Annotated in this window: 419 protein-coding genes, 2 tRNA genes, 3 rRNA genes, 13 pseudogenes and 2 riboswitches (1 of these 439 running past the window's edge); of the genes and pseudogenes, 230 read left to right on the forward strand and 207 right to left on the reverse strand. The window is 39.7% G+C overall.

All coding sequences use genetic code 11. The annotated features are described in order from the left end of the window. The first annotated feature begins 181 nt into the window (after positions 1–181). The 5 genes from MST18_RS06185 to MST18_RS06205 all read left to right on the forward strand — a co-directional run bounded on the left by MST18_RS06185 (position 182) and on the right by MST18_RS06205 (position 6,017). Positions 182–538: a hypothetical protein gene (locus MST18_RS06185; RefSeq protein ID WP_180133120.1), complete on the forward strand. Its 357-nt coding sequence runs from the start codon at positions 182–184 to the stop codon at positions 536–538. A 368-nt stretch (positions 539–906) separates the two neighbouring features. Then, positions 907–1,923, forward strand: coding sequence for an aspartate carbamoyltransferase catalytic subunit (locus MST18_RS06190; RefSeq protein ID WP_180133121.1), 1,017 nt, complete (start codon positions 907–909; stop codon positions 1,921–1,923). 9 nt (positions 1,924–1,932) lie between these two features. Beyond that, positions 1,933–3,168 carry a dihydroorotase gene (locus MST18_RS06195; protein WP_078191810.1) on the forward strand — a complete coding sequence of 412 codons (1,236 nt, stop codon included), beginning with the start codon at positions 1,933–1,935 and terminating at the stop codon, positions 3,166–3,168. A 223-nt stretch (positions 3,169–3,391) separates the two neighbouring features. Further along, positions 3,392–4,867 carry an OmpA family protein gene (locus tag MST18_RS06200; RefSeq protein ID WP_180133122.1) on the forward strand — a complete coding sequence of 492 codons (1,476 nt, stop codon included), beginning with the start codon at positions 3,392–3,394 and terminating at the stop codon, positions 4,865–4,867. Positions 4,868–4,988: 121 nt separating this feature from the next. After that, positions 4,989–6,017: a DUF1311 domain-containing protein gene (locus tag MST18_RS06205; protein ID WP_180133123.1), complete on the forward strand. Its 1,029-nt coding sequence runs from the start codon at positions 4,989–4,991 to the stop codon at positions 6,015–6,017. A 49-nt stretch (positions 6,018–6,066) separates the two neighbouring features. On the opposite strand, the gene MST18_RS06210 is transcribed toward MST18_RS06205, so the two are convergent. Next, positions 6,067–6,513 carry a universal stress protein gene (locus MST18_RS06210; protein WP_078188616.1) on the reverse strand — a complete coding sequence of 149 codons (447 nt, stop codon included), beginning with the start codon at positions 6,511–6,513 and terminating at the stop codon, positions 6,067–6,069. A 140-nt stretch (positions 6,514–6,653) separates the two neighbouring features. Further along, complete coding sequence (locus MST18_RS06215; protein ID WP_078191806.1) at positions 6,654–7,097, reverse strand: universal stress protein; 444 nt, start codon at positions 7,095–7,097, stop codon at positions 6,654–6,656. A gap of 310 nt (positions 7,098–7,407) precedes the next feature. Here MST18_RS06215 and MST18_RS06220 point away from each other — a divergent pair, with 310 nt between their 5' ends. The 3 genes from MST18_RS06220 (at position 7,408) to MST18_RS06230 (ending at position 9,403) form a co-directional block, all read left to right on the forward strand. Then, entirely contained in the window at positions 7,408–8,415 is a 1,008-nt protein-coding gene (locus tag MST18_RS06220) for an alpha/beta hydrolase (protein WP_180133124.1), read from the forward strand. 81 nt (positions 8,416–8,496) lie between these two features. Continuing rightward, complete coding sequence (locus tag MST18_RS06225) at positions 8,497–8,841, forward strand: SMR family transporter (protein WP_078188613.1); 345 nt, start codon at positions 8,497–8,499, stop codon at positions 8,839–8,841. A 1-nt stretch (position 8,842) separates the two neighbouring features. Then, positions 8,843–9,403, forward strand: coding sequence for a TetR/AcrR family transcriptional regulator (locus MST18_RS06230; RefSeq protein WP_180114067.1), 561 nt, complete (start codon positions 8,843–8,845; stop codon positions 9,401–9,403). A 304-nt stretch (positions 9,404–9,707) separates the two neighbouring features. On the opposite strand, the gene MST18_RS06235 is transcribed toward MST18_RS06230, so the two are convergent. The 4 genes from MST18_RS06235 to MST18_RS06250 all read right to left on the reverse strand — a co-directional run bounded on the left by MST18_RS06235 (position 9,708) and on the right by MST18_RS06250 (position 13,825). After that, positions 9,708–10,877, reverse strand: a complete 1,170-nt coding sequence (locus MST18_RS06235; protein ID WP_180133125.1) for a benzoate/H(+) symporter BenE family transporter — start codon at positions 10,875–10,877, stop codon at positions 9,708–9,710. A gap of 254 nt (positions 10,878–11,131) precedes the next feature. Next, entirely contained in the window at positions 11,132–11,782 is a 651-nt protein-coding gene (gene leuE / locus MST18_RS06240) for a leucine efflux protein LeuE (RefSeq protein WP_180026435.1), read from the reverse strand. A 73-nt stretch (positions 11,783–11,855) separates the two neighbouring features. Continuing rightward, on the reverse strand, positions 11,856–12,845 hold the full coding sequence (gene tal / locus MST18_RS06245; protein WP_180026434.1) for a transaldolase: 990 nt from the start codon (positions 12,843–12,845) through the stop codon (positions 11,856–11,858). An 89-nt stretch (positions 12,846–12,934) separates the two neighbouring features. After that, the gene (locus tag MST18_RS06250; protein ID WP_180093549.1) at positions 12,935–13,825 is read right to left on the reverse strand and encodes a LysR family transcriptional regulator; all 891 of its coding nucleotides are present in this window, start codon (positions 13,823–13,825) and stop codon (positions 12,935–12,937) included. Between the two features lie 115 nt (positions 13,826–13,940). On the opposite strand from MST18_RS06250, the gene aceI reads away from it, so the two are divergent. The 3 genes from aceI to MST18_RS06265 all read left to right on the forward strand — a co-directional run bounded on the left by aceI (position 13,941) and on the right by MST18_RS06265 (position 18,302). Continuing rightward, positions 13,941–14,366: a chlorhexidine efflux PACE transporter AceI gene (aceI, locus tag MST18_RS06255; protein WP_168377760.1), complete on the forward strand. Its 426-nt coding sequence runs from the start codon at positions 13,941–13,943 to the stop codon at positions 14,364–14,366. 204 nt (positions 14,367–14,570) lie between these two features. Next, the gene (locus tag MST18_RS06260) at positions 14,571–15,671 is read left to right on the forward strand and encodes an OmpW family protein (protein ID WP_180133126.1); all 1,101 of its coding nucleotides are present in this window, start codon (positions 14,571–14,573) and stop codon (positions 15,669–15,671) included. Between the two features lie 396 nt (positions 15,672–16,067). Continuing rightward, positions 16,068–18,302 (forward strand): hypothetical protein, encoded by a 2,235-nt coding sequence (locus MST18_RS06265; RefSeq protein ID WP_257227513.1) that lies wholly within the window; start codon positions 16,068–16,070, stop codon positions 18,300–18,302. A 63-nt stretch (positions 18,303–18,365) separates the two neighbouring features. Here the strand turns inward: MST18_RS06265 and MST18_RS06270 are convergent, their stop codons facing one another. Next, positions 18,366–19,886 carry an acetyl-CoA C-acetyltransferase gene (locus MST18_RS06270; protein WP_180133127.1) on the reverse strand — a complete coding sequence of 507 codons (1,521 nt, stop codon included), beginning with the start codon at positions 19,884–19,886 and terminating at the stop codon, positions 18,366–18,368. A 241-nt stretch (positions 19,887–20,127) separates the two neighbouring features. On the opposite strand from MST18_RS06270, the gene MST18_RS06275 reads away from it, so the two are divergent. The 5 genes and pseudogenes from MST18_RS06275 (at position 20,128) to dnaX (ending at position 26,769) form a co-directional block, all read left to right on the forward strand. After that, on the forward strand, positions 20,128–21,519 hold the full coding sequence (locus tag MST18_RS06275) for a 3-oxoacyl-ACP reductase (protein WP_180133128.1): 1,392 nt from the start codon (positions 20,128–20,130) through the stop codon (positions 21,517–21,519). Between the two features lie 132 nt (positions 21,520–21,651). Further along, positions 21,652–22,506 (forward strand): MaoC/PaaZ C-terminal domain-containing protein, encoded by an 855-nt coding sequence (locus MST18_RS06280; RefSeq protein ID WP_180133129.1) that lies wholly within the window; start codon positions 21,652–21,654, stop codon positions 22,504–22,506. A gap of 88 nt (positions 22,507–22,594) precedes the next feature. Next, positions 22,595–23,881 (forward strand): serine hydrolase, encoded by a 1,287-nt coding sequence (locus MST18_RS06285; RefSeq protein ID WP_180133130.1) that lies wholly within the window; start codon positions 22,595–22,597, stop codon positions 23,879–23,881. An 84-nt stretch (positions 23,882–23,965) separates the two neighbouring features. Beyond that, positions 23,966–24,415, forward strand: a pseudogene (locus tag MST18_RS06290) (copper resistance protein NlpE N-terminal domain-containing protein). 134 nt (positions 24,416–24,549) lie between these two features. After that, complete coding sequence (gene dnaX, locus MST18_RS06295) at positions 24,550–26,769, forward strand: DNA polymerase III subunit gamma/tau (RefSeq protein ID WP_180133131.1); 2,220 nt, start codon at positions 24,550–24,552, stop codon at positions 26,767–26,769. Positions 26,770–26,790: 21 nt separating this feature from the next. Here dnaX and MST18_RS06300 read toward each other — a convergent pair whose 3' ends face one another. Further along, a complete protein-coding gene (locus MST18_RS06300) occupies positions 26,791–27,222 on the reverse strand; it encodes a thioesterase family protein (RefSeq protein ID WP_180093557.1) in 432 nt (143 codons plus the stop codon). 35 nt (positions 27,223–27,257) lie between these two features. Beyond that, positions 27,258–28,418, reverse strand: a complete 1,161-nt coding sequence (locus MST18_RS06305; RefSeq protein ID WP_180133132.1) for an iron-containing alcohol dehydrogenase — start codon at positions 28,416–28,418, stop codon at positions 27,258–27,260. Positions 28,419–28,536: 118 nt separating this feature from the next. Here MST18_RS06305 and MST18_RS06310 point away from each other — a divergent pair, with 118 nt between their 5' ends. The 4 genes from MST18_RS06310 to MST18_RS06325 are packed head-to-tail and all read left to right on the forward strand — an operon-like array spanning position 28,537 to position 32,303. Next, positions 28,537–29,052 (forward strand): low molecular weight protein-tyrosine-phosphatase, encoded by a 516-nt coding sequence (locus MST18_RS06310; RefSeq protein WP_111884272.1) that lies wholly within the window; start codon positions 28,537–28,539, stop codon positions 29,050–29,052. 9 nt (positions 29,053–29,061) lie between these two features. Continuing rightward, positions 29,062–30,099 carry a UDP-N-acetylmuramate dehydrogenase gene (gene murB / locus MST18_RS06315; protein ID WP_180133133.1) on the forward strand — a complete coding sequence of 346 codons (1,038 nt, stop codon included), beginning with the start codon at positions 29,062–29,064 and terminating at the stop codon, positions 30,097–30,099. A gap of 21 nt (positions 30,100–30,120) precedes the next feature. Continuing rightward, entirely contained in the window at positions 30,121–31,260 is a 1,140-nt protein-coding gene (locus MST18_RS06320) for a YdcF family protein (RefSeq protein WP_078188595.1), read from the forward strand. Further along, positions 31,260–32,303 carry an alpha/beta hydrolase gene (locus MST18_RS06325; RefSeq protein ID WP_111884274.1) on the forward strand — a complete coding sequence of 348 codons (1,044 nt, stop codon included), beginning with the start codon at positions 31,260–31,262 and terminating at the stop codon, positions 32,301–32,303. Before MST18_RS06320 ends, MST18_RS06325 begins: the two co-directional genes overlap by 1 nt. A 436-nt stretch (positions 32,304–32,739) precedes the next feature. Here MST18_RS06325 and MST18_RS06330 read toward each other — a convergent pair whose 3' ends face one another. Together MST18_RS06330 and MST18_RS06335 are read right to left on the reverse strand one after the other, a co-directional pair. Then, positions 32,740–34,410 (reverse strand): FMN-binding glutamate synthase family protein, encoded by a 1,671-nt coding sequence (locus MST18_RS06330; RefSeq protein ID WP_180133134.1) that lies wholly within the window; start codon positions 34,408–34,410, stop codon positions 32,740–32,742. Positions 34,411–34,987: 577 nt separating this feature from the next. Beyond that, entirely contained in the window at positions 34,988–35,986 is a 999-nt protein-coding gene (locus MST18_RS06335; RefSeq protein ID WP_180023497.1) for a YafY family protein, read from the reverse strand. A gap of 374 nt (positions 35,987–36,360) precedes the next feature. Here MST18_RS06335 and MST18_RS06340 point away from each other — a divergent pair. The 4 genes and pseudogenes from MST18_RS06340 to MST18_RS06355 form a co-directional block, all read left to right on the forward strand. Next, positions 36,361–37,794: pseudogene (locus MST18_RS06340) on the forward strand (circularly permuted type 2 ATP-grasp protein); the annotation flags it as partial. 22 nt (positions 37,795–37,816) lie between these two features. Beyond that, positions 37,817–38,419 carry a hypothetical protein gene (locus tag MST18_RS06345; RefSeq protein ID WP_180035275.1) on the forward strand — a complete coding sequence of 201 codons (603 nt, stop codon included), beginning with the start codon at positions 37,817–37,819 and terminating at the stop codon, positions 38,417–38,419. Beyond that, positions 38,416–39,195, forward strand: coding sequence for a transglutaminase family protein (locus MST18_RS06350; protein WP_180133136.1), 780 nt, complete (start codon positions 38,416–38,418; stop codon positions 39,193–39,195). Before MST18_RS06345 ends, MST18_RS06350 begins: the two co-directional genes overlap by 4 nt. 17 nt (positions 39,196–39,212) lie before the next feature. Next, positions 39,213–39,947, forward strand: a complete 735-nt coding sequence (locus MST18_RS06355) for a proteasome-type protease (protein WP_180023501.1) — start codon at positions 39,213–39,215, stop codon at positions 39,945–39,947. Between the two features lie 94 nt (positions 39,948–40,041). On the opposite strand, the gene alr is transcribed toward MST18_RS06355, so the two are convergent. From alr to ppsA, 12 genes are all read right to left on the reverse strand, one after another. Further along, on the reverse strand, positions 40,042–41,115 hold the full coding sequence (gene alr / locus MST18_RS06360) for an alanine racemase (protein ID WP_180133137.1): 1,074 nt from the start codon (positions 41,113–41,115) through the stop codon (positions 40,042–40,044). Positions 41,116–41,163: 48 nt separating this feature from the next. Beyond that, entirely contained in the window at positions 41,164–42,603 is a 1,440-nt protein-coding gene (dnaB, locus tag MST18_RS06365) for a replicative DNA helicase (protein ID WP_111884293.1), read from the reverse strand. A gap of 238 nt (positions 42,604–42,841) precedes the next feature. Further along, positions 42,842–43,288 carry a 50S ribosomal protein L9 gene (gene rplI / locus MST18_RS06370; RefSeq protein WP_078188585.1) on the reverse strand — a complete coding sequence of 149 codons (447 nt, stop codon included), beginning with the start codon at positions 43,286–43,288 and terminating at the stop codon, positions 42,842–42,844. Positions 43,289–43,297: 9 nt separating this feature from the next. Continuing rightward, positions 43,298–43,525, reverse strand: a complete 228-nt coding sequence (gene rpsR, locus MST18_RS06375; RefSeq protein WP_004278792.1) for a 30S ribosomal protein S18 — start codon at positions 43,523–43,525, stop codon at positions 43,298–43,300. A 12-nt stretch (positions 43,526–43,537) separates the two neighbouring features. Continuing rightward, entirely contained in the window at positions 43,538–43,924 is a 387-nt protein-coding gene (rpsF, locus tag MST18_RS06380) for a 30S ribosomal protein S6 (RefSeq protein ID WP_004696436.1), read from the reverse strand. Between the two features lie 519 nt (positions 43,925–44,443). After that, positions 44,444–45,322 carry a heme o synthase gene (cyoE, locus tag MST18_RS06385; protein WP_180023503.1) on the reverse strand — a complete coding sequence of 293 codons (879 nt, stop codon included), beginning with the start codon at positions 45,320–45,322 and terminating at the stop codon, positions 44,444–44,446. A 10-nt stretch (positions 45,323–45,332) separates the two neighbouring features. After that, entirely contained in the window at positions 45,333–45,659 is a 327-nt protein-coding gene (locus MST18_RS06390; RefSeq protein WP_078188582.1) for a cytochrome o ubiquinol oxidase subunit IV, read from the reverse strand. Continuing rightward, positions 45,659–46,279, reverse strand: a complete 621-nt coding sequence (gene cyoC, locus MST18_RS06395) for a cytochrome o ubiquinol oxidase subunit III (RefSeq protein WP_078188581.1) — start codon at positions 46,277–46,279, stop codon at positions 45,659–45,661. Before cyoC ends, MST18_RS06390 begins: the two co-directional genes overlap by 1 nt. A gap of 4 nt (positions 46,280–46,283) precedes the next feature. Further along, positions 46,284–48,272, reverse strand: coding sequence for a cytochrome o ubiquinol oxidase subunit I (gene cyoB / locus MST18_RS06400; RefSeq protein ID WP_078193968.1), 1,989 nt, complete (start codon positions 48,270–48,272; stop codon positions 46,284–46,286). A gap of 3 nt (positions 48,273–48,275) precedes the next feature. Beyond that, a complete protein-coding gene (gene cyoA, locus MST18_RS06405) occupies positions 48,276–49,343 on the reverse strand; it encodes a ubiquinol oxidase subunit II (protein ID WP_078193967.1) in 1,068 nt (355 codons plus the stop codon). A gap of 301 nt (positions 49,344–49,644) precedes the next feature. Beyond that, complete coding sequence (locus MST18_RS06410; RefSeq protein ID WP_180133138.1) at positions 49,645–50,427, reverse strand: RDD family protein; 783 nt, start codon at positions 50,425–50,427, stop codon at positions 49,645–49,647. Between the two features lie 82 nt (positions 50,428–50,509). Next, positions 50,510–52,888, reverse strand: coding sequence for a phosphoenolpyruvate synthase (gene ppsA / locus MST18_RS06415; protein WP_111884281.1), 2,379 nt, complete (start codon positions 52,886–52,888; stop codon positions 50,510–50,512). A 153-nt stretch (positions 52,889–53,041) separates the two neighbouring features. On the opposite strand from ppsA, the gene MST18_RS06420 reads away from it, so the two are divergent. Further along, positions 53,042–53,878, forward strand: coding sequence for a pyruvate, water dikinase regulatory protein (locus tag MST18_RS06420; RefSeq protein WP_078193964.1), 837 nt, complete (start codon positions 53,042–53,044; stop codon positions 53,876–53,878). A gap of 980 nt (positions 53,879–54,858) precedes the next feature. Here MST18_RS06420 and MST18_RS06425 read toward each other — a convergent pair. The 5 genes from MST18_RS06425 to MST18_RS06445 all read right to left on the reverse strand — a co-directional run bounded on the left by MST18_RS06425 (position 54,859) and on the right by MST18_RS06445 (position 58,835). Continuing rightward, positions 54,859–55,431, reverse strand: coding sequence for a flavoprotein (locus tag MST18_RS06425; protein ID WP_180133139.1), 573 nt, complete (start codon positions 55,429–55,431; stop codon positions 54,859–54,861). Between the two features lie 263 nt (positions 55,432–55,694). Then, positions 55,695–56,171 (reverse strand): inner membrane protein YiaA, encoded by a 477-nt coding sequence (gene yiaA / locus MST18_RS06430; RefSeq protein WP_180007913.1) that lies wholly within the window; start codon positions 56,169–56,171, stop codon positions 55,695–55,697. Between the two features lie 233 nt (positions 56,172–56,404). Then, positions 56,405–57,412 (reverse strand): LLM class flavin-dependent oxidoreductase, encoded by a 1,008-nt coding sequence (locus MST18_RS06435; RefSeq protein ID WP_180133140.1) that lies wholly within the window; start codon positions 57,410–57,412, stop codon positions 56,405–56,407. Positions 57,413–57,589: 177 nt separating this feature from the next. Beyond that, positions 57,590–58,117 carry a hypothetical protein gene (locus MST18_RS06440; RefSeq protein ID WP_180133141.1) on the reverse strand — a complete coding sequence of 176 codons (528 nt, stop codon included), beginning with the start codon at positions 58,115–58,117 and terminating at the stop codon, positions 57,590–57,592. Positions 58,118–58,406: 289 nt separating this feature from the next. After that, entirely contained in the window at positions 58,407–58,835 is a 429-nt protein-coding gene (locus tag MST18_RS06445) for a glycine zipper domain-containing protein (protein WP_078193959.1), read from the reverse strand. Between the two features lie 367 nt (positions 58,836–59,202). Between MST18_RS06445 and prfA the strand changes: the two genes are divergently transcribed. Both prfA and prmC read left to right on the forward strand, forming a co-directional pair. After that, positions 59,203–60,291 (forward strand): peptide chain release factor 1, encoded by a 1,089-nt coding sequence (gene prfA / locus MST18_RS06450; RefSeq protein WP_078193958.1) that lies wholly within the window; start codon positions 59,203–59,205, stop codon positions 60,289–60,291. Then, a complete protein-coding gene (prmC, locus tag MST18_RS06455) occupies positions 60,291–61,109 on the forward strand; it encodes a peptide chain release factor N(5)-glutamine methyltransferase (RefSeq protein ID WP_180133142.1) in 819 nt (272 codons plus the stop codon). Before prfA ends, prmC begins: the two co-directional genes overlap by 1 nt. A gap of 115 nt (positions 61,110–61,224) precedes the next feature. On the opposite strand, the gene MST18_RS06460 is transcribed toward prmC, so the two are convergent. The 4 genes from MST18_RS06460 to MST18_RS06475 all read right to left on the reverse strand — a co-directional run bounded on the left by MST18_RS06460 (position 61,225) and on the right by MST18_RS06475 (position 64,928). Beyond that, positions 61,225–61,986 carry an ABC transporter permease gene (locus MST18_RS06460; RefSeq protein WP_373684472.1) on the reverse strand — a complete coding sequence of 254 codons (762 nt, stop codon included), beginning with the start codon at positions 61,984–61,986 and terminating at the stop codon, positions 61,225–61,227. A 70-nt stretch (positions 61,987–62,056) separates the two neighbouring features. After that, positions 62,057–63,025: an aliphatic sulfonate ABC transporter substrate-binding protein gene (locus MST18_RS06465; protein WP_180133144.1), complete on the reverse strand. Its 969-nt coding sequence runs from the start codon at positions 63,023–63,025 to the stop codon at positions 62,057–62,059. A gap of 314 nt (positions 63,026–63,339) precedes the next feature. Next, positions 63,340–63,693: a hypothetical protein gene (locus tag MST18_RS06470; RefSeq protein ID WP_180133145.1), complete on the reverse strand. Its 354-nt coding sequence runs from the start codon at positions 63,691–63,693 to the stop codon at positions 63,340–63,342. A 200-nt stretch (positions 63,694–63,893) separates the two neighbouring features. Then, entirely contained in the window at positions 63,894–64,928 is a 1,035-nt protein-coding gene (locus MST18_RS06475) for an AraC family transcriptional regulator (RefSeq protein ID WP_180133146.1), read from the reverse strand. Positions 64,929–65,069: 141 nt separating this feature from the next. Between MST18_RS06475 and MST18_RS06480 the strand changes: the two genes are divergently transcribed. From MST18_RS06480 to MST18_RS06490, 3 genes are all read left to right on the forward strand, one after another. After that, a complete protein-coding gene (locus MST18_RS06480) occupies positions 65,070–65,840 on the forward strand; it encodes a 3-hydroxyacyl-CoA dehydrogenase (protein WP_180133147.1) in 771 nt (256 codons plus the stop codon). A gap of 318 nt (positions 65,841–66,158) precedes the next feature. Beyond that, the gene (locus MST18_RS06485; RefSeq protein WP_078193952.1) at positions 66,159–67,295 is read left to right on the forward strand and encodes an acyl-CoA dehydrogenase family protein; all 1,137 of its coding nucleotides are present in this window, start codon (positions 66,159–66,161) and stop codon (positions 67,293–67,295) included. 311 nt (positions 67,296–67,606) lie between these two features. Further along, on the forward strand, positions 67,607–69,250 hold the full coding sequence (locus MST18_RS06490) for an AMP-binding protein (protein WP_180063550.1): 1,644 nt from the start codon (positions 67,607–67,609) through the stop codon (positions 69,248–69,250). A 162-nt stretch (positions 69,251–69,412) separates the two neighbouring features. Here the strand turns inward: MST18_RS06490 and MST18_RS06495 are convergent, their stop codons facing one another. After that, positions 69,413–69,928, reverse strand: a complete 516-nt coding sequence (locus MST18_RS06495; RefSeq protein WP_078193950.1) for a pyridoxamine 5'-phosphate oxidase family protein — start codon at positions 69,926–69,928, stop codon at positions 69,413–69,415. Between the two features lie 661 nt (positions 69,929–70,589). Between MST18_RS06495 and MST18_RS06500 the strand changes: the two genes are divergently transcribed. The 6 genes from MST18_RS06500 (at position 70,590) to MST18_RS06525 (ending at position 75,018) form a co-directional block, all read left to right on the forward strand. Further along, positions 70,590–71,318, forward strand: a complete 729-nt coding sequence (locus MST18_RS06500; protein WP_180133195.1) for a HesA/MoeB/ThiF family protein — start codon at positions 70,590–70,592, stop codon at positions 71,316–71,318. Between the two features lie 58 nt (positions 71,319–71,376). Then, positions 71,377–72,675, forward strand: a complete 1,299-nt coding sequence (locus tag MST18_RS06505) for an AarF/ABC1/UbiB kinase family protein (RefSeq protein WP_078193949.1) — start codon at positions 71,377–71,379, stop codon at positions 72,673–72,675. 83 nt (positions 72,676–72,758) lie between these two features. After that, positions 72,759–73,139: a dihydroneopterin aldolase gene (gene folB, locus MST18_RS06510; protein ID WP_180004951.1), complete on the forward strand. Its 381-nt coding sequence runs from the start codon at positions 72,759–72,761 to the stop codon at positions 73,137–73,139. Beyond that, positions 73,096–73,545: a 2-amino-4-hydroxy-6-hydroxymethyldihydropteridine diphosphokinase gene (locus MST18_RS06515; RefSeq protein ID WP_180133148.1), complete on the forward strand. Its 450-nt coding sequence runs from the start codon at positions 73,096–73,098 to the stop codon at positions 73,543–73,545. Before folB ends, MST18_RS06515 begins: the two co-directional genes overlap by 44 nt. A gap of 136 nt (positions 73,546–73,681) precedes the next feature. Continuing rightward, positions 73,682–74,260 carry a DedA family protein gene (locus tag MST18_RS06520; RefSeq protein ID WP_257227514.1) on the forward strand — a complete coding sequence of 193 codons (579 nt, stop codon included), beginning with the start codon at positions 73,682–73,684 and terminating at the stop codon, positions 74,258–74,260. A gap of 77 nt (positions 74,261–74,337) precedes the next feature. Next, positions 74,338–75,018 (forward strand): hypothetical protein, encoded by a 681-nt coding sequence (locus MST18_RS06525; protein WP_180133149.1) that lies wholly within the window; start codon positions 74,338–74,340, stop codon positions 75,016–75,018. A gap of 69 nt (positions 75,019–75,087) precedes the next feature. Here MST18_RS06525 and coq7 read toward each other — a convergent pair whose 3' ends face one another. Together coq7 and MST18_RS06535 are read right to left on the reverse strand one after the other, a co-directional pair. After that, on the reverse strand, positions 75,088–75,723 hold the full coding sequence (coq7, locus tag MST18_RS06530) for a 2-polyprenyl-3-methyl-6-methoxy-1,4-benzoquinone monooxygenase (RefSeq protein WP_078188555.1): 636 nt from the start codon (positions 75,721–75,723) through the stop codon (positions 75,088–75,090). A gap of 3 nt (positions 75,724–75,726) precedes the next feature. After that, positions 75,727–77,046: an MFS transporter gene (locus MST18_RS06535; protein WP_180093591.1), complete on the reverse strand. Its 1,320-nt coding sequence runs from the start codon at positions 77,044–77,046 to the stop codon at positions 75,727–75,729. Positions 77,047–77,223: 177 nt separating this feature from the next. Between MST18_RS06535 and MST18_RS06540 the strand changes: the two genes are divergently transcribed. Continuing rightward, positions 77,224–79,965, forward strand: coding sequence for an autotransporter assembly complex family protein (locus MST18_RS06540; RefSeq protein ID WP_180133150.1), 2,742 nt, complete (start codon positions 77,224–77,226; stop codon positions 79,963–79,965). 21 nt (positions 79,966–79,986) lie between these two features. Continuing rightward, entirely contained in the window at positions 79,987–84,507 is a 4,521-nt protein-coding gene (locus tag MST18_RS06545; protein WP_180133151.1) for a translocation/assembly module TamB domain-containing protein, read from the forward strand. Between the two features lie 70 nt (positions 84,508–84,577). Here the strand turns inward: MST18_RS06545 and xseB are convergent, their stop codons facing one another. The 4 genes from xseB to MST18_RS06565 all read right to left on the reverse strand — a co-directional run bounded on the left by xseB (position 84,578) and on the right by MST18_RS06565 (position 88,124). Next, positions 84,578–84,772 (reverse strand): exodeoxyribonuclease VII small subunit, encoded by a 195-nt coding sequence (gene xseB, locus MST18_RS06550; RefSeq protein WP_078188551.1) that lies wholly within the window; start codon positions 84,770–84,772, stop codon positions 84,578–84,580. Beyond that, entirely contained in the window at positions 84,762–86,042 is a 1,281-nt protein-coding gene (xseA, locus tag MST18_RS06555) for an exodeoxyribonuclease VII large subunit (protein ID WP_180133152.1), read from the reverse strand. Before xseA ends, xseB begins: the two co-directional genes overlap by 11 nt. A 123-nt stretch (positions 86,043–86,165) precedes the next feature. Continuing rightward, positions 86,166–87,461: a Y-family DNA polymerase gene (locus MST18_RS06560; protein ID WP_078193941.1), complete on the reverse strand. Its 1,296-nt coding sequence runs from the start codon at positions 87,459–87,461 to the stop codon at positions 86,166–86,168. A 15-nt stretch (positions 87,462–87,476) separates the two neighbouring features. Continuing rightward, on the reverse strand, positions 87,477–88,124 hold the full coding sequence (locus tag MST18_RS06565) for a LexA family transcriptional regulator (RefSeq protein ID WP_078193940.1): 648 nt from the start codon (positions 88,122–88,124) through the stop codon (positions 87,477–87,479). A 299-nt stretch (positions 88,125–88,423) separates the two neighbouring features. Between MST18_RS06565 and MST18_RS06570 the strand changes: the two genes are divergently transcribed. From MST18_RS06570 to MST18_RS06615, 10 genes are all read left to right on the forward strand, one after another. Then, the gene (locus tag MST18_RS06570; RefSeq protein ID WP_180133153.1) at positions 88,424–88,858 is read left to right on the forward strand and encodes an I78 family peptidase inhibitor; all 435 of its coding nucleotides are present in this window, start codon (positions 88,424–88,426) and stop codon (positions 88,856–88,858) included. A gap of 112 nt (positions 88,859–88,970) precedes the next feature. Beyond that, complete coding sequence (locus MST18_RS06575) at positions 88,971–89,330, forward strand: hypothetical protein (protein WP_078193938.1); 360 nt, start codon at positions 88,971–88,973, stop codon at positions 89,328–89,330. A 296-nt stretch (positions 89,331–89,626) separates the two neighbouring features. Continuing rightward, positions 89,627–89,896: a hypothetical protein gene (locus MST18_RS06580; protein ID WP_078189189.1), complete on the forward strand. Its 270-nt coding sequence runs from the start codon at positions 89,627–89,629 to the stop codon at positions 89,894–89,896. 296 nt (positions 89,897–90,192) lie between these two features. Then, the gene (locus tag MST18_RS06585; RefSeq protein ID WP_180004960.1) at positions 90,193–92,832 is read left to right on the forward strand and encodes a bifunctional aconitate hydratase 2/2-methylisocitrate dehydratase; all 2,640 of its coding nucleotides are present in this window, start codon (positions 90,193–90,195) and stop codon (positions 92,830–92,832) included. A 99-nt stretch (positions 92,833–92,931) separates the two neighbouring features. Next, on the forward strand, positions 92,932–93,942 hold the full coding sequence (locus tag MST18_RS06590) for a hypothetical protein (protein WP_180040398.1): 1,011 nt from the start codon (positions 92,932–92,934) through the stop codon (positions 93,940–93,942). Positions 93,943–94,048: 106 nt separating this feature from the next. Further along, the gene (locus tag MST18_RS06595; RefSeq protein ID WP_180040400.1) at positions 94,049–94,264 is read left to right on the forward strand and encodes a hypothetical protein; all 216 of its coding nucleotides are present in this window, start codon (positions 94,049–94,051) and stop codon (positions 94,262–94,264) included. A gap of 206 nt (positions 94,265–94,470) precedes the next feature. Continuing rightward, entirely contained in the window at positions 94,471–95,694 is a 1,224-nt protein-coding gene (gene gltS / locus MST18_RS06600; protein ID WP_180133154.1) for a sodium/glutamate symporter, read from the forward strand. A gap of 92 nt (positions 95,695–95,786) precedes the next feature. Continuing rightward, positions 95,787–96,644: a tetratricopeptide repeat protein gene (locus MST18_RS06605; protein WP_180133155.1), complete on the forward strand. Its 858-nt coding sequence runs from the start codon at positions 95,787–95,789 to the stop codon at positions 96,642–96,644. 202 nt (positions 96,645–96,846) lie between these two features. Then, positions 96,847–97,059: a DUF4177 domain-containing protein gene (locus tag MST18_RS06610; RefSeq protein ID WP_078193931.1), complete on the forward strand. Its 213-nt coding sequence runs from the start codon at positions 96,847–96,849 to the stop codon at positions 97,057–97,059. Further along, positions 97,056–97,268: a hypothetical protein gene (locus tag MST18_RS06615; protein ID WP_180004964.1), complete on the forward strand. Its 213-nt coding sequence runs from the start codon at positions 97,056–97,058 to the stop codon at positions 97,266–97,268. Before MST18_RS06610 ends, MST18_RS06615 begins: the two co-directional genes overlap by 4 nt. Positions 97,269–97,353: 85 nt before the next feature. Here MST18_RS06615 and MST18_RS06620 read toward each other — a convergent pair whose 3' ends face one another. Then, on the reverse strand, positions 97,354–97,839 hold the full coding sequence (locus MST18_RS06620) for an Lrp/AsnC family transcriptional regulator (RefSeq protein WP_078188537.1): 486 nt from the start codon (positions 97,837–97,839) through the stop codon (positions 97,354–97,356). A 215-nt stretch (positions 97,840–98,054) separates the two neighbouring features. Then, positions 98,055–98,915: an alpha/beta fold hydrolase gene (locus tag MST18_RS06625; protein WP_180133156.1), complete on the reverse strand. Its 861-nt coding sequence runs from the start codon at positions 98,913–98,915 to the stop codon at positions 98,055–98,057. A 173-nt stretch (positions 98,916–99,088) separates the two neighbouring features. Here MST18_RS06625 and MST18_RS06630 point away from each other — a divergent pair, with 173 nt between their 5' ends. After that, positions 99,089–99,550, forward strand: coding sequence for a hypothetical protein (locus tag MST18_RS06630; protein ID WP_180133157.1), 462 nt, complete (start codon positions 99,089–99,091; stop codon positions 99,548–99,550). A 274-nt stretch (positions 99,551–99,824) separates the two neighbouring features. On the opposite strand, the gene MST18_RS06635 is transcribed toward MST18_RS06630, so the two are convergent. Continuing rightward, entirely contained in the window at positions 99,825–100,061 is a 237-nt protein-coding gene (locus MST18_RS06635; RefSeq protein ID WP_078188534.1) for a hypothetical protein, read from the reverse strand. Positions 100,062–100,619: 558 nt separating this feature from the next. Next, entirely contained in the window at positions 100,620–101,912 is a 1,293-nt protein-coding gene (gene brnQ, locus MST18_RS06640; RefSeq protein WP_180133159.1) for a branched-chain amino acid transport system II carrier protein, read from the reverse strand. A gap of 349 nt (positions 101,913–102,261) precedes the next feature. Here brnQ and map point away from each other — a divergent pair, with 349 nt between their 5' ends. Beyond that, positions 102,262–103,056, forward strand: coding sequence for a type I methionyl aminopeptidase (map, locus tag MST18_RS06645; RefSeq protein ID WP_078188532.1), 795 nt, complete (start codon positions 102,262–102,264; stop codon positions 103,054–103,056). A gap of 320 nt (positions 103,057–103,376) precedes the next feature. Here map and MST18_RS06650 read toward each other — a convergent pair whose 3' ends face one another. Continuing rightward, positions 103,377–104,291, reverse strand: coding sequence for a LysR substrate-binding domain-containing protein (locus tag MST18_RS06650; RefSeq protein WP_078188531.1), 915 nt, complete (start codon positions 104,289–104,291; stop codon positions 103,377–103,379). Positions 104,292–104,570: 279 nt separating this feature from the next. Between MST18_RS06650 and MST18_RS06655 the strand changes: the two genes are divergently transcribed. Further along, positions 104,571–105,482: a LysR family transcriptional regulator gene (locus tag MST18_RS06655; protein ID WP_078188530.1), complete on the forward strand. Its 912-nt coding sequence runs from the start codon at positions 104,571–104,573 to the stop codon at positions 105,480–105,482. 135 nt (positions 105,483–105,617) lie between these two features. On the opposite strand, the gene MST18_RS06660 is transcribed toward MST18_RS06655, so the two are convergent. Then, entirely contained in the window at positions 105,618–106,526 is a 909-nt protein-coding gene (locus MST18_RS06660; RefSeq protein ID WP_180133160.1) for an alpha/beta fold hydrolase, read from the reverse strand. A gap of 25 nt (positions 106,527–106,551) precedes the next feature. Continuing rightward, positions 106,552–107,091 (reverse strand): PadR family transcriptional regulator, encoded by a 540-nt coding sequence (locus MST18_RS06665; protein WP_180133161.1) that lies wholly within the window; start codon positions 107,089–107,091, stop codon positions 106,552–106,554. Between the two features lie 181 nt (positions 107,092–107,272). On the opposite strand from MST18_RS06665, the gene MST18_RS06670 reads away from it, so the two are divergent. The 3 genes from MST18_RS06670 to MST18_RS06680 all read left to right on the forward strand — a co-directional run bounded on the left by MST18_RS06670 (position 107,273) and on the right by MST18_RS06680 (position 111,120). Then, positions 107,273–109,297, forward strand: a complete 2,025-nt coding sequence (locus MST18_RS06670; protein ID WP_180133163.1) for an NADPH-dependent 2,4-dienoyl-CoA reductase — start codon at positions 107,273–107,275, stop codon at positions 109,295–109,297. A gap of 122 nt (positions 109,298–109,419) precedes the next feature. Then, positions 109,420–109,824 carry a nuclear transport factor 2 family protein gene (locus MST18_RS06675; protein ID WP_078193923.1) on the forward strand — a complete coding sequence of 135 codons (405 nt, stop codon included), beginning with the start codon at positions 109,420–109,422 and terminating at the stop codon, positions 109,822–109,824. Positions 109,825–110,028: 204 nt separating this feature from the next. Further along, positions 110,029–111,120, forward strand: coding sequence for a YheT family hydrolase (locus MST18_RS06680; RefSeq protein WP_180133164.1), 1,092 nt, complete (start codon positions 110,029–110,031; stop codon positions 111,118–111,120). A gap of 38 nt (positions 111,121–111,158) precedes the next feature. On the opposite strand, the gene MST18_RS06685 is transcribed toward MST18_RS06680, so the two are convergent. Both MST18_RS06685 and dkgB read right to left on the reverse strand, forming a co-directional pair. Further along, entirely contained in the window at positions 111,159–112,334 is a 1,176-nt protein-coding gene (locus MST18_RS06685) for an MFS transporter (RefSeq protein ID WP_180133166.1), read from the reverse strand. A 1-nt stretch (position 112,335) separates the two neighbouring features. Further along, complete coding sequence (gene dkgB, locus MST18_RS06690; RefSeq protein WP_180133168.1) at positions 112,336–113,142, reverse strand: 2,5-didehydrogluconate reductase DkgB; 807 nt, start codon at positions 113,140–113,142, stop codon at positions 112,336–112,338. Between the two features lie 109 nt (positions 113,143–113,251). Here dkgB and MST18_RS06695 point away from each other — a divergent pair, with 109 nt between their 5' ends. After that, the gene (locus MST18_RS06695) at positions 113,252–114,136 is read left to right on the forward strand and encodes a LysR family transcriptional regulator (protein WP_180133199.1); all 885 of its coding nucleotides are present in this window, start codon (positions 113,252–113,254) and stop codon (positions 114,134–114,136) included. A gap of 112 nt (positions 114,137–114,248) precedes the next feature. Here MST18_RS06695 and MST18_RS06700 read toward each other — a convergent pair whose 3' ends face one another. Next, a complete protein-coding gene (locus MST18_RS06700) occupies positions 114,249–114,662 on the reverse strand; it encodes an internalin (protein ID WP_180133169.1) in 414 nt (137 codons plus the stop codon). 229 nt (positions 114,663–114,891) lie between these two features. On the opposite strand from MST18_RS06700, the gene MST18_RS06705 reads away from it, so the two are divergent. The 6 genes from MST18_RS06705 to rodA all read left to right on the forward strand — a co-directional run bounded on the left by MST18_RS06705 (position 114,892) and on the right by rodA (position 121,094). Then, positions 114,892–116,532, forward strand: coding sequence for a CTP synthase (locus MST18_RS06705; protein WP_078188523.1), 1,641 nt, complete (start codon positions 114,892–114,894; stop codon positions 116,530–116,532). 31 nt (positions 116,533–116,563) lie between these two features. Further along, on the forward strand, positions 116,564–117,421 hold the full coding sequence (kdsA, locus tag MST18_RS06710) for a 3-deoxy-8-phosphooctulonate synthase (RefSeq protein ID WP_078188522.1): 858 nt from the start codon (positions 116,564–116,566) through the stop codon (positions 117,419–117,421). A 64-nt stretch (positions 117,422–117,485) separates the two neighbouring features. After that, the gene (gene eno, locus MST18_RS06715) at positions 117,486–118,775 is read left to right on the forward strand and encodes a phosphopyruvate hydratase (RefSeq protein ID WP_180133171.1); all 1,290 of its coding nucleotides are present in this window, start codon (positions 117,486–117,488) and stop codon (positions 118,773–118,775) included. 16 nt (positions 118,776–118,791) lie between these two features. Beyond that, positions 118,792–119,184 (forward strand): septum formation initiator family protein, encoded by a 393-nt coding sequence (locus MST18_RS06720; protein WP_078188520.1) that lies wholly within the window; start codon positions 118,792–118,794, stop codon positions 119,182–119,184. Then, positions 119,147–119,872: a 2-C-methyl-D-erythritol 4-phosphate cytidylyltransferase gene (gene ispD / locus MST18_RS06725; RefSeq protein ID WP_180133172.1), complete on the forward strand. Its 726-nt coding sequence runs from the start codon at positions 119,147–119,149 to the stop codon at positions 119,870–119,872. The genes MST18_RS06720 and ispD overlap by 38 nt, the downstream gene beginning before the upstream one ends. An 85-nt stretch (positions 119,873–119,957) precedes the next feature. Then, the gene (rodA, locus tag MST18_RS06730; protein WP_078193916.1) at positions 119,958–121,094 is read left to right on the forward strand and encodes a rod shape-determining protein RodA; all 1,137 of its coding nucleotides are present in this window, start codon (positions 119,958–119,960) and stop codon (positions 121,092–121,094) included. A 192-nt stretch (positions 121,095–121,286) separates the two neighbouring features. Here the strand turns inward: rodA and MST18_RS06735 are convergent, their stop codons facing one another. The 11 genes from MST18_RS06735 to MST18_RS06785 form a co-directional block, all read right to left on the reverse strand. Then, positions 121,287–121,733 (reverse strand): hypothetical protein, encoded by a 447-nt coding sequence (locus MST18_RS06735; protein WP_180114253.1) that lies wholly within the window; start codon positions 121,731–121,733, stop codon positions 121,287–121,289. Positions 121,734–121,949: 216 nt separating this feature from the next. After that, on the reverse strand, positions 121,950–122,252 hold the full coding sequence (locus MST18_RS06740; protein ID WP_078188516.1) for a cyd operon YbgE family protein: 303 nt from the start codon (positions 122,250–122,252) through the stop codon (positions 121,950–121,952). A gap of 3 nt (positions 122,253–122,255) precedes the next feature. Then, on the reverse strand, positions 122,256–122,357 hold the full coding sequence (gene cydX, locus MST18_RS06745; RefSeq protein WP_002120988.1) for a cytochrome bd-I oxidase subunit CydX: 102 nt from the start codon (positions 122,355–122,357) through the stop codon (positions 122,256–122,258). 24 nt (positions 122,358–122,381) lie between these two features. Further along, the gene (gene cydB / locus MST18_RS06750) at positions 122,382–123,527 is read right to left on the reverse strand and encodes a cytochrome d ubiquinol oxidase subunit II (RefSeq protein ID WP_180133174.1); all 1,146 of its coding nucleotides are present in this window, start codon (positions 123,525–123,527) and stop codon (positions 122,382–122,384) included. Then, complete coding sequence (locus tag MST18_RS06755; RefSeq protein WP_078188514.1) at positions 123,524–125,110, reverse strand: cytochrome ubiquinol oxidase subunit I; 1,587 nt, start codon at positions 125,108–125,110, stop codon at positions 123,524–123,526. Before MST18_RS06755 ends, cydB begins: the two co-directional genes overlap by 4 nt. Further along, positions 125,110–125,301: a cytochrome oxidase putative small subunit CydP gene (gene cydP / locus MST18_RS06760; protein ID WP_078188513.1), complete on the reverse strand. Its 192-nt coding sequence runs from the start codon at positions 125,299–125,301 to the stop codon at positions 125,110–125,112. Before cydP ends, MST18_RS06755 begins: the two co-directional genes overlap by 1 nt. Before the next feature lie 522 nt (positions 125,302–125,823). Beyond that, on the reverse strand, positions 125,824–126,903 hold the full coding sequence (locus tag MST18_RS06765) for a porin (RefSeq protein ID WP_180133175.1): 1,080 nt from the start codon (positions 126,901–126,903) through the stop codon (positions 125,824–125,826). A gap of 312 nt (positions 126,904–127,215) precedes the next feature. Continuing rightward, positions 127,216–127,629: an HIT family protein gene (locus tag MST18_RS06770; protein WP_180133177.1), complete on the reverse strand. Its 414-nt coding sequence runs from the start codon at positions 127,627–127,629 to the stop codon at positions 127,216–127,218. A gap of 31 nt (positions 127,630–127,660) precedes the next feature. Beyond that, positions 127,661–127,930, reverse strand: coding sequence for a YARHG domain-containing protein (locus MST18_RS06775; protein WP_078188510.1), 270 nt, complete (start codon positions 127,928–127,930; stop codon positions 127,661–127,663). 88 nt (positions 127,931–128,018) lie between these two features. Next, a complete protein-coding gene (locus MST18_RS06780; protein ID WP_180133178.1) occupies positions 128,019–128,891 on the reverse strand; it encodes an NAD(P)-dependent oxidoreductase in 873 nt (290 codons plus the stop codon). A gap of 18 nt (positions 128,892–128,909) precedes the next feature. Further along, the gene (locus MST18_RS06785) at positions 128,910–130,004 is read right to left on the reverse strand and encodes an alpha/beta fold hydrolase (protein ID WP_180133179.1); all 1,095 of its coding nucleotides are present in this window, start codon (positions 130,002–130,004) and stop codon (positions 128,910–128,912) included. A gap of 142 nt (positions 130,005–130,146) precedes the next feature. On the opposite strand from MST18_RS06785, the gene MST18_RS06790 reads away from it, so the two are divergent. From MST18_RS06790 to trpB, 10 genes are all read left to right on the forward strand, one after another. After that, on the forward strand, positions 130,147–131,334 hold the full coding sequence (locus MST18_RS06790) for an O-succinylhomoserine sulfhydrylase (RefSeq protein WP_180133181.1): 1,188 nt from the start codon (positions 130,147–130,149) through the stop codon (positions 131,332–131,334). A 32-nt stretch (positions 131,335–131,366) separates the two neighbouring features. Further along, the gene (locus tag MST18_RS06795) at positions 131,367–131,696 is read left to right on the forward strand and encodes a YbaB/EbfC family nucleoid-associated protein (RefSeq protein WP_078188506.1); all 330 of its coding nucleotides are present in this window, start codon (positions 131,367–131,369) and stop codon (positions 131,694–131,696) included. A 12-nt stretch (positions 131,697–131,708) separates the two neighbouring features. Next, positions 131,709–132,305 (forward strand): recombination mediator RecR, encoded by a 597-nt coding sequence (gene recR, locus MST18_RS06800; protein ID WP_078188505.1) that lies wholly within the window; start codon positions 131,709–131,711, stop codon positions 132,303–132,305. 201 nt (positions 132,306–132,506) lie between these two features. Next, positions 132,507–133,649: an HRDC domain-containing protein gene (locus MST18_RS06805; protein ID WP_180090227.1), complete on the forward strand. Its 1,143-nt coding sequence runs from the start codon at positions 132,507–132,509 to the stop codon at positions 133,647–133,649. 124 nt (positions 133,650–133,773) lie between these two features. Then, positions 133,774–134,082 (forward strand): YcgL domain-containing protein, encoded by a 309-nt coding sequence (locus MST18_RS06810; protein ID WP_180011296.1) that lies wholly within the window; start codon positions 133,774–133,776, stop codon positions 134,080–134,082. 21 nt (positions 134,083–134,103) lie between these two features. Beyond that, positions 134,104–134,487 carry a hypothetical protein gene (locus tag MST18_RS06815; protein WP_078193907.1) on the forward strand — a complete coding sequence of 128 codons (384 nt, stop codon included), beginning with the start codon at positions 134,104–134,106 and terminating at the stop codon, positions 134,485–134,487. Between the two features lie 21 nt (positions 134,488–134,508). Next, positions 134,509–135,360 carry a MoxR family ATPase gene (locus MST18_RS06820; RefSeq protein WP_180011248.1) on the forward strand — a complete coding sequence of 284 codons (852 nt, stop codon included), beginning with the start codon at positions 134,509–134,511 and terminating at the stop codon, positions 135,358–135,360. A gap of 79 nt (positions 135,361–135,439) precedes the next feature. Further along, positions 135,440–135,709, forward strand: coding sequence for a hypothetical protein (locus tag MST18_RS06825; RefSeq protein WP_180133182.1), 270 nt, complete (start codon positions 135,440–135,442; stop codon positions 135,707–135,709). A 381-nt stretch (positions 135,710–136,090) separates the two neighbouring features. Further along, on the forward strand, positions 136,091–137,278 hold the full coding sequence (locus MST18_RS06830; RefSeq protein WP_180133183.1) for a VWA domain-containing protein: 1,188 nt from the start codon (positions 136,091–136,093) through the stop codon (positions 137,276–137,278). A 132-nt stretch (positions 137,279–137,410) separates the two neighbouring features. Next, the gene (gene trpB, locus MST18_RS06835; RefSeq protein WP_180133185.1) at positions 137,411–138,619 is read left to right on the forward strand and encodes a tryptophan synthase subunit beta; all 1,209 of its coding nucleotides are present in this window, start codon (positions 137,411–137,413) and stop codon (positions 138,617–138,619) included. 9 nt (positions 138,620–138,628) lie between these two features. Here the strand turns inward: trpB and MST18_RS06840 are convergent, their stop codons facing one another. From MST18_RS06840 to MST18_RS06855, 4 genes are all read right to left on the reverse strand, one after another. Then, positions 138,629–138,979 carry a hypothetical protein gene (locus MST18_RS06840; RefSeq protein ID WP_180133187.1) on the reverse strand — a complete coding sequence of 117 codons (351 nt, stop codon included), beginning with the start codon at positions 138,977–138,979 and terminating at the stop codon, positions 138,629–138,631. A 122-nt stretch (positions 138,980–139,101) separates the two neighbouring features. Then, positions 139,102–139,533, reverse strand: coding sequence for a CBS domain-containing protein (locus tag MST18_RS06845; RefSeq protein WP_111884938.1), 432 nt, complete (start codon positions 139,531–139,533; stop codon positions 139,102–139,104). A gap of 106 nt (positions 139,534–139,639) precedes the next feature. After that, complete coding sequence (locus tag MST18_RS06850) at positions 139,640–140,017, reverse strand: DUF2750 domain-containing protein (RefSeq protein ID WP_078188495.1); 378 nt, start codon at positions 140,015–140,017, stop codon at positions 139,640–139,642. 139 nt (positions 140,018–140,156) lie between these two features. Next, entirely contained in the window at positions 140,157–140,390 is a 234-nt protein-coding gene (locus tag MST18_RS06855) for a hypothetical protein (RefSeq protein WP_078188494.1), read from the reverse strand. A 221-nt stretch (positions 140,391–140,611) separates the two neighbouring features. On the opposite strand from MST18_RS06855, the gene MST18_RS06860 reads away from it, so the two are divergent. Both MST18_RS06860 and MST18_RS06865 read left to right on the forward strand, forming a co-directional pair. Then, positions 140,612–140,971 carry a hypothetical protein gene (locus MST18_RS06860; RefSeq protein ID WP_111884936.1) on the forward strand — a complete coding sequence of 120 codons (360 nt, stop codon included), beginning with the start codon at positions 140,612–140,614 and terminating at the stop codon, positions 140,969–140,971. Positions 140,972–141,080: 109 nt separating this feature from the next. Next, entirely contained in the window at positions 141,081–141,404 is a 324-nt protein-coding gene (locus MST18_RS06865; protein ID WP_180065596.1) for a hypothetical protein, read from the forward strand. On the opposite strand, the gene MST18_RS06870 is transcribed toward MST18_RS06865, so the two are convergent. Together MST18_RS06870 and MST18_RS06875 are read right to left on the reverse strand one after the other, a co-directional pair. Further along, a complete protein-coding gene (locus MST18_RS06870; RefSeq protein WP_180133188.1) occupies positions 141,328–142,896 on the reverse strand; it encodes a pitrilysin family protein in 1,569 nt (522 codons plus the stop codon). The two genes, MST18_RS06865 and MST18_RS06870, sit on opposite strands and share 77 nt — an antisense overlap. A 126-nt stretch (positions 142,897–143,022) precedes the next feature. Next, positions 143,023–144,336 (reverse strand): annotated as a pseudogene (locus MST18_RS06875) (M16 family metallopeptidase); the annotation flags it as partial. A 250-nt stretch (positions 144,337–144,586) separates the two neighbouring features. Between MST18_RS06875 and ftsY the strand changes: the two are divergent. The 10 genes from ftsY (at position 144,587) to MST18_RS06925 (ending at position 154,857) form a co-directional block, all read left to right on the forward strand. Beyond that, a complete protein-coding gene (ftsY, locus tag MST18_RS06880; RefSeq protein ID WP_180007272.1) occupies positions 144,587–145,693 on the forward strand; it encodes a signal recognition particle-docking protein FtsY in 1,107 nt (368 codons plus the stop codon). 175 nt (positions 145,694–145,868) lie between these two features. After that, complete coding sequence (locus tag MST18_RS06885; protein WP_180133191.1) at positions 145,869–146,555, forward strand: nitroreductase family protein; 687 nt, start codon at positions 145,869–145,871, stop codon at positions 146,553–146,555. A 215-nt stretch (positions 146,556–146,770) separates the two neighbouring features. Further along, positions 146,771–147,364: a nitroreductase family protein gene (locus MST18_RS06890; protein ID WP_180007270.1), complete on the forward strand. Its 594-nt coding sequence runs from the start codon at positions 146,771–146,773 to the stop codon at positions 147,362–147,364. 182 nt (positions 147,365–147,546) lie between these two features. Further along, positions 147,547–148,224, forward strand: coding sequence for a DUF2057 domain-containing protein (locus MST18_RS06895; protein ID WP_180133200.1), 678 nt, complete (start codon positions 147,547–147,549; stop codon positions 148,222–148,224). A gap of 500 nt (positions 148,225–148,724) precedes the next feature. Continuing rightward, positions 148,725–150,263 (forward strand): 16S ribosomal RNA (locus MST18_RS06900). A 61-nt stretch (positions 150,264–150,324) separates the two neighbouring features. Next, a tRNA-Ile gene (locus tag MST18_RS06905) sits at positions 150,325–150,401 on the forward strand. A gap of 74 nt (positions 150,402–150,475) precedes the next feature. Continuing rightward, a tRNA-Ala gene (locus tag MST18_RS06910) sits at positions 150,476–150,551 on the forward strand. Positions 150,552–150,964: 413 nt separating this feature from the next. Continuing rightward, a 23S ribosomal RNA gene (locus tag MST18_RS06915) occupies positions 150,965–153,858 on the forward strand. A gap of 190 nt (positions 153,859–154,048) precedes the next feature. Beyond that, a 5S ribosomal RNA gene (gene rrf / locus MST18_RS06920) occupies positions 154,049–154,163 on the forward strand. Together the 16S, 23S and 5S rRNA genes with 2 tRNA genes alongside form the textbook arrangement of a ribosomal RNA operon. Before the next feature lie 478 nt (positions 154,164–154,641). Continuing rightward, the gene (locus MST18_RS06925) at positions 154,642–154,857 is read left to right on the forward strand and encodes a hypothetical protein (protein WP_180133961.1); all 216 of its coding nucleotides are present in this window, start codon (positions 154,642–154,644) and stop codon (positions 154,855–154,857) included. 11 nt (positions 154,858–154,868) lie between these two features. Here the strand turns inward: MST18_RS06925 and MST18_RS06930 are convergent, their stop codons facing one another. The 10 genes from MST18_RS06930 to MST18_RS06975 all read right to left on the reverse strand — a co-directional run bounded on the left by MST18_RS06930 (position 154,869) and on the right by MST18_RS06975 (position 163,807). Next, entirely contained in the window at positions 154,869–155,300 is a 432-nt protein-coding gene (locus MST18_RS06930) for a roadblock/LC7 domain-containing protein (RefSeq protein WP_180133962.1), read from the reverse strand. A gap of 10 nt (positions 155,301–155,310) precedes the next feature. Beyond that, the gene (locus tag MST18_RS06935) at positions 155,311–155,847 is read right to left on the reverse strand and encodes an ATP/GTP-binding protein (protein ID WP_180120328.1); all 537 of its coding nucleotides are present in this window, start codon (positions 155,845–155,847) and stop codon (positions 155,311–155,313) included. Positions 155,848–155,856: 9 nt separating this feature from the next. Then, a complete protein-coding gene (locus tag MST18_RS06940; protein ID WP_180133963.1) occupies positions 155,857–156,816 on the reverse strand; it encodes a hypothetical protein in 960 nt (319 codons plus the stop codon). A gap of 52 nt (positions 156,817–156,868) precedes the next feature. Beyond that, the gene (locus MST18_RS06945; RefSeq protein ID WP_078193877.1) at positions 156,869–157,228 is read right to left on the reverse strand and encodes a hypothetical protein; all 360 of its coding nucleotides are present in this window, start codon (positions 157,226–157,228) and stop codon (positions 156,869–156,871) included. Between the two features lie 482 nt (positions 157,229–157,710). Then, positions 157,711–158,295, reverse strand: a complete 585-nt coding sequence (locus tag MST18_RS06950) for a lytic transglycosylase domain-containing protein (RefSeq protein WP_180127739.1) — start codon at positions 158,293–158,295, stop codon at positions 157,711–157,713. A gap of 342 nt (positions 158,296–158,637) precedes the next feature. Beyond that, positions 158,638–159,123: a GNAT family N-acetyltransferase gene (locus MST18_RS06955; protein WP_180133978.1), complete on the reverse strand. Its 486-nt coding sequence runs from the start codon at positions 159,121–159,123 to the stop codon at positions 158,638–158,640. A gap of 89 nt (positions 159,124–159,212) precedes the next feature. Continuing rightward, the gene (locus tag MST18_RS06960) at positions 159,213–160,412 is read right to left on the reverse strand and encodes an acyl-CoA dehydrogenase family protein (RefSeq protein ID WP_180133964.1); all 1,200 of its coding nucleotides are present in this window, start codon (positions 160,410–160,412) and stop codon (positions 159,213–159,215) included. Between the two features lie 30 nt (positions 160,413–160,442). Further along, positions 160,443–161,729 (reverse strand): acyl-CoA dehydrogenase family protein, encoded by a 1,287-nt coding sequence (locus MST18_RS06965; protein ID WP_180133979.1) that lies wholly within the window; start codon positions 161,727–161,729, stop codon positions 160,443–160,445. A gap of 241 nt (positions 161,730–161,970) precedes the next feature. Further along, entirely contained in the window at positions 161,971–163,344 is a 1,374-nt protein-coding gene (locus MST18_RS06970; RefSeq protein WP_180133965.1) for an AarF/ABC1/UbiB kinase family protein, read from the reverse strand. 157 nt (positions 163,345–163,501) lie between these two features. Further along, a complete protein-coding gene (locus MST18_RS06975; RefSeq protein ID WP_078191029.1) occupies positions 163,502–163,807 on the reverse strand; it encodes a hypothetical protein in 306 nt (101 codons plus the stop codon). 309 nt (positions 163,808–164,116) lie between these two features. Between MST18_RS06975 and prmB the strand changes: the two genes are divergently transcribed. From prmB to MST18_RS06990, 3 genes are all read left to right on the forward strand, one after another. Next, entirely contained in the window at positions 164,117–165,127 is a 1,011-nt protein-coding gene (gene prmB / locus MST18_RS06980) for a 50S ribosomal protein L3 N(5)-glutamine methyltransferase (protein WP_180133966.1), read from the forward strand. Between the two features lie 13 nt (positions 165,128–165,140). Next, positions 165,141–166,235 carry a chorismate synthase gene (gene aroC, locus MST18_RS06985; protein ID WP_180085081.1) on the forward strand — a complete coding sequence of 365 codons (1,095 nt, stop codon included), beginning with the start codon at positions 165,141–165,143 and terminating at the stop codon, positions 166,233–166,235. 264 nt (positions 166,236–166,499) lie between these two features. Further along, complete coding sequence (locus MST18_RS06990; RefSeq protein ID WP_180133967.1) at positions 166,500–166,964, forward strand: N-acetyltransferase; 465 nt, start codon at positions 166,500–166,502, stop codon at positions 166,962–166,964. A gap of 104 nt (positions 166,965–167,068) precedes the next feature. Here the strand turns inward: MST18_RS06990 and MST18_RS06995 are convergent, their stop codons facing one another. Beyond that, positions 167,069–167,596, reverse strand: coding sequence for a hypothetical protein (locus MST18_RS06995; protein ID WP_180115535.1), 528 nt, complete (start codon positions 167,594–167,596; stop codon positions 167,069–167,071). 174 nt (positions 167,597–167,770) lie between these two features. Further along, entirely contained in the window at positions 167,771–168,544 is a 774-nt protein-coding gene (locus MST18_RS07000) for a hypothetical protein (protein WP_180133968.1), read from the reverse strand. Between the two features lie 230 nt (positions 168,545–168,774). After that, positions 168,775–168,865: riboswitch (glycine riboswitch) on the forward strand. Between the two features lie 134 nt (positions 168,866–168,999). Between MST18_RS07000 and MST18_RS07005 the strand changes: the two genes are divergently transcribed. After that, on the forward strand, positions 169,000–170,241 hold the full coding sequence (locus tag MST18_RS07005; RefSeq protein WP_180133969.1) for a D-amino acid dehydrogenase: 1,242 nt from the start codon (positions 169,000–169,002) through the stop codon (positions 170,239–170,241). A 93-nt stretch (positions 170,242–170,334) separates the two neighbouring features. Here MST18_RS07005 and MST18_RS07010 read toward each other — a convergent pair whose 3' ends face one another. Then, a complete protein-coding gene (locus MST18_RS07010; protein ID WP_180107205.1) occupies positions 170,335–170,985 on the reverse strand; it encodes a hypothetical protein in 651 nt (216 codons plus the stop codon). A gap of 100 nt (positions 170,986–171,085) precedes the next feature. Between MST18_RS07010 and ispF the strand changes: the two genes are divergently transcribed. Further along, a complete protein-coding gene (gene ispF / locus MST18_RS07015) occupies positions 171,086–171,574 on the forward strand; it encodes a 2-C-methyl-D-erythritol 2,4-cyclodiphosphate synthase (protein ID WP_111884307.1) in 489 nt (162 codons plus the stop codon). Here the strand turns inward: ispF and MST18_RS07020 are convergent. The 3 genes from MST18_RS07020 to MST18_RS07030 all read right to left on the reverse strand — a co-directional run bounded on the left by MST18_RS07020 (position 171,562) and on the right by MST18_RS07030 (position 174,259). Continuing rightward, positions 171,562–172,086, reverse strand: coding sequence for a protein tyrosine phosphatase family protein (locus MST18_RS07020; protein WP_180003786.1), 525 nt, complete (start codon positions 172,084–172,086; stop codon positions 171,562–171,564). The two genes, ispF and MST18_RS07020, sit on opposite strands and share 13 nt — an antisense overlap. 57 nt (positions 172,087–172,143) lie before the next feature. Next, on the reverse strand, positions 172,144–173,235 hold the full coding sequence (locus tag MST18_RS07025; RefSeq protein ID WP_143221612.1) for a 3-deoxy-7-phosphoheptulonate synthase: 1,092 nt from the start codon (positions 173,233–173,235) through the stop codon (positions 172,144–172,146). A 127-nt stretch (positions 173,236–173,362) separates the two neighbouring features. Further along, positions 173,363–174,259: a sulfite exporter TauE/SafE family protein gene (locus MST18_RS07030; RefSeq protein WP_078193863.1), complete on the reverse strand. Its 897-nt coding sequence runs from the start codon at positions 174,257–174,259 to the stop codon at positions 173,363–173,365. A 387-nt stretch (positions 174,260–174,646) separates the two neighbouring features. Here MST18_RS07030 and MST18_RS16620 point away from each other — a divergent pair, with 387 nt between their 5' ends. Both MST18_RS16620 and lpxB read left to right on the forward strand, forming a co-directional pair. Continuing rightward, a complete protein-coding gene (locus MST18_RS16620; RefSeq protein ID WP_180133970.1) occupies positions 174,647–174,859 on the forward strand; it encodes a helix-turn-helix domain-containing protein in 213 nt (70 codons plus the stop codon). A gap of 154 nt (positions 174,860–175,013) precedes the next feature. Next, entirely contained in the window at positions 175,014–176,186 is a 1,173-nt protein-coding gene (lpxB, locus tag MST18_RS07035; protein WP_180127725.1) for a lipid-A-disaccharide synthase, read from the forward strand. A gap of 4 nt (positions 176,187–176,190) precedes the next feature. Here lpxB and MST18_RS07040 read toward each other — a convergent pair whose 3' ends face one another. Continuing rightward, positions 176,191–177,141, reverse strand: coding sequence for an AraC family transcriptional regulator (locus MST18_RS07040; protein WP_180133971.1), 951 nt, complete (start codon positions 177,139–177,141; stop codon positions 176,191–176,193). Positions 177,142–177,322: 181 nt separating this feature from the next. Between MST18_RS07040 and MST18_RS07045 the strand changes: the two genes are divergently transcribed. Beyond that, positions 177,323–178,528, forward strand: a complete 1,206-nt coding sequence (locus tag MST18_RS07045; protein ID WP_180133972.1) for an alkane 1-monooxygenase — start codon at positions 177,323–177,325, stop codon at positions 178,526–178,528. 445 nt (positions 178,529–178,973) lie between these two features. Here MST18_RS07045 and MST18_RS07050 read toward each other — a convergent pair whose 3' ends face one another. The 7 genes from MST18_RS07050 to MST18_RS07080 form a co-directional block, all read right to left on the reverse strand. Next, positions 178,974–179,918 carry a phosphatidate cytidylyltransferase gene (locus MST18_RS07050; RefSeq protein ID WP_078191012.1) on the reverse strand — a complete coding sequence of 315 codons (945 nt, stop codon included), beginning with the start codon at positions 179,916–179,918 and terminating at the stop codon, positions 178,974–178,976. Then, positions 179,918–180,568, reverse strand: coding sequence for a 1-acyl-sn-glycerol-3-phosphate acyltransferase (locus tag MST18_RS07055; protein ID WP_180022773.1), 651 nt, complete (start codon positions 180,566–180,568; stop codon positions 179,918–179,920). Before MST18_RS07055 ends, MST18_RS07050 begins: the two co-directional genes overlap by 1 nt. Positions 180,569–180,629: 61 nt before the next feature. Next, positions 180,630–181,058: a hypothetical protein gene (locus MST18_RS07060; RefSeq protein WP_180007868.1), complete on the reverse strand. Its 429-nt coding sequence runs from the start codon at positions 181,056–181,058 to the stop codon at positions 180,630–180,632. After that, entirely contained in the window at positions 181,055–182,407 is a 1,353-nt protein-coding gene (locus MST18_RS07065; protein WP_180133973.1) for a phosphatase PAP2 family protein, read from the reverse strand. Before MST18_RS07065 ends, MST18_RS07060 begins: the two co-directional genes overlap by 4 nt. Before the next feature lie 18 nt (positions 182,408–182,425). Next, positions 182,426–184,180, reverse strand: a complete 1,755-nt coding sequence (locus MST18_RS07070) for a bifunctional alpha/beta hydrolase/class I SAM-dependent methyltransferase (RefSeq protein WP_180133974.1) — start codon at positions 184,178–184,180, stop codon at positions 182,426–182,428. Between the two features lie 47 nt (positions 184,181–184,227). Further along, complete coding sequence (locus MST18_RS07075; protein ID WP_180133975.1) at positions 184,228–184,863, reverse strand: CDP-alcohol phosphatidyltransferase family protein; 636 nt, start codon at positions 184,861–184,863, stop codon at positions 184,228–184,230. Positions 184,864–184,953: 90 nt separating this feature from the next. Beyond that, a complete protein-coding gene (locus MST18_RS07080; RefSeq protein WP_180133976.1) occupies positions 184,954–185,847 on the reverse strand; it encodes an acyl-CoA thioesterase II in 894 nt (297 codons plus the stop codon). A 154-nt stretch (positions 185,848–186,001) separates the two neighbouring features. Here MST18_RS07080 and ybaK point away from each other — a divergent pair, with 154 nt between their 5' ends. Next, positions 186,002–186,469 carry a Cys-tRNA(Pro) deacylase gene (gene ybaK / locus MST18_RS07085; RefSeq protein WP_180022788.1) on the forward strand — a complete coding sequence of 156 codons (468 nt, stop codon included), beginning with the start codon at positions 186,002–186,004 and terminating at the stop codon, positions 186,467–186,469. Between the two features lie 352 nt (positions 186,470–186,821). Here the strand turns inward: ybaK and MST18_RS07090 are convergent, their stop codons facing one another. Next, on the reverse strand, positions 186,822–187,499 hold the full coding sequence (locus MST18_RS07090; RefSeq protein WP_180133977.1) for a hypothetical protein: 678 nt from the start codon (positions 187,497–187,499) through the stop codon (positions 186,822–186,824). Positions 187,500–187,662: 163 nt separating this feature from the next. Between MST18_RS07090 and MST18_RS07095 the strand changes: the two genes are divergently transcribed. The 17 genes from MST18_RS07095 to MST18_RS07175 all read left to right on the forward strand — a co-directional run bounded on the left by MST18_RS07095 (position 187,663) and on the right by MST18_RS07175 (position 208,023). Next, positions 187,663–188,828, forward strand: a protein-coding gene (locus MST18_RS07095; RefSeq protein ID WP_119285041.1) for an IS3 family transposase whose coding sequence is annotated in 2 segments (ribosomal slippage) — positions 187,663–187,921 and positions 187,921–188,828 — 1,167 coding nt in all. Because the reading frame shifts where the segments join, the coding sequence is not laid out codon by codon here. A 412-nt stretch (positions 188,829–189,240) separates the two neighbouring features. Continuing rightward, complete coding sequence (locus MST18_RS07100) at positions 189,241–189,486, forward strand: hypothetical protein (protein WP_257250358.1); 246 nt, start codon at positions 189,241–189,243, stop codon at positions 189,484–189,486. A gap of 35 nt (positions 189,487–189,521) precedes the next feature. Continuing rightward, positions 189,522–190,687, forward strand: a protein-coding gene (locus MST18_RS07105) for an IS3 family transposase (RefSeq protein ID WP_119285041.1) whose coding sequence is annotated in 2 segments (ribosomal slippage) — positions 189,522–189,780 and positions 189,780–190,687 — 1,167 coding nt in all. Because the reading frame shifts where the segments join, the coding sequence is not laid out codon by codon here. Positions 190,688–190,807: 120 nt separating this feature from the next. After that, positions 190,808–192,592: an IucA/IucC family siderophore biosynthesis protein gene (locus MST18_RS07110; RefSeq protein WP_180133437.1), complete on the forward strand. Its 1,785-nt coding sequence runs from the start codon at positions 190,808–190,810 to the stop codon at positions 192,590–192,592. Next, a complete protein-coding gene (locus MST18_RS07115; RefSeq protein WP_180133436.1) occupies positions 192,585–194,042 on the forward strand; it encodes a lysine N(6)-hydroxylase/L-ornithine N(5)-oxygenase family protein in 1,458 nt (485 codons plus the stop codon). The genes MST18_RS07110 and MST18_RS07115 overlap by 8 nt, the downstream gene beginning before the upstream one ends. Then, positions 194,042–195,877 carry an IucA/IucC family siderophore biosynthesis protein gene (locus MST18_RS07120; protein ID WP_180133435.1) on the forward strand — a complete coding sequence of 612 codons (1,836 nt, stop codon included), beginning with the start codon at positions 194,042–194,044 and terminating at the stop codon, positions 195,875–195,877. Before MST18_RS07115 ends, MST18_RS07120 begins: the two co-directional genes overlap by 1 nt. A 54-nt stretch (positions 195,878–195,931) precedes the next feature. Beyond that, entirely contained in the window at positions 195,932–196,564 is a 633-nt protein-coding gene (locus tag MST18_RS07125; RefSeq protein WP_180133434.1) for a GNAT family N-acetyltransferase, read from the forward strand. Then, positions 196,561–196,953, forward strand: a complete 393-nt coding sequence (locus tag MST18_RS07130) for a hypothetical protein (protein WP_078190999.1) — start codon at positions 196,561–196,563, stop codon at positions 196,951–196,953. The genes MST18_RS07125 and MST18_RS07130 overlap by 4 nt, the downstream gene beginning before the upstream one ends. Further along, the gene (locus tag MST18_RS07135) at positions 196,929–198,200 is read left to right on the forward strand and encodes an MFS transporter (RefSeq protein ID WP_257227527.1); all 1,272 of its coding nucleotides are present in this window, start codon (positions 196,929–196,931) and stop codon (positions 198,198–198,200) included. Before MST18_RS07130 ends, MST18_RS07135 begins: the two co-directional genes overlap by 25 nt. A 15-nt stretch (positions 198,201–198,215) precedes the next feature. Beyond that, entirely contained in the window at positions 198,216–200,483 is a 2,268-nt protein-coding gene (locus tag MST18_RS07140) for a TonB-dependent receptor (RefSeq protein ID WP_180133432.1), read from the forward strand. Between the two features lie 111 nt (positions 200,484–200,594). Continuing rightward, positions 200,595–201,815 (forward strand): MFS transporter, encoded by a 1,221-nt coding sequence (locus MST18_RS07145; protein WP_180133431.1) that lies wholly within the window; start codon positions 200,595–200,597, stop codon positions 201,813–201,815. A 235-nt stretch (positions 201,816–202,050) separates the two neighbouring features. Beyond that, positions 202,051–204,222, forward strand: coding sequence for a bifunctional mannitol-1-phosphate dehydrogenase/phosphatase (gene mtlD / locus MST18_RS07150; protein WP_180133430.1), 2,172 nt, complete (start codon positions 202,051–202,053; stop codon positions 204,220–204,222). A 192-nt stretch (positions 204,223–204,414) separates the two neighbouring features. Further along, a complete protein-coding gene (locus tag MST18_RS07155) occupies positions 204,415–205,089 on the forward strand; it encodes a 2'-5' RNA ligase family protein (RefSeq protein WP_180133429.1) in 675 nt (224 codons plus the stop codon). Continuing rightward, the gene (gene cobU / locus MST18_RS07160; protein ID WP_180133428.1) at positions 205,086–205,607 is read left to right on the forward strand and encodes a bifunctional adenosylcobinamide kinase/adenosylcobinamide-phosphate guanylyltransferase; all 522 of its coding nucleotides are present in this window, start codon (positions 205,086–205,088) and stop codon (positions 205,605–205,607) included. Before MST18_RS07155 ends, cobU begins: the two co-directional genes overlap by 4 nt. Beyond that, a complete protein-coding gene (gene cobT / locus MST18_RS07165; RefSeq protein WP_180133427.1) occupies positions 205,604–206,656 on the forward strand; it encodes a nicotinate-nucleotide--dimethylbenzimidazole phosphoribosyltransferase in 1,053 nt (350 codons plus the stop codon). Before cobU ends, cobT begins: the two co-directional genes overlap by 4 nt. Beyond that, complete coding sequence (locus MST18_RS07170) at positions 206,657–207,280, forward strand: histidine phosphatase family protein (RefSeq protein WP_180133426.1); 624 nt, start codon at positions 206,657–206,659, stop codon at positions 207,278–207,280. Next, complete coding sequence (locus MST18_RS07175; RefSeq protein ID WP_180133425.1) at positions 207,277–208,023, forward strand: adenosylcobinamide-GDP ribazoletransferase; 747 nt, start codon at positions 207,277–207,279, stop codon at positions 208,021–208,023. Before MST18_RS07170 ends, MST18_RS07175 begins: the two co-directional genes overlap by 4 nt. Positions 208,024–208,087: 64 nt before the next feature. On the opposite strand, the gene MST18_RS07180 is transcribed toward MST18_RS07175, so the two are convergent. Both MST18_RS07180 and MST18_RS07185 read right to left on the reverse strand, forming a co-directional pair. Next, positions 208,088–208,783 carry an LrgB family protein gene (locus MST18_RS07180; protein ID WP_180133440.1) on the reverse strand — a complete coding sequence of 232 codons (696 nt, stop codon included), beginning with the start codon at positions 208,781–208,783 and terminating at the stop codon, positions 208,088–208,090. Between the two features lie 11 nt (positions 208,784–208,794). Beyond that, positions 208,795–209,247, reverse strand: a complete 453-nt coding sequence (locus tag MST18_RS07185) for a CidA/LrgA family protein (RefSeq protein ID WP_180133424.1) — start codon at positions 209,245–209,247, stop codon at positions 208,795–208,797. 97 nt (positions 209,248–209,344) lie between these two features. Between MST18_RS07185 and MST18_RS07190 the strand changes: the two genes are divergently transcribed. After that, on the forward strand, positions 209,345–210,244 hold the full coding sequence (locus MST18_RS07190) for a LysR family transcriptional regulator (RefSeq protein ID WP_180133423.1): 900 nt from the start codon (positions 209,345–209,347) through the stop codon (positions 210,242–210,244). A gap of 149 nt (positions 210,245–210,393) precedes the next feature. After that, the gene (locus tag MST18_RS07195) at positions 210,394–210,873 is read left to right on the forward strand and encodes a helix-turn-helix domain-containing protein (RefSeq protein WP_078191046.1); all 480 of its coding nucleotides are present in this window, start codon (positions 210,394–210,396) and stop codon (positions 210,871–210,873) included. Between the two features lie 82 nt (positions 210,874–210,955). Here MST18_RS07195 and MST18_RS07200 read toward each other — a convergent pair whose 3' ends face one another. The 4 genes from MST18_RS07200 to tusD are packed head-to-tail and all read right to left on the reverse strand — an operon-like array spanning position 210,956 to position 212,381. Beyond that, complete coding sequence (locus MST18_RS07200) at positions 210,956–211,267, reverse strand: TusE/DsrC/DsvC family sulfur relay protein (RefSeq protein ID WP_111884335.1); 312 nt, start codon at positions 211,265–211,267, stop codon at positions 210,956–210,958. 48 nt (positions 211,268–211,315) lie between these two features. After that, the gene (locus tag MST18_RS07205; protein WP_180133422.1) at positions 211,316–211,603 is read right to left on the reverse strand and encodes a DsrH/TusB family sulfur metabolism protein; all 288 of its coding nucleotides are present in this window, start codon (positions 211,601–211,603) and stop codon (positions 211,316–211,318) included. A 13-nt stretch (positions 211,604–211,616) separates the two neighbouring features. Further along, entirely contained in the window at positions 211,617–211,967 is a 351-nt protein-coding gene (locus tag MST18_RS07210) for a hypothetical protein (RefSeq protein ID WP_180133421.1), read from the reverse strand. 45 nt (positions 211,968–212,012) lie between these two features. After that, positions 212,013–212,381: a sulfurtransferase complex subunit TusD gene (gene tusD, locus MST18_RS07215; RefSeq protein WP_180102027.1), complete on the reverse strand. Its 369-nt coding sequence runs from the start codon at positions 212,379–212,381 to the stop codon at positions 212,013–212,015. 302 nt (positions 212,382–212,683) lie between these two features. On the opposite strand from tusD, the gene MST18_RS07220 reads away from it, so the two are divergent. The 5 genes from MST18_RS07220 to MST18_RS07240 all read left to right on the forward strand — a co-directional run bounded on the left by MST18_RS07220 (position 212,684) and on the right by MST18_RS07240 (position 218,064). Continuing rightward, entirely contained in the window at positions 212,684–213,280 is a 597-nt protein-coding gene (locus MST18_RS07220) for a phosphatase PAP2 family protein (RefSeq protein WP_180133420.1), read from the forward strand. 520 nt (positions 213,281–213,800) lie between these two features. Next, positions 213,801–214,808, forward strand: coding sequence for an SDR family NAD(P)-dependent oxidoreductase (locus MST18_RS07225; RefSeq protein ID WP_180023610.1), 1,008 nt, complete (start codon positions 213,801–213,803; stop codon positions 214,806–214,808). Between the two features lie 199 nt (positions 214,809–215,007). Then, positions 215,008–216,402, forward strand: coding sequence for a class II fumarate hydratase (gene fumC, locus MST18_RS07230; RefSeq protein WP_180110934.1), 1,395 nt, complete (start codon positions 215,008–215,010; stop codon positions 216,400–216,402). Between the two features lie 361 nt (positions 216,403–216,763). Next, the gene (locus tag MST18_RS07235) at positions 216,764–217,255 is read left to right on the forward strand and encodes a hypothetical protein (RefSeq protein ID WP_078193829.1); all 492 of its coding nucleotides are present in this window, start codon (positions 216,764–216,766) and stop codon (positions 217,253–217,255) included. A 206-nt stretch (positions 217,256–217,461) separates the two neighbouring features. Then, positions 217,462–218,064, forward strand: coding sequence for a nitroreductase family protein (locus MST18_RS07240; protein WP_180133419.1), 603 nt, complete (start codon positions 217,462–217,464; stop codon positions 218,062–218,064). Positions 218,065–218,220: 156 nt separating this feature from the next. Here the strand turns inward: MST18_RS07240 and MST18_RS07245 are convergent, their stop codons facing one another. Beyond that, positions 218,221–220,008, reverse strand: coding sequence for an acyl-CoA dehydrogenase (locus MST18_RS07245; protein ID WP_180133418.1), 1,788 nt, complete (start codon positions 220,006–220,008; stop codon positions 218,221–218,223). A gap of 122 nt (positions 220,009–220,130) precedes the next feature. Here MST18_RS07245 and MST18_RS07250 point away from each other — a divergent pair, with 122 nt between their 5' ends. Then, the gene (locus MST18_RS07250) at positions 220,131–221,117 is read left to right on the forward strand and encodes a GlxA family transcriptional regulator (RefSeq protein ID WP_180133417.1); all 987 of its coding nucleotides are present in this window, start codon (positions 220,131–220,133) and stop codon (positions 221,115–221,117) included. 7 nt (positions 221,118–221,124) lie between these two features. Here the strand turns inward: MST18_RS07250 and MST18_RS07255 are convergent, their stop codons facing one another. The 5 genes from MST18_RS07255 to MST18_RS07275 form a co-directional block, all read right to left on the reverse strand. Continuing rightward, positions 221,125–222,324, reverse strand: a complete 1,200-nt coding sequence (locus MST18_RS07255; RefSeq protein ID WP_180133416.1) for an MFS transporter — start codon at positions 222,322–222,324, stop codon at positions 221,125–221,127. Further along, positions 222,308–222,754 carry a MarR family winged helix-turn-helix transcriptional regulator gene (locus tag MST18_RS07260; RefSeq protein ID WP_180133415.1) on the reverse strand — a complete coding sequence of 149 codons (447 nt, stop codon included), beginning with the start codon at positions 222,752–222,754 and terminating at the stop codon, positions 222,308–222,310. Before MST18_RS07260 ends, MST18_RS07255 begins: the two co-directional genes overlap by 17 nt. 191 nt (positions 222,755–222,945) lie before the next feature. Continuing rightward, a complete protein-coding gene (locus tag MST18_RS07265) occupies positions 222,946–223,722 on the reverse strand; it encodes a DUF805 domain-containing protein (RefSeq protein WP_180133414.1) in 777 nt (258 codons plus the stop codon). A 139-nt stretch (positions 223,723–223,861) separates the two neighbouring features. Further along, on the reverse strand, positions 223,862–224,416 hold the full coding sequence (locus MST18_RS07270) for a thermonuclease family protein (RefSeq protein WP_078193824.1): 555 nt from the start codon (positions 224,414–224,416) through the stop codon (positions 223,862–223,864). A 217-nt stretch (positions 224,417–224,633) separates the two neighbouring features. After that, the gene (locus MST18_RS07275; RefSeq protein WP_180133413.1) at positions 224,634–225,551 is read right to left on the reverse strand and encodes a LysR family transcriptional regulator; all 918 of its coding nucleotides are present in this window, start codon (positions 225,549–225,551) and stop codon (positions 224,634–224,636) included. A gap of 93 nt (positions 225,552–225,644) precedes the next feature. On the opposite strand from MST18_RS07275, the gene MST18_RS07280 reads away from it, so the two are divergent. From MST18_RS07280 to MST18_RS07300, 5 genes are all read left to right on the forward strand, one after another. Continuing rightward, positions 225,645–226,886, forward strand: a complete 1,242-nt coding sequence (locus tag MST18_RS07280) for an acyl-CoA dehydrogenase family protein (protein WP_111884349.1) — start codon at positions 225,645–225,647, stop codon at positions 226,884–226,886. Between the two features lie 110 nt (positions 226,887–226,996). After that, positions 226,997–228,118, forward strand: a complete 1,122-nt coding sequence (locus tag MST18_RS07285) for a phosphotransferase family protein (RefSeq protein WP_180133412.1) — start codon at positions 226,997–226,999, stop codon at positions 228,116–228,118. Continuing rightward, complete coding sequence (locus MST18_RS07290) at positions 228,115–228,813, forward strand: histidine phosphatase family protein (RefSeq protein ID WP_111884351.1); 699 nt, start codon at positions 228,115–228,117, stop codon at positions 228,811–228,813. Before MST18_RS07285 ends, MST18_RS07290 begins: the two co-directional genes overlap by 4 nt. 19 nt (positions 228,814–228,832) lie before the next feature. Then, a complete protein-coding gene (locus tag MST18_RS07295) occupies positions 228,833–229,576 on the forward strand; it encodes an SDR family oxidoreductase (RefSeq protein WP_078193819.1) in 744 nt (247 codons plus the stop codon). Positions 229,577–229,870: 294 nt separating this feature from the next. Then, positions 229,871–230,917: a fatty acid desaturase gene (locus tag MST18_RS07300; protein ID WP_180107127.1), complete on the forward strand. Its 1,047-nt coding sequence runs from the start codon at positions 229,871–229,873 to the stop codon at positions 230,915–230,917. 64 nt (positions 230,918–230,981) lie between these two features. Here MST18_RS07300 and MST18_RS07305 read toward each other — a convergent pair whose 3' ends face one another. Beyond that, positions 230,982–232,346: an alpha/beta hydrolase-fold protein gene (locus MST18_RS07305; RefSeq protein WP_180133411.1), complete on the reverse strand. Its 1,365-nt coding sequence runs from the start codon at positions 232,344–232,346 to the stop codon at positions 230,982–230,984. 226 nt (positions 232,347–232,572) lie between these two features. Here MST18_RS07305 and MST18_RS07310 point away from each other — a divergent pair, with 226 nt between their 5' ends. Together MST18_RS07310 and MST18_RS07315 are read left to right on the forward strand one after the other, a co-directional pair. Continuing rightward, positions 232,573–233,289 (forward strand): SGNH/GDSL hydrolase family protein, encoded by a 717-nt coding sequence (locus MST18_RS07310; RefSeq protein ID WP_180133410.1) that lies wholly within the window; start codon positions 232,573–232,575, stop codon positions 233,287–233,289. A 39-nt stretch (positions 233,290–233,328) separates the two neighbouring features. After that, positions 233,329–233,937, forward strand: a complete 609-nt coding sequence (locus MST18_RS07315) for a uracil-DNA glycosylase family protein (protein ID WP_180133409.1) — start codon at positions 233,329–233,331, stop codon at positions 233,935–233,937. A gap of 107 nt (positions 233,938–234,044) precedes the next feature. On the opposite strand, the gene MST18_RS07320 is transcribed toward MST18_RS07315, so the two are convergent. Next, a complete protein-coding gene (locus MST18_RS07320) occupies positions 234,045–234,482 on the reverse strand; it encodes a hypothetical protein (RefSeq protein ID WP_180035746.1) in 438 nt (145 codons plus the stop codon). 138 nt (positions 234,483–234,620) lie between these two features. Here MST18_RS07320 and MST18_RS07325 point away from each other — a divergent pair, with 138 nt between their 5' ends. Further along, complete coding sequence (locus MST18_RS07325; RefSeq protein WP_218948585.1) at positions 234,621–235,310, forward strand: class I SAM-dependent methyltransferase; 690 nt, start codon at positions 234,621–234,623, stop codon at positions 235,308–235,310. A 71-nt stretch (positions 235,311–235,381) separates the two neighbouring features. Here MST18_RS07325 and MST18_RS07330 read toward each other — a convergent pair whose 3' ends face one another. Continuing rightward, complete coding sequence (locus tag MST18_RS07330; protein WP_180133408.1) at positions 235,382–236,938, reverse strand: phospholipase D family protein; 1,557 nt, start codon at positions 236,936–236,938, stop codon at positions 235,382–235,384. 125 nt (positions 236,939–237,063) lie between these two features. On the opposite strand from MST18_RS07330, the gene MST18_RS07335 reads away from it, so the two are divergent. The 3 genes from MST18_RS07335 to MST18_RS07345 all read left to right on the forward strand — a co-directional run bounded on the left by MST18_RS07335 (position 237,064) and on the right by MST18_RS07345 (position 240,696). Continuing rightward, on the forward strand, positions 237,064–238,179 hold the full coding sequence (locus MST18_RS07335; protein WP_180133407.1) for an S-(hydroxymethyl)glutathione dehydrogenase/class III alcohol dehydrogenase: 1,116 nt from the start codon (positions 237,064–237,066) through the stop codon (positions 238,177–238,179). Positions 238,180–238,471: 292 nt separating this feature from the next. Then, positions 238,472–239,491, forward strand: coding sequence for a flavin reductase family protein (locus MST18_RS07340; RefSeq protein WP_180133406.1), 1,020 nt, complete (start codon positions 238,472–238,474; stop codon positions 239,489–239,491). 35 nt (positions 239,492–239,526) lie between these two features. Then, positions 239,527–240,696, forward strand: coding sequence for an acyl-CoA desaturase (locus MST18_RS07345; RefSeq protein ID WP_180133405.1), 1,170 nt, complete (start codon positions 239,527–239,529; stop codon positions 240,694–240,696). A gap of 122 nt (positions 240,697–240,818) precedes the next feature. Here the strand turns inward: MST18_RS07345 and MST18_RS07350 are convergent, their stop codons facing one another. Then, positions 240,819–242,402, reverse strand: coding sequence for an ATP-binding cassette domain-containing protein (locus tag MST18_RS07350; RefSeq protein WP_180133404.1), 1,584 nt, complete (start codon positions 242,400–242,402; stop codon positions 240,819–240,821). A gap of 700 nt (positions 242,403–243,102) precedes the next feature. Here MST18_RS07350 and MST18_RS07355 point away from each other — a divergent pair. Beyond that, complete coding sequence (locus MST18_RS07355; RefSeq protein ID WP_180133403.1) at positions 243,103–244,185, forward strand: 3-deoxy-7-phosphoheptulonate synthase; 1,083 nt, start codon at positions 243,103–243,105, stop codon at positions 244,183–244,185. 270 nt (positions 244,186–244,455) lie between these two features. Beyond that, the gene (locus MST18_RS07360; RefSeq protein ID WP_180133402.1) at positions 244,456–245,646 is read left to right on the forward strand and encodes a PilT/PilU family type 4a pilus ATPase; all 1,191 of its coding nucleotides are present in this window, start codon (positions 244,456–244,458) and stop codon (positions 245,644–245,646) included. Positions 245,647–245,743: 97 nt separating this feature from the next. On the opposite strand, the gene gcvH is transcribed toward MST18_RS07360, so the two are convergent. From gcvH to MST18_RS07415, 11 genes are all read right to left on the reverse strand, one after another. Beyond that, on the reverse strand, positions 245,744–246,118 hold the full coding sequence (gene gcvH, locus MST18_RS07365; RefSeq protein ID WP_078193810.1) for a glycine cleavage system protein GcvH: 375 nt from the start codon (positions 246,116–246,118) through the stop codon (positions 245,744–245,746). Between the two features lie 72 nt (positions 246,119–246,190). Then, positions 246,191–247,219 (reverse strand): AraC family transcriptional regulator, encoded by a 1,029-nt coding sequence (locus MST18_RS07370; protein ID WP_078190954.1) that lies wholly within the window; start codon positions 247,217–247,219, stop codon positions 246,191–246,193. 149 nt (positions 247,220–247,368) lie between these two features. Next, positions 247,369–247,818, reverse strand: coding sequence for a MaoC family dehydratase (locus tag MST18_RS07375; RefSeq protein WP_078193809.1), 450 nt, complete (start codon positions 247,816–247,818; stop codon positions 247,369–247,371). After that, positions 247,796–249,670 (reverse strand): ABC transporter ATP-binding protein, encoded by a 1,875-nt coding sequence (locus MST18_RS07380; RefSeq protein WP_180133401.1) that lies wholly within the window; start codon positions 249,668–249,670, stop codon positions 247,796–247,798. Before MST18_RS07380 ends, MST18_RS07375 begins: the two co-directional genes overlap by 23 nt. A 107-nt stretch (positions 249,671–249,777) precedes the next feature. Then, on the reverse strand, positions 249,778–251,049 hold the full coding sequence (locus MST18_RS07385; protein ID WP_257227524.1) for a sensor domain-containing diguanylate cyclase: 1,272 nt from the start codon (positions 251,047–251,049) through the stop codon (positions 249,778–249,780). A 315-nt stretch (positions 251,050–251,364) separates the two neighbouring features. Further along, positions 251,365–252,615, reverse strand: a complete 1,251-nt coding sequence (locus tag MST18_RS07390; RefSeq protein WP_180133400.1) for a mechanosensitive ion channel family protein — start codon at positions 252,613–252,615, stop codon at positions 251,365–251,367. A gap of 246 nt (positions 252,616–252,861) precedes the next feature. Next, positions 252,862–253,398 carry a DUF2058 domain-containing protein gene (locus MST18_RS07395; protein WP_078193805.1) on the reverse strand — a complete coding sequence of 179 codons (537 nt, stop codon included), beginning with the start codon at positions 253,396–253,398 and terminating at the stop codon, positions 252,862–252,864. A 12-nt stretch (positions 253,399–253,410) separates the two neighbouring features. Then, positions 253,411–254,085, reverse strand: a complete 675-nt coding sequence (locus MST18_RS07400; RefSeq protein ID WP_180107101.1) for a YoaK family protein — start codon at positions 254,083–254,085, stop codon at positions 253,411–253,413. A 34-nt stretch (positions 254,086–254,119) separates the two neighbouring features. Continuing rightward, entirely contained in the window at positions 254,120–255,313 is a 1,194-nt protein-coding gene (sstT, locus tag MST18_RS07405) for a serine/threonine transporter SstT (RefSeq protein ID WP_180133399.1), read from the reverse strand. 204 nt (positions 255,314–255,517) lie between these two features. Next, a complete protein-coding gene (locus MST18_RS07410) occupies positions 255,518–257,254 on the reverse strand; it encodes a SulP family inorganic anion transporter (RefSeq protein WP_180133398.1) in 1,737 nt (578 codons plus the stop codon). Positions 257,255–257,562: 308 nt separating this feature from the next. Then, positions 257,563–257,880 carry a helix-turn-helix transcriptional regulator gene (locus MST18_RS07415; protein ID WP_180133397.1) on the reverse strand — a complete coding sequence of 106 codons (318 nt, stop codon included), beginning with the start codon at positions 257,878–257,880 and terminating at the stop codon, positions 257,563–257,565. Positions 257,881–258,162: 282 nt separating this feature from the next. On the opposite strand from MST18_RS07415, the gene cysK reads away from it, so the two are divergent. The 4 genes from cysK to MST18_RS07435 all read left to right on the forward strand — a co-directional run bounded on the left by cysK (position 258,163) and on the right by MST18_RS07435 (position 263,087). Beyond that, positions 258,163–259,161, forward strand: a complete 999-nt coding sequence (gene cysK / locus MST18_RS07420; protein WP_111884368.1) for a cysteine synthase A — start codon at positions 258,163–258,165, stop codon at positions 259,159–259,161. A gap of 571 nt (positions 259,162–259,732) precedes the next feature. Further along, a complete protein-coding gene (locus tag MST18_RS07425) occupies positions 259,733–262,405 on the forward strand; it encodes a heavy metal translocating P-type ATPase (protein ID WP_180133396.1) in 2,673 nt (890 codons plus the stop codon). 1 nt (position 262,406) lies between these two features. Next, the gene (gene cueR, locus MST18_RS07430; RefSeq protein ID WP_111884371.1) at positions 262,407–262,826 is read left to right on the forward strand and encodes a Cu(I)-responsive transcriptional regulator; all 420 of its coding nucleotides are present in this window, start codon (positions 262,407–262,409) and stop codon (positions 262,824–262,826) included. Between the two features lie 66 nt (positions 262,827–262,892). After that, a complete protein-coding gene (locus tag MST18_RS07435; protein WP_078190942.1) occupies positions 262,893–263,087 on the forward strand; it encodes a heavy-metal-associated domain-containing protein in 195 nt (64 codons plus the stop codon). A 65-nt stretch (positions 263,088–263,152) separates the two neighbouring features. On the opposite strand, the gene MST18_RS07440 is transcribed toward MST18_RS07435, so the two are convergent. Then, entirely contained in the window at positions 263,153–263,758 is a 606-nt protein-coding gene (locus tag MST18_RS07440) for a TetR/AcrR family transcriptional regulator (RefSeq protein ID WP_078190941.1), read from the reverse strand. A gap of 605 nt (positions 263,759–264,363) precedes the next feature. Here MST18_RS07440 and MST18_RS07445 point away from each other — a divergent pair. The 4 genes from MST18_RS07445 to MST18_RS07460 all read left to right on the forward strand — a co-directional run bounded on the left by MST18_RS07445 (position 264,364) and on the right by MST18_RS07460 (position 269,587). Then, positions 264,364–266,142, forward strand: a complete 1,779-nt coding sequence (locus MST18_RS07445) for an acyl-CoA dehydrogenase C-terminal domain-containing protein (RefSeq protein WP_180011711.1) — start codon at positions 264,364–264,366, stop codon at positions 266,140–266,142. 101 nt (positions 266,143–266,243) lie between these two features. Further along, positions 266,244–267,413 (forward strand): thiolase family protein, encoded by a 1,170-nt coding sequence (locus tag MST18_RS07450; RefSeq protein ID WP_180008861.1) that lies wholly within the window; start codon positions 266,244–266,246, stop codon positions 267,411–267,413. Positions 267,414–267,546: 133 nt separating this feature from the next. Next, positions 267,547–269,046, forward strand: a complete 1,500-nt coding sequence (locus tag MST18_RS07455) for a succinate CoA transferase (RefSeq protein ID WP_171319206.1) — start codon at positions 267,547–267,549, stop codon at positions 269,044–269,046. Positions 269,047–269,269: 223 nt separating this feature from the next. Beyond that, on the forward strand, positions 269,270–269,587 hold the full coding sequence (locus MST18_RS07460; RefSeq protein ID WP_111884393.1) for a hypothetical protein: 318 nt from the start codon (positions 269,270–269,272) through the stop codon (positions 269,585–269,587). Between the two features lie 89 nt (positions 269,588–269,676). On the opposite strand, the gene MST18_RS07465 is transcribed toward MST18_RS07460, so the two are convergent. Beyond that, complete coding sequence (locus tag MST18_RS07465; RefSeq protein WP_373692667.1) at positions 269,677–270,315, reverse strand: HAD family hydrolase; 639 nt, start codon at positions 270,313–270,315, stop codon at positions 269,677–269,679. 253 nt (positions 270,316–270,568) lie between these two features. On the opposite strand from MST18_RS07465, the gene MST18_RS07470 reads away from it, so the two are divergent. From MST18_RS07470 to uca, 8 genes are all read left to right on the forward strand, one after another. Further along, positions 270,569–271,462, forward strand: a complete 894-nt coding sequence (locus tag MST18_RS07470) for a LysR substrate-binding domain-containing protein (RefSeq protein ID WP_111884376.1) — start codon at positions 270,569–270,571, stop codon at positions 271,460–271,462. Between the two features lie 181 nt (positions 271,463–271,643). Beyond that, a complete protein-coding gene (gene tauA, locus MST18_RS07475; RefSeq protein ID WP_180133395.1) occupies positions 271,644–272,678 on the forward strand; it encodes a taurine ABC transporter substrate-binding protein in 1,035 nt (344 codons plus the stop codon). 10 nt (positions 272,679–272,688) lie between these two features. Next, a complete protein-coding gene (locus tag MST18_RS07480; protein WP_180133394.1) occupies positions 272,689–273,474 on the forward strand; it encodes a taurine ABC transporter ATP-binding protein in 786 nt (261 codons plus the stop codon). Position 273,475: 1 nt separating this feature from the next. Further along, positions 273,476–274,342 carry a taurine ABC transporter permease TauC gene (gene tauC / locus MST18_RS07485; protein WP_078193790.1) on the forward strand — a complete coding sequence of 289 codons (867 nt, stop codon included), beginning with the start codon at positions 273,476–273,478 and terminating at the stop codon, positions 274,340–274,342. Positions 274,343–274,372: 30 nt separating this feature from the next. Next, positions 274,373–275,218, forward strand: a complete 846-nt coding sequence (gene tauD / locus MST18_RS07490) for a taurine dioxygenase (RefSeq protein WP_180133393.1) — start codon at positions 274,373–274,375, stop codon at positions 275,216–275,218. Between the two features lie 270 nt (positions 275,219–275,488). Continuing rightward, positions 275,489–275,603, forward strand: a riboswitch (guanidine-I (ykkC/yxkD leader). Between the two features lie 29 nt (positions 275,604–275,632). After that, complete coding sequence (locus tag MST18_RS07495) at positions 275,633–276,379, forward strand: urea amidolyase associated protein UAAP1 (protein ID WP_078193788.1); 747 nt, start codon at positions 275,633–275,635, stop codon at positions 276,377–276,379. A gap of 17 nt (positions 276,380–276,396) precedes the next feature. Further along, complete coding sequence (locus tag MST18_RS07500; RefSeq protein WP_180133392.1) at positions 276,397–277,047, forward strand: urea amidolyase associated protein UAAP2; 651 nt, start codon at positions 276,397–276,399, stop codon at positions 277,045–277,047. Positions 277,048–277,051: 4 nt separating this feature from the next. Further along, the gene (gene uca, locus MST18_RS07505; protein WP_180133391.1) at positions 277,052–280,657 is read left to right on the forward strand and encodes an urea carboxylase; all 3,606 of its coding nucleotides are present in this window, start codon (positions 277,052–277,054) and stop codon (positions 280,655–280,657) included. A gap of 35 nt (positions 280,658–280,692) precedes the next feature. On the opposite strand, the gene MST18_RS07510 is transcribed toward uca, so the two are convergent. The 3 genes from MST18_RS07510 to MST18_RS07520 form a co-directional block, all read right to left on the reverse strand. After that, complete coding sequence (locus tag MST18_RS07510; RefSeq protein ID WP_180133390.1) at positions 280,693–282,708, reverse strand: AAA family ATPase; 2,016 nt, start codon at positions 282,706–282,708, stop codon at positions 280,693–280,695. An 87-nt stretch (positions 282,709–282,795) separates the two neighbouring features. After that, positions 282,796–284,760 (reverse strand): alpha/beta fold hydrolase, encoded by a 1,965-nt coding sequence (locus tag MST18_RS07515; RefSeq protein ID WP_180133389.1) that lies wholly within the window; start codon positions 284,758–284,760, stop codon positions 282,796–282,798. Positions 284,761–284,948: 188 nt separating this feature from the next. Further along, positions 284,949–286,031: a putative zinc-binding metallopeptidase gene (locus MST18_RS07520; RefSeq protein WP_180133388.1), complete on the reverse strand. Its 1,083-nt coding sequence runs from the start codon at positions 286,029–286,031 to the stop codon at positions 284,949–284,951. Positions 286,032–286,479: 448 nt separating this feature from the next. Between MST18_RS07520 and MST18_RS07525 the strand changes: the two genes are divergently transcribed. From MST18_RS07525 to MST18_RS07535, 3 genes are read left to right on the forward strand one after another with little or no spacing between them, the layout of a single operon-like run. Beyond that, on the forward strand, positions 286,480–286,929 hold the full coding sequence (locus MST18_RS07525; RefSeq protein ID WP_180133387.1) for a CopG family ribbon-helix-helix protein: 450 nt from the start codon (positions 286,480–286,482) through the stop codon (positions 286,927–286,929). A 1-nt stretch (position 286,930) separates the two neighbouring features. Continuing rightward, positions 286,931–287,128 (forward strand): hypothetical protein, encoded by a 198-nt coding sequence (locus MST18_RS07530; RefSeq protein ID WP_180133386.1) that lies wholly within the window; start codon positions 286,931–286,933, stop codon positions 287,126–287,128. Beyond that, positions 287,125–288,147: an ABC transporter substrate-binding protein gene (locus MST18_RS07535; protein ID WP_180133385.1), complete on the forward strand. Its 1,023-nt coding sequence runs from the start codon at positions 287,125–287,127 to the stop codon at positions 288,145–288,147. Before MST18_RS07530 ends, MST18_RS07535 begins: the two co-directional genes overlap by 4 nt. Positions 288,148–288,339: 192 nt before the next feature. Here the strand turns inward: MST18_RS07535 and MST18_RS07540 are convergent. Next, a pseudogene (locus tag MST18_RS07540) lies at positions 288,340–288,692 on the reverse strand (epoxyqueuosine reductase QueH); the annotation flags it as partial. A 623-nt stretch (positions 288,693–289,315) separates the two neighbouring features. Between MST18_RS07540 and MST18_RS07545 the strand changes: the two are divergent. The 4 genes from MST18_RS07545 (at position 289,316) to MST18_RS07560 (ending at position 292,856) form a co-directional block, all read left to right on the forward strand. Beyond that, positions 289,316–290,305, forward strand: a complete 990-nt coding sequence (locus MST18_RS07545; RefSeq protein ID WP_180133384.1) for a putative oxygenase MesX — start codon at positions 289,316–289,318, stop codon at positions 290,303–290,305. A 78-nt stretch (positions 290,306–290,383) separates the two neighbouring features. Further along, a complete protein-coding gene (locus MST18_RS07550; protein WP_180079145.1) occupies positions 290,384–291,412 on the forward strand; it encodes a methionine synthase in 1,029 nt (342 codons plus the stop codon). 104 nt (positions 291,413–291,516) lie between these two features. Further along, entirely contained in the window at positions 291,517–292,011 is a 495-nt protein-coding gene (locus MST18_RS07555) for a flavin reductase (RefSeq protein ID WP_180133383.1), read from the forward strand. 44 nt (positions 292,012–292,055) lie between these two features. Next, positions 292,056–292,856, forward strand: a complete 801-nt coding sequence (locus tag MST18_RS07560) for a sulfite exporter TauE/SafE family protein (protein ID WP_180133382.1) — start codon at positions 292,056–292,058, stop codon at positions 292,854–292,856. A 140-nt stretch (positions 292,857–292,996) separates the two neighbouring features. Here the strand turns inward: MST18_RS07560 and MST18_RS07565 are convergent, their stop codons facing one another. From MST18_RS07565 to MST18_RS07595, 7 genes are all read right to left on the reverse strand, one after another. Continuing rightward, positions 292,997–293,326, reverse strand: a complete 330-nt coding sequence (locus MST18_RS07565) for a multidrug efflux SMR transporter (protein WP_180115613.1) — start codon at positions 293,324–293,326, stop codon at positions 292,997–292,999. Between the two features lie 7 nt (positions 293,327–293,333). Then, positions 293,334–294,215, reverse strand: coding sequence for a hypothetical protein (locus tag MST18_RS07570; protein WP_180133381.1), 882 nt, complete (start codon positions 294,213–294,215; stop codon positions 293,334–293,336). Further along, a complete protein-coding gene (locus MST18_RS07575; protein ID WP_180133380.1) occupies positions 294,212–295,228 on the reverse strand; it encodes an isopenicillin N synthase family oxygenase in 1,017 nt (338 codons plus the stop codon). The genes MST18_RS07570 and MST18_RS07575 overlap by 4 nt, the downstream gene beginning before the upstream one ends. 81 nt (positions 295,229–295,309) lie before the next feature. Further along, entirely contained in the window at positions 295,310–296,191 is an 882-nt protein-coding gene (locus MST18_RS07580) for an ABC transporter ATP-binding protein (RefSeq protein ID WP_180079140.1), read from the reverse strand. After that, on the reverse strand, positions 296,191–297,135 hold the full coding sequence (locus tag MST18_RS07585) for an ABC transporter permease (protein WP_180133379.1): 945 nt from the start codon (positions 297,133–297,135) through the stop codon (positions 296,191–296,193). The genes MST18_RS07580 and MST18_RS07585 overlap by 1 nt, the downstream gene beginning before the upstream one ends. Before the next feature lie 188 nt (positions 297,136–297,323). Continuing rightward, the gene (locus MST18_RS07590) at positions 297,324–298,025 is read right to left on the reverse strand and encodes an NAD-dependent deacylase (protein WP_180133378.1); all 702 of its coding nucleotides are present in this window, start codon (positions 298,023–298,025) and stop codon (positions 297,324–297,326) included. A 103-nt stretch (positions 298,026–298,128) separates the two neighbouring features. Further along, complete coding sequence (locus tag MST18_RS07595) at positions 298,129–299,064, reverse strand: LysR substrate-binding domain-containing protein (RefSeq protein WP_180023659.1); 936 nt, start codon at positions 299,062–299,064, stop codon at positions 298,129–298,131. A gap of 246 nt (positions 299,065–299,310) precedes the next feature. Here MST18_RS07595 and MST18_RS07600 point away from each other — a divergent pair, with 246 nt between their 5' ends. From MST18_RS07600 to MST18_RS07610, 3 genes are all read left to right on the forward strand, one after another. Then, positions 299,311–300,531, forward strand: coding sequence for an acyl-CoA dehydrogenase (locus tag MST18_RS07600; RefSeq protein WP_180133377.1), 1,221 nt, complete (start codon positions 299,311–299,313; stop codon positions 300,529–300,531). Between the two features lie 209 nt (positions 300,532–300,740). Then, positions 300,741–302,168, forward strand: coding sequence for an MFS transporter (locus tag MST18_RS07605; RefSeq protein ID WP_078193770.1), 1,428 nt, complete (start codon positions 300,741–300,743; stop codon positions 302,166–302,168). 51 nt (positions 302,169–302,219) lie between these two features. Next, entirely contained in the window at positions 302,220–303,458 is a 1,239-nt protein-coding gene (locus MST18_RS07610; protein ID WP_180023661.1) for a CaiB/BaiF CoA-transferase family protein, read from the forward strand. A 478-nt stretch (positions 303,459–303,936) separates the two neighbouring features. On the opposite strand, the gene pcaD is transcribed toward MST18_RS07610, so the two are convergent. From pcaD to MST18_RS07640, 6 genes are all read right to left on the reverse strand, one after another. After that, on the reverse strand, positions 303,937–304,716 hold the full coding sequence (gene pcaD, locus MST18_RS07615; protein ID WP_180133376.1) for a 3-oxoadipate enol-lactonase: 780 nt from the start codon (positions 304,714–304,716) through the stop codon (positions 303,937–303,939). A gap of 66 nt (positions 304,717–304,782) precedes the next feature. Beyond that, positions 304,783–305,988, reverse strand: coding sequence for a 3-oxoadipyl-CoA thiolase (gene pcaF, locus MST18_RS07620; RefSeq protein WP_180133375.1), 1,206 nt, complete (start codon positions 305,986–305,988; stop codon positions 304,783–304,785). A 125-nt stretch (positions 305,989–306,113) separates the two neighbouring features. Continuing rightward, positions 306,114–306,764 (reverse strand): 3-oxoacid CoA-transferase subunit B, encoded by a 651-nt coding sequence (locus MST18_RS07625; protein WP_078193766.1) that lies wholly within the window; start codon positions 306,762–306,764, stop codon positions 306,114–306,116. 19 nt (positions 306,765–306,783) lie between these two features. Further along, complete coding sequence (locus tag MST18_RS07630; RefSeq protein ID WP_180102083.1) at positions 306,784–307,470, reverse strand: 3-oxoacid CoA-transferase subunit A; 687 nt, start codon at positions 307,468–307,470, stop codon at positions 306,784–306,786. A gap of 153 nt (positions 307,471–307,623) precedes the next feature. Then, positions 307,624–307,914 carry a muconolactone Delta-isomerase gene (gene catC, locus MST18_RS07635; protein ID WP_180102084.1) on the reverse strand — a complete coding sequence of 97 codons (291 nt, stop codon included), beginning with the start codon at positions 307,912–307,914 and terminating at the stop codon, positions 307,624–307,626. A 20-nt stretch (positions 307,915–307,934) separates the two neighbouring features. Beyond that, positions 307,935–309,044 (reverse strand): muconate/chloromuconate family cycloisomerase, encoded by a 1,110-nt coding sequence (locus tag MST18_RS07640; RefSeq protein ID WP_180133374.1) that lies wholly within the window; start codon positions 309,042–309,044, stop codon positions 307,935–307,937. 103 nt (positions 309,045–309,147) lie between these two features. On the opposite strand from MST18_RS07640, the gene catM reads away from it, so the two are divergent. Next, entirely contained in the window at positions 309,148–310,071 is a 924-nt protein-coding gene (gene catM / locus MST18_RS07645; RefSeq protein WP_180133373.1) for a cis,cis-muconate-binding transcription regulator CatM, read from the forward strand. 76 nt (positions 310,072–310,147) lie between these two features. Here catM and MST18_RS07650 read toward each other — a convergent pair whose 3' ends face one another. Then, complete coding sequence (locus MST18_RS07650) at positions 310,148–311,143, reverse strand: ABC transporter substrate-binding protein (protein ID WP_180133372.1); 996 nt, start codon at positions 311,141–311,143, stop codon at positions 310,148–310,150. A 3-nt stretch (positions 311,144–311,146) separates the two neighbouring features. After that, a complete protein-coding gene (locus tag MST18_RS07655; RefSeq protein ID WP_078193761.1) occupies positions 311,147–311,734 on the reverse strand; it encodes an ANTAR domain-containing response regulator in 588 nt (195 codons plus the stop codon). Positions 311,735–312,179: 445 nt separating this feature from the next. On the opposite strand from MST18_RS07655, the gene MST18_RS07660 reads away from it, so the two are divergent. From MST18_RS07660 to MST18_RS07735, 16 genes and pseudogenes are all read left to right on the forward strand, one after another. Beyond that, positions 312,180–313,529 (forward strand): MFS transporter, encoded by a 1,350-nt coding sequence (locus tag MST18_RS07660; RefSeq protein WP_180064070.1) that lies wholly within the window; start codon positions 312,180–312,182, stop codon positions 313,527–313,529. 66 nt (positions 313,530–313,595) lie between these two features. Next, positions 313,596–316,142, forward strand: coding sequence for a nitrite reductase large subunit NirB (nirB, locus tag MST18_RS07665; protein ID WP_218955365.1), 2,547 nt, complete (start codon positions 313,596–313,598; stop codon positions 316,140–316,142). A gap of 113 nt (positions 316,143–316,255) precedes the next feature. Further along, entirely contained in the window at positions 316,256–317,866 is a 1,611-nt protein-coding gene (gene nirD, locus MST18_RS07670; protein WP_180133371.1) for a nitrite reductase small subunit NirD, read from the forward strand. Positions 317,867–318,092: 226 nt separating this feature from the next. Continuing rightward, positions 318,093–320,885: a nitrate reductase gene (locus MST18_RS07675; RefSeq protein ID WP_180133370.1), complete on the forward strand. Its 2,793-nt coding sequence runs from the start codon at positions 318,093–318,095 to the stop codon at positions 320,883–320,885. After that, positions 320,885–321,508, forward strand: coding sequence for a molybdenum cofactor guanylyltransferase (locus MST18_RS07680; RefSeq protein ID WP_373686669.1), 624 nt, complete (start codon positions 320,885–320,887; stop codon positions 321,506–321,508). Before MST18_RS07675 ends, MST18_RS07680 begins: the two co-directional genes overlap by 1 nt. 357 nt (positions 321,509–321,865) lie before the next feature. Continuing rightward, positions 321,866–322,903, forward strand: a complete 1,038-nt coding sequence (gene moaA, locus MST18_RS07685; protein ID WP_180133368.1) for a GTP 3',8-cyclase MoaA — start codon at positions 321,866–321,868, stop codon at positions 322,901–322,903. Positions 322,904–322,905: 2 nt separating this feature from the next. Next, positions 322,906–323,157, forward strand: a complete 252-nt coding sequence (locus MST18_RS07690) for a MoaD/ThiS family protein (protein ID WP_180133367.1) — start codon at positions 322,906–322,908, stop codon at positions 323,155–323,157. A 2-nt stretch (positions 323,158–323,159) separates the two neighbouring features. Then, positions 323,160–323,726, forward strand: coding sequence for a molybdenum cofactor biosynthesis protein MoaE (locus MST18_RS07695; protein ID WP_180133366.1), 567 nt, complete (start codon positions 323,160–323,162; stop codon positions 323,724–323,726). A 51-nt stretch (positions 323,727–323,777) separates the two neighbouring features. Then, positions 323,778–324,701 (forward strand): bifunctional molybdenum cofactor biosynthesis protein MoaC/MoaB, encoded by a 924-nt coding sequence (gene moaCB / locus MST18_RS07700; protein ID WP_180133365.1) that lies wholly within the window; start codon positions 323,778–323,780, stop codon positions 324,699–324,701. After that, positions 324,698–325,948, forward strand: coding sequence for a molybdopterin molybdotransferase MoeA (locus MST18_RS07705; RefSeq protein WP_180133364.1), 1,251 nt, complete (start codon positions 324,698–324,700; stop codon positions 325,946–325,948). The genes moaCB and MST18_RS07705 overlap by 4 nt, the downstream gene beginning before the upstream one ends. 9 nt (positions 325,949–325,957) lie before the next feature. Next, positions 325,958–326,719 (forward strand): molybdate ABC transporter substrate-binding protein, encoded by a 762-nt coding sequence (modA, locus tag MST18_RS07710; protein WP_180133363.1) that lies wholly within the window; start codon positions 325,958–325,960, stop codon positions 326,717–326,719. 3 nt (positions 326,720–326,722) lie between these two features. After that, entirely contained in the window at positions 326,723–327,421 is a 699-nt protein-coding gene (gene modB, locus MST18_RS07715; RefSeq protein WP_180133362.1) for a molybdate ABC transporter permease subunit, read from the forward strand. Next, positions 327,408–328,046: an ATP-binding cassette domain-containing protein gene (locus MST18_RS07720; RefSeq protein ID WP_180133361.1), complete on the forward strand. Its 639-nt coding sequence runs from the start codon at positions 327,408–327,410 to the stop codon at positions 328,044–328,046. Before modB ends, MST18_RS07720 begins: the two co-directional genes overlap by 14 nt. A 213-nt stretch (positions 328,047–328,259) precedes the next feature. Next, positions 328,260–329,663 (forward strand): amino acid permease, encoded by a 1,404-nt coding sequence (locus MST18_RS07725; protein WP_180133360.1) that lies wholly within the window; start codon positions 328,260–328,262, stop codon positions 329,661–329,663. A gap of 194 nt (positions 329,664–329,857) precedes the next feature. Next, positions 329,858–330,007 (forward strand): annotated as a pseudogene (locus MST18_RS16625) (cation transporter); the annotation flags it as partial. 188 nt (positions 330,008–330,195) lie between these two features. Beyond that, positions 330,196–330,405, forward strand: coding sequence for a hypothetical protein (locus MST18_RS07735; protein ID WP_180133359.1), 210 nt, complete (start codon positions 330,196–330,198; stop codon positions 330,403–330,405). Positions 330,406–330,448: 43 nt separating this feature from the next. Here MST18_RS07735 and MST18_RS07740 read toward each other — a convergent pair whose 3' ends face one another. Next, on the reverse strand, positions 330,449–331,147 hold the full coding sequence (locus tag MST18_RS07740; RefSeq protein ID WP_180133358.1) for a DUF1826 domain-containing protein: 699 nt from the start codon (positions 331,145–331,147) through the stop codon (positions 330,449–330,451). 128 nt (positions 331,148–331,275) lie between these two features. Then, positions 331,276–331,512, reverse strand: a complete 237-nt coding sequence (locus MST18_RS07745) for a VF530 family DNA-binding protein (RefSeq protein WP_078193741.1) — start codon at positions 331,510–331,512, stop codon at positions 331,276–331,278. Between the two features lie 301 nt (positions 331,513–331,813). On the opposite strand from MST18_RS07745, the gene MST18_RS07750 reads away from it, so the two are divergent. The 3 genes and pseudogenes from MST18_RS07750 (at position 331,814) to MST18_RS16630 (ending at position 332,627) form a co-directional block, all read left to right on the forward strand. Then, a complete protein-coding gene (locus tag MST18_RS07750) occupies positions 331,814–332,209 on the forward strand; it encodes a transposase family protein (RefSeq protein ID WP_257250367.1) in 396 nt (131 codons plus the stop codon). Beyond that, positions 332,157–332,510 (forward strand): annotated as a pseudogene (locus tag MST18_RS07755) (transposase family protein); the annotation flags it as partial. The gene MST18_RS07750 and the pseudogene MST18_RS07755, both read left to right, overlap by 53 nt. Continuing rightward, entirely contained in the window at positions 332,490–332,627 is a 138-nt protein-coding gene (locus MST18_RS16630) for a hypothetical protein (protein WP_373692668.1), read from the forward strand. The pseudogene MST18_RS07755 and the gene MST18_RS16630, both read left to right, overlap by 21 nt. 200 nt (positions 332,628–332,827) lie before the next feature. Here the strand turns inward: MST18_RS16630 and MST18_RS07760 are convergent, their stop codons facing one another. Together MST18_RS07760 and paaZ are read right to left on the reverse strand one after the other, a co-directional pair. After that, the gene (locus MST18_RS07760; RefSeq protein WP_180133896.1) at positions 332,828–334,213 is read right to left on the reverse strand and encodes an MFS transporter; all 1,386 of its coding nucleotides are present in this window, start codon (positions 334,211–334,213) and stop codon (positions 332,828–332,830) included. Between the two features lie 302 nt (positions 334,214–334,515). Then, positions 334,516–336,630: a phenylacetic acid degradation bifunctional protein PaaZ gene (gene paaZ / locus MST18_RS07765; protein WP_180133895.1), complete on the reverse strand. Its 2,115-nt coding sequence runs from the start codon at positions 336,628–336,630 to the stop codon at positions 334,516–334,518. Between the two features lie 262 nt (positions 336,631–336,892). Here paaZ and paaA point away from each other — a divergent pair, with 262 nt between their 5' ends. From paaA to MST18_RS07825, 12 genes are all read left to right on the forward strand, one after another. Beyond that, a complete protein-coding gene (paaA, locus tag MST18_RS07770; protein ID WP_111884663.1) occupies positions 336,893–337,837 on the forward strand; it encodes a 1,2-phenylacetyl-CoA epoxidase subunit PaaA in 945 nt (314 codons plus the stop codon). Between the two features lie 37 nt (positions 337,838–337,874). Then, positions 337,875–338,165 carry a 1,2-phenylacetyl-CoA epoxidase subunit PaaB gene (gene paaB / locus MST18_RS07775; protein ID WP_078193737.1) on the forward strand — a complete coding sequence of 97 codons (291 nt, stop codon included), beginning with the start codon at positions 337,875–337,877 and terminating at the stop codon, positions 338,163–338,165. A gap of 15 nt (positions 338,166–338,180) precedes the next feature. Next, entirely contained in the window at positions 338,181–338,936 is a 756-nt protein-coding gene (gene paaC / locus MST18_RS07780; RefSeq protein ID WP_078193736.1) for a 1,2-phenylacetyl-CoA epoxidase subunit PaaC, read from the forward strand. A 27-nt stretch (positions 338,937–338,963) separates the two neighbouring features. Further along, positions 338,964–339,464 carry a 1,2-phenylacetyl-CoA epoxidase subunit PaaD gene (gene paaD / locus MST18_RS07785; protein WP_180084976.1) on the forward strand — a complete coding sequence of 167 codons (501 nt, stop codon included), beginning with the start codon at positions 338,964–338,966 and terminating at the stop codon, positions 339,462–339,464. Positions 339,465–339,525: 61 nt separating this feature from the next. Beyond that, positions 339,526–340,584 (forward strand): 1,2-phenylacetyl-CoA epoxidase subunit PaaE, encoded by a 1,059-nt coding sequence (paaE, locus tag MST18_RS07790; protein ID WP_180133894.1) that lies wholly within the window; start codon positions 339,526–339,528, stop codon positions 340,582–340,584. A 25-nt stretch (positions 340,585–340,609) separates the two neighbouring features. After that, positions 340,610–341,380: an enoyl-CoA hydratase-related protein gene (locus MST18_RS07795; protein WP_180133899.1), complete on the forward strand. Its 771-nt coding sequence runs from the start codon at positions 340,610–340,612 to the stop codon at positions 341,378–341,380. Then, positions 341,380–342,171 carry a 2-(1,2-epoxy-1,2-dihydrophenyl)acetyl-CoA isomerase PaaG gene (gene paaG / locus MST18_RS07800; RefSeq protein WP_180133893.1) on the forward strand — a complete coding sequence of 264 codons (792 nt, stop codon included), beginning with the start codon at positions 341,380–341,382 and terminating at the stop codon, positions 342,169–342,171. The genes MST18_RS07795 and paaG overlap by 1 nt, the downstream gene beginning before the upstream one ends. Before the next feature lie 3 nt (positions 342,172–342,174). Continuing rightward, positions 342,175–343,722: a 3-hydroxyacyl-CoA dehydrogenase gene (locus MST18_RS07805; protein WP_180133892.1), complete on the forward strand. Its 1,548-nt coding sequence runs from the start codon at positions 342,175–342,177 to the stop codon at positions 343,720–343,722. A gap of 10 nt (positions 343,723–343,732) precedes the next feature. Beyond that, on the forward strand, positions 343,733–344,953 hold the full coding sequence (gene pcaF / locus MST18_RS07810) for a 3-oxoadipyl-CoA thiolase (protein WP_180133891.1): 1,221 nt from the start codon (positions 343,733–343,735) through the stop codon (positions 344,951–344,953). 46 nt (positions 344,954–344,999) lie between these two features. Then, positions 345,000–346,292, forward strand: a complete 1,293-nt coding sequence (paaK, locus tag MST18_RS07815; RefSeq protein WP_180133890.1) for a phenylacetate--CoA ligase PaaK — start codon at positions 345,000–345,002, stop codon at positions 346,290–346,292. Positions 346,293–346,349: 57 nt separating this feature from the next. Further along, positions 346,350–347,291, forward strand: a complete 942-nt coding sequence (locus MST18_RS07820) for a PaaX family transcriptional regulator C-terminal domain-containing protein (protein ID WP_180023690.1) — start codon at positions 346,350–346,352, stop codon at positions 347,289–347,291. A 42-nt stretch (positions 347,292–347,333) separates the two neighbouring features. Next, positions 347,334–347,933, forward strand: coding sequence for a gamma carbonic anhydrase family protein (locus MST18_RS07825; RefSeq protein WP_180133889.1), 600 nt, complete (start codon positions 347,334–347,336; stop codon positions 347,931–347,933). Positions 347,934–348,012: 79 nt separating this feature from the next. Here the strand turns inward: MST18_RS07825 and MST18_RS07830 are convergent, their stop codons facing one another. Both MST18_RS07830 and MST18_RS07835 read right to left on the reverse strand, forming a co-directional pair. Continuing rightward, positions 348,013–348,411 (reverse strand): cupin domain-containing protein, encoded by a 399-nt coding sequence (locus tag MST18_RS07830; RefSeq protein ID WP_257227548.1) that lies wholly within the window; start codon positions 348,409–348,411, stop codon positions 348,013–348,015. A 1,082-nt stretch (positions 348,412–349,493) separates the two neighbouring features. Next, positions 349,494–350,294 (reverse strand): undecaprenyl-diphosphate phosphatase, encoded by an 801-nt coding sequence (locus MST18_RS07835; RefSeq protein WP_180133888.1) that lies wholly within the window; start codon positions 350,292–350,294, stop codon positions 349,494–349,496. A 305-nt stretch (positions 350,295–350,599) separates the two neighbouring features. Between MST18_RS07835 and kdpA the strand changes: the two genes are divergently transcribed. The 6 genes and pseudogenes from kdpA to MST18_RS07865 form a co-directional block, all read left to right on the forward strand. Then, positions 350,600–352,321, forward strand: coding sequence for a potassium-transporting ATPase subunit KdpA (gene kdpA, locus MST18_RS07840; protein WP_180133887.1), 1,722 nt, complete (start codon positions 350,600–350,602; stop codon positions 352,319–352,321). Positions 352,322–352,371: 50 nt separating this feature from the next. Then, positions 352,372–354,399, forward strand: a complete 2,028-nt coding sequence (kdpB, locus tag MST18_RS07845) for a potassium-transporting ATPase subunit KdpB (protein WP_180133898.1) — start codon at positions 352,372–352,374, stop codon at positions 354,397–354,399. A gap of 19 nt (positions 354,400–354,418) precedes the next feature. Beyond that, positions 354,419–355,084 (forward strand): potassium-transporting ATPase subunit KdpC, encoded by a 666-nt coding sequence (kdpC, locus tag MST18_RS07850; protein WP_180133886.1) that lies wholly within the window; start codon positions 354,419–354,421, stop codon positions 355,082–355,084. Positions 355,085–355,125: 41 nt separating this feature from the next. Continuing rightward, positions 355,126–357,789 carry a sensor histidine kinase KdpD gene (locus tag MST18_RS07855; protein ID WP_180133885.1) on the forward strand — a complete coding sequence of 888 codons (2,664 nt, stop codon included), beginning with the start codon at positions 355,126–355,128 and terminating at the stop codon, positions 357,787–357,789. Positions 357,790–357,812: 23 nt separating this feature from the next. Then, positions 357,813–358,535 carry a response regulator gene (locus MST18_RS07860; protein WP_180133884.1) on the forward strand — a complete coding sequence of 241 codons (723 nt, stop codon included), beginning with the start codon at positions 357,813–357,815 and terminating at the stop codon, positions 358,533–358,535. A gap of 15 nt (positions 358,536–358,550) precedes the next feature. Continuing rightward, positions 358,551–358,703 (forward strand): annotated as a pseudogene (locus tag MST18_RS07865) (acetyl-CoA C-acyltransferase); the annotation flags it as partial. A 391-nt stretch (positions 358,704–359,094) separates the two neighbouring features. Here the strand turns inward: MST18_RS07865 and MST18_RS07870 are convergent. From MST18_RS07870 to MST18_RS07900, 7 genes are all read right to left on the reverse strand, one after another. Next, positions 359,095–360,432, reverse strand: coding sequence for an MFS transporter (locus MST18_RS07870; protein WP_180133882.1), 1,338 nt, complete (start codon positions 360,430–360,432; stop codon positions 359,095–359,097). 171 nt (positions 360,433–360,603) lie between these two features. After that, on the reverse strand, positions 360,604–361,635 hold the full coding sequence (locus MST18_RS07875) for an enoyl-CoA hydratase/isomerase family protein (protein WP_257227547.1): 1,032 nt from the start codon (positions 361,633–361,635) through the stop codon (positions 360,604–360,606). A 17-nt stretch (positions 361,636–361,652) separates the two neighbouring features. Next, complete coding sequence (locus MST18_RS07880; RefSeq protein ID WP_180102117.1) at positions 361,653–362,426, reverse strand: enoyl-CoA hydratase; 774 nt, start codon at positions 362,424–362,426, stop codon at positions 361,653–361,655. Between the two features lie 80 nt (positions 362,427–362,506). Continuing rightward, positions 362,507–363,634 (reverse strand): acyl-CoA dehydrogenase family protein, encoded by a 1,128-nt coding sequence (locus tag MST18_RS07885; protein ID WP_180133880.1) that lies wholly within the window; start codon positions 363,632–363,634, stop codon positions 362,507–362,509. Positions 363,635–363,754: 120 nt separating this feature from the next. After that, positions 363,755–365,413, reverse strand: a complete 1,659-nt coding sequence (locus tag MST18_RS07890; protein WP_180133879.1) for an AMP-binding protein — start codon at positions 365,411–365,413, stop codon at positions 363,755–363,757. 80 nt (positions 365,414–365,493) lie between these two features. After that, positions 365,494–366,396 (reverse strand): 3-hydroxyisobutyrate dehydrogenase, encoded by a 903-nt coding sequence (mmsB, locus tag MST18_RS07895; protein WP_180133878.1) that lies wholly within the window; start codon positions 366,394–366,396, stop codon positions 365,494–365,496. Between the two features lie 15 nt (positions 366,397–366,411). Then, the gene (locus MST18_RS07900; RefSeq protein WP_180011812.1) at positions 366,412–367,929 is read right to left on the reverse strand and encodes a CoA-acylating methylmalonate-semialdehyde dehydrogenase; all 1,518 of its coding nucleotides are present in this window, start codon (positions 367,927–367,929) and stop codon (positions 366,412–366,414) included. Positions 367,930–368,092: 163 nt separating this feature from the next. Here MST18_RS07900 and MST18_RS07905 point away from each other — a divergent pair, with 163 nt between their 5' ends. Next, positions 368,093–368,974, forward strand: a complete 882-nt coding sequence (locus MST18_RS07905; RefSeq protein WP_078193328.1) for a LysR family transcriptional regulator — start codon at positions 368,093–368,095, stop codon at positions 368,972–368,974. A 121-nt stretch (positions 368,975–369,095) separates the two neighbouring features. Further along, positions 369,096–369,254, forward strand: a complete 159-nt coding sequence (locus tag MST18_RS07910) for a hypothetical protein (RefSeq protein ID WP_168379604.1) — start codon at positions 369,096–369,098, stop codon at positions 369,252–369,254. Positions 369,255–369,474: 220 nt separating this feature from the next. On the opposite strand, the gene MST18_RS07915 is transcribed toward MST18_RS07910, so the two are convergent. After that, positions 369,475–370,290, reverse strand: a complete 816-nt coding sequence (locus MST18_RS07915; RefSeq protein ID WP_180133877.1) for a hypothetical protein — start codon at positions 370,288–370,290, stop codon at positions 369,475–369,477. A gap of 197 nt (positions 370,291–370,487) precedes the next feature. Here MST18_RS07915 and MST18_RS07920 point away from each other — a divergent pair, with 197 nt between their 5' ends. Together MST18_RS07920 and MST18_RS07925 are read left to right on the forward strand one after the other, a co-directional pair. Next, positions 370,488–371,912: a PLP-dependent aminotransferase family protein gene (locus MST18_RS07920; RefSeq protein ID WP_180133897.1), complete on the forward strand. Its 1,425-nt coding sequence runs from the start codon at positions 370,488–370,490 to the stop codon at positions 371,910–371,912. A 120-nt stretch (positions 371,913–372,032) separates the two neighbouring features. Next, positions 372,033–373,469, forward strand: coding sequence for an amidase (locus tag MST18_RS07925; RefSeq protein ID WP_180133876.1), 1,437 nt, complete (start codon positions 372,033–372,035; stop codon positions 373,467–373,469). A gap of 105 nt (positions 373,470–373,574) precedes the next feature. Here MST18_RS07925 and MST18_RS07930 read toward each other — a convergent pair whose 3' ends face one another. The 4 genes from MST18_RS07930 to MST18_RS07945 all read right to left on the reverse strand — a co-directional run bounded on the left by MST18_RS07930 (position 373,575) and on the right by MST18_RS07945 (position 379,992). After that, the gene (locus MST18_RS07930) at positions 373,575–375,704 is read right to left on the reverse strand and encodes a TonB-dependent receptor domain-containing protein (RefSeq protein WP_180133875.1); all 2,130 of its coding nucleotides are present in this window, start codon (positions 375,702–375,704) and stop codon (positions 373,575–373,577) included. A gap of 368 nt (positions 375,705–376,072) precedes the next feature. Then, entirely contained in the window at positions 376,073–377,335 is a 1,263-nt protein-coding gene (locus MST18_RS07935; RefSeq protein WP_257234095.1) for a DcaP family trimeric outer membrane transporter, read from the reverse strand. Between the two features lie 177 nt (positions 377,336–377,512). Then, a complete protein-coding gene (locus MST18_RS07940) occupies positions 377,513–378,886 on the reverse strand; it encodes an MFS transporter (protein ID WP_180011805.1) in 1,374 nt (457 codons plus the stop codon). 191 nt (positions 378,887–379,077) lie between these two features. Beyond that, entirely contained in the window at positions 379,078–379,992 is a 915-nt protein-coding gene (locus MST18_RS07945; RefSeq protein WP_111884644.1) for a LysR family transcriptional regulator, read from the reverse strand. Between the two features lie 281 nt (positions 379,993–380,273). On the opposite strand from MST18_RS07945, the pseudogene MST18_RS16635 reads away from it, so the two are divergent. After that, positions 380,274–380,363, forward strand: a pseudogene (locus MST18_RS16635) (hypothetical protein); the annotation flags it as partial. 30 nt (positions 380,364–380,393) lie between these two features. Here the strand turns inward: MST18_RS16635 and MST18_RS07955 are convergent. The 3 genes from MST18_RS07955 to MST18_RS07965 all read right to left on the reverse strand — a co-directional run bounded on the left by MST18_RS07955 (position 380,394) and on the right by MST18_RS07965 (position 382,809). Continuing rightward, positions 380,394–382,019, reverse strand: coding sequence for an IS66 family transposase (locus MST18_RS07955; RefSeq protein ID WP_257249974.1), 1,626 nt, complete (start codon positions 382,017–382,019; stop codon positions 380,394–380,396). 74 nt (positions 382,020–382,093) lie between these two features. Continuing rightward, entirely contained in the window at positions 382,094–382,429 is a 336-nt protein-coding gene (gene tnpB, locus MST18_RS07960; RefSeq protein ID WP_000618091.1) for an IS66 family insertion sequence element accessory protein TnpB, read from the reverse strand. Beyond that, positions 382,426–382,809, reverse strand: a complete 384-nt coding sequence (locus tag MST18_RS07965; RefSeq protein ID WP_154320783.1) for a transposase — start codon at positions 382,807–382,809, stop codon at positions 382,426–382,428. Before MST18_RS07965 ends, tnpB begins: the two co-directional genes overlap by 4 nt. 84 nt (positions 382,810–382,893) lie before the next feature. Between MST18_RS07965 and catA the strand changes: the two are divergent. The 6 genes and pseudogenes from catA to benE form a co-directional block, all read left to right on the forward strand. Beyond that, positions 382,894–383,733, forward strand: a pseudogene (gene catA, locus MST18_RS07970) (catechol 1,2-dioxygenase); the annotation flags it as partial. Positions 383,734–383,818: 85 nt separating this feature from the next. Next, positions 383,819–385,216 (forward strand): benzoate 1,2-dioxygenase large subunit, encoded by a 1,398-nt coding sequence (gene benA, locus MST18_RS07975; protein WP_180133764.1) that lies wholly within the window; start codon positions 383,819–383,821, stop codon positions 385,214–385,216. After that, positions 385,213–385,722, forward strand: coding sequence for a benzoate 1,2-dioxygenase small subunit (gene benB / locus MST18_RS07980; protein WP_078190730.1), 510 nt, complete (start codon positions 385,213–385,215; stop codon positions 385,720–385,722). Before benA ends, benB begins: the two co-directional genes overlap by 4 nt. Positions 385,723–385,816: 94 nt before the next feature. Beyond that, complete coding sequence (gene benC, locus MST18_RS07985) at positions 385,817–386,833, forward strand: benzoate 1,2-dioxygenase electron transfer component BenC (RefSeq protein WP_180133765.1); 1,017 nt, start codon at positions 385,817–385,819, stop codon at positions 386,831–386,833. Between the two features lie 14 nt (positions 386,834–386,847). Beyond that, a complete protein-coding gene (benD, locus tag MST18_RS07990) occupies positions 386,848–387,633 on the forward strand; it encodes a benzoate diol dehydrogenase BenD (RefSeq protein WP_180073801.1) in 786 nt (261 codons plus the stop codon). A gap of 63 nt (positions 387,634–387,696) precedes the next feature. Continuing rightward, positions 387,697–388,920 carry a benzoate/H(+) symporter BenE gene (gene benE / locus MST18_RS07995; RefSeq protein WP_180133766.1) on the forward strand — a complete coding sequence of 408 codons (1,224 nt, stop codon included), beginning with the start codon at positions 387,697–387,699 and terminating at the stop codon, positions 388,918–388,920. A gap of 378 nt (positions 388,921–389,298) precedes the next feature. Here the strand turns inward: benE and hcaR are convergent, their stop codons facing one another. Together hcaR and MST18_RS08005 are read right to left on the reverse strand one after the other, a co-directional pair. Continuing rightward, a complete protein-coding gene (gene hcaR, locus MST18_RS08000) occupies positions 389,299–390,192 on the reverse strand; it encodes a DNA-binding transcriptional regulator HcaR (protein ID WP_180133767.1) in 894 nt (297 codons plus the stop codon). Between the two features lie 331 nt (positions 390,193–390,523). Next, a complete protein-coding gene (locus MST18_RS08005) occupies positions 390,524–391,360 on the reverse strand; it encodes an SDR family oxidoreductase (RefSeq protein WP_180133768.1) in 837 nt (278 codons plus the stop codon). Positions 391,361–391,884: 524 nt separating this feature from the next. On the opposite strand from MST18_RS08005, the gene MST18_RS08010 reads away from it, so the two are divergent. Continuing rightward, positions 391,885–392,325 carry a DUF2147 domain-containing protein gene (locus MST18_RS08010; protein WP_078190743.1) on the forward strand — a complete coding sequence of 147 codons (441 nt, stop codon included), beginning with the start codon at positions 391,885–391,887 and terminating at the stop codon, positions 392,323–392,325. Positions 392,326–392,410: 85 nt separating this feature from the next. On the opposite strand, the gene MST18_RS08015 is transcribed toward MST18_RS08010, so the two are convergent. Next, positions 392,411–393,466, reverse strand: a complete 1,056-nt coding sequence (locus MST18_RS08015; protein WP_180133769.1) for an aromatic ring-hydroxylating dioxygenase subunit alpha — start codon at positions 393,464–393,466, stop codon at positions 392,411–392,413. A gap of 248 nt (positions 393,467–393,714) precedes the next feature. On the opposite strand from MST18_RS08015, the gene MST18_RS08020 reads away from it, so the two are divergent. Beyond that, positions 393,715–394,644: a LysR family transcriptional regulator gene (locus MST18_RS08020; RefSeq protein ID WP_180133770.1), complete on the forward strand. Its 930-nt coding sequence runs from the start codon at positions 393,715–393,717 to the stop codon at positions 394,642–394,644. A 104-nt stretch (positions 394,645–394,748) separates the two neighbouring features. Here MST18_RS08020 and hpxO read toward each other — a convergent pair whose 3' ends face one another. Further along, positions 394,749–395,906: an FAD-dependent urate hydroxylase HpxO gene (gene hpxO / locus MST18_RS08025; protein ID WP_180133771.1), complete on the reverse strand. Its 1,158-nt coding sequence runs from the start codon at positions 395,904–395,906 to the stop codon at positions 394,749–394,751. A 208-nt stretch (positions 395,907–396,114) separates the two neighbouring features. Here hpxO and alc point away from each other — a divergent pair, with 208 nt between their 5' ends. Together alc and MST18_RS08035 are read left to right on the forward strand one after the other, a co-directional pair. Continuing rightward, the gene (gene alc / locus MST18_RS08030) at positions 396,115–397,122 is read left to right on the forward strand and encodes an allantoicase (protein WP_180133772.1); all 1,008 of its coding nucleotides are present in this window, start codon (positions 396,115–396,117) and stop codon (positions 397,120–397,122) included. Positions 397,123–397,211: 89 nt separating this feature from the next. After that, positions 397,212–397,712 carry an ureidoglycolate lyase gene (locus MST18_RS08035; protein WP_180133773.1) on the forward strand — a complete coding sequence of 167 codons (501 nt, stop codon included), beginning with the start codon at positions 397,212–397,214 and terminating at the stop codon, positions 397,710–397,712. Between the two features lie 204 nt (positions 397,713–397,916). Here the strand turns inward: MST18_RS08035 and MST18_RS08040 are convergent, their stop codons facing one another. From MST18_RS08040 to MST18_RS08070, 7 genes are all read right to left on the reverse strand, one after another. Beyond that, entirely contained in the window at positions 397,917–399,296 is a 1,380-nt protein-coding gene (locus MST18_RS08040; RefSeq protein WP_180133774.1) for a nucleobase:cation symporter-2 family protein, read from the reverse strand. Positions 399,297–399,326: 30 nt separating this feature from the next. After that, a complete protein-coding gene (uraH, locus tag MST18_RS08045) occupies positions 399,327–399,647 on the reverse strand; it encodes a hydroxyisourate hydrolase (RefSeq protein WP_111886083.1) in 321 nt (106 codons plus the stop codon). Then, the gene (uraD, locus tag MST18_RS08050) at positions 399,644–400,147 is read right to left on the reverse strand and encodes a 2-oxo-4-hydroxy-4-carboxy-5-ureidoimidazoline decarboxylase (protein ID WP_180133775.1); all 504 of its coding nucleotides are present in this window, start codon (positions 400,145–400,147) and stop codon (positions 399,644–399,646) included. The genes uraH and uraD overlap by 4 nt, the downstream gene beginning before the upstream one ends. A gap of 143 nt (positions 400,148–400,290) precedes the next feature. Continuing rightward, complete coding sequence (puuE, locus tag MST18_RS08055) at positions 400,291–401,253, reverse strand: allantoinase PuuE (RefSeq protein ID WP_180133776.1); 963 nt, start codon at positions 401,251–401,253, stop codon at positions 400,291–400,293. A gap of 97 nt (positions 401,254–401,350) precedes the next feature. Next, a complete protein-coding gene (locus tag MST18_RS08060) occupies positions 401,351–401,917 on the reverse strand; it encodes a hypothetical protein (RefSeq protein ID WP_180133777.1) in 567 nt (188 codons plus the stop codon). Positions 401,918–402,287: 370 nt separating this feature from the next. Then, positions 402,288–402,740, reverse strand: coding sequence for a GNAT family N-acetyltransferase (locus tag MST18_RS08065; RefSeq protein WP_111885494.1), 453 nt, complete (start codon positions 402,738–402,740; stop codon positions 402,288–402,290). Between the two features lie 405 nt (positions 402,741–403,145). Further along, complete coding sequence (locus MST18_RS08070) at positions 403,146–403,415, reverse strand: hypothetical protein (RefSeq protein ID WP_180133778.1); 270 nt, start codon at positions 403,413–403,415, stop codon at positions 403,146–403,148. A 289-nt stretch (positions 403,416–403,704) separates the two neighbouring features. On the opposite strand from MST18_RS08070, the gene yddG reads away from it, so the two are divergent. After that, the gene (gene yddG / locus MST18_RS08075; RefSeq protein WP_180133779.1) at positions 403,705–404,628 is read left to right on the forward strand and encodes an aromatic amino acid DMT transporter YddG; all 924 of its coding nucleotides are present in this window, start codon (positions 403,705–403,707) and stop codon (positions 404,626–404,628) included. 24 nt (positions 404,629–404,652) lie between these two features. Here the strand turns inward: yddG and MST18_RS08080 are convergent, their stop codons facing one another. The 14 genes from MST18_RS08080 to MST18_RS08145 all read right to left on the reverse strand — a co-directional run bounded on the left by MST18_RS08080 (position 404,653) and on the right by MST18_RS08145 (position 422,959). After that, positions 404,653–405,951, reverse strand: a complete 1,299-nt coding sequence (locus MST18_RS08080; protein ID WP_180133780.1) for an MgtC/SapB family protein — start codon at positions 405,949–405,951, stop codon at positions 404,653–404,655. 274 nt (positions 405,952–406,225) lie between these two features. Further along, on the reverse strand, positions 406,226–407,113 hold the full coding sequence (locus tag MST18_RS08085; protein ID WP_180004521.1) for a DMT family transporter: 888 nt from the start codon (positions 407,111–407,113) through the stop codon (positions 406,226–406,228). Positions 407,114–407,353: 240 nt separating this feature from the next. Then, entirely contained in the window at positions 407,354–408,982 is a 1,629-nt protein-coding gene (locus tag MST18_RS08090) for a long-chain-fatty-acid--CoA ligase (RefSeq protein ID WP_180133781.1), read from the reverse strand. Between the two features lie 399 nt (positions 408,983–409,381). Then, a complete protein-coding gene (locus MST18_RS08095) occupies positions 409,382–410,128 on the reverse strand; it encodes an OmpA family protein (protein ID WP_257227542.1) in 747 nt (248 codons plus the stop codon). Between the two features lie 20 nt (positions 410,129–410,148). Next, positions 410,149–411,108 carry a type VI secretion system-associated protein TagF gene (tagF, locus tag MST18_RS08100; RefSeq protein WP_180133783.1) on the reverse strand — a complete coding sequence of 320 codons (960 nt, stop codon included), beginning with the start codon at positions 411,106–411,108 and terminating at the stop codon, positions 410,149–410,151. Positions 411,109–411,165: 57 nt separating this feature from the next. Next, on the reverse strand, positions 411,166–414,996 hold the full coding sequence (gene tssM / locus MST18_RS08105; RefSeq protein WP_180133784.1) for a type VI secretion system membrane subunit TssM: 3,831 nt from the start codon (positions 414,994–414,996) through the stop codon (positions 411,166–411,168). A gap of 28 nt (positions 414,997–415,024) precedes the next feature. After that, positions 415,025–416,470: a hypothetical protein gene (locus MST18_RS08110; RefSeq protein ID WP_180133785.1), complete on the reverse strand. Its 1,446-nt coding sequence runs from the start codon at positions 416,468–416,470 to the stop codon at positions 415,025–415,027. Next, positions 416,470–417,465, reverse strand: a complete 996-nt coding sequence (gene tssG / locus MST18_RS08115) for a type VI secretion system baseplate subunit TssG (protein WP_111885473.1) — start codon at positions 417,463–417,465, stop codon at positions 416,470–416,472. The genes MST18_RS08110 and tssG overlap by 1 nt, the downstream gene beginning before the upstream one ends. Further along, positions 417,429–419,237 carry a type VI secretion system baseplate subunit TssF gene (tssF, locus tag MST18_RS08120; RefSeq protein WP_180133786.1) on the reverse strand — a complete coding sequence of 603 codons (1,809 nt, stop codon included), beginning with the start codon at positions 419,235–419,237 and terminating at the stop codon, positions 417,429–417,431. The genes tssG and tssF overlap by 37 nt, the downstream gene beginning before the upstream one ends. Before the next feature lie 15 nt (positions 419,238–419,252). After that, the gene (gene tssE, locus MST18_RS08125; RefSeq protein ID WP_078190770.1) at positions 419,253–419,729 is read right to left on the reverse strand and encodes a type VI secretion system baseplate subunit TssE; all 477 of its coding nucleotides are present in this window, start codon (positions 419,727–419,729) and stop codon (positions 419,253–419,255) included. A 70-nt stretch (positions 419,730–419,799) separates the two neighbouring features. Next, the gene (locus tag MST18_RS08130) at positions 419,800–420,303 is read right to left on the reverse strand and encodes a type VI secretion system tube protein Hcp (RefSeq protein ID WP_078190771.1); all 504 of its coding nucleotides are present in this window, start codon (positions 420,301–420,303) and stop codon (positions 419,800–419,802) included. A 48-nt stretch (positions 420,304–420,351) separates the two neighbouring features. Then, positions 420,352–421,836, reverse strand: coding sequence for a type VI secretion system contractile sheath large subunit (gene tssC / locus MST18_RS08135; protein WP_168379480.1), 1,485 nt, complete (start codon positions 421,834–421,836; stop codon positions 420,352–420,354). After that, positions 421,829–422,332 (reverse strand): type VI secretion system contractile sheath small subunit, encoded by a 504-nt coding sequence (gene tssB, locus MST18_RS08140; RefSeq protein WP_078193364.1) that lies wholly within the window; start codon positions 422,330–422,332, stop codon positions 421,829–421,831. The genes tssC and tssB overlap by 8 nt, the downstream gene beginning before the upstream one ends. A gap of 15 nt (positions 422,333–422,347) precedes the next feature. Then, the gene (locus MST18_RS08145) at positions 422,348–422,959 is read right to left on the reverse strand and encodes a hypothetical protein (RefSeq protein ID WP_180023731.1); all 612 of its coding nucleotides are present in this window, start codon (positions 422,957–422,959) and stop codon (positions 422,348–422,350) included. Between the two features lie 465 nt (positions 422,960–423,424). On the opposite strand from MST18_RS08145, the gene tssH reads away from it, so the two are divergent. The 6 genes from tssH to MST18_RS08175 are packed head-to-tail and all read left to right on the forward strand — an operon-like array spanning position 423,425 to position 431,067. Next, complete coding sequence (tssH, locus tag MST18_RS08150; RefSeq protein ID WP_180133787.1) at positions 423,425–426,097, forward strand: type VI secretion system ATPase TssH; 2,673 nt, start codon at positions 423,425–423,427, stop codon at positions 426,095–426,097. 19 nt (positions 426,098–426,116) lie between these two features. Next, positions 426,117–427,247, forward strand: coding sequence for a type VI secretion system protein TssA (gene tssA, locus MST18_RS08155; protein WP_078193367.1), 1,131 nt, complete (start codon positions 426,117–426,119; stop codon positions 427,245–427,247). 5 nt (positions 427,248–427,252) lie between these two features. Beyond that, complete coding sequence (gene tssK, locus MST18_RS08160) at positions 427,253–428,617, forward strand: type VI secretion system baseplate subunit TssK (protein ID WP_180133788.1); 1,365 nt, start codon at positions 427,253–427,255, stop codon at positions 428,615–428,617. A gap of 9 nt (positions 428,618–428,626) precedes the next feature. Further along, entirely contained in the window at positions 428,627–429,430 is an 804-nt protein-coding gene (gene icmH, locus MST18_RS08165; RefSeq protein ID WP_078190778.1) for a type IVB secretion system protein IcmH/DotU, read from the forward strand. Positions 429,431–429,442: 12 nt separating this feature from the next. Next, on the forward strand, positions 429,443–430,114 hold the full coding sequence (locus tag MST18_RS08170) for a hypothetical protein (RefSeq protein WP_180133789.1): 672 nt from the start codon (positions 429,443–429,445) through the stop codon (positions 430,112–430,114). Further along, complete coding sequence (locus MST18_RS08175; protein WP_180133790.1) at positions 430,111–431,067, forward strand: M15 family metallopeptidase; 957 nt, start codon at positions 430,111–430,113, stop codon at positions 431,065–431,067. The genes MST18_RS08170 and MST18_RS08175 overlap by 4 nt, the downstream gene beginning before the upstream one ends. 45 nt (positions 431,068–431,112) lie before the next feature. Here MST18_RS08175 and MST18_RS08180 read toward each other — a convergent pair whose 3' ends face one another. From MST18_RS08180 to MST18_RS08210, 7 genes and pseudogenes are all read right to left on the reverse strand, one after another. After that, on the reverse strand, positions 431,113–431,874 hold the full coding sequence (locus MST18_RS08180; protein WP_180133791.1) for an alpha/beta fold hydrolase: 762 nt from the start codon (positions 431,872–431,874) through the stop codon (positions 431,113–431,115). A 175-nt stretch (positions 431,875–432,049) separates the two neighbouring features. Next, a pseudogene (locus tag MST18_RS08185) lies at positions 432,050–432,712 on the reverse strand (MBL fold metallo-hydrolase); the annotation flags it as partial. A gap of 329 nt (positions 432,713–433,041) precedes the next feature. Further along, positions 433,042–433,287 (reverse strand): hypothetical protein, encoded by a 246-nt coding sequence (locus tag MST18_RS08190; protein WP_180133792.1) that lies wholly within the window; start codon positions 433,285–433,287, stop codon positions 433,042–433,044. 43 nt (positions 433,288–433,330) lie between these two features. Continuing rightward, positions 433,331–434,086: a zeta toxin gene (locus MST18_RS08195; protein ID WP_257227541.1), complete on the reverse strand. Its 756-nt coding sequence runs from the start codon at positions 434,084–434,086 to the stop codon at positions 433,331–433,333. Between the two features lie 3 nt (positions 434,087–434,089). Next, positions 434,090–434,350, reverse strand: coding sequence for a hypothetical protein (locus MST18_RS08200; protein WP_180133793.1), 261 nt, complete (start codon positions 434,348–434,350; stop codon positions 434,090–434,092). A 584-nt stretch (positions 434,351–434,934) separates the two neighbouring features. Further along, a complete protein-coding gene (locus MST18_RS08205) occupies positions 434,935–435,327 on the reverse strand; it encodes a hypothetical protein (protein WP_180133794.1) in 393 nt (130 codons plus the stop codon). A 3-nt stretch (positions 435,328–435,330) separates the two neighbouring features. Continuing rightward, positions 435,331–435,699: a hypothetical protein gene (locus MST18_RS08210; RefSeq protein ID WP_078190788.1), complete on the reverse strand. Its 369-nt coding sequence runs from the start codon at positions 435,697–435,699 to the stop codon at positions 435,331–435,333. Positions 435,700–436,817: 1,118 nt separating this feature from the next. On the opposite strand from MST18_RS08210, the gene aroQ reads away from it, so the two are divergent. The 3 genes from aroQ to accC are packed head-to-tail and all read left to right on the forward strand — an operon-like array spanning position 436,818 to position 439,084. Beyond that, on the forward strand, positions 436,818–437,273 hold the full coding sequence (aroQ, locus tag MST18_RS08215; protein ID WP_078190789.1) for a type II 3-dehydroquinate dehydratase: 456 nt from the start codon (positions 436,818–436,820) through the stop codon (positions 437,271–437,273). A gap of 15 nt (positions 437,274–437,288) precedes the next feature. Further along, entirely contained in the window at positions 437,289–437,705 is a 417-nt protein-coding gene (gene accB, locus MST18_RS08220) for an acetyl-CoA carboxylase biotin carboxyl carrier protein (RefSeq protein ID WP_078190790.1), read from the forward strand. Positions 437,706–437,722: 17 nt separating this feature from the next. Beyond that, positions 437,723–439,084 (forward strand): acetyl-CoA carboxylase biotin carboxylase subunit, encoded by a 1,362-nt coding sequence (accC, locus tag MST18_RS08225; RefSeq protein ID WP_111885487.1) that lies wholly within the window; start codon positions 437,723–437,725, stop codon positions 439,082–439,084. A gap of 70 nt (positions 439,085–439,154) precedes the next feature. Here accC and MST18_RS08230 read toward each other — a convergent pair whose 3' ends face one another. After that, complete coding sequence (locus tag MST18_RS08230; protein ID WP_078190792.1) at positions 439,155–439,637, reverse strand: hypothetical protein; 483 nt, start codon at positions 439,635–439,637, stop codon at positions 439,155–439,157. Between the two features lie 251 nt (positions 439,638–439,888). On the opposite strand from MST18_RS08230, the pseudogene MST18_RS08235 reads away from it, so the two are divergent. After that, positions 439,889–441,305 (forward strand): annotated as a pseudogene (locus MST18_RS08235) (diguanylate cyclase). Between the two features lie 24 nt (positions 441,306–441,329). Here the strand turns inward: MST18_RS08235 and MST18_RS08240 are convergent. Continuing rightward, entirely contained in the window at positions 441,330–442,490 is a 1,161-nt protein-coding gene (locus MST18_RS08240) for an MFS transporter (RefSeq protein WP_180133795.1), read from the reverse strand. 249 nt (positions 442,491–442,739) lie between these two features. Continuing rightward, complete coding sequence (locus MST18_RS08245; RefSeq protein ID WP_180133796.1) at positions 442,740–444,137, reverse strand: iron-containing redox enzyme family protein; 1,398 nt, start codon at positions 444,135–444,137, stop codon at positions 442,740–442,742. A gap of 247 nt (positions 444,138–444,384) precedes the next feature. Here MST18_RS08245 and MST18_RS08250 point away from each other — a divergent pair, with 247 nt between their 5' ends. The 5 genes from MST18_RS08250 (at position 444,385) to MST18_RS08270 (ending at position 448,783) form a co-directional block, all read left to right on the forward strand. Then, the gene (locus tag MST18_RS08250; RefSeq protein WP_180133797.1) at positions 444,385–444,858 is read left to right on the forward strand and encodes a CinA family protein; all 474 of its coding nucleotides are present in this window, start codon (positions 444,385–444,387) and stop codon (positions 444,856–444,858) included. 189 nt (positions 444,859–445,047) lie between these two features. After that, positions 445,048–445,458, forward strand: coding sequence for a hypothetical protein (locus MST18_RS08255; RefSeq protein WP_180133798.1), 411 nt, complete (start codon positions 445,048–445,050; stop codon positions 445,456–445,458). Between the two features lie 84 nt (positions 445,459–445,542). Further along, the gene (locus tag MST18_RS08260) at positions 445,543–445,839 is read left to right on the forward strand and encodes a hypothetical protein (RefSeq protein ID WP_078193446.1); all 297 of its coding nucleotides are present in this window, start codon (positions 445,543–445,545) and stop codon (positions 445,837–445,839) included. 43 nt (positions 445,840–445,882) lie between these two features. After that, a complete protein-coding gene (locus tag MST18_RS08265; protein ID WP_180133799.1) occupies positions 445,883–446,578 on the forward strand; it encodes a DUF421 domain-containing protein in 696 nt (231 codons plus the stop codon). Between the two features lie 126 nt (positions 446,579–446,704). Further along, positions 446,705–448,783: a catalase gene (locus tag MST18_RS08270; RefSeq protein ID WP_180133800.1), complete on the forward strand. Its 2,079-nt coding sequence runs from the start codon at positions 446,705–446,707 to the stop codon at positions 448,781–448,783. 44 nt (positions 448,784–448,827) lie between these two features. On the opposite strand, the gene MST18_RS08275 is transcribed toward MST18_RS08270, so the two are convergent. Further along, the gene (locus MST18_RS08275; protein ID WP_180133801.1) at positions 448,828–450,798 is read right to left on the reverse strand and encodes a choline BCCT transporter BetT; all 1,971 of its coding nucleotides are present in this window, start codon (positions 450,796–450,798) and stop codon (positions 448,828–448,830) included. A gap of 692 nt (positions 450,799–451,490) precedes the next feature. Here MST18_RS08275 and MST18_RS08280 point away from each other — a divergent pair. From MST18_RS08280 to MST18_RS08295, 4 genes are all read left to right on the forward strand, one after another. After that, positions 451,491–452,623 (forward strand): IS3-like element ISAba14 family transposase gene (locus MST18_RS08280; protein ID WP_223155595.1). Its coding sequence is split into 2 segments (ribosomal slippage): positions 451,491–451,743 and positions 451,743–452,623, totalling 1,134 coding nucleotides; the frame shifts between segments, so codons are not numbered across the junction. A 35-nt stretch (positions 452,624–452,658) separates the two neighbouring features. Continuing rightward, positions 452,659–453,162 (forward strand): lipocalin family protein, encoded by a 504-nt coding sequence (locus MST18_RS08285; RefSeq protein WP_180134021.1) that lies wholly within the window; start codon positions 452,659–452,661, stop codon positions 453,160–453,162. Between the two features lie 175 nt (positions 453,163–453,337). Next, entirely contained in the window at positions 453,338–453,571 is a 234-nt protein-coding gene (locus MST18_RS08290) for a DUF2171 domain-containing protein (RefSeq protein ID WP_180134022.1), read from the forward strand. A gap of 891 nt (positions 453,572–454,462) precedes the next feature. Further along, positions 454,463–455,595 (forward strand): IS3 family transposase gene (locus MST18_RS08295; protein ID WP_223672967.1). Its coding sequence is split into 2 segments (ribosomal slippage): positions 454,463–454,715 and positions 454,715–455,595, totalling 1,134 coding nucleotides; the frame shifts between segments, so codons are not numbered across the junction. 31 nt (positions 455,596–455,626) lie between these two features. Here MST18_RS08295 and MST18_RS08300 read toward each other — a convergent pair. The 5 genes from MST18_RS08300 to MST18_RS08320 form a co-directional block, all read right to left on the reverse strand. Beyond that, positions 455,627–455,833 (reverse strand): cold shock domain-containing protein, encoded by a 207-nt coding sequence (locus tag MST18_RS08300; RefSeq protein WP_180134023.1) that lies wholly within the window; start codon positions 455,831–455,833, stop codon positions 455,627–455,629. A 367-nt stretch (positions 455,834–456,200) separates the two neighbouring features. Beyond that, entirely contained in the window at positions 456,201–456,470 is a 270-nt protein-coding gene (locus tag MST18_RS08305; RefSeq protein ID WP_078193453.1) for a hypothetical protein, read from the reverse strand. Positions 456,471–456,576: 106 nt separating this feature from the next. Further along, positions 456,577–456,984, reverse strand: a complete 408-nt coding sequence (locus MST18_RS08310; RefSeq protein WP_180134024.1) for a hypothetical protein — start codon at positions 456,982–456,984, stop codon at positions 456,577–456,579. A 54-nt stretch (positions 456,985–457,038) separates the two neighbouring features. Then, entirely contained in the window at positions 457,039–457,251 is a 213-nt protein-coding gene (locus tag MST18_RS08315) for a hypothetical protein (protein WP_078193454.1), read from the reverse strand. A gap of 3 nt (positions 457,252–457,254) precedes the next feature. Then, positions 457,255–457,470 carry a cold-shock protein gene (locus MST18_RS08320; RefSeq protein ID WP_180023751.1) on the reverse strand — a complete coding sequence of 72 codons (216 nt, stop codon included), beginning with the start codon at positions 457,468–457,470 and terminating at the stop codon, positions 457,255–457,257. Between the two features lie 294 nt (positions 457,471–457,764). On the opposite strand from MST18_RS08320, the gene MST18_RS08325 reads away from it, so the two are divergent. After that, positions 457,765–458,930 (forward strand): IS3 family transposase gene (locus tag MST18_RS08325; protein ID WP_119285041.1). Its coding sequence is split into 2 segments (ribosomal slippage): positions 457,765–458,023 and positions 458,023–458,930, totalling 1,167 coding nucleotides; the frame shifts between segments, so codons are not numbered across the junction. Positions 458,931–458,969: 39 nt separating this feature from the next. Here the strand turns inward: MST18_RS08325 and MST18_RS08330 are convergent. The 6 genes and pseudogenes from MST18_RS08330 to MST18_RS08350 form a co-directional block, all read right to left on the reverse strand. Further along, entirely contained in the window at positions 458,970–459,092 is a 123-nt protein-coding gene (locus MST18_RS08330) for a hypothetical protein (protein WP_257227568.1), read from the reverse strand. A gap of 931 nt (positions 459,093–460,023) precedes the next feature. Further along, positions 460,024–460,196 (reverse strand): annotated as a pseudogene (locus MST18_RS08335) (cold-shock protein); the annotation flags it as partial. 16 nt (positions 460,197–460,212) lie between these two features. Next, positions 460,213–460,350: a hypothetical protein gene (locus MST18_RS16640; protein ID WP_373692668.1), complete on the reverse strand. Its 138-nt coding sequence runs from the start codon at positions 460,348–460,350 to the stop codon at positions 460,213–460,215. Then, positions 460,330–460,683, reverse strand: a pseudogene (locus MST18_RS08340) (transposase family protein); the annotation flags it as partial. The gene MST18_RS16640 and the pseudogene MST18_RS08340, both read right to left, overlap by 21 nt. Continuing rightward, positions 460,631–460,894, reverse strand: coding sequence for a transposase family protein (locus MST18_RS08345; RefSeq protein ID WP_166371548.1), 264 nt, complete (start codon positions 460,892–460,894; stop codon positions 460,631–460,633). The pseudogene MST18_RS08340 and the gene MST18_RS08345, both read right to left, overlap by 53 nt. A 53-nt stretch (positions 460,895–460,947) precedes the next feature. Then, positions 460,948–461,373, reverse strand: a protein-coding gene (locus MST18_RS08350; protein WP_180134041.1) for an IS3 family transposase (it continues 794 nt past the right edge of the window). Within the gene, positions 460,948–461,373 belong to an annotated coding region that runs on past the window's edge; the region does not span the whole gene.

Raw genomic sequence — 461,373 nt, forward strand, 5'->3', positions numbered from 1 at the left:
GTATTTTCGGGGATTTGGGCGGACGATATTGCGCTGAAACGGGAGAAATATCGGTAGATTTGAATGACTTTACCAAATTTATTCTGTGTACATTGTGAGAAATATCACTTAATGGTACAAAAATTGCTATAACCCTGATCAAAATTCGATCTTTATAATATTGATATCATTAGGGGTATTTATGACAGGGCTGGCAATCAATAGTCAATCAAACGCATTTTCAATCGCAACCTTAATCTATGCGCGTTTACGTCGTGTGTCAGGTCGGGTTATTGACGCATTATATGTAGTTGAAAATGTCGAATATGCACGCTTTGTTTCTAACTTGGCTTTGGAAACGGCTGATCCTGAATTATCTCGTTTAGTTGCACGTTTATATAGTGAGTTGGATTTGCATGAAGTTGCAGTTTCAGCACCAGAAGAACCAATAGTTAGCTCAGTTCAATCTGAAACAGCAGAAATTTTAATGAGCGAACCGACTGCGGAAGATATCTATAAAGCACAGGTTGCACATCGTTATATCGGCGCATTGCGTTAATTCAATCCTGCTGTGAGCAGTAGGTATATTTTTCTTGCTGCGCACAGCCTGATGTATAAACCAACTTCCTTATTTCAAGAGTTGTTGAACTGCGCAGAAGGCGGCTGTTTACAGCTGAACTTTATTTTTTGAAAGTATCCAATTCAATTAAAAATAAAGGTGGATTGAAGTTCTGTTTGAAGGCTTTTTGAAAGGGTAAAGGTGAAGTTTAATTTAAAACGTTTAATTTATCTAATTGAAATGATAGATAGGAATTTGAAAATTCATTTTGAATAACATCATGCGTTTGCATTGAACGTTGAAAACTTCAACTGCCATTTGCCAAGATTCTCTGTATAATGCGTTAACTTAACGATAAGGAATCTCTCATGCACTTGGCGGCATTGCATACACCGAGCCAGATTCAACTCAACCAAGATGGTAACTTAAAACATTTCCTCACCATCGAAGGCCTTTCTAAAGAAACTCTCACAAAAATATTGGACACGGCACAGTCCTTTTTTAATGACCAAAATCAGCTGATTACCAACAACCTTTTAGAAGGTCGTACGGTAATGAACCTGTTTTTTGAAAATTCAACACGTACCCGTACCACTTTTGAAGCGGCAGCAAAACGTCTGTCTGCAAACGTATTGAACATTGATATTGCACGTTCAAGTACATCAAAAGGCGAGACACTGCGTGATACCTTGTGGAATTTAGAAGCGATGGCGACCGACATTTTTGTGGTTCGTCATTCATCGTCAGGCGCGCCGCACTTTATTGCCAAAGATGTTTGTCCGCATGTGGCAATCATCAATGCAGGCGATGGCCGTCATGCGCATCCTACGCAAGCCATGTTGGATATGTTGACGATTCGCCGTGAAACCAAAAAGAATTTTGAAGACATTTCCATTGCCATCATTGGCGATATTAAGCATTCGCGTGTTGCCCGTTCAGATGTCGCTGCATTACAAACATTGGGCTGTAAAGATATTCGTGTCATTGCGCCTAATACTTTGCTGCCTTACGGTTTTGATGATTATGGCGCAGGCATTCGTCTGTTCAACAACATGGAAGCTGGCATTCAAGACTGCGACGTGATTATTACTTTGCGTATTCAAAATGAACGTATTGATTCTCCTGCGCTGTCATCTCAAGCTGAATTCTACAAAATGTACGGTTTGAATAAAGAGCGCTTGGCTTTGGCAAAACCTGACTGCATTGTGATGCATCCGGGACCGATGAACCGCGGTGTTGAAATTGACTCGAGTATTGCCGATGGTGCTCAGTCGGTGATTTTACATCAGGTGACCAATGGTATTGCGGTACGTATGGCGGTACTGGCTTTGGCAATGCAAGGTCAGTTGCAAGAAAAAGGTTTAATTGAAGCGATTGCGGTTTAAGGGATAGTCATGAGTATTGTTAAAGTTGAAAATGTACGTGTCTTAGATCCAATCAATCAAACTGACAGCGTACAGACAGTTTATATTGAAAATGGCCGATTGGTTGCCGAAAGCAATGCCGCTGAAACCATTGATGGTCAAGGCAAATGGCTGATGCCAAGTATGGTTGACCTTTGCGCGCGTTTGCGTGAGCCGGGTCAGCAGCAGCACGGCACTTTAAAGTCAGAAGGGAAGGCTGCGCGTGCGAATGGTATTCTGCATGTGTTTACGCCGCCAGACTCTAAACCGATTGTGCAAGACAATGGCGCATTGATTCATGGTCTGGTGGAAAAAGCCATGCTAGATGGCGGCATTTACCTGCAGGTGATTGGCGCGCAGACTCAAGGCTTGTTAGGCAAGCAGCCTGCGAATATGGCAGGTTTGAAAAAAGGCGGCTGTACAGCAGTATCAAATGCCAATGCGCCATTTATGGACGATGATGTGGTGATTCGTACCTTAGAATATGCTGCGGGTCTGAACATGACCGTTGTGTTCTATGCCGAAGAACCGCAGATTGCCAAAGATGGCTGTGTGCATGAAGGCTTTGTCGCATCTCGTCAAGGTTTACCGATGATCCCTGCATTAGCAGAAACCGTAGCCATTGCAAAATATTTACTGATGATTGAAGCCACTAAAGTGCGTGCGCATTTTGGTCTGTTGTCATCAGGTGCATCTGTTGAATTGATTAAACATGCCAAAGCGAAAGGCTTGCCGGTGACTTGCGATGTAGCCATGCACCAATTGCATTTAACTGATCAGTTGATCGACGGCTTTAATTCACTTGCGCATGTGCGTCCGCCGCTGCGTTCTGAGCAAGATAGAGACTTGCTCAGACAAGCGGTAAAAGACGGTGTGATTGACGCGATCTGTACGCATCATGAGCCATTAAGCAGCTCTGCGAAAATGGCGCCATTTGCTGAAACACAGCCCGGTTTTACCGCATTTGATACTTATGTGCCTTTTGGTATTCAACTGATTCAAGAAGGCCTATTAAGCCCACTGGAATGGGTTGAAAAAGTCACACTCGCACCTGCTAAAGTAGCCAATATGCAACAACGTTGGGAAGATGAAGCGGGTTGGGTGCTTGTTGATCCTGAACTTGAGTGGACCATTAATAAAGACACGATTGTGTCAAATGGTAAGAACACACCATTAATTCAGCACACCGTTAAAGGTAAAGTGCTTCAAGCTTTTTATGCTGTTTAAGCTAGAGCCCAGCATTAAAATCAGTTGAGTCCTAATATTTTAATCAGACATCAAAAAAGTCAGCTTCGGCTGGCTTTTTTTATGAGGATTGAAATTAATAGATTGAAAATAAAAAAGAAATTAACGCGCTGACAAGTCTGAACAAATTATTACATTTGATCAAAAAATAAACATATAAACTAAAGTACACATGAAAATAATGACAACTGCATGGAGTACAAATATGAATATAGATTTATTAGCGCTGATTAAGCAGCACGTCTCCTCGATTGTGCTGGACGGTGATACACAACACTTAAATGAAAAAAATTCAGCCATTAGCCAGTTTATTCCATTCCTGTTAAATATTTTTCGATCCAAACCTGAATTTATTGATGCCTTTCAAAAACAGTTAAACCCTCGTATTAGTGATATATTTTCAGCAAATCCCACATTAAAAGATCAATTTTTGCAACATCTCGGTGGCGGTACGGCCACAACGTCAGAAATAGAGCAAACCTTAAACCACTCTATAGCTCCAACTTTAGGGGCACTTGAAAATGAAGCGGGTTCATCTGATCCCGTCGCAATCACGCATTTACTTGATAATCATGCAGATAGCATTTTGGCGGCACTACCACAATGGGCAGTGCCTTTACTCGCAGGTTTAGGGGTAAACACTGCAGCTGGCCGTACGTTACACCAAGCGCCTGTTGTTGAACCAACACCTGTTATCGTTGAAGAAAAACGCTCGAATTGGTTATTGCCAATTATTGCGCTGCTTATATTATTGGGTCTAATCGCATTTTGGTTTAAGTCTTGTACTAATAAAGAAGAACCAACCACCTCTGCAACAACGGTTGCACAGCCTGCTGCATCTCAGCCAGCACATTTGCAATTTAGCACCGGTACAGATGGGCAGTTAACCAACTGTCAAATTCAAACTGGTGATTCAAATTATCTTGAAATTTTGCAGCAACAAGTCAAACAGATCTTTAACTTTAATACGGGCTGTGGTGCTTCATCTGATGCCAGTTACCATACGCAATTTATTGATCAAGATACCATTCCAACGGTTCTGCAAAAACTCAAAGGTGTCCCAAATACCACTTTAACCTGGACTGAAAATCAGTTATCGATTTTGTCGCAAAATCCTGCGGATGCTCAAAGCCTTGCCAATCAAATTAAGCCTTTAGTAAAAAATATGACGGTATTGGTTCAAGAAGGTGTGAGTGAACAAACAGCAGTAGATAACAGTATTACTGATGCACAAAAAGCATTAGCGAGTATTAACCCTGAACAAGTTCGTGCGCTAGATGTTGCGACTGCGCTGAACTTACAAATTATTAATTTTGCGACAGGTTCATCTGATATTCCTGACGTGAATAAATCGATTTTGGATCAGGCGGCAGCGTTAATGCAGCGCGCTACACAGGTACATCTGACTGTACAAGGTCATACTGATGCTGTGGGTAATGCAGAAGCGAATAAAACTTTATCGCAAGAGCGTGCGCAATCTGTGGTGGATTATTTGGTGTCGAAAGGCGTTGATCCCGCACAGCTTCAAGCGGTGGGCTATGGTCAAGAAAAACCCGTAGCGGATAACAGCACCAAAGAAGGTCAATTCAAAAACCGTCGTATTGAGTTTGAGGTTTTAAATACCGAGAATGGCAAAGTACGAGATGTTACCAATGAAGGCGTCACTGAAAAGGCCAATTAAAACCGTACTAAATGAGATGATATATAAAAAATTCCTGCACATGCGGGGATTTTTCTCGTCAAAGCGCTGTAATTTTGAGTAAAATACGCCCGAAGAATAAAATCATAACGGTACTTATACAATGAAAAAAATAGTCATCACGAGCCTCATGTTGTCTGCGGCATTGATATCCGGCTGTGATAATTTTAAAAATAAAAAAGATACAGAAGCCAAAACGGAAGCGCCTGCTTTGGAAGATTGGAGTTGTACTGCACAAGCCAATATTGACCAATTGCAAGATCATTTAAAAAACGAATATCTCAAAGAATTAAACAAAGAAATACGTCAGTCAGATTATGAAGCCGATCAGCAACTCATGGATCTGATTGTAAAAAATCTAAAATTTAACATTCAAAATGTCACGACCTTAACTGAAGACCCGAATAAAGCCAAAACATTGGAATGTAGCAGTCAATTGTTGGTGGTTTTCCCGAAAGGATTACAAAAGCGTGCTGAAAACGCCTTTGCTGAACGACCATGTGATGAAGGCTGTGAAGAACGTGGTCATTATACTTTGAATGATTCACTCGAAGATGGTGAGTCAGGCTTAAGCATGGACAATGATCAGCTTAAAGGGAACTTTAGCTATAGCATCACTAAAACCGACAAAGATGGTTTAAGTTTAAGTGTCCCAAGTCAAAATGACGTAATTGATAGCGTTGTAACAGTGACACGTCATGCGGTGCTATATGCGGCATATAGTGCTCAAAATAAGCGAAACGAAGAATCCTATCAGCAAGGGATGGAGAGTCAATCTCAACAAATGAGCCTTGCACAAAAGGCAATGGATATTCGTAAGAAAGAGCTAGATCAGGATAATGCCAAAGTGGTGGATCGTCTCAATCAGACTTGGGATCGTTTTAGTGATGAACAAAAGGCGCAGTTACAGCAAGATCAAGCGGATTGGTTTGAAAAGCGTGATATCGACTGTAAAGTGCTTGCACAAAAAAGTGTTTATTCATTAAATGAAAGTGAAAAAGAGACTTATCAAAAGCATTCGCAATACTGGGATGATGCGATGAATACGCAAAATCAAGAGTTGCAATATACCAAATGTTTTAATCAGAAAACTACAGAACGAATTGTGTATTTAAATAACGTGTTTAATTGATCTAAAAGAAGAAAAGCCCTCAATGAAGGGCTTTTTTTTGAATCTTAGTTTATTGCTTGATGATCAAAACAGGAATTGGGCACTGCGTTAAAATATTTTGTGCTACGCTGCCTAGCATGGCTTTTTTCAAACCTGTGCGTCCATGTGAACCCATGATGATTAAATCCGCAGAGATTTCATCAGCCACTTGTAAAATCCCTTCAGTTGGCGATACACCATGAATCAAACGAGTTTTAACTTCGATACCATCACGTACAAAGGTTTGTTTGATATCTTCTAAACGCAGCTGAGCACTTTTTTCAGCTTGCATAAAATATTCAGTGATTGCAGGTGCAACAGCATAGAAATCGACACCAACGAATGGATCAACAGCAACAACACTGACAATGGTCACTTGTGCATTTTGACTTTTAGCCAAGCTGAGGGCATGTTCAACAGCAGAATATGAAATTGGAGATTCATCCACAGGGACTAAAATTTGTTGATATTGACTCATATCTGCTTCCTTAATATTTTAAATGTTATCAATCTAATCTTGCTCTATTCACGATATTGTATGAATTAGACAAAAGGGTAAGCCTATGGGTGAAGGGTGTGCTGAATAGAAAAAGCCCACATGATGTGGGCTTGGTCATCTTAAGCTTTTACAACCAACACAGGTAATTCAGTATTACTGAGTACATCTTGTGCGAAGCTGCCGAGTAGCATTTTCTTAAAGCCTTTACGACCATGTGAACCCATCACAATCAAATCGGCTTTGACTTCATTGGCTGCTTCTACCACACCTTCAGCAGAAACTTGGCCTTTAATGATTTTACTTTGTGCTTCTACACCCACTTCAGTTGTAATTTGCACAGCTTCTTTCAATGCGGATTCTGCATTTGCATAAGCTTGTACGAAATATTCTTTCATGATTGATGAAGAATAATAGAAGTCTGCATCGGTAAATGGGTCTTCAGCAACAAGGCTGATTAAAGTGAGTTGGCTGTTAAACGCCTTGGCAATAATTGCAGCTTTTTTAACTGCAGAAAACGAGATTTCTGAACCATCGACAGGTACTAAAATGTTTTGATATGACATGGAACAATCTCCTGTAATTTTGCTTTTAAACCCTATAGATTATTGATAACACATTGTCGTGCATGGTTCAATTTATTAATCTAAAAAATATTGTAAATTCATAAAATTACATAAATTAATGTCGATAAATCGTCAAATAAATCTGAGCAAAAAACTCGGACTTTGCTCAAAAATATTAAAATAAAATCGACCAATTTTCTCGGATTTTGAGCTTAAAAGATCAATTTGAACTTTATGAAAATAAGCCTAAACTATATACAGTTTTAAATCTAAGATTTATAACAAAATTGATGCGATTGGATAGTTTGATATGTCATATAAAGCAGGGTTGGTTGTACTTAGCATGTGTTCAGTGTTGCATTTGTCTGGTTGTCAAAACACGCAAAGCAGTACCAAAGTGATTGCAGGTGCTTTTAATTTATCGACACAAGTTCAAAAGACCTCCATCAACCTACATGCTCCTGACAATGTTATTGTGCAGTCAAATATTCAATATCTACAAAATCCAAATTTAAACTTGGATATCTATCAACCTGAAACAAGTATGGCGATTGCACCAAGACCAACGATTGTTTGGATCCACGGTGGCGGTTGGGTCTCAGGTTCAAAAGAGCATGCAGGTGGATATTTTAAACGGCTCGCAGCCCAAGGTTATAATGTGGTTTCTGTTCAATATCAGTTTGCACCTGAAGCCATTTATCCCACACAGCTCAACCAAATAGATGCAGCACTGACGTTTTTGAATCTACATGCGGCACAATATGGCATTGATTCTCAAAATATGTATTTGGCAGGGGATTCTGCCGGTGCAAATATGGCCAGTCATTATGCCGCCTTGGTTACGAATCCAGATTTTGCGCAAGCGTCAAAGATTCAGCCTGTATTAAAGCCTTCACAGCTTAAAGGGCTGATTTTACATTGTGGTATTTATGATTTAAACAGCTTTGTAAATACTGCACCCAACGAGATTGGACTGATCGAGTGGGGCGTCTATAACTTGGTTCAGGCCTATACCGGAGACAAAAAAGATGATGCCGAGTTTTTAACGCGTATTTCAACGGCCTCAAATATTAATGCAAATTATCCACCAGTATTTATCAGCGGTGGTAATAAAGATTTTTTAACCAAAACTCAATCTGAGCCTTTTGTAGAAAAATTGAAGGCAAATAATGTACCTGTGACAGCGGTATTTTATCCAGATTCGAAAGAATTTTTGGTACATGAATATCAATTTATGATGAGTAAAAAGGCCAGTCAGCAGACCTTTGATCGTACTTTAGAATTTTTGCAACAACACACACAGACCGTCAAAAATTAAAAACAGACTTAAAAGGCTTGCAGAATAATCTTTAACTTAATAACATACCTACCAGTTGGTATGTTTGTTTTGGAATGATTAATGAATTCGGTAACATTGGCCTATGGCTTACTGTCATTGGCGATTATCTCAGAAGTAATTGGTTCGACATTTTTGGTGAAGTCAGAAGGCTTTACCAAACTTGCGCCTTCATTGGCTGTCGCAGTTTTATTCTGTTTGGCATTTTATTTATTGTCTCAGGTGATTAAAGTCATACCACTTGGTATTGCTTATGCCATTTGGGCAGGCGTTGGTATTGTTTTAACCGCACTAATTGGCTACTTTATCTTTCGTCAAAGTTTAGACCTCCCAGCCATGTTAGGGATAGGCCTGATTGTTTCAGGTGTGGTCGTGATCAACCTGTTTTCAACTTCAGCTGGACATTAATATGGATAATCCGCATCAGCGCAAGAAAGAGCCTCAACTGATACGCCAAAGTATTTTGCAGCACGCAATCCTTCTTGCTGCAGATAAAGGTGTCAACGGGGTGTCGATTCAAGCCGTTGCGGATTTAGTTGGGGTCACAAAAGGCGGTGTATTTCATCATTTTTCAAACAAACAAAAGCTCTTAGAGTCCATGATCGTCATGCTTTTGGCTCAATTAGACGAAGTCGTAGATCGATTAATTGACGAAGACCCTGAGCCATACGGTCGCTTTACCCGAGCCTATATTGAAATTACTTTAGAAAAACAAATCATGGGTTTGCAACAGTCTTGGTCCGCGATTTCGATGACCATGCTGACCGATAAAACATTTAATGAATATTGGATCGAATGGATGAACTCACGTCTAGAGCGTCATCATCAGACCGATTCGGATATAGAACTGAAAATTGTTCGTTATGCAGCCGATGGTATTTGGCTCACCGCTTTTACAGAAGTGGAAGATGAGAGCGAAACCCAATTATTAAAACAAGAACTGATCGCCCGAACGTATCGAGCGAAATAGATTAAATAACTGATTTTACATACGTAAAAGTAATTACGCATTTTTAAAATGATTTTTAAGTCTATTCGACAGAGTCTTACATCTAGGGATTGAATAAAGGGATTAGCCTTCGGCTGGAGGTACTCTTGAAATGTTGTTTCTCATTCGGCAAAATGAGAAGCGTGCTACGTAAGGAAACCATCTTGCGGAGCATTGCTCCTCACCGCAAAAACATTTTTGATTAGAAATAGTCCTATCTCAAACACATGCGGATGACGTTACCGCGTATCATTCTTTATTTGAAGCAAATTATTTAACTGAGGGCTTAATTTCTTTTATATTTGAAAATAGCATGCACGACTAAACCAAAGACCAAACCCCAAAATGCAGAGCCAATACCAAAAAACTGTACGCCCGATGCACTAAACAAGAAGGTGAGTAGAGCGGCGTCACGTTCACTCGCTTCTTGGAAAGCAATGACGATGTTGTGTCCAATGGTGCCTAGTAGGGCAATGCCTGCTAAAGCGGTAATAAACACCAATGGGAAAGCGGTTAAGAAACTCACCAAAGTGGCTGCAAACAGGCCCATCAAAATATAAAAGAAGCCACAGGTCATACCTGCGATATAGCGCTTTTTCTCATCGGGGTGGGCTTGGTCATCTAGACTGATGGCAGCACTAATCGCAGCAATATTGACACTAAAACATCCAAATGGCGCGAGTAGCGTTTGGGCTGTACCAGTCCAACCAATCAGTTGATTGACGTGGGGTTGATAACCATAACTTTTAATCATGGCTAAACCCGGTAAATACTGAGAGGCCATATTGATTACAAAGAGGGGCAGCGCCAAACCCAGTATTGCTGAGATCGAAAATTCAGGTGTGACCCAAACCGGCTGTGCGAGTTCTAAATTAAGCGCCGGTAATTGAAAGCCAAGTAATAATGGGCAAAGCATGATGCCAATGATCACCGTAATGACAATGCTATAACGTGGTAACAGTCGTTTACTGATGACATAAGCCGCGAGTAAACCCAGAACGAATGCCCATTCATTTTGTAAACTGACAAATAGCTCAATACCAAATTTAAGGAGTACACCCGCCAACATTGCACTAGTTAGACATTGCGGGATATAGCGCAGTATTTTTTCAAAAATGCCTAAAAATCCAAGTATTGCTGTCAATAAGCCACAGACCAAGAAAGCACCTAGGGCGGCATTCATGCTGTAACCATTTGCAGTCGCTAAAATCAGTGCCAGTCCTGCAGTGGACCATGAAGTCGCAACGGGATATTTAAATTTCCAAGACAGAATCAGCCCGCTTAAGCCGATACCCAAACCTAGGGCCCAAAACCAAGAAGTTATTTCTGCAGTGTTGGCACCGAGCATTTGTGCAGATTGGATCACTAAAACAGCCGAGACACTGATCCCGACTAAGAACGTAATAAAACCTGCAAAAGCAGCTGGAATGGAAAAGTCTTGGAGTAGTTTTTGCATAATGATCGAGCTATGATTATTGTTGGCGCAGATTTAAGATGACATTTTTCAGGATGATACGCTCAAGTCCTGTACAGTAAAAGTGCTTAACAAGATGTTAGGGAAATACTTTATTTATTCAAGAACGACACTTTAATAAAAGGCACTTTAATAGTACGAACCGAAAACATAGATTGTGGATGTTTCATCCATTCAAAAGTTTAAAGGCATATAGATTTTTAAGTAAAAAAACAGAAATACTTTGCCCATGTCGGTTACATGGTAGATGTCGCAAGCTTTAGACCAAATCCACAAAATAGAAGACCAACTGCTGCTACACAGCATGCCGTAAATTTATAGCGATGGCTAAAATAGGTGGCCAGTTTTGCACCCGAAAAGATCAAAATCGTTAAATAGCTCATACTGATAATTTGCAATACGATCGCGAGTACGGTGAATGTAATCGCAGGATATGGATATGCAGGATCGACGAATTGTACAAAGAACGATAAGTAAAAAAGAATGGCTTTAGGGTTTAAAATACTGATGGTTAATGCAGTCTTAAACGGTTTCAGTTCGCTCAAACTCAGTTGTTTGGTGTCGAGTTGTTCTGGCGTTTGAACGGCATTCCAAGTTTGGTAGGCAGCCTTGAAAAGTTTGATACCTAAATAACTTAAATACAGCGCACCCACAATTTTTAATAATAAGAATAACCAAGGGAAGGCATGAAGTAAGGATGCAGCGCCGAGAGCAGTGAGTAAGATTAAGATCAAATCGCCAGTATAAACGCCAAAAGCACCTAAATAGCCGACCTTAATGCCATAGCGAGAAGCAACAGACATGACATAAAGTGAATTTGGCCCGGGTAAAATCACAATTAATATCGTACCAATAATAAAGGTCGTTAAGTCTGTGATTCCAAACACTGAAGACACTCAAATAAAAAACCGAAGCTGTAGTATACAACTTCGGTTCTAGATGAAACTGAAAATTTCTAATTTATGCTTTTATTTCAGCATCTAAGCCAAAAGTTTGACGCAGTAAGCTACTTAATTGCTCACGGGCTTTAATAAAACCATCAATACCGCCTTGTAATAGTTGGAAAGACATTAAGTCTTTTTCAACTTCAGCTTTGAAAGTTTGCTTGTCGAGCACTTGTACATCGTGTTGACAGTGTGCATGCGCATGATGATTAGACAATTGCACTTCCACGGTACGCAGATCTTTTTCCAGTTCTGCCAATAAATTTGGTGAAACTGTCAATAAATCACATCCTGCTAAGCCGAGCACTTGATCAATACTACGGAAGCTAGCACCCATAATTTCAGTTTTGATGTCATGTTGTTTGTAGTAGTGGTAAATCTGCTTCACTGATAACACGCCCGGATCTTTCTCAATCGGGTAGCTATCCACATTTTCAGCTTTTTTGTACCAATCTAAAATACGACCAACAAATGGCGAAATCAGCGTGACTTGAGCATCTGCACAGGCTTGAGCTTGATGCAAACCAAACAACAGAGTCAGATTACAGTGAATGCCTTCAGCTTCAAGGGCTTTAGCAGCTTGAATGCCTTCCCACGTTGAGGCAATTTTAATTAAGATACGATTTTGATCGATACCATACTGTGCATATAAAGCCAGTAACTCTTTAGCTTTTGCAATGGTGGCATCAGTATCATAAGACAAGGCTGCATCGACTTCTGTAGATACACGTCCTTCGATCAATTTTAAGATTTCTACACCAAATTTGACCGTAAGAATATCGATGGTTCGCTCAACCAGCTCATCGTTTTGATAACCTTCTTTACGCGCTTGTTCAAAAGCACTTTCAATCAGTTCTTTATTTTCAGGTTGATTTGCCGCTGCTGTAATTAAAGATGGATTTGTGGTCGCATCCAATGGACGGAATGTATTAATCGCAGCTAAATCACTGCTGTCAGCAACAATCGTTGTTAGGCTTTTTAATTGGTTTAACGCATTTTGAGTCATTTGAAATCTAGTTCTTAATGTTCTTGGTGTACATACTTTTATAACACAATCTGTTTAGAACCCAACCAAAAAACGCCCAATTAGGCAGTCTAAATCGTAGTTTTTCGTGAATTTCGGATGTGATTAATCAAAAAATGAGCAGCCGAGCCCAGTGGTTTTTCACGGTTCCAGACTAAGTCGACGAAATATTCAAATTTGGGTGTGAAATCTTGAAAGCTTAAGATTTTGAGTTGATCTTTGAGCGTCGGATTTTCATTAAACATCTCTAATGGAAGCACACCCCAACCCAGACCTTGAATAATCATAGAACAGGCTGAGTGGTGGTTATCTGTACGCCAACTGTGTTTGGAAAATAACAATTCTGGTTTGATGCTTTTATCACGACTTGCAACCACGATTTGCCGACTTTGCAAAATTTGCTCAAAACTGACTTGCTTAAATTTCGACAGGGCATGTTTTGTCGCCGCAACTGGAACCAGTGCTTCACGCTTTAATTCAACAAATTGTTCATAACTCTCAAGCTGTTCACGTTCAAACATTAGAGCAAGCTGTGCTTGACCTTGTAATAGCATCTTTTGGGCATCTTCTTGAGGCGCAGAAAAAATATTGATTTGCAAAGATGGAAAATGAGTTTCTAGCAAAGAGATATAGTTGGTCCACTGCGTATGTAGTAGCTCTGATACCACCACGATATTCAGTGAAGACTCTAAACCATGACTCAGTGCAATTGCATGCTGTTTCCATTGATTGATTTCTATCAATAATTGTTCAGTTTTTTCATACAGGTTAAGCGCTTGAGCGGTGGGCACAGGCTCACGACCAACGCGCTCAAACAGTTTAAGGTTGAGATCAATTTCGAAATTCGCAATGGACATGCTGACTGCTGATGGCACTTTGCCGAGTTGTCTGGCGGCTGCGGAAAATGATCCTGTTTCCATGACTGTTTTAAAAATCATCAGTTGTTCTTGATTAATATTCATGTGCATATAAAAAATAAAGGAATACAACCTTTCAGTAATATTGAAAGAACCTAACTCGATTAATCAATAATATAAAAATAAAATGTGATTTTTACAAATGATAGAGTGTTTCAAAATGACGATTTCCAAGAGAAGGATTATTCATGCGCTAAGCTATGAGATCATCCTATTGGTGATCATTGCTATTGCTTTAAGTTTTATTTTTAAAGTTCCGATGGAGGTGACAGGTACGCTCGGTATTGCAATGGCGGTCACTTCTGTGATTTGGAACATGATTTTTAATCATTATTTTGAAAAATTTGAAGCAAAAAGAAAGTTAAAAAGAACCTTTGGTGTACGTGTTTTACATGCAATTGGATTTGAGGGCGGTTTAATGCTTGCAACCATCCCAATGGTGGCTTATGCCATGCATATGACCTTATGGCAGGCGATTTTGCTCGATTTTAGTATGACCATGTGTATTTTAGTCTATACATTTATTTTCCAATGGTGCTATGACCAGATTGAGGCGCACTTGGGTTACCAACCACAATATCGTTAAATTTCAATAAGAAAATTACATTGGCCTGTATTGATAAGTACAGGCCTTTTTTGCTTTAAAATAGGGCAGAAGTTAACAAATAACAATATATAAAAACATAATATAACTATAAAAAATTATACTAATTACATAACTTTTAAATATAAAAACAAAGAATGTTTTTATAAGTTGATTAAAAAAATATGCAAGACAAGGAGTTAGCATATGAAATTGATAAAAATTGTCACACCTGCTGTTTTGCTTGGGCTTACACAATTTACATTTGCAGATGGTAACTTTAAACGTTTTTCTGTATCTGCGGGTTGGATGCATGTGATGCCGCAAGGGAAAGCAAATCCATTTGATATTAATACTGCGGTAGCAAATGGCACACAGGCTAAAGTAGGCACAATTAGTGCTGAAGGTTTTCTAAAAGCGATTGATCCGAATGCAATTTATAATGAAGGGAGTAATTCCGCGAATCTTAAGGACACTTTAACCGACCTTGTGAATGGCCCTTTGGGAGGATTAATTAAAGATAAGGATGGCAACATCAAGTCAGAGATTGCAGGAATCGCAACGATCAATGGACTAAATCAATGGTCAGCTGAAGGTACGGGGCTTGAAGCAGAAGATGTCGATACTTTAGGTTTAACATTTAACTACCATATTAATGATAATGTTTCTTTGCAAGTAATTGGCGGTATCCCACCTAAGGTGGACATTAAAGGTAAGGGTATGATTACCGCGCCATTATCTGGTCTAGCAGAGCCAGGCGGTCTAGGTGGTTTGTTATTCCCTGATGGTTTACCACTAGATTACGCAGTACCCATTACGGATCTATCATCTTATGGTAAAGCGGCGAGTGCAAGAGCTTGGACGCCGGTATTTCAGGCACAGTACCAATTTGGTCAGTCGGGTGTAAATAAGTTTAGACCTTATGTGGGTGCAGGGATCATGTATGCTTATTTTAATGATATTGAACTAAATAAAGGAATTGAATCTGACTTAATTGCTGCAGGACATATGATTCAAAACATTAAAGATAATAATGCGGGTGCAGCACTCGATGGTAAAGAATCATCAGGAAAAATGGTGGTCGATGTCGATGCGGATGATGCGATTGCACCAATTGTCACACTTGGATTTACTTATGACTTCAACCCAAGTTGGTTTACGGTTGCTTCGGTGTCTTATGCAAAGTTAAATAATAAAACCAAGATTGATGTGATTAACCAAACGACGGGTGAACAATTAATTCATGCAACGACCAAGATCGATATTGATCCTATCATTACTTACTTAGGCGTAGGGTATCGTTTCTAAAAAATGATTGAATCGTAAAAACCCGCTCTTAAGAGCAGTTTTTTTTCTTTAAGTATTTATTATTTAATCATCCTTGTTCGTCCATGACCATCAGCAATACAGATCAAGATGTGTATACGGCCAGAACCTTTTATAAGTTCTGCTTTGGACTGAGGTACAGCAACCTATGTCGGAAAGGTTAAAAAATATCTTTTAGTCTTTGTTTTTCAGTGGGTGTATTACTTCCATTGAGGAATTATTTCTATTTAAGTTTAATTATCGGAAAAACAAATAAACTTTTGCCTATAAAAAATGTATTACATGACCATCTCTGCGTTGTTAATGTGAAAAATATACTAATAACATCACTCAATATTGATGCTGATCCCAGTTTAATGATTAGGTAAATATTGTTTTTTGAATTATAAGATATTGATTATTCGTATTTTATTTTTTAGCGGTGTTTGGGTGAAATCACGTGCATTAGCAGTAGTGGTTGCACTCATAATGACGGGGTGTGGTGGAGGTGGTGGTGAGTCTGGACAATCAACTGCTCTAACAGAATCTACACAAAATCAAGGTCAAATTAATTTAGCTAACGGCATCCGTTTAGCTGACGTGGCTTCAGAGTTAAATGCTTCAACATTTTCTTTAGCATCATGGAGTCCAACAGCCATTCAGCGCGGCGGCGACATTTTATATATTGCAAACAATCAGCCGACAGTAGAAATTCTGCGTTATGATTTAAAAAATAAGACAGTTCTCAGTTCAATTTCCGCAGCAAGTGCTTTTGGCAATACAGGAAAATTATGGGCGGATATTAGCGATATATACATCGCAGGCAATCGTCTTTATGTATCGTCATCAGGCAGCCATCGCGCAGATATTTTTGATATTTCAGGAACTCCACCTGCCTATTTGGGGTCTTTAGGTACTGGGTCTACAAACGGGGGGCAGCCGTTTTATGCGATGACTAATCCAAGTGCAGTCATCGCAAATGATCAATATGTTTTTGTCGCGGATAACTTAAACCGTATCAATGTCTGGTCTCAGGAAACGGTGAATGGCAAATCCAGTGCTGCTTTAAGAAAGTTTAGCCGCCTTGTATTGCCAAGCTGTGGCTCTGGTTGTGTACCGCGTTTAGAAATTATTGGTGATCAGCTATATGCTACAACAACGAATGGTCACACCTATGTCTATAACTTTAAAAATATTCATGAAACCTTAGATACAGAATCATTTGTTCAGCCAGATAAAACGCAAAACTCAGTCGCAACCGTGGTACATAGTGCAACGGACAACTTGCTCTATGCTGCGCAGCCGAGTGGAAAAATTGTCAGCTATTCAAAAAATAATCTAGCAAGCTTGACGACTGCGTTGCCAAGTAGCGTAGTAGATAATGTACAGCAGTACCGTTTGGCGGGACAGAATGGTCAAAATTTACCTAAATCTTTAGATTTAACGGTATATGGCGATGTTATTTATACACTGTCAAATCAAAAAATTATTGCATTGCCGTTGCGTAAAATTAAGCAAGTAATTTCAGATACACCAGTCGTATCAACTAACTTGCTCGAGTCGAAAGCGACTGAACAAACCCGTATGCTGCAAGATGGAGAAAGCTGGGCAACATTAACCAATACCACGTTGCGTAATATCCCTGTCAATAAAATATTATCGGCTTCCTTTACCGGCAGCAGTATTAGTTTGCAAAGCTACAGTGCAGCAGAAGTGAATAATTTAAAAATTGTTGGCAAGCTGCGTCAAAGTGAGCAATGGGTTGAAATTGCGACGCTAGATCGTTTGACACCGTATTCTACAAGCAAGCTCAATTTGACCATCGATAAAAATGTCGAATTTAATTTGGTTAATAAAATTGGTTCGGCACGTATTGAAGGTCTAAGCAATTTTAGTGAAGTGCCTATTGAACTCTTTGAAGAAGTTAAAATCACCTCAGATTCAGATACGCACGTTCAGAAGTTAAATACGATTAAAGCGCAGTGGAAACTGACTTTTGGTACGTACAATCCTGAAAGCGATTCGAAGTGGTGCCGTATTACACCATTGTATGCGCGTGAATGGGTCATTATGATGACTAACTTTGCCTATATGATCAGTACGCCTGAGTTTGAGACACTGTGGTTTAATCATAAGGCTGCAATTGGGCATGACTTCTTTGGTAATGCAGGGCGTGTAGAAGGGGGCAATGGTTTCTTCAAAGCTGAAGATTATAAAAATATTTATAATAGTATTTTAAACCGTGGGCAGATTAGCCTCGGTGTTACCAACATGGGTGGTAGGCTTGGCGGTGGTCAGGTACTTGGTGTAGATGGATGGATTTACTACGGTCATTATAGACAATCTGGCTATCGAATTGTTGCACATGAATTCGGGCATCATTGGGGCGGTCATAATAGCGCTTGGGCAATGGAAGGCTGGGGCTTTGAAGCAATGATGGATAATTTAAATTTCTATTTCCAGCGTCAGCCAGGTTCTTTACCTTATATGGATCCGAATTTAAACAGCTTCCATACACGTCCAGATTCAGAGTTATGCCAAGGGATTAGCCAAAACATTTTAAATGGTGTGGCTTCAAAAACACCTTGGAATAAAGTGGATGAATACTTTAAAAATAATCCATTACCGAAATAATGTTTAGCATTTAAGCATTAAAAAAGCACCTCATTTGAGGTGCTTTTTTTAAATCTGAGAAACTTATTTTTCAATAATCGCTGTTACGCCTTGACCACCTGCAGCACAGATCGAAACAAGAACGCGACCTGAACCTTTTTGGTTCAGCAATTTTGCAGCAGTTGCGATAATACGACCGCCAGTTGCAGCAAATGGGTGACCTGCAGCAAGAGATGAACCTTTCACGTTCAATTTAGAACGATCAATTGAACCCAATGGTGCATCTAAGCCTAAACGTTCTTTACAGAATTTAGGATCTTCCCATGCTTTCAGTGTAGACAATACTTGAGATGCAAATGCTTCATGAATTTCATAGTAATCGAAATCTTGTAGCGTAATACCTGCACGTTCAAGCATACGAGGCACTGCATAAGCAGGCGCCATCAATAAGCCTTCTTTTTTCTCTACAAAGTCAACTGCCGCAGTTTCTTGGAAAGTTAAATAAGCAAGCACTTCGTGACCGTTTGCTTTTGCCCATTCTTCTGACGCAAGAAGGACACATGATGCACCATCGGTCAGTGGAGTCGAGTTACCCGCGGTCATGGTACGCGCATCGCCTTTACCAAACGCTGGTTTTAACTTCGCAAGTTTTTCTACTGATGAGTCTGCACGTAAGTTGTTGTCACGCTCTAAACCAAGGAATGGCGTAATAAGGTCATCGAAGAAACCTTCTTCATATGCAGCTGCCATTTTTTGATGTGAAGATGCAGCAAGTTCGTCTTGCGCTTCACGAGAGATACCCCATTCAAGCGTAGTAATGGCTTGATGGTCACCCATAGAAAGACCTGTACGTGGTTCACCGTTCTTCGGTGCATCCATCAAATCTTTAACATTAATTTTAGTTAATGCTTTTAGGCGGTCTTTGCCCGTTTTAGCAATGTTCAACTCAAGTAAAGCTTTACGTAAACCATCACCAAAAGCGATAGGTGCATCAGAGGTTGTATCTACACCACCAGCAACACCCACTTCGATTTGACCCAATGCGATTTTATTAGCAACCAAGAAAGCTGCTTGTAAACCTGTACCACATGCTTGTTGAATATCGTAAGCAGGTGTTTCAGGAGCAAGTTCAGTATTGAGTACACACTCACGGGTCATGTTAAAGTCACGACTATGTTTTAACACGGCACCAGCAACAACTTCACCAAGGCGTTGACCTTGAAGGTTGAAGCGTTCAACAAGACCATTTAATGCAGCTGTGAACATATCGCTGTTTGATGCAGTGAAGTAAGCGCCGTTAGAACGAGCGAAAGGAATACGATTACCACCGATAATAGCAACGCGGCGAACTGTGTTTTGACTCATGGTATTATCCTGTTGAACAGACGTTTGAGTTGTTGATTTTAAAGCTGTTTTAGGGTTTGAAGCGGGTGTCTTAGTACGTGTAGATGCACGACGAGGACGGCTCGTTTTAGCGACATCACTTGTAGACTTGGTTGCTGTGCCCGTACTTTTAGCGGTACGTGGCGTACTCTTTGATGTATTTGACACAGTTTCCTTAGTCGGACTTTCGACTGCTGGATTTTCTTGAGTTGTTTTGCTCATAAGGCTTTTCCAAGCATGTTGATGATCTTCTTGACGGCTACATTAGCATATTCACCAAAGGGGTAAATTGACTAAAATGACATTCGCTAAAGCATTCAGGTCAAGCCATCTGCGGTTTAACTCAAGTATGATTCCATGGAAACTGATGGAACTATTGAAATATAAGTATCTGACATCATCTTGAAGTTAAAGGGATATCTTCAGATCCATCAAAAATTAATCTGTATGAGAGATAATAAACATGACTGATCAATACCAAACATTTGCAAAATCTCCTATTGGTAAATTTGTCATCAAAAATTTAGGTTTACCATCACCGACTTTTTTAGAGCGTTTTGAGTCTGCAACACCTGTCGTTAAAGGTGCGGTTTTATTCGGTGCAGCGCCTGCTTCAACATTGTCTGGTGCTATTGCACAAGTTTTGGCAAATATTCATGCCAATAGCTATGCAGGCAATAATGCTGAATTACAACAAGCTGCGGCAAAATCAGGTCTAAACTTAAGCGCATTTAACGAAGGCGATAAAGAGTCTAAGTTTAAAGTTGTGGTATTTGATGCTTCCGGTATTCAAAACTCAGAACAACTGCATGCCTTATATGCATTTTTTAACCCAATCGCGCGTCAAATTCAGGCGTCTGGTCGCGTTGTCGTTGTTGGTACAACACCAGAAACTGCGAAAACTGTAAAACAAGCCATTGCACAACGTGCACTAGAAGGTTTTGTAAAATCAGTCGGTAAAGAGTTTAAGAAAGGGATTGCTGCACAGTTAGTCTATGTGGACGAAGGTGCTGAAGCAAACTTAGAATCTGCATTACGTTTTGTGATTTCACCACGTTCAGCTTATGTATCGGGTCAGGTGATTCGTGTTTCGAAAGCAGATGTTGTGGATGTTGACTGGAATAAACCGCTTGCAGGCAAAACAGCTGTAGTAACAGGTGCAAGCCGTGGTATTGGTGAAGCAATTGCACATGTATTGTCACGTGATGGCGCGCATGTCATTTGTTTAGACGTTCCACAGCAGCAAGCTGACCTTGACCGTGTTGCAGGTGAAATTGGCGGTTCTACGCTCGCGATTGATATTACTGCAAGCGATGCCGGTGAAAAAATCAAAGCTGCGGCAGCTGCTCAAGGTGGTTTGGATATCATCGTGCACAATGCCGGAATTACCCGTGACAAAACTTTGGCCAATATGAAGCCTGAGCTTTGGGATTTGGTGATTAACATTAACTTGTCTGCGATTGAGCGTGTAAATGATTACCTTCTTGAAAATGATGGCTTCAATACAAATGGTCGTATTGTTTGCGTATCTTCTATTTCAGGTATTGCAGGTAACTTAGGTCAAACCAACTATGCTGCTTCTAAAGCAGGTGTAATTGGTGTGGTTAAATTTACTGCTCCATTATTGAAAAATGGCGTAACCATTAATGCTGTTGCTCCAGGCTTTATTGAAACGCAAATGACTGCTGCGATTCCATTTGCAATCCGTGAAGCAGGTCGTCGCATGAACTCGATGAGTCAAGGCGGTTTACCTGTAGATGTTGCAGAAACGATTGCGATGTTTGCTTCAACTGCGTCGACTGGCTTGAACGGTAACGTGGTACGTGTGTGTGGTCAAAGCTTGTTAGGGGCTTAATAATCCCTCCCGACCTCCCTTTGAAAAAGAGAGGAGAAGTCCCCCTTGATCAAAGGGGGATGAGGGGGATTTAAAATATCCTTCTTTAAAAGGAAGGGAACTTTATAAAGATAAAACTTCCAAAGGTTTAGTATGAATACTCGCCATTTTAGTCAACTTCCAAAACCTTATTTAGCCTATCCAAAAGTGATTCAAGGCTTGATTTTTAAAAAGTCTAAAGCTGAAAAAGTGCTGCCGCAAGTTGAATATGTGGTGGATTCATTTAAGGTCGATCAAAAACATTTAAAAGCTTATAACGAAGTCTGTGGCTTTAAAAACAATGGTTATATCCCAGCGATTTATTTGGCTGTGCTTTCTCAAAGTTTGCAAATGCATATGATGACTACGGAAGCTTTTCCATTTGCGATCTTAGGTTTGGTACATATTCGTAACCAAGTGAAGCAATATCGCAAAGTTGGTATGAATGAAACACTGTCATTGTCATGCAAATTTGGTGAATTACAGCCACATGATAAAGGCGTGCAATTTGACTTTATTACCACTGCAAAAGTGGGCGATGAAGTGGTTGTAGAATCATTAACCACGTATTTAGCACGTCAAAAAACAGAGAACAAAGCTGCGGCAAAATCTACCGAAACAAAGTCAGCTGAGTTGCAAGTTCAAGCTGAATGGAATGTTTCTGAAAATACCGGTCGCCGTTATGCGTTGACTTCTGGTGACTTTAACTTGATTCATATTCATGCTGTAACCGCTAAAGCGTTTGGTTTTAAACAAGCCATTGCACATGGTATGTGGAGTAAAGCCAAAGCTTTGTCGAGCTTAACTTTACCAGATGCCTATGAAGCAGATGTATGGTTTAAATTACCCATGTATTTGCCTTCTCAAGTCGAGTTCCTAACTGCGCAAACAGGTAAAGATACAGAGTTTGCCATTCGAAATAGTAAGAACAAAAAACCGCATGTCGCGGGAAGTGTGAAAGCACTGTAAGACTTAAGCCTAAATCGATATCGGTTTAGGCTTTTTTGCTTTAATCTCAAGTTTTAATCTCAAGCGATTCATATTCAAAGGAATGATGATGCAGGCGCTCAAAGAATATCTATTTGCACAGAAGAATAATTTTCAAGGTACGGTTGACGAGGCGTTTCAAGATTTGGCGGCGCAATTTAGCCGGATGCAGGATGCTCGAACCCACTTAGGCGGAGCCGCCTTAGTGGTGTATTTTAAAGGTCAAAAAGTCGTAGATATTTGGACTGGTAAAAAGTCAGCCGAAGAAGCTTGGCAGGCCAATACACCCTCAGTCTGTTATTCCACGGGTAAAGGCGTACTTGCAACGCTTGCACATATCTTAGTGAGCGAAGGCTTTCTAGATTACGATACTCCCGTTGCCGTATATTGGCCGGAGTTTGCTCAAAATGGTAAGTCGGATATCACATTAAGGCACATGCTGAGTCATCAAAGTGGTTTATACGATATCCGTAATATCATTGAAACAGCATCTGAAATGGCTGATTGGCCACATATGCTTAAAGTCATCGAACAAGCTAAGCCACGTTTTGAGCCGACAACTGATGCGGCATATCAACCATTAACCTTCGGTTGGCAAGTAGGTGGTGTACTTGAAAAGGCCACAGGTCGACCGCTTGCTGAACTAATGCAACAGTATTTGGTTGAGCCTTTAGCATTGGATCATGCTTTTTTTGGCGTACCAGAGCATCAACTTGGTAAGGTTGCACGCTTGATTCCGAAAAAGAAAAAAGAAGAACGCACTATAGATGCTTCTGTTCAAGAAAATACCCAAGCGCAGACAACGAAAAAAAAGACCGAGACACGAAAACCGTCAATCTTTGATCAGCTCCTGCAAATTTCAGGACAAAATTTGCAAGACTTTCAAGATGGTATGATTCCAAAAGGGATGCGCAAGTTTTCATTTTTTAGTGATGAGGGTTTGCAAGCCATTATTCCTGCGGCAACAGGCGTATTTAGTGCCAATAGTTTAGCGAAAATCTACGCCATGCTAGCCAACCAAGGCCAGTGGCAAGGACAGACCTTAATCACACCACAAGTTTATGAATCTTTAAGTAAAATTCAATATAAAAAGCGTGATCGTATTATGCCTTTACCAATGAATTGGCGTTTGGGATATCACCGCATTTTAACTTTAGGCAAATCTAGTCAAGGTTTTGGACATATAGGTTTTAATGGTTCTGGGGCCTGGTGTGATCCGCAGCGTGATTTAAGTTTTGCGTATACACATAACTTTGCGACGGGTTCGATCACGGGCGATTATCGCTTATGGGGCCTAACTCAAGAAACCTTACGCTGTGCAGATAAAGTATTAAAAGGGCGTAAAGGCTGGATTTAAGATACTTTGGAATAGAACAGAAATTGGGGAAATGTGAAAAATATGCTATTTTCCCTCGCAGTTTTAGATTGCTGTGATATTCCTATGAAAAAAGTTGTTTTGATTCCCTTAGTAGCAACGTCGGCAATGTTGGGTTGTCAGGATTCAACTCAAACGAAATCAAAGGAGATAGAAGCAATTACTGCTGAAAAACAGCATGCATCATGGGTCGGTAATTTTAAAGGCACAACACCTTGTATGGGCTGTCTTTCTCGTTGTGAAGATTGTCCCGGCATGGCTGTGGCTCTTGAGCTACATGAAGACCAAACCTATACACTCACTCGTGAAAGTCTAAGTGGTCATAACGAAGTAGAAGTGCTAAAAGGTGTAATTGGTTTTAAAGATGAATCAAAGCAGCAGCTAGAACTTATGAATGTGTAAACGCGCAATCTATTGTATGTAGATTTGGATCAGCAATTGCTAGAAATTCGTGAAGACCAGACGGCGAAACGCTATCAAATGCAGAGTGATTTCCTTTTAAATAAAGCAGTTTAAGCATTCGTAATTTATATTAAATTTGCCTGATCATTGTGATAGCTCAAGATCGGATTTTTATTGTCCAAACTCTGCCATTTATTTCACTATTAGACAAAAAAACAGTATGCTTACACCTGTAAAAAGGAGCATACATGTATCAAGTACTTGCACGAAAATACCGTCCACGAAATTTTATTGAACTCGTGGGACAAAACCATGTGTCACGCGCACTTACCAGTGCCTTAGAACGTGGTCGGTTACATCATGCGTATTTATTTACAGGTACTCGAGGTGTGGGTAAAACCACTATTGCCCGTATTTTGGCAAAATGTCTGAACTGTGAAACAGGTGTAACCTCAACGCCTTGTGAAGTTTGCCCAACGTGTAAAGCAGTAAATGAAGGTCGTTTTATTGATTTAATTGAAATCGATGCGGCATCACGGACCAAAGTTGAAGATACGCGAGAACTACTCGATAACGTTCCTTATGCACCAACCCAAGGTCGCTTCAAGGTTTATCTGATCGATGAAGTGCATATGCTCTCTACGCATTCATTTAATGCGTTATTAAAGACTCTCGAAGAACCGCCAGAGCATGTGAAGTTCTTATTTGCTACTACAGATCCACAAAAATTACCGATTACTGTAATTTCACGTTGCTTGCAATTTACTTTGCGTCCTTTAGCGGTGGATGAAATCACATCGCATTTGACAGATATCTTACAAAAAGAACAAATTCAAGCGGAGCAAGATGCGATTTGGCAAATTGCTGAATCGGCTCAAGGTTCACTGCGTGATGCATTGTCACTAACTGATCAAGCGATTGCCTATGGTCAGGGTTCAATTCAGCACCAAGATGTTAAAGACATGTTGGGCCTAATTGACCGTACGATCATTTATGATTTGATTTTAGCCATTCATCAAAATCAGCGTGAACGCGTGAGTGCTTTACTCATGCAATTCCGTCAACAAGCGCTGGATGTTTCGCTGGTATTAGATCAGTTGATTTCAACGTTACATGAACTGGCATTATTACAATACTTGCCAGACTTAGCGTTGAAATATAGCGCTGAGATCAATCAAAAAATTATGCAATTGTCGCAGTTAATTTCAGCACAAGATTTGCAGTTGTATTATCAAGTCGCATGCAAAGGTCGGGCAGACTTGCAGTTGGCAGTCACGCAAGAGCAAGGTTTTGAGATGTGTGTGCTGCGTCTATTAGCATTCCGACCATTACAGCCAAACGAAATGTTGGTCTCTGCCGTACAGCAAGAGTCAGCCGCACAGCCACAGCTTGCTCAAAATCAGGCCGAAACAGTTCAGCCGACTCAAACACAGTCTTTGCAGCAACCCAATACCGTTGTTGAGTCTGCTGCACAGGTTGCCACTGTTGAGCAGCCTGAAGCTGTACCCGCTGTAGACACATCGCCAGCTTTCGATGATTTTGATGATTCACATTATGATGACGATGATGGCTATGTTTCTGCACCTGCAGTCGATGAACCTTCATCTGATGATTTTTTAGATGATCCTGAAGAAGACGCAATAAGCCAAACTTCTACAGCATCTACAGCAAATGGCACTCTAGATACGCAAGAGGTTGCACCGGTTGAGTCTGTATCGACACAGCAAAATGACACGCTTGTTATGGATGCCGTGGCAGAAGATACATTATTTGATTTAGATCCGACGCCGAGTACTGAAACTGAAGAAGTTGATGTGAGCGCTATAAATTTTGAAGATATTGCACCTTTAGAACCAACAGCTTTAGAGTCAAAAAGTGTAGAGCCTGAAACAGCTCAGCCACATTTGATCAATGCCATTGAACCACAACATGTGGTGAATGAATCAGTTTCGGGTGCTCAAGGCGACAATGGTTTTGATCTAGCATCACCACAAGTTACGCAAAGTTCCGTTTCTTCGGATGCTGTTCAAACGGGTTCATCTTCTACCTTGATGCCACAAGATATTTTGACTTTACAGCCTCAAACCCTTGAAGGTGAGTGGACGGTCGAAAAGTGGGAGTATTGGTTCCGAAATAGTCAACTTTCACCTGCGGTACAAGAGTTGGCTCAGCATGGCATTATGCGCGGTACGATTGACGGTGAATCGACTTTCCATATTCCAAAGCGATACGAAGCTTTAGTGACTCAATTACAGCATGTATTGGAACAAGCCATTCATGCACAATGGTCAAAATGTCGTTTCCATATCAGCTTTGAAGATGTCGAAGAAACCACACCGTTTGCTTTACAACATGTCCGCAAGGAAAAGGCCTTTGCACGTGCAAATGAGTTATTACATGCAGAGCCTGTTGTGAAAGACTTACTCAAAAGCTTTGATGGTGAGTTGCAAAATATCCAGCTCAAATAAGTTTCAAGCTGGATATAAAAATTAAAGTAAAAATTGAGTTAAAGCATCTCGCATATCATCGGGTATCGAGGTGCTTTTTCGTGTTTGGCGGTCAACAAACACATGAACGAAATGTCCTTGGGCTGCAGCCTCATTTTGTCCTTGTTTAAAAATAGCCAAGTCATAGCGCAGTGAAGAATTACCAATTTTTTCAATCGCAACCCCAACTTCAATGATTTCTGGATAGGACAGCTCTTGTAAAAAGCTGCAGGCTGAATCGACCACTAAACCAATGATCGGGGTATTTCGCAAATCAAAACCGGCATGTTGAATCAAGAGTGCATTTGCAGCAGTATCAAAATAGCTGTAATAGGTGACATTATTGACATGACCATACATATCGTTGTCTGCCCAACGTGTTTGGATTGGAAATAAAAATCGATAGTTTTGGCGGCGTTTAGTTTCAGGTTTCATCGTTGGTATTTTCTTTATTTCAAAATGAGTGAACTTTAGGCATAGATCGATTGGTAAATCTGGCGAGCGTCTTCAAACTGCAGTTCTCGCGGATTATTTTGTAATAGTCGCGTTTGTAATAGCGCATCTTCTGCTAAACGATCAAGCATATTTTCAGGCACATTGAGTTGGCTGAGTTTTAGCACCAAACCGCTCTGATCTAAATGATTTTGCATATGATCAATAAATAAATCACATAAACCATCGGTACAGCCCGTACTGTATGGATCTAGCCAACTCATGAGTTCTGCATAATGCTGCTTGGCCTGAGGTGCATTAAACTTTAACACTTCAGCGAGAACCAGTGCATTGGTATGACCATGCGAGAGATGAAAGTGTCCACCGAGTGGATAGGCGAGTGCATGCACCGCTGCAACTGGCGCATTAGCAAAGGCCTGACCTGCAAGCATTGAACCGACCAGCATGTGCTGACGCGCTTCGAGGTTATGTCCGTCGTGTAAAACCAGCGCTAAATTTTTATTTAATAAACGCAAAGCTTGTTTAGCAAGCATATCCGCATACGGATTTTTTTTAATTTTTGATGTATAGGCTTCAATGGCATGCACCATGGCATCGATACCGGTTGCTGCGGTAATGTGTGCGGGAAGATTTAATGTAAAGTTCGCATCGAGGATACAGATATCGGCATATAGTACAGGGGAGACGATACCTGTTTTGGTGGTTTCACCTGTAGTGACGATAGAGATTGGTGTGACTTCAGAGCCGGTCCCTGCCGTTGTCGGAATCAAAATGAGTGGCAAGCGTGGTCGTTTTGCATTAGCTACACCATATAAATCACTGATCTGTTGTGTTTGCTTAGGATGAGCCAAGATCGCAATAATTTTAGCCACATCCATTGAACTTCCACCACCAAATCCAATAATCAAATCTACTTTTTCATTTTTGGCAAATTGAACTGCATCTAAAACTATATGTTCTGCAGGGTCAGCTTGAATACTGGAATAAATCACATAATCTTGATGGATACTTTCTAAAATATCCAAAATGGGTAAATGTAATTGTTGTTGCAACATACCGGGGTCGGTCACAAGCATAACACGCTTAGCTTGAAAGTCGCCTAGGACCTCTCTCAGTTGGGAAATAGAGCCTAAGCCTGAAATAATATTGCTGACGGTTTGAAACTGAAATTGACTCATTGGCTTATCCCTAATTTTTTATATCTAAATAAACATTATTCTTGAGTGTTGATATAGGATTCATCCTGTAAATAACTTAACATAAGACGCTTGAAATAAAAGTAGTCTTGAGGTTGTTATGTCATCCAGCACGCCATATAAGGTGTTGTGTGTTTGTTTAGGAAATATTTGCCGTTCACCTACGGCTGAAGTGGTTCTCAGACATTTTTGTGATGAAGCGCAACTCAATATTCACGTCGACTCTGCGGGTACGAGCAATTATCATCCGGGCAAAGCGCCTGATCTACGTAGCCAACAGCATGCAAAATTACGTGGCTATAACTTATCTGCATTACGTGCACGTCAGTTAACGGTTCATGATTTTATTGAATTTGATTTGATTTTGGCCATGGACTACGAAAATTTAGACAATATTCAAAACCTCATGCAAAAGGCGCAGCAACAATTCGGTCAACTACGTGCCCAAGTGTCTTTAATGAGTCAACATGATCACCAATACCCACAACAAGAAGTACCAGATCCGTACTATGGTGGTGATGCAGGGTTTGAACATGTATTAGATCAATGCGAATCTAGCAGTCAGGCTTGGGTCAATTATTTAAAAACTCAGTTACAAGCACAGCAAAAAAATTAAGGTTTAAGAATGCAAATTCAAACACAGGTTCAGCTTAAGCCATTTAATACATTAAGCCTCGATGCTGTTGCATCTCATTATGTACGCGTTCAATCGGTAGAAGATATCCAAGCAGCGCTCGACTTTGCCAAAGCTGAGCAATTAAATATATTGGTGCTTTCAGGGGGCAGTAATATGCTGTTGCCTGAGCAAATACATGCTTTAGTGATGCACATGGATATTCAAGGTATTGAATATGTACAAGACGATGCCGATACACAGACTTTAAAAGTGGGTGCTGGGCAAGTGTGGCATGACTTTGTGCTATGGACGACGGCACACCAGTTTTATGGCTTACAAAATTTAGCATTGATACCCGGTTTAGTCGGTGCTTCACCTGTGCAAAATATTGGAGCTTATGGTGTTGAAGCGGGTGAGTTTATTGAATCTGTACAGGTCTATGACCGAGTAACAGAACAGCAAAGTAGTATTAGCGCTGCCGATTGTCATTTTTCATATCGCCATAGTATTTTTAAAGATGAGCCAGAGCGTTTTATTATTACGCATGTCACGTTTAAACTTTTAAAACATGCAGATTTAAAATTAAATTATGGTGATTTAAAGCAGGCAGTGGGTGAAGACTTAAGTGCAGAAAACCTACAACAACAAGTCATTCATATTCGTCAAACCAAACTCCCAGATCCAAAAGAATTTCCAAATGTCGGAAGTTTCTTTAAAAATCCTGTGCTTAGCCAGCAAGCCTTTGACCAAATTGCGCTGCAATTTCCCAATTTACCCCATTACCCACAACCGAATAATGCGGTAAAACTGGCAGCGGGCTGGTTAATTGACCAAGCAGGTTGGAAAGGGAAATCTGTGGGTTCAGTGGGTATGTTCCATAAGCAAGCTTTGGTGTTGGTCAATTATCAGGACGCCACGCTGCAAGATGTACGTACAACTTACAAAGCTGTACAACATGATGTTTTTGAAAAATTTAATATTGAACTACATCCTGAGCCTGTATTATTTGATACAAATGGCTTGATTCGATCTCACGCAGATCAATAAAAACACATAGGTTTTAGATTTATGCATAAAACACATTGGATGGTTCGCTTAGTACAAATTGCTGCAGTGCTATTTGTACTTTTGGGCTGTCTAATGATTTTTATCTATACGCCGTTTTATTCTAAATTGATCGTTAAAAGTTTAAATTATTTCGTTCCTGTAGAAGTCAATCAGCTCGCAGCGCAAAGTCAAAAACTCGGCGCCTTGAGTGATGATGATAACTATGAGCCGGGTTCTGACTTATGGATAGCGCGCCAAGCGTATTTAAAACTCATGGAGCAAGCCATACAGTCTGATGAGCCTCAAGATTTAACCCTTATACAAGCACGTTATAAGGCGTTACAGCAGCTCATTGAAGAAGAACATGAAAAAGAAAAGAATGATAGTCAAAAGGACATACCGAAAGTACCTCTGCTGAATCCTTCTGCGTCCGAGGCGGCTTCTTCTGAAGCATTGGCGGAAAATCCTGCTCAAAAAATGAAAGAGCTGCTTGAGCTCAATAGTGCGGAAAATAAAGGACTGATGACTCAATATACCGAGTTCTTAAAAACCCATGAAATTGAGCAAGCGGCTTCAGAAGCGGAACCGATCGATGATGAAACTTATCTTGATCTTGCCAAAATGAAAGATAAAACCCTGAAGCAGCCAACCGCAGAGCCGTATGCGATCGTGGTGTTAGGTGGTGGTTTAACCTTAGATAAAAATGATAAAGATATCGTAGTGAATGACTACACACGACTTCGACTGGAAAAAACACTCGATGTTGAACGAGCCAATAAGTTACCGATTGTACTGAGTGGTGTAGAAGCACCGTATATGCAAGCATGGTTAAAGCAATATGATGTCGATGCGAAATTGCTAGAAGACCGCAGTATGAATACATGCGAAAATTCGCGTTTTAGTTCGTTGCTTTTACAGAAAAAAGGCGGAGCACCGACGGTTATTTTAATCACCGACCAATATCATATGCCTCGAACACGTCGTTTATTTGCATTAAATGGTATCGAAACAATTCCTGTTGTTGCACCTATGCCAACAACATTAACTACATGGCGACCAAGTGAAAAAAATTATGACCATAGTCGTCGTGCTAATTATGAATTATTAGCCACCTTACGTGATGTTTGGTTTGGCTCAAGTGACTGTCGGGAGGTCCCATAATGTCAGATATCCCATTTCTTAATCCTTCGATCCTTAAACAATTAGATCTTCCTGTTCCAAGTCGAGAATTAACCCCACAAGTATTAGAACCGCTGAATTTAAATCGACCGTTTGAGCCTAGTGTTGAAATACAGTCATATCGACGACTTTATGGTTTAGATGCCTTGAACTGTGAACATTGGCAAGGCTATGTAGAAATGCCTTTGTTCAAATTACACGTACAAGTGTTTCAACCGAAACTGAAAACTGAAACGGATGTCATTAAAGGCACTGTATTTTTATTGCATGGTTATTTAGAGCATAGTGGAATATATCAGCCGATTATTCGTGAACTCTTAGATCAAGGTTTTAGTGTTTTAACCTATGATTTACCGGGGCATGGTCTAAGTAATGGATCGCCAGCCAGTATTCAAAACTTTGATCATTACCAACAAGTTTTGGAAGCGGTATATCGTTATGTGAAACATGCGGCTCAACTACCAACCCCATGGTTAGGGATTGGGCAGAGCACGGGTGGAGCGATTTGGCTGCATCATCTGTTAGATTTTGCTGAACATCGCAAAAACCCTTATGTCGAACGGGTTTTATTATTATCTCCGCTGATTCGTCCTGCAAAAACAGCATGGTGGCATAACTCGGTGGGATTAGGCATTATTCGTCGTATTAAACGTGAAGTGCCACGTCATTTTAGACGGAATAATCACAACCCTGAGTTTTTACGTTTTGTCCGTTTAAAAGATCCTCTACAACCTCGAATGATGGGCATGGACTGGATTTTGGCTATGTCAAAATGGATGCAGGAAATGGAAGAACGACCAGCGTGCCGTATTCCAGTGTGGTTAGCGCAAGGCGCACAGGATCAAACTGTAGATTGGCGTTATAACATTGAGTTTATACGTCGTAAATTTCGTTTACAGACGCTTCTCATGCTTGAAGAAGGTTCGCATCAGCTGATTAATGAACGTGCCGATATTCGTGCTGCATTAACAGGTTTGATCCCGGCATTCTTGCATGCTCAATCCAACAGTAAGTCTTATTACTAACTGATGTTACGCACAAACATCAGGAGCGTAATTTGATTTAAATAAAAGTACGATACGCGGGAAGGTCATCCGCAAGTGTTTGAGACTGGACTACTCCTAATCAAAAATGTTTTTGCTATACTTTGAATAATTTGACGCTAGTGAACGAGTTTTGTCGGTGAGGTGCATTGCACCGCAAGATGGTTTCCTTGCGAAGCTTTGCTTCTCATTTTGCCTAAACAAAAGTACCTCCAGCCGAAGGCTAATCCCTTTATTTAAGCCCTAGATGTAAGACTACGTCGAATAGGCTTAAAAATTATTTTAAAAATGCGTATTTACTTTTACGCGCGTAACATCAGTTACTAATTGACGATTGAGCACAGCCTACCTTAATCAGTGTGATGGATCTAGACGAAAAAAAAGAGGCGTAGTCGCCTCTTTTTTTTGGGTGGAGGAATCAGAACTTTTCTAGATGAGCCATATTCCACATACGGAAATAGAAGTTTTCCTCATCTTTATTTTCACAGCTGAGTAACTCCCCATCTTTTAACCAAAAATGTAGCTGTGCATAGTTTTTAATTTCACGGTTATTAATCCGCTGCGCTAGATGGTGCGCACGGATATCAGATGGATGTTGTAAACCTGCTGAGGCAATAAGTTCAGATAAACCATGCATGGTGTTTTTGTGGAAATTAAAAACACGTTCTGCTTTGGTCGGAACATGGATGGCTTTTTGACGGTCTTTGTCTTGTGTCGCAACGCCAACTGGACATTGGTTGGTATGACAGCTTTGAGCTTGAATACACCCAACTGCAAACATAAAGCCACGAGCTGAGTTCACCCAATCTGCACCAATTGCCATGGTACTGGCAATATCAAAAGCACTAATAATTTTACCACTGGCACCGACTTTGATTTTTGAACGTAAGCCTGCACCAATCAGGGTGTTATTGACAAAGAGTAGGCCTTCACGCAGTGGCGTACCCATATTATCGATCAATTCAATCGGCGCAGCGCCAGTCCCACCTTCAGAACCATCCACTACGATAAAATCAGGTGTAATCCCTGTATGTAACATGGCTTTTACGATACTCATAAATTGCCATGGTTGCCCGATACACAGTTTTAAACCCACAGGTTTGCCTTCTGACAGTTCGCGCAATTGCTGAATAAATTGCATCATTTCAATAGGGGTGCTAAAGGCAGGATGGCTAGATGGAGAGATACAGTCATGTTCACGGCTGACACCACGGATTTGAGCAATCTCTTCGGAAATTTTGTCTTTAGGTAAAATGCCACCATGGCCTGGTTTTGCACCTTGAGATAATTTGATCTCAATCATTTTGACTTGAGGGTGCTTGGCTTGTTCAGCAAAACGTACAGGGTCGAATTGACCATCAATCGTACGGCAGCCAAAGTAACCACTACCGAGTTCCCAAACAATGTCGCCACCATTTTCCAAGTGATAAGGACTAATACTGCCTTCACCGGTGTCATGGTAGAAATTGCCCATTTTTGCGCCTAAGTTTAAGGCACGAATGGCATTGGCACTTAAGCTACCAAAGCTCATCGCAGAGATGTTTAATATCGATGCGCTATACGGTTGCTTACATTGCTCATTGCCGATGTTAATACGGAATGTTTCAGGAATGGCAGGAATGCAAGGTGACAAGGAGTGATTGATAAAGCGGTAATCATTTTGGTAAACATCAACAATTGAACCAAATGGTTTATCTGCATTTTGGTTTTTTGCACGTTGATAGACCAAGCTACGTTGCATACGAGAAAAGGGCAGTGCATCTTGATCAGATTCAATAAAATACTGGCGAATTTCAGGTCGAAATTCTTCAAATAGAAAACGAAAGTGCCCCATGATAGGGTAATTTTTTAAAATCGAATGTTTGTTTTGTATGACGTCATACAAACCCAATAAGCTTAAAAGCCCAGTAATGACCCAGATACTATTCAATAAGGTTTGTGGAATAAAATATTGAATATAACGAGGGGAATAACCTAAATGAAAACTCGAAATGAGTAGGAAGATAAAAATACAAGCAAACCAAATTGAATGCCGAGAAAAAAAAGTATTTAGTAGCTTGTGGCGAATAGTTTGCGCTGGACTGGCCATATTTTGAAAAATCTTATTCAGCTCATTTGATCATAATTTGCCGAGTTTATGCACAATGCTCAAGCTTTAATTTGTTGATTCAGTGTAGCATTTATAAAAAACAACATTGAAGTTGGATGAATTTTTCATTTAAAGCCAAATCAGATAAGAAAAGCAGGAATGTTCTTTAAGAAAATTTGTGAAAAGTAGCGCGGTTCTTGTTATTTCACAGTACGCAAAATGGAGGTTAAAGTGATTTTACTTTCTAAACATGAGGTGCTGAATATGACTATGAAATCTATTCGTTATAATAATGCCGACCTAGCCTGCCTATGTCAGTAATTGATTATAGTCATGAGAAATTAGCGCTATGGCATAAGGTATTCAGCAGATACTTATGCTGTAGTTCCTTTGACCTAAACGACTAAAATTACAAAAATATTCTAAGAAATTATCCAGTCCCAGCGTTGGGACTTTTTTATGTGTTGATAATTTAAGTGAAAATCTAAGCAAAAAATTAAGTGCCAAATATTTATTATGAAATAAAAGTTGCTACCTCAAATTTAACATTTCAGGTAGCAGAAAGTCTGAGATCGGTTTAGTCATTGCGTTGTTGTACAACAATAGCGACTTCTTCAGGTTCAATTTTCTGAATCTTTTTACCAAAACTACGCAGCCACCATGTTAATTGAGAGGTAAAAGGTACTGTTGCACTAACTTCAACCGAGCCATCTTCGGTTTTTTGAATCACTTGATCTTTACTTAGCTGACTTTCTTCAAAATAAACAGCCTCTGCTTCAGACATGGTTAATTTGAGCTGAATCATTTCTGTAGGTTTATTAAAGTCTACACGGAAGCCAAGCGCTCCAGAGTCAATATAGGCATCAATATCAAAATCGACAGGGTGTAATGCACGTGAATTTAAGACCGTAGCTGATTTAAATCGATGTAAAGCAAAGGTTTGGATGTCTGTTTTGTCATGACGTGTGCACACCAAATAAATAATTGCACCTTTTTGGACCAAAGCGAGTGGATTTAAAATATAGGTCTTTTCTTCGCTTTGTTGTCCACGACCTTGATACAGACATTCAAGTTGTTTGTCTTGTAGTAAGCCTTCATAAATCGATTGTTGTGCGGCTTTTTCAACTACAGGAGGAATCAATGGCTGAGTAGCTGGCACGATTCGCACGCGGTTAATCCACTGACGGACATTATTTTGCGACGACAGACTTCGACGTGCGAGGTCAAACCAAGGATTCATTTCTTCAATTAAGCTTGGTGGAAGCAAATGTTTTAGGTGTTCCTCAACCATCATAAAGGTGACCGCCTGCGAGCTGGTCATATGTGGCAAGCTTTGAATCGGTGCATCGGAACGCCAACGCCAGCCTTGTGGCGTTGTTTTACTGCTCTCAATTGGGAAACGTAGAGAAATTTGATTTAAGTCACGCTGAATGGTGCGTAGGCTGATATCAATGCCTTCACGGTTCAGTATTTCTTGTAATTCACGAGTACCCATCCACTTACCTGTGGACAGTCGTGAAAGAATTTGCCACTGACGATAGAGGCTGTTTGACGTTTCTTTTTCTTGTGAAGACATAATCTAGTGCTTGAACTTGAACTTAAATAAATAAAATGATGCTGTGGGACACAATAAGAAATCTTCCTGCGTTAAGCAAGTCTTCATCTGAAAAAACTAAGATGATTTTAATAACGCAATTTGACACAACTTGAGCAGTTACATGCTGTACCACTTTGCAAAAATGATGCATAAATAATCAAAGAGAAGCAGCATATGTATTGATGGCATATATATTGCTTTATCTAGTTCATAAAACATGACAAAAACATGGAGTTGCTATGCTGAAAGAAAATCGTAATACAACTTCAAATGGAATTGAGGGTTATGAGGCAAAGTTGGTCAATACTTCTGTCTCTACATTAAAAAATTTACCTCTTACTCGAGGACATGCGCTGTTTAATCAATTTAATTCGAATTTTTTTAATGAAATGCGCGACAGTAAAACGGTAGCTAAAGAATCATGCCAACGGATAGAGCAGTGGTTATCACAGCATACACTTGATGAATTAAAACAACTAAATCAGGTGGCAAAACAACATTTTATCTATGAGGGTATTACCTTTACAGTGTATGGCGAAGATGAGGGCATTGAACGCACTATTCCTTATGATCTTATTCCTCGTGTGATTGCACGAAAGGAATGGAATAATTTATCACTGGGCTGTGCACAGCGCGTGAAAGCTCTCAATCTGTTTTTACATGATGTCTACCATCAACAAGATATTTTAAAAGCAGGAATTATTCCTGAACTGCAAGTCTTAACGCATGAAGCCTATTTGCCACAAATGTATATGCATGGGCTAAAAGGTAAAATTTATAGCCAAATCAGTGGCATTGATATCATACGTGATCAATCAGGCGAATTTTACGTCCTTGAGGATAATCTTAGAACACCGTCGGGTGTGTCATATATGCTAGAAAGCCGTAAGATCAGTCAAAAACTGATGCCTGAACTTTGCCAGCAAAGCAACATTATGGGGATTGAGCAGTATCCGCAGCTTTTACGTGAAATTCTTGCAGAAAATGCCTACGTCGATAACCCGTTTATCGTGGTTTTAACCCCAGGGCGTTTTAACAGTGCGTATTATGAACATGCCTTTTTGGCAAGGGAGATGGATGTACCCTTAGTGACATCGCGTGACCTTTATGTAGAAAACGATAAGGTTTATGTGAAAACCATCAAAGGTCGACAACAGGTTGATGTAATTTATCGTCGTGTGGATGATGCTTTCCTCGATCCATTATGTTTCAAACCTGACAGTACTTTGGGTGTAGCAGGGCTCATGTCAGCGTATATGCAACATAATGTGGTCATTGCAAATGCACCGGGAACAGGCGTAGCAGATGATAAATCGATTTATCCTTATGTGGATAAAATGATTCATTTCTACTTAGGCGAACAAGCGATTCTGAAAAATGTGCCGACCTATCAATGTCGTGAGCAGAACGACTTAGACTATGTGCTGTCGACTATCGAAAAATTGGTGGTAAAAGAAGCACAGGGTTCAGGTGGATACGGCATGTTGATCGGTCCGCAAGCCTCTTTACAAGAATTAAATAGCTTTAAAGATAAAGTGGCCGCAGCACCACATCTATATATTGCACAGCCGACTTTAAAATTATCTGTCAGCCCAACCCTAAGTGAGGCAAATGTTTCGGAACGCCATATTGATCTGCGTCCATTTGTATTGAGCTCTCCATATCGAACTGAAATTGTACCGGGTGGCTTAACTCGTGTCGCGATGCAAGCAGGTTCATTGGTAGTGAATTCTTCGCAAGGCGGCGGTATTAAAGATACGTGGGTAGTAGATGATTTACGCTCATAGCACTTCAGTGAAGGAGCAAAACATGATTTTATTAAACAGTAATGCAGAACATATTTTTTGGTTGGGACGTTATTTAGCACGCACTCAATATTTATGCAGTATTTTTCCATTTCAAGATGTCGATATGGCATTGAACTATGCACATGCTTTTTGTTTACCAGCCTTCGATGTCGACTCAATGAATGAATTGGTTTTAAATGCAGAGCAACCGGCGTCATTTTACAGCCAATTTAAATATGCGCAAAGTAATATACAGGACTTAAGGGGTGTACTTTCAGCAAAAAGTTATGCAGAACTCAGCCGTTTAATTCGTAATGCGAGTGATAACCCGGGTTATATCTGTGACGTGGTAACAGATTGCCAAGATGTTTTAGAGTCCGAATCTGAAGATGTATTTTTATTTTTTAGCTTAGGACAAGCCATAGAGCAGCTTGATCGCCAGTTACGCATGCAGCAGGACATTCAACACACCATTGCGAAGATTGAACATATCGTAATCGCTTTAGTTCAGTTTGGCTGGGAAAGCGTGCAAGAGGCATGGCAGGCACTAAAGCAACAACCGAATAGCCAAAATTTTTACCATTTCAGTGATCATATCCAAAATATGTTTGAGGTGGCTGTATGAGGCTCATGATCAACCATCAGACCCATTATGTTTACACTGATGTGGTTAGCAGAAGCATTCAATATATCAAAATGACCCCATCCACTAATGCGCATCAACAGGTGCAAAATTGGGATGTGAGTGTGCCGGGGCAACGTGATATGCAATTGGATACTTTTGGTAATGTGTGGTTGACCACAACGCAGAGCGAACCTTATCTTCAAATGACCATTATGGCGCAGGGCATCGTAGAGATGAATTTGAGTTCAAATGATTCAAATGCGGATGATTTAAACCCGAAATTATTTTTACAGCCAACGCCGAGTACGCAATGCGACATTTACATGAAAAGTTTTGCCGATTGTTATGTCCCTCGTATCAATCGTGTCAATCTAATTCGTTTGGCTGAAACGATCTTGGCGCATATTCCCTATGTTTCGAATCAGACATCTGTACATACTTCTGCAATAGATGCTTTTCATTATAAGCAGGGGGTATGTCAGGATCATACTCATGTCATGATCGCAATGTGTCGCTATTTGGGTATTCCTGCACGATATATTTCTGGGTATTTATTTGTACCGAATAGTAGCCATCTTGCTAGTCACGCTTGGGTAGAAGTCTATATCGAAAATAAATGGTATTGTTTTGATGTCAGTAATCAGCTATTTACACCACAATCACATATTTATGTCGCGATTGGGCGGGATTACTGGGATGTAGCTCCTGTTCGAGGTGTTCGTGATAAAGGTGGTATTGAGTCTATGAGCTCAATTGTACAAGTGTTGAGTTGTTAATCATTTGAGGGATAAAAATGACCTATTGTTGTGCATTACGATTAAAAGATGGCATGGTATTTGTCAGTGATACACGTACAAATGCAGGAGTTGACCATATTTCAGTTTTTCGTAAACTTTATACCTTTGGTATTGCGGGTGAGCGATTTATTACCATCCAAACCTCTGGGAATTTAGCTACTACACAAGCGGTCATCGGGCATTTACAAAATCAGCTAGAGGTCAAACAAGAGCCGAATTTATATAGTGTAAATACGATGTTCGAAGTGGCTGAATTGGTCGGGCATACCTTAAAAAAAGTTATCTCTGATGTCACCTCTGATATTTTAGAACAAAGTAATTATTACTGTAGTTTATTAGTAGGTGGTCAAATTGGTAGCGCTGATATGCAGCTATATAATATCTATCCGCAAGGTAATTTTATTTGTGCGACACCGGATACCCCATATTTTCAAATTGGAGAAAGTAAATATGGTAAGCCGATACTTGACCGAACTTTGCGTTACGATATGCCACTCGATGAAGCAATGCGTTGTAGCTTAATTTCTTTTGATTCAACGATACGTTCGAATGTGTCTGTAGGTATGCCTTTAGATGCTTTGGTTTATAAAAAGGACAGTTTAGAAATACCAAATGGTAAGCGCATTTATGAAGAAGACCCATACTTCACCATGATCAGTAAAGGCTGGTCAGAAGCATTGCGTCAGGGCTTAATAGAATTGGCAAAACCAACAGCTGACTATTTTCAATAACGATTTGATCAACGAATAGATCAATTTAAAAAGCGAATAAAAAAAGCGAGATAAAAAAAGCCCAGATTTGATCTGGGCTTTTTGATTTGGCTAATTAAGCTAATTTACGTACAGGGCGCGCGCTCATACGGCATAATAATTCATAGCCAATGGTTCCGTTCGCTTCTGCAACGTCATCAACTAAACGGTCTTTACCCCAAAGCTCAACTTCAGTGCCTATTGGTGCATTCATACCAGTGATATCAATCGCAATCATATCCATGGCAACACGGCCAATTACACGCGTTTTCTGACCGTGGATCGATACATAGTTTTGTTTAGGGAAGGCACGTGGGTATCCGTCCCCATAACCAATCGACACAATCGCAAGATCCATTTCTTGTTCTGCAACGAAAGTCGATCCATAACCCACAGATTCACCAGCTTGAATGGTATTTAGAGCTATGACTTCAGCGGTAAACGTCATCACCGGTTTAAGATCTAACACTTCTACAGAACGATCTGAAAAAGGTGTTGCGCCATATAGCATGATGCCTGGGCGAACAAAATCAAAATTCAGTTCTGGCCATTTGAAAATTGCAGCTGAGTTACAGCACGAACCCATGATTGGCGCACAGGCTTCTTTTACGTGTAAAAATTGTTCACGTTGTTGGTCATTTAGTGGATGATTTTCTGCGTCAGCATTGGCAAAATGCATAGTCAGTACGCAAGTAAAACCTTCCGCCTTTAATGCATTGATGACATCAATAATTTCAGACACTTTAAAGCCTAAACGGTTCATACCGCTGTTGAGTTTGACCCAAACTTTTAGACCTTGAGCGATATAGGCATCTTTATGCGCACGTAACCAATCTAGTTGTTGCTGATGATGCACCACACATTCAATTTTTTTATCGATGATAATTTGCATTTCATCATCAGAGAAAATGCCTTCAATCAAGGTAATGGGTTGTTCATAACCCAGTTCACGAATTTCTAAGGCTTCTTCTAGGCAGGCAACACCGAAGGCATCGCTGTCTTTTAAGGCTGCTAAGCAGTCTTTAACTCCATGTCCATAAGCATTGGCTTTCACCATGCTTACAATTTTAGCGGTTGGGGCAAGTTGTTTGACACGGTTTAAATTATATTGAAGTGCTTGTTGATCAATATAAACTGTAGCTTGGCGCACCCTAAATACTCCTACAGGGTCGATGAATTAATGGATGATAAAGAGTCTTTACTCTTCATCATCATACTGAGCATAAAACTCAGGGGAGAGGTTACTAAATTTGGTGTATTGACCTTCGAAGGCAAGACGCACAGTACCAATTGGACCGTTACGCTGTTTACCAATAATAATTTCTGCAGTACCTGCTTCTTTAGACTCTTTGTTATAAACCTCGTCGCGGTAAATAAACATGATCAAATCGGCATCCTGCTCGATCGCACCCGATTCACGTAAGTCAGACATCACTGGGCGTTTATTGGGACGGTTTTCCAGTGATCGGTTCAACTGTGACAGTGCAATAACAGGGCAATGCATTTCTTTAGCCAGTGCCTTTAAGCTTCGGGAAATTTCCGAAATCTCGCCAACACGGTTATCACCCATACCGGGTACTTTCATAAGCTGCAAATAATCGACCATGATACAGCCAAGTTTACCGCCGTGCATTTTGGCAATTCGGCGCGCACGGGCACGTACTTCAGTTGGAGGTAGTGCAGACGAGTCATCGATATACAAATTCTTTTCTTGGAGATGCACAATGGTACTGGTGACTTTTGACCATTCATCAGCATCCATTTTACCTGCACGTAAATGCCCTTGGTGTACACGACCGAATGATGAAATCAAACGCATCGCAATCGAATCCGCGGGCATCTCCATAGAGTAAACTAGAGCGGGCAGGTTATTATTAAACAGCACACTTTCAACCAAGTTCATGGCGAAAGTGGTTTTACCCATCGATGGACGGGCCGCCACAATAATCAAATCGCCTGCTTGCATACCTGAGGTTTTATTATCAAGTTCAACAAATCCAGTAGTTAAACCCGTGATACTGCCTTCAGTTTGTGAAAGTTCATTCAACTTATCAAAAACACTAGCAACGACAGAGTTAATAGCTTTAGGGCCTTGTGCTTTGGCGTTGTTGTTGTGTTGCTCGGCAATCGAGAAAATATTGGTTTCTGCGAGATCTAAAATTTCACTGACCGTACGACCTTTGGTGTCATAGGCATTTTGTAAAATTTCTGAGCTGACTTTAATCATGCTGCGTAAAGTGGAAAATTCTTTAATTTTTGCAGCATAAGTTTCAAGATTATAGAAACTTGAAGGTGAATCTGACATGAGTTGCATCAGATATTCTTCGCCACCTGCAGCATCGAGCAAGTTTTGTTTAATCAGCCAGTCATTGACCAAGACCGCATCATAAGGAGAGCTATCTTTTGATAGCTGGTCGATGGCACGGAAAATATATTTATGACGGGTCGCATAAAAATCAGCTTCAGTCAGTACATCACCCACTTGCTCAAAAGATTCTGCAACGGTCATCAGTGCAGCAAGCACGGCTTGTTCAATCGCAAGGTTATGGGGTGGGGTACGAAACTCTTTCAACGAACTTTGTTCTGTGGTTTTTGCTGTTGGCGTAGAGTTTGGCTTGATGGCATTCGCCTGTGACATAAAAATCCCTGATGCTGAAACCATTTAATGTGATGGAAATGGGTGCTAATTACAGTTTTTTCAACTCTTCATTGAACTGAAATGATAGGCGTTTTCTACAGAAATGCGAACAAGTATTTCCGATTAATTCGTCATACATTGAATTGAATGAAGAGTTAAAAATATAAAAAAGTTGGAGCACTATTTTTTACAGATAAAAAAAGAGCATGCGTAAGCATGCTCTTTTCTTTGCAAGAAATTACTCAGCTACGATAGTAACTAGAACTTCTGCAACAACATCATGATGCAATTGGATTGCGATGTTGAATTCACCAGTGTTGCGAAGCGCACCATTTGGTAAACGAACTTCTGCGCGGTCTACAACAAGACCAGCATTAGTTAACGCGTCAGCGATGTCACGAGTACCGATAGAACCGAATAGTTTACCTTCGTCACCAGCTTTAGCAGTGATCACGATGTTAACTTCGTTCAATTGGTCAGCACGTGCTTGAGCAGCAGCTAATACTTCAGCTTCTTGTTTCTCAAGTTCAGCACGACGAGCTTCAAATGCAGCAGTGTTAGCTTCAGTAGCAGCAACTGCTTTACCTTGAGGGATAAGGAAGTTACGGCCGTAACCAGCTTTAACTGAAACTTTATCGCCTAATTTACCAAGGTTTTTAATGCGTTGTAATAAGATAATATCCACAGCTCAACCTCACTTATGATTGTCAGTGTAAGGGATCAAAGACAAGTAGCGAGCTTGTTTGATAGCAAGCGCTAATTGACGTTGGTAACGAGCTTTAGTACCTGTAATACGGCTAGGAACAATCTTGCCGTTTTCAGTGATGTACTGTTTTAAAGTGTCGATATCTTTGTAGTCGATGTACGTAACGTTCTCAGCTGTAAAGCGGCAGAACTTGCGACGACGGTAAAAACGTGCCATGTTATGTTCTCCTTATGCTTCAGCAGAGTCTTGAGCTTGTTGTGCTTCTTCACGTTGAGCTTTACGCGCACGTTTTTCTTCAGCACTCTTAGCCAATAGTGACTCTTCAGTGATAGCGTTTTCACGACGGATGATAAGGCTACGAATGATTGCATCGTTATAACGGAACAATTCTTCTAGCTCATCAAGAGTAGTTTGACCACACTCAACATTCATAAGAATGTAGTGAGCTTTGTGGATCTTGTTGATTGGGTAAGCCAATTGACGACGACCCCAGTCTTCAAGACGGTGGATTTGACCTTCAGCTTCTTTGATGTGAGTTAGGTAACGTTCTACCATACCCACAACTTGATCGCTTTGGTCTGGATGTACCAATAGTACGATTTCGTAGTGACGCATTGTCAGCTCCTTACGGTTTAGGCAGCCCCAATCATTAATTGATTGAAGCAAGGAGTCACAACCAAAGTTGTGTCGCAAAGTTTGCGAAGCGTGAATTTTAGAGCGTTTAGGTTTGAAATACAAGGCATACACCTAAAAAGGCTTAATTATTTTGTGGTTTAATGACTATCTTTAATACACAGCTAGAATCGGATGCAGATTGTAAAATAGGAGATATGTTTTCAATTGCGGGGAGCTTATCTTGTATTTGATGAGTTACGATCATATAGACGTTGTAATGATATAAATTTGATTTAAATTAAAGATCTTTTGTCATATTTGATTGTAGATATCGATTTGAATGCTAATACGAATATGAAATATTTTTGTACTTGTCTGAAATCTATTGTACATGGGTGGATATAGGGAGAATCAGCGTTAAAACAGTTTTAGTATGTATAGCAGTATTTCGACTTAAATTTTTGCTTTGCATTGAAGATGCCTAGAAATAAAAAAAGATAGAGTAAAACTCTATCTTCTTTAAAAAAATACAATTGGCTTTAGAGGGGCAGTGGAAGTAAAACTAAAAATTAAACTAATCACTGTGATCAATTTGACTGAAAACATGAAATATTGTTTTGCCCAAATTTGATCATCTTCAGCTTTGAATCCTTGAATGGTCAGATAAATCCAATAAAGACTTAAGGCATTTAGGACAATCATATAAATCCAATTTGCATAACCAAAAAAGAATAAACCATTCATGGTCATGCAGAACAAAAACACATAAACCAAAGACTCAACTTTGGTACGGTGAATTGAACGAGCTACAGGTAAAATTGGAATTCCTGCATTTTTGTAGTCATCAAATCGGTAAACTGCAATTCCCCAAGAATGAGGCATTTGCCAAAATGCATAACCAATAAAAATCAGTAATGCACCTAAATCAAACTGGTTTGCAACAGCCGTATACCCGATTACAGGTGGCGCTGCGCCAGAAAGACTGCCGATAATGGTTTGATGGATTGTTGTTCGTTTTGTCCATAAGCTATAAAAACCAACGTATACGACAAAACCAATAACAGCAAAAAGAAAAGCGTAAGCATTTACCCAGAACCATAAAATGCTAAAACCAATTACACCTAAAACTAAAGCAAAAACTAAAGCAACAGGAATCGAAATTGATTTTTTTACCATCGCACGATTTTGTGTGCGTTGCATTTTTGAGTCGATGTCTTGGTCAATAACGTTATTGACAACACATCCAGAAGCGACCACAAAGAGGGTGCCTAAGAGGGTAAGAAGCAACAGGAGGAAATCTACAGAACCTTGGGCAGCTACAAAGTAGCCACCCAAAGCGGTAACAAAGTTACCAAAGAGAATTCCTGGTTTAGTCAGGAATAAATACTTTTTCAGCATGACGACCAGTTTAGATCATCATGTTGAAGTGAAGGTAGTTCATAATCCACACAGAACCTACTAAAAGGATAGCAATTGTGAGGATTGTATAAACAAATGCAATCACGTTCCAGCGTTGCTCTGAAGAAGAGTTCATATGCAGGAAGTAAACTAACTGAATAAGAACCTGAGCAACCGCAGTAATCGCGATTACGGCAACCAATAGACCACGGCTAAAACCACCTGCCATTACCATACCGAATGGAATTACGGTAAGTAGAACAGAAAGGATAAAACCGATTGTATATTGTTTAACGTTACCGTGAGCTGCACCAGCAGAGTTATGATCGTGACTCATTAGATAACTCCCATCAAGTAAACAACGCTGAATACACAGATCCAAACGATGTCAAGGAAGTGCCAGAACAAGCTTAGGCAAGCAAGACGACGAGTGTTTGGAAGTGTCAAACCATATTTCTTGATTTGGAACATCAACACAAGCATCCATACCAAACCAGAAGTTACGTGAATACCGTGCGTACCAACCAAAGTAAAGAACGCAGATAAAAACGCACTTGTGCTTGGGCCATGACCAGCATGAACTAAATGATTGAACTCATAGAGTTCCATGCCAATGAAGGCTGCACCAAATACCCAAGTAACTGCTAACCAAGTTAAAACTTGACCAACATTTTTCTTGTATGCTGCAAGAACAGCAAAACCAAAAGTTACAGAAGAGATAAGAAGGGCGAAAGTTTCAGTTAAAACGAAACCTAAAGATTCACCAAACAGCTCTTGTGCACTTGGCGTACCCACTGGAACGTGGCTACTTAATACAGCGAACGCGATGAAGAGTGTCCCGAAAAGAACCAAGTCACTCATCAAGTAAGTCCAGAAACCAAAGACAGTGATGTCAGTATCATCGTGATGATGATGTTCGTCATGTCCGTGGTTGTCGTGATGAAGTACTTCAGCCATTGTCTTAGTCCTTCTTCAAATGTTTTTCAAGAAGCGCGTAGCGTTCATTTTCAATACGTTCAACTTCTGCAGCTGGAACATAGTAGTCAACTTTCTTAGTGAAAGAAGAAACGATGAAGCTGATAATTGAAGCAATGAAAGTTACAACGACTAACCACCAGATATGCCAGATTAATGCGAAGCCCATAACTGTAATAAACATTGCAATTACGAAACCTGCCGCACGGTTAGTAGGCATATGGATGTCTTCGTATGTAGTTGGCTTAGCGTAAGCAACACCATTTTCTTTGTCAGTCCAGAAAGTATCAATACCATTGATCTTTGGAAGATAAGCAAAGTTATAGAATGGTGAAGGAGATGAAGTAGCCCACTCAAGAGTACGACCATCCCAGATATCGCCAGTAACGTCCATGTTGTCTTTGCGTTGAAGGAAACCAACAACGATTTGCATAACAAAACAGAAGATACCGATAGCAACCAATACAGAACCAAATAAAGCGATCGCTAAGTATGGATCCCATTCAGGGTTGTCATATGTATTCAAACGACGAGTCATACCCATGAAACCAAGGATATAAAGTGGCATGAATGCAAAGTAGAAACCGAAGAACCAGAACCAGAACGCTGCTTTACCCCAAGTTTCATTTAGTTTCCAACCAAACATTTTTGGCCAGTAGAAAATGATACCCGCGAACATCGCGAACACTACACCACCAATAATTACGTTATGGAAGTGAGCGATAAGGAATAAAGAGTTGTGTACTAAGAAGTCCGCTGGTGGAACTGCCATTAATACGCCTGTTAAACCACCAATACCGAAAGTCACAAGGAAGCCAAGTGTCCAAAGCATTGGAGTTGTATAGGTGATGCGGCCCTTGTACATGGTGAATAACCAAGAGAAGATTTTCACACCAGTTGGGATCGCAATGATCATGGTCATGATACCGAAGAACGCGTTAACGTTGGCACCAGCACCCATTGTAAAGAAGTGGTGAACCCATACAACTAGTGAAAGAACACCAATTGCTACAGTTGCGTACACCATTGATTTATAGCCGAACAACGCTTTACGTGAGAACACAGCAGTAACTTCTGAGTAAATACCAAAAGCAGGTAATACCAAGATGTAAACTTCTGGGTGACCCCAAGTCCAAATCAAGTTTACATACAACATTGGGCTACCACCCATGTCATTTGTAAAGAAATGGAAGCCGAAGTAACGGTCAAGTGAAAGCATTGCAATAGTCGCAGTCAAAACTGGGAATGTTGCAACGATAAGCACTACAGTAACTAATGCAGTCCAAGTGAAAATAGGCATGTCCATAAGTTTCATGCCAGGCGCACGCATTTTGATGATGGTAACGAAGAAGTTAACACCAGTAAGAAGCGTACCTAGACCAGAAACCTGAAGTGCCCAGATATAGTAGTCTACACCTACACCTGGAGAGTATTCGATGCCAGAAAGTGGAGGGTAAGCCATCCAACCTGTTGCAGCGAATTCACCAATTGCAAGAGAAGCCATCATCAAGCCCGCAGCGCCGGCGAATAACCAGAAGCTAAGAGAGTTTAATAATGGGAATGCTACGTCACGTGCACCAATTTGAAGTGGTACAGCAACGTTCATTAAACCAACAACTAGACCCATTGCTACGAAGAAGATCATGATTACGCCATGGGCAGTAAAGATCTGGTCATAGTGTTCTGGGTGTAAGTAACCTTCACCGCCACCTTTTGCAAGGAACAGTTGAAGACGCATCATAATCGCATCGGCAAAACCACGCACAAGCATGACAATTGACACGAGGATATACATGATACCAATTTTTTTATGGTCTACAGATGTGAACCATTCGTTCCACAAGTAGCCCCATTTTTTAAAGTAGGTGATACCAGCAACAATTGCGATACCGCCAAGGATCATCATTGCAACAGTAACCAACACGATTGGGTCGTGTGGAATTGCATCTGGTCCTAACTTACCTAATAAGCTCATGTCTTATTCCCCTGCAACAGTCGCATGTTCAACGCCTGCATGAGCTTCAGAAGCAGCAGCTTCGTGTCCAACAGTAGCTGTATGATCAGCACCGTGGTAGTTGCTCATGTATTTGTTAATCACTGATTCGAACAATTTAGGTTCAACTGAAGAATAGTAAGTCACTGGGTGTGGCTTAGTAGGGTAAGGCTTCATTGCTTCAGCTAAAGCCTTCTCTTCAGGAGTAGTTGCTTTGGCAACTAAAACTTCGATCTGGTGTTTAGAACGGTTGCCGTCACGTAAGGTTGCAAATTCAGCTTGGTCTAAAACAGTTTTTTGAACCGCTTCAGGATTAACTGAAGAACCATTACCAGCTTTAACAGCAGAAACCCATTCAGCAAACTGAGCATCAGTCACAGCATGTGCACGGAAGCGCATTTGTGAGAAGCCATAACCTGAATAGTTAGAAGAGAAACCACGGAAGCCTTCAGCAGGACTAGTTTCATCAGCTAATAAGTTCAAGTGAGTTTGCATACCTGCCATAGCATAAATCTGACCACCTAACGCCGGAATGAAAAATGAGTTCATTGTGAAGTTAGATGTTAAACGAAGGCTTACAGGAGTTTTCTCAGGGAAGCGGATCTCGTTTACAGTCGCGATGCCTTGTTCAGGGTAGATGAAGATCCATTTAAATTGTTCAGCAATAACTTGAACAGTTAAAGGAGCTTTATCTGACTCGAGTGGACGGTAAGGGTCATACTTGTGGGAACCCCACCAAGTTAACCAAGCTAAAATAGCGATAATAATTACGGGAATACCCCAAACTACAACTTCAATTGCAGTCGAGTGTGCCCAAGTAGGTGCATAGTCTGCATCTTTATTTGACGCGCGATATTTCCAACCAAACCAAAGAGCCATAAGTGCTGATGGAATAACTACCAACAACATTAGGTAGATCGCAGTAAGCATGAGGTTTGACTGACCTTCAGCAACTGGACCTTTTGAGTTTAGAAGTACCATATCACCACCACACCCAGTTAAGAGTGCAGCGATCGCAGATAAAGACAATACAGCTAAAATTGTTTGTCTCATTTTACAACCTCGGTGAAGAGTCCCATTCCCTAATTTTTAAAATTGGGATAGCGAATAAAGTGTCGCATGATTGTGATTTTTCAGATATGAAAAAAAGTTCACAATGATGTGACACCGCTACGTTGTAGGGCATTATGCCTGATATCGGCAAACTAAGCTATACATAAAGATGCTTTAAATGACTGTATTAAAACCCTATTTTGTTGGTCGGGATTGTGTTTTTTTTATCTGAATTTTATTTTAATTTCAATGTAATGCACAAAAAAGGGATGAGAAATTCATCCCTCAATAAAAGTGAAAGTTATTGGTTTATTACCTTGGTTTTTGCTAACTTGTCATGCAAAGTTTGACGCTTTTTGCCGAAAATAAAAACGGAATCAATGATTGCGCTTAAAGGCATCGATAAAAAGTTCAGAAAAATAAATAAAACACTACGTAAAGTGAAGCCACGCATGAGGTTTACAGGTTGGCTGGTTTCGGCATCTACGATTTTAATTTTGGTGATTTTTTTACCAATACTTTGACCAGATTTAGCAATCAAATACGCTTGAATGAAAAGCATAATGAAGAGGTAAGCAAACATTGCAATCCAAGCTTGGTTGGGAAACATCTCAACCATTTGTATTTGTAGTGCTTGTAAAACATTAGGGTCAGCATTTGGGGTCATCACAGCTTGCATAAACTGTTCATTTAGATTGGCAAATTGTGTCTTTTCACTTGGATTAAAAAATGCCGTTAAGATAAAAGTTGCCGGTATCCAAAGCAGTAAATCAACGATCTTAGCCAAAACACGTTTAGGAATACTTGCTAGGCTAGTTTGCAATTGTACAGCCTGAGGTTGTGTGTAGGTATTTGATGGCGTAGTTGTAGTTTGATTTGATTCGAATGCTGTCGGTGCTATATAACCTGCAGGCATATAAACCAACTGACCTTGAGTGAGTTCACCCAAAGCTTTCCATTCGGTCATACCTTGGTGCCAAACCAAGTCCGTGAGTAACACTTGTTGGCTCGCGAGCATTTGGTTAAGTTGTTCTAAGGTATAGGGACCAGCTTGTTGGTTATTTCGTGCCAAGTAAATCTGCATAAAACTAAAATCTCAAAAAACGTCTGTAAAAGTATAAATAAAAAAAAAGACCCACATGTGGGTCTTTTTTTAACACAGTTTATTAAGCTTGTTGAGCTTTTTCTTCAGAAAGGAAGAACCAAGTGTCTAATACTGAGTCTGGGTTAAGCGAAACAGACTCAATGCCTTGTTCCATTAACCATTTAGCTAGGTCAGGGTGATCTGAAGGGCCTTGACCACAAATACCTACGTATTTGCCAGCTTTACGACAAGCATGGATTGCCATAGAAAGAAGTGCTTTAACGGCTGGATCACGTTCATCAAATAGGTGAGAAACGATACCAGAGTCACGGTCTAGACCGAGTGTTAATTGAGTTAAGTCGTTTGAACCGATAGAGAAACCGTCGAAGTGTTCAAGGAACTGTTCAGCCAATAATGCGTTAGTTGGAAGTTCACACATCATGATCACTTTAAGACCGTTTTCACCACGTTTAAGACCGTTAAGCGCTAACAATTCAATAACACGTTTCGCTTCAGCAACAGTACGTACGAAAGGAATCATGATTTGAATGTTAGTTAAGCCCATTTCGTCACGTGCTTTTTTCAGTGCGCGGCATTCAAGTTCGAAGCAGTCACGGAAATTGTCAGACACATAACGGCTTGCACCACGGAAGCCAAGCATTGGGTTTTCTTCTTCAGGTTCGTATAACTTACCACCGATTAAGTTTGCATATTCGTTTGACTTAAAGTCAGACATACGAACAATCACTGGTTTGTCAGCAAACGCTGCAGCAAGTGTAGAAATACCTTCAACTAGTTTTTCAACATAGAATTCGATAGGAGATGCATAACCCGCAGTACGTGACATTACAGCAGCACGAGTTTCACGTGGTAGGCTGTCAATATTAAGCAATGCTTTAGGATGTACGCCGATCATACGGTTGATGATGAACTCAAGACGAGCAAGACCAACACCTTCGTTAGGAATTTGAGCAAAGTCAAATGCGCGGTCAGGGTTACCTACGTTCATCATAATTTTGAACGGAAGTTTAGGCATAGATTCGATAGAATTACGTTGGATTTCAAAGTCCAAAGCACCTTCGTAAATAAAGCCTGTGTCACCTTCAGCACAAGAAACAGTCACTTCTTGACCGTCAGTCAATACTTCAGTCGCATTACCACAACCTACGATTGCAGGAACACCAAGCTCACGTGCAATAATCGCAGCGTGACAAGTACGGCCACCACGGTTAGTGACAATTGCAGCTGCACGTTTCATTACTGGTTCCCAATCTGGGTCAGTCATGTCAGATACAAGTACATCGCCGTCTTGAACTTTGTCCATTTCTTTGATTGAAGTCACAATACGAACGCGACCAGAACCAATGCGTTGACCGATTGAACGGCCTTCACAAATCACATTACCTTTTTGCTTAAGCAGGTAACGCTCCATTGTGCCTACGTTTTGGCGGCTCTTCACAGTTTCAGGACGTGCTTGAACGATATAGATTTGGCCATCATCGCCATCTTTCGCCCATTCGATGTCCATTGCTGAACCGTAATGGTTTTCAATGATCAATGCTTGTTTAGCAAGTTCTTGAAGTTCGTGGTCATTTAAAGCGAATTGTTGACGATCTGCTTTTTCAACGTCTACAACAACCACTGATTTACCAGCAGCGCCTTCTTCACCATAAATCATTTTTTGGTGTTTAGAACCAAGGTTACGACGTAATACAGCGTGTTTGCCTGCATTTAAAAGTGGTTTAGATACATAGAATTCGTCAGGGTTAACTGCACCTTGTACAACCATTTCACCCAAGCCATAAGAAGCTGTGATGAAAACTGCGTCGCGGAAACCAGATTCTGTATCTAGTGTAAACATTACACCAGCAGCACCTGTTTCAGAGCGAACCATACGTTGAACACCAGCAGATAACGCAACAACGTCATGTGCGAAGTTTTGGTGTACACGGTAAGAAATTGCGCGGTCGTTATAAAGTGAAGCAAATACTTCTTTAATCGCAATAAGGACGTTGTCGATACCACGGATGTTCAAGAAAGTTTCTTGTTGGCCGGCAAATGAAGCATCTGGTAAGTCTTCTGCTGTTGCAGATGAGCGAACGGCAACCGCGATATCAGGGTTGCCGTTTGAAAGAGCTGTGAAAGCCTCACGAATTTCTGTTTCAAGTTCAGCAGTCAGCGGAGTGTCTACAATCCATTGACGGATTTTTGCACCAGTTTCAGCAAGTGCATTTACATCGTCAACATTGAGTGCAGCAAGTTCAGCGTTAATTTTAGCGTTTAGGCCACTTTGCTCGAGGAATTCACGATATGCTTGAGCTGTAGTAGCAAAACCACCAGGAACAGATACACCAGCATTTGCTAGATGGCTGATCATTTCACCTAATGATGAGTTTTTACCACCCACGAGTTCTACGTCGTGTTTCCCTAATTTTTCTAGACCAATTACGCGCGCTTCCAAAGTTGTTACTCCACTTTTGCAGTATTAATCACTATCTTGGCATGAAATTATAACAAATTACTTAGCATTCTAAATTTACTAAGTGACAGTCATGTAAGATGGTTTACTATAAAGATTATATAGCACTAAGACAAATTTTGGAGGAGAATTTTAATGTCAGAAGGTAAACAGATTCAGCGTAGTGTTTTCTTTGTTTCGGATGGTACCGCAATTACCGCAGAAACCCTTGGACACTCACTGTTAGCCCAGTTCCCTCATGTAGATTTTGACATTCATATTATTCCATATATTACCTCTGAAGAAGCAGCTACAAATGTGGTTGCAGAGATCAATCTTAGAGCGCAGCAAGACGGTCAAAAGCCTTTGGTGTTTGATACCCTTGTAGACCCGTATGTACGTGACATTATTAATACTGCAAATGCAATAAATCTTGATGTTTTTGAGGGGCTTATTAGTAAATTGTCGGACGAGTTGGGTACAGCTCCTACGACTTTAGTCGGTCAAACCCATGCAGTTACAGATTCTGAGTCTTATAAAGCACGTATTGATGCGGTGCATTTTGCTTTAGATAACGATGATGGGGCACGTACTCGTCATTATGATAAAGCAGATTTGATTTTAATTGGAGTATCACGTTCGGGTAAAACACCAACTTCGATCTATCTCTCTTTGCAATTTGGTATTCGTGTGGCGAACTATCCTTTGACAGAAGAAGATTTGGATGACAACCGTTTACCTGCAGTTTTACGTGAACATAAACATAAGTTGTTTGGCTTGATGATTGATGCAGAGCGCCTTGTAGCAATTCGTTCAGAGCGTAAGGCCAATAGTCGTTATGCAAGTTTTAGTCAGTGCCAAATGGAACTACGTGCGATTGAAGGTATTTATATTTCTGAAGGAATCAAATACTTAAATGTGTCTGAAATGTCGATTGAAGAAATTTCAACACGTGTTTTACAAATGACCGGACTGAAGCGTCGCATTGGTTAAGTGTAAATTGAGCCACTTTGGTGGCTCTTCTGATAATAATAAATTACCGTATAAATTATATAAAAATAGTATTAATTTCTGGTTTGTCATACTTTTAATGAATGATAAATATTTAAGATATTGATGAAAATTTTCCTCAATATTTAGACTTAAATTTTAAGCAATTTTTGCATTCATTTGTGTACCAATTCGATAAATTTCTTTGCCTAAAAATTTATAAAATATGGCCAAATTGACAGCACAAATCTTTTATAAAAATCCGTGTTTTGCTGTATTTTTATCTATGAATTAAGCCTGAATAATCCACTTGATATGAGTTGTGTAAATACAAGATTTAGCTGATATAGTTTAATATTTAATCAATTTTTCAAAAATACTGATTTAAATGCTAAAAAAATAGGCAGAAAATAGAATAAAAAATAATCAAACAGTTGCTTTTGGGTGCTAAATATAAAGAAATGTCACCATTTATTTAATTGATGTGAGTGAAAAATATTCAAATTGATAACATTCAGGCTCTAAACTCCGATATAAATTGATATTTAAACTGGATTTCAATCTGTTATTTTCCTATTAAATATAGATAACAATATAGGTAAATATCGGTTGAACATAAGCATCAATATAAATTTTTCAACTTACAGTTAAGGAGTAAATAGAGCTGTGTAAAAAAATAAGCACTGAAAAAATTATTGGTTTGACTAATCTTCTTATAGCTATATTGATCATAATTATTTCAAAGTTACACCTCTATAAACTCGCTCTATCTACAGGTGTAATGCTGATGCATGAATTATGCAATAGAGCTGATAAAGCTATTTTTCATTTATGAGTTTATAAGAATTTTTAGCCTTATCGAATTGAAGTATCCAATATAGTAGGGGAGCTACCAAAAGCCGCCAGAGATGGCTTTTGGTATTGTGATTTTTGATCAATCACAAAAATTTAATAGATGTCATGTGAAAATAATTGCAATGTCATTACTTTTCTTTGGATTGGTTAGATTCACTGCGAACAATGACATCACACTCAAACGTATGTTCATCTAAAGCCGTGATTGAATTACTCTGAATTTTAGCAATCGGCCAAGTGTTTAAGATGCAGTTGGGCTGCTGTAATGCAGCATAATAATGATCAGATTTTAGAAAAGTTTTATTTTGAATTGCGGTATTTGGACTGAGTAAATGTCTTAACCAATGATTCGGTACTTGATCTTCTAAAAACCGAATCGCCAAAATACTCTTAATACGATTGCTAAATAAACGTCGATTTTTTGCAATCAGTGGATGTTGGATTAATTTATTCAGTAGACGTTCGGTGCGTGGTAAGACAAATTGCGGTTTGATTTGATAGACCATGATGTTATCTGCAACCTGACATAGATGATGTAGTTCAGAGACCACATGCTGATCTATCCCAATAATGGCGATTTTTTGATTCTTAAAATCATAATCTTTGATCTGTTCTGAACCGATGATCGTTCCACGAAAGTGTTCAAAATCCTCTAGATGATTATTAAAAATATGGTGGGTTGCATCCTGCTTGTTGGCCATATTTATTCCTTATCTTTTGTTTTTTTAGTTGAGTCTTAGATAAGAATATATTCTGTGATGGGCCACTTGGCGTAAAGCGTTATTTCAGTCTGAAGAGTCATGCAATTTGTGTAGAATTGATTTGCTTGGCCCTTGTCATTTATACATTTCTAGGAGTGAACTGATTTTTTTATGCGTTGTAGTTCATTAACCGCTCAAACAGATCGATAAAACAATGAGCGACCTGCATGAACAGCTTTTGAGATCTATAAATTTTGTGAGTTTTAAAGTGGTTCATCATCTGATGAGTTATAGTCAAGCTGACTCGTGGTTGAATGTTTAAGTTCGGGTTGGTCGGTATGTGTACGTAAATAGTCCATATCACGAATATTTTTTTGTACAGCAACTGCACCAAACAGACTCATTAGGAAAGCCATCATGTAAAAACCTTTTTCACTTAATGCCAGTTCAGCATTCCATAGACCAATGGCAAGAAGTACGAGGCAAATAATGACGGATGCCCAGCACAGTCCAAAGTAGATTGCAGTGACATGCATTCCTTCTAAACGGTCACGAATGATTTTTTGTAGTGAAACCGATGAAAATAATCCATAAAGCAATAAAATGAGATAAAAGCCTTTTTCATTCAACATCATATTTGCATTGAATAAACCTATGCAAAACACCACAGCGCCTAAGATCAGTGCACACCAACTTGCTGCGATAAATGCGGGTGTGGGTTTATTAATATATTGGCTCATCTGCTTATTTTTCTCTTTGTTTTGCTTATGTTTAATATTTATACAGCAATAAAAATGAGTAAAGCAATTATTTCGTTGAGGCAATGATGGTTTTTAAGTACAGGTTTGGTCGTTGTTAGCCAAAACCATATTATCTGTTGACTGCTATCCGTCTAAAGAGCCACAAAAAATGTAGTCACAATTCTACCTTTAGACGGATTAAACGCTTGGATTAGATCATTAAGTTGAGAGTCTTAAGCCAGATCATTTTTGATTTGCATTAAACGTTCGAAGTTTTCAATGCGCTTATCGGTATCGTAAATGTCGCAGGTGAAAATAAATTCATCAACGTCATATTTGGTGAGTAGGTTTTCTAAACCTGCTCGAACGGTTGCATTTGAACCGACTTGTCCCATAGCGTAGAAATTATCAACAGACATCTTCTCTGCAGCAGACCATAAGCCTTGCATACTGTCGACTGGAGCTTTGAGTTTTAAACTTTGACCACGCATTAAACCTAAAACGCGTTGATAAGCACTCGTTGCCAGATATTCTGCTTCTTCATCTGTTTCAGCAACAACCGTTGGTACGCCCATAGAGACATAAGGTTGATCTAAATATTCGGATGCTTGGAAATTTTCACGATAGAGCTGAATCGCTTGTCCAAGCATGCGTGGTGCGAAATGAGAAGCAAAAGAATAGGGTAGACCTAAACGTGCAGCGAGTTGTGCACTGAATAAACTTGAACCTAGCAGCCATACGGGAACATGTGTATTTTGTCCCGGTGTGGCAATGATGCGCTGGTGAGGTTCAGGTGCTTTGAAGTATTGTAAAATCTCAAGAACATCTTGTGGAAATTGATCTTCGGTTTCCTGACGGCCACGGCGTAGTGCGCGCATGGTGGTTTGGTCAGTACCTGGTGCGCGACCTAAACCGAGTTCAATACGTCCAGGATATAACGTTTCAAGCGTGCCAAATTGTTCAGCGGCAACTAAAGGCGCATGGTTGGGCAACATAATCCCACCTGAACCGAGCTTGATAGATTGTGTATTTGCTAAGAGATAACCGAGTAAAACCGCAGTTGCAGAACTTGCGATGCCGTCCATATTGTGGTGTTCGGCTAACCATAGACGTTCATAGCCAAGCTCTTCTGCTCTCTGCGCTAACTGGAGTGCATGTTTGAGCGAAAATTCGATGGTTTTATCATCTCGAACAGGTGCGAGTTCAAGTATTGAAAATTTTGTATCGGCTAGAGTACGCATGTTTTCTCTCAGAGATCTTTATATCGAAATAATACGATATAAAAAGCTGAATGTATATCGAATAAACTCGATATGGTCGTGGGGCGGTGTGAAAAGACAACTTTAGATATATCTAAACTTTTTTATATACAAAAAAAGCACCCGAAGGTGCTGATTTTTTTCATTGAAATATATCGATTAACGTTTACCGTTTTTGTACCAACCTAAGTGACGACCATTGTCTCCACGGTAGCCTCGGTCGTGGTAGCTATAATTATTGGTACGATAGCCACGGTTGTTATAACGACGGTCATAGCGATCATCATAACGACCATTATAACGGTCATCATAGCGACGGTCTTCAGACACTTTTTTACCTAGTGCAGAACCACCAGCTGAACCAAGTGCAGCACCGATATAACCACCGTTTGTGCCGCCCATGTTTTTACCTACGGTATAACCACCTGCGCCACCAAGTGCACCACCGATGATGGCACCATTACGGTCACGTTTGTTTGCCGATGCTGCTGCACCTGCACCGCCACCAATTGCTGAACCAATCATTGCGCCAGTTTGGCCGCCAACTTGGTTACCGATTGCTGCACCAACAACACCACCTAAAGCAGATGTTAATGCAGTATTGGTGCTATTACCTGCATGTGTTGCAGTCATAGTAAGTGCTGAAGCGGTAATTGCTGCACTGAATAGAATTTTATTAATTTTCATTTTTAAACTCCTTACGAAGCATGATGTTTATCTGTTGATATCAATATATGAAAACACATAGCGAATATTTGGAGCGTGATGTGAAATAAAATACGTGTTCCGTTGCTGCAATGTAAATTTTGCACTTTATTTCTACATGATTGATGACTTGGTTGGAGGGAAGGCAAATCTAAATATTTATCAGGTGCAATAAATAAAGTTGTATTTATCATTTGAAAAAAGGCGATACATAAAAAAAGCACCCGAAGGTGCTATTTTCACTATTCAATAAGGACTCACTAATTTTGAATTAGTGACGACGACGGTAACGTTTTTTGTATTTACGTTCTTGGTGTTTGTCGTAAGCTTTATCTTTAGAGATTTTATTACCTAGAGCAGCACCACCAGCAGCACCTAGTGCAGAGCCGATGTAACCACCGTTTGTACCGCCCATGCTTTTACCAACAGTATAACCTGTACCACCACCTAAAGCACCGCCGATAGCAGATTCTGTACGGTTGCGTTTATTACTTGCTACTGCAGCACCACCAGCACCACCAAGAGCGGCACCAATTGTAGCGCCGGTATTACCGCCCATGTTTTTACCAATTGCAGTACCTGCAACACTACCTAATGCACTAGCTGCAGCAACGCGTGTTGTACTATCTGCATTTGCAGACACAGTGAACATAGAAGCAGTTGCTAGAGTGGCTGTCATTAAAAGAGTATTCAGTTTCATAGTTCACTCCATGTCCTTCATAAACACGAGGACTTTTCTTAATCATTTCGATGGCAGTAAATGTAACAAAACTATTCGCTATAAATATGGAGAGCTTTCTCTTTATTTGGTGATTTGAGTGTCTAGTTTGTATAAGTTTTATTAATATTGTGAAAAAAATGGTCGAATGCAGAAAATCTGTACGACTTTGTGGAGAAAGGTAGGAGTGATGAAGTTCACACTTTGATATTTAGGGTCATTGATAGGCCAAAAAACAATAGATATGTCATTTCAGACCCATTATCGGTACACTAGCGCCATTATTTTGAATTTTGGCATATCCGTGAAAGTTTAGCGGTAGAGCCTATGTATTGAGATTTTTTGAAAAATGAAAGAATCGTTACGTTTACGATTAGATCAGCTCTCTGACCGTCACGAAGAATTAAATGCATTACTCGCAGATGTAGAAGTCATTTCAGACAACAAACGTTTCCGTCAGTTGTCACGTGAGCATAGTGATTTATCTGAAATCACTGAAGTTTGGAAAAAATACCGTCAAGCTGAAGAAGATATTGAGACTGCTGAAGTAATGATGACGGATCCAGATTTTAAAGAGATGGCCGTTGAGGAAATCAAAGAAAATAAAGCTTTGATCGGTCAGCTTGAAGCAGACTTAAACATTCTGATGATTCCAAAAGATCCGAATGATGCGAACTCTGCTTATTTAGAAATTCGTGCCGGAACAGGTGGTGACGAAGCTGCAATTTTCTCTGGTGACTTATATCGCATGTACAGTAAATATGCTGAATCACAAGGTTGGCGTATTGAAGTGCTGTCTGAAAATGACGGCGAACATGGCGGTTATAAAGAAGTGATTTGCCTCATCAATGGTGAAGGCGTATATGGTCGTTTGAAATTTGAAAGTGGTGCACATCGTGTACAGCGTGTTCCTGCAACTGAGTCACAAGGTCGTGTTCATACTTCGGCATGTACTGTTGCGATTTTGCCGGAAGTTGATGTAGACACTAGTGTTGAAATTAATCCTTCAGAATTACGTATTGATACCTATCGTGCATCTGGTGCGGGTGGTCAGCACATTAACAAAACTGACTCCGCGGTGCGTATTACCCATATACCAACGGGTACAGTTGTAGAATGTCAGGATGAACGTTCACAACATAAAAACAAAGCCAAAGCGATGGCGTTATTAGTTTCTCGTTTAGAAAATGCCAAACGTGCGGCGGCAGATGCAGCGACATCTGAAATGCGACGTGACTTGGTGGGTTCTGGTGACCGTTCTGAGCGTATTCGTACCTATAACTATCCACAAGGCCGTATGACTGATCATCGTATTAATTTAACTTTGTATAAGTTAGATGCTGTGATGGAAGGTGATTTGACTGAATTGCTAGATAGTTTGCATCGTGAATATCAAGCCGATCAGTTGGCGTTATTAGCACAGCAGAATGGTGGCTAATGAATATTGCACAGGCTTTGGTCTATCGTGGTGAACCTGAAAGTTATGAACGTCAGGAAAATGCGTGGTTGTTAGAGCATATCACCAAGATTGATTCTTTTGATTTAATAATGAAAAAGGATCAAGAATTAACAGCTGAGCAAGAACAACAATATGTCGCATCACTTGCACGTATTGCAGCAGGTGAGCCTTTGGCATATGTCACAGGTTCTCAGCCATTTTGGACGCTAGACTTAAAAGTGACTAAAGATACTTTGGTACCACGTCCTGATACGGAAGTACTTGTTGAAACTGTACTGCGTTTAGAACTTCCTGAAGATGCTCGTGTGGTCGATTTAGGAACAGGAACTGGTGCTGTAGCGTTATCATTAGCCAGTGAACGTCCAGATTGGTCAATTGTGGCTTCAGATATTTACGAACCTACATTGGAAGTCGCTGAGTTTAATGCCAAAAAGCATGATCTTGAACATGTGCAGTTTGTCTTAGGTTCTTGGTTGAAACCCTTTGGTCGTGCTTTCTTTGATGTAATTGTGTCAAATCCGCCGTATATCGATGCTGATGATGTACACATGAAGGATTTGGCGACAGAGCCTGAACGTGCTTTGGTTGCAGACAATCATGGGCTTGCAGATCTTGAGCAAATCATTCTTCAAGCCAAAAAACATTTAACCGTGAATGGTTGGGTGGTGCTCGAACATGGTTATGACCAAGGTGAAGCGGTCAGACATTTGTTCTTACAAGCTGGGTATCGAAATGTTCGGACTGTAAAAGATTATGGTGGCAATGACCGTGTCAGCTTAGGTCAGTGGCAACATTGATTTGGTATTAGAGAAATAGTCAAAAATAAAGCGCATTGAATGCGCTTTATTTTTTTGTTTTTCAATTCACATGTGAGCGTTTGTATGTGTGCATTTGCAAGTGTGGAAAAATACGTTACTTCACCACATCACGCCAACGCAATAGATATTGTTCTAGATATTTCATCAGGCTATCGGTGATTTTCCCTAAGAGTGCCAATAGAATAATGGCAATAATTACGATATCTGGACGTGAGGTTTCACGACCATCACTGAGCAAATAGCCAATACCTTGCGTGGCTGCAATCAGTTCGGCAGCAATCATAAACATCCACGCCAAACTTAAACTATTGCGTAAGCCTGTAAGTATACCCGGCGATGCAGCAGGTAAAATAATCTCACGAATCTGCCTGAAATATTTCAAACGATAAACTTGTGCAACTTCAATGAGTTTTCGGTCTACACCTTGAATCGCTGCAACGGTATTGGTATAGGTCGGGAAAAAAGCACCTATGGCAATGAGGGTGATTTTTGAAGATTCATCAATACCTAACCATAAGAGCAGTAAGGGAATCCATGCCAAACTAGGGATAGATTTAATTGCTGAAAATGTAGGTTCCAAAAATGCTTCGGCTTGTTTGTTCAAACCGACCAAGAGTGCAAAAATCAGAGCAAGTCCGCTACCAATAAAAAAGCCTAAAAATACCCGCCAAGTACTGGTCCAGATATGCTGCCAAAGTTTACCTTCAGATAACTCTATAAATGACTGCCAAAGACTACTCGGAGCAGGGAGTAGATACGGTTCGATAACACCATTTTTGACCAAGATTTCACATAGCAGCAATAAAACCACAGGTAGAGCAAGACCTTTTAAAATCAAGATCAACTTGGGTTTTATATGGTTTGATGAATCGGAAGCGGTCGAAACCGCTGTATCGATTTTGGGTTGAGTCAGTGATGATGACATGTTATTTCACAACCTTTTTCGCATAACGTGCTTCAAAAAGTTGGTCAATGACTTGATTGACATTGGTTCCTTTACGAACTAAATCTTCTTCAGTCAAAATCGTGCCAGATTTCTTTAAGGCCGCAATGTGTTTAGCTGTTGGGATATTTTGATCAAAGTCGGTACGACTCAACTGAAGCTTGGCAACAGCCAATGGAAGCTTGGACTCACGTGCTAATAATTCGGCTAATTTATCTGGATTGACTTTGGCCCATTGTCGTGCTTGTTCATAGGCTTTAATCACAGCTTCAACGGCTTCAGGACTTTGCTGGCTAAATTGTTGTTTGGTGCTTAAAACACTATAGCTGTTAAAACCCACATTTCTATACAGCAAACGTGCGCCTGATTGTACCTGTGCCGATGCCATAAGTGGATCTAATCCCGCCCATGCATCGACTTGACTACGTTCTAAAGCTGTTTTTCCATCAGGATGTTGTAAATGTACCAATTGCACATCACGTTTATTGAGGCCGACTGTTTCCAACGACTGCAATGTAAACATGAATGGATCGGTTCCTTTGGTTGCTGCAATTTTTTTGCCTTTGAGGTCTTTCAGACTTTTAATCGGAGAGTTTTTTGCCACAAGCAATGCCGTCCATTCAGGCTGTGACTGGATGTATACAGTTTTAATCGGACTGCCATTGGCACGACTCAAAACGGCTGCAAGTCCTGCCGTTGAGGCAAAATCCACACTGCCACTATTGAGATATTCGAGTGAGCGATTACTACCTTGGCTAAAGACCCATTTAATTTGTGTTTTGGGTAATGCTTTTTCTAAGAGTTTTTGTTCCTTCACCACTAAACTGGTCGGTGCATAGTAGGCATAATCCAGTTTAAGTGTCGAAGGAATAGCAGCAAAGATAGAGCTACTGAATAGGCTGAATGTCAGCGTAGAAAAAATTAGTTTTGAGCTTTTAAATAGGGAAGTCATATCGTTCACAATCAAGTGTTGAATTATGAGCACATAGATACGACGGAAATATTTCAGAAACAAAACAGAATAAATGCTAAGAATAATAGAAATCGAGATAAGCGTATAAATCAAATATAGGTATTTGATTTAAAATACTTTATTGGATTTAATTGTGATGAAATTTCGTTATATAAATTAATGTGTAAACTTGCATGAAAAATGCTTAGATATTTTAGTGTAATGAATATTCAAAAATTATAGTGAATTATAGACGTAACATAATCTTTCCAATAAAAAAGCAGCTTTCGCTGCTTTTTATATGTGATCAATACTTACATTGGGTAGTCTTGTAAGCTATCGAAAACTTCAACTTGTTCTAAAGCTGCTGTTTCTACTGCAAGACAGTAAGCAATAATTTTTGCAGTTGCATTGACTAAATTTTCATCTTTTAGATTTGCACCCGCTTGAATTGCTTCAATGTCATCTGCTTGGATATCCAGTGCATGAGCAACTTCAACTGCATTTTCAGTGCTAAAAAATTGTGAGATTAAATTTTGCAAATCGATATCTGCGACAGTTTTAAGCTGTTCATGAAACAGGTCATCAATTGCGTCAATCTGAGTGAAAAGAGAATCTGAAAAGTTTTGAACAAGTTGTTGTTCAAGAACATCAATCATCTTAAGCATAGGAAAGCCTTTCAAGGAGATGCAGGAGAATTGGAAAATAAATAAGCAAATCGCTTTAAATTGAGTGAAAAATAACCTAATTAGACTAAAGTAGCAATCGTTCAAGGATGAATGGTCAGTCTATTTATTGAATATTTTTAAGTTATTGATTTTCTATTAATTAGATGAATATTCAATTTATAAATAGCGAATATCAAATTTTAGGCCTTGAATTCAGGCGCATTATTTTGTCGATATGCACCAGGACTGACACCTGTCCATTTTTTAAAAGCCCGATGAAAAGCACTCGGATCATGAAAATTTAGTTCTTCACTGATATCTTGTAAGCTTTTATCGGTATGGGTTAAAAAATCGATGGCGGTATCTCGTCGGATATCATTTTTGAGTTGTTGATAACTCACACCTTCACTTTTAAGACGGCGATGCATTGTGGCTTCCGACATATTCATTTTGACCGCCAACTCATAAAACTCTAACCATTCGGCAGGAGGAACGTCTAACAGTTGTTTACGAATTTGGCTGCTGAGCGCATACGGGTTTTTAAAGCGTACCAAAAGGTTTTCAGGTGTTTGTTGTAAGAATTGATACCACGAACGTGTGTTTTGCTTGATTGGTAGACTTAAATAACTGGCATCGAGCTGTATGTAGTTTTGACTGGCTTGGTAATGAATATTTTCACAGAAGCGAACTTTGTAGTCGTGATCATCAATAGGTGCATCACATTTAAATTGGATTTGGTTTAATAAAATCCGCTGACCACTTAGCCAGCACAGTAGCGTATGGATGAGCATTAAATATGTGGCATAGCTGAACATGCGTTTAGGCGCATGTTGGTCATAGATCACGATATAAGCAAAGTGATCTTCAATGGTTAAATCACTATGCAAGTCATCTAAAACCAGATTTAAAAATTGTAGGATTTGCTTGAGTGCATCACCCAAGGTGCTGTTATGCATGACCATTTTCGACAGTAGCTTAAAACTGCCACGTCGCATGGCATGCCGATCCATGCCAAAAAATTCATCATCCATCACATCTGCAAGATGAGTCCATAAAGCCGCATATTGTGAAACAGAAACTCTGGTTTTACTCGATAGCAGTAACTCTGAGGGTATACCAGACTTATGCAAAATAGCAGAAATATCAAAGTGCTTTTTTTGCGCATCGTGTAATGCTTCATGCACCAAGTCGATAGAAATCGTCCCTTTACTGTATTCGAGTCCATGCTTCGGCATATGTTCGGATAGGTCCTTGTTCAGAATTGTCCAAATACATCAGAAAAGATGCAACATTTGGAAATTGTACTGAATAAATTCTCTGTTTACTCTGCATCTTAAGTCGAATTTAAAACAAGACATCATAAATAGGGAAATGCTATGGACATTAAAGGAAAAGTTTTCGTCGTGACCGGTGGTGCATCGGGTTTAGGCGCTGCGACAGCAACACATCTGATTGGCTTGGGTGCCAAAGTGATTATTGTGGATATGAATCATGAGCATGGCGAAGCAATGCAACGTCAACTGGGTGATCATGCGAAATTTGTTCAATTGGATGTTACCGATGAACAAGCGGTCGGCGCTTTCTTTGCACAAGTTGAAGTGGAATTTGGTCAACTTAATGGCTTAGTGAACTGCGCAGGTATCGCACCCTCTGCAAAAGTTTTAGGTCGTGACGGATTACATGATTTGGCGATGTTCCAAAAAGTATTAAATATAAATGTTTCAGGTACATTCAATATGCTGCGCTATGCGGCACAACTGATTGCTAAATATGAATTAAAAGCGGGTGAAGAAGAGCGTGGGGTGATTGTGAATACGGCGTCGGTTGCGGCTTTCGATGGTCAAATTGGTCAGTCGGCTTATGCAGCATCCAAAGGGGCAGTGGTTGCAATGACATTACCTCTTGCACGTGAGCTTGCACGTGAATCAATCCGTGTGATGACCATTGCTCCGGGTATTATGGAAACGCCGATGCTCAAAGGCTTAGCACAAAATGTACAAGATGCTTTGGGGCAAATGGTGCCTTTCCCTCCACGTTTAGCAAAACCGCAAGAGTTTGCAAAATTAGTGACGCATATTTTTGAAAATGCTTATCTCAATGGTGAAGTGATACGTCTTGATGGCGCGATCCGTATGCAGCCTAAATAGTTATTTATTAAAACTGCTTATTCAGGCTTCTACGACGGAGTCTGATCGAGAATAACTTCGTTGACAGTAGCTTATCTCGTTACTTTTGTTTCGGCAAAAGTAACCAAAACCATAGTCATTTGTAAAACTCGTCATCAAGTATTTATTGATTTACAGATTACAGAAACATTAGAGATTAATGGCGTCCTGCCTCAGACAGTTGCAAATGACGTCGTCGTGTATCTAACTTTGCTTTATACAGCCAAAGTATTTTTAATTCCGCAGTTATCCAAAATTTAAAGCTATACGCGCTATAAAAGATTTAGAAAAGGAAGTCTCATGATTTTAAATGATGAACAAAAAATGGTTCAGGACATGATGCGAAGCTATTCGCAAGAAAAACTGAAACCAACGGCTGCAGAGCGTGATAAAACGGCAGCATTTCCTGCACAAGAACTTAAGGAACTGGGTGAGCTAGGTGCTTTAGGCATGACGGTTTCGGATGAATGGGGGGGTGCAGGTTTAGACTATGTGTCTTTGGTTGTTGCCTTAGAAGAAATTGCTGCTGGCGATGGTGCGATTTCCACAATTGTTAGCGTACAAAACTCACTACCTTGTGGCATTACGCAGCGTTATGGTACAGAAGCACAAAAAGAAAAATACTTAAAAAAATTAGCCACTGGCGAATGGTTAGGTTGTTTTTGCCTAACAGAACCACAAGTGGGTTCAGATGCGAGCGCATTGGAATGTAAAGCGGAGCGTGATGGTGATGAGTGGGTGTTAAATGGCACCAAGCAATTTATTACCACAGGAAAACATGCCCAAGTAGCCTTGGTTTTTGCGGTAACGGATAAGTCTGCAGGTAAAAAAGGGATTTCGTGCTTTTTAGTACCAACGGATGCGCCGGGTTATATCGTATCGCGATTAGAAGACAAAATGGGTCAGCATTGTTCCGATACAGCAACTATAGTTTTAGATGACTGTCGGATACCTGCCGATAGTCTTTTAGGCCAAGAGGGTGAAGGCTATAAAATTGCCTTATCAAACCTAGAGTCAGGTCGAATTGGCATTGCAGCGCAGTCTGTGGGTATGGCACGAGCAGCATTAGATGCAGCCGTTGAATATGCCAATGAACGAAAGGCATTTGGGGTGGAGATTGTACAGCATCAGGCCGTGGCATTTCGCCTCGCGGATATGGCTACCCAAATTGAGGCAGCACGCCAGTTAATTTTCCATGCAGCAACGTTAAAAGATGCAGGTTTTCCATGTTTAAAAGAAGCCTCGATGGCGAAACTTTTTGCATCGACGATGGCTGAACGGGTGTGTTCAGATGCGATTCAGATCCATGGGGGCTATGGTTATGTATCTGATTTTCCAGTAGAACGAATTTATCGTGATGTGCGTGTCAGTCAGATCTATGAAGGTGCATCGGACATTCAGCGGCTGGTGATTGCACGTGAAGTCACCAAAGGGTGAAAGGTAAAAAAATAGACTTTAGTCGATGTTCAAACCCTGCAATGGCGTTGATGGTTATGGAAATTGCAGGGCACATCCAAACATGGTTATCTAGGTATAGACAGTCTAAGAATAGGTAATTTACGAATAGATAGTTTAACAAAGTATAAGTTACAAAACTAAAAACCGACATTGCAATCGGTGTATGGAATAGCAGTAAAAGCGAACGTGGCAAAGGAATCGTCACGGATACGCAGCGGTATAACAACAAGATCAATAAACCTCAAAGTATTGCACTTTGAATCATAGAGAACAGGATAGGAATTGTCGTCATGAAGACACTAGAACAAGCATATCGTGATTTTAATTTTGAAAAGATTGTTACAGAACAATTGGTCGGTACGCCAAGTTCAATCAATGCTTATGATGAATGTTGTGGGCGCTATGTTGGGCAAAATAGAACTGCGCTGATCTGGGAAAGTAAAAATAGTGAATCTGAGCAATGGACTTTTGAGCAATTAGATTTAGCTTCTGCACAATTGGCGAATTATTATCAGCGCATTGGACTGAAAGCAGGTGATTGCATTGCAGGTCTATTACCACGCACAGCAGAGTTGTTGATTACTATTTTGGCAACATGGCGTATAGGGGCAATTTATCAGCCGTTGTTTACGGCATTTGAGTCTAAAGCGATTGAACATCGGGTGCAAACTGCGGGAACAAAGCTGATTGTAACCAACACTGAGCAACGCTCAAAACTCAATCATATTGATTTACCACATATTTTAACCGTGCATGCCGATCAAGCAATTCAGACAGATCCTGACTTTTGGTCAGAGTTGCAATTGCATGACGCCACATTTAACTCAGTTCCCCGTTCATTTGACGATGAATTTTTAATGATGTTTACATCGGGAACGACCGGTTTGGCCAAGTCTGTACCTGTGCCACACAAAGCGTTATTGGCATTTAAAGGGTATATGACACATGCGGTTGATTTGCGTGATGAAGATTCATTTTGGAATTTGGCAGATCCGGGTTGGGCTTATGGTTTGTACTATGGAATTGCAGGGCCATTAAGTTTAGGACACAGCATTATTATGGATGAACGTGCTTTTAGTGTTGATCATGCACTTCAAGTCATCAAAAAATATAAAGTCAGTAATTTGACCGGTTCACCAACGGCATTTCGTATGTTCTTTGGTTTTAAAGAAAAATTTGATGAATCCCTAAAATCACATTTACGGGTTGTGAGTAGTGCAGGAGAGCCACTAACGCCCGAAGTGATTCAATGGTTTAATCACGATTTAAACGTCAATATTTATGACCAATATGGGCAAACAGAACTCGGTATGGTGATTGCAAATCATCACGCTTTAGAACACTACAAAAAAGTGGGTTCAGCCGGTTTTGCTATACCGGGTCATCGTTTCGCGGTGCTTAATAAAGACTATCAAGAAATTGAACGCGGTGGCATTGGAACATTGGCATTAGATTGGTCGCAATCTCCACTCATGTGGTTTACAGGCTATGGTGGCAATAACCGTAAAGCCTTTGTCGGGAACTACTATTTAACCGGTGATACCGTTCGTTTAAACGAAGAAGGCGGCATTGATTTTGTAGGTCGTGCAGACGATGTCATTACAACGTCAGGCTATCGTGTAGGGCCTTTCGATGTGGAAAGCACATTATTAGAATGTGAAGAGGTTTTAGAGTCGGCAGTTGTTGGTAAGCCTGATCCTGAGCGGACTGAATTGGTCAAAGCTTTTGTGGTATTGAAACCACAATATCAAGCAAGTTCTGAACTCATGGATAAACTACAAGCCTATGTACGATCTCGTTTATCCAAGCATGCTTATCCAAAAGAAATTGAATTTGTGGATGGGTTGCCTAAAACATCGAGTGGAAAAATCCAACGTAATTTGTTGAAGCAACAAGAAGTGGCCAAAGCGCAATTAATTCAAAAGGTCAGTTGAGTCAATTTATATACGCAAAAAAGGCTGCTTGATGCAGCCTTTTTGAAATTGATATTTGAGCTTGTGAAACCATTCATTCGAGATCATATATGCACTTGACTAACTATGGGACAATCCAAATTAACCTAAAATTAAAGCATTCATTCAAATCTATAAAATCATTTATTTTAAGTTCAGGGTATTATGTTCAGTATCAAGTTCTTGAGTTTTACCCGTTAAATTGCCCTTCAAAACTTTGAATAAATGGGTGACTTTATTGTCTTTGACATTCCAGAATTCTGCACTAATAGGATTAGCTATCAAAACGCGAACAGTAGGATCAGTCTTGCCATCGAACCAGTTTTCAGCCCAAGGATTCCATAATTTATCGATTAGGGCCGCATCTGTACTGATTTCTCCATGAGCACTAATTGATACATAAATATCGTCTGAAGGTTTAGCGAATGCTAATCCAAGATGATTACGACCTGCATTGACTGCCTCTACAAGGTCATTGTTTTCTTTCATAAGAAAATAGATATTTTCATGCTCATTCATCTTATCAGAATTAAGCATGGTCATAGGTTGAGAATGAATTTCTTGCTTGTCAGTGACATGGCTAATCATGGTGAAACGCACGTCTTTAATGAGTTTCCATAATTTTTGTCGCTGATCTTGTTCAATGTATTCTTGTGACATTTTTATTCTCCACTTTTAAGTAATCACTTTGGGGTAAAGGGGTAAATATGACTGAGCACAAAGTATTTGAATAATGTGTGTTAGCTCATAAGTTTATCGAACATATTGTGTCAGCAATTTAATTCTCACTGAATTCATATATATACCTACGGATTAAATCTCTTTGCATACGTAAACGCTTAAAATGTCTTGAATTAAGTTTTATTTTTTGAGGTTAAGGTAGAAAAGAATCATTAAAATGAACCTAATATAAGCAGCTCTAGTGCAACTAAATATGTTTAAAAATATAACTATATTTTTTATTTATTATTTTTAAAACATGTATACGCTATACCTCTATGATGTTCCTACATACTAAGGTGTTTGAGATACTGTTTTTTAAATAGTGTAATTGAAGATACGCTAACTGAGAAAAATGTCATGTCTACAGAGCATTTATTCTAACTTTAAGCTGTATATTGTCTTGCTCAAATAGCCGGGTGTTTTTACACTGTTTCGGGTTTGTAGCCGAATAACATTTGATGGATAACGGTGTTTTAATCTTTTGCGTGCGGTATAAACTCGCCTATTTTTTATGCTTGACGAATTTTAATAAGGAAATACTTTGTCTACGTTTAAATCGAATGAATCAACATCTGAATTTGAATTAAGTGATGATGAAATGCATTTATACAGCCGTCAAATATTGCTTGATGGATGGGACATCGATGCGCAAGAGAAGCTAAAACTTGCCAATCTACTCATCGTGGGGTGTGGTGGGATTGGGTGTACCACAGCCGAATTATTGGCACGTGCAGGCGTCGGACAAATCACTTTGATCGATGCAGATCGAATTGAAATCAGTAATTTGCAACGACAAATTGCTTATACCAAACACGATGTAGGATTTTATAAAGCTGAAATTTTGGCTAAACGCTTACAAGCGATTAACCCGCATATTCGTGTGCAAAGCTATACCTCAAAATTAGATGAAAGCAACGCAAAGGCATTGATTTCACAGCAAGATTTGGTTCTCGACGGTTGTGATAATTTCAGTACACGGTATTTGGTTAACGCAAGCTGTGTGGAAAATAATGTGGCGCTGATTAGTGCTTCAGCGATCGGCTTTCAAGGGCAGTTATTTATGGTTGAAGCCGATGCTGCCTGTTATGAATGTTTATTTCCAAAAGAACAGCATGCCAATGAAAGTTTGCGCTGTGCAGACTCGGGTGTACTTGCAACTACACCAAATGTTATGGCAAGTTTGCAAGCACATCATGCCTTGCTCTATTTGGGTTTAGGGACGACAGCACTGAAACAAAAGCTTTTGTTGTGGGATGGTCGGTCAATGAAGCAAAAAATTCTCACTTTTGAAAAAGATCCCGATTGTCCAATCTGTCAGGCAAGATAAAGCAGCAAGCCCTTATTTTTTTGCTACACTCACGTTAATTATTTTTTTCTAAGACATTATGAAAAACAATATCTGGTTAGATGGAATTCGCTCGGTTGCCCGAATGGGTGAGACCGCAGTCGTTGCGGCGAAAGCCGGCTTTAAATATGCAACTGAAAAACCAAGTAACGCAAAATTAATGCGTGAAACTTTTGAATCGCTAGGTTCAACCTATATTAAATTAGGTCAATTTATTGCCAGTACACCTTCTTTATTTCCACGTGAATATGTAGAAGAGTTTCAAGGCTGTTTAGATCAGACACCGTCATTGCCGTTTAGTTATGTGCAGCAGGTATTGGCTTCAGAATTTGCTGGCCGTAATTTAGATGAAATATTTGCTTCAATTGATGAAAAGCCTTTGGCTTCTGCATCGATTGCACAGGTACACGCTGCTAAATTGGTCAGTGGTGAAAATGTTGTTATCAAGGTGCAAAAGCCGGGTGTCGAGACGATTCTCTATACAGATTTAAATGTCTTACATTGGGCTACTAAACTGGTTGAAAAAGCTGTACCCAAAGTCAAATTTGCTTCACTTGCAGATATTGTTGAAGAAATTAAAGTTCGCATGGTACGTGAAGTGGACTTTATTGAAGAAGCTCAAAATCTTGACGACTTTGTGAATTATCTGAATGTAACTCAAAACAAAGCCGCAACAGCACCAAAGGTTTATCACCAATATTCAACACGTCGCGTATTAACCATGGAGCGTTTATACGGCGTACCATTGACTGATTTTGATGTGGTCAAGAAAGTCGCTAAAGATCCATCGCAAGTTTTGGTGACAGCGATGAATACATGGTTTGGCAGCTTGATGTTATGTAATAGTTTCCATGCAGACTTACATGCAGGCAACCTGATGCTGCTAGAAGATGGTCGAGTTGGCTTCATCGATTTTGGGATCGTGGGCCAGTTGAAACCTGAAGTGTGGACAGCATGTATTGCGTTTATGGATGCCCTACAAAAAACTGACTACAACTTGATGGCTGAAAATATGCTGAAAATGGGCATGACGGCTGTCAAAATTGACACACAAGTCTTAGCTGCCGACTTAGAGCGCTTATTTAGCGGTGTGCTTTTGGCCGATCCGCAAGAGTTATTAACCTCAAATCCTGCCGATTTGAATGACATCATGATGGATATGGTACAAGTCGGAGAGCGTCATGGTATTCGCTTCCCACGTGACTTCGCTTTATTATTCAAACAAATGTTGTACTTCGATCGCTTTATGCGCATCCTTGCGCCATATACCGATATTTATGCAGACCAGCGTATTCAGATGGTGCAGACTATGGATCCTAATTTATTGTTGAAGCAATAATTTAGCCGCAAGATATAAATAAAATCCTCTTGCTTAAACAGGAGGATTTTATCGATGTTTAAGATTTTATTTTGAGTGTAAGAATGGACGCAATTATCATTGAAGGTTTGAAAGTTGAAACTGTAGTCGGCTGTTTCAATTGGGAGCGTCAGATTATTCAGCCTTTGATGCTCGACCTCAATATTCAAACCAGTTTAGCGCAGGCGGCTCAGTCAGATGAGCTTGAAGATACCTTGAATTATGCTGAAATTTGCGAAATATCAGCCAAAGTCATTCAAACTGCTCAACCTAAATTGATCGAACATGCAGCAAAACTGGTGATTGATGCACTTTTTGCTACCTATGACAGCATTGAATCTATTATGATTAGCATCCGGAAGCCTGCCATTATCGCGCAAGCCAATTCTGTAGGAATTCGTCTTGAACGCCACCGAAACGATTTTCGCCCTAGCTCTGGCGAGTAATTTCAATCCAAAACCGCATTTTCAACTGGCTTTACGTCAAATTCAGGCTTTGGGTCATGCTGAATTTTCCAAAATTTATGTGATTCCTTGTCGTGATGGCATTGGGGCGGATTATTGGAATGCAGCTTGTTTGGTGAAAAGCAGTTTATCTGTAGATGAAATCAGCACCTTACTGAAAAAAATGGAAGCAGACTCAGGTCGTGTTCGTCCGTCTCATAATATCGCTTTGGATCTGGATCTGATCGCATGGGGCGAAAGCTTAGCGCACATGCAATTTAATCCGAAAAAACTGCCTTTAGCACTCGATGTTAAAATACCAATGTTCGACATTTGGAAAAATGAAATGTTTGAACATCCAGCACATCAATTTCCTATGGTGAGTTGCCAACAGCTTTTAGCAGGTTAAAAAGAATTACCTAAAGCTTTTCATCATCAACGTAATTCGAACTTCAATAACAAAAAGCATTCAATCCCTTTATTTTATGCGCTAGCATAAGGTAATTAGCAGGGTTAAATTACGCTTTTAAGTCTAAAAAAAGAATATGAACTGGACGGATCTGATTCAGCACTATGGCTATATTGCGATTTTTATTGGCACGTTGTTTGAAGGAGAAACAGTGCTGATGATTGGCGCCTATGCCGTACATCAACACATACTTCATTTTCCAGTGTTGATTGCAGTGGCGATGTTGGGCAGTTTTATTGGCGATCAGTTTTATTATCAAATGGGCGCTCGCTATGGGCAAAAACTTATCCAGTCGAATGCAGAATTTGCACAAAAATTCGATCGTGCGAGCCAGTTTATTGAACGTTATCCTATTTTGACCATTTTATTTATGCGCTTTGCTTGGGGTTTTAGAACTATTTTACCTATTGCAGTCGGTGTGCGTGCTTATCCTGTTTGGAAATATGTGCTGATTAATTTGGTTGCCTGTTTTATTTGGGCGATGTTGGTCGCAACGATTGGCTTCCAAATCAGTCATTATTTACATCTATTTTGGGCGAAAATGCTGCCTTATCATCAAGATATTTACATCGTTATTGCCGTTATTTTATGTATCGTATTCTTCCGTGTGCTCTATACGGTGTTGAAGTGGTGGCGTAAGCATCATCAACATTGATAAAGTGCAAGTGTTTGATCTGATAAAGTCGTCAAAACATAATTAAAAGATTTAAAGGGATATTTAGTGAGAGCAATATGGGCTTAGGTTATGGTGCGGGTGCGGGAGGTTTCCTTATTATTTGCTTTGCGATTTTGGTGCTATTTATTGTCATTGCGATTTGGTTGAGTTGGAATAATTGGTATAAAAAGCAAAAAAATCGACCATATAAAGTAAATGCGGTACTTAAAATTGGTTTATCTGGCGTATTGTTTTTCCCTTTATTTGTTGCAGTAACGCTGGGATTGTTCGTGATTTCAGATCTTAGTTCTGACTATGCAGAGTGGCAGCATCAAAAGAAAATTCATATACAGTTGCAGGAACCTTTAAACTTTGGAGAGGTTGTACTGCCTGAAGGCACGTGGATTAACCGATCATTTGAAACCGACTATACTCTGGAACAGATGACTGATATTCGTCAAGGTCTGACTTCGGCTCGTTTTCCAGAGATTATTCAAATAGCTGGATTTGATGTTATTGCATTTGAGCTGGATCGTCATTTATTGCTGGAATTGGCACATGATCATACTGTTGTGATTAATAACCAAAAGGAAATTTGTCCGGCAGGATGGCTGCTTGAATTAGGTGGATCAGGTTATCCGTCCACTGAGCAACTTTATAGTTTGAATTTTGATTGGTTTACACCAAGTCGATGGCAGCCTATAAACTGTTTTGATGGCGAAGGAATTATTGTATTAGAGTCAAAACATTACTTATGAAAAAGCCTGCATCATTGCAGGCTTTTTGTTCACTATTTATAGAACTTAGCGACAATCATTAGAAAAGCATTAAATGTAATAACTGGTTTTGGTCATCAGCTTTGAAATACCAGTCATGGCAATACGAACTGGAACAGGAAGGTCTACACCACCTGCATTGAGTGCTGTATCACGGTGATGCAGCTCATCTTCATTCATTTGCACTAAGATTTTACGTGAACGTTCGTCTTGTTCAGGAAGTTGGCGGATGTGGTCTTCTAAATGCAGACTCACCTGACGCTCAGTTTCAGCGACAAAACCTAAGCTGTATTTATCACCAGCAATACCTGCCAATGCACCCATCCCAAAAGAAAGGCCGTACCAAACAGGGTTGAGCAGACTGGTATGGCTGTCTAATTCTTTTAAGCGGTCTTCACACCAAGCCAAATGATCTTGTTCTTCAATCGCTGCTTGTTCCATTTCACGGCGTACGTTCGGCAGTTTCGCGGTGAGGGCTTGGCCATGATAAAGCGCTTGAGCACACACTTCACCACTATGGTTGACCCGCATTAGACCTGCAACATGACGTGCTTCACTGACTGCAAGTTGAGTCTTTTCAGCAACAGACGGATTTTCACGATGTGCAGCCGTTGCTCCGGGAACTAAACTACGTAAGGCCTGATCAAATGAGTGAATAAGTTTGTCGACACCTGTAAATTGACGCATGGATTAATCCTCCAGAGAGACTTGCGTAGTTTGAAGCAAAGGTTTGATGCGTAATAGCAGCCAAATACAAAAGATTGCACTGAGCACTGCAGTTATACAAAAAAGTATTTTAATATCAATCTTTAAAACACTCAGAATGATAATTGAAAATATAGCAGAAGATACCATGAAAACGGCATTTAAAATGTTGTTTGCTGCAACTACACGGGCACGATGTGAGCGAGGCGAATAGGCTTGCATCATGGCATATAGTGGAACAATGTAAAAACCACCGCTAATCCCCAATAAAGTCACTGCGATCATTACATGGTAATAGCTCCACCCTTGATGAAATACTTCCGATAAGGTAATAAGAGGGCCAGTTTGAGTGGGGACGAGGGTCAAACTAAACGCTAAATACAGTGCAAATACCGTTAAACCTACAGCACCGATGGGAACCATCTTAATATTGACTTGAGTGCCGCCCAATTTACGACAAAGCAATGAACCTACGCCCACACCGACAGAGAAAAAGGTCAATAGCAAGCTAACGACATTTTCAGAGGCATGTAGATTTTGCTGAGTCATTTGTGGAATTTGGGTGAGGTAGGTTGCACCATAAAACCAATACCACGAGTTCCCCAATAAAATAGTAAAAATCAGCGGCAAACTTTTGGCATATTTCATCGTTTGGTAACTAGTTCGGAAAAAGTTCCAATCGATTTTTAAATCTGGTGTAGTGACATTTTGCTTAAGAATAAAACGACTGGTGATATAACCTGAAATGGCGATGGTCATAACTGTCAGGCTGATCCATATTAAATTGCCTTGTGATGAAGCAATCACAGCACCACCCAAAATCATCCCGAATAAAATCGCCATGGATGTTGCAGATTGGAACAGCGCATTGCCTGACATTAGCTCATTGGGTTTTAAAATTTCAGGCAAAATCGCATATTTGATTGGACCAAAAAATGTCGAATGGGTTCCCATCAAAAATAGAGCCAACAATAACAACCATAAATGACCGGTCAGAAAGCCAATGCTGCCGATGACCATGATGATAATTTCTAAAATTTTGATACCACGGACAAGTTGTGAACGTTCAAACTTATCTGCGATCTGTCCCGCTGTCGCTGAAAAAATAAAGTAGGGTAAAATAAACAATAATGCAGCTAGATTGTTTAGCGTGCTGATGGGTAATGCCTGTTGTTGGATTAATCCATAGGTGATGACCAACAATAAAGCCTGTTTGTAGACATTGTCATTGAGGGCCCCAAAAAATTGGGTCAAAAACATAGGCAGGAAGCGGCGTGTACCTAGCAGATGTTCGTTGTTATTCATAAGCGTCTTGCTACATTAAGTTTTATTAAGAAATGTGAGTGATTGGTAAAATCTCTAAAAAAATCATGTAATATGTTTTTGAGTTTGGGGATGGCGAAAAACCAATAGATATAAGATCTTTAGCTCTACATCTGATTGACTAAGTCCATTACATAATGAAATTTGTTAGAGTTTGCTATGCCTGCAAAAATCAAGTTTAAAAAAACAATGCTTCATCACAGTATGGCTCACTGCATACGACAGCATCATAGCAATAAAAGTCTATATATGAGCATCTTTTTGACCTTGTGTGCTCAGCATAGTTTCGCCCAAACTCCCGCAGAAACTGTTCCAACATCTGCAGATACAAAAGCAGAGATTGTTGCTGAAATCAAGGATGAGGCTGTAAATCAAGGGCTGTCGACGCTTGAAGCAATTGAAAAAATTGAAAATATAAATGAGCCGAAAGAATCTGTTGATAGCATGAAAATGCTGCAAGAACAGCAGCAAGCAGGAACACAACTACAAGAATTTAAACCTATTGAGTTCGAAGATTTAGAAAACTTGCCCGTGACACCTGTTGATCAAAACATGGCGAATGAAATCTTCCAAGTTGCTGAAGAAGCCAAGCGTCAGGCGCAGGAGTACCGTGCGACACAGCAAACAGAAGTTGCTGTAGCGGATATTACCCAAAAAGAGTTAACGGAAATTAACCAAGCGCCAGTCAATATTGATCAGCTCATGAGTGAAATTCGCTCTGATAATGAAATTACTGCGACACAAAATGAAAATGCCAGTACGCTGCAAGAGCTGAATAATCCAACCGTGGAAGATGATGCAGAGCCAGGTATTTTTAAGCGCTTATTATATAAAGTGCGTCCGCCACGTCAGATGAATACGGCAAAAGTGCCACGAATTAGTGCGGATGTTGAAATTACCTCAGCACATAATACCAGTCAGACTTCGAGTAAGGCTTACGGTGCGGCGCTGGAAGATCTCAAAGCCAATATTAAAGGCAAGCTTTCAAGTTTTACTCAAGAGTCTTTTAGCGATTTTCCATCGGCTTTGCCTCAATTACGCAGCTTGTCCAATCAAGCTGCACAAGCTGTAGGTTTTTATCAGGCAGAATTCAAATTTGAAAAAGTGTCTGATAGTAAAGTTCGTGTATTGGTTACACCAAATACGCCTGTGCAAATTCAAAAGCAAAATATTGAATTTTCAGGGGCTGGAGCAAATCAAGCTCAGTTTCAGGTGATTGGTGTTTTACCAGATCAGGAAGAAGGTGACATTCTTAATCATGGTGAATACGAAACGACGAAAGGCCGAATTAATGATGCAGCAACTAATAACGGTTATTTTGACTCGTACTGGCGTTTGCACGATGTAAGAGTGGCTCAACCACAAAATACAGCCGATATCAATTTGCGATTTGAAACGGGTGAGCGTTATAAGCTTGGCGAAGTCGAATTTCGAATGAGTGATCCTAATGCAGAGTTTCCATTGGATCGCGATATTTTAGAAAGCTTAGTGACATGGAAAGATGGTGCTGATTATACTTTCTGGCGTGTAAATGGTTTAGCCAATAACCTGACCAACTCTCGCTATTTTAACTACACCTTAGTTGATGCGATTCGTCCAGACCCAATTGAAAAGCCGCTTGAACTGCCACCAGATATTCAGACCTTGGTCGATCAAAATCAGTTGTCTGAAAGTTCACAAGTGGTGAAAGACAAAACGGAAGTGATGTCGAATAAGGAAGTCACGCAAAAAGTGGTTGATGAAGACCAATTTGCGGGGGTGAATGATGCAGAGCAATCCTCTAAATTACGCAGGTTGCAAGATACGCAAGATGCTAAACAAGCAGAACAAGAACGTTTAAAAGCGCAAGCACGTGAAGATAAAAAAGTCCCTGTGATCGTGACACTAAATGCAGATAAGTTGAATAGTGCAGAAATTGGTGCTGGTTTTGGTACCGACACCGGTACACGTGTTCGTGGGCAGTATCGCCGTGCCATCGTGAATAAACGTGGTCATTCTTTTGACGCCAACATGGAAGTATCCAAAATCCGTCAATCGATTGATGGTCGCTATAACATTCCTTATAACCACCCATTAAATGACTATGTCAGCTTGGTCGGTGGTTATGAGCGTGAAGAACGTGATGATGTCGGTCAAGGCGTCAATCTTTCGATTGAATCTGCTGTAGCTGGGGTTGACCGGATTATTAAAAACCCACGTGGTAGTTGGCAGCATACCTTTGGTTTACGTTACCGTTTGGACCGTATTACCGATGACGGCCTAAGTCCTAGTGATGACATTCCAGATGCGTTCTTGGTAAATACCAACAATGAACAGCAGTCTTTGATGTTTGGCTATGAAATTTCTCGAACCGACTCTGATAAACGTGTGAATCCGAGTAAAGGGATTAAGCAAACCTATAAAGTTGAAGTCGGAAGTGAAAGCTTACTTTCAGATGCGGACATGGCGATCTTGAATGCGGGCTGGCGCTTTATTTATTCATTGGGTGAAAATGATAATCACCAGTTCGTGGGGCGCAGTGATTTAGGTTATATTCTGACAGAGAACTTTGATAAAGTTCCTTATAACTTACGCTACTTTACCGGTGGTGACCAAACCATTCGCGGCTTTGACTATAAGAGTTTAGCGGCCGAAGAAAATGGCTATAAAATTGGTGGTCAAGTCTTGGCAACGGGTTCATTAGAATATAACTACCAATTTAAAGAAGGCTGGCGTGCTGCGGTCTTTAGTGACTTTGGTAATGCGTACGATAAAGACTTCAATACACCGACTGCATATAGCGCCGGTGTGGGGATACGTTGGGCTTCTCCAATTGGCCCAATTCGTTTAGATGTCGCTACCGGACTTTCTGACGACAGCAAACCAATTCGTTTACATTTCTTTATTGGTTCACAATTATAATTTTTAGGTGATGTGTTTTTTATGACTGAACAAGAACAGCAAGAACCAGAAAACGAAACGCCGGTAGAGCAACTGCCGAAGAAGCGTCGTATTCTTCGAAGTGTCATTTTGACCTTCGTGTTCGTGCTTATCTTTTTGGTGGCTGCATTGGCGGTCATGTTCTCTACAGACAAAGGCAGTAAGTTTTTACTTGACCGTGTTCTGGAACGTCAGCAAATCATTCACTATGAATATGAAGGTGGTAACCTGTGGCGGGGCATTATTTTACGAAATGTCCTCGTTACGCTAAAACCTGTCGATGTAAAAATTGACCGTGCCGATATTACACTCGGTTGGCGCGCCATTATTAATAAAGAAATTCATTTAAATAAAGCAGATGTTAAAAATCTGCAAATTATTACCAAGACCCCACCTAGCGATAAACCTTTTGCATTTAGTGAAATCCGTCTGCCGTTCGTACTTCGTGTCGATCATGCAGATCTAGATCATATGCTGATTAAAACGCATAGTTCAGGTGTGGATTTTTATGATATTGAATTAAATGAAGCGCTTTGGTCTGGGACGGAATTAAAATTTGAAGATACCCGTATGGATATGGGCTATTTATCTGTGCGCCAAGCGTCTGGGAATATGAAATTTGAAGGCAAGTATCCGCTAAATGGTGTGGGTATTGTCAATTTACCTTCACTACGTGAAAGCTTGAACATTCATGATATTCAAGTGGTGGCTAAAGGATCTCTTGATACGATTCAAGCTGGTGTGGCAACTCATACCCCAGATCTTTTAACTGGTTGGGCTGTGGTTCATCCAATGCGTCCACATGTTCCAATGTTTGGTGCACTCAAATTTAAAAACTATCATTTACCTTTACTGACGGAGCAAAAGCTTTTTGCTAAAAATGGTCTGGCAAAATTCAAAGGGGATATTCAGCGTCTTAATTTAGATTTAGACACGGACCTGAGCGGTGCCAATATCCCTGAAGGTAAATATACTGCGCTCATGAGTACGGACTTGGTCAACCAACTTGATATTACTAACCTAAATGGACAAGTAATGGGCGGCGCTGTCAACTTGGGCGGCGTGGTGAGTTGGAAAGATCAGGTCACTTGGGATGTAAGCGGTCGTTTAGATAAAATTAATCCAAAACATAAGTTGATTCCGAAGGTGGTTCAAGATTTTCTACCTGTGAGTTTAAATAGTAAGATTGCTTCTAAAGGGACCCTTGAAAAAGGCATGCACCTGACGGCGTTGGTGGATTTTGATCAATATGAAACTTGGAATTTAAAACTCGATCAAGCGCCTGCTAAAAATAATAAAGCTCAGCCGATGCTGATGGATGTGTCTTGGAAAAATATAGACCGTGCAGTGCCATATGTTGGATGGTTGAGTAGTGATTCGGGCAATGTGCAATTGGCGCTTACAGAAGGTCAGCAAAACATTAATGTGGCGACCACCGTGTCACGACATGAAAAAGGTGCTCTGCCTGCTGGACAATATCAAGCCAAACTGAATCTGAAAAATAACAATCTCAATGTCCCTGCCTTTAGTTATGTGGCCGACAAAGGTCAGCTCAAAGGTAATGCGGTTGTAGAATTGCCTGATGAAAAACGCATGCTGAAATGGCAAGCCAATGTACAAGCACAGCAGTTCAATCCGCAAACCATCGTGGCTGCTGCGCCTGTCGACCAAATTACAGGGTCATTAAAAGCCAATGGTTATGCAAAACCAAATCAACAGATTATTCAGCTGAATAATATTGATTTATTAGGCCGACTAGCACAGCAAAATGAAACGGTTCATTTAACAGGTCAATCTACTGCTGCGCTGACTTTCCATGATGAGAAACAAGGTGGAGGCTTTAAAGCTTTTGCTGTGAATTATGATGGTGGCCTCAATGCAAGCCAAGTTGCCGCAAGTAAAGGCAGTTTGATTTTCAAAGTATCTGGCACACCTGAATTAATTAAAATAGCCGAACTGCGTCATGATGGCGTGGCAGGTAAGATTTCAGCCAATGGACAGGTTTTACTGCAAAAAGCCATTGGTTGGGATATCAATGCATCACTGGTGCATTTTAAGCCGCATTACTTTGCCTCAAATGTACGGGGTGAATTATCTGGAAATTTAAAAACCAGTGGTGTGTGGTCAGATGCATTAAAACGTATTCAAATTGAACGTCTGAATTTGGCAGGTATGATCAATAACAAACCTGTCCGTGGTCAAGGTAACTTGGCGATGGTAATTAATTCAAATCAATCCGGCTTTATGCCAAAACAGTTTGAAGCGAATAATTTGCTGTTGGCTTATGCCAATAACCAAATTCAAGCCACTGGTAATGCACAAAATTTACAATTGAAAATTAATGCACCAGCGTTATATGAAATTTATGCAGGCCTACGTGGACGTGCTTATGGCTACTTAAATGTTCAAGCACAGCCAAGACTGCAAGCGTCTGCCAATATCGCAATAGATGACTTCGCTTTTAATAATTTATTCGGTGTAAAAAAAATACGGGTACAAGGCGAGTTGCCAACTTCTGCGACTTCACCAAGTTTATTAACGGCAACGATGGATAATTTACGCAGTAACAACCGTGAGATTGTGAAAGGTCAAATTTCACTGGCCGGTACACGTAATGCGCATTTATTAAAAGTCAGTGCTGAAAATAAATTAACAAAATTTTATGTGCAGTTAGCTGGTGGTTTTAACGCACAAAATAATTGGCTCGGTCAGATTCAAAAAGGCGATTTTGACTCCTTGCGTACACGTCTTGTGCAGCGTCAAAATGCATCGATTATTTACAACACTGCACAGTCTGACTTATTTGTTGGCGCACATTGTTGGATGAGTCAGCAAAGTGAATTATGTTTTGATCAGCCGATTCGTGTGAATAAAAACCGCGGCAATGTATCTTTTGTGACAAAGAACCTAGACTTAAATGATTTTGCAGCATTTATGCCTGAAGGCCTGGCGATTACGGGTAAAGTGAATGGTTATGCGAAAGCGTCTTGGGCGAAAGGTGCAAAACCTAAAATTGATGCACGATTAGTGACTCGTGACGGTTTACTCGGTTTAGCAGCGGAAGACCCACAGTATTTAGCATCCACTTTAAAATATGATGAAGTAGGTTTGATTGCGAAAAGTGTCGCTGAAGGGCTACAAATTCGACTCGATACCAAAGCTCCTGATATTGGTACAGGTTATGCCAATATTATTATTGATCCGTATAAAGCCAATAAACCGATTCGCGGTGAAGTGGCCTTTAACCAAGTTCAATTGAAAATCTTAAAACCATTTATACAAGATGTCCGTTCAATGGGCGGCACGTTGTCTTATGCGGCAAAAATTAGCGGAACATTGTCTCAGCCTTTAATGGATGGTGAGATTCGAGTGAAAAATGGCTCGATTAGCATGATTTCATTGCCTGTGAACTTGACCAATATTCAGTTGTATTCTGCTGTACGCCAAAACCACGCAACGATTGATGGTGCATTTAACAGTGGTCGTGGTGTGGGCAAATTAACCGGAAATATTGACTGGAAAAATGATCCACGTATCCAGTTGAATTTAACGGGTAATGAAATGTTGGTCCGTCAAGCGCCATTGATCACCGCTGTTGTAACGCCTGATTTATCTTTAGATGTGCTGCCTTTCAGTAAGAAATTAACCTTAAAAGGTAAAATTGATGTGCCGCGTGCATTGATTTCGATGCCAGAATCTTCTGCAACAGTGGTTGGGGTATCTTCAGATGTACGTGTGGTACACGAAGGTGATAACCAACTTGAAATCTTAAAATCGGCACGTCCTTGGGATATCCGCGCAGATGTACAGGTGAATATTGGTAATCAAGTGATTTTCCAAGGTTTTGATAGTCGAATTCCGTTGATTGGTCGTTTGAATTTGACACAACGTGGTTTAGAAACAGCAATGCGTGCCAATGGTGCAATCGGTGTTTCTCAGCGTGTGAAAATCGAAGCTTATGGTCAAAGTCTGGACTTGAACCGTGCGATTGCTCGTTTCAATGGACCATTGGCAAACCCAACTTTAGATATCGATGCTAATAAAGCCGTGCAAGGTAGTACTGTTGGGGTTCGTGTGACGGGTACGGCATCAAGCCCTGCAATTCAGGTGTATAACGATGCAGGTCTGTCTGAACAAGAAGCCTTAAATGCCTTAATTACAGGTCGTATCAATGAAGGAAGTTCAGGTTTAAGTCAGGCGGAAGGTTTCCGTTCTGATGTGAACAACACGATTGCTGCAGCCGGTATTAGTATGGGCTTGGGTGGCACACGTGCATTGACCAACCAAATTGGTCGTACATTTGGTCTGAGTGGTTTGGCACTGGATGCTCAAGGAACAGGGGATGATACTCAGGTTTCTGTGACGGGTTATATTACACCTGACTTATTCATTCGTTATGGTGTCGGGGTATTTACACCAGTGAATAAACTGACCTTACGTTATCAAATGAACCAACGTTTATACTTGGAAGCGAGTCAGTCTTTAGAGCGTGCAATTGACTTGTTCTATAACTGGCGCTTCTAAGTGAAGCAAAATTTGAGCATAAAAAACGCAGCTTAGGCTGCGTTTTTTATACAAATGATGAGCTGAGAAATCAATCTTTAAACGTATCATTCAATGCTTGTTGTACTGCTTCAACACGGGTTTTGCAGGCTTTATAGGCTTGCATCGACTCTTCAACGATTTTCATAAGATTATCAATATCGGGTTCTTGCTGAGATTCGAGTAATTCAGCATTACGTTTTAAAACTTCATAGCCTTCTTTAAAACTTAGAGTATCAGTCGTCATGATTTTTTACCTGTATATGTTGAATATCAGCCGTGATGACACCGTCTTGCATTTCAATTTCAATCGGTGAATGCGCGGAAGGCTGAAGATTTTTCGTTGCACGAATGGCGTGACCTTGCTGCCGGACGATGGCATAACCTTTGGAGAGCACATGTGCAGGGTTTTGCAGCAAAGTTTCACGCATGAGTATTTCAATATTCTGCGCAGCTGTTTTGAGTTGTAACTGAGCAAAATAAGCAGTGTTATCTTGGTATTGTTGTAAGAGCCGAGTTGAGTCATTGATTTGACTTTGAGCCAAGGTCTTTATGAGCTGTAGCAACTGATCATTTTGACTTTGATACAGAGCAATTTGATGTTGTGAGCGCAGTTGAATGCTTTGTAATGCCTCTAAAACTTCCTGAGTTCGCTCAACAATATGATTACGAATCCCCCCAATCACTTTACTCGGGGTGTCGAAAGAGCGATGTGCAATTTCATCTAAGATTGTACGGTCTTTTTCATGGCCGATACCGACCCAAATTGGCACGCTACGCTTAGATAGAAGGGCAGCCAAATCATAATCATTCAGATAAGCAAGATCGTTAACAGCACCGCCACCACGAATAATAACGATCAAATCTGGCGCAGTTTGAAAGTCATTGGCCCATTGTCTTAAACCCAGTGCTAAAGCATCTCGGATACTTTGTGCTGCGGTATTTCCTTGAAAGGTTGCAGCATGATAGACAAATTCACACACGCCAGCATGTTGTAGTGCATCTGCATCTTTTTTAAAGTCACCTAAGCCAGCCGCATTTTCAGGCGCAATAACCAAGACATGCTGAATATCAAATGGCGCAGGCAAGTTTCGATTTTTATGAATCAGACCTTCGCTGGTGAGTTTTTCTAAAATTTGTTGATAGCGTCGAGCCATATCACCCAAAGTAAAACTCGAATCAATTTTTTCGATATTGACTGAAAAGCCGTACTGCGGGTCAAACTTGGCACGCACTTTAACCAAGACATTTAAGTCACGACTGAGCTCAATGCCGCTTTCACGTTCAAATTTTCCGACAACTTTATTTGCAGTAAATTTCCAAATTGTGGCCTTACAACTGGCAATGACTCTATCACTTTCTTGTTCTTTTTCAGCCAATTCTAAATAGTAATGTCCACCTTTGATGTTTAAATTTCGAATCTCGGCTTTGACCCACACGGCATCATTAAAAGCCAATTGAATGACTTCTTTGACCGCAGATAGGTATTCGCTCAGCGTTAATTGAACATCAGACATAATTTAAAATAGGAGAATATAAAAATGAATATTCATTTAAATACTAAATAAATATTCAGCAATTGCAAATGATCATTTCGGTTAAAACAATAGAAGGACTAAGCGGCGCTACAACATAGTGTTTCATTTCACACGAAGCAGTTCGTTCCAATTACTCAGGTAAGCGGGGGAACACAGATTTTTTTTCATCCGCCATGTTGCAGCATCGTCCTGCGCTAAGCCGATCGAGACAAAATGATGCCCAAATTTTTTTTGAATATCGTCGATGGTGTCGGACAGTTTCAAACGGCTTTGTCTTAACGCCATATCGCAAAACAAATCTGGGGTAAAGTTTTGTTTTGGAATGATTTCTAATAACACCACACCGGCTTTTTTATATTTAAATCCCGCTTTAAAGATTTTTTCGGCGGCACGCGTTGCTGCTTGGGTGATACTAATTAAGTCATCGGTATGCTCATTCAGTGTAATGGCCAGATAAGGTGCGTATTTTTCAGTAGAATTAAAGCGACTCGTTTGAATAAACACTCCCACCATACGACATAGAGAATGATCTGCTCTTAAACGTGTGACGGCTCGCGCGATATATACACGAATAGAGGCTTTAATATCTTCCAGTTCGTAGACTGGCTGACCATAGGAACGACTACTGATAATTTGCTGTTTGCTCGGTGCTTCTTCTTCAATAGACAGACAAGATAGACCTTGCAGTTCCAAGACGGTTTTTTCCATCACCACACTAAATTTTTTTCGAATATCTTTAGGCTGTGCATTGATCAGATCTAAAACATAATGAATGCCAAGCTGATTCAGGGCTTTTGTATGATTGCGACCGACGCCCCAAACTTCATTGACTGGTGTCTGCGCAAGGAGTTGTTCTGAGGAACAAGGGTCCATTTCAACTAAATTGCACACACCGTTCAAATAAGCATTTTTTTTGGCAAAATGGTTGGCCATTTTGGCTTCCGTTTTAGAGCGACCAATCCCGACACAGCAGGTTAAACCTAGCCATTTTAGGATCGTATCTCGTATTTCTTTGGCATATAGGCTCAAATCAAACAGTTCTTGATAGGCAGTGAAATCTAAAAAACACTCATCGATCGAGTAAACTTCACGGTCTTCGGGGCCGACATACAGGCCTAAAATATTCATAAATCGATTCGACATTTCGGTGTAGAGAGCATAGTTACTCGACAACACCTGAACATGATGCTGTTGGATTAAATCCTGAATTTGATAGACCGGCACAGCCATTTTAATCCCGAGGTCTTTGGCTTCCTGACTTCGGGATACAACACAGCCATCGTTATTGGACAGCACGACGACAGGGACATTATTGAGCTTTGGGTTAAAGACACGCTCACAACTGACGTAGCAGTTGTTAAGGTCAACTAACGCAAATATTTTATTTGCAGCTTTCATGACGAATTCTTGTGTTTAGGTGTGTGATGAGCGCTTATAAAATTGCTTTAAATTAAAGGTCACAACACCCTGAACAACGATAGATTCACTATCTGAAGGGATAATATGCGCATAGGCTGGATTTTCTGCTTTTAGCCAAATTTTGGGTAAGACTTTATTGGGGTCACCAAAAATGTCGGCAATTTCTTCTTTTGACATTTTTGCGGTGATCATCAATCGCTTTAAGGTGATTTCACGATTATCAATCAGTGCAACCACGATATCGCCATGTTTGGCTTCTAAGCTACGATCTACCAAAAAAGTATCATTAATTTCAAAGCCGGCATTGAGTAAAGACTCGCTATCGACATGCGCAATAAATGTAGCGAGCGGGTTAATTACCAAATAATCATTTAGGTCTAAGACTTTTTCAAAAACATCTTTATTGGCGAAAGCTGGGCCAGCAGGAATACGTTCCAAGGCAACGGGAAGTTCAATACGGGTATTTTTCTGAACAGGCTGAACATTGAGCGAAGAATCCAAAAATGGATCCATAGATAGTTCTTGAGATTGCCTTTCAAGCAGGGCATTGATGGTGGGACTGGGTTTGCCATCTGCGCCCATGAGCTGTTGCAAAGACGACCAAGCTTCGTCCGAAAAATAAATCGGCAGTTTTTTTGACATATTTTGCTCCTACGCAACGTGGCGTGTTTGAAGAAAAGTACTTTTTTTAGCATACGCGTTGAGCAGGTCATTTTTCAAATTTATAAAACCTTTAAAATCAAAGCTGCGACAAGTTTAGTCGTTTTAAATATTGCAAAAATCATCATCAGTTCAAAGAAAATGACGTTCTGTATTTTGAACATAGGACACATTGCTGCCTAATTACAGAAAGTGGAATGACAACTAAAAATTTCAATAAACAACTCGTTTATTTGGCACAAACTTGGTAAGTTAAATTTTTATATTCAGAAATAGACTTGATGAAAAATATATGGATTTTAGCTGCACTGACAGCATTTATGGCGGGTTGTAGCACTACACAGCAAACTGAAACGACATCAGAAAAAATTGGTATGGCAAATCCAGCCAGCCAGTATTGTGTAGAACAAAAAGGTAAACTTGAAATTCGTGATGAAGCAGATGCTCAGGTCGGGTATTGCCATCTGCCAAACGGACAAGTGGTTGAAGAGTGGGCATTATTCCGTAATAGCCAAACTGAATGTGTCGCGGATAAAGCCAAGACGCTGATTGGCCAAGCAAAATTGACTGAAGATCAGATCAAGGCGATTAGCCAAGCTCAAATTGTCCGTTTAGTAAAACCTGGGCAGCCAGTAACAATGGATTATCGTGTAGAGCGCGTCACCGTCACTGTAAATCCAATCAATAAAAAGATTATTCAAGCAACTTGTGGTTAATTTAAACACATAAAAAAGGCCCGAAAGGGCTTTTTTTGTTTGTTCGGCTACGACTAATTTAAATGACAAATCCATTACGATCTTTTATATTGCCCCTCGTAAGGAGAAGTTCATGAAAAAGTTATTTGCTTTATCCGTTATGGTGGCTTTGGTCGGCTGTGCTGAAAAAAAACCATTAACCCCTGAAGAGCAGTGGCAGGGTTACTGCCGCAGTGTAGGTAATGCTGCACGTACGATTATGTTAGATCGTCAAAATGCAATTGAAAAAGACAAAGCAGTTGAGCATGCCAACAAAATTGAGGATGAAACCACCAAAGGATTTATCCTGAACATCATTGATGAAGTTTATGCCTTGCCGCAAGCTGAGATTAATACTGATGTTGAAAAAGCACGTGAAAAAATTCGTGCTGAGTTTACTGAAAAATGTATCGCAACACCGCATACTGAAATGCCAGATTATAAACCGTTCTAAGGAACGGTTTTTTATGCGAGAAAGCGCGTAAAGCAAAACCTAAAGGCTGTATTCAGCAGTGAGTAGTTACAACGGGGCAACTATCCGTTGTTTAGCCATATGATGGAGTTCATGCTTATTTTGCGAATGCATATTTCTCTTAGGGTTACTTTGAATATGAGATGCTTAAAGATTTTAAAATAGCCTAAGTAGAGCGAAATACAAATTGTGACAACTTGCTAAATCATAAATATAGAAAAGCAAATCTTTTTAATGAATAATGAAATGGAGAATAAAAAACAGTAGAGGAGCAGAATATGGACGTTATAGGTTATATGCATCACTCAGATCTACTCCTAGAAGATGAACAAGGCGTAGCAATTATCGGTGGTGGGAACTACGTGCTCAGCATTGGAGATAAAGTCACATTACGCCAAAAAGTAGATGAATTTTCTCAACGCTATTTGGTCGATATCAGCTTTGCAAGTAATCAACATCAAACCACATGTCAGGACGAATGGTGCCTCAGATTTACAGGCGATCGAGCAGAACTTCAGCAATATATCACTGCAACCACTGTACACTAAGGTGGAATATCCAATACTGATAAAAACAGGCAACATTTAGTTGCCTTTTTTTGATAGTTAATTTTAGTCAAAAGTTAATATGCGCAAGAAAAGCGTGTTCTAAGTATTGATTTTGCTTAATGTATAAACGATATGAGGATCATTTATTTATAAAATAACGGGCATCACGAAGAAACACTTGTAGTGCATTAACTTTTAACTGGAATTTTAGTAAAATTTAGCAGTCCATATTATTTGCGTAGCTTTATTTAAAGCAGGAATGCGTAAATAATTTTTTAAAAAAGAGGAATAACACCGTGCTAGAAGCTTACCGCCAACACGTTGAAGAACGTGCCGCACTCGGAGTCCCACCGAAGCCACTTGACGATGCTCAAACAGCTGCATTAGTTGAATTATTAAAAAACCCACCAGCTGGCGAAGAAGCATTTTTAGTTGATTTACTAGAAAACCGTGTTCCAGCGGGTGTTGACCAAGCTGCATACGTTAAAGCTGCTTTCTTAGCTGCTTTGGCAAAAGGTGAAGCGACTTCTCCACTAGTAACTAAAGAACGTGCGGTTTACCTACTAGGTACTATGCTTGGTGGTTATAACGTTGCTCCTTTAGTTGCACTTCTTGATGATGCAGAGCTTGGTGAATTAGCTGCTGACGCACTTAAGAAAACTCTTCTTGTATTTGATGCCTTCCACGACGTTGCTGATAAAGCAAAAGCGGGCAATGCGAATGCACAAGCAGTTATGCAATCTTGGGCAGATGCTGAATGGTTCACTAGCCGTAAAGACGTTCCTGAAGAAATCAAACTTACAGTTTTCAAAGTAACTGGCGAAACGAACACAGACGACTTGTCACCTGCACAAGACGCGTGGAGCCGTCCAGACATTCCGTTACATGCTAACGCAATGCTTAAAAACGTACGTGACGGTATCAATCCAGAAGTTCCTGGCGAAGTTGGTCCACTTAGCCAAATCAAAGAGCTTATCGCGAAAGGCAACCAAGTTGCTTACGTAGGTGACGTTGTTGGTACTGGTTCTTCTCGTAAGTCAGCAACTAACTCTGTACTTTGGTTCTTTGGTGACGAAATTGCTCACATTCCGAACAAAAAAGACGGTGGTTATTGCTTAGGTTCTAAAATCGCTCCGATTTTCTTCAACACTATGGAAGATGCTGGTGCATTGCCAGTAGAAATCGATGTTCAAAACATGAACATGGGCGACGAAATCACGCTTAAAATCGACCACGCTGCTGCTAAAGTAACTGCGTTCAAAGACGGCGTTCAAATCGCTGAATCTGAACTTAAAACTCCAGTTCTTTTAGATGAAGTACGTGCTGGTGGCCGTATCAACCTTATCGTTGGTCGTGGTTTAACAACTAAAGCTCGTGAAGCTCTTGGTCTTGCACCTTCAACTTTATTCCGTACTCCAGTTCAACCTGCAGCTACTGGTAAAGGCTTCACTCAAGCTCAAAAAATGGTTGGTCGCGCTTGTGGTCTTCCTGAAGGTCAAGGTGTACTTCCAGGTACTTACTGTGAACCTAAGATGACTACTGTTGGTTCTCAAGATACAACAGGTCCAATGACTCGTGACGAACTTAAAGATCTTGCTTGCCTAGGCTTCTCTGCTGACCTCGTTATGCAATCTTTCTGTCACACAGCTGCGTATCCAAAACCAGTTGACGTTCAAATGCAGCACACGCTTCCTGATTTCATCATGAACCGTGGCGGTGTTTCTCTACGTCCAGGCGACGGTATTATCCACTCTTGGTTAAACCGTATGCTTCTTCCAGATACAGTTGGTACTGGTGGTGACTCGCATACTCGTTTCCCAATCGGTATTTCATTCCCAGCGGGTTCTGGTCTTGTAGCGTTTGCTGCTGCAACTGGCGTTATGCCACTAGACATGCCTGAGTCTGTTCTTGTTAAGTTCAAAGGTAAAATGCAACCTGGTATCACTCTACGTGACCTAGTACATGCGATTCCTTACGTTGCGATCCAAGAAGGCGACTTAACTGTAGAGAAAAAAGGTAAGAAAAACATCTTCTCCGGCCGTATCCTTGAGATCGACCTTACAGAAATGGAAACTGACCTTACTGTTGAGCAAGCGTTCGAACTTTCTGACGCATCTGCTGAACGTTCTGCTGCTGGTTGTTCTATCACGCTTTCTGAAGAGAAAGTTGCTGAATACCTTAAATCAAACATTACTATGTTGAAATGGATGATTTCTGAAGGTTATGGCGATGCTCGTACTATGGCGCGCCGTGTAGAAAACATGGAGAAATGGTTAGCGAACCCAAGCCTAATCAAAGCAGATCCAGATGCTGAATACACTAAAGTGTATGAAATTGACCTTTCTACAATTACTGAACCAGTTCTTTGCTGCCCGAACGACCCAGATGACGCTAAATTGCTTTCTGACGTTGCTGGTACAAAAATTGACGAAGTATTCGTTGGTTCATGTATGACTAACATTGGTCACTTCCGTGCGGCTGGTAAACTTCTAGACAAAGTTCCTGGTGGTTCTTTATCTACTCGTCTATGGTTGGCTCCTCCAACTCGTATGGACGAACGTCAATTGATGGAAGAAGGTTTCTATAACATCTATGGTAAAGCTGGCGCTCGTACAGAAATGCCAGGTTGTTCATTATGTATGGGTAACCAAGCACGTGTAGCTCCGAACACTACTTGTGTATCGACTTCTACTCGTAACTTCCCGAACCGTTTAGGTCAAGGCGCAAACGTTTACTTAGCTTCTGCTGAGCTTGCTTCTGTTGCTGCTGTACTTGGTAAATTACCAACTCCAGCTGAGTACCAAGAATACGCAGCTCAAATTGATAGCATGTCTGCCGACATCTACCAATACTTAAGCTTCGACAAAATGGGCGACTATACTGACGCTGCTAAAGACGTTGATACTAAGAAAATTGCTGCTGCTCAACTGTCTTAATTGATTAAGTAGTTAATAAGAAAATCCCACGTCATGTGGGATTTTCTTTATATAAAATTGCAATAGAAATAGCAAAATAATATTTTAGAAATTAGACATATGAAACTAAAAAACATTACACTTATACTATTAACACTTTGTTCATCAAATATTTTTGCTGAGGTATCTTTTACAAAGCTAGCAAATATTAAGTTAGTTGATGAAAATGCATATCGAACAAACTCAGAAGTACAATCTGACATTGAAGATTTGATCCAAGCAAAAAAATTCAAAGAAATCTCAACTAACGCCAATCAACTCTTAAATAGCGAAGAATATAATTTTGATGGTAAATTTAAACACACAAGTTATTTAGATTCTTTTCTTAGAATCGTAAATAAGCATCGTGTAACATCTTCAAATTATTACAAAGAGAATATTGCTCAAGGACAGAAATGGATCAAAGCTGAACCAGAATCACCATTAGGTTATATTTATTATGCAATGTGGGTTAGGCAACAGGCTTGGAGTGTTAGAGGGGGAAGTTATAGTTCACAGGTATCGCAAAATAATATGCAATATTTTGCTGATAAATCAATGCAGAATTTAAATTTTCTAATGGAAAATTATGATGTTGCATCAAAAGATCCTTTTTATTACTACATTCTTTTAATGACGCTACGTGATTTAGGTTTTGAAGAAAATTATCTAAGAGCTTATCAAGATGGAATTGTAAAATATCCAAAACAGAGAGTTATTTATAATACATTTATGGAAAGTTTTGAGAAAAAGTGGTTTGGAGAAAATTATGATGCTATTCAAATGATTATTAATGATATACAGGAAATGAATCCTGCAGAAAAAGATTTTCATTATTATCATATTCTATATACAGTACATAACAATAAGTATGATTTGAAAAAACTAAATGTAAATTGGGCTAGGGTTGAGCAAGGTGCCGTAGATTCTTTAAGTAAACTTACTTCTTTGAGTAAAATAAATGATGTGCAAAAATTGTATTGCTCTTATCCTGGGAATAGAGTGAGGTTGGAACGGTTATTAAAATCCTTTAAACAAGGACAATTAGAAAAAAGCTATATAGAAAATAGTTTGAATAACTGTCAAAAATAGAAATAATCGCCTCTTAATTGGAGGCTTTTATTTATAAATGTTATTTACAGTTCTAAGAATACAACGTTTAATCACAACTAATATTATTTTACAGTAGCATAGATCAGTGCCCAAACAATCCCGATTCCTCTGTATTGGTGGCTTCCTCAACGGAACCCAAGTCAAAGACCAAGGTGAAAGCTTTGTCTGCGTCGAAAATGGCAAACAGGTGACTTACCACAAAAAAGAAATCTTTAACCAAGATGCTTGGGATCAAGATTACTATGTCTGTGAAACCACCAGTGATAAAGAGGCGCATAACTGGGTATTCGATATCAAATAATGTCTCAAAATTCCTGTTTTTCAGTCATAAACGACCAATGCTTAGCACATCACATACGCTGAGCATTTTTATTTATTTCACTTATTAGACTTCAAAAATGTGTAGTAGAAGAAGGGGGGTAAATAGCTTATTTACATTTTTCTAGCTGAAAAAACTCCAATGATTATGTAAAAAGGTAAATAAAATTGAGCACTTAAGATTAAATTATGAATTATGAGCTAGATGCTTTTTTGACAATTGTCGTGGCGGTTTTGGTTTTATTTATCGGTTATTTCTTCGTACACAAAATTTCAATCCTGAAAAAATACAACATTCCTGAACCTGTAGCAGGCGGTTTGGTCGCTGCGATTATCACATTTATATTATTTAAAAACTTTAATATCACCGTAAATTTTGATGCCAAAATTCAGCAAATATTCATGCTGATGTTCTTTACATCGGTAGGCTTGAGCGCAAGTCTTGGAAAACTCAAAGAAGGCGGAAAAGCACTGGTACTGTTTTTAGGCTGTGTGATTGTATTTGTCATGCTGCAAAATATCGTTGGCATCAGTTTGGCCAAAGTTTTGGGATTAAATCCACTCATCGGCTTAATTACAGGTTCCGTAACACTTACAGGTGGTCACGGTACAGCAGGCGCATGGGGTACAGTCTTTGAACAAGATCATGGTATACAAGGTGCAGTCGTACTCGGTATGGCAAGTGCAACCTTCGGCTTGGTGATTGGCGGCATGATGGGCGGGCCAGTGGCGAAATTCCTCATCCGCCGTTTTCAGTTGGCAGAAGAACTTGTACCGACATCAGGGCGTAATGAAGCACCGCCTGCATCTGAAACGGCACCATTCGAATATCCTGAAAAAACTCGTTTAATTACCGCAGATGATGCCGTCAAAACGATGGGGATGTTTGCCATCTGTATCAGCTTTGCTTATTTCATGACAGAGTTTGCTCGTGGACAGTGGTTTGAATTACCTACCTTCGTTTGGGCTTTAGCGTGTGGTGTATTTTTAAGAAACACCCTTGAACTTGGCTTTAAAATTGAAATGTTTGATCGCTGTATCGATGTATTTGGTAACGCATCCTTGGCATTATTTTTATCCATGGCGCTGATGTCATTGCAGCTCTGGTTATTGGCAGATCTTGCAGGCCCGCTGGTGATTATTTTACTGGTACAAACCCTAGTTTTAGCACTGTATCTATACTTTGTAACTTTTAGGATCATGGGAAAAAGCTATGACGCAGCCGTACTTTGTGCAGGGCAATGTGGTGTAAATTTGGGTGCAACACCGACAGCGATTGCCAATATTCAGGCAGTGACCAATACCTATGGGCCATCACATAAAGCCTTTTTGATTATTCCTTTGACAGGGGCATTCTTTGTAGATATTGTCAATGCTGTGGTCATTCAGGCAACGATAGGCTTCTTTGGTTAATACTATATATAGCTTTAAAAATGCTAAAGCATCTAGATAGAGTGCTTTAGCATTTCATTTTTCACCATCTTATTGATCAAGAATAATAAACAATGAAAGTTTTAAAATATCATTTACCTTACATCAAATTGTTCATGCTATTTGTATTAACAGCACTTCCATTTTCTATAACCTTTTCAGCCGAAATTGATGTCCGAAAGACCATCGTTCAAGCAAAAAATAACGATAAACAGGCGCTTTATGATTTGGCTGTACTGAAACATATGGGGCTAGAAGGTGTGGAGATTAATCTGCCTGAAGCCATAGCGCTGTATAAGCGTGCTTCTGCCTTAGGGCATCGCTCAGCAAATCAAAATTTGGGATTGATGTATTACAAAGGTGTAGGAGTAAAAGTAGATTATGCAGAAGCCGCAAAATGGTTTGAGATCGGTGCTGAAAGGAACTTAGATGATTCAAAGCGTATGCTTTTGATCATGAATAAATATGAACTCATTCCAAGGAATGATAAAAAATTTGAAAGTCTTTTAATTGAATTTGCTCATAAAGGTAAGCAGGAAGATATCGAACAATTAGCCGACTATTACTACTATACGAAGAATGATCTACTGCTTGCAGAAAAACCTACAGTACTTTTAGCAGAAAAAGGATTGGCAAAGTATCAGCACCGGTTAGGCATGATTTACTATACAGGTACAGATGGAAAGCCGAATTATAAAAAAGCTTATCCATGGATTTTAAAGGCTGCGGAAGCAAATGATTTGAACGGAAAAATTAGCGTAGCAAGTTTTTATTTAGGTGGGCTAGGCGTACAGCAAGATTTTGAAAAAGCTGCTGCATGGTTTAATTCGGCTTATGAGCAGGACCCTGTGAAAACATGTGAAATTCACAGTCTCGTTCTGTCAGAATTGAACAATGAAACACAACAATGTGAGCTGAGTAGAAAACAATAAAAAGCCCCATGGTTGGGGCTAGTCGTATCACTCGCGTGATACTCATATAAGGCTCATCTCATACTGTGTATATTAAAGCATAAAATTGAAAAAAATGCTGAGTAAATTGACAGTTAAAACTTTGTTGTTTTAGGAAAAAGCGATCGTTATACTTTGCTCTGAACATTTGTTCATTTCACTATAACCATAAAGAACTATATTGATGAAAGAATATAAAGTTGTTATCTATCAAGAAGGTATGCTGGGATCTTTGCTGCTTGGCTCTTCAAAAGTTGATCCTGTTAAATTCACCAATTTTTTAAATCAAAATGCACAGCAAGGCTGGGCGGTGATTACAATGGAAAAGGATATTCGTCGTATGCTGCTTTTTTGGAAGCGCGAAGCTTATGTAGTTGTTTTGGAGAGAGAAAAATGAAATACGGTGTCTTTAGTGCACTTATTATTTCAGTTTTATGGGGTTTATTAGCCATCGCTCAATTATGGTTTGAGTTGCTCAGTGTCGAAGTATTTACCAAACTAACCGTCACAGTAGCGATCTTAGAAGCCATCATTATTATTGCAACATTGGTCATACGTGAGTATTTGACAGATAAAAAATTGAAAAAAGATGGCTATATAGATTAGAACACATAAATAGGGCAATTGAGTGCTGAACTCAATTGCCCTTAAATTTTAAAGTCATCTTATAGATTAGATCTATATGGGCTCATTACTCAATCATCATGAGGTCAGCACTGCTGGCAGATTTTAATTGTCGTAGTGCAAAAATAGAGCGGGTATGGCGTATACCTTTCATAGAATATAAATTTTTACGTAAAAAACGCTCATAGTGTTCAGCATTTTTAACTGCAACTTTCACCAAATAATCATAATCGCCAGTGACTAAATGTGCTTCTACTACTTCTGGCATATTGGCTAAAGTTTCACTAAATTGATCTAAAATTTCATCGTCGTGACGTTCTAATGTGATTTCAATAAAGAATAATTCATTGATCCCAATCGATTTTGGGTTGATGTTGGCTGTATAGCCGTCGATAATTTTTAAATTTTCTAGACGCTTTAAGCGTGTCCAACACGGCGAAGAGGAGAGACCAACACGTTCAGACAGCTGGGCTATGGTGAGTCGTCCATCTTCTCTTAATGCGGATAATATTAAGCGATCAATTCTGTCGAGGTTGTGTCGTGCTTCACTCATGCCAAAATAGAATATAATTGAGAAAAATTAGTTATATCATTTTTTGCAATAGTCGGCTGATGAAAATAAGTACACTTGGACGTTCAGTGCAGATTTTAAAGATAGAAAATAGAATATGTAAGCTGTCAGGCAGTTTGAATGAATCTAAAAGTAGAAATTATTGTGCAGTCCATAAAAAGACCACTCAGCCGGATTACTGACTGAGTGGTAAAAACTTAAGCGTGTAACTGTTGTTCAATGATCGGCCATAGGTTTTGATGTGATGATTTAAACATCAACATATGTCCGATGGCTTTATGACCTGTTTCTTTCGGTTTTAACTCAATCATTTGAGTCGAAGCATTCGGGTATAAGCGCAGCAAGTCTTTGACATTGGCTTCCGTGGCAATTTCGTCATCGGAGCTCCATACGGCAGTGATCGGGCAGCTCACTTTTTGATGAAAATCATGCTGAACAGTTTTGCCTAAGGCATTGATGACATAACCAGGTTTGCTACAAAATTCAGCCCATTCACGAGCTACATCTTTTGGCAAATTTTCCCCCATGCCAATCGCATTGGTCGGCCCATAGCCAATGGTATAGCGTGCAATCGGGAAGATCATATTAAACATCACCGGAGCTAAAAGCTTGGTGCGACCTTTAAGTTCTTTAACATGTCCTGTAGAGCCAGAAACAGCAACTACTTTGGCAACTTTGTCATAATTTGGAACGATACCTAATAATTGCCCGCCTGCACTATGACCGAGTAATATCACTTTAGGCGCTTGCGTTTTACTGATTAAAGCGTCGATTGCCGCAGGGATATCGAGCTGCCCCCATTGCACAATACTTGCTGTCGATTGTTTTAAAGGGCTATGTAGCGACTCACCAATACCACGAAAATCGAAAACTAAAACGTCATAGCCTTGTTGGCTCAACCATGTTGCATAGCTATTATAAAATTGCTTGGTAATGCCTGTAGCTGGACAAATCAACACAGGTAAAACCTGTTTTAGGTCTGTCTGGTGCGGATAAAAGCGCGCACTCAGCGAATAGCCGTCTTGGCAATGAATCGTGAGTTTTTCAGATGATGACATGATTCAAACTTTATGGATGTATTCCGATGCCTCTAATTTACACAAGTTCCAAAAAGAAACCTGAAAAGAGTATGACTCTAAAGTCATGTCATAACAGGTTTGAAGCAAGTACTATTGCAGAAGAAATACAGATAAAAATAATGCGTGTAATTGAACAATGGATGTAAATTAAAATGGACATGCTTCAACTTTCGGGTGCAGTAAAAATTGCGATAGTCTTTAGTGGGATTTATTTATGGGTAGGTATGCTCACGGGTGTGTGGAAATATGCACAAATAAGACAGTCTGAACTGGCACGTGCGCATTATTATGTCGATATAGCACATCGGAGCAGTTTGTTATACGCGCCAGCGACACTCATTTTGGCGGTATTGGCCTATTTTTCAGCACTTCCTCACGCGCTCAATTTACTCTTTGTAATCATCAATTTGTTCTTTTTTAGCTTTTCGATTTTAAGCTATGTGCTGCATGGCTTTTTAGCTGATACCACCAATCAATTTAAAGTCCCGCACGTCTTAGGCAAATGGCATTTACCTAAATGGATGATGAGTATGGCAATGCTTGGATTGGTGATAGGCGAGTTAATTGCAACACTCGGATTGCTCTTCGGAGTCATCGTTAAATTTTGGTTTTAAACAAAGCAATATCAATTAGAAATGGTTTGCATGAGATTGGAAGCTAATCAAGAACTAAAAGCTTTTAAAGTGCAGACGATGGCTATGTAGAAGAATTTATAAAACAAAATTTGAAGTTAAATAGAATCGAAAATTCATGAGAAAAGGCTGATGATTTTATGGTTATTTTAGGGATTATTTGTATTATTATTTAAAATGGATTGAATGAACGAGAAGGTGGGGAATGGCATCTTTTCTTTTTTCAAGATGGATGATGCCTCATCCATCTTCTAACTTAAAATTCTGTTGATTTTTGCTTTCGATATTTGTGGTCAATGACTGCCCATAAATAAAAGGCCACCGAGACAATAAGCGCATAAGCAAAGTATTCAGGTCTTAAATTTCCTTGTATTAAGCCTTGAATAAGTAGTGTCAGCATGAGAGCAATAGTGGTGCTTGTATAGGTCACCATGTTCTTATTTGCCTTCAGAGCGTTAATGAAGAATTGCTTTTTGAAATGTACTGATAACATCTCCACCCCTCCGTGTTGTTGTTTAGCCAAAACCCATGATTTTGGTCAGGTTTGAACTACTGTTGTACTTCGAAACTAGAAGTATTTCAATAGTAAATGTCATTATTTTGTCATAAAACTATGTTAGATCATCATATAAGAATAATCATTTTATTCATATACTAAATATTATGAATCTAAAGGTGTTGACTGGTGAGTAAAATGGTCGATGCATAATATCTATGTATGAATAAGCAATATATATACCAACACGGGTATATCGGCTTTATGACAAGAAACCGCCTAGCTTACAGTCTGAATCGGGCTTAATCATGGAGTTTGTGTACGGTGTATTTTGCAGAAAGTATTTGTATTTTAACTATTATTATATTTTGTAGCCAAAGGGCTGGCTTTTTTTCTCATCATGAAAATAAAACTTTATTTAAAAGTTCAATGACTTAGGGTTATTGCGCTGTAGTAGGACAAATAAATGTCAGTTTGGGTAAAACTCGACAATTATTGGTCACAGGTAAAATCGTCATTCGGGTAAAACTCCGATTTTAGACAGGTCAAAAAAGGTTATTTTTTAACTTTGTCAATTACAGCAGCAATAATCAGCACAATCGCAGAAGGGATCAGCCATGCTAAATTTTGTTGAGCAAGCGGTAGATTGGCAATAAAGCTTGGAAGTGCATCTTCGAAACCAGCCACTTTTAAACCGTCAAAAATACCGAAAATAAACGCACATGCGGTAACAGGCGCAATAACTCGTGATGGTGAAATAAACCATTTAGAGCAGAAGCTCAGTAGGATAACTACAATCGCAGGTGGATAAATCGCACTTAAAACAGGAACTGAAACGGCAATGAGTTTGGTTAAACCTAAGTTTGAAATAAGCAGTGAGAAGCCAACTAAAATGAACACAAAAACTTTGTATGGAATTTTAGTCAATTCTGAGAAATATTCAGCACATGCGCAGGTTAAGCCAATTGCGGTCACCATACATGCAACAAAAATCATTGCAGATAGGAAATAAGCGCCCATATCACCAAAAGCATGTTGTACATATGCATGCAGGATCACTGCACCATTTGTTGCATTTGGAGCAATATCATGGCTGCCCATACCGAGTTTGAATAAGCTGATATATACCAGTGTAAGTCCAATACCAGAAATAATACTGGCAATGACAGCATATTTGGTGACGAGCTTACTATCCGTTACGCCGCGTGAAGTAATGGCTTTGACGATCACAATACCAAAAACTAAAGCGCCTAATGTATCCATGGTTAAATAACCATTTACTACACCTTCAGAAACTGGTGCAGTTACGTAGTTATCAATTGCAGGTGGAATCACACCGGCAGGGATAAAGAACGCAGAGATACCCAGTATAACGAGGCCTAAAATCTTGAGTGGTGAAAGGAAATAACCTACGGTATCTAAAATTTTATTTGGGTAAAGTGAAACAATCGTCACCAATGCAAAATAAATCACGCTATAAATCAGCAGACTGTTTGCGCTGTTACCAAAATAAGAAGAGAAACCAATTTCATAAGAAACGGTAGCTGTACGAGGTGTTGCAAATAAAGGTCCAACAGCTAAGTAACACGCGACAGTAAGGATAATGCTGGCTGCTTTACCCAAAGGCGAACTTAAAACTTGAATAGAACCTTCAACACGCGACAAAGCAATAATCGTGATGACAGGTAGACCAACTGCAGTGATCAAGAAACCAAATGCAGCTAACCAAACATGTTCACCCGCTTGCTGTGCGACAATTGGTGGGAAAATAATGTTACCTGCACCAATAAACAGTGCGAAGGTCATAAAACCTAAGGCAACAATATCCCGTGTACGAAGACTTGTCATAAAGGGGAGATGAACTGTGAAAAAAGGCAATTTTAGTGCAATTAAGCTCGTTTTTGGAGCAAAATTTATAAATCGTATAGATAGTTTTTATAATACGAATCATGAATATATTGACAGATAAAATAATGTTTTATTTATATTTATGATAAATAAAAGAAATTTATTGTATATAAAATTTTTATAGGAATAAGTTTAGCTATTAAGATTTATCAGATATAAATCAATTGTTCTAATTTTCAGCACTAAATAGGATGCTATAAGCCGAATAAATGCAGAAATATTGGCTGAATAAAACAAAAAAAATCTAAAAGGTCTATAATTCGGTGTATTCAAATTTGAGGATATTCAGATGAAAGCTTCCAAAATCACGATTAAAACCGAGCAAGATATTGAAAAATTACGTATTTCAGGTCGTTTAGCTGCTCAGGTTTTAGAGATGATCGGGGAGTATGTCAAGCCGGGCGTGACCACTGAATATCTCGACGATATTTGTAATGATTTTATCGTCAACACACTTAAAGTGATTCCTGCCAACGTTGGCTACTATGGCTATACCAAAACCACCTGCATTTCACCGAATGAAGTGGTTTGTCATGGTATTCCTTCGAAAGAAACCGTATTGAAAGATGGTGACATTATCAATATTGATGTTGCCATCATTAAAGATGGTTATTTTGGTGATACCAGTCGTATGTACTATGTGGGTGAGGTTTCGCCTGCGGCTAAAAAGTTAGTCGAAACTACCTACGAAGCGATGGTTGCAGGGATTCATGCTGTTAAACCGGGAGCAACATTGGGTGATGTAGGCTATGCCATTCAACAAGTTGCTCATCGTGAAGGCTACAGCATTGTACGTGAATACTGTGGTCACGGGATTGGTAAGGTTTATCATGAGCAACCAAGTGTTTTACACTATGGTCAACCGGGTCAAGGTGTCATTCTGAAAAAAGGCATGGTCTTTACCATTGAACCGATGATTAATAGCGGTAAAGCACGTACTAAAGAGTTAAAAGACGGCTGGACAGTAATTACTGCAGACCGTTCTTTATCGGCACAGTGGGAACATATGGTTGTTGTAACCGATACTGGTTTTGAGTTGTTATCTCCATGGCCAGAGGGTACAGGCGCATATCCCGCGATCTAAGCTCTGTAGTGTTGTTAATGCCATATCTACTGTGTCCAAATGATTGAAGTTAAATAAAATTATACAGTTGTATATTTTTTGACTTTAGTCTAGGAGTTCGTGGTGGTTATGGACGTTATCGTTTTTAAGACTAACTACATTTCTCTAAGTCTTAATTTGTAAGGCTTTGCCTATAGCTCAAAAAATCAGTTAGAGCTATTAACGATTTAATAAAGATGTATTTTATTTATACAATAGCCCTACAGATTCTGCTGTAGTTTCTGATTTTACTTAGTTTTTAAGTTTTCGCTTACCCATCACATGGGTAAGCTTTTTTTTGCTTAAAATTTAGCGTGTTCATGTTGGCTGAGTTTTTCAACTAAGTAATCAATGAATACACGTACAGCAGGTAGTAAGCCACGACGAGATGGATAAACTGCATGGAAAATACCATGTGCAGCTTTCCACTCAGGTAGTACACGAACCAAAGCACCTGATTTCACGTGATCGGACACAATACTGTCGGGTAATAACACCACGCCACAATCTTGGCAGGCCAGTGCAGCTAACATAGACAGGTCAGAGCCCATCACGGTTGGGTTAACTTTGATTTTTTTCTGATGATGCTGTGCATCGGTCACAATAATATGTTGATCGAGATGCTCATCCGCCATACTTAATATTTGATGCTGAGATAAATCTTCAGGTTGTTTGAGTTCACCAAATTTATTCAGATACGCCTGACTGGCAAATAAGTGCTGCTCAATCGTTTCAAATTTACGAATGACTAAATTAGGGTCGTCGTCTAGATTTGAACGTACACGTAGCGCAAGATCGAAGCCTTCATTAATGATATCTACGCGTCGATTGGTCACCATCATTTGCACTTTGATTTCTGGATATTGCTTTAAAAATTCAGGCAATATTTTGGTCATTTCATTTTGCGCGATGGAAACAGGTAAGCTGACTTTAATTAAGCCGCGCGGCTGCGTACTGAGATGATCAACCAAATCATGTGCGGCTTGAGCGGCATTCATCATAACTTGTGCATGGCGGTAGATATTCATACCAATATCTGTAACAGCAAAATGTCGTGAACTACGTTGAATCAGGCGGACACCTAAACGTTCTTCTAAGTTATAGACCCGACGACTCAGTTTTGATTTTGGAATATCTGTTGCACGTTCGGCTGCACTAAAACCACCATGTTCGACCACTTGGGCAAAACAATAAAAATCATCTAGATCACTCAGCACTGTTCTTATTCCATATTTGCAACGATTTTGCTAATTAACTTGAATTGTTTCATGAAGTCAATCACGTTTTGTAGTTTTTCATGTGAGAAGATTGAGCAAAATTGCCAATACTAAAGTCGGGTTAACCTTGTAATCGTTTCACATTAGCATGACCAAACAATAAATGTGGTGTATACATCTTTTAAATAACCGAATTTGAAGGATGTGATTTGAGTGTCGTCCTGATATATTCAAATAAAAGACCATTATGAAAGAAATTCGACATTAAAGGACAATGTCATGGAATTAAGACATTTACGTTACTTTGTTGCCGTTGTAGAAGAACAGAGTTTTACGAAGGCTGCTGAAAAGCTATTTATTGCTCAACCTCCTTTAAGTCGTCAAATTCAAAATTTAGAAGAAGAGTTGGGGGCACAGCTTTTTGAGCGTGGCAGCCGTCCTTTAAGAACCACCACCATTGGACGTTTCTTTTATCAGCAAGCTGTGAAATTACTTTCCAATGCAGAAGAAATTAAGCTCATTACGCAGCGGGCCAGTGCTACAGAACGTACCATTAATATTGGGTATGGCGGTTCGTTACTCTGTGGTTTATTACCTCGAATTGTTTATTTGTTCCGTCAGCAATATCCACACTTAAATGTAAATTTAATTGAACTGAGTGCAGTCGATCAGATTCAGGCATTAAAAGAAGGTCGGGTTGATGCATGTTTTAGCCGAGTTCGAGTGTCGGATCAGGCGGTTAAACGTGTGCTATTGCGTGAAGAGCCACTAATTGTTGCGGTGCATTCGAGTCATCCTTTATCTTCACAGCAGCAGATTGCATTAAATAATCTCAAAGATGAGCAGATTTTTATCTATCCAGCAACGGATGGTCAAAGTTATGCAACGCTGATCAAGTCGTTGTTTTTAGAATATGGTATGGAGCCGAAACGCTTTAATACTCAAGCAGATTTGCAACAATCACTAGGCATGGTTGCCGCAGGCGAAGGCATTTGTATTGTTCCTGAATCTGTACAAATTATGCAGTTTAGGCATGTGAATTATGTGAAATTATCGGACAGTGCTGCCATTAGCCAAATTTATTTGATTGTGCGGAATGATGATGAAGGGGAATTGGCACGTCCTTTATTTGATTGTGTTTACCAAGTATATGATTTGGAAGCAATTGAATACGATCGTCGGGTTTTCTAGTGCTTATTTAAAAAAGTAATAATAACGTTAAATTTGAAATTCAATTTAGAAGCAAACAGTTAAGTAACACTTTCCTTCATACAAAAATAGGCTCAATCTTGAAAGTTTTGAGCCTATTTTTTTGATTTAGTGTTATTAGACCGCTTGTTTTAAAAACTTGGTGACTTCACGGCTAAATTTGACCGGTTCACTGAGCAATGGCGTGTGCCCCGATTTCTTAAAAATGATTTGCTCTGCATTGGTTAGGCTGTCAGCAATAATTTTTTGACCTTGGGCAGGATAGAGGATCGATTTTGCACCTATGAAAAAAGTTGTTGGTGCGGTGAGTGCTGCAATGGCTTCACGATAATCTTCAGTATGATTCAAATAATTTTGAATATACCAATATAAATAGGCCACACTTTGTGATGGTAACATTAGCTTCTGTAAAGTTGGTTGTTGGTATGCAAAACGGAAAGCGGATAATGCATAAGGATTGCTATTTTGTAAGTCTATGAATCTTAACCAAGCATCGACCAGACCTTGACGGTCATGTTTATTCATCTGCTGTGCAAATGGCACGGAGAGGTTAGTTACAAGTACCTTCGAGATGTCTTCTAAAATACTTAAAAACTCAGTGTGACGTTTGCCATATAAACCATATTGCCAATCTTCATCTACTCTAATTTTAGGCGTTTGATCGATGTGCAAATAACGTTTAATTTTTTCGGCAAACTGACCGTATTTTAAACCGTGCATGGTGGTCGTTGCCCCCATGGAGTATGCAATCACCGTGATTTTATCGTAACCAAGCTGGGAAACTAAGCTGTCAATATCTCGCCAATGGCTTGAAATGGTGTCCATATTGGGAATTTGACAATGTTTAGAGCCGCCAAATCCACGCCAGTCTGGAATGATAAATTTAAAATGCTTTCGGTGTTGATATAGAAAAGGGTGCCATTGCCAACTTTGCATGCCGAGTCCAGATAAAACCAGGATTGGTTCTCCTTGACCATATTCACGAACATATAGTTGTTGTTGATCTGGCATTGTATAGTGCGGCATGCGGCTTCCTATTTATTTTTTTGTTTTAGCGATTAAATTTATGCAACTGTGGAATGATGGTTTCAAGCCATTTGATCCAACCGATTTCCAAATCAATCCCAAGCTGTAAAATCATTTTATGAATGTACAAAGTACGGTCTTCATCATGCGCATGTGCAAAGTCTTTTGCAAAAATAGACTGGTACACTTTTAGTTTTTCTTTGTGAATTTCTAGATGACGTTCTAATTCGGGTAATACGCCATTTGTACCCAGCTGAGCTTCTGCACGTAAACGGACCATCAACTCTTCACGTAACTGAGCCGGAGGGCTTTGCTCAACCATCCAATTGGCTAATTCAACACGTCCAAGCTGTTCAACTTGGTAGGTTTTTTTACGGGTTGTACTGTGCTCATCTTCAATGGTGCTGATCCAGCTTTTTTGCAGCATGCCATTGAGTTCACGGTAGATTTGCTGATGTGTTGCATTCCAAAAAAAGCCCATAGAGCGGTCAAAACGGCGTGCAAGGTCGATTCCTGTACTCGGTTTTTCAAGTAAGCTCGTGAGTAAAACATGGGCTAAAGACATATATGGCTCAGTCAAAATAGTTTTGTACTTTTTATTATGCAACATGTTGCATAAGAATCAAATCTCGCATATAAATTAGTGCAACAAGTTGCAAAAATATTGTATACGTAGATGGAAAGAGAAAGCTCGTATACAAGTGAAGATAAAAATAGCCAGCTTTTCAGCACGCTAAGGAGAAAAAATGTCAAATTATCCAAATTTATTGGCACCACTAGATTTAGGTTTTACAATGCTAAAGAACCGTGTATTGATGGGTTCTATGCATATTGGTCTGGAAGAAGCACCGGGTGGCTATGAGCGCATGGCAGCGTTTTATGCGGAGCGTGCGAAAGGTGGTGTAGGTCTGATTGTAACTGGTGGTATTTCTCCAAATGATGATGGTGTGACATTTGCTGGTGGCTCAAAATTAGATTCTTTAGAAGAAGCAGAAAAACATAAAGTGATTACGCAGGCGGTACATGATGCTGGCGGTAAAATTGCGATGCAGATTTTGCATACAGGTCGCTACTCGTATCAAGCCAATAATGTTGCACCTTCATCTATTCAAGCACCAATTAACCCAGTAAAACCGCAAGCTTTAAGCACAGCAGACGTCGAACGCACGATCAATGATTTTGCCAAATGTGCTCAGTTAGCACAGACAGCGGGTTATGACGGTGTAGAAGTCATGGGGTCAGAAGGTTATTTAATTAATGAGTTTATTGCTGCACGTACCAACCACCGTGATGATGAATGGGGTGGCAGTTATGAAAACCGGATTCGTTTTCCAATTGAGATCGTGCGTCGTACGCGTGAATTAGTCGGTGAAAATTTTATTATTATTTACCGTCTTTCTATGCTGGATTTGGTTGAAGGTGGTTCGACTTTCGAAGAAGTTGTACAACTTGCAAAAGCCATTGAAAAAGCTGGTGCAACCATTATCAATACCGGTATTGGTTGGCATGAAGCGCGTATTCCGACCATTGCAACCAAAGTGCCACGTGCTGCATTTACATGGGTGACCAAGAAATTAAAAGGTATTGTGAATGTTCCTTTAATCACCTCAAACCGTATTAACACTCCTGAAATGGCTGAGCACGTACTTGCTTCGGGTGATGCAGATATGGTGTCCATGGCACGTCCAATGCTGGCTGACCCACGTTTTGTGGAAAAAGCAGAACAAGGTCGTAGTGATGAAATTAATACCTGTATTGGTTGTAACCAAGCCTGTCTAGATCATATTTTCTCGATGAAAATTGCAACATGTTTGGTTAACCCTCAAGCTTGCTATGAAACTGAACTGATTTTTAAAGAATCTGCACAGGTGAAAAATATTGCTGTGATTGGTGCGGGACCTGCAGGTTTAAGCTTTGCAACTTATGCTGCAGAGCGTGGTCATAACATAACTATTTTTGAAGCATCGAGCCAAATTGGTGGACAGTTTAATATTGCGAAAACGATTCCTGGTAAAGAAGAGTTTTATGAAACGCTGCGTTATTTCAAACGTAAAATAGAACTATTGCCTCAGATTAAATTGGTATTGAACCATACAGCAACGTATGAAGAATTAGCTCAGTCTGATTTTGATTACATCGTGGTGGCGACGGGTGTAACACCGCGTCAGTTAGATATAGATGGTATTGATCATCCAAAAGTATTGAGCTATTTACAGGTATTACGTGAACGTCAACCTGTTGGCAAACGTGTTGCGATCATTGGTGCAGGCGGTATTGGTTTCGATACGGCTGAATATTTAACGCATGAAGGTGAAAGCGGTAGCCTCAATCCTGAGAAATTTTATGATGAATGGGGTATTGATACCACTTATGCACAAGTCGGTGGCTTGAAACATCCAGACGTCGAAGAATCGCCGCGTGAAGTGTATTTATTGCAACGTAAGGCTAAATCGGTCGGTGCTGGCTTAGGTAAAACCACGGGTTGGATTCACCGTACAGGTTTGAAACACCGCGATGTGAAAATGATTGCGGGTGCAAGCTACGACAAAATTGATGATCAAGGTTTGCATATTACCGTTGATGGTCAACCACGTATTTTAGATGTTGATCATGTGGTGATTTGTGCAGGTCAGGAATCCTATACCGCGATGTATGAACAGCTACAAGCAGATGGGAAAAATGTGCATTTGATTGGTGGTGCGAAAGAAGCAGGTGAGTTAGATGCTAAACGTGCCATTCGTCAAGGTGCAGATTTGGCTGCGGTGATTTAATCAGCCTCATACTAAACCACGACAACTTCATTCAATTTAATATGCAGTTGTCGTGCTTCCTCTCCATTTGGGAGAGGAGTTTGAGGAAAGGGAAATGATTCATCAAAAAAAAGGACATAAACATGACTATTGAAACAACAAAAAAATCTGTTGCACGTTGGCACGAAATGCTTAACACACGGGATATGAATATTTTAAATGAACTCTTGGCAGAGGATGTGGTGTTTCGTTCACCTGTCGCGTTTAACCCATATCCAGGTAAGCCTGTAGTAACTTTTATTTTGACCAATGTGATTCAAATTTTTGAAAATTTTACCTATCACCGTGAGTTTTACTCAGAAGATGGTTTAAATGTGGTGCTTGAGTTTTCTGCCAATGTTGGAGAGAAAAAGTTAAAAGGGATCGACATGATTCAGTTTAATGAACAAGGACAGATGATAGATTTTGAAGTCATGCTCCGTCCGAAAAGTGGGTTGGAAGCATTGGCTGCGAAAATGGGTGAGCGCATTATGCAATATCAGCCTTAAATCTGCTGATTTTTAAATGCTCATCACAGAATGATAAAAAGCATGATGGATATTGTCATGCTTTTTGCTTATGAGGCTTAAGCAAACAAATATTGCTAGCGAGATATGGTTTTGTAGATACGTTTTTTTTAATGGGCATTGTTAGTCAAAGTGAAAAGATTGGAATAATTTGCTGTGGTGCGAAGCGAGGTGAAGGTAAGGTCAATGAATAATGTGATTCATAAAGGGCGTCAGGCTCTTTTAAATTTTGTAGATCATGCCATCGGTGCAGAATTACCACAGCTTTATTATCATCCTGAAGGGCAAATGAAACATGTGCTGCCGAAGTTAAAGCAACTACATGAAAAATATCGTCCTACGCCTTGGCTGTCGAATACCCATGCACATTTACTGTATTTTGATGTCATTAAAAAGCGCCAAATGAAACTCAAATACGATGCCATAGAACAACTGACCATGGCTGATGGAGGGATCACAGCCATTGCATGGTTGGGCTTAGATTTGCCTGCAGATGTACCAACCGTGGTGCTCATGCATACGATTACAGGAACGCCTGAAAGTATGCGAGAAGTGGTTCGGGATCTTCATCTATATACTGGTTGGCGTATTGCACTGTGTTTAAGACGCGGTCATGCCAATTTGCCTATGCCAGTTGCCAAAATAAACTTATTTGGTTCAACAGATGACCTACGTGAACAGATTGCCTTTATTCAGCAGAAATTTCCCGAATCGAATTTGTATGGCGTCGGTTCATCTGCAGGAACGGGGTTATTGGTCCGCTATTTAGGCGAACAAGGGGAGGAAACACCATTTAAAGCGGCTTTTGCTTTATGTCCGGGCTATGACACCGAGCTTGGCTTTAAAAATGTACATCCTTTTTACAGTAAAATGATGACCAAGAAGCTCTTTCAGAAATTTGTAGAACCCTATTCTGCAACATGGTCAACGACTCCATCTATAATTGAAGTCCTAAAAAGTAAAGATCTGGCGCAGTTTGAACGTACATATTTTCAAATGGCGGGTTTTACTGATTATGAAAGTTATGCCAAATCCACCAACCCAATTTATGTATTTGAAAATCTTAAAATTCCTTTGATGATTTTAAATGCCGAAGACGATCCTATTTGCCACATTCAAAACTTTGAACCCTATAAAGAATTAATCCGTTCTTTGCCGAATGTAGTGGTGGTGACCACTAAAAAAGGCAGTCACTGTGGTTATTATGAAGGTTTAGTCGACACCCATTCATGGGCAACCAAATTGATGGCAGATTTTTTAAAGTTATATGCGAACTAAAAAATAGCCTACTTTAGGTAGGCTATTTTAAGTATGTGTTACTCAGCTTGTGCGCAACATGCAGTAATTTGAGGTTTAAGCTTCATCTGTATCAATACTAAAATCAACGCTATAGCGCTCAGTGTAGCGCCTGCATAAGACACCGCAGCATAGCTTAGGTTAAGATTTAGCACTGCGGCACCTGCGACTGCACCCAATGCATTTCCAAGATTAAATGCACCAATATTCACAGAAGAAGCAAGGCCAGGGGCATCGTGAGCGACTGTCATAACACGCATTTGTAAAGGTGGTACAACGGCAAAGGCTGCTGCTCCCCAGATGATTAATGCAATCGCCGCGCCAATGGTGGTTGTTGCTAAAATTGGAAATAACAGCATCATCAGCATGAGTAAGACTAAAAAGCCAATCAAGGTTTTATCTAAAGACTGATCTGCAAACTTACCACCGAAATGGTTACCGATTGAAAATCCGATCCCGATTAAGACCAACATGAAAGTGATAAGCTCAGGGCTTGCATGGGTAAAGACTTTTAAGCTCGGTGCTATATAGGTATAGAGCGCGAACATCGCTCCAGCACTCATGACTGTGGTGAGCAGTGCTAAAACAACAGGCATGCGTGTTAATACTGTTAACTCTGCTCGTACATCAGGTTTTTCGGTCTGTTGCTGATGAGGTAGTGATTTCCATAATGCCAACATGGTGATGATGCCCAGTAAGGTAATAGCGGCAAAAGACATACGCCAACCGATATTTTGCCCCACCCACGTTGCGAGTGGCACGCCGCCAATATTGGCAATGGTCAAGCCCATAAACATCATAGCAACGGCACTGGCTTGTTTATCTTTCGGCACAACACTCGCTGCAACGACAGAACCTAAGCCAAAAAATGCACCATGATTTAAGCTAGTCACCAAACGTGCAGCCATTAAACCGAGATAATTGGGTGCAATCGTTGCCAAAATATTACCGATGGTAAAGATTGCCATTAGTAAAATAAGGGCAGTACGTTTAGGAAAACGTGCTAACCATAAGGTCATCAATGGGGCACCAATCATGACGCCAACGGCATAGGCACTAATCAGTAAGCCCGCTTGAGGAATGGAAACCGATAAATCTGCTGCGATTTCAGGCAAAAAACCCATCGGTGAAAATTCTGTTGTGCCAATTGCAAAAGCACCTGCGGCTAATGCAATTAATGGAAAATTGAATTTCATATTAAATATCCCACACTGGAGCAAGTTCAGGTGGGTTCACTTCACGCGCATTTCTGTCTAGTGTGACAATGGCCTGCATCTGTTCTGGTGTTAAATGAATTTCTTGAGCTTTTAAATTGCTGATTAAATGTTCACGTTGGGTTGATGATGGAATCACGGCATAACCTTTTTGCAGTGCCCATGCGAGTGCAATTTGGGCCGAAGTGACTTGGTGTTCGGCTGCAATGTTTAACAGCGTTGGGTCTTGCAAAACTTTGCCATAGGCCAAAGTCATATAGGATGTGACATCTATATTGTTCGCTTGCAGATAATTGACCAAGTTTTGATTTTGCAAATATGGACTCAGTTCAATTTGATTGGTTGCAATATTTTCCAGCCCGATGTGATCAATGGCTTGTTGAGTGAGCTCAATATTAAAATTAGATACACCAATATGCTCAGTCAATCCTTGTTTTTTTGCCTCAAGTAAATGTCCCATTAATTCTGGAATATTGACTCCAAGTGCAGGTGCAGGCCAATGAATAAGTGTGAGGTTAACTGCATCCGTCCTTAATTTAATTAAGCTGTCTTTTAGACTGGGTATCAGTTTGTCGGCAGCATAATTTTCAGTCCAAATTTTCGTGGTTAAGAAAATATCAGCTCGATTGACCTGACTTTCATCGATTGCTTGGCCTACTTCTGCTTCATTACCGTAGATTTGTGCGGTGTCTACAGCACGATATCCAACTTCTAAGGCAGTTTTAACAGAATGAATGACAGTGTCACCTGTCAAACGGAAGGTGCCGACACCAAATTGAGGAACAATCATCAGGAATTCTCTTTTTTGAGTTGATGCTATTGTGCTGCTAATTTTATTGAAGAAAAATGCATGAGTTTGGAATATATTATTGATTAAAAATCACGAATTAGAATATGCAATGAAATCGACCATTGAGGAGCTGCAGGCTTTTACTGTTATTGTAGATAGTGGCTCTATTATCAAAGCAGCAGAAAGACTGGATCAAACAGCATCTGGCGTCAGCCGCGCATTACAGCGCCTGGAATCTAAATTAAATGTAACCTTGTTGGAACGAACTACCCGCAAAATTAAGCTGACGCAAGAGGGGCAATTGTTTTTAGCAAAAACACGGCGGATATTGAATGATTTGAGCGAAGCGGAAGATTCCCTGCTGAAATTAGATGCAGATACATCGGGTTTGGTGCGAGTCGATTCTGCGATTTCGTTTATTCTGCATATGATCGTTCCCTTGATTCCAGAATTTAATGCGCGTTATCCGCATATACAGATTGAATTGGTGAATCATGATCAAGTGATTGACTTATTAGAGCATAAAGCAGATGTCGCAATTCGCTTTGGGAAATTAAACGACTCCAGTTTGCATGCAAAACTTATCTATAAGAGTCGACTGTGTTTGGTGGCGAGTCCTGAATACCTTCAGCAGCATGGACGTCCGCAAAATGCTGAAGAGCTAACCGCACATGCTTTACTTGGATTTAGTCAAATTACCCATATGAATACTTGGCCGATCCAAGTCGCAGGGAAACCTCTGACGATCCGCCCTAACATCAAGGCGTCAAATGGTGAAACGATACGTGAGCTTGCGATTCATGGGATGGGCATCGCTTGTCTTTCGATTTTTATGTTAGAAAAAGATATTGCAGAAGGGCGATTGGTACAACTTTTAGACGATCAAATTGAGCCACATGAACAGCTTATTCATGCTGTCTATTATCAACAAGAGCATTTACCGAAACGTGTTCGTTTATTTATTGAATATTTAGCTGAAAAATTACAAGAATAGTTGTGAGAAAAAACAGTGCATCGTCGGGTACAGATTTTTATTTACATAGAAACAATAAAAAACCCGACTTTTGCCGGGTTTTTTTGATCATTGGTTTGATAAAACTTCGATCTTAGTTCTCTAAAGCTGGTGTTGCAGCAGCAATGGCAGCAGCCACGGCGTCATCTTCAGACTGTGCAGAACCTGAGTTTTGTTTAGGTTGAGCAGCTTGTGCAGGTTTTTCTGCCGCTTTAGGAGCTTCTGCTTTTGGAGCAGGAGTTTCTGCAGGAGGAGTAGGTTCACGACGAATTTCAGTTGTTGTATTCGGTGTTTCTTCACGAATCACTTCAACTTGCTGCTGAGCCGGTTCTTCAACAACTGCTTGTTCTTCAACTGGTTCTAATTGTGTAGGTACAGATGCTGTTGGTTCAGATGCTGCAACTTCAACCTGTTCCTGTTCTTCTTCTTTTGGTGCTTCTTTTTTTACACATGCTGTAAGAAGTAGACCTGTTGCGATTGCACCGCAGATTAAAAGTTTCTTATTCATAATTACACAAAACAAAAAAGTGTGGATTGGATAACTGCATTATAACAGCAAATAAGAATATAGAAATGATAAGAACTTACTCTAAATTTTTATGATAATTGCTGTTACAATAGCCAATTGTTAATTGTTCTATGAATTGATGCGGAATGACTTTGCTTTCTTGGTACAGAGTAAAGTAAAATCGCACAACATTGTAGGCCAATTTAGGCTCCATTGTACGAGAAACTTAATGACCCATTTTATTTTCGTTACTGGTGGTGTTGTATCATCACTAGGTAAAGGTATTTCAGCTGCATCAGTGGCTGCGCTTTTAGAAGCCCGTGGTTTAAAAGTAACCATGGTAAAAATGGATCCATACATTAATGTCGATCCAGGGACTATGAGTCCATTCCAACACGGTGAAGTTTTTGTCACAGAGGATGGTGCTGAAACTGACTTAGACTTGGGTTATTACGAACGTTTCTTGCGTCGTGCGAAAATGACCAAACTGAACAACTTTACTTCAGGACGAGTGTACCAAGATGTCTTGAATAAAGAACGTCGTGGTGACTACCTCGGTGGTACAGTTCAAGTTATTCCACATATTACTGACAATATTAAAGAACGTGTTCTTCGCGCAGGTGAAGGCTATGACGTTGCGATCGTTGAGATCGGCGGTACAGTAGGCGACATTGAATCTCTCCCATTCATGGAATCTGTACGTCAACTTATGGTCGAACTAGGTCATAAGCGCACAATGTTAATGCACTTAACTTTACTCCCATACATTAAGTCAGCTGCTGAATTAAAAACTAAACCAACTCAACACTCTGTAAAAGAGCTTTTGTCGATTGGTATTCAACCAGACATCCTGATCTGCCGTACAGAACATGATGTTGATGCTGACACTACACGTAAAATTGCGTTATTTACGAACGTTGAAGCACGCGCAGTTGTGGTATGTAAAGATGCGCGTTCAATTTACCAAATTCCACGTACTTTTTATGAACAAAACGTTGATGATTTAATCTGTGAACGTTTTGGTTATAACGATCTTCCAGAAGCTGACCTTACAGACTGGGATAACGTTGTAGATGCATTACTGAACCCTGAATATACAGTTCGTGTAGCGATGGTTGGTAAATACGTTGAACTTCCAGATGCATACAAATCTGTAAACGAAGCACTTTTACATGCGGGTATTCAAAACCGTGTGAAAGTTCAAATCGACTACGTCAATGCAGAAGAACTTGAAAGCCAAGATGTAAACGACGTATTAAAAGACGCGGATGCAATCTTAGTGCCGGGTGGCTTCGGTGAACGTGGTACAGAAGGCAAAATGAAAGCGATTCGTTTTGCACGTGAAAACGGTGTGCCATTCCTTGGTATCTGTTTAGGTATGCAGTTGGCTGTGATCGAATATGCGCGCAACGTTGCGGGTATTAGTGATGCAACTTCAACTGAATTTAACCGTTCTACAAAATCACCATTGATTGGTCTAATCACTGAATGGTTAGATGAGCGCGGCGAAGTTCAACAACGTAATGCAGATTCTGACTTAGGCGGCACAATGCGTCTTGGTGCTCAAAAATCTGAATTGGTTGCAGGAACAAAAACTGCACAAGTTTACGGTTCTGAAGAGATCGTTGAACGTCATCGTCACCGTTATGAAATGAACAACCGTTATATCCCAGTGCTTGAAGAAAAAGGCATGAAGATTTCAGGTTATTCTCCAGTACAGCGTCTTGTTGAAACTGTTGAAATTCCTGAACATCCTTGGTTTATTGCTGTACAATTCCATCCGGAATTTACAAGTTCACCACGTGATGGACACCCATTATTCGCAGGCTTTATTGATGCTGCTAAAAAGCAGTACCAAAAAGCGAAATAATGTGTTTTTGACTAAACCAGGAAGAGTTTAAATGTCACAATTAAAACCACAGGAAATTGTACGTTTAGGCGATATACAAATGGCAAATCATTTGCCATTTGTACTATTCGGCGGCATGAACGTACTTGAGTCAAAAGACCTTGCTTTTGAAATTGCTGAAACCTATGTGGATATCTGCAAACGCTTGGATATTCCGTATGTGTTTAAAGCAAGTTTTGATAAAGCCAATCGTTCAAGCTTGAACTCTTTCCGTGGCCCAGGCCTGGAAAAAGGAATCGAGTGGTTAGCTGACATTAAAAAACACTTTAATGTGCCGATTATTACTGATGTACATGAACCATACCAAGCTGCGCCTGTTGCTGAAGTTGCGGATATTATCCAACTTCCTGCATTTTTAAGCCGTCAAACTGACCTTGTTGAAGCGATGGCGAAAACTGATGCCATCATCAACATTAAAAAAGCACAGTTCCTCGCACCACACGAAATGCGTCATATTTTGCATAAGTGTTTGGAAGCAGGAAATGACAAACTGATTCTTTGTGAACGTGGTTCAGCATTTGGTTACAACAATTTAGTTGTAGACATGTTGGGCTTTGACATCATGAAAGAAATGAATGTCCCGGTGTTCTTTGATGTTACACATGCGCTTCAAACGCCGGGTGGTCGTGCGGATTCTGCTGGTGGTCGTCGTGCGCAAATCACGACACTGGCACGTGCAGGTATGGCGACTGGTTTAGCAGGTTTGTTCTTAGAAGCTCATCCAGATCCAGAAAATGCCAAATGTGACGGTCCATGTGCGCTACGCATGTCACAGTTGGAACCTTTCTTGGCACAGTTAAAAGAACTCGATACCTTGGTTAAAGGTTTCGCAAAGTTAGATACACACTAATTCGATACACATTGATGCGTCACTTTTGACGCATCATTTTTATTAATCAACTGAGGAATTGTTCATGAGCCAAATCGTTGACATTCGTGCACGTGAAATTTTGGACTCTCGTGGTAACCCTACCATCGAAGCAGACGTAATCTTAGCCTCTGGCGTTGTAGGCCGTGCATGTGCACCATCTGGTGCTTCAACTGGTTCTCGTGAAGCTTTAGAACTTCGTGACGGCGACAAAGCTCGTTACTTAGGTAAAGGCGTTAAAACTGCGGTTAACAACGTTAACACAGTAATTCGTGATGCATTGTTGGGTAAATCAGTATTCGAACAAAAAGACATTGATAACACAATGATCGCGCTTGACGGTACTGAAAACAAAGAAAAATTAGGTGCGAATGCAACTTTAGCGGTATCGCTAGCTGCTGCGCGCGCTGCTGCTGATGAAAAGAAAATTCCACTTTTCCAATACATCGCAGACCTTCGTAATAACAGCATTTTGACTATGCCTGTTCCAATGATGAACATCCTAAATGGTGGTTCACATGCAGACAACAACGTAGACATTCAAGAATTTATGATTGAGCCAGTTGGCTTCACTTCATTCTCTGAAGCTTTACGCGCTGGTGCTGAAATTTTCCATTCTTTAAAATCAGTTTTAAAGAAACAAGGTCTAAATACTGCAGTTGGTGATGAAGGTGGTTTTGCACCGAACCTTCGTTCTAACGAAGAAGCAATTACAGTAATTCTTGAAGCAATTGAAAAAACTGGCTACAAAGCAGGTTCTGATATTATGCTTGCGCTTGACTGTGCATCTTCAGAATTCTACAGAGATGGTCAATACATCCTTGCAGGTGAAGGCAATAAAGCATTCACAAGCAACCAATTTGCTGACTACCTTGCTGGTTTTGCAAAACAATACCCAATCATCTCAATTGAAGATGGTTTGGACGAGTCTGATTGGGAAGGTTGGTCTTACCTCACTTCAATCCTTGGCGACAAAATCCAATTGGTTGGTGATGACCTATTCGTTACGAATCCTAAAATTCTTCAACGTGGTATCAATGAAAAAGTGGGTAACTCGATTCTGATCAAGTACAACCAAATCGGTACGTTGACTGAAACTCTAGATGCAATCTACCTTGCAAAAGCAAATGGTTACACTACAGTAATTTCACACCGTTCTGGTGAAACTGAAGATTCAACTATTGCAGATCTTGCAGTGGGTACAGCAGCGGGTCAAATCAAAACTGGTTCACTTTGCCGTTCTGACCGTGTAGCGAAATATAACCAATTACTTCGTATTGAAGAATTGACTAATGCTGCATATCGCGGTAAAGCTGAGTTCAAAGGTTTGAACTAAGCAGATCATGCTATCTATGTTAAATGTATTTGACTCCAAAGCGAGTAAAGCATTGTTGGGCCTTGCGATCTTTTTGATCGCAGGGTTTCAATATTTATACTGGTTCGGTGAAGGTGGTTATCATCAACATCAACAACTGAGTCAGAAAATACAACAACAAGTCGAACTCAATGACGAATTAAAAGAACGAAATCGCGTGCTTGCCGCTGAAGTATACGATTTAAAAAATGGCGTTGAAGCTATTGAAGAGCATGCTCGTCTAGATTTAGGTTTAATTAAACCGCATGAAACTTTCGTACAGATGAGTACGATTAGTACTCAGTACAAACCAATTTATATTGATCCAAACGCAAAAGTAGACCTACGTACCAATGAGTCAGAACCAGCCGAACTTCCACCCGAACCTTAAATTGTGGGCTATTATTCCTGCTGCTGGTTCAGGAAGTCGATTTTCTAAAACTGAACTAAAACAATATCAAAACATTGCGGGTCTAACTGTGCTTGAACACACAGTTGCGCGTCTTAACCAATTACCTTTAACAGGCTATGTATTGGCTATAGGCGAGCAAGATAATATTGCTCAGACTTTGGCACTAGCAAATCAAGATAAGGCACATTTTTGTTTAGGCGGTGCAGAGCGTGTGCATTCTGTACTCAATGCATTGCAATATCTATCTAGGATTGCCAATGATGATGATTGGGTGTTTGTTCATGATGCAGCAAGACCATGTGTCTCGCAGTTGAGTCTAGAAGATTTAGTTCAATCGGCAGTCGATTCGGAGCAAAGTGCGATTCTCGCAATTCCCGTACGCGATACCTTAAAACGAGTTGAAACGGCACCACTTATATCAACAACGGTAAATCGTTCAACTTTATGGCAAGCGCAGACACCACAAATTGCCAAATTGGGTGTACTTAAAAATGCCATTGAACAAGCGCTTGCCGCTGGTGCGACCATCACAGATGAAGCAAGTGCCTTAGAATTTGTCGGTGAGCAAGTTAATGTCGTGCAAGGTCGTTCGGACAATATTAAAATTACTTATCCTGATGACTTGGAATTGGCACGTTTAATTTTAGCGTCTCAAGTTAATAGATGATTATTTCAAGGAATATTTAAGGGACAGTGATTTTTACTGTCGCTTTAATCTATAATTCCCGCATCCTTTTTAGATCTGTTTCGCAATGATCCCTTCTCAACAGTATCGTTTTTTACGTCAGTCATTACGTGATGGCCGCAGTATAAAACACGATTCTTCTCGATGGGCTAAACTTCATTTAGACCCGTGGTTACTTTGCTTCTTGGTACTCAATGCAATATTGGGGTTGATGGTTGTCTATAGTGCGACCGCAGAAGACTCGGGAATGGTGCTGCGTCAAGCCACAAGTTTTGGTGTGGGCTTTATTGTGATGCTGATCTGCGCGCAAATTCCACCCAAAGTTTACCAATCTATGAGTCCGTACTTATATGCCATCGGTATATTTTTACTGTTGTTGGTTTTGGTCATTGGTGAAAAAAGGATGGGGGCGAAACGCTGGATTAGCTTGCCGGGTATCGGCAGTATGCAGCCGAGTGAGTTTATGAAATTTGCCATGCCACTGATGATGGCGTGGTATTTTGCGCGAAAACCATTTCCACCGAAATTTTTACAAATTGTCGGGGCATTAATTTTATTATTGATTCCATTTGCATTGGTCGCTTTACAACCCGACTTGAATATTGGTTTGATTATTCCAGGTATTTTTGTTTTATTTTTAAGTGGTATGTCTTGGCGTTTAATTGCAGGTGCTTTAACAGCCTTTGCAATTGCAGCACCTGTACTCTGGATGTTTTTTTTGCAGGAATATCAGAAAAAACGTGTACTGACCTTATTTGACCCTGAGTCTGACGCACTTGGTGCAGGTTGGAATATTATTCAGTCTAAAATTGCCATTGGTTCAGGCGGTTTAATGGGTAAGGGGTATACCGAAGGGACACAGTCGCACTTGGGCTATCTGCCAGAGCATCATACTGACTTTATCATGTCGACCTATGCTGAAGAGTTTGGCTTTATTGGTGTATTTCTTTTATTTAGTTTATTTACAGCAATTATTGTTCGCTGTTTGATTATTGGACTAAATTGCTTCCATAATTTTGGACGACTCTATGCAGGAGCGATAGGATTAACTTTCTTCTTTTTTGTATTTTTAAACTCGGGTATGGTCAGTGGAATTTTACCCGTAACAGGTGATCCACTACCGTTGATGAGTTATGGTGGTACAGCCGTAATTGCGATGCTCGCAGGGATGGGGATTGTGATGTCGATTCATACGCATCGTTAACTGTAATAGACTACATCAAGCCGGATTTATATCCGGTTTTTTTTGCTTGAGATTTAAAATAGACTAGATAAAACTGCGAAAAATTGACTATTGAAATAGTCATGAAATGTTCAAATAAATTAAAAAGCTTCATTCGATGATTTGGTGCTTTAATCTATAGTTAAAGTTAAGGCATCATAAAAGAAATAAAATTTAATCTACTAATGTTTGGACCCAATTCAAGCTTCCGCTCATAGATATTTCAACACCACAATTTGCTATATCTAAGTATTCTTTTGGAATATAAGCAAATAACTTATCGTCAATATATGCAATCCAAAATTCTGGCGGCGGACAATCACACTCATCGAAGAATCCATTGGTTTCTTTATATGCCAAACAATCATACATAGAGCATGAAATATCAAACTCTAATATTCCTCCAGTGGATTCAAATGAGTAAGTTTGTTCTTGCACTTTATATTTAGAAAAGACAGATTGAATTACTTCAGCGTAGTTTTTGTTTGTAAGATCACTAAAATTTCTATTACACATACTCCAAAGTTTTTCTATTTTTAGCATTGAAAAGTTCTTGAATATATTTGCATTTCGATCAAAAAAAATTGGATTTTGGTTTAAAAGAAAACCTTTTATTTTCATAAGACTAGATCCTATATCTAATATATCTATTGATCTAGATATTAAATCCTAATGTCGAGTTTCGATAGTCTAAATACCTTTCATTTACTTATTAGTGCTCATACAAACTCTGAAGTGTGCAACTAGGATCGATTTTTTTATCTGTGTGATTTTAAACAGTTTTGTAGTTTCAATCAAAAATAAAGCCCTCAAGTGAGGGCTTTATTTAGATATTAATTAATGTAGGAACCATGTGTAGTAGCCCCATAACATCAGTGGCCAAGCGAGAAAGGGGCTAAAAAGCCATTTCCAGAACCAATGGTGTGGTGTAAAACCCACACCATGCACAAAACCACCTGAAATACCTATCATGATGAACATCAGCGCTCGATGGCTATATCCACCATTGTCATCCAGCATGGCAGCAGGATGTACAAGTAACACGGCTGCCAAAGGAAAAGCTAACAGGCAGGAAATGACCATTGCAAATTTATTTGGCTTCTTTTCTACAAGTGATTTTTCTACAGCAGCATCAGTCATTTGTTATTCCTCATCTAGATCTTGATGATGTTCGATGTAAAGCGCACTAAGTACACCTGCAAAACAAGCCATCAAAATACCGAGAATCCAAGCAAAATACCACATCGTCTTTTCTCCTTAGACACAGCCTTAGTATAGGCTGTGTGAATTCTCTTCAATATGTTTGTTAGTGACCACGCCCCACATCTTGTAGTAACACCAAGTTGTGTAGCACAGGATAATTGGGACAAAAATACATGCGGCAACTGTCATCACAGTCAGGGTGTTTTTACTTGATACCGCATCCCACATAGTCAAACTTACAGTTGGGTTGATGCTCGATGGCATAAGGAAAGGGAACAATGCAAAACCAGCAGTTAAGATTGCACCAATGACTGCCAAGCTTGAACCAAGGAAGCTAAAACCTGCTTTACCTTTACCTGCGGCAAGGATAATTATCAAAGCACCTAAAATTGCCATGATTGGCGCAATCATAGTAATAGGATAAATACTATAATTGTTCATCCAACCTGGATTGGCATTGGTGATCACTTGTTTAGCTAAAGGGTTTGCAACGCCATTCGTGTCAAACGGTTGAGCTAATGTGTAGCCTTGGATATTACCGAAGTATAACCATGCGCCTGCAAGTAAGAAGCAAACCAAGAAGACGATACCCATAAGCTGAGTCGCTTTTGCTGAGCGTGCACGTAGGTCGCCGTCTGTACGAAGCATAAGCCATGCACCACCGTGAGCGCAAAGCATAGATAAACTCACAATACCGCAAACTAAAGCGAATGGGTTAAGCAGCGCAAAGAAGCTACCTGTGTAAGTCGAGCGTACAGTTTCGTCCATAGTGAATGGTACACCGAGGAACATATTACCAAACGCAACACCAAATACGAGGGCAGGAACGGCACCACCAATTGCTAAACCCCAGTCCCAAGAATTACGCCACTTGGTATTTTCGAGTTTAGAACGGTAGTCAAAACCGACTGGACGTAAGAAGAGGGCGAAGAGTACCAGTAACAGTGCCCAGTACATGCCTGAGAATGCAGTTGCATATACCATTGGCCATGCTGCAAACAGTGCACCACCGGCAGTAATAAACCAAACTTGGTTACCGTCCCAGTGTGGGGCAATCGTATTGATTGCCGCACGACGTTCTTCGTCTTTTTTACCTACGAATGGCATGATCGCCATTGAGCCCATATCGAAGCCATCGGTGAGGGCGAAGCCGATCAGTAGGACACCGACTAAGACCCACCAAATGATTTTGAGTAATTCATATTCGATCATGCTTGAGCCTCCTCATTTGCCTTTTTTGCCGCTTCAAGTTTCTCGAAGTGGTATTTACCAGTATGTAGAGAACTTGGGCCAAGGCGTGAGAATTTAATCATTAAGTACATTTCAATGATCAGCAGTACAGTGTAGAACGCTGCTAATGCAAGGATAGAACCCCATACATCACCTGTACTTAAGCTAGAAGCTGAAAGATGTGTAGGTAGAACTTCACCAATAGTCCAAGGTTGACGACCAACTTCGGCAACATACCAACCTGTTTGTGCAGCAATCCAAGGTAAAGGTAGAGCAAACAAAGCAAACTTTAATAACCAAGGTTTGTTTTCTGCATTACGTTTACCGACAGCAAAGGTAGCAAGTACGAACAGAAGGAGCATTAAGAAGCCAGAAGCAACCATTGCACGGAATGCCCAGAACAAGCTTGGAACATGTGGAATAGTGTCTTTTGCAGCAGCTTTGATTTGTTCGTCAGAAGCATCGACCACTTTGTCTGTGTATTTTTTCAGAAGCAAACCATAACCCAAGTCTTTTTGAGACTCAGCAAACGCTGCTTTAAGTTCAGGAGAAGTGTCGCCTGCACGAAGTTGTTCTAACTGTGAGTAAGCCACCATACCGTTACGAATACGTGCTTCGTGTTGAACGATCAGGTCTTTAATACCTGTTACTTCTTTGTCAGTTGAACGTGTTGCAATAATCCCCATGACATAAGGAATTTTGATCGCGTAGTCAGTAGACATAGTTTCTTTATTTGGAATACCAAATAAAGTAAATGGCGCTGGAGCTGGGTGAGTGTCCCATTCAGCTTCAATCGCAGCAAGTTTAGTTTTTTGTACATCACCAATTTCATAACCAGATTCATCACCCAGTAAGATCACCGAAAGTGTAGACGCTAAACCAAAGATTGCAGCGATAGCGAATGAACGACGAGCAAATGGCAAGTCACGCTTTTTCAATAAGTAGTAACTTGAAATGGCTAGTACGAAAATAGCACCAGTCACATAACCTGCAGATACGGTATGTACGAATTTAACCTGAGCCACAGGGTTGAAAATCAGTGCGCCGAAGTCCACCATTTCCATACGCATAGTTTCATAGTTAAACGCGGAACCAACAGGGTTTTGCATCCAACCATTTGCCACTAAAATCCATAGTGCAGACATGTTCGAGCCAAGTGCAACTAACCAAGTGACTGCCAAATGCTGAACTTTAGATAGGCGATCCCAGCCGAAAAAGAATAAACCAATAAATGTTGATTCAAGGAAGAATGCCATCAGACCTTCAATGGCTAATGGTGCACCGAAAATATCACCGACATAGTGTGAGTAATACGCCCAGTTAGTACCGAACTGAAACTCCATGGTCAAACCAGTAGTAACACCTAATGCGAAGTTAATACCGAAGAGTTTTCCCCAGAATTTAGTCATGTCTTTATAAATTTCTTTGCCAGAAATCACATAGGTGGTTTCCATGATGGCAAGAATAAAAGCCAGACCTAAAGTCAGTGGAACAAAAATAAAGTGATACATCGCGGTCATTGCAAATTGGAACCGCGAAAGATCGACCACGCTTTCAGAAATCATCAACGTGTCTCCTTGATTTGGGAAGGACTGCCAGCAATATGCTCGGCAACTTGATTGTCAAAGTTTTTAGGGATAGTAGGGGCGTCGAACCAGATGTTCTTAATGATCATTAAAATAATCACTTTAATTATTAGTATTGCGGTTATTTCTCTGACCACACGACGATTTAAATCTTTGAATTTTAAGCTCATGGAGATAAGCCTATTCTTTAAACTTGTACTATATTATTAACAAATATATACAAAAAGCAAATAGGTTGAACAGTTAAAATAAAAATATATTATTAAGTGGTTTAAATACAATGACTTATTGTGCTTATTAGTTAAAAAATAAACTAATTTTTTTATTTTAAATACTTGACTAAAACACTTGTGTTTAATTATTTTAAATCCGACTAAAACGCTTATATTTATATTTTAAATTCTGACTAATTTACTATATTTACTAAAAGTTACATTATTAATAATGAGAATCCTTATTGGGTGAATAAGATTTTTATTTGTTATGTTTAAGTTTTGCTAAAAAAATGGGCTATTGATGTAGTGCTGTTAAACGATCTCTATATGGTTAATGTTAAAGAGGCTGGACTAAGTTTTTTAAATACTTTTTAAATATTTGATACATGATGAACTTAGCTTATTTTAGTCTTGAGACACTATATTTGAGTAAAAAAAGACATACCGGAGTATGTCTTTTGGGGGAGATATTGCAGCTTAGAAGTCGTAACGCAGACCAAGAGAAAGTGCAGTTGCATTTTCATCACCGACCCCTGAGATACCGTTACCGAAGCTACGACCTTCTTTCCAAGGGTTGAGTTTAGAGTTTTTGTCGTTAAGCACAGTTGCAAGGTTGCCATATACGCGTAAAGTGCTATCCAACTTATGTTCTACACCCACACCGATCAAGCTTGCATTAGCATCATCAGCATCTACGTCACGGTAGAAATATTCACCGCGTACTGAGGTTTTAGGCGTTACTTTATATTCGCCAGCTACACCAAAAACTTGAGCATCTGGGTTGGCTGTATCGTTGTCGTGTTTCGCAATTTGGTATAAAGCACCCAAGTTCAATTCTTCAGTTAACTTATATGCACCGGCAATACGGAATGCATCTCGACTTGCGCCACCTGCTGCGTTTGCTGCATTTTCATCATACTTTTCGTATGCTGCTGCAAAATCAATTGGACCTTCTTTATAAGTTAGAGCAAGGTCATAGGCTTTGTTATCATCTTTGCCTTCGCCATCCGCTTCACGGTCAATTTGTGTACCTGAATGCATCGACATTGCAGCTAATACATTGAAACCACCGCCAAATTTTGGAGATTTATATTCAATGGTGTTTTCATTACGTTCATCAAATTTTAAGTTGCCGACACGTGTTACGTTACGAACGTCACCAACCATGTCACCGAAGAAGTTCACAGGGCTACGTGCGACTTTAAATGGGCTGTCAAAACGACCTACACGTGCTTGACCATAAGTTGAACTTTTTAAACCCACGAAGGTGTCACGTGTTGAAAAATCTACGCCTTTGCTGTCTTGGCTACCGCTTGCAAAGTTTACTTCTTGCTCAATTTGAGCGAATACGTTGAGGTCATCATTAATTTTTTGATCTACTTTGAAGCCTAATCGTGAAGCGTTAGAAGAAAGACCAACTTCGTTGTAATCTTTACCATCATCTAGATAGTCAAGAGAGACATGTGCACGGCCATAAATTTTTACATCTGCAGCAGATGCCATCATTGGTGTAAGAATTGTTGCCCCGATTGCTAATGCACATAGAGTTTTTTTCATTTGAAGCTCCAGAAGACTTTTCCAGTCATATCAATATGTTTTATCAGTAGCTTGGATAGAAGTAATTTCGCTATCTAATGGTGCTAAGTATTCATTACAAATAAGACAGTTCTATTAAGGAAATATTTCAAAACGGTGAAAGGTAATTTTTGGTTTAAATTGCTTTTATATTTATAAAAATGAATATTTATTAAATACTTAGAGTTATATTGAAGATTAAATTTTGCAGTTAAAAAGTTCTTGGGATAATATTCGAGACATAAAAAAATGGAGCCGAAGCTCCATTGATCATCACTTTAAACTCAATTGAACTTAAAGTGCTGCTTTGATTTTTTCGCCAATGGCTTTGATTTTTTCCATATCGCCCATTTGTGCGGCATGTTTACCTAATTCATGCACTGAAGTCGGAATTAGGTGGAAATGCACGTGCGGAACAGTTTGACCCGCAGCAGCGCCAGACAACTGCATCAATACGATACCTTTCACGTCTAAAGCTTTTTCCATTGCTTTCGCAACTTTTTGAGCAACCTGAATGGTATAAGCAGCCGCTTCTGGATCTAAATCAAGCAGCGTAATAGCAGGGGTTTTAGGAATTACGAGCGTATGACCTTCGGCCTGTGGCATGACATCCATAAAAGCGAGTACTTGATCATCTTCATAGACTTTAAACGCAGGAAGTTCTCCGCGTAAAATCCGAGCAAAAATATTTTGATCATTATAAGTCATTGCTAAATTCCTTGAGCGAATTGAATCGTAATTATTTACAGTTCAATTCTTTCTGACGATCTTTGATCGCGTCAAGTCGTTGTTGCTCTTTTTCTGAAAATTTAGGCTTAGTTGTGTAGCAATTGTCATTGCCGAACTTCGCTTTAGCATCAGGATCTTTAAAGCAAAAACCTTTCGATGCATAAATCACGTCATGGTCATTTTTCAACTTTTGGCATTCTTGCTCAGATGCTAAAACAGCAGTAGAAGCCCCGATTAAAGTTACAGCACCTAGCAAAGTTGCAAGGGTAAATTTGTTCATGCGAGTTTCCTCTGTCATTTGTAACAATGTGTGTTATGACACTAGAGTACAATATGATGGTTATTTATCGTTATTCAATGGCGAGTTATTACTCAATTGTAATTTTACTCCATTTTTCATACATAATCATAGCGCTTGAAAAATCACTGTTTTCTTCAGCTTGATCGCTTGCTGCTTGGATTAAATTTTGCGTCAAAGAGAGCACAGGTGCTGAAAGTTTTGCTTGGCGCACAAGATCAACAGCAATTCCCGTATCTTTTGCAAGTAATGGAAGTGCAAAGGTTAATGGGAAGCTACGATTCAGTACGCGCTGAGGTAAAACTGTTTCAGTCACATTACTTTTACCACTCGACGCATTAATACAATCGAGTGCCTCATGTAAGTCTACGCCATGCGCTTTTAAGGTGGTGAATCCTTCAGCAACTGCACAAAGATTTACAGCCATTAACATGTTGTTTACAGCTTTAACAGCAAAACCCGCACCCGGTTCACCCACATGTTTAATCAGTCTGCCAAATGTTTGGATCGCAGGTAATGCACGTTCAAAGGCTGCTGCGTCACCACCAATCATGACGGTTAATGTTCCCGTTTCAGCGCCAATGGTTTGTCCACTCACAGGGGCGTCTAAGAATGAAACGTTTTGTTGCTTTAAGGCTGAAGCGAGTTTTTTTGCAGATTCTGGCACACCGCTGGTACAGTCGACCCAAATCGAGCCTGATTTCAGCGTCACACTCGCAATTAAATTTTCAACATCTTGGCTGATGGGTAGGCATGAAAAAATAATGTCCGCTTGTACTGCTTGCTCTAATGCAACCGCTTGCGTACCAAATTCAGCAGCATGTTGCTCTGCCTTGGTAAAGTTTCGATTCCAGACATAAACCGTGTCGAACTGTTTTGGTAGGTGCGCTGCCATACGGTAACCCATTGCGCCCAATCCGATAAATGCAACTGACTGAATCATCTTTACCCTCTAAATTTTTTATTTCAATAAACTGGATCTTTGTGTAAGCCACTGGGTCAAAGTTGGCCAAAATTGATTGGCACTTTTTTGACTCGACATCAGGCCGAGGTGACCACCGGGAATGAGAGTAAACGTGACATCTTGACTACTTGTCAATTCGCCTAAAGGACTTGCTGCATCGGCAGTAACGATTTGATCGGTAGAACCCGCGCCAATCAATAAAGAGCAGTGGATATTTTTTAATTTAATAACTTTATCTTTCAATTGAATAATGCCGTTTTTAAGTGGATTTTGTAGCCAAACATTGAACACCATGTCTTGGTTAATCCCACCCGGATAGTCAATCATGTGATTGAGAAAATCGCCTATGGTTGCATGTTCATACAGGTCATGTAGATTGTCTAAGTTAGATAGAAATTGTTTTTGGCTTTTGAACCAACCCAGTGGATCGACGATTTTAAATCCAATTGCATTGAGCACACCCGGTGTATGGATAAAATGTTTAGGAATTTTCCCTGTGTAGACCTTATCTTGTAAATTCTTACTACGTGAAAGCAAGCGATTGGTTTTTTGAAATAGCTTTCCGATACGACCTGAGGCATAGCTATCAATCGGCGCGCCCATCACCATTAGATTTTTAACATGTTCAGGTTGATGTAATGCTGTATACAGCGTGACAAAGACTCCAGCCATACTCCAACCGTGTAGCGAGATGTATCGACTATCTGCATGCTCACAAATTTGATCAATACAATGTGGAATCACATCATCAATAAACGATAGAAAATTTAAGAAACGATCTTGATAGTTTAATTTTCCCCATTCCAGCAAATAGACATCAAAGCCACTGTGTTGAAAATGTTTAACCAATGAGCGATATGGATACAAATCATAAATCGCCATATTGATGGCCAGTGGAGCAACAAACACTAAGGGTTCTTTGTATTTACGATCAGGCGAAGCGTAATACCGAACTTTTGCATGTTTATATTCAGTAATTACTTCATAGGGTGTCGATTGAGAAAGGACCAGCGATTTTGCATTAAACACACGTGTAGACAAGTGTTTAATTTTCTTTTGCTGCGCCAGAAATTTCTGTTTGAAAGGGTGCATAACTGTCAATTGCCTAAGTCCTTGTAGGATTGGTCGAAGTCTAAGCGATAATTTCGTATTTTACCTTGACCTTAAATAGCTTAGACGCTCAAAATATTGGCAATTCTTCACAAAGGCAGTTCTTCGCGACTGAGTAATACAGATGAGCCAACAAGACGACATCGAATACCAATTAGAGACTTTAGCGATTCGTACAGGTCATACTCGTACTTTTGAGGGTGAACATAGTGAGCCAATTTTCCTGACTTCATCATTTGTTTGTGAAAGTGCAGCAGATGCCGCAGCAAAATTTTCAGGTCAAATTGAAGGCAATACCTATTCACGTTATACCAATCCAACTGTACAAGCTTTCGAAAAACGTTTAGCTGTTTTGGATGGTGCTGAAGCCGCTGTTGCGACAAGTTCAGGTATGGCGGGCGTACACGCGATCACTTTGGCATATTTGAAAGCTGGCGATCATGTGGTGTGTTCACGTGCTGTCTTTGGTTCGATCATTTCTCTATTTGAAAAATATGTCATCAAATTTGGTGTTGACGTTACTTTTGTCGATTTGGAAGATTTAGATGCTTGGAAACAAGCGATTCGCCCAACTACACGCCTATTGTTCATTGAAACACCGTCAAACCCATTGGCTCAAGTAGGGGATTTACAAGCCATTGCTGATATTGCACATGCGCATGGGGCATTATTTGCAGTCGATAATACTTTCTGTACACCGGTGTTACAGCAACCGATTAAATTAGGTGCGGACCTCGTGATCTACTCATCAACAAAATATATTGATGGTCAAGGTCGTGCGCTTGGTGGTGCTGTTGTAGGTAGTGCAAAATTAATGGAAGAGATTACAGGTGTTATTCGTACACTGGGTAACTCGATGAGTCCATTCAACGCATGGATCTTCCTGAAAGGCCTAGAAACTTTAAGCTTACGTATGAAAGCCCACTGTGCAAGTGCTCAAACTTTAGCTGAATGGTTAGATGCACACCCGAAAGTTGAAAAAGTGTACTATGCGGGACTTCCAAATCACGAAGGTCATGAGTTGGCGAAAAAGCAACAAAAAGGCTTTGGCGGAGTTGTATCGTTTGTTGTGAAAGGCGAACGTGAAGGCGCTTGGACATTGATTGATAATACTAAGTTCCTTTCTATTACAAGTAACTTGGGTGATGTAAAGTCAACAATTACCCATCCTGCAACGACTTCTCATGGCAGAATGTCAGCAGAAGTGAAAAAAGCAGCAGGGATTAGCGAAGGTTTAATTCGCGTATCTGTTGGTTTAGAAGATATTAATGATATTATTCGCGATCTTTCACGCGGTTTAGATCTTATCTAAAGTGAATTCATCAGTTTTGTTCGGAGATTTTTATGAACATTAATATGCTCATGCAGCAAGCTCAACGCATGCAAAAAGAAGTTGAGAGCAACATTAAAAAAGCCAAGGAAGAGCTTGCACAAGTTGAAGTTCACGCTGAAGCAGGTGGTGGTCTAGTTAAAGTTACTATGACTGCGCGTCATGTGGTGAAACGTATTGAAATCAATCCTGAACTACTTCAAGATGATGCAGATATGATTGAAGATTTAATTGCAGCGGCAATGAATGATGCTTCACGTCAAGCTGAAGTGATTTCAGAAGAAAAACTGAAATCTGCAAACTCGGGTATGGGGCTTCCACCTGGCCTTTCAGGTTTATTCTAAGGAATACGTTAAATGTTTAGTGATCGTTTTGATCAACTTGTACAGGCATTGCGTATTTTGCCAAGCGTTGGGCCAAAGTCGGCTCAACGAATGGCACTGCACTTAATCATGAAAAATAGGGAAGGCGCTGTTGGGCTGGCACATGCCTTGACTGAAGCAACCAACTATATTCATGAATGTTCCATTTGCCATTCATTGACTGAAGATGAGGTATGCAACATATGCGTCTCGTCAGAGCGTGATGATCAACTGCTTTGTGTGGTTGAATCTCCTGCAGATGTCATGGCAATCGAGCAAAGTGGCAGTTTTAGAGGGAAATATCATGTATTGGGTGGGCATTTGTCGCCACTCGATGGTATTGGCCCCGACGAAATTGGTATCCCATATTTAATTCAACGACTAAGTGATGGTAAAGTGCAGGAAGTGATCTTGGCGACCAATGCAACGGTTGAAGGTCAAGCGACAGCACATTATTTGGTTGAAGCGACCAAACATTTACCAATACAAATGACCCGTATTGCACAGGGTGTACCACAGGGTGGTGAGCTTGAATATGTGGATAGTCATACCTTAAGTCAGGCCGTGCATAACCGAATGCGAATGAAGTAACTATAGAGCGAAACTCGTTTCGCTTTGTATAATTTTCACCTAATTATTTATACTTAATAACGATTAAAGTTTTTATTTATAATGAATAAAAAAGCCAAATAAAGAAAATGAGTCACTAAAATAACGTTTTTCCTTATAGATAAATAATATATATCAGTTAATATAAGCTCATAGAGCATCTAAAATTAGACTCAGCAACTTATGTATCAATTCATTCAAAATCAGCCAGATTTAAATTCTGTTTTAAATCTTATGGACCAAAGCTCGATTTACGGACTCGACACCGAGTTTATAAAAGTAGATACCCTGTGGCCCAAACTTGGACTTTTCCAAATTAATGTACAAAATCAGGTGTATTTACTTGATGGTACAACCCTCGATTTAAGCCAATTCTGGCAAAAATTATTTGCAGCTCAGCAAAACATTTTTCATGCATGTAGTGAAGATATCGACCTGATTTATCACTATGCACAGCATAAGTCTTTAGAAAATGTCTTTGATACCCAAGTTGGGATGTCATTTTTAGGGCATGGCTTACAAGTCAGCTATCAAAATGCCTTAAAAACTATGCTCGATGTAGATATAGATAAAGATCAGACACGTTCAGATTGGTTGGCTCGTCCACTCAGTGCCGAGCAATTGAACTATGCAGCGAATGATGTACATTATTTAATGAATTTAAGCCATACGATTCAGAATGAATTGGCTGCGAAAAGTTTATTAAATTGTGTGCTTGAGGACTGCAAAAATTTAACTTATGAAATTGGCACTGAAACGCCGATCCATATGCTGTATCACGATATTGGTAATTATCGACATTCACGTCGACAGCTCATGCAAATTCAGCAATTGGCCGTTTGGCGTGAGCAAATGGTGAAAGCCTTAAATCAGCCACGTAGCTTTATTCTTAAAAACTCAACCATTATTGATATGGTTGAAAAAAATCCAAAAAATAATTTTCAATTGAGTGCGGTGAAAGACATTCGTCCGAACATTGTGCGTGAGCATGGTAAAATTATTTTAGATTTGTTGAAGTTTTTACCTGAACAAGCTGAATGGCCGCTGCGTATGGCACGTCCAATTCGTCACTCTTCTCAGGATATTGGTTCACGCGTCGATACCGTTATTCAGCGTGCAGTACAAGAAACCTCTGTGCCTAAAGAAGTTTTAATGCGCAAAAAATGGTTAAATGCTTTGTATCAGCATGTGGTTTTTCATAATGATGAACAAGATTTACCGAGTTATTTGTTGGGCTGGCGCTATGATTTGCTGACGAAGCCTTTAATTGAAGTGCTGCATGCCGATGAAAGCTATCTTTCTGGTCAAATGAAAGTGATGGAATAAGTTCTGATTGATTAAAGAACTATCACTTATACAAATTCACGACTGATGCGTTAATAAACACTAATGTATCAGTCTTTTTTTTGATGTATCCTTTGCCTTGCGTTTAATGAGTATTGATTCAATTATGTACTGTTCTATCTACAAATCGAGCAAAAAAGATGAAATGTATCTTTATATTGCTCGTCCTGAAGTTAATGAAAACGAAACTGAAGCGACAGATCCGCTTGCAGTAATGCCTGATGCATTACGTACAGCATTTGGTCGTGCCACATTTGTCATGGATCTAGAACTCAGTGAATCACGCAAACTTGCACGTGTGAACGTATTACACGTCATAGATTCTATTGAAACAAAAGGGTTCTTTATTCAAATGCCTCCAGAAGGTTTAATTGACCCAAATGCAGTTGAGCCAGAAGGCTTGCGCGGCGCTTAAGTTAATTCAGGAGTTGTGAAAATGAATGGTGTAGTATCGGTATTGGACTCAATTCCTGAAAGCAGTATTGCAATTACGGTTTACCTAGGTGGGGCTGTAATTGCTTTGTTGTGTTGGTATGGGCTGATGAAGCGCTTACCCAAAACGATCGGTGCCATTGGTTGGCTTATCGTATTTGCTATTTTATTAACACCAACCGTTTCTGAAGGTTCAAATGCAGCGATCGCACCTGCGATTTTTGGTTTGATTTTTGGTGTATTAACAAAAGATCAGCCATTGGTTTGGTTGAATCTATCGCTGATTCTCTTTGTGGTGGGTATTGGTTTAGTCCTTGGTTATTTTTGGACAAAATACAATGCAGCGAAACCACAGCACGTTGTAAACAAGAAAATTTCACCGCTTTAAATAAAAAAATAAGGTTATGTCATGTCTGTTGAAACTCAACAATTTACTGGTACAGATCAATATATTGCGACCGATAGCTTAAAACTTGCAGTAAAAGCTGCACGTTCATTGCAAAAGCCACTTTTGGTTAAAGGTGAGCCGGGGACAGGTAAAACACTTTTAGCCGAACAAGTGGCTGAAAGTTTAGGCCTCAAGCTCATTACTTGGCATATTAAATCGACGACCAAGGCTCAGCAAGGTTTGTACGAGTACGACGCCGTATCTCGTCTGCGTGATAGTCAGTTGGGCGATGACCGTGTTTATGACATCAAAAACTATATTAAGCCGGGTAAACTTTGGGAAGCGTTCACCAGTGAAGAACGTTGTGTACTTCTAATTGACGAGATTGATAAAGCAGATATCGAATTCCCTAATGATTTGCTACACGAACTCGATAAAATGTCATTCTTTGTGTATGAGACGGGTGAAACGATTACGGCAACACAACGTCCAATCGTGATCATTACTTCAAATAATGAAAAAGAACTTCCAGATGCCTTCTTGCGTCGCTGTTTCTTTCATTATATTGAATTCCCTGACGAAGCAACCATGCGTGAAATCATCGATGTACATTTTGAAAATATTTCAAATACCTTGGTCTCTGAAGCACTACAAATCTTCTTTAAATTACGTCAAATTCCGGGTTTAAAGAAACCGCCTTCAACCTCTGAGTTGATTGATTGGTTGAGTTTGCTGATGGCGGATGATATGCCAGAAGATATTTTACGCAACACAGATAAATCAAAATCAATTCCACCGCTTTATGGTGCCTTGATTAAGAACGAACAAGATGTTCAATTGCTTGAGCGTCTAGCATTTATGTCACGTCGTTAATTGATATCAATTCTTTAAAAGATTTAAAAGCCGGTTATCCGGCTTTTATTTTGAGTATTAAAAAATATAAGGGTGAATTATGCAGACAAGCGCATACTTATCTCAAGTACACATAGCTGTACCTAAGAGATTAAAGCCAACTGTGCTTTTGTTGGCTGCGAGCTTGTATTTTTCTAATTTTAGTTATGCAATGGATGATGCTCAGTTTGAACAGCAGCATCAACAGCTACTCCAAGATGCGTATTGGGCGCAACTTGCAGAACATCAACTTAAAGAAAAACTCCTCGATCAATCAGATCATCTCGCAGCTCAAACGGCCATTCAGCAAAAGGCTTGTGCTGCAACTTGAGCTAAAATACTATGATTTTGTGATCTTGAATCTAAGTGACTTTAACCGCTATAGAAACCATCAAGGTTTTCATAAAATCGTATCTATTGAACATTTGCAGCAAGATCGCCTCAATGTTCAGCACAAATATGAAACTCTTAAACAATCGCTTAACAATAGAAATGCGACTTGCGAATAAATCATGCTATATGTGTTTCTTTGGATAGTAGGGCAACGTATATGAACACGCAGAACAAGCTTTTGGCTTTACTTGTAGGGATCAATTTTTCATAATGGTGGATGTAAGGCAAGACTCAGTTGCAGATGAAATAACAAGATCACATGCATTCACACTGGATTTGACCTCCTGATATTTAATTTTTTATTGGATTTTATTCGCCTATGTTTGTGCGATTGTTTTATACCCTTCGAAAATACGGTGTTCCTGTTTCAACTCGTGAATTGATTGACTTGAACCAAGCAGTGGCAGCAGGGCTAGTCTTTGCAGATCAAAATGAATTTTATCAGCTTGCAAAAACCGTCATGGTCAAAGATGAGCGTTACTTTGATAAGTTCGACCGTGCAATGAAAGATTATTTTGACGGTATTGCTACCTTTGATTTAGATGAGCTATTAAATCAGGTGCATAAACTGCCAAAGGATTGGTTTGATCTAGAGCTCATCGAAAAGCATTTGACACCAGAACAACGAGAAGAACTAAAAAAAGCTGGATCATTAGAAGAACTGATGAAAATGCTTGAAGAGCGTTTGCGCGAGCAGCATAAAAAGCATCAAGGTGGTAATCGGATGATAGGTACGGGCGGTACCTCGCCCTTTGGTGCCTATGGTGACCATCCTGAAGGTGTGCGTATCGGTGGGCCTGGTCGTAAACGATCTGCGGTGAAAGTGTGGGAACAACGACAATACCGAAACCTAGATGATGAGCAGATTCTCGGAAGTCGTCAGATGCAGATGGCTTTGCGTCGTTTGCGTAAATTTGCCCGCCAAGGTGCAGCAGAAGAGCTAGATATCGACGGAACCATTCGTGAAACAGCCAAACAAGGAATTTTGGATGTGCAGTTGGTTCCTGAACGACGTAACAGCATTAAAGTCTTGATGCTGTTTGATGTTGGGGGCTCGATGGATTCACATATTGCCCAATGTGAGAAGCTCTTTACCGCGGCTAAAACTGAATTTAAAACCTTAGAGTATTTCTATTTCCATAACTGTTTATATGACTATGTGTGGAAAGATAATATTCGCCGTTCAAGCACGCGTATGAATACTTGGGATCTATTCAATACCTATGGGCGAGATTACCGCGTCATCGTGGTCGGTGATGCAAGTATGGCACCGTATGAGTTGAACTCTGTAGGTGGTTCTGTGGAGTATATGAATGATGAAGCGGGTCAGGTGTGGTTACAGCGCTTACGCAATCATTTTGATAAAACAGCATGGTTAAACCCCGAAGAAGAAAGTTATTGGCATTACACCCAAACCATAGCTGCGATAAAACACATCTTTGAAGATCATATGTTCCCGATGACTCTAAAAGGTGTGGAAGATATGACGAAATATTTAGCGCGCTAAAGCTTTAAAAAACGATACTTTTTCTTATCAATGATGTTTATATTACTTACACCAATTTTGCATTGTTTCTTATTTTCAAAATTGGATAGTATTTAAAAGTCTTTGTTTTGCATACAACATGAAGGAAATATGATGGATCATCAAATTAATGGTATCGCATTACCTAATGAAGAAGGTTTCTTCGGTGAATACGGTGGGCAGTTCATTCCACCAGATTTAAAACAGGCAATGGATGACATTAATGTTGCTTATGAGCAAATTCGTCATACAGAAGAATTTCAAAATGAATTGAAAGAGTTGTTTGCGCACTATGTTGGACGTCCAAGCCCATTGTTTTATGCGAAGCGCTTGTCTGACAAATTAGGTGGTGCACAAATCTACCTCAAGCGTGAAGACCTCAACCATACTGGCGCGCATAAAATTAACCACTGCCTTGGCGAAGCCTTATTAGCAAAATACATGGGTAAAACCAAAGTGATTGCTGAAACCGGCGCAGGTCAGCATGGTGTAGCATTGGCAACGGCTTGTGCCTTAGTGGGCATTCCATGTGAAATTCACATGGGGCAAGTGGATATTGAAAAAGAACATCCAAACGTAGTGAAAATGAAGATTTTAGGTGCCAACCTAATCTCTGTCACTCGTGGGACAGCTACGCTTAAAGATGCAGTAGATAGCGCTTTTGAAGAATACTTAAAAGATCCAACCAATTTTATTTATGCGATTGGTTCAGTGGTTGGCCCACACCCATTCCCGAAAATGGTTCGTGACTTCCAGTCAATTATTGGTGATGAAATTAAAGTTCAAGCCAATGATCGATTTGGTGCAAATCCTGACTATGTCGTTGCATGCGTGGGTGGTGGATCCAATGCTGTTGGTGCATTTACAGCATTCCTGAATGACTCCGATGTAAAACTTGTAGGCGTAGAGCCTGCAGGTCATGGTTTAAATACCAATATGCATTCTGCAACATTGACACTGGGTAAGCCAAGTCAAATTCATGGCATGGCATGTTATGTCCTTGAAGATGAACAGGGTGAACCATTACCAGTGCATTCAATTGCATCGGGTTTGGATTATCCAGGAGTGGGGCCACAACATAGCTTGTTAAAAGACCTAGGCCGTGTTGAATATACAACAGCGACAGACCAAGAATGTTTAGATGCATTTATAGCGCTTTCACGTGTGGAAGGTATTGTTCCTGCACTAGAAAGTTCACATGCGGTTGCTTGGGCAATTCGTGAAGCACCAAAACTTGCCAAAGATGTGAAGATTGTGGTTAACGTTTCAGGCCGTGGCGATAAAGACTCAGACTATGTGGCTGAAAAATTAGGTTTAAATTAATTACTGCCATTAAAAAAGACTAAGCTGCTCATCATCTGTTGATGGTGCAAAAATCTTTTGCAGTTGTATAGGCCGATCTATATTCGAAGTATCCCAGTTTTTAACTGGGATATTTTTTTTGACATAATTTTTATAAAAAGTGTGGTTAACGCTTGATGTAATTGGAATTAACTCTGGATGTAGCGCATAAATAATTGCCTTTGCATCTAAAATTTCAGCGACAGCAGAAGCAATCTCAAAATTGATCGTACGTCGGTGGTATTGCAGCAGCTCATTGTCTTTCATCGATAACATTAAGCGTTCTAATTCTAAAATGATGGCATCTAGTTGGTCTAATTTATCTAAAGCGGATTCAAACATAAGAATGGAAATTGAGAAAAGTAATTAATTTGTAATGTGTATGCCATTACAAAATGTGAGTTATATAAATTATTGATATTTGGAATTCCCCCTTAAAGCTTATCAAGGGGGGATTTTTGAGTTTAGCCAGAAATATATTGTTGAAGTTGTTCGATCAGTTTGCGTTGATCATCCATTGCTGCTTTTACAAGGTCGCCGATGGAGATTAAGCCGGTTAATTTCTGTTCCTCAACGACAGGTAAATGACGTAAATGGCGATCTGTCATGAGTTCTAAACATTCTTCGACAGTCGCTGCACTTGTCACGGTGATTACGCTCCCAGTCATAATTTCGCTGACAGAGGTATCGAAAGATGTTCTTTCCATCAGGGCGATTTTACGTGTGTAATCACGCTCAGACAAAATCCCAACAACTGTGCCTTCATGGGTCACAACGAGGGCACCAATGCCTTTTTGTGCCATCAGGGAAATGGCTTCGAGTACAGTCGCATCTGGGGTGATGGTGTAGATTTCTTGATAAGCTTTGTCTCTAAGTACTTGGGCAACTGTAGTCATATTTTCATTCCTTTATAGTAGTTTTTGTTTAATTTAAATTAGCGCGAAATTTGAAAAAAGCAAATACTTTTCAGTGCATGCAGAGGTCAAACATGCACTGAGGGTTTTATGCCATTTGAATCTTATCTTGGTTAAAAAAGAATAAACGCATTTGTGAGGTTGTGAGCTTGAGACGGATGTGACTTGAGCTATGCAACGCAGGGATGACCTTAAGGCGTGTCAATGTCGGTAATAGCGATGCCTCAAAATCTTCTGGTGTAATGCGTCGTGGAGTGTAGTTGGGCCAATGCTTTTTGGCATATTTATGCGCTTGAATGCCATTTAGCCAAAACGGGAAGATAATATGATCTTGATCGCTGGTCATTGCCCAACCTTGTTGGTGGTAGAGACCCCAAAGGACTCCACAGTACATCATGGTTTTTAAAATACTAATTTTGAAAAATAAATCTTTTGGAATAGGTTTATATTGCTTTAATTTAGACATCATATGCAGCGTGTTGTTGATGTTGCTCCTATTGTAGGAAATTCTTATGAAAAAGCTGTGTAAGCTTTGAACTTGATTGTAAGAATTTATGTAGTCAAAAGTTGAAGGGTGTAAAAAACGCCACCTTAGTGACGTTTTGTTATGCTTGCAAGGTGGCCATGTTCTGCCAATATTGCGCTTTGAGTGAGTCACGTTCTACGCGGAAGCCTTGATAATAAAGTTCAGCCAAAAATAACGCTGCTTTACCATGTCCAGCACGAGCTGCATCTTCCAATTCATGAACTGCATCGCTGAAGTTCATTTGAGATTGAATTGTGTTTACCGCATTTGCGTATACATGTTCGAGTTCATGTTGAGAGAATTGTTGAATCATATTTAACTCCTTATTCTAATTATGATCATTAAGGGCCCATTCTTTAGCCCTATTAACTAATTTAACTAAGTATTATTAAACTAATATTACAATTATCTTGAATTGTCAACTATTCACGTAAATATTTCTAATTTGCTATAGTTTACATGATTAAACAATGGACAATTGTTTTCGTGAGTAAAATACTATCATAAGAAGTTGTAGATAATAAGGAGAAGTAAATGACAAGAGTTTTAGACGGTTTAACTTTAGATTATCCTCCGACATTAGCGCAAATTGTGGAGTTGGCACATCTACATCGTCGCAATCTTGATGAAGCAATTTTTCATCAAGAAATTCATTTAGGGGATTTTGGTTTGGCACAGCGCAAACGTGTATATGATTTCACACGGGATTTAGATAAGGCACAGCGCTTAGAATTTTACAATGCATATAATGGCGAATTACTCAAAATCGCCGATGATGATGATTTACATCCTGCGCATGCAGAGGGTGGAATGAGTATTTTTGCAGTATTTATCGTTTTGGCGATTATTGCATTGATTCTTTATTTTGCGGTGATACGTACCATTATTCATTAAATTGTTTAGCTAACTCACAGACTGAAACAGTGGACTGATGCAGTTTTAAGCGCTGTGACTTGAACTTCTTGAACGTCAGCCATACACTACTTTGAACCTGAGGTAGTGTATGACTATTGATTTAGAAAAAATTATTCAATTCAAATCTAAAATACAGCTCGAGCAAATTTATAATATCTTTGTTTCAGTCATGATCGTGGTGATTTTGGTATTGGCTGTGATTGCCTTATATCGTCCTATTTCTGTACAGCAATACCAAAACGTGTCACGACTTGCGTTGCAGCAAAGTTATCCTGAAACACAGGAAATGGCGATGCTGCTGAGACAGCAAGATCACATTCGTGTGGGTGCTTATCTTAAATTGATGCATGCTTATCAGATGGAGTCTGTACGGGCACATCAACTTCCGGCTTTGGCAGAGGAACAGCTTTAGTTGTAGGGATTATCTTGGTTGGAGCTGCTTGTACATTCTTCTCCAATATCTGCTGTACTTCATTTTTATCTAAGGTTTTGCTCACCACAATCACCGTCATATTTTCAGGGTTCATGTAAGTACGAACCGCATTTTGTACATCAGCTACAGTTATTTTTTCCAATAATTTTGGGTACTGGGTCAAATAATCTGGATCTTGATGATAAAAGCCCAATAGACCAAGCTGTGCATTGATCGTTGCATTACTGCTGTAATTATTCGGAAAAGCACGCAGCATGCCTGCTTTGGTTTCTTCCATTTGTCTTTGATCAATAGGCATTTTGACAAAATCATTAAAAGCCTTATGTGCCACTTGAATACTATCTATCAGCTGATCTTGACGTGTTCCATAGCTAAAGCTAAAAATACCGGGTGCTTGGCTAAAGCTAAATGCACTATAGGCACCATAAGTATAGCCACGTTTAACGCGAAGCTCTTGCATGAGGACCGAGTTAAAACCTCCACCACCAAACATTCGATTAGCTACTTCTAGGGCTAATCGATCTTTGTTATCACGTGTCGTTCCTAAATGTCCAAACATGACGTTGGCTTGGGTGGAATTGTAGGGAAGATGGATGATATCAAACCCTTGTTTTTCTTCTGGTTGTGCAAGTGCCTTAGCTTTTTCACCTTGGTTTAAGTTTCCGGAAATACGTTCTGCAAGGTTTTGTGCTTCTTTTTTGCTGAGTTTGCCTGTAATGGCAATATTCATGTTTTGAGCAACTAAAAATTGATTACGAAACTTCTTTAAAATGTCAGGGGTGATTTTTTTGATACTGCCATTGGTTCCAGTAATCGGTTCTGCATATGGGTGTGTGCCGTATACAGCCCTATAGAAACGAATATTCATTAAGCGACTTGGGCTTTCTTGGAGTTGTTTCTGACCAGCTTGGTTATTGCTGAGTGCTAAGTTGAGAATGGAGTTTTTAAAAGTCGCATTTTTAATCACATCCATCATCATACTTAAAGCAGGTTCTAATTTTTTAGGGTCTGACAATACGCGTAGCCGAACGACAAACATATCTCGATGTGCTTGTACGCTAAATTGAGCACCTGTTTGGTCAAAAACCGAGGCAATTTGCGTTGCATTGTATTTTTCTGTGCCTTCATCGATTAAACGTGCAGCCATGTTGGCAACACCATACAAGCCTTTTCCGACTTCTTCATCACGAGCAGAACCTGCATTAAAGGTCAGTTGAATATCCACCATAGGTAGATCTTGTGATTCAACAAACAGGCTATTCACACCATTTTGGTTTTTCAGCACTTGAACAAGTGGAGCACGATAGTCTTTATCAATCTGTAAATTCTTTAAACTTTGCAGCATTGGAATAGATTGTAATTGGCTCGGATTATCGTTGAGGTCAGGAACATTTTCCGTATAAGTTTCTGCATGGAGGATTGAGCCAAACGCAGTGAGTAAGCTTAGGGATAAAATTTTCGTAATAGTCATCACTAATCCTTACAAGACGCTTTCTGTGTTTTGGGTTGAGCTGATTTGTTGCTCTGGAATAACAACTTCCGTTTGAGCGGATTTTACTGTTTGATCTGTTTTATTTGAGGTTGTTGGAACCTCCGTCTGTTCTGGAAGTAGATACATGGTGCTTAAATTTTCTCGGACAAAATACGCATTTGCGACACGTTGAATATCCTGTGCGCTGACGTTTTCATATAGTTTTGGTAATTCGTCCATTAGCCTGAAACTGAGTCCATTGACTTCTAAGTTGCCGATTGTCTTGGCTTGGCTGCTGATGTCATCTTGGTTATAGATTAAATTGGAGACAAAACGTGTGGTGATACGTTCAACTTCAGGTGTTTTGACTAATTCTGTTTTTAAAGTGTCGATTTCATCTTGTATGGCTTTTTGCGCTTGTTCCATTTTGATTCCATCGGCAGGGAGTGCTGAAATAGTAAACAAGCTGTCTCCACGATTGTATGGATCATAAGAAACGCTTACAGCCGTGAGTAATTTTCTATCTCGTACCAGTTTGTCTTGTAGGCGAGATGAGATCCCACTGTCAAAAATATTGCGAATAATATTGAGTGCATAAGCATCTTGTGGGTTTTTGGCGGTAGCCAGTGAGCGTACATTCCACGCCATATACAAATTGGGCACTTGTACGGGTAAATTTAGTTCCATATGACGATAGCCCACACGCTCGAATTCCCTCACATCGTTACGATCAGGTGTTTTGCGTGATGGAATATCACCAAAGTATTTTTGAACTTGACGAATGGCTGCTTCGGCATCGACATCACCGACAATCACCAAAATGGCGTTGTTTGGGGTATACCAATCTTTATACCATTGTTTTAAATCTGCTAATTTGATGTTTTGCAGATTTTTCATATGTCCAATGACGGGTTGACGATAGTGACTGGTTGGATAAGAAATCCATTTGAAACGTTCATAAGCCAAAGAACGAGGGTTGTCATCTGTGCGCTGTCGGCGTTCTTCCATAACCACTTTAATTTCAGGGTCGAAATCTTGTTGTTGTAATCGTAAATTACTCATACGATCCGCTTCGAGCTCCAGCGCCATAGGAAAATAGGCTTTTGGATACAACTGATAATAATTGGTGTAATTGGTAAAGGTTGCAGCGTTGATGCTGCCGCCATAGATACGGCTGAGACGTGTAAATTCATCATTAGGAACTTTGGTGGTTCCTTTAAACATCATATGTTCGAGCGCGTGGGAGATCCCTAATAGATTGCCCGACTCATCACTACTACCCACACGGTACCAAATATGGGTCATTACCATCGGCGCACGGTGGTCTTCACGGATAATGACCTTTAAACCATTTTTAAGCGTGGTTTCAAAGGTGCTACGTGTTAATTGGGTACGTGTGTCTGCATGTAGATTGGGTGCAGACCAAAGGCAACTGCTGATGACACAGATAGGAAGCGCAGAGCGAAATAAAGTTTTAAAAAAATAAGGAGAAAATCTGTTTTTATGGGACACAAAGGAATCCATTAAAATGCATTTTATAGCTATCTAGTTTTCCTAAAGTTAATTTTGATTGCAAGTTCAACATGTTGTTTTTTAGTGTGCTTCGCTCTGACGGGCGTGTATCGACTCAATTTAAGATAACTTATGATAGAATCGGTTTTTTTAACGCAGTGCTTTTCAAGGATTCGGCATGCAACAGCAATCTCATGGGCAGAATAAATTTTTGATTGATGCTGATATCGGTGATGACGATGTCACGCTACCGAGTTTACCTGCGGTAAATGTGCCGATTATCGAGACACCGAAAGTACAGCAAGAAGTTGCTGCACCATTACAAGAAACAGAGTCAGAAACTGAAGACTCGAAGGTGAAAGGCGGCTTCTTTAGTCGTATGAAAGAAGGTCTAGCAAAGTCACGTAAGAACTTGGCAGACGGCATGGTGAATATCCTGATCGGTGGAAAGGAAATTGACGATGAACTTTTAGAGGAAGTTGAAGAGCAACTTTTGGTTGCTGACATTGGTGTCGATGCAACCAAAACGATTATTGCGAACTTAACTGAACGTACTGAACGTGGCGATTTAATTTACTCGCACTCTTTATATAAAGCGCTTCAAGAAGAACTGGTGGCATTACTTGCACCACGTGTTAAACCGCTACATATCGACAGCAATAAAAATCCGTATGTGATTTTGGTTGTTGGTGTAAATGGTGTGGGTAAAACCACCACGATTGGTAAATTAGCGAAACGCTTACAAGGTGAAGGTAAAAAAGTAATGTTGGCTGCTGGTGATACATTCCGTGCAGCAGCCACAGAGCAATTACAAATTTGGGGCGAACGCAATAATATTGCCGTTGTAGCTCAAGGTCATGGTGCAGATTCTGCATCTGTTATTTTTGATGCATTTGAAAGTGCTCGTGCAAAAGGCGTAGATGTACTGATTGCAGACACCGCAGGTCGTTTACATAACAAAGGACATCTAATGCAAGAGTTGTCTAAAGTAAAACGTGTAATGCAAAAAATTGATGCTACAGCTCCGCATGAAGTGATGTTAGTGGTAGATGCAGGCACAGGTCAAAATGCCATTAACCAAGTTGAAATGTTTGATGAGGCAGTAGGGCTTACAGGTCTAACCATTACTAAGCTTGATGGTACAGCAAAAGGTGGTGTGTTATTCAATATTGCAAGCCGTACCCATGTGCCAATTCGTTTTATTGGTGTAGGTGAGAAAATTGATGACTTGCGTCCATTCTCAGCAAAATCATTTGTCGCAGCATTATTTGAAACTGATAAATAAAATGCGTTAAATGTCACATAAACTCCGCAAAATGCGGAGTTTTTTGTTTTTAAGATTACTGATTGATTTAAAAAGCAACATGTGAATAAATCATAATCAAAATTCAGCCTAATAAACCCTTAGAATAAGTAAGGAATTGTTGTTTATATATAAAAATTGCTTTGGGGTGTTTAGGGTGGCGTTACTCGATAAAATTGGTCATGTATTGACTGCGGATATCACTAAAGATTTTAAATTAAAAAAGAAAAATACTGACCAAGAAGTAGAAGCGTCATTTGTCGACCAACTAAAGAAACGTCGCAGTATTTACGAGCTTGGAAAGAAGGTACATTATAGTCAGGCTTATTTGGCTGAACTGATTCAAGAGTCTGTAAGAAGTTGTCCATCTGCATATAATTCGCAAAGTACACGTATTGTGGTTTTATTTGGTGAATCTCATCAAAAATTTTGGGACATAGTAAAAGACGTACAACGCAAGAATGTTGCGAGTTATATTTTTGAGGGCGTGGCGCTCAAAATAGATCAATGTGCAGCTGGCCTAGGAACTGTGCTTTTCTATGAAGATCAAGCTGTGATTCAACAATTACAAAAGAAAGTGCCATTAAGTGCAGAAGATTTTCCAGTGTGGTCGGAGCAAACGTCTGGCATGGCCCAATTCGCAGTATGGACTTCGATCGCAGATGCAGGTCTAGGCGCATGTTTACAGCACTATAATCCACACATTGATTATGCTGTTGCCGAACACTTTGATATTTCACAACAATGGCTGCTACGTGCGCAGTTGGTCTTTGGTTCAATTGAAGGCCAAGCGCCTGAACGCTTAGAACTAGAAGATCAAGATCAGTTTAGAATTTATGAGTAATTTCTATGTTCTGTATGTTGCTTTGATTTCTGCCGTACTAAAGACAGTGAAACCAAAATCTGAATGTAAGTGGGTTGTAGGTATTTAGATGCTTGCAACTGATTGTTCTAGAAATAAGACACAATGTTGTAAATATAGTCATGCAACTGTTAAAAACATCACCTATTATAAATCTCAACTTAGTCAGCTAATTGAAAATAAAAAGAGGTCTTGTAATGTCATTCTTGAATCAAATCGAACAACGTCGCACAATCTATTCTATTGGTAATAACGTGAGTTTATCGCAAGATGAAATTGAGCAAACCATTAAAAATGCTGTACGTTTAAGTCCGTCATCATTTAACTCTCAAACGTCTCGTGTCGTTATTCTGTTTGGTGATGCACATCAAAAATTCTGGAATATCGTACGTGAAACTTTACGTAAAATTGTACCTGCAGATGCATTTGAAGGAACCAATGGCAAGATTAATAGTTTTGCAGCAGGTTTTGGTACAGCATTATTTTATGAAGATCAGGCTGTAGTAAAAGCTCTCCAAGAACAATTTGCACTTTATGCAGATAATTTCCCAGTATGGTCTGAACACTCAACGGCGATTGCTCAATTTGCTACTTGGACTGCTTTGGCTGAAAAAAATATTGGTGCGTCATTACAACATTACAATCCAATTGTTGATGCTGAAACAGCTGCGGCATTTGATGTGCCAGATCAATGGAAACTACGTGCACAACTTGTTTTCGGTTCGATTGAAGCACCTGCAGGTGAAAAAACCTTTATTGCAGATGAAGAACGATTCAAAACATTCAAGTAATGATGGTGTGATGAATTAAAAAGGATGCTTTGAGCATCCTTTTTTTATATGCAAAATTCTTGAATGAATATCAAAATAATGTCTTGAAACAAAATATACAGTGATTGTTAGATGTCATAAGATTGTCACATATGCATTGCATAGTGCATTCGAAACTAAATAATTGATAAAGAGTGATAATGATGACTTTAAGATTAACTGTTGCTGCTGCAGCGCTGATGTTAAGTAGTGCCGGATTTGCAGCTGTAACTTTGACTGTTCCGGAAGAAATTAAAATAGTTGCAGTTAATGATCAAGAAGTTACTGGTGGTTTATTTCGATCTACGGAGAAGTATAAGCTAGATGCAGGTGAAAACCTATTAACGGTACGTTATAGTGAATTTTTTCAACATGCTGATAATTCACACGATATTTTAAAGTCAGGTGTTGCCGCTATTCGTACTCCAGCACTGATTGATGGTCAAGAGTATCGTTTGGGTCTAGTCAATGCACCAAAAGATTTTGATGCTGCGCAAAAATATAAAGACCAACCGATATTTGGTTTGTATGACAAATCTAATCAATTACTAGTTCAGCAAGCGGGGGCAAAGAAAGAACAAAAATCGATTTTCTCCAATGGTGTATTGGGTAATGCTGTAGATTTTACGAAGAAAGAAGCTGTGCCAGAAAATCAACCGGCACCTGTTTATGCACAATCCGTAGCAGTAAAGCCAACGAATGTAGTATCTCCTGTAGCGGCTTCGAAAAATGTGACTATTAATGAAAATGGGGCAGATCAACAATTAATTCAGCTTTGGCAGAAGGCTAGTAAAGCTGAACGACAAAAATTCATGAGTTGGTTGGCTGAGCAAGCAAACTAAAGCCACTTTCATAACTTCATTAGTATTCTTATAATTCGAAAAGTCCGTTGAATTACGGGCTTTTTAGATTGAAGAATATAAAAATCACCAAGAATTATAAAATTCGTCTTTCATAAAGCAAAATATACGGATATATTGATCTTTAAATAAGCAATAAATTGCTTTTAGTTTAAAAAATATACACTCAAGCAAAATATTATAGAAATTTCTATGATAGGGGCTTGTGTTTGTTTTGAAACTCTATAGAATACGCTGCATACCAACGCAGATAGCGATAAACGTAAGGTTTTTAGTTGTTTGATGTTGTTTCTTATTTGCTGACGAAGCATTAAGAAGATCATTAAGAGATTATGAAGAACAACTTGTGTGGATTTTTACTGGTTGATTGATCGAAATTATTTTCATTGATTGATGGTAGAAATTACTCGAAGTTTATTTGAGCAAATTTTTGTCAGTAATTGATGAGCCAAGATTGGTACACTATATGTACTATTGATTTTAAACTGAAGAGTTTGATCATGGCTCAGATTGAACGCTGGCGGCAGGCTTAACACATGCAAGTCGAGCGGGAATAGGTAGCTTGCTACCGATTTCTAGCGGCGGACGGGTGAGTAATGCTTAGGAATCTGCCTATTAGTGGGGGACAACATTTCGAAAGGGATGCTAATACCGCATACGTCCTACGGGAGAAAGCAGGGGATCTTCGGACCTTGCGCTAATAGATGAGCCTAAGTCGGATTAGCTAGTTGGTGGGGTAAAGGCCTACCAAGGCGACGATCTGTAGCGGGTCTGAGAGGATGATCCGCCACACTGGGACTGAGACACGGCCCAGACTCCTACGGGAGGCAGCAGTGGGGAATATTGGACAATGGGGGGAACCCTGATCCAGCCATGCCGCGTGTGTGAAGAAGGCCTTTTGGTTGTAAAGCACTTTAAGCGAGGAGGAGGCTACTTTGGTTAATACCTAGAGATAGTGGACGTTACTCGCAGAATAAGCACCGGCTAACTCTGTGCCAGCAGCCGCGGTAATACAGAGGGTGCGAGCGTTAATCGGATTTACTGGGCGTAAAGCGTGCGTAGGCGGCTTTTTAAGTCGGATGTGAAATCCCCGAGCTTAACTTGGGAATTGCATTCGATACTGGGAAGCTAGAGTATGGGAGAGGATGGTAGAATTCCAGGTGTAGCGGTGAAATGCGTAGAGATCTGGAGGAATACCGATGGCGAAGGCAGCCATCTGGCCTAATACTGACGCTGAGGCACGAAAGCATGGGGAGCAAACAGGATTAGATACCCTGGTAGTCCATGCCGTAAACGATGTCTACTAGCCGTTGGGGCCTTTGAGGCTTTAGTGGCGCAGCTAACGCGATAAGTAGACCGCCTGGGGAGTACGGTCGCAAGACTAAAACTCAAATGAATTGACGGGGGCCCGCACAAGCGGTGGAGCATGTGGTTTAATTCGATGCAACGCGAAGAACCTTACCTGGTCTTGACATAGTAAGAACTTTCCAGAGATGGATTGGTGCCTTCGGGAACTTACATACAGGTGCTGCATGGCTGTCGTCAGCTCGTGTCGTGAGATGTTGGGTTAAGTCCCGCAACGAGCGCAACCCTTTTCCTTATTTGCCATCGGGTTAAGCCGGGAACTTTAAGGATACTGCCAGTGACAAACTGGAGGAAGGCGGGGACGACGTCAAGTCATCATGGCCCTTACGACCAGGGCTACACACGTGCTACAATGGTCGGTACAAAGGGTTGCTACTCCGCGAGGAGATGCTAATCTCAAAAAGCCGATCGTAGTCCGGATTGGAGTCTGCAACTCGACTCCATGAAGTCGGAATCGCTAGTAATCGCGGATCAGAATGCCGCGGTGAATACGTTCCCGGGCCTTGTACACACCGCCCGTCACACCATGGGAGTTTGTTGCACCAGAAGTAGGTAGTCTAACCGTAAGGAGGACGCTTACCACGGTGTGGCCGATGACTGGGGTGAAGTCGTAACAAGGTAGCCGTAGGGGAACCTGCGGCTGGATCACCTCCTTAACGAAAGATTGACGATTGGTAAGAATCCACAACAAGTTGTTCTTCATGACGATGTATCTGAGGGTCTGTAGCTCAGTTGGTTAGAGCACACGCTTGATAAGCGTGGGGTCACAAGTTCAAGTCTTGTCAGACCCACCATTCTGACTAACGAAGTATTTGAATAAAATACGGAAGCAAACAGAGAATCAGAAACATTGACTTATTGATAAGCTGGGGACTTAGCTTAGTTGGTAGAGCGCCTGCTTTGCACGCAGGAGGTCAGGAGTTCGACTCTCCTAGTCTCCACCATACATTCCTTCGGAATGTATAAAGAACGAAGCTAAAATAAACAATCAAGCGATTGTTAGCTTAGTCCTTAAGCGATCAAGTGCTTAGGTTATAGAGCTTAGCAACAAAGTGGCGTATGATTCGCTGCATTGTTATTAAGCTCTGTGATTTATCACAGTTTCCTGACCTGACGAAGGCTGGAAAAATCATTAACAGAATATATTTGAGTTGAAATAATTTGTTCATACTCGTTTGATTTAACTTAACAAGCAATTGTGAAAGTTGAATGAAATGAGTTACTAGCGAAATTAACTGAATCAAGCGTTTTGGTATATGAATCTAATTGAAGCTGTACAGTGATTAAATTCACGAAGCTCTAAACTGTAATGTTGGTTGATCTACTTGTAGGATCAAACGACTGTTTGGGGTTGTATAGTCAAGTAATTAAGTGCATGTGGTGGATGCCTTGGCAGTCAGAGGCGATGAAAGACGTAATAGCCTGCGATAAGCTCCGGGGAGGCGGCAAATATCCTGTGATCCGGAGATTTCTGAATGGGGAAACCCACCCGCTATAAGGCGGGTATCATAAACTGAATACATAGGTTTATGAGGCGAACGAGGGGAAGTGAAACATCTCAGTACCCTTAGGAAAAGAAATCAATTGAGATTCCCTCAGTAGCGGCGAGCGAACGGGGAAAAGCCCATTAAGTTATCTAAGCTTTAGTGGAACGCTCTGGGAAGTGCGACCATAGTAGGTGATAGTCCTGTACACGAAAGGGCTTAGATAATGATGTCGAGTAGGGCGAGGCACGTGAAACCTTGTCTGAATATGGGGGGACCATCCTCCAAGGCTAAATACTCCTGACTGACCGATAGTGAACCAGTACCGTGAGGGAAAGGCGAAAAGAACCCCTGTGAGGGGAGTGAAATAGATCCTGAAACCGCATGCATACAAGCAGTGGGAGCCAACTTGTTTGGTGACTGCGTACCTTTTGTATAATGGGTCAGCGACTTACATTCAGTAGCAAGGTTAACCGATTAGGGGAGCCGTAGAGAAATCGAGTCTTAATAGGGCGTTTAGTTGCTGGGTGTAGACCCGAAACCGGGTGATCTATCCATGAGCAGGTTGAAGGTTGGGTAACACTAACTGGAGGACCGAACCCACTGTCGTTGAAAAGCCAGGGGATGACTTGTGGATAGGGGTGAAAGGCTAATCAAACTCGGTGATAGCTGGTTCTCCCCGAAAGCTATTTAGGTAGCGCCTCGGACGAATACCATTGGGGGTAGAGCACTGTTTCGGCTAGGGGGTCATCCCGACTTACCAAACCGATGCAAACTCCGAATACCAATGAGTACTATCCGGGAGACAGACTGCGGGTGCTAACGTCCGTAGTCAAGAGGAAAACAATCCAGACCGCCAGCTAAGGCCCCAAAATTATAGTTAAGTGGGAAACGATGTGGGAAGGCATAGACAGCTAGGAGGTTGGCTTAGAAGCAGCCACCCTTTAAAGAAAGCGTAATAGCTCACTAGTCGAGTCGGCCTGCGCGGAAGATGTAACGGGGCTAAAACTATATGCCGAAGCTGCGGATTTACACATTAGTGTAAGTGGTAGGGGAGCGTTCTGTAAGCCGATGAAGGTGGATTGAGAAGTCTGCTGGAGGTATCAGAAGTGCGAATGCTGACGTGAGTAACGACAAAACGGGTGAAAAACCCGTTCGCTGAAAGACCAAGGGTTCCAGTCCAACGTTAATCGGGGCTGGGTGAGTCGACCCCTAAGGCGAGGCCGAGAGGCGTAGTCGATGGGAAATTGGTTAATATTCCAATACTTCAGTGTAATGCGATGAGAGGACGGAGAAGGTTAAGTCAGCCTGGCGTTGGTTGTCCAGGTGAAAGGAAGTAGGCATGTATCTTAGGCAAATCCGGGGTACTCTATGCTGAGATCTGACAGCAAGCTGTACTTGTACAGTGAAGTGGCTGATACCATACTTCCAGGAAAAGTCTCTAAGCTTCAGTTACACTGGAATCGTACCCGAAACCGACACAGGTGGTCAGGTCGAGTAGACCAAAGCGCTTGAGAGAACTCTGCTGAAGGAACTAGGCAAAATGGTACCGTAACTTCGGGAGAAGGTACGCTGCTTTTGGTGATGGAACTTGCTTCCTGAGCTGAGAGCAGCCACAGAAACCAGGCCCCTGCAACTGTTTATTAAAAACATAGCACTCTGCAAACACGAAAGTGGACGTATAGGGTGTGATGCCTGCCCGGTGCTGGAAGGTTAATTGATGGGGTTAGCGTAAGCGAAGCTCTTGATCGAAGCCCCAGTAAACGGCGGCCGTAACTATAACGGTCCTAAGGTAGCGAAATTCCTTGTCGGGTAAGTTCCGACCTGCACGAATGGCATAATGATGGGGGCGCTGTCTCCAGCAGAGGCTCAGTGAAATCGAAATCGCCGTGAAGATGCGGTGTACCCGCGGCTAGACGGAAAGACCCCGTGAACCTTTACTGCAGCTTGACATTGAACTTTGATCTTACTTGTGTAGGATAGGTGGGAGGCTTTGAAACCGAGACGCTAGTTTCGGTGGAGCCAATCTTGAAATACCACCCTGGTAATATTGAGGTTCTAACTCTGCTCCATTATCTGGAGCGAGGACCATGTCTGGTGGGTAGTTTGACTGGGGCGGTCTCCTCCTAAAGAGTAACGGAGGAGTACGAAGGTGCGCTCAGCGTGGTCGGAAATCACGCGTAGAGTATAAAGGCAAAAGCGCGCTTAACTGCGAGACCCACAAGTCGAGCAGGTACGAAAGTAGGTCTTAGTGATCCGGTGGTTCTGTATGGAAGGGCCATCGCTCAACGGATAAAAGGTACTCTGGGGATAACAGGCTGATACCGCCCAAGAGTTCATATCGACGGCGGTGTTTGGCACCTCGATGTCGGCTCATCTCATCCTGGGGCTGAAGCAGGTCCCAAGGGTATGGCTGTTCGCCATTTAAAGAGGTACGCGAGCTGGGTTTAGAACGTCGTGAGACAGTTCGGTCCCTATCTACCGTGGGCGCTGGAAATTTGAGAGGATCTGCTCCTAGTACGAGAGGACCAGAGTGGACGAACCTCTGGTGTACCGGTTGTGACGCCAGTCGCATCGCCGGGTAGCTATGTTCGGAAGGGATAACCGCTGAAAGCATCTAAGCGGGAAGCCTACCTCAAGATAAGATTTCCCTTGGACTTTATGTCCACTAAAGAGCCGTTGAAGACTACGACGTTGATAGGTTGGATGTGGAAGTGCGGTGACGCATGAAGCTGACCAATACTAATTGCTCGTGAGGCTTGACTATACAACACCCAAACAGTTGTATGTAAAGCATCAATTGATTCGATATTAAGCAAAATAACTTGATTTAGTTAACGCTTAAGAACAAAATACTGCAACTCAGATATGATCTGTTAATAACTCATTTGGTAGAAAACTTAGCACGAAGAGCACTGCTCTGAGATTAGACTAAGCGAGTATCCATAAACAGTTGTGCTGGCGACAATAGCAAGAGTGAACCACCTGATCCCTTCCCGAACTCAGAAGTGAAACCTCTTAGCGCTGATGGTAGTGTGGGGTTACCCATGTGAGAGTAAGTCATCGCCAGCTCATTATTCGAAAACACCCCCTGATATCTCAGGGGGTGTTTTTTTATGTGCGGGGAAAAAGGGAAAGTTATCAAAATAGAAAAATAATAAGAGAAGCAAATTCAAAAAATAGGAAAACGAGAGATATTTAAAGAAAATAAAACTAAAATGCTCAATCCATCTATATCATTTTAAAATCTTTTGCTAATGAAAATGTGTAATAAATCAATATAATAAAATCGTTTGTTTCATTAATAATATATAGGGTATTTAAGATGTTTTTAAAAAAATTATTAACTATAGTTTTATTTGCATTTGTTTCTTTAAATACTACAGCTGGCGTGTATCAGGATAAACTAAGTGAATGTTTGGTAAATAAAACTTCAGCAGAAGAGAGTCAGAACTTAACGGTTTAGATTTATTTGGCATTTTCAGCACATCCAGAAATTTCTAAGTATAGTAAAGTGACGTCCGCTGAGATGCAAAAGATTGATAAAAATATGGCAAATTTATTTCAAGATTTATTTACTAAACGTTGTAATGCTGAAATCAAAGCTGTTACAGAAAATGAAGGAACAAATGCTTTGGGTAAAGCATTTGAACTATTGGGGAATCGTGCAGCTGAGAACCTGATGAAAAATCCAGTTGTTGAAAAACGTATTGCATCATTTGCACAATATTTTGATGAAGATAAAATGCGTGAATCGATGAAATAAATTGAATTGGACTAGGTGAATGTATTTGACAGTTGATATTCGCTTAGTTCATTACTCACTCTTTTTAAAGAATATAATAATTGCCCTAATAATACATTTTTTGATGTCAAGACAACTAATATCATGGGGTGTTGAGGGTGAGAGATCGCTGTGAGTAATGCTTTACCATTTTCAGCATCTAATGTAAGGGTTCTACAACCAATTAAATTAATTTCGTTAGTAAAAGCTTGAACCATTGCTAAGATTGAACTGCTTACAGCTGCAAGTTTTCCAGAATTTTCAATATTTTTCTTTTCTATAGATTTTAATTCAAAGCCATCAGTTGAACATAACATCATATATTCAACACCGGACACATCAGAAATTAACTCCTTCATGAGTTTATGTGCTTGTTCAATAAGCTGTAGTGGTGCTGAACGTGTTGTACGAATTGCTGTATTCATAATATCTTCATTAGATTGAAAGTTGAACTTCGGCTTTTGCAATAAGTGCTTCTAGAATAAAAAGAATGTCTTTTTTATTTCTAGCATCGATATAAAAAATCGGGTGATGTATCTGTTGTGAATCCTGCCATTCTTTATAAAGTTTGGTGGATTTATACTGCGTACTGTCTAAATGTGTAATCGCGATGATGATGTTTTCATTATTTTCAGAAAAATAATTTAAATAATCATTCAGCTGCTGAATTGGATGGTCATGTGTATGATCAATCAAAATAATTGTACCAATCGCGCCGTTACAAATGGTATTCCATATAAAGTTAAATCTTTCTTGGCCCGGCGTACCATATAAACCAAGTTTAGTACCATCGGCGAGAGTAAGTTCACCATAATCGATTCCAACAGTAGTCAAAATTTTTTGATGCGCATTTTGATCAGTATTAAGCGCTTCTGTACTCAGTACAGGAATATCAGAAATACTTTGAATAGCAGTGGTTTTTCCGGCACCCATCGTTCCGGCAAATACGATTTTGTATTGCTGTAAAATCATAATGAAATTTTAGATTCCTAATTTTTTTCGAAGACTACGGAAAAAACTCTGTAGTGGATTTGAAGATTCTTGAGCTGTTTTTTGGCTATGATATACACTCGCCATAGCTGGTATCTCTTCTATGATTTCAGCAATGTGGCATGCAAATAAATAGCGATTGATAATGTTTTGGCTCAAATGTATTTGTTCAGCAATATATTGAGTAGAACTACCTTCCATAAAAAAAGCGGATATTTTCAATAGTGATTGTCGCTCAGCACAATGTATAGGCTGTGGCCAATGCAAAAGTTTATAGTGGCTTGTGTAATTGGGGGGAGTACCATCTACGTAATCCCAAACAAATTGCCATAATCCATGCTGTAAATTTATTGATTCCAACCCATATTTAAAAGCAACAACTGTATTTGTATCTGCTGGAATGAGTGTGATTTCAGAATTTTGTGTGATTTGAATATTTTGTTCTATCCAAAACTCATTGCTTAAGTTATCAATGAGTAAGATTGGTTTTTGATCTAAAAGCAATAGTTGACGTTGATGTTTATTTAAATCTTTAAAAGCCTGTGAGATCTGGAGTGCATTTAATTTAGGTTTTATGTCTTTAACAACAATAGGATTGGAGACATTTACAGGATTAGTATCACGGAACCTTAACGCAACTAAATGCTCTAACCAATGCTCAAAATGATTGGTATTTGTTAGGGGTAAAAACAGGGTATCGTGTTCGATTTGATTTGCTTTCAATTCATTTTTTTTAAGTCTAAGTATGATTAAAGCTTCGTGCCTTATTTTATTTATATTCGGCAGGTCGATAAAGTCATCATTGATTAATAGGACTTGGAGTTTCGAATCTGCAATGTTTGTCCAATGAATAGTAAAAGTTTCAGATAGCTTATTTGAAATAATAGATTTAATGTCATTGATAACATTTAGATTTAAGCCAAAAACAGAAATATATAATGTGCTATTCACGAAATGGTCCAGAAAAACTGGGTTATTTCTGGTGAAATAACCCAACTTTAAATTAAGAAAAATCTAATTCTTTTTCGAAATGTTTAAGTTCATGGCGCGCCATAGCAAGGTTTGATTTACTACGGTCTAAGACGAGGTAAAGAAATAATGCTTCATTTGAGTCGAGTGGGCGGATTAAGTGATATTGTTTACCCAGAGTAATTAGAATGTCTTCAATAGAGTCATTTAAATTCAACGCTTTGGCAACTTTACGCTTTGAGCGTACAACTTCAGTATTACCAGCAGCAGCTAATTCTAAATCGATGTCGTTATTGCCTTGTGTCGCCATAGCAAGGCCACTTTCGCTGTCAACCAAAGCTGCAGCAATAAAACCGTCAATGTCTGTTAAAGCGTTTAAAGATAATTTGGCCATTATTAACCCCAATAAATTATATGTTAATCAGTAATATAGTTTTACTGACCTATATGATATTAGCTAAAAATAATGAATAAACAATGCTAAAAAAATCAGCTGGCTGATTATTGTTAATAATAAATAAAGTAAAAATGGTCTTTAAATGATTCTTGGCTGCTAATAGTTATAGGATTGTGTAGAATATTTAAACTTTTTATAGAATTGTTGTATATGAAATTCAATTAAGGTTGTTGTTTTATAAGAGTTTTTTTTATTAATAGATTTAATGTATTATTTCATTAATTTAATATGCAAAAAACGATTATGTAAGATGAAATAAATATTAAAAATATATGCTGTTTGTTTGTTTATTACTCATTAAAATACATCATATAATATTATTCTAGAATCTATATTTGTGATTTAAGTCTATTAAATTCAAGTATTTGTGATATATGTTAAAAGTTCAATCATGGGGTAATAGGATTGAACTTTACTTCTTATAATGCACTTTTTAAATTATTTCGATGTTGTTTCACTTGTTTTGCATAACGTTTGCCTTGTTTTTTCATTTTTCGATTGGTGTTATAAGCGGTAGGTCCGACATTATAGTAGGCTAAAGCTTTTGGCATGCTGCCAGCGGCATTTTTATATTTAGTTAAAATAAATGACCCACAATTAATATTGGTTAATTCGTCATATAAATCCCCAGGGCATATTGCTTGCCAATAACGTGGCATCACCTGAGTTAAACCGACTGCACCTGCAGGTGAACTGACATAAGGGCGGAAAGTTGATTCTTGGCGAATAACAGCAGCCAGTAGTAAAGGATCTAAGTTGTATTGATCAGCAGTTTGCACAATGTAGGGTGACACTCGATTTGCAGTTTCAGGATTGACTGAATAGGCCTTTTGGATCCCTGATGAAAGTTTAACAGCACGTTTTTCTACAGAGCCACCACCGAGTGATGAACATCCAGAAATCAGGGTTACAGATATAATAACAGTTGAAAACTTTAAGCTGTGAGCGCTTAGGAGCGACGAAAGACGAGTTGAAAGGCGAGTTTTATTCAGTACATTCTGCATTTATATTCACTTTAAAATAATCATGGCTAAGTGTAATTTCTAAAGTGATAGTATGAACTGGAGACTCAGAGGTCAATATTTTCTTAAGTTGCTCTATACAGTGTAATTGTAAAAATTGATGGAAATGTACTCAAATTACATGATTGTCTAAGTGAAGAGAGAAAAGCAGATCGTGTTAATTGAGTTAGTATTTCTCTCTTTAAATTCTTACTTACTTAAGATTGTGGGTTATTCAAAAGCGGAGATCTTTAATTATAAAAAACTTGAATATCCACTCATTAAATATCTCTATTTGAAAAAGCTCTAAAACCTTTTCAGCGAAATTAATTAAATCTAAGTTTATTAAAGCGTTTTAAGCATCCAAATTTCACATGCTTGGCTATGACCTGTATTGCCCTTGGGAGCTTGTAAGTGTTGAAATCCTACTTTTTCATAGAGTTTCACCGCTTGCCCAAGTGTATGTGTGGTTTCTAAATAACACGCTTTAAAATTATGATCTTTGGCAAATTGAAAACAAAGTTCTAAAATATCTTTGGCTAAACCATGACCACGTAATTCAGGCAAAAAATACATTTTTTGGATTTCTAAAATGCTTGAATCTCCAGCTAAAGGAGAAAGGCCGCCACCACCTAAAATTGTACCGTGTTGATTTTCAATAACCCAATATTGTGCATTTGCTTGCGCATAGACGTGATATAAATCATCTAAAATTGGATCTGCAACGGCAAATCCTGATTCAGGTGCTAATCCAAATTCTTTGGAAACTGTGCGAATGACATTGGCAATGCTTGCATTGTCTTCAAATTGAAGTGGTCGGATCTGAAACATAATCATCGAAAAACAAAAAGATGGATTGTTTATAGACTGATCCTATATAAAAATCCATCTTTAAGTTTCAAATTGCTCAAGCAAAGTAATTATTTTAATTCGCTTGAACTTTTACCCAGTTCACGTCGTGCAACGATTAATTGTTGAATTTGCTGTGTGCCTTCAAATATATCGAGGATTTTTGAATCACGTGCCCATTTTTCCAATAATTCATCTTCGTTATAACCAACTGCAGCTGCGAGCTCTACACACTTTAAGGTGATTTCATTACCTACACGGCCTGCTTTTGCTTTAGCGATGGATGCTTCACGTGAGTTAGGTTTTTTGTTGTCAGCCATCCATGCAGCTTTGAGCATGAGTAGACGTGCTGCTTCCCAGTCTGCTTCCATTCGGTAGATTTGTGCAGCAATATTCGAACTTTGTAAGATGGGTGTTGAATACTGTTCGTCTAATTCATCTTTAAAGATTTCTTTAATTCGCTCTAAAGATGCCTTTGCACAGCCTATAGCCATCGCAGCAACGAGTGGGCGAGTATTATCAAAAGTTTCCATAACCCCAGCAAAACCCTTTGCTACATCAATTTCAGCATTGCCTAATAAGTTTGCAGCAGGGACACGACAATCTACAAAACTAATAGCAGCAGTATCAGAGGCTTTAATACCCAATTTATATTCTAGGCGTTCTACAGTCATGCCTGATGTACCTTTTTCAACAACAAAGGATTTAATCGCTGCTCGACCTAATTTTTTATCTAGTGTTGCCCAAACCACCACTGAATCAGCACGTTCGCCCGAGGTGACAAAGATTTTTTCACCATTGAGGATGTATTCATCGCCATCTTTCGTCGCTGTTGTCCGAATTGCTGCTGAATCAGAGCCGCAATTGGGTTCTGTAATGGCCATAGCGGCCCAAGTTCCTTTTAAGCGTTCTAGTTGTTCATCATTAGCTACTGCTGCAATAGCTGAGTTGCCAAGCCCTTGGCGAGGCATACTGAGCAACAGGCCTGTATCTCCATAGCACATCTCTATGATACTGAGTGCAGTCGACATATTGACACCGTTTTTATTTCCCGTGTCTGTGTCGCCACGTTTATTGACGGCAGCACCTGCATTCATGCCATCACCGCCATCATTCATACCGTCGACGAGGGAAGACAACATGTCTAACTCTTTCGGATAGGCATGTTCGGCTTTGTCATATTTACGTGAAATAGGACGTAGAACATTTAAAGCAACTTCATGGGCTTGGTCGATCAGCAATTTAAATTTTTTCGGATTTTGTAAGTTCATGGACATTTCCTTGTTTTTTATTTTGCTGAATTACGCATGTAAGCCAGATTGAAGAATCGCTGTGGCACGTAAGTCTCGATACCAACGTTCTACGGGATGTTCTTTGGTAAAGCCATGACCACCTAATATTTGCACACCATCGGTCCCAATTTTCATTGACTTTTCAGCACATAGCACGCGGGCTAAATAGGCTTCACGATGAAAGGGCTTGCCAGCTTCGGCTAGACTTGCTGCATTGAGGATGAGCATATGCATGGCATCAATTTCGATTGCCATATCTGCAATCATAAATGCCACACTTTGACGGTGCGAAATTGGCTCCCCAAAAGCTGTACGTTCGTTTGCATATTGAATGCAATATTTCTTGACTGCAGTTGCGGTACCAACAGCCATGGCACACCACATTAAATTGCCAAGATCGATAAATGAGGTATAGTTGAAATCTTGATCACCTAAGCGTTGGGCAGGGGTGTGAGTAAATTTTAAAGTTACCGTTTCAGTGGCTTTTAAACCCATAGCTGGTGTTTTTTTAGCGCTAATGCTCTGGTCGCGTTGCACAATAAAAACTTCAGGCTGCCCATTGAGCATGGCACTCACCAAGAGCACATCTGCCTGTTCACCTAAAAGGACTAAGGTTTTCTCCCCACTGATTTTATACTGCTGGCCATCAGCAATCGCGTGAGTTTTAAGTTGATAGGGATTAAATGCCGCTGTTGCCTCTTGAACCGCAAAGCTTGCACGTAGGGCTGAATCATCTGCAAATGCCGCTAAGTAGGTTGCTTGAACAGATTCGGAACCCCATTGGGTGATGGCGTTGATACAGCTAAATGTCGACAGTAAACCTGCTGTTAAACTAAAGTCACCTTCAGCCAATTGTTCAGCAATTAAGATATTGCTAATGATATTTTTTTCTGCCGCGACGCCACCCAAATCTTCAGGTAAGGCATAATAATTTAGACCTAGATCTTGGATATGTTGCCATAACGCTTCAGGAAATCTTTCCTCTTGATCGGCTTGATGAGCAAGTGGATACAAGACTTCTGTGGCAAACTGCTGCATCGCATCAGCAGTCATTTGTTGTTCTTCAGTCAGGTTTAAATCAAATAATGATTTTTGTTGATTAGGCAAACGTTGTTTATGCACATCTTTGTTGGTCTGAAATACTTTTTGCGTTTGGCTCAAGGTTTTAAAACCAGCTTTTGAGCTCTGATACAAAGATTTTTCAACAAATTTGCGCAGTTTAAACTGATCGAGTACATCACTTCCGGCAATTTTAGTTAAAAGTGAGAGTCCAAATCCTTGTGCCTTGTTTACCATATTGGTCATTGTTGTTTTCCATTTGCGTTATTCTTATTTAATGCTGACATGCCAAAGATAGAAAAACCATGTCATAAATGACATGCGTGATTGTCAAAGATAAACGGCGAGATTAGGTGGGATTTGATAGCTAAATGATTAATTAATAATAGAAAAGTAAAAAGGCTTAAAAGGATTTTTATTTTAAAATTGACTTGGCTGACATTTGAGTCAGCCAAGTCTTGAAGTGTGCATTGAATGATTATTGATATTTTTGAATCATACGACGAACATTGGTTTTCGCTTCAATGACGGTCATAAAGGTATATGCACCGATAAATTTACGGCTGATAAACATAAACTCTTTAGGTGGAACTGAGAAGTAGCGAGATGCCATCGATTTTGAAGCTTGTTGCATCACACGGCTATGTAATTGGCTTTTTTTCCAATCATAGCGTTGTTGTTCGTCCATAACACCAGCAGGGATGTCCGGGTTATTTGCAGTGCTACTAAATGCCTCTGTCGCTAACAAAAAGACTTTAGCCATATCAGGTTTAATACTTTGTGGAATACCATCAAAGAACTCATAACCTGTCATCGCTTTGACCATTTGCTCAGAGCTATGGTGATAACCCGCGGTAATCAAATTACGTGCAACGCCTAATAGATGCTCATCGAACTGACGGATCGCACCAAAGTCGAGGAGAACAATTTTATCTGGCACATCCGCACCATTGCCTAAACGGACCAAATAGTTTCCGAAGTTAGGGTCGGTTTGCATTTCACCCCATTCAAAAATTTCGCGTACGGCAATTTCAAGTGATGCTTCACCTAAGGCATTACGGCGCTCTTGAGGAAGTGACAGCATTACTGGGCTGTTAATCGGCACACCACGTTCAAAGGTCATACACAGCACTTGAGGTGTTGAATAACCATCAATGATTTGCGGCACGATATAGCGTGGGTCTTCTTTTAAGTGTGCAGCAAAACGGCGAGTGGTATCTGCTTCGATTTTATAATTTACTTCACGATGCATCATTTCACGAACTTCATCAAACCACTGATCAAATTCACGCGTTTGAGGAACCATTCGTGTCAGTTTGAGCATGTTTTTGAATAGATTCATATCCGAATCGATTGCATCTGCCACACCCGGATACTGGATTTTTAATACCAGTTCTAAACCATCAGATTTGCGTTTTGCACGGTGAACCTGTGCCAGAGATGCTGTGCCAAGTGGCTCATGATCAATCACGAGATCATCAAGCTTTGAGCCAAGTTGATTTTGTAATTGGACTTTGATGGCTGGCCATGCCAATGCGACTGTTTGATTGTTAAGGGTATTGAGGGCTTGGGTGATTTCTTCAGGTAGAAAATGTTCACCATACAACGCCATCATTTGCCCAATTTTTACAATTGAACCTTTTAATTTACCAATTTCTGCGACGAGATATTCAGCCTGATCTTTCATGGCTTTTTTACGCTTTTTCTCTTTTTCTTCTTCACTCGAAAAAATAGAAGTGGCGTTTGATGCTGCCCAACGAGTTCCCGCAAGTAGCGATGCCTTTGCGATAGATAAGCGTCGATCCATAGAAGACGTTTTCAAGTGTTTGAGCTTATCGTTCTGATCTGACATGTAAATTAAATCCTTTAATCAGCAATTCGCAGAAAAATACATTGTAGCTAATTTTAACGTTTCTTAACGTATTAAAATAGTTCAACTTACTGAATATGCAGTAAGCATTTGCAAACTTAAGCAAGATGCCGCGTAGACAGGTACATTGGAAAGAAAACTATAAACGATATTTGATTTTTACCGTATCGTTTTGCATCAATGCGGCTTTATGTTCTTCAATATGTTGATGAATAAGATGTTGGACAGATTCGTCTTTAAATCCGGCAGCATAACCTTTGACAATAATAATGCTCGGTAAGCTAAAAAATAGGGTACGTGCGTTTTCTAGACTCGCATCAGGGAAAACTTGATGTTCGATCAGCAGTTGCTGAAAAAATGCCTTTTCAGTTTGCACGTTTAAAGACTGAGTGTCTTCCCAATAGCTTTGACGCATAGCCATGAGGTTATTGTGCTTATAGCTCATTGGAGCTCCGCATTTAAAATTTAACTGTTTGTATGGGGATGATTTTAAGAAAATAAAGCTTAGGATCAAGTACAAATTGCTAAACAATTGAGCTTGAATTGGTTTTTATTCGTAATTTTCATCTAATTAGATTTTATAGAATGCTGAAAGGCATAAAGTACACATTTCATTTCAGCGAATGTATCAGACCTCATATATACGGTTATGAAATGCTTTCAAGCGGTGAATAATGCCGTATTTTTATTATAAATAGCATTAAAACAAGGTATCATAGGGTGTTTAAAAAATTATGAACTGGAGACGCCTTAAGTGGATCGACCGACTATTAGCCCTGAACATTTACAGGAAGCAGCTGAAAACCTATCAACAATTCGTGATTATATCCGCTTTGGGGTAACAGCTTTACGTCAATATGATGCCCACTTAGGACAAGGTACAGAAGACTATTTTGCTGAAAGCTCAGCATTGGTTTTACAAACGTTATCTCTAGATTGGAATGCAGATGCGGAAATCTTAGATGCGAAATTATTGCCAAGTGAAGTTGCAGAATTTTTAGCATTATTAGAACGTCGTATTAATGAAAAAGTTCCGACGTCTTATTTACTAAACTTGTCATATTTCTTTGGTAAACCATTTTATGTTGATGAGCGTGTACTGATTCCACGTTCTCCAATTGCAGAGTTAATTGAAAACCGTTTTGCGCCGTATTGCTTAAGTGAAAATGGCGAAATGGGTGCTGCGGTTAATAATCTACCTGAAAATGCCAATCCAAAAACTCCTCAGCGCATTTTAGATATGTGTACGGGTTCGGGTTGTATCGCGATTGCTTTAGCTTATGCATTCCCAGACGCTGAAGTTGATGCAACAGATTTATCTAAAGATGCACTTGAAGTGGCACAAATTAACTGTGAACACCACAATAAACAATATCAAGTGGCTTTACTTGAGTCTGATTTATTCGCCAAAATTCCAGCAGAAAATCAATATGATTTGATCGTGTCGAATCCACCGTATGTGGATGCTGAAGACATGGCAGATTTACCAGAAGAATTCCACCATGAACCTGAAATGGCGCTTGCTGCGGGTCAAGATGGTTTGGATCTTGTACGTAAAATGTTGGCACAAGCTGCAGATTACCTGACTGAAGATGGCTTAATTGTGATTGAAGTGGGTAACTCAGAATGGGCAATGCGTCAAAACTTCAATACCGTTGATTTTTATTGGTTACAGTTCCAAAAAGGCGGTACAGGTATCTTTGCATTGACTGCTGCTCAATGCCGCGAATACCGAGATTTATTCATTCAATCTGTTCAAGCATAAGGAGTCGTTTGACATGGCAGGTAATAGTATAGGGCAACTCTTCCGTGTAACGACTTGTGGTGAATCTCATGGCGTTGGTCTGATGGCCATTGTGGATGGGGTTCCACCGGGTATTGAACTGACTGAAGCCGATTTGCAAAAGGATCTGGATCGTCGTAAGCCGGGCACATCTAAGTTTGCAACTCAGCGTAAAGAACCCGATGAAGTTGAAATTATTTCAGGCGTATTTGAAGGCAAAACGACCGGTACATCGATTGGTCTATTGATCCGTAACACAGATCAAAAATCAAAAGATTATGGCAACATCGCGCAAACCTTCCGTCCGGGTCATGCAGACTATACGTATACACATAAGTATGGTTTCCGTGATTATCGTGGTGGTGGTCGCTCAAGTGCTCGTGAAACTGCGATGCGTGTTGCTGCGGGGGCGATTGCTAAAAAATACTTGTTTGAGAAATTTGGCATCGAAATTCGTGGTCATGTAACGCAAATTGGTACCGAAAAAGCAGAGAAATTGGACTGGAATGAAGTTCCAAATAACCCATTTTTCTGTGGTGATGCAGATGCTGTCCCACGTTTTGAAGCTCTCGTAACGTCACTTCGTGCACAAGGAACGAGCTGTGGCGCAAAACTGGAAATTATTGCGACGCAAGTGCCAGTAGGTTGGGGCGAGCCTGTATTTGATCGTTTAGATGCAGATATTGCACATGCCATGATGTCCATCAATGCCGTAAAAGGTGTGGAAATTGGTGATGGCTTTGGTGTTGCCGAGCAGTTTGGTCATGAAACCCGTGATGAGTTAACTACGGATGGTTTCTTGGCAAACCATGCAGGCGGCATTTTGGGCGGTATTTCGAGTGGTCAGGACATTCGTGTTGCGATTGCTTTAAAACCAACAGCATCCATTACTACGCCGGGTAAAACCATTACGATTAATCGTGAAGATACTGATGTGTTGACCAAAGGTCGCCATGATCCTTGTGTCGGTGTTCGTGCAACTCCAATTGCGGAAGCAATGTTAGCAATTGTGCTCATGGATCACTTCATGCGTAACCGTGCACAAAATGCAGACGTTGTTGCACCATTTGCCCCAATTGAACCCAAGTGAGGAAACAAAGCGTTGCTTTGTTTCGAACGCGGTTAGTGAATAGCTTTAGCAAGTCACAGTGGATAAATAACAAAGCGCTGCTTTTTGTTCCGATGCGGTTGGTGAATAGCGCTAGCGAGCTACACTGATGAGCAAATTGCATAAAAAAACCAGACAATTGTCTGGTTTTTTTATTTCAGTAAAATAGACCCATGAAAATAAATAGCTAAAAATATGAATATACGAAAAGCTTTACTTGACGATATTCATTAGCTTGAAAGCTTAATGAATATAGCCTATCGGGAAAATCATCCCAAGAGTTGGACCACGGAACATCATATTGTTCGAGGAAATCGAATAAATGTATCTCAACTCAGTCAACTCTTACAAAAAAAGGATTTTCATCTATATGTGATTGAGTCGGTACATGCGCAGATCAAGGGGTGTATTGGTATTCAAATGCAGGGGATGAGCTGTGAAATTGGTCATTTTGCAATTCATCCAAATGAGCAAGCTCAGGGCTTAGGAAAAAAATTATTGCAATTTGCAGAACAACAAGCGATGTTGATGGAACCCAATGTTGAAGAATTTGTCATGTATGTGATTGATCGGTGTTTAGAATTAATAAAATATTATCAACGACGTGGCTATAACATAACAGATGAAAATCAAGCCTATCCTCTTCATCTAGAGGTGGGTCAACCGATATGTGAACTGACAATTAAACAATTAATTAAACGAATAAAATAAAGATCATGTGATGCATTTGATTAATTTATAAGATGAGATGAATAAAAAATCCCAAAAGAAAACATACACTAACTTCTGAGATTTTTATTTTAGACTATTTGGTCTTAAGAATAAGCACGTAAAAATAGACGATAGGCATCTGAAGATTTTTGGTTTTTTAACATATAGTGTGCGATTTCACCTTGGTTGGTATTCATAATCACAGCAATATTTTTTGCGTCCCGAAATTTTTTAAGCACAGCATCTGGGATCATCACGGTATTAGAAGAATCAATCACATTTGAATTATCTAAGCGACGATAATTTGTTCGACCAATTGCAGGATAAGACAAAACTTTGCCGTCAATCACAAAAGATATTTCACTCATATCAAGCTGCTGTTGATCATAAGAATGCAGTGAAAGTGCATACTCACCTTTGTTTTTTTGCCAATCAATTGCAAGTTCAGGACATTTTTGCCCAGCTTCACATAGTAACTGACCTCGAGTAATGGTTCGTTGGATCACTTTGCTGTTTTCAACGGTATTCACACCTTTTAGCTTCAAGGTTCTTGTTTCAGGTTTATTTTTAGGTACGGTAATACAACCTGTGAGTAGTAGGAGTGTAAATCCTAGAACTAAATAATTTTTCATGTGTTTTTCCATGTTAGCGTTATTTTTATAAGCAATATTTATTTTGGCGCATATTCACACAGAAAAACAAAAAAGTAAAATACATCACACTTTTCTGGTTTTGTTTGAGCACTGCTTTGATATAAGTGGTCGATATTCAAATAAAAAATATTATTAAGTGATGAAAATCTTATTTCATTGAAATTTAGATAACTTAAGTAAGATCTGTGATTTTGCGCTATCAATCTGCTCGGGATTGGTTTGTCGAGACAATTGAACACGTGGTTTTTCACCTAAAAAATATTTGATCCGTTCAGCATTTGCACCTGATGGATGGGGAAGTCCAGCTAGAATCTGTTGATCATTTAAATAGCCTAAGCTGCTTACATAATTTAAAACCTCATCTACACCTTTGCCTAGCGGGATATAAATTGCGTTAGGAAGCTGTTGGACCATAGGAATAAAATAATCATCAATATGTTGTTTTAATAATTCATTTTTTAGCATTGCGGGTGTTGAGCCAGCATAATTTTTTCCATTGACCAAAATGCATTGCTGTAAAACCGAGCACATTTGCACTATATCTTGATGATTGCTAAATAGCTCAGCAGTGGTCTGTATGCCTAATTGATTTTGTAATCCAATATGATCTAGCAGTTGAGTTAAATTTTTACGAATAGGGCCGCTAAAAGTGCCACTATTCTTGGCAAGTTTAAGAATGTTTTCCTCAGATACTTGCTGTTCTAAGCCGTCCTTTGCTGCGATTAATGCATTACGCCATTGTTGCTGGCCTGGGCAGATGCCGACGATGACCACTTTTGCATCATGATTTATGGCCTCGAATGGTGCATAAAAACTTTGAACAGGCCCCAGAGTCTTAAGAAGGAGTAAATCACTTTGGGTTAATTCTTCAATAGAATGTGTTTTGATCACAGATGCAAAGCGAGAGAAAAGCGTAGAATCCGACATAAAACTTCAATCTTTCTAGTTATAAATTTCATTTAATATTTTAAACCTTTATTTTAAAGATGAAGTATTTAGGTGTAGGAAAAATGATTTTAAATTTATAACCTAACAACTTAAATCGATATAAAAATAATATTTAACAATATTGACCCAAATAGGACTTGAGATTTGGTACAAATATTGCTCATATCTAACTAAGGCAATATCAATAAGAATGCGAAATAAAAAACGAAAGGATGATTGCAGGAGAGAAGCACAGATTGTGCTCGCCGAAGGAGCAAGTTCCCCCAGGAAACTCTCAGGCAAAAGGACTGTAATCATATAAAAAATCTGGAGAGAAGTGGGCTAGACCTACTCACCGAAGGGGAATGTTCACATTGCTTCGCAAGGAACCAAAGCTCTCAGGTACCAATGACAGATGGGGCAAACATAGGAAATATAATTTCCAAGGAGCCTATATGTGTCATATTGTTGTGATTGGTGCAGGTATTACTGGGGTAACGACAGCTTACGAACTCGGATTACTCGGTTATCGTGTCACCGTGGTCGATAAACATCTTTATCCTGCAATGGAAACTTCTTTTGCCAATGGTGGTCAATTATCAGCATGTAATGCTGAAGTCTGGAACCAAAAAGCAACGGTGGTGAAAGGCATCAAATGGATGTCACAAAAAACCGCGCCATTATTATTAAATCCAAGTTTTAATCTACACAAATATTCATGGCTCTTTGAGTTTATGGGACATATTAAAGATTATCGTGAAAATACTCACGAGACTGTACGTCTCGCATTGATGGCACGTCAGCGTTTATTTGAAATAGCTGAGCATGAAAACTTACAGTTTGATTTAGAAAAACGCGGCATTTTACATTTTTTTCATAATCAACATGATTATGAGGTAGCGACTCAAGTTAATAATATGCTCTGTGAGGGTGGCTTAGAGCGTCATCCTGTGACATTAGCTGAAATCCGTGATATTGAGCCTAGTCTGAGAGGTGAATACTATGGTGGTTTTTATTGTCCGGGGGATGCCACTGGAGATATCCACAAATTTACAACGCAGCTTGCTAAAGCAACAGAACGCTTTGATGTGAAATATATGTGGGGCTTTGAGGTGACTGATTTTGAACATCATGCAAAAGGTGTCAATGTTCAGTTAAAAGCCAGTGATGAAAATATGGAACATCCTGATGCTGATACCATACTTGAAGCGGATGCCGTGGTGGTCTGTGGTGGCGTAGGTAGTTATGAACTTGCACATAAACTCGGTGACCGCGTAAATGTCTATCCAGTCAAAGGATATTCAATCACTATTAATTTAAATGATGAACAAAGTCAGGCCAATGCGCCTTGGGTGAGTCTGTTGGATGAAAGTGCCAAAATTGTGACTTCACGCTTAGGTGCAAATCGACTCCGTGTTGCAGGCACGGCAGAGTTTAATGGCTATAACCGAGATATTCGCGCAGATCGCATTCAACCCTTAATTGATTGGTCAAATCGTAACTTTAATCTCTCTACAGAACATGTGGTGCCGTGGGCGGGTTTACGACCAATGATGCCCAATATGATGCCAGTAGTGCATGCAGGTAAGCGAGATCATATTTTCTATAATACAGGGCATGGTCACCTTGGATGGACTTTATCTGCGGCAACAGCTGCAATGATCAGCCAGCAAGTGCAGCAAACACATCCGATTTAACTGACATATTGTAGACATCAAAAAATTGTAGACATCAAAAAAGCCTCAATGTTGAGGCTTTTTTGTATTTTTCTAAGTCATTCGAATTTGATCTTAATCATATAAACGATAAATCCCTGCAAAACGTTCACAGCCTTTTTGTTCGGTTTTTACTGAGAGTAAGGCTTTACTGTAATTGAACTGATATTTGCAATCGTGTTCATTATCGGTGATTTGATTTTTTTGTTCGGGTGTTGTGTAAGCTAAAAATGGAATGGTTTGTGTTTCAACTCGATTGTTCGGATTACGATAGGCAATGCCTTCTATTTTGATGCTGTCTTTGCCCAGTTGATGTACCTTTAAATGTACAGGTGATGTCGCAAAATGACCATTTTCAAATTTAAGATAATGCTGCGTTAAACTTTGGTTCATCGAGGTATAAATATTCAAATCTTCATGGCGAAGTTCAAACTGTTGTTTAAAACACTCCAAGTTTTTGCATTGCTGAACTCGGCTATACCATAATTTTTGCGTATCTATCAGTAAGCGTATTGGGGCATCGGTAATCAACTGCGCTGTTAAAAAAAGCCCATCTAGCTTTTCACGTTGTTCTTTAAAACGGTCAGAACAATAATTTTTTTTTGCCTGAGTATTGGCATGATCGCAGTTAATTTTTTCTGCATGCGTAAACGTCGCTAGGCCAGAACCTATTAGCAGAACCAGTCCGAATTTTTTGATGATATTTATTTCAGTTTTCAACAGCATGATCGCTTATACTTTCACTATGTTGCGCTTGCCCACACTATAGCGAAATAGAAAGCGTGAATACAAGATTTCAATCATTATTTTCTCAAGGAACTCAAGCATGATAGCTCAAATTCGTATCGGTCAGGGCATGGATGTACATGCATTTGAAGAAGGTGACTTTGTAACGCTTGCTGGTGTTCAAATTCCACATACACATGGACTCAAAGCACATTCAGATGGTGATGTGGTACTGCACGCGCTTTGTGATGCATTATTAGGAGCTTTGGCACTTGGAGATATTGGTCAGCATTTTCCAGATACAGATCCAAAATTTAAAGGTGCCGATAGTCGAGTACTTTTAAAACACGTCTACCAAATGATTTTAGATCGTGGATATGTACTTAATAATGCTGATATTACCGTGGCTTGTGAGCGCCCTAAACTAGCAAAACATAATTTAGAAATGCGTCAAAGTATCGCAGATGTTATGGATGTTGAAGTTACACAAATTAGCATCAAAGCGACCACCACCGAAAAATTAGGGTTTACTGGTCGCCAAGAAGGTATTCTTTCTACTGCAACAGTACTGATTTCTCACGCAAAATGATCTGGATGGATCAGTGCATGTTGTAAATCTTGAGTTGCTTTACGGCCTTGGAGTTGTAAGGCAACCGCATGGATTAAACCTGTCCAAGTTTCATTGGGTTCCCAAATTTGATGCATAAATTCTTGAGCCTTTGGCATATCAACATCCATATAGTATTGACGGTATAAATACATCAAACTGCTGACACGGAAGTTTTTCGCACAGTGTAGCCAAACCGTTTGCCCTTGAACCAAATGGTCAATCATATCGAGTACTAAAAGGCATTGATCATCTGAAGGGGTATCCCAAGAGATTGGAACTTGGATATAGTTCAGGCCTAGATCTAGGCAAATGCGGTCTTCATGCTCGATATGATTGGATGCATCGGTCAGGGCTAAATTGATAACCGTTGAAACACCATATTCTTTAATCGTTTGAAGCTCAGAAGGAGATGGTTGTCCTGACGTTAATAAATGTTCATGTATATATTGGAAGTTTTCAATGTGACTTAACGCATTTTCGATTTCATTCATCTGACAAATAATCCTTCAAAGTAAAACGCCATCTCGAAGATGGCGTTTTTCATTCACTTAGCGTGTCGGTAACACGTCTTTAAGTGCTTCATGCATCTCTAACAAGACTTTTTCAGTCGTATCCCAATCGATACAGCCATCAGTCACTGATTTACCATATTCGAGGTCACATAGGTTGGCAGGAATATCCTGACGACCACCTTTTAAGTGACTTTCTACCATAATACCCACGATTGACTTGTTTCCGTCAAGGATTTGTTCAGTAATATTTTTGAGTACAAGGGGTTGTAGGTACGGGTCTTTGTTTGAGTTTGCATGACTGGTATCAATCATAATTTTGCCACTAACTTTTGCTTTGGCTAATGCCGCTTCAGCATCTGCAACTGAACCTGCGTCGTAGTTTGGTTTACCGTTACCGCCACGAAGTACAACGTGTGCATATGGGTTACCACTGGTACGAATAACAGAAACTTGACCTTGGTCGCTTAAGCCCAAGAAGCTATGACCATGTTTAACAGATTGCATGGCATTGGTCGCAACGGTTAAACCGCCATCTGTACCATTTTTAAAGCCCACAGGTGAAGAAAGGCCAGAAGACATTTCACGATGTGTTTGGCTTTCAGTGGTGCGCGCACCAATCGCTGACCAAGAGATAAGATCTTGGTAGTACTGTGGTGAGTTTGGATCGAGTGCTTCAGTTGCACAAGGCAAACCTTTTTCATTCAATTCAAGTAAAAGTTTACGACCAATACGTAAGCCTTTTTCGATGTTGAAAGAATCGTTCATGTCAGGGTCATTAATTAGACCTTTCCAACCCACAGTGGTACGTGGTTTTTCAAAATACACACGCATCACGACATAAATCGTATCTTGGATTTTGTCACTTAAAACTTTTAAACGGTCAGCATAATCATGTGCAGCGACTGTGTCGTGAATTGAACATGGACCAATGACAACAAAAAGACGTTTGTCATTTCCATCTAAAATATTACGTACAGTTTCACGGCCCTTAAGGACTGTTTGATAGGCAGTTTCAGTCAGAGGTAGCTCTTTTTTTAGTTCTGCAGGAGTAACAAGTGGCTGAATGCTTTTTACATTCACGTCATCAATGTCGTTTTGGGTAATAGAATTTGACTGTAAAGTATTCATTGCCGTCACTGGTTTGATTATACAAAAGGTTGTTTCGTGAGCCGAATATAACATGAATATAGCATTCAAATGTTATAAAAAAGATCAATAAGTCTCTGAAAAAAAAGTGATGAATCGGGCAGTTAATTTAAACCTGCTGACTATTCACCGTCGGTGCGATCAACATTGCAGTTGTTGGTTTTTCGACAGGTTTTGATTTTACTGGATTAATGATGAAATTCATGCCTAAAACAAACAAGGTAATGCCTAAGACTTTACGAATGACTTTTTCAGGTAAACGTGAGCTGATTAAAGTTCCGACCACAATTGCAGGAATAGAACCCACCAATAACCAACCCAATAAATGAAAATCGACATTACCTGAGCTCATATGACCCAAGCCAGCAACCAGTGTAAGAAGCACGGCATGTACGACGTCTGAACCAATAATTCGAATCATTGGTAAATTAGGGAACATGAGTACCAATGCCATAATACCGAAGGCACCTGCACCAACAGACGATAGGGTAACGAATACGCCTAAAATAATCCCCATGATGATGATATATGCACGCTTATTTTTAGCTTGGAAATTGATACGTTCAAGATCCGCACTCATATCATCCAACTGATCAGTTTTTCGAAATTTATTAAAGAATTTTTCGATATGACCACGGAAAATAATTGAGATCCCTGTAATCGTCAGCATAAAACCTAAAAACATGGTTAAGACGGTTTTGTAATGTGTCGATTGGCTGAGATAGTTTTCCAGTACCCAATGGGTCGCAAAAGACGCAGGGATACTGCCGACAGCAAGCCAAATAACAATGGTCCATACGATATTCATTTTACGTGCATGAACTAAAGAACCACAAAATTTTGAAATAGCGGCATACAGCAGGTCTGTACCAATCGCAATATGGGGTTCAATTTTATACAGGCTGATCAGGATCGGGGTCATCAATGAACCACCGCCAACGCCGGTAATACCTACGCAGAAACCTACAATTACACCTGCCAGAATGAACTCTAAAGGACCGACCATCGCTGAATGCCAAATATCAAAAAACGTGCATATCTTATGACTAATTGATATAAGTCGTTGTCTCGATTAGTGATTTGCTTGTGAAAAAAATAGATAAAGAATGTTTTTAATTTTGAAATAAATGAATTTTATCTAAACTAAGTTATTGATTATGGTTTTCTCAACTGGTTGATAGTTCAAATGTAGATTATGCTGCAGTGAAATCATATATTTTGAATATAAGGCTTTGAATATCTGAAGTGGATATCCAATACCTAAATGCACTGTAGGTTTTCAATTCTAAACTTTTGATTTGATATTTATCGATATAAGCAACAGTGTATATAAATTCCACTGCTGCTAAGTCTCATACGCCTTAAAAAGATAAGGTTTCGCCATTATTCGAATATGAGTAGAAGGACACTAACTAGACATTTTAAACATGCGACAGGGCTACCAATTGTCACATGGTTAAATAATGAAAGACTGCGATGTGGGGCTGAATTGCTCGAATTGACAGATTATTCAGTTGATAAACTTGCGGAAAGCACGGGTTTTAAAACCGCAGTGTTATTTCGTAAATTGTTTAAGAGTAAATACGGTAGAAATCAGAACCATTAGTATAAAAATTTTAGTTAGTAGCTAAGCAGCAGTGAGGAATATTTCTAAAATGGTGAATTAAAGCTGCGCAGCTTTTTTCAGGAAATCTATTAACTTTGTGAAGGACTCGTATAGAATCTATAACTAAAGAACATTAAGTTAAAAGGACAGACTTTTGCAAAATCGGAAACTTAAAATTGGCATCGTGGTTGGGGAAGTATCCGGGGATACATTAGGCGCCAAGCTTATCCGTAGTTTTCGAGAGCAAGGGATCGATGCGGAATTTGAAGGCATCGGCGGTCCGCAAATGATTGCAGAAGGCTTTAACAGCTATTATCCGATGGATATTTTATCGGTGATGGGGATTGTTGAAGTCTTAAAAGATATTAAAAAACTCTTTGCTGTACGTGATGGTCTGGTTGAAAAATGGACTGAAAACCCTGTCGATGTTTTTGTAGGGATAGATGCACCGGATTTTAATTTGCGTTTATCTAAGAGCATGAAGCAAAAACAGCTACCAATTAAAACAGTGCAATATGTCAGCCCTTCAGTATGGGCGTGGCGTCAAGGGCGTGTACATGGCATTAAAGCAAGTATTGATTTAGTCCTTTGCTTATTTCCATTTGAAAAAGCGTTTTTCCAAAAATGGCAAGTTCCGGCTGCATTTGTCGGACACCCATTGGCAAGTCAGTTGCCTTTAGATAATCCACTCGTTGCGGCTAAACACGAGTTAGGCTTAGATGAGCATCAAAAACACATTGCATTACTTCCGGGCAGCCGTCGCGGTGAAATTGAGCGCTTAGGGCCTTTGGTACTGTCTGCCGCACAGATTTTGACGGAGCAGCATCCAGACTATGTGTTCCTGATTCCTGCAATCAATGATGCACGTAAACAGCAAATCGAATTGTTGCTCAAGCAGTATCCTGAAGCATTACAAGCCAAAGTTCGCTTGATGGAAAACACAGATTCGGAATCTAAAATTGGCCGTCAGGTGATGAATGCATCGAATATTGTTGCTTTGGCATCTGGTACAGCAACCTTAGAAGCGATGTTTTTACACCGCCCAATGGTGACCTTTTATAAGTTAAATTGGCTGACCTACCATGTGGTGAAATTGCTGATCAAAATTCCGTATTATTCATTGCCAAATATTATTGCGGGCAAAAAAGTGATTCAGGAACTTATTCAACATGATGCAACACCTGAAAAATTAGCAGCAGAAATTGAAAGCTTGATGGATGTTGAAAAATCGCAAATTCAAGTGATGCAGCACATCACCATGCATAAACAACTGCTTTCAGGTAACAGTGAAAACCCTGTGGAAGCGATTTTAAAGCTTTTAGATTAAACCTTTAAAGTGACTCAGTTTTTGCGAATTGATGCTGCTGTCGATACTGGCTCGGTGTTAGATCATAAAACTTTTTAAAAGTTTGGCTAAATGCCGTTTCAGATGAGTAACCGATACGATGGGCAATTTGCTGAATAGTCAGTTGCCCCATTTGTAAGTGCTGTGTTGCCAGTCGCAATCGATGTTGCTGCAAATAGGCGAGTGGTGATTCACCGAGCATTTGAGTGAATAAACTGGCAAATTTAGAACGTGACATGCAACATTGTTCTGCCAAACTTTCGACGGTCCATGCATGCTGTGGTTGTTCATGGATCGCGGCCAAAGCGTTGGATAATTCAGGATGACTCAAGGCATGCAACCAACTGCTTGAATCTGACAAGGCTGCAATATAATCACGCACACATTCGATAAATAAAATACTCACCAAATGATCCAAAATTTTGTCGCGGCCTGGACGGATTTGATGCGCTTCAACTGCCAGAAAATGTAAGCCAATTTGCAACCATTCCGGTGCGGTACTGCTCATGATATGTGGTGTATGTAACAGCGTGGGGAGTGCATTCACTAAGGGCTTTGCCATAATGCTGTCGACATGCCCACGGATCGCCAGTACAAAGAATTCTTCTGCTTCATGAGACTCAGCATAATTTAATTCAATGGTTTTATTTCGTTGCTCTTGAAACAATGACGTGATGTTTATTGACTCGACCAAGACATCAGACTGTATAGATTTGCAGTAATGATTTTGCCCTGAGGGAATAAGGCAAAGATCGCCAGCTTCGAGTAAGACCTGCTCTTGATCTATATGTACAACACACTGACCTTGAATCACTACATACGCAACCATGGCATTGTGATCTTGAAAATGAAAAGCCCAAGGATGCTTTGATCTCAAATAAATATATTCAGATCGGTGGAGATGAATATCATCAAAAATTTTACTTAAAGCATCCATATTTCAAATATTTACTCATATTAATTTTCTATTTATAGATGGTCACTATGTGTTTAAAGGTCAACATTTATCCTTAAATGCCAAAGACGATTGCATAGTTTTTTTGGACGCTTAAAACTGTTCTGGCTGCCCATATTTTACGAATATAAACACAGAAGAAGTAATTAGGGAAGTCTAGCGCATGAATGCACCAGTAAAATTAAATGAACAGCAGCTCGCTCAGTTAGAAAGCAAAATCGGTAGTGTTTTAGATAAAAAACGTTATGGTTGGCTATTGAGTCCAGGTTTACCAGTCATTGGTATGGGGATCTTGGCGGGTTATCATTTTGGTCCAAAACCGACAAAAAAACTATTTGCCATGGGCGGGCCGCTTCTACTGCATGTCATTATTCCTGCACTGGATGCACTGATCGGTGATGATGCCAATAACCCGACAGATGATGACATTAAAGTTTTAGTGAATGATCCTTATTATGATCGTATCGTCAAACTATTTATTCCACTGCAAATGGCAGCGAATGCTTTTGCAGGCTATGTGGTTACCCGTAAAGATATTTCATTATTAGATCAAGTTCTACTTGGGATTTCGATGGGTGCCATCAATGGTGTTGGCGTAAATACAGCACATGAACTCTGCCATCGACCACATAAAAAAGACCATTATTGGGCACATGCGACGCTCGCACCTTTAGGTTATAGCCATTTCCGCATTGAACATCCTTATGGACACCATAAACGTGCGGCAACGCCTGAAGATCCTGCATCTTCAAAAATGGGCGAAACTTTTTATGAGTTTTGGCCACGCACTGTATTTGGTGGAATTAAATCGGCGGTGCAGATTGAGAAACAACGCTTAAAACGTAAAGGTTTAAGTTTCTTTTCGAAGGAAAATGAACTGTTTCATGGTTGGGCGATGAGTGCAGGTTTTCATGCCTCGATGCTGAAAATGTTTGGTAAAGGCGTGACACCGTATTTAGTTACACAGGCCTTTTATGGAATCAGCCTTTTTGAAATTATTAATTATATTGAACATTATGGCCTGAAGCGTGAGCAAAAACCGGATGGAAGTTATGCGCGAACCATGCCTGAACATAGTTGGAATAACAATAATATTGTGACCAATCTATTTTTGTATCAATTACAGCGACATTCAGACCATCATGCTTATCCTACTCGTCCATTTCAGGCTTTAAGACATTTTGATGAAGCGCCAGAGTTGCCTAGCGGCTATGCCACTATGCTAATTCCTGCTTTAGTACCCTCTATTTGGTTTAAGATGATGGATAAACGTGTCTATGATCACTACCAAGGCGATTTAACTAAAGCCAATATTCATCCTAAACGTCGTGCAAGTATTTTTAAAAAGTTTGCAATTTCAGTCGTTTAAATCGAATACCTGATGAGAAGAATCCCAAGCTTGTTTGTTTGGGATTTTTTTATTGTGTGTATTATTAACCGATGCTACGCAGTAACATCAGAAGCGCACGTTGATTCAAATAAAAGAACGATACACGGCAACATCATCCGCAATTGTTTGAGACAAGACTTATTGTAATCAAAAATGTTTCTGCGATTCATTGAATAATTAGACGTTAGTGAACGAGTTTTGTCGGTGAGGTGCATTGCACCGCAAGATGGTTTCCTTTCGAAGCTTCGCTTCTCATTTTGCCGAAACAAAAGTATCTCCAGCCGAAGGCTAATACCTTTATTCAATCCTTAGATGTAAGACACCGTCGCATTGACTTAAAAATCATTTTTAAAATGTGAAATTAATTCTACATGCGTAACATCATTTAAAATCCCAAATTTTCTATTTGAAACTTAGTCACTTCTTAAGACCACCAATAGCGCAAAATGTGGAAAAAAATCGGTGCAGAAAAGCAGATTGAATCAATTCGGTCGAGCATGCCACCATGGCCTTGGATGAGTTGTCCCCAATCTTTTACACCACGATCGCGTTTAATGGCTGACATGACAAGACCACCAAAGAAACCGAATATACAAACAATAAAACCAATACATGCAGCCTGTAGATAGCTAAAGGGTGTAAGCCATGACATAGCAACACCTAGTGCAGTGGCTAAAGCAATGCCTCCGATTAAACCCTCAACGGTCTTAGATGGTGAAAGTATCGGTGCGACTTTATGTTTTCCAAATAGCTTGCCACAGACATATTGTAAGACATCGGAGGCTTGTACCACCATGATCAGCCAGATCGCTAGCCAAATTTTTTCACCTTCAAATCCGGGAAGTTTAAGATTTAATAGCGCAGGCACATGCGAAATACAGAATACGCTGATCATCAGACCCCATTGAATTTTTGAACTGCGCTCTAAAAATCGCGTGGTATCTTCGGCTTTGAGTGTAGCGATAGGGATAAGAAGAAATACATACAGCGGAATAAAAATAGAATATAGCCCGTACCAGTCGATATACACCAAGTAATACTGGTAAGGGATGACAAAATAAAAAGCGATCAGCAACGGAAGATAATCACCGCGACGGGTTGGGAGTAAACTGATAAATTCACGTAAAGCAAAGAGTGAAATCAACGCAAACAGGATCACAAAGGCAATTTTGCCTAATGAAATTGCTACACCAAGTACCAACAACATGACCCACCATGCATTGATCCGCGCATTTAAATTGTCGATGACCGGTGCCGGCGCATAACCCGCTTTAAATTTTAGTATTGAGCCAATGGTTGAGGCAATAATCAAAATAACCGCAAAGATACCAAACAATACATAGGTCATTTGCGCATTGGTGAATTCCATTATTGATACTCCAATGCTTTTAATTTGAGTAATTCGTCCTGAGCGTAGTTTAAAAACTCAGATTTGTTCTGTTCATTATGGGCTTCTAAAGGTTTGCCAAAAATAACGGTAGATAATAATGGCAATGGTATAAGCGCGCCTTTAGGCATGACACGTTTTAAATTTGAGATCCACACAGGCACGATTTCAACATCAGGAAATTGATTTTTGAGATGAAATAAGCCGCTTTTAAAGGCTAATAATTCAACGTCATCATTTAAATTTCGAGTACCCTCAGGAAAGAAAATAATCGAGTCACCTTGAGCTAATACGGTTTTGATCGGTTCTAATGGATCTTGATTTTGCTCTCGATTTCGCTGAATAGTGACGCCAGTAAACGTGTCTTGAATGAGAAAACGTCGAAAGCCATCTTTTAACCAATAATCCGAAGCAGCTACAGGACGCGTCTTTCGTCTGAGATCTGTCGGCAGTGATGACCAAAGCAAAATAAAGTCAATATGGCTATTATGATTTGCATAATAAATACGCTGTTTCATAACCGGTTTGCACCCGACCCAGAGACTCCGCGCACCCGTGAGCAGCCGCGCACCACGACGAGTGAGAAAGGCAATATAGCGAGCAATTGAACGGCTTAAAAAATTACCTTTCATTGGTGAGAGAGCATTCCCTGAAGTGTCTAATGGATTTGGCATAGCTTCAAATTATTGTGAATTATTTATACAGTAAAAATATGCAGATGAATGCGATGTATTGCAAGCAAAGCACAAAGATCTGCCATTTAAATAAAGCCAGACAACCTAATTCACGCAGCTCCCATGCGCGACCACATTTATTTGCAGGCATTAATTTTAAGTTGATTAAACTTAAGTCCAGCTCCTTGGTGGTTTGTTCAAGGTTTTGAGTTTGGCTGTATTCAGCGACAGTGGCTAAAAGTGCCGAATCAAATTTGATTCTCAGGCTTAAATAATGTTGTATTCCGAGCAAAACTAGACAAATTAATATATATAGCAAATCGAATAGCATCACATTACCAAACTGGATAATGAGCCAGAGCGTGAGGATCGCTGCTACATAAGCTGAAATGAGCAATCCAGTGGTGGATTGTAACAACTTTGATAGCACCACAAGTTGTAAATTCATGGTGCAAGTCCTTTAAGTTTTAAACGATAAGTATTTAAATGTTTTATTTGCGGTGTTTTAAGCACAACCCAAGGACGGTTATGGCGAATAATCCGTAAAACATCTTCGACTGAATATTCAGGATGTTGTTTCAATAATAATGCGGCAACTACAGCACTACTTCGTGAATATCCCAAAGCACAGAAAACCAAGATGTTTTGTGCTTCATCATTGTTATTAGATTTCAAGAATAGTTCTAAAGACTCTACAGCATGATGTAGCTGATTGGCCTGTAAAGGAATTAGGTCTAAACTCAAGTTTTGGGCATAAGAGCACTTTGGATAAGTGGGCAATTCTGCGCAACAATCGAGTAAAGCATCATATTGTTGCATGACCTGTTTGGACGGATAGCGACCTAAATAAATATAACTCTGATTGATTTTGATGATTTTAGAATCTTCAGGATGGCGATAAGTCCAGATTCGGCTATTGATCCAAGCAAATACAAAGTAAGGCGCAAACAATATTTTTGCAGCAATGGTCATATCACCATGACTGAGTTTTTGAAAAAAATGGGGTCGATTGAATAAATATGCAAACGAAACTAAAAGCAGACTGCTTGCAGGATAGAGCAGCCAAAGCCACCAACCTTTTGCATGTGCGATTGCGCTACACAATAAGGCAGCAAACAGATAAAGGATGCCGATTTTAATGTGCTTTAAGCTTAGCCGACTTTGTTTATTTTGAACCCATGGCGCAGAGCCAGCCATCGGGAATAGCCATAAACATAAGGCACCGACCAATAAACCTGTTGGAATATCTATAAAATGGTGCTGCCAAGTGGTTAGAACTGAGAGACCAATCAAAAAGGACCAACCATCTACAAGATATTTTAGCTTACCTGTGCTATGCCGACGGAAAAAATCCCAAAGTATCACCAGTAGCACAATGTGCAGGGAAGGTGCTTGATTAAACGGTTTATCAAAGCCCATCAAGACATCAAACCATAGGCCGAAAAAACCTGTGAGTTCGGGGCGTTCAAAGCTAAAACGTAGCGGGAAAATTAAAAAGCAGCTGATTGAAAGGATTTGTGCCGAAAATAGTCGCAGGACATGTTGTTTTAATTCAAACTTATTCCAACAAAGTAATAAAGACAAACCATAGAACAGATCAATCGACCAATAAGGCACAATACTCCATGGCCAAAGTGGAATATATTTTTCCCATTCAAAGACGATAACAGGTACAGACGCTAAACCCGCAGCGTATTGGTTGGCAAAACCATAACTTAAGAAGAAAAAAGGTGCCAGAAATGCCAAACACAGTAGGCCGTATTTCCAAGTTCCTGTATCCGTATCCAGTTTATGCATAAGATTGACCGTCCAAGCTTAAATTTTTTGTGCAACGGAAACGGTGAAAATACCAAACTCATCAATAACTTGATCGATTTTCTTGAATCCTGCTTGCTCAACCAAGGCATCCATCTCGGCTTGTGAGCGTAAACGCATGACCCACGCATCACCTTGGCGATGTGAGGTCAGGGCACGGGCGATAAACTCTTGTTGCGGATGCCAAATTTGACCTGTGTAGATGAGATAACCATCTTTCTCAATGGCCTGACTCAAGCCTGATAAGGACTGTCTAAGTAAATCATTATCACTAAATAATTCGTATAAACCTGAGACCACGGCTAGAGTAGGTTTAGGTTCAACACTGGCTAGTGATGTGGTATCAAATGCATCCGCTTCTACAAATTTGGCAATCTGGCTTAAACCTCTTTGCTCAATCATTGCTTGACCCGCTTGTACATTGATCGAGCTATAGTCTCTAAGCAAGATGGATTCAGGCTGTTGAGGCAGTTTTTGTACAGCATCTAAAATATATCGGCCATGGCCTGCAGCAATATCCATAATCCGTACCGCGTGTTGGGCATCATTTAACTTAGAAGCATATTTCGTTAATAGCGCTTCAATATTTTGTTTTCTAACGCGAATACCACGCCAACCAATCGCATTTAAATATTGTCGATCGATGATTTTACCCAGTGCATTTTGGCTTTCTGATTGATCACGATAGACAAAATCTAAGGTGCTGCCAGAGTCATATCCTGTCTCTTCACCAATTTTTAAACCTTTAGAAAAGAGACTACCAATTTTAAGATTTTGTTTGGTTAAGCTCCAAAATGCATGTTTTAAAGAGTGTTTTGGAAGCGTTGAACTTAATGTTTCTGCAACGGCACAGCTTGGGCCAATTTTATCTGCATCTAAAAGTTTAGGTGCGGAATAGGGTTGTTTAAAACATTGTTGAATAAAGCGATGGATTTTATCTGTGGCGATTTTTCGATGTTTTTCACCCAAAGTATCATGATAAAAACCGTCTAAGACGTGAAATTCCTTCATTGGATGTGGGAGTTTTTGATAAAACGCCAATTGCGGTTTTTGATGCACCACGAAGTCAGATCCTGAACATAAGACTTGAGTAGGAACAAAAATATTTTGTGCATCTTTAACGATTCGATCTGAAGCTGCGTATAGCCCCAGCAGCATCCGGACTGAAATGGCCCGAGCGATTTTTGGGTCAGTATCATAACTTTGCGCACGTGCAGTATCGTGTGTCAACATTTTGGCTTTGACATAACTATTAATAAAAAAGTTGCCAGCGAATTTATTGAGAAGTGTTAAGCCAGGTTTTGCAAAAGGCACATAGAGTTTGATGTCAAATGCAGGCGACGCAAGGCATAAAGCACGGATTCTAGGGGCATAATCATGCACCCATGTCGCGGCTAAAACAGCGCCAACGCTTTGAGCTACAATTGCTATATTTTCTGATCGAATTTGGTAATTTTGTTCTATATGCTGAACAAAATATTGAATGTCTTGAACGCATGCAGAAAAGCTCGGTGCATCTCCTCGTTCACCAGGAGTATTGCCATGGCCTCGCGCATCCCAAGCGAAAAAATCAAAATCAGGCAAATTCAATTCATTGACCAAATGCGCCATTCGTCCCGAATGTTCATGGCCACGATGAAATAAGATCACCGCTTTTTTCTTACGGTTGCTTTTTAAACTGCTATTTTCCCAATGTTGATAAAACAAGGATGTTCCATCATGGCTCGTAAAGGTATGCTGAGTATTGTTATACATTGTGTTGTTCTCAAAATAATGAATCGACTGACGATCTAAACTGAAATTTATTGTGGGTTGATAATGCTATTTTTAATGCGGTTATAAATCGTGATAAATAATAAAAAGATGATAATAATCAAAATACTATTGCAAATAAGAGACAATGTATTTAAACCGAAGTTAAATATAGAAGAAGTCACGATCACTATACAGATGATACTAAATACAAAAGCACGGTCACTTTTTCCCATTGGACCATCGTAGCGACGTTCTTGACCCACTAATGGCGCCATCACACCTGTATATTCAGCAAGTATGGCGAGAAAACAGGTTAAAATAAGTAATTCAGCTTGAATAAAAGCAAAGCAAATTAAACTAAAATAGAGTGCTGAGTCAGAAATCACATCACATAATTCATTATAAAAAGCACCGAGTTTGGATTGTTGGTTGAACTCACGTGCCAGCATGCCATCTATGGCATTGAAGCCCATTCGAATAAGCATCCACACGGGGAAAATCAACAGTAAAATGCCAATACCGTTGTGAGAGAAATAGATATAAATAAAAAATGCCACAGCTAGCGAAATGAACATTGCTAGTAGTGTTACTTGATTTGCTGTAATACCAAGATGCTGAAGTGATTTAACCAAAGGTCGAAGTAGGTTTTGAAATGCAGGTTTAAGTTGGTAGATCGAAGGCATATTATTGTTATAGCGGTATGATTTGCATGAATTTTATACGCTTGATGCTTAACTTAACAAGAATTTGAATGTTAAAGATTGTCACAGGCCTCACGATTCGCCTGTATAACGCATTAAATTTTCTTGTGTAGTACTTGCGACTAATTTTCCATCTTGCCACATTTGCCCATGACTAAGCCCACGTGATTGGGAGGTTCGGGTGGTATTCATGTCATAGAAAACCCAATCATCCACCCGAAAGGTATGATGAAAATACATCGAATGATCAAGGCTGGTTGCGATGATTTCAGGAGACAGATAATTTAAACCATGTGTTTTGAGCGCCGCAGAATATAAATTATAGTCTGAATAATATGCTGCAATGGCCTGATGTATATGAAGTTGGTCAAATTGTGCATCCAAGGCATCATGGAGTTTTAAATATTCTGCATATTGATTTTGATTTAAGACAGAAGCTTGACCGGACGGTGGAAAATCTGTCAGCACGTATTCAATCGGTTTAGATATAAGCTGAAAAGGCTGTAAAAATGTGGCCAGATATTCAGGTGAAATAGATGATTGGATTTGCGATTTATAGAATTGCTCCTCTTTGAGCATACTTGGTGGAAACTGTTGGATCAGATCTGGTTCGGGTATTTGATACTCCATACCCGTTTCGTTTTTCATATAGGACAACATCACCATATATATTGGTTTGCCATGCTGTATGGCGGTCACTTGTCGTGTAGAAAAACTATGGCTATCACGTAAATTTTCGACTTTAAATAATACGGGATGATTTGCAAGACCCGCAGAAATAAAGTTGGCATGTAAAGAGTGGAGTGGGAGTGTGCAGGTAAAGGATGCACTGACTATGCTCTGAGCAAGTAATTGCCCACCAAAAATATGGTCACCAAACAGAGGTTTGCTCTGTGCCAAAAAGTAGCCCTGATCTTTGGGCACTACAGATAATAATTGGATGAGGTCTTGAGTCAGCGTTGTCATATTTTTTTAAAATTTTTGCTTTGTTTAAATGTATTCAACTCAAACTTATTGCACAAGTCGTGTTCATGAAAAATATAAAAGTCTTCGCCGGTCTTTCTAGAATGGGCTTATAATCGAGTTTTCTTAGTTGTCCGAATGGAATGACGAAAAAGCAATGACACCTGCATGTAAACTCTTAAAATCTAATAAAATCGACTTTACAATTCATGAATATGACCATGACCCAGAAGCAAAAAGTTTTGGTTTGGAAGCTGCGGAAAAACTTGGTTTAACGGTCGAAGAAGTCTTTAAAACCTTGATGGTTACGGACGATAAAAATTACTTTGTTGCCGTATTGCCAGTTGAATATCAGCTAAATTTGAAAAAAGTAGCCACAGCATTTGGCTGTAAAAAACTCAAAATGGCTGACCCAAAAGATGCAGAGCGTTTAACTGGTTATTTGGTTGGTGGTATTAGTCCAGTTGGACAGAAAAAACGCTTAAAAACTGTGATCGATGCTTCTGCACAGAACTTAGCTAAAATCTATGTGAGTGGCGGTAAGCGTGGTTTGGATATTGGTTTAAAACCCGAAGATTTAGCAAAAGTTTTGGGTGCAAACTTTGCTGATGTGATTGATGTCTAAATGCGTTTTTGCCTACTTAAATTTAAGTGAATTTAGAGGGAATACCTCCCACTTATAATCTATAAAATAACAGAAGCCGCATTGAGCGGCTTTTTGGTTCGATAACGCATCAAGTGTCACGGATTTATTGGACATGGTGCAGCTTTTTATATTCGATATACAGGGTACTAAATTTAGGATTGTAGGCTAAATTTGATTATTAGTAGGTATATATATGGTGCTTCTTGAATTGATATGAGAAATACCGAGCGCGCAGAAATTGATGCCAGATTTGATGTGAAATGAGGGGTGGTAGCTTTTATGTATATATATTAATAATATTGTAAACCAACCATGGGCTGGTTTTTTTGCATTACATTTGGGATTTGTAATTATCTAAGATTGATTTTCTACCATCAGGAATAGTTTCTATTTCATAGAGCGACTCATATATTTCTTTGTCTTCTGGAGATTTTTTTGAGTCCACAAGCTGCTTTAATTTAGATTTATATTCTGTTTTACCTGCATGGAATAAGCTCGCATAGTAAGCCCATTCTGTTTGGTCGTAATAGAGATCATTTTTGGGCATATTATCTAACTGTTTTTTATATAAATTAGCGTTGTATAAAAAACAGTCTTCAATATCCTTTTTTGGTTTGTTTAAAACTTCAATGAGTAAACATTGAAAATTTTTCATATTGGTTGTTTCTTTTTTTTCTAAAATTCTATTTGTAATAGCAAAGGCTTCTTCATAATTGCCAAGACGTATATTGATGTTTAGTGAAAGGTTATTTTGTTCATTCTCTGAGTTAATTTTAGAAATTTTAGGTAGAATTTTTTTAAGCATTTGATTGGTTTTTTGAGGGTCCAGTTCACTTTGAGATTGAATTAATATCTGATTATATTCATTGATGATTTCTTTACTTTCTGGAGAAAGCTCAGCATCAGCTCTAGTTGTTGAGCTTTGTGCAGGGGAGGCTGTTTCACTTGAATTACCACAAGCTGAAAGTGGAAGGATTGATAGTAATAATGGAAATATTATTTGTTTCATTATTTTACACGCTTAGCTGCTGAATTTAGTTTAAAAATATATTTCTAATATGGAGGAATAGGAGTTACGTATCCAACACTATCTGCTGGTTTCACTGTGATGTGTGCTTAAAAAACAGGAGGGTTTAACTTGGTAAACTATACATACTCATTAGGAGTTTACCATGAGCAAGAAACAGAAGACTTACACCGCAGAATTTAAAGCTGAAGCCATAAAAGCCATTGAAGAGAACCAAGGTAATGTATCGGAATCCGCTAGACAACTTGGCATTTCAATGCAAACCCTTTCGAACTGGAATAACAAAGCAAAGGCTGGAACTTTAGCAGGCACAAAACAGTATTCGCCCGATCTAAACGCCTTACTCGAAGAAAATAAGAAGCTTAAACAACAGCTCAAAACAGCTGAAATGGAACGTGAATTTTTAAAAAAGGCAGCAGCGTACTTTGCCAAAGAAAGTCAGTGAGGTACGCCTATATGAAATCGCAAAGCCACTTATTTCCGATTATTTTAATGGCTCGATTACTTCGTGTATCCGTTTCTCGCTTTTATGATTGGCTAAAGCGAGGCATGAGTAAAAGATCAATTCAGCGAAATCAGCAGACAATTTTGGTCAAAATAGCCCATGAAGAAACCAAACAAAGCTATGGCTATGTTCGATTAACCAAGCATTTACAAGCGCAAGGTATCAAAATAAGTACGTATGCTGTGCGCCAAATAAAAAAATCAAATCAGTTGTATTGTAAGCGCCATAAGCGTTTCAAAAGAACCACGAACAGTGATCACAACCGTTCTATTTATGACAATTTACTCAAGCAACAGTTTTCAATGACGAAGCCTAATCTTGCGTGGTCGAGTGACATTACCTACATTTGGACGGCTGAGGGCTGGTTGTACTTGGCAGCTGTCAAAGATCTTTACACGAAACAGGTTGTTGGCTATAGCTTAAATGAGCGCATGACAGCCAAGCTTGTTTGTGATGCATTGAATATGGCTATTCGCAATCAGAAACCTGCTAAAGATCTCATTGTACATTCAGATAGAGGCAGCCAATATTGCAGTAATGAATATCGAAACTTACTTGAGAAATTTGATTTTCAGGGTTCAATGAGCAAAAAAGGCGACTGCTTTGATAATGCACCGATAGAGAGTTTCTGGGGCATACTCAAAAATGAACTAGTCCATCATCGCAACTACAAAACAAGGGAAGAAGCCAAAGCGGATATTACAAAATATATAGAGTTATTTTATAATCAGCGAAGAATTCAAAAAGGCTTGGATTTTAAGACACCAAATCAAATGGCAGAAGACTTTTATCGGTTAGCTGCCTAGAATCTCCCAAGTGAAAGTCTCCTGCTAATTCAGCACACATCACTGCGTATCCTAATGTTAATTCAACCTCAACGAGTTGTAAGTTTGGCTCTGGTAAAGTGATATTGCAACTTCCAAGTGATGCTTTCTTTTTATCTGTATCCCACTATTGGAAGTAGTTGTAAGCTCATCTGGAAACAGGTGGGCTTTTTTGTTGTTTTCAGAGTTAGCTTTGAGTAACGAAAATGTTTGTAGTCGCAGAAGTAGAATTTAGTAAAACTTCATGTTTAGAGGTTGATTCATTAATAGCACTTAAAGGTGTTTAATTATAAAAATACTTATAAAAAATAGGTATTTAAAATCCGACTAAAATAGTTGTATTTTAATTTAAAAGCTGTAATTTGAAAGTGTGATCAAATTAAGAGACAACAAAATGCCTTATTCAAATACTAAAGCGATTATTGAGCAAATCTATAATTTTGTATTAGAAAAACACAGTTTAGCATCTAAAAGTCGATTTATGCAGTTATCGATCTTCTTTAGAGAATTGCATGAAGGGGATGACTCAAAATTTACCGCAGATAGGTCTTTTTATTACAAAGGAATCTTTAACAACAGAGAAAAAAGTATATTTGCGAATGCTGCGCCTGATGTGTGCTTAAAAAACAGGAGGGTTTAACTTGGTAAACTATACATACTCATTAGGAGTTTACCATGAGCAAGAAACAGAAGACTTACACCGCAGAATTTAAAGCTGAAGCCATAAAAGCCATTGAAGAGAACCAAGGTAATGTATCGGAATCCGCTAGACAACTTGGCATTTCAATGCAAACCCTTTCGAACTGGAATAACAAAGCAAAGGCTGGAACTTTAGCAGGCACAAAACAGTATTCGCCCGATCTAAACGCCTTACTCGAAGAAAATAAGAAGCTTAAACAACAGCTCAAAACAGCTGAAATGGAACGTGAATTTTTAAAAAAGGCAGCAGCGTACTTTGCCAAAGAAAGTCAGTGAGGTACGCCTATATGAAATCGCAAAGCCACTTATTTCCGATTATTTTAATGGCTCGATTACTTCGTGTATCCGTTTCTCGCTTTTATGATTGGCTAAAGCGAGGCATGAGTAAAAGATCAATTCAGCGAAATCAGCAGACAATTTTGGTCAAAATAGCCCATGAAGAAACCAAACAAAGCTATGGCTATGTTCGATTAACCAAGCATTTACAAGCGCAAGGTATCAAAATAAGTACGTATGCTGTGCGCCAAATAAAAAAATCAAATCAGTTGTATTGTAAGCGCCATAAGCGTTTCAAAAGAACCACGAACAGTGATCACAACCGTTCTATTTATGACAATTTACTCAAGCAACAGTTTTCAATGACGAAGCCTAATCTTGCGTGGTCGAGTGACATTACCTACATTTGGACGGCTGAGGGCTGGTTGTACTTGGCAGCTGTCAAAGATCTTTACACGAAACAGGTTGTTGGCTATAGCTTAAATGAGCGCATGACAGCCAAGCTTGTTTGTGATGCATTGAATATGGCTATTCGCAATCAGAAACCTGCTAAAGATCTCATTGTACATTCAGATAGAGGCAGCCAATATTGCAGTAATGAATATCGAAACTTACTTGAGAAATTTGATTTTCAGGGTTCAATGAGCAAAAAAGGCGACTGCTTTGATAATGCACCGATAGAGAGTTTCTGGGGCATACTCAAAAATGAACTAGTCCATCATCGCAACTACAAAACAAGGGAAGAAGCCAAAGCGGATATTACAAAATATATAGAGTTATTTTATAATCAGCGAAGAATTCAAAAAGGCTTGGATTTTAAGACACCAAATCAAATGGCAGAAGACTTTTATCGGTTAGCTGCCTAGAATCTCCCAAGTGAAAGTCTCCTGCTAATTCAGCACACATCAAAGCATTAATTGCACAGTTAAAGAAACATAATTACATGACAAAGCTTGGAAAAGCTTAAAAATAGAGGATATGGTCAGATGAAAGAGCTTGCTAATCGCTTGGCGATGCAGCATCTTGTCAATGCATACTCACAAGAAACCGGTAAAGGTATTTTACTGGAAAAGTATCAACAGAATTCATCACAATTGACGTTTAGCCAAGGCTTGACGTTGTTATGCATCCCTTTAGATTGCATACAATCACAGTTATTTGTACCACTATCTTATGTCAGCCTTGTTGGTAGACATCGTCTTGCAGATCTCCCACACGTCTTTAACAAGGGACAGAAACAGTCATTTAGTATCACCGCGATCGCGAGTTTATTACTTGAACAGCTCGTACAAGAGTCAGGTCATACACTGGATGCTTCATCATTATTAGAACGTTGGATCGAAAGTCGTGAAGCGCTTACTCAATTTTTGACACTGCGTGAACATGATTTTGAGGCTTTAGTCCAAGCGGAACAAAGTTTCATTGAATCGGAACAAGCTTTAATTTTAGGGCACAGCATGCATCCTGCACCGAAAAGTCGGGTCGGTTTTGTGCATGAAGATTGGGAAAGGTATTCGCCAGAAGCCAAAGGTCTAAGCCAACTGCATTATTGGTTGGTAGCTCCAGAATATATTCAAGAAGGTTCAGCTTTAGATCAAGCTGTATCATCGCAGTTGAAAAGCGAATTGCAATGGCATTTATCAGAAACAGATCAAGCACTACTGAATGCTTATTCGCATTATAAGTTATTGCCTTTGCATCCTTGGCAAGCACGTTATTTACAGTCAAAAGCATGGTTTAAAAGTTTAAAAACCAAATTAAAAATTATCGATTTTGGCGAGAAAGGTTGGGCATTTTCCCCAACGACTTCGGTACGCACCATGGCAAGTTTTGCAGCGCCGTGGATGTTAAAACCATCACTTTCTGTAATGATCACCAATTCAATCCGAGTCAACCTTGCCAAAGAATGCCACCGTGGTGAAATGACCCATCGACTTTGGCATTCAAGTCTTGGTGAACGTATTTTACAACAATGCCCAACGCTCAAAGCGGTGAATGATCCTGCATGGATGGCATTGAACATAGATGATGAAATCGTCGATGAAACTATTTGCATCTTCCGTGATCAGCCTTTTAGTGAAAAGCAGCAGGTGAGTTGTATTGCATCATTATGCCAAGATCATCCAGCACAGCCGAAAAGCCGTTTTAATGCCTTATTTGAACAAATAGCAAAACAACAACCTGAACTTGATCAAAGTACCATTGCAATCAATTGGTTTAAACAATTCTTAGCTATCAGTCTAAAACCACTGATGTATTTGTACCATCAATACGGAATGGCTTTTGAATCACATCAGCAAAATGTCTTACTTGAGCTTGAACATGCAATGCCTAAATATCTATGGCTGCGTGACAATCAAGGCTTTTACTATATTGAAGAACTAGCAGGTGAGGTCTTAAGCGCATTTCCAGAGTTGCAAGAAAAAGCGCATGCCGTGGGTTCCAAAGCCTTTGTCGATGAGCGCTTTAGCTATTATTTCTTTGGTAATACTTTATTCGGCATTATCAATGCAATTGGTGCAACTGGATATGTCACAGAGCAAGTGTTGATATCGATATTGCAAAATGAACTGTTGGACTTACATCGGGCATATCCAGAAAGTTCATTGATTCATTCATTACTTTATCAGCCGACCTTGCCGTATAAGGGTAATCTGTTGACGCGCTTGTATGAGCTGGATGAATTGATTGCCCCAGTCGATCAGCAATCGGTTTATGTACAGTTGCCAAATCCTTTATGTATGGAACAGAAGGATGTGCAATATGCTTGATTTTATTGGGATAGGCTTAGGGCCATTTAACCTTAGTTTGGCGAGTTTGCTACATAAGCAAAATCATTTGCAGTATCAATTTTTTGAAAAGAAACCACAGTTCGACTGGCATGCGGGTATGCAATTGCCCAATACAGTATTGCAAGTGCCGTTCATGGCCGATCTGGTTTCCATGGTTGATCCAACCAGTCCTTTTAGTTTTTTAAACTATTTAAAGGCACAGCAGCGTTTATATAAATTCTATTTTTTAGAACAAGCTCAGATTCCTAGACGTGAATATAACCATTATTGTCAGTGGGTTGCAGACCAACTAGAGCATATTCAATATCAATCAACCGTAAAAGCCATTTATGCCCAAGAGCAAGGCTTTGAAGTCATGGTTGAGCAAGATGGACGTTTTAGACGTTATCAATGCCGAAATTTGGTCATTGGTTCGGGTAATGTTCCGCATTTACCACAGTGTCTAAAAGACATACAACAGCAATATCCGGAGCGCTGCTTACATTCTGCAAATTATTGCAATGCAGCGTTAAATCACTTGAAAGGGAATGTGGTTGTACTGGGATCAGGCCAGTCTTCGGCCGAAGTCTTTATGGATCTGTTTGATCGTCAATATTTGCAGGATCAAACCACAACAGCGCAGTTTAAATTGCATTGGCTGACCCGTTCTAATGGGTTTTTCCCGATGGAATATGCGCCGCTTGGTTTAGAGCATTTTAGTCCGGATTATACTACGCATTTTTATCAACTGAGCCCTGAAAATAAAGCCGAACAACTGAAACAACAAGGTTTGTTATATAAGGGCATCAGTGCAAAAACCATCCGTGATATTTACCAAAAACTGTATCACCGAAGCATTGGTCAAAATATTCAACAGACGCATTTACATGCTCAGGTGAGTTTGGTTGCTGCCGAGCCGCATAGTGCGGGCGTCCGTTTGCAGTTTCAGCATAAAGTCACGGCAGAACAATTCTATCTAGATGCGGACTTTGTCGTGGCTTCAACGGGATATCACAGTCCAGAGTGGCAATATCTCAAATATCTAAAACCACTGATTCAATGTGATGAATTCGGTCGTTGGAAAATTAGTCAGGACTACCGCGTACAGCATGACGCTGTCGGTGAAATTTTTGTTCAAAATCAGGAAATGCACAGCCACGGCGTAGGAACACCAGATTTAGGGCTGGGTGCTCACCGTGCAGCGGTCATTGCTAATCAATTATTGGGTTTTGACTTATACGATTTGGGTGATCAAGCGCAAAGTTTCCAACATTTTTCACCCAATGAAAATGCTGAAATGCACAGTATGGGTATTGTGAAGAAATCAGCGCCAACCAATATCCAAAGACCTTTATCCGTTAAAAAAACCATTGCCAACTATGCAATGAACCGCAATACGACCATGCCGAATAAGCAAGAACAGAATGCGGTTAAACTCGAGAAATTATAATGACATTTGCAAAATTACAGATAAATCAAACGCAGTGGCGCCGTGCAGGACAAAGACTGATTGAAATGGCGATTGCTGAATTTTTATATGAAGAAATTATTCAGATTCAGCAAGTTGAAAATAACACTTGGCAACTTAAACTGGATGACAAAACCTATCAATTTAAAGCGACTCAGTTTCTGCTTGGGCATTGGCGTATTGTTGAAGGGAGTGTTCGCGAGTCAGGTGAATTGGCAGAACAGCCCGCATGGAATCTGCATGAATTTATCCGTGCATTTTCAAATCAAGCTGAAGTGAAACCTTTTACCAAGGCTTATTTGATTAAAGAAATGAACAATACATGGTTGGCTGAAGCACACGTTTTTGATGAACAGCGATTGCTGAGTCAGGCTGTGCTGTCAGCACCGCACTATCAAATTGAAGGCATGTTGCGTGGACACCCATGGCTCATTATGAGTAAAGGGCGTATGGGTTTTGGCTATGATGATTATTTAAGCTCCGCACCAGAAATTTCTCCAACGGTCAAAGTCCTGTGGTTAGCTGTTCATCGTGATTTAGCTGAGTTTCGTTCGACCGAGGCTTGGGATGCGCAAAGCTTATATCGCCATGAGTTGAACTCTGCACAATTACACGATTTTCAACAGCAATTAGCGGACAATGCCTTAGATGCTGCTGAGTATTTCTTTATTCCTGTACATGCGTGGCAATGGCATCAGTGGTTAATCCCCACCTATGCCAATGAAATCGTCGATCAGCGCATTGTAGAGCTGGACATTGGACAAGATGACTATGTGCCAATGCAATCCATTCGTACCTTATGCAATACCAGTCATCCTGAACGTCATTATGTGAAGTTACCTGTCAGTATCTTTAATACGGCGGTCTATCGAGGTTTGCCTTCAAAACGAAATTTAGCTGCACCTGCGGTGACCGCTTGGCTGAAGGACATTCAATATCATGATGTAGACCTGCAAAAAACACAGGTAGCATTTTTGGGTGAAGTTGCAAGTTTAACTTTGCAACAGCCATGTTTTGATCAGATAGACGGTGCGCCTTACCAATTTAAAGAATTGTTTGGGTGCTTATGGCGTGAAAGTGTAGAGCCATGTATTGGTGAACATGAGATGGCACTTTCCCAAGCCGCATTGTTACATCGAGACATAAACGGTCAATCTATTTTATCCGTGTTGATTCAGGCTTCAGGTTTGACGCCTTTGCAATGGCTGAAGCGTTTTGCTGAAGTCTGCGTAACACCACTACTGATTTGCTTATACAAATATGGTTTAGCGTTTTCTCCGCACGGTGAAAACACCATGTTGATCCATGAAAATGGCTTACCGAAAAAAATGGTGCTGAAGGACTTTATTGATGATGTCAATTTAGTTGATGAAGATTTTCCAGAACTCGAAAATTTACCACCCGAAGGGCAAATTTTACTGCGCCATCCTGCTGAAGAACTTAGTCACTTTATCTTTACAGGTTTATTCATGGTGCATTACCGCTATATCTGTAATGTCTTCCTTGAAGATTATCCAGAGCATACAGAACTTGAGTTTTGGCAAACCATCTCCAGCGTGATCGACGAATTTCATCAGGCACATCCTGAATTGGCAGATCGTATTGAAAAATTCAGTATGTTCCGTCCAAGTTTCGAGAAAATTTGTCTGAACCGCGTTCGGCTGTTTACCACCAGTTATAACGACGAAGCAGAACGACCAGTACCTGTATTTTTAGATCCAATCGCAAATCCTGTGAGTCCAAACACGTTAAATCAGTGGGCGAAACAGCAGCATACCGCCGAACAGAAAACGACAACCAACCGTATTGCGTCATAAGCAGATTTTTGAGCTAAGAACAGAAAAGATTAAATAAATTTAAAGGACGACATCATGACCACGTTATCACGACAACTACCTGATTTTTATGAATATCATGAGAATGAGACGCAATACTATTTACGACAAATGCAATATCCACAAGATATGGCTTTGGTTCATAAATGGATGCATGAACCGCATGTGATTCCACAGTGGCAACTCAATAAGTCAGAAACTGAACTAAAAGTGTATTACGAAAAAATGCTGGCAGATGATCATCACCGAATTTTGATCGTAGGGGTAAACGGTAAAGATGTGGGCTACACAGAGATCTACGAAGGAAAACGGGATCGTTTAGGTTTGTACTACGACGGTGACGAGCTGGATCTAGGTTGGCATTTGTTATTTGGTGAAAAGTCCGTTTTTGGTAAAGGCTATTTACGTCCCGTCATGCGTTTATTGAGTTTTTATATCTTTGAAAATGCCGCATCAGCCAAGATTGTGGGAGAGCCTGATCATAGTGTGAAGCCTTATGCCGTTGTGGTTGAAGACATGTGCTATGAAGCGCAGCGCCTAATCCCAATGCCTGAAAAGACTGCCATGTTGTATTACTGCTTTAGAGAAACTTTTTATGCAAAATTCGGTCATTACTTAAAAGACTCCAAGGCATTTCAGCATCAGCAACTAGCTAAGGCGGTGTCATGAGTTATCGCTGCACCCACATGCACATACTGGACATGCGCTTTTCAGCGCATGTTTCAGTGGAAGAGTTTGAACAATGGTTGACTCAAGTTGAGCGCTTTTTTCTGAAAAGTCAGCCCTTTGTTTTGGTTATGCAAACGGCTGAGGGAACAACTTTTCCTGAAGAATATCGGCAAATACAGGCCGTTTGGTACAAGAAGTTTAAGCATCTCTTTTTTCAATATTGTTTGGGTCTGGTGCGTATTGCGCAAGATCCAGATGACTTCAAACGTTTAAACACACCCGCACTGCATGCAGCGTGGCGTGTGCCTTATTACGTTTCATTAGAACAGTCTGATGCGCTGCAATGGGCAGTGCAGAGGTGGATATGCAACAACACTCAAGAAAATTAAATCATGCAATTTCACCATCTCAAATTTCAGTCCTGAGTTTGAGCGTCGTGATCATTTTGTACTTAGCACATGCATTACCTTTGTATTTTTACAATGTAGCTTTGCCTGCCATTTTACGACATCAAGGGGTAGATTTACGTTGGATTGGCATGTTATCGCTGCTTTACATTCCATGGGCATTCAAGTTTTTTTGGGCGCCTTGGATCGATCAGCTCTATGTCAAAAAACTAGGTAAACGTAAAACATGGCTGTTGTTTACGCAAATCGCATTGGTACTGGGGGTACTGGTTTTAGCCTTTACGCAGTTTTCTTATGGGCTGATTTTATTTGTCATTGTTGGTTTATGGATTTCAACGTTTGCGGCAACGCAAGATATTGCGATTGATGGTTATACCGTAGAGAAATTTACCGAAGGCAATTACCGTCTGGGCAGTATGGCACAGAGTATCGGGGTGGCCGTCGGTAGTATGCTCGGTGGCGCTGCGACTTTATGGATTTACCAATATTGGGGTTGGCAGTCAGCGCTCACAACTTTAGCGCTGCTGACATTTTTAACCATGTTTGCTGTGTTTTTTATTCAAGAAGAACCAGAAACTCAACTTGCCAAAGCCAAACCAAGCCTACGACAAGCGTTTAAACGACCTGAGATTCGTTGGGCCTTGCTGCTCATTGTTTGTTATCGCGTGGTGGAAGCACCCGCAATGGCGATGCTGAATCCCATGTTGATCGATCAAAAATGGTCACTGTCTCAGATCGGGGTGTTGATGTCTGTGGTCGGTGCCGGTGTCGGCCTGATTGCAGCTGTTAGTGCAGCTGTATTGCTGAAAAAAATCAAAGCGACGCAATTGTTGGTCTGGGCAGGATGGTTACGTACATTGCTATATGCCGTCATTGGGGCAGCCGTTGTATTGGGATGGTTGAATCAATGGCATCTGCTTTTAGGTGTATTTGTCGTGTTGATGCTAGCCATTCGTTATATCGCCATGACATCACTCTATGCCTATTTCATGCAGACCAGTTCTAAAGAACAGGCGGGTACCGATTTCACTATATTAGTTTGCTTTGAATTGCTTGTGTACTTCATTGGCGGCGCATTTTCAGGTTTTCTCGCAAAATCATTAGGCTATGGACATTTTTACTGGGTATTGGCAATCGGCTCAGTAATCAGTGTCTTACTTAGTCAACGCATTGTTTTAAAAACACAAAATTTAAAAACTCAAACTCTTCCGACTCAATCGGAACTCTAAGAAATGGAAAAGAATATGAAACGTTTAGCTCTACCGATGCAACTGACTTGTCTCAGCTTAGCAATTTGCACTCAGCTTTATGCGCAAGACGTCACGACAGACACTGCACAAAATACAGCAGTTGAAACACAAACTACAGAAGCTACTAAAATGGAACCGATTGTTGTGACGGCAACCCGTTCTGCGAAAAGCATTGCCGATATTGCGGGTACGGTGTACAGCATTCCTAAAGAAGAAATTGAAAAACAAGCCAATGCAGGTAAAAGCACAGCCGATATTGTCGGTTTATTGGTGCCATCACTGACTCCATCGAGTGGTACAACGTCTAACTATGGGATGACCATGCGTGGACGTGTGGTGCAATACATGATCGATGGTGTGCCGCAAACGGGATATCGTGATGGATCTCGACAACTGGCAAGTATTAGCCCGTCAATGATTGAACGAATTGAAGTGGTCTCAGGTGCAAGTAGTATTTATGGTTCAGGTGCGACAGGCGGTATTATCAATATCATCACCAAACGAGGTGGATCTGAGCCGCTGAGTTTTGAAACAAAAGTCGGTGTCACTTCTGGTAATAACTTTAAGTCCGATGCGTTAGCTTATGAAGCTGCTCAAACCATGAACTTTAATCAAGGCAATTTACGCGGAACTTTAGGTGCTAGCTATACCAAACGTGGTGAAATACAAGATAGCCATGGCAACCGTATTGGGCCTGAAATTGCACAAACAGACCGTCAAGATACCGACACTTTAGATCTAAATGGTCGTGTCAGTTGGAAAATTGCCGATGGTCAAACGCTGAGTTTTGGCGCGCAATATTATAATGATGAGCAAGATAGTGACTATGGCCCTGACTATGGTCCAAATTTAAATGCGCTGCGCTCACAGCCCGTGGGTGGCAAACTGCCGTTGTCATTAAATGCGGTAAAAGGCTTACAACTTGCTGAACATCCACAAACTGAACGTTATAGCGTCAATGCGCAATATGAAAATCAGGATATTTTAGGGCATCGTCTAAACGCTGAAACGTATTATCGAAATGAAAAGGCACGGTGGTTCCCATCTGCACGTCAAATGGCCCCTGAACTCTTCTTGGTGTATCAGTCAGAAACCGATATTGATGTGTTAGGCGCACGTGTTGCTCTACAAAAAGATCTTAACTTAAATGGTCGTGAACTAGGGCTAACCTATGGTGTGGACTATGAAAATGAAAAAGATCAACAAAATATCCAAATGTATGACAGCGCAACGTTTATTCAAAGTAATGGTCTGAGTTATCAGCCGTTTAATTACTATGCCTTTGGCCCAGATGTTGAAACAGAAAAACTTGGCGTATTTGCCCAAGCGCAATATGAATTAACCGACCGTCTTGGCTTACAAGCCGGCATTCGCCATGAGCGGGTAGAGAGTGATGTCGATTCATCTGTGCCTTATATGGAAGCCATAACTGCAGATTTAACCCCAGGTTATGTGGCGAAAACACTGAATGGCGGCAAAGTAAAACATGATGCAACGCTGTTTAATGTTGGCGCGGTGTATCACTTAACAGATGCACAGCAAGTGTTTGCGAATTTCTCACAAGGTTCAAACTTGCCCGATGTGCAACGTATGCTGCGCGATGTGCCAGCAAATTCTGTGATTAATAGCCAAACTATTGACCCGATTAAAGTCAATAACTATGAGCTCGGTTGGCGTGTACAAAATGCCGGTGGTTTAAATGCCGGTGTGACGGCTTTTTATAATGACTCAGACAAGAGCCTGAAATTCGGTGCGCCGAATTACACCATTGATGTTATTGATACCGATGAACGTATCTATGGTGTCGAAGCCAATGCCAGTTATGAAGTTCAACCGAATTGGACGGTTGGAGGCACAGTTGCATATACCACGGGCCAATTTAAAAATACCCAAGGTGATTGGCAAGAATTGGATGCCATTCGTGTAGCACCTTTAAAAGGTACAGCATTTTCAGAGTGGCAATTTGATAATGACATGAGCCTACGTGTTCAAGCTTTAGCGATTGGCGGTACTGACAAAGCCCAAAAAGACGCTGTGAAATATGGATCTGCTCCAGCAGCGGCAATTAAAGGCTTTGCAACGATGGACGTGATTGCCAATGCAAAAGTAGGACCGGGTAATGTGGGCTTTGGTGTCTACAACGTATGGAATACGGATTATAAGTCGGTATACAGTCAGTCGGTTGAAACTGTCTATGGCCCAATTTCTAGCCTAGCGGCTCAAGGTCGCACCTACGGTTTAAGTTATACGGTGAAATACTAATTTAAATCCTGAATCGGGTTTAAAGCACGGTATCGTGACTTACAAAATAGAGGTGGCTTAAGTCACCTCTATTGTTTATAACGTAGCCATTAAAAATGGATAACAAAAATAATGGATCGAAATAACAAACTGTTTATTGCTGCCAGTCTTGCCAATGGTGCAAGTTTCTCGATGATATTGCCGCTGTTGGCGCCATTGGTTCGAGAGTTAAAGCTTTCTGAACTACAAGGAGGAGCAATGGTTTCCGTCGGTGCGCTGCTGATGGCTATCGGTGCGATTTACATTTCAAAAAATCAATCCAAGTTTTCGATTTATCAACTCTTGAGTATCGGTTTTGTGGGCATGGCAGTGACATGGGGGCTATTTACAGCCGTGTTGATGTATGGCCTTACTGTTCATATAGGGATGTTGCTGCTATTTAGTTTATTAATGTTGTCACGCGCAGCCACTGGGGTATTTATGGCGATGCCACAGATTGCCTTGCAAACTTATGTGATGACTCGTTTTAGCAATGAGCAGCAGCGTTCACAAGCGATGTCAAAATTTGGTGCATTAAACAGTGCAGGCGTAATCATAGGGCCATTTCTAACAACCTTACTGTTGGGCTTTGGTGGAATTATGACGCCACTGTGGGCAGCAATTATTATTTTAGCGTTGATTTCTGTGGTCTTGGTATTCAGCTTTGACCGACATACAGAACAGCATAGCGTTGAAAAGTCAGTAACTGAAAAGCATGAGGCAGCATCTACGGTTTTGAGCATTCAGCAATGCTATCCATGGTTAATGTTGGGATTTAGTCTCTATCTTGCCATCGTGACCGTAAATTTAACGGCCGGGTTTTATATTCAAGACCGCTTTAATATGACTGCTGCAGAAGGTGCAGTGCATTTTGCAGAGTGTTCTCTCGTCGTGGGTATCGCTTTGGTGGTTATGCAAACGCTGATTTCTAAATATTTAAATTGGTCCGTATATCGCTTACTGTGGGTTGGGCTGTTTAGCATGGCAGTAGCCTTGCTGATTTCGGTTTTCACCAATGAATTACGGATATTTCAAGCTACATATCTTTTATATGGTATATCGGTTGCGTGTTTAATCCCTGCATTTACAACGGGTGCAGCGCAAACGGCGCCCAGTGCGTTACAGACCAAGGTGGCAAGTTGGTGTACAGCCACTCAGGCTTTGAGCTTTGTTGTTGGGCCACTGATTAGTACGGGTTTATATCAATGGCACAAAGAATTTCCGTATTATTTTTTATTTTTAGTGATGCTTGGTTTAATCGTATTCTTTTTATTTCAAATCAAAACTCAAACCGTGAAGCGAGTAACTGAGTGAAATATGCAGAGACTTGTATACTTACTTCAATAGGTCGGTGTGAAGATAGGACTATCCTGACAATAGTGGGCTTTGATTACATGATGTTACTTGATCGGTGATTGATCTTACAAAATAGATGTTTAAAGCAAGCACTTTGATTAAAAAATAATCACAATTGTTTCATTAATTCTCAAAGTACTGAATCAATAGTTTTCTCCGTTATTCTTTTCACATAAAAAATAACGGAGGTTAAATGCTTAAATTTAATAATGATTTGGTTCTGGGCGCCATTTTTGATATGGATGGAACAATGTTTGATACTGAACGTTTACGGTTTCAAACATTGAAACAGGCATCTCTTGAATTGACCGGTGTTGAGTTTTCCGAATCATATCTGATGAATTGTTTGGGGCTAAGTGCACAAAGCGCGCATCGATTGGCCCAAGCCGAATATGATGAAAACATTCCATACGCAGATATTCGCAAACGCGCAGATGAATTAGAGTTGGAGCATGTTCGTCAGTTTGGTGTACCGATCAAAAAAGGTTTGGTTCAAGTATTAGAACGCTTACGCAAGTCAGGACTGAGGATGGCCGTGGCAACATCGAGTCGCCGTGCAATCGCAGAAGAATATCTCATCAATGCCAATGTGTATAAGTTCTTTGATGTCTTGGTTTGCGGTGATGAAGTTGAAAATGGTAAGCCACATCCTGAAATATTTATGCGTGCTGCCGCAAAGCTGAATTTAAATCCTGCTGATTGTTTGATGTTTGAAGACTCGGAAAATGGTGTGACTTCGGCCTTTGACGCTGGCGGTATTACCGTACTGTTTAAAGATATTAAATCGCCCAATCAAAACATGCTGTCCAAAGCCAAATATTATTATGAATGTATGTATGACTGTTTGACGGAACTTGACCCGTTCACTGCGCATTTAGAGATGCCGCATGTGCAAGAGGCTTTTCCACAAACCCTTAATCAGCTCACTGTTGGTATTCATGGTTTTGGGGCGATTGGTGGTGGTTATTTAGCACAAATTTTGTCGCATTGGGATGGTTATACACGCCCGAAAAAAATTTATGCATCGACTCGTAACCCTCTATATCGCTCTGCGGTCAATGCATTTGGTACCTACTGTATTCGCTATGGTCAATTGTCTTATGACGAACGCATTGAAAACATGGCAGTCATTGATGCTGAAAATATTCAGCAGATGCAAGAGATGTACACAGAGTCAAGTTTGGTTGCCATCTGTTTGCCTGAAAAAGCGATTGCAGAAGAGGCCAAAACCATTGCACAAGGCCTGTATGCACGACATATTGCACATGATGAGAAAGCCATCGAACCTCTAACGATGCTGATCATTTTGAACAAAGTCGGAGCAAAACAATTATTAATGTCACATTTAAAACAGGCTTTAACTGAGCTTGCTGGAGCGGTGGTTGCAGAGAAAATCATGCAACAACACTATTTTTGCGATACCGTGGTCAACCGCATGGTATCTAAGTTAAGTGACCAAAACTTATATCGTCAGCTCCGTATAAAATATAATATCTTCAAACAATTTCAATTAGATGAAGTTGAAGTGGATGCTCAATTAGACTTAGAAGATGCGACGAAATTAAATCCTGATCAGGAACGTCAAGCCACTTTATATGTTGAGGATATGCGCCGAAATTTCCACCCAAGTCATATATTGCAAAGCATGGATTTAATTTTATTTAACGCAGAATCTGACATGCCGATCTATGTAGAAAATAACAGTCCTTTGTTAGAAAAAATGCGTCAAATGATTTTGGTCGATCATATTGAAGATATTCAGCTAATCAAAAATCGCTTATGGAATGGCGTACATGCCATGTTGGCTTGGCAATCTGCACTGTTCAATCATCAAACCATAGGTGTGGCACTTGCAGATCATCGTGTTGATCAATTTATGCATGAACTCATTGACGAGGTACAGGCTGGTTTAGCACGATGCTTACCTAATCGTGCTTTTGATTTAACACGACTGGCAGAAAGCTTTATAAACTCTTGTGAACATGCGTATAAAGATCCATGTGCGCGTGTGGCACGAGATCCTTTACGTAAACTTGCAATTAATGAACGAGTGTTGGGCTCGTTGGCGACCAATGTGAAATATGGACTGGAGACAACACATCTACAACAAGGAATTGTCTATGGTTTGATGTATGCCGTGAGTGTAAATCAATGTTCGATGGATCAGGTTATCAACTTTATCCAGTTGCAATTTTCAGAACTGAAAAAGACAAACGAGCTTGAACAACTGGAACGTATTGAACAGATTGAGGCCAATGTAATGATACAGTTGCAGCATTTTTCTGATCAGTCCACAGAGCAGTTTACATCTTGGAAAAACCATGCTGTAACGCAAGATCAGAAAGGTACAGCCAAATTTGCCTAAAATATAACGCATATCTGTGTGCAATATGTGCTGAATCAAAAATGCTGAGTATGACTCGGCATTTTTTTTCTTAAATAGAGGTCTTAGATGAATGAATTTCAGTTCTAACTGAATATTACTAAATCAAAATTGGGTAAAGTCTGTTTTGATTCATGCTTTAATAAAGCAGATTGAATTTAAAGTGATTTATCTGTGTTTCTAAAACCTTCAACGCAAGTCGTACCGACGCTCAATCAGGATTATCCCGATTGGCATCAAGGTCGTCAGCACTATGCTTTGTGGTATCTAGAAATACAGGATCCTAAATTATTGGAATATCTCACAGCACTTCGAGCGCAGTTTTCAGATCTTTTATACACGCCGAATACGCGCCAATTTCATATCACCGTGTTTATTTGTGGCTTTTTTGAAGAGTTAAATAAAACCCAATTAATCGATCATTCTGAACAACGATGGAATGATAATTTCTCAGCAGATGAATTGGCACTGCACCAACAACAACTTCGACAGTTATCGCTATCTAATATTCGGTTACGTACAGGTCAGATCAATAGCTTTCAAAGCGCGCTGTTTATTGAAATTGTGGATGTAGATCGTAAGTTAGAGCATCTACGTCAAGCTTTGAATTTAAGTTCGAATGAAATTGCACCGATCGAATATTGTCCGCATATCACATTGGGCTTGTATAAACAGGCATGGAATAGCGATGATATTTTTGAAAGAATCCAACAAATTGAACAGCACAGCTTTGATTTTGAAAGCGAGCAACTAACTTTTGGTCATTATCAGGCTCAAGTACTACAAGGGGCATTAAGTCCGTATTATCAACATCAGTTCAGACAAAATATAGAGATGGCACAGTCATGATTCATTTCATTTTGGGTGGGGCGCGTTCAGGTAAGAGCCGACTTGCAGAACAAAAAGCCAAAGAAAGTGCTCAAGCCGTCATCTATGTGGCGACAGCACAAGCCTATGATGAGGAAATGCAGGAACGAATTCAGCATCATCAAGCGGACCGACCTGAACATTGGGGGCTGATTGAAGAGCCTTTGTATTTAGCCGATCGCTTAGTTGAAATAGACCAAGCTCATCAAACCATTCTTATCGATTGTTTAACGCTGTGGATGAGTAATTTATTGCTGCATGAACAAGCAGATTTTCAACAGCAACAATGCCAAAAATTACTTACGGTGCTGCCAACTTTAAAGTCAGACATTATTTTAGTCAGTAACGAAACTGGACTAGGCGTTGTTCCCATGGGACAAATCAGTCGAAAATTCGTCGATGAATCTGGGCGCTTACATCAACAAATTGGTCAAATTACTGACCATGTGGTGTTTTGTGTTGCAGGTTTTCCAATAATCTTAAAAGGAGATAAAGCATGAACTGGTGGCAAGAACCCTGTCAAAATCCGAGTATCGAAGCTAAGCAACAGGCGGTAAATCACCAGTTACAGCTAACTAAACCTACGGGCTCGCTTTCAGAACTTGAAAATGTAGCGGTGCAACTTGCATCATTACAAAACACGGATCAGCCCAATATCGACTTCCCATGGATTAGCATCTTTGCAGGTGATCATGGTGTGATGGAAGAAAATATTTCGGCCTACCCACAAGCTGTCACACGCCAAATGCTACAAAACTTCACGACAGGTGGTGCATGTATTAGTGTCATTGCACGTGAGTATCAAGCCAAACTACAAGTGATTGACTGTGGTTCGGTAGGTGAAGCCTATGAATATGCAGGGGTAGAGCGCCACTGTATTGCCGCAGGTACGGCAAATTTTGCTAAAACTGTTGCGATGACCGAATCACAATGTATTGAAGCGATGAATCTTGGCCGTAAAAGTGTTGAAGATGCTATCGCTGCAGGTGCGTCTATTTATGTCGCAGGGGAAATGGGCATTGGCAATACCTGTTCGGCTTCTGCTGTCGCATGTTTTTTATTTAATGAGCCGGCCGAAAAACTGACAGGTGTTGGTACAGGTATTCGTGCTGAACAATTGGCACATAAGAAACAAGTGATTGATCAAGCTTTAGCTTTACATCAGGACTATGTCGGCCAAGATGTCTTTAAAGCGCTATGTGCTGTAGGTGGTTTGGAAATTGCCGCAATGGTTGGAGCATACATTCGCTGTGCGCAATTGGGGCTAGCAATGGTCGTGGATGGATTTATTAGTACGGTTTCTGCCTTGGTCGCTGTTCGTTTAAATCCTGCTGTACGTGAATGGATGCTTTTTGGTCATCAATCGGCTGAATATGGGCACCAACGTTTACTTCAAGCCCTTGAAGCTGAACCACTCTTAAAGTTGAATTTACGTTTAGGTGAAGGCAGCGGTGCCGGTGCAGCCTTGGGTTTAATTCGTTTGGCATGTCGTTTACATAACAATATGGCAACTTTCGCGCAAGCTGCTGTGATTGGTGAAAAAGTTTAAATGGAACATTTCCGTTTAGATATATTGCGTCATGGTGAGACTGAACTGAGCCATACCTTACGTGGCTCTACAGATGATATTTTGACGCAAAAAGGTTGGCAGCAGATGCAGCAGACCATAGATGATGTATTGAACGTCATACATACACACGGTTTAGTGAGTTGGGATGTCATCATTACTTCTGACTTACAGCGCTGCCGTTTATTTGCTTTAGAACTGTCTCAACAACTCAAATGTCCAATGTTTGAAAATGCGAAGTTTCAAGAAATGCATTTTGGCGACTGGGAAGCGGTATCAACCAAGCATATCTATGAAAACACCCCAGAGTTACTCGCACAGTTTTGGCAAAGCCCCAGCACATTTACGCCACCGAATGCAGAAAGTCTTCAGCAATTTCAACATCGGATATTAAGCGGTCTAGATGAGTTAGTCTTGCAGGCTCAACAGCATCATTGGCACCGCGTTTTATTGGTTTCCCATGGTGGCGTGATTAAATTATTAAAATGTACGGCACAGCAAAGTCACTTAGATGATTTATTAAAAATGACGGCTGAATTGGGACAATTAAATTCATTCATTGTGCAAAATCGTGCAAATATTCGTCTTTTGGAGCAAAGTGAATGACACCTTTTTGGATTGCTCTACAGTTTCTCACGACTTTCCCGATTCAACTTAAAGCGATGCCATCGAAACAGCAAAATGGACAATCTTTACTGTTTTATCCAGCGGTGGGATTGTTGATCGGTGGCATTCTTGCCTTGCTTGCTTTTACATTGCATAGTCTGCCGATTATCTTACTCAGCAGTATTTTGCTGGTAGTTTGGATTTGGCTCACAGGTGGGTTACATCTAGATGGTTTAGCCGATACGGCAGATGCATGGGTCGGTGGCTTTGGCGATGCCGAGCGTACACTTAACATCATGAAAGACCCTGCATGTGGGCCGATCGGTGTTTTGAGCCTCGTCGTGATTTGCTTACTCAAATGGTCGGCGCTTTATGTTTTGCTACAACAGCAAATGTATTTGGCATTAATTGTATTTCCAGTATTAGGTCGTTTAGCCCCTTTATTTTTGTTTTTAACAACTCAGTATGTTCGTGAAAAAGGCTTGGGCTCATCGATAGCAGCAACTATTCCACGAAAGTCGGCATACCTGGTCTTTATACTCTGCCTAAGTGCATGTTTGTATTTTAGCTGGACTGGAGTGGTGAGTATATTCGCGTTTATTTGTACTTTATTGTATTTACGATGGAAATTTATTCAGCGTATAGGTGGTGTGACTGGAGATACAATTGGTGCCGCGATTGAAATCACAGAAGTGTCGAGTCTTTTAGCGTTTGTCATAGCACTACATTATTTAGCTGTATAGTTTTACAGATGAAACAGTTTAAATCATCATTTAAAAAGCCCAGAGACTGCACTGGGCTTTTTATTTATCCCAATAGATAAATGACTAAATGAATAAGCGATGGCCCAAGCAATACCATAAATACTCCAGCAAGTACCATGCTCAAGCAGGCTGCAACACCTTCTTCTTTATGACGTGATAATGCTTTACTTGTACCAAATCCATGTGCAGCATTGCCAAGAGCCGCACCTTGTGCAAAGCGTGAATGCAATTTAAGCCCAGCCAAAACTAGGTCAGCCATAGCCACGCCGGCAATCCCAGTAATCATGGTAAATAGAATCACCAATTCTACTGAACCTCCAATATTCGAGGTAAGTTCCATGGCAAAGGGCGTAGAAATGGAACGTGCCATTAAGCTATAAGACGTTTCTTGGTCAAACTGAAACAACTGTGCCAAATAAAAAGCACTAATAATCCCAGCTAACATGCCAATCACGATGCCTAAACTAATGCTCAGCGCATGCTGACGGATAATTTGCCGATATTCATAGATGGGAATAGCAAAGGCCACAGTGGCAGGGCCGAGCATCCATACAATCCATTGGCTTTCTTGCATATAGGTGTCATATGAAATATGAAAGCAAAGCATGAGTATAATCAGCACAAATGGGACCAATAGTGCAGGGGAAAGAACCATATACGGTAACTTACGATGTAGCTTTTTCGCCAAAATATAACCGACAAGGGTCAGGACGAAAAACAATACAGAGATGCTGTTCAACCCAAAATCGTTCATAAGGTTTTTCCTGCTGTGTTGACATCATGATCTGTCGCAGTTTGGTGTTTCGCTTTAATTTTTGCCTCGAGTTTAAAGCCCCAATAAACCGTAAATGCTGTAAACACCATGACACAGACGGTACCCAGTACCACGGCTAAAATTAACTGCCAGCCAGAGCTGAGTAATAAATCTTGATATTTAATTAACCCAACCACACAGGGGATAAAGAATAAAACCAGTTCAGCCAAAATAAAATCTGAGCCTTGTTTGACCCATTGCATTTTAAATAAACCACTCAATAATGCGGCTAATAGCAGTAATAAACCAATTACGCCAGCAGAGATCGGCAAGTTAAACCATGATTGAATGCAAGAGCCGATCCACCAGATCAATATCAATAAACTTATCTGCGCTAAAGTTTTAAGAAACTGGGTAAATTTGGAAGTAGATTGTGGAAACGTATCCATGAGACAACAGCAGAATAGGAGATGACGCTATTTTAAAAGTGCATAACCTGTATAATTATGAATAATTAATTATTAATTATGCTTGAATGGAATAATAATGGACATTAAAAGCCTAAAAGTCTTTGTGACCATCGTACAAAAACAGAGTTTTAGTCATGCAGCAGAAGCGCTTTTTGTCACTCAGCCGACCATTAGTAAATTAATTCGTCAGTTAGAAGATGAGATCGGCGTGCCTTTATTTCATAAAGGTGAAGCAGGGCGTAAAAGGGAAGCGCAGCTCACCTATATGGGAGAGCAGATTTATCAGCATGCTTTAGTGATATTGAATGAACAACAACGGATGCTTGATACAGTCACCCAAGTTCGTGCCTTAAAACAAGGTAAATTGACTCTAGGTTTACCGCCATTGGCATCGGTGATGTTTAGTCAGTTAATCGCGCTGTTTCATAAAAAATACCCGAATATTGAATTGAGCTTTTTTGAGGTAGGTGCGACGGGTATTGAAAGTGCCATTTTAAAAAAACAGGTCGATGTCGGGATTATTTTGGGTCACTTGAAACCGGTGTTAAGTGGTATTCCAGTGATGGAGTCACCTTTGTGTCTATTGTCCAAAAAAAACTCACAGTGGCGTAAGCGAAAAACTGTTTCGTTGATTGAATTAAAAGAAGAATCTTTTTTATTGTATGACGATACCTTCACACTCAATGACATCATTATACAGGCGGCAAATTACGTCGGATTTGAGCCCAATGTGGTGTGTAAAAGTAGCCAGTGGGACTTTATCGCCAAAATGGTAGATTCAAATGTCGGGATTGCACTTCTGCCTAAAATTTATTGTGAACAACTTGATGCGGCAAAATACCATGTGGCTGAATTAGAAAATCCAAACCTAGACTGGAAGCTCAGTATGGCCTGGAATACCACTGTTGCCATGAGTCCCGCAACGCGTGCTTGGCTAGAAATAATTGAAGACAATAAAGACAAAATACATTTTTAGTTTATTCGCAGATCAATCCGATGAAATAAATAATAGGAAATGAAGGTGGATTTATGATTTGTACATCAAAGATTATTGAAAAGGATTTTGCAAAATCAACAGGCATGAATTAAATTGGGTGTTGGTCGTTATTTTTGATGGTTCATAAAATGAAATGGGATGATATTGGTCAACAACCGTGTTCAATCGCTCGTGCACTTTCAGTGCTAGGGGATCGTTGGACCATGTTGATTATCCGTAATGCATTTATGGGCATTCGACGTTTTGATGACTTTCAACAAAATCTCGGTGTGACGCGTCATGTGTTATCCGACCGATTAAAGCGTTTGGTTGAAGAGGGTATTTTAACCAAAGTTGCTTATGTCGAGCGTCAGGAACGTTTTGAATATCGACTGACTCAAAAAGGCTTAGACTTGTATCCAATCCTTCTAGCTATGACCCATTGGGCTGATCAATATATGGATCAGGGCTTAGGATCACCTGTTGAATATGTCCATCAGGCATGTGGGCAAAAATTTAAACCGGTTTTGGTGTGCTCATGTTGTGCTGAACCGATCCAAGCCAAACAGGTCAAACCGATATTTACCCAAGCCTATTACATCGCACTCAACCAATTAAAACCTGCCTAAGCTGTTTTATGGCTTTCTTCAAGATGCTGATTTGCATCTATTTAGCCAAAATAGCCTAAGCGGTATTTAGATTGCTTTAAAATTACAAACAATTTGCAGGCTTAGGGATTCCCGCTAAACGACTTAAATGCCGAGCGACCAAACCCGTGTTAAATTTGTCTTGTAACACCGCATTATTAATATCAGCGCTCACCGTTTTCATTAAAAATTTAATGAGTGGGCGAGTTGCCGGTGAGTGACCAAACTGTTGATAAAACTGTCGTACAGCTTGTAAAACTTCAAAATGCCAAGGGCTTAACTCAAGCTCTAAACTTTTAGCCAGTTCTTGGGCAACAGCTTCATTCCAAATAGTGTAATCCACCAAATGGCCATCTTGGTCTAATTCAAGATTCATATTCATTCCAAAAGAGAAGATTGTAGAAATGGATCGCTTTTACTCAAATTATTTGAGTGAAATACATCTTTTAAATCTAAGGCATAGATCAGCAAAAGCGGCATAGTCGATTACTTTCATATGACTATAATTCATAGTTTTACCTAAAATCTCAGCATCATTTTCAAGTACATAACATGTGCCAAATTGCTGAATTTGTTCATCTGCAATATATAAGACTGCTTCACCCATCAGGATGATTGCATCTTCAGGGTTAATTAAACTGGCTAATTGCTGGATGTGCTGTAGAGTATTGGTATAGCTGGCTTGGACTAAATACAGCGTAGAATTTGACATCATCATTCCTCTTTTACCAATACAACACATGATCAAATTGTTGAACTAATTCGGTATTGAACTGAACAAACTCAAGCTCTTGCTCACTGTTGATCACAAATGGATGCTGTGAATTTTTTTGTTCAATATAAATCGGGGTGAGATCATAAAACTCAAAGCTATCAACCATGTTGGATGCGAGTTTAAATGCATGCTTGAGTTGACTAAACTCTTGTTCGGCTTGAAGTAAGCTTAGCGCAGCATCTTTGAGCAACACTTTTACGTTACAACCGAAGGTTGCAAGCACCATGGTCGCAGAAAGACTTTCATGTACTTGTAAGCTTGCAAGATTTGCATGGGTTAAAACAACCAGTACAGATTTCACGTAATTTTCCTTTTCAATGCTACAAATGCGCGGCAATAAAAATTTTTAGAATTGCAATAAACGGTCAGCAGCTTGTACGGCATCGGCAAGTTCGCCTAGGCCCACAAGTTCAAATTGCTCAGCTAGATTATGTTGCTGAATATTGTGACGGTGTGCATTTTCCTGATCTGTGATCCCACGTGCGAGCGCTGCACTTACGCAAACAGGTAAACGAATGCCGAGTTTTTGCCATTCACTACTGAATTTGCGTTGATCATCTGGCACCCATTGCAGGGCATTTGCGACATTTACACCATCTTGATAGAAAAAAACCCGAAAGTTTTCGCCTTTCTGCTTCAGCGCTTGGGCAAGACCCAAAGCATGCCAAGCCAATATCGAAGTCGGTGAGGAGGTAATTAGTAATAGAGTACTCATTGAAATTCACTAAATGAATAAACGGTCTAGATCGACAGTTTGTTCTGAGTTCAGAAGAAAAAGCTAGTATACAATGATTTACTCAATGATCTGAATATTTGCAAAGTTTTACTTATTTAGGTAGCGAAGTCATTGCCAATTTTTCTTCAAATATAACTTTTGGTTTATTTTGGATTCAGCCTCGAGCCATCACTTTTTCATAAATAAACTGTGCGGTTACATACTGAAAAATCTTTATATGAATAAAACGCAATTTTTGATTTTACAGAGTGCTATGATCTTTTCATTTTTTAAACCAACTCATGAATATAGAGAAATTTAACTTAAGTTTATTTAATTCAATCAATGCTTCGGACAATGCTTTAGATTTCACTATTTCTTTTGCCATATTTATAGCCAATGATCTATTTTATATCGTGATTCTTTTGATGTTTTTGGCTTGGTTTAAAGGCAGTTTTGACACCAAAAAACAAATCGTTAAAGCCACTGTTTTTACAATCGTCGCTTTTCTTATCAGCCAAGTGATTTCAAGTTTCTTTTACTATCCTAGACCCTTTGTCTTGGACGTTGGACGCACGATTATAGAACATTCACCGAATGGATCATTCCCGAGTGATCACATGCTGTTTTTTAGTACGATTGCATTTTCTTATATATTTTCAAAGCAAAAAGCTGTCGGCTATGTATTTCTAGCTTTCGCTTTTCTTGTGGCGTGGTCGAGAGTCTATTTGGGTGTGCATTATCCAATGGATATGGCTGGGGCGCTGATCATTGCAGTTTTGCTGAATTTTGTCGGACTGTCTTTATGGCGAAAATATGGGTCTTATTTGGTGAGCTTGATCTTAAAAGTTTATGAATTTTTATTTTCAGCCATGATCAAAAAAGGCTATATCCGCTAAATTAAGTTCCTTAGATATCTGCGATTTCTAAAGTTTGCTGCTGCTATAGTTACATTGCCAACATCTTGCTAGATGAATAATTCTAATGATTCATCTGGCATTCACATCCAGATCCTATACCTCAAAAAATAGTCAGACTGCTCAATGCTGTTTGCTCATTCGAGTAGATCACCTCTAATACTTTTTATTGCTGTGAAATATGCTTTGCCGTGCGACTATTTTTAAATTTCTTCTTCTAAAAGTTGTTCGCTCAATTACCACGAAAACTTGTGATGTCTTCAAATTGGAACTGCTAGCGAGGTTATTTGTCGTAAATCAAATACAGTTAATATCCATAACTGCAACACAGTCAAAATTCTAAAGCAGTAAGATAAAACTAGAATGCTCTTGCAGATTGTTCGGCTCATGAAAAATGCTGAGGCGGAGTTTCAAAATTTAGATCTGTAGAAAAGTTGGTGGCGACACCAAGATGATGCCAAAGAGTTGTAAAAGCTTGATAACTATAAGGAGTATCTAAACAATGATTTTAGTGACTGGTGGTTTAGGCTTTATAGGCTCACATATAGCCTTGAGTTTAATGGCTCAAGGTCAAGAAGTCATTATTGTGGATAATTTATCCAATGCAAATTTACAAACACTTGAACGACTAGAATTTATTTCAGGCATGTATGTGCCTTTTGTCAAACTCGATATTCGCAATACTCCCGCACTCAATAAAGTATTTGAACAATATACCGTCGATGCTGTCATTCATACGGCAGGCTTTAAGTCATTGGAAGAATCCGTCCTTAAACCACTTGAATATTATAATGATAATGTCAGTTGTATCATGAGTTTGCTGCGTGCCATGCAGCGAACAGGTGTACGAACACTGATCCATCTATCAAGTTTAGCGGTATATGGTCAGTCGTCGGCAGAATTAACAGAAGACACAGAAATCAATTTTACCTATCCAAATCCCTATGTGAAATCTCAACAGATGGTGGAAGAAATTATACGGGATACTGCACGTACGGATAATGAGTGGAAAATTGCGATTTTGCGTTTAGGAAACGTCGCAGGTGCTTTCGAGCATGCAGTTTTAGGTGAGTTTGTAGCGCCATTGCCAAAAAATATCGTACCACTAGCGATGCAAGTCGGGGCTTTACAACGAGACTTTATTGAACTTCGCAAACAAGCCAAAACTGAAGATGGTACTGTGGAAAGGAGTTTCTTGCATGTACTCGACTGCTGTAAGGCGGTGTGGCAATGTTTGCAATGGTTGTCGCAGCAACAATTTACTTGCGAGGCCTTTAATATTTCAGGTGAATTGGTTTCGATACAGCAACTGTTGGATACGCTTTCAGAAGTGACACAGGCGGAGATTAAGACGGTCGAATCTAGTTTTTATCCAAGCCATGAATATGACCAGCTTGGGGCAAGTACACAGAAAGCGAAAAGTACTTTTGATTGGCAGCCTGAACAAGATTTAAAGAAAATGCTAGAAGATGAATGGCGTTTCTATCAACAAACATTAAGAGGTAATTAACTCGTCTTGTATTGGAAAAAAAACATCATTGAATATGATTTTCTTTATAAAATCACGATAAAGATTATCTAATAAACCACTTATAATTGATAATGGTTATTATTTACAAATCTAGGCAAGTTACCTAAACTGTATTTATCAGCAGAGTTTAATTCTGCATAGACGTTCAAGTTTTATAGATAAGGATATGAGGTCATTTATGCAAACACGTATTGAACATGACACAATGGGCGATGTTGAAGTACCTAGCGATGCGATGTGGGGTGCACAAACACAGCGTAGTTTGCAAAACTTTAAAATTGGTGGTGAACGTTTACCACGTCCAATGATTCGTGCAATGGGTCTCGTTAAAAAATCAGCAGCGATTACTAACGCAGCATTGGGTCAAATCCCTCAGGAACTTTCTGGTTATATCGTCAATGCAGCCGAAGAAGTGATCTCAGGGCAGTGGGATGCACAATTCCCACTGGTAGTTTGGCAAACGGGTTCTGGTACGCAAAGTAACATGAACTGTAATGAGGTAATTGCCAATATTGCCAATCAAAAACTAGGCAATCCATTGGGTTCACAAAAGCCTGTGCATCCCAATGATCATGTCAATCGTGCTCAATCGACCAACGATTCATTCCCAACTGCAATCCATGTGGCTGCAAGCCTACAAATCAATGAGCTTTTAATTCCTGCTGTAACGAAACTGCGTAATACTTTAGAAGCGAAATCTAAAGAATTTAAAGATATTGTTAAAATTGGCCGTACACATTTACAGGACGCAACGCCTTTAACATTAGGCCAAGAGTTTAGCGGCTATGTTTCACAGCTCGATCATGGTTTGAAGCGTTTAAATCAAGCTTTAGAAGGACTGTATGAATTACCACTAGGTGGTACAGCGGTCGGCACAGGTCTGAATGCACATCCTGAATATGCTGTAAAAGCAGCAGCAGAACTTGCGAAACAAACGGGTCTGCCATTTGTAACTGCACCCAACAAATTTGAAGCACTTGCAGGACGTGATGCTGCTGTATTTGCATCGGGGGCGTTAAAAACACTTGCTGTAAGTTTAAATAAAATCGCCAATGACGTGCGCTGGTTAGCCAGTGGCCCACGCTGTGGTTTTGGTGAGCTACGCATTCCAGAAAATGAACCAGGTTCAAGCATCATGCCAGGTAAGGTTAATCCAACTCAAAGTGAAGCTATGACGATGGTGGTTGCTCAAGTACTTGGAAATGACACAACCATTAATGTTGCTGGGGCATCGGGTAACTTTGAATTAAACGTGTTTATGCCGGTTATTGCCTTTAACTTATTGCAATCTATTCAACTCCTCGGTGATGCATGTAATAGCTTTAATGACCACTGTGCAGTAGGCATTGAGCCAAACCGTGAAAAAATCGATCATTTCTTACATGATTCATTAATGTTAGTTACGGCACTCAATCCTGTAATTGGTTATGAAAATGCTGCGAAAGTTGCTAAAACTGCATATAAAGAAGGTAAAACTCTAAAGCAAGTTGCGGTAGAACTCGGTTTAGTCACTGCAGAGCAATTTGATGAAGTGGTTCGTCCTGAGCAAATGGTTTCACCCAATACCAAATAAATTGTTTTGAGATCATTCATCTAGAGTGTTTGAAAATAAAAAGAGGGGCTGATTCATATTCAGCCTCTCTTTTTATTGGATATATGATTGAATTATTTTTCAACTAGTTATTGCCTAACACAGATTCTTTGGATTCATATTCATCTTGAAATGTATGTATAGAAACCAGACGATTTATTAAAAATAGGGGAACGAATAAAATGAAGAAAGGCCTGATGATGAAGCGAGTAATTCATTGGATTGGGCTTTGAATTCATTGGCACACTTGTTAAAATGCCTTTCTTTTTCTGTTTTCGTTGCTATTTGACATTTGTTTGAATAAATATTTGCAAGACAGTGTTTTATTTAAGGATTTCCCCCAATGCTCACCATCTATTTGACAGATGTCCAAAAGAACGTTCAATTTAAAGACTATCCGGGCGAGCATCCTGTTAAATTTGTTTTGAATTTTAAAAAGATTTTCCCAAGTGTTATGGAGCTTTTGCTACCAGTTTTGCCTGAGAATGAAAATCTAGAAGAAATGAGCTGGGAATCTACTACTACTGATTTTGAAAAATTCAAATTACTACTCAGTGGTTGGGGCGTAATCGAACTGCGTTTGAATGCTATTGCGCAATATAAAGACCGTGCTTATGCAGATAACTTGGTAAAAAAAGCTCAGCAAAAGCGCAAAGAATATAAAAAAGCACAGTCAAAATTACAAACTGTTGAACTGGATTATCTATTCATGCACGAAGTTCATGGTTTAATTGATGCTGAGTTGGTCGAGCTAGGTGAAAAATTCTATCTACCGACTTTACGTGAGCTTTGGAAAAACCAAGTATCAGCGAATGTATTAGAAGCAAAATTCTAAACTGTACAAAGTTTTAGTCGAAAAATCCTCCGCTTAGGAGGATTTTTTATATGTACAGCAGAACTTCAGATTTACTTCGACAAGTGACTGTTTCATAGTGACCGATCTAGCAAGTAGAGCATTCAAAACATTTGGAAAGTCGCGATACTTATCATTCCAAATGTTTCTGACTCATCTGCACATTATATTCTAAAGGATCATTTTATATGTCAAATCAGTTTATTGACCTGATAAGCAAACGTCGTACTATTTATGCTATTGGGGACAATGTAAGCCAAAGCACAGAATATTTAACTGATTTGATCCAAACAGCGATTAAACAAAGCCCGTCTTCATTTAATTCACAATCTTCTCGTGCTGTTATTTTATTTAATGGTGAAAGCGAAAAATTTTGGGGCTTAGTCGCTGACAAATTAAAATCTTATGCAAAAGATGAAGAAAGTGCTGCGAAGACGACGGCGAAAATGGCAAGTTTTGCAGCAGGTTTAGGTACGGTTTTGTTCTTTGAAGATTTGGATGTGGTCAGTGGTCTACAAGCACAATTTCCGTCTTATGCAGAAAACTTTCCGATTTGGGCAGAGCATTCAACTGCCATTGCCCAATTTGCGACTTGGACTGCGTTACACACCGAAGGTTTAGGCGCATCACTACAGCATTACAACCCAATTGTGGATGAACAAGTGCATGCGGAATGGGACATTCCTGCGCATTGGAAACTTCGTGCTCAATTGGTTTTTGGTTCAGTGGAAGGTGAAGCGAAAGAAAAAGGTTATATGGATGATGCTGCTCGTTTTAAAGTCTTCCAATAATTGCAGCGTATAGCACTCAATTTTGATAAAAAAGGAACGAAAAATAAGTTCCTCTTTTTATAGCAGTTTTTATTGAAATAGATAGGGTTGGACAAGATTTTCATCCGTGAAAACCTTGTCCAGATTAGCCCATTGAGGACTGAGCTAAACGGGTGGCTAGAACCAGCTTTCTTGCATGTTGAGGCAAGTATCATCAAGTTCTAGCAATAACTTGGCTTGATGTTCTATTTCAGGTAACTCCCAGCGGATAAAATATTGCGCGGCTTGTAATTTACCAGCTAAGTATTGTTGATCTTCAGCTAAATCTGAATGTTCAAATTTCACAAGGGCTTGATTGGCCATTTCAAGCCATAGCCATGAAATGATGACTTTGCCCATTATGTCTAGATACAACGCAGAATTTCCCAGTGCCTGATCGACACGACCTTGGGCGAGGACTTGTCCCAAACTTTGTGTGGTTTTCTTCACCGTGTTTAAATGCGCTGAAAAAATTGCTGCAAGCGCTTCCGTTTTTGGATCTTGAGCTTGATCAATTGTATTTTGCATACGTTGTAATAACAGCATCAAACCTTTGCTGTTGTGCTGCCAAAGCTTACGACCCAACAAATCCAAAGACTGAATGCCAAATGTGCCTTCATGGATCGGATTTAAGCGGTTGTCGCGATAACATTGTTCAAGCGGATACTCACGGGTATAGCCCGCACCACCTAAAACTTGAATGGCTAAATCATTGGCTTTGGGTCCATAGGCAGAAGGGAATGATTTGACGACAGGGATAATTAAATCTAATAACAGCGCACTGTCTTCGTTGTTAGCGGCTTGATGTTCATCAATTAAACGTGCAGCAAATAGGCATAATGCAAGTGCGCCTTCCACATAGGATTTTTGCGCCAAAAGCATCCGTTTAACATCTGTATGTTGAATAATATTGACAGGTTTTGCGGCAGGATTTTTATCTGAAACTAAGCGGCCTTGTGGACGATTCTTTGCATATTCGAGCGATTCTAAATAGCCACGGTATCCAATCATGGCTGCACCTAAGCCGACTCCGACTCGCGCTTCATTCATCATCTTAAACATATATTTAAGACCAGCACCTGCTTCACCAATCAGATAGCCTGTACATTGGTCTTTTTCACCAAAGCTCAGCACAGTCGATGTTGTACCTCGGTAGCCCATTTTATGTAATAAGCCGGCCAGTTGAACGTCATTGGCGCCTGCAAGTGAACCATCGCTTAGAGTTTTATACTTCGGAACAATAAACAGCGATATACCTTTCACGCCCTGAGGTGCATCTTGGATGCGAGCAAGGACCAAATGCACGATATTTTCAGTGATGTCTTGGTCACCCCCTGAAATAAACATCTTTTGGCCTTTGATGAGGTAGGTACCATCGGCTTGCGGTATAGCTTTTGTGGTCAAATCACCTAAAGATGAACCCACATCAGGTTCAGTCATGGCCATCGTTCCTGCAAAGCGACCACTGAACATATGCGGTACAAACCTATCTTTTTGTTCAGTCGTACCGAAAGCTTGAATCACATTTGCAGCCGCAGCGGTTAGAAATGAATAAGCCACTGATGAAGGATTTGCTGACATGAAATAAGCATTTGCAGCCATGTTGATCAAAGTCGGAAGTTGCATACCGCCTGCATCATAATCATGCTGCGCACAAAGCAAGCCGGCATCTGCAAATTGCTTCCATGCCGTTTTGACTTCTGCAATGGTTTTAACCTGTTGACCATCAAACGTAGGTTCGTTTTGATCGGCTGTTGCGTTATGAGGTGCAAAAAAGTCTTGAGCAATACCTTGTGCAGTTTCTAGGATGCTTTTGAAGGTTTCAGCATCATGCTCAGCAAAACGTGGGTAATGCGTTAAGTCTTGCGCTTTAAACACGTCAAATAGCAAAAAATTTAAATCTTTGTCATTGATTAACTGCGCCATTGATCAATCTCTAATCGGGTCGAATTTTATGGCTTAAGCCTAGCAGTTGATTTTTAGATATAGAATTGTCAATAATGACACTTAATAAGTCAAAAATGACATTTTGATAATTTGAAATTTAAATGAAGAAAATCATAATTTTAGCATTTGATGGTGCTTTGGCTTCTGCGATTACAGGGGTTGTTGATCTATTTGCAATGGCGGGAGTCAGTTGGAACCGGATTCAAAAACAAAATGTGCAGCGGCTATTTCAGGTCAAAATTTCCTCACAACATGGTCAAGCAGTGCAATGTATCAATGGCATCAAGCTTTATGCAGATTTAGCATTTTCTGAAATAACAGATGCAGATATCATCATTGTTCCAACGATAGGCGCGCCGATCTTAGATGTTTTAGCGCAAAATTCAGCACTAATCGAGTTATTAAAAACTCGGCAATTGCAGAGCGGACTGATCGCAGGAAATTGTACGGGTAATTTTTTTCTGGCAGAAGCAGGGCTTTTAGATGGTAAGCAGGCAACGACGCATTGGGGCTTTCAGCAAATGTTTCGTGAACGCTATCCTTTGGTCAAACTGAATGCAGATCAGCTCATTAGCCATGATCAAAATATTTACTGTGCTGGAGGTGGCTTAGCATGGTTTGATTTGGGACTGCACCTAATCGAACGTTTTTATGGTTTTGAAACGGCAATCCACACGGCAAAATCATTTGTATTGGATTATCGTCGTGATAGTCAGTTGTCCTATTCATTATTGAAAATATCTAAACCTCATCAGGATGGTTTGGTACAAAAAGTTCAAGATTGGTTGGAACAGCATTATCATGAACATATTGTCTTAGATGATCTTGCGGCGCAGTTTAATGTGACAACGAGGACATTGATTCGACATTTTAAAACGGCTTTGGATATTCCACCCAATCAATATTTACAATCGATACGGATTGAAGCTGCACGAAAGCGTTTAGAAGAAACGGGACATGCTTTAGATCTAATTATGCGAGATGTTGGCTATAGTGACCCAAGCTCATTTCGACGGTTATTTCAAAAAAAAACGGGGCTGAGCCCCTTAGAATATCGTCGACGTTTCAGCCGACGATTTGATGTTTAGTTATAGTTTAAGCCGTTCGAACGGTATAACGACCATGTAAAATGTAGTAAGCACCAATACATGCAAAGGCAGCAAATGCGCTATACAAATACAATTGTGAGTAACCAATATGGTCGAGCAATTTACCGATAAAGTATGGTCCAAAGCCTAAGCCTGCATCCAAAAATATAAAGAAAGTCGAAGTGGCAAAGCCCATACGTTCAAGCGGTGCACTTTTCACGGCAACTGTTTGGCAGACCGACTGAATATTGCCATAACCGAGTCCAAGTAAGCCGGCACAAAGTAAAAGCATCCATGAACTCTGTGTGATGCTGAGCAGTACCAGTGCTACACCCATAATCACAAAAGCAGGGTAGATCACAATATTTTCACCTTTACGATCCATCAACGGGCCAGTAAATGGGCGAGAAATTAAAATCGCAACGGCATACATCAAAAAGAAAAACGAGGCTGTTTCAACCAAATCGATTTCTTTGGCATAAAAGTTAATGAAAGACAAAACGCCTGAATAGCAGATTGAAGCGAAAAGCATGATGAATGATATCGGTAATGCTTTAGGCTCTACAAATTGAGCAATCCAACTTGGTTTTTTGACGGCTTCAACAGTATCGAGGGGTTTATTGATTTTGGGTAAATCGGGCACTTGAATCAGTAAGGCAACCAATAGGCAGCTCAATGCGATAATCGTAGAAACGATAAAAATCGCGTGATAACCAATGTGTAACATCATCCAAATTGCAAGAAATGGCCCAATAGCTGTACCTAACGTACTACTCATGCTGTAGTAGCCAATGCCTTCACCGCGACGTGTCGCTGGTAAGATTTGGGCAATTAAGGTACCCAGCACTGTTGATGCAATACCCATCATAAAGCCATGCATAAAGCGTATGAAAAGTAACATGCCGACGCCAAACTGAATGAAGTAAAAACCAGAAAAGACTAAAAAGCCAATTAAACCAACGATCAGTGTTGTTTTACGACCAAAACGTTCTAGGAACTTACCCACCAATAAACGCCCGACCAATGTGCCGACAATGAACAAGCCTGAAACTAAACCTGCTTGGGCTGTAGTCGCACCCAATTCAGCCACCGCATAGCCCACGATCACCACAACCAAGAGATAAAAGGTTAAAACCAATTGGAAGTTAATGGCGCTGACTAAAATAAAATTTCGAGTCCAAAGTGGTGCTTTATCTTGCATGATCATCACCTACAGTGCTTTGTTCAAGTTCTTGCATGACACGGTGTAAAATTTGAATGGAGTGTTGGATATCTTGGCTTGCTAATCGCGCGATCAGGCGCTGCTCAAAGGCATCTATGTCTTTTGCACATTGCTGAAATAACTCACGTCCAGTCTCGCTGAGCATCATTTTCTTTTGACGTTTATCGTCCGTTTGCACATGACTCAAAATATCCATCTGTGCAAGAATTTTGACTCGCTTTGTGATGGATGGCTTGGATACGTTTAAATATTCAGCCATTTCAATAGATGTACAAGCAGTTTTTTCACGGATGACAAACATGACTTGCCAAAGTGAATAGTTCAAATGATAGGGCAATAAAATCGTGTTGATTTCATCACTCATCAGACGCGCACAGCGCAGAAGTGAAGAGCGGAAACCTAATGTGGAATTCATGATAGTTAACTAGGGTAACTAAATTATCGCAACTTTACGCCTAATTTATTTTCAATTCAAGTGAACAACTCAAAGCATAAAAATCAGGTATAAAAAAAACCTGTGTGCGCACAGGTTTTCTTGCATAACATTTCATTTAAAGCTTATCGTTCAATGCATATCGATGAATTGATACCTTAAACAATACGTGTTTATTCTACAGAAGCTTCTGCAGCTGCAATTGCTGCATCTTCCGCTGAGCTGTCTGCATTTTCTGAAATTTCTACACTTTCACCATCTGCATAAGCAAGTTCTTCACCTTCTGATTCAGCTTGCTCTAAATAAGCCGCAAGTTGTTCATCTGTTAATTCTTCAGGTTCACCTTCAGACATCATTGCTTGTTCTTGTAATTGCGCTTGTTCTAAATTGCTCATCATACTTTGCATATTGAACATCAATGGGATCATGACCAATAAATAAACAATCATCAGGATTAGATACAATGACCCAATAACTTTCTCTGTTTGTTCCGTTGGACGTTTTATGCCATATTTATTTTCACCTTCGGTGCCTTTTGCAGCCATCACATAAATGCTAAAGATGGTTCCGACCAGTGGGATGAGAAAAATTAAACAGAGCCAACCGCTTTTATTTAGATCATGTAAACGACGAATCGTAATGCAGATCATTGCGACAAACATTGCAATAATGGAAACGACAATCAGAGCGATCGCACTGAGTCCTAAAAATGAATTAAAAAGTGCATCAATACTACGTTCTGCTGAATTGAAAAATGCAAAAAGACCCAGCGCGACGCTGATGCCCAATAGGCAGGTATAAATCATACTAATGATAAATAACCACGCTAAATAGGACAGGCGGCCAAAACGTCCTTCAGGAGACAGTGGATGATCGGCTTTTTGAATTTGAGGCTGAATATTTTGATCTTGTTGAAACGGATTCAATTCGTTTGAAGTAAGTTCAGTCATTATTATTCCAATTTTAATTATCTAATTTATTTTCTATGCCCAAAAGAGCAGCATTATTGTATAGCGAAGTAAAAAAAGGTCAAATATTAGACATGGCTAAGTCATCAAATATTCCTTAGCCATGCTGCACTGTGGTCTGTTATTTATGTAATTTACGATACTCTTTAGGGCGCATTGGACGACTGGCTTTCCACAAACCTTTCTTTTGTTTACGTGCTTTACTTTGTAAATTCATCATATAGTGCAAATGCTTTTGGTCACGGATGTATTCTTCGTACACCCACGCAGCACCACGTTTTACCATTTCTTCATTCATGCATTTACGATAGCGATAAATAACCCCAACGCAGCGGCCATAACGGTCTACATCAGTGATTTTTACGCGGACAAATTTCTTATAAACCATGGATTTGATCAGGCGGGCTGACTCTTTACCGTAGGCTTGTGTCGATTCTGGCGCGTCCACATAAGCAAAGCGAAGTTTGGTTTTAGAACGTCTTAAATTCATCCGATAGCAGGTGAGGGTATCGCCATCACTAATATCGGATACACGGCAGAGGTAAGATTTTCCTTTCTTAAAAGGCTGGAAAAAATCCTTTAAGAAAATGGTGACTTTATAGAGAACATAGACAGTGATCAGGCACAGTACTGCACCTAACGCCATGAGCCAATTCGCGGAGAGATTTGAAAGCATACACAATGATATGAACGAGCTCATATCGCATAAAAACAGGAATTTAGATTTTATAAGAACTCATGATTTATGGCTGTCGAATAAACCGACGGTCAGTTAAAAATACCTTAAATAATCAGCATTTGATCTATAAATATACAGCAAGTTTCATCACGCAGAATTCAATCTAAATCCATGTAAATAGCCTAAGCAAGCTGATATATCATCATAAAATAGCCTAAGCAAAAATTTTAGAAATTTGGCTTCGCAAAAAAACATGCCGTGAATTTAATTCCAAATCATTATGCCAATACATACCTAATTTAATTTTCGGCAAGTCTACAGGTACATCAAAAATATTCAGTTCGGGAGCAACCTGTAAATGCGTCAAAATATTTTGCGGAATCGTTAATATTGCCTTGGGTTGCTGTGCCAAAATTTGTAGCGCAGTAGAGTAATGCTGACAGCGTAAAAAAATCTCTCTAGAGTGTTTTTTACGATTTAAATAAATATCCTCGACTAATACACCTGCACGTCGGGAAGAAACCCCAATGTGAGGAGCAGAAAGATAAATAGACTCATCCATCTTAGGGTGTTGACTACAAATCACGAATTGGTCTTCAACCAAGGTTTGAAAATTGATCTTTTCACCAAAGTTTTGCTCAAGGTCAATCGCAAAATCGATTTGCTGTGCAGCAAGATCAGCCACAATGGTTTTGCGATCTAATTTGATACTGGAAAATTGGATCTGAAACTGTTGCTGTTGAAAGTGTTCAACTAACTTGGGAAAAATGATCGGTTCAATTTCATCATGTACCGCAATTTTTAAGCTCTGCACCATCGACGGAGTAAATTGTTGTTTTTGGATAGAAATACTTTGAATCGCAATAAGCGCATTTTTAATTACAGGATAAATCTGCTCGGCAAATGGGGTCGGAAGCATTTTTGCCCCAGCACGTACAAATAAGTCATCTTGTAAATGTTGTCTTAAACGTTGAAGTGCATGACTCGCTGCAGACTGAGTAATACACAATATTTGCGCAGCTTTTGAAATACTTTTTTGTTCATAAATTGCGATATAAAGTGGATATAAATTGATATCCATACGGTGGAAAACACCCATATCGATGACGGTGTTTTTATGAATACTATTCATGTTCATCTATTGAATTAAATCATTTTGTTCATATTAGATTTCAGGTTATGGTGTTGTAAAGCGTAAAGAACATAATATTTAAAGGATGTTGTCATGTTTGAACTTTCAGCACGTGCACAAGATTATATTGAAAGAACAAAAAAATTTATTAAAGATGAAATTGAGCCTGTAGAAACTGAGTTTTGGGCAGAAGTTCATGAGTTGAACCAAGGTGGCGATTGGACCAAGTGGCAATGGCCGGCACAGTTAGAGGTCTTAAAAGATAAAGCCAAAGCTGCGGGCTTATGGAATATGTTCTTACCTTGTTCTGAACTTGGGCAAGGCTTATCTGTACAAGAATATGCACACATCGCAGAACTTTCAGGCCGTAGCTTACTTGCACCTACGGTATTCAATTGCAATGCACCTGACAGCGGCAATATGGAAGTGATTTGGCGTTATGGTACCGAAGAACAAAAGCAGCAATGGTTAACACCATTACTAGACGGCAAAATCCGTTCGGTATTTTGTATGACAGAACCTGCTGTTGCTTCAAGTGATGCCACCAATATGGAAGCTACGGCTGTCGTTGAAGGCGACGAAATTGTATTGAATGGCCGTAAGTGGTGGTCTTCAGGTTTAGGTGATCCTAATGCCAAAATCATTATTTTTATGGCGCATACACCAGATGAAAGCAAAGACCGTCATCATCAGCATTCTATGGTTTTAGTACCTGTTGAAACTGCTGGAGTCAAAATCGAACGTATGTTACCTGTGTTTGGCGACTATGATGCGCCACATGGACATGGTGAAATTAGCTTCACAAATGTTCGTGTTCCTGTTGCAAACTTTATTGGCGGCGCAGGTCAAGGTTTTGAAATTGCACAAGGTCGTTTAGGCCCAGGCCGTATTCATCATTGTATGCGTTGTATTGGTGCTGCCGAAAAATCGCTAGAACTGATGATTGACCGCGGTATGAGCCGCACTGCGTTTGGTAAAGAAATTCTAAAACTCGGTGGCAATTTAGAACGCGTAGCAGAAGCGCGTGTTGCAATCGATCAAGCACGTTTACTGACCCTTTATGCAGCATATAAAATGGATACTCTAGGGAATATGGCTGCATTAACCGAGATTTCTGCAATTAAAGTGGTCGCGCCGAGTGTCTTAGAAAAAGTTGTTGATATGGCGATTCAAATTCACGGCGGTGCTGGAGTTTCTCGAGATACACCGCTCACAGGTTTCTTTGCGCAAGCACGTTCACTGCGTCTAGCTGATGGCCCTGATGAAGTGCATAAAGGTATGATTGCTAAATTAGAATTGGCAAAGCGCGGTTACAGCAGCCGCCGTAAAAAATAAACAAGTTGTAGTCACATATTTGGCATGGCAACCCCGAGTTGTCCATGCTATAAAACTATAGAAAATTATATTTTTATCATCATGATAGATTCAAGTTTAGGAAGAAAAGCATGTCAGTGATCGATGTAGGCGGTTCAGTTCGTGAGGGTGAAGAACTGGATGTACGTGCTGTAGGCAATTGGTTGATTGAACATGGCGTAGAAATAGAAGGGCCTGTAGAAGTCACTCAATATTCAGGTGGCGCATCAAATTGGACTTATCGCTTAAAATACGACAATGCTGATTTAATTTTACGTCGTCCTCCAAAAGGCACCAAAGCCAAGTCTGCACATGATATGGCACGTGAATATAATGTACAGAAGGCATTATCTGAATTTTATCCTGTACTCCCTGAGATGGTGGCGCTATGTCAGGACGAATCAGTGATTGGCTGTGATTTCTACGTAATGAAGCGCGTAGAAGGCATCATTCCACGTGCAAACTTACCCAAAGAAATTAATTTTGATGAAACTCAAGTTCGAGCGTTATGTACCAACGTCATCGACAAGTTAATTGAACTGCATCAAGTGCCTTATGAAGGCACCGCTTTAGAAAAAATAGGCAAGGGCGACGGATACTGTCGTCGTCAAGTGGAAGGTTGGGACGCACGCTTTGAAAAAGCCAAAACATTAAATGTTCCTTCTTTTAAATATGTCCGTAATTGGCTCAAAGACAATATTCCTGCTGACTCTAAAACCTGTGTAATTCATAATGATTGGCGTTTTGATAACGTGATTTTAGATCCAAATGATCCTACCCAAGTGATTGGCGTATTGGATTGGGAAATGGCAACGCTTGGTGATCCATTGATGGACTTAGGTTCGGCTTTGGCGTATTGGGTTGAAAGTGGCGATAACGCAATTTTTAAAGCCACACGCCGTCAGCCGACCAACTTGAAAGGCATGTTTAGCCGTAAAGAAGTTGTTGAATATTACTTAGAAAAAACTGGTCTACAAACAGACAACTGGACATTTTATGAAGTGTTCGGCATTTTCCGTTTAGCAGTAATTGCACAGCAAATTTATTACCGCTACTACCATAAACAAACCAATAATCCGGCATTTAAAGATTTTTGGATTGTGATCCATGCTTTACATATTCGTGCATTAAAACTTATTGGTTTGCAAAAACTTGAAGCCAATGACGTGGCACAAAAATATATTGAAAAAATGAAGGATATTTTAGGGAAATGACCACGATATATTTAATTCGGCACGGTCAGGCTTCTTTTGGTGCCGAAAGCTATGACAAGCTTTCTCCCAACGGTGAGCTACAGGCTAAGGTGCTGGGACAGTATTTCGACCGTATTTTAAAAGAAAGTCCTTATGTGGTTGCGGGCTCAATGCAACGTCATCAACAAACAGCCAATCTTGCATTGGCTGAATGCTTTCCAGAAGCACAAGTTGATACAGATAACGCGTGGAATGAATTTAATCATCAGCAAGTTTTTGCTCAATATGAACCTCGATTTAACCAGCCGCATTTATTAAAAGAAGATGTATCTAAGCATGAAAACCCGCGTGCTTATTTATCCAAAATTTTTGAAGGTGCCATTGAACGTTGGACAGGCGGAGAATTTCATCATGAATACGATGAATCTTGGCCACATTTTAAAAATCGAGTCGAAACAGCGCTAGAAAAGTTATGCACTCAACTGGCTGAAACCAAACCACGTTATGCCGTTGTTTTTAGTTCAGGTGGAGTGATCTCGGTTGCCGTAGGTAAAATATTAGGGCTGAGTCCTGAAAAAACATTTGCACTTAATTGGGCCATTGCCAATACCAGTATGACAACACTGCGTTTGGTTGGAAATGAACCGCAATTACTCAGTTTAAATGAACACCATTTTATAAAAGCAGTTGATCCAAATTTATTGACTTGGATCTAAGATAAACAAAGGAATTATCATGGCTAAAACAATTTTAATTACAGGTGCAAGCTCAGGGATTGGTGCAGGAATGGCACGCGAGTTTGCACAAAAAGGCTACAACTTAGCCATTTGTGCACGTCGTTTAGAGCGTCTAGAAACGCTAAAAAATGAACTGGAAAGCCAATATGGCATCAAAGTGATTGCGAAAACCCTCGATGTCACAAATTACGATCAAGTGTTTGAAGTGTTCCGTGCCTTTAAAGCAGATTTTGGCAGTATTGACCGTGTTATTGTCAACGCAGGTGTTGGTGAAGGCCGTCGTATTGGTAAAGGTAATTTTGAAATTAACCGTGCGACAGTTGAAACCAACTTTATCTCTGCTTTGGCGCAATGCGAAGCTGCAGTTGAAATTTTCCGTAGCCAAAATGCAGGGCATTTGGTGGTGATTTCTTCGATGAGTGCTATGCGCGGTATGCCTAAACATTTAACGGCTTATGGTGCAAGTAAAGCAGGTGTTGCAGCTTTAGCTGAAGGTATTCGGGCAGAGCTGATTGATACCCCAATTAAAGTGACGACTATTTTCCCTGGTTATATTCGTACAGAGATCAATGAAGGTGCGAAAAAACTGCCATTTGAAGTCGATGAAAAAACTGGTTCACATCTTTTAGCAAAAGCCATTGAGAAAGCACCGGTTAAAGCCTATGTACCACAATGGCCGTGGTTGCCTTTAGGTCTTGCGATGAAAGTATTGCCATTGAAGATCGTGAATAAATTGGGTTAAACCTTTATTCAATAATAAAGCTCCAATTTTGGGGCTTTTTTATTCTCAAGTGATATTCGTCATCCTCTGTAGGTTAAAAAGGAATACATCAAACCTGTGATGAAAAGACAGTAAAAGTAGCCGATTTTGCAAAGAAAAAATGGAGTAAATACTCAGATTATTTATAAATAAGATATTGAAAATAAATAAAATGTTGAATATTTGAACAGACGATGATTTGTTCTCAAAATAGCGATTTCCTTTTTTTTAATTTGCTTTAATGTACAACTGTTCATTAATTTTTAGGTTTGTACTATGTCTATGTCTTCCGATATGACAGATCAACAGCGAATTAACAAAGTCAGAACTGTCGTAACGAAAGCTGGTGAAGACTTACGTCAGCAATATCCCATTTTAAAACATCAAAACTTTATAGGCGCAGCCATCCTTATTTTTGCGCTACTAGGAATGTTGGGTTCAGCTTGGGCGTTTGCTGTTGGCATTTTACCGGCATGGGCTTGTGTGATTTTGGTGGCGATGTTTGCTTCACTGACACATGAATTAGAACATGACCTGATTCATTATATGTACTTTAAAAAGACGCCGTGGGCTCACCATCTCATGTTGGCCTTGGTGTGGTTAGCACGTCCGAATACTATTAGTCCTTGGGCACGTCGTCGTTTGCATCTCAACCACCATAAATATTCAGGTTCAGAATACGATTTGGAAGAACGGGGCATTAGTAATGGCATGCCGTGGGGTTTACGTCGTATATTGGTCATTAGCGATCAATTGATGACGGTTTATTTGCGCCCATTTCAAATGTTCAAGATGATTAGGACATTCATTGAAAAACAACCTGAAAAAGAACGTAAAACGGCATTGTTCTCTCAATTGACTGGATTTTTCCCCTTAAGTTTTGTTTATTACGGCATTTGGTATGTATTTGTCATTTATCATGTAGTGAATGGTATTGCTCCAATGTTAGGGCAAAGTATTAGTTGGTCAGTCAATTTAGTAAAGTTAATTCCAACGATTAATTTTCTAGCTGTGGTTTGGATTATTCCGAACTTTATACGTTCTTTCTGCTTACAATTTATCAGCTCAAATATGCATTATTATGGTGATATTGACCCACGCGATGTCATTAAACAAACTCAGGTGTTAAATCCGTGGTGGTTGTTCCCAATGCAATTATTTTGCTTTAACTTTGGTTCGACCCATGCCATCCACCATTTTGTGGTAAAAGAGCCGTTTTATATTCGTCATCTAACCGCAAAAACTGCACACCAAGTCATGCGTGAGGTTGGTGTACGTTTCAATGATTTTGGAACCTTTAAACGCATAAATCGCTGGAATTAAATCAGTACTAGCTTCAAAAAAAGCCCTCAATTGAGGGCTTTTTTATGATCTAAACTTTTATAAATTACTTGTGTGCAAAAAAATGCTTGAGCGCATCTTGCAAGGCAACTTGCCATACCGCGTAGGAATGTCCGCCGATATATGATTGGTAATGCACATCATGACCTTTATTTTTTAAATCGGCTGCAACAATAGGTGAAGTCTCTAAAATACTCAGTTCATTATTATTTCGAGAACTTTCATAACTATTGGCAGTAATAAACCAATGCTGTTTAGGTTGCGAGGTTTTATCACGAATGATTTTACTCATGCCATTAGGGAGGTCTGTCGGCGCATTTTGCCACCAAAATGATCCAGATAACGGTACGACATGACTAATTTGATTTGGATTTTCTAAGGCTAAATAAGCTGAACTTAAACCGCCAAGACTTGACCCGAGTAATACCGTTTTTTTCGAATCGACTTTTGCAGGTGCATTTTTTTGAATCCAAGGTATCAGTTCATCACTAAAAAATGCTGAAAATTTTGCATTGGGTGTTAATTCTTTAGGTCGTTCCTGATCGTTCGGTGGAGAAACAAATATGGCTTGAATTGGCGGTAACTGACCTTGTTCAACTAAAATGTCTAATGCCTTTGGAACATTCAGCAACTCGTTATATTGGTGACCATCAAAAAATATAGCAGTGATATAGCTTTGATTTTTCTTAGCTTTAGATTGGTAAATTTGGATTTTACGTGAGTTATTCAAAATTTTGCTGTCTAGAACAAACTCTTGTAATTGGGGCGGGTTCACATTTGGATATTGTTTTGGATCAATAAAAGGCGGGGCATCTTTAAGCGCCACTAAATTTTCATTACGCAAGCCTGATGTGTCATCACTTGCGAGATAAGTCTTTTTATTGAAAGGATCAATCCGTTGTACCTGTATCACAGCACGACGCTGCATTCTTGATTCTTTAAGTTTTGGATTCAGATGCGGACAATAATTTGACAGATAGCCTTCTAAGTTCGGTAAATCGACAGCAAAGCTATAACTGCCAATATAACGATGATCAATAATCGATTCTTTAAACCAAATATCGGTATTTGGTAGGCGTGTTAACCATTCATGGTCATTACTTGGGCCACCAATAAGGCGAACATTATGCTGCGCACCTTTCCATAAGAAAACTATGCGGCTATGTTGTTCATCATAGTTTTCAATGATTGGTGTACCTATAAGCTCTACACGCTTCCAAAAATCTTCACGAATTTGAGCATGTTGTTTTGGATTTTGATTTAACTGATGTTGTAGGTTTAATAATATTTGGCTTTGCGCTTTGACATCTTCACATGCAGCAGCATAAGGGAAATGTTTTTTTTCTGTTGTATCGGTTAAAGCGGGTAAGTTTTGAGTTTGGGCAAAAGCAGAAGAAACAGCAAAGCTCATAGAACAAGCCAAAAAAGTAGGGAAAGTTTTTTCATTGAAATAATAAAATAGGTAGAATGAAATTAGATAAATGATAATCATTATTAATATAAAAAACTAGCAATATGCCGCAGAATGGTGCTTTTAAAAAAAGAAAATGTAGAAAAATAACAATAGAGTCAATGCTTTGTTTTTTAAAATAATTAAAATAATGCAGTCGACAAGCTCTCAATCATTGCTAAATATTATGCTACTCAAAGTATCAACACTGCTGCTGTTACCTGCATTATTGATCCAAGGTTACCGTGTGAAAAAAAATACACCACGTTTAGCAGAACCGATGGGAGAACGTTGTGGGATGAGTGGTCAGGGTAATCGACCATTATCGGTATTAATACTAGGTGATTCAGCAGCAGCAGGTGTCGGCGTCGAGCATCAGTCGGATGCGCTATTGGGACAATTGCTTAAAATTTTATCGCCTGATTATCAAGTTCACTTTTGCCTTGAAGCCACAACGGGGCATAACAGCCAGCAAATCATCAATGCTTTGGACAATGTCACTACGCAGAACTTTGATGTCGTGATCAGCTCTGTTGGTGTCAATGATGTCACAGCTTTAAAACAGCCAGACCAATGGTTGAAGCTCCAGCAGCGTTTATATCAAGCTGTCGAGGAAAAGTTTCATCCACAGCTATTGATCATTTCAGGTGTGCCACCAATGAATGAGTTTCCAGCTTTACCGTTTCCATTGTCATGGTTGTTTGGACAATATTCTCAAAAGATGAATGCGCTGTTAAAAAATTTTATTAAAACAAAGCCTAATACGAGGCTAATTGAATACGATTTACAAGAATATCGTGAAAAAAATTTACAAATGGCCAAAGACGGCTTTCACCCGAGTAAAGAAATTTATCAATTATGGGCTGAAAAAATAGCGAAACAAATCACTGAACAATTTTCATAGATAATATATGATTCAATCACTTGGTGAAGTTGCATCTATATGAGTAAAGATATTTCAGACGTGAATCCGCAAATCGAAACGCATCCTTTAGTGCCATTTTTGCCATCAAATGGGAAACTCTTGATGCTAGGGAGTTTTCCTCCACCCAAAACACGCTGGAAGATGGATTTTTATTATCCAAATTTCCAAAATGACATGTGGAAAATCTTTGGGCTATGTTTTTTTCAGGATAAAAATCATTTTCTCAATGTAGATAGCAAGACTTTTAAAGAAAAGCTCATTCGAGATTTTTTAAATGAAATAGGCATAGGCATTTTTGATACGGCCTATCAAGTGATTCGTTTGAAAGGCAATGCGTCAGACAAGTTTTTACAGATTCATCAGCCAACCGATATTGCGAAGCTTCTTACGCAGATGCCTAATTGCCATAGTATTATGACGACAGGAGACAAAGCGACTGATACTTTAATGCTCTCTATGCCAGAAAATACGGAAAAACCACACATTGGGCATGCTGTTCATACCGAATTTGCAGGCAGAGATTTGACTTTATACCGTATGCCATCATCATCTAGAGCTTATCCACTAGCACTGGAAAAAAAAGCCGAAGCCTATCAAAGCTTATTTAAAGATATAGGCTTGCTTTAGGGAAGTTTGCGTTATTGTGAGATACCTTGAAATTTATGTCTCATTTAAACAGGCAAACATTCAATGATTAAAAGGTGGCATCTTAATAATGGATAAACACCAATTCCTTAGCCATCATATTCAACATAATCCCAAAGGTTTAAACGCGCTTTAATTTCTTTGCGAATATGAGGCAGCATAGGCAGTAAAGTGCCATCGATCCACAAACTCAGAGTCTGGGATGAAACTTTTTTGTTTGCATCATCTACAATTTGCGCGCCTTTCACGATCACCAAAGTTTCTTCGCTAGCTGCAGTTTCAATGCCTTTAAATAAAAGCTGTAATTCATGACCTGTATCTTGAATTAACCATTCCAACTCAATTTGAATATTGTGATTAGATTTAAGTACAGCTTGGCCTTCAATTATGTCATTGTCAGATAAGCAGTCATGCTCAACCCGAACTTTCGACAAAAACCATTCTTGATGACCAAGTTCAGGAAGTGTCGTAAAAGGCGTTAAAATATCACTTAAATTAAATTGGCGGCTTAAATCAAAAAATTGCATTAGAAAACTTTAGGGGGAGATAAAACAAAATAAGCGGTGGATGTTAAAGCATCATCAAGTGTGAGTAAAACCTTTGCTTTTATTGAGATATTTTATGTATAAATAGCATTCAATCTATCTAAATTAAGTCTAAGATAAATGAATTGCGAAAATAATATTCACATAAATGATGTGCACAGCCCCATAGACTTAAAAGATCCAATCGAAGCTAAACAATGGGCCGCTGAAGTGAATCTTAAACGACCGTGGCGTTATGACATCTTTCAAATGTATGTCGACTCTATTTTGGCTTTAAACCCGAATGCGCACGTGCTTGAACTCGGTTCAGGCCCAGGCTATTTGGCAGAGTTTTTAATCAATCATTGTCCAAATATAGATTACACAGCATTTGATTTTTCCGAAGCTATGCATGACTTGGCAAAAGGAAAACTAAGTGCAGCGCAACGCTTAAAATGTAATTTTATAACAGGGGATTTCAAACAATCTGCTTGGGAAGAATCACTTCACTTCAATCAAAACAGCACCTTTGATGTGATTATTATTCATCAGGCCTTACATGAATTGAGGCATAAGGCGTATGCAGCAGAGTTTCATCGGACTGTAAAAACGTTGTTAAACACACAAGGCGTGTATTTTGTATGTGATCATTTATATGCACCACATGCACAGCAAAATCATGAGTTGTATATGTCAGTTGAGGAACATTTAGCCGCGCTGAAAGCAGCCAATTATGGCCAAGTGGAATGTCTGGGTGAAGTCAATGGTTTGGTTCTTTTCAAAAGCCAGCACTCATATGAACGAGACAGACTAAGACCGTTTTTGACTTGATCGAACTTATCAGATTATTTCAATAAATAGCCTCGACGAGGGCAATTCAATCATTTAGCAGTATGTTGTCATTACATCATCCATTTAATCGGGAGGTATGACACTGCTTTTATACTAAATCGTTGGAATCTTGTTGTTTCTGGTTCATGAGTATAGGTTTTGGTTTTTCCATTTTTTTGATGTTCTAACCAAATGATTTCGCCGTTTTCATCCAGTTTTAATTCATACGCAATTTGCGGTAAATATTGGTTTAATGCGGCAGAAATATCGTTTTGTAATCGATCAGACTTAACGACAAGGCCAACTTCCGAATTTAAATTTGCGGAACGTGGATCAAAGTTAAATGATCCAATAAACACCATTCCGTCGATATCGAAAAATTTTGCATGCAAACTAGAGGCATTTTTGCCTTTTGCGGGGATGATATTTCCAGTTATGACCTCATACCATGTGCGTTTTGAACGCTCTATATAAGGTTTAAATTCATATAGTTTCACGCCATTTTCGAGTAAGTCTTTGCGATATTTTTGATAAAATGCATGAACGACAGCGACGTCATTGGCTAAAAATGAATTGGTTAACACACGGACTTCTACATTTTTACCTGCAAGACCCGTTAGAAAGTCAGTTCCTTGTTGCGTGGGAACAAAATAAGCTGAAACCAATTCCATGCGTTCCTTGGGCTGTCCCATCAAGGTCGAAAATTGGTTATAAATTAATTCTTGCTCTTTAGCCTCACCACGAATTTTATTCGGACTATCCGCAATGAAATGTGCTTCGGCCCAATTCACCGGTCTTAGTTTAAGCTGAGCCGCCAGTTGTTGCTGTGCATAGTTAATGCGCTGTTGATCTTTAGTCAACGTTGTAGAGTTTTCTTGGTACGTTTGTCTTAATTGATTTAAGTCTTCTTTTGTACCTGCACCAATCCATTGCTGAACAGAATAACTTAAATCATCATTCCAAAAGTTCAAAAACACTTGATTGGCTTGTTGAATGGCTTCCCCATAGAAAAGGATATCCAAATCTGTAAATTGAAAACTTTCACTGGCATCAAAATATTCATTACTGATGTTACGACCACCAGTTACGCCTATAAAACCATCGGCAACAATTAATTTATTATGCATACGATGGTTAATATGCTTTAAGCGAAATGCATAATCAATGACACGTAATTTTCTGAATTTATAGGGATTAAACAGTTTGATTGAAATGTTGGGATGAGCTGAAAGGGATTGTAAGGTCGGATCGAGTTTCGTCCCGTTTTGATCATCAATTAGTAGCCTTACTTTTACCCCACGGTCAGCGGCATGCAGTAATTCTTGAAACATCAGATGCCCAATAGCATCATTTTCCCAAATATAATATTGCAAATCGATGGTGTATTTTGCGTTTCGAATCAAATGCAGGCGAGATGCAATACTTAAGAAAGCATCATCTAAGGCTAAATAAGCCGATTGTTTTTGTTGTAATTTTTCTAAATCCGTAGCAGACGTAATCCATTTTTCTGCATGTGATTGTATAGGGACATCTTTTTTTGACTGATTGCTAGGTAAGCTGCATCCAGTTAATAGGCTGATCGAAACAGTTAAACCGACAGTACAACTTATTTCACGTAATTGTATCATTCGAATAGCATTAATCATTCCTTTAAAAATTCATCATAACATCATGTTTTAAGGTTGTATCTAGGCTTAAAAAGAGGTTACTGTAACTCATCTGTTAATATAAGCCATACAGGATGTTTTTAGACATGAAATCACGTGCAGCCGTTGCTTTTGGACCGGGTCAGCCTTTAGAAATTGTTGAAATTGATGTGGCACCACCTAAAGCAGGTGAGGTTTTAGTCAAAATTAGCCATACAGGTGTGTGTCATACAGATGCATTTACATTGTCAGGTGATGATCCTGAAGGCGTATTTCCAGCAATTTTAGGGCATGAAGGTGCAGGTGTTGTGGTTGAAGTCGGTGAAGGTGTGACTTCAGTGCAACCAGGTGATCATGTTATTCCACTTTATACCGCAGAATGTGGTGAATGTTTATTCTGTCAATCGGGTAAAACAAATCTTTGTGTATCTGTACGAGCGACACAAGGGAAAGGTTTAATGCCGGATGGCACAACACGTTTTTCTTATAATGGTCAGCCGATTTATCACTATATGGGCTGTTCAACATTCTCTGAATATACTGTGGTTGCAGAAGTGTCTTTGGCAAAAATTAACCCTGAAGCGAACCACGAACATGTATGTTTGTTGGGTTGCGGCGTAACAACAGGTCTCGGTGCAGTTAAAAATACCGCTAAAGTTCAGGAAGGTGACTCAGTTGCAGTCTTTGGTTTAGGCGGAATTGGTTTGGCTGTGGTACAAGGTGCTAAAAAAGCCAAAGCAGGTCGTATCATTGCCGTAGATACCAATCCTGATAAATTCAAACTGGCTGAAGAATTTGGCGCTACAGATTTTGTTAATCCAAAAGATTATGATCGTCCAGTTCAAGAAGTGATTGTAGAAATGACGGGCTGGGGCGTCGACCATTCATTTGAATGTATTGGCAATACCAATGTGATGCGCTCTGCTTTGGAATGTGCTCACCGTGGTTGGGGCCAATCTGTGATTATTGGTGTAGCTGGTGCAGGTCAAGAAATTTCAACCCGTCCATTCCAATTGGTTACAGGTCGTACTTGGAAAGGCACTGCTTTCGGTGGTGTTAAAGGTCGTTCACAATTACCGGGTATGGTAGAAGAAGCCATGTCAGGCGAGATCAAACTTGAACCATTCGTGACCCATACCATGGGGCTGGATAAAATCAATGAAGCCTTTGATTTAATGCATGAAGGTAAATCAATTCGCTCTGTTGTACATTTTGAAGATTAAACTTTGATTTAAATATTTTTGATTAAACGACTAATCATTTAAAAATTAATGCGTTAATTTGCACTGTTTTAAAAACTAGGCTTTGGCCTAGTTTTTTTTATTTGTGTCGTTATAACAAATCAAAACTTCAAATTAGGATTTGCAAAAAGTGACAGATTGTTAGACATAAAATGATAAAAAATGCCAAATGATAGATTTTGTCCCGAATTCACATGGTGGGAAATTAGCACTAAACATAAGGTATGCATAATTTAAAAACAAATGTATATTAATGCATTATCCGAGGCAAAAAATGACAACTACAAGTTACAAGCCTGAGTGGATTCGGGAAGATTTTATTGATTTTATTGCAGAAAAATTTGATGCAATTTGGGCCTACAAACGTTTAAAAGCACAATTGGTCAAATCACGTTGTGTGGGGATCGGGTTTTATGAACTCAGTTTTTTAGCGAATCACAACTTTAAAGCAGCAAACTATCGACCAGGCCAATGTATTCTAGTGACAGTGGTCAAAGATGGTGTACGTCATCAACGTAGCTATAGCATCGTCGAAATCAATACATCAGGTCATGTGGTCATCGCAGTCAAACAACAAGGCAAAGTGTCCAACTACCTGACGCAATTAAAAACAGGTGATGTTGTTGAATTATCGCAACCGCAAGGTGAGTTTGGCCTAAAGCTAAATTCGGATCGACCAATTTTACTGCTTGCTTCAGGTAGTGGTATTACCTCAATCATGGCTTTGTTTAAACAAGCGATTCAGCTTGGGCGTACGGTTGACCTGATTTACTTCAATCGAGATAATGCGTATTTGGATGAATTGATTCAACTAGCGAAGCAATCTAACCATGCACATTTACACGCGATTAATACGCTGAAAACAAAATTGCATATCTCACCAGAAGTGCTAAATCACATGGTGCCTGATTTTAAACAGCGAGATTGCTATGCATGTGGTGCAGCACCAATGATGCACAGCATTGAACAACTGTATCGTGAGTTCAAGCTTTCAGATTATTTATACACTGAATATTTTCAAATGATTGCTGATGATTCAGTACCTGCTCAACCTGTCACTTTTAGTGTAGCCCAGCAAGATTTTTTGGCAGAGGGTAATTTACTGGAAAGTGCTGAAAAAGCTGGTTTAAAACCTGCGCACGGCTGTCGGATGGGCATTTGTAATACTTGTTCGTGTACGAAATTGCAGGGTTCAGTGAAAAACTTACTTACTGGCGCAATTGATCATGCGAATAACACGCAAATCAAGTTATGTGTCTCTCAGGCCATTTCACCTGTACGTATTCAACTCTAATCCAAGCCGTATAAAAATAAATCAGGGGCGTCATCATGAATCAATCGATATATATTAGTCCGAATAGTAAGTCACGTTATTTATCTCCAGAACAAACTGCTGAATTTGGCGAAAAAGTTGAGCAAATTCGCCGTGAAATCATGCAGAGTGTGGGTGAAAAAGATGCAGTGTACATTTACAAAATTCGCAATTTTGTCCGTTATAGCGAGATCGCATCTCGTTGCATGTTGATGTTTGCAGGTTGGATTCCACCGGTGTGGTTACTCGGTACGGGTTTATTGGGTATTTCTAAAATCGTAGAGAACATGGAACTCGGTCATAATGTGATGCATGGTCAGTTTGATTGGTTAAATGACCCAAGCTTAAATGGTGCTAATTATGATTGGGATACCATTGCCACGGGCCAAGACTGGAAATATACCCATAACTATGTGCATCACACCTATACCAATATTGTCGGTATGGACCATGATGTCGGCTATGGCTTAATCCGTGTGAGTGAATCGCAAAAGTGGGAGCCACGTTTCCTTTTCAATATTCCACTGGCTGCCCAACTCATGGTTTTCTTTGAGTGGTATGTCGGCATTCAACGGTTACATTTAGAAGATGTTATTGCGTATAAAACCAAAACTTGGAAAGATGTATGGCATGAAGCAGCCGATGTGCGTCAGAAAATTAAGCGCCAAGTGATTAAAGATTATGTGTTTTTTCCACTTATTGCAGGTCCCAATGCGATTCCTGTATTTGCAGGAAATGCTGTAGCCAACGTAATTCGTAGCTTATGGGCTTCAGCTGTCATCTTTAATGGCCATTTTACAGAAGATGCGGAAAACTTTGAGATGGATAATACCGAAAATGAAACTCGAGCAGAGTGGTATCTCCGTCAAATTCGTGGCTCAAGTAATTTTAGTGGAACACAATGGTTGCATATACTCAGTGGTAATTTGAGTCACCAAATTGAACACCATTTATTCCCAGATATGCCTGCAAACCGCTATGCAGAAGCCGCACCTAAAATTAAAGCACTCTGTGAGGAATATGGTATTCACTACAACGAAGCCAGTTTTATCAAACAGTTTGCCAGCGTTTGGGTTCGACTCGCGAAATGTTCAGTGCCAAATGACTGGCGTGCCGAGCTTAAGGAACGTTCAGCTTCACTTCAGCAGCGCCTTAAACAAAAAATCATGAAGAAAATCGGGTGTTAAAATACAGTATTGTTTAGCAATATTGCCCTTAATGCTTCCAATGGATGATTTCTAAAGCATTAAATTCGCCAAAGTAGCGTTCATCTACTTTGGCTTTTTTAGATATATCTAGCGAGCGAGAGTTATTCAACTAATTGCACGCTATTCTGAATGCCACAAGATTCTACAAAATATGCATCATGTGAAACGAGGATCACCGCACCTGTATAATGCTGAATGGCTTGAGCCAATAACATTCTAGACTCTATATCTAAGTGATTTTCAGGTTCATCTAACAATAAAAGCTCAATATTCGGTGTTAAATAATTTAAGCCCAACAAGGTCACTTTTAAACGCTCACCACCACTTAAACAGTGAAATGGCAGTTCCGCTTTTTGACCACGGATTCTAAGTTGACCGAGTTGATTACGCCATTCCGTTGACGAAACTTCAGGATTAAACTTTGCCAAATTGTCCAAAACACTCAGTTCAGGTGATAAATTACTCAAGTTTTGGTCTAAATACAGGGTATGCACAGACAAAAACGTTTCATGGCTAGACTGTGATGTGGTCTGACTCAAATACTTTAGAAATGTAGATTTACCAATACCATTTTTTCCTTTTAAATGAATTTTTTCACCTGCCTGTAAGGCCAAGTCGAAAGGCTGGTGCTGAGATGTTTTGCGATGAAAATGTTTAACTCTTAAGATTTCTCCTGTTTTTTCAGCGTGATGTTGAAAAACGAATTGCTGCTCTTTAACATGCTCAAGTTGTTGCTGTGACTGAATCAGTTGAGATCTCTTTTCTTCCAATTGCTTCTGCTGTTGCGTTTGAACTGAAGCGAGGCTTTGACCGGCTTGTTCCTTTTTAAAATCGAGTAACACTTTGGCTTGGGTGCTTGACTTGCGTAGGACACGCCCTTGTTGTTCTCGTTTTTGCGCTTTCATCTGTGTTTCGTGTTGCTGAGATTTGAGTTGTTTTAACTCACGCTGATGCTGCATAGCCTTACGCTGTAAGGCTTTATTTTGCAGATCATTTTGTTGAACGTATTCTTCATAGTTGCCAGTAACATGACTGAGTCCAAACTCATTTAAAGCATAGATATGCTCTACATGTTGCAGCAATTCTCGATCATGACTGACGACGAATGCACCCGCAGGATGGTTTTTTAAGCGATCAATGAGCCAGAAATGTGAGGATGCATCTAAATGGTTACTTGGCTCATCCAAAAGTAAATAATGGTCAGTTTTTAAAAATAATGCACACAATGCCAATTTGGTTTTTTGCCCCTCACTCAGCTGAGCGACTGGGAAATTTAAATCTGTTGGTAGTGAAGCTTGCTTAAGTTGTTGCTGCCATAGTGCAGGACGGTGCCATTGGTTTTCAGTCAGCTCAAAGTCTTCAAAACTTGCGCTGCCTATTTCGATACGTTGAAATGAGTCATATAAATCTTCCACACCGAGTGCAGAAGCAATCGTGTCAGCTTCTAGTCGAGAAAATTGTGATAAATAGGCATGTGGTACATTCCATGAAATTTCACCTTCATAGGGGAGATCTTTCAGATTTTGCGCATGTAAGATTTTAAGGATGCAGGATTTTCCTAAACCATTGCGACCAACACATGCCGAAAGTTGTTGTTGATTGAGGTTAAATTTCAGGTTTTTAAAAAGTGTTTTGGATGGAAATTCCAAGCTAAATTTGGAAATTGTACAAGCCGTTTGAGTCATAGATGCACCTTGCGATAGCAAAGATGCGCAATACAAATAACTAATTTTATTCTATAAAAAAGACAATATTTGAGAAAATGCAGTCGAAGTCATTAGCCATGTGTTTGCACATCAAAAAATGGATTTGATGATGAAAAAAACAGGGCTTACTTCATTGGCAAATACTCGAATTAAAAATAAATGGAAAAAATCTTAAGACAGCCTAATGTTGTGCAGTCTAATAAATGTTTATTTATTAATCAATACATCAAATTTTAAAAATAGGTCGCAATAATTGACAGCAGCGTTATTTAATACAACAAAATAGCAAAAAACTATTGTCAAACCGATGAATACAGCGTATTTTAATTTTCAGACAGATACTTTTTGATGAAATCAAGATGTTAAAGCAACCTTTAATCTCAAACGCATATTATTACTTCTGGCAGTTTAGATAATTGCCTGAACGCGTTCGGGCATGAAAAAGGTTGCCCACCAAGTTTATACCTGATCGGCAACCCTGATCAGGTTTTTTTATGTCTTGATTTTTTATAATATTTTTGGAGAAATCTCATGTTTACAGTAAATAATTCATATTTTAGCAACGGTTATTGGTTTTACTTTAGTCAGTCTATGTCTAAAGCCTTGAAGTCCCAAAGTCCCATAACGCTCAGATAAAAGATCGGACTGTTTATACGTACAGTCCAAAGGAATAGAACCAATGAATGCGCTAAATACAGCTTTACAACAAACTCAAAATTCAGAAATTCAGAAATCTACACGGCCAAAAGAAACGCTTTTGAGCTTGCCACATCAACTGAAACAACAATTACCTTTATCAGTTCATGCTGCAGAACAAATTGCTGCACATCGTGCAACTATTCAAAATATTTTGACGGGTCAAGACCCGCGTCTAATGATTATTACAGGTCCATGTTCAATCCATGATCCGATTGCTGCGTTGGAATATGCTGAAAAATTAAAACAATTACAGGCACAGGTTTCAGATCAAATTTTTCTTGTGATGCGCGCATACATTGAGAAACCACGTACTACAGTGGGCTGGAAAGGCTATATGTATGACCCAAGTTTAGATGGTTCATCTAATATGCAGTTGGGCTTAGAAAAATCACGTGAGCTGTACTTACAAATTATTGAAATGGGTTTGCCAATTGCCTCTGAAATTTTAAGCCCAATGGCGACGGGTTATTTTGATGACCTTTTGGCTTGGGGTGCAATCGGTGCGCGTACCAGCGAATCACAAATTCATCGTGAAATCTCAAGTCATATGCCATACAGCATCGGTTTCAAAAATGGAACAGATGGATCAATCCAAATTGCACTAGATGCCATTCAATCTGCTTCGCATCCACACCAGTTCTTAGGTATGAGCCAAGCCGGCTTACCGTGTATTTTAGAATCCGTTGGCAACCTGCAAGCACATTTGATTTTACGTGGTTCTAATACAGGTCCAAATTATAGTTTGGCTGAAATAGACAAAATTCGCAGCAAAGTAAAAGGCGATTTACCGGCTTTAGTCATCGATTGTAGTCATGGCAATAGCCATAAAGACCCAATGAAGCAACCTGAAGTATTACGCACAATTGTTGCGGAGCGTGAGCATACCCAAGTGCGTGGTGTGATGTTAGAAAGTCATTTAGTGGATGGTAATCAAAAAATTAGTTGTGAAATGACTTATGGTCAATCTGTAACAGATGGATGCTTAGGTTGGGACAAAACCATTGATTTGATTCAACAGGTTGCGAATGAACTTCGTGTATCACAAATCAAACGTAGTGCTTAACAATCCAGAGCATACTCAGTCTGAATTGATTTAGCCCAAAGCCTTAGAATATTGATTGTTCTAAGGCTTTTATTTTGAAAAATCCTTTGTTGCTTACTTCAATATAAAAATTGAAATATGGCCTATATTTTAAAATATATACTGATAATTCAGTATTTTATGTTTGAGTGAGTCACACTTTTTATGCACAATAATGTCTAAACCCAATACAGCGCCTGAAATAATGACAATCTGTGCTTGGGTGTTTGAAATTTTATATTGGGGAAGTTGATGTACACTGCTGAATTGCTGGAAGAAGCACGCCGTTTTATGTTCCACATGTTAACAAAAGTGGTTGAATATGGTGGTTCTGATTTATTTATTACGGCAGATTTTCCACCAAGTATTAAACATCAAGGCATGATGAAACCCTTTGGGCAGCAAGCGCTTGATGCTGAGAAAACAAAGCTTTTCGCCTATAGTTTGATGAATGAGAAGCAGCGCAAAGAATTTGAGAAAGAATTAGAATGTAACTTTGCGATTAGTGTGCCAAACGTTTCGCGTTTTCGTGTTAATGTATTTCAGCAACAGTTACATGTAGGTATGGTCATTCGTACCATTACCGCAGAAATTCCAAATTTTGAAAAGCTTAAATTACCGGCTTCGCTTAAGCACGTGATTATGGAAAAACGTGGTTTGGTTTTAGTGGTTGGTGGTACAGGTTCAGGGAAATCAACCTCTTTAGCGGCGCTGATTGATTATCGAAATGAAAATAGTGCAGGCCATATCATCACTGTTGAAGACCCAGTGGAATATGTTCATAAACATAAAAAATCCATGATTACGCATCGTGAAGTTGGTGTAGATAGTCATTCGTGGCATAACGCCTTAAAAAATACCCTGCGACAAGCACCAGATGTGATTTTAATCGGTGAAATTCGAGACACCGAGACGATGGAACATGCGATTGCCTTTGCTGAAACTGGGCATTTATGTTTAGGGACGCTACATTCAAATAACGCCAATCAAACCCTAGATCGGATCATTAACTTCTTCCCAGAGGAACGAAGAAATCAATTGCTTATGGATTTATCGAGCAATATGAAAGCGATTGTTTCGCAGCGTTTAATCCAGACTAAAGATGGTAAAGGACGCCGTGCAGCCGTTGAAATCATGTTAAACACGCCGCTTATTTCAGATTTGATTTTGAAAGGTGAGTTTCATGAATTAAAAGCGATCATGGCTAAATCTCGTGAACTTGGGATGCAAACTTTCGACCAAGCTTTATTTGATTTATATAATGACGGCGCAATTTCTTATGAAGAAGCCTTAAGAAATGCTGATTCAACCAATGAACTACGTTTGCAAATTAAACTAAAAAGTTCACGTGCAAATGGTACTTCAGCGGCTGCGCAATCGTTTAGTATGGTTGAAGAAAAAAAAGAAGAACCTGAAAGTACCGAAGTTTCGGAAGAAATATAAGCTGCATATTCATGCAAATGGTATATGAGCCAATTCAGCCATCATATTGAAATAAAAAAATCAGCCTGAGGGCTGATTTTTTAGATATTAGAAATATTTACAGGCCAGCTTCATATTGTTCGCTGGTCAATAAAGCATCTACATCAGCCATATTGTCTGGTTTAATTTTATAAATCCAACCTTTGCTATAAGGCGCATCGTTTACAAAATCTGGATCATCTTCAAGGTCTGGATTGACTTCAACAACCACACCAGAAACCGGAGCATGAATATCAGAAGCGGTTTTTACCGACTCAACCACACCCGCTTGTTCGCCAGCAGTGATATGTTGACCAACATCTGGTGCTTCAACATAAACTAAATCACCCAATGCGTCTTGTGCATGATCAGAAATGCCTGTAACAACAAGGTCACCTTCAATTCGCACCCATTCATGTGTACTTGCGTACTTTAAATCTGAAGGATGATTCATTGATAACTCCTTAAATCCATTAAATTCATTTTTGGCATGAGTTATACATGCTTTTTACTTAAAACAAAAGACTTATAAGTACGGATCTTTACGCCAATTGCTTGGGCTACGACCACTCCAACGCTTAAAAGCACGGCTAAAATTGGCGACATCGCTATAGCCCAATTCATCAGCAATTTGCTCTAAGGTAAAATCAGTTCGTGACAGGAGCGAAGTAGCATGACGGTAGCGAACTTCGTCGACCAATGTTGAAAATGAAGTCCCTTCGGCTGCAAGTTGGCGTTTAAGGGTTCGATCGGACATGTGTAGCCGTTCAGCAACACTTTCGATACTTAAATAGTGCTGTTCGGAGTTGGTTAAAATGTCACGAACGCGCATGGCAATACGGTGACGTTCGCCCAAAGCTGAGAGTTCAGCTTCACATTGGTTAATCGCAATTTGACTAGCAATCGGGTCTGCATGGACCAATTTATTGGTTAAATATTGCTTATCAAAACTAAGTAAGAGATGTGGCTGATCAAATCTAAATTGGTGCCTTGGATATTTGGCAATAAACCGCTCAAAACCTTCAGGTTGAGGAAAATCAAAATCAATTTCACCAGCAGAATAATCCACACCGGTAATTGCTTTGCCCATGCTGATCATGCCAAAAATTAAGGCAATTGAAATTTCGGTACGTAAAGGCTCAATCGTAACGTCGGTTTGTAGTTGAACAGTAGCTTTGGTTCCAAATGTCGAGAAAAAAAGCTGTAAAAAGGGCATGCGTAACTGAATAAAACGGTTTGCCAAGACTAAGGCATCGGTTATGTCCTTCGCCGTCATGATGGCATAGCCAATAAAACCATGAATCGAGATGCGCATTTGGTTGCCTAAATGAAAACCTAATGTTGGCTCACCAGTTAAACGTAGTGCGTGCTCTACCAATTGATTGGCGATGGGTGTTGGAATACGGAAATCTGGTTCAGCCAATTGTTCGCTGTTTAATCCGAAGGGACTAAATAATGTCTCTGCAGTGTAGCCCCATCGAGAGACCACATCTAAAAGGAGCAATCCATATACTCCGGGAATACCCTGATCCTGACGGGAATTAATTGTTTTCATAGCGTTCCGTTGCAATGCGGGTTTTTCTTCTGTTCAAGCTTATATTGGCATGATTCTGTGTTGTATCCCACAAAAATTGTTGGACAAACTGACTAGGCTCAACTATTTATAGCGGCCTACCTTAGCGTTGTAAAGTAGGCCGTTAAGGATTAATTCGGTTTAAAATCTTTGGAAAAGACCACAATTTTGGTCGTAGACATATACAGAACGTCATTGTGCTGATTGAGCGCTTGCGTAACATAGGTCACAATGCCGCGGTCTGTCTTACTTTTCGATGGAGTAATTGCTGATATTTCAACTTCTACACGAATTTTATCCCCCGGACGCGTTGGGCGCGGCCAACGCAGACTTGATTCAGAGCCAATTAAGCCATAAGCCACAGGGAAACATTCAGTCCATAAGCGCATTGTTACAGCAGCAGTATGCCAACCACTTGCCGCTAGCCCTTGAAAGATCGGGTGCTGTTGGGCTTTGACTTCATCTATATGAAATTCCTGAGGATCAAAAGCGTTGGCGAATTGCTTGATTTCTTCAACAGTCATTTCATATTCACGACTGCTAAAGTGATCACCAACTTTAAGGTCTTCCAGATACAGCATTTTCATCTTCCTTTGATTCTACTTTATGTTGTTCTATTAAAAAGCCACCGGTTTGACGCTGCCACAAGTGTGCATAAATACCATTCAAAGCGACAAGCTCTTCATGGGTGCCTTGCTCAGCAATACGTCCTTGATCCAAGACAATCAATCGATCCATTTGCGCAATTGTTGACAGTCGATGCGCAATGGCAATCACAGTTTTGCCTTGCATCAAATCATCTAAACTCGATTGAATCGCAGCTTCGACTTCTGAATCGAGCGCACTTGTGGCTTCATCTAAAATTAAAATTGGTGCGTCTTTTAAAAATACTCGAGCAATTGCAATACGTTGACGCTGACCGCCAGATAATTTAACACCACGTTCACCAACAAATGCGTCATAGCCACGTTGACCACGTAAATCGATCAATTGAGGAATGAATTCATCAGCTTTCGCTTTGCGTACTGCATCATACATTTCTTCATCAGTCGCATTCGGACGGCCATATTTAATATTTTCTTCAACCGTGCGATGCAATAACGAGGTGTCTTGGGTCACCAAAGCAATATTTTTTCTCAAGCTATCTTGGGTAATATCTTCTATATTTTGGCCATCAATCGAAATACGACCATGGTTGATATCGTAAAAGTGGAGTAAAAGTTGAATTAATGTCGATTTTCCGGCACCTGAACGCCCGACTATACCGATTTTTTCACCTGGTCGAATGGTTAAATTAAATTGATTGATGACCTTTTTATCATTATAAGCAAAACTGACATCTTCAAATTTAATTTCGCCTTGCTGTACTTTTAAGTCGGTTGCATCAGGTTTATCTTGAATATGAATCGGGCGGCCCATAGTCTTCATACCATCTTGAATTGTCCCGACATTTTCAAAAAGGGCAGACGTTTGCCACATCATAAACTCGGAAATACTACTGAGTTTTAAAATCATGGCGGTCGCTGCTGCAATGACCCCAAGCTCAGCTTGACCATCCATCCAAAGCCAAACAGCTGTTCCAAGTACACCACCATATAAAACTATGATCAGCAAATTCGTCGCGATATTGTATTTTGCTGCAAGACGCATTTGCTTATACACCGTCACCATAAACTCTTTCATAGAGGCTTTGGCATATTGGCTTTCGCGTCCTGCATGGGCAAACAATTTCACCGTTTGAATATTGGTGTAGGCATCGGTGACACGACCAGTCATTACTGCGCGTGCATTGGCTTGTTCATTTGAAATTTTGCTTAATTTTGGGATGAAATAGCATGCAGAACCAATAAATAAAGCCAGCCAAAGTAATAAAGGAATAATCAATAGTGGCGATATAGCACCTAAAATCACGGTGATCGAAATCAGGTAAATGAAGACATAGGCCAACATGTCACCAAGAATAATCCAAAACTCACGTACAGCCAGTGAAGTTTGCATGACTTTGGCAGATAAACGACCTGCAAAGTCGTTGTGGAAGAAATCTAAACTTTGTTTCAGTAATAAGTTATGAAATCTCCAACGTAGGCGCATTGGAAAGGTGCTATATAGAATCTGATGTTTAATAATGGTTTGAAGGCAAGAAAAGAAGATATTTGCCAATAAAATAAAGCTCAAAATGGTCAGATTGGTCTGGTGCTGCTGTAAAAAGGTTTCAGGTTGAGACTTACTGATCCAATTGACTAAATCGCCAATTTTGGAATAAAGCAATGCTTCAAAACTCGCTACACTAGCTGTACAGAGTACCAATAACAATAGGTATTTTTTTACACCCGTCGCAGCTTGCCATACAAAGGGGAAAAATTTTGTCGGCAATGGTTTATTCAAGTCCTGTTCAGGATAAGCGTCAACTAAATTTTCAAACCATTTAAGCATGCAGATAACCTGAGAATTTTGCTGTAATTAATCTTTCTTTCTTCAGCTCTGAGTGTAATGGATTCGCTGGTTTTTCTCCATTTTGATTTGTTTATTTACTTAAAAGCTTAGCTGCAAAAGTTCATAGAATTAAAATGTACAACCCGATTACGACCTTGGCGTTTTGCTTCGTATAGAGCAATATCGGCTTGTTTAATTAACTGATCAAGTTTGGCGTGGTTAGGGTCAATTTTGGAAACACCAATGGAGATCGAAAATTTCACCAATTGACCATCTATATAAAACTGGTATTGTTCCATTTTATGTCTTAACCGTTCAGCAATTTTTAATGCATCTTCTGGGACGGTATAAGGCAGAAGTACAATAAATTCTTCACCCCCGAAACGCGCCAATATATCGTAAAAACGCATTTCTTTCCGTGCAATTTCAGCAATTTGGCATAACACTTGATCGCCGACATCATGTCCGTATTGATCGTTAATCGCTTTAAAATGATCGACATCAAAAATCAAAAGACTGGTACAGACCGTCATCGGGGTTTCTTGGATTTTTTTATTGGCGGCATGTACAAATTGGCGACGATTGCTTAACTGGGTTAATTCATCCGTATGGGCAATTTTGCGCAGGGTATGAAAGTTCCAGTCATCTAGCAGCGCTCTTAGAAACGTTTTACGAGAGTTGAGCGTAGAGTTCCAGCAGATATACATACTGAACAGCAGCACAGGAACGTACACCAATAAAAATATTGTAAAATCACCAAAATCATTAATGCGCCATGCGCCAAAAAGGATCGCTGCCGTGATCATGGCTGAGGTGATGATCGAAGGGCGAAAATGCACATGAATACTTAAATTACCCAATACAATCAAAATAATGGCGGCATATTGATAGCTATGAACCAGTTCATTTTTCGACTGAAGTAATATCTCAAACCAGAGGATTGCAGAAAGGCAAGTCGCTAGTGGTAATATTAAATCGAGCAATTTAATCTGTTTGATATATTTAAACAGAACATAATTTAGGCTAAATGCACCAATAATTGCAATGATACGAATTACACCTGAAAGCATTTCTACGTCTGGCAGGACATAGCGATCTGCCCAAAAATAGATTAAAAAAGCCAATTGAGCGAAATAGTTGACCTGCTTTAAATGGTCTTTCTGGTTGTAGTACAAAAATTTGTAATAAGCATTTTTAAACTGTGCCGGAATACGTGCAATCGGGTCGGATAAAGCACGCTCAATACGGACACGATTCTCTAGGTCACATGCTTCTGCCTGTATAAGCGTATGTTTGGCAGAAGTGCGATTCATCGATTCTATGAGTAATTGTGATTCGTTTTTAACTGATTTCCGAGAAGGTTGATTGGGGCCTTCCATGATCAAGTTCCTATTTTAGAAGCGTTTTTATGCAACTGTTAACAAATAGTATCTAAAAATATCTACATTTGTATAGTATTTGTTCTGATTTTTTAATTATATTTAGTTGTTTCGGATGAATTATATTTTTAAGGAATTGAGCGATTAGCGCATTTATCTGATTCGCTTTTATTCCTTGTATCGCATGATCTAAAGTAATTGCGGAAGTAGAGGCGGGGTAACCGATAGCCCCATGTATATTCAAAAGCCATTGTGACTTTTTAAATTTGCAGAATTTCTTCTTTGAATATACATGGGGAGAGGAAAGTTTAGCTCTTAGCTTTTATCGGCATTTGGTTGAACGAGGTCTTTAAAATCGGCACTAGAAGGGGCTTGATAGATTTTAAGACCAAACTCAGGTGTGATTGCAATCAGATGGTCAAAGATATCCGATTGAATCGCTTCATAATCTTTCCATGCAATGGTTTTACTAAAAGCATAAATTTCTAAAGGAATGCCTTCACTCGTGGGTTGTAACTGACGCACTAAAATCGTTTGGTGTTGGGCAATGCCTGAATGCTGTTGTAAGTAGAATTCTACATAGGCACGAAAGGTCCCAAGATTGGTTAAACGGCGCTGATTATATTGCGACTGATTGGAAAGTTGCTGATTAAACTGGGCAAGCTCCTCATGCTTATGATCAAGATATTGATCTAATAATAAAAATTCTTTGAGTTTGTTTTGCTCATCCTGAGTCATGAAATGAATAGAGCTTTGATCAATATAAAGCGAGCGTTTGATGCGGCGCACACCTGACTGTGCCATACCACGCCAGTTTTTAAAGGTGTCAGTCACCAGTTTATTGGTTGGAATCGTGGTAAAGGTCTTATCAAAGTTCTGCACGGTTATGGTATGTAATGACATATCAATGACATCGCCATCCGCATTGAGCGAAGGCATCTCAATCCAGTCACCAATTCTCACCATATCATAAGAAGAAATTTGTACCGAAGCCACCAGTGACAAAATGGTGTTCTGAAAAACCAACATGAGCACGGCCGCCATAGCACCAAAGCCTGCGAGTAATGTAAATACATCTTTTTTCAGGAAAGTACCTAAAATCATCAGGCCACACACCAAAAAAATGATCAATTTGACCAACTGCAAATAGCCTTTAATCGGTTTGTTTCTAGATTTTGGATTACGTTGGTAAATCAGATTAAAAATATTCAGTAATTCAGAAATTGCCAAAGCAATGGTCAAGAAGATAAAAGCCTGACAAGCCATCTGAACGATTGAAGTAAATTTCACAGATAAATGTGGGACTGTAGTTATGCCATTTAAGATCACAATTGCTGGAACAATGTTAGCAAAGCGTTTAATCACACTATGTTCTGACAAAATTTGACTATGGCTAAAGGCCATTTTAGATACGAGCTTTCGAATACCACGTACCACAATTTGCTTGGCGATAAAATTTGCAATAATGGCAAAAACAATAATGAGACTGAGCGACGTCAGCATTTCTAGCCAAGGGTATTGATCTGACCAATCTTGAATATTTTTAATGAACTGAAATTTTTCCAAAATTATCATACTCTTATTGAAGTAAATGAAAGGCTTAATGATCAAACTATTGTAATTATGATGATTATATAAGCAATTTTATACTCGTAAACTTTACGGAGTTACGACATGTATAGTCCATAATGTTACTTATTTTGTGCTAAAAATGATTTTTTGAAGGTATAACCTAATTGATGAACTAAAATAAATAAATGTTGAGCTAAAAAAAGCCCCCTAATTAGGAGCTTCATTAGCGATATGAAATGCTTACCACATTAAATCATCAGGAATTACATAAGCTGCATATGGATCTTCTTCATCCGTGGTTTGCTCATTCACTTCAGAATTATTCACAATAATAAAGCCTTCCATTTTCGCATTAATACGGTCGGCTAATTCTTTTGGCAAAAAAGCATAGTTGCTATTTTCACGTGCAATAACAAGACTACCCGCAACAAGGGCATTATAAATTTGCTGATTGATATAAAGCTTTTTGATCTTTGCATCATCGATAAATTGATAGGTAGATTCGCCATCAGTATCACGAATTTTATGCTGATTAATCATTTGCATGATGGCAGCTTTTAATTCTTTTTCTTGCAAAACTGCTTTACGATCTTGCTCTAAAGCATGATCTTTGGCCATTTTCTGCTGCTGATCTTGCTCAATTTTCGCCTTGATTTCAGCATCTTTACTTTCACCAGTACGTTTTTCATGTATGGCTTGTTTAGACAATTTTTTTGCCTTTTTATTATCGACCAGACCTGCTTTAAGCAGTTGCGCCTGTAATGCATTTTTAACCATAATACGTTCCAACTAATCGTGTATATGTCGATAATGAAAATAGATGATCCAATATACTGCGCTCATGACTAAACTGAGTGCGGCAGGAATCAGGAATGCGTTTAATTTTAAATAAGGATAAAGCCAACTGGCAAGTATGCCACCAACGATAAATCCCGCCAAAATTAATAAATGTAAGACCACACGTTTAGACTCAACCGGAAGTCCACGGGCTTTATAACCCAAAGCCAAACCTAAGTCCGTCAAAACACCAGAAAGGTGTGTGGTACGAATAATGGTACCTTTATAGTGGCTAACCATTGCATTTTGTACACCCATAGCCACACATGCCCAAAGCAAAGCGTAACGTGGAAAATAGGGCAATAGTAGCCAACACAGGACAATAAAAAAAGCCACCAAGCTTAATGGGACGCCATAACGTCTGGTTAAGCTAAAGTGACTATTTCCAAGAATAAGCCCACTATAAAATGAGCCAATCACATAACAGAGCAAGACTAAAATCAAATAAATAATCGTAGTTGGCTGCCATGCAATGAAGGCCATGGCTAACATACTGACATTACCGGTCATGTGAGATACTGACTGGTGCAAGATGGTCACCAGTCCAAGTACATTAATCATTCCTGCATTCACTGCGAGGAAAAAAGCACCCAGTTGTATCCAAAGCGGTAAAGTCTGTAAAGGCATGGCCTCGCCTTAAAAAGTATCCAATATCAGGATATTATCTTAAACCACGGTCTACTGCAGCTGTAAATAATACGTCAGTCGAAGAGTTTAAAGCGGTTTCAGTTGAATCTTGAAGTACGCTAATAACCATACCAATGGCTACAACTTGCATCGCGATATCGCTTGAAATACCAAACAGGCCACAAGCCACTGGAATAAGTAATAATGAACCACCAGCCACACCTGAAGCACCACATGCAGAAACGGTAGCAACGACTGATAAAATCAACATAGTGGTGAAATCAACCGAAATACCTAAAGTATTCACTGTTGCTAAGGTAAGTACAGTAATTGTCACTGATGCGCCTGCCATGTTAATCGCAGCGCCAAGCGGAATCGCAACACTTGCAGTAGATTCAGGGACACCAAGACGCTTCGCAAGGTCAAGGTTTACAGGAATGTTTGCAGCAGAACTACGCGTAAAGAATGCAGTGATACCACTTTCACGTAAACATTGGAAAACCAATGGGAACGGATTTGAGCGGGTCATAAATGCCACCATTAGTGGATTGATGGCCAAGGCAACAAACAACATGGTACCAATTAAGACCGCAAGTAAGTGTGCATAGCTAATCAGTGTTTTCAAACCTGAATCGGCAAATGTAACAGCAACCAAACCAAAGATACCTACAGGTGCAAAGTTAATCACTAAACGGATTACTTTATTCACCGCATCAGCAGCATCGGATAAGAAAACTTTACTGGTATCTGATGCATGGCGAAATGCAATACCCAAGGCAACAGCCCAAGCTAAGATCCCAATAAAATTTGCTTCTGAAACGGCTGTAACAGGGTTTGCGACAAAACTTAATAATAAGTTTTTCAAGATTTCAGCAAGACTGCCTGGCGGAACAAGATTTTCTGCAGCAACATCCAAAATTAATGTACTTGGGAATACGATACTGACAATCACGGCACTAAGCGCTGCCAAGAACATACCCAAAGCGTACATCAATATAATTGGTTTAATGTATGCATTACTGCTACCCACTTTGAAATTTGCAATGGATGACAGCACAAGTACAAAGACCAGTATCGGTGCTACGGATTTCAATGCCTTAATGAATAAATCACCAAGCAAACTTAAATAGGGTGCAACGCCTGGAGCAACAACAGCAACCAATACACCTAAAATAATGGCGATAATAATTCGGGTTACTAAACTCAAGCGTGTAAATGCTGAAAACATAGGAGAGCCTTGTCAGAATTACAATGACAAAATGATGAAAATTAGCCCTGTATTTTATACGAAAATGTGGAATGCTTAAAAAATAATTTAATTTAAAAATAAACCTTTGTTTTTTATAATCTATTTTTGTGTATTAAAATGTAAACCCTTCAAAACTCACTGTTTATAAAATTCGCATTGATTAAACAGTGAGCTAATAGGCCTTTAAATTTGGTACTCAGAACTGGCTGTCGCAAGCTCTGTAACGGCTTGATAGTGGGTGAGAAAAATTTGACCACTTAAATGCGTGAGTAGTTTTGAGTGCTGCAATTTGTCCATGACAGGGCCTTTGACCTCGGAAAAATGCAGTCGAATATCTAATTTTGATAATTCAGCATTTAAATCTTCCAACATTTCTAAGGCACTGAGGTCAATTGAACTGACGCTTGAGCAGTTGATAACAACATGTTCTAGGTCAATATTTTCACTGACTTCATTGATCAAGAAACCTTTAAGCGTATTGGCATTTAAAAACGAGATATTTTCATCTATACGGAGCGAGAGTATATGTGGTGCGGTATAGACATGATGGCGCTGTACATTGCGGAAGTGCTGTGTGCCCTCAACCAAGCCGATCACCGCAATATGTGGACGACTGATGCGCCATAACAACAGAATAAAGGTAGAAATAATACCAATAATGAGACCAGTAGAAATGTCGATACACACCACACCGAAAAAGGTCACCCACATCGCTATACCATCAGCTTTTGAATAACGCCATGTATCCACAAAAGGTTTAAAGTCGACTAATTTCCAAATGGAAACAATAATTGTGGCCGCCAAGATCACTAAAGGTAAGTCTTGGAAAAAACCAGTGAAGTAGAGACTGACAACGATAATCAGCAATGACGACAACACACCTGCCATCGGGGTTTTTGCACCTGCATCTGCATTAACCACTGTACGAGATAAGCTACCTGTCACAGGAAAGGCAGAGCTAACCCCAGCGCTTAGATTGGCTAAACCTAGAGCGACCAACTCTTGGTTACTATTGAGTTGGCTGCGTTGTTGTAAGGCAGTGGCTTGGGCGATAGACAGTGACTCAACAAAACTGATCATGGCAATCATTGTTGCACCGGGCAGTAAGGTTTGTACCAATTCCCAGTTCCAATGTGGAAAGCTTAAGGGTGGAAAACCTGAAGGAATTTCACCGACAGTTTTAATGCCGACATTTTGCAGGTCAAATAACATCACCGATGCAATCGAGATCACCACTAATATCAGTGGCAGTGCTTTACTTAGAAAGGCTGTAGAGCCGAATCTAGATTGAATTGATTGAGTCGCCAATATTTTCGGTACATAGATTAAAAACAGTATGGCCAGCACACCAAAAATGAGTGAAGCAAAGTGAGTCAAACTCAGGTATTCCCACAAACTTAAAACAAACTCAGGGATGTTGTTGGCTTTTAGCGGGACATCGACGAGAAACTTAAACTGACCTAGTGCAATGAGCAGAGCCGAAGCAATAATGAAGCTTTTAATGACAGGATGACTGATCAGCTGAATTAAAAAACCAAAACGTAGTACACCTAGCATCAGAGAAATCAGGCCGACCATTAAGGCCAAAAGTGTAGCTGCTTCAATATAAACAGGCGAACCAACTTCAAATAGCGGATTGAGCGTGGCGAAAGTCATCATCGAAATGATTGCCACAGGTCCAATCGATAAGGTTGAGCTTCCACCAATGAGTGCGTAGACAATCATCGGTAAAATACTGGCATATAAACCCATGATTGGGGGTAAACCTGCCAGCATGGAATACGCCATACCTTGAGGAACCAACATGGCAATCACGATCAGCGAAGCAAGTACATCAGATTTAAATTTCACAGTGCTGTAGTGCTGTAACCACTGCCAAGCAGGAAATTTCTGTAAGATATGAGGTTTTAAATCTGACATAAACTTATCTAAATCACAATTTCATATATATTATGCATAAAAAATGCTAAGAAGTCTTGTGCAATAAATTTTGAGCGTACAACATTGCAGTACATTTGTGGGATATATAAGAAACCATCATTCTAAATGAATTAATAAAAAGTATGAGCTGATTTAAAGCTTTGGATATTCGATATAAATATATATATTGAAATTTTGAAGAAGTCTGGAGGGTAAATTTAGATATTGAATTGCTGTCCATTGCGATAATTCATCTATAGTGGTGCAAGAACAGCATGTCTGGCTTGAAATTTTAAAATAACTGAGTGTTATTTATAAGCTTGGTTGCAATACAATTGGTAAAGAGTATTGAGAACTTGAACTAAATTTGCATCTTTAATTGAATAATAAATTTGCTTACCATCACGACGCGTAGTCACAACATCACTTTTACGTAACATCATCAGTTGTTGTGAGAGGGTTGGCTGTTTAATATCAGTGATTTCTTCAATCTGAGACACATTCAATTCTTGCTGTGCTAGATGACATAAAATTAGTAGACGATCCGTATTTGCCAGCGACTTTAAAACGCCCACGACTAATTCGGCAGAATCACGCATAGTAGTGATTTCCAGATCGGTATTCATTGGATATGTCCATACGATTAACAACAGCTCAAGTATACGGATATCACGGCTTAATACATTGAATAAATAAGACAATTTCTATGGTTTTTTATGAAATCAAATATCATTAATTTTTATAAGTTTAAATTTAGTTAATCAGTTAAATTTATTGCTTGATTTTAGTGCAAGCTTTCACAAAATGCACATAAATATAAGACATTAGCTTAAAAAATCATGCACACTTTGAAAATAATTGTATCATCTAAAGATCGTATTCAATAAATACACAAGGGATAAATAGTCATGACAACAGATTCAGCTTTTCCAGCAACGAGTAATTTAGGTATCGCAGTATATAGTAATAACGCTGAAGCGATTGGTAATACACCTTTAGTTCGTATTAATCGTGCGATTCAGTCAGAAGCAACGGTCTTGGCGAAAGTAGAAAGCCGTAACCCAGCATTTTCAGTGAAATGTCGTGTAGGTGCAGCTCTCATTGCTGATGCAGAAGAAAAAGGTTTATTAAAACCGGGTATGCATATTGTAGAACCTACAAGTGGTAATACAGGGATTGCTTTGGCATTTGTTGCAGCTGCGAAAGGTTATGCAATTACATTAACCATGCCAGCAAGTATGAGTATTGAACGCCGTAAGGTGTTGAAGTCTTTTGGTGCAAATCTCGTATTGACTGAACCTGCTAAAGGCATGAAAGGTGCGGTCGAAGAAGCACAGCGCCTCGTTGCCGAACATCCTGAAACGTATTATTTACCACAACAGTTTGAAAACCCTGCAAACCCTAAAATTCATGAATTGACCACTGGCCCAGAAATTTGGGAAGCGACCGGTGGTAAAGTGGATATTTTAGTTTCAGGTGTAGGTACAGGCGGTACGATTTCAGGCATTTCAAGCTATTTTGAAAAAGTGAAAAATCAGCCGCTTTATTCTGTTGCGGTAGAACCGGCTGAATCTCCGATTATTGCCCAAGCGAAAAAAGGCGAAACACTGACTCCTGGGCCACATAAAATTCAGGGGATTGGCGCTAACTTTATTCCGGGTAACTTAGATCTAGACCTTGTTGATGAAGTGATCGGTATTGAAAGTGCTGAAGCAATTGAGTGGGCGCGTAAAACGGCTACTCATGACGGTATTTTAGTGGGTATCTCTAGTGGCGCGGCAATGGCAGCTGCGGCAAAACTTGCTGCACGTCCTGAGAATGCAGGCAAAACCATTGTGGTCATTTTACCGGATGGTGGTGAACGTTATCTTTCTTCAGTTTTATTTGAAGATATTAGTGCTGACTAATAATTCAGACATGAAAAAAAGCCCGTTCAATTGAATGGGCTTTTTTATTGATGATTTCGTTATTTATAAGTATCTTAAGCCGGGTCTTGATCATCGTTTTTGGGATTTTGTTGTTTTATTTTTCGTTTAGGCGGTTCATGTCCTAACTTTCGAGCGATGTATTTAAACAGGAAGCCTAAGAGTATGCATATCGTGACAGCAGGGATAACCACTTGAGTGAGCCAAACATCAATATGATCTAGACTCCAACTTAAAATTAAAAATAAAAAAGCACACAAATATGCGCAGTTAAAGCAAATGTTCGACAGTTTGTACATGCGAAAGAGAGTAATTCGTTTGGTGGTCACGAATCTTTATCTTACTGAATAATGAGGAAAGGTGTAGTTTTAATATCAGAAAAACAAACTAATTGAATAATGATTATTCAATATTATTGATTATATTTTTGAATATTCGCAATTTTTTATATCGTAAAAAAAAGCCTTGCTGTGAGTCAGAAAAACTTGACCTTCCCATTGTGGTAAAGTTTAAGCTATAGCCTAAAACAAGCACATATGATTGGGATGTTGCCATGACAGATTCGACAGAACACAAACTTTTTGATGGCACACTTGCTATTGAAGGGATGACCTGTGCTTCTTGTGTGGCACGGGTGGAAAAAGCCTTAAAAAAAGTCGATGGCATCACTGATGCTCAAGTGAATTTAGCCACTGAAACAGCACATGTTCAGAGTGATAAAAATGTGGATTATTCTGCTGTAATTCAGGCCGTTGAAAAGGCAGGTTTTGGCGTTGCACAAAAGCAGATTGAACTTGAAATTGAAGGGATGACTTGCGCATCGTGTGTGGCACGTGTTGAAAAAGCATTAAAAACAGTTCCAGAAGTCATCGATGCAAAAGTGAATTTGGCAACTGAAAAAGCTACGATTACGGCATTGGCATCTGTTGAAAATTCTGCATTGGCGAAGTCCGTAGAAAAAGCTGGTTTTCATATTGCACAGCCCAATATTGAATTAAATATTGATGGAATGACCTGTGCTTCATGTGTGGCACGGGTTGAAAAAGCCCTAAACGCTGTAGACGGTGTTAGTAAAGCAACTGTAAATTTAGCCAGTGAAAAAGCTTTTGTTCAGGCGCCAGTTTCAAAAACACAGGAATTGATCGCGGCAGTTAAAAAAGCGGGATACAGTGCGACCGTTGCTACACAACTACAACCGACAATGGCAGAAAAAAAAGCCGATGAAGCTCGGTTGCTCAAACGTGATTTAATCATCGCATTGGTACTCGCTGTTCCTGTTTTTATCTTGGAGATGGGATCACACATGATTCCAGCTTTTCATCATTTTATTGCACATAATTTAGGGACACAAAATAGTTGGTATATTCAGTTTATATTAACCACTTTGGTGTTAATCCTACCCGGAAGACGCTTTTATCAGCACGGCATACCAGCACTTGCGCGACTTGCCCCAGATATGAATTCTTTGGTCGCAGTTGGGACTTTATCTGCTTATAGTTTTTCTTGTGTTGCAACATTTGCTCCGCAATTATTACCGCAAGGTACGGTTCATGTGTACTTTGAAGCAGCCGCAGTAATTGTGGCGTTGATTCTTTTGGGTCGTTTTATGGAGGCGAAAGCCAAAGGTAAAACCTCGCAAGCTATTCAATACTTAGTCGGCATGCAACCCAAAACAGCACGTGTTGAGCAATCTAGTAGCTATATAGATTTGCCGATTAGTGATGTTGAAACAGGTATGTTGATTGAAATACGGCCTGGTGAACGTTGCCCAGTCGATGGCACCGTGGTGTCTGGGAACAGTTATATTGATGAATCCATGATCAGTGGCGAGCCAATTCCTGTCGAGAAAAAAGCCGGTGATCAAGTTGTCGGTGGTACGATTAACCAAAATGGGGCATTGAAAATACTAGCCACTGCGGTAGGTCAAGATTCTGTTTTGGCACAAATTATTCATATGGTTGAACAGGCTCAGGGTTCAAAATTACCGATTCAAGCTTTGGTGGATAAAGTCACGTTATGGTTTGTACCGGTGGTAATGGCGTTGGCGTTGATCACCTTTTTAGTTTGGTATGTAGTTGGACCTGAACCGAGTTTAACCTATGCCTTAGTCAATGCTGTAGCAGTACTGATTATCGCATGTCCATGTGCAATGGGTTTGGCAACACCAACGTCTATTATGGTCGGTACAGGGCGAGGTGCAGAGCTTGGAGTATTGTTCCGTAAAGGTGAAGCCTTACAACAACTCAAAAATACTCAAGTGGTTGCAGTCGATAAAACAGGGACATTGACGGAAGGTAAACCGAAACTGACAGATTTTGAAGTCACTGAAGCTTTTGATAAAGATCGCGTATTTCAGTTATTGGTCTCTGTAGAGCAGAAATCTGAGCATCCGATTGCCTATGCCATTGTTCAAGCTGCAAAAGAGATGCAAGTGCAACTTTTAGAGGTTGAGCATTTTGATTCCGTGACTGGTGCTGGGATTCAGGCCGTTGTTGAAGGACAAAGCATTTTTATCGGTGCAGATCATTTGATGCATAAACTTGGTTTAGATACACAAATCTTTTCATCACTGGCGGAACGCATGGGCAATGAAGGGAAAACCCCGCTCTATGTATCGATCGATCAACAGCTTGCTGCCATTGTTGCTGTAGCCGACCCGATCAAAGCTACAACCTTCGCAGCCATTCAAGCTTTGCATGATTTAGGGCTGAAAGTGGCCATGATTACAGGCGATAACCGACATACTGCCACTGCCATAGCACGACAGTTGAAGATTGATCATGTGATCGCTGAAGTAATGCCAGACCAAAAAGTGCAATCTGTACAACAATTGCAAAAGGAACATGGTGTTGTTTGTTTTGTCGGCGATGGCATTAATGATGCGCCTGCACTTGCGCAAGCAGATGTGGGCATGGCGATTGGTACAGGGACAGATGTGGCGATAGAGGCTGCGGACGTTGTGCTTATGTCGGGTAATTTACAAATGGTACCGACAGCAATCGCACTGAGTACTGCGACGATGAATAATATTCGCCAAAATCTATTTTGGGCATTTATTTACAATGCAGCATTGATTCCCGTCGCTGCAGGTGTGTTATATCCATTCTTTGGCATATTGCTTTCACCTATGTTCGCCGCAGGTGCAATGGCACTTTCATCGGTGTTTGTTGTGTCAAATGCCTTGCGTTTAAAAGCATTTAAAGGGCCAGTTTTTCAGGAGTCTTGAGATGAATATTGGACAAGCAGCGAAAGCATCGGGCATTTCTGCAAAAATGATCCGCTATTATGAATCGATTGGGCTGTTAAATAATGCGCAGCGCACCGATGCCGGCTATCGAGTTTACTCGGAAGCCGATATTAAAACCTTGAGTTTCTTAAGACATGCGCGTGATTTAGGTTTTTCTTCTGAACAAATGAAAGATTTACTTGGGCTTTGGAAAAATCAAAGTCGGCAAAGTGTAGAAGTTAAAGCATTGGCGTTAAAACATATCCAGACCTTAAATCAAAAAATCGCAGACTTACAGGCCATGGTTGAGATCTTGCAACAATCTGTAGATGGCTGTGCCGGTAATGATCAAGCCGATTGTACGATTTTAAATCAAATCGAAACGGGCATGGCTGAGTGCTGCCATACAGCAAAGATTTAAATCCGCTTGACCTTACAATCGTGGCAAGGTTTATAGTGTTGTTATTAGAAAAGAAGGATGAATATCATGAAATTTCGTATTGATAATATGACATGCGGTGGTTGTGCCCGTAGCGTAACAGCAACGATTAAAGACTTAGACGAAAATGCAACGGTCACTATTGATGTAGCTACAAAATTAGTTGACGTTGAATCTAGTGCCAGTGCAGAGCAATTGATTAGCGCTTTAACCGAAGATGGCTTCCCACCTGTGATTGCATAACCTAGATATTGTTTAATGAAAAAAAAGCCGAACAATTGTTCGGCTTTTTTATTTATAAATCAATTCTATACGGCTGAAATTTTATCTGGCGTCATCAGCGCCTGATTAATATATAGCTTGATTAAGCGTTCACGTGAACCGATTGATTTTTGATAATGCGTTGAATTGAGGAGTAGGGATGCACCATAAGTGACCGTCCAAATATAAGATAAATAATCACGTATCGACATTGCGCTTTCAAGTGATTTTAGATAATCACTGGTCATATCCTTAATTTCAATAATACGTTCTTCACGAACACGATAGAGCTCCTCAAATAACTCTTTTAATTTACGTTCATTATTGGTTAAGCGTTCTTCAATGACATGTAATAATATAGTTCTATTAGAATTCAACATATTATAAAGCATATATTGTGAAACATAAGTTTTAATATCATGATTATATTTTTTTGAAATTTCTAATAATCGTTTTTCATTTAAGATAATCAGTTCTAAATATAATTGGTTTTTACTTTTAAAATGTTTATAAATCGTGCCTTTGGCAATATCTAGTTCACAAGCTAACTCACTTAAGGTGATGTCTTGATTATTATCTAATAGCAGGGTTTCTGCCATGGCTAAAATTTTTTCCTTGCGAAGGATAAAATTTTGTTGGCGTACTGAACTCATGATAACTGTTCCATAAACATCTTGAGGGTGAACAAGCCTAGCTTAAGCTAAATCTTGTGAATCTTACATTCCACTATGGTCTCAAATATTACATAAATTGGTTTAAAAATAAACACATTAGTAGAGTGCGTAAAACATATAGAATTCATAGCATAAAATTAATGTCAATAAAACTGAACCCTTGAGGTCATTTTTTTGAAATAAAATTCCATTTTTATTTTTTTTAATTTATTGTCTTTTCGCTTTTACAACAAAAGCAGCATTTAACAAAACGGTCTTGGTTGTTATGTTATTAATACAACCTAAATTAAACATGATTATAGGTACTATTATGTTTGGTTTTAATCAATTACCAATTATAAATTTAGTCAATTCAATAAATTTATTTAATTGTAATAAAATAATGCTGCTCAAAATATCAGGTGGTTATTTTCCACTTGTCGGTAAAAACACATTATCTATATCCATTTTAGATATCTATCTGAAAAAACAGATCTTTAAAAAATCCACACAAAATTGATTTGATGATTTTGTGCGGGAGCGTGCAACTTTAAAAAAGTACTTTGTCAAAGACGCTGACAAAGCCTGTAGAAAAGGAAAGTACAATGCCAATATACAATGCGCCGTTAAAGGACATGGACTTCATCTTAAATGATGTATTCAATGCAGATGAGTTCTGGCAGTCAAATGAAAACTTAGCTCATATTGATATGGCGACTGCAAATGCCATTTTAGAAGAAATGGCTAAGTTTTCTAAAAACGTTATTCTAGACTTGAACCGTACTGCAGATGAAGAAGGTGGTGCGCAGTTTAGTAATGGTGTTGTTACTACGCCTACAGGGTTTAAAGACGCTTTTAAACAATTCGCCGAAGGCGGTTGGGTTGGTTTAGGCGCTTCTGAAGAATGGGGCGGCCAAAACATGCCGAAAATGTTGACGGTACTTGCTGACGAAATGATTTGGAGTACCAATCCATCATTTATGTTGTATCCACTACTGACTGTGGGTGCAGGTATGGCGATTAATGACCGTGCTTCGCAAGAGCAAAAAGAAACCTATCTTCCAAAATTTTATACGGGTGAATGGTCAGGCACTATGTGTTTAACTGAACCACATTCAGGGACTGATTTGGGGATCATTAAAACCAAAGCAGAGCCGAATGAAGATGGTTCATTTAATATTACAGGCACGAAAATTTTCATCACCAGTGGTGAACATGATCTGTGTGAAAACATCATCCATCTTGTGTTAGCAAAAACGCCAAATGCACCTGCGGGTTCACGTGGTATTTCATTGTTTATCGTTCCAAAATTCCATGTCAATGCCGATGGCTCAGTCGGTGAACGTAATGCCGTATCAGCGGGTTCAATTGAACACAAGATGGGTATTAAAGGTTCTGCAACGTGTGTTATGAACTTTGATGGTGCCAAAGGTTATATCGTTGGTAAAGAAAACGAAGGTCTTGCGGCGATGTTTGTCATGATGAACTATGAACGTTTATCGATGGGTATCCAAGGGATTGGCGCCGCAGAATTTGCTTACCAAAATGCTGCACAGTATGCGACTGATCGTCTACAAGGTCGTTCTGCGACAGGTGTGAAATCTCCTGAAAAACCAGCCGACTCTATTTTGGTACATGGTGATGTACGTCGTATGTTGTTGAATGTACGCGCCAACAACGAAGCATCGCGTGCATTTGCTGTGTATGTTGGTCAGCAACTGGATATTACAAAATATTCAACTGACGAAGCTGCAGTGAAAAAAGCCAATGACCGCGTGGCTTTATTGACACCTATTGCAAAAGCCTACCTAACAGATACAGCCCTACAAGCTACTTTAGAAGCGCAAATGTGCTTTGGTGGTCATGGCTATATCCGTGAATGGGGCATGGAGCAATGCATTCGTGACTTACGTATTTCGCAGATTTACGAAGGCACAAATGGCGTACAAGCGATTGATTTAATTGGACGCAAAACCACGAAATGTAATGGTGCATTTATTGCCGAATACATTGCTGAAATTCGTGACTTTGCTGCAACCATGGCTGATTCAAAAGTTAAATCTGCAGCATTGCAAGTTTCTGACGAAGTTGAAGCATTAACGCAATTCATTATTGAACAATCTAAGACCACCCCAGACTTTAGCAGTTCGGTGGCAGTCGATTACCTGCACGCTGTTGGTTTACTCAGCTTCGTTTATATGTTTGCGCGTATTAGCAAAGCTGCGGCTGCAAAACCAGAGAGCTTCTTCCAAAACAAACTGGTACTCGCAGATTTCTATGTTGAGAAAGTTCTACCTGACCTTGCTGCCCGTGCTCAACGCATTAAAGCAGGTTCTGAACTTATCATGCAGCTATCTGAAGAATACTTCACCGCTCAATCTTAAAGTTTCATCGAAACCACTGTGAAAAACATTAAGATGGAAAATCTGAGGAACCAGTCATGGTTCCTTGGGGTTAAAAGATTTAAAACAGGATGAAATAAGAAATGATTGTAATTGTAGATGGCGTACGTACAGCGATGGGTGGTTTTCAGGGTTCACTTTCATCTTGTACAGCCCCAGACTTAGGTGCTGCAGCGATTCAGGCTGTTGTTGCACGTGCAGGTTTAGAACCTACAGATATTGACGAAGTTATTTTTGGCTGTGTATTACCGGCTGGTCTTAAACAAGGTCCTGCACGCCAAGCGATGCGTCAAGCAGGCTTACCAGATACAACGGGTGCCACCACGATTAATAAAATTTGTGGTTCAGGCATGAAGGCAGTGATGCAAGCAGCTGATGCGATTAAAGCCGGTTCGGCCAATATTGTGGTTGCAGGTGGTATGGAGTCGATGTCAAATGCGCCATATTTACTTGAAAAAGCGCGTTCAGGCTATCGTATGGGTCATGGTAAAACCACAGACCACATGTTCCAAGAAGGCTTAGAAGATGCTGAGACAGGTTTATCGATGGGTATTCTGGCACAAGATATGGCAGATAAAAAAGGCTATACCCGTGAACAGCAAGATGCTTTTGCCATCAACTCACTCAATAAAGCCGTTGCAGCGATTCAAGGCGGTTTCTTCAAAAATGAAATCGTGCCAGTTACTGTTAAAAGCCGTAAAGGTGACGTCGTTGTTGACACAGATGAACAGCCATTAAGTGCTAAGCCTGAAAAAATCCCAACACTGCGTCCTGCATTCAAAAAAGACGGCACGATCACAGCCGCCAATGCCAGCTCAATTTCTGACGGTGCATCTGCTTTGGTGGTTACATCAGAAGAAACGGCTCAAGCGCGTGGTTTAAAACCACTAGCAAAAGTCGTTGCTTATGCCACAAATTCACAGCATCCGTCAGAGTTCACGATTGCTCCAGTCGGTGCTATTGAGAAAGTGCTTGCACAAGCAGGTTGGGATGCACAAGAGGTTGACTTGTGGGAAGTCAATGAAGCATTTGCCATGGTTACAATGCTGGCGATTGATGGATTTAACTTAGATGAAGCAAAAGTGAACATTCATGGTGGTGCTTGCTCACTTGGTCACCCACTAGGTTCATCAGGTTCACGTATTATTGTGACGCTGATTCATGCCTTAAAACGCACTGGCGGTAAAAAAGGTGTCGCAGCACTGTGTATTGGTGGCGGTGAAGCAACTGCAATTGCGGTTGAACTGATTTAATTTGCCTCAATTTATATAAGTAAGCTTTTAGATAAGTACGTTTTTAGATAAGCAATAACAAACGCTATCTCAGTTCGCTGGGATGGCGAAAAAAGATGTTTATTTTGAGATATTTATTTTTTGAGATTTAATTATGAATGGTTTAGATCGCATTCGCTTACTCTCCCTTCGCGACAAAGTAATGTCTGCTGAAAAAGCGATTGAGTTAATTCAAGATGGTTCAGTGGTTGGTTTAAGTGGTTTTGGTGGTGCAGGTGAGGCAAAGACGGTTCCATTGGCACTTGCAGATCATGCAGTTTCACATCCTCTTCGTATCACGTTGGCAACGGGTGCTAGTTTAGGAAATAGTATCGATGGTCGCCTCAATGCGGCGCATGCGATAGAACGTCGTTATCCGTATCAGGCAGATCCTGGTTTACGTAAAGCCATTAACGCTGGCGAGGTCATGTATATTGACCAACACTTGTCTGAAATGGCCGATAATATTCGTCATCATAATTTACCGCGCATTAATGTGGCCGTTATTGCAGCGACTGCAATTACAGAAGATGGTCAAGTTATTCCGACAGGTTCATGTGGTAACTCAGCCAATTTCATTGAAATGGCAGATCATGTGATTATTGAAATTGATAATACGATTAACCCAGTGCTAGAAGGTGTACATGATATTTATGTGCCGAAAGCGCGACCAAACCGTGGGCCAATTCCACTGACTCAGGTCGGTGAACGTATCGGTACGATTGGGATCAATGTCAGCCCCGATAAGATTTCAGCTATTGTGTTGAATGATCTGCCAGATACCCAGTTTAAAATGGATGAACCTGATGCTGAAACCCTAGCGATTGCTCAGCACCTGATTGATTTCTTTGAAGGTGAAGTAGCAGCAGGGCGTTTGCCTGAAAATTTAGGCCCGCTACAGTCAGGTGTGGGTTCGATTGCCAATGCTGTATTTGCTGGTTTTGAGCATTCTAATTTCCATGATTTGGAAATGTATTCAGAAGTACTACAAGACTGTACTTTCCAGCTAATTGATTCTGGAAAAATGAAATTTGCCTCAGGCTGTTCAATGACGCTGTCTGAGCCTTGTGCACAGCATGTGATGAACAATTTTGATCAGTACAAAGACAAAATTGTGTTACGTCCACAAGAGCTATCCAATAACCCTGAAATCATTCGACGTTTAGGCATTATCGCGATTAATACGGCGCTTGAGTTTGATATTTACGGAAACGTAAATTCGACCCATGTGACGGGTACCAAAATGATGAACGGTATTGGCGGTTCAGGAGACTTTACTCGTCATGCGCACATTGCCATTTTCGTAACCAAGTCGATTGCAAAAGGTGGTGCGATTTCATCTGTGGTGCCAATGGTGAGTCATACCGACCATACTGACCATGACGTTGACATCGTGGTTACAGAGCAGGGCTTGGCAGATTTACGTGGTCTTTCACCACGTGAGCGTGCACGTAAAGTCATTGAAATCTGTGCACATCCAGATTATCGCGCAGCATTGTTGAGCTACTTTGAACGCGCATGTGAGCTTGGTGGTCAAACGCCGCATATTTTAAAAGAGGCTTTGTCTTGGCATGCCACTTTTGAAGAAACCGGTTCAATGCGTCAAATCGTATAAATCTAAAGATTGAAAATATTTAAATAAGCCCACGATCAAGTGGGCTTATTTATTATGAAAAACTACAAATGTTTCAAAACATGACAAAAGAAAAACAGCAGGACTTGGTTTGCAACTTTTGCACAACATGAACGGTCTTAAGTTCTCTTCAAGGCTTTCTATAATGCAAAACTCATTGACAAAGAAGGTCAGTATTTTGAAAAAGATTCAATTATTTTCTGCGATGTTGTTCGCAGTTCTCCTCACTGCATGTAAACAAAGTCCAGCGCCTGATTATGCTGGAACATGGCAAAATACCGCAGTAGATCCGCAACTTGAAAATGCGCTGATTATTAGTAAAAATGGTGAAAACTATTTCATTACCAATACTTTAAAAGATAAACAAAGTGGTAAATCTGAAAAGAAAAATCCTGTACCTGCATCTGTCGCTGAATCTGGTTTACTGGCTGTAAACTCTGGGACAGGTGCTGTTGAATTTGCGATTGACGAAAAAACTGGAAATTTAGTTGGGTCTGGATCCATTTATAAAAAAGTAAAATAGATCAATTATCTATAGATGCAAAAATATCAAAAGCAGCCTCTAAGTTGGGCTGCTTTTTAACTTTTAAGCGAACGTTTATTTACTTTAACTTAGTTCAGAACCGAAGAGAAATCATGGATAAAATAATCCGCTTTATTTTTGATTTGCTCAATTTCGTGCTCTGAATATGCATCATACACGGCAACCACTTCAATGCCTGCTGCATTTGCAGCTTCTACACCAATGAGCGAATCTTCAAAAATTAAACATTCTTCAGGTCTTACTGCAAAATGTTCAATCGCCTGTAAATAGACTTCAGGATGCGGCTTTTTATTTTTGACGCTTTCACGGGTCAGGATCAGATCAAAACTATTTTCAAAATGCAGCTTTGGATAAATGTTAATATTTTTTTGATATCGATAAATATTTTGCAGGCTGGTCGTGGTGGTAATTGCCACCTGAATGCCTTGCTGAATGAGCTGTTGAACAAATAACGCTGCATGTGGTTTAAGCAAGATGATATGTTCTAAAAAATGCTGTGAAATGGCATATCGTTGCTGTTTGATTTGATCTGCTGTGTGTTGTTCAATCTTATAAGTATCTTTTAGATAGTTACAGTACATTAAATAAGGGTCTGGTGTATTTTTAAATAATTGCAGCTGAATGTCACGTTCACGTTGAATTAAACCCAGTTGGATGGTTTGTCCAGTTAACTGTTGAATCAAATCTGCGTCGACCTGATTCCACACGCCAACAGAGTCGATAAGTGTGCCATCTAAATCAAAACAAACCAGTTTTTTTCCTTAAAGCATGTTGATATCCAAATTCGTGCTGGGTCTATTATGCGGACTGATTGGGGTGTTGAAAAGCCAAATGCAACTGAGCAGGCTAAACTGGCGTTTCATCTGCAATAAAAGTAATATTTCGTTATTGGCTTTTTGTATAATTCAGCAGATGATGCACAGCATAACTTGCAATATTTAATTAGGGATTAAATCTTTCGTGTTTGAATTGGACTGTAAACTTCTTAGCATTTTTTTTCATGTTTATAAGTACAAAAATGTGTCACAAGCTGCTGAACACTTGCAGATGAGTCAGCCTACAGTCAGTAATATTTTAAATAAAATACGACAGCATTATAACGACCCCTTATTTTTACGTATCGGCAATGAAATGGTGCCTACGGAGTTATCGCGTCAATTATTTCCTTTAGTCAGCGAAGCCTTGAGTAAAGTTGAAGCTATTAATAATTTTACGATTAATTTTGATCAAGCCATTTCAGATCAACAATTTACTTTGGCCATGACCGATGTTTCGCATTTGGTTTTATTGCCTAAAATCAGCCAATATCTAAAAAAACACGCGCCACAAATACGTCTAAATGTACGCCCGATTACCACTGAAACCAGTTATCAGATGGCGAATGGTGAAATTGATTTAGCATTGGGGTTTTTACCGCATTTGGAAAGCGGCTTTTATCAGCAAAAACTGTTTGAGCAATATTATGTGGTGATTGCAGCTAAGGATCATCCACGATTAACGGGTGACACCATTACAACTGAGCAATATTTATCAGAGTCGCACATTGATATTGATGCAGGGATGGGGCATTACCATATTGAAAATGAGCTGCTTAACCTTGATTTAAAACGTAATATTTTGATGCGTTTACCTAGTTATTTAGGTGTAGGCTTAGTCGTGCAAGACACTGATGCGATTGCTACTGTGCCGTATTACTTGAGTGAAGTATTGCTTTCGCGCGGTAACTTAAAAATATTTGACGCACCGATTGCATTTCCAACCTATGGCGTGAAGCAATATTGGCATATGTCCTGCCATCATAAAACCAGCCATCAATGGCTACGTCATATGTTCCATGAAATCTTAGTGAAGTAAAAAATATCATTAAAAGATCTCGCGCAGAAAATTGATTGCTAGACGTTTAGTGAATAAAAGCATAAGTATTCCACTAATCGATAAATGCAATTTTGTGATAAATATTGTCAATTAACTTATTTTTCATCATAAAGCTGACTGATTAGTATGTGAGTCAGTTATCACTTTTTATGAAAAAAATATGAGCGGCAAATCTAAACCTTTAATTATTACGGCGATCGTCATTGTGGCGATCGCTGCTTTCGTATATTTCCAAGCTAAAAAATCTACTCCTGACACTTCAACGGCTGTAATTGCGCAAAAAGATCAGAAAGCGGTAGTTATTGCCTATCAAACTGGTGTTGATCCGAGCAAAGTGGCGCAGGCCAATGGCGATTATGAAAAAGACAGCCAACAGCCCATAGAATGGAAAAAATTTGATACGGGCGCAGACGTTGTAAATGCTTTGGCATCAGGTGATGTCGGTATTGGTAATATTGGTACCAGTCCTTTAGCTGCTGCCGCCAGCCGTGATTTACCTATTGAAGTGTTTTTTATCGCAGCAAAACTGGGTGCTTCAGAAGCCTTAGTGGTGAGCAATAAATCAGGCATTGAAAAACCTGAAGACTTAAAGGGTAAAACCATTGCTGTGCCTTTTGTTTCTACAGCACATTACAGCCTACTTTCTGCATTGAAGCATTGGAATCTGTCAGAGTCTGACGTCAAAATTATTAATTTGCGCCCGCCTGAAATCTCAGCAGCGTGGGAACGTGGCGATATTGACGCGACTTATGTATGGGAACCTTCTTTAAGCAAGGCGAGTGCCACAGGTAAAGTTCTGACCGATTCTAAGCAAGTTGCAGAATGGGGCGCACCAACCTTTGATGTATGGGTGGTTCGTAAAGACTTTGCAGAGCAAAATCCAGAGTTTTTAAAATCTTTCGTTCAAACTTCTTTAAAGAAAATAGATGAATACAATCAAGATCAGAAAGCGTTTGAAGCGAATACAGCTTATATCAATAGCATTGCGCAATTAACCGGTTCTGATGCGAAAGATATTCCATTACTGCTATCAGGCAATATTTATTTGAACCAGCAGCAGCAAGCTCAAAGTTTCAGCACAGATTTTGCCAAGAATATTTTAGATACAGCAACCTTTTTAAAAGCCCAAGGCAAAGTAGATAAAGTCAAAGCCGATTACAAGAGCAATGTGACAGCATTATTTGTTCAGCCTTAAGGATGTGAAAATGAGTATCTTAAAAGCGGAAAATATTAGCCTGACCTATCCAGAAAATGAGGTGGCTGTACTAAAAAATATCAATTTGGACGTGCCTGAATCGACTTTAACGGTTGTACTTGGCGAGTCTGGCTGCGGCAAAACGACGCTTTTAAATATTTTGGCGGGTTTTCAGCAGGTGAGCGCAGGCCAAGTCAAAATTGATGATGAAGTTTTAACTGGCTCAGATGCTAGACGTGCTGTAGTCTTTCAAGAACATGCCTTACTGCCTTGGCTCAACGTGTCAGATAACGTAGCATTTTCCTTGAAATTAAAAGGCTTAAAAAGTGCAGAGATAAAGTCACAAGTCACATCAATTTTAGGGACTGTGGGCTTGTCGCATGTGGCAAATGCCAATATTTGGGAACTTTCAGGCGGTATGAAACAGCGCGTCGGTATTGCACGTGCCTTGATTAGTCATGCACCGTTTATTTTGCTGGATGAACCTTTTGCCGCACTCGATGCATTTACCCGAGAAAGCATGCAGGAGTTTGTGCTGAATTTATGGATTAAAGAGAAAAAAGGGTTCTTTTTAATTACCCATGATATTGAAGAGGCGCTTTTATTAAGCAATCAATTGGTGCTGATGACAGCGCGCCCGGGGACGATTGTTGAAACGCTCAAGCTGGATTTTGCTGAGCGCTACCGTAAAGGCGAATCTATACGAGCGATTAAGTCTGATCCGCAGTTTATTCAGCTGCGTGAAATGTTGTTTGAACGCTTAAAAGCGCAAAAATTACATGTGATGGAGTCTTAATATGAATACGCAAATTCAAAAATTAAATAAGGCTCATCTAAGCGAAAATCGTGCAGAAGCAGCAACATTAAACAGAAGTTCCTCTACTTCTATATTTAGAAAAAATTTACCACTTATTGTAAGCATCGGCAGCGTGCTGAGCATTTTAGTACTTTGGTTTGTCGTAACCACTTTGAAAATTATTCCTGAGCTTTTTTTACCAAGTCCAGCAGCGGTATGGCAGAAGTTTATTGAAGTCAGCCAGCAAGGTTTTATGAAAGCCACGCTTTGGCAGCATTTGGCTGAAAGTATTGGCCGTGTGTTTAGCGCACTCATTGCTGCTATTGTGATTGGTGTGCCTTTAGGTTTATGGATGGGACTCAACAAATGGGTACGTGCTGTATTTGATCCACTTGTGGAGCTACTCCGTCCCATTCCACCGCTTGCGTATTTACCGTTATTGGTGATTTGGTTTGGTATTGGTGAAACCACCAAAGTGCTGCTGATTTTCTTTTCAATTTTGGCGCCAATTATTATTAGCAGTGCGCATGGTGTGATCAGCCATCAAAAAAACCGTGAACGTGCAGCATTATCTTTAGGCGCAACGCGCTTGCAGGTTTTGCAATATGTGATTTTACCTACAGCTTTGCCGCACATATTAACGGGTGTGCGCATTGGCTTGGGCGTGGGCTGGTCAACACTGGTGGCTGCAGAGTTGGTTGCTGCTGATCGCGGTATTGGTTTTATGGTGCAGTCTGCGGCTCAGTTCCTAATTACTGATACTGTGATTCTTGGAATTATTGTGATCGCGATTGTCGCAGTAAGTTTTGAGTTATTTTTACGTTGGCTGCAAAAGCAGTTAGCGCCTTGGTATGGCCAACAGCTGTAAATAGATTTAGAGATTGAAGAAGATTTGATTATGTCATTGCAAGCGAAGCAAATTAACCCAAACATTGGCGCCGTTATTGAAGGTATCGATTTAAACCATGCCGATACACCGGTGCTGCTGGAAATAAAACAAGCACTATTGCAGCATCAAGTGATCTTTTTTAGAAAGCAGGCGCTTAGCGCACAGTCGCAAGTGAGGTTGGCAAAAACCTTTGGTACTTTGCATATTCATCCGATTTATCCTGCGATGGATGATGCGCCAGAAGTGATTGTACTGGATAGCCACAGACAAGATTTAAGAGATAATGATCTTTGGCATACCGATGTGACTTTTAGTCAAACACCACCGTTGGGCTGTGTGCTGCAAGCGATTAAAATCCCTGAGTTTGGTGGGGATACGCTCTGGGCCAGCGGTACAGCTGCTTTTAATGCGCTCAGTAAAGATTTAAAACAGCGACTACGCGGTTTGACAGCGACACATGATATACGTAAGTCTTTTCCATTAGAGCGCTTTGGCACAACAGCAGCAGACCGCGAAAGGCTTGAAAATAGTTTCCGTAAAAATCCGCCAGTAGTGCATCCGGTCGTACGTACACACCCCGAAACTGGTGCTGAAGTATTGTTTGTGAATGAGGGATTTACAACACAAATTAATGAATTAAATGCACAAGAGAGCGATGCATTGCTGACATTCTTGTTTGAACATGCAGTGAAGGAAGAATTTCACTTGCGCTGGAAATGGCAAGAAGGTGATGTCGCTATTTGGGACAACCGCTGCACGCAGCACAAAGCGCTGTTTGACTATGGTGATGCGCACCGCATTATGCATCGTGCAACTGTGAATGGCTCGGTACCATTTTATAAAGCAGTCAGTTAATGCAATAAAAAGTCCTGAATAATCAGCAAAAGCCCAATGCCCATATTGGGCTTTTACTTTTTTGAAAGATAAATTTTTAGAAACAGCCCAAAAATATTCAGTTAATGCACAAGGATGATGCATCGTTCAAATGCACATAGGTTCAATAATAGAGCAAAAAAGTGTTAGCCCAAGAATTTACATGCAGCGCTATACAGTCAAAAGATCGGTATTACTATTTTTTAAAACCGTAATACCAAATTGGCATAGCCTTTGCTTTTCTACATACATCATAAAGTGATCTAGGGTTCCGATATGTGAAATATCACATATGTCTGAGACCGAGAGTTCACGGCTTAGTTTTGTAAGAAACAGAGCTACACGGAGGGATAAAAGCCCGGGAGATTGTCTTTAAACCTTCATGAGGTGAAGAAAATGGGCTCAAACAGAACGGAATATCATAACAACCAAACATTGTGGACTGAACGTTTACCGGGCGGACACCACTGGTCAGCGCGTATTCAGCGTGGGGCAGTATTACAGCTTAAATCCCTTGGAAAAAATGCCAATGTGGCGCTGTACTGTGTAAATAGTGAAGATAAGCTTGAACGCTACAACATGCCAGATAGTCTCAAAGGTCAACACACAGCATATTTAAGTACAGGTCATATTTTGGCATCGGATTTAGGTCGTGCCATGATCTCGATAGTCAAAGACGATCACGCTTGGAACGATGCATTTTGTGCACCAAGTACAGCACAACAAATCGAACAACAATTTGGTTCAAAAACTTTCCAAGATGCCCGTAACGATATGTACCGCAGTGGTAAGGATAGCTTACTGCTTGAAATGACCAAGTTTGGTTTATCTGCAACTGACCTGAGCAGTACCTTAAATTTATTCTCTAAAGTTCAACCTGATGACAACGGCAACTTAAGCTATGTTGCTACGGACAAGACAAATCAAATCATTGAGCTTCGCTTTGAAATGGATTGTTTGGTCTTTTTATCTGCTGCACCACATGCTCTAGATAACAGCACTGAATATGCACCTGCCGATGTTCAGCTTTCACTGTTTAAAGCACTATCTTTAGGCGACAGCGACATTTGCCGAGATTCATGTCCGCAAAATCAGCGTGCGTTCCAAAACAACAATCGTTACTACGCACTTAGCGCACTTTAATTTTGGGGAGAATTAAAATGTCTGTATTTCATACATTAGAAAAAACAGTATTAGATCAGGTATGTCCGGCTGGCGAAGCTTGGATGTGCGAAGTGAAAAAAGGGCAATATTTCCGTATCGTTGACCTCGAAGGTAATCAAGCTGTCGATACCTTATTTATTTCAAGCCAAAACCCTAAAGAGCGTTATAGCGCTACGGATACATTGGCTATTAATCAGCAGATTTATTTAGAAAAAGGCACAGCGCTATACACTAACTTTGGCAACAAAATTGCCACCATCCATGACGATAACTGTGGTCGTCATGACACCTTAGGCGGTGCATGTTCATGTGAAAGCAACACTGTTCGCTATGCACATGACAAATTCCCAATGCACAGTTGCCGTAATAATTTCATGATTGCTCTGTCGCAACATCCGATTGCCAAAAAACATGGCTTAAATGTGCGCCATATCGGTCCAAATATTAACTTCTTTATGAATGTTCCTGTGACTGCTGAGGGTCATCTTAAATTTGATGACGGTATTTCTGCACCAGGCAAATATGTCGAGATTAAAGCCGAAATGGATTTAATCGTCCTCATTTCCAATTGCCCGCAACTAAACAACCCATGTAATGCCTATAACCCAACAAAAATTCAATTGATCATCCGTGAAGGTGAGGAGTAATAGCATGTTTAATAAAGTCCTCATTGCCAACCGTGGTGCAATCGCTTGCCGTGTGATCCGTACACTCAAGAAATTAGGTATTCAATCTGTTGCTGTGTATTCCGAAGCAGACCGTGATTCTTTGCATGTGACCTTAGCCGATGAAGCAGTATTTATTGGCGATAGTCCTGCCAGCCAAAGTTATTTAAATGTCGATAAAATTTTAGAAGTCGCGAAACAAACAGGCGCAGAGGCGATTCATCCAGGCTATGGTTTCTTGTCTGAAAATGCTGAATTTTGTGATCTCTGTGAAGCTCAAGGCATTGTATTTTTAGGGCCAAATTCGGCGCAAATGAAATCCTTTGGCTTAAAACATACGGCGCGCGAACTTGCGATTCAAGCCAATGTACCACTTCTTCCCGGTAGTCAGCTTTTGGCAGATGAAGCTGAAGCACTGCTTGAAGCCAATCGTATTGGTTATCCTGTGATGCTGAAAAGTACCGCGGGCGGTGGTGGTATTGGTATGCGTTTGGTGTGGAATGAAGAAGAGCTGAAAGATGCTTATTCTACAGTGTCATATCTTGCCCAAGCCAACTTTAAAGACGCAGGTTTATATTTAGAGAAATTTGTACAGAATGCCCGTCATATCGAAGTGCAGATTTTTGGTGATGGCAAGGGCTTAGTTTTAGCACTTGGTGAGCGTGATTGTTCGGTGCAGCGCCGAAACCAAAAAGTCGTGGAAGAAACGCCAGCACCCCATATCAATGATGAGCAACGTGCCTATATTCAATCGGTTGCGATTGGGCTGATGCAGTCGGTAAGTTACCGTTCGGCAGGTACAGTTGAGTTTGTGATGGATACCGACACACAGGAATTCTATTTCTTAGAAGTGAATACCCGCCTGCAAGTTGAACATGGCGTGACGGAGCAAGTGTTTGGTGTAGACCTTGTGGAATGGATGGTCACTCTCGGTAGTGGTGATTGGGTTGTACCAACAGCAGAACTTGTGTCTAAAGGTCATTCGATTCAAGTACGTTTATATGCTGAAGATCCAATTAAAAACTTCCAACCGAGTGCAGGGCTTTTAACGCACGTTGATTTTGATGCCAATGCACGCAATGAAACTTGGGTGGAAACAGGTTCCAATGTATCGTCATTTTATGACCCGATGATTGCTAAAATCATTGTCACTGCAGATGATCGAGCTTCTGCGATTCAAGCCATGACCGATACTTTGGCGAAAACCTCTGTTGCGGGGATTGAAACCAATCTTGAATATCTACAAAACATCATCGACTGTGAAGTGTTTAAAGCCGGCACACAAACCACACGCTTCTTAAATACCTTTGAGTGGAAAACTCAAAAGATTGAAGTGCTACAAGCCGGCATTCAAACCGCCGTGCAAGATGTCACAGGGCGTTTGGGCTATTGGGATGTCGGTGTGCCACCCTCAGGTGCGATAGATCCATTATCACTGAATGTTGCAAACCAGTTGCTTGGTAATGCCTATAACACTGCAGGGCTTGAATGTACCCTACAAGGGCCAACCTTAAAATTCCATTGCGATAGCCAAATTGTATTGGCGGGTGGTGATATGCCATCAACCCTTGATGGTGTGGCTGTGCCAATGTGGCAAACCGTGAATGTGCGCAAAGGTCAGATTCTAAAATGTGGCAAAATCGCCACAGGTTGTCGCACCTATATCGGGATTAAAGGTGGTCTGAATGTCCCTGAATATTTAGGTTCACAAGCGACCTTTACCTTAGGCCAGTTTGGCGGTCATGCCGGTCGTAATTTATTGATTGGAGATATGTTGCCAATCACTGCATTTACATCTGAACAAGTGACAGTGCTTGCGCCTGAACAAGTGCCAACGTTTAGTCATGAATGGGAAATTGCGGTGATGTACGGCCCGCATGGTGCACCAGACTTTTTCACTAAAAAAGACATTGATACCTTCTTTGCCAATACTTTTGAGATTCACTTTAACTCAAGCCGTACAGGTATTCGTTTGATTGGTCCAAAACCTGAATGGGCACGAGAGGATGGCGGTGAAGCAGGTTTGCATCCATCAAATATTCATGACAATGCATACGCGATTGGTGCGATTGATTTCACAGGCGATATGCCGATTATCTTGGGTCCAGATGGTCCAAGTTTAGGAGGCTTTGTTTGTCCTGCCGTGGTGATTAATTCTGAGCTTTGGAAACTCGGTCAATTGAAAGCAGGAGACAAAGTTAGATTTATTCCTGTAAGTTATCATCAAGCTAAGCTCTTAAATGAAAAATATCATACGCAATTAGAAGCATCTGATACGCAGGCTGTGGCATTTGATGAGTCATTTTATCCTGAACTTTTCACCTTAAAAAATGCGGTGCTTGATACTTTAAAAGGTCAGAATGGCTTGCCGGATGTGGTGTATCGTCCTGCGGGCAATAACTACATGTTAGTGGAATATGGTGAGTTAGTTTTAGATCTGAACTTACGTTTCCGTATTCATGCACTCATGCAATGGGTTCAAAAGCAGAATATCACAGGGATTATTGATCTCACACCGGGGATTCGTTCGCTACAAATCCATTTTGATTCGATCAAGCTTGATCAATTGGATTTATTGCGTTTGCTACAAGTCGCTGAAGCTGAACTGCCTGATGTGACCCAAATGCAAGTACCGTCACGGACTGTGTATTTACCACTCGCTTGGGAGGATTCACAAACCCAGCTAGCGACAGAGCGCTATATGCAAACGGTACGTCCAGATGCGCCATGGTGTCCTGACAATATTGAGTTTATCCGTCGTATTAATGGTTTAAAAGACAAACAAGCGGTCAAAGATGTGGTTTATGACGCGAGTTATTTGGTCATGGGTTTGGGCGATGTGTATTTAGGTGCACCTGTGGCAACACCACTTGATCCTCGCCAGCGTTTAGTGACGACTAAATACAACCCTGCACGGACATGGACACCTGAAAATGCTGTCGGTATTGGCGGTGCGTATATGTGCGTGTACGGTATGGAAGGTCCGGGCGGTTATCAGTTTGTCGGTCGTACCACACAAATGTGGTCACGTTACCGTAAAAATGCCGACTTTGAGCAAGGTAAACCATGGTTACTACGTTTCTTTGACCAAATTAAGTTTTATGAAGTCTCTGAGTCCGAGCTTATGCAAATGCGTGAGGACTTTAAAGCTGGTCGCTTAAAAATCCGTGTAGAAGAAGGTGTATTGAACCTAAAAGAATACAATGAATTCTTGACTGAAAATGCCGAATCTATCTCAGCATTTAAATCCATCCAACAAGCCAATTTTGATGAAGAACGTCGTCGTTGGCATGAAGCTGGGCTTGCAGAATATGTTTCTGAAAGCTTAGATGCTGTAACCAATGATAGTGATATTCAAATTCCAGAAGGTGGTTGTGCGGTGGAATCACACATGCCGGGCAGTATTTGGAAAATTGAATGCAAGTCGGGTGATATTGTGGAAGAAGGCGCAACGCTTGCTGTGATTGAAGCGATGAAAATTGAGATCCCCATTATTGCGCCTGAACGTATGATGGTTTCTGAAATTACCATTGAAAAAGGGCAGACAGTGAAAACGGGACAGGTGTTGTTTACGTTATCGCCAGTGGCTTGATGAGATAGTAATTAAAAGACCGCTTAGGCGGTCTTTTAATTTGGTAAGGGATTTTCAGAAATAATGTGTTTAAAGATTTCTTCACATAATTCCTTGGCTGAATCGGTTAGTTCCCATTCAATATGATCCATGACTGTCAAAACTAAACGACAAAATTTGAGCTTTTCTTTAATTGTCCCTGATTGATCAGAAAAACATTTTTTAGGCTTATCTTCAGTGGTTCTTGCATTTCTGACTTTGATTTGGTCGTCAATAATTTTACCAATACCATTTTTTTCATGAAAATAGTCTTGTTCTTCTACAAGAGTATCAATATCAAAACCTTCTTTGGTTTCTACTCGCATACCATCCATGGATAGATGATTGGAAAGAGCATTTCTTTTTGTCTCATCATCATTAAAAGCATCATTTAATCCTAAAAACTTAATACGGCAAGCATGATAAATAATGTTTGATGGTAGAGTATTTTCAGTTTCTTTACACTCTAAAAGAAAAAACTTGTTTCCTAGTTTTTCTTCTAAATTTGTAGCTCTTTTTCCTTTATTTTTAGTTTTAATATCACCATCAGCTATAAGAAACACACTACTAGAAGTTAAGAGCGCATTCATACCGCAATCATCTAAATGATCAGTAAATTCGTCACTAAAATCCCAATGCGTTAAGTTGCTACCAGCATATTCCACAAATGTGTAATGGTAATTTGGCATTAATCTTTGAATATCTGATGATCTAAATTTAAATAGTTCTAAATTATTAGGTTTTCCTTCAACTTTTAAAACTTCTTCTTGTTTTAATACATCTAAATATTTTTCCATATATTTAGTGATATAAAGCCGATCTGTAATGCCCTCTACCCAAATTGTACAGTTAGCCAAATATACAGAAGAAGGGCGTACACCTAATGAAGCTAGTAAATCCCGATCACGGTCACAACGATGAATTTTAAAATCAAATTCATCTGACTTATTTTCTTTTGGTTGTTTTACAAACTTTTGAATCATGACTTGGTCTGATTCATCTGCCATATCTAGTAAATGGTTGGAGTGAGTAGTAAAAAAATAATAATGAGGTGTTTCATTGAGATAAAAGTTCATCAATTGACGAACCATACCTGCATGCATGTGCAATTCAGGTTCTTCTATAAAAAATGCGTGAGTTTCTGGATTGCCTTCTTTGTCTTTACTTTTTATATAAGCTTCATAAGTTAAGATTATCGCTTGTTGTAAGCCATCACCTAATTCATAGATAGGTCTTTGAGCATCAGAGCCAATTTTAATATGAACTACATCAATCTCATTACCATGTTCATCTTGTCCGAATTTTGGAATTAAAGTGACAGGTTCATTATCAAAAAAATACTGACTTAATTTTTCTTCATAATCTTTAATTAGATCACGTTGCTCAGGTTCACCTAATAAATGGACTTTGAGTTCATAATATAGACATTCACCAGTAATAATATTTTTGGAATCGAATTTGCTTTTATCTAAAAAATAGTCTTTTTGAGCACGCTCAATATAAGGCTGTCTATTTTGTTGTTCTGTGACGGGGCGCATACCTCGTAGGATTGGTATATAAAATCGGTTTTGGAAAACTTTTGAAATTTTAGTAACTTGATCATCAGTTATTTCGAAAAGACTATAGTCTTCAAAGCATCCTCTTATTTTGGCATCTCTTTCTATATATCCTTTAATAGACGAATTTAGATACACCAACTGACTAACTTTATTTTCTTCTAAATCTCGAATCAAATCTTTGAAATTATGTTTTAAATTTGAATAACTCGAACTAAGTACGAATTCTGCCTCTAATTTTGGTAGACGGGACTTTAAGATTTTTAAATTTTTTAATAGTTCAGGAAAATTATAAAAGCCACTAGGGTAGTTACTAATAAACAGATTTCTTAAAAATCTACTTTTTCCTGCATTATTTTTACCAATAAAAAAATTAAGTCGTTTAATTTCTATAACTTCTTTATTATCTGTGTCAGTATCATTGTCAGAACTATAATTGTCTAAATTTTCAGCCCAATAATATAATTTTTCTGTCATAAAAAACCCCCTAAATATAGGAGCTAACTTAGCAATAAAACACTGCTTTTAAAAGATAATTTATAAATACATAAAGCAATTTTATCGTTATTGATTCAACGCTTCATTGTCCAAATGCTCTCTCAAAATGCGTCGCAACTCTAAAATGGCATCTGGAGATTCATGGATGGAATGTCCACCATTGAATATCTTTTCAGACACCGTGCCATCTAAATGAGAACTTGTATAGGGAACAATGCCATCCGACATTTTGCTCGGTTCAGTACTTTGCGTCTGATTCCCCATAATAGAATAATAAGGAATATCTTTATTTGGCATGATGTCTGTAGTCAGCAGCATAAAACGTGATTGTAGACTTAAATCTGCAGGTCCAGACTTAATCAGGCCCATAGTTGAATTTTTTGCATTCGCGATTTCAACATTGACATCATTTAAAAAACTTAAAGGCAATACCACGATTTTTTTCGCCAAATTGGTAAACCAGCGGTCTGCATAGTCAGTACCATGATGCGGTGCGGCAATGAAAATTGCACGACTAACTGGCTTCAAGGCTTTAAAGACAAAACGATCGCGGATAATTGGATGACGTTGTAACTGTGTATTTTGTTCATAGTTCATGAGTGGAATAGCTTGAGCGGAAATATCTGCATCACTAACCAATAAACGACTAATGATGCCACCCATACTATGCCCGATAATGACAGCATCCTGAGCCGATGGCGTATTGGGCTGAACAGTTGCAAATGCCTGTTTGAGTAAAGCATTGATTTGAAAACGACTCTCAAATATTGGCATATTGGTTGAGTAAAACACTTGCCAAACTTGGTAATGATCACGTAGTTTTTGATCACCCATGATGTTATTGGTCAGGCCGATCCACGTTTCAGGACTGCTGGCTAATCCGTGAACCATGACAATAATCTTTTTATTGAGTTGATAAGGCTCTAACATAAACACATGTGGCATGCGCAAATGTTCTTCCTTATTCAGAAGTGTCCAATAGCCAGATTGTCCTAATTTATTTTCGGCTAACCAAAGTCCATAAGGCACAGAATAATTGGCCGTTAGCGTATAGGACTGAGATTCAATTTTAGCCTTTTTAAATTGATAGGGATTAAATAATTCAACCTTAAAGTTTGATTGCGGCGACAAAATTTCACTAATGCTTCTATTGGTCTTGGCAGGCTCTGCTATCGCACTGACAGATAAATAGCGTGCTGTATGGATATTAGGGTTGGGTTTATTTGAATAATATTGTTCAGGGTCTAGTACAAAAGGCTGCGCAGCAGACAGATCCGTGGCTTTTTTGACTAAGACAAATTCAGAACCAATTCCTTCCTGACGGTTAATGGTTTTTAAGCCTGAAAAATTAAAATTATAGCTCGACAGTAATTTATCAATGTCCGCATTTTTGATTTCTGGATAATGCTCATAATTAAAATGATAAAGCGAAGAACCCAACATTAAACTTTCAGGCATTTGCTGATAGTCAAAACGACTGAATGATGAGGTAATTAAACGTGATAAAGCCACATTATAAAAGGTACGGACTTGTCCCTGACGCAAATCAAATAAGCGTTCTTCAGGGGCTTGAGCGGATTTAAATAGATAGACATAGCTGTAGCGCAGACTGAAATCCAAGTCTGCAAGCTGTTGATCCATACACATTTTTATTTTGCTTGATGCGAGTTTTCCGCTGTTTTGTTTTAAGCTTTTTTTGCATTGTGGATTTTGATCGGCGCTTAAAGCACGTGCCATGTACAGTTCACTTGCTGCTGCATAGACTTGGGCAATATCTAAAGTTTCATTGTTAAGCATTTTGTGAATACAGCTTTCAAGCGCACTTAAACAAGATTGGTCGCTTTCATTCACCATTAACAGGATTTGATGGCTAAATGTACTGAGCTTCTGATGGGTTAATATGCTATCTGTTTTATTATTTAGTGACGCACTGAGTTGATTTTCTTGTAATTTTACCAATTGGCATCCGCTGAGCAAACTCAGGCTGATGATACACATAAAACGAGCGGGTAAATGCGTGAAAGGCATCATGGGAAAGGTCACAGGCATCTATTTTTTGTTATTTTAACCTTTATAAAATAGTAAAAATAGGGCAGGTGTTACAGCACCTAATCTTAGAAGTAATATGTAAATTTCTTTTAAGATTAAGCTAATGTACGAATGCTGTGATACCGAAAAATTGATTTAAGATTCAAACAATGTCACGTGTTAAATTTAATCTAATTGTGCTGCTGATTTTTTAAGGTCATGTTGAGCAATTTATGGTGAATAAACCGCAATTTATCCAATACTGGATTCGACAGCGTAAACGGATATGCATCATCTAAGCCCATGCTTCGGTTCAACGCATTTAAATTAAAGGTCAAGGTCATCCAATGTTGCAGCAATAGGTCAAAATCCTGAGCGCCAATCGGGTTTTCTTTCAGTTCTAAATTATTCAAATCCGACTTATTGGTTTTGACCACTAATCCTGCATAGTAGGCTGTTTCTAGGGTGTCCATCATATGCAAATAATGCGCCCATGTTTCCGCCCAATCTTCCCAAGGATGCGTACTGGCATATGAACTGACATAGTAATCCGCCCAATTTTGCGGCGCACCATCATTATAATGCCGTTTCAAAGCTTCACTATAATCTTGTCGTTCATCACCAAACAGTTCTCGAAATTCCTCAATCAGTTCAGGGTGTAAATGTTTAATCAAATCAAAATAATAATGACCGCTTTCATGTCTAAAATGACCTAGAAGTGTACGGTAGTTTTCCCCCATTTTTATACGCGTTGTTTCGCGGTAAATCACATCTGCTTCACTGGCATTTAAGGTAATAATGCCATTTGCATGACCGGTCATCACCGGCGCATCTTCCGTGGGCATGAGAAAGTCGAAACGCAGGCCAAAACGGTCATCTTGACTGCGTTTAGGGCGCGGCATGGTATTCAGTTGCTGCATTAAATACAAAAAACGCCGTTTGGCATGTTCCAAACGCGCCCAGTACACAATATGGTCTGGATTATCTAAGTTGGGAATGGTATGCGTGAGCAAGCAAGATTCACAATAAATTTCCTCACTGTCGGCAGGTACCATCCAGTTGCAAACCTGATGATGTTGATAATTATGACAAGGTTTAAAGCGTTTTCCCTTTATTTCAGGATTTAACGCAAGCCATAACGTACTGCTGTGCTTTTCAAAACAGCCCATTTGCTTTTCAGAGGCAATATAACCCAACGCAGTCTGACAATTGACACAGTGTGAATTGGCAAAAAAGATTTGGTTAGAACAGACCGCGCAGCTGAAATACTTCATAGGCGTTGAGTGATTAATAGTAAGATTAATCAGTATAAATGATGTTCAATGTTGATGAAATAAATTGAACTTCAAGTTTGTTACATGCCGGTCAATGCTCTTGTTTAAGAACAACGACCTTTAGAAATAGTCTTTCATCAAATAATACATCGCAGCAATAGTGCAAAGGGGTCTCGATGAGTGCATTTATTGCACAAATCATGAACAGTAAAATTTAAAAGAAAGTTAAAAGAACAAAATAATCGATCATTTTTCATATTCCTCACTTGGCACAGTTTCTGCATTTCTATCGATATTACGAAATAAATATTTTGTATTACTCAAACAGGAGATGCATATGAACCGCCATCAATCTGCAACATTTCTGCATCAATTAAAGCAATTTTTTATTGAGCTACTGAGCGCCCGTGCGGGTTTCTATATTCAGCAAAAAAAATAAGGAAAAACAGTGCCTAAACAAAAGCTGGCGCGTATCAGTATTACCGTGCCTGAACAAACAGTCGATTCATTGGACCAAAAAATTGTCGATCAGCATTATGAAAGCCGTTCTCAGGCCATTGTCGACATGATCAATAAGCATCTGATTGCCGATCAGGAGCTGCGCAATGAAGTGATGGTCGGCACGTTTACCTTACTTTATGACGCAAGTAGTACGGCGCTACGTATTCAGCTTTTAGATTTACAGCAGCAGTTTTTAGAACAAGTGGTGAGTTCGCTGCATATTCAACTCGATGACCACAAAATTTTAGAAGTCATGATTCTGCAAGGCGTCAGTTCAGAGCTCAAAGTTATCAGTCAGCATTTTTCAGCACTTAAAGGTGTGATTAAAGGACATTTGGAGTTGATGGACGCTGTAATGCCGCCAATTCCGCAAAATGCAAAGGATTTAGGAGTTTAAAATGGGCCAATTATATCGATCACAAGATCAGTTTAAAGATCAAATCACAAACCAAAAGCAAGCACATGCTAATGCAGCCAACCATAGACCAAATCGTGCAAAGCGTAATGCTCAATCTGTCAGTAATCCGAATACACCATCGTTTTTGAACACCAATACCAAATTTAACTGTAATGCCATCGGGGAAATCGCACTATGATCAAAAAATCCTGCTTATCTGCATCCGTTTTGACTGCTATCTTACTAGTTGGTTGTGACAATACAGCAAAAACTCCAGAACCAAATGCTCAGGCAGAAGGCACAGTCAATACAAAAGCCATCACGATCGGCTATAGCGACTGGCCTGGTTTTGTCGCATGGCAGGTTGCTATTGAAAAAGGCTGGTTGAAAGAAGCCGGTGTCAATGTAGACTTTAAATGGTTTGATTATTCAGCTTCACTATCTGCATTTGCTGCAAATCAGTTGGATGCCGTTTTGGTCACCAATGGTGACAACTTAGTCACAGGTTCTGGCGGCACAAAAGGCGTCATGATTATGGCGACGGACTATTCTGCGGGTAATGATGTCATCATTGCTAAAGATGGCATCAATAGCTTAACTGATTTAAAAGGAAAAAGTGTCGCAACAGAAAAAGGCTTGGTTGATCATTTGCTTTTGGCGACGGCGTTGGATGATGCAAAAATTCAAGCCTCTGAAGTAAAGTTGGTCAACACCATGACTAATGAACTGCCACAAGTATTTGCAAGTCCTGATATTGCAGCGATTGCCGTGTGGCAACCGGTTGCAAATCAAGCGCTGAAAGCAGTTGCTGGCTCTAAAATTATTTATACATCGAAAGATAAACCCGGTCTGATTTATGACACATTAACCGTCAACATGGCGCATTTATCTGCTAACAAAGAAGAATGGAAAAAAATCATTCAGGTTTGGGATAAAACTGTTAAATACATCAACGACCCTGCAACACATGCCGATGCAGTGAAAATCATGTCAAATCGCGTTGGCGTTGATCCTGCACAGTATGAACAGTTTATTGGAGGCACACATTTACTGGATTTAGCTGCCAACAAACAAGTCTTTAAAAAAGGAATTGGTTTTGACTCGATTTATGGTTCTAGCTACCACGTAAATAAATTTAATGTTGCTAATGGCATTTATAAAACTGAAATGGATGTCGATGGATCAATCTATCCAGCTTTGGTTGAAGAACTAAAATAAGTTGAAACGTAAATAAAAATAAGCCCTGAAAAGTATGAATGCTTCAGGGCTGAACAACATCAATTTAATGTCCCAATAACTTATGCCTTCATAATATGAAGCGGAGCGATGACCACAGTCATTAATCTACTTCTTATTTTTCCAGCGTGAAATTCCCAGTGAGCTACTAATTAAGCTACAACCATGTTCTGCCGCATAAAGTGCAGTACGCTCGAAGCGCATATCAAAACACATCGTGCAACGAATGCCTTTTTCAGGCTCATTTTCATAGCTTTAGCGCGAGCAAACCAATTGTCTGTGTCATAGTCAGAGTCAATAAACGGAATGTTATGTTTCTCTGCAAAGCGGATATTTTCCTCTTTACGGATTTCATATTCTTTTACTGGATGAATATTGGGATTGTAAAAGAAAATTGAAAAATCGATACCTGATTCAATTAAAGTTTCCATGACTTCGCCAGAGCAGGGTGCACAGCAAGAGTGGAGTAAAAGCTTGTCATGACCTACTGGGAGAGTCAGTGTCTGACGTTCTAATTTATTAGACATGATTTTAAGAATGTATAAGTATAAACCGAATATTTTAGTGATTCCTTAACATACCAAAGCTCGAATATGCTGATTTTTTCTAAGTATAAGTTGAGTCATATTCAGTATATTGACTAAAAAGCTGAAACGACATGAATATATGCTTATTTCATATTTGGTTTATCTATTTATGGCAAGGTTTAAGAACTTTATAGCTCAGGGCAAAAGTATATTAGTGTTACAGATTCAATATTAAAACAATTAGTGATTTGATCTTTTTTCATTTTAAAGTTAGAAAAATTCACCCGAATGAATAAATCGCTGAATTTTGAGAGTGGAGATATTGAGCCAATCTGTACGATTCGACGCATTTCAGATGTGTGTTTGAATGAAAAATTATTCATTGAATTTTTTTTAAGCCTTTATTTATATTAAATAAAATTTAAATACTACCTGAGTGGCAGTTTTTTTATCGCCAGTTGAATGATGCATAGTTGAAGAAAATTCATTGTATTTAAATCTTAAGCATGAATTTATCTCACTTTGAGTTGAGGTTAAATCATTTTTATTCATCTTAAGTTTCACGTATAAATTACTCCATACAGAAATTTTGATTATTTTTAATTTTAGGGTAGTGAATCTCAATGAGTCATAAATTTGCATGTTCAATCAAACGTATCCGCTTTGATGAAAACTATAAACCAGCTGACAATACGCGTCTAACAACGAACTTTGCCAATTTGGCACGTGGTGAACACCGTGAAGAGAATCTGCGCCGTACTTTGGCAATGATTAATAACCGTTTCAATAGTTTAGCTACTTGTGACAACCCAAATGCAGATCGTTATTCACTTGAAATTGACATCATTTCGGCTGAACTCGATGTGGAAGGCAATGGTCAAACTTTCCCATTTATTGAAACTTTAAAGAGCACCATCATCGACCATAAAACCAATGAACGCATTGAAGGCATGATCGGCAACAGTTTTTCATCGTATGTACGTGACTATGACTTCAGCGTGGTATTACCAGCACTCGGCTGTAAGTTCAATGAAAAACCTGAAGATTTTGGTGATTTACATGGCAAGCTATATCAACATTTGATCAATTCAGATGTATTCAAAGCTGAATTTAAAAAACAGCCTGTCATCTGTTTAAGTGTTTCAACGACAAAAACCTATTACCGTACTGCAAATGTGCATCCGATCTTAGGTGTGGAATACACCAATGATGATCACTCCCGTACAGATGATTATTTTGCAAAAATGGGCTTAAGCGTTCGTTACTTTAAACCTGAAAATGCGACTGCGCCATTGGCATTCTATTCGGCAAATAACTTGCTCAGCGACTATACAGATTTCGAACTGATCAGCGCGATCAGCACCATGGAAAGCTTCCAAAAAATCTACCGTCCTGAAATTTACAATACCAATGCGACAGCAGGTTTAGTGTATCAACCAAGCTTAAGCTTCGGTGATTATTCATTAACCCGTATTGTTTATGACCGTGTTGAACGTGGTCAGTTGGCGGTTAAACAGGGCAAATGGACAGAAGAGAACTTTATCCAGCCATATAAAGACATTCTGAATGAGTGGGCGGCTAATTTTAGTATTGAAAATGCAGCCGCAGCTTAATTTTAAATCACGCAAATAGATGAAACACGGGTGAGTTAAACCACCCGTTTTAAAGAAAATAGAGATAGAAGATCGAATATGGCCATTTTACTCCCAACTTCAACTGCTGGCAGCTTACCTAAACCATCTTGGCTGGCTGAACCTGAAAAACTGTGGTCAGCATGGAAGCTTGAAGGCGAAGAATTATTAGATGCAAAACGTGATGCGTTGAAATTATCTTTGCATGAACAAATCCATGCAGGCATTGATATTGTCAGTGATGGTGAACAAACCCGTCAGCATTTTGTAACCACATTTATTGAACATCTTGAAGGTGTAGATTTCGAAAAGCGTGAAACGATGCGTATTCGTAATCGTTACGATGCAAGTGTACCGTCTGTGGTGGGCGAAGTATCGCGTAAGAAAGCAGTGTTTGTTGATGATGCAAAATTCTTACGCAGCCAAACCAATCAGCCGATCAAATGGGCTTTGCCTGGCCCAATGACGATGATTGATACTTTGTATGATGGTCACTACAAAAGCCGTGAAAAATTAGCTTGGGAATTTGCTAAAATCCTCAATCAAGAAGCGCTAGAGCTTGAAGCGGCAGGCGTGGACATTATTCAATTTGATGAGCCTGCGTTTAACGTGTTTTTTGATGAAGTCAATGACTGGGGTATTGCGACCTTAGAGCGCGCGCTTGAAGGTTTAAAATGCGAAACTGCTGTACATATTTGTTATGGTTATGGCATTAAAGCCAATACCGATTGGAAACAAACTTTAGGTAATGAATGGCGCCAATACGAAGAATCATTCCCGAAATTGCAACAATCGAAGCTGGATATTATCTCGCTTGAATGCCAAAACTCTCGTGTACCTATGGATTTGATTGAACTCATCCGCGGCAAAAAAGTCATGGTTGGCGCAATTGATGTTGCAACCAATCGAGTAGAAACAGCAGAAGAAGTAGCCAATACATTACGCAAAGCATTGCAATTTGTAGATGCCGACAAGCTATATCCTTCAACAAACTGCGGTATGGCGCCTTTACCTCGCCAAGTGGCGCAAGGCAAACTAAATGCGCTAAGCGCAGGCGCTGCCATTATTCGCCAAGAATTGACTGCATAAATTCGAGCTGACTCGGTTTCATGTAAGGGCAATAAGGAAATTAAATTTGCTATTGCCCAAACCTGAGAAAGAGATAAGCCATATAGACCATTGAGATTGAAGAGATGATTGAAGCAACTGATTTTAGAAATGCAATGTCTTTATTGACGACTGCAGTCAACGTGATTACGACTGAGGGTGAAGCAGGCATGCATGGATTTACAGCATCAGCCGTATGCAGTGTGACAGATACACCGCCAACTTTGCTGGTTTGTATGAATCAATCATCTCGTTCTCATGCGCATTTTCTTGAAAATAAAGTTCTGTCTGTCAATGTTTTGGGCGCACAGCATGAACACATTTCCAATGCATTTGCTTCAAGCAAATTCAATTCGGAAGAGCGTTTTAAATTGGGTTCTTGGACTGTATTAGAAACAGGTTCACCAATATTAAAAGATGCTTTGGTCAGTTTTGACTGTCAGATTGAACAGATTCAAGAAGTGGGTACGCACAATGTGTTTATGTGCCGTGTGGTTGCAATCAAGCAAAGTCAGCAGGAAGAAAGTTTAGTTTATTTCAACCGTGCTTATCATGCTGTGGGTCAAGTGGAGTTGGCTTAAACCAGTCAACTTCTTCAATACATCTCTTTAAAAGTATCTATTTCGTGGAACTCATTACTTTCTTAATTATTGGCGCATTTGCTGGTTTTGCTGCAGGGCTGTTTGGCGTTGGCGGCGGTACTATCATTGTGCCTTTGCTCTATATTGTTTTTAGCCAAATGGGCTATAGTCCCGATGTGATTATGCATTTGGCGCTCGGCACATCTTTGGCTACGATTGTTGTGACATCGATCAGCTCCTTGATGGCGCACAATAAAAATGGTGCTGTGATTTGGCCTGTATTTAAAAATTTAGCTCCGCCAATGGCGATTGGCTGTTTTGCTGGTGCTGGGATTGCAGGCTGGCTGTCAGGTTTACATCTGCAAATGATTGTCGGTGTGTTTTTACTTTGGGTGGCTTATACCATGTTTATGGGTGCACAAAAGCCAGTCGATCCAAATAAAACACTACCATCTACAGCTAAACAAATTGCAGCAGGTTCGGGCATTGGTGTGGCATCGGCCATCTTCGGCATTGGCGGCGGCAGTATTACGGTACCGTATTTAACGGCAAATGGCGTGGTGATGCAAAAAGCGGTCGGGACGTCTGCGGCTTGCGGTTTACCCATTGCCATTGCTGGTGCATTAGGCTTTATGTTTTTTGGTATGCAACAGCAAGTTGAAATTCCAAATACCATTGGCTTTATTCATATCTATGCCTTTTTGGGCATTAGTGTGATGAGTTTCTTTACGGCTAAATATGGCGCGAAAACTGCGCATGCGCTTTCACCAGCAGTACTGAAAAAATGTTTTGCTGTGCTGTTATGTATTGTTGGATGCTTTTTTCTAGTGAAAGGCATTTTATAGAAGCCGACTGATCACAGTTAATTCATTCGAAACGTATGCTCTAGTGTGCAACAGCAAGCTAGAGCATTTTTATCTATAGCAATTTAAGTCTTTAAAATTTCAGAGATATTATTTAAAAACTTCATTTTAAAACTGACATTTCAAAGCTCTGTGCTTTTAGAAAAAACATTAATAATCACAATGCCCAATAAAATAAAGGCCAAACCAATTATGGCAGGCAGGTCTAAATTTTGTTTAAACACAATCCAGCCCACGCATGAAATAAGCACAATGCCTGCAGCGGACCACATGGCGTAGGCCAATCCCATAGGAATCGATTTAAAGGTCAAACCTAAAAAGAAGAGCGCAATGGCATAGCCCAATACGGTAAAAATAATCGGTACTAGTTCAGTAAAGCCATTGCTGGCTTTTAAGGCGGACGTGGCAATCACTTCAGCAATGATTGCGATGAGCAAATATATAAACGACATTGATTTCCTATAGACATTCTACGGCATGGTACAAGAGGTGCTGTTTTTCATTTTGCAACCAATCTGTACTTTCTGTCGTGGTATCAGTGCGATGCTGAAATGCATAATGTGGAACATAAATATCCACCTCGAACATCAGCTGTATTGCTTGACAATTAATAATGACGTTTTGCATTAAATGTGTTTCATCAATAACTTTGAAATGATCAAAGTTAAGTGGTTGATCTTGTTGAGATGAGGTCGTTGTATAGTATTTATGCAGACCATCTATAGCGATGGATACTTCAAAGCTTTCAATCAGCGCTTCATACCCAGCAGGTGCAGATGGTATGTCTATGCTGGCAATTGTTTGCTGATCTGTAGGTAAACGGCTCAGTGCAAAGGCCACATACTTATCACAAATAATTAAACCACCATCCATCGGCAATAGTTGATGACTTTCTACATCGAGGGCTGACTTCAACCGCAGACCTAAAAATAGCCCTTCATGCACTTGTTGACGCCAGTCTTCGACATACACATTGCTTGGAGAGAATTCTAAAATACAGTTGCCAATCGCGTGCAGTTTTGCAGGTTCTGGCCATTGCACATGATTTTGATAATTCGAGTGTGCTTTAACACCCCAAGACAATAATTGCTGTTCAGCATTCCAAAGAGTATTTCCAATCCATCCTTGACGCTCATTCACTGGCGTATCTTCACGGCTTTTTAAACGTAGATCGATGGTAAAACTACGTGACTGAAACCAATACACAATGGTTTTTTCATCCGTTAATCCATTCGAAAAACTAATGCTTTTACGGCGAAAAGCACCATACAAATAGTCTGGAATAGGGCCTGAAACCTCTTGGCTTGCTGGAAGCTGTGCTAAAGCCTGAAATAAATTCATGCGTTTGCTCCTTGTACTTCTGTATTTTCATCCATACCAAATGAGGACAAAGGCACAGCATTCCTTAGACTCAGCTCTCCTGAAGCGATACGTTTTTTAAGATAATTAAAGGTTTGCGCGGTTTGGTTAAATAAGTGTTCACCCCCAATTAAGGGCTGATATTTAGGTGCTTCAGTTGAATGTACTGGCTCAATGATCGTGTCGTAATTGCAGGCGCAGAACAGAGGGAAGGAGTAGCGTTCTTCAGAGACTTTTTTAACACGGTGTTTGGTGGCCAAATATTTGCCATTCGACAAAATTTCCATCATGTCGCCAATATTCATCACCAAGGTATTTTCAATCAATGGAATATCCATCCATTCACCTTGTTTATTGAGTACCTGCAAACCTGGTGCAGTCGGTAAGAGCAGTGTAAAGCACTCATAATCTGTATGCGCGCCAATACCTTCGGCATCTTTCACTTCAGGGTTATAGGGATAATGGATTAGACGCAGCTGGCTGGTCGGATGGGTAATTTTGCAATCAAAAAAATGCTCATCTACATTCAATGCTAAAGCAAAGGCCTGAAAAATTTCTTCGCTGATACTGCGTAAATGGTGGTAATAATCACTGACCGTACTTTTAAATGTGGCATCATCTGGCCATAACGTAGGGCCCAGCAAGGGAAATGCCGTCGTTTCGCCGTGGTAATCATAATTAATGTCATAGGCTTCTTTTAAGTCGTAGCTGTTGCCTGCAAATTGTTCTTCACCAATTGGCACATAGCCACTATGATTTTTCGACAGTCCAATATAGTGTTGCATTTTACTGGCGGTATCTTGTTGAAAATAACGCTTTGCCACCTGAATCAGTGATGTCGCAAAATCAAAATTGAACTGATCACCTTTTAAATATAGAAAACCAACATCTTTACAGGCTTGATCCCACGCAGAGGCTACTTCTAAGCGTTCTGACAATTCCGTGCTTTGCATTTTTGAAATATCAACAAGCGGCAAAACATAAGATTCATTCATCTTCAATTCCTGTAAAGTTGGCCGTCCAACGCTGTAGTACATCATTTAGGCCGTCCTAAAGATGAAGAGGGATTAATCCAGTTATTTTTGCGTACTGACTTGGGTCATACGCGGAATTTTTGGTAGGTTTTCCATCGCTGGGTCGAGCTCGTCTTCCTGTGCATGTACCAAGAAATCTACCCGTTCGCGCAGTTGTTTAAATTCAGGACTCAGCATGAGTTCAGGATTACGAGGACGGGGTAAATCGACCTCAATAATTTCTTTAATTTCACCAGGATTGGCTTTGAGCGCCACAATACGATCCGCCAATAAAATCGCTTCATCCATATCATGTGTCACAAAAATAATCGTGATATCAATGTTTTGCCAAAGATCCATTAAATGTTTTTGCATTTTTTCGCGGGTATGCGGGTCAAGCGCGCCAAATGGCTCATCCATCAATAAAATTTTGGGTTCATTGACCAATGCTCGGGCAATCGCAACACGCTGTTTCATACCACCAGAAAGCTCATGCGGGTACTGATCTTGGTATTTTTCTAGACCAATAATATCAATCCATTCGCGGGCGCTGGATTCAGCCGAAGCATTGCTGGCACCTTTCATTAAAGGGCCGAACATCACATTTTCTTTGACTGTTTTCCATGGAAAAAGCGTGTAGCCTTGAAACACCATGCCACGCTCGGGGCTTGGGCCTTCAATCGCTTGGCCATCGACCAGCAATTCACCGCTACTGTAAGGATCAAGCCCAGCCACAATTCGGCTAAAGGTCGATTTACCGCAACCCGATGGGCCAATCACGCAGATAAATTCACGTTTATGAATCTTTAAATCCAACTGATTTAAAATAGTGCGTTCAGTTTTGCCGTACTTAAAACTTTGTGTAAGTTTTTTTGCTTCTAAAATGACAGGGCGTGCATAAATTGCATCGAAATAAGTGCTGGCATTAAATTCTGTGCTGTTCATTATTTTGCTCCTGCTTTCCATTTAAATAGACGTTGACCGAGTTTCATTAGCACCACATCGCATACCAAACCAATCACCCCAATGATGAGGATCGCGGCATAAACATTGTCAAAGTTTTGGTAACGCGCTTGTTGAGTAATAAACCACGTAATCCCAGAGGTTGTGCCGACTAGTTCAGATACGATCAGATAAGTCCAAGCCCAGCCGAGCAATACACGCAAGTCGCGGTAAATGTCAGGAAGTGCCGCTGGAATCACCACATGAAATAAGCTTTTCAATTTATTGGAGCCCAGCGTAAAACCAGCTTCGATCAGGCCACGGTCAACCATCCGTGTGGTATTGGCAATAATTAGAATTTGTTGAAATAGCGTACCAATCACAATAATGGCGATTTTAGGTGCATCATTAATGCCTAAAATCGCAACGGCCAAGGCACCAAAAGCAGGAGCGGGCAAGTAGCGGAAAAACTCAACAAAGGGTTCGGTCAGTTGAGATATTTTTTGAGAAAAACCGCAAAGAATACCCAGCGGAATACCGATGAGAGAGGCAATAAAAAAAGCGCTGAACACAATTTTAATACTGTGCCATAAGCTTTGATGAAACCATGGGGCATCAGGTTGGGCAGGTGGAGTTATAAAAGCCGTAACTAATGCTTTTGCTACTTCGTGCGGTGCAGGTAAATAGATTGGATTGACCAGTTTACCTTGAGGTGGTGCTAAACCTGCATTGACCGCAGATTGCGCTTCGGCATAAAACACCGCTTTGTCTACACGGCTATCGACTTGCAAATACGACACACTGCCAGACTGCGTAATTTGCACCTGTGGATGCCATAAAAATGGCAAATAACTCACTGCACACCAAATAAGCACAGGAATTAAAAATGATCCGAAGCCGAGCAATAGCTTGCTTCTCGGACTGAGCTCTCTTGCGACATAACCCATACTGACCAAGCCCCAATATTACTTTTTTAATAAAACGTAATACTATTAAGCAATTTGAATGCCAAACGCTTGTATGCCGTGTTTTATTGGCCTTATGCAAAGTTAGATAGGCTATAAACAGCAAAAAGCCTGCAAAAGAAGCAGGCAATATTAGTTTTTTTGATCGATACTGATGCCAAAATGTGTTTTTATGGCGCAACCAATTGCAAAAAAAGTTTTTTCATTCCTTCACTCGCACCCGCTTTAATCAATTGATACTGCTCAGGTACACGCTGATAATCTGCTTTCGGGTCGATATAAAATGCACGGCAGTTGGCAGGGATTTCGTGAATCAATCCAGCCACAGGATAGACAGCCAGACTCGTGCCAATCACAATAAAAATATCTGCCGTTTGTACACTTAAACTGGCATCTTCATAGGCAGGAACTGCTTCGCCAAACCAGACTACATGTGGCCGTAAAGGATATCCTTCAGGGCATTTGTCGGTCTCTAAGTTTAAATCTGCACCTTCAATAGGGAAAATTTCCTGCGTATATTGCGCCTGAGGGCCAGAGCTTTTAGCGTAACGAATATTGCCATGCAGATGCAGTACATTGTGACTGCCTGCACGTTCATGTAGATCATCAATATTTTGTGTGATGACTTGTACATCAAAAAAATCATCGAGTTCAGCAATCAATCTATGAGCTGTATTTGGCTCTGCGGCTAAAATATGTTTACGGCGTTCATTATAAAAACGCTGTACTAAAGCAGGGTCACGTGCCCAAGCTTCAGGTGTGGCCACATCTTCAATGCGATGCTGCTCCCAAAGACCATTACTGTCACGGAAGGTATTGATGCCGCTTTCTGCGCTCATGCCGGCACCTGAAAACACCACAATTTTTTGCATAGATTATAGCCTTATATTTTAATTGATGCGTCAATTAGGTACGGTTACATGTATTGAACGAATAATGCAGCGAATTTACTGTACTCAAAATATAGCGACTACTTCAACTCAGCTGATGCAATTCTTGTAGCACCCAATCGACAAATTTTTGTATTTGCGGTGAACTGTCTTGACTCGAGTGGACCAAATAATACTTTCTGCTACCGTGCAGTTTTTTATTTGATGCAATCACCAATTCTTTTTTTCTCAGTTCTGCTTCGATCAGCATTTGTGGAATCAGTGCCATTCCCATGCCATGACTGGCTGCAACAGAAAGCATAGAAAATAATTCATGCCTCTGCCCATCGAAAGGCTTGGGATGCTGAATTTGATGGGCTTGAAACCATTCTTGCCAAATACTTGGACGGGTTGTTTGCTGTAATAAGGGTAATCGAAGCAATTCTTCATCACTTAAATTAAAACTATGATCATCCGTCATTTCCGCATGGGGAAAATTGTTTTCAATCAATTTGGGGGAACAAACGGGAACCACTTCTTCATCCATTAAATAATGCGCTTGAATGCCAGGCCAATGCTCAATTTGCTGTTGCGTTCCTGCAAAAATAGCTGCGTCAAAGACATTTTCATTAAACAAAAAAGGTTTGGTACTGGTTTCCAAATGCACGGTAATTTCAGGATGCTGTGCATTTAATTTATTTAATTTTGGCAACAGCCAACGTGTGGCAAACGTTGGCACAACGCCCAGCTTTAAAGTACCGCCTAAGCCTTTGTGCGTCATGATATCTGAGGTGCTTTTTTCGATGCCTTGCAAAAAGGGTTTAATACTTTTTGCATATTGTTTGCCTGCTTCTGTGAGATCGACACCGTGACGTGTTCGGCTAAATAGCATTACACCTAAATATTCTTCAAGCTGTTGAATTTGGCGTGACACAGCACTTTGAGTAATAAATAACTCTTGAGAAGCATGCGTATAACTTGCGTGTTTTGCAGCAGATTCAAAGCAAATTAAGCTTTGCAATGATGGAATATTACGCCGCATAGATAAAGTCCTTTTTATCGAGAGGTATCACAAAATGGCATATAAGAATGATTTTCATATACCACTATAGTCTATAAATAAAGCAATCCATCGCTTAAATCAGTGGCTAAAGTGCTTAACACGCTGTGAACAAAGCTCAGGTATGCGAAAGGCGCATATCTACATGCAAATTAATCGTTTGAATGAATCACTTTTCACACATAGCATCAAATAAAACAAAGAAAGCCCGAAAAAGCAGAGGATGCTATGAATCAAATGGTCAATGTAAAAAAACCAAAAGTACAATTTAACTGGCAAGATCCGTTTCTTTTGGAACAGCAATTAACTGAAGAAGAACGCATGATTCGCGATACTGCGCATGCATACTGTCAAGAGCGTTTACAGCCAAGTGTACTCGAACAATTCCGCCATGAAAAAACCGATGCATCTATTTTCCGAGAAATGGGCGAACTTGGCTTACTTGGCCCAACGATTCCAGAGCAATACGGCGGCGCAGGTCTAAACTATGTTAGTTATGGTCTCGTTGCACGTGAAATTGAATATGTGGATTCTGGCTACCGTTCAATGGCCAGCGTTCAAAGTTCTTTGGTGATGGTGCCCATTAATGAATTTGGCTCTGAAGCGCAAAAACAGAAATACCTACCAAAGCTGGCAACAGGCGAATACATTGGCTGTTTTGGTTTAACTGAACCAGATCATGGCTCTGACCCAGGTAGCATGATTACTCGTGCAAAAAAAGTCGAAGGTGGCTATCGTCTCACGGGTGCAAAAATGTGGATTACCAACAGCCCAATTGCCGACGTGTTTGTTGTTTGGGCGAAAGAAGTATCGCCTGAAGGTAATGTTGGTGACATTCGTGGTTTTATTTTAGAAAAAGGCTGGGAAGGTCTATCTGCTCCTGCAATTCACGGTAAAGTTGGCTTACGTGCATCGATTACCGGTGAAATTGTGATGGACAATGTCTTTGTCCCTGAAGAGAATGCTTTTCCAGAAGTACGTGGTTTAAAAGGTCCATTTACCTGTCTAAATAGTGCTCGTTATGGTATCGCTTGGGGCGCAATGGGCGCAGCTGAGTTCTGTTGGCATACAGCACACCAATACACCATGGACCGTAAACAGTTTGGCCGACCTTTAGCTGCGAATCAGTTGATTCAAAAGAAATTGGCGGATATGCAAACTGAGATTGCCTTGGGTCTACAAGCTGCGCTTCGATTTGGACGTATGAAAGATGAAGGCATTGCTGCTGTAGAAGGCACATCACTCATTAAACGTAACAACTGTGGCAAGGCTTTAGATATTGCCCGTGTTGCGCGTGACATGATGGGTGGTAACGGCATTTCTGATGAGTTTGGTGTTGCCCGCCATCTGGTCAATCTCGAAGTCGTCAACACGTATGAAGGAACGCATGATGTACATGCACTGATCTTAGGTCGTGCGCAAACAGGCATCGCGGCTTTTGGTAACTAATTGAATTATATATCGATAAGGTGCTCTGCATAGAGTGCCTTAGAGACTTTTTATGCAAAAATAAACTTAATCAATAAAGGATTCATCGTGAAACACTCTTGTAACTCTGTGCAATAGCCTGAGCAGTGATGAAATAAAAAGAATAAAAAAGGCAAATGTGCAGACATAGGAATGCCGATGACTCATTTGGGAAAATGAGGAACAAGGAAATGAATAACGAAATGCAAAACGGAGCAGGAACGCTCAAATTGCCTTCTAACGTGGGCACGATGCATCGTATTACAAGCAACACTTGGAAAATGGCTTTTATTTTTGCCTTTATTTCTTTGGTGATTGATGGTGTAGACATCATGTTGCTGTCATTCAGCCTGACCAGTTTAAAGGCTGAATTTGGTTTAAGTACATTTCAAGCCGGAATGCTCGGTAGTTCTTCTTTAGCAGGGATGGCGCTGGGTGGTATTTCGGGTGGATGGGCGTGCGATAAATTTGGCCGTGTGAAAACTATTGCTTGGTCGGTCGTATTTTTCTCAATCATGACCTGTATTTTAGGCTTTACCCAAAGCTATGAACAATTTTTAATTTTACGTTTTATTGGCGCATTTGGTCTGGGCTCACTTTATATGGCGTGTAATACGCTGATGGCAGAATATGTACCAACCAAATACCGCACAACAGTACTTGGGACTTTGCAAACGGGTCAAACTGTGGGGTATATCGTTGCAACGCTGTTGGCGGGTGCCATTATTCCAGATCACGGCTGGCGCATGCTATTTTATGTCACCATTATTCCTGCTGCTTTTGCCCTGATCTTTATGCGTTTTGTTCCTGAACCAAAATCTTGGCAGGAAGCAAAAATTGAGCAGCTAAAACGCCGTGAATTAAAACTTGAACCTGTACAGCAACATGCTGCAGTCAATCAAAATGCACCTTCTGAAAGTATTTATAAACGTATTTTTGGGCATACCAATCATCGTAAAATGTTCTTCTTTTGGATGTCGACCGCTGCATTTCTACAATTCGGTTACTACGGTGTCAACAACTGGATGCCAACGTATCTAGAAACCGAACTCAGCATGAACTTTAAAGCCATGACAGGCTATATGGTAGGCGCATATACCGCCATGATTCTGGGTAAAATTTTAGCAGGCTATGCCGCTGACAAGTTCGGACGTCGTATTACCTTTGTGTTTGGTACGGTAGCTACGGCAGCATTCTTACCGATCATCATTTTCTATAACACACCAACCAACATCGCCTATTTACTCGTAACTTTCGGTTTCTTATACGGTATTCCATACGGTGTAAATGCAACTTATATGGCAGAAAGCTTCTCGACGGATGTACGCGGTACGGCTATTGGCGGTGCTTACAATATGGGACGTTTAGGCGCAGCCATAGCACCAGCAACCATTGGTATGATTGCCGCTGGCGGATCATTCACCATGGCCTTTATTGTAATGGGTGCTGCGTACTTTATTGCAGGTGTTATTCCGGGCTTGTTCATTCGTGAACGTCAATATGATCCCCAGCAAGCATCACTTTCTTCAGATGCGGAAAAAGAAAAACTGGCAAGTGTAGATACATATGTTGATGATGCAGAACAAAAAGCATCTGCAAAAACTGCAACAGTAAAATAAATAAAAAGACCTGTGCCATAGCTCAATACTATGGCTCATCTGGAGTGAACTATGGGTGCATTAAAAGGAATTCGTGTATTGGACTTAAGCCGTGTTTTGGCAGGTCCTTGGTGCGGTCAAATTTTGGCTGATTTAGGTGCAGAGGTAATCAAAATTGAGCGTCCAAAAGTGGGTGATGATACCCGTACGTGGGGACCACCTTGGATGCCAAATCAGCAAGGTCAAGCGACGAGAGAATCAGGCTATTACCAATGTGCGAACCGTAATAAATATTCTGTAGCCATTGATATTGCCAGTGAAGAAGGGCAAGCCCTAGTCCGTGAAATTGCCCAGACGGCAGATGTCGTGATTGAAAACTACAAAGCAGGTTCACTTGCAAAATATGGTTTGGATTATGCATCGCTCAGTGCACTAAATCCCAATATCGTATATTGCTCAATTACAGGTTTTGGTCAGGATGGTCCACGTGCGGAAGAACCAGGCTATGACTTTATTATTCAAGGTATTTCCGGTTTGATGAGTATTACTGGTGAATCTGATGATGTAATCGGTGGTGGCGCACAAAAGGTGGGGGTCGCTGTGGTCGATATTCAGACCGGACTGTACTCAACGATTGCCATTCAGGCGGCATTGTTGGCGCGGCAGCATACAGGACGCGGTCAATATATCGATATGTCATTACTCGATGTACAGGTGGCGGCGCTAGCCAATCAAGGTATGAACTATTTGACTTCGGGCAAAGCACCCAAGCGCATGGGAAATAATCACCCGAATATTGTACCGTATCAAACCTTTAAAGCTAAAGATAAAGAATTTATTATTGCCTGTGGTAATGACAAACAATTTAAAGATTTGTGTATTGCGATTGGCTATACAGAACTGCTAGATCAACCAAACTATTTACGTAATCAAGATCGAGTGAAGCACCGTGAAGAATTAATTCCATTATTGAGTGCCTATTTTCTGACTCAAGATGCTCAAGTTTGGGTTGATGCGATTCATGCGGTAAAAGTGCCTGTGGGTGTAATCAACTCTGTAGAAGACGCATTAAATGAACCGCAAATTCAACATCGTCAAATGGTGGTGAATATTCCACATGCTTTAAATCATGATTTTAAAGTGATTGGATCACCGATGAAATTATCTGATACGCCTGTAGAATACCGTCATGCACCGCCGCAGTTAGGGCAGCACACAATCGAAATTTTGTCCCAATTTAAAACTGAAGCTGAATTAAATGAATTGGCTGCACAAGGTATCATTGATCAACTCAATCATCCTGCAGCTTAAAATTTCATGGGATTATTCTTCAAACTATTCTTCAATATCTGGTCTTAAACACCTATGAGGAATGAGTGGAGTTAAAAGTTTAGACCGAAGGACTCCAATACTTCGGTCTTTTTCAATATCAATATTCATTTACGGAGTGCTTTTAATGTTAATTTTCTAGATAAAGTATAATTATTCATTAAAGCTTGGGCCTGCAATACGGTCTTTATTTTTTCGTATGAAAGAGATGTCCATACTTTTGCGCCTTGATATTTTTTCTTTAAGCTATAACTTTAAAATTCTGGAATCCACAAACTAATTTCCGCAATGCTGCAGGCAATAAGCATTTATATGCCTATTTTTCAAGTCTACTAATTGCACAGAAAGATCTCGATACCACCTCCATTGGCGAGAGTATAAGTCTTCAAACGAAATAAAGCCCTGCACAATGGTAAGGCTCTATTTTAATAACATTACATTGAATTTGTTCAGCTGCTTATTATTGCTGTATAAAATTCTGCAAAGCCTGATTAAATGCATCTGGCTGTTCAATGTTTGAAATATGCGATGCATTAATTTCAAATAATTGGCTATTTGCAATGTGTTCTTGCATAAATTGACCATCTGCAACTGTAGTTACGGGGTCTTGTTGACCTGCAATAATTAATACAGGTACGTGAATAGACGAGATTTCATTGCGTAAATCCGCTTTAGCCAAAGCTTCACAACAACTTGCATAACCTTCTGGGCTGCCAGCTCCGAGGTCGTTACTCAAAGATTGTACAGTTGCCGTGTTACTTTGGATAAAGGGTTCTGTAAACCATCGTGATGCTGCCGTTTCTGCAATTGGTTTCAGACCTTGTTGACGGACTAACTGTGCACGTTCATTCCAAGCTGATTCTTGCCCAATTTTTGCAGCGGTATTGCATACAATGACATGGTTAAAGCGTTCAGGATGATGTATTGCAAGCCATTGACCTGTTAAACCACCCATCGATATTCCACAAAATGTGGCCTGTTGAATATTTAAATGATCCAATAAATGGATGACATCTGTACCCAATTGATCAAGGCTATAAGGCCCTTGAGGGGCAGAAGATGCACCATGACCACGTGTATCATAACAAATGACAAAATAATCCTGCTGCAGCGACTCTATCTGAGGCTGCCACATGCTGAACTTTGTGCCTAAAGAATTAGAAAAGACAATCGCAGGTTTGTTGGTATCACCAAAAGTTGCGTAATTAATCGTTGCATCATTGGATATAAATGTAGGCATATTTTGAATCCTTAATTTTATAAATTTCCTAAATCCCCCTATCAGAAGGAGGACTTTTATTGAGGATTAAACACGTTCAATAATCAAAGCGATGCCTTGACCGACACCAATGCACATCGAACAGAGGGCATATTGACCTGAAATTTCCTCAAGCTGATTTAACGCAGTCATAACTAAACGGGCTCCAGATGCACCTAAAGGATGCCCCAAAGCAATAGCGCCACCGTTTGGATTGACATGTTTAGCACCATCTTCCAAACCTAGTTCACGGGTAACAGCTAAGGCTTGAGCCGCAAAAGCTTCATTCAGCTCGATAACATCCATTTGTTCAAGGCTTAGACCTGTTTGAGCTAACAACTTTTTTATGGCAGGCGCAGGACCAAAGCCCATGATTTTGGGTTCAACACCCACCACCGTTGCTGCAATAATTTTGGCCCGTGGCTTCAACTTATATTTGTTGACAGCATCATCTGAAGCAATCAGCAGTGCAGCTGCACCATCATTGATCCCTGAAGCGTTGCCCGCAGTTACCGTACCATCTACTTTCACCACAGGTTTGAGTTTTGCCAAGCCTTCTGCTGTCGTCGATGCGCGTGGATGCTCATCTGTATCGACTATCAGTGGGTCGCCTTTACGCTGTGGAATGACGACAGGGATGATTTCTTTCTCAAAAAAACCATTGGTCTGTGCAGCGGCTGTACGGCGCTGACTTTCTAAGGCAAAAGCATCTTGATCAGCACGGTTAATGTTGAATTGTTCTGCCACATTTTCAGCAGTTTGAGGCATGGTTTCTACGCCATACATTTGTTTGAGTATTGGATTGATAAAACGCCAGCCCATGGTGGTGTCTTCAATCTTTTGGCTGCGTCCATAAGCACTTTCCGATTTACCCATAACAAAGGGCGCACGGGACATACTTTCAACACCGCCAGCAATAATTAAGTCTGCTTCATTTGCTTTAATTGCACGGGCTGCCATCGCAATTGCATCAAGTGATGAACCACAAAGTCGGTTCACAGTTGTAGCAGGAACTTGAAAAGGTACACCTGCGAGTAGCGACGACATTCGTGCAACATTACGGTTATCTTCACCGGCTTGGTTCGCACAGCCGTAAATCACGTCATCAACAGACTCCCAAGCAATACTTGGATTTCGCTGCATCAGTGCCTTGATAGGTAAGGCACCTAGGTCGTCGGTACGCATTGCTGCTAAACCGCCCGCATAGCGACCGAAAGGGGTACGGATTGCATCAATAACATAGGCATTTTTCATTTTATAAATCCTAAAAACTCAGCTCCTCCCTTTTAACGGGAGGTTGGGAGGGATTTACAGGAAGTTAATTTTTGAATATTAATCCTCCCTAAATCCCTCCTTTAATCAAGGAGGGACTTTTTGCTTTATGCTGTCGTATCTATCAGCTTTGCACCGGTCATTGACTGTAATTCGTCAAAGCTCAGACCCTCAACTTTTTCAATGACTTTCATGCCTTCAACTGTTACATCAATGACGCACAAATCTGTGTAAATACGATCGACACATTGCAGGCCTGTCGCAGGGTATGACAATTCAGCGACAATTTTCGGTTCACCTTTTTTGGTCACATGGTCTGTAGTAATAAAGACTTTTTTCGCCCCAACAGCCAAATCCATTGCACCACCTACAGCAGGAATTGCATCTGGCGCACCAGTATGCCAATTTGCTAAGTCACCATTTTGGGCAACCTGAAAAGCGCCTAATACTGCAATATCTAAATGACCGCCACGCATCATGGCAAAAGAGTCACCGTGATGAAAAAAGCAGCCACCCGTTTGCATAGTGACAAACTCTTTTCCTGCATTAATTAATTCAGGGTCTTCTTCGCCTTTAGCCGGAGGAGGACCAAAAGCCAAAAGGCCATTTTCTGAATGTAGAAAAACATCTTTGTCTGTTGGTAAATAATTTGAAATTTTAGTGGGCAAGCCAATGCCTAAATTGACATAAGCGCCATCTGGAATATCTTGTGCAACACGTTCTGCAATTTGATCACGGGTTAATTTGGTATAGCTCATGGTTCTTTCCTCACGTGATTTATGCAGATTGCTCAAGCTGTGCAGGTTGAACAGCCACAACATGTTGTACAAAAATGCCAGGGGTAATAATGTGCTCTGGGTCCAATGCACCAAGTTCAACCACTTCTGAGACTTGAGCAATCGTCACATCTGCCGCCATGGCCATAATGGGGCCAAAATTACGCGCTGATTTGTTGTAAACCAAGTTGCCCCAGCGGTCGCCCTGATGTGCTTTGATTAAAGCAAAATCGGCCTTAATTGGATTTTCGAGAACAAAATCTTTGCCTTCATAATTGAGTGTAGGTTTGCCTTCTGCCAACAACGTACCAAAACCTGTTGGTGTATAAATTGGACCCAACCCCATACCTGCAGCCTGAATACGGCAAGCCAAATTACCTTGTGGTACAAGCTCAAGTTCTATTTTTCCTGCACGATATAATTCATCGAACACCCAAGAGTCGGATTGGCGAGGGAAAGAACAAATCATCTTACGGACAGCACCAGCTTTGAGTAATTTAGCAAGTCCATAGTCACCATTACCTGCATTGTTGTTGACGATGATGAGATCTTTGATGCCACGTTCTATCAATCCATCAATCAGTTCAGCAGGCTGACCAGCCGTACCGAAGCCGCCGATCATAATGGTTGATCCATCCTTAATTTGAGAAAGTGCTTCTGTTAAGGAAGCGGTACTTTTATCAATCATGCTACGATCCTTCATCAAGAACGATAAAACTATTTACCTGACTAACCACTTCAGTCATGCAAGGCAGATAATCTTTTATTTCAAATATTTACAAACTTAAAAATGCATAAAATGGATTCCAACTATGTGCTACACAATTGGAATCCAATCGCATCAGCTGTCATCACTGCGAATAGAAGAGGGATGACGATTTAAAGCCATAACTTCAATATTCATATACGGGTAAAGGGGAAGCCCTTGTAAAATGTTGTGTAACTCTTCATTGCTTTCAACATCAAAAATACTAATATTTGAATATTGACCGGTAATGCGCCAGATATGACGCCATTTGCCTTGACGTTGTAGATCTTGTGAATAAGCTTTTTCTACAGCTTTAATTTCATTGGCTTTTTCGACTGGTATATCTAATGGAATATTGACATCCATGCGTACTTGGAAAAGCATTTCTCACTCCTAGCTAAATGTTATTTGCGACGTAAGTCATCAATTTTGTTTTCATCAATTTTAATCCCTAAACCCGCTGTGGTCGGAATCTTGAGTTCGAAATCTTGATATTGAAGTGGGGTTTTTAAAATTTCTTCAGTTAGCAGCAATGGACCAAAAAGCTCTGTGCCATAAGCTAAATTGTCAAATGTAGAAAATGCATGTGCCGATGCAATAGTGCCCACAGGGCCTTCAAGCATGGTTCCACCATATAAATCGATACCCGCAAGTTTGGCGATTTTAGAAACCTCACAGCCTTCGATTAAACCGCCAGACTGTGCAACTTTGACTGCAAAAACAGATGCAGAATTGTGCCGCGCAAGTTGATATGCCGTTTGCGGGCCCATCAGTGATTCATCTGCCATAATGGCTATATCAAAACGACGAGTTAAACGGCGCATCGCGTCAATGTTATCGATCGCGCAAGGCTGCTCAATCAGATCAACACCACCATCTTGTAACAATTGAATGCCTTTAATGGCATCTAGTTCAGACCATGCACGGTTAACATCCACACGGATAGAAATGTCTGAACCTAACGCTTTTTTGATGGCTAAAACATGCTCAACATCAGCTTCAACGGGGCGTGAACCGATTTTAAGTTTGAAAATATTATGTCGTTTTGCCGCAATCATTTTTTGTGCTTCGGCAATGTCTTTTTCTGTATTGCCAGATGCAAGTACCCAAAGAACTGGTAAGCTATCACGTAAGCGACCGCCCAATACTTCACTCAAAGGCTGATTTAAACGCTGCGCCAAAATATCGAGTAGCGCCGTTTGAATGGCACATTTAGCAAAGCGATTGCCGTTAATATTACGTTTAATGGCTTGCATGGTTTGAGCAACATTCAAACCAGTGAGGGTTTTCAGTAAAGGACTAAAATAAGTTTCAATATTGGTACGAATGCTTTCAGGGCTTTCTTCACCATAGCCTAGACCACCAATCGTCGTCGCTTCACCCCAACCGATATAACCATCTTCGGTAGTGATTTTAATCAAAACAAGGGTTTGCGTTTGCATGGTTGCAACAGCCATCTTGTGCGGACGGATTGTTGGGATTTCCACGAGCAGGGTTTCAATCGACTTATACATCTTGCGTATTTCTTATCTATCCAACTATTTATATACCCTAATTTAATGTAAAATCTTTAACTAGAGCGATTTTGGTATTTTTAGATACTTAAAAGGTATATAAATGGAATTAAGGCACTTACGTTACTTTGTCACCGTGGTTGAAGAGCAAAGTATTACCAAGGCAGCAGAAAAATTATGTATTGCTCAGCCACCTTTGAGCCGCCAAATTCAAAAACTTGAAGAAGAGCTGGGGATTACCTTGTTTGAGCGTGGTTCTAGACCCGTGAAAACCACAGAAGCAGGTATGTTCTTTTATGAGCATGCTGTGCAGATATTGACGCATACCGCCCAGGCCACAACCATGGCACAGCGGATTAATGCCGTCGATAAAACTGTCCGCATTGGTTATGTCAGTTCGCTTTTATACGCATTATTGCCGCAAATTATTTATCTATTTCGACAACGTAACCCAGATATTCATGTTGAACTCATAGAATGTGGTACACGCGATCAGATTGAAGCCTTAAAAACCGGTCGAATCGATATTGGTTTTGGACGACTTCGATTAACCGATCCGTCCATTAAACGTGTTTTATTAAGAAAAGAAGCGCTACGTTTAGCTATTCATAAAAATCATCATTTGGCTGAATATAAAGACAAAGGCATTTATCTTTCTCAAATTTTAGATGAACCAATTTTTGCCTATCCAACAACACCTAAACCGAATTTTTCTACCCTTATCCAATCCATTTTTACCGAGTTAGGACTTGTACCTAAACATTTAACCGAAGTGCGTGAAATTCATATGGCTTTGGGCTTGGTGGCGTCGGGAGAGGGCATTTCTCTGATCCCTGAAAGTGCCAGTGATATTGGCATGAAAAATTTGATGTATATCCCAATCTTAGATTTGGAAGCCTATAGTCCAATCTCTTTGTCGGTGCGCAATATGGATCATAGTAATTACATTCCAAAGATATTGGATTGCATTCGTGAAGTCTTTGTTGAAGAAAATATCGATCTGCGCGCCATCGATGCAGATGCATAACTAATCAATGTTTCATGATTGATATTTCATAAAATCCACTATTCAGATGATAGAGTCTTATGGAATATCAATCACTTCAGCCCAAAGCATCCTGATAAATACAAGACTGAGCTATTTCAATAACCTTTTCATTTTCAATATTTAATTGATCGTATTGCTGCATTTTTTGAATCATCCATTCAAAATCTGACGTTTGTGGCGCTTGGGTCTTACCAAAATTTTGAATGATGTTTTTGATCCGATGAAAAGCCTCGACGTGAATCTGCTCAGAACAATCAAAACGGATGATGTGATATTGCTTTAACAAAGAAAATATTTCAGAAAAATGCGTTTGTTGAAGCAGATCGTTTTGGGCTTTTTGGATGGCAAGATTGATTGCGTTTAAGGTATTAGGATGTTTTTCTGCCCAATCATGGGTAAAAGCTAAAACTTTATCTGGAATATGATCAATAATATCTTGGCTATTGACGATAATACGACTATAGCCTTGTATTTCAGCTTGCGTATTCCACGGCTCTCCGACACAGAATACATCAATTTGTTGCGTTGATATTGCTTCGACCATATAAGGCGGTGGTAAAGTTGAAAACGTTTGCGTTTGAGCGAGTTCCGTGTCGGCAAGTGCCAGCCATTCTCTTAAAATATAATGATGAATCGAATGCTGAAAAACATGCGCCAACTGAATCGTTTGATTCTGTTTTACCGCAGATACGATTTTCTCTGCTGAATTTTTTGGAAGATCCAAAGCATTGATATTTAATTCATAGCACAGCTTTTGACTCAAACTAATATAAGCACAATTAGTACTGAGTGTAAGAGAGGTTTGTAAGGGAATGCCGAGATGATCTTTTCCCGTCACAGACGCAGGCAGCATGGCCGATAAACAATGGGCAGCATCTAAAAAACCAAAAGCTAGACGGTCGCGTAAACTTGCCCAAGACGGTTCTTGAGTCAGTTTGACATTTAACCCTTGTTCAGCAAAATATCCTTGATGTTCTGCCCAGAGCAAAGCAACACAGTCCAGTAAAGGAATATAGCCCAATTGAATATCAGTTTTTTCAAGCTTTTGCATGGTTTATTCCTTAAATTGAGACTGTAACAGTGCTTGCGCATCAAGCAGTCGGCGCGCCATTTCACCCATTGTCATACGGTGACTCATGGCATTTTTTCTCAGCAAATTAAATGCTTGATCTTCGGTTAATCCATGCATTTGTATTAAAAGCACTTTGGCTTTTTCAATATCTTTTCGATCGGCCAATTTGCACTTGGTTTCAGCCAAATCATTCAGCAGTTTTTTATGCTTTTTATATTGTTCAATTGAAATTTCTAAAATGCTATTCAAACGTGCAGGGTCAATGCCATCGACAATATAAGCCGTGACACCTGCATCAATCGCGCTTCGGATAATTTCTCGACTCGAATTTTTAGTGAACAGAACAGTCGGTAAGTCAAATTGACTGACACAGCTTTCAATGACATCGCGATGCGGGTGATCCATATCCAATAAAATCACATCTGCCTGAATATTTTGCAGATATGACATATTTAAATGATCAATTATAAAACTGGCGACCACATCAAAGTCATGCTGAATTAATGAGGCTTGAATAAATTCAGCGCGTTCTTGATCATCATCAATCAGGGCTATTTTTAGTTTTGGCATGCAAACACTCAGACAGAGCCAAACAGATACGTATTGAGCTTTCTAAGCAAATTAGATGCCAAATCTAAAGGCAATACAAAATATAAATCTGCTTCTAAATTTGAACATTGTTATATGCACATTTTTAAATTGAACCATTTCCATGCACTGATCTTGTGCAGGGCTGAACCACGCTTGAACATTCAGTCGCATCACTATAGGCACATTGACTATCTATTTACCTTAATTCGCTTAATTTCTGACAAGTCGGCGTTCAAAGCCGCAATGTAAAGATGAATTGACGTCGAAAATAAAAACTTGGCACGGCTCGTGCTTAATACATATTGAGTCAAAGAAGACTCTAAAAATTTGTTAGACGGCCAACGACGTCCGTTCTGATCGACTCTGTTATGTGTTAGCGACATAACCGAGTAATTCATGCGTTCAGTTCAGTCAGGAGAAGGTTATGTCTTCAAATTTAAATGCCAAAAAAGCCACAAAAATAAGTCTATTTAATTTTTCTTCAGCAGCAATGCGGGCCTTTCACATGAGTTGGCTCGCATTCTTTGTTTGCTTCTTTGCATGGTTTGCCTGTGCACCGTTGATGCCAGTGATTGCAGGCGAATTTCACCTGACTAAAGATCAAATTGCCAATATTAATATTGCTGCGGTTGCAATCACGATTTTAGTCCGCCTGATTGTCGGCCCTTTATGTGATAAATATGGCCCGCGTAAGACCTACACAGCATTATTAATTGTCGGCAGCATCCCAGTCTTTGGGGTTGCATCTGCGAATAGCTATGAATCTTTTCTTTTCTTCCGCTTGCTGATCGGTGCGATCGGCGCAAGCTTTGTCATCACGCAATACCACACCAGCATTATGTTTGCGCCTAATGTCGTGGGTACAGCCAATGCGGCAACCGCAGGCTGGGGCAATGCAGGCGGCGGTGCAACTCAAGCCTTAATGCCTTTACTGCTTGGCGCACTCGTTATGTTTGGTGTAGAGCAAGCAATGGGCTGGAGAATTGCACTGATTGTACCGGGTGTGATGATGCTGATTGTTGGTGCGCTTTACTGGAAGTTCACACAAGACTGTCCGCAAGGCAACTTTAAAGAACTTCGCGAACAAGGCATCAGTGTTGGCAGTGACAAAAAAGGCGGCTTGGCAATTCTAATGCATGCAGCGCGCAATTACCGTGTATGGATTCTATTTGGCGCTTACGCAGCTTGCTTCGGTATTGAAATCTTTATTCACAACATTGTAGCAATGTACTACGTCGACCACTTCAGCTTTGGATTAAAAGAAGCAGGTATGGCAGCAGGTATTTTTGGTTTGCTTGCACTGTTTGCCCGCGCGCTAGGCGGCATTGTTTCAGACAAAGTCGCGACTAAAAAAGGCTTAGATGGCCGTACCAAAGTTCTGTTTGCGATGATTCTGCTAGAAGGACTGTTTTTAATACTGTTCTCGCAAATGAGCACGCCAATCTTCGCCATTCTTGCCATGACAGTCTTTGCGCTCTTCACCCATATGGCGTGCGGCGCAACCTATGCCTTGGTGCCATTCATTGACCGTGATGCTTTAGGCGGCGTGGCAGGCATTATCGGCGCAGGCGGTAACGTTGGTGCGGTAGCTGCAGGATTCTTGCTTAAAGGCATGTTGGATATTCAAACCACGCTGATGGTGCTTGGCGGTTTGGTGGTGATTGCTGCAAGCTGTGTGCTGATGATCCGCTTCTCTGTAGAGCATAAAGAAAAAGAACAGCGCTTATTTGAACAAGCTGTAAATGAACGAAATTTAGCTGAAGCTCAAAACTAATACTGAACGTTGCCTCTAAACATCGCGGTTTAGAGGCAAACAAAAAAAATATTGCGGAGTAAGAATATGAAAATCATCATGATTGGACATGGCATGGTTGGCCACAAGTTTATCGAATCTGTACTGGAACACGCAGGTGATGATGTTGAATTAACCATTTTAGCTGAAGAGCCGCGTCTTGCTTATGACCGTGTGCATTTAACTGAATACTTCAGCGGCAAGTCAGCGAAAGACTTAACCCTGTGCCGCAGCGACTTTGCTGATGCATACGGTATAGATTTACGCCTGAGCACCAAAGCGGTTGAAATTGATCAGCGTAATAAAACGGTCACGACCAATCACGGTGATATTCTTTCTTTTGACAAGCTGGTGCTCGCAACAGGTTCATATGCATTTGTGCCGCCAATTCCAGGCAATGAGCGTGAAAACTGCTTTGTGTACCGTACCATTGAAGACTTGGATGCCATCCGTGCCGCAAGCTTCAATGCTAAAACAGGTGTGGTGATCGGCGGCGGTTTATTGGGTTTAGAAGCAGCAAAAGCGCTGCGTGATTTAAACTTAGAAACCCATGTTGTTGAATTTGCACCACGCTTAATGGCAGTTCAGATTGATGATCTAGGCGGTAAAGTTTTACGCTCGAAAATTGAAAATCTAGGTGTTAAAGTCCATACGCAAAAAGCAACATCTTGCATTGAAGACGGTGCAAATGCGAAGCATGTAATGAAGTTTGGTGATGGTTCTGAACTGGAAACCGACATCATCTTATTCTCTGCAGGTATCCGCCCACGCGATGAATTAGCGCGCCAAAGTGGTTTAGCCATTGGTGAGCGTGGCGGTATTGTAATTAACGATTATTGCCAAACTTCAAACCCTGACATTTATGCAATTGGTGAATGTGCGCTTTGGCAAAATAAAATTTATGGCCTAGTTGCGCCGGGCTATGACATGGCACGTATTGCAGCAAAGCATGTGATGGAACAAAACTGCACGCTTTTCGCTGGTGCAGATATGAGCACCAAGCTGAAACTGATGGGAGTTGATGTTGCATCTGTAGGCGATGCGCATGCAATGACACCAAATTCTTTAAGCTATTTCTATGCAGATGAAGCAGCTCAGGTTTATAAAAAAATTGTCGTGAATGCAGAGAAAACTAAGCTGCTAGGTGCAGTATTGGTGGGCTGTGCTAAAGAATACAATGACCTGCTGCAAATGATGCTGAATGGCTTAGAAGTTCCAGAAAGCCCAGAAAGCCTAATCATGCCTGGTTATGCACAATCTGCAGGTAAATCGGGCGGAAGCGGTGTCGATCTGCTGCCAGACAGCGCAACGATTTGTTCATGTAACAACGTCTCTAAAGCAGATATTTGTTCAGCCATTGCTGACGGATCGACTTCTTTAGGCGCATTGAAAAAATGTACTAAAGCTGCAACAGCTTGCGGCGGCTGTGCGCCATTAGTCACTCAAGTACTTAAATCGGAGCTTCAGCGCCAAGGTGTAACTGTAAATAACCATTTATGTGAACACTTTGCTTATTCACGCCAAGAGCTCTATCACTTGGTACGTGTGAATGAAATCAAAACCTTTGATGACCTGATTCAACAGCATGGCCATGGATTAGGCTGTGATATCTGTAAACCGACGGCAGCCAATATCCTAGCGTCATGCTGGAATGACTTTGTACTTAAACCAAGCCATGCGGGCTTGCAAGACAGTAATGACTACTACCTCGGCAATATTCAAAAAGACGGTTCATATTCAGTAGTACCTCGTATGGCTGGCGGTGAAGTTACTCCGGACGGATTAATTGCCGTGGGTCAAATTGCCAAAGAATATGGTCTATATACTAAACTTACAGGCGGTCAGCGTGTTGATATGTTTGGTGCACAAGTGCATCAACTGCCTGAAATCTGGGAAAAATTGATTGCTGCTGGTTTTGAGTCTGGCCATGCCTACGGCAAATCACTGCGTACGGTGAAATCTTGTGTCGGCAGTACTTGGTGCCGTTATGGCGTGGACGATTCAGTCGGCTTGGCGATTTATTTAGAGAACCGCTACAAAGGCCTTCGCTCACCGCACAAACTGAAAATGGCTGTGTCGGGTTGTACCCGTGAATGTGCTGAGGCGCAAAGTAAAGATGTGGGCGTGATTGCGACAGAAAAGGGCTGGAACCTTTATGTATGCGGCAATGGCGGTATGAAGCCACGTCACGCAGAGCTTTTGGCATCAGACTTAGATACGCAAACATTGATCAAATACATTGACCGTTTCTTTATGTTCTACATTCAAACAGCAGACCGTTTGCAGCGTACTTCTGTATGGCGCGACAACATGGAAGGCGGTTTAGATTACCTGAAAGATGTCGTTGTGAATGATTCGCTTGGCGTAGCGGGTGAACTTGAACGCCGTATGAGCCATGTTGTGGGTACATATCAAGATGAATGGCGTACTGCTGTAGAAGATCCTGAAGTACGTAAACGCTTTGTGACTTTCGTGAATGCAAAAGCAGAACAGCAAAATGATCCGCATATTCAGTTTGCATCCGTTCGCGGTCAAATCAGACCCAAAACAGAAGCTGAACGCGATTCGTCACGCATTCCAGTGGTTGAAGCTTAAGAGAATAACGAATTTAAAACTTCTTTTATTTGATTTACATCCTTATTCGGTTTCTCGTTAAAGCGGAAACGAAAGATGGTGAACTAAAAGAAGTTTAAAAAAGGATGAAGAATATGACAATTTTAAAAGAAATGAATGATTTAGACTGGTTTGATGTTTGTGCATTAGAAGATATTACGCCAAATACAGGTGTGGGCGCACTGATTGAAAATCAGCAAATTGCGATATTCCGTGTCGGTGAAGAAAAGCGGGTTTATGCACTGAGCAATCAAGATCCGTTTAGTCAAGCCTATGTTATGTCCCGCGGTATTATTGGTGACTTGCAGGGTGAGCGTGTTGTGGCATCACCCATTTATAAACAGCATTTCAGCCTTGCTACTGGACGCTGCTTAGAAGATAAATACCAAAAACTCTTGGTTTTTCCAAGCAAAATTGAAAATGGCCGTGTGCTGATTAGTCCAACTGCTCAAAAAACCTATATTACCAATAACGCGCCATCGTCTGAGTTGATGAAACTTGTTTTGGTCGGCAATGGCTTAGCAGGTATGCGTTGCTTAGAAGATCTGCTGGATATGGCGCTAGAGCGTTATGAAATTACAGTCATAGGCGAAGAACCTTGGGGTAATTACAACCGAATTATGCTTTCACCTGTGCTTTCAGGTGATAAAACCATTGAAGATATCATGCTGCACTCACATGCTTGGTATAAAGACAAAAATATCCGTTTTGTAGCAGGTGATGCGGCGGTACGCATAGACCGTCCGCGTAAGCAGGTATACACAGAAAAAGGCTTGGTCATCGATTATGACCGTCTGATTTTAGCGACAGGTTCTAAGCCGTTTATTCCGCCAATACCGGGAACTGACTTAAAAGGTGTTCTCAGCTTCCGTGATATTTATGATGTAAACCGCATGCTGGATTACTGTAAATCTAAGCAAAATGCAGTGGTGATTGGCGGCGGTTTACTTGGCCTAGAGGCTGCGTATGGCCTGAAACAGCGTGGCATGAATGTCACAGTACTGCATTTGATGGATCGTATTATGGACCGTCAGTTAGATGAAAAAGCCAGCTTAATGCTCAATCATGCGATTGAACAAAAAGGTATAAAAATCATGACCTCAGCAAATACCCAAGAGTTGATGGGTGAAGATGGCCATGTGAAGCAGCTGCGTTTGCAAGACGGTACTGTTTTAGATGCAGATCTTGTGGTTTTTGCGGTGGGTATTCGTCCGAATATTGAGCTTGCGCAAAGTGCAGGACTGCGCTGCGGCCGCGGTGTCATGGTGAATGACACCATGCAAACTTTTGATCCGAGTATTTATGCGGTGGGTGAATGTATTGAACACCGAAGCCAAACTTTCGGTTTAGTTGAACCGCTTTGGGGACAGGCATTCATTTGTGCATCGCATTTGGCCGAACATGGCAGCTTAACCTTCAAAGCGCCTACGGTTCCGACGCAGTTAAAAGTCAGCGGCTGTGATGTTTTTTCTGCAGGCAACTTTGAACCGTTGGATGATTTTGAAGACATTATTTTGAATGATGAAAAACGCCAAATCTATAAACGCATTATTATTCAAAAAGATAGAGTGATTGGTGCTGTGCTGTTTGGCGATACTGAAGACGGGGCATGGTATGCAGAATTGATTTCAGATCAAACTCCAATTTCAAGTATCCGAAACAAATTGCTGTTTGGTAAGGATTTTGCATTAAAGAAAGCAGGGTGATGCGTCTTTAATTTTGAAAGTCCCTTCTCCCACTGGGAGAAGGTTAGGATGAGGGGGCTTTTCATATAAATCCTCTCCCACTTGCGGAACTATGTTCCTCATCCTTTAAAAGGAGAGGGAACTTCCTATGTGAATTAAGTGTTGATTAAAAATCTACTTATGCAAGTAGTCTAATATTAAAAATTATTGCAATACCTCGTTAGAATTGGAAAAGGAGCCAGCAGAAGTGAATAGCATCCCGATAGTGGAACTGCATAGCTCCACAGAAAATAAAATTAAAACAACGCAAACCACTTGTCCATATTGCGGTGTCGGCTGCGGCGTGAGCGCAACAGTTGAACAGACAGCTTTAGGGCAAAAAGTGAGCGTGACTGGCGATGCGAACCATCCATCAAACTATGGCAAGCTGTGCATTAAAGGCAGTAACTTAGCCGATACGATTGGATTAGAAACACGTGTTTTACAGCCGATGCTTGGGCGTCAAACATCACCATTTCATACTCGTCAGGCTACAGATTGGAACACAGCAACAGCACTGATTGCCGAAAAAATTCAGCAATGTATAGATCTTTACGGACGTGAAAGCATCGCTTTTTATGTGTCGGGCCAACTGCTGACGGAGGATTACTATGCCGTTAACAAATTTGTCAAAGGCTATTTAGGTACTGCAAATATTGACACCAATTCACGGCTTTGCATGTCATCGGCTGTGGCGGCACATAAGCGTGCATTTGGTGAAGACCTTGTACCAGCAAGCTATGAAGACTTTGAGCATACAGAGATGGTGGTGCTGGTCGGATCCAATACAGCATGGTGCCATCCCGTGCTGTATCAGCGCATTATGAAAGCCAAAGAAGAACGTGATTTGTTCGTGGTGGTCATTGATCCGCGCTTTACCAGTACCTGTGAGGCTGCAGATTTGCATTTGCCAATTTTACCGGGGCAAGATGTCGCACTGTTCAACGGTTTGCTGCAGTATTTAGTACAAAATAATCATAGTGATGTAGATTTTATCACCAAACATACTCAAGGTTTGATGCAAGCGCTGGAGCAAAGTGAAACAGAAACTTCTATGACAGCAGTTGCTGAACGTACAGGTATTTCTTTAGAAAAATTACAGCTATTTTTTGAAAAATTTGCGCAAACTGACAAAGTTATGTCGCTATTTTCGATGGGGGTTAATCAGTCTTCGCGCGGTGTAGACAAAGCCAACAGTATTATTAATTGCCATTTACTTACAGGCAAAATCGGAAAATTAGGTGCAGCGCCTTTTTCTATGACAGGTCAGCCCAATGCAATGGGTGGCCGCGAGGTTGGCGGCTTAGCCAATATGCTGGCTGCGCACTTAGATGTCGATAACACGGCGCATCAGGCATTAGTACAAGCGTTTTGGCAAAGTCCATTTATTGCCAATAAAGCGGGATTAAAAGCGGTTGATCTGTTTCAGGCGGTTGAAAGCGGCAAAATAAAAGTCATCTGGATTATGGCTACTAATCCTGTAGTTAGCTTGCCAAATGCAGATCAAGTCAAACGTGCCTTAGAGCAATGCGAGTTTGTAGTGGTGTCGGATATTTGCAAAGACACAGACACAGCAATATATGCAGATGTGCTTTTACCTGCATTGGGCTGGGGTGAAAAAGACGGAACCGTTACCAATTCTGAACGCCGTATTTCACGTCAAACTGCTTTTTTAGATGCGCCGGGTGAAGCCAGAGCAGACTGGTGGTCTATTGCACAAGTTGCGAAAAAGATGGGTTATAGCGGTTTTGACTACAGCAGCAGCTATGACATATTTATTGAACATGCAAAATTATCTGCTTATCAAAATGCGCCTTTAGATCAACGTGATACCACTGAGTCTTTTCGCTACTTTAATTTGCAGGGTTTAAGTAAGTTATCTGCACAAGATTATGCTGAATTAAAGCCCGTGCAATGGCCAGTTTGGCAGTTAGATCAGAGCGCTGATGCAGTCAGCCGTTTGTTTGCAGCAGGCCAATTCAGCCATGCGGATGCCAAAGCTAAGTTTGTAGCAACAACCGCTATTGACCCTTTGAACAAGATTTGCGGCGAATATCCGCTGGTTTTAAATACTGGCCGTATCCGTGATCAATGGCACACCATGAGCCGTACGGGTTTATCTGCAAACTTGAGTACACATATCGCCGAACCATTTTGTGAAATACACCCGCAAGATGCACTGAAGTTTGGTGTTAAAGATGGTGAACTGGTTGAGGTGAAATCTAACTGGGGCTTATGTATTTTACGTGCACAGGTCAGCAGTAAAATTCGACGCGGTCAAATTTTTGCGCCAATTCATTGGAATGACCAAGTCGCATCGGATGCGCGTATTGGCAAAGTGGTGAATCCTGTGGTCGATGCACTATCTGGTGAGCCTGAATTTAAACATACACCTGTATTTGTACAGCCGTTTTATACACAGTGGCAAGGTGTACTGTATGTACGTGACGGCTTTGAGCAAATGGTGCAAAACACCATTCAAAACACGGTGTGGTGGACCAAAATTAAAACAGCGAAAGCGACACGTTTTGAGTTGGCAGATCGTAAAAAATTTAGAAACACAGTTCAGCAGCTGAAAACATTACTGCCATTTACCGATGAAAGCTTTGAATGGCTGAATTTGGAAGATCAAACTGCCGATTTGAGTCATACCGTGGTGCTGCAAGATGGGCATTTAATTGCCAGTCTATATATTGCGCAACGCTCTATGCTGCCAGACCGTGATTGGATTGCTGGCATGTTTAAGCGTGAACGACTAAGCGCAATGCACCGCAAAGCGCTGCTTGCAGGTCAGCCGATGAACATGACCAACAGTGCAGGTCCGCTGGTGTGCAGCTGCTTTAAAGTCGGTAAAAATACCATTATCGAAACCATTAAAGAAAAGAATATTAGCCATGAAAAACAAGTTACTGCATGTTTAAAGGCTGGCGGCAATTGCGGTTCGTGCTTATCAGAAATTCGAGGCTTAATTAAAGCCTGTCGGACGGAGTACGCAGAATGATGAAGAAAATCACCAAATCAGTAGGCTATCCAGAAACAGACTTGGTTATTTTGGCGGGCGGTCAGGCCCGCAGAATGAACGGCATGAATAAAGTGCTGCAAAAATTTGATAATGAAATTCAGCTGATTAAGATTCATCAGCAGTTGAAATCACGGGCTGAAAATGTCTGGATCAACAGCCATCGCGATCATTCGATTTATAAACGGCTCATTCCCTCGATCCGCTTTTATCAAGATGATGAAGCCGGATTTTTAGGGCCATTGATGGGGATGAAAAGCGCGTGGTCACATGTTGAGTCTGATTATGTTTTGTTTGTCCCGTGCGATGTGACCTATATCCCGAAGAAAGTGCTTTCGAGATTGCATCAGGCCATGCAGCGGGATCCCTTGTGTGAAGTAGCTGTAGTGGAAATTAATGGCAAAGCGCTGTATCCATTTTGTTTGCTGAAACGAAGCAGTCTCACAATGCTGCAGGTGCATCTTGATCAAAAACAGCGCAGTTTGAAGGGGTGTTTTAGTAAAATGCACATGCAAGTTGCACGTTTTCAGAACCATGCACTCTTTTTTCACAGCATTAACTCTCTAGATGAGCTGCAGCAGCACCGTCAGCTGAATTTTCTCTAAAAGCTGTACCTTTTGCGGAGCTTTCCTTTCAAATAATGAGCCTAATGTGCTGTTTTTGAACCCAGAGAGAAAATCTACAGCCAATATGAAGCTTTTGAGCATGATATCTAGAGATAAAACAGACTGCTTTTATACCTTAGATAATGGGCTTAACGGCAATTTATATTTTTAATTGCTATTAGTTATTTATAAGTTATTGATTTTGTGTGTCAAAAAAAACAAACCAAATCCTCTGAAATAAATATTCAAAAAAGCGCAAAGTTGGAACACTTATTGCAATTTTTACTGCAAGAAAAGAGGGCGCAAAATTTGTACTGATCTAAGACAGGGCAAATGACAGCACCATGGAAGATAAACATGAACAGCATGACACAATTACAGCCAGCGACCATTTTTAAGGATCAGTTTGGCCGTGAAAAACGCAAATTGCGCATTTCAGTGACAGACCGCTGTAATTTTAAATGTGTCTATTGTATGCCTGAACATCCTGAATGGATGAAAAAACATAATCTTCTTAGTTTTGAATCACTTTACAATTTTTGTGAGTTTATGGTGCTGCGCGGGATTGATCAAATCCGGATCACCGGCGGTGAACCTCTTATGCGTCAAGGCGTTGTACATTTTATTGAACAGCTGCAGCACCTCAGAAAGCTAGGCCTTAAACGTATTTCCATGACAACCAATGGACATTATCTGAAGCAATATGCACAGGCCCTAAAACAAGCTGGCCTAGATGGCATAAATATCAGCTTGGACAGTTTGGATGAAGCGCAATTTTTCCAGCTGACACAAAAACAATTACAGCCTGTATTAGACGGGATTGAAGCTGCTCAGCAAGCGGGCTTTGAAATAAAAATCAATGCTGTGTTAATGAAAGCTCTAAATGAACAGCAAATCATTCCATTAACAAAATGGGCGCTGCAACAAGGTTTCGAACTGCGGTTTATCGAGTTTATGCCGCTGGATGGTGATCAAAACTGGTCTAAAGCTGCGGTCGTTACCGAACAAGACATACTGGATAAACTCAATACTGTTTTTGAAGTGCAAACAGTGCACTGTCAAGGTGCGTCACCAGCCAGATCTTACTTAATCAACGGCTTACCTCTAGGTATTATTTCAACCATCAGCAATTCTTTTTGCGGCAGCTGCGACCGTCTAAGACTGAATGCGCAAGGCGAGTTTTTTAACTGCCTGTTTGCCCGAAAAGGTTTAAATCTCAGCCATGAAATTCAACAGCTGAAAAGCAGTAAAACAACAGAGTTAATGCCGCTCGATGCAATGGCTTTGCAGCAAAAATTAGGCAGTTATATTTGGCAGAAGGAGCAAGGCTTTCATGCCATAACAGCTCAATCCAGTCCATCTAGAAAAATCAGCATGCATATGATTGGAGGCTAATGATGAGTCAGATCACCATCAAAATAGAATCTTTTGGCGCTATTGAACGCCTGCTGCCAGCGAATTTAAGTCTGACTTGCTTGGCACAGCAATCAATTGCAGAGGTTTTAAAGCAAGTTACAGATCAATTTCCGGAGTCATTCAGCATGCTTGAACGCTGCGCCTGTGCCATTGGGGAAGATATTGTGCCAAGGCAAACCGCATTGGTGCAGGACAGCACCGTTGTGCTGCTGTCACCTGTGGCGGGAGGCTGAATATGGAGCTCAAGCATATTTCACGCATACAAGATACGGTATTCAGCCAAGCTGATTTTGACAGCATTGAGGCATTTCCTGAATGTGGCGGTATAGGTGTATTTATTGGCGCGGTGCGTAATCACCATGAAGGCAAAGCGGTAAAAGCTTTGAAATATACCGCTTATGTGCCTGTGGCTGAAAAAATGATCCGTCAAATTGAGCAGGAAATTCAAGCCAAATACGGCGTGTCATATGTACGGGTTGTACACCGTATTGGCGCGCTGCAGGTCGGTGATACGGCCATTATCGCAATGGCCTATGCGCCGCACCGCCGTGAGGCTTTTGCAGCTTGTGAAGAAGCGGTTGAACGGGTTAAGCATGAAGTACCGGTGTGGAAAGAAGAGTTTTATATGGACGGCAGCAGCCAATATGTAGAGGGCTGCTGTATTCGTAAAGATCATGTGCCCAAGGCGACAAGTCATGCAGCGCAGCATGCTCATATTCATGGCGAGTCATGTGAACATGCACATCAAAACAGCCATCAGACCATGCATTTGAACGCCAATATTTACCAATGGCACCTATAAAACTCCAAATTTAATACTGCAGACGCAAATGAATAAGATAAGGACAAAGCAATGAAAAATGTGAGCATGAAAGCGGAAAGTTACCGTACAGCCATTGCAACTGGAATTCTGCATGCGCCGCCACATTGCATTGAACTGCTGCGTAATGGCAATACAGAAAAAGGCGATGCGCTGAAAACCGCACGGATTGCAGGTATATTGGGCGCAAAACGCACAGATGAACTCATTCCGCTGTGTCATCCGCTGCCGATCTACCGTGCAGATGTCGAATATGAATTATTTGAGGCGCATGTCGAAATCAGTGCTGTGGTCGAAACCATTGGCCCAACGGGTGTGGAAATGGAAGCATTAACTGCGGTCAGTCTTGCCGGTTTAACGCTGTATGACATGCTGAAACCGCACTGTGAGCCTGAAGATTTATGCCTAGATCAGGTGAAACTGCAAAAGAAAAAAGGGGGTAAATCACATTTTACCCGTGTATTGAAAGAAAGCTTATCGGCGTCGATTATTGTGCTTTCAGATACGGTTGCTGCCGGTAAAAAATCAGATACTGCAGGGCAAAATGTCCTCGAAATTTTAAAAGAAGCAAACTTCAGCAACATCAGCTATCAAGTGATACCGGACAGTCCTGAACAGTTTTTGGCTCTTATTGAACAGCATAAGACGCAATATCCGCTGATTTTGACCGTGGGCGGTACAGGTCTAGGCCAGAAAGATTTAACCGTTGAAACCATTCAGCCGCTGTTAAAACGGGAAATTCCAGGGCTGATGGAAGCATCCCGCAGTTTTGGGCAGAAACGCACCCCTTATGCGGCCCTCAGCCGCGGTGTTGCCGGCTATATTGATGACAGTTTAGTCATTACACTGCCGGGCAGCAGACAAGGCGCAAAAGAATCATTGATTGCCATTTTACCTGCCTTGGTGCATCTATTTGATGTGCAGAAGAATATTCCGCATGCAGGAGGCTACCAATGAACCAAGCCGTATTGCACGCAGGCTGCGGGGCCGAGGCTGGACTGATTTCAGTGGACGAAGCGCTTACGCTGATTCAGACACATACGCAAAGTTTAGCGCATGAAACTTTGGCGCTTCAGCACGCTTTAGGCCGTTATTTGGCGGCAGATGTGCATTCACCAATTCAGCTGCCTTTATTTGCGCAAAGCGCAGTGGATGGCTATGCCATTTGCGCAGCGGGTGAAATTAAACTCGGCGCGCAATTTAAGCTGATTGGAGAAATCCGCGCAGGGCAAACGGCTCAAATAAGCTTAAAAGCAGGGCAAGCTGTCCGCATATTTACCGGCGCGCCGATACCTGAAGGCACGGCAACTGTAGCGCGGCAAGAAATTGTAAAGGCGGATAGACAGCAGATTGAACTGACTGCAGCCTTAAGCCCGCATGCAGATATTCGAGATGCAGGTGAGGAAATTTCATTTGGACAATGTTTAGCAGCGCGTGGTCAAAAGCTGACGGTTGGATCAATTGCAGCGCTCAGTATGGCTGGTATTTCACACTGCGAAGTTTTTGCCTATCCGAAAATTGCGGTCGTAATTACAGGTGATGAAGTTGCGCAAAATATAGAAGATTACCGTGCTGGTAAAATATTTGATGCCAATGCGCCGCTGATTTTAGTATGGTTTCAGTCGCAGCACGTCCAAGTTGAAGTGATTCATATTGCAGATGAAAAACAGGCGGTTTTAGATTTATTCAACCGTTTAAAAGATAGCTTTGATTTAATTTTAACGACTGGCGGCGTATCTGTCGGTGATTATGATTTTGTTCGGCCGGCAGCCTTGGACATCGGTTTTCAGCAAATTTTCTGGAAAGTGAAACAAAAACCCGGCAAACCGATGCTGTTTGCACAATATCGACGTCCTGACAGCAGTTCCTGTTATTTACTCGGACTGCCGGGCAACCCCGCTGCAGTCTATGTCGGCATGCAAATTTATACAGATAGATTATTGAAAGCCCTACAAGGTCAAACACCTGCGCTGGACTGGTTCAGCGCAGTCATGACACATGACCTAAAAGCAGATGCACGTGAGCGGTTTTTAAGAATGTCGGCGCACTTTGATAAGCAAGGCAAGCTTCAACTAACCAGCCTGTCTAAACAGCAGTCGCATATGTTGAGCAATTTAATGCAAGCCAATTGCATTGTTCGGATTCCTGCAGGGCGGTCTGTGCAAGCAGGACAAATTCTTCAAGGCGTATTTATTCAGCATTAGGAGTTTGCTATGCGATTCAAATTTATTTTAGCAGTAGGACTGAGCTTCATTGCTGGCGCATCTCAGGCGGAAACATTCAAAATTTATGCTGCAGCCAGTTTAAGCAATGCTATCAGCGATATTGCAAAGCAATATCAGGCACAGAATCCAGACATCAAAATTGTACCGGTATTTGGCGCGTCATCTGCTTTAGCCAAACAGATTGAAGCGGGTGCGCCAAGTGATTTGTATTTTTCAGCAGATGTGGACTGGATGAATTATTTGGTGCAAAAACAGAAAATACCTGCAAAGCAAGTATTCAACATGCTAAGCAATGATTTGGTGCTGATTACGCCTAAAGCGGTGAATATGCAATTTAAAGCCGTGCCGCAGTTTAATTTTGCCAAGGCATTCAAAGGTCACTTATGTACAGGGCAAATGGAATCTATACCTGCTGGAAAATATGCCAAACAAAGCCTAACCAAGTTGGGCTGGCTATCAAGTTTGAATGGAAGGATTGTCGGGACAGATGATGTACGATCGGCTTTGGCTTTTGTTGAACGCGGTGAGTGCCAAGCGGGGATTGTTTACCGTACCGATGCGCTGATCAGTTCTAAAGTTAAAATAGCCGGGATTTTTCCAAACCATACCCATCAACCCATCATTTACCCATTGGCTTTAACACAGCAAGGCGCAGCTAAACCTGAGGCCGTGAAGTTTTACCGTTATCTTAAAGACCATGCGCAAAGCAAAATGCTGTTTAAGCATTATGGTTTTGGTGTGAAGGGCTAAAGCATGCTAAGCCCTGAAGAGTGGAGCGCCTTGTATCTGTCGACTAAGGTTGCCGTTTGCGCCACTGTATTTTGCTTGCCATTTGCTATTGGGCTGGCTTGGGTGCTGGCGCGCTATGAGTTTCATTTGAAATTTTTAGTCGAAGCGCTGTTACAAATGCCGATGGTGCTACCGCCGGTGGTTTTAGGTTATCTGCTATTGGTGCTGTTTGGTTCAAATGGCTGGATCGGCAAGCTGCTCAATGAATGGGGCATTCAACTGGCTTTTAATTGGAAAGGCGCCGTTTTAGCATCCATGATTGTGTCATTTCCGCTGATTGTGCAGCCGATCCGTTTGTCTTTTCAAATGATTAATCAGCAGCTGGAGCAGGTTGCAGGCTCACTAGGCGCGCATCCGTTACGGGTATTTGCATCAATTAGCCTGCCGCTGGCATTGCCGGGCATTTTAATCGGGAGCATTTTAGGATTTAGCCGAAGTTTAGGCGAATTTGGCGCAACCATTACCTTTGTGGGTAATATTCCTGATGAAACCCGAACCATTCCAATTGCTATCTATTCGCTGATACAGCAGCCCAATGGCGAAGAATCCGCAATGCGTTTAGTGATCCTTTCACTGCTGGCGGCTTTTGGCGCATTGATTGCCAATTATTATATTTTACAGCGCTATCAGCGAAAACTCGGAGCCGGCCATGCTTCAGTGTGATTTTCAGTTTCAATATGCAGATTTTCAATTGCAGGCTCGGCTGCAGATGCAAGAACAGCTGCTTGGCATTATGGGGCAATCAGGCAGCGGCAAGTCTACGCTGCTGAAAAATTTGGTTGGTTTGCTGCAGCCGCAGCAAGGTTATATATCGCTGAATCAGCGTGATGTGTTCGATACGGCGCAGAAGATTAACGTGCCGATGCATCAACGCAGTATTGCGCTGATTTTTCAAAAAGCATGGCTTTTTCCGCATATGAATGTGCAGCAAAATCTGCAATATGCGGAGAACATAGGCGCTCAGGAAAATGCGAAATTTAAATTTGAGCAAGTGACTAATCTGCTTGAGTTACAGCCACTGCTCAAACGGCGGGCGCATGAACTTTCTGGCGGTGAGGCGCAGCGCGTTTCCATAGGACGCGCATTGCTGTCACAGCCTGACTTACTGCTGTTAGATGAACCGCTGACAGGACTGGACCGCAGGCTGAAAGATCAAATATTGCCATTTTTAAACACGGTGAAAGAACAGTTGGCGCTGCCAATGATATATGTTACGCATCATGGCGATGAGTTAGATTATTTAAAAGCCCATATTTTGTATCTAGAAAATGGTCAAATAAGTTTTTAAATAAATATAAATTATATAAGTAATAACAGTGAATTAGATAAAAAAATGGTATTAAGCTGCATCTTAAAATTTTGATTAGAACTATGAAAAACTCATTTTCTAGATTAAATTGTTACAAAACAAGGGAGAACACAGCGTTTTCCCTTTTTTATTCCTAATGATCTTGGAAATAATGATTTGTACGACTGACCGTGCAGACAGGGAATCTAATCGATGCATGATGATAGCTTAGCCACACATAATTCAACTGCAAAACTGGGTGCAGGGCTATCTAATCGGCATATTACAATGATCAGTATTGGTGGTGTAATTGGTGCTGGACTGTTTGTTGGATCATCTGCTGCGATTGCAAAAGCAGGGCCTGCCGCCGTTCTTGCTTATATTACTACCAGTATTTTGGTTTTTTTAATCATGCGAATGTTGGGAGAAATGGCTGTAGCTCAACCTGACACCGGCTCATTTTCAACCTATGCAAGAAAAGCCATTGGGCCTTGGGCGGGCTTTACCATCGGATGGTTATATTGGTGGTTTTGGGTTTTAGTTATTCCAATTGAAGCAATCGCTGGTGCAGAAATTCTGCATGCATGGTTTCCTTCAATATCAAGTGCTGTATTTGCGACATTCTTTATTGTGCTTCTCAGTTTAGCGAACTTTTTTAGTACTCGGAGTTTTGGTGAGTTTGAATTTTGGTTTTCTCTGATAAAAGTCTTGGCTATTATAATTTTTATCGCCATTGGACTCACCGCCATATTGGGGTTTTGGCCCTTAGCACCTAATGTAAGTGGTGTAGAAAATCTGTTTAAAAATGATGGATTTATGCCAAATGGCCTGGGTGGTGTACTTTCAGCAATATTGATTTCAGCATTTTCTTTCTTTGGTGTAGAAATACTGTCTATCGCTGCAGCAGAATCAAAAGATCCTGAACAAAAAATTAAACGTGCAACCAATTTAGTACTGTATCGGGTCATCTTATTTTTTGTGGTTTCAATTTTTATAACGGTTGCACTGGTAGATTGGCGTTCACCACAATTACAACAATTAGGCACTTTCCAATATGTCTTGGTCAGTTTAAATGTCCCTCAATCAAAATTGATTATTGATAGTGTAGTCTTTATTGCGGTTGCAAGTTGTATGAATGCTGCACTTTATAGTTCATCAAGGATGCTATTTTCATTGGGGACACGCAAAGAAGCACCTCAATGGGTCACATCAATTAATGCCTCTGGTGTGCCTGCAATTGCAGTATTGGCATCGTCTGTAGTGGGCTTAATTTGCTGTGCAGTCAATTATTTATTTCCAGGCCAAGTATTTGGATTTTTACTGTCTACAACAGGTTCAATTGCCTTATTGGTTTATTTAGTGATTGCATTTTCACAGCTTAAATTGAGAACACAAATCGAAAAAAATGGAACTGAGGTTGCGTTTAAAATGTGGCTATTTCCATGGCTGACATGGGCTGTCATTATTGTGATTTTAAGTGTGCTGATCTATATGTTTTTATCTCCAGCCTACAGTTATGAGACTTCATTATCTTTAGGTGTTACGACATTGGTAGTTCTCTGCGGCATAGTGGTGACAAGAAAAGCTAAGTTGAAGAATGATTCCGAACTAAATTAAAAAAGTTTCGCTGATAAAAATCGTAATCATGAACCAATGGATTGTCTTTAGAATGTGCCGTGTCAGGGGATTAAAGCGAATGCGTTACGTTATATCTCTATGGCAATCCATTTTTAAGACAAATTCAAAGATTCACTTGACCTTCGACCGACTCCAAGCTTTATAATCGTTAAAATTTTCTTGATTGATACAATATGCGTTCTGCGACATGGATAACAGTCTTAGTCGGATTGTTCATGTTCCAAAGCCTTTGGAACGTGGCAGCCGCTTTCTGTGTGCATGAAGTGCAAACCCAAGTTGTTCAAAGCTATCATTTTGGTCATCATCAAAATACCTTATGCGTCAGCAGTGAAACCAATCCATAGCATTCGTTGCATCAAGCATCTGAATATTCGCCAAAATTTGTTTGGAAGAATCTTTATCAAGCCCCTGATTTATTACTGCAAACACCTCCTCCTGTTTATGCCCCGCTAATGGCGGGGTAACCTAAAAAATTCCCGCCACTTTTATTAATAAATGAGTGGGAAAAATCATGTCTTTATATTTTACGGCGTTTATACGTCTAGGCTTAGCTGTCGGTATTTCGACGGCCTTACAAAGTACGTTTGCCGAAAATGTCAGTAGTTTTGAATCTGCATTTGCCAAAGTACAAAACTACCAAGCACAAACAGATATTTGGCTACTGCCAGTGCTTTACCGCTGCCTTAATTCAGCTCGATCTCAATTATGGTTCATTCATTAGACAGAATGGATCGTATGGACTCAGGATTTATCAATATTTAAAATCAGCAAATCAGCATAAGCCGATATTCACCTGCATTTTCAACAGGTGCGCGGTGCACACAAGGTAAAACTGGCTGTGTAGGATGATCCACCGCTAAACGCCATAGATGACCATTGCCTAAATTTACAGGCACAGCATTGTCTTTGAGTTGATAATGTAAATCAAAAAAATATTCCTTTAAAAAGTCATCAAACTCTGAGTCATGGCCATCGTATAAAGCTTTGAGTTGCTCTCGTATTTCAGGAATTAAGATTTTTTGTGTGACTTGATCATTTGGCACAATATCACTAGAAGCACCATAATACGTACATAAAAAGGTATCGGTAGCGATGGGTGATCGATCAACATGAAAAGAATAAACATCGGTTGAGATGAAATCGAATTCATCATCGCGTTCATAACATTTAAGCAAATTCAGCGAGGGTGATGCACCAAATACTGTTAATTGTTGCATGTCATTTAAAATGATTTCTCTAGCTAAATGACCTTGCGCTGAAAGCTTTAATTCCATCAGATCATCTATAGAAACTTCAGTAATATTTTCAATCAGTTCGAGTTTTTTGACTACTTCTTTAAAGTCACCTTGTAAGCTACGTTGCCAGCAAAGCGCATTCATTTGACCTTCGAAATGACGATGAATCAATTCAGAAAATGTAGTAACTACACCAATTTGAGGATGCTGGGAAAAAGGATTGCTCATAATAGGGATCGAATTAAATCTGAGGCGAAAATACTGCGTGCAAGGAATAGCTAGAAGGATTCAGCAGTTTCATTTTATCTTAAAACACAAACTGCTATACAAGATTATTTGAGCTTAGGTATTAATCGTTATGCTTTCTGTTTGGCTTTTTGGCGTAAGACATACAAATATAAGCTTTCTACTTTTTCACGTGCCCAAGGTGTAGTACGTAAGAATCGTAGTGATGATTTAACGCTTGGATCTATGCAAAAACATCTAATTTCAATTTTACGGCTTAAGCCCTCAAAACCGCCGTAGTAATCCAATAATTCATCCAAGATGTCAGCAAGTTTTTTGCCGTGTAAAGGGTCATTGGAGGTGCTCATATTAGATCAATCGTATTTTGGGAGACGATCATTATAACCTGAGCGAGTTGAAAAAAGTGGGAGCTTGAACTGAAATGTGATTCATATTCAATATTTAACATATTTCCGAAGCCATTTTGCAAGACTAAAATTTCTTAAAAACAAAGAAACACTCTAGATAAGATCTTGGGTATGAGATTTATAAGCGTAAAATTAATAAAAGAAGAATTAACATTAAGCCTCTTTCATAAATCAAAAAACGAACAGTCTCTTGCTGATTATTTGTACCGAAGAATTTTAAATATTCATGCATAATCTGCGGATGAAATATATCGGTTCAAAGAAGCTTTCTGAAACACAATTTAAGCGATACACCGGCATATCATGGTCAACCTTTGATTTAATGGTTGAACAACTGAAAATGCATGTTCCTGCTAAAGGTAGACCAACTAAATTGAGCATAGAAGATCAAATCCTTCTGTGCTTAAGTTATTGGCGCGAATACCGAACCTTGTTCCATGTTGCAACAAGTTATGGTGTGTCAGAGCCGACTGCTTCAAGAATTGTCCGTCATGTAGAGGACTGCCTGATCAAGTCCAATTTATTTAATTTACCGAAGCATTTGCCTGAGGGCGAAGGCATCGACTGGAACGTGGTGATTGTTGATGCCACAGAAATTCCAATACAAAGACCTAAAAAAACAGAAGAAAAGCTATAGTGGCAAAAAGAAGGCACATACTTTCAAAGTTCAGGCCATCATTCATTATAGAACTCAGCAAATTATGAGTTTATGCACTGATCGTGGTGCTGTACATGATTTCGAACTCTTCAAACGAAACTTACATCAGATTCCGGCAGGTGCCTTTATCCTTGCAGATAAAGGCTATTAAGGGATTTACGCAGTGTATCCAAATAGCTTGTTGCCATTAAAAGCAAAAAAGCGCTGTAAATTGGATCCTGAACTAAAAATCTATAATCAAGAAATCAACAAAAGAAGAATTGGGGTTGAGCATGTATTTGGTAGTTTAAAAACTTTCAAAATCCTTGCCGAGCGATATCGTAATCGAGGAAAAAGACTGGGCTTAAGATTCAATTTAATTGCGGGAATCTATAATTTAGAGCTGAGCAAAAAATGAATTATGAAAGAAGTCTATTCATAAAATAATTAATTTAAACAATTCATTTTTAGTTAGTCAGCCTATACTTCTTTTGACTGTTAGTATATGCAGAAATTTATAAGCATCAGTCAAGAAAAAACTCGGATTGAAAAGTCCGAGTCAAGTCTTATTTTTAATGACATCATGTGCAAGTCATTTTAAAAATCTAAACGCTAAGATTATTTCCAAACAAATGGCGATTTCTTTTGTGCATTCTCAGCTTCATCGGTTGGTTCCAGTGTAATACCTGTGCGGTCTTTAAGTACACAGATTGCAATGAAAGCAATAACAGCCATAACCGTCAGATAGGTGCTTACCAAGAAAATGCCGTTAGCTTTAGTGATTAAAGCTGCAGCAATCAGGGGAGCAAATGCACCACCAATGATTGAACCCAGTGCATAAGTAATCGAAATACCAGAGAATCGAATAGATGCAGGAAAGAGTTCAGAATAATAAACAGCTTGCACACCATAGGTGATTCCAATTCCCATAGCGAGTATTGCTAAACCAAGCATAATGTATACATATTCACCAGTGCTAACCAATGGGAATAAGAATAGTGCAGTTAAAATTTGGATGATTGAACCTAAAATATAAATAGGTTTTCGACCAAATTTATCGGACATGACTGCTGAAAGCCAAGTAAAGAATGTCCAAATGACTGCAGAAGTACAGACTAAACTCAAAATTGTTGGTCGATCTAACGCCATACCATTTGGATTAGTAGTAAAACTTTGAATGAAACCGCCTGCTGTCATATAACCTAGTGAAGTTGTACCAGCAGTAAGAAGGGAAGCTGTTAAAATAAGTTGTTTATACTCAGAAAATAGTTCCCGTATTGGTTTTTTTGCTGTGCCTTTACGCTCTTTTAATTGTTCGAACACTGGACTTTCTTCAACTGAGCGACGAATCCAATAGCCTAAACCAAATAAAATAATACTGAGTAAAAATGGTACGCGCCATCCCCATTCTAAAAATGCGTCACCAGGAGAAACATAAGCGGTCATAATCACCAGAACAAAGGATGCAAGTAACAAACCTAGTGGTACACCTAACTGTGGAAATGAACTAAATAAGCCACGTTTTTTGGTAGGAGCGTGTTCAACAGCCATTAATACAGCTCCACCCCATTCACCACCTGCAGAAATACCTTGTAAAATACGTAATAAAATTAAAATAATCGGAGCTGCGATACCAATATTCTCATAGGTTGGAAGTAAACCAATCATGGTCGTTGTCCCACCCATCAAAAGCAAAGTCATAGCGAGTACAGCTTTACGTCCTAATTTATCGCCAAAGTAACCTGCAATAAAGGCACCAAATGGTCTGAAAATAAAACTAATACCAATCGAGGCGAAGACTAATAGAGTTCCGAAAGCAGGTCCGGCAGGTGTAAAAAAAAGTTGGTTAAAAACTAAACCTGCAACAGCAGCATAAATAAAATAATCATACCACTCGATGGTGGTACCAACGATGGTTGCTAAAGCAATTTTCTGTGTCCTCGATTGTTCGGGGATATCCATTGCAAGTTCTGGTGTATTCATTTCTATTTGCGAATTATTCATGCGAAATTCCTTTTATTCATGTCCATATAACTACCTACTTTGATTAAAATGGCAGGTTGCTTGATGCAACCAACTGTTTCTAAAACCATTGTTTTGTCATTCATTTTGCAACTTCCTGTGCAAAGCTATTATTGAAATATATTTGATACATTTATTATTTATTTTAGTTTTAAAAAGTATCATTAATCGAATTTAGGTTGAAATTCATTATTCGTCAATGTTATTTACAAAAAAAAGATACAGATAAATCTATAATATAAAAAAAAGGAATCATATTGATTCCTTTTTTGGTTGAGTCGAAATTATGCATCACGCTCGACAAGCGTTAAGATGTCATAGGTTGCAACCAATTCACCACGTTGGTTTTTCACTTTAATGTCCCACACCACCACGCCGTGAGGTTTTTGTTCTGAATCACGCAAGGTTTTTGGTGTTTTTTGCTTACAGGTCAGTTCCACTTGAATGGTGTCGCCAATTTTGACGGGCTCTACAAAACGTAAATTATCCATACCGTAATTGGCAATAACAGGGCCTGCTGCGGCATCTACAAATAAACCAGCTGCTGCAGATACAATAAAGTAACCATGCGCAACGCGTTCACCAAACAATGATTCTGCAGCGGCAATTTTATCCATATGTGCATAGAAATAGTCGCCACTCAAACCACCAAAATTAACGATATCTGCTTCGGTAATGGTGCGTCGTGCTGTTAGTAAACGCTCACCAATACGCAGTTCATCAAATGACTTTTTAAATGGATGCACGCGATCTTCAAAGACTTGTGCACCTGCTGTCCAGCGATGACCAATTTGGGTTAAGACATTCGGTGAGCCTTGCAGTGCTGTACGTTGCATATAGTGTTTCACCGCACGTAAGCCCCCTAATTCTTCACCACCACCCGCACGCCCAGGTCCACCATGGACTAAAAGTGGTAGGGGGGAACCATGACCTGTACTTTCACGTGAACTTTCGGTATCTAGAATATGCAGGCGACCGTGCCATGGTGCAATTTTTGCGACTAAGCTTTCAATATTTTCATCCGCATTGCGTACAATGGACGCCACAAGACTGCCTTCACCTTTTGCGACTAAGGTTACCAACTCGCTTTCTGTGCTATACGGCATCAGTGTGACCACAGGGCCAAAGGCCTCAACCTGATGGACGTGTTGTGCATCAAGTGGTTGACGGCAAAGTAAGACTGTAGGTGGATATAAGGCTGATTTTTCATGATATGCACCATTTACCGTGATATCTTGGCGTAAATGACTGCCAAAAATAATGTCAGCATCTTGTGCCAATATTTCGACTTTTTCTGCAACATCGAGCTTTTGTTTATAGCTCGCCAAAGCACCCATCGTCACACCTTCTTGGCTTGGATCACCCAACACGACTTTTTTTAGCTTCTCAATCAAACGCTGTTGCACCTTCTCTAATAAAGCCGTAGGGACAAATGCCCGGCGAATCGCGGTACATTTTTGTCCGGCTTTGGTGGTCATTTCACGGAAAATTTCACGGACAAACAAATCAATGCTTTCATCTGAGGCTTGGGTTGTCAGGATGGCACTGTTGACTGAATCCGCTTCCATACTAAATGGAATGGAATAGGCATTTAAATGCGGATGTGCACGTAATTTTTGTCCCGTTGAGGCAGAACCAGTAAATGTCACGGTGTCCTGTTCATTTAAATGTTCAAAGAGATCGTAGGTTTGACCGCAGATTAGCTGTAATGCACCTTCAGGTAAGAAACCACTTTCATGAATGGCTTTCACCACCGCATGGGTCAACTGAGCACCTTCTGTTGCAGGTTTTACAATACACGGCACACCCGCCAATAAAGTCGGTGCAATTTTTTCCAACATGCCCCAAATCGGGAAGTTAAAGGCATTGATATGTACTGCTACGCCGGCTTTGGGACTCAGTAAATGCTTGGCACCAAATGAACCGTGTTTAGACAGTTGAATAAAATCATCTTCAATCCAAACTTTTTCATCGCTCAGCTCACGGCGGACTAAACTTGAGTAGGCAAATAATGTGCCGATACCACCTTCGATATCAATCCACGCATCTTTACGTGTACAGCCCGTTGCTGCGGCAAGGGCATAGTAGTCTTCTTTACGTTCCAATAAGTACTGTGCAATTTGCTTTAATGCATTGGCACGTTGATGAAAGGTCCAATTGGCAACACTTGAACCATGCGTTTTGGCATATTGCACCACGGCTTGAGTGTCAATGCCATGACTACTGACTTGGTAAATGGCTTGACCTGAAATGGCGTGAAATACTGTACGTAAGTCTACTGATGCAACGTGTTCTTGTCCAAGAACCAATGAACTTAAGCGCAGTAAAGATTCCGATGGCTCATATTTGCCATCCACTGAAATGGTATTGTCTTGTGAATTTTGCTCAAGATCCAACATCGATATAACTCCATTTATGATACGTTGTTAATATTAAATTTATAATATGTGTTTCATAAATTGCATTCAAAAAAACAGATTGTCAATCAAATTCCCTGTTAAAAAAATTATTTTTTAGTATGAAAAAAATATTAATTAAATAAAAACAATATCTTATTAATAGGTGTTAAAAATATTTATATGATACCAATAAAAATCAATTGAATTATTTTTTGTATCGTATTAATTTGAATCTAATAACACTTGGGATAAGTGAGACAACATGAACACGCAACAACAAAGATTTGATGACAACATTGTCAATAATGTATCGATTGAGCCAAAGGATTGGATGCCAGACGCTTATCGTAAAACTTTAATTCGCCAAATTGGACAACATGCACATTCTGAAGTGATTGGTATGTTGCCAGAAGGCAATTGGATTACACGTGCGCCCACCTTAAAACGTAAAGCGGTATTACTTGCCAAAGTACAAGACGAAGCAGGTCACGCGTTATATCTCTATAGCGCAGCTGAGACCTTAGGCGCAGATCGTGACGATATGATGGATAAACTGATTGCAGGTCGCATGAAGTATTCATCAATCTTTAATTATCCAACCTTAAGTTGGGCAGATGTCGCAGCCATTGGTTGGTTGGTCGATGGCGCGGCAATTGTCAATCAGGTTGCTTTGTGCCGTACCTCGTATGGTCCTTATGCACGTGCCATGGTGCGTATTTGTAAAGAAGAAAGTTTCCATCAACGTCAAGGCTTTGAAGCCATGATGCGTTTAGCAGAAGGCACACCTGAACAAAAACAAATGGCGCAAGATGCAGTCAATCGTTTTTGGTGGCCTGCACTCATGATGTTTGGTCCAAGTGATGACAATTCACCGAACAGTGAACAAAGCATGAATTGGAAAATTAAGCTGTTTAGTAATGATGCCTTACGTCAAAAATTCGTGGATAACACCGTGCCACAAGTTTTACAGCTTGGTTTAACTGTGCCAGATCCAGACCTGAAGTGGAATGAAGAGACCGGGCATTATGAATTTGGTGAAGTGAATTGGACTGAATTCTTTAATGTGATCGCAGGTAAAGGTCCATGCAACCATGAACGTATTGAAGCACGTCGTAAAGCATGGGAAGGCGGCAAATGGGTTCGTGATGCAGCAGCAAGCTATGCCAAAAAACAACAGCAATTCAATGACACGCGCAAAATCGCATAAGTATTTAAGTCATTAATAACATACAGGGAGTTCAATCATGGATAACAAAAACAATTGGTCTTTATACGAAGTCTTCGTGCGTAGCAAACAAGGTTTAAGTCATCGCCATGTTGGGAGTTTACGTGCACCGGATGATGAAATAGCCTTACAAAATGCGCGTGACGTGTATACCCGCCGCAACGAAGGCATCAGTATTTGGGTGGTCAAATCTGAGTTAATTACTTGTTCACAACCAGATGAAAAAGCGGAGTTTTTTGAACCACATTTGGATAAGGTTTACCGTCATCCAACCTTTTACAATATTCCACACGGCATTGAGCATATGTAATTGGAGGATCACAGCATGACCAATAAAGTTTTATCCGAATTTCTATTACACATTGGTGACAGCCAACTGATTTTGTCACATCGTTTAGCGGAATGGTGTGGGCATGCACCTGAACTTGAGCTTGATATTGCACTTGCGAATATTGGCTTGGACTTATTAGGTCAGGCACGTACTGCGCTTTCACTGGCAGGGAGTATTGAAGGTTTAGGACGTGATGAAGATCGTTTAGCGTACTTCCGAACTGAGCGTGAATATCGCAATTTACTGCTCTGTGAACAACCCAATGGCGACTTTGCACAGACCATCGTACGTCAATGGTTAATGGATCATTATCATGCCTTGTTATTTGCCGCGTTAAGCAATAGCAACAATGCCGAACTGTCTGCCTTTGCGATTAAGTCTCTCAAAGAAGTGAAATATCACCAACGTTTTTCAACAGCTTGGATGGAACGTTTAAGCCTGGGTACGCAAGAAGCGCATGACAAGGTGCAACATGGTTTAAATCAATTGTGGCGTTTCACCGAAGAGCTATTTGCACTGACTAACGATGAAAAACAATTGGTAGAAGCCGGCATTGTTCCTGACTTAACAATATTGCCTGCGAAATGGTTAGAACTTATTCAATCGGAATTAACGCGTTTCGAGCTTCAACTACCACAAGAGGGAGCCTACCGTAGCGGTGCCAAGCAAGGTTTGCATACTGAACATTTAGGTTATGTCCTTGCCGAGTTGCAATATTTACAACGCAGCTATCCAGAGATGGTGTGGTAATCACAGCGTTCACAGGGAGTGAGTGACATGAACCGAATTCAACACGTTGAGCAGCAATGTTGGGAGATTTTACAACAGGTGTCTGACCCAGAAATTCCGGTGTTATCGGTCTTGGATTTGGGCATGATTCGTGGTGTAGAAATCAATGCAAGCCAAGAGATTGTGGTGCGTTTGACCCCAACCTATAGCGGTTGTCCTGCCACTGATTTACTCAAAGACGAAATCAAAACAGCGTTGTTGGCGCATGACATTCACCCTGTCAAAGTGGTGGTGGATTTATCTGAGGCATGGACCACGGATTGGATGAGTGAATCAGGTAAAGAAAAGCTACGTGAATACGGTATTGCACCACCACAAGGTTCATCTCATCTGTGTGGTACGCATGTGGCGCTGACGGATGGCGTGGCTTGCCCACATTGTGGCAGTGTAAATACACAGCTGTTAAGCGAGTTTAGTTCTACTGCATGTAAAGCCTTATACCGCTGCCAAGACTGCTTAGAACCCTTTGATTACTTTAAATGTATTTAATCTAATGGACATCGATGTGCGCTGAACAGCACAGCAATAAAATAAAAGAAGGATTTTAACAATGAGTCAATTTATTCCCTTAACCATTAAATCAATCCAGCCGCAAACGGAAAATGCCATTTGTATTTCTTTTGCTGTGCAAGATGAACAAACCTCAGCGTTTCAATATCAACCAGGTCAACACCTGACTATTCGCCATCTCACAGAGCAAGGTGAAATTCGTCGTTGCTATTCGATTTGTAGCGATGTGCAAGAAGATATCAGTATTGCCATTAAAAAAATTGATCAAGGTCAATTTTCAACATGGGCAAATGAACACCTCAAAGTAGGGGATGTGTTAGAGGTGATGCCACCTCAAGGGGTGTTTTTCCAAAAAGCAGCAAAAGTCGGTGGACAACATTATTTAGGCTTTGCTGCAGGCAGTGGAATTACGCCAATTTTATCCATCGTGAAATCAGTGCTGAATCGTCAGCAAGATGCCACATTTACACTGGTTTATGGCAATCGTTCATGGAAACAAACCATGTTTGCTGAACAAATCATGGATCTTAAAGATCGCTTTCATCAGCGTTTGCAATTGGTGAATATTTTTTCACGTGAATTGAATGACAGCGAGATCTTTAACGGTCGTATTGATGCTGAAAAGCTCCAGCAGTTGGCCAAAGCCGGTTTGATTCGTACAGATACCGATCACTGTTTTGCCTGTGGTCCAGAAGAGATGATGACGGCCGTTGAGGAAATTTTGCCGATACTAGGCATTGAGCGCAGCAAGATTCATACAGAACGTTTTAATACAGGTACGACTACAAAAGCATCAGCACAACAAGTTGCGCAACGTAGTGAAGAAAAGGTCAACATTATTTTAGATGGTCGTGAGTTGATCATTGAGGTATCAAAACAAGATGACAGCATCCTCGATGCCGCATTACGTGCAGGTGCAGATTTACCTTATGCCTGTAAAGGTGGGGTGTGTGCCACCTGTAAGTGTAAGGTACTTGAAGGTGAAGTCGAGATGGCCATCAACTACAGTCTTGAAGAGGATGAAGTTGCAAGAGGTTATGTCTTGAGCTGCCAAGCCCGTCCAACCACTGCCAATGTACGCTTAAGTTTTGATGAATAACGCCGTGTGGAATGAAAGTATTGACATGCAATATCTAAAAAGTAGTTCTCCAAAAACCGGTGTGGTGCTCATTGAACTGAATCGCCCTGAAAAACGCAATGCCTTAAACAATGCCACATTGCAAGAGCTCGCGGATTATCTAACAACCTTAGATACAGACCGTGAAGTGCGTGCAGTCGTGATTACAGGTCATTCACAATGCTTTGCTGCAGGTGCGGATTTGAATGAGCTTGCCCAACTTGATGTGGTCAGCATTCAACAGGATCAACGACCACAGTTGTGGAAGCGGATTGATGATTTTTCAAAGCCTTTAATTATGGCCGTCAACGGTTATGCCTTAGGTGCAGGTTTTGAATTGGCATTGCATGGTGACATTGTGTTGAGTGGTGAAAATGCACAATTTGCTTTACCAGAAATTGGTTTAGGCATGTTGCCCGGGGCAGGTGGAACACAGCGTTTGGCACGTCTCGTCGGTCAGCAACTGTGTATGCGTTGGGCAATGACAGGTGAAATGATCAGCGCCCAGACCGCATTGCAACACGGGATCAGCAGTCAAATTTGCCCAACAGCTTTAACGGTGCAATATGCCGTTGAATTGGCAGAAAAAATTGCCAAGCAAGCACCCCTAGCGATTCGTGTGATTAAACAGTCGCTAAAAAGTATTCATGAAGTGACCCTAAGCCAGGGTTTAAAACTCGAGCGTCAACATTTTGTGTGGTTGGCAGCAACCCAAGATCGTCAGGAAGGCATTCAAGCTTTCTTAGAAAAAAGACAACCCGCATTTAGAGGTGTGTAATGGATTACCAAACAATTATTGTCGAAGAAAAAAATGCAGTCGGTTATTTAACCTTTAACCGTCCAAAGCAACTTAATAGCTTTAATGAAACTATGCACAAAGAAGTCTCAGGAGTTCTCAAAGCATGGGCAAAAAATGCTGAGATTCGTGCAGTGGTGATTTCTGCGGAAGGTCGAGGTTTTTGTGCGGGACAAGATTTAAGTGACCGCGTGGTTGATCCAAATGCCGATGCACCTGATTTAGGCCGCTCGATTGAAATGTATTATAACCCACTGATCAAACTGATTACTGAAATGCCGAAACCAGTGCTGTGTGCAGTGAATGGTGTAGCAGCGGGTGCAGGTGCCAACATTGCTTTGGCGTGTGACATTGTACTGGCTGCAAAATCAGCATCCTTTATTCAAGCCTTTTGTCGTTTAGGTTTAGTTCCAGATTCGGGTGGAACATGGTTTTTGCCACGTTTGGTTGGTCGTGCACAAGCAATGGCTTTGGCTATGCTTGGCGATAAGATTCCTGCTGAGCAAGCACAACAATTGGGCATGATTTGGCAAGTGGTTGAAGACGAAAAACTGAAAGCCGAAGCCAGCAAATTGGCAGAACATTTAGCGACACAACCCACTTATGGTTTGTCATTGATTAAAAAAGCCATTCATGCTGCAGCAGCTAATAGCCTCGATGAGCAATTGATTTTAGAACGTGATTTACAGCGTTTAGCAGGGCGTAGCAGTGACTATCGTGAAGGCGTACAAGCCTTTATGCAAAAACGTACACCACAATATACAGGATACTAAATCATGGCAGAACTTCACTTACAGCATGCCCCTGTGGCAGTGATTGGTGCCGGTACCATGGGCATCGGCATTGCACAATTGGCGGCCATGCATGGCCATCCGACCCATGTGTATGATGTCGATCCACAACGTGTAGAAAGTGCTTTTGCTGCACTAAAACAGCAATTACAAAAACGTGTAGATGCCGGAAAAATGGCGGCTGATCTCTTGCAACTGACCTTGTCCAATTTAAACGTGGCAGCGGATTTACACGCATTAGCAGACAGCCAACTGATTGTAGAAGCGATTGTAGAAAACAAAGACGTTAAACAGAAGCTATTTCAACAGCTTGCTGATATCTGCTCGCCTGAGACGATCTTTGCATCCAATACATCTTCAATCTCGATTACTGCGATAGCTGCCAATATTCCACATCCAGAACGCGTGGTCGGTTTGCATTTCTTTAACCCAGCACCAGTGATGAAGTTAGTGGAAGTGATTGCAGGCTTAAAAACAGACCCAGCAATTTCTGATGCTTTAGTCAGCTTGATGACAGCATGGAAAAAAGTGCCAGTACGTGCCAAATCCACCCCAGGGTTTATCGTCAATCGTATTGCACGTCCTTATTATGCGGAAGGATTTCGTGCCCTGCAGGAAAATGCGACCACGCCTGAGCAGCTTGATTTTATCATGCGTGAATGTGGACGCTTTTCGATGGGGCCGTGTGAGCTGACCGATTTAATTGGCCAAGACATTAACTTTTCTGTCACACAGAGTGTCTATGATGCCTTTTTTGATGAACCGCGTTATCGTCCATCCTTAATTCAAAAAGAATTAGTCGATGCAGGCTGTTTCGGTCGCAAAACTCAACAGGGTTTTTATGACTATCGAACAGAACATTCTAAAAAAGTGTATCAACTCCCTGTGATTTACAGTAAATCACCTGAAAAAATTGAGGTGGTGGTCAAAGGTGATTGGTCACATTCACAGGGTTTGATCGAGCTATTGCAACAATCTTTACATATTCATCTGCGTATTGAAGCGGCGCCAATGGCTGAAATTCTCATCGGTGATGTGTCTTTACGTTTATCAATGGGGCAATCTGCCGAAATTGATTATGCATCACAAAAAGTGGTACTGATGGATTGGCATGGCGATTGGTCACAAGCCAAAGCCATTGCAGTTACAGCTTCACCAGCGTGTACAGCGATAGATCAAAAAACGATTGAACAGTTGTTTATCGGTCTAAATATTATTCCGATTTGGTCACAGGATCATCCAGGATTATATGTACTGCGCACTATTGCCATGTTGGTCAATGAAGGATGCGAGGCCGTTTTACATCAAATTGCGTCTGAACAAGACATTGATGCAGCCATGAAATTTGCTGTGAATTATCCTAAAGGACCATTCCAATGGGCACAAGAATTAGGATACAACATTATTTTACAGACTTTGCAAAATCTGTATCGTATTTATGGTGAAGAGCGTTATCGTCCTAATCTATATTTATTAAAAAAAGCGGCACAAGGACATGTGTCAACGCAGCAGCCATTACGCGCTGCCAGTTAAGGATAAAATGATGCAAGACGTATTTATTTTTGATGGGATTCGTACCCCAATTGGGCGCTATGCCGGTGGTTTAAGTAGTATTCGTACCGATGATTTGGCTGCATTGCCGATTCAGTATTTGAAGCAACAACATCCAAATTTGCCTTGGACGGAGGTCGATGAAGTGATTCTCGGCTGTGCCAACCAAGCGGGTGAAGACAATCGTAACGTGGCACGGATGGCAAGCTTGCTTGCCGGTTTACCTGACAGTGTACCTGCCATTACCGTAAACCGTTTATGTGCTTCAGGTCTTGATGCAGTTGGTCTTGCTTCGCGTGCTATTAAATCAGGTGAAGCGCAGTTTGTATTAGCGGGTGGGGTGGAAAACATGTCACGTGCGCCCTTTGTTCAGTCTAAACCGACGAGTGCATTTAGCCGTACACCTGAAATTTTTGATACCACGATTGGTTGGCGTTTTATCAATCCTGCATTTAAAGCCAATTTTGGTGTGGACAGCATGCCAGAAACCGCTGAGAACGTGGCAGAAAAATACAATATCAGCCGTGCCGATCAAGACCAATTTGCCTACAACAGTCAGCAAAAAGTCGCAAAAGCACAGGCTGAAGGTCGCTTTGAGCGTGAGATTCTACCAGTTGAGATTAAAAGCAAAAAAGGTGTAGTGCATGTTGTTCTCGATGAACATCCACGTGCAGAAACCACACTAGAGGCTTTAAATGCACTTAAAGCACCATTTCGTAAAGAAGGAGGTTCGGTCACAGCAGGCAATGCATCAGGTGTCAATGATGGTGCTGCATGTTTACTCTTAGGTAATAACGCCTTTGCTGAGCAGCATGGTTTAACTCCCCAAGTGAAAGTTTTAGGGATTGCAAGTGCTGGTGTAGAAGCGCGTTATATGGGTATTGGGCCTGTACCTGCAATGCGTAAAGTTTTAGCACAAACGGGCTTAACTTTAGAGCAAATGGATGTGATTGAACTCAATGAAGCCTTTGCAGCACAAGCTTTAGCTGTGATTCGTGAACTGGGTTTAGCGGATGATGATGCACGTATCAATCCAAATGGTGGTGCCATTGCTTTGGGCCATCCACTTGGCATGAGTGGTACACGTTTAGTCCTTACCGCAATGCATCAACTGAAAATTCAACAAGGAAAATATGCGCTGTGCACCATGTGTGTAGGCGTTGGGCAAGGTGTTGCCTTAATACTCGAAAATATCAATTCAGGACGTAATTGATTGACATAAAACAAGCTGTCGCGATGACTGCGTAAGGAGTAAGACAATGAATAAAAATGCAATGGAACACATCGAAACCGCATCTGTAGATGAATTACGTCAACTGCAAGTTGAGCGTTTAAAAAAGACGCTCAATCATGCTTATCATAACAGCACGGTGTATAAGCAAAAGTTTGATGAAGCAGGTGTACATCCGGATGATTTTAAACATCTTGAGGACTTAGCAAAATTTCCTTTTACCACCAAAAAAGATTTACGTGACAATTATCCATTTGGCATGTTTGCGGTGCCTCAAGAGCAAATTGTGCGCGTACATGCTTCATCGGGCACCACAGGTCAACCGACGGTGGTTGGCTATACCCAACATGACATCAATATCTGGTCGGACGTAGTCGCACGATCGCTGCGTGCTGCAGGGCTAAGCAGTAAAGACACCATTCAAGTGTCGTATGGTTATGGTTTATTTACCGGTGGCTTAGGTGCACATTATGGCGTAGAGCGTTTGGGTGCTACTGTCATTCCAATGTCAGGCGGGCAAACAGACAAACAAGCGCAGTTAATTCACGATTTTAAACCAACAGCACTTATGGTGACACCATCGTATTGCTTGAATATCATTGAAGCCCTGGAGAAAAAGTTTGGTTCAGCCAAAGACTGTTCTATTAAAACTGGTGTATTTGGTGCTGAACCTTGGACCAATGAAATGCGTAAAGAAATTGAAACGCGTTTAGGTATTAATGCCTTAGACATTTATGGCTTATCTGAGGTCATGGGTCCTGGGGTGGCAATGGAATGTTTAGAGTCCAAAGATGGCCCAACCATTTGGGAAGATCATTTTTATCCAGAAATTATCAATCCTGAAACAGGCGAAGTGGTGCAAGATGGTGAACTGGGTGAATTGGTATTCACGACAATTACCAAAGAAGGCATGCCGGTTATTCGTTATCGTACCCGTGATCTGACACGTTTACTGCCAGGCACATCACGTACCATGCGTCGTATGGATAAAATAGTGGGCCGCAGCGATGACATGATGATTATTCGTGGTGTGAATGTGTTCCCATCGCAAATTGAAGAGCAAATTTTGCAAATTCCACAATTAATTGCCAATTATCAGATTCATATTTGTAAGCAAGGTCACTTGGATACATTGCATATTTGCACTGAAATGCGTCAAGATAGCAGTCCTCAATTGGCGACGCAGCTTGCAAACCAATTAAAATCACAGATTAAAACCATGGTGGGGATTAGTGTGAGTGTTGAAGTGCTGAATGAAGGGAGTTTACCTCGCTCTGAAGGCAAAGCGCAGCGCGTTTTTGATATTCGACAATCCGCTTAAATGAACATGCCTGACGATAAAGGTCGTCAGGCAATTCAATAGGTAAATGAAAACGCAATGAATCCTAAATTAAAACAAATTATTGATGAGTTTATTCAACGTGAAGCGCTCAGTGGGACTTCATTGGTCATGACCATTTTTGGTGATAGCATTTATCACCGTGGCGGTGTCATCAGTCTTGCGAGCTTAATTCAGCTAATGGATGTATTCGGCTTGAATGAACGCTCTGTGCGTACTGCGGTATTCCGTCTTGTGCAAAATGGCTGGCTGAGTTCAGAGAAAATTGGTCGCACCAGTTATTACCGTATTACTGAAAGTAGTCGTCAGCGTTTTATCATGGCCGATCAAAAAATCTATGGCTTTAGTCATAAAGATTGGGATAAAAAGTGGGACTTGGTGCTCCTTAGCTCAGTTGAACTTGAAAATAAATTGGTCTTAAAGAAAGAGCTTGAATGGTTAGGTTTTGCCAATATCGCGACCAATGTCATGGCATATCCGGGCTGTGATCAACAAAAGCTGCAAAATTTATTACTCAGTCATCAAATGACCGATCAAGTGGTGGTGTTTCGTGCCGAAACCCTAGAACTTTGGCAAGAATCTTATCCTACGATTAAACGTATGGTGGTTGTGAATTGGCCCATTCAAGAATTACATCAACGCTATGAAAAATTCATTAGTGATTTTCGTGAGTTTTTCTATTTTGTCGAGCAAGATGAAGACATAGATGCTGTCCAAGCCTTTCAAATTCGTATCTTATTGATTCATCAGTTCCGTCGTATTTTACTTAAAGATCCAAATTTACCATTTGAGTTGTTACCGACGGACTGGCTGTCGTTAATTGCACGTAATTTAAGTACCAATTTGTATCAGGCGGTATTTATGGCAGGCGATGAGTTTTTCTTAAATGTTGCACGTACGGCTGAAGGCAGTATGCCGCCCGCACACCCACAGTTCTATAAACGTTTTGGTGGTTTAAAACAGCCAGATTTGAGCTATTAAGTTAGCGTCTAATTTATAAAAATTAACAACAAGGATAGAACAATGCCGTGCTATGCCATTGATGGCGTGATTCCTGTGGTCGATCCTCAGGCTTATGTACACCCAAACGCCGTGTTGATTGGCGATGTGATTATTGAGGCAGGGGTTTATATTGGACCTTTTGCTGCCTTACGTGCTGACTTTGGCCGTATTCATATTCAAAAAAATGCCAATGTTCAAGACTCTTGTACCATTCATGGGTTTCCAAACAGTGTGACCTTGGTGGAAGAGTATGGTCATGTTGGTCATGGTGCTATTTTGCATGGCTGTGTGGTACGCAAGAATGCCCTCATTGGCATGAATAGTGTGATTCTCGATGAAGCTGTGATTGGGGAAAATGTGATTATAGGTGCCAACAGTACAGTTAAGGCAAAAGCAGATATTCCTAATAATATGCTGGTATTGGGCAGTCCTGCACGGGTGGTGAGAGCCTTAACCGATCAAGAAATTGCTTGGAAACGTCATGGTACAGCGCAGTACATTGAGTTAACCGAGCGTTGTCTCAACAGTCTGCAAGTGGTAGAACCTTTACCCCATGACACAGCGGAACGTTTAACTTATCAAATTTTTCAGACAGATCATGTCTTAAAGCAACAGATTTAAGCTCTTCACATATTTAATTCAGCTGTCCAAACGTCTCTAGCATGTTGCAAATGTCCGCTTTTGATATACAGCGTTGCACCTATTCAGCCATGCATTGATTGGGTTTTAATTTTTCCAAAAAAGTCTGTTCAACATTTGATTTAAATAAGGAGCAGATTTCTCGGCCTTGCTGAATGCGCCAATGCTTTGGGTCATGAGTATTGATGCGTGTTGGAGTCACTTCATGTTCTGTCATTTGCATGAGTTTGACAAAAATTTGGCAACCCATTTCACTCGATACCCGATGGCTAGATTGATGTGGATTACGCATATACCATCCTGCAAGATAGTGTTGATCCTCATTTTCAGTAAATGTTCCAATTAAGACCAAAACCTCTTCACCAAGGGGGTGCGTATGTTCAGTGAATTGAGCCTTTGGCGAAAATTTAATCACACTGGTTGCGCGCGCTTTTTCTGCACCAAGTCGGTCAAGCATCATACCATTGACTTCACCGCCTGGAGATTTGATCCAATAGTAATCTTACGGAGTGATGATAATTGGTTTTGAAAAATCAGCATAAAGATGCATAACACAATACACGTTTGTAAATTTAAAGAGAAAATAAGTGTAACTTTTTCAACAACACTATACGAGTTTAAACAACATGTCAGCAGTTGAATTATTAAGTGAATTGCAGTGCAATGGACTGAAATGGGAAGGAGGGATGTCGGTTGTATGTAAAGGTGAGAGCAGGTCCGAGTAATCACAAGGGGCTCAGTACAAGGAGATACTATGATGATTCATGGTTCAATTTAACGGTTCAAAAGTATGCTTACACCGCGTAGCAAGATCAGCATTGTGATTATCTATAAACAAAATACCTGTTGCGACTTTAACTGCTCCACAGCGCCCAAAATTTTATAATTTCAAGCCCAAGACGGAATTTCGTACGAGAAGATTGCGACTTTATATAGTCATGATGTGATATGGACTTACGTTAATTTGCTTTAAAAAGCATATAGTTGCTTGGACTTTTTGGTGATTTTAAAGATGATTATGGTTATATACATGGGGTTCTGCTTGTTTCTTAGGAATTGATCAAGATGCCAAATATGTGTCAAAGCATATTTTAAAATGTTATCAAATTTTTCAAATATGCTGGGAGGATTGCTTGGCGTTAATATGACGCATAACAAGATGACTCTAGGAAAATAGGGTCATTTTTCGATGTTCTGTTTTAAATCCTAAGAAAAACGTCATGTGACAATTTTTTGGAATCAAAGCATTAAACAAGTGATCAATGTGAGAAAATAAGAATAGTTTTTGTGCCAATTAAAGAATCAGAGAATTACGTAAGCCAGACAATAGGTCAGTATCATGTTTAGGTTTGCATAATACTTTAATTGTCTTATGTTCACCTAAAATCTAGTTCATAAATAATTTCTAGTGAAATTAAAATAAAAACAAAAACTTATATGATTGTTTTGAATTAAATATTAAAGTTGGTTCATGAACTAGTGCTGTAGGCTAATTTTAATCGATAGTAAATCGGTGAGATTCATACTCAAAAACCATTTTTATTATAAAAATATTATGAGTAAAATTCCTCCAAGAATAATCCGATACCAAGCGAAGACTCTCAGTGAATGTTTCTCTACAAATTTGACTAAAGCTTTGACCACAACCAGTGCAGCCATAAATGCGGCCACAAAGCCTAAGGCTATGTTCATCATATTATCTGCATTTAATAAAGAAGCATTGCGAATTAAGTCATATGACGCAGCCCCCAACATTGTTGGCATAGCAAGAAAAAAAGAAAATTCTGTAGCAGCTTTACGTGATAAACCTGAGAGCATACCGCCAATTATCGTTGCTCCTGAACGAGAAGTGCCTGGAATCATTGCAAGGCATTGAGCAAAACCGACAAGAATAGCTTGTTTTATACTAATGTCAGTGGCTTCGAGTGTTTTTGGTTCAAACTTTCTATCTTCTACAGAAAAGATAATTAACCCGCCAATAATAAGTGCGAAAGCTACGACGAGTGGGCTAAACAGCACCTGTTTGATGAAATCGACGGCTAATATACCGATGAAAACAGCGGGAAGAAAAGCAATAAAAACATTGATGGCAAAACATCTGGCATGAGTATCACTAGAGGAAAAGCCTTTTACTAAGTCGATTATCTTTTGACGGTAAAGCCAACAAACAGCAAGAATAGCACCTAGCTGAATGACGACTTCAAATGCACGGCCTGAGTCGGATTGAAAATCTATTAAATGCCCAAAAAGAATTAAATGACCAGTACTTGAAATTGGCAAAAATTCAGTTAAACCCTCAATCAGACCTAAAAATAATGCTTTTAGAAGTTCTAAATTTTCCATAAGTAAAAATAATCATCAATGGTCGGAATCTTTTAAGGTATTTCAAACTTTATATAAATGTATAAATGCAAATTTTTACGCAAATTTTACGCTTCATGCATATTTCTGAATAGAGATTTTACGGGCGTCTTTTAGATACTAAATCATGGAAATTTATCCATGCTTAGGATGGAAAAGATGAGTGCTAAATTCATAGCGCATCAAAAAATGCCGTATCACAACAATTGCGCCATACATGAGGCGATACATCTTAGAGAGATTAAAAAAAGCGTATTTGCTCTCCATTTTAAGGGGAGTAAAAACGGATGTTAGTATTTATTCTACTCATCATGATCGTTGTTGCTCTTGCTTATCCGCTTGGTAAATATTTAGCAGCCGTCATGCAAAATAAAAAAATGCGGATAGATCCACTTTTCAATTGGGTTGAAAAGCCGATTTATGCGGTGTTGGGGACTAACCCTAAATTAGGCATGAGTGTGAAAACGTATGCTCTTAGTTTTGTACTGAGTTGCATGGTGTTGGGTGGCTTTACTTGGGTTTTATTTATGACTCAAGCGAACTTGCCGCTGAACCCCAATCAGGCCCCAAATATGTCGTGGGATTTAGCCCTTCACACTATGATTTCGTTTTTAACCAATACAAATCAGCAGCATTATTCCGGACAGGCTCAGTTGTCGTACTTGTCACAAATGGTGGGGATTGTTGGTCTGCAAATCATTACTCCCATGATGGGGCTAGCAATGGTTGTTGCTACGGTTCGCGCATTATTTTATAAGCAATACGATCCGCTGAATATTGAAAAAAACACAACTTCGGGGACTCCATTACAAGATGTGAATGTCGGTAATTATTGGGCAGATGTCATTCGTCCAACCTTCAGATTTTTAATACCGCTATGCATGGTATGGTCACTTCTACTGACTAGCCAAGGTGTTCCATCAACATTTCAAGGCGGCCCAGAAGTTCAAGTTCTAGACCAAACTGCAGAATTACATACGCAAAAAATTCCATTGGGGCCAGTAGCACCAATGGTTGCAGTTAAGCAATTAGGAAGTAATGGTGGGGGCTGGTATGGACCTAATAGCAGCGTGCCTTTAGAGAATCCAACGCCATTATCTAATTTCCTAGAAATGTTGGCTATTTTACTCATTCCAGTTTCAGTTATTTTTATGTTGGGCTTTTTTACCAGGCGCAAAAAATTTGCAGTCTTCGTTTTTGCTTCAATGCTGCTGATGTCAATCATTTCTGCCAGCAGTGCAATTTGGTCTGAAAGTATTTCTACAACAGCAACACAGCTGTATGCAATGGAAGGTAAGGAAGTACGTTTTGGTGAAGCCTCTTCTGCGCTATGGTCAGCATTAACTACACAGGTGAATAATGGCTCAGTCAATATGATGCATGATTCTTCTGCACCGCTCACTGGATTAATCGCATTAGCAAATATGCTGATTAATGCTATTTGGGGCGGGATTGGCTGCGGGTTACAGCAATTTATCATTTATCTATTTTTAGCTGTGTTTATTGCAGGTTTGATGATTGGTCGTACACCTGAACTATTTGGTCGGAAAATTGAAGCTGGGGAAATTAAGCTACTTGCTGTGGTGATTTTAATTCAACCGATTACAATTTTAACACTTACCGCTGTCACGCTGTATTTCCCTGCATTAACAGGCAATAGCAATCCTCAATATCATGCTGTTTCACAGGTGCTGTATGAATATGTTTCGGCATTTGCCAATAACGGCTCAGGTTTTGAAGGTCTGGCTGATAATACAATTTGGTGGAATTTAAGTACCAGTTTAGCTCTAGTCTTGGGCCGGTTTCCAACATTGATTATTCCTCTTTTCATTGCTGCACGCTTAGCTTCGAAACGTCAAGCTCCTGAAAGCAGTGGCAGCTTAAAAGTGGAAACTCCGACTTTTGCACTCACGTTGATTGCCATTGTGGTGATGTTGACGCTCTTGCAATTCATGCCTGTACTGGTTTTAGGGCCTATCGCAGACCATTTGTTGTTGGTTAAAGCTTAAGGGTGAAAAATATGAATCATTCAAAACAATCAATTAACGCTGTTCAAAATATGCTGTTACCAACAGTACCAAAGCAAAATCAATCAACATTGTTCCAAGCAGAAGCATGGAAAAATGCTTGTATTAAACTGTTGCCGCAGCATGTCATTAAGAACCCTGTGATGGCGATTGTATGGCTAGGAACACTGATTACGCTGGTGTGCACACTTTTGGGAAAAGCAGACTTAATGTTTGGCATTCTAGTCACAGCCATTTTATTTATTACTGTGCTATTTGCGAATTATGCAGAAGCTGTGGCAGAAGCCAAAGGTCGGGGACAGGCTTCCTCTTTAAGACAAGCACGCCAGAATTTAACGGCACGTCGAATTAAAGATAAAGAAGATGCGGATGGTGAACAAATCGCAGCGACGCTCTTAAAAATGTATGATTTGATTGAAGTTCGTGCGGGTGAGTTGATTCCTGCTGATGGTGAAATTATTCATGGTTTTGCAACCATTAATGAAGCTGCAGTTACAGGAGAGTCAGCACCTGTTTTACGTGAAGCGGGAACTGATAAATCAGGTGTGATTGGTGGCACTAAAGTATTGACGGATCGAATAATCGTGCAAGTCACAGCTGAAACAGGAAATAGCTTTCTTGACCGTATGATTGCTTTGGTAGAAGGCTCAAACCGTCAAAAAACACCGAATGAAATTGCTTTAGGTATTTTACTTACAGTGATGACAGTGACTTTCATTGCAGTTGTTTTAAGTTTGCCAATGATTGGACATTTCTTAAATATCGAAATTAATCCAATTCTACTGGTCGCTTTATTGGTTTGTTTAATTCCAACCACCATTGGCGGTTTGCTTCCTGCTATTGGTATAGCTGGGATGAACCGTGCTTTAAAAGCCAATGTCATTGCTAAATCAGGTAAAGCGGTTGAAGTTGCTGGTGATGTAGATGTACTGCTTTTGGATAAAACCGGCACGATTACTTATGGTGACCGCCAAGCAACTGCATTTTATCCGCTCGCTGGTGTCACGGAATCAGAACTTTGCCAAGCTGCAGTGCTTACTTCATTGGCAGATCCAACGCCTGAAGGTAAGTCGGTGGTAGTTCTAGCAAAAGAATATGGACAGCATGTCGATACGCCTGAGCAAGCAGAATTTATTAATTTTGATGCTTCAACTCGAATCTCTGGGATTAACTTAAAAGATGGTCATCAAATTCGTAAGGGTGCATTGGATGCCATACTGAAATTTTCATCACAAAATCTTGAGAATCAACTTGAGTTGAAAACCCGCGTTGAACAAGTTGCTTCTAAGGGTGCAACACCACTTGTGGTCGCAAAAGATCGGAATATTTTAGGTGTCATTGAACTTTCGGATGTGATTAAGAAAGGGATTAAGGAAAAGTTTGCGCGCTTACGTGAAATAGGCATTAAAACAGTCATGGTGACGGGTGATAATCCACTTACGGCTGCTGCTATTGCTGCCGAAGCAGGCGTAGATGACTACATTGCTGAAGCAAAACCAGAAGATAAGCTCAGCTGTATTCGTGCGGAACAAAACAAAGGGCATCTAGTGGCAATGGTCGGAGATGGTACCAACGATGCTCCTGCTTTGGCTCAAGCTGATATTGGTTTAGCGATGAACTCAGGTACGCAGGCGGCTAAAGAGGCTGGTAATATGGTCGATTTAGACTCCGATCCAACGAAGCTTTTATCTGTAGTGGAAATTGGTAAGCAGCAGCTGATTACACGCGGTGCATTAACCACATTTTCTTTGGCAAATGACGTATCAAAATACTTTGCCATTTTACCTGCATTATTTGTCGCGGCTATTCCACAAATGGGTGTGCTGAATGTGATGCAATTGAGCAGTTCTGAAAGCGCCATCCTTTCAGCTCTGATTTTTAACGCAATTATTATTCCTTTACTTATTCCAATTGCCTTACGTGGAGTCAAATTTAAGCCATCAACGGCAACTCAATTGCTGCGCCGTAATATGCTGATTTATGGTGTCGGTGGTGTGTTGTTACCCTTTGTTGCCATTAAAGCGATTGATCTGATGATTAGTCCATTGTTATCACATTGAACTGATGAGGAGAATAAAAATGAATATTGAAAACCATCAAGAAAATGAGCAATTGAATAGTATATCGATGGCTGGATTAGGTTTAATACGTGCATCCATTGGCTTAACAGCTGTGACCTTAGCTATTTGCGGCTTTGCATATAGCTCGGTTGCAGCAGGTTTAGGGCAGGTCATTTTTCCGCATCAAGCCAATGGCAGTTTGATTGTACAGAATGGTGAGGTCATTGGGTCAAGTTTGGTTGCACAACCTTTTATTCAAGCAAAGTATTTTCAACCACGGCCGTCCGCGTCAAATTATGACCCTATGGCCATGGCAGGAAGTAATTTGGCACGAACAAATCCAGCATTACATGAAATGATGGATGAGCGTTTAAATAAAATTGTGGCACAAGAGCGCGTTGAAAAATCTCAAATCCCTGCAGATCTGGTAACAGCATCGGGCAGCGGTATCGATCCTGAAATTAGTCTGCAGGCCGCCTTAATTCAGATCAATCGAATTGCAGCTGAAAGAGGAATGTCAGTACAAAAGGTGGAGAAATTAGTACTGGAAAGAAGTATTCAGCCTAGTTTCGGAATATTAGGGCAGACACGTGTGAATGTGCTTGAAATAAACATTGCTTTAGATCAGGCTAAAAAGCGATTTAATAAAATGGAAGGAAGAGGAGAATTATCCTCTTCCTTCTAGAAAGGGCATAAGTCTAAGATATTTATAAAAGTTATAAATTTATGGATAAGAGTAATACAAGTAAAGCTGATGTTTTTTTACAGCATACTCAACGTTTTCAATCTGGACGTTTGACCATATTTTTAGGGGCTGCTCCGGGCGTTGGAAAAACTTTCGCTATGCTTGTCCGTGCCCATGAATTGGCTTTACAAGGCAGTGACATAGCGATTGCTTATGTAGAAACACATGGCCGAACTGAAACTGAAAACTTAGTGGCCGGTTTAACTTTGATTCCGCGTAAAATTATTCAATATCAAGAGCACCAGCTTGAGGAAATGGATTTAGATGCGGTACTAGACAAGAAGCCAAATATTGTTCTTGTTGATGAATTCGCTCATACCAACGTACCCGGCAGCCGTCATGAAAAGCGCTGGCAAGATATCAATGAACTTTTAGATGCCGGTATTGATGTTTTTACGACAATGAATATTCAGCACTTAGAAAGTTTGAATGATATTGTTTTTCAAATTACAGGTATCCGTGTTAAAGAAACAGTGCCTGATCGGGTCTTTGAACGTATTCGAGATATTCGTTTAATTGATTTGCCTGTCAATGAATTGCTAGAGCGTTTGAAGCAAGGAAAAGTGTATGTACCAGAACAGGCAGAACAAGCTTTACAGCGATTTTTTAATGTCGCTAATTTAACTGCTTTACGTGAACTAGCGATGCAAACAGTTGCTGGTTATGTAGATACAGATGTTCGGGAAAATTTTGCAATTCAAGGGCAAGCGGCTATTCCGCTTAAAAACCATGTTTTGATTATGATAGATGGTTTAGGAAACTCTGAAGCATTGGTACGAGCAGGATGTCGTATTGCCGAGCAACGGATGGCTGCATGGACTGTCGTTACGTTTTCTAAAGATTCTCAGATTCTACCGAAACAAGCTAATCGTCAAAGCCGAGAAATCGAAATTGCATTGAATATGACTCGGCAAATGGGGGGTATGACGGAAACGCTATACGGTAAGCAGCATGTGAAAACTCTTTTTGAGTATGTTATTGAGCATGGAATTTCTACTTTGGTTTTATCTCAGCCGAAGAAAGAAATCTTTAACTTAGCTTTGAAAGCGAATTTCGTTGATCAGTTAATCAAACTTCAGCCACGATTCGAGCTGAGTATTGTTCCTGTTTTATCGCCAAAAAATATTGCTGTTTCAGATAATATAGCCTCAGACAGTAGACGAAATTATTTAACACTGAGCGAAATATCCTACGTACTTGTTACAACAGTGATCAGCATTCTGATCGCAAGCCTAAGTGAAACCTATTTGGGCATTGACGATATTTCAGTTATTTTTATTACTGCTGTGGTATTTGTCGCATCAAAAACAAGAATGCTGGCTGCGGTATTTTCTGCAATTTTATTTTTTTTAGCCTACAACTTCTTTTTTATCAGTCCCAAATTTACATTGGAAATTTCAGCTCATCAAGGTGTGATTACGGTGCTGGCTTTTTTAGGCGCTGCTTTAATTGCAAGTAAGCTGGCATCTAAATTAAAAGAGCAGGTTACAGCGCTAAAAGCATCAAATAGTTATAACAGTATTATGCAAGAACTAGGACAAAAGCTTTCTACTGCAGTAGATTTACAGCAGGTTCAAGATATTGCAATGCATTGTTTAAACAAAAACCTAAATGCAGATGTTTGGATTTATTCACCAGAAACTGAACAGGAAAATCAAAACTTAGAAAAGATGAGTGCAAAGGAACAAATTTCTGCAAATTGGACTTTTAAAAATCATCAGGCTTCAGGCCGGTTTACTCAAACACTGATGGAAAATGCTTGGTGGTTTTTACCGCTATTGGCCTCAAAGCAATGCGTAGGCGTCATTGGGCTAAAATTTCCATCGCAGCAACGGCTTTTAACGTCTGAACAAAAACAATTAGCAGAGGTGATGGTTGAATATATAGCCCAAGCTATTTGGCGTACTCAATTAACCAAAGCACTTGAAATTGCGAATGTGAGTTCAGAAACAGAAAGATTACGTTCAGCATTATTATCTTCAGTTTCACATGACTTACGTTCACCCTTAGCATCGATCATTGGTGCTGCTGATACCTTAAGTAATTATCGGCATTCTATGGACGAAACGGATCAAAATAGTTTACTTGAGGCGATTCATTTAGAAGGTGAACGATTAGACCGCTATATACAAAATTTATTGGATATGACTCGTTTGGGACATGATGGTCTAAGACTGGCACGAGATTGGATTGGTGTCGATGAACTCGTTGGTTCAGCGGTACGCAGGTTACAACGTTATATGCCGCAAGCTTTAGTTGAGGTACATTTACCTAATGATCCGTTAAATTTGTATGTACATGCTGCACTCATTGAACAAGCTATTTTTAATGTATTGGAAAATGCCGCTAAGTTTTCACCTGAAAATAAACCGATTTCAATTCAACTTTCTAGGTTAAAAGAAAATGAAATGGAAATAACGATTTCTGATCAGGGGCAGGGGATTCCTGAAAATGAGCGTGATCGTATTTTTGATATGTTCTATACAATGGAACGAGGTGATCGTGGACAACACGGTACCGGATTGGGCTTGAGTATTGTTAAGGCCATTATTGGTGCACACATGGGGACTATTTCTGCTTCGTCTCTAAGTCATAATCAAGGTACATGTATTCGCATGCAGCTTCCAATTAATCCATTACTGTAAGGTTTTCACCTGAGGAAAAATGAATGGCTGAACTCAATCCATCTACTAGTGCTATCGCTACAGTCTTAATCATAGATGATGAGACACAAATACGAAAATTTCTTGATATAGCATTGCGTGCACAAGGTTATAAAGTTATTCAAGCTGAAAATGGCCAGCAAGGTTTAGGTGAGTTAGCCTTGCATGGTGCTGATTTAGTTATTTTAGATTTGGGCTTGCCTGATTTGGATGGTTTTGAAGTTTTAACGGAATTGCGAAATTGGTCTCATGTACCAGTAATTGTTCTTTCTGTCCGTTCTGATGAAAATGAAAAAGTAAAACTTTTGGATTCAGGCGCAAATGATTATGTGACGAAGCCATTTAGTATTCAGGAGCTCTTGGCAAGAATTCGTGTTCTACTTCGGCAGACTCAGTTAAGTGTGGTTGAAAGCGTAATTTTTGATGATGGCTACTTGAAAATTGACTTTGCTCAACGTCAAGTCTATTTGCAGGGGAGTTTGATTGCTTTGACGCGTAAAGAATATCAACTATTAACGTTGCTTGCACAGCATAAAGGACAACTGATAACCCAGCCACAGATACTCAAGGAACTATGGGGTGCAACGCATCAGGAAGATACGCACTATTTAAGAATTTTGGTTGCCAAATTACGTGCTAAATTAAATGATAATGCAGTTCATCCTAAATATATTTTGACAGAACCTGGTGTAGGATTGAGATTCTTGAATATAAATATTTTTGTATAATAAAAGAATAATTAAATTGATATTGGTCATCAACTCAGTGTATCAAATACACGATTTATGACATCGACATGCAATCAACCTGAAAATATCCAGGGTAAGTATGCGTTATGCTCGATGTTCATTGGTGTTGGTCAGGGTATTGCTTTGATTGTTAAACGAATTGAATAGATTTAGTTTTATTACTCATACCTAAGAGCAAATAGATAGAAGTGAATTTTAAGTAAATTCACTTCTAATATCTAAAAGAAATTGACAAAGGACTGTAAGAAAACTAGTGTATATCAATATTAATGAAGTAAATGACACATGTTATTTATTTAACATAATATACATTATACGAAATGCTTCAACTTTATTTACAAAGATGATAATTCACGGCTTTTGCACATCAACTGTATTCAAATTGCTATGTTCCTAAGCTACGCTAAAAATAAATTTGTTCTGGCACAATCCTTAAACAAAAAAAGCCATAACAACGATTGCTATGGCTAAATCACATGTATTTCTATAGTTGAAATTCTGAATTTTAAATCAATCAATTGTTTTACTGATTGTTGATTTAGGAAGATTTGATTTCCTCACTGCTAAATGCATTTTCCTTTCGCTCTATTTGATCCGGCTTTAAGAATGATGATGCAATAATCGCAATCACTGCAAAGCCTGAAATATAGGCAATAATTAAATTAGGGCTTCCATCACCAATACTTAGCAATTTCGTCGCGATTAATGGTGCTAAACCGCCACCTAGCACGCCTGCAAATTGAACTGAGATTGAAATACCGCTATAGCGTATTTCTGCTGGAAATTGGCGTGAAAATAACTGTGACTGCGGCGCATACATCAAAGGAAAAACCACACCAATACCAATCACTATGGCCGCCCAAACCAATACAGGATCCTTGGTATTTAACATCGCAAAAAATGGATAGCTGTATAAAGCCAATATGCATAAACCAAATCTAAACATGTTTTTTTGCCCAACTTTATCAGACAAATGTCCAAAAATTGGCGTAATAACCATGATGACGGCAGCACCACAAATTGTTGCAAACAAGATATCTTGTCTAGGAATATTTAGCTGTGTGGTAGTATAGGCTAAAGCAAATGTCGATGCCAAATAGAACCAAGCATTTTCAGCAGCTCGAGATAAAATAATCGTAATCAACTGCTTAGGATGATTTTTAAACACTTGTTTTGCTGGAACTTTAATTGTTTCGGTTTGAGCTTTAACTTTTTCAAAGTCTGGTGATTCAGGTACTTTTACGCGAATATACCAACCTACAGCCAGTAAAATAATGCTGGCTAAAAATGGTAGACGCCAACCCCAGCTAAATAACGCTTCTTCAGGTAACATTGAGACTAGACCTAAAGCCACGGAAGCGAGCAATAAACCACCACCTGTACTTGCTTGCGGCAAACTTCCCCAAAAGCCTTTTTTACCCGCTGGCGCATGCTCTACCGCCATGAGGACTGCTCCGCCCCATTCTCCACCCATGGCCATGCCTTGTATAAATCTTAAAATAATTAAACAGACCGTTGCCCAATAACCAATGGTTTCGAAAGTCGGTAACAACCCAATCATCACAGTAGGGATACCCATCAACATTAATGTGACCAATAACATTGATTTACGACCGATTTTATCGCCAAAATGGCCAAAAACAATGCCACCAAGTGGTCGACCAATAAAGCCTACAGCATAGGTAGCAAATGCTGCCAATACGCCCGTTAACGGATCAAGATTTGGGAAAAAAAGTCGATTGAAAATGAGTGCTGCGGCAGCACCATAGATAAAAAAGTCATACCATTCGATGGTTGTACCCACCATGCTGGAAATACCCGCTAAACGATGTGAGGACTTAGCTGGTGGAGCTGTGTTTCCCTGTACATTTTGCATTGTTATCTTCCTTATTCTGCAAGATATTTCTATATTGCATTTTCACGATGCTTGATTTGTATGATGATTTTCTTCTTGAAAATCAATATTTTTCAGATCTTATATATGTTTAATTTACGCTGAGTCACTTGTTCATATGGTTTGAACCGTTAAAGTTTTTTAAATCACTGATTAAATAGATATTTCCTCCATTATTTTGTCTAAAGTCGGACTAGATTGTTGCCACTTTGGCTGCTTGTCTTTATCCACAATTAATGCGCGAACACCTTCGACAATATCGCCATGTTGAAACCAAACATCTTGCAAATGTCGTTCAATTTGCATGCATTGGTTTAGTGAAAGACTTCGACCTAAATGTTGGAGTTGCAAACTGATCCTTTTCGCGATTGGAGATCGTTGTTCCAAGGTATTGCGTATTTTTAACGCCCACGCTTGAGCATCATTATGCTGTTCATTTTCAAGACTATTTTCAATGGCATCAATGCTCTCAAAACCAAAATGCTTACGAATTAAATCTGCATTCTGACTAAGTTCACTTTCCGCTGGTCGAGTAATATATTTCGCAATCAATTGTTCAATATTTTCTTTGCTGAGATGCTTGGAATTTCTTAAATCTTCTTCTAATTGAACAAGTTGCTCACTCGGAACATGGTAGTCAATCAAATCTAGATACAACGCATCGCTAGCACTGATTTGATCGCCCGTAGTTGCCATGTACACACCAATATCATCTAAACGTGATAAAAAGTGTGTCGCAGCCACATCTGGGAAAAATCCAATGGCAGTTTCAGGCATGGCAAATCTAGACTTTTCGCTGCTGACAAGCACATGACATGCTTGGGCTAAGCCAAATCCACCGCCAAGTACATAGCCATCGAGTATGACAATAATGGGTTTTTCATACGCACGAATGCTATTCAGCATTTCATACTCAGCTTGAAAATAAGCTTGATGATCTTCTTTACCATTCATATAACTATCATAGAGATAGCGAATATCTCCACCTGCACAAAATGCTTTGGGACTATTTGAGCGAATAAGCACGGCATGAATATTGGTTTGATCAGCCCATAGTGCTAATTGCTGTTGAATTCCCTGAATCATTTCCAAAGACAAGGCATTTAAACTTGCCACGCGATCTAAACTGATTTGGCCTAAATGTCCATGTTCTTCAATCATTAAGTTATTTGTACTCATATCCATATAATCCTTTTTTATTTTTAATTGTCTTTAAAATTGGCTTGGCGCTTTTCAACAAATGCTTGCATGCCTTCTTTTTGGTCTTGAGTGGCAAAAATCGAATGGAATGTTCTACGTTCAAAACGTAAACCTTCTTGCAAACTGACTTCAAATGCACGGTTAATTGACTCTTTGATCATCATGGTTGCGACTACAGATTTTTCGGCTATTTTTTCAGCAGCTTTTAAGGTCTTTTCGACCAACTCCTCTTTAGGGAAGACTTGAGCAACTAAACCACTCTGCTCTGCTTCTGCTGCGCCCATTTGTCTCGCAGTCAGACACATTTCCATTGCTTTGGCCTTACCAATAGCAAGCGTTAAGCGCTGTGTCCCACCTATCCCTGGGATTACTCCCAAAGTCACTTCTGGTAAACCGAATTTTGCATTATCGGCACAGTAAATAAAGTCGCACATGAGTGCTAACTCACAGCCTCCACCTAACGCATAACCACTGACAGCTGCGATTAGAGGTTTACGGCGCTGAGCAATTCGATCTGCCAGATGAAAAAAATCATCCAAATAAATATTTGGAAAACTCAGTTCAGCCATTTCTTTAATATCTGCACCAGCGGCAAAGGCTTTTTCTGAACCTGTAATAACCATACAACCGATGGTTGGATCTCGATCTAAATCATCTAAGGCTAAATTAAGGTCTTGAATTAATGTGCTATTCAACGCATTTAAGGCCTGAGGACGATTTAAAGTAATGAGTCCTACACCATTGTTCTTTTCAAGCAGAATTGTTTCAAATTGCATGTGAGATCCCTATATATGTTCAATATTTATAAGTAGGCTTCGTCTGAAGCCTTGTCGTTTTAAATGTCTTAAAGACAACGTTATAAGCTGCGGGCAATCACTAAACGTTGGATATCACTTGTGCCTTCATAGATTTGGCAAATACGTGCATCACGATATATACGCTCTATCGGGAAATCTTTGAGATAGCCATAACCACCAAAGACTTGTAATGCTCCGGAGCAAACACGCTCAGCCATTTCAGATGAAAAAAGCTTGGCCATAGACGCTTCATTTAAGCAAGGTTGTCCTGCTTCTTTTAAACGTGCCGTGTGATAGACCAATTGGCGTGCGGCCTCTATTTCTGTTGCCATACTTGCCAATCGAAACGCAACTGCCTGATGTTCAAAAATTGGTTTACCAAAAGTAATACGCTCTTTGGCATATCGGGTTGCTTCTTCTAATGCTGCACGTGCAAGACCAACTGCTTGCGCCGCTATACCAATACGACCGCCTTCTAGATTTGATAAGGCAATTTTCAAACCTTCACCTTCTTTTCCTAACATTAGGCTTTCATGCACTCGCACGTCTGTTAGTGCAATTTGACAGGTATCTGAGGCATGTAATCCAAGCTTTTCTTCAGTACGAATCACTTCATAGCCGGGTGTTTCTCTTGGGACAATAAAAGCACTCATGCCTTTTTTCCCTGCACTTGGGTCAGTCATAGCAAAGACAATAATGACCCCTGCATTATGTCCAGAGGTAATAAACTGCTTAGCACCATTAATCACCCATTCATTACCATCTTTGACTGCACGAGTTTTAATGGCAGCAGCATCTGAACCCGTATGCGGCTCAGTTAATGCAAATGCCCCGATCATTTTGCCTTGTGCTAAAGGCACTAAATATTTCTGCTTTTGTTCTTCTGTGCCAAATTTAGCAATAGGAACACAGCCTACCGAGTTATGTACACTCATAATGGTTGAGGTTGCCCCATCTGCCGCTGCAATCTCTTCTAAAGCCATAACATAGGCAAGATTACCTGTATCTGAACCACCCCATTCATCTGATACCAACATACCCAATAAACCCAGTTCTCCCATCTGCGCTAATGCCGCTTTGGGAAAGGTTCCGTGTTTATCCCATTCAGCCGCTTGAGGCTTAATTTGTTCCTGTGCGAAACTGCGTGCCATGTCCTGAATTAATAATTGTTCTTCGGTAAATTGCATCTTATCTTCCTGTACATCAATCAATTGCTTTCATCCAGTTTGATAATGACTAGAACTGAATGAAAGCTTGATTTTGATCCTGATTGTTCGGCATTAATTTAGAGTTAATCGTTACGTCATTTAACTTGCATGCTGCGTGGATTGTTTCGCAATCTCTTGATTTCGCAATAAGAAACGCTGAATTTTTCCACTTGGAGTTTTCGGCAGTTCTTGAACAAACTCCACCAATCGTGGATAAGCATGTGCAGATAGGCGCTTTTTCACAAATTGCCCTAGCTGCTCTGCTAACTCTTCTGACGCTGTGACATGCTCAGCTAAAATCACAAAAGCTTTTACAATTTCTGTCCGATCAGGATCAGGTACACCAATGACCGCAGCTTCAATCACTGCATCATGCTCAAGTAAAGCGCTTTCTACATCGAATGGCCCGATACGATAACCGGATGTTGTAATCACATCATCATTACGACCAACGAAGCTCATACTGCCATCTGCGTGTAATTCTGCAGTATCACCAGTGAGGTAATAATGCTTTACAAAGGGTGACTTACGACTTTCTTTATAGCCACCAAACCACATCATCGGTGATTGACTGATATCGACAGCCAGTACTCCCGGCGCTCCTGCAGCTAACTCTTGCCCTTGTTCATCAACAACCGCCACGCGATATCCCGGACTGGCATAACCTGCGACACCTGCGCGAATATCATGTTGTAAACCATGATGATTACACACCACCATACCGACTTCAGTCTGCCCATAATGGTCAAAGATCGGTGCATCGAGGACTTGTTTAAACCAACGGAACACTTCAGGGTTAAGCGGCTCTCCAGCACTACTCACGACTCTAAATTTCCCTTTAAGTTTTGCCATTTGTTCAGGATCAGCCGCCATCATCATTCGATACGCTGTCGGTGCGCCTGCAAGGTTCGTCACTTTGTAGTCATCTACGATCTGACAGAGACTATCAATGCTAAAACCACCTTCGTAAAAGAGTGTTGCATGTCCAAGTAAAAGTGGCCCAGTAATTCCGTAATACAAACCATAAGCCCAACCCGGATCGGCAATATTCCAAAACGAATCATCTTCACGTAGCCCTACCGCATTTTTCATATATTGACCAAAAGCGATCAAAGCTTTAAGCGGGACTTCTAAGGGCTTTGCAGGACCTGTAGTACCTGAAGTAAACATCAAAAGAAATGGATCATTGATGCTCTGTAGGACAATTTCACAATCTTCTGTAGACTGTGCGTTTACTTCATCCCAAAAGTTTAAATCTCCCTGTTGTATCCCTTGACCCGCTGGATCTGCAACAGTAACGATTTGGGGACAATGTGCAACTTCATCTAATTTACTGCGATTACCAACATCGCTAATCACCAATTTGCTTTGTGCAAGGTGTAAACGATGTTCAATGGCTTTGGGGCCAAAGGCGGTAAATAGCGGTTGATATACAGCACCTATTCGCCAAGCCCCTAAAATCACCACAAGTAATTCAACTGTACGGGGTAATAAACCCGATACACGATCACCCTTTTGCACACCCTGTGACTTTAAAAAATTGGCAAATTGGCTTGACCACTGTTGCAGCTCTGCAAAGGTATATTGTTCTTTCCGCCCATCTTTGCCTTGCCAATACAGTGCAACCTTATCTTGATCAATCGCATGACGGTCGCAGCATTCATAACATGCATTTAATTGCTCTAAAGAGCCTGATAACATTTCTTTGGCAGCATGATTTAAGTCAAATGCCTTTGCAACATCTTGATAATTCGACATCTTCTCTACCTCAGTCTCAATTTATTGTTATTCCGACACGAGTGTTAGTATTTTTAGCCATCCCTAGGCTAGATTGGTGTTCAATGCGTTTCTTCAGCATTCTTAGGTAAGTATTGCTGCACAATGCTTGAAAAATCTAAGTGTGCATTACCTTGTAAACACAGCTGTTGATACATCTGCTGAACCAGTCCACCTAAAATAATCGGCTGTTTGACTTGTCCTGCGGCTTCTACAGCCAATCCTAAATCTTTCAACATCAACTGCGTTGCAAAACCATCGGTATAGCCACGTCCTGCAGGTGCATTTGCTGAGATACCTGGCCATGGATTACATACATCCGAACTCCAGCAACGTCCACTCGAACTATTCACCACACCCGCTAAGGCTTGAGGATCAATTCCCAGACGCGCACCGAGTGCCATACCTTCAGCAACGGCTGCCATGGAAATACCAAGAATCAAGTTATTGCAAATTTTCGCAATTTGACCTGCACCCACATCACCACAATGCACAATGTTTTTACCCATGTGGCCCAATACCGCTTTGGTTTTTTCAAAGGTTTGATCATCTGAACCGACCATAAAGGTTAATGTACCTGCCTGAGCACCAATAGTTCCGCCTGAAACAGGTGCATCACAGATTTTTATCTGATGTGCAGCACCCGCCTCGGCTATATCCTTAATGGTTTGCGGATCAATGGTACTGCTATCGATACATAAGCTTCCTGCTTTCATTACCGCCAACACACCATCTTCACCCAAATACACCTCTTTAACATGCTTGGCAGCAGGCAACATGCTAATTACAACATCTGCTTGTTTCGCTGCATCTTGTGGGCTTTGGCAAACAATGCCACCTGCTTCAGTAAAATGCTGAATCGCAATTTCGCTTAAGTCGAAACCGTAAACCGTAAAACCTGCTTTGAGTAGATTTTGGGCCATTTTTCCGCCCATGTTTCCTAAACCGATAAAGGCAATATTCATCCTTGAACTCCTAAATTAACGTAGGTTAATGGTGGTATTCACTTCACCTTTTTCTTGTGTATCTTCGAACCAACGACTGGTGATGGTTTTGGTTTGTGTATAGAACTGAACTGCTTGCTTACCATATGGACCTAAGTCACCCAGTTTTGAACCACGCGATCCTGTAAAGCTAAAGAAAGGAACTGGTACAGGAATTGGAATATTGATACCCACTTGACCAATATCGATATCGCTTTGGAATGTACGAGCGACTGCACCACTTTGTGTAAATAGTCCAACACCGTTGCCGAATGGATTGGCATTAATCAATTCAATCGCCTGCTCCAGAGTATCGACATGAATAATGGCTAATACGGGTCCAAAGATCTCTTCGGTATAGATGCGCATATCGGTTGAAACTTGATTAAAAATCGTTGCTCCGACAAAGTTTCCTTGCTCATAGCCAATGACTTGAACATCACGACCATCAAGCAACAGCTCTGCACCTTGCTCTACACCGCTTTGAATTAAATCCAGTACACGTGCTTTTGCGCGAGGTGAAATGACTGGGCCAATATCGGTATTCGGTTCATGCCCTGCATTGACCTTCAGCGTTTTGGCTTTTTCAACCAGTTCATTAACCCATTCTTTACTTTCACCAACCATGACAGCAACAGACAAAGCCATACAACGCTGACCAGCCGCACCAAATGCTGCACCAACGAGAGCATTTAAAGTTTGTTCTTTATTGGCATCCGGCATTACCACGACATGGTTTTTAGCCCCCATCATCGACTGCACACGTTTTCCATGCTGTCCTGCAAGGTTATATACATGTGTACCAACGGCTGTAGAGCCTACAAATGAAATGGCCTTAATAGCTTGATGTGTGCATAAACGATCAACAACGTCTTTACCACCATGCACTACGTTTAATACACCTGCTGGAATACCGGCTTCAATCGCAAGTTCGACAAGCATCATGGTCGATAATGGATCTTGTTCAGATGGCTTTAAAACAAAGGTATTTCCACTGACAATCGCCATTGGGAACATCCACAGTGGAATCATCGCAGGAAAGTTAAATGGCGTAATTCCTGCACATACACCCAAAGGTTGCTGCAAAGTATAGGTATCCACACCACGTGCAACACCTTCTATATATTCGCCCATTTGAAGTGTGCCAACCGAACACGCATGCTCAACGACTTCTAAACCACGTTGAATATCACCTTCAGCATCTGCAAGCGTCTTTCCTTGCTCAGCAGTCAGTACACGGGCAATGTCTTTCATATTGCTACGGATCAGATCTTGTAGCTTCAGCATAATGCGCATACGTGCTTGAACAGGCGTTAAGCGCCATGTTTTAAAAGCCTCTTGCGCTGAAGCAATCGCTGCATCCACTTCTTCCATAGTCGCCATTGGAACACGACCCAAAACCTCTTGAGTTGCAGGATTTAGAATGTCTTGCCACTCTGTAGTGTTTGACTCTACAAATTTACCGTTAATTAATAATTTAGCCGTCGCTGACTGAATATTTGACATTGTGTTCATGACCTCTCCATAGGCACTTATTGTTTTGTACTGACTTAGAAAATATCCAAAAGCCTTATATTTATATTTTCCAATTCACTTCAAACTAGCAAAGAAAATTTTGACTACCAATAGAGATTCACGCACGATTGATGTGCAAATATGCACAGGGATGACAATAACAATGAAAGTAGATTGGGATCATTTACAGTATTTTTTGGTTTTGGCTCGTGCGAAAACCCTAACCAATACCGCACGTATTATCGGTGTTGAGCACAGTACGGTTTCTCGACGTATACATGCGCTAGAACTGGCTTTAGGCACACCATTATTTAAACGTGAAGCCACAGGTTATGAGCTCACTTTAGAAGGTTTGGCACTGGTTCCTCGCGTTGAACAAATGGAACAGGCATTTTTACAAATCGAAAAACCTAACCAACCTATGCAAGGTCGTGTGCGAATTGGCACACCCGAAGGGTTTGGAACAGCATTTTTGACACAGCTCTTGGCAGAATTGTCCAAAAAATACCCTCTACTGACGATCGACCTTATTCCTGTCCCGAAAATGATCAAACTTTCACATCGTGAAGCAGATATTGTTATTTCCATCGATCGACCGAAATCAGGACCTTATATTATTACTCGACTGGCAGACTATTGTTTAAAGATTTATGGCAGTAAAGAATACTTAAAAAACACGCAACCCATTCATACATTAGAAGATTTAAAATCACACACTTTTGTGAACTATATAGATGATCTAGTCTATAGCCCCGAACTGTATTGTTTAGAGCGCTTACCTATTCAGCTCAATGCTAACTTTAGAAGTAGTAGTATTTTGGCACAACAAATTGCCGTGAGTGCGGGTGCAGGATTGGCAATATTGCCCAAATTTTTGGCCGAGGAAAAACCCGAATTAGAACAAGTCTTGGCGCAAGATGTTCGTTTTGTGCATACCTTTTGGATGCTGACCTTAGTCGATTTACAGCATGAGCCGCGCATTAAGCTGGTCTGGGACTTTTTGAGAAAAAGAACCGACCAATATCATAGTTTATTAATGGATTAAGTCAGGATGGCTGCTTCTAAACTATAACTGTTATAGAAATTTAGATGAATGTTGTATCTATGCTTTCAAGTGATATACCCCAATAATCACCTATAACCATTAGGGATTTAGAGTACATCTTATGAGCAATCAAGAGCCTAAAAAACCGCAAAAATATGCAGACAGTGAAATTTCAGATAAGGCCTTTAAACGTGCCATTATTTGGTTCTCAATCTATGTGCTTTTATTCTGTATTGGTGTAGCGTTTGTCGTTGGTGCAGATAATTCTTATCTACCTTAAGCGATAATCTATTCACTTATTGCAACTCGCTATTGCATGTATATCTTACATTTCATGTTTGCTCATGATCAGTTCATAAAGTATTAATCGGATCATTAGGCCAAATAAATTGGTTTAAATTTGAATTTAAAAAAAGCTTGTAAGTCTAGATTTACAAGCTTTTTTGCATTTTTAAAGTGATCAAATTACAGCTATAAAATTACTTTCCCCTCTGAATCGCTTATGCAGGACTCTGCTTTTTCACTTGGTGCTGTAGATGTGTTTGAATATATTCACCGTATACCGACATTTTTTCAAAGATATGCTCTGAATAAAACATGTCTTCTACCAAGACTTGCGCACGATCAAATTCATATAAACCTAATCGTTGTAAAATTTGCGCATTAATAAACGAAAATTTTTGGCATAAATCGATATATTGCTGATCTTTGTCTTTAAATAGCAGCTTTAACATATTGATTTTATTTAGATCAAAGTCAATCGGTTCAGCTTTATCCGCCAAGACATGGATTTCAACATCTAAATATTCAGCAAGCTGATTTAATTTTTCTAAGTCGATATGTAGATGTGTAATACAAATAATTTTGGAAACTTTCGGATTACATAAGCTATTGATCAAACTAAAATAGAAGTATTCTGCTGGCGATAGCTGTTCATTATTTAGCTCAATGTAGACATTGAGTCCCGATAAAACATCATCAACTTTAAATGCGCTAAGTTTAGCCTCAGCATGATAATAACGATTCAATATCGCAACATTTTCAGGGCTTTGTGGTGTAGCGTAGATCACCTTCTGATTCAAATTCGCTAAGATAAAGGGTGCAAATAAAAAAGCCGCATTTTCAGCCTTGGCGTGCATATACTCCTGACAAATACTGACATAGCCCACTTGCTGTACTTGGCGCAAAATTCGACTTCGTAAAAGCACCGCTTCTAAATTAGTATGCTGTTGTTGCAACAGATGCAGCGTTGAATCTGTCAATGGAACATCCACCAGTAAATGTTGTAACAGTTCTAATTCACTGGCTTTAAACATACTCAACTCCCTAACTTCCATACCATTTGACGCCACAAGTGTTGTGGTCTATGCACCTTATAAAAAATTCAAGCTTAAAACTAGATACAGTGATTTTGAAAAAACATATAACAGTACAGACTCATCTGTTATAAAAATTTAATGTAAAGTTTCATTTACTGATATATTTATAACAGAACTTTGTCTTGTTGATGACTATGTATAAATCGGAACAGCTTGCTCAGCACCTACGTCAACTGATTGAAAATGGCACTTTAAAAGCGCACGAAAAGCTCCCGTCTTTACGTGAACAAGTGCAGTTGTCCGGTTTTAGTTTAATCACGGTCATGAATGCCTATCAGGAGTTGGAATCGCGTGGCTTAATTTATGCACGTGAGAAATCTGGCTACTATGTGGCGCAAGGCTTACTCGAAATAGAAGCTGAACAAACTCAAATCGTGTCCTTAAACACACCGGTTGAAATTAACTCTCTGGTCTTTAAGTATTTAAAATCAATACAAGATGAAAAAATCATTCCATTGGGTTCAGCCTTTCCATCTCAAGATATTGTTTTTTCTAAAAAGTTAACCCAAATCATGGGGCAAATTTCCAGAAATCCTAAAAGTTACGATGCCATTGATAATCTTCCACCCGGTAATTTAGCCCTTCGTAAGTTGATTGCACAGCGTTATTGCATGCAAGGCATTGCCACAGATCTAGAGGATATTGTGATTACCTCAGGCTGTATGGATGCACTGAATCTTTCCTTACAGGCCATTGCCTCACCGGGTGATTATATTGTGTTACAGCAAAATATTTTCTATGGCGCCTTGCAAGCTGCAGAGCGCTTAGGCCTTAAAGTGGTGACCTTACCTGAACATCCACAAGACGGATTTGATTTAACCGCATTTGAACATATTTTAAAAACTTATCCCGTCAAGATCTGTTGGTTGATGCTGAATTCACATAATCCTGTGGGCTTCACAGTGAGTGATGAAATCAAGCAAAAAATTGCCGTGCTCTTACACCAATATCATGTGCATTTAATTGAGGACGATGTGTATGAAGAAATGCATTATGCATCTAAGAAACCCGTATCAATGAAATATTTTGACCAAAATAATATGGTCTTACATTGCTCATCTTTTTCTAAAACGTTAGGTGCTGCATTTCGGGTCGGTTGGGTGCATGCGGGTAAATATTCTCAAGCGATTCAACACTTACAGCTTATGAGCACTATTTCCGTTAATACCTTATTGCAAAATGCCTTGGTGGAATTTATTTCAAATTATCATTATGAAAAACATTTAAGGGTCTTAAGAAAAAGTCTACAGCAACACAAATTACAGTTTTACCGTTATTTGGAAAGCCGCCTACCGACTGGATGTAAATTACAATATCATCCAAGTGGTTATTTTCTTTGGTTAAAATTACCAGAAAACGTTGAAAGCATGGCAGTCTATGAAGCCTTAATTCAACAGCAGATCGGCGTTGCTCCAGGCCGTTTATTTAACGTATCAGAAGCCAAAACTCAATATATCCGTTTAAATTGTTCCTTTGCATGGAAGGATGAGATTCAACAGGCTTTAGATGCCCTCCTTAGTATAATCTCTGCACTTTCCTCAGATCAGATGAATATTTGACAATTTTTATTGTCATTATTATGCTCAAACAGATATTGTTCAAATACATATATTTGTTGTTGAGATAACAACGAATTCATTCAACATTTACCAAAATTCAAAAAACAAATAGGTTAGTTCATGGAAGATCAAAAACACAGTCAACGCATACATGCCTTTAGTTCGGATGTACTCAAAGATCTAGATGCTGTGGGGATTGCACAGCTCATCAAATCTAAAGAAGCCTCTGTACAGGAAATAACACAAGCAGCCATTGCACGTGCGGAACAAGTCAATCCGTATCTAAATGCCATTGAACTGGACTGTTTTCAACGCGCTTTAGAGAAAAATCAATATGTTGAACATGGTCTATTTGCGGGCGTCCCTTTTTTCTTTAAAGATAATCTAGATTATCAAGGCTTGCCATCACGCCATGGTTCAAAAGCCATCGGCTCAAAACCAGCCGATCGTAACCCTCAAATTAGCCAACAAATCTTAGATCAAGGTTTTGTCGTATTAGGAAAATCTAAACTACCTGAATTTGGTCTAAATGCCAGTACCGAATATAAAGATGGATCAGCCACCCATAACCCGTGGCATTTAAGTTATTCCTGCGGCGCATCTTCAGGGGGTTCCGCAGCTCTCGTTGCAGCCGGTGTAGTGCCTATTGCCCATGCCAATGATGGCGGTGGTTCAATTCGTATCCCTGCTGCATGCTGCGGCCTGATTGGATTAAAGCCTAGCCGTGGCCGTACGTATGACAGTGAAGCAGCAGGCTCTCTTCCGATTAATATCATCAGTGAAGGTGTCCTAACCCGTAGCATACGAGATACTGCGCATTTCTATGCAGGAATGGAGTCAAGTTATTACAATAAAAAACTGCCACGCATAGGCATGATTCATGGCCCTTCTAAACGTCGACTACGCATCGGTTTAGTCCCGCAATCGATTACTGGGCAAATAGATAGCGAAACAACTTCAACCTTAATGTATAGCGCAGCACTCTTGGAAAAATTAGGCCATCATGTTGAAGAACTTCAGTTACCTTTTGCCTTAAGCTTTGTGGAAGATTTTAGTGAATATTGGGGGATGTTGTCCTTTTTACTGAGTACCTTTGGCAAGAAAATCTTTGGCGCTGACTTTAATCCAAAAGAGTTAGATCACTTAACCGTTGGTTTATCGAAGTTGTATAAAAAGAACTTTTATAAAACCCCGTTATTTCTGTATCGATTAAAGAAAATGCAGCAACAATATCGTGAAATCTTTAAGCATTACGATGTGTTGCTATCACCTGTACTTGCACATACCACACCTAAAATCGGCTATTTGTCACCTCAATTACCGTTTGACCAGTTATTTGAACGTATACAGAACTATGTGACTTTTACACCCATCCAAAATGTTGTTGGTGCTCCAGCCATGTCGATTCCTATGGGAGAAACGCAAAACGACGGACTACCGATCAGTATGCAAATATCAGCCGATATCGGTGATGAAAAAACCTTAATTGAACTGGCATATGAAATTGAAGAAGCTCAGCCATGGCGACGTATTCAAGATATACCTCGAACTGCTTAACAAACCAATCAAAGAGCTAAAAAAGGGAGCTGATTGACTCCCTTTTTTATTTTCAAATCTGCGAATCAAAGCTTTTTAATAGATTACTGTTTAAATACAAGATGCTTAATTAAAATGATACGTCAGTCCTGCATATACCGCCCGACTTTCACCCGGTGTTAAACGAGCAGGATCTTTGCCGGCATCGTTATAGCCCGGTGTCACGGTAGATGCATATTTTTTATTGGCCATATTTCTGAAATCCAACCAAGCCATATACTGTTTTTGCGGTTGAATATAGCCGAACGATGCTCCCCAAATTTGCCAATCTTTTGCGTAGAAACTATTGGCATAGTCGGTTGCGACCTTTGCGGCATAAAGTGTATTCACCGCAGCATAAAAGCCTAAAGGATGTTCGTATTTCAGTTCAGCCTGATAGATGTGTTTTGGTATACCTGCCAGCTCATTTTTTCCAAATACCGCATCATTTTTATAGTGAAAATCATTCAAGGTATAGGCTTGTTTTAGTTGAACCTGTCCATATGTATCATTTTGCCAAAGTGAACTGTTTAAACCGACTTCAATCCCTTGATGGATGGTGTCTGAAGCATTCGATTCGTAAATTATCGGATTAGGCTCTGGTTGGATTTCAACAGCCAACAGTTCATTTTTAACCTGTGAATAGTAATATGCAATATTCCACACACCCAGTGCATGTTGACCACGCCCACCTAGTTCAAGAGTATTCGCTGTCTGACTATTCAAATGAATCGGAGCATTTTGGCGTCCCGTCGCTGCGCCACTTTCATCGGGGAACTTTTGATCCGAACCCCAAATTAAAGCCCAAGGATGTGGTGCTTCTAAGCTTCGACTGACATTGGCAAAGAGCTGTGTTTCAGGTTGGATTTGATATCGAAAACCTAGCGATGGCAGGACATTCCATTCACGAATATTTTCTTTATGACTTTGCACAGGCCATGTCACTTCACTTTCACGATGGGTGTACGCCAATGCAACTCGACTATCGAGCCAAAACTGTGGGTGTAGTGCCAAGGCATTGGCATAATGTAAAACATAGTCACCACCTTGGTAGGTATAATGCCGCGTTTCTGTACCCGCAGCATAGGCGCCTTGCGCTACACGCAAGCGTTCAACGACCTGACCATCTGGCAAATGCGTGGTACTACGAAAACCTAAAGTATTTTGGCTTTCATGCCCCCATAGCGTTCGGTCAAATTGGTAGTTAAATAAGGTAATGATATCGTCATAGTCAACATCGGTACTATACAAACCTTCTTGCAAATCCATCGGATAATGATGATAGGCCAGACCCAACTGTAAACGATCGCCCGAGTCCAAAGTCATATTGGTTTTATTCGCCAACCAAAGACTTCCCGGCTGCGGACGATTATTATTCAGCGAGATATTTTGGGCTACTGCTTGTTTTGGATTTTGTTCAATCTGTTGTTGGGTTAGACGTCCCGGCGTTTGGTGTTCAGTCTCTCGGTAACGCAGATAAAAACGTGTATCTAGGTTTGGATTTATTTGATATCCCACATTGGCCGATAAACCTTTGCTCTGGCTTGAAGCATGATCTTGAAAACCGTCATCATCACTTTGCGTTAAGGAAAGATAATAGTCTAAGTCGCCAATTTGTTGTCCTGAATTGATTTCACTTTTTTGATAACCGTGGCTACCCATTTCATGGTGCACTGACAATTTAGCTGCATTTTTTCCAGTTGGGCTAGCATAGTTAATTAGACCACCCAAGCTTAATGCACCACGTGTTAAACCATTAGCACCCCGTAAAACCTCTATATGGTCTACCCACAGCGGCTCAAGCAGTTCATAAGGTGTTCCTCCTGGCCCTGTAAATGGCAAATCATCTAAGGTCACATACAACCCTGAAGCATGCGCCCCCGGTGCACGATTGATCCCCGAGCCACGTATCGACAGTTTTACCCCTTCATTTCCTGAAGATGCTGCGTAAATCCCCGGTTGATTTTTAAATAAATCAGCATTTGTTCGCTTGGGTATATCTTGAATGTCTGCTGCCACGATCGCATTGGTTGCACCATTTACTTTAGTCAGTGCTTTTTTTATTTGATCATCCATTGAACTTTGTTCAACGTTAATGGTGATTTCAGGTAATACATTGCTATCTGCAACACTATATTGTGCCATTGCAGTAAGCATCATCAGGCTTAAAAGCTTAAGTGACGTGTTGTTATATTTGGAAAATTGAGGGACATCCATGATTGCGTCTTCTAAGTGAAACGAATTTGACGGCAAGGATTGTAGTGTGTTTTATCATCATGTATGTATCAAAATATTTCAAAATTCATGATTTTTATCAATATTCTTCTTCGTATTTTTATATTCAAATGATTTGTTAAATGAAATAAAACAGATAATTATATTTTTTAGTCAAAAATAAAAGTTTCTAAATAAGATAAAAGCCCTCAATCTGAGAAGATCAAGGGCGTGTATTGATTAAGAGTACGCATTGAAAGATTGTCGGAAAGTCAGATGTCAAAACCTGAATATACTTTCAATCACGCTCTCGTTAAATTGATATTGAAATTTCTAAGGCAATTTAAATTAAACAATTCTCTGTAACAGCATTAGAAGTTGTACATCGCGACTGCATTGATTCGATTATCTTCACCTTTAGTACTGCCATTTGGTGCAGCGCCAAAAGCTTCACGTTCACCATAGACATATTCCAGACCTAAACTAATCGGCTTAACAGGGCTGTAAAATACATTTGCCCATGCTTGCCACAAGTTTTTATTGGCCTTGGTTTTATCAACTAATGAGTTGACATAATCTGCATTACCATCTGCTTTCATATAACCATAGCCCAATGTTCCGCGCCATTGTGCTGAAATTTGTTGAGTTAAACCTACTGTAATCGAGTCAAATTCATTGGTGGCGATGATGTCTTTATCTGCATTGGTCACAAAACCTTGGTTGGTCCATGACACAAAACTACTGTCGCCTTTGACATGGTAATAATCCGCTTTGAGCACTGTTTTATCCGTCAAATCTAGCTTTGCGCCCAGACCAAGTCCCCATGCGGTTTCTGTATCCGTATCCGTTTTCTTTTCAGCACCCATCGCACGTGCGCTCAACATGAGTGTATCTGTCATTTTATGGTTTAACCGCGCTGTTAATGCAGGCAAACGCATATTTGAACTGTCATCCTTAGAATCTTCTGCTGCAAGCACAAGATTTGTCTCAGGACTAAATTTGTGACTATAGCGAACTTGCGGTGTACGTTTAACAGCACCACCAACATAGCCCAATGCATCAATAGTTTCAGACATATAATCAGGTACAGCAAAGTTAGACCATGTTTGCCCCACCAACCAATCACCATAAGTTAAATAGGCATGACGAATCCTCAGTCCATCATTTGCGCCCAAAAAGTCGACTTCAATTTTACCGCCTACATCGCCCACTTGAGTCGGCGTTTTAAAGTCTAGGCCTAAACGTGTGGCAGCAAGTGTTGCTTTTAAACGATCTGAACTTTCAGCATTCCCTTCTAGCGGAACACTATTCATTTGGTTATACAGGCGAGATAAGCTGCCGCCTTCTGCCTGATAAGATGCATCTGCTCGCACATTGCCATACAAGCTAAACTCAGCGCCCGATTTGGTATTTAAACTCAGGCTCGGTGTTTGAGTCGGTTTTAGTGCTTGTGCAGCAACTACAGGTCGTTGTTTTACGTCTTTGATTTCACTCGACAAGGTGTTTTGCTGTTGAACATATTGCTGCATCATGGCTTTTAACGCTTTGACTTCATCACGCAACTGTTCAACTTCAGCCTCGCTGACTGCCGCATGTGTCCACATGGGGAACGCGGCTGCACAAGCTAGTATCATCGGTTTAATTTTAAAGTTTTTTTTGACTAAATTTAGCTTTTGAGTTTTCATCCTGACCTCGATTTGGGCGATGCCCTTTCCTTATTTTTTGTCACAATTTCCCACTAGCCCTCATGCTGTGCATCAGGGCCTGGAAACTTAAAATTTTTGGGTAATGTTAAATCTTTAAATATCGGCTTAATTCGCTGGATTTTTGATGGCTTGCGTATTGAGCTTTGGCGATTGACCTTGAGTAGACGCTTCTACAGACGCTTGCAAATTCACCATAAAGATCGCCAATGCAGCAATGACACCGGGAATGGCAATCACCAAGAAGTTCATTTGATGCGGCAAATTCATGGTTAACAGCGCACCAGTAAGTACCGGTCCAACGATTGCACCAATTCTTCCAATACCCGATGCCCAGCCCATACCTGTTGAACGTACCGTGGTTGGGTAGTATTGTGCGACAAAGGTATAAAGTAGGATTTGCGAACCGATGGTAGCTGCACCTGCTACAGCAATTAAGGTATACAGAACCATTTGCGGACTGTTAAAGCCCAGTAAGATTAAAGCCAACGCGCCACACATAAACATGATGCTCAGTACTTTTTTGATATGGAATCGGTCTGCCAAAGCACCACCACCAATAGCACCTACCATTCCACCAATATTCAGTGCAAAGAGGAAGATCATACTTGCACCAAGTGAATAGCCAGCTTGAATCATCAATTTTGGTAACCAGCTTCCAAGTGCATAAACCATCAATAAGCACATAAAAAATGCAATCCAGAACATGAACGTACTGAAACTACGCCCTTGTTGAAATAATGCTTTTAACGGAGCGTTATCTTCTTCAGAAACTTCATTGAGTACAAATTGTGTATCCGTTGTGAGGACTTGTTCAGGGGCAATTTTAGAGACAATCGTTCGAGTCGTATCTGTTTGATGCTTTGAGGTTAAATACATCAATGACTCAGGGAGGAATTTCCAAATTAAAGGCAATGCAAGACATGGAATAATTGCAATATAAAACATGATTTTCCACCCATATACAGGCACTAACCAAGCACCCAATAACGCTGAAGCCATACCACCTATGGCATAACCACTAAACATTAGTGCAACTAAGGTACTGCGTATACGTTTTGGCGCGTATTCTGTCATTAATGCGACAACGTTCGGCATAACGCCACCGATGCCTAGACCGGCAAGAAAGCGTAAAATACCAAACTCAACGGGAGTACTTGCAAAAGCGCCGCAGAAGGTAAAACCACTAAAGATACCGACACAGATCATAATGGTTTTTTTGCGACCAATTTTATCCGACAGTGTGCCAAAACACATGGCACCAAACATCATGCCAAATAAAGCCGTACTTGCCAGTAAGCCGGCTTGTACCGCAGATAAGGACCATTCTTGCATCAACAACGGTAAGGCAACGCCATAGATCACCAAGTCATAACCGTCAAAAATAATAATCAAAAGACACCAAATCAAAACACCCCAATGAAATGGCGTAAATTTGGCTTCATCAACCAAGGTATTAATATTAATTTTCTGGTTTTGCATAGCCCACCTCCTAATTGTGAAGCTTGTAAAATTCGCTTTTCACAATGAATAAGTCGGTGCTTAATGTCCAAAACCGATTAGGCATGTTTGTATACCTAAAAAGTTGAATACAAATTAATCCCTTGATTCCGCTTTATTTAAATAGATCATTTCATATGTGCAGTTCATCTGAACGTCTAGCGACAACATACTCAAAACACAGCACGATCATATGGAATCGCTTCTAAATCATACACTTGATAAACACTATCAAATAAACCACGAATATCTTCGCTTTCATCCATATTACGCACAGCCATAAATACAGGGCTAATCGCGGCTTCGTCTAAGATAGGAACAAAGGTTAAATGTGTTAATTGCACACTTTGGGCACTCATTGGGGTGATACAAACCCCTTCGTTCGCCGCAACAAAGCCCAATGCCAGTTGTAATTCACGAACTTCACGTACTTTTTTAGGTTCCAAACCATACTCTGAAAATATGCCACGCACTTGGGTCGAAAAATTCGGTTTATTGTGATTTGGATAAAAAATCAATTGCTGATCGATCAGATCTGCAAGATAGACTCCTTCCTTTTTTTGTGCGAAAGGATGACTTGCATGTAAGGCTACCACTAAGCGTTCTTCACGCAGTAAAACCCGTTTAATTGCAGGGTCTGAAATACGCAATCGACCAAAGCCGACATCTATACGGCCTTCTTTTAATGCTTTGATTTGTTCAGTGGTCGCCATTTCCTCCATTTCTATTTTTAAATGTGGGTGTTGTTGTTTGAATAAATACAAAATATTCGAGAGTAAACCAAACAATAAAGAGCTCACAAAACCGATTGTCACGGTCCTTTCTGTCAAACCGATTCGTTTCGTCATTGATTTAATTTCTTCTGCATTAGACAAAAGTTTTAAAGCATGATGATAAAAAAATTGACCTGCTTCTGTAGTCTTAAGCGGACGGCTACCTCGTTCAAATAACTGAATTCCAAGCTCATGTTCCAAATTTTGAATCTGCCGACTCAAAGGTGGTTGAGCTATATATAGTTTTTCTGCCGCTTTGGTAAAACTCTGCTCTTCAACCACCGCGACAAAGTATCTTAAGTGTCTTAGTTCCATGGTTATCGATACCTATTAAGTATAATAAAATGCAAATTTGATCTTCGACGTGAAGATTTTATTCTTTTAAGGTATATCACATAGACAGGATTAAGCAAATTTAATCCCATCCAACAGATCAAAAACATCGTGCAGCGCATTACCTGAAAGAAGCTTCAGCCGCTACACAAAACAACTTAAAAAGTATTGTTAGACAACCAAACAAGGAACGTGGCAGCCAAAGACCTCTTTTATCGAGTGATAGCCACCCATACTTAAATGCATACTTAAGGAGATATAGTATGAACCGTCAAGAGATTGATGTTCTGGTTAAACAAATGAACGTAGATACAGCGACAGGGCCTGTTGACCAACGTGTACAGCAAGTTGTGGGTAAGCGTCCGCTGAATCCCATACCAATTTTAATTCGATTTAGGTTTCCAGCAGTGTGGCAGTAACTCTTCAATCTGGGTCACTTTATGTGTCGGTAACCTTTTCAGCACATCACTTAAATAGGCATAGGGATCCAGCCCATTCAGCTTTGCTGACTGGATTAATGTCATAATATTGGCTGCTCGCTGACCGCTGCGCAGCGAACCTGCAAATAACCAGTTCTTACGTCCCAACGCCCAGGGGCGCATCTGGTTTTCCACCCAGTTATTGCAAATCGGTAGATTGCCATCATCCAGATAGCGGCTTAAGGCTGGCCAACGCTTCAGAGTGTAATTGATCGCCTTGGCGGTAGGAGAACTCGATGGCACTGTCAGATGATGTTGGTTGAGCCATTCATATAGTTGTTGCATCACTGGTTGACTATGCTGTTGTCGGTATTCGCGGCGGTCTTCCGCTGTACCATCGGTCTTTTTCCTGAGTTCGGCTTCTATCGCATACAGTTTCTGAATCAACACTAATGCCTGTTCAGCAACCTGACTTTTCCCAGTTACATGCAGTTCATGGAATTTACGACGTGCATGGGCCATGCAGCCCACCTCAATCACCTGACCTGATTTAAAACGTGCTTTATAACCACTGTAATCATCACAGACTAGATAGCCCTGCCAGCCTTTCAAGAACTCTTCAGCATGCTGGCCTGAACGACTATCCTGAAAGTCATAGATCACCGCCTGAACTGGATTGTACTGTGTGGTGGCATAGGCCCAGACATAACCTTTCTTCGGTTTTTTATCATTCTCACCCATCCGCATGATGGTGACCGGTGTTTCATCTGCATGCAGCACCTGCTGTTGTAGTACCACCTCTTTTAAGGCATTGGCCAGAGGCTCCAGTTCTACACCGCAGCGACCTATCCAGTCAGATAACGTTGATCTAGAAAGCTCGATTCCCGCCCGCTGATAGATCAGACGTTGACGGTACAGCGGCAAATGATCGGCATACTTCGATACCAGCACATGGCTGAGCAATTCAGGTGAAGCAATGCCTTTATCAATCACATAGGCGGGCATCGCTTGCTGAGTCAGAGTGTCACACTGATCACAGACCCATTTACCACGCACATGCTGTTCCTTATAGAACTGTGCCGGTCTGAAATGCAGTTTTTCACTGACATCTTCGCCGATACGACGGAGTTGGCAGCCACAAGCACATTGGGTTGATGCAGGTTCATGCTCAATACGGATGGTGTGTAGATGATCTGGCAGTGGTCGACGTTTAGGTTTATTGGTTTTGGCTTTGTGTGTCACTGCATCGGTTTTATCTGCATTTAGCCGTTCCAGTTCTAGATCAACCGCGGCAATATCTTCTTCAACCGCTTCATCCCACAGATGGATTTGTTTTGCAGTGAGATGTTCGTTTTTACTGCCGAATTTGTGCTTTTTAAACAGCGCCAGTTCATGCTCGTATTTTTGATTGAGAATAGAAAGATGTTGAACTTTAGAATCTAATTGCTGATTGGTGACTTCAAGATGTTGAACTCTGGCATCTAATTGCTGGTTTGATTGTGCCAGAGACTGATGCTGCATCGCCAACTGCCTGGTGAATTCCAGCAGTTGTTCATGGGTCAGTTGGCTTAAGTCAGGCAGCGTATTCATGACCGCAGTATGCCTGAGGTCATGAGAAGAATGAAATAGAACGTTTGGAGAATAGCAGAATGGAACAGCCTGGTTTAAAGCATCGTCACCACCTGCTGTCGTCCAATGCGCTGCCAGGGCAAACCTTGGATCAGTGCCTGTAACTGTTCCGGGCTGAGGGCCACGGTTTCACCTTGGTGAACTTGAGCCCAGTGAAATTTGCCCTGTTCCAGCCGCCGGGCACACAGCCAGATGCCCAGTCCATCATGTACCAACACTTTCATGCGATGGCCACGTTTATTACAGAACAGGTAAGCACAATGCGGTTTGATGTAGCCAAAGGCTCTCACCACCTGAGCCATGGTCGTATCCATACCTGCACGCATGTCCATGGGCTGAGTAGACAACCAGATTTCATCAATGCGGATCATGTTGCAAGTGCCTTGAGTAATTCTGCCAAGACAGGTATTTCTGATGTCTGCCATTTTAGCTGAATATCATTATTCGTATGAGGCACGGTGATACACAACGTGATCCTCTCATCAATAGGTTGGCTGATTTCAGCAGTGTAAGGCAAAGCAATAAATGCTGGATTCACATGAGTAGGATCCTGCACGGCACCCTCATGATGGCTGAAGATCCTGATCCAACGACTGACAAGGTTGGCATTAATACTATGTTGCAGTGCGACCGAAGCGATCGAGGTATTAGGATTTTTACAGGCATTGACAATACTGAGTTTGAATTCTTTGCTGTATGTTCTGCGTTTTTTAGCAACAGGAGGTGTTGCTGAATATATATCCATGTTCATGGATTAAGTCCCCACTTGTTTTTAGGTGGGAACTAAATTAAGGCTTATAGGATCGCTTGGTAAGGCTGTGTTAGCCGGATGCTTACAGTTGTGGTACGTTTATTGGGTGATTTATTCCAAGCGATTGAAGATCTGGATATTACTCAAACTGAACTATGGAAAGGTCTAGAATATTTTACAGACGCGGGTCAAGCAAACGAATTAGGTCTTTTAGCCGCAGGTTTAGGTTTAGAGCACTATCTTGATTTACGTGCGGATGAAGCTGATGCGAAAGCAGGTATTACAGGTGGTACACCACGTACCATTGAAGGCCCTTTATATGTGGCTGGCGCACCTGAATCAGTGGGCTTTGCTCGTATGGACGATGGTACGGAAACCGATAAAATTCCAACTCTGTTTATTGAAGGTACAGTGACAGATACCGAAGGCAACATCATTGAAGGCGCTAAAGTTGAAATTTGGCATGCCAACAGCCTGGGTAACTATTCTTTCTTTGATAAGTCTCAATCTGACTTTAACCTTCGCCGTACGATTCTTTCTGACCAAGACGGTAAATATGTTGCACAAACTACGATGCCCGTTGGTTATGGCTGTCCTCCAGAAGGTACAACTCAATTTGTTTTAGACAAATTAGGCCGTCATGGTAACCGTCCATCACATGTACATTATTTTATCTCTGCACCAGGTTACCGCAAGCTAACCACTCAATTCAACATCGAAGGTGATAAATACCTTTGGGACGACTTTGCCTTTGCAACTCGTGATGGTCTGGTAGCAACTGCTGTTGATATCACAGACGAAGCTGAAATTGCGCGTCGTGGTCTAAACCAACCGTTTAAGCACATTAGCTTTAATGTTGAGTTAGTTAAAGAACAAGCCGCAGCACCAAATACTGAAGTTGATCGTCGACGCGCTAGCGCTTAATTACTCACTCAAAGGAAGCCGAGCTGTCTCATCTAAGTTTGACAACTCGGCGACTATCCCCTCATTGGACAGTCGGAGAATGGACATGCCACGTATTCCTGTAATTAACACCAGCCATCTAGATCGTATTGATGAACTTCTTGTCGATAATTTTGACACTGGTGAATTTAAACTGCACCGCTCAGTATTTACCGATCAAGCGTTGTTTGATCTTGAAATGAAATACATTTTTGAAGGTAACTGGGTATATTTGGCACATGAAAGCCAAATTCCAAATAACAATGATTATTACACGACTCATATCGGTCGCCAGCCCATTATCATTGCACGTAACCGTAATGGTGAACTGAATGCCATGATCAATGCCTGCTCACACCGTGGCGCACAGTTATGTCGTTATAAAAAAGGCAACAAAGCAACCTACACCTGTCCATTCCATGGTTGGACTTTTAATAACTCAGGTAAATTGCTCAAAGTTAAAGACCCTGCCGAAGCGGGTTATTCAGATTGCTTTAACCAAGATGGTTCACATGACTTGAAAAAAGTCGCGCGCTTTGAAAGTTATAAAGGCTTTTTATTTGGTAGCTTAAATCCTGATGTGCCAAGCCTTGAAGAATTCTTAGGTGAAACCACCAAAATTATCGACATGATCGAAGGTCAGTCGGAAAACGGTTTGGAAGTTTTACGTGGTTCATCTACCTATACCTATGAAGGTAACTGGAAACTGACAGCTGAAAATGGCGCAGATGGCTATCACGTTTCAGCCGTGCATTGGAACTATGCAGCAACCACACAGCACCGTAAAGAAGCACAAGCGGCAGATAATATTCGTGCCATGAGTGCGGGTTCTTGGGGCAAGCAAGGTGGTGGTTCTTATGGTTTTGACAATGGTCACATGTTGTTATGGACCCAATGGGCTAACCCAGAAGACCGTCCAAACTTTAGCAAAGCCGATGAATATATCGAAAAATTTGGCGCGCCGATGTCGAAATGGATGATTGAACGTTCACGTAACCTATGTCTTTATCCAAACGTTTATTTGATGGATCAATTCGGTTCACAAATTCGCGTTTTACGCCCGATTTCTGTCAATAAAACTGAAGTCACCATTTACTGTATCGCCCCTGTCGGTGAAGAGCCAGAAGCACGTACACGTCGTATTCGTCAATATGAAGACTTCTTTAATGCTTCAGGCATGGCAACACCTGACGATTTAGAAGAATTCCGTGCCTGCCAAGCCGGTTATGCAGGGATTGAACTGGAATGGAACGACATGTGCCGTGGTTCAAAACACTGGATTCATGGACCAGATGATGCAGCCAATGAAATTGGATTAAAACCACTATTAAGTGGCATCAAAACCGAAGATGAAGGTCTTTACCTTGCTCAGCATCAATATTGGTTAAAAACCATGAAACATGCCATCGCTGAAGAAAAAGAACTAGCTGAACAAGTCGCAAATGAACAAGGAGATGTCGCATGAATGCAACTGCACATTTAGACAGCGTAAGCATTGAAGCTGTATCTCAGTTCCTCTACCGCGAAGCGCGTTTTTTAGATGATGAACAGTGGGATGAATGGCTAGCGTGCTATGCCCCATCTGCATCATTTTGGATGCCGGCTTGGGATGATGATGACCGCCTGACAGAAGATCCTCAGTCTGAGATTTCTTTGATTTATTATCCAGACCGTCAAGGTTTAGAAGACCGTGTCTTCCGCATTAAAACCGAGCGTTCATCTGCCACGATGCCAGATACCCGAACCAGCCATAACATTAATAACGTCGAGATTATTGAACGTGATGGTGACAAAGTGACGGTGCGTTTTAACTGGAACACCTTAAGTTTCCGCTACAAAACCAACTATAGCTACTTTGGCATGTCACGTTATGAAATTGATTTTTCAGGCGAGCAGCCAAAAATCCTCAGCAAATATGTAGTTCTTAAAAACGATTATATCAACCAAGTTATTGATATTTATCACCTCTAAAAGCTTATTTCACTAAGCAAGGTTTAACTTTCAGCCAGAAGGATATTTGGCTGAAAGGACACGTTATACCAGATTTTCAAAAGGATATTCAGCCATGTCAAACCATAATGTTGCACTTCAATTTGAAGATGGCGTTACTCGTTTTATTAGTGTTGCTCAAGGTGAAACCCTATCCGACGCAGCCTATCGTCAAAAAATCAATATCCCTCTAGATTGCCGTGATGGCGCATGTGGGACATGCCGTGCATTTTGTGAGTCGGGAACTTACGACATGCCTGAAGAATCTTATATCGAAGACGCTTTAACCCCCGAAGAAACTGAGCAAGGTTATATTTTAGCTTGCCAATGTCGTCCAAGTTCAGATGCGGTTTTCCAAATCAGTGCATCATCTGACGTGTGTAAAACTGAAATTCATGAGTTTCAAGGCACATTGTCTCGTGTTGAAAATATGTCGGATTCTACGATTACCTTTGATATTCAACTGGATGAAGATCAACCTGACATTAACTTCTTGGCAGGTCAATACGTCAATGTCGGCATTCCGGGGACTGAAGAAACTCGTTCGTATTCGTTTAGTTCAAAGCCGGGCAATCGTTTAACAGGCTTCGTGGTTCGTAATGTCCCTGAAGGAAAAATGAGTACCTTCCTGAGTGCCGATGCGAAAGCCGGCGACAAAATGACCTTCAAAGGTCCTTTTGGTAGTTTTTATCTGCGTAATGTCGTCCGCCCTGTGGTCATGCTTGCAGGTGGTACAGGTATTGCGCCGTTTATGTCCATGTTACAAGTGCTTGAAGAAAAAGGTTCTGAACAACCTGTTCGTCTTGTATTTGGCGTAACCAATGACTTTGACATCGTGGCAAAAGACAAGCTCGATGAATTACAAAGCAAACTCCCTTGGTTCGAATACCGTACTGTGGTCGCTCACCCTGAGTCACAGCATGAACGTAAAGGCTATGTGACCAGTCATGTTGAAAAAGATTGGTTAAACAACGGCGATGTAGATATTTATCTCTGTGGTCCTGTGCCGATGGTTGAAGCTGTACGTGGCTGGTTAGATACAGAAGGCGTTAAACCTGCAAACTTCTTGTTTGAAAAATTCTCAGCGAATTAAGGGAGAATAGTTTAATGTCAGAACAAGCCAGATTTAGCAATAAAGTTGTCATTGTAACCGGTGCCGCTCAAGGTATCGGTCGTGGAGTCGCACTACAAGTGGCCCGAGAAGGCGCTCAAGTGGTATTGGCAGATCTTTCAGATTTTGTTGAAGATACGCTGAACGATATTCAAGCCCATAATGGCGATGCCATTATTGTTAAAGCCAATCTTGAAACATATTCAGGCGCTCAATTAGTTGCTACCCAAGCCATTAAAAAATATGGCCGAATTGATATCTTGATCAATAACGTCGGAGGTGCGATTTGGATGAAGCCCTTCCAAGAGTTTTCAGAAGAAGAAATCATTAAGGAAGTTAATCGTTCATTATTTCCAACTATGTGGTGCTGCCGAGCCGTGTTACCTGAAATGATTCAAAATCAGCAAGGGACGATTGTAAATGTATCTTCTATTGCAACCCGTGGTATTAACCGTGTGCCATATTCAGCGTCAAAAGGTGGGGTCAATGGCTTAACCGCTGCACTCGCTTTTGAGCATGCAAAAGATGGTATTCGAGTCAATGCCGTAGCCACAGGTGGCACAGAAGCACCACCACGAAAAGTACCTAGAAACGCCAACCCATTGTCAGATCATGAAAAACAATGGATGCAAGACGTGGTCGATCAAACCATTGACCGTACATTCTTGGGGCGCTATGGCACAATTCAGGAACAAGTCAATGCCATCTTATTTTTGGCATCCGATGATTCATCTTATATGACAGGAACAGTCGTCCCTGTTGGTGGTGGAGATCAAGGTTAATCTCTAAAAATCATTGGTTAAATTCAACAGGCTCATTGACATAGTCGCATGGAGGCAAAAGCGATGGCACCCCTGTTAAAAACATTAAAAGAAGATTGGTCGATCTCAGCGACGGTTGCAGGATTTTTAGCCGTGCTGATCTCCTATTCAGGTCCACTGATTATTTTTTTCCAAGCCGCACAAAAAGCCCAAGTCTCCCCAGCCATGATGATTTCATGGATTTGGGGGATTTCTATTGGCGCAGCAATGGCGGGTATTTATCTCTCTATTAAATATAAAACCCCGGTGATTACCGCGTGGTCAGCGCCCGGTACGGCTCTTTTAGTCACGCTCTTTCCGAATATTTCGCTGAATGAAGCCATAGCGGCTTATATCACGTCTGCTATTGTTATTTTTTTGATTGGCATCACCGGCTATTTTGACAAACTCCTAAAATGGATTCCTCAAGATGTCGCTGCGGGAATGATGGCAGGTATTTTATTTCAGTTTGGGCTTGGACTGTTCACTGCTACAGATAGTATGCCGATCATTGTCTTTGGCATGTTATTGGTCTTTCTGATTTCTAAAAGACTATCGCCACGCTACGCGATGATTTGGGTCTTACTGACTGGAGTCGTTTTGAGTTTTTCATTAGGAAAAATTAATCCTGTTGATGTGAATTTTCAACTCGCTATACCGCAGTTTATTGCCCCAATTTGGACTTGGAACTCAACTTTAAATTTGGCGATTCCCTTAATCTTAGTCAGTCTGAGTGGTCAATTCCTTCCGGGGATGGCGATCATGAAACTCAGTGGATATGACACGCCAGCCAAGCCGATTATCACAGCGACCAGTATTGCCTCGCTCGCTGTCGCATGTGTCGGAGGCATTACTATTGTTTTAGCGTCTATCACAGCAGCCATGTGTATGGGCAAAGATGCACATGAACTTAAAGAAAAACGCTATATAGCCGGTATTGCCAATGGTATTTTTTATATTTTAGGTGGCTTATTTGCAGGCAGCATTGTCATGTTATTTAGCCTATTACCTAAAGAGTTAGTCGCTGCACTTGCAGGTTTAGCGTTATTAGGTGCGATTGGGACAAATATGTCGGTTGCGATGAAAAATGAGGCCAACCGTGATGCAGCGCTGATCACTTTTTTAGCGACAGCCTCAGGTATGCATTTTTTAGGGCTAAGCTCAGTATTTTGGGGGATTTGTATCGGTGTCGCGGCACATGTCATTTTGACCAAACGAGTAGCCACACAAGCACCGATAATAACGACTCAAGATTCTAAAAGTTCATAATATCCAAACGCATTGTTAATACAAAGAAGATGGAAAATTACATCTTCTTTGTTTAATCAAAAATAAAATGCTTTCATTTAGACTTCGGTTAATTCAGGCAATTCTCGATGAGCGATTTCAAAAGCTTCTTGAACATCTAATCCCACAGCAGTCAATAAAAGCTCTACAACTTTGGCAATCCAGTGAACCCTTTAGGCAAATAAGCATAGCAACGCACAGATTCAATTTTTATGATGAAGTAATCGCCACCTAGCCTTAGTTTAAAAAAAACCATCTAATTTGAACCAACATAAACTTTATCAGCAGCGTAAATCTAAAGGTTTTTACCCCCTAAGAAGATTATTTATTGAACAGAATCATTTAACTAAATGATATACTTCAATCAAACTTCAAATGAAAAAAATCGTTAATTAAATTTATAAATGCTTGCACACTAGGTGATGAATTTGTACTGCGCTTACTCATATATAAGTTGATTGTTGGAAGGTCCGTATCTAACTTTTTGACAATAATATTTTCATAAGCAATATCTGCAATATAACTCGGTAAAATCGTACACGACTGTGTGATATTGATTGAATTAATGTTGAATAAAATATTACTGGCGCGTTGGATGATTTTTAAGTTGATCTTTTTGTCTTCTGCAAATTTTAAAATCTTATGATGCAAAACTGACGACACTTCCTCAGCCGGAATAATAAAATCTATTTCTTCTAAAGATTTGACTGATATTTTATTTTGATTTGCAAATGGATGCTGATTATTCATCAAGAAAATCAAAGGCTCTTCAAATATCAACTGGCTCGAAATTTCATGGTTATTAACATCTGCCCTAGAAATGGCGATATCAATACGCCCATTATGTAAATCACTGACGATTTGCGTGTCATTTAAGCTCAAAAGTTCAACTTTTAAGTCAGGAAACATCTCTGTGAGTTTCGGAATAATAAAAGGAAAAATTTTCATTTCTGCAACTGGTACAAAGCCAATGGTGATTTTTTGGTCTTTGGCTTTTTTGACTTGGCGCGTCATTGCAACTGCTTTATCGGCACTTTCTAAAATGTTTTTGGCATGTTCTAAAAACACAATTCCTTCATCGGTCAGTTCAACTTTACGTTTAGAGCGAATAAATAACTGTACGCCAATAAACTCTTCGAGGTCTTTGATTTGTTGGCTAAGAGAAGGCTGAGCCGTATAAAGTTTTAAGGCCGCTTGGCTAAAATTAAGTTCTTGTGCAACCATGACAAAATATTTTAAATGTCTTAATTCCATTTAAGTCACCTGTGTAGTCCAATCCTTAGGACGTTTTTAATACAATTCCGTTAGCAAGCTAAAATAGTCTTATATTTTGTGGTGAAGTGTTCATTTTTTATTTAAATATCATTTTTTCTCATATTTTACTTCTAAATAGTTCAAAATTTTTAATCAATTGAACTCATGCTGGAATTATGTGATTTCAAAAGAGCGTCTTCTCTAGCACCGCTTAATTCATTTTAGAAATACATTTTCAAATATATATTTTGACAAAAACAAAAACAAAAACAAAAACAAAAACAAAAACAAGGGATCATGTTGCATCATCCCTTTTTTACTTATCTTTGAATTATTTACGTTTTTTCTTACCACTGAGCAGATCTATGGCTTGGGCATATCGTGTAGGTGCAATCCGCTGAATTAAATCAATGATTTTGGCGTCATTGCCGATTAAAACACGACGTTTATTCTGTTTCACTGCATCTAAAATCACTTTTGCTGCAACTTCAGGCGGTGTTTTCAGCACTTTATTAAAGGCTTTCGTGGCTCTATCTGGATTCATACCCAACGCGCGAATACTGTCACTCATACGTGCGCTATTTGCAATATTGGTTCGAATTCCACCCGGATGCACGCAGGTAGCGCTCACTCCGACATTTTCCAAATCTAATTCTTGACGTAAAGATTCTGTAAAACCACGGACTGCAAACTTAGTTGCATTATAGGCACTTTGAGTCGGTTGAGCTGTCAAACCAAATAAGCTGGAAATATTCACAATATGTCCATCGCCACTTTGTCTTAAGTACGGTAAAAATGCTTTTGTCCCATACACCACGCCCCAGAAATTGATATTCATAATCCACTCAATTTCATCATAATGCATACCTTCTACTGTACTGGCTAGCGCGACACCCGCATTATTAAAGATCAAATTGACCTGACCAAATTCAGCTTGAGTTGCAGCCGCCCATTGCTCGGCAGCGGCACGATCAGACACATCTAACTGGGTCTGAGTTATTTTCACACCGGTGTGCTTAATCATTTCAGACGTTTGTGCAAGGCCGTCGAGGTTCCGATCACTTAATGCTAGATTCGCACCTGCTTGAGCAAGTTGAATAGCTAACTGCTGCCCAATACCTGAACCTGCTCCAGTAATGGCTGCGACTTTGTTGTTAAAATTTTTCATCTTTATTCCTATACATACTTAATCCATTTCAGTGATCAAGCCGCATTTTCGTATTATTCATAGCTACAAGCTTAACGAGTTCTAATCTATGAATGAAATGATTTTATTTAATTCTAAAATATGAATGCTATACATAGCTATTTAGCGTTATTTCTTCAAATCAAATGAATGTAATTCGCCATGATTAGAGCAAAAATTAAAAGCTTTAATGAGCTTTTTAGCTAATACTTTTTAAGGATTGTAGCTCCAATTCTTTTAAATCAAACTGCGTTTGAAATTTATAAAAGTGATACAAATGCCAAATGTTATAAACAAAGCTCAACATTTATTCTATTTTTCTACACGATCCAGATTCTAGATATTCAAAATCAGTATATAAAATCCACAATATATACTTATTTTTTTGTGAATATAGCCCTTGAAGACAGCAAGGCTGATGCTTTGTAATTTTCCAAGTCTTGTGTATCCACCTTTTGGAAGATCAGGGATGCACATCTCTTACTATGTTTAATAGAGGTTCTAAAATGATAAAAACAACTCTTAGCCTAATCGGTTTGTCACTGGTGTCTAGCTTAGCTTTGGCTGCTGATCCATTGCATGGTACTAAATGGAAAACCATCGATGATCAAACCAAAAAACCTTTATCCGTAGTTCAATTTAACGAAACCTCAAATGGCGTTTTATCTGCAAAAATCGTGGATGTACTCACCCCGGGTGAAGCAGAAAACTGCCAAAAATGTGTAGGTAAATTCCACAATAAACCACTACTCGGTGTGCAAATCGTCAATGGTTTAAAAAATACAGGTAAAAATACCTATGACGGCGGTAAAATTACTGACCCGAAAAATGGTAAAACCTATAGCTTCAATGCCAAAATGTCGAATGACGGTAAGACCTTAAATGGTCGTGGCTATATTGGTGTATCTGCGCTTGGACGCAGCCAAACATGGATACGTGTAAACTAATCCTTAGTGTAAAAATTCAAAAAGCGACTCCATTGAGTCGCTTTTTTTGTATGAAAACCTAGAATGAAATTATTCGACTATAAAATTAAACGGTATAACGTTTACTTAGCCCCCATTCGGCTAATATGCGACGATACGTTGTGGATGAGCGATCTGCTTCGAAATGCGCCTCGATACTGATATCCAGTGGCAATTCCTCAGGTTTTTGACTTTCCACCATGTCCTGATCTTCAGCAAAAATTTGTGCATTAAAATCATAGACCGCTTGTAAATCTCCTGTGGTATCAAAATTACGAGTTAAAGGCACAAATAAACGGGTTTTATTATGCGATACAGGACAACAGGCATTTAAGATTTTCAACACCCCATTTTCAGGAAAATCGATGGTTAAAATTGCTGAAAATGGCGGATAGACATCAAATGTTCTTTTCCATAAAAAATCTTCTGGCGCTAAATGTTGTAAGCCATGCGGATAATTACTCACATCACTGAGATATTCTGTATGTAGTCCATAGTCTGTACGCACTGTCGAATATTTTTGCACTTTTGGGTTTTCACGGTCTGCAAAGCTCTCATGATGCACCCATGCGAAATGTGCAACATCAATAAAGCCTTCGAGCTGACGTCCACTTGAACCACCAATATCTACATAAGGTGGCAATATCGATTGGTGCTGCTCGGTATCCCACGTGTCTAAATTTGGAAAATTGGCCGTAGATTCATTTCGGTTAAATAAACTGGTCCACACTAATCCATATTTCAATACAACTGGAAATTTAGTTAATGAAAAACGCTCTGAAATTTGTGTCAGCTCTGGCTGTGCAGGAATTTTTACACACCTTCCTGCGCCGTTATAATGTAAACCATGATATGGACAAATAATGTCTTCACCCTTGACCCAGCCTTTAGTTAATGGCACCCCTCGATGTGGACAAATGTCACGAACCAAATGAATTTTTCCACTTTCAGTTTGATATAACGCCATTTTTACATCGAGTAATTGCACTTGTTGCGGTTCAGTCGAAACATCTTCTACACGTGCAACGGGATACCAATGCTGCGCCAAAATATTCCAGTCGTTGGCATCAAATGTACTGCACTGAGGTTGGGTAAATAAATTGAGTACTGGAATGGCATTCATAGTTCATCTCGACAATTGCAATATTTCTTTAGCATTTAGCGCTATTTAAATTTTGCTAAATCCTTATTTTCTAAGTCGAAATTAAATCCTAAACACATTTCTGTCTATTAGAATGATTTGCATAGATTGTTCTGTTTTTTAGAACATTAAGCATTGATCCCTGCTTGATTTGATAAAGCTGGCATGAATATCGCTTAAAATGCATAACATTATGATTCGCTGATCACGCAATAGAGATTGAAGCCTGTATGTCGATTACTTTTTCTAGATTTTCTGATTATTTTATGGCGGTTGCACGGACTGGAAGTCTACGCAAAGCTGCTGAACAACTTTTTATTTCAGTCTCGGCAGTACATCGACAAATCGTTTTGGCAGAGGAAGAACTGGGGGTTGCCCTATTTGAACGACTCCCTCAGGGCTTAAAACTGACGCTCGCGGGTGAATTACTGTATGCCGATTTATTAAAATGGCAAAAAGAATATCAACTGACGCGAACTCGATTTGATGAAATCCAAGGCTTAAACCGTGGAAACATTGAAATGGGCTTTATTGCAGCTTTGAATGACAGTTTTGTCGTCGACTGTATTCAAAAGATGGCTGAAACTTATCCGTGGATCAACCTCAACATCAGCATGAATAGCAGTGATGATATATCCAGAAAAATCGTCGATGCAGAATTAGATTTTGGCATTATTTTAAATCCCAAAAGCCATAGCCAATTAGAGATTTTATCCTTTATAGAAATTCCTTTGGGTTTTGTGATGTCGCCGCATCATACCTTGGGTGGGATGGATAAAATTTATCTTTCAGATACGTTAAATGAACGGCATATTTTGCCGAGTGAACCACTCATTATTAGTGAATATGTACAGACTTTATATAAGCATCATAAGTTTAGTCCGATTCAAAAGATCGAATGTAATGACATTAGAATGATATTGTCATTGGTTCAACAACAATTAGGCATCAGTTTGATTTCATACATGGATGCTTTGCCACTGCTTGAGAATAATAAGATTATTTTTAAACCGATCCGTGAAAAAGGCTTACACAGTTTGACCATCGCTTTATGTGTCGCATCGAAACGCCAAACCTCTCGAATTTCTCAGATCATGATTAATCTTTTGGTGGAAAAAATGGAAGAAATTAAGATCAATTTAAAATCTTTGAACCCCTAAAACCATTATTTAAGCTTTTTTGTCACTTAATTTTTTGTAAAAAAAAGCCAGTGCGAATAACCCGTACTGGCTGCTGAAAGCTAAAGTTTTATTAGTTTATTTTTTTAGTCCAATGGATTACCTACAATATTACTGATAATGCCTTTCATAATATGATTGCCTTGTTCCTTACGCAGTTCTGCATACCATTCACGCGTCACACTTTCATCTTTCATATGGGTCACATCACAACGCTTACGCGCTCGCAGAACCAATTCATTGGCACGTTCATTACGTTTATTTTGATAACGACGCAATGAATCTTGCAACCCTAAAGTATTGATTTGCAAAGAACGGGCTAAATAAATTGCGTCTTCCATTGCTTGGCAGCCGCCTTGTCCAATATCCGGCGTTGTACTGTGTGCTGCATCACCCACGATCACCACACGACCTTTGTGAAAATCTGCAAAAGGCTCAATATCATGAATTTCTACCCGATTGGTTTTTTGGGTATCTACGGCATCAATTAGCTTTTGAACCGGTTCACACCAGCCCTTAAAGTATTCTTTAAATAAGGCCTGATATTGTGTGCGGTCATTTTCTAAGCCTGCTGCTAAAGGTACATCAAAGAAGAAATAGAATCGGTTGTCGGCAACGGGCATCAGCGAAACGCGTTTACCTTCTCCTACAAATGTTGTCCATTGATCTGCCGCAGCAAATTCTTCAGAAATGTCGACTAAACCGTTCCAATTGACATAACCTGCATAGCGGCGCTCAACTTGTTCCCCCAATACATACGCCCGTGTCAATGAATGTGTACCATCGGCGCCAACCAATAAATCAGCCTGAACCTCGCTTCCATCGGCAAAATGTGTGATCACTTGATTATCTTGTTCTGAGAAACTCACCATTTTTTTGCCTAGATGAATACTCTCACGACCAAATTCATCCATGAGCATATTTTGTAAGTCTGCACGTGAAACAGGATAAGGTCGCTGACCAACTTCTTCGATTAAAGGAAACAGACTAAACTGCGTCATAACATCGCCCGTTAAACCATCGATATAGGCTAAATGATCCATCTTGCCACCGAGCTTTTCGACTTGTTCGGTTAGCCCCAAATAGTTCAAACATTTGACACCGTTAGACCATAAAGAAATAGCGGCTCCAACAGGTAAAATTTGTTCTGCCTGTTCATAGATGGTTACTTGGTGTCCGAATTTTTTCAAAGCGATCCCTGTCGTTAGGCCCGCCATACCTGCACCAATAATTGTAATGTCCATCTATAACTCCCCTGTGTTTTTTTAAATATCTTTCTCCTAAAAAGCGAAAAGCATGCCATTTTTTCAAACAAGCAATAAAAAATTCTAAAGTTGGCACACGCTGTGCTTCTAAACACGTGTAAATGCTTGTTTTTATCAAATGTTAAATTTTTAACACTAAAAACAAAATGCATATGTTTTAAATGAAAATAGTGAATGGATTATATATATGGCGACTTTACTCGCACCAAGTTTTGATATTCCTGCACAATTACAGACACTTACAAATTTAGCAGATGACCGTATTGGTGCAAAAATACTTGAATGTTCAGATGATTTTTTTGCAGAAGCAAAACGCATGTTGCAATTTAATGCACCAATCTTTGTCGAAGATAAATTTGATGATCATGGCAAATGGATGGATGGTTGGGAAACGCGTCGTAAACGCCATGCAGGTTATGATTGGGCAATTATCCAACTCGGTGTCGCTGGTCGAATTCAAGCCTTAGATATTGATACAACATTCTTTACAGGGAATTATCCAGCTTCCGCATCAGTTGAAGCCTGCTTTGCACCGAGTGGTGAACTAGCACAGGCAGCATGGGTCAATATCTTAGACAATACAGTATTGGGCCCGAGCCAACACCATATATTGACCGTCTCAAATGATCAGGTTTTTACCCATGTACGTTTAAATATATATCCAGACGGTGGTATTGCACGATTTAAAGTCTATGGTGAAGTTCAGTTTCAAATTCAAGACAATACGAGCACATTAGACCTCGTTGCGCTAGAAAATGGTGGACGTGTTATTGCTTATAGTGATGCCCATTTTGGACATCCACGAAACTTAATTAACCCTGGTCGCGGCATCAATATGGGAGATGGTTGGGAAACTAAACGTCGCCGTGCACCAGGTTTTGACTGGTGTATTTTGGCTTTGGGTCAATCTGGTGCAATAGAGAAAATTGATATTGATACTGCCCATTTTAAAGGCAACTTCCCTGCGCAGGTTTCTATACAAGCGATCTATGTAGAAGATGCCACTGACCCTCAACTGATTCCGCAAAGTATGTTCTGGCCTTTTTTACTCGATGCACAAGACATGCAGATGGATCATATTCATAGCTTTGTCAGTGAGATTTTAAAGCATGAAAAAATATCGCATATCCGCATCAATATGATTCCTGACGGGGGAATTAGTCGCATACGGTTATGGGGAAAAATACATCCTTAATTGCAGTGTTAATCAAATAGGAAGCCTTCGTGCTTCCTATGTGTATGGTTTCAATTTTTTTAATTAAATACCCTATAAGATATCTAAACATGACTCACAGCATAAAAATACAAGCTCTAAGTATTGAAGGCTTTGCGCCTTTTGGTGAGGTTATTTGTACGACTGGACATGATTTTTTCCACATCAATGACGCACATACAGAGCGATATCATGCCCTCGTAGAAACAGAAATTTCAGGTGATGCGGTTGCTGGAATTAGCATCTTCAGAAATATCAAAACGACTGAGTTGCCTTTTACGATTTCGATGTTAGAGCGGCATCCCAACGGCTCACAAGCGTTTATTCCAATGCAAGCGCAAGCTTTTTTAGTGGTTGTTGCACCTGCGTTGGATGATCACAGCCCTGATCTTACACAGCTATGTGCTTACATTACTGATGGTAGCCAAGGAGTCAACTATCGTGCAGGAACATGGCATCATCCTCTCCTGACACTCGAAGCACCCAGTAGCTTTGCCGTTATCGATCGTATTGGCGCTGGGCATAATTGTGATGTGTTTCAGTTCCCAATGCCTATTCACATTTCAAATTAATGTATTTTTAGCTTAAACACTTACATTTAAATAGACTAAAAATCACTTAACCAATGGTTAATACTTACTTTATTTCATCTCTTAATATTATTTAATTTAAACCTAACGCATTAAAAAAGCCCTCTACTTCGAGGGCTTTTTTTATTCTATATAGTCTTTATTCTATGAATCATCGTATGGTTCAAGACTTAAAATCTGCCATGATTAATGTTGCACATCTATTGCCATGCTTGGTTTTTTCACCTGATCTTTGCTCATAGTCACTTCTTTATTTTTAAATAAATTCAAATGATTGAACACAATATTTAAAATAATCGCCATCAAACAAGTCGAACTAATGCCTGAATGAAAGAGTGTTTGCACCCATTTAGGGAAGTTTGCGTAGAACGAATGATCGATAATTGGAATCATCCCTGCTGCAATCGCAGTCGCAACAATGATGAGGTTCTTTTGCTCGTTATAGTCAATTTTCGCCAAGGTACGAATACCACTTGCCGCGACCGTTCCAAACAAAACTAAACCAGCACCACCTAATACAGGGACAGGAATCGCTGCAATCAGTCGCCCCATAATTGGCAGAACGCCTAATACGACTAAAATCATTCCACCCGCTGCGACAACAAAGCGACTTTTCACGCCTGTAATCGCTACTAAACCGACATTTTGTGCAAAAGCACTTTGCATGAATGAACCGAAAATTGGCGCTGCTGCACTAGATAGCATATCTGCACGTAAGCCATTGGTAATACGCTCAGCATCCACTTTAGTACCTACAATTTCCCCGACAGCAATAATGTCTGCCGTCGTTTCAGTCATAATCACTAAAGTTACGATCAGCATGGCAATAATGGCACTTAACTCAAAAGTTGGCATACCGAAAGCAAAGAAGCTTGGAAATTGAATCCAGTTACCATGTGCAACTTTAGAAAAATCTCCAAAGCCAAAGGCATAAGCCAGCACCGTACCGAAAACGATGGCTAACAAAATAGATAAACGTCGGATGGTTGCATTACGGGTTAAGTTCAGCGCAATCACAATACCCAAAGTCAAAAATGCCAAGCTGATGTTCTCAGCACTTCCCCAGTCTGGTGCTTTATTGTCCCCCCCCATCATCCAGCGTACCGCTACAGGCAGCAATGAAAGACCAATCACAGTGATCACACAGCCAGTCACAATCGGTGGGAAAAAACGAATAATTTTTGAAAAATATGGAGCTAGAAAAAAGCCAATTAGAGATGCAACAATCACTGCGCCATAAACAGCAGAAAGCTCACCGCCTGCGGTTACTATGGCAATCATCGTCGCCACACCTGCAAATGAAACACCTTGTACTAAGGGTAATTTTGCACCGATATATTTCACACCTACGGTTTGTAGGATGGTCGCCAAGCCACCGACAAAAAGCGCCGCCGCAATCAATAAACCGATCTGCGCAGGTTGAAGTCCCGCGGCTGTACCAATAATCAATGGCGGAGCGATAATACCGCCATACATGGTTAATACATGCTGTAGTCCATAGGCAAGGCTTTTCCCTGCGCCTAAATATTCATGTTCTGGTGAAACTGTTTTATCTTGTTCTGTCATTTTTATATTCCCTATTTTTAAACTTTGCTCTTAGCTTCCGCGATACGTTGAATATGCAAATGGGCTGATGAGTAAAGGAATATGAAAATGCTGTGAGGCATCTTTTACATAAAAATGAATCACAGCTTTTGGAAAAAAGGTTTCGGTATTTAAAGTCTGAAAATATTCAGCAGTCGCAAATTCAAGGCTATAAGCACCTGCTGTAAAGTCCTTCAGCGCAAAATCATTGACGCGACCATCTGCATTAGTTTGGGCTGAACCTAGTAACTTACCTTCCGCATTAAATAATTGAATGCTGACATTCGCTGCGGGTTTGCCTAGATTGGTATCTAAAATATGTGAGCTAATCATGCGCTAAGCTCCTGTTTTAATCTTAATAAGGCAATTTCAGCCAGTTGATGATGGACAATTCGTTTTTCAGTGTCAGGATCATTCAATAATCGATATTGCAGCGCCTGTAGTACATCTTCACTACTGAGGCCAGAAGCTTTGATTAAAAAGAGATATCCGTACTTTTTCTCATACGCGATATTGCCTTTGAGCAATGCAAATTGAGTTTCTTCATCTGCTGAAATTTCAGACTGTTCTCGATTAGAAAATTGTTGTTCCAAACAACTTAATTCTGCCTGTGCCTTTTTTTCACCAATCCGTGGATGGTTATCTAGAGCATTTTTGATTTCATCCCAAGTCCAAGCATTTGCAGCTTTTAGTGCTTGCTCTGTGATTTGCGTGACAGAGGTATAAGGGCGCTGCGCCACAATGTGTTCTGCCCAGCCTTCAATTTGCACACAGTGCTTTAAAAAAGTTTTTACATCTGCTTCGGATGCTTGATTAAATTCAACAAGTTGCACTATAAAATCGCCTAAAATTATTGAATGATTGTTCAAATTTAGTTTTGCAATATCAGTGCCAACCTAGGTCTATGATGTCAGTTACCTAAGTTCAGGCCTAAAAAAAGAGGAGCTAAGCTCCTCTTTATCCAAATATTTTTTTATTAGACTGCATGATGTGTATACCAATGTTCCGCGATATCACCACGGCGACAGATCCAGACTTTTTCATGTGATTGCACATAATCTAAGAATCGTTGTAGTGCTTTAAAACGGCCTGGTCGCCCTAAAATACGACAATGCATCCCAATCGATAACATTTTTGGCGCGCTTTCACCTTCTTCATATAGCACATCAAATGCATCTTTAAGGTATTGATAAAATTGTTCACCACTGTTGAAACCACCCGGTGAACAAAACTTCATATCATTGCTTTCAAGTGTATAAGGAATAATTAAATGTGGACGGGTTCGACCATTTTCATTTGTCAAACGACTCCAAAAAGGCAGGTCATCACCATAGTGATCGCAGTCATATTTGATTTGCGGAAATTCAGCCAATAGCTGACGTGTGTTGGGACTGTCACGCCCTGTGTACCAGCCAATAGGCGTCTTTCCAAATAAAGCTTCAAGCACACTAATCGCTTGATCCATGTGCTGACGTTCTAGCTCTATCGGCATATCTTGATAATGTAACCAGCGTTGACCATGTGAAACGACATCATAATTGGCTTGTTTGATCGCATCGACAATATAAGGATTGCGCGCTAAAGCCATACCAACGCCAAAGATCGTCATGGGTAAATCACGTTTTTTAAATTCTTCATGAATCCGCCAAAAACCGGCTCTGGAGCCATATTCATACATCGAGTCCATCGACATATGTTTGGCAGGAAAACTGGCCGCTCCAATAATATCGGATAAGAATTGTTCTGATCCTGCATCCCCATGTTCGATGTGGTTTTCTCCACCTTCTTCATAGTTCAACACGAACTGCACTGCGATACGTGCCTGATTAGGCCATACGACTTGAGGTACATCGCCATGATATCCAATTAGGTCTCTGGAATAATCCTGTTGTTGGATCTGGTCAATTAAGTCTTGTCCACGTAAGTAGCCTGTAGTCACTTCAACTTCCTAATTTGTTATATCAAACAGTAAAAAAATTAGGTAGAAGCAAGCAAATTATGCGCCAATGTCATAGATGGCTAAATAGCTTTTCATATCAATGACCATTGCCATTTTTTAAAATATTGAATGGTTGCCCTGAATCATCTGCAATGATTGAAATTTGCCAAATTTCATCTATTTCTGGAAAATTCTGATGCAGTTGATCAATGAAATAGTAATAACCCGGTGTATTTTCGGTAATATAAATGATTGTATTTGAACACAATATATAGAGCTGAATCTCATCAATGATTCCAAGATCTTGGCGTACGACATCTATACTTTGAATATCTTTCCATAATATAGTTTTAGTGCTTATTTCAGGCCCAGTTATAGTGTATGTGAAACCATCATTAAAATATTCAAAATCACCTTTATCCTGTCTTAGAATTTCAAATTCGTTTGTTTTATTTTTTATATCTTGTTTTAAATCAATTGAATCTACAAACCAAATATGAGGATGACAAACTATTGCATTCCAAATAATAAAAATACAAAGTGTAAAAAACCATATATTAGCTGTAATTACTATCGTAAGCACTGCCAATATAAATAAGATAAAACCCAAGTTTAGGTTTAAAAATAATATAGTTGAAGTTCTTATTGGTAGTTGTACTTTCATTGGCAACTGCTTGAATAAAATATTACCATCATTCAATTTTTCGTTATATTTAAAGTAAAAACAAATTGCCAGTATTAAGAATGATATTAAACTAATGAATGTAAAATGTTTTTCCCATATTTGCCAATTAGATAAAAAATATATAAAAATGACCATAAATATTGAAATTGAACAATACATCGTAAGTAAGGAATTTAAAAAAATATGCATTCTCATTGTTTGTTTAATCTAGTAATTTTTTAATGGTATAACTATACTTAATTATTGATAAATTTAAAGCGTCATGATGAAATGTCTTTGTAAAACTATCTCATCATGCTCTGGAAAATTAATTTTTATTTAATGATTTTTAAATAAGATTTAATATTTTTCAATGTTTTATAGGTTTAGTTATCTGCTTTCTCATAGGTATGTAGTGAATTCCCCATTGCTGAGTTAATTCACCTACAATCTCAAAGCCAAATTTTTTATAAATTTCTAAAGCATAGAAACTCGAATTTACCGTAATATGCTCAGGCTCATGCTGCATTATTACGCTTTCTATAAACTCCCACATTTGACGTCCAAAACCTTGGCCATGATATTCAGGTTTCAAGAAAAAATGCATGAGATGTGCAGGATGCACATAAGCTACATTGCCAACGATTTCTTGATTTATTTCAGCAACAAAATAATGGATTAAATCACGCTCAAAAATATGTTTGAGCATGTGGGGCTTAAAGCGTTCACGACCTTCTTCACTGCAAATAACATCATCGACAAATGGTTCAATGACTGCCGCGATTCCATCAACATCCTCTACACAGGCTGGGCGTATGATCATTTTTAGCATGTTGTTCTCTTTATAAAAGTAATCCTTAAACTTCCTCCGTCAAAGAAAATAAACTTTCTTAAAAGAGTCATTTAATGAATTATCGCTTTTAGCTGTTATTTTTCAATACGTTTAAAAGTTACTTCAGCTAAATTTAAAGTAGATGTTGTATATACAATATGCAATTGTCATTCAAATATTTTTCAGCACAATTTTAAAATATATGTGAGGCATAAATGCTGAATGAATTCAGAAAACATAAAAATCCCCCACGTTTGGAGGATTTTTTACTTTATTTATTGAATAGCCATTATTTTTAATACACATCACGGCGGTAACGACCTGCTTTACGCAGTGTATGCAGTTGTTCAATGCCCAGTATCTCTTGCAAAGTGGCATCTACCGCTTTGGCCATATTCAAACTGCCGCAGATATACAAGCCCCTTGCTCTAGCCAATCAATCAATTCAGCTTTTTTTACAACTAGGACATCTTGCACATACTTTTCAGCAAATCCATCACGAGAAAATACCCGATCGATTTCTGCAATTTTACCTTGGCTTTGTAATTCATGTAGTTCATCAGCAAAAATTGCATCAAAAGCATGTTGACGTTCACCATAAATAAACCTGTTTTGATAGTGCACCGTTGCGACGCGTTGCCTTAGATGTGAAAGCAAACTCGCCATTCCTGAGCCATTATCAATCAAAATCTCAGACTTTCCCCCCCTCTTTGCTAAGTGTAAATTTGGATTCGCACGAATACAGGTATGAATATATTGACCAAGTTTTAAATCTTGTGTTAATAAACCAGAACCTAAACCTAGTTCATCGCCATGCTGCTCTTGACGTACGACGAGCTCTAAATCTTTTTAATTAAATAGAGTTTGATAATTTCACGCTTATACTAAACGACTGAATAAAGACTATAATAAAAATTAAAAATTCATTCGCTATTTGCGAAATCTTCGAGCAATCATGTCCAAAAATCTTGCAACGCTGATTGGATTCAGTGCAATCTTACAATGGTCTTCTATTGTTGGTTTACTTAAGAAAATTAGTTTCAGTATTGGCCCTGATCTTGCAGTGCTCTTTATGTATACCTTGAGCGCAATTATTCTATTGCTCTTATTTAAAATTCCAAATCTTAAACTGGTTCCGCGCCAATTTTTGATATACGCCACCCTTTTATTTGTGATTTATGAGTTGTGTTTTTCGTATGCCATTGCTTTGGCTCAAACAGCTCAACAAGCGATTGAAATCAGTTTGGTCAATTATTTATGGCCGAGTCTGACAATTGCCGCGTTAATATTATTTAAAGAATTAAAATTTAACTTTTTCGTAATCATTGGTTTAGCCATGAGTTTGGGCGGCATTATTTTAATCCAAACTGTTAACGGAAGTTTTAACTGGTCTACAGTCTTTACCAACATTCAGTCCAATCCATTAAGCTATTTTCTTGCTTTTATGGGCGCTAGTTTATGGTCACTCTACTGTGTGATTACACGTAAATACAGTCATGGACATAACCCTATTTCATTCTTTTTCGTCCTAATTACCATTGTACTATGGCTAAAAATGTTGATATTTCACGGTATTCCGCGAATGCCTACCGTAGACTTACATACCGGTATGTATATGTTAATCGTGTCCATCGTGACTGCATTGGGCTATGCAGCGTGGAATGTAGGTATTATAAAAGGCAATATTACGATATTGGTGACTTTATCGTATTTTAGTCCGATTTTTTCTTCGGTTATTTCAATGTTTATATTACAGACACCACTGAGTTTAAGTTTTTGGCATGGTGCCATTTTGGTGACATTAGGTTCGCTGGTATGTTGGATTTCAACCAGTTGGCCACAAATAAAAGCAAAATTAATGCAATTGCGTCATGAATAATATGGCGCAGTTAATTGCCTCTGATTATCTTAAACTGAATAACAAAACCGCGATTAGGCACAGCATGTGAAGTAACTGTGTTGGTGCAAAATATAGAAAATATTTCCATCCACCTGTGAGAAATGCATTCACACATTTTGAAATTGCATGGGCTGATAATCCAATCACCACAGCATAAACCAGTGTCAAATTATCGATATTACCTTGCATCACAACGGTTGCCATAGCTGCATGGACTTCAAAGAGTGATGCTAATAATGTCCCTAAAATTAAGCCTTTATCACCTAAAGCGAGATTTAATCCATACACAAGTGCTTGGATCAAAGTGAGCGTGATGGCAATGATTGCCGCCTGTTTTAAGCTAAACATTCGACTATCGGTATTTTCTAACGGCGCTGGTTCATTCGCTTCTACACAAAGTTTTTCGGGTTCTGTCTCTTTATTATGCTGAACTTGAGATGAGCCATAAATCAGATATAGCGCAGCAAGGACTAATATCAAGATGCCGACGATACTTGGTATAACTAATATTTTAAACCATGCAAAACTCACCCCAAGGACGATGATCAAGAGTTGAACCAATGTAGCAACACATGAAAAAAGTCCTGCCCCTGCATTACTTTTGGCACTGGCTTTTCCTGCTCGTACTTCCATGCCTAAGCTTGCGATTGTTGCTGTGCTCGACACAAAACCTGATGCCAAGGCCGATAAGATAATCGCTTTATCAGAAGATAGAAGCCGCTTGGCGATGTGCGCTAATGACTGCACCACCAAGATCAATATCAGTAATTTTAAAATCACATAGGGATTTAATACTGAACCCCAATAGGCTTGATTCGGCGTTAAAGGTAAGGCAATTAGGATCAATGCCAGTAAAAAGACCCCATCTCTTAACTCATAGTCTTTGATCCAATGCGCTGCAAAATGATGTAAGCCTTTTTTTCCAACTAATATGAGGGTCAACACCACAGCCAAACACGCAGCCAGTGGAATATTAAAAACACAAGCGGCGCCGATTAAATAAGTCATAACAAAAGCAAGTTCAGTAGTTGTTCCAATATCTTGTTTTTGTTGGCTTAATCCATAATAGCTAAACATGCTGACGACAATTGCACCGAGTACACCAACAGCTAAATGGATTAAAAAACACAGTGCTCCAAACAACGCACAAATGGTAAATGAGCGTAAACCGGCAAAGCTCTGTTCACTGTCCAAATTGTTGTTACGTTGACGCTCCAAACCGATGAGCAATCCACAGCCTAAAGCCGAAGCTAATATAGTTAACAACGCTGGGAAGGATAATGTTTGTATGAGTATTTCCAAATTTAAGCCCTCCCATCAATACATTGTTTATTTTGGCAATATAAATAAAAAATAATATAAAAATTTAACGCTAAAATTTGAAAAAAACATATAAATTGAACAACTTGAGCATTTTCAATCATGTCCAAAGTTTAGTCATCCTTTAAATCATAAACAATTCCATGATAAATATCTTAGTAAACATTAATTTTTCCCATATTTTAATTAAAAATATATTCGAAAAACTGACTTAAATTCGGCCTTTATTTGCCTTCATGACTGTTTAAAGCACAGATTAAGCCCAAATCACCATAATGGCCGCAATCACCACAAGGGCTAATCCCCAATGATCGGTTCTTGCGAGTTTTTCCTTAAAGAAATATGCAGAGATTAAGAGGCTAAATAAGATTTCGATTTGACCTAGGGTTTTGACAATCGCAACCGTTTGCATGCTCATAGCAGTAAACCAGCCCAAGGACGCTAGAAAGCTACAGACACTAACGCGAAAGGTCAGACCGACTCTCTCCCACATGGCAATGAGCGTTTTGCGGCTAAATAGACTGAGGTACAGCAGCATAATCACACATTGAAAGCCAATTACACTCAACAACACCCACGCCGCACGATGCAAAGTCGGTAAATCACTTAGCTCTAAACTGGCTTCACGAACCAATAAAGAGGTAATTGCAAAACTTAATCCACTCCCTACACCAATGCATAACGTTGGCAGAGATAATTTTTGTCGTTGAGAACCTTTGCTTAAAAGAAAAACGGCAACACCACCAACCAAAACACCAATCCAACCAAATAAACTTAAATGTTCACTTAAGAAAATCACCCCAACAATGGCCGCAAATATGGCTTCACTTTTCGCTAAACCGACGCCGATGGCATAATTCTTTTGTTTGAAAAGTAAGACCATTAAAATCGTCGCTAAAATTTGACTTAGTCCTGCAATCACCACATAGACCCAAAACATAGGTGTAAATGTGGTTACCTGACTCACAGGCTGTTGTTGGTACAGCACAAATAAATAAATGCAGGCAAATGGGAGCCCAAAAATAAACCGAGCAAGGGTGACACCATACACATCAACAGTGGTACTGAGTTGTTTTTGAAATGCATTGCGCCATGACTGCATAAAAGCAGCCATTAAAGTGAATAAGATCCAAACTGGAAACATAAGAAAGGTGATTTAACGGTGGATGCCTCATCAATTTACGCTTTTATTGAATTGAATGCGACCCAACACGGCTAGATTATTCATTGAACTTGGTTATAGATTCGTTGAAAAAAATTTATTTAAAAACCTGATATTAAGAACTAGGTATGTATCGAAAGATAATTTTTTATAAAAAACGCAAAGGCATGTTACCTTTGCGTTTTGCACTTTACCAACATTTAGTTAGTGACTTACATCAAGTTAGCTTTCTAGTAATACAGCACCAAATTGCTCACGTAGATCTTTTTTCAGCATTTTACCTGTTCCACTCAAAGGAATAGCATCCACAAAAATCACTTTATCTGGCACCTGCCATTTAGCAACTTTATCTGCATAATAATCCAAAATTTCTGTATCAGATAAATCGACATCTGGCTTTTTAATTGCAATTAATACAGGACGCTCATCCCATTTCGGATGGGTCGCTGCAATCACTGCCGCCATAGCAATTTTAGGATGTCCCATAGCCAAGTTTTCTAACTCAACGGAAGAAATCCATTCACCGCCCGATTTGATCAAATCTTTTGAACGGTCACTAATTTTTAAGAAACCATCTTCGTTCAGGGTTGCAATATCCCCGGTATCAAACCAACCATCTGAGGTTAATGCAGACTCTGTTTTGCCAAAGTAATTGCCAATAATCCAATGCCCTTGGATCTGTAAATTACCAGTCGTTTCGCCATCACGTGCAACTTCGTGTGTACCGTTTTCTTCATCGGTAATACGTAAATCGACCCCAAATGGCGGACGACCTTGAGACAATCTTACTTGTAATTGTTCTTCTTCAGATAATAATAAATGTTTGGCTTTAAACTGGTTTGAAGAACCTAATGGACTGGTTTCGGTCATTCCCCAAGCATGAATCGTTTCGCAGTTAAATTGTTCTTTAAACACTTTTAACATCGCAGGCGGGCACGCAGATCCACCAACCACATTACGCACTAAACTTTGGAGCTGACTACCCGCTTGCTGCGCAGCATTGATTAATCCCTGCCAAATCGTTGGAACACCCAATGCAACAGATACTTTATAATCATCAATCATTTGCGTCAGGCTCGCACCATCTAAACCTGGGCCTGGTAGCACTAAAGTGCAACCTACCATAGCCGCAGCATATGGCGTACCCCATGCATTGACATGGAACATCGGCACAACAGGCATCATAATATCTCGCGCTGAGATATTTAATGAATCCGGCATACAAATCGCATAACTGTGTAAGACTGTTGAACGATGACTATACAACACGCCTTTCGGATTGCCTGTGGTACCCGAGGTATAACATAACGAACTAGCCGATAATTCATCTAATTCTGGCCATGTATAGTCTGCAGATTGCGCCGCGATGAGTTCATCATAAAACTTCACATCGGGCACCGCTTCAACAATCGCTGCATCTGGTCCATCTAAACAAATAAAATGTTCAACAGATTTTAATAAAGGTTTTACTGCTTTGATTAAAGGCAAAAAGGTTTTATCAAATAACATGACGCGGTCTGCGGCATCATTGATGATAAAAATTAATTGTTCTGGAAATAAACGCGGATTAATGGTGTGACAAACATAGCCGCTACCTGAAATAGCGTACCAAGACTCTAAATGACGGTGGTTATTCCAAGCGATGGTCGCAACACGATCCCCTAAATTTAAACCGAGAGATGCAAGAACATTAGCAAATCGTTTTGAATTTTTATGGACATCACCCCAAGTGGTTTTCGTAATCGTCGTGTCTGTATTTTTTGAAATGACTAAACTATCCGCATGATAGCGACCTGCATGTTCAATCATGCTACTAATCAAAAGCGGTTTAAACATCATATTACCAAGCATTCTTTGCTCCCACATTCATCCATATTGAGTTGTTGTTTTTCCACACTGTCCTGCAGATTTTTTAAAACTTTGCACCATGTCAAAGTGATTGTTCTTTATCGACAAGGTTAAAGCAGTAGATATGAAACGCATATCCAAAACTGATTCTTATGTTTTAACCTTAATTGATTTTAGAATCCACTGTTTTATTGCTCAAAATATGAATGCTTTAGTGGTATAAAATGCAAAAATTAAAGCTTTAACCCTATTCAAAATATAGTCTTATTTAGTTATAACACTGCTGCTATAAAAAATGTCGTTTTCATTTATCAAATAATTTACTGAATCAATAGGCATAAAAAAACCCAGTCTAGATACACTGGGTTCGACGCATTAGCCGTTGTAGTTAAGTTGAAATAGTTACAGCACTTCAAACTCAATACGACGGTTTTTCTTACGACCTTCAGGCGTAGCATTGTCTGCTACAGGCTTATTTGAGCCCATCCCTTCAGTACTTAAGTTCGCCGCCGCAATATTCTTTGAAATCAGGTAGTTTTTAACTGCATTAGCACGATCTTGGCTTAAACTTAAGTTTTTCTCAGGATTCCCTGAGCTGTCTGTGTGACCAATAATTCGTACTTTTTTCCCACCGACGCGATTCAGTGCGATAACCATTTCATCTAAGATCTGTACCCCAGATGGTGCTAAAATCGCGCTTCCAGATTCAAATTCAATAATACGATTACGTAAAGCCGCATCAATAATGGCCTGTTCAGCCTGATTGACAGAAAGCTGTGCATTGAAACGAAAAGGTGCTGTGACCAAAGACTGAAACTTGTTGGTCGTGGGTTGGATATCATCTTGATTTGACATCTTTCCACTTAAATCGACTTGCGTTCCGCGTACAGAGAGTTTCCCCTGTTTTACTTTCTTTAAGTCATCATTAATCATCTGGCTTACGCTATTGCCCCAACCATTGGGTGCAGTAACCGCTCGAACCTGAATTTTATCAACCACATTTGCCTGACCATAAGTCAAATAGGCTTTATTTAATATTTCTTGCTTGGTTGCTTCATTCGGTACAGCACCTTCAATCACAATAGGCTCTGCCCAAAGCAAAGTCGAACAACCTAAAATGCATACACTCGCAATAAATTTGGGCAACATTGGTAAGATTCTTTGCATCATTATTCTTCTATAAAAGTCTGTTTAAAAAGTTTAATGCCATGAATAAGGCTGATCTGACGCTCACTCAAAGACTGTTCCAAAACGGCTAAGCCTGCATTTTGTTCAAGATAAGGATCAATCCAACTGGCATCGATCAGGGAAACCCAATGATCACTTTGCATATTTTGGGTGAAAACATCACTGAGTGCAGTAATATCAGCACCTTGAAAACCAAACAGTAAAACAGGTGAATCACTGTGTAGGATGCCAATGAGTAACTCAGCATCTTGGTTTTCGACAAAACGACTAATTAAATTGACCCAAAAAGCCGCGATTTCATAGCAGTAACTAATATTATTAATTGGTAAAATCAACACTTTATTCAACCGAGACGTGCCCTGATGAATAATCGGTTGTAGCAGCAAACCGAGACCAATCATGCTTTGCGCCAACTGATAAGGCGTAAAATTCAATAAACGTGCAAATGAATGCAACGTATGGTGCTCATAAAAAGAAGAGGTTTCTTCTGTTCCGAACACTTGGATTTCGTTATTCAATTTACCTAATTTATCGAGCAAAATATCGGGATCGCGAATAGAACGCATCACTCGGTTACGCTGATATAAGTCAATTAAGGTTTGTTTATAACGATATGGTGCATACAAAATATTATCGAAAGGATCATCGATTTCTAGCAGATGAGCGAGCACCATTGGAAATTGACGCTTTGAACTGTCTTCACTGCTAATCAAATTGGCAACCAAAAAACGCTTATCTTTTGGACTGGCAATAAAGAAATCTAATGAAGGCAGTGAGTTATACGCTGCATTAAAATTATCTGAACGCATAGCGAACTCAAGCGCCTCCGTGATCCACTGATCGATTAACTGAATCAGTGAATATTGTTCACGGCTCTTTAAGAAGTCACCACGAGCTGGACATTTCCCATAATACAGCGGTGTCGTTCTCACTTCATACATCGTCACACTCCTTGTTTTTTTGCACGAATGCCACCGCTCTCATTTTTAAATTCATCATCATGGTGTTGCTGTTCCTTGTACAACACTCATCGGTGAAGTCGCTGGCGCTACAGGCGCTTGTCCTGCAGGCATCGTTTGCGCTGCGACGACACGAACACCTTTATTCGTCACCACTTGATCAACAAGAGTCATACCTGAATAGCCTGAACCTGTAGTTGGGCCAGATGCGTTACCACTAATTAAACGGAAGTTCACTTTTACAAACACTTTTGGATTTTGTTTGCTACGCCACACCATTTCAAATGAATTACCATTTTGTGTACGCTGAGCGCCTTCAACCAATCGGTTAATACCATATTCACCCGGCTCATCAAAAATCGTATGCGTTTGACCTTCCAAGTCAATTGCAGTAATACGTGCACCCGGAATTGCCTCTTTATTTGGCCAAACGAAGTTCACCCATTGCTGAACACCGTTTTCATACACCATACGCTGACCATCAATATCAATGGTATATGAAAGCAACTGTGTATTTTCTAATGGGAAGAACTGGAAGTTCGATTGATTGGTTGCCGCAGGTGCTGCTTGACTCAATTCCCCTGTAGCAACGCCATTACTTGGCGCAACATAGCGTTGGAAGTTCGCTACAAATTGTGGATTTAAACCAATGCCCAAATCTTTCCATGTTTTCGTGGTTAAGGTATAGCCTCGACGAATCACCAATGGATCCAAATATTCTTTTACAAAACGAGCGATACTTCCGTTTTCACCAAAAATTTGGCTAATTTCATTACTGGTCGCTTGTAAAGTAGCATTGCTATTAAATGGATATTTAGGTGCAAGATTGGTTGTAAATGGTTGATACGCTTGCATTGCCCATAACTTATTAATTTCGTTTTGAGCTGGGATCAGTAATACTTCAAATGACTGGGTCACCGGCTGCATAAAGAGCTTTTGAATCAACTGCTGGTCTAATTCATTCAGACCCACAGACATTTTTTCATCCACAAATTTTTGCGTGCTATTAAAGACAGAGCTTTGATCATTGATGGTTTGTTTCACCAATGTCATGCTTGCAGGCCCCATATCACCGCCACTCTTCAAGTCATTAAACTTACTACGTACTTGACTCAAAGACAGCATGTATTCATCTAAAATAGATTTGTTTTGCTGATCATCACGCTTACGAACCAATTGATAGAACACATCAAATTCTTTTGCAATAACACCTTGACCGGCTTTAGAAGCAACTTGCTGTGCCTGCTGCGCATCATCACGGCTGAGAACTTTACGTTTAAACCACGCAATAAAGCCTTTCTGAGGTGCTGCCAGTTCTGCTTGAACAATTGGATTATCCCAGCTGGTTTCTTTCGCAATACGGTCAACCACTTTACGAATTGGCGAATTTTCAGGTTCACCTAAAATATCAATGAAACGTGACTGCTGAGCGACATCTGCGCCTTTGCCATAATGCACAGCATTTAAGAATTTACGCCATTCAGCGATATATTCCTGCTTATATAGTTCGGTTAACTGTTTACTGATTTGATCTGGACTACCACTAAACGTCAGGTCATCCGATCGATTGGTATTGAGTACCCAGTCTTGGGTATCTGTCGGATTATTCGCAGCTTGGTTAATCGCATCTTTTACATAATCATTCCAAGCTTGGTAAGTAAAAATACCCGGCAAGGCATAACTACCTAACATGCTGTTTTGGCCTGTTTCACCTAATATTTGCTTCACTGTCACCGCAGGGAAACGTACCGAACCACGCATTTTAATTTCATTATAAACGCGGTCACGTGCAGGAATACCCATAGTAACAGCCGTCAATAATTGACGTGTTTGATCAACCAATAAAGGATCAGATTCCATTTGCGGGAACGCAGGATCAGCAGCTAAAGTCATCGCATAAGATAAAACTTGTTCGGCTTTTTGAATCATTTCCCCACGTGGCATTTGACCACGATTTGAATCTAACCATGAACGCCAGAAACGAGTAACTTGGTCACTCAAATGGCTCGATTCCATATATTTATGATTGCTCATCATCAAATACGCCTTCAGTGCATTGTAGGCATCCTGAGGATTAGTATCCGATGGTTCTAAATAGGGCTGATTTGATTTCACAGCTTGAGTGATTTGCACATTGACGTGATTTTCTTTCAACGTCGCTTCATTGGCTTTAACGCGTTGTAAGTACTGCGCCATATTTTGCTGAGATGGTGCTAATACAATTTGTTGAATGCCACGTAAATACTCAACTTTGAGTTTTTCACGGATTTTATTGCCTTGGTATAAACCAAAACTATATTTCAATGGACGATCTTCATCAAAATGATCGAGCTGCTGTAAATGTCCTTGTAATATCAGCAATGCATCCAATTGAGTCGAAAGCTCACTTCCGCTACGGCTTTCCATTTGCACAACTTTGTCTAAGTCAGCTTGAACTTCCGCCACGAGTTGTTGGTTATTACGATACGACCAAACCCATAACCCAAGCACCACAGCAACCAATAACAATGCAGCAATAAATGCCATAAAGCGCTGACGTTTACGTGCAGGATTGATATGTTGTTTAACTAGATTTTTATCTTTTAAAATGACGGTTGAAAAGAGTCCTTTTAAGAAATAACCATGGTCTTGCGAAACAGAATTCGTAGGAATGCCAAACTCACTATCCGTACTTTTCACCAAATGAAAGTCTTCAGCGATTTGCTCGGTCATTGGACTTTCAATCACACCTTCTTGTAACGCACTGGTGAAATAGAACCCACGGAATACCGGTTTAAACTGATAAGGGTTGTCTTGAAACAACGTACCAATAAAAGTTTTTAACACTGGCTTTAAACTTTTAAACTCAAGTGGAAATGTCATTACACTTGGAGAAATATTTTGCGAATGACGACGACTCAAGTGCGTAGTACTGACGCTCTTCAAACCATCGTATAAAATTGAATAATGCTTTTCGAACATCTCAACGGCATGCTCAGATGAGTCTGGATCATAAGGCAGTGTTGCACCCCAAACTTGATCAAATTCATCTTTATCATAACAATCAAAAAATTCTGTAAAGCCAGCAATCAAATCCATTTTTGAAAAAACGATATACACTGGCGCAAAAATTTCTAAACGTTCCGTCAAATCCTGTATACGTGCGCGTAAGTTTTTGGCTAATTTGATTGATTTTTCAGGACTTTGACTAACAAGCTCCGCCACAGAAACAATCACGATTAAACCGTTAATTGGTGCTTTAGAACGGTTTTTCTTGAGAATATTTAAGAAACCTAACCATTCTGAATGGTCTTCGGCATAAACTGAATATCGACCTGCGGTATCGAGTAACACACCATCTGTAGAGAAAAACCAATCACAGTTACGAGTACCACTTAGACCTGCCGACACCATTTTCTGATGGGTTTCTTCAAATGGAAATCTAAGGCCAGAATTATAAATCGCTGAACTTTTACCCGCTGCTGGGTTACCAATCACCATGTACCAAGGTAATTCATATAGCGCTGCATTTCCCTTTTTGTCGCCAAGTTTTGATTTACGGATAAGTTGAATCGATTCTTTCATTTGCTGATTGATCAGCGCAAGTTCTTCTTTATTCTTTTGTTTGCCGTATTCAGCTTCATTATCTTTGGCAATAGCCTCAGCCAGCTCTTCGCCTTGCTGTTTATGATGATAATGCTGCACTAATTCATAAATACCCCACAGAATTAATCCGAGAATATAAACAGCAACCACAATGTAAAAAGTCTTTTGTGGAATCGAATTATGCATAGCCACAATGGCCACAAAAAATGACAAAGCCACCATCGCTTTAGGATTGGTGACGTACTGCCAAACATAACCGAGGATCGTATAAAATAGTGTGTTCACAATGTTCTCAATTTCGTCTTAATTCTAATTAAACAGTTTCTTGTTCAAGTTCATCTTCTACTGAAAATGCTTGAATAAAAGCAAATGTCGATTCTTGGTCTGTGCTATAAATCATGGCAGTTAACTCTTCTGGCAAGTGCATACCCAACATGAATCCAAAAATTTTTGCCAATTGCTGGGTATTTCCAAGATTCTGTTTTGTATATAAAAAATGATAGGTTTCAATCGCGGTTTCATTAAATTTATGCTGTAATTTTTTCACCACTTTCATATCTGTTGCATCATCTAACATCAATAAAAAGGGTTGTTCTTGATCATACTGATCTAAATTATTCAGTGCTTTAAGCTCTAAATTACGTTTCAACTCAGGCTCATGTGCCACCACTTGTAGCACTTTATTTGGAGTTAAACCTCGAACTTGAACGTCTGAAGCAGCCAAACACCAACTCGATGCAAACTCTGCAGCAATGTATTTTTCTTGTAACCACATCTTTTCATCAATCCATTCTTGGTCGATTTCAGAGTCAGCATTCAGAATCAAACTGACTTCAAACTTTTGTTTTGAAATCATCTCTAAAATGCTTAACCATTCTGAATAAGCGACTTGAGTGCCGATAAAATGTGGCTCGATATGAATTTGTTCGGGAATGATCGAAAATCCGTCAGATAGATATTGCTGAATAATTTGAGCATAATCATCATTCCATTGATGAATCAAATTATCAGCAAGCAAAATATGAACATTTATACGATTTAGACGTGAAACTTGCTGTGCATTGTTCGCCAAATGTTCTGGATGTTCATCTTGCGTATAATCTGGATCCACCCAACCCGGATGCATACGGTACTGATATGCCAATTCACTATCATAAAAGAGTGCTGATTGCTTCAGATGCTCTGCAATTAAAAATAGACTTTCAACGTGTTGCTCTAGTTGTTGCTGAATAAGTGACTGGATTCGTTTTTCACGCATGGTGATGGCACTATATTCATCATCTGCTTCTTCATTAGTGAGTTCATCTAAATCTTTGATTCGAAATGAAAGAACAGGCAAACCGTATGCATTAAATAACTTATCATCGAGTTCAGGACTTTTGAATTGTTGAATATCTTGGATAATTTGTTCGTTTTCACCAAAACTATGCCAAGCCGCTGAAGAATAAACATTTAAACGAAATTGCTGTACATCAATAGGCTTCGGTTTTGCTTGTTCAATGGCCTCAAGTTGTTGTTGCTCAGCTTGTTCTTCTGCACGTTTTTCAGCTTCAAGTTTTTTTTCTTTTTGATGTTGAATGCCCTTGTAAAGCAAATAAGGCGACAAAATAATTGCACATAAAGCTAAAGGAAGAAGTAAAAAGTATGTGACTAAATCGAAAGCCGTCGGATCATAGCCTGTATCTCGCCAGTAAAAAATCACGAAAGCAGTACACAAAACAAAAAGCGTACTAAAGGTTCCAATTATTAATTTCAGCATTATTTTGCATTCCCCATTAAGGCATAACAGGTTTCTGTATTATCGACCTGTTTATTCGGCTGTAAAAATGCTCCCTGAGCTAAACCAATTCCGCTCAAAGAATTTAAACACACCGGTTTTATTTCTTCTTTTTGTAAAATTAAGCGCACATCCACCATTAATGTTGGACTACACCAAGTTTGAATCATTTGTTTTAATTTTAGGCTGCGTGCCTGATTCGGTAAAAATGTTAAATAATCTTCATGATTTAAAGGTCCAATCACGATTTCAATTTTTTCGTCAATCTGTTGAATCTTCTCACCACAAAAAGTATTCAGCCCCAATAAGCTCGGCTGAGATCCACCTAAACATGTTCTCTGATCTTCTTCAAATACAAAAGTTTCAGGGATAAATTCTCGAATATCAAATTTCTGCTTAAAGATACAATTCAGCATGGTTTTTAATGCATAAGCTGTATTGTTTTGCCCCTGCATTAAACCTGAGAATTCAGCAAAATAATCATCTAAATCTGGCTGATCATGCTGGCTACTGATATAACCATTTAATGCATGTAAAATATCAAGATAGTGATTATCCTGCTCGATTTCATAACGAATAGGTAAATGATAATTTAAACTGGCATCAACATAATGTGCTGTTAATTTATGATTAAACAGCCCTAAAAACTTTTGTGTTTCGTGTCGCTGATGTCGCCCGCTGAGCTTAATCTTATTGGTATAGCTATAAGGTAATGCACCTTGAATACCCGTTAAACCCACCATTAAATTTGTCAGTTCAACTTTCTCATCGTTGAACTCTAAACTTTCAATTTCAGTGTTCGGGAAGTTCAAATTAAGTGAACTATTAAACTCAAAGTCATTGGCCCAATGGACTTGAGCTGCTCCATAAGGTGCATGTCTTAACAAACGAGTAGCTTGAACAAACTCGTAGGCTTTCGGTTCTTGGAAAAGTCCGTCAATTACAGAGCTTTCTTGCCACCAACGTTCTGCACGCATTGGTATAACTCCTGTTGACTATTTGCATCAAAAACCGAGACATCGACAAAGCTGTTCATATTGACTTTTAAATTAAAGATATGGGCCAGCAATTGACTAAATATATACAGGCTATGCCCTCTAAATATATCCGCATCGATATCGAGCTGTACTTTTAAGCCTCTGACAAATAATGGAAACGGTTTACTATCTACAAGTTTCTGCGTGGTAGAAAACTGAATATTTTTTATGGAATCGATAATAATTTGGTTTTCTTTCGATTTAGGTAAATTATACAATTCCAAAAGTTCTTTAATATGAGAGACCGCATCGCCTTTCATTAAAGACATATTATTCAAAGATAAATGTGAAATAACCCGCCACTGTTCTTGTTTATTTTGCTCAAAATAATACGGTAACGACGGTCGTTTGAGCATCAGGGCACGACGTGCCAAATTACTATCATTCAGTGTTAATGCATTCTGATCTTTATTATAACTTTCGTAAGGTAACTCACGATTACTACACAAAAGTTCAGTACTAATAAAATCGGACTGAGTACTATGCGGGTCTAAAGCACGAGATATGATTGAATAGTTTAATTCCTGATGTTTATTCTTCATCTGCTGCGGATTTAAACTATAAAAAAACTGGACTTTATCCTGATGATAATGACTCATTGCAAAAAAAGGCAGTACCGGATAATACACTTCATCTTGGTTACTTTTTTCACGCACCATATTCATTTTTAAAATGCTATAGGCTTGAAAATATTCAGGATGGTGTGCATCTGTCACCAATGGATATTCCATTCGCTTATGATTAATCTTTTGCGGCTCTGCTTGTTTATTGAAAAGATTAACAATTGGTGTAGCAAACAATTTAAAATTTGCAGCATTTAATTCAGAATAATTTCGAATCGCTGCTTGATCATTTAAATTGAGTTTAAAGTGCATTTGAACATCAAATTCACTATGTTCTAAACTTAAAAACTTAATGAAATCTAAATTTAGATTTAAAAAATTGAATTTTTCAGGAACACAAAAATATTCCATCAGTAAACGATATGCATGATGCGTATGCTGATCGATAGGTAGAACACTTTGAACTTCTTCAAAGCCCATAATTTCAAATGGATTGGCAATATCAAAAATGTGCTGCCCTACACGAATCGAAAAACTTGTAGTGGATTTAAAAATACTATCCAAAACCTGCAAAGGAAAATTAGAAATAGCGTCTAAAAAGATCGGCAAAGTTTCATTTTTGAGTAAAGCGTGCTTATTCGAAAAAATTTCAAATCCTAAGCTCAATGTGGCATTTTGATTTAAATGCATATGTGCCGATGGATGAGTTTTGAAATTGAGCTGTTTTAATTGAATCGGTAATAATGTGACTTCTTGTACCGTCTGATATTCACATTGAACACCGCGCGTACTTTTGGCTTTTAGACTGGTCGCCTTTGGAATAACGTGTCGATCTGTTAATTGCTTAATTTTATTTATATCTTCGAAGCTCACCACAGAACATGCAGGAAATGGTTTTAAATATTGAGGAAACATCACCTCAAAAATTGATCGGGTAAAAACGTCATAACTATCTGCAAGTTTTTTATCAATCCGTGCAGAAATTAAAGAAAAGGCTTGAATTAAACGCTCAATATGCGGGTCATCTATTTGTTCTTGGTTTAAAGACAAACGCTGGGCGATTTTGGGGTATTTACTGGCAAACTCACGGGACTGTTGTCCAAATTCCTGTAGTTGTTTTTCGTAATACGGTAACAGCTCTTCAATCACAGATAACCCACTTCATTAAGCTCTTGGAGAAATAACATATTGTTGTGTTGTTGGTTTTAATAAGGCATCAAAAATAACTGGTTCGTATAAAGGATGAATATTTAAATATGCCTGAATACTTAAACATAGTGCCCCCATATTATGGCCATCCATGAGCATTTCGACTCGAATCTGTTTTAAACGCGGTTCATGTGCAGCAATCGATTGCTCAATTGACTGGCAAATTTTGTCGCGATCCGATGGATTTGCTGTCGATAAGCCCACAAAATCGATAATGCCAAATTGCAAAATAGACTTTTTTGCTAATGGAAAGTCATCAATCAGTTCATCTAATTTTGCCACACGACTATTGAGGAGATCCTCTAAATCGGAAGCAACAGATTCACGAAGTTCTTGCAAAGACAGACCTTGAGTCTGTTGAGCATCAGCTGGTAATAAGCGGTCAAATAATGTGGTTCTAAAACCATAAGGATAAAGCTGATCGAGATTCATATCTTCTTATAAATATTTAAAAAAATGAAAATAGAGGCTACCCAAGTTAGCCTCTATCTGAATCCATCTATTACGCTGCGTATGAAGCAGTGTTGTTAGATAATGACCACTTCTTAGTAACAGCACCTTTCGCAGTACCGTTAATATCTTGTTGGTTATATGTCCACTCTACTGCAGCATATTTCAAACCAAATGATTCGTGTGGAACACCTTCATCATTTACAGTTGGAGTCACGCTAGAAACCAACACATGTTTCAGTTTGATTTGAAGATATTTAATACGTTTGTCGCCATTCGCACGGTAGAAATCAATTTGAACTTCATCAAATGTATAACCTGCTGAACATGCTTCCCAAAGTTTAGGGCTTGTCGCGTCTAAATCTTTAACAAAAACCATGTCAGAATGCTCTACACGTTCTGCAGTGTGACCACCCACACTTGAAGAAGTCGCAGATTTAGGTTGACGGATGTTATGCGTCCAAGAGTTTACTTCTAACCAACTCTTGTGCTCTGCATCACGAGATTCGCCGTCTACTTTGTACTTACCACGAAATTGAATGTATATATCTTTCATTGTTCTGAATACCTATTTATTTAAAGTTATTATAGTGTTGACCCAAAATTAATTTGAGGACTGAGGTAACTCGGTCACAAGTCGTAATGAAACAGACAACTCATCCAACTGGAAATGTGGTCTTAAGAAAACCACAGATTTGTAGTGACCAGGCAAAGCTGGATTTTCTACAACTTTTACAGAAGCTTCACGCAATGGATACTGAGCTTTAGCTTCTTGAGATGCACCATCATCAAGTAATACATATTGCGACAACCATTCATTTAAGAAGGTCTCAACATTACCCGCTGATGCAAAACTACCCACTTTGTCACGCATCATTGCTTTTAAATAATGTGCAATACGTGAAACTGCCATGATGTATTGGATCTGGCTAGACAATGCAGAGTTGGCATTTGCTGTATCGCTATCATATTTTTTAGGTTTTTGCGTCGATTGCGCACCAAAAAATGCTGCATAATCCGTATTTTTGCAGTGTACCAACGGAATAAAACCAAGATCACTCAGTTCTTTTTCACGACGGTCAGTAATGGCAATTTCAGTTGGGCATTTAAAGACCACTTCGCCATCATTGGTTTTGAACGTATGGACAGGCAAGCCTTCAACTAAACCACCACCTTCTACACCACGAATCGCAGCACACCAACCATGCATATCAAAAGCATTGGTTAGACGTGTACCAAAGGCATAAGCCGCGTTCATCCATAAATATTCATTGTGGTTTTCGCCGGAAACTTCTTCAACGAAGTTAAAGCCTTCAGTGGCAATACCTTCTTTTGGATCATATGGCAAACGACCCAATACACGTGGCATTGTCAATGCAACATATCGTGCATCATCACTTTCACGGAATGAACGCCATTGTACATATTCAGCGGTTTCAAAGATTTTAGAAACATCGCGTGGACGATCAATATCAGTAAAAGATTCTAGACCCAACATATTTGGGCTTGCAGCCGAAATGAACGGTGCGTGTGCAGCCGCCGCGACATGTGAAATTTGCTCAAGCAAATACATATCAGATGGTGTACGGTCAAACTCAAAGTCACCAATCAATGTTGCATAAGGCGCACCACCGAATGATCCATATTCTTCTTCATAGATTTTTTTGAACAATGTGCTTTGGTCAAAATCGGTCGCACCTTGGAAATCTTTAATCAGCTCTTTTTTCGTCGTATTTAACATACGAATTTTTGTTAAAGAGTTTGAAGGTGTTTCTTGGCAGAAATAATACAAACCGCGCCATGTCGATTCAATTTTTTGAAATTCAGCATGGTGCATGATTTTACTTAACTGAGATGAAATCAACGCATCAATTTCAGCAATACGCTTATCAATTGATAAAGTCATATTGTCCGAAACGGTGATGGTACCTGCCATGACTTCTTTGGCAAGTTCACCGATCAGACTTTTTGCACGATCATGTTCTTGATCTGTACGCGCAATACGACTTTGTTCAACAATTGAATCTAAAAGCGAATATTCTTCAGTTGCTTCAAGGTTTGCAGCAGTTGCAGTATTAAAATTACTCATTTTCTGCCTCCACACTCAACTTACGAATTTGATCAGTGTTATGTAACACTTCATCCAGTAAATCTTCTAAGCGTTCATTATTTGAAATTTTATTACGCAAGTCAGACAGACGCTCACGCGCGGCAACTAACTTTTGTAATGGATCAACCTGTTGTACAACTTGCTCTGGAGTGAAATCGGCCATGCTCTTAAATGTAAGATCTACCGACATTTTTCCACCGTCTTCAGTCAAGGTATTCTCAACTTGAAAATTAGCACGTGGCGCTAAAGACTCCATTACCTCATCAATATTATCTAAATCAACATTAATGAATTTCTTGTCTTTTAATTTAGTTTTCTCTACTTCAGATGCCGCAGAGAAATCACCTAACACCCCAACAACGAATGGTAACTCTTTAATTTCTTTACCGTCGCCAACTTCAACATCGTAAGTCAATTGAACACGAGGAGGACGAATTCGTTGAAGTTTTTTCTGTACACTTTCACGTTTTGCCATGAGTGCTTTTCCTTGTTATTTATTCTTCAATGTATCGAAAGGTGAACCACTGGCAGCAGGTTTTTTCGCTGTAGTCTGCGTTTTTGCTGTCGTGGTAGTTTTCTTTTTGCTTGCTGCTGTAGTCGTTTGTTTAGACTTGGTAGACGCTGTATTGGTTCGTTTTTTAGCTGGTGTTGTCTGTTTAGATTTCACATTGCTCGAAGATTCTGTACTTTTTTCACGAACATCTGCTGCAGCAGACGTAGATTTATCAATCGTCGGCTGAATATAACGAATATTATCCGACAACACTTTGGCAGGAGAATAGGTCTGTTCATCTAGAGTACGATTTTCATTACTGCGCATATGATTCAGCGCATTATAAGAAATAGCGATACCTGCTAAAAAAGTGACATCAGTAAGTTCAGGCGACTGATAGTTCTTTTCTCGCAGCAGATTGACCGCTTGCAATGCTTTTAAATTGTAACCATTAGCTTGATATTTTTTGGCAATATCTACAAAAATTTCATTTTTTAAGTTCTCATTTTTCTTATTTTTTTTGTCACATAACTGATTATAAAAACCAATAATCTCTGGATCTGTATCACCTACTGCCAGTGGATAATCCTTTAAACAGGATTTTTTCACAGATGCCGCTTTATCTTTTGCAAAAACGGTTTGTGTTAAACTAGCTGCTAAAATTATAGGTAATAAAACACTAAATTTATTCAAAATTGCCTCTGTATTTCTACGTGCTAAAACTTAATTTATGTGGATATGTGGAGAAATCACCACTTATTTTCCCGTGGGTTTTCTCTTCATTTATCAAAATTAAAAATATGCTGCAGATTTAACAAAAAATAAGCACATAGAGTCAATACAAAAATGTGCCAAATACTCCAAAGTTTGTAGACGATTTGTTTTTTTTTGTTTCATTTTATAAAAAAATCTTTTTCCTTTTTTTATTTAGTCTGTATTATATCGCCTAAAGCAAGACACTAAAAATATATAAGGTGTTGATTTTAAAGTTTTTATTTTTATAGCAAGAAAAAAGAGATCACAGTCAAACTTGTAAAATTTCGTACTGTGGATTCTAAATTTGATGAGTTATTTATGAATAATTTAAAAGTTTTAATTACTAAACTTTCACCTCACGCCCGCATTTCACTCGAAAAGTCAGCCAATACATGTATTTCACAGCAAAATTATGAAATCGAAATTGAACATTTTTTACTCGAATTATTAACCTATAACAATAAAAATGACCTTCAAATACTCTTAGAAAAATACAAAGTTTCTGCAGACGGTTTGGCAGATGACCTCAAAGAAAGTATCGCTCAACTTCCAAAAGGAAATACGCGCACCCCGATTTTTGCCCAATCCATTGTGCGCTTACTTGAACAAGCTTGGTTATTAGCATCTGCTGAACAAAATCCACAAATTCGTAGTGGTCATTTACTTGTTGCACTGCTTACCGCGCCAGATTTATACCAAATCGCAGCAAGAGCTTCTTCTCTATTCGATTTATTACCTATAGATACGATTAAACATAAATTTTTAGATCTTTGCCTAAAAAGCATTGAAAATGAAGATTTAGCAACTGCATCACCAGATGAAAAATCAGCAGTACAAACGAATGCAACTACGCCAGTTAAAACACCAGCTCTAGACCAATACACCATTAATCTTACTGAAAAAGCTAAAAATGGTGGCATTGATCCTGTGATTGGTCGTGAGTTTGAAATCCGCTTAATGCTCGATATTTTGATGCGTCGTCGTCAAAACAATCCGATTTTAACGGGTGAGCCTGGTGTTGGTAAAACGGCCGTTGTTGAAGGTCTGGCATTAAAAATTGCAACCAACCAAGTTCCAGATGCTTTAAAAAACGTCAGCATCCACACTTTAGATATGGGCTTGCTACAAGCGGGCGCCAGTGTTAAAGGTGAATTCGAAAATCGCTTAAAACAAGTTATTCATGAAGTTCAAGCCTCTGCACATCCAATCATTTTATTTATTGATGAAGCACACACGTTGATTGGTGCGGGTGGTCAAGCAGGTCAAAATGATGCAGCAAACCTGTTAAAACCGGCGCTTGCACGTGGTGAGTTAAGAACCATTGCCGCAACTACTTGGGCTGAATATAAGCAGTATTTTGAAAAAGATGCCGCATTAAGCCGACGCTTCCAAGTAATTCAGGTTGAAGAACCGACTGAAGAAGTCGCAATCGATATGCTGCGTGCCATGATTCCCGTGATGGCAAAACATTTCAATTTACAAATTGACGATGAAGCTATCGTTACTGCAGTCCATGCTTCGCACCGTTATATCACTGGCCGTCAATTGCCTGATAAAGCGATTAGTGTCTTAGATACAGCTTCTGCGCGTGTTGCGTTAACGCAAAATGCACAACCAGTAAAATTGGATCAACTTCAAGCTCAACTACATAATTTGAAGCTTGAATTAGCAATTCTTGAAAATGAACATAAGAATATCCCGATTCACCACGAACGCATTGAAAATGTAAAAACACAAATATCTACGCTGGAACAAGAAATTCAGTCGACTGAAACACAGTGGAAAAAAGAACTCGAATTCGTTCAACAGATTAAAACGCTTGAACAAGAGTCCGAGCAAAAACCAGAAAATATTGAAACTTTAAGCAATATTCGTAACCAATTGGCAACGTTACAAGGTCAAACGCCGCTTGTTTTTGAGCGTGTGAATGCACAAATTATTAATGAAATCATTTCAGACTGGACCGGTATCCCTGTTGGGAAAATGGTGAATGATGAAATTCAGCAAATTTTGAAGCTTGAAGCACAGTTAGAACAACGTGTGATGGGTCAAGATTATGCACTGCATCAACTGGTACAAGGCATTAAAACCTCCAAGGCAAAATTGGAAGATCCAAATAAACCTCAAGGCGTTTTCATGCTGGTTGGCCCAAGTGGTGTGGGTAAAACCGAAACTGCACTTGCGTTAGCAAACGAGTTATATGGTGGTGAGTCTCATTTAATCACCATTAACATGTCTGAATATCAAGAAGCACATACCGTGTCGTCTTTAAAAGGTGCTCCTCCAGGTTATGTCGGTTATGGCCAAGGTGGCGTACTGACAGAAGCAGTTCGCCGAAATCCATATAGTGTGGTTTTACTCGATGAGATTGAAAAAGCACACAGCGATGTTCAAGAGCTATTCTACCAAGTATTCGATAAAGGTACTTTGGAAGATGGTGAAGGTCGTGTTATTGACTTTAAAAATACCACTATCCTGCTGACTTCAAATGCTGGCTCTAGTGCCATTATGCAGGCTTGTTTAAATCAGCCAGTAGAAGAATGGCCGTCAGCAGAAGAACTTCTAGATGTATTAAAACCAGCTTTATATAAACAATTTAAGCCGGCATTTTTAGGTCGTATGCGTATTGTGCCGTATTTCCCATTGCACGATGATCTGCTCGTACGCATTATTCAGCATAAATTAGGCAAAATCACCGCGCGTATTGAAAAACAATATGGTACGCAAACACGTTATACCGACGATTTAGTCGAATTATTATTAAGTCGCTGTACTGAGGTCGATAGTGGTGCGCGTAATGTCGACAACATTTTAAATGCGACGGTCTTACCTGCTTTAGCCACTGAATTGTTGATGGCGATGAGTGAACAAAAGATTCCATCAGTCATTGAAATCGATGTCAAAGACGATGAAATTATTTATGTTTTAGATCCTAAAAGTAAACCTGCAAAAAAACGCAGCAGCAAAAAGACTAAAACCTTAGAAGCATAAGTTAGGAACGATGTAGAATATGAGTTTAGAGCTCGACGCTTTATTGCAACCGATTACGGATGATTTACCTTGCGGTAGTGATTTTTCATTTTCAAATGATTTTCATGCAATTAAAAAAGCTAAAACACAAGATGACCCGCTATTGGATCAAGGCGACTGGATCGCAGAACCGAAACAGGCAGATTGGGGCTTTGTGCACCAAAAATCGTCAGATCTACTTCGCGAACATACAAAAGATATTCGCTTATATGGTTGGTTGCTTGAAGCGTGGACTCACATTCATGGTTTTGAAGGGATTGCCAAAGGGATTGAACTTACACAAAAAAGTTTGCAAGACTTTTGGCTACAACTTCATCCTGAAATTGAAGATGATGACCTTGATCAACGTCTAGGTTTATTACAAGGGATAATTAATCAAATCCCAACATTAATTAAATCAGTTTCAATCGTTCATGGCGCGGCAGCTTATTCCCTATCCGACTATGATCGACTACTTCATGTTCAAAACCAAAGACGTAAATCCAACCATGAAGATGATGATCAAGAAGAGTCTTTTAATGGTATGGAACAGTTTGAACATGCCTTGTTCAATACGTCAAAATCAATTCAATACCAGTATTACCAACAGTTTTTAGATATTTTAAACCATTGGGAAAACTTAAAAACGACTCTTGATGATTTGATGGGTTTAGATGCGCCAAGCTTTGCTGGCATTGACTCTCAAATCGAAATGATTCACTTGAGCTTAAAAAAAATCTATAAAGCAGATGCTTTTATCAATTCATCGAGCGCTGAACAGGTTCAATCAAATTCTCCAATTGAAAGCCAGACACTTTCCACTGTAACTTCCGTGCAGAATGATATGCAAATAATACAACAACAGCATACACAGCAGTTTAAACCTCAAGTGCAAAATCATCTTGAAAATCGTGAACAAGCCATGAAAGTCTTGCAAGATATTGCTGACTATTTTCAAGTGAATGAGCCGCATAGCCCTGTCAGTTATATGCTGCAAAAAACCATTAAATGGTCACAAATGCCTCTACATGAATGGTTAACTCATGTGATTAAGGATGAAAACCCTCTTGAAGCTGTACAAGAAATGTTAGGTGTTCAGCAACAAAGCAATGAATCGAATAGCGACTGGTAAAAACAATGTTTAAAGCAGAAAAAATTTTATGGGGTGAAGGATTATTTTTACGCCCACAACACTTTCAATTACAAGATGCTTATCATGAACAGCGTTTAAACCATACGGTTCGCGCAACGATACCGTTCGCTTATGGTATTCAAAGTTTAATTTTTGATGAATCGCAACTCAGTACCAACACATTAGCTTTGAATAAAGTCGAAATGATTTGGCAAGATGGTGAGATTTATCAAGCACCTGCACAAGATTTATTACCTGAGCCTGTACTACTTGATTCATTAAATTTACGCGGTGAAATGCAAATTTATTTAGCATTACCGATTGTTCAACCGAATAAACGAAACGTCAATTTTGAAGAAAATACCCAATCGAGTCGCTATCATTCACATTTGACTGAAACTCATGATTTGTTTACAGATGCGACGGCTGCTGAAATCACTTTATTACGCCGCCGTGCAGAGTTTAAAATCTTTGAATTAGGCCAAGAACCACAGCACAATCTTGATGGTTTTCTTTACATGCCTATAGGCCGAATTAAGCGCCAAAGTTCTGGTAATTTTGTTTTAGATTATCAATTTATCCCGCCAATATTACATATTAGTTCGTGTGATTCACTGATTACCGGGCTTAAACGAACGCTCAATATTATCAAAGCTAAAATTAAAACCATTCAATCGAATAATCGTGAAAACGAACAAAAGTTAATTGAATTCCGTTCTGGTGATATCGTTTCATTTTGGTTGGTTAATGCGCTGAATACTGCACATGCGACCTTAAATCATTTATTGCAATATCCACTGATTCATCCTGAACGTTTATATTTTGAATTATTACGTCTGACAGGTTCTTTACTCACCTTCTCTACAGCTTATGAAGTAGATCAACTCCCACAGTATCAACATCATAATTTGCAAGAAAGTTTTGCTCAATTAGATGTGATTTTACGTGAGTTGCTCGATACGATTATTTCAAATCGATATATCAGTATTAACTTGAAAGAAACGCGTCAATCCTACTGGGTGGGCAGCCTTGAAAGTGACAAAATTACTCGCGATTCTCGCCTGTATTTAGCTGTTTCAAGTAGTGTGATGCCTACACATGACATTATTTCTTATGTACCGCTGCGCTTTAAAGTCGGTAATACCATTGATGTTGAACAGCGTGTCATGGCGGCATTACCGGCTGTGCCATTGCAACATATGATGCAAGTGCCAACAGCAATTCCGGTACGTTCAGGTGTTAGTTATTTTGAAGTTGAGCCAAATAATGATTTGTATCAGCGTATGCTTGATTCTGAATCGATCTGTGTTTACATACCAGCTGGCTTCCAAGATATCTCGATTGAACTTATTGCAGTGATGAATGGTTAAGGAGCAATCATGAATATTTCAAATAATGCCCCTTCACTTTTTGACGACGGTCAAATTGGATTAGGCTCTTCAAAACCAAGTGCTGAACCGAAAATCAACAGTTCAACCAATTTAGTTGATCTACTGCATGATGGTTTTTACATCGTATTCTTACTCAAAAATCAATATGTTCCATCCAGCCCTGAAAGTTTCAGGACAAAAATTATGGATCTATTAAACCGATTTGAAAGCCAAGCCCGTAAGCTTCAATTCAGCAATGAAGATATCACGGACGCAAAATATGCCTATTGCGCTTTATTAGATGAAACCATTGTCACCCAACAAGATGCACGCTTTTTTGATTTACAAAACAATTGGATGATGAATCCATTGCAATTAAGTCTTTTTGGTTCACAGCTTGCGGGTTACCGCTTTTTTGAAAATTTAGAGCAAATTCGTTCTAAGAATAAAGATCGTTTAGCAGCACTTGAAGTTTATCATTACTGCATGCTCCTTGGTTTTCATGGTAAATACCGACTTGAATCGATTGAAATGCTCAATTCACTCGTTGCACGTGTCGGTGATGAAATTGATTATATGAAAGGTAAAAAGGCGTTTTCGCCTTTCGCGGCACTGCCGGATCAAATTAAAAATATTATTCACCGTGAATTACCATTTTTTTGGATCATTATCTTTTGGGCATTGTTTGCTGTATTAGCATTTGGTGGACTGAAATATATGTTATCCAGCCAAAATAATCAGGCGTTATCACAATATCAAAATGTCATAACTGCACCATCGGAACAGGCTTATATCACCATTCATTTACCATAAGACTTAGACACCATGGCAAACGAAAAATCGAATAACGTTAGAATTTTACAGTCGACTCAAAAGAATAATTTACCGCCTTTAGCTCATGCTGCGATTGGCTTTCTTGTTGGTGCTGCGGTCATTATTGTTGTTGGCATGGGATATTTTTATCTAAGTTCTGACGATCAGCCTGCAAATACAGAAATGACTACTTCTGCCCCAACTGAAGACAAAGCTGAAACTGAGGCAACCACTGCACCCCGTCAAAGTGAAAATGAGCAATCTTCAGCTGAAAAAGCACTGCAAAGCGTTCATGCTACGGACGAAAAAGATCAGGATAATGGTTTATATTCGAATGATTTAGCTACTGCTTTCAATCATGGCAATACGGCTAAAGTGACTCAGCCTGTTCAAGCTGTAGCGAATAACCGTTCGCCTTTTGAAATTACCCAACCGCAGCGCCCTGTTGTAGCTGCTACAACAACCGTTAAACAACATATTCCAACTACATTAGTAAAACCAAAAGCTGCGCCAACAACAGCTAAGGTGACCAAACCTACAGAGCCTTCTACGAAAGCAGCAAAAGAAGAAGAACACTTTGAAGAACCGGTGGGTGGAACGCAAATTTCTGAAACCAAACGTCCGAAAGTGGTTGCTGCAACAAACACTGCTAATGCGACTGTGAGCGCTACAGTTTCCCCATGATCATCTTTTTGGTTAGCTGTTTCTTTGTCTTAGCACTGGTGACAGTGCTTTGTTTTTCTTATGAACTCAGAGTTAAAGTTCAGGATTTTTTCTTTCAAATCATTCCACAAAGTAAAAAAAGAATTCAACACGCCAAAAATTTTGCTTATGAACTGAACTATGCAGCAGCACCACAACAAATTCAATCACACTGGCATTTACAACAATGGTGGATTTTATTTGCAGGCTTCTTACTGTTTGCCAGTATTTTATTATTTGCTTTTACTCGCCCGATTACTGCAAGTAAAGTGGAAGCTGATTATTTGCGTAAAGTCGACCCACAAATTTACGCCATGCTTGATGGACAGGTTTTAGATGCGCCTCCTGAGGTTGAAGAATATCTTGTTCAAGAAGCGATCGCTGAAGAAGCAGCAATGATTGAGCAGCCATCTGTAATGGCATCAAGCTTTAACCCAGAAGTTCAAGATATCCATACGCATTCATACTCTAAGGATGTACCTTCAGCAGATCGTAAATGGCATAAAATGAACCCTCGTTATAAGCAGCGCTTATTAATGGTGTTTAAAATCATGCGTGAACAGCATGGTTATGAAATGGTTTTGCTTGAAGGTTATCGTAGTCCTGAACGTCAAAATAATTTAGCTACTAATAAGAATACAACTCGTGCCCGAGGCTTCCAAAGTTATCATCAATTTGGGTTAGCAGCCGATGTCGCCTTTAAACGCAATGGTAAAGTGGTCATTACTGAACGAGACCCTTGGGCTATGCGTGGTTATCAACTTTATGGTCAAGCCGCTGAGTCTGTCGGTTTAACATGGGGCGGACGCTGGAAATCTATTCAAGATTATGGTCATACAGAATATCGTATGCCAGGCCTGAAAAAAACTGCAGAGATGGCGGCATTACTCACCTCTGAAGGTCAGCTTCAAGCCAATAACATTTCGATTGAGTAATATTTCGATGTTGTGCCTGCAAAATATATTTGAAGGCACAACATATTAATCTAAATAATATTGTATTTGCTCTAAAACTTCAGTTGTTTTTTCTGCATGTAACCAATGGCCTGCACCTTCTATTTCTACAATTTTCGCATGTGGAAATTGATGTTCTATCGCCTTGATATGTTCCGCTTTTGAAATATAAGGTGACTGTCCACCTTTAAGGAACAATATAGGTTGTTGCCAAGTATTTCCGATACTTTCCCAACCAATAATTTGGTCATACTGTTTATACAACGCATCTACATTAAACAACCATTGTCCTTTACTAAACGATTTGAGTAGAAACTGTATAACCATATCCGAATGAATATACTCACGCATAATTTCAACCGCTTGCTGTCTAGATTGAATTTGTGCATTTTGTACAGCGATCAAAGCTTTAAATATTTCATCATGATGACGTTCTTGATATGCAAAGGGTGCGATATCCAATACAACAAGTTGCTCTACCCGCTCTGAGATTAAAGCCAATTGCATTGCGACCTTGCCTCCCATGGAATGGCCAATCACTGAAAACTTATCGATGCCAATTACATCTAATGTCTCAAGTACATCGTTTGCCATCTCACGATAATTCATTTCTGTACTTTGAGGTGATTTACCATGATTTCGTAAATCAAGCTGAATGACAGAATGTGAATTTTGAAAAGCTCTGGCAAGCATCCCTAAGTTACTGAGGCTGCCAAATAAACCGTGAATAAAGACTAGCGGGTGCGTTTCGCCTTCTAATTTTTGATGATATTCGTAATTTAGGATCATTTTTGAATACTTTGCTATGTTGATATAATGATGCCTAGTTGAATGAATGAAATCAAATGACAGTTAAAACTTATTAATCCTACTTAGGCTATTTTCAGGTGGCAATTAATTAACTTGCTTAGGCTATTTTTTAAGTGAAATAGCCAACCGCATTCAACCTAAAGGTTCTTTGTCTTTAATTTGCAGATTTAAAGTGATTAAAAGGAATTTTTAAATAGCGAATACCATTCCCTTCTGGTTTTGGAAATTTACCTGCATCCATATTGATTTGTATTGCAGGTAAAATCAGTTTTGGCATAGCCAAATTTGCGTCACGCTGAGTTCGCATTGTGACAAAATCTTCTTTTTTCGTACCAACGTGGATATGAATATTCTGCTGTTTTTGCGCATGCACACTGCTTTCGCAGCAGTATTTTGCATGACATAAAAACACGCGCATTTCAGGTGCTAACTGATAAATCTTTTGTACAGAGTCGAATAATACTGCCGCACTGCCCTTGGGAAAATCACAGCGTGCTGTGCCATAATCAGGCATAAATAAGGTATCACCGACAAAAACAGCATCATTACCAACCACATAGCTCAGACAAGTAGGTGTATGTCCAGGCGTTGGAATGTTATACGCATTTAGCTCACCGATTTTAAATACCTCATGATCTGCAAATAAATAATCAAAAGACTGATGTGAATTAAAATATTTCACATCAAAATTATAAATGGCGCTAAATTTTTACTGCACAATCTTAATCTTATTGATCATTGTAATTATGCCACCAAAAAACTGTTTTAAATATTGAGATGAGGTTAATTGATATGCGTGCACATGCATTTCTAAAACCTATTATATACTTAGGCTATTTTATTGAAGTAGCCAACTGCCCCCCCAGACCCATAAAGTTCTCGCCAATAAAAGTGGTTAGAAATGGATGCATATTTATCAGCCATAAAACAATATATGTTTTTATAACATATTATTAAAAAAAAGATGCAAGCTCGCCAGTCTAAATATTCATTCTGACATGCCTTTCCTGATTGAAAAATTTTACGTTTCAAGAGTGTTTAATTTATTTAGAATTAATTGATAAACTTAAAAGATCACGAAATATATCCTCGGAGATTTTTCAATAAAGGCTGTTTATTGTGAAGTTAATTGAAATAATAGATAATTTATAGATCAATACTGATATCGCTGAGTGCATCGCTCACCCACGTTAAAGCATCTGAACCCAATTCTATAATATTCGAACCAATTTCAGCTAAGTCAGTCAAATCTAGAGAAGATAAAGGATCAGATGATGTACTATTTTTTTGCTGTTCTTGTTCAGCTTGCTGCTCAATGGCTTGATCAAGATTAGTTTGATCTAATGGAGATGAGTTTGAATGTTGTTGTAATTCATAGTCGTTATTTTGCATAGATTCATCCTGTTATTTTGTTTTATATGATATTCAGTTGACATTAATTTGGCTCAAACTCTTTAAGCACCTTATCTACAAACCACCACGGTAAACGCTGAATACCAGAATTCATCTTTAAAATTTCAGCTTGTTCAATTTCCGCAATGAAAGAAGCATGCTGTCCATCGGCAGAGTTATCAAATAAATAACTTCGATCCGTTGATTCTACCGCCTGCATTAACAAATCCATACTTCTATAATAACGTTCGCGAATTTTTTGTTCTGGAACACCATGTCCACCCATTTTCACTCGGTACTGAACACGTGAAATATTGATAACAGGATCAATAGTGGAAACATAATATAGATAGGTTCTAAAGCCTTTTCTTTTTGCTTCGCGTAGAAATTCCACCTTGGAAATATGGGACATCACTGTTTCAAAAGTAAAACTAATTTTTAGTTCTAAAAACTGCAAACGGATGTAATCGATAATTCTTGCACAAAGATATGAGTCAATCTGATCTGGATGAAACTCAATTTTCCACGGATCTAATATCTGAGGTTTACGTGCTAATAGCGGAATAAATTCTCCATCAACGGGACGCTTTTTCGTATATAGAAAGTCAATTAGTGCTTCGGATTTTAAAGCGGGATGGTAATCCAACAAATTGAGCCTGTGTGAATGTTTCAGTTGAGCTTCGAGTTCATCCGCATTTAAATATGCCCCAATATGATGGGGCAATAAATATTCTTTAACTGTGCTTTTACCTGAACCATTTGGACCCGCGAACATTCTAATGCGAGGTTGTGGAGGCATGTATTAAACAATTTCCTCTGTTTTCTTTTTACGTTTTAAGATTTTTGGTAGATCATCCACTTGTACAAAATCGGCTGAAACATCTTTTAATTGTACTTCTTGACCATTTTGCAGACGTTGAACCAGTTGTAAACCTTTTACATAAACCACAGTGGATGACGCACTTGCTTGTTCAAAAGCATGGCGAAATGCATGTATAGCAAGGCTCGGGATCATATCGTCCTCATATTTGCTTGCTTTCAATACTGAAGTATAAGCTGTCATGTAAACAACTCCTCAAACATCAAAAATAATGTGTTCAATTATCTTATCATACTCGCAATATTTGTCTATTTTTCCATCAGCAATCCTGAGAAGAAATTGATAAAAATTCAAAGTGCATAAATCATTTGATTGTATTGCTCGAAAAGAATGTCGTATATAAGTCAATGTGTGTGGATAGTAAATCAAGAATTATGTAAAAGTTACCTACATTGGATTTATCACCCAATTAAGCATTTAATTTTTCACAAAAAAATAGCCACTTATTCAGTGGCCAAAAGAGAACGACATCAACAAGTTGATGTATTAGTACTGACCTATGCAACAGGACCAGGGATGTTTGTTGCATATAAATCGTTCTAACTTGATCATAATAATGTGATGGACTTATCATTTTAAGCATATTTCATATCATTTCCTGACAATCTGCATTTTCAATTTCTAATATTATTAGAAACTGCACCTATAGTGAATAATGCTGTAATAATTTTGAAATATTAGACCATTTCGAATTATGAAAAATAGAACAAAATGAAAGAAAGTTAGACTAGAGCCCAAAAGTTTTAGAAGAGAAATTTAAACCTAAATTATTTTGTAGGACTCGAACAAAATGCACTTTCGTTTAAGCCAGATGACTGCATACTCTGTTGCTGTTGTTGTAAATAGTGCTGTGAAGCCACTCGCATTAGATTGGCCATTTCAAGAGCTGAGTTTTGCTGAGAAATTTCTAAAATCTGTCGATATGCATTCAATCTTAAACAAAAAGCTTGAGTTTGCTGCTGACCCGTTGCTGTAGATGCAGGATCATCCAAAATAGCTTTGGTTGAATTAATTTGCTCAGTATATGCTTTTATCTGAGCATTATATTCAGCTTGAGTCAGTTGTGGAGTAACCGCTTCATTCACATTTGCACATGCTACAGAAGCAGTAAACACAGAGAAAATAAGGACATAAAGTTTATACATCAACGGAGAATGCATAAATTAAGCCTCATCACCTTCTTTCCAGACATCTTCATAATCATCAGCATCGATCATAAAACGATAACCTACATCCAAAGCTAAATACGGTAGCACTTCAGGCACGACATCTTGCAGTTTACGCACAGTCATTGTTTCAAAGTTATCTGCGCCTTCAAGCTCCCCGCCATAAATATACCAACTGACATTTTCATCACCTTCTGCAGGCTTACGAATACCGACTATTGGATCTTTATTTAAGGTATGGACAGCCACAGCAATTACATCATCGCCTTGCACTTCTACATATGCAGAACCCACTTCTTCACATAAAAGTTTTTGTTCTGCAATCAGTTCTGCCAAAGGTGATGAATTTTGCGTATGTTTTGCCATGGTTGTTCTCAGGCCATATAGGTTTCGGGCATTCTACCGTGAATTACACTTATATAGATAAATTTTTTCCGTGGGAAAGCATTCGAGCCTTGTTTTATTAATTCATTTATAGCAAAAGACTCAATGCAGTAGATTCCATGTAAAGATATAAACAGGAATAAAGGAAACTTAATTCAAGACATATACCGTTCAAACACAGAAATAGACGAATAAAAAATAGAATCAGTATGCAAACAGCAAGCTTCTTTACCACCACAGATTTAACTTTTGCCAATACCTGTACAAATTTGGACAAATACCCAATTTTCCAAACTTGCATGATTTATGAAAGAAATCGTCAATGCCTTGCACGCTTTATACATTCAAAACACTGACTAGAAAATACACAAGATGGTTAATACGCTTATATAAAGGTCTATAAAGTATGACTTAGCTACGCAATAAATGTTCATCATATCTAAAGCTGCCTACTTATAAGGAAATGCTCCCACAGAATATTCAATTCACTGAGGCAAACAAACTATCTAGGTTGAGCCCTATCATTTATGAAAACATTTCATTGGTTTGGAAATATGCTGTATCAATCATAAAAAAAATAAACTATCTTTTAATTTTTATATACTTAGCATACAGACTTGCTTTATTCTTTTAAATAACTCGCTTGAAAGCTGAGAGCAATTTAGATTTCTTTATGCACAAATAAATTAAACCTTAGAATTTTTAATGCGCTGAATAAATACTATCTTTACGACTATGCATGCGTAGGCAGTTCAACTGACGATCTATAAGACAAATGTACAGGCCATCTCACCTTTCAGATCATTTGTACTGGTTATTGCTAAACGTACGCACCACGATAAAGCAAGTTTACACAAAAGATATCAACAGTTTTAGCCAATTGGGTTTAAAATGATGTCCTACAATATAATGATAAAAATGTAATCTTTTAACATTGCCAATTCTCTGCAAAGTTCGCATTATATAGCCCATTCTCGGCACATGCTTTTCACGTCAATTCAAAGAAATTATAAAAAAAATGTGGAATTTTATGCCATAATGAGCAAACTTTGCAGGTATCTTGCAAAGTAAATTTGCAACTTTTTATTGGAGCAGGCTGAATGAGCTCGACCATTTTGGTCATTCATGGACCGAATCTCAACTTACTGGGAAAACGTGAACCCGAAGTTTATGGCTATCTAACACTCGAAGATATCAACCAAAAACTGATTTCACAGGCTCAAAACGCTTCCATTTCTCTCGACACTTTCCAAAGTAATTGGGAAGGCGCTGTCGTCGACCGAATTCATCAAGCGCAACAAGAAGGCGTTCAATTCATCATTATTAATCCAGCAGCCCTAACACATACTTCGGTTGCTGTGCGTGATGCCCTTCTAGGTGTAGCCATTCCGTTTATCGAAGTACATCTATCAAATGTCCACGCTCGCGAAGCATTTAGACATCACTCCTATCTATCTGATAAAGCCGTTGGCGTTATTTGTGGTTTAGGTGCAAAAGGTTATGCCGCAGCACTAGACTTCGCCATCGAAAAAATTCAACCAACTTCTCAATCTTAATTAGGAATACTGTTCATGGATATCCGTAAAATCAAGAAACTCATCGATTTGATGATTGAATCTGACTTACAGGCGATTGAAGTTAAAGAAGGCGATCAATCGATTGCTCTAACTCGTCGCAATCCAGTAGTTGCTGCCGCTGCGCCTGCTATGGCTGCTCCTGCCGCTGCGCCTGCTGCACCTCGTTCACCACGTGGTGCTGTTGAGCCGTCTCCTATGGTTGGTGTGTTCTATGCTGCGCCAAATCCAGGTGAAGCACCATTTGTGAAAGTTGGTCAAACTGTATCTGCTGGTGAAACACTCGGTATCATCGAAGCAATGAAAATCATGAACCCAATTGAAGCAACTCAAAGCGGTGTAATTGAAGAAATTTTGGTTAAAAATGGCGAAGTGATCCAATTCGGTCAACCATTATTCCGCTATCGCGCTTAAGACCACGGGGAATCACAATGTTGCAAAAAGTTTTAATTGCAAACCGTGGTGAGATTGCGCTCCGCATCACCCGCGCTTGCAAAACTTTAGGAATTAAAACCGTAGGGATTTATTCCGATGCCGACAAAGACCTAATGCACTTACGCTTCTGTGACGAAGCAGTGTGTATTGGACCAGGTGCCAGCAGCGAAAGTTATCTCAATATCCCTGCCATTATTACAGCGGCTGAAATCACCGGTGCAGATGCCATCCATCCAGGTTATGGTTTCTTATCTGAAAACGCTGAGTTTGCTGAAATTGTAGAAAACTCAGGTTTTATCTTTATCGGTCCGCGTCCTGAACACATTCGCTTAATGGGGAACAAAGTTTCTGCCATTATTGCGATGAAAAAAGCCGGCGTACCGACTGTTCCGGGTTGTGACCATGCTGTAACGATTCACAATGCATTGGCAGAAGCCAAAGAAATTGGCTTCCCATTGATCGTAAAAGCTGCTTCTGGTGGTGGTGGTCGTGGTATGCGTATCGTTGAACGTGTGGACACACTACTCGAATCTGTACAAGCTGCTCAGCGTGATGCGGAAATGTGGTTTGGTGACGATACCGTTTATATGGAACGTTTCCTTCAAAAGCCACGCCATGTCGAAGTGCAAGTTCTTGCAGATGGTAATGGCCATGCAATTCACCTTTATGATCGTGACTGTTCATTGCAACGTCGCCATCAAAAAGTGCTTGAAGAAGCGCCTGCACCGGGTTTACCTGAAGAAGCACGTGCGCATATTCTTGAAGCATGTGTAAATGCTTGTAAATTAATGCAATACCGTGGTGCTGGTACATTTGAGTTCTTATTTGAAGAAGGTGAATTCTTCTTTATTGAAATGAATACTCGTGTACAAGTAGAACATCCTGTTACTGAGCAAGTAACTGGTGTGGATATTATCGAGCAACAATTACGCATTGCTGCTGGCTTAGGTTTGGATCTTCAACAAGAAGATATTCAACTTAAAGGTCATGCGATTGAATGTCGTATTAATGCAGAAGATCCATCTACATTTATGCCTTCACCGGGCAAAATCGATCATTTCTATGCACCGGGCGGCGCAGGTATCCGACTAGATTCTCATATCTATCAAGGATATAGTATCCCGCCATACTATGATTCAATGATTGCAAAACTCATTGCGCATGGTAAAGATCGTGAAACCTCTATTGCGCGCATGAAACAAGCTCTAGAAGAGATTATCTTAACTGGCGTGAAAACCAATATTCCGCTACATAAAGATTTGATTCTTCAAGATAAAAATTTCTGCGAACAAGCTATGGATATTCACTATCTTGAAAAGCATTTATTGAAGAAAGTCGAAGGACATGAAGATAAATAAATCTTCAGCGTCAAAAAAACCACTCAAATGAGTGGTTTTTTATTTTCATAAGAAAGATCTATAGTCATGCTTAAGGCAAAACTCGACGCAATGTCGCAAAACACTGCTGAGCCTGATCATTGGCACAGAAATTAATAACCGATGGACTTTTCCACTTTACAAAGTACTGTGAAATTTCGCCGGTTTGATCTTGAATATTGCCCGAACAATCCATCTGATTATTGTCATATTTCACTTGTAAAATCAGTGCTGGAATTTGCACATTCGGATCTTGCGCAGGTTGATAGTCATATACTCCAGATGACCACTCTTCACCGCTTTTGATCACAACATCATTATTGCTCTTAAAATTATAATATTCAACGCACTTTTTATTGGTCGGAATTTCCATACCCCATAAGCCGACCAATTCAGAACGTGTTGTCACCCTAAAGCTATTCACCGCTTCAACTTGATTTTTAGCCTCTGAATTTTGAGTTGTATTCTTATTATCTGCCGCCATCACCAACGATGAACTCAACATGAGTAAAACTGTAAGATATGCTATTTTCATACATTTAATCAGTCATATAAATCATGCTCTTAAAGTAACACATTTTTTTACAAATCCGCGGTTTATCACATTTTCATAACAATCATTTTTCCTATTTATCCAAAAAATCAATCTCGGTTAACGAAACTACAAATCAGCTAAATGCCAAACAAATCACACTATTTACAATAAAATAATATAAAAACTTTTTTATCGTTTAATATACGAAAAAAACGAATTCTCCCATATTTAACCTAGGCTTACATAAGCTAATGAAACTGCATTCGAATAGTCTTGCTCCGCTTAATGCACGCCACAGCATGGCTTTTGTCATAGTCGCTGCAGTTATTCTTTGCTGCTGCTTAATCGGTATTTTCACCCGCCCATTAAGCTATTTAGCGATTTTTTGGCCTGCGAATGCAGTATTGTTAGCAATATTCTTAAGGTTCCCTAAACTGAGTAATCTGGGAGGATGGTTAGGTGCATTTACCGGTTATATGCTCGCAGATTTAGTGACGGGCAATTATTTCCAACTCACTTTATTTCTCACTTTTTCAAATTTAACCAACAGCATGGTATCGCTATTTTTTATGCGATATTTTCAGGTGAACTATCAAAACTATAATAAAGGTTTCACCTTTCTGACCATGATTGTCATCATCGCTTGTGGTGGATGCCTTGCAGGTGCTCTTTTTGCTATTTTCACTGTGCCTTATATCCCCAACACGTTTATGTCGACCGATAGATTATCGATTGATTTTGGTATGTGGTGGATTACTGAAATATTAAATGCGCTGATTATATTACCGCTTATTCTGTCTTTTCCTAAACTGGCCGATCTTAAACTTTATTTCAAAGATCGACGTCATCAAAGCTTTCAGATCAATAAAATATTTCCGGCAATTGCAGTTATCTTCTGTGTATTTTTAACAGCTGTTTCTGCATCTCTACCCTTTAGCGGCTCTAATTTGGGCAGCATTAACCTATCGCTTATTTACCTTATCCCTAATTAATGCCGTGGTAATTTTAGCGACCTATTACAATTTAAATGCGTTCTACTTACACGATTCTTCATTAGCCTATTTATCGACAGCAATTTCAGTTCGTATTGGCCTAGCCATGCTGATTCTCTCGCCGTTGATTCTTTGTATTATTAGCCGAAATCGGCACGAACTATATAAAGAGGTTTTATACCTTGCAAATCATGATAGTTTAACGCATGCGATGAATCGTCGATATTTTTTCGAGCAAGGTGAGCTTTACCTACAAAACCAAATTCAGCTTAACTTTTCCATTATCATGATGGATATTGATCATTTTAAAAAATTAAATGATCAATATGGGCATTATGTCGGTGACCAAGTTTTACAAGAATTTTCGAGTATTGTGCGTAAGAATTTACGTGAAACTGATTTATTTGCACGAATTGGGGGAGAAGAGTTTAGTGTATTACTCACGAACATTGCTGCAACTGAAGCTCAAGGTATTGCTGAACGCATCCGAAAAGTCTTTGAAACTACACCTATCATCATTGATGAACAAAATACGATTTATATTACGGTGAGTATTGGTCTGATTCATCAGTCTTTGCCCAATGCTCCAAGTTTGCAAAGTATGATAAATCAAGCCGATCAGGCCTTATATCAAGCTAAAGAGCTCGGCCGTAATCAGGTGATTTTAGTTCATTGAGATTTATCAAAATACTGAATTGTTTTAAGTTGGCTTTTGGATCGTTTTAGGCAAGCCCACGACCAAAAACATGGCAGGTATAACCGCCAGTCCTGCGATCATAAAAATAACGGGTCCCGAAAGCATGTCCCAATATCGACCTGCTAAAATACTGCCACTCGCAACACCTAAGCCCCACATGGTACTGTATAGCGCTTGACCACGCCCTTGTTGACTTGCGGTAAAATTTTGAAAAATGATTCGCATAGCGATTAAGTGGAATAATCCAAAACTAAAGGCATGAATCGTTTGCGCAGCAAATTGAGTGATAAACACCGTCGGATATAAGCCTACAATCAACCATCGCATCCCTGTTAGCCCCAAACAAATGAGCACTAAGTTACGCCAAGAATATCGATTAAAAAAGACATTGGCATAGGCAAACATAATGATTTCCGCAATGACTCCGACAGACCATAAAAAACCGATTTGGCTCGTCGAAAAATCAGCCTGCATAAGGTAATTGCTATAAAAACTATAAAACGGTGCATGCGAAAAGAGCAGAAAAAATTCAATGATAAAAAAACTCGCTACAGCTGGTCGTTTTAAGATAGGCCAAAGTGGTTCAAGTTTTTTCTGTGAAGATGGTGCAGTAGCGGGCTCTTTAATCGTAAATGACCAAATAAATGCGAGAAATGCAATGCATAACAACATGATAGGTAGCATTGAAACAGGTATTATTTCTAGCAAAGCCCCTATTCCAAATACCCCAACAATGAAGCCAACTGATCCCCATTTTCTGACTTTTCCATAAAGTTCTGCACGCCGCTCAGCTAAGCAAAATAAAGTTACTCCTTCAAACTGAGCCAATATAGCATTTTGAAAGAAACTAAAAACCAGCATGAGTAATGCAACAGACTGAAAACTGTTGGGAATTATAAAAATCAGAAACCAAATACAGGCTTCCATCCATGTTGCTATTCGGACTAAAAGCATGCGCTTGCCGGATTTATCTGCAATCCAACCCCAAATAAACGGTGCAAAAAAACGTGTGACAATTGCAATCGAAGATAAAATACCTATTTCTTGATAATTAAACCCTTGATCCTCTAAATACAAACTCCAATACGGCATGAATGTACCCACTATTGAATAATAGAAAAAGTAGAATCCACCTAGTTTTGTTTGGATTGGAATTGATTGCATTTGGTTGTATTCACTTGTATTTTCAAACACTTAAATAAGTTAATGGTTATATAAGATTGCTCTCATTTGGCTGTATTTGTAGCTCAACAGTCTACAAATTGCAAAAAAATATTTTTTTGATTTTTTGTAGACTGCTTTAAAAACTCATTAATTTTCACTATTTTATCACTGTTTTTCGCATAAAAGAAAAACCGCCCGAAGGCGGTTATTTTTGACGATGAAAGTTATAAATCTTTTGGAGTATTTATTTTATTGGCGGGCTAGAGATGGAAATAAACTCTCTACGATACGCTGGGTACTCCATAAACCAATTTCATGATGATGCATATGAGGTGCTAAATACTTTAGAAGTTTGTTGATCTTGTATCCTGTATTCGTACTTCCATCAAATTGTTTCTTAAGCTCAGCCATTTCATGGTTCGCTAAATAACTAAATGAATTGGTCTCTAGGAAGTTTTTTACAAACTCATTATTTACTTGATTTTGCTTAGGATCTATAGATTTGCCAGCAATCCAATCATAAATAAAAGTTTTTTCAACAGCATTAAACACTCCAAACATTTTACCATCTTCGTCGTGAATCATCTGCCAAAACCTACTCTCTTCAGGTGGTCGATTCAATTTTATCCAGCCCATACGGACAAGTTCAAAAATAAACTCTTCAACACTATCATCTTCAGACAGCCATTCATTCGTTGTTTTATTATTAAACATGCACTTATTGCTATGCATGTGTTTACCAACGATCGCCTTTTTCTTAAATATTTCTAGCACCATCTTTTCAGTGCTTAAATTTTTAATTATCTGAACTGAACTCATTCCTTTGTTATTTAGGAGATAGCCGATTTTGAGTTTACGAATGAACTCATCTTTAGATCTGTACCTTGTAGAAAGTTTTTTAATGGCATTGGTCGCAAGCTGCGCATGCCCATTATCAAAATTATCTATCGTGATATGAACATTAAAATAGTGTGCATCAATTCCAAGTTCTTTTAACTCGTAATTGCTAATTAGCAAATGTAAAGGAAGTTGTTCATAGCCTAAATTAAAACCTGCTATCTCTGGTATAAACTCTGAAGGTGCATATGCAAGCGCAAGCTGTATTGCTGCCTGATGGTAATAGGCATCAGATAAGTTTAAAGATAGTTGATTCAAACCATGTGCCAGTAGTAGGTTGTCGTACATTCTCACGTGATTGGCTTTTTCTGAACCGAGACCAAGTTCCTCTAAATATATCTGAATAAAATCTCTAAATACTGGATCATTCCAATACTGAGTAAAGCTATATAGCCATGAACCATCCACTTTTTTGGTGGGTGCAACCTTGTATAAAAACTCATAAGCTTTACTAACTGATGAAAAATACTCTCTTCCTCCACCTTGCTTTCTTCTATCTAGGTATTCTTTATAATATTCACACTGTGTACGGTTATTATGATGAATCCAATCGATAAGATGATCTATCTCATTTGGCATCTCATCAATGTGTTCGAGAGTTATAATTTCATTTTCTAAAACCTTAAATGCCTTTAATTCTTTGGCTGAATTAGGTATTGAAGCATCTAAGAAGAACTCAACAATTTCGAAATATTTCTGATGATCTTTGGTTATTAAATTTAAGATTCTTTCTTTTACTGCTGTAGGCATTATAATTCTCACGCGGTAAATGATTCTTCTTAACCATAGTTCAGAAAATAAGTAGTATTTGTTAATTTTTTTTAATAAAATTTAACGCAATGTAATATTTTAAAAATTTTAATATATAAAACACACCTTTAGCATAATTTTTAACAAGTTTTTAAAAAGCAACATTTTTTTGATGTGACTTAATTCACATATTTATATTTAAATATCAATTATGATTCTTTTATAAAATATTCATAGGATAATTTATATGAAATCAATTTTTGACTTTATTTCTAAAAAACCCCTATCGATAACGCTATTTGAAAGTGCGAGTGCAGGTTATTTAGCATATAGAATTTCACAAGATAAAAACTCTGGAATACTTCTGGATGGTTCTATTGTTAGTTATGACTTACTATTCAAGAAGCGTATTTTAAATATAAAACAATCACTTATATACAAATATACTGCTGAATCCCCAGAAGTAACCACTCAAATGATTGTAAATGGAAAAAAATTATTCAAATCAGATATTTATATATCTTGCACTGGACTTTTAAAGCGCGGAGGATCCGAAAACAAATATAAACCAGTAGGTACTTTTTTCTATTGCATCTTCTTTAAAAAAAACTACTATAACTTCAGAATTAAAACTAAAGGAAAACCTAATACAAAATTAAATACTCTATATAAAGCTATTCTAAAATCACTCTCAAAAATATTAAAAAAATATTATTGTTAGCTTCATGTAATTAAAAATTATTTATTTATCCATATAAAACAGCACCGAATACATAATCTTTAAACACAATGAAACCTAATACAGATTATGTAACATCTTAAATATTTAAATTTATAATATTCATGTTACTAATAAATGATCTACTGTAATTGAGTAGATTATCTAATTAATCTTTAAAGGAACAGTATTATGTCTAATTATAACCAAGATCAAAATAATGATACTCGCTTACAGCACCAACGTGGCGATACTCAAAAACCTCAAAACCAACAAAATCAGCAGTCTGATCATCAACGTCAGCAGAATGATCAGCAACAACAGCAGCAACCCCAACATCAACAAAATCAACAATCTGATCAGCAGCGCCAGCAGAATGGTCAGCAACAACAGCAGCAACCTCAACATCAACAAAATCAGCAGTCTGATCAGCAGCGCCAGCAGAATGGTCAGCAACAGCAGCAGCAACCCCAACGCCAACAAAATCAGCAATCTGATCAACAGCGTCAGCAGAATGGTCAGCAACAGCAGCAGCAACCCCAACATCAACAAAACCAACAGTCTGATCAACAGCGTCAGCAGAATGATCTGCAAGACCAATAGTCAAAGTAACAACATTAATTTTTATTTGCAGAAGTAGCTCAGGGATCGCTACTTTTGCAATTTATTAAATAATTTATCGGAGTTATTACTATGAACGACCATCAAAATGAACATCCAATACATCATGACTGGCGCACGGATTACTCCAATAGACCGTACTATGGGGATCTGCAACGCGAAGTGCCAGATATAGATTATGACCGTGATCTAAGGTCAGCTTATGAGCTTGGTGAGCGCGAACGTCATTTGTACGGTGAAAATGCGCGTTTCGAAGATTCTGAGCCGGATTTACAAACCAAATGGGAAGAGTTTAAAGCAGATTCTCGCTTGAAATGGGAACATGCTAAGCATGCGATTAAGGATGCTTGGGATAAAATTTAACCCTGTATGTATGTAAAACTAGAATTAATAAATTGTATCAAATATGGACTTCATAAAAATAATTCTGCATGACACCTCTTTTAACTTTGCATTGGAAATTATTTTCCGATGCATCATTATGTTTATCTTAATTATTATTTTTTTAAGATTTTCAGGGAAAAGAGGTGTCAGGCAACTTTCAGTATTTGAGTTAGCTATTATTTTAAGTTTGGGATCTGCAGCAGGCGATCCCATGTTTAATGATGATATCCCCATCATTCAAGCACTCATAGTATTTGCAGTCATTATTCTTCTCTATAGATTAACTACATACCTCATCATGAAATCAGATTCATTTGAAACCATGTTAGAAGGTAGGCCAATGTATATCGTCAAAGATGGCTTATTGATTGTTGAAGATATCAAACAGGAAAAATATTCATATGACGAATTTTTTGCTGAGCTAAGGCAAAACAAAATAGAACACTTAGGGCAAGTCAAATCAGCATTACTTGAAACTGATGGGTGTCTAAGTGTGATTCCTTATGCCAAAGATAATATTAAATGGGGACTACCAATTTTTCCTGATCACTACCAAAAAGCAAAGCGTTTTGATTCTAAAACATACTATTCGTGCATGCTGTGTGGTCAAACACAATTTATTAGTTCTCTAAACGCTCAATGCCCCCGATGTAAATGTGAACGTTGGGCTGAATCTGCTTTTTATTGTGAAAGTAGCTCCAATCAACCATCAGATTGAACATAAAATAGACAATTTTTTACTTTAATTTTGCCAAGCATCTTTATTGTCTATATTAGCTTTATGCAATAGCAAAACCTTATCTAGCACATGTACTAAATAACATCAGACAAAGGGATGTAGCTCATGAAAAAATCAAATAATCCTAAAATTGATCAGTTTGAAAAAGAGGCATATGTAGACCCTAAAAATAAAACACTGACCTCATCTTTGGGTGTACCTGTAGCTGACAATCAAAACAGTTTAAAAATAAATCAGACTGGTCCTACTCTGTTAGAAGATTTTCTCTTACGAGATAAGTTAATTCACTTTGACCGTGAACGTATCCCTGAGCGTGTTGTGCATGCTCGTGGTGTTGGAGCGCATGGTTATTTTGAAGCTTATGAAGGCAACGAAAAATGGACTAAGGCTAAATTTTTGACTAATACTCAAAATCCAACACCAATCTTTGTCAGAATTTCTACAGTACAAGGCGGACGCGGCTCAGCTGATGTAGTCCGTGATGTACGCGGATTTTCTATCAAATTTTATACCGAAGATGGAAACTACGATTTAGTCGGTAATAACATTCCTGTATTTTTTATTCAGGACGCAATCAAGTTCCCTGACTTTGCCCACGCAGTGAAGCCTGAAGATCCGAATGAAGTTCCAACCGGTCAATCTGCGCATGATACTTTTTGGGATTTTATTTCTTTAAATACCGAAGCCTCTCATATGACAACCTGGGTGATGTCAGATCGTGCTATCCCACGGAATTTACGATCGATTCAAGGTTTTGGTGTACATACCTTCAGATTAATCAACAAAGAAAATCAGGCGCATTTGGTTAAATTTCACTGGACTCCTAAGCAAGGTGTTGCTCAAGTCGTTTGGGATGAGGCCTTAAAGCTTAATGGCAAAGATCCAGACTTCCATCGACGCGACCTTTGGGATGCCATTGAACGTGGCAATTATCCTGAGTGGGAATTAGGGGCACAGATCTTTACTGAAGAAGAAGCGGCTCAATGGGACTTTGATGTTTTAGATGCTACAAAGCTGGTACCTGAAGAGCTTGTACCTATTACCCCACTAGGTAAATTTACTCTAAATCGAAATACAGATGATTTCTTTGCAGAAACAGAGCAAGTTGCTTTCAGTCCAGCCAATATTGTTTCAGGAATTGATTTTAGTAATGATCCTTTATTACAAGGTCGTTTGTTCAGCTATACAGATACGCATCTGCACCGCTTAGGAACAGCAAACTTTAATCAAATTCCAATTAATAAACCGGTCTGCCCTTTCCATACCAATCGACGTGGCGGCTATGCAAACCATGAAGTCTATAAAGGTAAAGCGAATTATGAGCCTAACTCTGTAGATGAAAATTGGCCTAGAGAATCTAATAATGATCCGCATGCATTTCGAACCCATCCTGAACAAATCCAAGGCAGCAAGTTAAGAATTAGACCAGAAAGCTTCGCAGATCATTTCTCGCAAGCGACCATGCATTACCAAAGTCTTGCTAAGCATGAACAACAGCATATAAAGGATGCCTATGCATTTGAACTCTCAAAAGTGAAAGCTGTTAAAATTAGGGAACGAGTTGTAAATGAGGTGCTTGCAAATATTGATTTGGATTTAGCGAAATTTGTTGCAAATGAATTAGGGTTAGCTGCTCCGACTAAGCAAAATAAATCGGTTAAGAAAGCTACCATCGCTAAATCTGATCACTTAAGCACATTGGCATACCCTGCATCTGATATTAAGCAACGAAAAATTGCTCTGTTGGTGCACAACGGTGCTAATGCTTCCTCTATCGATGCAATCAAGACTTGGGGCGAATCAGAAAGTGCTGTAGTTGAAGTTTTAGCCCCTAATGCAGCGCCAGTTAAATCTAACGATGGTAAAGAAATTGCAGTTAATGGACGTCAAAATGGCGAACCTTCAGTTACCTACGATGCTGTCGTTGTTATTGATGGTGATAATCTAGATGAATTCCTGAATGATGGTGTAGCTAAACATTATGTATTGGAAACATTTAAGCATCTTAAACCTATAGTTTTATTGGGTGATAAAGAGGCTTTAATTAAAGAGCTTAGTCTGACTCAAGATGCTGCGCTTTTCACTTCACAAAGTTTCAAAGATGTCAGTGATCAATTTAAAACAGCGGTACAAAATCACCGTTATTGGGACCGTGAAGATAAGGTTGCTTCTATACCGGCCTAATTTAACTATGAATAAAAAAACCGCCCTTCTGGGCGGTTTTTTATCTATTGGTTCTTGGTTCTAACTAGATTTAAAAAATGTAGATGACGTTCGTATTGATCAATAACATCTTGCAAAATATCTTCTTGCGTCCATTCGATGATGTCATAATTTTGACCACCTTCCCTCAAAAACACTTCAGCTTGATAATCTTGCGTAATTTCATCTGAATCAGTCATAAAACTTGGTGTATTTTTTTCTTGAACAACCACTTGGTAAATAAAGTTAATCTCATCTTGATGGTTTACACGTAGCTGCAAGCCATCATCTATCGTGTTTACTGTCACATCTAAATGACGACGCTTAAACTCTTTCTGTAGATTTGAAAATGCCTGACTTACCGTTTTTTCAATATAATCTTCAACTTCTTTACGTGTATGCGGATAATGCATAATCAATCCTAAACGTTGTTGCCAACTTCTTGGATTATGAATTGCTCTAGGTGTAATACGTGCATCCTGTAATGCTTGCATCTTGGTTGCATCTAAATGTAGAGCCTTGACTAACCCCCAGCAAATTAAAAGCATTACGAAGGTGAATGGTAATGCACTCAACATTGTTGCAGATTGCAAAGCTCCTAAACCTCCTGCAAACAACAAAACAATCGCAAGTACAGCCATTAACGTTGTCCAAAACAATCGCTGCCAAGTTGGAGAGTTTTCAGATTTTGCAGTTAGATAGTCTGTAACAAGTGCACCAGAGTCAGCTGAAGTCACAAAAAATAGCATAACCAGTATAGTCGCCACAAAACTCATCAAGCCTGAGAAAGGCAAGGTCCCTAAATATTCAAATAATGCAACGGATGAATCTCGTTGCACTGCAGAAATCAGCGAGGTGTTCGCTTCGTTTAAAATACTATAGAGTGCAGCATTCCCCATGACTCCCATCCAGATCAGCGTAAAGCCTGTTGGAATAAGTAAAACACCTACAATAAACTCACGAATAGTACGTCCTTCAGACACACGCGCAATAAACATACCTACAAATGGTGACCATGAAATCCACCATGCCCAGTACATAATTGTCCAACCACCGATCCAACCATCAGACTGGTAGGCATATAAATTAAAGGTCATGTTGAATAAGTTTGAAAAATATTGCCCCGTGTTTTGGATAGTCGTTTGCAATATAAAAATGCTTGAACTAGCAAAAAATACAAATAGCAACAGCACTAAAGCTAGGCCCAGATTAATCTCTGATAATCGTTTAATACCCTTGTCTAAGCCCATAAATACAGATAAAGATGCCATAGCTGTAACAATGACAATTAAAATAAGCTGCGTCGTCGTTGAATATTCAATTCCGAATAAATAATTTAAGCCAGAGTTAATTTGGGTTACACCAAAACCTAATGTTGTTGCGACACCAAATACTGTACCGATGGTCGCAAAAGTATCCACACCATCTCCAATTGGACCATAAATTTTCTTTCCAATAAGAGGATATAAAGCAGAGCGAATCTTAAGAGGTAGATTATGTCTATATGCAAAGTAAGCTAAAGCTAAGCCCACAATTGTGTAAATTGCCCAAGCATGAAGTCCCCAATGAAAGAATGTTACACGCATGGCTTGCTGCGCTGATTGAATTGTTTCAGGTTCACCAGTTGGAGGTGAAACATAGTGCATCACTGGTTCCGCGACACCGAAGAACATTAAGCCAATGCCCATACCAGCTGTAAATAGCATAGCGAACCAAGAGCTATTACTAAACTTTGGCTGGCTATGGTCTAAACCAAGTTTAATTTTACCCATATTTGAACAGGCAATATAAATAAGCACTAAGAGAAAAATGGCTACAGATAGTACATAGAACCAACTGAATGAGTTTGTAACCCATTGATTCAGTTGTTTAGTTATTAAATCAAAAGCATTGGGAGCTAAAAATACAATGGCAATAAAAATGCCGATAATAACAACTGTGCTAATAAATACATTTGGATTCACATTGGAATACCATGACGGTTTCAATGAAGACATACCTTCCCTATTCCGTTTTATTTGTAAGACAGATCTGAATTGATCAAAGAGATATCCGCTATTTGCGGAAGAAACAGGCTTGTATTGAAAAGTGCTGGCATTTTCGTTTGAAAATTTAAGGCTGACTCATTCAAAGCCATTGCTTAGAGTTTGAGCATGTTATCATATTTTTAGATATATAATCCAATATTAAGTAGTAAAGTAAATTAAGACCATTACTAAACTATTTATTTCGTCAATTAATTTTCTTATTCAATACTCTCTTGAAGTGCTTTAGAAGTAAGTGAGTTCTTAGAAAGTAATTATAATTTTGCTTAATGTAAGCATTTTTTCACTTAGTTTTTGGGCTTATATAAGTAATATTATTTATCTGTTAAAAATGGTAGTAAAAGGATTAATAAAACTTGAAAAGTTAAACAATGATTAAAGATCAAATACTTAATACATAAAAAAACAAAATGACCTTAAAAGCAATTTATAGTAATTAATTCACTTTCAAATTAAAGCAGGCTTATAACATGAATTCAAAAACCCGTAAGCTCCTTTTAGCTGGTGGTGCAGTACTTATTGCAGGTTCATTGCTCTCAACGGCAAATGCAAATACAGAGATGGATCCGTAAATTTGAACAACTCCTATAAGTGATATTCTGCTCCTCAAATGATGTTATAAACATCAATATATGGAGTATTTTATGGCACGTAGACCAAGAAGAAATCATTCAAATGATTTTAAAGCTAAGGTAGCACTTGCTGCGATTAAAGCAGAAAAAACACTTGCTGAATTGAGTGCTGAGTTTGATGTTCATCAAAACCAAATTATTGACTGGAAAAATCAATTGATCTCAGCTTCCTCGCAAGCTTTCGATCAATCAAAAGCTCCAACAGAACCACCCATCGATCTAAAAAAACTACATGCAAAAATCGGTGAGCAGGCATTAGAAATTGATTTTTTAGAAGGTGTGTTGAAGAAACTGGGCCGCTTCAACCACAAAAGTTAATCGACGACTCACTTCAGATTTCAGTATCTAAGCAAGCTAAGCTGCTGAAAGTCTCCCGTGGTTGTTATTACTATCGCCCAAAACCTGTGAGTGCATCAGATCTGAAGCTGATGCGATGTATTGATGAATTACATATGCAATATCCTTTTGCAGGCAGTCGTATGATGCGTGATTTGTTGAATCGTCAAGGACATCATATAGGACGACGTCATACACGTACTTTAATGAAGAAAATGGGTATTCAGGCGTTATATTGCAAACCAAATTTAAGCCAGGCTAATCAAGCTCACCGTAAATATCCATATCTGCTCAAAGGGTTGGCTATTCAGCGCAGTAATCAAGTGTGGTCTACGGATATAACGTATATCCCTATGGCAAAAGGCTTTGTTTATTTATGTGCTGTGATTGATTGGCATAGCCGCAAGGTACTTGCGCATAGGGTATCGATTAGTATGGAGGTGGATTTTTGTATTTCGGCTTTAAATGAAGCGATTGAAAAATATGGTCGACCTGAAATATTTAATACAGACCAAGGCAGCCAGTTTACCAGTGATGCATTTATTGATGTATTGAAATCAAATGGCATTCAAATCAGTATGGATGGTAAAGGTCGATGGGTAGATAATGTGATGGTTGAACGATTATGGCGGAGCGTTAAATATGAAGAGGTGTATCTCAAAGCTTATAGCAGTGTCACAGATGCGAAAAAGCAATTAAGTGCATATTTTGAGTTTTATAATTTGAAACGACCTCATTCGAGTCTAGACAAAATGACACCAAATGAGTTTTACTATGATCAGCTACCCCAACAAAACAAGGTGGCTTAACTAGAGCGGAATATCACTTATAAATACGCTTTTAGTTGTTCAAACAAGTGGGACCACCTCTTACTACGGAAGTTCAAGCGGTATCAAAAGTAGATTTAAATAAATATCTTGGTACATGGCATGAAATTGCACGTAAGCCGCTATATTTCCAGAACAAATGTGATTACAACGTCACTGCTAAATATTCTTTAAATGAAAATGGTAACGTGAAAGTAGATAATAGTTGCTATAGTGCAGACGGCAAACTTAACCAATCAATTGGTGAAGCATATGTTCAGAATGCGCCAGCCAACTCGAAACTTAAAGTGAGCTTTTTACCAAAAGCAATTCGTTGGTTGCCAGTAGGCCGTGGTGATTATTGGGTTCTAAAAATTGATGATGATTATCAAACTGCATTAGTTGGGTCACCAAATAAAAAATATCTTTGGGTACTCAGCAGAACTGCTAACCCTGACCAGGCCACAGTTGATAAATACTTAGATTATGCAAAATCCATCGGTTTTGATTTATCAGATCTGATTAAGACTAAGCATAAGTAATAATCCAATAAGTCCCCATCATGGGGACTTATTTCTAAATAATACAATGTAATTTATCTGGTCAAGAACGTAAGAATATAAGACCCTTTGTATCCCTTCTATTTCAATCCCTGATATCAGCGTCTATTTACGATAGGCTGAATGCTCACTCACATTGAAATAGGATAATATTCTAATGACTACTATTAATGTTGAAAATATTAAGAGCCATGCAGATGTAATTGCTTCATGTGGGACTAAAGTTGGTAAAGTAGACCACTTGCAAGGTTCGGATCAAATTAAACTGACTAAGCATGGTGATGGTCATCACCACTTAATTCCAGTTTCATGGGTTGGTGAAATTACAGACAATAAAATTGTACTGACTAAAGACTCTCAAGAAGTTAAAGATAATTGGACTGAAGCTTAAAACCCTAATCCTAAAAAAACCCTCTTAATGAGGGTTTTTTCATATCTGCTGTAATAATCATTGGAAGAAGTTAGTCTTTATCTAATGTATGAGGTGTTGTCGTCTCTTCATTTTCATTGCTGTCTTTTTGCTGGCAACCTACCAGCCCCAATACGAATACCACGCTTATAATGGCTAACGTTTTCATACTTTAGGCCTATATATTTGTTAAAACTCTACACTAACAAAGCATGACGATTACTGTGTAAATTTATGAAAATCATTGATGAGATAAATAATAAGAAAGTCATTAAATAAAGTTTTTCATATATTAATGATTGTCTAGATTATGAAGTTATCCCTACATTTAAATAATTATCTTTCACCCAGGCCAATAATTCTTGTGCTGGCGCTAGACGTATAGCGTCCTCCTCCTCAGCCTGATCAATTAGTTCTAAAGGTGGGAATGGTCTAAAGTATTCCATAAGTTTAGCTCCTATTATTGAGCGTGACTTAATCCTGCTCTAGCTTCGATGATGATTTTTTGAATTTCTTCCCGTCGTTGTTTCTTCTTTTCATGGTAAATCCACACAGAAGAAATCAACACACTTATAATTAGTCCGCCAATCAGTACTTGTAGTCTTGTAAAGGCCATTTTTTATTGCTCTTATCATGTAGTTTTCATTTAATTAAATTAAGCATTTAAATATTAAAACTTAATGGCAATTAATGACAAAAACCCGCCTTTGAAAGACGGGTCAATACATAATATGTTGAGTAAATATTTTTTAGAGAATTTGGATATTGCTGGCTTGCTTGCCTTTAGAGGTGGATCAGGAAATTTGAACAACACTTATAAGTGATATTTTGCTCCCCAAATGATGTTATAAACATCAATATATGGAGTATTTTATGACACGTAGACCAAGAAGAAATCATTCAAATGACTTTAAAGCTAAGGTAGCACTTGCTGCGATTAAAGCAGAAAAAACACTTGCTGAATTGAGTGCTGAATTTGATGTTCATCAAAACCAAATTATTGACTGGAAAAATCAACTGATTTCAGCTTCCTCGCAAGCTTTCGATCAATCAAAAGCTCCAACAGAACCACCCATCGATCTAAAAAAACTACATGCAAAAATCGGTGAGCAGGCATTAGAAATTGATTTTTTAGAAGGTGTGTTGAAGAAACTGGGTCGCTTCAACCACAAAAGTTAATCGATGACTCACTTCAGATTTCAGTATCTAAGCAAGCTAAGCTGCTGAAAGTCTCCCGTGGTTGTTATTACTATCGCCCAAAACCTGTGAGTGAATCAGATCTGAAGCTGATGCGCTGTATGGATGAGTTACATATGCAATACCCTTTTGCAGGTAGCCGTATGATGCGTGATTTATTGAATCGTCAAGGACATCATATAGGACGACGTCATACACGTACTTTAATGAAGAAAATGGGCATTAATGCGTTATATCGTAAACCAAATCTAAGTCAGGCCAATCAAGCTCACCGTAAATATCCATATCTGCTCAAAGGATTGGCTATTCAGCGCAGTAATCAAGTGTGGTCTACGGATATAACGTATATCCCTATGGCAAAAGGCTTTGTTTATTTATGTGCTGTGATTGATTGGCATAGCCGCAAGGTACTTGCGCATAGAGTATCGATTAGTATGGAGGTTACATTTTGCATAGAAACATTAAATGAAGCTATTGAAAAATATGGCCGACCTGAAGTCTTTAATACAGACCAAGGCAGTCAGTTTACCAGTGATGCATTTATTGATGTATTGAAATCAAATGGCATTCAAATCAGTATGGATGGTAAAGGTCGATGGGTTGATAATGTGATGGTTGAACGATTATGGCGGAGCGTTAAATATGAAGAGGTGTATCTCAAAGCCTACAGCAATGTTTTGGATGCGAAGAAGCAATTAAACGCATATTTTGAATTTTATAATTTGAAACGACCTCATTCGAGTCTGGACAAAATGACTCCAGATGAGTTTTACTATGACCAGCTACCACAACAAAATAAGGTAGCTTAACTAGAGCAGAGTATCACTTATAAATAAGCTTTTAGTTGTTCAAACAAGTGGGACCACCTCTTTTCTTACCATTCGTAATTTCAAACATTACACGCTGACCTTCCTCTAGTACTTTATAGCCATCAATTCGTACTTCACTATAGTGTGCAAATAATTCTTCACCAGTATCGGAAGCAATAAATCCAAAACCTTTTGTACCGTTGAACCACTTCACTGTACCGTTTCTTAAATTAGACATTCATATTCCCTTTAAGTAATTATCAGTTTAGAAATTGCTGTAAATATTGATTAATTAACAAGCATATTCAATATAACCAATAATCCTTAAATATGAGGATACAACTGTTAGATCTATGTGAATCAAGTTCTTGTTTTATTTTGCAATTACACACAAAAGTGATAAATATCCCTCATATTAAGGTAATAATCAGATATAGATTGTAATATTCGATCATTCACACTTTCCATAAATTGAATGAATTAAGCCCCACATATACATGTGAGGCTTCACCCAATTCATTTGCGCTGATATGAGCCAGTAAATTATAAAACACTTTAATCAAAATATGTATTCAAAATATATCTTTAAAGCATATTGATATGAACTATCGATTCAACTGCGTGTATGCCCATTTTAAAAATTTATCTTTATCATGAAAGTTTGGTACATTGATTAAGTGAATAAAACTCACTGCTCCAAATTTACCTGCAATCTTTTTAGGATCAACAATTTCAAAATCATTGTCATTACCTAAATTCAGTTCTTTAAAAAACTCAAGAACCTTGTTATGCAAACCTTGCTGTGAATGTTCAGTTCGCTCTATTAGAAAATCATAAATCTGGCTTAAAACATGTAATTCAAAATTTTTATTCATGACTTTCTTCTCATAATTGTTAAGGTTGAAATCCAAAACTAACGGATATTATGAGAAAGTTAAAGTAACCAAACATCCTGAAACAATAAGCTTTGAAATATCTAACTTATAATAATTCATCTTTTTTTAAAGCTTTTAACCAGGCCTTTGCCCGCTCCATATTGATATCTGCAAGTTCAAACCTGTGAAATCGATATCCCAATTCTTCAGCATGGTCATAACGATCCATATTCCAAGCCTTCGTTGCAAGTTTGCCTTTACGACCTCCAGACCATGGACCAGTTGCTATTTCAATTAGCATGCGATGTTCGATGAGGTGTAAATCAAAACGCAAATGTTTGGTACTTTTGAAATGAAAGTACTCCTCATACTTCATTTCCATCCGGTCTAATATTTCTTTTAACCTCTCGAATGCTTCAAAGTATTTTTCACTGGCTTTAGGTAATGGCCTGGTGCGTGGTTTCTTTTTGGGAGGTATCTTTTTGGTTAGCGCTTTATATACATCAGGCTCCATATTTCACCCAATAAAAAACCTCCCGGAGGAGGTTAATTTAATTGCATGTAAAAATTAAAATAACTTAAATATTTTTCCAGTTTTATCACTGTAGAAATGCATATCAAAGCTAGGCTTAATTATTTCATCATCTATATTTAGATAACGGACGCAATCCCCAAAACTATTTGGCTCATCAGATGACTTTTCGCACATAGCTTCTAGTGTATAGACAGCGCCATGTTGATCAACCACATCTAACATTACTTTGTTTAATAAAGTTTCCATGTATTAGCCATCAATCCCAATGATTTCACTCGCTTGGAAACCACGTTGACCTTTTGATACGCTAAATTGTACACGCTGACCTTCAGCAAGTGATTTGAAACCACCTGAAATGATTTGAGAAAAATGAGCAAAGACCTCTTCGCCATTATCAGCCGCGATGAAACCGAAGCCTTTAGTATCGTTAAACCACTTAACAGTACCTGTAGTTAAATTTGACATAATAATTTCCTTTAATAATATTTAATTTAGAGTTCTTCAAAAATTAAGAAAATAAATAGTTAATCTATAAATAATTTAATTAAAAAATTTAGCTCTAAACTGTTTAGGTTTGAGAGTGAATGTTTAAAAATACAATTTATATAGTTTATTTAGTTCAGTATAAAAAGATTTACCATCAATATTTAAAGTTAGCTTTTGTCCTGACTCTAGGACAACTTGTTTAGCAACTGATGTGTGCTTAAAAAACAGGAGGGTTTAACTTGGTAAACTATACATACTCATTAGGAGTTTACCATGAGCAAGAAACAGAAGACTTACACCGCAGAATTTAAAGCTGAAGCCATAAAAGCCATTGAAGAGAACCAAGGTAATGTATCGGAATCCGCTAGACAACTTGGCATTTCAATGCAAACCCTTTCGAACTGGAATAACAAAGCAAAGGCTGGAACTTTAGCAGGCACAAAACAGTATTCGCCCGATCTAAACGCCTTACTCGAAGAAAATAAGAAGCTTAAACAACAGCTCAAAACAGCTGAAATGGAACGTGAATTTTTAAAAAAGGCAGCAGCGTACTTTGCCAAAGAAAGTCAGTGAGGTACGCCTATATGAAATCGCAAAGCCACTTATTTCCGATTATTTTAATGGCTCGATTACTTCGTGTATCCGTTTCTCGCTTTTATGATTGGCTAAAGCGAGGCATGAGTAAAAGATCAATTCAGCGAAATCAGCAGACAATTTTGGTCAAAATAGCCCATGAAGAAACCAAACAAAGCTATGGCTATGTTCGATTAACCAAGCATTTACAAGCGCAAGGTATCAAAATAAGTACGTATGCTGTGCGCCAAATAAAAAAATCAAATCAGTTGTATTGTAAGCGCCATAAGCGTTTCAAAAGAACCACGAACAGTGATCACAACCGTTCTATTTATGACAATTTACTCAAGCAACAGTTTTCAATGACGAAGCCTAATCTTGCGTGGTCGAGTGACATTACCTACATTTGGACGGCTGAGGGCTGGTTGTACTTGGCAGCTGTCAAAGATCTTTACACGAAACAGGTTGTTGGCTATAGCTTAAATGAGCGCATGACAGCCAAGCTTGTTTGTGATGCATTGAATATGGCTATTCGCAATCAGAAACCTGCTAAAGATCTCATTGTACATTCAGATAGAGGCAGCCAATATTGCAGTAATGAATATCGAAACTTACTTGAGAAATTTGATTTTCAGGGTTCAATGAGCAAAAAAGGCGACTGCTTTGATAATGCACCGATAGAGAGTTTCTGGGGCATACTCAAAAATGAACTAGTCCATCATCGCAACTACAAAACAAGGGAAGAAGCCAAAGCGGATATTACAAAATATATAGAGTTATTTTATAATCAGCGAAGAATTCAAAAAGGCTTGGATTTTAAGACACCAAATCAAATGGCAGAAGACTTTTATCGGTTAGCTGCCTAGAATCTCCCAAGTGAAAGTCTCCTGCTAATTCAGCACACATCAAACTTCAACTAAAGTTTTACCATTCAAATTGCTTTGAATTTTTTTTAACGGAATAATATTCACACGAATTTCATCGCCGTTAGTTGCTGAAGCAGTAGTCCAGCCGTTAGATATGTTCATTTATTGACTCATATAATGAGCTTTTGTAAACAGAATAGTATTAAAAATAAAACCAACTTTAATTTTGGAGATTGTTCACTTAAGAAAAATTTAAACTTATGATATTTACAGTAGCTATGAAATTTAAGAAAAGATATAAAAATTAAATTAATATCTTAAAAATAGAATTTAAGGAAAACCCACGGATAGCTGCAGGCTTCCCTTGATCGGCATGATGCGAATTCATGCTATGCGTTAACTGTTTGAATTTGATGCTTGAACATCAGGATGGAGGGAATACGCAATTCCGTTAACAACTCAAACGCTACCGTTCCGCTTACGGATTCGATCAAACACACTATATCAAATATTTTAATATAAACCTAATGTTATTTCAATTTTATTTATATTTCATAACTTATAAATTAACTTTTTGTTAGCTAGGCATATTCGGGGCATTAGGATTACAACACTTCATACAAATTTCTAAGTCTAGTTTCGCCTGTGCTTTGTCTGTCATATAGTCACCAAAAAAATCCCGCTACTTCCTAGCGGGATTTTCTGAAACTTTAAATTATTTTGAGCCGTTATTTCTTTACTTTTACACAACTCTGACAAAGAAATTAAATTTCCATCAAAGCACTTTCGTGTAACCATCTCACCATGAATACCAACCAAGCATTTTATAAGTTGTAACATTTTAAGGGTCCCTGATATATTAAATTAATTATTTAAATTTAAGAGCTTAAATATTATTTAACCAGTCGTTCCATTTCACTTAACCTTATTTCCGTGTTCTGTCTATGAACCACAAAACAGACAACGATTAAACTACATAGAAATATTGTAATAAGTATTTTGAAGCTTTTAAGCATATGGAGAAACCTCAAAAATTTTTTACGGCCAAACTATCGTGTATATTAACTGCGTTTAGCACCCCAACACAGTTGCCTTAAATAACTGTGATATTGCTAGCTTGTCGGCCTTTTTTCTTTGAGTAATTTCGAATTGTACACGTTGCCCTTCTTTCAGTACTTTATATCCACTCATATTTATTTTACTGTAGTGTACAAATAAATCTTCACTACTATCAGATTGTATAAATCGAAATCCCTTACCTTCATTAGACTTCTTTCATAATTCATTTTTTGCTCAGCTCTAAATTATAGATTCCCGCAATTAAATTGAATCTTAAGCCCAGTCTTTTTCCTCGATTACGATATCGCTCGGCAAGGATTTTGAAAGTTTTTAAACTACCAAATACATGCTCAACCCCAATTCTTCTTTTGTTGATTTCTTGATTATAGATTTTTAGTTCAGGATCCAATTTACAGCGCTTTTTTGCTTTTAATGGCAACAAGCTATTTGGATACACTGCGTAAATCCCTTAATAGCCTTTATCTGCAAGGATAAAGGCACCTGCCGGAATCTGATGTAAGTTTCGTTTGAAGAGTTCGAAATCATGTACAGCACCACGATCAGTGCATAAACTCATAATTTGCTGAGTTCTATAATGAATGATGGCCTGAACTTTGAAAGTATGTGCCTTCTTTTTGCCACTATAGCTTTTCTTCTGTTTTTTTAGGTCTTTGTATTGGAATTTCTGTGGCATCAACAATCACCACGTTCCAGTCGATGCCTTCGCCCTCAGGCAAATGCTTCGGTAAATTAAATAAATTGGACTTGATCAGGCAGTCCTCTACATGACGGACAATTCTTGAAGCAGTCGGCTCTGACACACCATAACTTGTTGCAACATGGAACAAGGTTCGGTATTCGCGCCAATAACTTAAGCACAGAAGGATTTGATCTTCTATGCTCAATTTAGTTGGTCTACTGAACCGTACCGGGTTTGTCGGAGACTTTTTTATTTAAGTTAGGCCACCTGACCTAACGGGTCAATCTTATCATAGTACATTGCTTCGAACTCAAAAGGCGATACATAACCCAGTGCACTGTGTACACGCTTTTTATTGAACCAATCTACCCAGTTTAGTGTCGCAAGTTGTACATCTGCTAAACCTTGCCAATCTGCTTTTAAATATTCAATCACCTCTGTTTTGTATAAGCCATTCACCGTTTCAGCCAAAGCATTATCGTATGAATCACCAGTCGTACCGACTGATGCTCGTAAATTTGCAGCTTCTAAACGATTGGTATAGCGAATAGAAAGATATTGAACACCTCTATCGGAATGATGAATCACATTCTTTGGCATGCCTCGATCGTGCAATGCTTGCTCAAGTGCATCGAGCACCATATCTGTATTCATCCGTGTAGATACTTTCCATCCAACAATTGC

Origin of the sequence: Acinetobacter sp. YH12068_T (genome assembly GCF_024606005.1) — a bacterium.
GTDB classification, from domain to species: Bacteria; Pseudomonadota; Gammaproteobacteria; order Pseudomonadales; family Moraxellaceae; genus Acinetobacter; species Acinetobacter amyesii.

Bases quoted from the DNA above. Each gene is read 5' to 3' on its own strand.
- MST18_RS07530 (WP_180133386.1), top strand. From the start codon at position 286,931: ATGGGCCAATTATATCGATCACAAGATCAGTTTAAAGATCAAATCACA.
- MST18_RS06925 (WP_180133961.1), top strand. From the start codon at position 154,642: ATGGCAAATTTATTTCAAGATTTATTTACTAAACGTTGTAATGCTGAA.
- MST18_RS06500 (WP_180133195.1), top strand. From the start codon at position 70,590: ATGCATTTATACAGCCGTCAAATATTGCTTGATGGATGGGACATCGAT.
- cydX (WP_002120988.1), bottom strand. From the start codon at position 122,357: ATGTGGTATTTTGCTTGGATTCTCGGTATTTTGATGGCTTGTTTTGCA.
- MST18_RS07945 (WP_111884644.1), bottom strand. From the start codon at position 379,992: ATGGAACTAAGACACTTAAGATACTTTGTCGCGGTGGTTGAAGAGCAG.
- MST18_RS07000 (WP_180133968.1), bottom strand. From the start codon at position 168,544: ATGTCGGATTCTACGCTTTTCTCTCGCTTTGCATCTGTGATCAAAACA.
- yiaA (WP_180007913.1), bottom strand. From the start codon at position 56,171: ATGAGCCAATATATTAATAAACCCACACCCGCATTTATCGCAGCAAGT.
- cydB (WP_180133174.1), bottom strand. From the start codon at position 123,527: ATGATCGAATATGAATTACTCAAAATCATTTGGTGGGTCTTAGTCGGT.
- tauD (WP_180133393.1), top strand. From the start codon at position 274,373: ATGTCATTGCAAGCGAAGCAAATTAACCCAAACATTGGCGCCGTTATT.
- MST18_RS07660 (WP_180064070.1), top strand. From the start codon at position 312,180: ATGTCTTCAAATTTAAATGCCAAAAAAGCCACAAAAATAAGTCTATTT.
- coq7 (WP_078188555.1), bottom strand. From the start codon at position 75,723: ATGCGTCAATTTACAGGTGTCGACAAACTTATTCACTCATTTGATCAG.
- hcaR (WP_180133767.1), bottom strand. From the start codon at position 390,192: ATGGAATTAAGACATTTAAAATATTTTGTCATGGTTGCACAAGAACTT.
- MST18_RS07500 (WP_180133392.1), top strand. From the start codon at position 276,397: ATGTCTGTATTTCATACATTAGAAAAAACAGTATTAGATCAGGTATGT.
- MST18_RS07120 (WP_180133435.1), top strand. From the start codon at position 194,042: ATGACATTTGCAAAATTACAGATAAATCAAACGCAGTGGCGCCGTGCA.
- MST18_RS06960 (WP_180133964.1), bottom strand. From the start codon at position 160,412: ATGAACTTACAAAATCCGAAAAAATTTAAATTGCTGATCGACCAAGCC.
- MST18_RS07640 (WP_180133374.1), bottom strand. From the start codon at position 309,044: ATGTATAAGTCGATTGAAACCCTGCTCGTGGAAATCCCAACAATCCGT.
- benE (WP_180133766.1), top strand. From the start codon at position 387,697: ATGGCACCCCTGTTAAAAACATTAAAAGAAGATTGGTCGATCTCAGCG.
- brnQ (WP_180133159.1), bottom strand. From the start codon at position 101,912: ATGACAAGTCTTCGTACACGGGATATTGTTGCCTTAGGTTTTATGACC.
- MST18_RS06695 (WP_180133199.1), top strand. From the start codon at position 113,252: ATGAAATCGACCATTGAGGAGCTGCAGGCTTTTACTGTTATTGTAGAT.
- MST18_RS07610 (WP_180023661.1), top strand. From the start codon at position 302,220: ATGGGTGCATTAAAAGGAATTCGTGTATTGGACTTAAGCCGTGTTTTG.
- cyoA (WP_078193967.1), bottom strand. From the start codon at position 49,343: ATGAGACAAACAATTTTAGCTGTATTGTCTTTATCTGCGATCGCTGCA.
- MST18_RS07305 (WP_180133411.1), bottom strand. From the start codon at position 232,346: ATGAGCTTTGCTGTTTCTTCTGCTTTTGCCCAAACTCAAAACTTACCC.
- MST18_RS08230 (WP_078190792.1), bottom strand. From the start codon at position 439,637: ATGAAAATAGCATATCTTACAGTTTTACTCATGTTGAGTTCATCGTTG.
- MST18_RS07805 (WP_180133892.1), top strand. From the start codon at position 342,175: ATGGCAGAACTTCACTTACAGCATGCCCCTGTGGCAGTGATTGGTGCC.
- MST18_RS07200 (WP_111884335.1), bottom strand. From the start codon at position 211,267: ATGAATCTTGAATTAGACCAAGATGGCCATTTGGTGGATTACACTATT.
- MST18_RS06890 (WP_180007270.1), top strand. From the start codon at position 146,771: ATGTCATTCTTGAATCAAATCGAACAACGTCGCACAATCTATTCTATT.
- MST18_RS06870 (WP_180133188.1), bottom strand. From the start codon at position 142,896: ATGACTATTACGAAAATTTTATCCCTAAGCTTACTCACTGCGTTTGGC.
- MST18_RS06280 (WP_180133129.1), top strand. From the start codon at position 21,652: ATGAATACTCGCCATTTTAGTCAACTTCCAAAACCTTATTTAGCCTAT.
- hpxO (WP_180133771.1), bottom strand. From the start codon at position 395,906: ATGGACATTACAATTATTGGTGCAGGTATGGCGGGCCTAACGACAGGG.
- MST18_RS07965 (WP_154320783.1), bottom strand. From the start codon at position 382,809: ATGAACATGGATATATATTCAGCAACACCTCCTGTTGCTAAAAAACGC.
- MST18_RS07890 (WP_180133879.1), bottom strand. From the start codon at position 365,413: ATGTCGAATTATCAAGATGTTGCAAAGGCATTTGACTTAAATCATGCT.
- MST18_RS08310 (WP_180134024.1), bottom strand. From the start codon at position 456,984: ATGGAGCCTGATGTATATAAAGCGCTAACCAAAAAGATACCTCCCAAA.
- MST18_RS06480 (WP_180133147.1), top strand. From the start codon at position 65,070: ATGGACATTAAAGGAAAAGTTTTCGTCGTGACCGGTGGTGCATCGGGT.
- murB (WP_180133133.1), top strand. From the start codon at position 29,062: ATGCAAATTCAAACACAGGTTCAGCTTAAGCCATTTAATACATTAAGC.
- MST18_RS08130 (WP_078190771.1), bottom strand. From the start codon at position 420,303: ATGAAAGATATATACATTCAATTTCGTGGTAAGTACAAAGTAGACGGC.
- MST18_RS07605 (WP_078193770.1), top strand. From the start codon at position 300,741: ATGAATAACGAAATGCAAAACGGAGCAGGAACGCTCAAATTGCCTTCT.
- MST18_RS07410 (WP_180133398.1), bottom strand. From the start codon at position 257,254: ATGTCAGATTTAAAACCTCATATCTTACAGAAATTTCCTGCTTGGCAG.
- MST18_RS07010 (WP_180107205.1), bottom strand. From the start codon at position 170,985: ATGCTGTTGAAAACTGAAATAAATATCATCAAAAAATTCGGACTGGTT.
- MST18_RS07595 (WP_180023659.1), bottom strand. From the start codon at position 299,064: ATGCGGCGTAATATTCCATCATTGCAAAGCTTAATTTGCTTTGAATCT.
- MST18_RS07580 (WP_180079140.1), bottom strand. From the start codon at position 296,191: ATGAACAGCACAGAATTTAATGCCAGCACTTATTTCGATGCAATTTAT.
- ybaK (WP_180022788.1), top strand. From the start codon at position 186,002: ATGACACCTGCATGTAAACTCTTAAAATCTAATAAAATCGACTTTACA.
- MST18_RS06995 (WP_180115535.1), bottom strand. From the start codon at position 167,596: ATGAAAAATTATTTAGTTCTAGGATTTACACTCCTACTACTCACAGGT.
- MST18_RS06485 (WP_078193952.1), top strand. From the start codon at position 66,159: ATGATTTTAAATGATGAACAAAAAATGGTTCAGGACATGATGCGAAGC.
- MST18_RS07355 (WP_180133403.1), top strand. From the start codon at position 243,103: ATGAATGCGCTAAATACAGCTTTACAACAAACTCAAAATTCAGAAATT.
- aceI (WP_168377760.1), top strand. From the start codon at position 13,941: ATGACGATTTCCAAGAGAAGGATTATTCATGCGCTAAGCTATGAGATC.
- MST18_RS06185 (WP_180133120.1), top strand. From the start codon at position 182: ATGACAGGGCTGGCAATCAATAGTCAATCAAACGCATTTTCAATCGCA.
- MST18_RS07045 (WP_180133972.1), top strand. From the start codon at position 177,323: ATGAATGCACCAGTAAAATTAAATGAACAGCAGCTCGCTCAGTTAGAA.
- paaZ (WP_180133895.1), bottom strand. From the start codon at position 336,630: ATGTTGGATCTTGAGCAAAATTCACAAGACAATACCATTTCAGTGGAT.
- MST18_RS08315 (WP_078193454.1), bottom strand. From the start codon at position 457,251: ATGGAAACTTTATTAAACAAAGTAATGTTAGATGTGGTTGATCAACAT.
- MST18_RS06975 (WP_078191029.1), bottom strand. From the start codon at position 163,807: ATGAGCTATAAGCACAATAACCTCATGGCTATGCGTCAAAGCTATTGG.
- MST18_RS08095 (WP_257227542.1), bottom strand. From the start codon at position 410,128: ATGTTGCCCAAATTTATTGCGAGTGTATGCATTTTAGGTTGTTCGACT.
- trpB (WP_180133185.1), top strand. From the start codon at position 137,411: ATGGATCATCAAATTAATGGTATCGCATTACCTAATGAAGAAGGTTTC.
- MST18_RS07735 (WP_180133359.1), top strand. From the start codon at position 330,196: ATGTCTTTATATTTTACGGCGTTTATACGTCTAGGCTTAGCTGTCGGT.
- MST18_RS07025 (WP_143221612.1), bottom strand. From the start codon at position 173,235: ATGAATACTTTACAGTCAAATTCTATTACCCAAAACGACATTGATGAC.
- MST18_RS08210 (WP_078190788.1), bottom strand. From the start codon at position 435,699: ATGGCAAAACATACGCAAAATTCATCACCTTTGGCAGAACTGATTGCA.
- MST18_RS07245 (WP_180133418.1), bottom strand. From the start codon at position 220,008: ATGGCGCAGTTAATCAATGACAAAGATTTAAATTTTTTGCTATTTGAC.
- MST18_RS06780 (WP_180133178.1), bottom strand. From the start codon at position 128,891: ATGATTCAGTCAGTTGCATTTATCGGATTGGGCGCAATGGGTTACCGT.
- catM (WP_180133373.1), top strand. From the start codon at position 309,148: ATGGAATTAAGGCACTTACGTTACTTTGTCACCGTGGTTGAAGAGCAA.
- aroQ (WP_078190789.1), top strand. From the start codon at position 436,818: ATGAGCTCGACCATTTTGGTCATTCATGGACCGAATCTCAACTTACTG.
- cydP (WP_078188513.1), bottom strand. From the start codon at position 125,301: ATGAGCTTAAAATTCAAAGATTTAAATCGTCGTGTGGTCAGAGAAATA.
- MST18_RS07460 (WP_111884393.1), top strand. From the start codon at position 269,270: ATGTTGTTCGCAGTTCTCCTCACTGCATGTAAACAAAGTCCAGCGCCT.
- MST18_RS06840 (WP_180133187.1), bottom strand. From the start codon at position 138,979: ATGTTTGAATCCGCTTTAGATAAATTAGACCAACTAGATGCCATCATT.
- MST18_RS08015 (WP_180133769.1), bottom strand. From the start codon at position 393,466: ATGAATGCCATTCCAGTACTCAATTTATTTACCCAACCTCAGTGCAGT.
- MST18_RS07370 (WP_078190954.1), bottom strand. From the start codon at position 247,219: ATGAAAACAATTAATTCCCGTCAGGATCAGGGTATTCCCGGAGTATAT.
- sstT (WP_180133399.1), bottom strand. From the start codon at position 255,313: ATGTTTTCAGCATTTACACGCTTGAGTTTAGTAACCCGAATTATTATC.
- MST18_RS07115 (WP_180133436.1), top strand. From the start codon at position 192,585: ATGCTTGATTTTATTGGGATAGGCTTAGGGCCATTTAACCTTAGTTTG.
- MST18_RS06505 (WP_078193949.1), top strand. From the start codon at position 71,377: ATGAAAAACAATATCTGGTTAGATGGAATTCGCTCGGTTGCCCGAATG.
- MST18_RS07005 (WP_180133969.1), top strand. From the start codon at position 169,000: ATGTGTCATATTGTTGTGATTGGTGCAGGTATTACTGGGGTAACGACA.
- MST18_RS06435 (WP_180133140.1), bottom strand. From the start codon at position 57,412: ATGCGTACTCTAGCCGATACAAAATTTTCAATACTTGAACTCGCACCT.
- gcvH (WP_078193810.1), bottom strand. From the start codon at position 246,118: ATGAATCATCCTTCAGATTTAAAGTACGCAAGTACACATGAATGGGTG.
- MST18_RS07900 (WP_180011812.1), bottom strand. From the start codon at position 367,929: ATGAACACAATGTCAAATATTCAGTCAGCGACGGCTAAATTATTAATT.
- MST18_RS06705 (WP_078188523.1), top strand. From the start codon at position 114,892: ATGACCCATTTTATTTTCGTTACTGGTGGTGTTGTATCATCACTAGGT.
- tauA (WP_180133395.1), top strand. From the start codon at position 271,644: ATGAGCGGCAAATCTAAACCTTTAATTATTACGGCGATCGTCATTGTG.
- MST18_RS06955 (WP_180133978.1), bottom strand. From the start codon at position 159,123: ATGTTTCAGATCCGACCACTTCAATTTGAAGACAATGCAAGCATTGCC.
- MST18_RS08255 (WP_180133798.1), top strand. From the start codon at position 445,048: ATGTCTAATTATAACCAAGATCAAAATAATGATACTCGCTTACAGCAC.
- MST18_RS06620 (WP_078188537.1), bottom strand. From the start codon at position 97,839: ATGAGTGAAGCACGACACAACCTCGACAGAATTGATCGCTTAATATTA.
- MST18_RS07870 (WP_180133882.1), bottom strand. From the start codon at position 360,432: ATGCAAAATGTACAGGGAAACACAGCTCCACCAGCTAAGTCCTCACAT.
- MST18_RS08085 (WP_180004521.1), bottom strand. From the start codon at position 407,113: ATGTTTCCAGTTTGGATCTTATTCACTTTAATGGCTGCTTTTATGCAG.
- MST18_RS07705 (WP_180133364.1), top strand. From the start codon at position 324,698: ATGAACCAAGCCGTATTGCACGCAGGCTGCGGGGCCGAGGCTGGACTG.
- MST18_RS07510 (WP_180133390.1), bottom strand. From the start codon at position 282,708: ATGACAGAAAAATTATATTATTGGGCTGAAAATTTAGACAATTATAGT.
- rpsR (WP_004278792.1), bottom strand. From the start codon at position 43,525: ATGGCACGTTTTTACCGTCGTCGCAAGTTCTGCCGCTTTACAGCTGAG.
- MST18_RS08200 (WP_180133793.1), bottom strand. From the start codon at position 434,350: ATGACAGCTTATACTTCAGTATTGAAAGCAAGCAAATATGAGGACGAT.
- MST18_RS06235 (WP_180133125.1), bottom strand. From the start codon at position 10,877: ATGCAAAAACTACTCCAAGACTTTTCCATTCCAGCTGCTTTTGCAGGT.
- MST18_RS08040 (WP_180133774.1), bottom strand. From the start codon at position 399,296: ATGACAGAACAAGATAAAACAGTTTCACCAGAACATGAATATTTAGGC.
- MST18_RS07145 (WP_180133431.1), top strand. From the start codon at position 200,595: ATGGATCGAAATAACAAACTGTTTATTGCTGCCAGTCTTGCCAATGGT.
- tssE (WP_078190770.1), bottom strand. From the start codon at position 419,729: ATGAATCTCGATCAGCTTTATCCTTATGGTTTTAGAACCACATTATTT.
- MST18_RS07400 (WP_180107101.1), bottom strand. From the start codon at position 254,085: ATGCCTTTACAGACTTTACCGCTTTGGATACAACTGGGTGCTTTTTTC.
- MST18_RS07680 (WP_373686669.1), top strand. From the start codon at position 320,885: ATGAAGAAAATCACCAAATCAGTAGGCTATCCAGAAACAGACTTGGTT.
- MST18_RS06635 (WP_078188534.1), bottom strand. From the start codon at position 100,061: ATGTTATCAGTACATTTCAAAAAGCAATTCTTCATTAACGCTCTGAAG.
- MST18_RS06195 (WP_078191810.1), top strand. From the start codon at position 1,933: ATGAGTATTGTTAAAGTTGAAAATGTACGTGTCTTAGATCCAATCAAT.
- kdsA (WP_078188522.1), top strand. From the start codon at position 116,564: ATGTCACAATTAAAACCACAGGAAATTGTACGTTTAGGCGATATACAA.
- MST18_RS06325 (WP_111884274.1), top strand. From the start codon at position 31,260: ATGTCAGATATCCCATTTCTTAATCCTTCGATCCTTAAACAATTAGAT.
- MST18_RS07055 (WP_180022773.1), bottom strand. From the start codon at position 180,568: ATGAAAGGTAATTTTTTAAGCCGTTCAATTGCTCGCTATATTGCCTTT.
- MST18_RS06970 (WP_180133965.1), bottom strand. From the start codon at position 163,344: ATGTCAGATCAGAACGATAAGCTCAAACACTTGAAAACGTCTTCTATG.
- MST18_RS06225 (WP_078188613.1), top strand. From the start codon at position 8,497: ATGAATTCGGTAACATTGGCCTATGGCTTACTGTCATTGGCGATTATC.
- MST18_RS07265 (WP_180133414.1), bottom strand. From the start codon at position 223,722: ATGACTGAACTTACTTCAAACGAATTGAATCCGTTTCAACAAGATCAA.
- MST18_RS07345 (WP_180133405.1), top strand. From the start codon at position 239,527: ATGAATCAATCGATATATATTAGTCCGAATAGTAAGTCACGTTATTTA.
- ispD (WP_180133172.1), top strand. From the start codon at position 119,147: ATGAGTCAGAACCAGCCGAACTTCCACCCGAACCTTAAATTGTGGGCT.
- moaCB (WP_180133365.1), top strand. From the start codon at position 323,778: ATGAAAAATGTGAGCATGAAAGCGGAAAGTTACCGTACAGCCATTGCA.
- MST18_RS08265 (WP_180133799.1), top strand. From the start codon at position 445,883: ATGGACTTCATAAAAATAATTCTGCATGACACCTCTTTTAACTTTGCA.
- MST18_RS07440 (WP_078190941.1), bottom strand. From the start codon at position 263,758: ATGAGTTCAGTACGCCAACAAAATTTTATCCTTCGCAAGGAAAAAATT.
- MST18_RS06965 (WP_180133979.1), bottom strand. From the start codon at position 161,729: ATGGTAAACAAGGCACAAGGATTTGGACTCTCACTTTTAACTAAAATT.
- MST18_RS06445 (WP_078193959.1), bottom strand. From the start codon at position 58,835: ATGAAACTGAATACTCTTTTAATGACAGCCACTCTAGCAACTGCTTCT.
- MST18_RS07585 (WP_180133379.1), bottom strand. From the start codon at position 297,135: ATGGGTTATGTCGCAAGAGAGCTCAGTCCGAGAAGCAAGCTATTGCTC.
- MST18_RS06210 (WP_078188616.1), bottom strand. From the start codon at position 6,513: ATGAGTCAATATCAACAAATTTTAGTCCCTGTGGATGAATCTCCAATT.
- MST18_RS06190 (WP_180133121.1), top strand. From the start codon at position 907: ATGCACTTGGCGGCATTGCATACACCGAGCCAGATTCAACTCAACCAA.
- alc (WP_180133772.1), top strand. From the start codon at position 396,115: ATGGCGACTTTACTCGCACCAAGTTTTGATATTCCTGCACAATTACAG.
- nirD (WP_180133371.1), top strand. From the start codon at position 316,256: ATGACAATTTTAAAAGAAATGAATGATTTAGACTGGTTTGATGTTTGT.
- MST18_RS06670 (WP_180133163.1), top strand. From the start codon at position 107,273: ATGTCAAATTATCCAAATTTATTGGCACCACTAGATTTAGGTTTTACA.
- MST18_RS07565 (WP_180115613.1), bottom strand. From the start codon at position 293,326: ATGTCGTTTATATATTTGCTCATCGCAATCATTGCTGAAGTGATTGCC.
- MST18_RS06410 (WP_180133138.1), bottom strand. From the start codon at position 50,427: ATGCAGATTTACTTGGCACGAAATAACCAACAAGCTGGTCCCTATACC.
- MST18_RS07315 (WP_180133409.1), top strand. From the start codon at position 233,329: ATGAGTAAAGATATTTCAGACGTGAATCCGCAAATCGAAACGCATCCT.
- paaD (WP_180084976.1), top strand. From the start codon at position 338,964: ATGAACCGAATTCAACACGTTGAGCAGCAATGTTGGGAGATTTTACAA.
- MST18_RS07070 (WP_180133974.1), bottom strand. From the start codon at position 184,180: ATGTATAACAATACTCAGCATACCTTTACGAGCCATGATGGAACATCC.
- MST18_RS07255 (WP_180133416.1), bottom strand. From the start codon at position 222,324: ATGATCATGCAAGATAAAGCACCACTTTGGACTCGAAATTTTATTTTA.
- MST18_RS07590 (WP_180133378.1), bottom strand. From the start codon at position 298,025: ATGCAAAAAATTGTGGTGTTTTCAGGTGCCGGCATGAGCGCAGAAAGC.
- MST18_RS07625 (WP_078193766.1), bottom strand. From the start codon at position 306,764: ATGAGCTATACCAAATTAACCCGTGATCAAATTGCAGAACGTGTTGCA.
- MST18_RS07050 (WP_078191012.1), bottom strand. From the start codon at position 179,918: ATGGAATTCACCAATGCGCAAATGACCTATGTATTGTTTGGTATCTTT.
- pcaF (WP_180133375.1), bottom strand. From the start codon at position 305,988: ATGAAAAATGCCTATGTTATTGATGCAATCCGTACCCCTTTCGGTCGC.
- MST18_RS07630 (WP_180102083.1), bottom strand. From the start codon at position 307,470: ATGATTGATAAAAGTACCGCTTCCTTAACAGAAGCACTTTCTCAAATT.
- MST18_RS06205 (WP_180133123.1), top strand. From the start codon at position 4,989: ATGAAAAAAATAGTCATCACGAGCCTCATGTTGTCTGCGGCATTGATA.
- MST18_RS07570 (WP_180133381.1), bottom strand. From the start codon at position 294,215: ATGAATTTATTTCAGGCTTTAGCACAGCTTCCAGCAAGCCAAGAGGTT.
- MST18_RS08010 (WP_078190743.1), top strand. From the start codon at position 391,885: ATGATAAAAACAACTCTTAGCCTAATCGGTTTGTCACTGGTGTCTAGC.
- MST18_RS08110 (WP_180133785.1), bottom strand. From the start codon at position 416,470: ATGCTGAAATTAATAATTGGAACCTTTAGTACGCTTTTTGTTTTGTGT.
- MST18_RS06895 (WP_180133200.1), top strand. From the start codon at position 147,547: ATGACTTTAAGATTAACTGTTGCTGCTGCAGCGCTGATGTTAAGTAGT.
- MST18_RS08245 (WP_180133796.1), bottom strand. From the start codon at position 444,137: ATGCCTACAGCAGTAAAAGAAAGAATCTTAAATTTAATAACCAAAGAT.
- MST18_RS06545 (WP_180133151.1), top strand. From the start codon at position 79,987: ATGACTGAACAAGAACAGCAAGAACCAGAAAACGAAACGCCGGTAGAG.
- MST18_RS08175 (WP_180133790.1), top strand. From the start codon at position 430,111: ATGATCATCTTTTTGGTTAGCTGTTTCTTTGTCTTAGCACTGGTGACA.
- MST18_RS08005 (WP_180133768.1), bottom strand. From the start codon at position 391,360: ATGAAAAATTTTAACAACAAAGTCGCAGCCATTACTGGAGCAGGTTCA.
- MST18_RS06540 (WP_180133150.1), top strand. From the start codon at position 77,224: ATGCCTGCAAAAATCAAGTTTAAAAAAACAATGCTTCATCACAGTATG.
- MST18_RS07905 (WP_078193328.1), top strand. From the start codon at position 368,093: ATGAAAGTAGATTGGGATCATTTACAGTATTTTTTGGTTTTGGCTCGT.
- MST18_RS06790 (WP_180133181.1), top strand. From the start codon at position 130,147: ATGAGCCAACAAGACGACATCGAATACCAATTAGAGACTTTAGCGATT.
- MST18_RS08060 (WP_180133777.1), bottom strand. From the start codon at position 401,917: ATGAAAGTACAACTACCAATAAGAACTTCAACTATATTATTTTTAAAC.
- xseA (WP_180133152.1), bottom strand. From the start codon at position 86,042: ATGTCTGATGTTCAATTAACGCTGAGCGAATACCTATCTGCGGTCAAA.
- kdpB (WP_180133898.1), top strand. From the start codon at position 352,372: ATGCTGTTACCAACAGTACCAAAGCAAAATCAATCAACATTGTTCCAA.
- MST18_RS07325 (WP_218948585.1), top strand. From the start codon at position 234,621: ATGAATTGCGAAAATAATATTCACATAAATGATGTGCACAGCCCCATA.
- MST18_RS06820 (WP_180011248.1), top strand. From the start codon at position 134,509: ATGTCTGTTGAAACTCAACAATTTACTGGTACAGATCAATATATTGCG.
- MST18_RS07250 (WP_180133417.1), top strand. From the start codon at position 220,131: ATGAAGAAAATCATAATTTTAGCATTTGATGGTGCTTTGGCTTCTGCG.
- cobU (WP_180133428.1), top strand. From the start codon at position 205,086: ATGATTCATTTCATTTTGGGTGGGGCGCGTTCAGGTAAGAGCCGACTT.
- MST18_RS06520 (WP_257227514.1), top strand. From the start codon at position 73,682: ATGAACTGGACGGATCTGATTCAGCACTATGGCTATATTGCGATTTTT.
- MST18_RS07185 (WP_180133424.1), bottom strand. From the start codon at position 209,247: ATGGATACGTTTCCACAATCTACTTCCAAATTTACCCAGTTTCTTAAA.
- MST18_RS08170 (WP_180133789.1), top strand. From the start codon at position 429,443: ATGGCAAACGAAAAATCGAATAACGTTAGAATTTTACAGTCGACTCAA.
- MST18_RS07285 (WP_180133412.1), top strand. From the start codon at position 226,997: ATGTCAGTGATCGATGTAGGCGGTTCAGTTCGTGAGGGTGAAGAACTG.
- MST18_RS07240 (WP_180133419.1), top strand. From the start codon at position 217,462: ATGTCAAATCAGTTTATTGACCTGATAAGCAAACGTCGTACTATTTAT.
- MST18_RS06215 (WP_078191806.1), bottom strand. From the start codon at position 7,097: ATGTCATATCAAAACATTTTAGTACCTGTCGATGGTTCAGAAATCTCG.
- MST18_RS06735 (WP_180114253.1), bottom strand. From the start codon at position 121,733: ATGAAAATAAAAGGTTTTCTTTTAAACCAAAATCCAATTTTTTTTGAT.
- MST18_RS07935 (WP_257234095.1), bottom strand. From the start codon at position 377,335: ATGATACTAGCTTGTGCAGCCGCGTTCCCCATGTGGACACATGCGGCA.
- MST18_RS07600 (WP_180133377.1), top strand. From the start codon at position 299,311: ATGAATCAAATGGTCAATGTAAAAAAACCAAAAGTACAATTTAACTGG.
- MST18_RS08240 (WP_180133795.1), bottom strand. From the start codon at position 442,490: ATGCAATCAATTCCAATCCAAACAAAACTAGGTGGATTCTACTTTTTC.
- cueR (WP_111884371.1), top strand. From the start codon at position 262,407: ATGAATATTGGACAAGCAGCGAAAGCATCGGGCATTTCTGCAAAAATG.
- prfA (WP_078193958.1), top strand. From the start codon at position 59,203: ATGAAAGAATCGTTACGTTTACGATTAGATCAGCTCTCTGACCGTCAC.
- fumC (WP_180110934.1), top strand. From the start codon at position 215,008: ATGCAAACACGTATTGAACATGACACAATGGGCGATGTTGAAGTACCT.
- MST18_RS06770 (WP_180133177.1), bottom strand. From the start codon at position 127,629: ATGACTTATAATGATCAAAATATTTTTGCTCGGATTTTACGCGGAGAA.
- MST18_RS07280 (WP_111884349.1), top strand. From the start codon at position 225,645: ATGTTTGAACTTTCAGCACGTGCACAAGATTATATTGAAAGAACAAAA.
- MST18_RS06950 (WP_180127739.1), bottom strand. From the start codon at position 158,295: ATGCAGAATGTACTGAATAAAACTCGCCTTTCAACTCGTCTTTCGTCG.
- MST18_RS06660 (WP_180133160.1), bottom strand. From the start codon at position 106,526: ATGCCGCACTATACAATGCCAGATCAACAACAACTATATGTTCGTGAA.
- MST18_RS06495 (WP_078193950.1), bottom strand. From the start codon at position 69,928: ATGTCACAAGAATACATTGAACAAGATCAGCGACAAAAATTATGGAAA.
- MST18_RS07125 (WP_180133434.1), top strand. From the start codon at position 195,932: ATGACCACGTTATCACGACAACTACCTGATTTTTATGAATATCATGAG.
- MST18_RS07455 (WP_171319206.1), top strand. From the start codon at position 267,547: ATGAATGGTTTAGATCGCATTCGCTTACTCTCCCTTCGCGACAAAGTA.
- tal (WP_180026434.1), bottom strand. From the start codon at position 12,845: ATGACTCAAAATGCGTTAAACCAATTAAAAAGCCTAACAACGATTGTT.
- pcaF (WP_180133891.1), top strand. From the start codon at position 343,733: ATGCAAGACGTATTTATTTTTGATGGGATTCGTACCCCAATTGGGCGC.
- MST18_RS07425 (WP_180133396.1), top strand. From the start codon at position 259,733: ATGACAGATTCGACAGAACACAAACTTTTTGATGGCACACTTGCTATT.
- MST18_RS06815 (WP_078193907.1), top strand. From the start codon at position 134,104: ATGAATGGTGTAGTATCGGTATTGGACTCAATTCCTGAAAGCAGTATT.
- MST18_RS06935 (WP_180120328.1), bottom strand. From the start codon at position 155,847: ATGATTTTACAGCAATACAAAATCGTATTTGCCGGAACGATGGGTGCC.
- MST18_RS07830 (WP_257227548.1), bottom strand. From the start codon at position 348,411: ATGATGCTTGACCGACTTGGTGCAGAAAAAGCGCGCGCAACCAGTGTG.
- MST18_RS08290 (WP_180134022.1), top strand. From the start codon at position 453,338: ATGACTACTATTAATGTTGAAAATATTAAGAGCCATGCAGATGTAATT.
- prmC (WP_180133142.1), top strand. From the start codon at position 60,291: ATGAATATTGCACAGGCTTTGGTCTATCGTGGTGAACCTGAAAGTTAT.
- icmH (WP_078190778.1), top strand. From the start codon at position 428,627: ATGAATATTTCAAATAATGCCCCTTCACTTTTTGACGACGGTCAAATT.
- MST18_RS07875 (WP_257227547.1), bottom strand. From the start codon at position 361,635: ATGGATATGAGTACAAATAACTTAATGATTGAAGAACATGGACATTTA.
- MST18_RS06700 (WP_180133169.1), bottom strand. From the start codon at position 114,662: ATGAATAAGAAACTTTTAATCTGCGGTGCAATCGCAACAGGTCTACTT.
- MST18_RS07520 (WP_180133388.1), bottom strand. From the start codon at position 286,031: ATGAAGTATTTCAGCTGCGCGGTCTGTTCTAACCAAATCTTTTTTGCC.
- MST18_RS06570 (WP_180133153.1), top strand. From the start codon at position 88,424: ATGAAAAATATATGGATTTTAGCTGCACTGACAGCATTTATGGCGGGT.
- MST18_RS07320 (WP_180035746.1), bottom strand. From the start codon at position 234,482: ATGCAATTTTTTGATTTAAGCCGCCAATTTAATTTAAGTGATATTTTA.
- MST18_RS06260 (WP_180133126.1), top strand. From the start codon at position 14,571: ATGAAATTGATAAAAATTGTCACACCTGCTGTTTTGCTTGGGCTTACA.
- dnaB (WP_111884293.1), bottom strand. From the start codon at position 42,603: ATGTCACAGGCGAATGCCATCAAGCCAAACTCTACGCCAACAGCAAAA.
- MST18_RS07075 (WP_180133975.1), bottom strand. From the start codon at position 184,863: ATGCCTTCGATCTACCAACTTAAACCTGCATTTCAAAACCTACTTCGA.
- MST18_RS07820 (WP_180023690.1), top strand. From the start codon at position 346,350: ATGAATCCTAAATTAAAACAAATTATTGATGAGTTTATTCAACGTGAA.
- cyoE (WP_180023503.1), bottom strand. From the start codon at position 45,322: ATGCTGAAAAAGTATTTATTCCTGACTAAACCAGGAATTCTCTTTGGT.
- MST18_RS07130 (WP_078190999.1), top strand. From the start codon at position 196,561: ATGAGTTATCGCTGCACCCACATGCACATACTGGACATGCGCTTTTCA.
- mmsB (WP_180133878.1), bottom strand. From the start codon at position 366,396: ATGAATATTGCCTTTATCGGTTTAGGAAACATGGGCGGAAAAATGGCC.
- MST18_RS06345 (WP_180035275.1), top strand. From the start codon at position 37,817: ATGATTTTATTAAACAGTAATGCAGAACATATTTTTTGGTTGGGACGT.
- MST18_RS06390 (WP_078188582.1), bottom strand. From the start codon at position 45,659: ATGAGTCACGATCATAACTCTGCTGGTGCAGCTCACGGTAACGTTAAA.
- MST18_RS07445 (WP_180011711.1), top strand. From the start codon at position 264,364: ATGCCAATATACAATGCGCCGTTAAAGGACATGGACTTCATCTTAAAT.
- paaE (WP_180133894.1), top strand. From the start codon at position 339,526: ATGAGTCAATTTATTCCCTTAACCATTAAATCAATCCAGCCGCAAACG.
- MST18_RS06330 (WP_180133134.1), bottom strand. From the start codon at position 34,410: ATGGCCAGTCCAGCGCAAACTATTCGCCACAAGCTACTAAATACTTTT.
- modB (WP_180133362.1), top strand. From the start codon at position 326,723: ATGCTAAGCCCTGAAGAGTGGAGCGCCTTGTATCTGTCGACTAAGGTT.
- MST18_RS08065 (WP_111885494.1), bottom strand. From the start codon at position 402,740: ATGATCATACGCCCAGCCTGTGTAGAGGATGTTGATGGAATCGCGGCA.
- MST18_RS07040 (WP_180133971.1), bottom strand. From the start codon at position 177,141: ATGGATGCTTTAAGTAAAATTTTTGATGATATTCATCTCCACCGATCT.
- MST18_RS07920 (WP_180133897.1), top strand. From the start codon at position 370,488: ATGTATAAATCGGAACAGCTTGCTCAGCACCTACGTCAACTGATTGAA.
- MST18_RS08070 (WP_180133778.1), bottom strand. From the start codon at position 403,415: ATGGCGAGTTTGCTTTCACATCTAAGGCAACGCGTCGCAACGGTGCAC.
- MST18_RS07435 (WP_078190942.1), top strand. From the start codon at position 262,893: ATGAAATTTCGTATTGATAATATGACATGCGGTGGTTGTGCCCGTAGC.
- benD (WP_180073801.1), top strand. From the start codon at position 386,848: ATGTCAGAACAAGCCAGATTTAGCAATAAAGTTGTCATTGTAACCGGT.
- MST18_RS06565 (WP_078193940.1), bottom strand. From the start codon at position 88,124: ATGTCAAAAAAACTGCCGATTTATTTTTCGGACGAAGCTTGGTCGTCT.
- MST18_RS07555 (WP_180133383.1), top strand. From the start codon at position 291,517: ATGATTGAAGCAACTGATTTTAGAAATGCAATGTCTTTATTGACGACT.
- MST18_RS06945 (WP_078193877.1), bottom strand. From the start codon at position 157,228: ATGGCCAAATTATCTTTAAACGCTTTAACAGACATTGACGGTTTTATT.
- gltS (WP_180133154.1), top strand. From the start codon at position 94,471: ATGAATTATGAGCTAGATGCTTTTTTGACAATTGTCGTGGCGGTTTTG.
- MST18_RS07295 (WP_078193819.1), top strand. From the start codon at position 228,833: ATGGCTAAAACAATTTTAATTACAGGTGCAAGCTCAGGGATTGGTGCA.
- MST18_RS06625 (WP_180133156.1), bottom strand. From the start codon at position 98,915: ATGTCATCATCTGAAAAACTCACGATTCATTGCCAAGACGGCTATTCG.
- MST18_RS06785 (WP_180133179.1), bottom strand. From the start codon at position 130,004: ATGCACCCTTTCAAACAGAAATTTCTGGCGCAGCAAAAGAAAATTAAA.
- kdpC (WP_180133886.1), top strand. From the start codon at position 354,419: ATGAATATTGAAAACCATCAAGAAAATGAGCAATTGAATAGTATATCG.
- cyoC (WP_078188581.1), bottom strand. From the start codon at position 46,279: ATGGCTGAAGTACTTCATCACGACAACCACGGACATGACGAACATCAT.
- MST18_RS07300 (WP_180107127.1), top strand. From the start codon at position 229,871: ATGTCTATGTCTTCCGATATGACAGATCAACAGCGAATTAACAAAGTC.
- MST18_RS07725 (WP_180133360.1), top strand. From the start codon at position 328,260: ATGCATGATGATAGCTTAGCCACACATAATTCAACTGCAAAACTGGGT.
- MST18_RS07195 (WP_078191046.1), top strand. From the start codon at position 210,394: ATGAAATGGGATGATATTGGTCAACAACCGTGTTCAATCGCTCGTGCA.
- MST18_RS07575 (WP_180133380.1), bottom strand. From the start codon at position 295,228: ATGAATGAATCTTATGTTTTGCCGCTTGTTGATATTTCAAAAATGCAA.
- MST18_RS06610 (WP_078193931.1), top strand. From the start codon at position 96,847: ATGAAAGAATATAAAGTTGTTATCTATCAAGAAGGTATGCTGGGATCT.
- MST18_RS07480 (WP_180133394.1), top strand. From the start codon at position 272,689: ATGAGTATCTTAAAAGCGGAAAATATTAGCCTGACCTATCCAGAAAAT.
- tssB (WP_078193364.1), bottom strand. From the start codon at position 422,332: ATGGCAAAACGTGAAAGTGTACAGAAAAAACTTCAACGAATTCGTCCT.
- MST18_RS07835 (WP_180133888.1), bottom strand. From the start codon at position 350,294: ATGGAAAATTTAGAACTTCTAAAAGCATTATTTTTAGGTCTGATTGAG.
- MST18_RS07100 (WP_257250358.1), top strand. From the start codon at position 189,241: ATGCCTTATTCAAATACTAAAGCGATTATTGAGCAAATCTATAATTTT.
- cysK (WP_111884368.1), top strand. From the start codon at position 258,163: ATGACAACAGATTCAGCTTTTCCAGCAACGAGTAATTTAGGTATCGCA.
- kdpA (WP_180133887.1), top strand. From the start codon at position 350,600: ATGTTAGTATTTATTCTACTCATCATGATCGTTGTTGCTCTTGCTTAT.
- MST18_RS06850 (WP_078188495.1), bottom strand. From the start codon at position 140,017: ATGTCTAAATTAAAGCAATATAAACCTATTCCAAAAGATTTATTTTTC.
- MST18_RS07910 (WP_168379604.1), top strand. From the start codon at position 369,096: ATGAGCAATCAAGAGCCTAAAAAACCGCAAAAATATGCAGACAGTGAA.
- ftsY (WP_180007272.1), top strand. From the start codon at position 144,587: ATGCAACAGCAATCTCATGGGCAGAATAAATTTTTGATTGATGCTGAT.
- MST18_RS08250 (WP_180133797.1), top strand. From the start codon at position 444,385: ATGAAATCAATTTTTGACTTTATTTCTAAAAAACCCCTATCGATAACG.
- MST18_RS06300 (WP_180093557.1), bottom strand. From the start codon at position 27,222: ATGAAACCTGAAACTAAACGCCGCCAAAACTATCGATTTTTATTTCCA.
- MST18_RS06775 (WP_078188510.1), bottom strand. From the start codon at position 127,930: ATGAACAAATTTACCCTTGCAACTTTGCTAGGTGCTGTAACTTTAATC.
- MST18_RS07170 (WP_180133426.1), top strand. From the start codon at position 206,657: ATGGAACATTTCCGTTTAGATATATTGCGTCATGGTGAGACTGAACTG.
- tssH (WP_180133787.1), top strand. From the start codon at position 423,425: ATGAATAATTTAAAAGTTTTAATTACTAAACTTTCACCTCACGCCCGC.
- MST18_RS06795 (WP_078188506.1), top strand. From the start codon at position 131,367: ATGAACATTAATATGCTCATGCAGCAAGCTCAACGCATGCAAAAAGAA.
- MST18_RS06270 (WP_180133127.1), bottom strand. From the start codon at position 19,886: ATGAGCAAAACAACTCAAGAAAATCCAGCAGTCGAAAGTCCGACTAAG.
- MST18_RS07925 (WP_180133876.1), top strand. From the start codon at position 372,033: ATGGAAGATCAAAAACACAGTCAACGCATACATGCCTTTAGTTCGGAT.
- MST18_RS06250 (WP_180093549.1), bottom strand. From the start codon at position 13,825: ATGAATATTAATCAAGAACAACTGATGATTTTTAAAACAGTCATGGAA.
- MST18_RS07690 (WP_180133367.1), top strand. From the start codon at position 322,906: ATGAGTCAGATCACCATCAAAATAGAATCTTTTGGCGCTATTGAACGC.
- MST18_RS06805 (WP_180090227.1), top strand. From the start codon at position 132,507: ATGTATCAATTCATTCAAAATCAGCCAGATTTAAATTCTGTTTTAAAT.
- ispF (WP_111884307.1), top strand. From the start codon at position 171,086: ATGATAGCTCAAATTCGTATCGGTCAGGGCATGGATGTACATGCATTT.
- MST18_RS06335 (WP_180023497.1), bottom strand. From the start codon at position 35,986: ATGTCTTCACAAGAAAAAGAAACGTCAAACAGCCTCTATCGTCAGTGG.
- MST18_RS06665 (WP_180133161.1), bottom strand. From the start codon at position 107,091: ATGTCTTTAGCCCATGTTTTACTCACGAGCTTACTTGAAAAACCGAGT.
- MST18_RS06525 (WP_180133149.1), top strand. From the start codon at position 74,338: ATGGGCTTAGGTTATGGTGCGGGTGCGGGAGGTTTCCTTATTATTTGC.
- paaC (WP_078193736.1), top strand. From the start codon at position 338,181: ATGACCAATAAAGTTTTATCCGAATTTCTATTACACATTGGTGACAGC.
- MST18_RS06275 (WP_180133128.1), top strand. From the start codon at position 20,128: ATGACTGATCAATACCAAACATTTGCAAAATCTCCTATTGGTAAATTT.
- tagF (WP_180133783.1), bottom strand. From the start codon at position 411,108: ATGTATGAAGTGAGAACGACACCGCTGTATTATGGGAAATGTCCAGCT.
- MST18_RS07545 (WP_180133384.1), top strand. From the start codon at position 289,316: ATGAGTCATAAATTTGCATGTTCAATCAAACGTATCCGCTTTGATGAA.
- MST18_RS07330 (WP_180133408.1), bottom strand. From the start codon at position 236,938: ATGATACAATTACGTGAAATAAGTTGTACTGTCGGTTTAACTGTTTCG.
- MST18_RS07350 (WP_180133404.1), bottom strand. From the start codon at position 242,402: ATGACTCAAACGGCTTGTACAATTTCCAAATTTAGCTTGGAATTTCCA.
- MST18_RS06845 (WP_111884938.1), bottom strand. From the start codon at position 139,533: ATGACTACAGTTGCCCAAGTACTTAGAGACAAAGCTTATCAAGAAATC.
- MST18_RS06305 (WP_180133132.1), bottom strand. From the start codon at position 28,418: ATGAGTCAATTTCAGTTTCAAACCGTCAGCAATATTATTTCAGGCTTA.
- MST18_RS07695 (WP_180133366.1), top strand. From the start codon at position 323,160: ATGGAGCTCAAGCATATTTCACGCATACAAGATACGGTATTCAGCCAA.
- MST18_RS06685 (WP_180133166.1), bottom strand. From the start codon at position 112,334: ATGAAATTCAATTTTCCATTAATTGCATTAGCCGCAGGTGCTTTTGCA.
- yddG (WP_180133779.1), top strand. From the start codon at position 403,705: ATGTCCAAAAATCTTGCAACGCTGATTGGATTCAGTGCAATCTTACAA.
- uraH (WP_111886083.1), bottom strand. From the start codon at position 399,647: ATGATTAGCTCACATATTTTAGATACCAATCTAGGCAAACCCGCAGCG.
- MST18_RS06475 (WP_180133146.1), bottom strand. From the start codon at position 64,928: ATGCCGAAGCATGGACTCGAATACAGTAAAGGGACGATTTCTATCGAC.
- recR (WP_078188505.1), top strand. From the start codon at position 131,709: ATGTTTAGTGATCGTTTTGATCAACTTGTACAGGCATTGCGTATTTTG.
- benC (WP_180133765.1), top strand. From the start codon at position 385,817: ATGTCAAACCATAATGTTGCACTTCAATTTGAAGATGGCGTTACTCGT.
- MST18_RS06755 (WP_078188514.1), bottom strand. From the start codon at position 125,110: ATGATTTCTGAAAGCGTGGTCGATCTTTCGCGGTTCCAATTTGCAATG.
- MST18_RS07135 (WP_257227527.1), top strand. From the start codon at position 196,929: ATGCAACAACACTCAAGAAAATTAAATCATGCAATTTCACCATCTCAA.
- MST18_RS07360 (WP_180133402.1), top strand. From the start codon at position 244,456: ATGTACACTGCTGAATTGCTGGAAGAAGCACGCCGTTTTATGTTCCAC.
- MST18_RS08320 (WP_180023751.1), bottom strand. From the start codon at position 457,470: ATGTCAAATTTAACTACAGGTACTGTTAAGTGGTTTAACGATACTAAA.
- MST18_RS06350 (WP_180133136.1), top strand. From the start codon at position 38,416: ATGAGGCTCATGATCAACCATCAGACCCATTATGTTTACACTGATGTG.
- MST18_RS06230 (WP_180114067.1), top strand. From the start codon at position 8,843: ATGGATAATCCGCATCAGCGCAAGAAAGAGCCTCAACTGATACGCCAA.
- MST18_RS06630 (WP_180133157.1), top strand. From the start codon at position 99,089: ATGGACATGCTTCAACTTTCGGGTGCAGTAAAAATTGCGATAGTCTTT.
- MST18_RS07750 (WP_257250367.1), top strand. From the start codon at position 331,814: ATGAAATATATCGGTTCAAAGAAGCTTTCTGAAACACAATTTAAGCGA.
- MST18_RS06865 (WP_180065596.1), top strand. From the start codon at position 141,081: ATGACTATTGATTTAGAAAAAATTATTCAATTCAAATCTAAAATACAG.
- MST18_RS07940 (WP_180011805.1), bottom strand. From the start codon at position 378,886: ATGCAAAACCAGAAAATTAATATTAATACCTTGGTTGATGAAGCCAAA.
- MST18_RS07030 (WP_078193863.1), bottom strand. From the start codon at position 174,259: ATGGTCGGTCCTTTAGAGTTCATTCTGGCAGGTGTAATTGTAGGTTTC.
- MST18_RS08020 (WP_180133770.1), top strand. From the start codon at position 393,715: ATGTCGATTACTTTTTCTAGATTTTCTGATTATTTTATGGCGGTTGCA.
- MST18_RS07885 (WP_180133880.1), bottom strand. From the start codon at position 363,634: ATGCAATTTACCGAAGAACAATTATTAATTCAGGACATGGCACGCAGT.
- MST18_RS06605 (WP_180133155.1), top strand. From the start codon at position 95,787: ATGAAAGTTTTAAAATATCATTTACCTTACATCAAATTGTTCATGCTA.
- aroC (WP_180085081.1), top strand. From the start codon at position 165,141: ATGGCAGGTAATAGTATAGGGCAACTCTTCCGTGTAACGACTTGTGGT.
- MST18_RS08180 (WP_180133791.1), bottom strand. From the start codon at position 431,874: ATGATCCTAAATTACGAATATCATCAAAAATTAGAAGGCGAAACGCAC.
- MST18_RS06580 (WP_078189189.1), top strand. From the start codon at position 89,627: ATGGACGTTATAGGTTATATGCATCACTCAGATCTACTCCTAGAAGAT.
- tssA (WP_078193367.1), top strand. From the start codon at position 426,117: ATGAGTTTAGAGCTCGACGCTTTATTGCAACCGATTACGGATGATTTA.
- MST18_RS08305 (WP_078193453.1), bottom strand. From the start codon at position 456,470: ATGAATAAAAATTTTGAATTACATGTTTTAAGCCAGATTTATGATTTT.
- MST18_RS07090 (WP_180133977.1), bottom strand. From the start codon at position 187,499: ATGAAACAAATAATATTTCCATTATTACTATCAATCCTTCCACTTTCA.
- MST18_RS06930 (WP_180133962.1), bottom strand. From the start codon at position 155,300: ATGAATACAGCAATTCGTACAACACGTTCAGCACCACTACAGCTTATT.
- MST18_RS08270 (WP_180133800.1), top strand. From the start codon at position 446,705: ATGAAAAAATCAAATAATCCTAAAATTGATCAGTTTGAAAAAGAGGCA.
- nirB (WP_218955365.1), top strand. From the start codon at position 313,596: ATGAAAATCATCATGATTGGACATGGCATGGTTGGCCACAAGTTTATC.
- MST18_RS07760 (WP_180133896.1), bottom strand. From the start codon at position 334,213: ATGAATAATTCGCAAATAGAAATGAATACACCAGAACTTGCAATGGAT.
- MST18_RS08035 (WP_180133773.1), top strand. From the start codon at position 397,212: ATGACTCACAGCATAAAAATACAAGCTCTAAGTATTGAAGGCTTTGCG.
- MST18_RS08330 (WP_257227568.1), bottom strand. From the start codon at position 459,092: ATGAACATATCTAACGGCTGGACTACTGCTTCAGCAACTAACGGCGAT.
- MST18_RS06465 (WP_180133144.1), bottom strand. From the start codon at position 63,025: ATGACTTCCCTATTTAAAAGCTCAAAACTAATTTTTTCTACGCTGACA.
- accB (WP_078190790.1), top strand. From the start codon at position 437,289: ATGGATATCCGTAAAATCAAGAAACTCATCGATTTGATGATTGAATCT.
- MST18_RS06990 (WP_180133967.1), top strand. From the start codon at position 166,500: ATGAATATAGCCTATCGGGAAAATCATCCCAAGAGTTGGACCACGGAA.
- MST18_RS06830 (WP_180133183.1), top strand. From the start codon at position 136,091: ATGTTTGTGCGATTGTTTTATACCCTTCGAAAATACGGTGTTCCTGTT.
- MST18_RS07720 (WP_180133361.1), top strand. From the start codon at position 327,408: ATGCTTCAGTGTGATTTTCAGTTTCAATATGCAGATTTTCAATTGCAG.
- MST18_RS07110 (WP_180133437.1), top strand. From the start codon at position 190,808: ATGAAAGAGCTTGCTAATCGCTTGGCGATGCAGCATCTTGTCAATGCA.
- MST18_RS07375 (WP_078193809.1), bottom strand. From the start codon at position 247,818: ATGCTGTATCTGGAAGACCTTAAAGTTGGTGATCACTTTAGCAGTCGT.
- map (WP_078188532.1), top strand. From the start codon at position 102,262: ATGAAAGCTTCCAAAATCACGATTAAAACCGAGCAAGATATTGAAAAA.
- MST18_RS07955 (WP_257249974.1), bottom strand. From the start codon at position 382,019: ATGAATACGCTGCCTGACTTAAGCCAACTGACCCATGAACAACTGCTG.
- folB (WP_180004951.1), top strand. From the start codon at position 72,759: ATGGACGCAATTATCATTGAAGGTTTGAAAGTTGAAACTGTAGTCGGC.
- MST18_RS06310 (WP_111884272.1), top strand. From the start codon at position 28,537: ATGTCATCCAGCACGCCATATAAGGTGTTGTGTGTTTGTTTAGGAAAT.
- mtlD (WP_180133430.1), top strand. From the start codon at position 202,051: ATGCTTAAATTTAATAATGATTTGGTTCTGGGCGCCATTTTTGATATG.
- MST18_RS08205 (WP_180133794.1), bottom strand. From the start codon at position 435,327: ATGCATTCTCCGTTGATGTATAAACTTTATGTCCTTATTTTCTCTGTG.
- MST18_RS07270 (WP_078193824.1), bottom strand. From the start codon at position 224,416: ATGCTTTCAAATCTCTCCGCGAATTGGCTCATGGCGTTAGGTGCAGTA.
- MST18_RS06440 (WP_180133141.1), bottom strand. From the start codon at position 58,117: ATGAAAATTAATAAAATTCTATTCAGTGCAGCAATTACCGCTTCAGCA.
- paaA (WP_111884663.1), top strand. From the start codon at position 336,893: ATGAACACGCAACAACAAAGATTTGATGACAACATTGTCAATAATGTA.
- MST18_RS07825 (WP_180133889.1), top strand. From the start codon at position 347,334: ATGCCGTGCTATGCCATTGATGGCGTGATTCCTGTGGTCGATCCTCAG.
- MST18_RS06535 (WP_180093591.1), bottom strand. From the start codon at position 77,046: ATGAATAACAACGAACATCTGCTAGGTACACGCCGCTTCCTGCCTATG.
- paaK (WP_180133890.1), top strand. From the start codon at position 345,000: ATGAATAAAAATGCAATGGAACACATCGAAACCGCATCTGTAGATGAA.
- MST18_RS07880 (WP_180102117.1), bottom strand. From the start codon at position 362,426: ATGCAATTTGAAACAATTCTGCTTGAAAAGAACAATGGTGTAGGACTC.
- tssG (WP_111885473.1), bottom strand. From the start codon at position 417,465: ATGCGTGCAGAACGTTGGTGGCAAGAAAGCTCTGTAATTGACGGACTT.
- MST18_RS06855 (WP_078188494.1), bottom strand. From the start codon at position 140,390: ATGATTCAACAATTCTCTCAACATGAACTCGAACATGTATACGCAAAT.
- MST18_RS07550 (WP_180079145.1), top strand. From the start codon at position 290,384: ATGGCCATTTTACTCCCAACTTCAACTGCTGGCAGCTTACCTAAACCA.
- xseB (WP_078188551.1), bottom strand. From the start codon at position 84,772: ATGACGACTGATACTCTAAGTTTTAAAGAAGGCTATGAAGTTTTAAAA.
- paaB (WP_078193737.1), top strand. From the start codon at position 337,875: ATGGATAACAAAAACAATTGGTCTTTATACGAAGTCTTCGTGCGTAGC.
- MST18_RS06590 (WP_180040398.1), top strand. From the start codon at position 92,932: ATGAAACTAAAAAACATTACACTTATACTATTAACACTTTGTTCATCA.
- MST18_RS07140 (WP_180133432.1), top strand. From the start codon at position 198,216: ATGAAACGTTTAGCTCTACCGATGCAACTGACTTGTCTCAGCTTAGCA.
- MST18_RS07275 (WP_180133413.1), bottom strand. From the start codon at position 225,551: ATGAATAGTATTCATAAAAACACCGTCATCGATATGGGTGTTTTCCAC.
- MST18_RS07020 (WP_180003786.1), bottom strand. From the start codon at position 172,086: ATGAATGAAATCGAAAATGCGTTAAGTCACATTGAAAACTTCCAATAT.
- MST18_RS07340 (WP_180133406.1), top strand. From the start codon at position 238,472: ATGACAACTACAAGTTACAAGCCTGAGTGGATTCGGGAAGATTTTATT.
- MST18_RS07655 (WP_078193761.1), bottom strand. From the start codon at position 311,734: ATGCCAAAACTAAAAATAGCCCTGATTGATGATGATCAAGAACGCGCT.
- MST18_RS08275 (WP_180133801.1), bottom strand. From the start codon at position 450,798: ATGTCTTCATTGAAACCGTCATGGTATTCCAATGTGAATCCAAATGTA.
- MST18_RS07235 (WP_078193829.1), top strand. From the start codon at position 216,764: ATGCTCACCATCTATTTGACAGATGTCCAAAAGAACGTTCAATTTAAA.
- MST18_RS08195 (WP_257227541.1), bottom strand. From the start codon at position 434,086: ATGCCTCCACAACCTCGCATTAGAATGTTCGCGGGTCCAAATGGTTCA.
- MST18_RS06320 (WP_078188595.1), top strand. From the start codon at position 30,121: ATGCATAAAACACATTGGATGGTTCGCTTAGTACAAATTGCTGCAGTG.
- MST18_RS07260 (WP_180133415.1), bottom strand. From the start codon at position 222,754: ATGAATTCCACATTAGGTTTCCGCTCTTCACTTCTGCGCTGTGCGCGT.
- MST18_RS06740 (WP_078188516.1), bottom strand. From the start codon at position 122,252: ATGACTGATGCTGCTGTAGAAAAATCACTTGTAGAAAAGAAGCCAAAT.
- dkgB (WP_180133168.1), bottom strand. From the start codon at position 113,142: ATGATTGTTCCTCAATTTGGTGTCGGCACCTTCCGTTTGACAGGTGAC.
- MST18_RS07515 (WP_180133389.1), bottom strand. From the start codon at position 284,760: ATGATGCCTTTCACGCATTTACCCGCTCGTTTTATGTGTATCATCAGC.
- rodA (WP_078193916.1), top strand. From the start codon at position 119,958: ATGATCCCTTCTCAACAGTATCGTTTTTTACGTCAGTCATTACGTGAT.
- tusD (WP_180102027.1), bottom strand. From the start codon at position 212,381: ATGAGTACTCTATTACTAATTACCTCCTCACCGACTTCGATATTGGCT.
- MST18_RS07065 (WP_180133973.1), bottom strand. From the start codon at position 182,407: ATGCATAAACTGGATACGGATACAGGAACTTGGAAATACGGCCTACTG.
- MST18_RS08190 (WP_180133792.1), bottom strand. From the start codon at position 433,287: ATGCAAAATAACGACTATGAATTACAACAACATTCAAACTCATCTCCA.
- MST18_RS07395 (WP_078193805.1), bottom strand. From the start codon at position 253,398: ATGGTTAAAAATGCATTACAGGCGCAACTGCTTAAAGCAGGTCTGGTC.
- MST18_RS06675 (WP_078193923.1), top strand. From the start codon at position 109,420: ATGACTATTGAAACAACAAAAAAATCTGTTGCACGTTGGCACGAAATG.
- MST18_RS08300 (WP_180134023.1), bottom strand. From the start codon at position 455,833: ATGTCTAATTTAAGAAACGGTACAGTGAAGTGGTTCAACGGTACAAAA.
- catC (WP_180102084.1), bottom strand. From the start codon at position 307,914: ATGCTTTTCCAAGTACGCATGGATGTCAATATTCCATTAGATATACCA.
- MST18_RS06560 (WP_078193941.1), bottom strand. From the start codon at position 87,461: ATGAAAGCTGCAAATAAAATATTTGCGTTAGTTGACCTTAACAACTGC.
- MST18_RS07380 (WP_180133401.1), bottom strand. From the start codon at position 249,670: ATGCTTAAATGGTTTGAAAATTTAGTTGACGCTTATCCTGAACAGGAC.
- rpsF (WP_004696436.1), bottom strand. From the start codon at position 43,924: ATGCGTCACTACGAAATCGTACTATTGGTACATCCAGACCAAAGCGAT.
- MST18_RS06425 (WP_180133139.1), bottom strand. From the start codon at position 55,431: ATGGCCAACAAGCAGGATGCAACCCACCATATTTTTAATAATCATCTA.
- MST18_RS07450 (WP_180008861.1), top strand. From the start codon at position 266,244: ATGATTGTAATTGTAGATGGCGTACGTACAGCGATGGGTGGTTTTCAG.
- MST18_RS07175 (WP_180133425.1), top strand. From the start codon at position 207,277: ATGACACCTTTTTGGATTGCTCTACAGTTTCTCACGACTTTCCCGATT.
- MST18_RS07190 (WP_180133423.1), top strand. From the start codon at position 209,345: ATGGACATTAAAAGCCTAAAAGTCTTTGTGACCATCGTACAAAAACAG.
- MST18_RS07795 (WP_180133899.1), top strand. From the start codon at position 340,610: ATGCAATATCTAAAAAGTAGTTCTCCAAAAACCGGTGTGGTGCTCATT.
- MST18_RS07915 (WP_180133877.1), bottom strand. From the start codon at position 370,290: ATGTTTAAAGCCAGTGAATTAGAACTGTTACAACATTTACTGGTGGAT.
- cobT (WP_180133427.1), top strand. From the start codon at position 205,604: ATGAACTGGTGGCAAGAACCCTGTCAAAATCCGAGTATCGAAGCTAAG.
- MST18_RS06220 (WP_180133124.1), top strand. From the start codon at position 7,408: ATGTCATATAAAGCAGGGTTGGTTGTACTTAGCATGTGTTCAGTGTTG.
- MST18_RS07535 (WP_180133385.1), top strand. From the start codon at position 287,125: ATGATCAAAAAATCCTGCTTATCTGCATCCGTTTTGACTGCTATCTTA.
- MST18_RS07290 (WP_111884351.1), top strand. From the start codon at position 228,115: ATGACCACGATATATTTAATTCGGCACGGTCAGGCTTCTTTTGGTGCC.
- MST18_RS06810 (WP_180011296.1), top strand. From the start codon at position 133,774: ATGTACTGTTCTATCTACAAATCGAGCAAAAAAGATGAAATGTATCTT.
- MST18_RS07495 (WP_078193788.1), top strand. From the start codon at position 275,633: ATGGGCTCAAACAGAACGGAATATCATAACAACCAAACATTGTGGACT.
- MST18_RS06355 (WP_180023501.1), top strand. From the start codon at position 39,213: ATGACCTATTGTTGTGCATTACGATTAAAAGATGGCATGGTATTTGTC.
- MST18_RS16620 (WP_180133970.1), top strand. From the start codon at position 174,647: ATGAGTAGAAGGACACTAACTAGACATTTTAAACATGCGACAGGGCTA.
- MST18_RS07385 (WP_257227524.1), bottom strand. From the start codon at position 251,049: ATGGAAGGCCCCAATCAACCTTCTCGGAAATCAGTTAAAAACGAATCA.
- MST18_RS07740 (WP_180133358.1), bottom strand. From the start codon at position 331,147: ATGAGCAATCCTTTTTCCCAGCATCCTCAAATTGGTGTAGTTACTACA.
- MST18_RS06575 (WP_078193938.1), top strand. From the start codon at position 88,971: ATGAAAAAGTTATTTGCTTTATCCGTTATGGTGGCTTTGGTCGGCTGT.
- MST18_RS06860 (WP_111884936.1), top strand. From the start codon at position 140,612: ATGACAAGAGTTTTAGACGGTTTAACTTTAGATTATCCTCCGACATTA.
- MST18_RS07745 (WP_078193741.1), bottom strand. From the start codon at position 331,512: ATGAGCACCTCCAATGACCCTTTACACGGCAAAAAACTTGCTGACATC.
- tssK (WP_180133788.1), top strand. From the start codon at position 427,253: ATGTTTAAAGCAGAAAAAATTTTATGGGGTGAAGGATTATTTTTACGC.
- dnaX (WP_180133131.1), top strand. From the start codon at position 24,550: ATGTATCAAGTACTTGCACGAAAATACCGTCCACGAAATTTTATTGAA.
- MST18_RS06285 (WP_180133130.1), top strand. From the start codon at position 22,595: ATGCAGGCGCTCAAAGAATATCTATTTGCACAGAAGAATAATTTTCAA.
- MST18_RS06765 (WP_180133175.1), bottom strand. From the start codon at position 126,903: ATGAAAAAAACTCTATGTGCATTAGCAATCGGGGCAACAATTCTTACA.
- MST18_RS07855 (WP_180133885.1), top strand. From the start codon at position 355,126: ATGGATAAGAGTAATACAAGTAAAGCTGATGTTTTTTTACAGCATACT.
- accC (WP_111885487.1), top strand. From the start codon at position 437,723: ATGTTGCAAAAAGTTTTAATTGCAAACCGTGGTGAGATTGCGCTCCGC.
- MST18_RS07205 (WP_180133422.1), bottom strand. From the start codon at position 211,603: ATGTCAAATTCTACGCTGTATTTAGTCCAAGCCAGCTATACCAATACT.
- cyoB (WP_078193968.1), bottom strand. From the start codon at position 48,272: ATGAGCTTATTAGGTAAGTTAGGACCAGATGCAATTCCACACGACCCA.
- MST18_RS07335 (WP_180133407.1), top strand. From the start codon at position 237,064: ATGAAATCACGTGCAGCCGTTGCTTTTGGACCGGGTCAGCCTTTAGAA.
- modA (WP_180133363.1), top strand. From the start codon at position 325,958: ATGCGATTCAAATTTATTTTAGCAGTAGGACTGAGCTTCATTGCTGGC.
- MST18_RS07860 (WP_180133884.1), top strand. From the start codon at position 357,813: ATGGCTGAACTCAATCCATCTACTAGTGCTATCGCTACAGTCTTAATC.
- tauC (WP_078193790.1), top strand. From the start codon at position 273,476: ATGAATACGCAAATTCAAAAATTAAATAAGGCTCATCTAAGCGAAAAT.
- MST18_RS07310 (WP_180133410.1), top strand. From the start codon at position 232,573: ATGCTACTCAAAGTATCAACACTGCTGCTGTTACCTGCATTATTGATC.
- moaA (WP_180133368.1), top strand. From the start codon at position 321,866: ATGAACAGCATGACACAATTACAGCCAGCGACCATTTTTAAGGATCAG.
- MST18_RS06825 (WP_180133182.1), top strand. From the start codon at position 135,440: ATGCAGACAAGCGCATACTTATCTCAAGTACACATAGCTGTACCTAAG.
- MST18_RS07225 (WP_180023610.1), top strand. From the start codon at position 213,801: ATGATTTTAGTGACTGGTGGTTTAGGCTTTATAGGCTCACATATAGCC.
- MST18_RS07650 (WP_180133372.1), bottom strand. From the start codon at position 311,143: ATGCAAAAGCTTGAAAAAACTGATATTCAATTGGGCTATATTCCTTTA.
- MST18_RS07080 (WP_180133976.1), bottom strand. From the start codon at position 185,847: ATGACAACGCTGACTCAAGACCTCATCCAATTATTATCTGTAGTGCCC.
- benA (WP_180133764.1), top strand. From the start codon at position 383,819: ATGCCACGTATTCCTGTAATTAACACCAGCCATCTAGATCGTATTGAT.
- MST18_RS06200 (WP_180133122.1), top strand. From the start codon at position 3,392: ATGAATATAGATTTATTAGCGCTGATTAAGCAGCACGTCTCCTCGATT.
- MST18_RS06655 (WP_078188530.1), top strand. From the start codon at position 104,571: ATGGAATTAAGACATTTACGTTACTTTGTTGCCGTTGTAGAAGAACAG.
- MST18_RS06470 (WP_180133145.1), bottom strand. From the start codon at position 63,693: ATGCTTAAGATGATTGATGTTCTTGAACAACAACTTGTTCAAAACTTT.
- pcaD (WP_180133376.1), bottom strand. From the start codon at position 304,716: ATGCCTACATTTATATCCAATGATGCAACGATTAATTACGCAACTTTT.
- MST18_RS06420 (WP_078193964.1), top strand. From the start codon at position 53,042: ATGTCAGAAGGTAAACAGATTCAGCGTAGTGTTTTCTTTGTTTCGGAT.
- MST18_RS06490 (WP_180063550.1), top strand. From the start codon at position 67,607: ATGAAGACACTAGAACAAGCATATCGTGATTTTAATTTTGAAAAGATT.
- tssC (WP_168379480.1), bottom strand. From the start codon at position 421,836: ATGAGTAATTTTAATACTGCAACTGCTGCAAACCTTGAAGCAACTGAA.
- MST18_RS07220 (WP_180133420.1), top strand. From the start codon at position 212,684: ATGAATATAGAGAAATTTAACTTAAGTTTATTTAATTCAATCAATGCT.
- tnpB (WP_000618091.1), bottom strand. From the start codon at position 382,429: ATGATCCGCATTGATGAAATCTGGTTGTCTACTCAGCCCATGGACATG.
- MST18_RS06615 (WP_180004964.1), top strand. From the start codon at position 97,056: ATGAAATACGGTGTCTTTAGTGCACTTATTATTTCAGTTTTATGGGGT.
- MST18_RS07060 (WP_180007868.1), bottom strand. From the start codon at position 181,058: ATGAATTTACAACTTGTGGTGCTATCAAAGTTGTTACAATCCACCACT.
- paaG (WP_180133893.1), top strand. From the start codon at position 341,380: ATGGATTACCAAACAATTATTGTCGAAGAAAAAAATGCAGTCGGTTAT.
- MST18_RS06680 (WP_180133164.1), top strand. From the start codon at position 110,029: ATGAATAATGTGATTCATAAAGGGCGTCAGGCTCTTTTAAATTTTGTA.
- MST18_RS08090 (WP_180133781.1), bottom strand. From the start codon at position 408,982: ATGCTTGGTAATATGATGTTTAAACCGCTTTTGATTAGTAGCATGATT.
- benB (WP_078190730.1), top strand. From the start codon at position 385,213: ATGAATGCAACTGCACATTTAGACAGCGTAAGCATTGAAGCTGTATCT.
- MST18_RS07930 (WP_180133875.1), bottom strand. From the start codon at position 375,704: ATGGATGTCCCTCAATTTTCCAAATATAACAACACGTCACTTAAGCTT.
- uca (WP_180133391.1), top strand. From the start codon at position 277,052: ATGTTTAATAAAGTCCTCATTGCCAACCGTGGTGCAATCGCTTGCCGT.
- MST18_RS06720 (WP_078188520.1), top strand. From the start codon at position 118,792: ATGTTAAATGTATTTGACTCCAAAGCGAGTAAAGCATTGTTGGGCCTT.
- eno (WP_180133171.1), top strand. From the start codon at position 117,486: ATGAGCCAAATCGTTGACATTCGTGCACGTGAAATTTTGGACTCTCGT.
- MST18_RS07415 (WP_180133397.1), bottom strand. From the start codon at position 257,880: ATGAATACCGATCTGGAAATCACTACTATGCGTGATTCTGCCGAATTA.